We start from the raw sequence: 461,373 nt of genomic DNA, 5'->3' as shown, positions 1-461,373 counted from the left end.
GTGCGTTTTGCTGCAGCTTAAGTATAGTTCTTATTTTATGATTAATGGTAATAGTCTGAAATTTGATTTTCTAATAATCTTATTAATTTAAACGGGAGCGGCATGCAAAACTTGCTGTTACAGACAAAGCGCTGAACCGTATCACAAGTAACTACAAATTTTTTTGATTTATGGGTCATAAGGAGGAAGAAATGACTGAATTACTAGCTCCAGCAGGAAATATGGAAGCTTTAAAAGCTGCAATATCTAATGGTTGTGATGCAATATACTTAGGAATGCAAAAATTTGGTGCACGTGCATACTCGTCTAATTTTGATTTAGAAACGTTAAAAGAGGCTGTTACGTATGCGCACCTGAGGAACGTTAAAATCTATGTTGCCATGAATACCATCGTTTTCGAAAACGAAGTTGAAGAGATGAAAGTGCAGATACAGGAATTAAATGAAATCGGTGTTGATGGCATTATTGTCCAGGACCTGATTGCTTTCGATTATATCGTTAAAAACTTTGTTGATATGGAAGCACATTGTTCAACTCAAATGGGAATAGACGATGTAGACGGAACTTTATTATTTAAAGAACTTGGTGCGAAAAGAGTTGTTCTGTCCCGTGAGGTCAAGATTGAAAAAGTAAAAGAGATCAAAAGAATAGCTGAAATCCCTTTAGAAATTTTCGTTCACGGTGCTTTATGTGTATCTTATTCGGGGAATTGTCTAATGTCAGGATTGCTCGGCAATCGATGCGCAAATCGCGGAAGATGTGTGGGTTCATGCCGTAAGGAGTATGAACTAATCGATAAGACAACAGATACATCTTTAGGGAAAAGCTATATTCTATCTACTAAGGACTTGAACACCATCGATTATATCCATGATTTAAAAGAAATCGATTCTTTAAAAATAGAAGGCCGAATGAAGGCGCCTACGTATGTTGCTAATGTTGTATCCAAATATCGCAAGGCCTTAGATCATAAAATAACCGAAGAAGACAAAGAAAATTTGAAAAAAACATTCAATAGAACATTTACTAAAGGGTATTTGTTTCACGAAGACAGGAGAAATATTACAAACATCTTAAAACCTAATAACTTTGGTTATGAAATTGGAACAATCAGCGGGATTGTTAAAGACATGTATGAAATAACACTTACACGTCCTTTAAATCAGAACGATACCATTCGAATCAGTCACAACAATGAAGATGTTAATTTAACGGTTGCCAAACTGTACGATAAAGATGGCGAATTAATCAACAAAGCAGAGGATGTCTGCTATATCAAAATCAAAGAAAAGATGTCTAAGGGAGATTTAGTATATAAAACGAAGGATTATTTCTATAACAAAGAATTAGAAGCATCACTGGAAAAAGAATTTAAGCGGTTTGACCTCGATATTAGTGTATATGCATGTCCAGATTCAAAGCTTTTCATAGATGCGGAAGGCTTAGGCTTTAATTATTCCTATGAAAGCGAGGAAATACTGGGCGAAGCCATTAATAATCCAACAACAAAAGACCAGGTCATCAAGCAATTCTCAAGATTAAATGATACGATATTCGAACTTAATCATGTTGAGTATGAGGAATGCAATGCATTTATTCCAGCTAAACTGTTAAATGCCGCAAGAAGAGATATTGTACTGGGCTTGTATGACTTAAAGCTTAACAGCCAGCAGAAAAGAACCAAGGCTTTGGAAGCAAAAGAAAAAATAAGCTTTGCCCCTGGAAAACCATACCTTACGGCCTCTGTAACGACTAAGGAACAGTATGATGCTTGCGTGAGCTGTGGAATTAAGGAAATCTATTACGAAAATGTGGTTAGAAGAAATCAGAATGATTATAAGGAACAAGAAGGACAGCTACTAATTGGAGGATATGGGGGGATTAATCACTATAGAGAAACAAACCCGTTTGTTACGGACTATTCTCTAAATGTTATTAATGCCACTAGTTGCTATGAATTATATAAATTAGGTGCAAAGCGAGTCACTTTATCTTATGAATTGAATAAAAGCCAAATTGAAGATTTAATGAATGCCTATGTTAAAGAAAATGACGGCTATCCTGCACTGGAAATGATTGTATATGGCAGGGCTCCTTTGATGTTTACGAAATATTGTCCGATGAAAAAAATGAATCAATGCAGAATTTGCAAAACGAAGAGCTATGAGTTAAAAGATGAGCACGGAACGTTCCCTATCATTTCCCATGATGATTGTACAACGACTCTCCTTAACGGGAAGACGCTTAATCTTTTAGATGAGCTACAAGATATCCAAGGAATTGAGGCGCTCAGATTAAACTTTACAGTTGAATCCAAAGAGCAGGTTGTGGAAGTCATTAATATGGCCTCAGGCAAATTAAATGGCTCTATGAATAATGCAGTCTTTAATCAGGAAACAGACACGAGAGGACATTTTAATAAAGAGATTGTGTAGGTAGCCAAAGGGATGACGCTGTCTTCCTTGCTAATCGTTCAGCTTAACATAAAAGAACAAGAAAGAGCCGCCCAGAACCGGGCGGCTCTAAAACCTGTCGCTTCAACCATCGCAGTGAACGTGTCAGAAGTAAGGAAAAGTCTTTTGGAGAGGCCGACTGCTTTTCAGCAGAAATTCCCTTATCGTTGAATCTACAACAGACCACTTAATTTGCCGTCTTATTGATAAAATCAATCTCATTTCTGATCCCTTTATGGGCGTCATTCCACAGGCCCTTTGTCAGGCGAATGCGCAGCAGGCATGTGTTAGGGTCTTCGTCGTTATTGGCTTCGTTATACCACCCGGCGAATATTGTGCGCAGCTTTTTCATCATCTCCGCGTTTTTCTCGTCACATACCCAGCCCAAGTTTTCACCGATACCATCGGCCGTAAAGTTTTCGACGATGACACAAACAGCAACTTCGGGGTTTTGGGCGATCTGCTGCATCTTGCCTGAGGTCGCGTAAGTGACGGTGTAGAACGCGCCGTCCTCATAATATGCGTCCACAATGCGGGCGGCGGGACGGCTTTTGCCATTGGCCCCCGGTTCCAGCGCGATGGTGGACAATGAGATTAGGCCGTCCTTGTTACCCGCTTGTTCTTCCAGCAGCTTCATGGCTTCGTCGTACTTGCTCATTATATAACCTCCTAAAGTGTCATAAGGCATACATTATTAAGCTTATCATTGTAAAATCTTAGTGCATGTGAAGAATAATACGATAAAAGATTAAATCGCCATCAATCCAAGCTTATACTCGATGGTCTCTTTTTTTCCATTTAATCTCCAGTCTACAAATATATCTATTTTTTTTATGCAATAGACATTGTAAATTACCCTGGTCCTATTGTAGAATCAAGAAGTTGTCGAATAATGGTGTAAAATGCCATCCTTGGAACTCACTAGGACGACGGACTCATTGATATTTTTAGAGTAAGAAGGGGGAAGAAACAATGTTATTCCAAGCAGCACGCCGTAAACTCAGTCTGATGATTGTGTTTGCCCTATTATTAAGCACTCTTACGCCACATATGGTGTTTGGTGAGGCCGCGCAGTTCAAAGACATCACAGGCTCTTATGCGCAAAAGGAGATTCAATCATTAACTGAAGCAGGAATAATCTCAGGTTATGAAGATAACTCTTTTAAACCGAAAAAGGCTATGTCACGTGCCGAACTGGCGAAAATCATAGTCCTGTCGTTGGGGCTAGAAGCAAATGCTGATCAAGCCGCACCGTTTAAAGACGTTGCCGCGAACAGTTGGTATCGCGGTTATGTAGGTGCATTGGTAAAGGCAGGCATTACGGAGGGGACATCGGCCACCACCTTCAGTCCTAATGCAAATGTCACCCGTGAGGAGCTGGTCGTGTTTTTCATCCGAGCTTTCGAATTGGATGAAACAGCGAAGAAGCTTCCGGTTGATAGCAAGCTGTCGGATATCTCAGAAGTGTCCGAATGGGCAAAAGCGCAAGTATCCCTTGCCTTCAAAAATGGTTTCATCAACGGGGTCCAAGGCAGTGACGGCACTCTGAAATTCAAACCGAAAGAGCATGCGGAGCGCCAGGCTCTGGCTCGTCTGGCTTATGAGTTCAAAACCAATAAGTCAGTATATGTCGAGAAATCCAAACAGCTTCTTGCTGAAGAGCTTAATAAGGGCAAGAGTCCTGAGGCAACACCGACTGCCACCCCGGCAACAACTGACCGCGGGACATCTGTGACAGCACCGGCGCCGGGAGCTTCAGGTCCGGGAACGCCAGCATCGGCAACCCCAGCACCGGCAACCCCAGCACCAGTGACACCAACACCGACACCAACATCGGCACCGACACCAACATCGGCAACCCCGGCACCGGCAAATGCTCTCCAGGTTGTGGTGAAGGGGGAGATTTCAGATGCCATTTATGTGGAAGAGCCAACAGAAGTTATATTCCGCTCATCGATTAATGCGCCAGGAACGGTAATTGCTAGTGTCTATCGAGTAGATGACAGCGGCAAAGTGATTTCGCAAATCATTTCGTTGTACGATGACGGTTTGGAAGCCCATGGAGACAGTCTTGAGGCAGACGGACTGTACAGTGGCAAAGCAGTATTGACTGAAAGTACGGAGGGTTACATAAATCTGCAGGCGTTTGTGGGAGATGTGCCAAGCAGCACAGTTTTTAAATTATCTGTAATGAAGCATCTTACGGATGAACAGCTTGCACAAACGGAAATCATTGAAAATAATACACAGAGTAAGCTTGATCAACTGGCTACTTCATATGGTAATTTGCAAAAAGCAAAGGAAGAAACTGTGGCTTGGCTCCAAACCCAAGCAGAAGTAGAGCACGCTGGGATTTCGGGTGAAGGAGGAAGCATCTGGTATTTGCTGGACAACGGGATTCTAGGGGGGATATCCGCAGCTCCTGAAAATACAAAAGGGTTAAGCAGCACCGTAGAAGAGGCTGCGTCCAGTACTGCATTGGCGGCTGAGGCGCTAACGCAAAATGTGGAACAAACCGTAGCCACCATAGGAAGCCAGCGGGTTGCTGTAATTTCTCCGTTCTCCGGCACACTTCCATCTTCGACTGTATATGACGCTGTATATGACAGCTTCGACCAGTCGAGTTACCCTTTCCTTGTGGAAAGAGTAAAGGACACCGCAGCGGGCGTTAATTTCTTTAAAGGGCTGAATCAGTATGGCGTCGTGGTCTTGGATACCCACGGAGATACTTATTATGATGAAATAGTGCTTCAAAAGCTCCATAATAAATACGGCATTGATTTCAAATACGCTGGACCGCAAGTCATGTTCCTGACAGGAGAAAAGGCAACGACAGAGAGCAAAAAGACCTATGAGTTGGACTTGAAAAAGGGAAGATTGGCTATTATATCCGGTTATTATGCTATTACACCGTCTTTTATTACACGGTACAACGATATGCTTCCTGATACCATCGTATATAATGGCAGCTGCCGCAGCGCGTACAACGATTCCATGGCAGATGCCTTCATCAACAATGGTGCTGGCACTTATTATGGATATACCGATTATGTAAAGCTTGCATATGATCAAGCTATTGCTAAATCCGTATTTACCGCTTTAAACGATGAGAACGTGACAACCGAAAAAGCCTTTCAAGCAGCAGTGGCTGCCCATGGAGCAAACGATGGGTTGGCAGCATTCTTCATGAAAGGAAGCAGCATTGGCACTAAGACCGAAGGGGTCATCAACGGAACCTTTGAAAACGGAACTTGGACCGGCTGGAATGGAAACGGCGATGTTCGGGTGATCTCCAAGCTGGGACCGCTTAAACCGACAGAGGGGAACTACATGGCTATTATCAGCACTGGCCTTGGGTATGAAAACAATGATCAAGGAGGATATGACTACAATTCAGATAGTTATATCGAGCAAAGTTTCATTGTTCCGGCGGGTGCAACAACCCTATCGTTTGATTACAATTTCATTTCTGAGGAGCCTAAGGAATTCGTTGGAAGCAAATTCAATGACACGTTCCGAGCAACGGTAACTTCCAGTGTATACATTAATACGGCTTCCCTCATTACTTCTCACATGAATGGCGGCAATACAGTGACGTCCAGTGTCTATGGTAATGATTCTGTTATTATCGGGGCTGAATCGATTAATGAATCCACGGCCTATTGGATTGAAGAGAACAAAGTAGCGATTGATTTCTACGGCGGGGATCATACAACATACATGACGAATTGGAAGCATGTACAATTTGATGTCAGCCAATTTGCCGGCAAGGGCTCCATTGTCCTTCGGTTCCATGTTTGGGATCAAGGAGATAGTATCTACGATACGGCGGTACTAATCGATAATGTAATATTAAAGTAATCAAAAAACGGCTGGATCAGGGGAACCTGACCAGCCGTTTCTTTTGGAAATAAGCTAATGGGCTTGCGTTCGGATATGGATTCCAAATAAAGTGTGCATATTGCACATAATTTGTGTTATGCTTTATTATGTGCAATATGCACATAATATGGGGTGGAAGAAGGGTGTAAATATGAGGGCAGCAATCGTAAAGGATAAGGGGACGATTCCCGTAATGGGTCATTGTGCTTCCCCCGTTGGGACAGAGGGGTTAGTTATAATTAACGTTACGGCCACAGCCTTGAGTCGAGTTAGCAAGTTCCGTTCAATGGGTATGCACTATTCTTCTGAAGATAACTTTCCAATTGTAGCCGGTATCGACGGTGTAGGAACTTTGAAAGATGGGTCTCGTGTTTACTTTGCGCTGCCTACTGCACCATATGGCAGTTTGGCTGAGCAAACAATCGTCAACGAAAAGCTGACTGTCCGTTTACCAGATGGTATTGATGATCTCACTGCTGCCGCTATCGCCAACCCTGCTATGTCGTCATGGGCTGCATTGGTATTTCGAGCTGGTTTTAAATCCGGTCAAACTGTATTGATTAATGGCGCTACTGGTGCATCCGGTAGTTTAGCAGTTCAGATTGCTAAGGGTCTGGGGGCCAAGAAGGTCATTGTAACAGGACGCAACGAATCAAAGTTGCAAGCACTTGAAGCTGATGAGGCCATTGCATTTGATATGACAGCCGACAACGGTCAAAAAATGTTTGAAAACGCCCTAATGCCAGTTATTGCTGAAGGTGTTGATGTTATATTGGATTATCTTTGGGGCGACAGCGCACTCGCCATCATGTCAGCTCTTGCTAAGGCGAAAACGGATCGTTCAACCCGTTTTGTAAGCATTGGAACTTCATCTGGCCAAGAAAGCATTCATTTACCTTCATCTCTTTTACGCTCATCAACAATCGAACTCGTAGGTAGCGGAGATAAGAGTGTTTCTAAAGCTGATATGCTATCTGCTGTTAGAGGTGTCTTTGAAATGGCTGCCGAGGGGAAGATAAAAATTACCACAAAAGAGTTCGCTCTAGAAGATATTGAAGAGGCTTGGAATGCCCCGCTAATGCCTCGTCCTGTTGTAAGGGTGAAATAAAATGGAAAACGATATTTTTAAAGCACTGATCGATTTAGTTTCCATTATCAATAGGCCAGACCGTGATAAGAAGATGATTGCTAATGCTGGCGTAAATTTGGAAGCAGCAACCTTTCGTGTCTTTGTGGGCATCGTGCATCTCCAACCGACTAGTGTTGGTGATTTGGCCGCCATGATGGGAAAAAACTATTCGAGTGTTAGCCGGCAAATTGATAAGTTAGAAAACGCGGGGTTGGTTCATACGTATCCATCAAGTGCAGATTCCCGCATTCGTGTGTCTGAATTGACGAAAAGCGGGGAGGAAATCAATGCAATGATTAGCCTCACCCGTGAACGCATTTTGCATGAAGCTTTGGATGACTGGACTCTAGAGGAAAAGAACAGCTTATTGAATAACTTAAGGCGTTTATTTGAATCGTTGCAAAGATTCGACTAGTTGCAGATTATGACTGTTCACACACAGCTCAATGTTTATTGCGATGGTGGATATTCGGGTAAAAGGAATTACGGATTCAATGGGGAACCATTCTGAAATCGGATTTACGAGGAAGCCGCAAAAATGCTAAAACGCTACTGACACAACGTTGTCAGTAGCGTTTTTGTATATTAGGGGTATAGCGAGTAGCGCAGTGTTTTGGAGATAGGGTGACCTTGCTCATAATCTTATTATAGAGGTGGAATTTATTCATGAGTAATATCAAATGGGAAGTGGATCCGGACCACAGCTCCGTCGAGTTTTCGGTGACGCATTTAATGATTAATAAAATCAAAGGAGTATTTGAGCGTTTCCAGGCTATCTTAAGTTTTGATCCCAACGAGTTAACAACTATGGGTATTCAGGCTTCCATAGAGGCAAATAGTATCACAACTCGCCAAGCGCAAAGAGATGAACATTTGAGGGGCGACGACTTCCTTCATGCTGCCAAGTATCCAACCATTGCATTTCAAAGCACCAACTGCGTCTTTGCTGGTGAGCGGCAATATGAACTTACAGGCAATCTAACTCTGCATGGAGTAACCCAATCTGTTACTTTTCATACTGTTTTTGAAGGACTAAACAAGGACCCCCGCGGACGGGAACGTGTAGGGTTTCATTCAACAGCCAGTATTGATCGTAATGAATTTGGTTTGAAATTCAACTCGCCTCTGGAAACCGGTGGAATTATAGTCGGAAATGAAGTGAGGATCGAGCTTTGTATTGAGGCAATTAAAATACTGTGAACCGTATCACAAATTAATGTATTTTTACACCAAACGTAGTTATGACAAGGTATAAAAAAATCCCTCTCTGCGTAATAGAGAGGGACAGTAACTATTTAAGTACCAATTCATTAGAGCCTTATTAGATCATAACTGGTTGGTCTGTAAGAGCTGCGTAGGTTTAGTAAGCAGAGCAGGCCTCGCCGCTATCCAAGCCACTGAGAGTGTGGTTATAACACATAGGCCAATCCCATAAATCACCCATTTAACATCAACCAGGACAGGTAACTTGAACATAAGTTTTAGAGCTACAGTCGTTAACAACAAAGCTATCCCTGTACCAGCAGTTCCTGAGACTAAAGATAAAACAAAGTTCTCTAACAAGATTGACCGTAATGTCTTACCATTGGATACTCCCACTGCTTTGATGATTGCAATTTCTCTGCGTTTTCTTAAAAGGCTTATCACAATTTGATTCCCGATGGTAAGTATCGCTGTAATGAAGGCAAATAAAGTCACTATAGAGAAGAATACACTTATCATACGTATCATTGAATTTAAGCTTTCGGAGGCTGTACTTGATACTGAATACGCCATAGCGGATGCTGGAAGTACACCGTTTAATTCAGAGAGTAAACCCGTAGTCAGGGTCCCTCCGTCAATAGAAAACATTACCCGGTTAGGCGCCCCATATTTAGACAATATATCTTTAGTTGTTCTCATACCTACTGTTTTTACGAACCCTGATTCAAAAAAGCCAACAATTTTGAAAGGAATCTTCTTTTCTCCCATTGTAACTTCAACTGTATCGCCTGTCTTAATTCCCAACTGTTGATAATCTTCCAATAATAATGCGGTCTTGTGCGATGAATCATCTTCTATAAGGTCACGTCCACCAATAATGGAATAGGACCTTGATGCAAGTGAAGGGTCAACACCTTCAATGCTCAATTTATTGGAAGCGAAGAACTTATTCCCGTCTGACTTTTGCTGAAAAAGAGAAGTTGCTTCACTTCCGTTAATTGAACTTAAAAGACCGTTCATCTGGACACCCTCTGTCCACTTTTTAATATCGAGAGATTGAAAAGCTTCCTTGACTGCTTCAGACTCTACTAAGGAGCTTGTGATGAGTAGATTTCCTTTGGCCTCGGTCTCTAACTGTTGACTGACAGACTGAGTTAAGTTATCAGCGAAAAGTTCGCTTGATACTGCTGATGCAACACCAACACTCAAGATAAGAGCCAATAGTCCGTATCGTTTTCTTCCAGATGATAAATTATGAAAAGGGATAAACCAACGAGGAGAGATGAGTTTCCTCATGCTTCCAACCACTCTGAAAATGAAAGAGAAAGCAGAAGAACATACCTTCACAAATATACTTACCAATATAATAATCAGTAGAATCCCTAAAAAAGATAGAACGACTCTAGAACTAATGGATTCGGTTGAACCCAGAAAAAGTGTTTTTTGTAAGTAGAATGCTACAACTAGCGAAATCAGTAATAATAAGAGTCCTCTTTTCCAAAAGCGTACCCGATAAGAAGGAATCTGATGGTTTCCTTCAAGCAATAGCTGCATAGGAGAGACGATGAGCATTCCTTTTAGAGGAATCCATGTTGATATCAGTGCCATTAGCATTCCTACTGCGAAGGTAACAATTGTGACTTTCCATGAAAACTCCCAAGACAACGGTATAGCTAACATTTTGCCTACGTAAGAAGTTAACCAAGTACTCACTAGAAGACCTGTTACTATTCCAGTAATAGTTCCTATCGTCCCGATAAGAATACCTTCTGTTAAAAAGGTACCGGCAACTGAGCGAGAGCGTACACCTATTGCCTTCATAACTGCAATATCGCCCATTCTAGTGCTCATTGCCTGCTTCATTGTATTTGAAACTGTCAAAGCGCTGATTCCCAGTGCAAGCAGACTGAACAATTGTAAAAGTAAAAGAAGGGTCTTGGCTTGAGCCAAGCTTTCGTCTGTCCGCTCTTTCGTGTCCGTTAGTGTAGCACTTGGCAGATGCTTCTCAAGTTCTGCTTGCCAAGAAGTCTTTGGTGTGCCCGCTTTCCAATGGATAAGAATTTCATTTGTGCTTCCGGCTGGAGCGTTTAGCAGATTAGCTGCTTCATTCAACGGAAGATAAGCAGCTCCAAAAATATCCGCATCTCCGTAAGACTCTTGAACATTAAGTACTAATCCTTTTACCTTGTACTCATGCAGACTTCCATCAGACGCGCTCGGCAACCAAATTTTTTCTCCAACCTTTACCTGTAGGCGATCTGCTGCATTATCAGCAAGAAGGACCTCATTTGCTTGAAGTGAACGGATGCCAGGATATTGATTTTCCCCATAATAAGGGTAAGTCTTCGTATCAATTCCCTTCAAGATCACGCTTGTTGTTTTATTTTTGGATTGCACCATGCTCTGTCCGACATATGAAGATGAATGGCTGTCGATTTCTCCCATGTCTTGGAATATATCATTCACTATATTGCTCTGTAGTGGCTTAAGGTAGGACTGGACTAATACATCCCCACCTAATAGCAGTTTGGCAGAATTCTCAATAGAACGTGGCGCCAATTCAGATAATAGGAACATACTAAAGAAACTTGCACTTCCAATAATGAGAGACAATATAGTGAAAATTGTTCTTAATTTGTTACGTAATAAACTTCTCCCGGCAGAGCTCAGCCATATCATCAGATATTCACCTTCCTTTACTCAGACAAGGATCCTCAGTTTCAACCCTTCCATCTCTAATGTAAATCACTCGGTCGGATTTTGAAGCAACCTCTGGATCATGGGTAGCAATAATGAAGGTCATTCTCATTTGCTGTTTTAAGCGGAAGATAAGGTCAAGAACTTTCTGTCCGGAATCACGATCTAAATTGCCGGTTGGCTCGTCAGCAATGACTAGAGAGGGCTTATTAATCAGAGCTCTTGCAATAGCGACACGTTGCTGTTGTCCGCCGGATAGTTGATTAGGCAGGTGCTTCATCCGATCGCCCATCCCCACAAGCTTCAACATTTCTTCTGCTTTTTTACGTATTTCACTATGTCGGGTGCCTTTGATGCAGAACATGGGAAGCATTACATTTTCAAGAGCGGTCATTGTAGAGATTAGATTGAAGGATTGAAAAACAAACCCAATTTTTTGTGCGCGATAATCAGAAAGTTTTTCTTCAGATAAAGATTCGATTGACTTACCCTCAAGTGCGATTTTCCCTGTACTAGGCTTATCTAGGGATCCCATAATCCCAAGCAGGGTTGATTTTCCGCTGCCGCTGGGTCCCATAATGCTTACAATCTCACTTTTGTAAAACTTCAGATTTATTCCCTTAAGAACAGATATTATGCCGGCTTCGGATTCGTACTCTTTGTTAAGATTTTGGATGGCCAGAATCGGTTGTTCTACAATCAACTGAATTTTCCTTCTTTCTGTTAATTTTTTTAATAAGTAATATGGTGAAATGAAGAATTAATATCACAATCACTATCAAAAGGCCTTTGAAGTTTGTCCAGTTCCAAGAATGAAAGAGGGAAGTAAATGAAAAAATAAAACGTAACATATACATTAAAGCAATGCTGAAAACAATTAAGTATAAAGAGGAATACGCTAAAAACACTTTCTTGTAAGTACTGCTCATATTGATAATATTTAATCTAAATTTCTCGCGGAAAAGTCGTTTCCTACATACATATCCCAATAATCCTTGTTTTACCAATGTAAAAGTTCTAGTATGCAGGTTGGGAATTCCGAGGATATCTGTAAGTACCCAGAAACCATCAAGACGTAATAATGGATTTAGATTGCTAATAATGGAAAGCAAAATAAAATGGTTGGCAGTAAATAGTATATTGCTCCCTGTTATTATAGATGATAATTCATATATAATAAATATCCATAATTGAAAATATATACCTCCAAGGTCGATCACTACTCGCTCTTTTCTACTTGCTTTCCAAGCATCACTCAAATCCACGAAAAGAACAGGGGCTAAAAAAAACAATCCGATCCCCATATCTCTTGGTTTAACATTATATTTAAAAGCCGCCACTGTATGCCCAAATTCATGGAATATAGCCGAAAACAAAATCATGAAAAAAGTAATAATCCAAAAAAGATAAGAACCTAAATCTGCTTTATTTGCAGAAAGACTTAAATTTATTATGTAGTTGTAGAGGGCAATACTCATAAGAACTCCAAAAATACAAATACCTTTTAAAGAAAAAAGATGCTGAAAGGGTTGGGAACAGCCTTCCAGTCGGCTTGCATTTAATAGTGGAGTACGAAAACGGATGGCCGAGGAATGTTCTGCTATTTTTTCGCTCCCTACAACGATACCCTTCTCAGTTAGAAGATGTTCTAATAAATATTGTAGCTCTTCTAAGCGTGGGGCAACTTCATATTTCTCTAATAATTGCTCAGAAATCTCTAAAAGCGACTTTTTTCCGTCCATACAGTTAAAAATGGTTAAAATCTTTTCTGTTACTTTCATTTGTAGACCATTGTCAAAGTGAACTAAATAGCGAGCCCCCTCTTCCCAAACATCCATTTCATGGATAATATAGGGTATCAATTGGGGATATTTTGTTGCTGCTATCGCATTCATAATTATCCCCCTCTTTCTTTAGACGGTACCCAATTCTTCGAAAAGGTGTTTATTATGTTTGATATAAACATCTATTGTTTCATTGGCATAATTACAATAGGGCTTTGTAATATCTCCATTCCTCATTAAATTGGCATAAGCACAACCACCACCACAAAAGAGAGAGATAGAGCATTCCGTGCATTCCTTGGAATCTGTAATTCCCCGGTCCCATTGCTGATGAGCTTCAGAATTCAGCTCATATTTTGGGAAAAATGATCCAACGGCGGTCTCTGCACGGCCTACAGAGTCGGGACAGGCATAGATAAGTCCTTCTGTCCCAAATGAATAGAAACGTTGTTCGCGCGCGCTGCATTCTTTAAAATGTGGAACACTAGTGACCCCCGAGGAAGTACAAGCATCCATATCGTCCATCCTGCTCCAATCAAAAGATCGGATCGTGTTTCTAATTCGTGAGGTGCGCATGTTTATCACTGATCCCAGTCTTGCGTTGTATTTATCAATAAAAGAATCCAAGTCGCCGAACATTTCATATAGGGCTATCAACAGTTCATGTTCAGGTAAGTGGTCGGGCATTGGTTCACTGAAGTGATTAGTAACAGGCGTGACTTGCCAACCAAAGTGGGGGAACTTATTCCAGCCCTTTTGTTCAATGAAATTAGCCAGTTCGACCAGATGACCCAGATTTTCTTTGTTAACATTTGTCCTAGTAGCAACGGCAAAGCCTCGTTCCAGGGCCATATCAATATTTTGGACTATACGATCAAATGTTCCTTGTCCACCAGCCATGATACGCCGTTTATCGTGAACAGCTTTGGGGCCGTCAAGTGAAATTTGAAAGAAATCCCATTGGTCACGGTAAGGTTGAAAAATATCTAAAAATTGATGCAAGAATGTCCCGTTAGTAATAGCGCACATACGGAAACCATATTCATTAACAGCACGTTCTACCACTTCTTTAACTGTATTTTTAGTCTGCGGAAGAAGTGGTTCTCCTCCATATAAAACCATACGATGTTGTGCTCCTATGAAGCGGCCACGATTTTCTTCCATTTTAATAATTTGAGTAATAGCTTCGAACATTTTGGTTATTTCATCTGAGTCTAATGCATGATTATGGTCATGAATTTGATGGCCTTGATAGCAATAGGGGCACCTTAGATTACAAGCATATGTTGTACAAACATTGAAGGTCATACCCCATTTACTCTTTGCCGTCATTTTTTCCATTGCATCTTTAACTTTAAAAAGTATTTGTTGTTCTTCTGCAAGGCTATGAAAGATATACCCTCTTTTTTTGAAAAAAGTAAGTAGTTCAACCTCATCTTGATTATCTCGTTGCAGATTAGTCTGTTCAATCCGATCTAGCCGTTCCTTTACTAGACCATCCACTACATCTACTGCTCCACTAAGAGAATTAATCAAGATATAATTCCCATTGTTAATAGGATGAATAGAATTATATGTGCTTTTGATCATGATTTAACCTCCTCGTATTGTGCAGCTTCCTCCTGCAATTCGTGTAGATATTGACCAAGCATGTTCTTTGCATCCGGACAACAAGGAAGGTCCAGATCTCCGTATGTTGATAAAGCTTGTGCAGCGCAGCCGCCGCCGCAAATCATTGCTGCAGAGCAGTCTTTGCATTTGGGTATTTGTAGAACATTAAAATTTCTCCATTGGTCAAAAACGGGTTCCTTCGTAAAAACAGGGGAGAACTGGCCGATGCGATATTCTGATTTTCCCACTAAATCCGGACATGCATACATATTATTATCAGGTCCAAAAGCATAGGTTTTTCCTTCAGTAGCCTCACAGTAGACAAGTTGTGGCGAAATAATCCCAACTCTATCTTGTAATTCAGGATCAAGTAACATGCCTGTCCGGAAGAAACGGAACATTTCAGGACTAAGGCCGATCTTCTTTTGTTTTTCAAGTTCTGTAAAGTTAGGGACGTGTCGGATTAAAGACTTTGCAATCTCATAACCTTTCATCAAAGTAGAACTCAGACCTAGACAAGTATGATCTGTTACAGGAGCAAAGGTTATTGAGAAGGAAGGATGCCCGAAGAAGCCGCATTGATGATAGTACTTTATTAACTCAGGTACAGTTTTAATATTAGTTTGATCTATATTAATCCGGATCATAACAGGGATGTTACGGTTTAATAATTCATTAACGCCTTGGTGTATCCGTTGAAATGTACCCTGTCCTCCAGATAAAAAGCGCCGACTATCATGTATTTCCTCAGGGCCATCGACAGAAACCATAACACTTAAACAATCGCGAAAGCGTTCTAAAATGTCGGCGTAAGCTTTCAAGTGATAACCATTTGTATTACAACCGATTATAAAATTTCGTTTTTCCGCTTCTTCGCAGATTTTTTCTACCATGTTCTTGGCGGGAGGTAAGAGGGGCTCACCTCCGAATAGGTTAATTAATCCTTTGTCCATTCCGCTTTCTTTATGCAGAATATCAATTGCGGAAAACGCATGCTCTATTTGTTCTTCGGTAATGAAGCGTGTACTCTCATGAAGCAAATGATCTTCAAAGCAATATGTACAACGAAAATTGCAGGCATAAGTCGGACAAATAATATAATGCATGAATTGATCATAATTCATGATTTGTGATGCTTGGTTTAATCGTCGCTCCTTATCTTCATTATTCTCAAAAATGTAGCCTCTCCTCAATAAGAACTCGATATCGTCTTCTTTAAGCTCAGGCGGGTAATTAGATAGTTCCCAACTCTTTGCTGAATCCAGTAAATCAAGCATTTCTGCAGAGAAAAAATCTACAGCACCTGTCAAAGTATTGATAACAAGGTTTTTTTCATCAAACTCATATCTTAAATGGTATTTATTTACTATCATGATATTTTCACCTCTATACAATTTTGGAATTATTAAAAAATATTGTTTAATTGTATAATTTATTGTGAATCACTTATATTGGGTATTAAAGAATTATTCGTAAAAAAAAGCCGCAGAGAACGGCTTTTTTCATCGACTCAAATTTGGAAACAACAATTCCAGCAACAAAGATTAATGCAGGCCATTTCGTCACGATTTTCCAATGTTTCTACCTGATCAAATAATTCTGTCCATAGATCCTTGTCGTCGTTCACGGAGCGAGTTTTGAACTGATTTTCACTCGACATATGTAAACCTCCTTTATATTATTTTTATCTAGAAGAAAGATGCTTTTAGATAAAATTGTTAACCCAAACCTAATGACATCCATTGATTCTTTAGATACCCTAATAACCCATTTATTTACAATGTTATTCTATAATTTTAAATCTACTTATTATGTGAATTTAGTCACAAAATCAAAACTCTTCCAAAATTTTCGAAATAAATGTATTAAATCTCAGTGAGGAATTTAAGTTGAGGGAATTCCTGCTCACTAGAGATGCGGTAAACTAGATGCCTTGACTACTAATATTTGCATTAAATATTACCTAAATCGTATTTATCGAGGAGGAAATAACAGGAACAAAATTGAAAAAGTATACCCTATAGCAGCACTGACCGGGAGGATGGCATGCAATTTCAACCAATTTATTATAATGGGGAATTATTTCTACCGAAGATCGAATTAAATATGACACCGAACCAATCGGTTGGCATCATAACGGACTTGAAGCGAAAGCAGCTTTTAATGAATCAATTAGGGGATCATTCCCAATATTATTTATTTCGGGCTGGGCAAAACGAGTATATGCGTTTAACGGTGGAGGAACTAATCACTTTTCTAATCAGAGTAACGGAGAGGAATGAGCGTGCCGCTTCGTTGATAGATTATTTTGCTTTAAAAGAAGAACGGAAGGTAAAGATCAAGGATCTAAGCTCATCGAAAAGAATGTATGTGACCTTGCTGCGTGTATTTTTTGCGCATCAGTCTACACTTGTACTGGAGGAACCCTATTTTTACTTGGAAGAGCAAGATTGTCGTCAACTCAAACGGATTCTGGATGATCTTTCACAAGAAAAGCAGATTTTAATTTTAACTTCGAATTTAGAGGATGCCCTTATTTCCTGTGATGCCATTTATCGGTTGAACGAATCGGGATTTCATCCATTGGATATTCGGGACTTCGACGAGGATAAGCAGGAAGTTCAGAAACAAGACGAGGCCAATATAACCTTGCAGAAGATCTCTACCAAAAGAAATGACAAAGTGATTTTATTTAATCCGCCTGAAATTGATTTTATAGAAAGTGTAGAGGGGTCAATCCTTGTTCATGTGGACGGTGAAAATTATGACTGTGCGTTGACGCTGACCGAGCTCGAGCAGCGATTATTAAATTTCGGTTTTTTTAGGTGTCACCGATCCTACATTGTTAATCTGCAAAAAGTAAGAGAGATTATTACATGGACGAAAAATAGCTACAGCTTGCGATTAAATACAGGTCAAGATGCCGTGGTTCCGTTATCCCGTTCAAAATTGCCTGATTTAAAAGCACTTCTTAACATTTAAAGGGTACCATTCAGGCGCTTACAGCTACATTTCGGCGCGTTTTGATGGCAGGAAGCATGTAATCTGTATATGTTTAAGCCATCAACACTAAGGATGTGGAGTTAATGAATGTTATCCGGGTAGAACGTATCCGTAAGAGATTTGGAGAAAAGGATGCGTTAGCAGATGTTTCTTTTTCAATTCCTAAGGGTGAAATTTTTGGTTTCCTTGGCCCGAGTGGCTCAGGCAAAACAACATTAATTAAGATTCTAACGGCACAGTTAAATCCGACAAGTGGACAGGCAAGTGTATTTGACCAGCCGGCGGAGATGATGCAGCAGTCTGCTCAGAAGATGCGTTTTGGCATTTTGACGGATAACAGTGGTCTATATGAGAGGTTAAGTATTGAGGAAAATCTGGAGTTGTATCGTAAGTTATATGATCTTCCCAAATCTGCGGTCGACAAGGTGCTGCAGTTTGTAAACTTAAGCGGGGAGCGCAAAAAGAAAGCTAACCTCTTATCCAAAGGGATGCGTCAGCGTGTCATGCTGGCATGCGCGATTATCCATGAGCCGGAATTATTATTCCTGGATGAACCAACTTCGGCTCTAGATCCGGTAAACACAGCACATATCTATAAAGGCTTACGCTACTTAAATGAGAAAGGAACTACGATTTTTCTGACTACGCATGATATGTCTGAAGCAGAATTGATATGCAACCGTGTAGCGATTCTGTATCAGGGTCAAATCCAAACCATCGGTTCACCGAAGGAACTTAAACGGCAGCACCGGGAGAACGTAATTAGTGTGGACTTAATCAATGGGGAAACCTACGAGCTCCCGATCGATGAGGGGGCGGCTGACCAAATCGCGGATTGGATGAAGCGGGGGCTAATTGACCGGTTAGAAACGAAAGAGCCAAGTCTAGGTGATATTTTTATTAAAATGACAGGAAGTGAGCTACTATGAGTATCTCATACAAACGTGCCCGGGCGATATTTGTGAAGGATTACAAAGAGTTTTCACGTAACTACGCGCTGTCCATTATGCTGATTTTTCCTATTATTATTGCTCTGATTTTCAAGAGGGCAGGTGCGTCTTTACCTGGAGCCAGCGGTTTTCTTTTTAATAGTTCGTTTGTATTGCTAACATGTTTCGCACAAGCCTGCTTGATTGCGGAAGAGAAGGAACGTAACACTTTACGGTCATTAATGATGACACCGGCTACGACCATGGATGTACTAATCGGTAAAAGCAGTTTGGTCTTTGTCATGTCTGCTGTTGTTCTCGCTATTTCTACATTATTATTTGGCTATGAGCCAGCTAATATATGGGCATTTGTGGCAGTAATCATTCTTTCGATTATTCTGTACACTGCAGCCGGGACGATCTGCGGTTTATTCTCCAAGACGTTGCTTGAATCCTCATTATCTATACTCCCTGTGGCGTTCATATTTATGGGGGCACCGTGGGGAGAAGTACTAGTGAAGGATTATCCGGTCTTCAAAGTGCTGGATTACATGCCAAGCAGTCAGCTTGTGCATCTGCTGGGTCTAAGCAATACAGGTTATACGACGGGCGATGTAGTGAAACCACTCCTCATTAATTTGGCATGGACGGTTGTGCTAACAGTAGTGTCTGTCATTTTATATCAGCGGCGGTTGAAGGACGAGTAAGGGAGCTCTGAAGGGACTTTAGCCAGCCTTCGGTGGGTCTTTGGTAGGGTTGAAACAAGCCGACTGAGACTATACGACGATTATTTTCCAATTGAGGCTGTGATGTTGTCATGACGGGGCCTGCCGGGTAATAAAGATGATTAGAACTTTCAAATTTGGCTGATTTTGGATTGGGAGCCAAGGAAACGGGGGAAAGATCATGGCGGCACAGACAGTATCAGGCATCAGCTCCGTACAGACCATTGCGGCCTACGGCGGTACACAGAGTGATGTCAGTTCTCTGGAGAAACAGCGAAACCGGCTGATGATGGAACTGGATAAAGTGAATGCGGCACAAGGAAGTGAGATGCAAACTCCTTATCGCAGGGAGCAGCTGCAGCGGCAAATCCGGCTGCTGGAGTCCCAACTGGTACAGAAAAGCGGGAGCAGTACCTCCGTAAATTTTGTGCCTGCTTCTCCGCTTCAAGATCACCTCCCCCTTTGGGGAAATGAAGGAAAGGGAGGCCTCAAGGGCATCGGCCTGACTGATCCCCGGACGGCGACGGTGGACGCGGAGGGTCATTTCGACGCGTTAATTTAGGCAAGCGAGCGAAGGTGCGGAAAGCGTCAGGTGATGAACTGACACTCCATAATCATGAGGCTAGCTAGCCGAGCTTCCACCGAGAAGACCCGCAGCACGGTAAAAACAACAAAATAGGCGAGAGGGAAGCTTCAAAACTTCCTCCTCGCCTATTTGTGTTCATGCAGTTGCTTAGGGTTCAACTATTTTATTCTGGTGTTCCTTGGGTTACCCCATGGATATACGAGAGCGTCGGGGAATCGACGGCCCCTTGTCCCGGATTATAGGTGAAGGAGTACTCGATGGTATCCCCGTGTTGCAGGTGATTTACAGGGTAGGTATAGCTACCGTTCCCTGCCGGGGTCATGGCTACGTTTAGCTGCCCACCGTTATTCAACTTATAGTGTAAGTCGGCAAAGGTTGCGCCGTTCACATAGAACAGCAGGTCGTCACCTATTTTCTTCAGGCCCCGCACCTCATCGCCGACAATGATAACACCGGATGATGCTGCCGGTACAACAGTGATGGTGGAGAGGGCTGTTTTATTACCGTCGGCTGTTGTAGCCGTTACGGTTGTTGTGCCTGGAGTGAGTCCCGTCACGAGACCGTTCGGATTCACGGAAGCGACGTTGGTACCTGATACGGTCCAAGTGACCTGCTTATTGGTTGCATTAGACGGGGCAACATTGGCGTTCAACTGCACAGTCTGTCCGACCTCCACCTGCGCAGTGGTTTGATTCAGAGAAATACCGGTAACCGGCACGTTTACCGGATTCTCGCTGTTGCCTTCTTTATAGACACGAACATAATCCACTTGCATTGTTGCAGGAATATCCGACGGATCTGGGGTATGCCCGCTGTCGAAGTGCCCGCCGATCGCCAGATTCATAATGATGTAGAAGGGTTGATCGAATGGGGCGTTCGGATTGTTAGGTGCAGCTACGGAATACCATTGATCTCTACTGACTTTAAAGAAGAACTTGCCGTCCACATACCATTTCATATTATCTTCTTCCCAGATCATGGAGTACACATGATAATCATTGGCGAAGGTCTGACCTTCAGGGAAGTGATACTCACCAGCAATATATCTGTTTACAGGCCATTGTCCGCCAAAGTGTATGGCCCCGCTGGTCGTGCCGGGCAAGCGTCCTTTGGCTTCCATAATATCAATTTCCCCGGATGCGGCCCACGCTCCATAAGCGGCATCTTCCGGAAGCATCCAAAGTGCTGGCCAAACGCCGTTACCTGTAGGCAGCTTAGCACGAATATCTACTCTGCCGTACTGGAAGGACAATTGATCTTTGGTGTTAATCTTGCCGGATGAGTACTGGGCATACCGGCTTGGGTCCTGTGGAAAGGATTTTGAATCGTTCAAAGCTCTGATATTCAGCTTTCCGTCCTGTACAAATACATTTTGTGTACTGTCTGTATAGTGCTGCAGTTCCGCGTTGCCCCAGCCCCAGCTATTCGGATCGTCAGTAATATAATAACCTTGTTCGTAACTCCATTTGCTCGTATCGAGTGCTGTTCCGTTAAATTCATCCTGCCAAATGAGATTCATGCCCTCTATCGCCGGGTCGTTTGGTGTTCCGATGGCAATGTCATCATGATCGGATACATCCGGACGTGGGGCATCTGGATTGCCGATAAAGGTATAGTTGACGTAATTATTGCCGACACTTCCGCCCGCCTGTCCATTTAATGGATAGCCAATACGGATTTGCACATCCTCTTGGACGGGCTGGAACCAAAGCCCATAGATGTAGTCAGCCCAATAGCCCCACTGGTTGGCATCGGACATGTTGTTATAGCCATTGCCGGCGTATACAAATCCGCTCTGGCTGGAATCACTCATAGCAACCCATTGTCCGTTGATGTTAATTTGGTATACGTAATTTCCTAGTTCAGTGCCTATTGGAGCGCCCCCATCAATCTTAGGTAGCGGTACACCTATTACACCTTTTGCATCTGCGGTAAAGGTCGTTCCCTCATAAGGAGTTAAGACATATGAATTTCTTACAGGTTTATTAAAGGTGAGGGTATAAACGACGTTAGCCGTTGAGGTTTTCGATTCTAACTTGACGTTGATAGACTCTGCTACGGTGAACCAGTAGCCGCCGCCGCCTTCGGTGAATTGTCCGAAGTTGTTATCATAGATCCAGCCGCTGGCTGCATTATTGTCAATATCAATCCATGTACTGCTGCTTACAGGTTTTACATATACCTTCAGATCTTCAGCTACGGCTTCATAGGTAACGGCCGGATCATTGTTGAAGGTAGGATAAGTAAAGCCTGCACTTCCTGTAAATCCTGCTGAAATCTGCGGCCCTTGTGTAGGGGCCATAGCAGTAATGGTCGTTTTGTTTATGTTTTGAAATACCAGGGTGTAATCAAGTGTAACTCCATTAGCCTTGGAGAATAGCTGAATCTCCGTTGTTGAGGAGAGAGTGAACCAATAGCCATTCAAGCCACCGTCGCTCCAGTGTCCCCAATTTTGGTTGTAGGTATAGCCGCCTGCAATGTCAATATTCACCCAGTTTCCAGCAACTTTTACTTTTACACCGACGTCATCGGAAACATCATTCCAGGTGGCAGAGCCCCCATTGAATGTAGGCATGACGAAACCATAGCTAGCTTGCCCAACCCCTGATTTTGAGATGACAGGACCGTCTGCCGCTGAAAAGTAAGACATAGAGGTAACTGTGGTTCCTGCTGCCTGCACCTTCGAAGTCGGCAATAGACCAACCCCGGCCAACAGTACTACTGCTAAGAACAAACTAAATACCTTCTGCTTAAAACCACTTTCCGTATTGTAAATTCGTTTCATACTTGCCCTCCTTTAATAAAATAATGAAGAAACGAAACCGCTTACATTTAGGGTCATCTCTATTCTATCGAATATAATAATCAGCTAAAAGGTACAATTATTTTTGTTCTAACCCAATTTTTTGGCTTTTGATTATTTATAGCGCTGTGTCACGGTACTTTTCCTCGCTGTCGTGCTTCCGGCGCATCATTTGCCGGTATTCTGTGGGCTGCATGTCCATGACATCCCGAAATGACCGTGTAAAACTTTTGTAGCTTTCATACCCTACCATGGTGGCTACCTCTACAATTTTATGATCGGTTTCGGCCAGCAGCCGCCGGGCTTTATCCAGGCGCACATCGCGCAAGTATTCTGCAAAGCCTTTGCCGATATTTTTTTTGAACAGGTTAGAAAAATAGGCATAATTAAGCGACACGTGGTTCGATACCATCGCGAGATCCAGGGGTTTATGATAGCTTTCGTGTATAAAGCGTATGGCTTCATTCAAATCTTGCGAGTTGCGATAGCTGCACTTATATTCATAATAAAATTGGTTCAGCCGAAGCAGCTGTTGTTGCAGCGCCTGAATATAATCGCGAATACCCGGATAATCGAATAGATTACGTAAACATTCGATGTCCAGCGCTTCTTCCCCCATGTACGGGCGGATTACACGCACAGATTCCTCCAGCATCTGTACAATGGCACGGCATAGCTGCTGTGTGTATTGGATGTGATAACGTTGCAATGTATCTTTGTGAAATATCATAGAAATGCCTTGGGTGATTGTACCGCTGTTTTTGGTGCCGATTAACTGGAACAGGGCATATAACTCCTCATAGGGAAGCTCCCACTGCTGCTCCAGTCGCTCAATATGTGTTGGCAAGATGCAGCTCTTCTCTGGAAACAGGTAACTGTGGCGATAGAGCTCTAGCGCTTGTGTATAGCTGCGGGGCAACTCCTTCAATCCTTGCTGCGGGCTGGTCATGGCAGTAATGGCATCTATCTGTCCTGCTTTGAGGGCGGCCGGGAAGGCTCCCGTATCTACGGCCGCATCAACCGCGAGAATCAGGTACGGGCGGTGTTGCAGGCATATACACCCTCGTCTGCCATACACACGGTAGGCAAGGGATTCCATACTGTGGCTACTGTCGGCCCCCGGTTGGTTAATCCATAATTCCTCCCGCAGCAGACACAGGCGGTAATTACTCCACAACTCTGGATTCTGTTGCTGGGTCTGGAGAACCCACGCTTCATCAATCATTGCACCCTGCATGAACATACTCAGTTCTTTGCGGTCTGTCTCCCGGGCGCGGCGGGAGATATGCTCCATATTACGCGAGAGCGCCTGCCGTGTTTTTATCTCATTTGCTACATGTTCTACTGCGGTTTGCAGATCTTCACGTTTCACAGGTTTGAGCAGGTAGCCTTTTGCTCCAAGTTCGATGGCTTTTTGAGCATAGGCAAAATCACTATAGCCGCTAATAATCAGGTAATCTACCTCAATATGCTCCTGTTTGCTCTTCGCCATCAGCGTCAGTCCATCCATATCGGGCATCCTGATATCAGTAATCACCAGTTGGATGTTGTGCTGACTCAATATATCTAAGGCTTCAATTCCGTTTACTGCACAGTAAATATTGTCCAGCTGCAGCGGAAATTGGCGCAGCATCGCCTGCAGCCCATCACGAATGTGCTTTTGATCGTCCACAATTAGAATATTGATCATGCCCTACCATCCTCCAAGATTCACATTTTCCCAAGGCAAACGTATGGTTACACAAGTATAGGCACCCTGCACACTGTCAATCCAAAGACCGCAGTTCTTACCATAATGAAGCTGTATGCGCTTATGCACGTTCTCCAAGCCCAGTCCGTTTTTGCTGGTAACAATCGGTGAATCTGAGTCGCCCCGCAGCACAGCCTGCAGACTGGACAGCATTTCCGGGTCAACACCTGCGCCATCATCTCGTATCTCAATTAGCAGAAGGCTTTCATTTTCTACCGATACGGTAATATGGATACGTACGCTGCCGCCCGAGGGCGCTGCATGATGAACGGCATTTTCGACGATGGGCTGCATGCACATTTTAGGAATTGTATAACGCAGTACCTCCTGCGGGAGATCCGCCGTCAACTCAATGCTGCTACCCTCCATAAAGTTTATGAATCGGACATAGCTGTGTATGTTGGCAAGTTCTTCGCTAAGCGCAACCGTATCGCTGCGCCATTGCATGCTGTATCGCAGTTGTGAGCCTAAAGACACCAACGCTTCGGCGATAGCGGGCTGTCGCTGAACCTCCGCGAGCATACGGATGGATTCCAGCGCGTTATATAAAAAGTGTGAATTGATCTGCGAATGCAGCGAGTGCAGCTGTGCATTTTTGGCAATCAGCTGCTTATCTACCACTTGGGTCATCAAATGTTTGATTTCGTCCAACATATTATTGTAGCTGACGGCCACCTCGTCGATTTCGTCACCGGTTTCGTTTTTATCCAGGCCGGTATCAATTTTCGCATCCAGTTGGCCTTGCCGCACCTTGCGCATAGAAGCCAGCACCCTGTCGAGCCGGCGGAAAATGCGCCGAGTGGTATGTGAAACGAGCAGTAACATTAGCAGCAATACACACAATGTGATCGCTACTACGAGCAAATACCAGCTTCGTGGGCCTTTCATCAGCGCTTGATGAGAGGCAATATCCACTACATAGGCGTTCAGTGGGGCGATGTAGCGATACAACGCGTAGTAAGTATGGTCGCCTACCTTGACCTTAATGGGGCTACTCTGCTGCAGCACATCCAGCCGCTGGTGAATGCTACCTAGAATGTTATCCAATTCCTCACCGGCATTTTGTGAAAAGATATGCTCAGGATTGTATACAGATCGGGAAGAGTCGGCTCCATCCATCACTACAGAAAAGAAATCCCCCCCGCTATCCTCAAGCAGGTCACTGAAAAAGACGCTATGCTGGGCGCGGATTTCCATAATGGTAGGGAGTTTCTGCTGTTGCCCCTGAAGGCGTACCAGCCGGTAATAGGATAGCGTATGCTCCCCATCTTTAAAAGCAAATAAGCGGTATGCCGCACCGCCTTCCTCCCGAAGTGTCACCCAGTAGTCCTTCGGCCAGAACTTGTCATAATGGTAGATTTCAGGCCAAATCTCAAATAGGTTTGGATTATCGACATAGAAACTGAGCTCGCTGATCATCTCGTAGCTTTGAATGATATTATGCATTTGCTCAAATTGATTTTGTCTAAATTTTACGAGACGCAGGCCATCCCCGCGCATATTGGAGTGAATAAAATCTACAAATGCCTTTTGATTCAGCGCAGTAGAGGAAGCGTTCTCAATAATGCCCATTTTGCTGCGCAGCTGTTCGTTAATTCTTGAGACATGGCTGCTGCCGGTAGCCATAGCGTCCTTGTATAGCTGACTTTCCTGTGTGCGGATAAATAAAAAGGATACCACAATCGCAGGGATGGCAATCATCATGCTAAAAGCCAGAAACAACTTTTGGGAGATTCGGGAATTACGGTACAGCTTCCTCATTTTAGTCAGCAGATACTTCATTTAAGTAGCCTCCTACCCTTGTAATATACCATATATTACAAACTGCCCGGTAGGTAACTAGGCTGTTTTGTTAAATGGTTAAAGAAGCGAAAAAGGGAATACCGGCCACCCTTTCGGTGGCCGGCAGCAATCTTAATACGGGCATTATTACTCTGCCATTTTGGATTTTCGCACATCCAGTTCAGCCTGGCGGTATTCCATCACCTTGCCAAAGTTGTAATTCTCGCGGCGGTCAAGGAAATTGTCGAAGATTTTATCAAATTCAGCCTCATTTTTGGCTGTAATTAGCTCAGGGAGTACTTCCTCCCAATTTTGCGAAATACGGGACCAGGCTACCGACACATCAGAATCGCCCTGTGGGTCTAAGCCCTTATAGATACCGCTATCAATATCGGCCTGCTTATTGGCGAAGTCTTCCATTTGCTTAATGACAGGAGATTTCTCCGGTCTCCACTGGTTGACGATTACAGGGTTTCGCATCATCCAATAGGTATCCATGATGCCGTATTCTTTCTCCAGCTTCTCAATATCAGTGTCGAGTAATTTTACCATTTCAGGCTTCAGTTGCGGCTTGCCATCTACCATCTCCCATGTTTCGCCTTCCTTGCCAAGGAATAAATCTCGCTGGCCTTCTTCGCTGGCCAGATAGGTCAAAAAGCGGATGGCTCGTTCAGGGTTTTCGGTTGATTTGCTAATCATCGTCACCATCCAGCCGTCCATGTTGCCAGGGAATAACTTAGGGTTATCGCCCTTGCTGTTCTTTGGCCCATCGACTGCGATGTAGTAAGAATCCGGGTTGCCGCTAGCAGCCAGCATAGGATTGACAGCCGACATACCGGTCCACTCGCGGACCATCATGAAATAGCGGGCGTTGTTTGTTTTTTCCTCTACCTGAGTATCGGAATCCACCAGGAAATCCACATTAATCAACCCGCGCTCGTAAGCCGTACGGAAGGTTTTTAGCCAGGCAATATAATCGGGATCGGTAATGCGGTCGTATACTTTTCCGTCTTTCTCATGCGGAACGGCCAGTAGGTTCTGCAGATATTCGGTCATCCCGTAAGGGACGTTCCCTTGTGCAAAAAAGGGACTGATGGGCTGGCCTTTATATTGGGAGTACTTATCCTTTACCAGTTGCAGTGCGTTCAGAAAGCCCTCTGGAGTGCTAAGGTCCGGGCTGCCCATCTCCTCATACAGATCTTTCCGCACCAGGAAAGTCTGGTTGGCGGCCGTCATGCCAGTTTCATGCATCAGGTTGGGGCTATATGAATCATTCGGAACGCCATAGGTATTGCCATTTTCTTGACGATACCACTTCAGTGTACCGTCCCCGGCCACCTTGAAGAAGTAAGGATCATACTTGTCAGCTAATTCATTTAAGGCGTAGACATGATCGCCTTCCCACAGCTTTTTGACAGCGGTTTCCCACGAACCCATTGATATCAAGTCTGGCAGCTTGCCCGAGGTCATCATCAGGGTAATATGTTCATTGGCTTCACCGGAAGGTACTTCAAGCTTGATGTTTACGCCTGTTTTTTCCGTTACGTACTTGGAGGTCAAGCTGTCTCCCCAAGTGTGGGCATACCAGTTAGCACCTACGAACCAGGTCAAATCAACAGGGCTGGTATCCAGCTTCCATGCCGGATCATCGGGATTGAGCTTTGCTTCACTCGGCGGCTGTGTACTATCTGTAGGCTGTGATGTCGGCTTATTTTCACTATTCGCTGAATTGGAACACGCGGCTATGCCTAGCATCAGGCTTGCGGCCAGAACGAGGGTCAACCCCGGCTTAATGAGATTGCGTTTCATGACATAATCATCCTTTCTTTGCTGCTTCTGAATTTTTGTATACCAGTTTCTAGACACTCACACTCTTATCCCTTGATGGCGCCAATCATCACGCCTTTGACCAGATAGCGTTGAATGAAAGGATAGACTATCAGAATAGGCAGTGTGGCCACCATCATGGATGCAAATTTAATAGAGTTGCCGGGAAGTCTTGCGCCGAATTGCGCCATAGCTTGCTGCTGCATGAAGGACATAGAGTTCTCCGCAATGATTTTGTACAGCATGGTCTGCAGTGGCAGTAATTCCTGCGAACGGATGTAGATGACCCCCTGGTAATAATCATTCCAATGATAAACGGCTGAAAAAAGCGATATAGTCGCAATGACAGCCATGCTATTGGGCAATACGATTCTGAACAGGACGCCATAGTCTGAAGCACCGTCTACCTTCGCAGACTCCTCCAGGCTATCGGGTATGGTGCGGAAGAAGCTCATGAAAATGACCATATTAAAAAAAGTGTACATAGAGGGAATGATGAATATCCAAAAATTATCATATAAGCCCAGCTTCGTCATCAGAATAAATGTAGGGATCAGCCCGCCTGAGAACAACATCGTAACCAATGCGATTTTAAGATACAGCTTGCGTCCGATCAGATTAGACTTGCTCATTCCGTAAGCAATAATGGCGGTAAACAACACATGCGTTGCTGTCCCGATCACTGTGCGCAGAGTGGTAATGTAAAAACCGTTCATCATTGTCTTATCATTGAACACAACGCTATAGCTGGCCAGCGATAATTCTTTGGGAAACCAGTTGACGGTGCCCAGGGATGCCTGCTGCGGCGCATTAAGCGAGTTAATGAATACAAACCACATCGGGTACAGTGTTAAAAAGCAAACCGCCAGCATCAGCAGGGTGTTGCAGACCTCAAATACTCCAATTTGCCGAAATCTTTTGCGTCTTTCCATACCTCTGTCCTCTCCCTTCTAAAAAATGCTGTCGCCGGTTAGTTTTTTGGATGTGTGATTGGCCAAAAACAACAAACCTAGCGCCACAATAGAGCGGGCGAACAGGACAGCTGTTGAGAAGGAATGGCGCCCGGAGACCAACCCCATATTGTAGATATACAAGTCTAGGCTTTCCGCCATCCTCATGTTCATATTGTTCTTCAACATAAAGATCTGCTCAAAGTTACTGCCGAGTATCCCGCTGACAGCGAGGATGAACAAAATAGCGATGGTGGGGCGTATGCTCTGAATGGTGATATGCCACATCCGCTGCCGCCGGTTTGCGCCATCCAGCTCAGCCGCTTCGTACAGCCCCGGATCAATGCCGGATATTGCCGCTATGTAGATAATGGCGCTCCAGCCGGTTTCTTTTAACGTATCGGTGAAAAAGGTGATCCACCAAAAGTACTTAGGGTCGCTGTTAAACAGGATTTCGCGTTCCTGGAGCCCGATCGCCATCATCAACTGATTGATCACACCGCCCTCGCCCAGCCAATTGAGCGCAATGCCGCCAAAAATCGTCCAGGCAATAAAGTGCGGCAGGTACGAAATGGTTTGTACCGTTCGCTTAAATCGAAGACTCCGTATTTCATTCAGCAGCAAGGCAAACAAGATAGGAATGGGAAAACCCAGGACCAGCTTGATGCTGCTCATCCCCAGAGTATTGCGAATCGAACGCCAAAAACGCTCATCCGTCAAAAAATCCTGGAAATGCTTCAGCCCGACAAACGGTGATTCTAGTAAGGGTTTGGCGATGCTGTAGTCCATAAATGCAATAATGAGCCAAAACATAGGGATATAACAAAAGATAAACATCCAGATGATTCCCGGGATAACCATGCTTTGCAATTGCCACTGCTTAAAAAGCGCTTTCATTTGTTCCGTTCTGTATTGGAACATTTTCCGTGCCCCCTTTCTATTTCATCGTATGAAAAAGCGTATAGGAAAAAAAGCCCATGATTATCGACCCTATCCCATTTTTTTAGATTTGTTTGACCAGCCGCAAAAATTAAGTATGCTGTGATTAAATGAAGGGAGTGTGCAAAGGATGAATAAACCTATATGGGAACAGAATTTCTTAGATAGAAATGCCGATTTGAAGCTATGGAATATCCGCCTTGGCAACGACTTATTAGATAATGAAGGTAATCCCATAGACCCAGGTTGGGGCAACGGAGAACAGCAGTATTACACGGATCATTCCAGCAATCTGTACATCGATGAATTTGGCCTAAACCTATGCGCACGCAGTGAATCCATTGGAAAGGATGGGCGCAATTTTGCATATACCTCGGCTCGTTTGGATACAAAGGACCATTTTTCCTTTTGCTATGGGAAGTTAGTTGTGCGAGCAAAGCCGCCGGTGGGGCAAGGGGTTTGGCCTGCCATCTGGTTGCTTCCGCAGGAACAGGCGTATGGACCTTGGCCAGCTTCCGGCGAGATTGATATCATGGAAGCCAAAGGCCGCTTGCCTCAGCAAATATCCGGAACACTGCACTACGGAAAGGATTGGGAACATCAAATCGTCGAGGAGTTCTCGCACCATTTTGAAAGCGGAACCATTAATGAATTCCATGATTATGCACTGGAATGGACCGCCAGTTCGATACGATGGCTGGTAGACGGACATTGCTTTGCCGAGCGTTGCTTGGAGCCAGGCGTTATGCCCTTTAACGAGTCATTTTATCTGGTGCTGAACCTTGCAGTGGGCGGCTGGTATGACAATGTAGCGGTTGACGAGGCTGCCCTGCCAGCGGTGATGACGGTTTCAGGGATATGGCTGTACCCATAATTAAGAATCTTTGTGAGGTTATATTATCGATTTTCAATACCTACATCCCATCTGGTAGAATAGGGAAAACCATATTTCTCTATATTCTAGCAACTTGATTATAAGCTTGGGGAGGTAGACCATGGACAAAGAACTAATCGCACAGCTGACACAGTGGCATGAAGATGATGAACACCAGAAGATTGTAGACACTCTGATGGAGATTCCTCCAGCGGACAGAGATTACGAGATGGTCAGCAGTCTGGCAAGAGCGTATAACAATCTGGAACGTTATGAAGAAGCCCTTGAACACTTCGCGAAGATTGCGGAACAAGGGCAGAATGATTATCTGTGGCATTTTCGTGTGGGATATTCCTACTATTATTTGAATCGATATGAGGAAGCAGTGAAAGTGCTGGGTATTGCCCACGACCTCGATCCGGATGATGAGAATACGGCCATGTTTTTGAAATTCAGCCAGCGTAAGCTACGCAAAGAACAACACGCCGCAGCCAGACAGGCAATCAGAGAGCAACATAATGATTCGGGGACGACTGCAACTCCTTTTGAAGGGATGGACCTCTCCGAATTTTGGAAAGATAGCGATTATGCGCTAAAAGAATATGTTTCTGCCCCGCCTACGGATGAGCTGATTACTTCTGTAGAAGAAGAACTGGGTTACAAGCTCCCTGCCTCTTATATCAGTCTGATGAAGCAGCACAATGGGGGAGTGCCTTATAATACTTGTTTTCCCACGGAGGATGCGACCTCATGGGCTGAGGATCATATTGCGATTACGGGCATTATGGGCATCGGACGTGAGAAAAGCTATTCACTCTGCGGCGATCTCGGCAGTCCGTTTATGATTGAGGAGTGGGGATACCCTGACATTGGCGTGGTAATTTGTGATTGCCCTTCGGCAGGCCATGATGTCGTGATGCTGGATTACCGGAACTGCGGGAGGGGCGGCGAACCCGAGGTAATTCATGTGGATCAGGAAGATAATTATGAGATTACGTTTCTGGCCCCAGACTTCGAGACGTTTATACGCGGCCTGGTGAGTGATGAGGAATACGACACCTCTGAAGAAGATAAAGAGGAGGATTTGCGCAAAGTAGCCGTAGGCCAATTCTCACCATTGCTTGCGAAGCTGTGCAGCCATGTGTCTGAGGTAGATCAGCTTGAGCAGAAGATCCGTAAAGTCTGTACCCGAATCGTTGAAGAGAAGGGACACTTCTCCTTTCATGCGGATGAGCTTTCTACTCTGATGTACGATGTGCAGTTCTGGCTATACACAAGTTCTTATCCAAATACAAGCCGTCAACAGTATCTGGATGTATATGAAGAAATGATTGCTTTTGGCGGCGAGTTCGGCCAAGGCGGATATGCTCCCGGCTGGATCAGCGATTGGCTGGATGGCCGAATACGGGAAGGACTGATCGTTCAGGAAAACGGCGTGCTTTGCTTCACAGATCAAGCCCGCTCTGAGGTCATTGCACGGCTGGAAGCGGAAGCTGCAAAATAGGAGACGTTGATTCGGGATTTATTTCCTCGCGGAGCTCGATTGATCACGATAGTATTTAAGGGTCATCCCACAAAGGATGGCCCTTAAACTTGCCGTTTCAGACAGTCACTCCGCATAATAAGCAAAAAAAATTAAAGCGCTTACTCGTGAATTGTTTATATAAAAATGTAATTATTAACATTTTTCGACAACATTCACCTTACTTTTACATGGTAGTTATGATATATTCTGGGCGAATATGGATAACAAAAAAGAGAAAGGGGAATGAGTATGGAAGCATTGGTGTGGACATCCAATCATAAGCTGGAGCTCTGCGAATGGGAAGAGCCGCAGATTGCAGCACCGGATGAAGTCAAGATCCGGATTGAGATGACAGGTGTATGTGGAACAGATTTAGCAGTCATCACCGGGAAAGAGGAGGGGGTTCCAGGGGTCATTCGTGGTCATGAGGCAGTAGGGACTGTAATTCAAATCGGCAGCAACGTTGATCGTGTTAAGGTAGGCGACCGCGTAGTTATCGATCCGAATCAAAGCTGTGATGAATGCTATTTTTGCTTGAAGAAACAGCCGCACCTCTGTACGGGCATCGATGGAAATGGGATGCCTATTGCGGGTTTGAATCGAAATGGGACATTCACTTTTTTTTACTCCACTGCACAAACGTTTGCACACCGTCTTCCCGATCATATGAGCTGGGAGACGGGGGTTTTGATTGAGCCGCTTGCCTGTGTACTGCACAATTTCAAAGAAGCCAATGTCACAGCAGACGACAAGGTGCTCATTCTTGGATCGGGTCCAATGGGACTGTTAAGCCAAATTGTGAGCAAGTCGAAATCTGCGCTCACGGTAGCGACTGAAGTTAATCCCTATCGGCTAGCTTTTGCCAGAGAGATCTCAGATTTTGCTTTAACCCCTGCCCAATTAAATCAAGCTATCGTAGACAAAATCTGTGCGGGACATAAGTTTGATGTGATTATCGATACGGTGGGCACTCAACTCGAAATGGCGGAAAAGTGGATTGAACGTGGAGGCCGCATCGTTCCTTTTGGTATTAATGCGAAGTATCGCTACACCTTTTCCCCTACTAAATTCGTGCAGCATGCAATAAAAATTATAGCAGCAGGTGAATACCGCTACATGTTCGAGGAAGCTTTGCGGTTTGCCGCTGAAACTCCTGAAATGGAGAAACTAGTGACTAGAAAAGTTAAGCTCAGTGAGCATGAAGCAGCGATAGACGAGTTGATCGGCTATGAATTGAACTCTTTGAAGGTGGTTGGAAGTGAAACCGTTAAGACGGTTTTTGTTCCCTAAACGTAAAACTACATTCAATGAGAGGTGGCACTGTTAATGAGCAACGACAGCAAATTCAGATTAATTCAAGACTACTTGTCTGCACACAAGGCCAAAGACGTAGAGCCAATTTGGATACCCGCAGTGTGGAATGAGTGCCAATATGAGCGTGTTCTCTTAGAAAAAGAGGGTGAAATTTGTGTACACCCGTATGATTTTTTGACAGATCATTTGAATTATGTGGACAGGCTTTCGTGGAGATATCTGCTTAAGGAACGTACAAATCTGGACGATAGCGCGATCTATTCTTCGCTTATTCGCTATTCGACCGCTTGGGATTACAACCATGACGGAAAAATTGAATCGGGTACTTTTTTAAGATTCTTTATGCTTCTGCCGCTGCTAAAGAAAATGGGCATCAATATTCTGTACATGCTTCCAGTTAACCAGTATAGCAAATTGAATCTGAAGGGGGATATGGGGTCCCCTTACGCGGTGCAATCGTTATTCCATTTGGACGAGAACCTGCATGATAGCCTATTGGATGATATGGAGGAGTTTACGATTCATGATGAGCTCAGCGCTTTGGTAGAGGCTTGTCATTTACTTGATATTAAGACTGTTGTTGATTTCATTCCCCGTGTGACGGCGAAAAACAGTGTGTTCATTACCGAGCATCCTGAATGGGTGTATTGGATCAAAATGGACGAATTAGAAGGCTTTGCGCCGCCCGCAATTCCCCAGCTTGGATTTTTTGAGGAGTGTACGCCGGACAAATTGGAGACGGTCTACCGCAGCCAGGAGACAGCAGTATTTCTGCGGAAGTTCACGCCACCGCCCAATGAACTTCATCCAATCCTTTGGCAGCACTTGAAAGAGAAAGCTGCTAAAACAGGGGATGAGCTATTAACTTTGGTGGAGCAAGAGATGGGGATAACGACTGCTCCAGCGCATTCGGATTGGATAAATGATGTGCAGCCGATTTGGACAGACATTACGTTCTTACGTCTCTACAAGGATTTCTCTCCGCAAGTGAGACATCTTATAAGTCCGGATCAGGCGCCATATGTCCTTTTTGATACGATTAAATGCAATGACTACCCGGGAGAGGAGCCGAATCTGGAGCTGTGGGATGTTCTGGAGGAGGCAGTACGGGTTAATCTCGAAAAATATGGGATTGACGGCTTCCGCATCGATATCGGACACGTGCTACCTATTCCGTTGTTGACTCGTATTTTTGAAACGGTTAAAGAGATGAATCCCAATGCGATCTTAATCAGTGAAGATTTGTTCAATCGCAACCACAAGAAGGCAGCAAACACCGGCTATAACATTATGCTTGGCAGTGGATGGAACGTCATGACACAAATTACTAAAGAGAATCTCGTTTCATTCTTAGAAGAGCTGCCTGAGTTAAATATTCATGTATTTGCCTGTGCAGAAACAGCAGATACTCCTCGGATCACCAGCCGTGGCGGTGTAGAGGTTGCTCGGATGATCGCGGTATTTAATCAATTTCTTCCGAATGCAATTCCATACGTGACGACGGGTTATGAAATGAATGAGGAGCAGCCGCTCAACTGTGGTCTTGGAGATAACACGAATGGTGAGGAGATTTCCCGAGCTTTTTTTAACGTTATGCAAATTAACTGGACCAATCCTACACCGATGCTGCCGCTGTTGGCAGAGCTAAGTGAACTCAAGAAAGATTGGCGCCACCTAGTGAAGCCGGAAAACTTTTTCGTGGCTCAATCCCCGGAAGGTATTGTTTTGTACGGGTATATGCAAGGGGATGAGACGCTGCTGTGCTGCTTTAACTTGAGTGCTGATGCTTTCTGCCAAGTTGATTTGAAGGTAGCCGTACCTGGCCGATGCCCAATGACGGTAACACTGGATAGTTCCTTAACGGGTAGCAGCGTAGGTCAGGCGTTGGACTGCTTGCTGCTTGCGCCTAATCAGGCTTTAGTGCTCGTAAACAATCATAGACAATTTAGGTAAGGGAGAGAGGCTGCAATGGAAAAAAACACTAAGGAAGTCGTGGTATGGCATGAGTTTGATGGTCCGGGAGATACCTCGATTGAGGTGCTGGAGGGAATTTGTAAGCTGTATACAGAGCGCTTTGGGGTACAAATTACGCCACAAGTCATGAATATTACGGAGCTGACTGCGCGCCTGAACCAAATTAAGGATACCCAGCAAGGTCCGCATCTGGCGATGGTTCCTGCCGACATGTCCTCCTATGTTGAGAACGGTCTTTACTCCGAAGTGCCGGGCGGGCTATTAGGCGATACGCTGACTGAGGGGGCCCTTTCAACGATGCAAATGAATGGTGTTCAGTATGGTATACCGGTATTGCGGGGCAATCATCTGGTTGTGTATTACAACCCGTCGATTTACCCTAGTGCGCCGACGACATGGGACGTGTTCGAAGAGGCAGCAGAAAGGTTATCCGCCCAAGGTATCGTACCGATTGGAGCAGACTTACAGCAAGGCTATTGGTTTATTCCGTTCCTCACAGCTTTCGGCGGCTGGCCTGTACAGAATGGAAAGCCGAATATCGTCACCTCTGAAATGAAGCATGCGCTTCAGTTTATTAGCGACAAGATGGATCAAGGCGTGCTCGTTAGTCTCGACGGCTCTACAGGACTGCTTGAGCAGTTCATTGACGGTAAGATCGGCGCCATTATTTGTGGCGAGTGGATTTATAACCATCTAGATAAGCATATGAACAATAGGCTTGCGGTTTGCCAGCTTCCGAGCATCGAAGGACGGCAATCGTTATCCATGTCTTCTTCTATCGGCCTGATCTACCCTAATCATTCATTAACGTCTGAGGAGCGGGAAGATATTTTATCATTCACACGCTTTATGCTGAGTGACGAATGCCAAACTATGTGGACGCTGGGTGTACAGCGGATTCCGGCTCAGGAAGAGGTGCTAAACCGTTTAGCTGCCTCTGCTTCGCCTAACAAAAAGATGATTTTATCGCTTTTGGATCATTCACGGCCGATGCCGACTTATCCCTTCATGATCCATGTATGGGAGGCGTTAAATGCGGGTCTTATTGAGCTGCCCCTGAGCAATCCTGAACAAGCATTGAACAAAATAGAACAGACTATTCAAGCCTCTTGGGGTGCATTTAAAAGCTAATTAGAGATGGGGAGAGCCAAATGAAAACAACGATATTCAGCCAAATTTCTATTGATGGAAAGCTCACTATGGGCGCTGGTAATTCGAGTAAAGAGCTTTTTTCTTTATTTTCCAGTGAGGATATGGAATTTATTCATCTATTCCGGGGGAAGGTGCAGGGAATTATGGTCGGCAAAAATACAATTTTGACGGACAATCCCTTCCTTACTAATCGGTATGAGGAGAATAAAAATCCAATTCGTATCATTCCGACAACTACTTTGGATATTCCGCTAGATTGCAATGTACTCTCAGACCAAGGGAAGACAATTATTGTCACGACCGAGAAAGGACGGGATGAAGAAAAAATCAAACAGATCCGGCAAAGAGGGAAGGAGTGCCTTATCTGCGGCGAGGATAAAGTAGATTTTGTGGAGCTTGAACGTCAGTTGGAGGAGAACTATGGGATTACCAGTCTGATGGTCGAAGGCGGCGGATTCTTAAACTGGCATATTTTCAATCAGGATATCGTCGATGAGATTATTCTAATGCAGCTTCCAATCATCATAGGCGGCTCCACAAACATTACTTTAGTGGATGGAGACGGGTACCAGCAATTGAACTTTGCGAAAAAGTTCAAGGTTGTAGAAATTCAACCAAAAGATAACTACACGCTCATGCGCTACAAAAAGGTGATCTAACCTCACACTAAGTCATAGACTGCGAATGGGAATGAGTTCGGGAAAAATCGAGAATATGGGGGTTGTGAACGATACATGTCAGAGAAAGAAGATTTCTACAAAAGTGTGTATAAAATCGCTGTGCCCGTAACGCTTCAAAGCTTGCTGATGGCGTTGCTTAATTTGACGGATCAATTGATGGTCGGGCAGTTGGGAGATGTGGCAATTGCCTCGGTGGGGATGTCGACCAAAATATACGGGATCATCGCGGTTGTCTTGGCCGGTTTATCGACGGGTGTATCCATATATGCAGCCCAGTTTTGGGGAAATAAAGATTCCAAAAGTGTCTCTCAAGTACTGGGTCTCGGACTGATCACCGGTTTTGCGTTCTCGTTCCTGTTCTCTGCGGCTGTCTTTATCGATTCGCCGCTCTTTTTGAGCCTATTCACTACAGACGTGAATGTAATAGATGAGGGGTATATCTTTCTCCAGATAATGTCGATCGGTTTTGTGCCTGTCATGCTCACGATGATGTATTCCGCGATTTTACGCAGTACTGGCCATGCCAAGTGGCCGATGTATGTAAGTCTAATTGCAGTTGGCTTGAATATTATACTGAATTACGTACTTATTTACGGTCATTTCGGTGCTCCTGCGCTTGGCCTGAAGGGCGCTGCCATTGCTACTCTTATTTCTAGAGTCTTCGAATGCTTGTTGATCATTGGTGCCGTGTACCGCTATCGTTTACCGGGAGCTGTCGGGTTAAAGAACTTATTCATCGTTCCTAAACCGCTCATCCGCAAGTTTTTTGGAACGACCTATCCGCTGCTGTTGACTGAATTGATCTGGGTATTGGGTGAAACAGCATATGCGGTCATTTATAGCCGTATGGGGACGATGGAAATGACTGCGATGACCATTACTTTCCCACTTCAGGGTCTTTGCATTGGTTTATTATCGGGGCTGGCTAGTGCAGCAGGGGTAATGGTTGGCAACCGTTTGGGTGCGAATGAATCTGATATCGCACTCGATCATGCGAAACGGTTCATTCGTCTAGGCATCATTATCTCTCTGATCGTCGGGGTTATCATTGCGGCAGGCTCGAAGCTGTATGTCTCTGCTTTCAATATCTCCGAGGATGCTAAACAAATGAGCATGTATATCGTTATCGTGTTTGCTGGATTTCTTTGGGTCAAAGTATCCAATATGATTATAGCCGGCGGTATTCTAAACAGCGGAGGAGACAGCAAGTTCGTATTCGGCATGGAGTCTACCGCAACTTGGCTGATAGGTGTCCCATCCGGGCTGTTGCTGTCATACATTTGGAAGCAACCTGTCTACCTTGTGTATCTCGTCATCTCGCTGGAGGAGGTTGTCCGCTTTGGCTTCGGCTACGCCCGGATTTACTCCCGTAAGTGGATGAGAAATTTAGTTAGCGATCTGGCTGAAAAAGCTATGTAATGTAGGACCTGATTGAATCGCTCAAGGCTCCCGTGTATTCCCGATAAGGGGATGCATCGGGAGTTTTTTTAACTACCGATATGATTTTCATAAAGAAAAAGATGGAAAAGGACTAACCCATAAAAGATGATGTTCTAAACCTTGCGATTACGGACAGCGCGGTGAGCCATATCATAAGTAGGGCGAGAAATCTTGGTGGGCAAAATTGGAGGGTATTTTAAGGAGAGCCGTCTATTTCTATTTTACTTACGTTGCTTACGTCTTCTGAGATAGGACCGGATCACAAATAGCGCTACTAGAGCAATAATGGCGCTAATGGTAATAGACCTTGTTAGGTGATTACTATCGTCCGCATAATACGCGGAAGTAAGGGTTTCCGACCCGTCCTGCTCGTCATCGGAAGAGTCGTTCTGCATCGTCTGCAACACGTCTATTAAATGTTCTGGGGTTTGAGGCTCTAAATTAGTGGTTAGTCCTTTGGCTTCTGCCGATGAGGCTTGTTGTGGAACAATGATAAGTTCCTGATTGTCTTTCTTGAAGGCAGCTATATATTCGTCGCGCTCACGGATTAGTGTAGGCTCACTCCCTTCAACCTCAGCTTGTAGAGATTGAATAGTATAGGCCAAAGTATCAGGATTCCCTCCAAACTCAGTAACTTGATAAGACCCGTTTGAATCCTTTTGAATGATCATTTTAGATTTGGGTATCCCGCCCGATAAAATAAGAAACTCCCAGATCTCTTGGGGTGTGACCGTTTCAATCAGACTATTGGAAGCCTGCCTAAGCTTAGCGCCATCAATAAAATGAATTTGCATTCCTTCGCCTACGGTAATTTTACTAATCTCTGCTTCATTGCTGTAACCGTATCCTTTAGGGTCTTTAGAAAGCCCTTCTCTAATCAATGTTAATCCTTCTTTATTCGCAAAAGAAATAACATCTTCAGCTACGGCCTGAGCCCATGCAGGCAAGGGAAAAGTCAGAAATAATAAAAATAAAGCTATGGTTAACAACAGCATTTTCTTAATGGGAAGCCCTCCTGAAAAATATTTGCTGAAGCCATGAAGTCCCCATCTCCAGGTTCTATCGTAGTTTAAATTTACCACATATTAACTTTTGTTTGAAGTTTCAATGGTTTTATAAATCTAAAATAGTCTATGGACTGTTCAACAAATTTTGTGAGTGCTGCGGAGGTGATTTTATAGGATCAACTCCGCAAGACGATGAATGCCTTGCTCAATCGCTGCCTCATCTACTTTTGCAAACCCTAATACCCATCCTTTTCTTTTGCTATCCAAACAATAGGGCCCAAGAGGGTACACACGTATTCCATGTTGTAGGGCTAACTTTGTCACAGTTTCTTCGTCGAATGTTTCCTCAGCTTCTAATAACATATGTAATCCAGTTTCTACTCCACTGAGCGTGAAGCGCTCCCCTAATCCGCTAGCCATAATAGCTTTTGCCATGACCTCGTGTCTTCGCCGGTACACATTTCTGACTCTTCGCATATGGCGCATAAAATGACCATTTTTAATGAAGTGGGTTAGTGTTAGCTGATCCATAATCGGAAGATGACGGTAAGTCAGTTCCTGCACCTTCGCTAGCTGAGCAATTGCCTCGACTGATCCAACAATAGCCGAAATACGAATGCCTGGTGCAATCATTTTAGAGAAACTCATGAGGTACAAAGTATTATTAGATGCCTGACTAAACAGCGTTGGCAGCGGCTCCCCGCGATATCGAAATTCACTATCATAATCGTCTTCAATGATCCAAAATCGTTCTTGAACGGCCTTATGCAGCAATTGTTGCCGGCGGGGCTCCGACATAACGACCCCTACTGCGCACTGGTGGGAAGGGGTGGCAAAGACCAGTTTGGATTGCGGGTGAATATGCTCAACCACTAGACCATACTCATCAACAGGAACGGGTACCACATTCATACGTCGGTATTTCATTGCCATCCAAGCAGCTGGGAAACCTGGATCCTCTACTGAGACAGTGTCCCCATCAGCTAAAAGTGACTGTGCGATTAAGTCAATACTATGCTGAGCTCCTGAGGTCAACAGAATCTGATTGGTTTGGACATGTATGCCCCGTTCAAGTGATAAATAACGCTGTATTTGCTCACGTAATGGTGTGTACCCGTAGCAGTTACCGTAAGCCCAGCTTGATAAATCCATTTCAGCGGATGCCTGAAGCAGCGATTGCCGCCAGTTTTTTTGAAATTGTTCATCCAAATAGGGTTCATGGGGACTGAAATCAATATCCACTTCTAGCGGTTCTTTACCCCTGAACCAGTCATGTAATTGATCAACAGCTGAGTCTAGCAAGGACAGTGAAGGAGGTATGGGGCCCTCTGTTTCTATCTCCTTCGTTGATATAGTGACTTGCTTCCATGTACTAACTCGCGTCCCTCCCCGGCGGGAGGTAACTGTATAACCCCGGCTTAACAATTCCTCATAGACGATCTGTATAGTTGAGCGGGAGACACCTACGATGTGCGCAAGTTCGCGGGTAGGAATCAGTAGTTCTCCTGGTGCCCAGACTCCGCTAGTAATATTATGGATCGCTTGATCAAGCAATTGCTGCCAGATGGGTCTCTTATCATTACGAATTACTTTCATCATCGTACATACCTCCAAATAGAAACGCCAATCATAAAAAGCGATTTATGGATTGCTCTAAACAGCGAATTATGGATATTTTAATGCAATCCATTCATTGATATACTACCGTAACAACGCTGGTATCCGCAATTTAAATAAAAGGAGAGATTCGATATGAATTCGGTTCGTTACAAGACCAGGGAATGCCTAGATCAAGAGAAGATTGAAAGGTTCCTTCACCAAACGAGATTAGGTTATCTGGGGTTGGTTGATGGGAACCTCCCTTATGTTGTGCCACTTAATTATGTATGGACTGAAGGGAAACTGTATATTCACGGGGCTGGAGATGGAAGACGTAATCAGGTCATGCGTGATAATCCGGAGGTATGTTTTACGGTATGTGAGGAATACGGAACTATTACAGATCCGGTACCAGCCAAAACGGATACAGCTTATATGAGCGTAATGATATTTGGACAAGCAGAACCGATTTCAGATTTGGATGAAGCCACACATGTACTTCAGGAATTGATCAATAAATACGTACCGGGTTATTATAATCGCCCCTTGTCCAAGCAGCATGTGGAAAAATATAGATCGGCTGTATTTGGCGGTCCGGTTCAAGTTTATCGGGTAATTCCGCATCATATCACGGCAAAAGAAAGTCCAATTGAAGCAGAAAAAATGTATAAAAGGGGCATGGGTACTGGACGAGATGTTTAATCAATAAATACTGTTACAAGCGGAGTTACTCCAATTCCGCCTTTGGTAACGTATGCAGTCTTGCTTAACTTATTCGCCCATTAAAGCTCATCTTGGGTTTTCTTGCCCAAATAGGCGATGAATCTCACCTGTCATCAACACAATATCTGGCTGTAAACCATTAATACGATCAACAATTTTTGTGAGAACCTGCACATCTTTTACGCAGCCCAAATGTAGCTGCTGATCAGCACAATATTTAAATGATCTAATGAAGTGATTTTGCTTATTTAGGTCGGATAAGTATCCTATGCAATAGTTCCTTAACTGACCTATAAAGTTAACAATATTTGAATCAATTGTTATAGCTGAAGAGTATACAGTAGATATTGTATATTTCTCTTAAATAGAGCGTTCATAAAATTGGCCTCAAAATGATATGTAGAACCGTAATACAAAGAAGGTTAATTTTTTTGTGCCCTAGAACTAATTATAAAATATCGCAGATCATAATTTAATATGTCCATTCAGATTTTTGTCGAAAATTCCGATAAGAAACTATACCTATATAGAAAGGCGTGAAGTTATGGAGGTCCGCTATTTTAGAGTTTCTGAAAAAAAAGAATTGATGCAGGCTATACATTCGGTATGGGCAAACAACCACATATTAAGCAGAGATGAAAAGCTGCTCAACTATATGTTTTATGACAATCCAGCAAAGCAATATTGGGTTAATTCAGAAGAATATAGTTTTTTAGGAGCATGGTACGATAATAAAATCGTGGGTTTGTTAGGTGTTATGCCATTTGAAGTGAATAATAAAGGGAATATGGGTGTTGGATGCTCCTTGACGAATTGGATCGTACATCCCGATTACAGAAATACAGGGGCCGGTTTTGCGCTATTTCAAAAGGTCAAAGATCATAATCCCGAAATGATCCTATCTCTAGGTATTAACAGCACTGTGGCCAAATTATATAAGAAAATGAAGTGGGATGTCCTTGATAATGTACCTAGGTGGATAGGAATCGTCAATAAGCAGAAGACGATTGACAAAATGTTAAACGGAAATGAATTTCCATTAAGATATTGGAATGAGCTTAAGCCCTTATCCACAAGTACTAATTATCGAATTTCTGGTCAAATTAATGAAGAACGCTGGGATGAATTTTATAGTCGGTTTTTTTCGAAAAAAACCATTGGCTTTTCAAGGGATTTTAAATTTATTAAATGGAGGTACTTAGACCATCCTCAATTTAATTATCAAATTTTAACATGCGTTGATAAGGATGATAATTATAAAGGCCTAGCTATCGTTCGTATTGAATCGATATTTAACCAAACTGAACGAATTGGACGAGTCGTAGAATTCATTGCAGAGGATCAGGACAGTTCCGTTCTACTTGCCAATGCAATCTGTGAATTGGATCGTGACGTATTGTTTTTTGAATTCTATTGTTTTTCAACCGTCAGTACGTGGGGTCTGGAATCTATTGGTTTTAAACGAATTTTAGATAGTGCAAATGACTCTCTCGTAGTACCTACAAGATTCCAACCATTAGATTTAAAAATTACAAATATGATTGCAGCATTCTCGGTACAGTCTACGATTGTAAACCAACTTAATTATGCTAAGGAATCTTGTTTCTATATCACTAAAGGCGATTCCGACCAAGATAGACCCAATTAATCTAAACAAGGAGAAAAAAATGGAAGATATATCCATAATGTATCACTATGTGAGGGCAAAAGATTGGAAAGGGATTAATCCGTTAGAACCTAGAAAATTCGCAGAACAGATAGACATTTTACATAAATCTTATGAAATTGTTAGTCCGGAAGATCTACAAAAACCCGTTGGATTAAAGCCTAGGTGTGTATTAAGCTTTGATGATGGAACCAAAGATCAATATACAAATGCATTTCAGATAATGAAGAGCAAAGGAGTTCCCGGATATTTCACAGTAATGTCTGGTCCATTGAAGGAAGGAGTAATTCCTGTTTTTCATTTAGTACATATCCTGCTTTCCAATCATTCAGATGAAGAAGTCTGGGAAGATTTAAACAAGTTATATGATTTAAAAGAAGTACCGAAATTATCAGGAATATATAATTATGAACAAAATATTTACAGAAGATATAATAAGTATGCACTTAATTTCTTTTTAACTGAAAGTCAATCTAAGAATTATCTGACGGATAAGGCTTTGAAAATATTTGGTTCGAGTGAAAATCTTATTGATCAATATTATGTGAACAAAGAAGAATTTATGGAAATGAAGAACCAGGGAATGACGATAGGTGTTCATAGTTGTAACCATAATTCGTTTTTTGGCGATGGAGAAGAATTTTATAAATTGGAGATTGAACCCTGCGCTCAATTCCTGAAAAGTGAAATGAATATTACTCCTAATTGGTATACTCCTGCTTTTGGGGGGGGCAACAATTATAAAGAAATGTTTCGAGCTTTAGAACCAATATTGAAAGAAAATGGCTATAAAGGTGCTTTTGCTACGACACCAGGTAAGAATAAGGGGTTATCAAATTTTTGGTTGAATAGATATGATTGTATAAATGTTCCACCATTTAAACCGATAGGGGATTGAATAATCATATCCAAATGGAGGTGCCAGTATGGTTGTGATTAAAGGGATTGAGTACTATCTACCAGAACAAACTGAATTGAATAATAGTGGGGATAAGCTCACGGCTAAAATTGGCATTAATCAAAGGCATATTGCAAAAAAAGATGAATTTGCATCAGACTTGGGAATAGCAGCGGCAAATATATTATTCGAAAAGAATAATATAAGTCGGACAGACGTAGATTATCTAATATATTGTACACAGTCACCTGAGTATTATTTACCAACAACTGCGTGTATTCTTCAGGATAAATTGGGACTTTCTACATCTATTGGTGCACTTGATGTTAATTTAGGATGCTCTGGATATGTTTATGGATTATCTTTGGCAAAAGCACTAATCCAAACAGGACAAGCGAAAAATGTGTTATTTATTACGGCAGATACTTATAGTAAATTTATTAACAATCAAGATCGGAGTGTAAAGCCACTCTTCGGTGATGGAGCAACTGCAACTCTACTGTCTGAGAGCAGTAGCATTTATGGTTTACAATCTTTTGTATTTGGTACCGATGGAACTGGTATGAATAATTTAATAGTTCCAGCAGGCGGTCTCAGAAATCCAATTTCAGAATTTAATTTACAAGAGGAAACTGATTCATTCGGGAACGTCAGATCAAATAGCAATTTATATATGAATGGTCCGGAGATTTTCAACTTTTCTTTGAGAGAGGTACCCAAGTCCATTAATGAATTAATGGAAAAAGAAGGTTTTTCTATAGAGGACTATGATTTCTTTGTTTTTCATCAAGCAAATCAGTTTATGCTAGAGTATTTACGAAAGAAGTTAAAGATAGAAAGCCACAAGTTTTCCATACAAGTTAATGATTGTGGTAATACAGTATCATCATCCATTCCTATTGCACTTAAAAGGGAATTGTTAAATGGAAAGATAAAAAAGGGCGATAGAGTTATGATGGTGGGTTTTGGAGTCGGTTATTCTTGGGCAGCTACTTCCATCGTGTGGCATGAATAATACATTTTAGGAGGATTATAAAATGATGACAATTGAGGAGTTTAAAGAGTTATTTGAAGCGGATATTGTAATGGTATCAAAAGGTGAAGTTAACGATGAAACCGTGCTACAAGATTTATTAGATTGGGACTCCCTCGCGTACATAGCACTAGATGCCGCTTTGGACGAACACTTTGGATTTACACTGACTACGGATGAATTATTAGGTTTGAAGACATTTGGTGATATACTGCAATATATTAAGAAAAGTGTTTAGGTAGAGACCGATGAATCCGTATAGTCTAGAGGGTAAGTCAATTGTTGTATTCGGTGCATCATCTGGCATAGGCCAAGTAACTGCCCAGTTTCTCAGTACTTTAGGCGCTAGATTGATACTAACAGGTCGCAGCAAGGATAAGTTAATTGATACTCTTCAGAATATGGAGAACACAAAAGATCATCTTGTTAAGACGCTAGATTTACAGTATCCAGATCAAGTCAGGGATTGGCTGAAAGAAGTCGTTCAAGAAACAGGAACTAAGTTAGATGGTATGGTTTACTCAGCAGGGATTCATTATTTTACACCGTTGAGAAGTATTAATCATGATCATATGCAACAAATGTTAAATATAAATATAAACAGTGTAATCCAACTTTTAGGTAGCTTTTCTAATCGAAATATTACAAATGATAATAGTTCAGTTGTTCTATTATCCTCTATTTCTGCAATCGCAGGGGAAAAAGGGGCTGCAGGATATTCAGCTGCTAAAGGAGCTATAAATTCTATTGTAAAGTCGGCAGCAGTAGAATTAGCCCAACGGCAAATAAGAGTAAATAGTATAATGCCGGGCATTGTTGAGACGGAAATGAGTAAAAAGATTGAAAATAGCTTAGGGGAAGCAACATTTGCACAAGTTAAAAACAAACATCTTCTAGGGATCGGTAAACCTGAGGACATTGCTTTCTGTATCGGGTATTTACTTGCACCTGCTTCTAGATGGGTGACGGGAACTAATATGGTGATAGATGGAGGATACACTTTGTAACAACAGTACACAAAGCATCCTTTTAATTTTAGCGTTAGGCCTGTTACGGTGACCACAAAATAGGGCAAGTTTTAATCATAAAAAAACCCGAAAAGAAACGCTTTTTTGAGCGTGTATTCTTTCGGGTTTCTTTTTCAATTTTGGATAACATAATTTATTAATTTGTCATGTCAAAGATGAATCGGCCATTGAATTTTACTTCCGCAACGAATTGTAATGTTTCTTATAAATCTTTGCGAGTGCTATTAATCAAACCGACTAACTTTGTACCGTATCAAGAGTTGGAATATCAATGAATTCAGGAGGCAGCTCAATTATGACGCAGGTTCCGTCGCAAAAAATGGCAAGATAAGACTTGTTTAAATTCTTTTTTTCGCAACCGCTTTACAAACGATGCCATGATCTTTGCCGATTTCTTTTTGAAAAAAAGTTTGCCAATTCTATTTTTTATGTGCTTAGAATTTTGTCTGCACCAATTTGCTTTATATGTTCCATCTTTTCATCCGACGTGTCGATGGCCATTACGTTCTTCTGGTGTTATGGTTTATTTTATTTTTTATCCGGTATTCAATTAGAAGAAAAAAGGGAAAATGACCAATCCTGAGTTAGGGCGGAATTATTAACTAAAAGGTACCTATTCTATTATTGATTAATATATTCCATTTATAAATCAGAAATATTGTTTTTCGTGGGCATAAATAGTGTTATAACAAATGCGGCAACGGATAAAATCATCATGAAGTAGTAGGCGTCACTTGCCCCAAGAATCGATGTAAGGGATTTAAGAATCTCAGGAGTAGTGGAGGGATTGTTCAGCATCACTGTAGTAGCATGACTTGTTGCCTGCACTGTATAAATTGTAATTACGACAGCAGTACCAATGGCCCCGGCAATTTGGCGAACAGTATTGTTCACAGCTGTACCATGAGTGCCGAGTTGTTTGGGCAATGCATTTAGTCCGGCTGTATTGAGTGGCATAGTAATGAAGCTTAATCCAATTCGCAGGCCAATGGTACGAATCATTAGATAAGTATACGTGGTCGATTCAGATAAATCTGTTACCGCCCACATAGATGGAATAATAAACAGTAGGCCAATGATGAACAGCGGTTTCGCACCAAAACGGTCGTATAATTTACCGGTGACGGGTGACATGAACGCATTTACGAGTGCCCCCGGCAACAATAGTAGTCCTGCATCAAATGCTGTAAACCCGCGACCATTCTGCAGATAAATAGGCAATAAGATCATATCTGCGTACATCATCATTGTGATTAATACGTTAATAAGAGATGTCATCGTAAACACTTTATTTTTGAAGACCGACAGGTTTAGCAGTGGATCATCCGATTTGATTTGTCGAAGACAGAATACAGCTGTTACCGCGACTCCAATCCCTAAGGTCAGGATTACGATTACATCATCCCAGCCTTTACTGCCTGCACTACTGAAGCCGTATAAAATTAAGCCAAATCCGACGGTTGATAAAAGCACACTTACCACATCAAGCTTCGACTTAGACGTCTCAGATACATTCACTAAATACTTCAACGCCAAAGTTATTACAATGAGGACAAGTGGAATAAGCCCGATAAATAACCAGCGCCAAGAATGGTATTCGACAACAAATCCCGCGAGCGTTGGCCCAATAGCCGGAGCGAATATCATCGCCAGTCCAAGCAGTCCCATAGCGCTGCCACGTTTTTCAACGGGGAAGATCGCCAGCACAACACTCATCATGAGCGGCATTATAATGCCAGTACCGGCAGCTTGGATCATCCGTCCGATTAAGAGTAGACTAAAGCTCGGCGCTGCTGCACAAAGTATAGAACCGATTAATAAAAATGACATGGCACTTATAAATAATTGCCGTGTTGTAAAACGTTTCATTAAATAGGCCGTAATCGGAATCAAAATCCCGTTGATCAGCATAAATCCTGTTGAAATCCATTGTACGGTTGTTGCCGTGACATCAAAAACATCCATCAGACTACTTAAGGCGACATTTAAAAGCGTCTGATTGAGTGTGGATAAGAAACAACCAAAGATTAAGATGGTTAGTAAGATCCCTTTATTTATTTTCTTAGTGTCTTCTTGCATGTTGCAGTCCTCTCTTCATTGCTTTTTCGACATAGTGTCAATAAAATAAATCATATCAGGATTTATATAGTATTCCTATTTGCAATTTTATTGAAAATGTCGACTAATCGACAGAATAGGCAAATTAGTTGATGAAAGGCCATTTTAACGATAATAGAGGGATGAAATGACTGAACATAAAAGAGTTGACCCACGAGCTATTCGTTCAAAAAAGATGCTTAAGAACGCTGTATTTTCATTATTGGCCGATAATGTGGAGGTTTCGCAATTGACCGTCCAAAAAATCGCCAACCGTGCGGAACTAAATCGCGCAACGTTTTATTTGCATTATGAGGATATTAACGATTTATTGCGGCAGATCGTACATGAAATCTTCGATGACCTATCCATGAAGGTTGAACCGCTATTACAAATGAAGAGCAACAACGAACAGGAGCAGCTGGTCACCTTTTTAAATTATTTTTATGAATACCGGAAAGTTTTTGCTGTATTGATTGAGCATAAAGGCTTCAAAAAACATTTGACCAACCTGTTAAAAAGTACTGTCAATAAACGAAGAAACATGAGGAACATTGACTCTACTAAGGAGGTAGTCTCCGTTGATATTATTGCAGCCTCACTACTGGGGATTATTATGTGGTGGATTAAGGATGGCAACCAATATAGCGCTGAATACATAGCGGGGCAAATTACCCTGATGTATAAAAGAAGGTATTTATAAGGGCTTTTATGATATATTCAAGTAAAGTTTGAGTCCCTAGCCAATATTCATTAAAAAGGAAGTGCGAACAATGGATTTAGAAACGGTCATGCAAGAGCTTGAAGCTCTCGGCAAGGAACGCACCAAGAAAATATATCTATCCAATGGCGCGCACGAACCGCTTTTTGGTGTGGCCACAGGCCAGATGAAGCCTATCTTCAGAAAAATAAAACATAATCAACCCTTGGCCGAGCAGCTTTATGCTACGGGAAATTACGACGCTATGTATTTTGCCGGGGTGATCGCGGAGCCTAAAGCAATGACCGAGTCGGATTTTGAACGGTGGATTGCTGGGGCTTATTTCTATATGCTATCGGACTTTGTGGTGGCAGTAACGTTGGCGGAGACGGATATTGCGCAAGAGGTTTCTGATAAATGGATTGCAAGTGAGATAGAGCTGAAAATGTCGGCGGGCTGGAACTGTTACTGCTGGCTGCTCGGAAATCGCCCGGACAGTGAATTTTCCGCAGAAAAATTAGCCGCTATGTTGGAGCTTGCTAAAAATACGATTCATGATGCTCCTGAGCGAACGAAATACGCAATGAACAATTTCATTTACACTGTGGGCGTATCCTATCTGCCGCTTCATGATAAAGCGGTTGAGATTGCAAAGGAAGTTGGCCCGGTGGAAGTCCATACCAGTAGTGCAAAAAGCAAGATTTTGAATGCTTCAATTAATATTCAAAAGGCAGTTGATAAATCGCAGCTCGGCTTCAAACGAAAACATGTAAGGTGTTAGTCAGTGATGGACATCAATGATCTTATGGCTGTATGGAATCACGCCAATTGCAAAGTAGTTGATATTCGTCGGATGACCCATAGACCTGGCGAATCTATACCTTCCTATTACGTCCCCTCAAGGCTGTTTCTTATGTCGATTCGCGGTAATGCTACAGTTAATCTGGGAAGCGAAGTTCATCGTTTACAGCGCTTTACAGTGCTTCACGTAGGCAAAGGAACTGTGCTCAACATTGATGCAGGCAGCGAAGGGCTGGATTACTATAGCATTTATTATAAAGTGAGTATGCATCCCTCACTACCCTTAGAGATTGCTACGCTATACGAGGGTGCTCAACCCCTTGATCATTCGTACAGCATAACGCCTGACCATTCGGTAACGTTGTATCGTATAGTGAGCGAAATGTTTAAGGAGTGGGGAAAGCAGCAGCCGCTTGCGCGGTTGCATGTTCGCACTTTATTCCATCAGTTTGTGTATGAGCTACTCCATCAAATGTCAGTGCAAGGGGTTAATACGACTAAGCGCGATCTGGCCGCCCGAGTCGCCGACATCATTCATGAACATTATACGGATAACATTACGCTGGAATCATTATCGGAAAGCCTGAACTATAGCGTCCCCCATTTATCTTCCTACTTCAAAATCCGTACTGGACTTAGCCCGATTGATTACTTAATTAAGGTACGCATCGAAAAAGCGGTGGCACTGCTGCTGGAAACAGATGCTACGCTGAAGGAAATTGCAGTGGGTGTCGGTTATCAAGACCCTAGTTATTTGGGCAGGCTGTTCAAAAAGTACAAGGGAGTTTCCCCGATTAGCTATAGAGAATTGCATTCCAGAAAGAACAAACTAGAAGATAGTCCTGCCACAAACATAGAATCCTCCATTGTCGCCCTTGAATCATTTCACTATACTGATTATATTGATAACGATTATCAGTATCATTTTGATCAAGAGGGAGATTCATTCATGTTTAAACATTCAAGGCCTACGCTGGCATCGGTACTGCTGCTAAGCTTCATTTTGGTGCTGAGCGCATGTGGTACAAACGGGGCTAGGGAAAATGCTGCCTCACAGCAGCCGAAGACCAGAATCGTTAAAACGGTTAACGGTGAGGTGGAGATCCCCCTTCATCCCCAGAGAATTGTTGCAGGCGAATACCTTGGCAGCTTAATTGCGCTTGGCATTACACCTATCGGAACCTCCGAACATCATATTAAAAATCCATATTTTCAGGAGTATTTGAAAGACGTTGAGAATATAGGGGACGGGAATGGAAATGTAGAGAAAATTCTGTCGCTAAATCCTGATTTGATTATAATGGATGATTTCTATCCTGAGCTAAATGAGCAGATGTCAAAAATCGCACCTACGGTCGTTATTCCATACGCTTCCCTAAAAACGGTACATGAGGAAGTGGCTTATTTCGGAGAGCTGCTTAGTGAAGAAGATAAGGCAAAAACCTGGCTTGCAGACTATGACAGCCGTATGGCCAGTGCCAAGGAGAGCGTATTGAAGGTTGTGCCTGCAGACAGCACATTTTCCATTATTGAATGGTCTGAAAACAGCTTGATGGCCGTCGGAACAGACTTCGGTAAAGGTGGACAGCCGATCTATAATGGATTGGGATTTAAGCCTCCCGCGGATATCGCCGCCGAAATGGCCGATCCGGGCTGGGCTTCATTCTCTGCTGAGGTCTTACCAAAGTATGCCGGTGACTATGTCATTCTTACCTCTGACTCAAAAAAGCTGGATGAACTTAAAGCCGACCCGATCTGGGGCGCACTGCCAGCAGTCAAAAATGATCACGTATTTCTTTGGACAAGCGATCGTTCCGGCTACTGGGATCCAATAGCTATTCTGAGTCAGACAGAAGAGTTGGCGGATTGGCTGACAAGCCACTAATTGAGTGTGTTTCAAACATAAAGGGACTGTCTCAGGAGTAGAATTCTACAATGAGATAGCCCTTTTTTCATATTAACCATCAGCCAATCTTGGTCTGTTGGTTGCGATGTTTCCGAAGCAAGGCATGATATTCGCGTATTATGCATTTAAATTCAGCGGTAATTAATGTTATTGACAAAATATTTGACAATGATTAGTATTGAAAAATATTAAAAATGAAGTTAGCGGCATAACAATTAAATAATTCGCAAGCTATGATTGCTATGGATCACACTATAGCAGGAGCAGCTTCTGGAGAGACCGTGGGAGATTCCCCCGGCGCCGAAGGGTTCACAATCTCAGGCAAAAGGACAGAAGAGTACTAGATAATTCATTTGTTATTCTGATCATCGTCAGAATAAAGGAATGTATTTTATTTATTATTCTTAGACCTAAGAGATTGGAGCGTATCCAATCTCTTTTTTGTTATCATTTTTACTTGTTATTTTTTTCACATAAGGGGGAGTTCGAAATGGCAGCACAAGAATTAAAGAGAGATTTAGAGAATCGGCATGTTCAGCTCATTGCAATTGGTGGAACCATCGGTACCGGATTATTTTTAGGATCAGGTAAAGCTATACAGCTGGCAGGACCATCGATCATTTTTGCTTATTTAATCGTGGGTATCGCTATTTTCTTTGTAATGAGGGCATTGGGAGAACTTCTGTTGTCTAAAGCAGGTTATCAATCTTTTACAGACATTGCCGAAGACTATCTTGGACCGCGGGCAGCGTTTGTAACCGGATGGACCTATTGGTTTTGTTGGATCATGACGGCTATGGCCGATATTATAGCTGTCGGGGTCTATGTACAATATTGGTTTGATATCCCGCAATGGATACCCGCAGTCATTTGTTTAATTATTTTATTAGGACTCAATTTATTGACGGTAAAAAGCTTTGGCGAATTGGAATTTTGGTTTGCTTTAATTAAGGTAATCACTATTCTCGCATTGATTGCCATCGGGGTAGTTCTACTGGTGATTGGATTCAAAACAACTACCGGAACGGTTGCGCTCAGTAATATTTGGGCACATGGGGGAGTATTTCCAAACGGGATTTCAGGGTTCTTACTTTCATTTCAAATGGTTGTGTTTGCTTTTGTGGGTGTGGAATTGGTGGGCGTATCGGCAGCAGAGACTTCTAATCCAGAAAAAACTATCCCATCGGCGATTAATAAAATACCTTTACGAATTCTATTTTTCTACGTGGGTGCTATTATTGCCTTATTATGCATCAACGCATGGACAGAACTAAACCCGGCAGAAAGTCCTTTTGTTAAAACATTTAGTTTAGTGGGGATTCCGATTGCCGCGGGGGTTATTAACTTCGTTGTATTAACATCAGCTGCGTCCGCTTGTAACAGCGGGATGTTCTCAACAAGCCGGATTCTATACAATCTAAGCAGAAATGACCAGGCTCCAGCCAACTTTGCAAAGCTTAATAAAAATCATGTACCCAGTAATGCTTTATTTATATCCACGCTTGTCTTATCTGTAGGCGCTTTGTTGAGTAAGCTGATTCCGGAGACGGCTTTTGGCATCGTAACAACGATTAGTGCCATTTGTTTCATCTGGGTTTGGGGCGTCGTTCTAATATGCCATTTGCGATATAAAAAGACGAAGCCGGAATTGCAGGCCAAATCAAAATTCAAAGCACCGTTTACACCCTTTGTGAATTATGTTGTTCTAGCCTTGTTTGCAATCATACTCATAATTATGCTATTTGCTGATGAAACTCGTCCGGCCTTATTGTTGACGCCTTTATGGTTTATATTATTATTTGTTTTGTATTCAATAAATAGAAGAAAGAGGGAAAGAATAACGCTTGATCCAAGAGATCGTCTCGAAGGTATTCGGACTAACACGGAGATCCGGCATGATTAGTCGATGAAGGTGCTTGCTGATATTACAGTTAGATAGGCAGTCAGAGAAATCCACTATTCTTAAATCCTGCTTGGGTAAGCATATCCTTGATATCTCCCACAAACTCGCTCAGGCTGGCAGTGGAAGCATTTTGGAATCTGTTTTCACTGGGGATATTGCCAATTTGTTTTGTTAAATCCTCTTTCTATTCCTGTATCCAATCCTTACGAGTTGCTGCATTTTTAGCGAAGTTTAGTAAGATGCTACTCCAGTCTTTCCCGTTATTCTTCCATGTTTTTTATGTTGCTGAGCAAAAAAAAGCGGCAGTCTATGACGTTACTTCTCGTCCATAGGCGGGCCGCTTTTTTAATCAGTCTAAAAAATCTCCTCTATTTAAAATCCACTTTGATCAGTGCTATCTCACTATTCGTGCCAATTCGTAATGGCGGTCCCCAAGTCCCTGCACCAGATGTAACGATGACGTGAGGGCTGTTTGGATTCTTTTGATAGTGGCCATAATCTACTGTAAACATAGCATTAGTGATCAGATTTGCAGGGAATACTTGTCCTTGATGCGTATGTCCGCTAAGTATCAAATCAACGTCATCTGCGTATTCAATCCTATTGGTTGGTTGATGATCCATTACGATAACGGGCATATTTGTATCAATGTCACTCATCACCTCTGAAGTAATCGCTCTGGGGTTCCCTTGATTACCAATCGGTGAGGAATCCCTTCTACCCACAACAACGAATTGATTATCAATAACGACATGCTCATCATTTAGAAGTTTGATATTACTCTTATCTATAAAGTTCACGATCTGATCGTATGAGCGTCCTGCATCATGGTTACCTAAACAAGCATAAACCCCATAGGTTGACTGAATAGTGCTTAATAACTCTATTCCTTTGGAAGGATTAGAGAGCGCATAGTAGTTACCATTAAATATATCTCCTGTCATCAACACCATATCCGGCTGTAGTCCATTAATACGATCAACAACGTCTTCAATAAACTTTACATCATTTACGTAGCCTAAATGTAAGTCGCTGATCAGGACGATATTTAACTGATCTAATGAAGTGTTTTTATGTATTTGGAGCGGATAGGTGACTTCTTTTAAATGATTCGCATTATAAATCCCATAGGACACCAATCCTATGACTAGAATTAATACTACGGACCTTGTATGAAAAATAACACGTGCTGGTGTAGGAGAAGGGAGGACCTTAATCCACTTACTAATTAGTAAGATTACATCTGAAAGGATCAATAGCAGGAATAAATAGAAATAGATCCCCATCCAATAGTCTCCGAATTGACCAATAAAATTAACAATATTTGAATCGGTCGTCATAGCTGAAGAAGACAATAGTAAATTAATAATGATTGTTAATGCACATAAGCTGTAGATGACTCCATATATGATCCCGTTTATATTTGAAAATATATGTTGCAGCCATTTAAAAATCTTTCTCGCAATGTAATAGTTAGTTGCCGCGTACATAGCGAATATAAACAAAAATGCAAATACCATAGGGTACACCATCCTAGTACTTTAGATATAAGAACTAAAGTTAATACAATGATTATAGCAATAATTACTAATTTCAGAAATTAAATGAGGTATTGAGTTTACTGGGTTTTTCAGTTATTGTTTATTACTATTTCAGCTGATATAATTCTTATTTCGACAATAAGTTTACAAGTAAGATCACTATCGTAATGGTAAAATCAATTTAAAAGTGGTGAATTCATGAGAGAGTTCTACAGTCGGGTGAATCGAAAAACCTATTACATATTAATGTTAATGATCATCGTTCTTATGATGTTTGGATTAATACTATCTACTCTAGAGTTAGATGGGATTGATTTTGGTTATATCATTCATTTTTTATGTGTGGCGTTTCTAACGGTTTGTTTATGGATTTACCCTAAGCATGAGACACATACTTTTAGAAAGATTATCATTCTATTTGGATTTGCGTATTTTTATACGCTATTCTTTTTATATCCTCAAACTTGGACTACCTATATCCTCATTTGTCTTATTCCTGCACTCTCTATTCTATTTTTTGATTTAAAATTGTTCTATTTTTCCTTCGTTATAAATGGAATACTGATGGTAACTACATTTGGTTATATCCTCTTGATTGATAGAGGGGATCTATATACATATTTACATTATGATATTCTAGGGAATTTCATTAATATAATAGCGGTTCAAGTGTTATTATTTTTCATTTTTCAAATATCATTTAAACGGATGAAAAAACAGCAGCTTTATTATGAACAATTACAGCAATCTGAGCGTTTAAAGATGGTTGGGCAATTAACAGCTGCCGTTGCGCATGAAATTAGAAATCCAGTGACAGTGGTTAGAGGTTTTTTGCAGTTTTTTGATGAGGATCCTTCATTTGATGATCCTATGAAAAGAAAATTTAAATTAATGATTGATGAATTGAACACAGTAGAACAGATTATCTCGCAATTTCTAACCCTTTCAAAGCCAAATGGAGAACAAAAACTAGAAAAAGTAGATGTGAAGGATGTTATTGAGAGTGTCACAGGATTGCTCCATTCCTACGCAATGTTATCTGATAATCAAATTGTTACCTATGTAGAAGAAGACTGCAAGATCTCTATTAATAAAATTGAATTTAAGCAGCTGCTTATTAATATAATAAAAAATGCTTTAGAGGCTTCGGATGTTGGTAAATCTGTCTCTATTATGGCGAATAGGAACAATAATTTTATTGAGATAACAATCATCGATGAAGGAAGCGGGATGTCGGAAGCTGAGGTTAAGTCGCTAGGGACTCCTTTTTATTCATTAAAAAGTAATGGAACAGGCTTAGGATTAATGATTTGCTTTAATATCGTAGAAAAATACGGCGGGGAAATTTACTATAGTAGTTCTGAAGGTAAGGGGACAACAGCTACTATCCGCTTTTTAGCTATAAATGACCAGTAAAACGGAACATTCTTTCTGTTGAAAGAAGGGGATTACCTCAAGCCTTCGGCCGGAGAGGTAATCCCCTTTTCCTAGATAAATATGTTTATGTTTGCTGCGTTAACGATTATTTTAGAGGGATTTTGATCTCCAGTTGTTTGTTATAATTTTTAACTACATTGCCTTTGGCATCTACTTTATAAGCCCCGGTGTTGCCCTTTTCAAATACGGCTTGATACGGTCTAATAATCAGATATTCTGCCGCTGAACTAGGCGCTTCGAACAATAAATCTTCAGAAACCGTATTTTGAGTTGCTGCAACAGAATCCCTTGCAATAAATTCTAATTCATTTCCCAGATTATCATAAATGTCATATCCTAAAGCCTGTGCTTGGGTGCAACCCCTTTAACCGCTAAAGCGATACGCACAGAAGTCTCTCCCGCAGCAACACGGGTGGTTTTGATTTCAAATTGGTTGTCTTTCTTTATAGCAGGCAGCTGAATGTTACGCACTAATCCTGCTTGCTTGAGAGAAAATTTAAGTACATACGGTTCATCGATTCCGTTAAGCTTCACATGGATACTCAATTCAGAGGAAGCCAGGTTTGCCTTTTGTTGCTCAGTTAGCCATTCGGTCTGCAATACAACAACCGCCTTGTTGGCATCACCGTCACTGATCCAGCGTGGTGTTTTTAAATCAATGCCTCCTGGTTGAGTGAGCTTGGCGTCTATTCCCACAATAGTACCTTCTGCAAGATAGGGCTCACCTTTATCATTTAAAGTTACTCCTGCGAGGATTCCTGAAAATAGCGATCCCTCACGGCTCAGGTCGATCTTAATATAGTTACCATCAAACTGCGCACTGCCCTTTAAAGTAAGCTGATCGTGTGAATCGGCCACTTTTGTTGTATTCAGGGAAGCTTCAACAGCGGGTTGGGCACTGGATGCTTGAGTTAAAGCTGGCATTCCCAACGCTCCTAGGCATACAGCAGCACTTAAAATTACAGACATCTTCTTAGTCATTTTTTTCATGATATTATCAAGCTCCTTAATTTTTATTTAACTAGCACGTTTATCTCTAGACCGTCAATATAATGCTTCACTGGCTTTCCAGAACTGTCTGTTTTAAATGCTCCATTCTTACTTTGTGGGTTCTCAAACTCATAAAGATAGCCACGGATTGTGAGCATATTAGGGTGTTTCTCAAATGGCTCAGTAAGCAAATCGACATTAAGTGACCTATTGGAAGTCGAGAGGACTTTCTGTGAAATATCTTTCAGCACCTGTCCTTGTTGATCCTTTACTTCAAAGCCCACTAAACTCAATGCTGCATGATCTTCGTCTGTATCCTGTTCCAGCATGAGCGACAGGCGTGTCGTTAATGGACTATATTCCAGCTTTTTCAGGATCAAACTCCATCCTCCAGCTTGTGCGCGTATGTCAGGTGTGGAAATTTTATTGATCGTAGCCTTCCGCGCAGGAATTTGGAGAACAAACGGTTCATCCATACCGTTTAAGCCAAGGGTTACAGTCAATACAAATCGATCAGGAAAAGGTTTGTTGGAGATTCCGGAATTCGAGGAATCCACTAGTCTAAAAATAGCTGTGTTGCTTTCCGCACCTTCTATCCAGCTTAGAAACGGCATAGCTTTCCAGAGACCATCTGAAAATTGCTCCAGGGAAGCGCCGTCGATCATTACTTCTGCAGAGGTTATTGCACCTTTCGCTAAAAAAGGCTTCCCATCCGCTCCAATCGTTACTCCGGCTAGCTTACCTTCCAGTTTTTCTCCCTCACGCTTCACCGAGAATGCCAACCGGCTGCCATCAAATACAGCCTCTTCGGCAGACAAGGTGATCCCTTCATGGGTATCACTGCTGTTTAGACGGGAAGTCAGTCCCAGACGCTGGGCCGCTTGTAACCCTATATCATCTGCCCGTTCAAAAATACCGCCTATCAAGGGAAGCTGCTTGAGCGCATTGGCCAACGTAGGCGGATAGATAGCCGTTAGCATAACACTTAACAATATCGCCGCAGTCACAGCAGCTGTGATTTTTGGATATATCCGCTTTTTCTTTTCCTTTTCCACAGGATCCTGGACAATGGTGGCCAGCGATGCATAAATCGAATCCTGCCGTGATCGTAGTAAAGGAGGAAGCTCCTGTATATTAGCTTTCCCTAGCTCCCTGATCTGCTTTTCTAAATTGTTATTATTCATTAGCAAGACCCTCCTCCCGCACAGGATGTATCTGTTTGGACAACAATCTCCGTGCGCGATGAAGTCGTGCCCTGACCGCTCCCTCGGAGATGTCGAGCACATCTGCAATCTGCTTAATGGATAAATCGTCATAATAAAAAAGCACGATAGCAAGCCGCAGGGATTCGTCCAACTGATTAATGAAGCTTTGCAGGTCTACGTTGCCTGAATCTTCAAAATGCACATAGGAAACGACCGGTTCCTCGGGAATTTCCGCCACAGCTATAGTTCGTTCTCGCATACGAAGTAACTGATTGCATTCATTAATCAGGATGCGTATAACCCAGGTTTTAAAAAACTTAGGCTGCTTGAGGTTGGCCAACCCTTTATACACCTTCAGTGTTGTTTCCTGAAGAGCATCCGCGCAATCTTCATCTTTTAGCAGAATGGTTTTGGCTAATCTGTACAACTGGGATTCCAGTTGCCTGAAAAGACGTGTGAACGCCTCGTGGTCGCCTTTCTGCGCTTTTTTGATATCCAGTTCGTTTTCCAGCAAATGATTTTTCCTCCTTGAGGGCCCTCTGTATAATTAGATGGAGAAGACATCCAAAAAGTTATATTTAGGATAAAATTCATTCTCCTGGACAAATCACTTACCTCGGTAGTGGTATAAAGTCCGTGCAATTCATTGTTTTTGGCAAGGGGAGTTTCAAGTGGATAAACTGAAAAAAATCCAGAATTACCACCTTATCTGAAAAGAAGTAGTGGGGTAATCCTGAATTAAAAATTGTATACATATATCTTGGTACGCAGTGTGTCCGTGCATGTTAGGGTACGGACAGGCTGCATGCCTGGAAGGGCAAAACAAATGCTAATGACCACCGCGCCCGGCAGTAGCTCACGCTTGAACTTGTCCCCAAGCCGTTTCATCGCTCCGGGAAATAAGTAACAAAGAACAATATCCGCATGCTCGTAAGAGCTGCTATAAATATCCCCACGTACATAATGAAGCCTTCCGTGGAGCAGATTCTGGCCTTCGTCTGCTCGCAGCATACGTGTGTCGAACCTAGCAAGCAGCTGGGATGTCCACAAGGGAATACTGGAATTTTCAATGCCCGTCAGCCTTTTGCCTGGACATTGGCGAATAACATCCATGCCAAGTGTTCCCCAACCCGATCCCGCCTCCACAATGCTGCTATATCCCGGAATCCGATTCACCTCAACGGCAACAGCCGAGCGTACAGATTTTGACGTAGGCATCGGCGATATCCCGTTCCTCCAGCTCACCAGCACAATCGACACCATGGATAACAAGGCTGCGAAGGCGATGAGCCAAGCGATGACTTGAATCACGATCAATACTATCATTCCTTCTTCAACTGCTAGAAGCAGGCTTCGAATTCTATTACTTTCTCTCAGCATTTCGTTTATTAACTTCATATGGATAAAGATCCTGAATTTCCTTGCTTTCAATATCTTGACCTACATAAAAAATCAGAGTGGGATCATTTACTGGATGGGCATAAGAAAGATAAGTGCGATGAATAAAATCAAAGTCCATCTTACCCAGCTGGAAATCGATTTGATATTTATCTTCTAAATAGACTTCAAATTGCTTTTTTAAAGCCAGAGACTTCCACGGAAGTCCAAAGAATAAAAAGTAGATTCCTATAAGAAATATCAAAAAAATTAAGAGGAAAAGCGACTTTTTACTGAGAATGGTATGTTTTATAATTCATAACCCTCCCTAGCGTTTATTCTACATGAACTTTGCTGGACATATCAAAATCAACCTCTTCAAGAAATTCGATAACTTCTCCATTGGGACTGTGAATGATCGCGTTTTTTATTAGAAGAGGCGGTTCGCCCAGAGACAGAGAATCCGGTGCTATAAAAGCTTTTGCGCCATGTGCAAGGGCTTTTTGATACATCTCCTCTACATTATCTACATAGAAGGCAAGATGTAATAACGCTCCGTGCGCTATATCTTCATCAGACAAGGCTTTTTTTCCTTGAGCGGCGATGACTGCATCATTATCAAAAATCTCAATGCAGGTTCTGCGGTCAGGTGAAATCAGCATGGAGGCTTCTTTGATCTGAAAGGATGGCAGACTCCAATGATGACCTAGCTTGAATCCTAAAACGTCCATATAGAATGAAATAGTTGCTTTATAGTCTTTGGCTTGAATTGCTACATGTGCAAGGCCTTTTACACTCATTTATAATCGCTCCCAACTTTAATATATACTTATTATAGTTGTATTAAAATATGAGATATATATAAGATAAGTGTTTTGTAGTAATATGGTTATTAAATTTAAGGTATTTTAGCGAAATAAGTTTATTTTATAAAATGGGTTTAGGAGGCGCTTGCTATGGAACAACTTGTGGATGAGATTGATAAAAAGATTATGCAATTACTTCAGTACAATGCCCGAATGTCCATTTCACAAATCAGTAAAGAGGTTTCGATGTCACAACCCTCTGTTAAAGAACGAATGATCAAGCTGGAGGAAAGGAATATCATTTCTGGGTATCATGCAGCTTTTAATCTACGAGATCTGGATCGGGGCACAACTACGTTTATTCTATTAAAAACAGAACATTGCCAAGAGATTACGGATTTTTGCAAACATGCTATGGAAGTTACCGATTTATATCGGATTAGCGGAGAATATAATTACCTCATAAAGGTGCAAACCGCATCGATTGAGGAGTTAGCTGAATTCCAAGACAACCTTATAAAGTTTGGACCTTCAAAATCTCATATCAGTCTGAAAAATATATTGGAAAACAGGGTGTTGCTCTAAAGCCCATTTTCCAAACACAATATCTAGTAACCGCTTTCATTCCATTGTAGAATGGATGAAAACAACGTTAGCATTGACTCGGATACAAGGGAGCATGGGTATGGAGAGGTTTTTATTCAGGAAAAAGTATATTCCGTTCACCTATAAGATGATGATACCGTACCTCATTCTAGTATTGCTGACAGATGTATTGGTGGGTTATATAGCTTATACGATGCTCGTAGAGTCCAGAACGGAAATGGCGGAAACGAATGTGCGGACAGCTTTGAAGCAGACGAGGAACAATATCGAATATCAGACAGATGAAATCAAACGAATGACTAACTCGCTGTTTCTCAATACGAATTTCCAGAATGCTCTGCAGTTTAGGGGAGATGCATTGGAAAACATGCTCAAAATGAGGGATGATATCGTTCCTTATATGAAAGCCCCTCTGCAATTGTATGGGAACAATCTGAGACTTGTGCTCTATACCGCAAATGAGACGATGCTTGAAATCCCCGGTGATGATATGTCTGTACCTATCGGTAGAAGCGATTATTATATTCTTTCTGATCAGGTTATTGAAGATAAGGAATGGTTCAAGTCGATTGTTGCCAATAACAAAGACAGCTTGTGGCTTCAGGCGGACAGCGACAGTGAACTAAGCAATATCTCCTATTTCCGCAAGCTGGTTTCTTCCAAGGGAGGGCCATCGATTATTGGTTATATTCGCGTCACGGCGAGAATTGACGAGCTTTTTGGCAATTTCGATACTTTTCCGATTGAACAGGGCATAGACCTTCGTCTAGTGGATCGGGTTAGTGGATTAACTCTTTATGAACAAGGTATTGTCGATGAACATGCGAGGCAAGACGCTTATCTGATCATTAGTGAAGATATTCCGTTGTCTGACTATGCTATCGAGGTACGGGTGCCACATGCATACTTGAATAAAGATGCTAGCCGAATGCAGAAGGTGATCACCACCGTTTGTTTAATTAGCTTTTTAGTCATGGCGGTGATCGGCTTCCTCGTTGCCCGCATATCAGGCAAAAAAATTAAACGGATCGTATATTTGGTCCGGTCGTTTCAGGAAGGGAATTTTTATAAAAGAATTGGGTTTGCCGGGAACGATGAATTTGTCTACATTGCTAATAGTTTTAATCAGATGGCGACTAGCATCCAGGACCTGATCCAGAACGTCTATGAGCAAGGTATTCAGAAAAAGCAAGCAGAACTGGATGTGCTTCAAGCTCAGATCAGTCCGCATTTTTTGTACAATACATTGTCGACCATTGGCAGCTTGGCCAATTTAGGCGAAGTTGAGAAGGTTACACAGATGGTACAAGGTCTTTCTAAATTCTATCGCCTCACCTTGAATGAAGGACATGTCTATATCTCTCTTGAAAAAGAGCTGGAGCAGGTAAGGATGTACCTTGAAATTCAGAGGGTAAAGTATGCCGATGCGTTTGAGGTTTATTATGATATTGATCCTGATATTTTACAGGTTCCCATCATCAAGCTGATTTTGCAGCCGTTTGTAGAAAATATATTCAAGCATGCTTGGTTTGGGGAGACGATTGCGATCCGGATTACCGGAAAACGGCTGGGTGAACGCATCGAGCTCAAGGTCATCGATAACGGAATTGGTATGCGGGCGGATACACTGCGAAATATGCGTTCGAGCTCATTCCATTCGAGCAGCTATGGACTGAGAAACGTGGAGGAACGAATCAAGCTGAGATACGGCCATGATTTCGGCATTCATATCGGCAGTTACTTTGGGGCAGGAACGACCGTTCAAATTATCTTACCGGTGGATAATGCGGAAATCCGGGAAGTTATGGGGGAGTAAATAGTATGGCGATGGAGATCAACGTTCTGCTGGTGGATGATGAAGTGATCGATTTGGAATGGCTTAGACGGCGAGTGGCGGGCAGTGATCATTTGCCTTTGCATAGCGTGAGAACGGCAACGAGCGGTTTTGCCGCTTTAAAAATGATGGAGCAGCACCGCATTGATATCATTCTCTCCGATATCCGCATGCCGATTATGACGGGCGTGGAATTTGCCCGGAAAGCGAAGGAGATTAACCCTGAGGTCCATCTGCTTTTTATTAGCGGACATCAGGATTTCAACTATGCCAAAGAGGCAATTCAATTAAATGCTTCCGGTTATTTGCTTAAGCCCGTCGATGATGACGAGTTGAATAAGACGCTGACTGAACTCTGCGCCAAGATCGAGAAGGAGAGGAAGCAGCATATTTCCTTATCGGAAACACTGACGCTTGTGAATCAGGAGCTGCTGCTGCGCTGGTTTAATGAGACTGCCCCGGGGCAGGTCGAGACGCATATTCACAACGTTCTTACGTCTTACTTACAAGGTGCGTCGGCGGTTGCCATCGTCGAGATCGACGATATGGCACGGAAAATCCAAACTTGGACGGAAGAAGAGCGGAGTTTATGGAGCAGCACGGCCAATCAGTTTATCCGGAAGTTCGCGCAAGATCAAAATTTAGGCATGGTCATCACAACCTATGACTATCATTTTGTGATCCTTGCTGCGGTTCAGGAACAATATTTTACCGCTTTGATGGAAGAACTCATTCGGACATTCTATCAGGAGTTCTCCTGTTCAATTACGATTGGAAGAGGGATGTACACAACAGAACTGGGTAAGCTGCATGATTCCTATCGGCAGGCTCAGGCTGCTTTAAGTATTAAATGGATTGTTGGGAAAAATAGAATCATCCAAGATGCCTCGGAATGGAGCCCGAAGGAAAAAATCGCCTCAGATTTAGAGGTTATTGTGGACCGGATGCTTAAAGCGATGCTCGATTACGACCTTACCACCATTGATGATTGTTTGCTGCAGCTGTTTGCCGGGGACAGTCCGCTCTCCCAGAAAAACGACATCTACGATATCATTATTCGGATTACCTCCAAGCTTCATGCCGATCTGCAGCAAATGAACGAACATCTATATGAGATTTTGAATTGGGATTCACATCATCCCTTTGTGCTGTTTCAGTTCGAAACGGTGCATGATATTCTCTCTTGGCTGAGAAGAAGGTTTTTTGAGTTGTCGGAGTTGCTTTATTTGAAACGGCAAAGACAAAAGCGGAAGTTAATTGATGAAATCACGGAATATGTGAAAGAGAGACTAGATCAAAAAATAACGCTGAACGAAGTGGCCGCCCATTTCGATTTTACGCCTAATTATCTGGGGCATTTGTTCAAGGTTGAAACCAACAGTTTATTCAGTGATTTTCTAAGTGAATTACGGATGAAACGGGTATGCGAGCTGCTCGAAGATCCGACTAAGAAAGTGTATGAGATTGCGGAACAAGCCGGATATAAAAATATTATTTATTTCAACAGACAGTTCAAGCAATACATGGGCATGTCGCCCGGAGAGTACCGGAAGAAAAATAAAATCTAACAAACCAGCGGTGAAAATGAAAACCCGGCGATGATTTTTCGGTTATTGGAGAATCGCTGCCGGGTGTTTTTGGTCTGCCGGCTAACCTTTTTTTATCGAATCGTTGAATTAGTATTATGTTTAGTTGTTTCGCTGAATTATCTAAGCGCCTTCGCCCTTTTATAATAAGTGATATAGAGAAGAGAGGGGTGCAAAGATGAAAGGGCATACATTTTGGAGCGATTTAAAGAATTATAGGGTTCTCTTGCTGATGCTGGCTCCGGCGGTTGCTTTTTTCCTTCTGTTTGCCTATGTCCCGATGGCGGGCATTATTATTGCCTTCAAGCATTACGATTACGCGGGCGGTATTTTTGGAAGTGCCTGGAACGGGCTCGACAACTTCCGCTTTTTCTTTGAATCAGGGGATGCTTGGCGGGTAACACGAAATACAGCACTATATAACATTGCATTTATCGTCGTCAATAACAGTTTGCAAATTTTTGCAGCGATTATGTTGTTTGAGGTCGGTGGTAAATGGTTCCGCAAAATCACACAATCGGCGTTGTTCCTGCCGTACTTTATCTCATGGGTCGTTGTCGGTGCGATTGCTTATAACCTGCTAAATTATGATATCGGCACCGTGAATGCTTTGCTCAGAGGTATCGGACTCCAGCCTGTCGATATTTATAATACACCTTCCTATTGGCCGTATATTCTGGTTCTCGTTTCTGCATGGAAAAGTCTTGGATACGGAACGGTGATGTACTTGGCTGCGATTACGGGGATAGATACAGAAATGTATGAAGCAGCCGAAATCGATGGGGCTAATATTTTTCAGCGAATTATGAAAGTAACTATTCCGAATTTGTATCCAACGATTATTATTCTGGTGCTGCTGGCAGTCGGGAACATTTTCCGTGGTGATTTCGGGATGTTCTATAACATGATCGGCAACAACGGCTTGTTGTTCTCCTCGACAGACGTTATCGACACTTTCGTATTTAGGTCACTGATTACTTCGAATGATATCGGCATGTCAGCTGCAGCTGGAGTTTTCCAGTCCGTTCTTGGCTTTGCGACGATCATGTCAGTGAACTATGCTGTCCGTAAATACGACAAAGACCGCGCTCTGTTCTAATCGTGTCAAGAGTTAAGTCTTTCATAATGGAGGTAACGATATGAAGCAGCTCGATCGTAAAATATTTTCAGGTATTGGTTATGTGTCCCTGATTTTTCTCTCAGTTTTATGTATTTTCCCTTTTATACTTGTCGTATCTTCATCCTTTACGGAGGAATCCAAAATCCTAACGGATGGTTATCAATTTATACCTAATGCCTTCTCAACCGAGGCGTACAGCATTTTGTTTAAGTATCCCGAACAGATGATTCAAGCCTATATAGTGACAATAGGGGTTACTATACTCGGCACGGTGCTTGGCTTGTTTCTGACTTCGATGACTGCTTATGCGCTATCCCGAAGAGATTTTAAGTGGCGCAATAAATTTTCGTTCTTCTTTTTCTTTACGACTTTGTTCAGCGGCGGTTTGGTTCCGTGGTATCTGCTTATGGTCAACTACCTGCATATGAAGGATACGCTAATGGCCTTAGTGGTTCCGATGATGCTTAATGTCTTTTATATCATTGTTATGAAGTCTTTTATGGGCAGCATTCCGGAAGCGATTGTAGAATCGGCAAAAATTGACGGCGCAGGCGACTTTAAGATCTACGCTCGTCTAATCCTGCCGCTGTCCAAGCCTGCGTTAGCTACCATTGGATTGTTTCTAGCACTTGCCTACTGGAACGACTGGTATAATGCATTGCTGTTTGTATCGAATGAAAACTTGATGCCACTCCAATATTACTTGTATAAAATGCTTGGTAATATGGATGGCATGCGCAAAGCGATGATGGGGGCCGGGGCAGTCGTAACGACATCGATCCCAACCGAGAGCTTGAAAATGGCGATGACAGTTGTGGCCACTGGCCCAATTTTGCTGGCTTATCCATTCGTGCAGAGGTATTTTGTCCAAGGTTTGACGATTGGTGCTGTGAAAGGATGAACCCGGGGAAACTCGGTTTATCAATACAATTAAACACAAGGGGGAAGGCTTGAGATGCTGAAGAGAAATAGATTGATGATGCTAGCGCTCGTTTTAACCTTCGTAATGATTCTAAGTGCATGTGGTGGTGGCAATAACAATGCTAATACGTCTGCACAGGCTACAAATAATGCGTCAGAGGGAGGAAGCGACACTACGAACACCTCAGAACCTGCAACTACCTCAGACACCCTTGATACCTCTAAAGAAGTGAAGCTGAAAATGATTTTTGTTGGTCCTAAACCGATAGACTATGATAGCGTTTTTGCTGAAATTAATAAAAAGCTGAAAGAAAAAATTAATGCTACTGTAGAGGGCGAGTTCCTGGATTGGTCGGACTGGGCGCAAAAATATCCGCTGAAGCTGGCAGCAAATGAGGATTTTGACCTCATCTATTCGGCAAACTGGGCTGGTTACAATGACCAGGCGCTGAAAGGCGGATTCCTGGAATTGACCGACGAGCTGCTTACCAAATATATGTCGCAGACTTTAGCAGCTATGTCTGATGTGAGCTGGGATCAGGCTAAGGTAAATGGGAAACTGTACATGGTTCCACAAAACAGAGGGGAATCCGTTGAAAAATTGATTTTGTACCGTGAGGATTTGCGTAAGAAATATAATCTTCCTGAGATCAACAGCCCAGAAGCGTATGCCACTTATTTGAAAACCATAGCGCAAAATGAAAAAGGAATTACGCCGTTCACTCCGGAAACAGGAGACTGGAAATATCATAATTTGGACCGTGTATTGCTGAAGCAACAAAACGAATGGAATATGTTTGATCTCGACCTTCCGTTTGCTTTCAAATTGACGGATGAAAAAGGGCAAGTATTTAACGTATATGAAACGCAAGAGTTTAAAGACCTACTTGTATATTACAAAGATCTCGCTGATAACAATGCTTGGTCGAAAAACGTTTTAAACAGTAAAAATGATCATCAGGCCGATTTTAAAGCAGGCAAAACAGCATCGATTACGCACAACAACGGAACACTTGGAGCACTTATGGCTTTGATGCGCCAAGAGAATTCCCCTTATGAAGTAGCATTGGCTGACATCAACCAAGGCAAGAAGAAATCAGTGGCGATTTCCACACAAAACGGTACTTCGATCCATGCTACTTCCAGAAATGTGGAACGTTCCTTGATGTTCCTCGATCTGATGCAAAATGATAAAGAACTGCACGACCTAATGATGTACGGCCTTAGCGGTGTACATTACGAAGCGGTTGGCGATGACAAATATAAAGCCCTTGAAAAGAATCCGAACTATACTGGCTTCTCTAACTGGAACTTCAACTCGCCACTTAACCGTGACAATGAAGCATTCCCGCAAGAAGCAAACGATCTGGCTAAAGGCTGGGAAGCAAATGTCTATCACTACGCGCTTGAAACCTTCGTATTCGATAACAGCAAAGTGAAAACGGAAATTGCCAACGTTGGTAACGTAATGCTCCGTTATGCGATTCCGCTTGAGTACGGCGTAATCAAAGATATCGACAAAGGTCTTGAAGATCTGAACAAGCAACTGAAATCCGCGGGCATTGATAAAATCCAAACCGAACTGCAAACTCAAATCGATGCTTTCTTGGCAAACAAATAAGCTACAGAATAAGGGAGACCTAACAGTCATCAAATGGCTGTTAGGTCTCCCTGTTTAATTGGTCATCCGCGGTTGAAGCCGCTATCGGACACAGTTGACCCTAATGGCAGCTTTATCGCACTTTTGGAATACTAACGGACTCCACAGTCGCTATTAGCCTAAAACACGCCTAGAATGAAGCTCAGGATAAAGAATAGCTGCACTGGAGTCCGAAAGTCTGCTTTAAAGGCTGAAAATCAGTAAATAAAGTCACCTCGGTCCGTTAGGCAGACTAAAACAAAAAGCATCAGCCCTTCTGTTAGGGAGAACCGCTACTCTTTGTCAAAAGGAATAAAAAAGAAGAACCGGCATGAGCTGCCGGTTCTTCTTAATATATAATTTGCGCGCAATGAAATAACGTGATAATATGAGAAGACCACTGTTGATCTGCGTATTTTAGACGGATTTGTTACATCTTATTTATACATTAATATTACCACGCGGATTGGCAGTTTGTCAAATTTGTATTTTTGCTTCTTGATAACAACCTTGAAAAGGAGCGTGTTAGTAAAAATGTTAAGCGAAAAAGATTGGCAGGGAGAACAGAAACGGCTAGATTTGGTCACGGAAGAATTGCAATCAAAGATTGGCGAGCTGGAACCGGAAGTGACAGGATTACGTGAACAGGTGACGGACATCCGCAAGCAGTTTTGGGAGGAAGTTACGGTCAATACGAGCACACATGAGGATTTCGAGGAGACCTTTTACAGTATAAAACAGCAGGAAGCATTGTTGTCTGAGCGGGAGCGTAGCCACCGCCAACGGATGCAGCGTTATAAGAACATGAAACGGCTGCTGCCGTCACCCTATTTTGGACGAATGGACTTTCAAGAAGATGGATTGAACTCTAATGAGCAAATTTATATCGGGGTGGCGTCTTTCATCGATGCAGAAGGTGTCAACTTTCTGGTATATGACTGGCGGACACCTATTGCAAGTATGTATTATGACCATTCGCCAGGCGCCGCCTCTTACGATACACCCGGAGGACAAATTTCGGGGACAATGATGCTGAAGCGGCAATACCAGATCCGTCAGGGTCAGCTTCAGAACGTGTTCGATACGAGCTTAACGATCGGTGATGAATTACTTCAGCAGGTGCTTGGTAAGGGCGCGGATTCACAAATGAAGAGCATCGTGGCGACTATTCAGAAGGAACAGAACGCTATTATCCGCAACGACAGTAGCCATATGCTAATTGTGCAGGGGGCGGCGGGCAGCGGAAAAACATCCGCAGCGCTGCAACGGGTAGCCTATTTACTATATAAACACCGTGATAGGCTCAAGGCAGATCAGATTGTTCTTTTTTCGCCTAATCCGATGTTTAACAGTTATGTATCTACGGTGCTTCCCGAGCTTGGCGAGGAGAATATGCAGCAAACAACCTTTCAGGAGTATGTTGATTATTGGCTTGGATCTACGGTTCGTCTAGAGGACCCGTTCGAGCAGATTGAATTTGTACTGACGTCCAAAGCTTCTCCAGAGTATGAAGCGCGCCTAACTGGAATGTTGTATAAAGCTTCAGAAGCTTTTCTGCATGCTCTGCAAAACTATGCGTTGTGGTTAGGGAAGGAAGGGATGTTGTTTCATAGTATCCGTTTTCGGGATCGCGAGTTGATTACTGCGGAGCATATGAAATCACAATTTTACAGCTATGACAGCTCCATTCGTTTGGCTAATCGCATCGTTTTATTGCGTGAATGGCTACTGCGTCAGTTGGCTTCGCTGGAGCGTCAGGAACAGGAGGCATTCTGGGTTCAAGATGAACTCGATTACCTCGATACCGATCAGTATGCCGAAGCCTACAGTGAGATACTTAAGAAGTATCGGCGGGAAGAAGCCGTCTTTGATTTTACGACTCAGTATCTTGAGAACTATGGGGATTTTCCTAATCAGGATCAAGGGGAAGAGAATGTTTTTGACTTTGGTCTGCAGGAAGAAGAACTGCTGCGCCGCATGATTGTGAAGGAGCACTTTAAACCGCTGAGACGGGATACCAAACGGCTTAAGTTCATAGATACGATTGGGTTATACAATCAGTTATATAGCGACGATGTCATTTATCGAAGAATGACGAACGAGACTGAGGTACCTGCTCAGTGGCTGGAAATTTGTAAGCAAACAAAGGAAAAGCTGCGCCGCGATGAGCTCTTTTGTGAGGACGCCACTCCATTCCTGTATTTAAAAGAGCTTGTCGAGGGTACTCGCATGAACACTGAGGTGCGGCATCTGTTTATCGATGAAGGCCAGGATTATTCGCCGTTCCAATACGCGTTTCTCAAACAGCTGTTTCCCCGCGCGCGCATGACTGTGCTCGGCGATTTCGGCCAAGCGATTTTTCCTCAAGCAACGAATTTACACGAGATGGATTCGCCTTTGATCGGGCTTTATGGTGAAGGTGAAACGAGCCTGATCCGTCTAATTCGAAGTTATCGCTCAACCCGTCAGATTGTGGAGTTTACGAAGGCGTTGCTGCCTAATGAGGAGATCGTACCTTTTGAAAGAGAGGGTAACAAGCCGTTCCTAGTGAAGGCGAGTAGTGACGTAGAGCGGGCGAAAAGAATTAAAGAGGATCTTGCGGCGCTGATGGCTGAAGGGCTCGACTCTATTGCCGTGATTACCAAGACTGCAGCTGAAAGCCGTGCGGCCTATGAAGAATTAAAGTCACAAGGATGCGAAGCTCTGCGGCTTATTACGAAGGAGACGCTCACTTTTGAGAAGGGCGTTTTGGTAATTCCCGCGTATCTCGCAAAAGGGGTTGAATTCGACGCCGTACTGATTTATGATGCTTCCACACAGACGTATGATCGGGAAAGCGAACGCAAGCTTTTTTATACAGCCTGTACGCGTGCGATGCATCGGCTTCTGCTGTACACAACAGGTGAGTGGTCACACTTTATTCAGCCGTTAGAGGGATCTTTATATGAGGTCGTGCAATGAGATTGGAGAGATAAATGAAAAGCATATTGTATAAGTATATGAGTAAATTTACATCTCTTAACGAAATGGAACAGCAGGATATTGTTGAAGGTATTCCTATTGAGGAATACAAGAAGGGAACGGTACTCCTTAGACAAGGAGACGTTCCCTCAAAATGTTTTTTTGTGTTAAAGGGATGTGTGAGGCAGTCCTCGATAGATGAATCGGGAAAAGAGGTCACATCTAATTTTTATACGGAAGAGCAAGCGGTTTCGATTTTTAATCGGCATCAGGAGAGTAGACCCTCAGCGTACACCTTAACCTGCCTACAAGACAGCATGTTGGTGGTTGGTAATCTTAATGCGGAACAGGATATGCTCCATAAATACGCTCAGCTGGAAACCATGATACGCAAAATGGTAGAGGAAAACTTGGGTGAGGTTCAGGATGAGTTGACTTCTTTTATTGCTTCCAATCCTGAAGAACGTTACAAAGCCTTGTTACAAAAAAGACCTCATTTACTTACCCGTGTCCCCCAACATCAATTAGCCAGTTATTTGGGGATTACGCCAGAGTCATTAAGTAGAATTAAGAAGCGGGTTCATTCCGGTGATGAATAACAAAATCGTTATACACTTTTGGGGATTTTTCCACCTCTAAGCAGTAGCCATATCCCAAAGCCTAGTTCTCCTACAATCATAGGAATAGTAAAAACAAAATTAAGTGTTGTAATGAACGCCTCATATTGTGGGAGAAACATTTTGCTTAGATGAATGATAATATAGCCTATTGAAGCAAGCAGCAGCAAGATGCTGATTACTTTAGGAATGACATCGGATTTTAAAGCCACATAGCCCACTATTAACAAATGCCCGCCAAAAACGACCAGCCCCATAGACCAAATGAATTGAAATGCATCCAGAAATAACATCATAAATGCTTGAGTTTGTTCGATTGTTAATGAGGAAAAGCCATTTGTGTTTCCTGTGAGCAGCAGCACAAATATCAAAGTTAATATAGAGATTGCCAATATAGCGGAATAAGTTAGACGGAGCCATGCGCCGAGTAATGAAAGATTTTGGTTGACGGGTTCTAGAAACACATAAAACGCCCAGGCGACCAGAATGTCAGTAATCATAATGATGATCCAGCCCAAGATTTCCCCTTTGAAAAGGTTGTTGGAAGATACGATGTTAATAAATGTGGCACTGGCATCGCCTTGCACAACAAGAGTCCCATGGACAAAGCCATATGAAAAAAATGAAGCGAGGGTCATGATGATCAGTGATATTCCAGCTGTTAAAGCGGACTTACGCTGATTCGTTAGGTCTTTTTCTGAGATAACCATAAGATAGCCTCCTAAAGGACTTTTATTTCATTGTAATTAGGAGTACTATGGCGGGCATTGACTTAAATCAAGACTCTGAATTTAATCAAGCGAAGTAAGTATCATTGTTATCGCGTTATCAACAAAGGATCGCTCCGGGCGGGATTTCAAGAGTACAGTAAGCCCTATTAGCGATACGATTAGTGCTTGTGCCAAGGCCTTCGCATTTACACCACCCTTAAGCTCACCTGATTGTATACCGCGTTCAATAGTTTCTTGAAATATGACCGATAGATACATTTGGTGTTCTCTTGTAAGAATCTCGAATTTCTCATCATGAGGTGCCAGCTCAACCATTGTATTGATGCAAAAACACCCTCGGTTCACACTGCCTGCATACTCCTCAGCCACCACATCTTCAAAAAAACTACGAAAGGCTTTTTTTACGGATGGATTGCTTTGAAGTTGGGCTCGGACACGGGAAGCATGGGACATCGTGTATTTACGTAGCGCAGCTTCGAACAATTCTTTTTTGTCTCCAAAAGCTGCGTATATACTGGGGCGTTGAATGCCCATTCTGGAAGTTAAATCGCTTAATGAAGTAGCCTCATATCCCTTCTCCCAAAATAGCTCCATAGCTGATTCTAATACTTTTTCCTCGTCAAATTCGCGGGTTCGAGCCATTATAACACCCCTCGTTATATTTGATTTCAATAATTTATTACCGAACAGTATTTTATAATACTAAAACTAGTCGTATAAATTGTCAAATGAAAGTCGGTGGCATCAAATATTTATGTTGACACACGCCATTTTGTAAGATAAATTTACTGAGCGCAATAACATACTGATAGGTATGAAATGTGTTTGCGATTTAAATTTAACAGAGAAAGGGTGTGTCCAAATTGCAGGGGACTAAAGAGAAGCTTTCGTCACACGAGACGCATACGCCATCTGATTCTTTTCATGCTTCCTCGATGCCTCGTTATATGACACTTTTGTTTGCCGTTGTCTGCGGGATGTCGGTTACAAACATCTACTTTGCACAACCGTTGCTCGATCATTTATCGAGAGAATTTGGTATTGATTATTCAACCATTGGTATTCTTATTACTATCACGCAGATTTTTTATGCAGTGGGGCTGTTACTGCTCGTGCCACTTGGAGATTTACTGAATCAGCGCCGCCTGATTACCGGCCAGATGTTATTATCTGTGGTGGCTTTGATTATCGTGGGTACTGCCTCTTCCAGCACGGTACTATTCGTAGGTATGGCCTCAGTGGGACTACTCGCTGTTGTAACGCAGACGCTTGTTGCGTTCGCGGCGACAATGGCTGCCCCTGCCGAACGCGGGCGAGTCGTAGGCATGGTCACAAGTGGAATTGTGATTGGAATACTTCTTGCACGATCCATTTCAGGAATACTTACAGATCTTGCAGGTTGGCGTTCCGTATACCTTGTTTCTGCTGCTTTAATGCTTTGTATGGTGTGTACATTATTTAGGGTGTTACCAAATGTGGAACGTGAGGTAAAAACACTGTCATACGCTCAGCTGCTTAGCTCAGTGTTTATGTTGTTTGTACAAGAGAGAGTATTACGTATCCGCGCTATTCTGGCTTTACTGATTTTTACTGCTTTTAGTATTCTGTGGACTTCTGTGGTCTTGCCTCTTAGTGCTCCGCCGTTATCACTTTCACATACTGCAATTGGGGCATTTGGTCTGGCGGGAATTGTGGGAGCATTAGCCGCTGCGCGGGCGGGAAAGCTAGCTGATCAGGGTCATGGACAGAGAACGACAGGCATAGCCTTACTTCTATTGTTGATTTCCTGGTGGTTTATCAGTTTTACCGAGCAGTCGCTGTTGGCACTGGTCATTGGTATTGTTCTGCTTGATTTGGCTGTGCAGGCGGTGCATGTCACCAATCAAAGTATAATACTTACCTTGCGCATGGAGGCACGTAGTAGGCTTACCGCAGGATATATGGTTTTTTACTCCATTGGAAGTGCTACCGGATCGATTGCCTCCACTCAAATCTATTCTCACTATGGCTGGAACGGGGTGTGTTGGCTTGGAGCTTCTGTTAGTGCTGCGGCCTTTTTATTTTGGGTTGTAACCTTGCGTGCTACGAATGCCGCGTTGCAACGGCGCCCTGCTTGGAAATAATCGGGGCAAGTCCATAAGGGTGGAGGCTCCGTTTTCCGGGCATGTTATTTAAAACAGGTTTGGGAGGGGATAAGGATGTCTAGAAGAAACAGGAAATATGCAGTGCCGGGAGCCAGCCGCGGAATGCAAATTTTTAAAGCGGAAGTGATGCGGTGCGAGGGGTATGATGTAGATCCGGAGCGGCCTGATGATGTGAAATACGAAGTCGCAAAAGAACTGGGTGTCCCTTTGGAGCACGGTCAAAATGGTCATTTGAGCACAGAATCGGTGGGCCAGATCGGCGGTAAAATTGGTGGATCGATGGTCCGCGAAATGATTCGTCTCGCACAGCAGCAATTAGTGGATCAGGAAAGGCAGTAGCATTTTTCTAATATATGTTGCAGAGATCGCGGGAGGCGGTTTTCGTCCTATATTGTACGGGACTGAGGCCGTCCTTTCGGTGTTTGCGTTATTTTATAATTGTATAGTAAAAAAATTCCTGAAATTCCCTAAAACAACCTGATTCATGGTAGAATTTTACCGATGTTCCACGGTATAGTGGAGAAGGATATACCATCATTCAAGTCTGTAGTGGGAGAGGAATTATCAGATGAATCAGAGATATCGCAAACGCAACACGGCTGCTTTTACGGGGGCATCGTATTTTGCATTGGGGGCAGGACTTTTTCTATTCTGTTTGGGAGTGTACAACGACACTTGGGAGCTAAACGTAAAAGGGTATTATTTGCTCTGTATGGTGTTAATTACGATTTCCTGTATCGTTGTGCAAAAGGTGGTTAGGGACAATACAGAGGATAAAGAATTTCGTTTGGATAACCCTAAACACAGGATGAGAAACACAGGGGCCTTCACAATTATGGCTTTTGTGGGTTTGATTATCGGTTATGCGATGTTTTTTATTGGCCTTTACAATGCTCCATTTGAATTAAATGTAAAGGGGTATTACATAGCTGTTATTCTCTTGATTTCTTATAGCGCTATTGGCGTTCAGAAAGTGACGCGGGATAACGCGGAAGATAACGAGATTCTTGCCGAGCAAGAGGCGAGACGGGACATCCAAGGGTAAAGAGGGATATATCCAGCTTTTTCTCTGGCAACAGCTAGCTGCTTCAACTTTACTTACCATCATAAATTGTAAACAGGAGCTTCGTGTATTTACGGAGCTTCTTTTTATTTTTGAAATAGCAGCAATAATCTTGCCGATCTGAACATTATGATGACTATTTGTTAGAACAACATCCTTAGTTTGGATTGTTTTTTACTATTCGGTTCTCTATACTCTTCATAATACTTGAAGTAGGGGTGGATAATGGATGATCCGTCTGAAGGATATAGGGAAGTTCGAGGAACTGCCGCAAATGGCCATGCATATTTACAATGGAAACATTCCGGAATTAGAGGCTGCCATTAGAGCAGGCTGGGATATTGAAGAGGGCATCGTCCTTAGCCAATATACTACGTTAACCCCGTTAGATTTGGCGCTTATATCAGAGAGAATGGATGTCATAAAGCTGCTGGTACAGCACGGTGTAAATCTGAATGTGAAGAATAATCCGGCTTTTTTGCTCGCGGTTCGCTATTGCAAAGAAGATATCGTCCGCTATATTGCAGCACAAGGGGCTAAACTGGACAAGCTTAATCAGGTCAAGTCAGGTGCATATTCGCAGGCCTACTATGGCAACAAAAACAATATCCCGCTCATTCATGAGCTAGGATTAGATATTAAGCAGCATGGTGGGGCTGTATTACGCAAAGCGGTGTCAGATCATGACCTTAAGACCGTTACTTATTTACTGGATCAAGGGGTGGACATTAATTACAACAAATCCGATATGGTCTATCCTTATCAAGCGAATCCGTTAACAGTTGCCACAAGAATGGGTAATCAAGCGATGGTACAATTTTTGATTGAACGTGGCGCAGACGTTACCTTGGCAGAAAAAGATGGCGATCGCCCGTACACCATTGCAGTGACCAATAAGAATACAGCTTTGGCTGACTATTTGAAATCGTTAGAGCCGGCTGAATTTCATGATATCGAGAACAAGAAGTTTGAGCTGAGAAAATATAAATTGTCTGATGAATTGGTTAGCTTTCTTACTGGAAAAAATCTGCGTCTTGAGCTAACACAAAATGAATATGAAATTAGATATATCGACATTTTCACATTAACTGATACCATTGAAATGAAAATTGGCCGGCAAAAGCTGCTCCGTCTGTCAGCCGATATAGATAATTACTCTGATCTGCTGCTTATGTGGAATCCGAAGAAAAAAGGACTGATCGGCTGTTACGACGTGGAACATCAGACGTACGCGGATTTATGTAGTTTTGCAGATTTTCTCACGCAACCGGAGATATACCTCATTAATTTTCTTGAAGGAACATAGTTGTTAATATCTCATGATCTGTCTATTTCTTTTGCAGGAATCATTCTATTCGTCGTTGAATATATCCCGGTAACCGTATTACGTATTCAAAATACGTAGCCACAGGAGGAGAACAACATTGAAATCGATTACCGTTCAAAGCCTTACGGAAACGTTTAAGCTGGAAGTGCTTGCGGGTGCTAGCTGCATGGACCGTGAGATTACTCGCTCAAAGACACATAGACCTGGCCTGGAGTTCGTGGGTTACTTCGATTTTTTCCCCATGAAGCGAGTACAAGTATTGGGCCGCAAAGAAATCAATTATCTGCTAAAGCTAAGCGTTGAGCAACGCAAGTTACATATTGGCAATATTGTTAAGTATCATCCCCCATGCTTTATTGTGACGACGGGTCAGCAGGAGATTCCTTATTTGACTTTATTCTGCGACCAAGAAGGTATACCACTACTTCGAACGGAAGAGACGACGTCAGAGTTCATCGCAAAGATTGATACTTATCTGGTGAAGGCGCTGGCGCCTGAACTTTCAATACATGGAGTGTGTGTGAACGTGTCCGGCATAGGGGTCCTATTGAGAGGCAAGTCCGGGATCGGAAAAAGCGAAACCGCTCACACGCTCATTAGAAGAGGTCATCGGTTTGTGGCCGATGATGTAGTTGTGCTTAAGAAGCTGGGACCGGCTACGCTTCTTGGCACACATAATGAAACGACCCGTGAATTCCTAGCGCTGCGCAGTATTGGTCTGATCAACGTTGTACGGCAGTACGGGCGTAGAGCTTTTCAGGAAGAGACACGAATTGTACTCGACATCGAGTTGTCACCATGGCGGGAGAATTCCCTGAACAATGAGCTCGAAATCGAACCTCAGTTCACAGACTATCTTGGTGTGCAAATTCCGCATATTGAAGTTCAGCTTCAGCCTGGCCGCGATGTGGCTGGTCTGATCGAAGCGGCTGCGAACAATTGGTACCTTAAGCAGCTCGGCTATAGTGCCGTTGAAGAGTTCCTGCAGAGGATCGAAAACGGGATGCAGTCGTAAAGGCAAGATAGAAGGCAGCAATTATAGCTATAAATATAATGGTTTTATGTATACTCAAAACAGACCGCAGATAAACGCTGCGGTCTGTTTTTCACAGCAAAAAGGGAAGTTGTCTTTTGATTGATATGGCTAAGACATGCGTTATTGGCTGGGCATAGGTTAGAAATGGTATAATTTCTAATAGGTATTTTGAGTGATCGTTAATAGGAGGTATTAATGATGAGTGATGAGTTATTGGCAAAATTGGATGAATGGCATGAGGAAGATGAATTTCAAGAAATCGTGGATGCAATCACGGAAATTCCTGAAGAGGAAAGAGATTATGTTCTAACTAGTCATTTGGGCAGGGCGCTTAATAATCTCGGGCAATATGAAGAGGCTTTAGAGCAGTATTTGAGCATTGAAGAAGAGGGTGAAGGTGACCCGCTCTGGCATTACCGTATCGGGGTTTCTTATTATTATCTGAAAAGATATGACGAAGCTTTAAAAGCGTTTACGATTGCCGATCAGCTGGAGCCTGATGATGAAGACACATTGGAGTTTCTGGGCTGGATCAAACGTAAATTGGCTAAAAAAGCTGCGAAAAAGCCTGTAAACAAACCTGCAAAGAAGCCTGTAATAGCGTTGGATACCACTAATTTCTGGGATGACAGCGAGTATGCGTTCTCAGAATATATCTCTGATCCGCCTTCAGATGCATTGATTACTTCAGTACAAGAAGAGCTGGTCTTCAAGCTGCCTGCTTCCTATGTGGATATGATGAAGTTACATAATGGGGGAATTCCTCATAACAATCGTTATCCGATTCCGGGAACAGGAGAATTTATTACGATTTCTGGTATCCACGGAATTGGACGAGATAAGAATAAGTCGCTGTGTGGAGCTTCAGGCAGCCGGACTGTGATTGAAAATGGGCGTTATCCTGAAGTTGGTGTGGTGATCTGTGATTGTCCTTCTGAGAATGAAGTGGTGATGCTGGATTACCGCGAATTCGGGAATGATGGCGAACCTGAGGTTATTCATGTAGATCGGGATAACAAATACAAAATCACACGTTTGGCTGATAATTTTGAGACCTTTATCAGCGGACTGGTGAAATAGTCCGTTTCGCTGGCTAAGAATACTTATAATCAAATCAAGGCATTCCTTAAGAGGAGTGCCTATTTCTATTAGGTGATTATTAGGGAAGCGTCTTTCGGACTCAGCTGACCTTAAATGCAGTTTTTTCGCATATTTGGAATGCCAACGGACCGCATAGAAGCTATTGGCATAAAAAACACCCAATATGAACCCGATTCATAGGAATAGCGTCACTGGAGTCCGAAACTACGCACAAAAGGCTAAAAACATGCCAATAACGTCATCTGGGTCCGAAAGCCTCAGTGGACGAGTGCGATTCGGCGATTTAGCTGAAGGTGAGGCTGATTCGAAGTCGTTAGGCTTTAACTAGCCAATAATCGGTCTTGAGTCAACTAACCAACGACCTAAACACAGAGCAGCGGTGCTCCCATTAATGGGGAACCGCTGCTCTGCTGTCTTTTTCTCGGATCATTGCTGGGTGTTAAACACCTTAGATTGCAGGATATCGAGGGCATGGTTAATCTCAGCTAATTCCTCTGGGGGAACCTCTTTAATCCGGTTCAAAAAACGTTCACCGATCCGTTCAAAAGCCTCGTTCATCATCGCTTGTCCAGCATCAGACAACCGAATCATTTGCTTACGCCGGTCCTCGGCGACATCAAGCTTCTCACACAGGTTTTTTTCTGTTAATTTCTTGAGCTCACGGCTGGTATTCGGCATAGAGATATTCTTACAATCGCTGATTTGGCTGAGGGTAACAGGCTGGCTAACCGCAATATATTCCAGAATACTATATTGAACGGGCGTAATGCCTTCCGGTATAACATCTTTGGTAAAGTCAAATGTTACTTCATGGACTGCTGTCGTAAAGGTAACAATTTTCTGAAAAAACGCTTGTTTGTCCATAAGGATCACCTCTTATTGTAAACCTTAACAAAATAATTATCATAATACAATTATCATTTGACAACTAAATAACGGTTGTGATACCATTTTGTTATCAAATGATAATTAAAGAGGTGGAGCAATGAACGTTTTAGTCATCTATACACATCCGAATCATAAAAGTTTAAGTTATGCTTTTTTCAATAAAGTCATTCAGGGAAGTAATGAGAATCAAAAGATCACGAAGATAGAGGTCCTTGATCTTTACGAAGAGCAATTTGATCCTGTACTGGTCTTTAATGAAAATAAACGTAGAAGAGACATGCATATCGATCCCAAGCTAGAGAAGTATCGGGAGCAGATTCGTCAGGCCGACAAAATTGTGTTTGTGTATCCAATCTGGTGGGGCCGGCCTCCCGCGATGTTGCTCGGTTATATTGACCAAATGTTTGCTTCTAATTTCGCTTACAGAGAAAAGGGTGGCCTCATCCCCGAAGGGCTGCTGAAAGGAAAGTCTGTGGTTTGCATTTCCAGCATGAAGGGACCGACCCTTTATCCTTTATATTGGCTGAATAATTCCCATAAAGTGCTGATGAGAAAAGCATTATTTCAATATTGTGGTATCAAGAAAGTGAAGTTTTTCGAATTTGGGAATATGGAGAGTCCAAAAGGGAAACATGATAAGAAGTTAAATCAGGTGTACCAATATTTTAAAGCTGTGGCTAATTAATACCTCGAAAATATCTGCTCTATGATTATTCAAGATAACCCCGGAAATGGATGTCTCAAGTGATCCCATTAGTTGGATGGTCCAAAACAACGGTGGGATCAAACCAAATGTTCTTCACGATATAAATACGCGCATACATTGTTGTCATACATTTCTTCCACCGGATGCTTTTTCATTTTTTTTTATAATACCTAGATTAATCCAAAGCAGCTTGTGAGCTCAGATGAAGATGGAGAAATAGCTCTCACACCGGTGTAAGGTATGGTGTTGCTGGCTAATTTTTTTTGTTGGCTTTTGAAATAAGGGCTGTTATATTTGAAAATACTATGTAACTAAAGGTTCAGCAACTGGGTATCGACACAATGGAGAGGCGGATTTACATGCAACAAATGTTAGACAGTATGATTAGCGCAACAAATGACTTTCTTTGGTCAAAAATTTTGGTGGTTCTGCTTATTGTTTGTGGAATTTATTTCACCATTCGATCGAAGTTTGTTCAGTTTGGCATGTTTAAAGAAATGTTTAGGGTTCTTAAAGAGTCCAATGAAAGGTCAAAAGATTCCATTTCGTCGTTTCAGGCTTTCTGTATCAGTATGGCAGCAAGGGTTGGGACAGGGAATATTACAGGGATCGCAATTGCTATCGCAATAGGTGGACCAGGAGCTGTTTTTTGGATGTGGGTCATAGCTATTATTGGATCAGCGTCCGGATTTATTGAAAGTACTCTGGCACAGGTGTATAAAGTGAAGGACAAGACTGGATTTCGTGGGGGTCCCGCCTATTATATGGAGCAAGGCTTGAAAAAACGCTGGATGGGCGCGGTATTTGCGGTTCTGATCACGTTATCCTTTGGTCTTGTATTTAATGCAGTTCAATCCAATACGATTACAGTGGCCTTTGAGAATTCATTTGGCACTAATCGGGTGATTCTTGGACTTGTAGTCGCTGCTGCTTTTGCGGCTGTTATCTTTGGTGGGGTTAAACGTATTGCTAGAATGTCCGAATATATTGTAGTGGTAATGGCAGGGATCTATATTGGGGCCGCTGTTATTATTATGTTAATTAATATTACGGAAATACCGGCGATTCTGGCGCTTATTGTGAAAAGTGCTTTTGGATTTGAACAAATCGCGGGGGGATCTTTTGGGGCAGTCATTCTGCAAGGGGTGAAAAGAGGACTATTCTCCAACGAAGCGGGGATGGGTAGTGCTCCAAATGCTGCGGCAACTGCAACAACTAGTCATCCGGTGAAACAAGGGCTGATGCAAGCGCTGGGTGTACTTACAGACACGTTACTTATTTGTTCGAGTACTGCTTTTATTATCTTGTTATCTGATGCGTATAAACAGCCAGGGCTGGATGGAATTAAGCTGACACAAGCGGCATTAAGCGAACATATTGGTTCGTGGGCCTCTGGATCCTTAGCGATCATGATTTTGTTGTTTGCTTTCAGTACGTTAATCGGAAATTATTATTATGGTGAGACCAATATAGAATTCTTGAACTCCAATAAAAAAGTATTACTATTCTATAGATACAGCGTCTTGGCGATGATTATTTTTGGCTCCGTAGCTAAGGTTCAATTGGTATGGGATTTGGCTGATTTATTTATGGGCTTCATGGTCATCGTGAATTTGATCGCTATCCTTCTATTATCTAAGGTGGCCTTTGCCGCCCTGCAGGATTATAAGCGCCAGAAGCGCGCAGGGAAGGACCCTGTCTTTTATAAAGATAGCATAGAGGGTTTGGAGAACGTGGAATGTTGGGACAATTCTTCAGATATAAAAACGTAGTAGGGTAAGTATTTGAGGGCTCAGGAAACTGAGCCCTTTTTGGTATAAAGGGGTAGTTAGAAAAACGAGCCTTTAGAATCGCTTCTAAGGCTCGTTTTGTGTACAGAAAATTAAATTACTCCCTCTTGATTTAGGGTTTAACCAGCAGCCCATACATCTAACTCAATTTTTAATTCAGGTAACCCTAATCCTTTAATATAAGCAATTGTCATTGAAGGAGGTGTCATGCCGAATACTTTATTCCAAATTTCATAGAAATGGTTCCAATCGATTTCTTCCGTAGCCCAAATGTTGATTTTGATTACATTATCAGGTGTTAGCCTTTGAGAAGAAAGGACTTCAACAATATTACTCATCGTATTTGTTACCTGTTGGTTAAAATCTGTAGGGATATGATTGTTTTGATCGATTCCAATTTGGCCAGAAAATACATACATTTCAGCATTTCTACTTATTTTTGTTACATGACTATAGTTACCAACCGGTTTAGCAATATTTTCTGGATTATATCTTGTAATAACATTATTATTTAAGTTCATTTTGTGAATTCTCCTTTAAATAGAAGATACATAACGATATCTAAGTTATATATCTCCGCTGTTTTTTAGTTTCTTTTAATTTTTGACAGACCTATCCTATCAATAATTAATTCTAGAAAAAAACAGCAGTAGAATACCCAATACCAAAAGATAGATATTTTAGCGATCTCTTTTTCACCGGGTATTCCTCCTTCATATTTAAAGTAAGATAAGTTTCCTCAGAATGATATCATTAATCCAAGTGAGACTGCAACAATTCCACTTTCGACACAATTTTCTAAGCTTTTTTTGCTGTTATAAATGAAAATAATGAAATATTTTTTGAAAAAAAGCAAAAAAGACTTACATTATTCTTTTTTATATTGTTATAATAACAAACAGACCGGTTGGTATGTTAGGGGGAGTACGTTATTGTGGATACAAAATCGCTAATGATTGAGACGGCGACACTTCTTTTTCAGCAAAAAGGATATAAAAATGTAGGCGTGAATGAAATTTTAAAAGATTGTAATGTGACCAAAGGAGCGCTTTATCATCATTTTCCAAATGGAAAAGAAGAACTATTAATTGCTTGTTTAAAGGGCTTAAATGAAGCAATTACGATAGATATTGAGGATATTTTTAAAAAGCATCCATCGACGTTAGAAGCTACACAATCCATGATTGACAAGTTAGTTCACAACTTAGAAACTGAGGGCACGATTACCGGATATACCTTTAGCAGTATTGTCAGTGAAATGGCTACGGTGAGTGAACCTGTTCGCCAGGCATGTAGCTTGCTCTATGAGAACATGGAACGAATTTACTGCGATAAGCTTGTAACTGAAGGTTATTCGCAGGAATCAGCCTCCGATATGGCTTTGTGGATGACGGCTTCGATTGAAGGGGCGATGATGTTGTGCCTAACGCAAAAATCTACAACTCCCTTAAAAACTATCGCCAAACTATTACCGACAATATTGAAAGGAAGAACATCATGAATCAAGAAGCAAGATTACCAAGAAACGGTAAGGAGGGGGCATTATATGGTGCAATCATTTGTACACTGACGGTACTGTTTATGTCTTCAATAAATATCATTTTAGGGGTTGGAGAATTTAATGGTGAGGTTGCCTTAACGATTCTTAAGGTGTTTCCGATCATTTGGGTAATTGTCATGATTATTGAGCCTGTTGTTATTGGCCGTATTGCCGAAAAGCTGACAGCTACATTCACACAACCCACCGATAGCTTCAACGCCAAAATCCTATTCCGTATCTTGTTCACCGTACTAGGGATGTCATTTTGTATGACGTTTATTGGAGACATTATCGGAAACGGGTTGAGTTCTCAAACGTTTAATCACTTCTTAGCCAATTGGCCAAGAAATTTCCTGATTGCACTGTTCGCTGAAAGTATATTAATACAGCCGTTTGCAAGATTTGTGATGGTAAAGCTACATGCTTCTCAGGACAAAAAGAAATCCAGCGCTGTTGGCGTAACTATACATGGATTATCAGAACAAAATTCCTAACCTAAATAAGCTCTCAGGCGAAGCGATTCGTTTGAGAGCTTTTCTATTACCGTGTATAATGATGTTTTGGTTGAATAATTGAACTCAAATCTTTGCCCGATATCTTTCGGGTAAGCCCTCCTATAAAACAATGAAAGCATAACAATGAAAGGTGATTTTCTAACATGATGATTTATAGTCGTCTTGCCATAATGATGCCCCCATTTCCCTAGCTAGGCTCATATTCTTGTAGTTGTTCGAGGATATAAGCTTGTAGGAGGGCGAAAATAAGATGAAAAAATATGCAGCACCATCGTTACTTTTAATGATTGTTCTTGTGGCTTTTCCGCAAATTAGTGAGACGATTTACACCCCATCGTTACCGGATATCGCAGTAGCACTTGGGGCCACCAATAGTTCTGTACAGTTAACGTTAAGTATATATTTTATTGGATTTGCTATAGGTGTTTTTAGCTGGGGTTGGTTGTCTGACTTCATCGGGCGGAGATCTTCCATGCTGGCTGGACTTCTTGTATACGGTATGGGAAGCTTGATGTGTTTTTACTCAGAACCCATTCATCTGCTGTTAGTCAGCCGGTTTATACAAGCGTTTGGAGCAGCAACAGGTTCGATTATTACCCAAACCATTCTTCGTGAGAGTGTCTCTGGGAATAAACGGCATGTTATGTTTGCCCAAATCTCGGCGGTCATTGCTTTTACTCCCGCAGTAGGTCCGTTAATTGGCGGATGGGTGGATCAAGCTTTTGGTTTTCGAGCGGTTTTCTTTACATTAGTAATGATGAGTGTGTTGTTATTTATGTATGCTTTTTGGAAGCTGCCAGAAACCACTGATGTTTCCATGAGAAAAAAGGTGGCTATTCTGCCTATAGTCAAAAAAATGCTCGCATTGCCGCGTGTATTGGTGTTTGGATTACTAATTGGAGGCATTAACGGAATTTTGTTCAGCTATTATGCTGAAGCTCCTTTTATATTTATTGAACACTTTCAGATTTCGCCAGGAGTCTATGGTTTTCTCGGCATTATTGTGGCTTTGGCGTCGATTGTAGGAGCAATGATCTCCAAAAGATTATTAACCCTCTATGCCCCAGAAAAAATAATCCATATCGGCTGTCTAGTAATGGCGGGCGGAGCCTTGCTATTAACAATCGCAAGCAGTCTTGACTCGCTGCCGGATATGATAGTGATCGTATGTATTTTAATAACGCTGTTTGTCCTATTAATGGGTGCAGGGATTGCTTTACCTAATTGTCTAAGTCTTGCTCTTGTTCAATTTCAGGATGTTGTAGGAACAGCAGGTGCGATATTCAGCTTGGGCTATTATTTGCTTGTTAGCTTGGCGACGTGGGGAATGAGCACTCTTCATAATGGTTCATTACTGACGATGCCTATTTATTTCTTAGGGATTAGCGGCGGAATGTGGTTATTAGGCAAAAAATTTATTGTAGTGGAATAGAAATAACTTCTTAGTCATTTGATTAGCAGGAAGATATGGATCGGGGCGTCCATAAATTAAGGGCAGTCTGGAACTTTTTGAGTTCCGGACTGCTTTTTGTTTGTTAGTCCACTTCTGGCACAATGACTTGGATATGACGAGGGAGAACACTTAGCGTAATAGGCAAAGTTGGACCTTCTTCGCCATCTACATTGGTTCTTACGGTTTCTGGAGAGCTTACACTTACATTGTGGGCTGTGAAATAGACAACGTCTTTATGATCTTTGAGGGTACCCAGCAGTAAAGATATACTGGCTGTAATGGTATTGAATATACTGAGGTCCAAAATAATAAAACAATGAAGCAGACCGTCGTCCACCGCAGCATCCGGTATTAGATTCTCGAACCCGCCGACGGAGTTGGTTAATACGGCGAGAAAGAGTAAGGAGTCTCCTTGCCATATTTGTTCATCATGGTGAATGACAAGGGGGTGGGCTGTAGGGCTTGTAAGTTGTTTAAGACCTTCTTTCAAGTAGGCCAATGAGCCGAGCTTGGTTTTATCTTCGGAGGATACAGAGGATAATGATCCGGCAATTGAACCTACAGCAACAACGTTGCCGAATAGGCGGTCATTTAAGCGACCGATATCTACGTTTTTTAGGTTAGAGGAGGCAAGGGTTTGAATGGCTATTTCGGGATTCAGTGGAATTTGTAATGCACGGGCGAAATCATTAGCCGTTCCTAAAGGAACCACACCTAATATTGGGTGGTGTTCCTGATCGATAAGACCATTAATGGTCTCGTGAAGCGTGCCATCCCCGCCGATAGAGACAACCAGGTCATAACCTTCCTCACAAGCAGTGATGGAATAACGAGTGGCGTCTAGTTCTTTTGCCGTCTCGTTGATCGTAACGGAGTAGTCTTTGTCACTTAGGACTCTTGTTGCGTATCTGACATATTGGCTGGCTTCCTCTTTACCGGATGAGGGGTTAATAATAATCATAGCTTGCCGCATAAGGATAATCCTCTCTATTGTGATCTAATAGAAGTTTATTCTTACCATTACCCCAAAGTAGGCCAGCGGAACTCGTTCTCATAAAAAAAGGTGAGCAAGATTGACCTAAGTCATCCTGCCCACCTGTGTATTCAATTAATAGACTTTATCTCCATTAAAAATGGAGTTCTTAACGATAACGTAATCCACATTACGGATAGCCTCTAATTTATTGCCACCTGCATAAGAGATGGAGGATTGAAGATCCTGCTCCATTTCTCTTAGGGTTTCTGCTAAAGCCCCCTTATGCTCAACCGCAATTTTCTTACCTTCGACGTTCTTCTTTTCACCTTTTTGGTATTCTGAAGCGGAGCCAAAGTATTCTTTATAGAGCTTCCCAGCGATTTCGATGGTTTCACCCGGAGATTCTTCATGACCGGCAAATAGTGAACCAATCATGACCATAGAAGCGCCAAATCGTACGGATTTAGCAATATCACCGTGTGTGCGAATGCCTCCATCGGCAATAATAGGCTTGCTTGCAGCCTTGGCACACAAGCGTAGTGCAGCTAACTGCCAGCCGCCTGTACCGAATCCAGTTTTGATCTTAGTGATACATACCTTCCCTGGTCCAATCCCAACTTTAGTAGCATCAGCCCCAGCGTTTTCTAATTCTCTAACGCCTTCAGGTGTTCCTACATTTCCTGCAATAACAAAACTAGCAGGCAGGTATTGTTTAATATGTTTGATCATCCGAATGACTGCTTCGGAATGGCCATGTGCAATGTCAATTGTAATGAATTCCGGAACCAGCTGTTCTTTGGATAATTGTTCGACGAAATCATACTCTTCTTCTTTAACTCCGACGCTGATGGATGCGATTAATTCACGGGAGTGCATGTCTTTGATGAAAGACGTACGTTTCTCCGGTTCAAAACGATGCATAATGTAGAAATAGCCATTTTGCGCCAAGGAGATAGCGATCTTCTCATCAATGATGGTTTGCATGTTGGCAGGTACCACCGGCAATCTAAATTTATGCCCACCGAGGGTGACTGATGTATCACACTCCGAACGGCTGTTTACGATACATTTTGCAGGAATTAATTGAATATCTTCATAATCGAATACTTCTTTCATAATTTACACCTCTAAATGCGAACATTATAGTATTTTGGTTTGTTAATTGTTCGTCCAAATTGTAATGTACCTCATTCTGCGCCGTAAGTCAAAATTCTAGTACATTATGGTGTAAATTGGACATAATTATACGGCAAATTCGTGTACGGCATTCTTTTTCCTCCATTTAAAAAAGCTTGAAGGCAATATAAGCAGCAACGGTCCAGATAATGATCGCGGAGATCTTATTAATGATCCGCATGATTTTGCCACTGGCGTCGATTTGTCCTACGGTTTTTCCGGCTACAGCCAGCCCAAAGAACCAAATCCATGACACTAGGATAGTCGCGCCAGCAAATACAACTTTGTCTACACCTGTGTAACTAAGCGAGCTAGTGCCGATAACGCCAATAGTATCCAAAATCGCATGTGGATTTAATAAAGAAACGGACAGCGCGAACAGGATTTGTTTTTTGGAGGATAAAGGGGTTGCGTCTTGCGCTGACGATGCCGGTGTACTTTTCCAGATAGACCATCCCATATACAAAAGAAATAAAAGTCCTACAGCAAATAAAGCGGTCTGCAGAACGGGGATGGCAAACACAAGGACTGAAACACCTAATACGGCTAATAAAATAAGCAGGGTATCGCATAAAGCGGCTGTAACAATAACGGGAATGGCTTTTTTAAAATGTGGCTGCGAGGCCCCTTGGTTAAATACAAAGACATTTTGTGCGCCAAGTGGAAGAATTAATCCAAAGGCTAGTGCAATGCCATGAAGTAGTGCGGCTAACATAGTTATTATTCCCCCGATACTGGTCATACGTTATAAAATTTACGGACCTATTGGTTTGATTGGTTCACTACAATTTTATGGACAAATAATATGTACTATCATACAGTCTGGGCTTTGCTTTAAAAAGCTGGTTATTCAGAGGGACATTGAATGATCAATTACACTAATTACACCATTAGTAAAAATGTCATCTCAACTCATGACTTTTTGTAACTAGTGAGTCCTTAAGGGGTTACACTATAATAAAGATTAAGTCAGCAGAGTATATAGGGGGAAATGCCTTGTTTAATCTGGTCAAACAGTGGTTCTGGTACGATTGGCTCGTCCTCCTGTTTCGGATTTGTTTTTCTACTTCTTTTTTGGTCACCATGTGTTATCTTTCGGAAGATTTTACGATTCCTTTCTGGATCGCGTTTGTTTGGGGCGTGGTCTCTTTTTCTGTGCCTTGGTTTTGTTTGCAGCTGCATTACAAGTATTATCTGATCGCGGAGATCCTTTTTTCGGGTGGGCTTTGTTTATATTTGGCTGCTTTGTTTCCTGAATCGTACGTAACTTTTCTGCCTATCGCTTTTATGATCGCCAGCAATAGTGCAGAGAAGTCCTATCGCTGGACAGCTCCGATCACGGTCATTTTGATTCCAGTTATGTTATCTAGATTGTCACAACAAATGGATGCTGTATCAATGATTTTTAACATGGGTTTAGTGTATACGCTTGGGTTCGCTTTTCATTTACTAGTGGTGAATCACAAGCAGGGTAGAATTATTAAGGAGCAAAATGCTGTTTTAGAGCAGTATATCTCGCAAGTTGAGCGTATGACACTTCTGGAAGAACGAGATCGTTTATCCAAAGATCTGCATGATACGGTGGGGCATTCTTATACTTCAATTATTATGGGGCTAGAGACTTTACGTTCGGAGGTGAACACCTCTGAAGGAGAGCACAAAATAGATGCCTTGTTAAAGCTAACCCGCAATGGCTTGGATGATGTTCGGCGATATTTGCACCATGTGGGCGCTTCGGAGGATGCATTGACGCTTATGCAGTCCCTACAGAAATTAGTGGATGACTTCCAGACCTTCTCCAAGGTTAAGATTCGCTTAAGAACATTCGGAGAGCCGTATACAGTATCTAAGCAGGCCCAAATGGCACTATACAGATGTTTGCAGGAGTCGATAACCAACGCTGCACGTCATGGTCACGCCACTGAAATTGTCATCAGCTTACATTATGAAGAGAAGTTGATTCGGCTGGATGTGCAGGATAATGGATTAGGCACTGAAGATTTAAAAGCAGGATTTGGTGTCAATGCGATGAAGGAGCGTGCCTCCAACTTGCAAGGACAGGTGTATTTCTACTCTAAGCCAGGGGAAGGAACCTTAGTGACCTGCAGTTTACCAAGGCTTGAAGAGATACAGGAGGAAACGGTTCGTTTATTGCTGGTGGATGATCAACCCTATATCCGCGATAGTCTGCGAATTATTCTAGAGCAGGAGCCGGATTTTGCGATTATTGGGTTAGCTGAGAATGGTGAACAAGCAATAAGCCTCTGCGAGCAGGAAGAACCTCACGTGGTGCTGATGGACTTAAATATGCCAGGCATGGACGGTGCAGAAGCGACTAAGCTTATTAAGCAAAAATGGCCAGGGGTACGAGTGTTGATCCTGACTACTTTTCAAGAAGCAGATATGGCAGTCGAGGCACTGCAAAATGGGGCAGATGGTTACTTGTTAAAGTCTACCGAGCCGCAGGAGCTGTTCGAAGGAATACGTCTCGTACATCGGGGCGTAAAGATGATTACACCCGATATTACGAATGTATTAATTGATCACTATGAGATGCATCCAGCTTCAGAGGCGCCGCCGACGGAGAAGAATAATGAATATGGGCTGACCTCGCGTGAGCTGGAGATTCTAGAATGCCTCTCGAAGGGAATGCGTTATAAATCTATTGCCGCTAAACTATATCTGTCCGATGGAACGGTGAGAAATTACGCGTCCACCATCTATGCTAAGCTCGGGGTACGAAACCGTGAGGAGGCAGTCGAGAAGGCTTTTGGCATTTCGGATTAACGCTGACTAAATCTAAATCAGTTAAAATTGAGAAACACCTTATTGTTTGCTTTCCCTTGAGGGAGTAGGCGGTAGGGTGTTTTTTTTGTCATATGACATTATGGCACTGGTCGATTTTACACCAAAAGCACTAGCATAAGAGTTGCTTAGATATGAACAATTTTTTATTGCAGAGAGGGAGAGAAAAGCATGAATCAAATGATCCGGAAACATGTGAGAAATTTCTGTTTCTTATTAATTACTTTTGCCACAGGGCTATTTTACTTTTGTTTTTATTTGGTGGGCATTACCTTTGGAGTTGCGATGTCCTTCACCTTAGTGGGGATTCCGATCCTCTATTATGTTTTGCGTTCTACCGAGACTTTTTTACAGTATGAGCGAATTCGAACTAAAGTCTATACGGATATCTCCGTTCGCACGCTACCAACCCGATCTCACGAAGAAGGCAGCTTGTGGGAAAAGGTGAAGATGGAGTTGCAGGATAATCATAACTGGAGAGCGATTATAGGGTTGATGTTGCAACTTGGCATCGGTATGGTCAGTCTCATTTGTGCCACTCTTTTTTACTTGACCCCTATTATTCTCCTGTTGTCACCTATCCTGTATTTATTAGATGTATCCTCTATAACGCTATTTGGGATTGAAAATAAAACATTCAACATCTCACTTTTCTTCATGTTGTTAGGTGCAGTGTCTCTATGGATAGGTGCTTATCTCGGAAACAGTCTGGTAAAGATGATCGGCAGGTATACGCGGCGTTTAGTGAAGGATTTTGCTAGAAGATAAACTCAAACAGGAAAGAAGGAAAAATGATGATAACCTCAGTTCCATTTATAAAATTATTCTCACAATCCCTTTGGATGATGTGGGAGAACATATTTGCTGTCATCACCAAATTTCGTAGTCAGTCCGTGCGTAGATACGGGATATGTAAATTGGTAGTGTTGAAATATCACGGAGAAAGTTTGGTCTGCCAAGATGGGCAACGGATACTTCCGGGAGATTGGGTGGGTGAGCTTCATTTGGACAATCGCCAGATCGTGCAGCTGACACGTACGCTTGGCGCAGATCGGGCCGGAATTCGTACGGCACGCATGCTCCGCGAGGCTATGAAGGAGATCAGTCGTGATCTAGACAGCAATCCGGAACTAAGCAAAGTAAATGCGCTAACCGGGATTACACTGCTTCACCGGGGGATTATTCATGGAATAGGTTTTGAGCAGCGCCCTATCAAGTCCAAATGGCAGCGGCACTGGTTCGGGATATACCTTCGTTTCTTACTGCGCATGCTGCATCCGGAAGGGAAACATCGTGTAGAGGACAGCACAGAGAAGTTATCTCCCATGATGCTTGTGCTTAGCAAGCAGTCCTTGAAAGCGCGGTTTGCCCCGCGTAAGACAGAGGCGGCTTCCTAATGTGGGCCTTCATAATTTTAGCAGTGGATGTGATTGTTCTTTATATGATCGTTCCTTTTGCACTTACCCGAATATTGGGATGGGGGGTTCACTCGGAGGTAGGTGCAGAGAAGGAAATTGCGTTTACGTTCGATGACGGTCCGGATCCTTGTTATACACCTGAACTTCTAGATCTATTAAAAGAGCATGGCATAAAGGCGACCTTCTTCGTATTGGGCAAAAAAGCGCAGAAATATCCGGAACTGATCGAGCGTATGCACAGAGAAGGGCACCAAATCGGCATTCATAATTATACTCATACACCCAACTGGATCCAGTTCCCCTGGACCAATAGACGGAAGCAAGTAGATCGCACAGCAGACATTGTTGAGCGAATTACAGGAGAGCGGCCTATCTTTTACCGCCCACCTTGGGGGCTTCTTAATCTAGGGGATTTCTTTTTGCTAAGAGAATCTTATCGAATCGTATTGTGGTCTGTCATGGTCGGAGATTGGAAAGCGTCACTGAGTGCAGAACAATTAAAGGATGCCTTAATAAAAAAAATAAAACCAGGCTCAATCATTGTTCTACACGACAGCGGAGATACACCGTGGGCAGATGAAGAAGCGCCCTTGAATATGATCACTGGATTAGAAGAAGTCTTAAAAGAAATGGATAAAAAGGGTCTGAAGTGTCTGCGGATGGATGAACTGCTGAACAAGGAAGTTAGTTATAGTAGAGAAGCTAGATCCAGAGTCAAACATCGGGGGCAGATTGATCTGTAGCTATTGAAATTTCTCAATCATTTTTTATATGGCAAGGGCTATGGTAACATTTAGAGTAAAGCGGTCCGTACCTATATAAATTGTTGAGAAAAGGATGGGGTAGCATGTTGAATGCTTCTTACTGGTTAACCAATATAAGATTAGAACAAGGTTATGTTATTGAGGATGGGCAAGTAGCGGGTACGAATACGAAGATTTGTCATCTCCGCATTGACGGGGATAAGATATCAGAAGTTGTTGGAGCAGACATAGAGCTTCAGAGCCAGCTCCCGAAATATGACTGTAAAGAGTTGTTGATATTGCCTTCTTTCGAAGAAGCACATATCCATTTAGATAAAACGTATTACGGTGGACCATGGAGAGCGGTAAAGCCTGCGTCCAGTGTTTTCGAACGGATTGAGGAAGAGAAGGTATTATTGCCTAAGCTGCTGCCCATGGCGAGACAACAAGCAGAGAGCATCCTGACGCTTATTCAGGGGTTTGGTGCCACACATGTGCGTAGCCATTGCAATATTGAGCCTGTCAGCGGTTTGCAGCGATTAGAGGCAACTGTACAAGCATTAAATACATTCGCAGGCACAATTTCAGCTGAAATTGTGGCGTTTCCCCAGCATGGCCTGCTGCGCTCGGATTCTGTGCAACTGGTAAAACAATCTCTGGCAGAGGGGGCAACCTTTGTAGGCGGAGTAGATCCTTATACGGTGGATGGAGATATCGAGAAGTCACTTCAGACGATGGTGGAACTAGCAGTGATGAGTAATGCCGGCATTGATATTCATTTACATGATGGAAAAGAAGCGGGAAAGAAAACACTGACGCGGTTAGCTGATCTGACGGAAGAAGCTGGCTTGCAAGGAAAGGTCACGGTCAGTCATGCGTTCTGGTTCGCAGGAGCTCAGCAGCAAGAGGCAGAAGAGGTAGCTAAACGGATGGCATCACTGGGTATGACTATTGCATCCACAGTGCCTATTGGAAGAATGATGATGCCACTTCCGATGCTGCATAGCCAAGGGGTAAAAGTGAAGCTGGCAACAGATAGCCTTACCGATCACTGGTCCCCTTTTGGTAATGGAGATCAATTGGAAAAGGCAGGACGTTACGCGGAGTTGTACGGCTGCAACGATGAATTGGCATTATCTCAATCCCTCGGATTTATAACAGGAGGATTAACACCCCTTGATCCAAAAGGCGAGCAGGTATGGCCAAAGGTTGGCGACACTGCTAGCTTTGTGCTGTTGCATGCCAGCTGTTCGGCAGAAGCAGTAGCCCGAAGAGCGCAGCGCCAAGCTGTCTGGTACGAAGGCCGTCTGGTGAGTGGTTCGATAACAAATAGAGACCTGTGAGGCAGATGATATGCTCCTCTCTAACTATCTGCATCAGTATAAATCGGCGATCCTCTCACTCCCGAAGGGTACAGTGCTAACTAAAGAGGATCTGCAGGTGGATAAGCTTCTAATGGAGCGTAATGGCAAGGTGGAAATGTATTATGCGCCTCATAATGAGTATATTAATCCTTCTGCTAAGGTGATCATTATGGGGTTAACGCCCGGGTTCACACAAATGGGCATAGCGATACAAGAAGCGATCATAGGTCTGGAAGCTGGTTTGTCAGATGAAGAGGTATGTAGAACAGCAAAGGAAGCGGCCAGATTCGCAGGTTCCATGCGGAACACCTTAATTCATATGTTAGATACACTTAAACTGCATCAACACTTGAACCTAACCTCTTGTGAGGAACTATTTCAGCAGCAGCAGACGATCCTGCATACCAGCTCTTTATTGCGTTTTCCCGTGTTCGTGGATAAAAGAAATTATAGTGGAGCCCGGCCCAAGCTACTTTCAAATTCATTCCTTAGGGCGCAGGCATTAACTTCCTTGCGTGAGGAGCTGAACATACTGAGCCGGGCTTTAATTATTCCCTTAGGAAAAACAGTGGAAAGTATACTTCAACTCCTTGTGTCCGTAGGTGAGCTTGATAAACAACGCTGCTTATGGGGATTTCCCCACCCCTCGGGCGCCAACGGACATCGATATAAGCAGTTCGCCAGCCAGCAAGAACAGATGGTGAAGATACTGCATAATCATTCATGGAAGGGCTGATTCAAGCCCCCTATCAGATGATCTACATGAAGTCAAAAAAATAACGAATGACATGAAAAAAGACCGGTGAAGTGTAGGTCAAGCTATCGATCCGGCTTAAATGGCTTTGCTTCAATGCCACGAATTTATCGCCATCGCCGATTAGCAGATCCCGCTTTAACACGGAAACCGTTAAACTGCCAAAGAAGCCGCTCAAGCTGATCAACATGCCTGACAGTAACCCGAAGATTGGGTTGAGCGGCGTCAGGTAGGGATAGATTAGATAGGAAACTCCTGTCGTGATGACAAATGCGAAAGCGAAACCCTCCCAAGTCAAATACGGATTGGCGGTGGGAACTATTTTCCGCTTCCCTACATAAAGTGATGCCAGATAGTGGACCACATCATTGAGCTGCGTTAGCACTACTAGAAAAAGTACAAGCCCCGCTCCATACTCCGGTGTAGCAAATTGAAAGTAGGCCAAGTGGCTAAGTCCGAATACCATCAGCATAAGCCCCCATTGGGTGGAGCTGACACTACGCATAAAACCAACCGTGCCTTTATTAATCATTCTGGGCAGCGGTAGGAGCAAGAATACATAAACCGGGATGAAGACAATAAACATTCCGTACCACTCGATATAAATCCAGTAGAACTGTAACGGAATGGATAAGTACGCCCACAGAAATAGCCTGCGGTCGGATTTTCGTGATTTCATCATAGAGAAATACTCCTTCAGTGCAAAGAAGCAGAGCACCATGAGAGACAGCAGAGAGACGACGGGATTAAATAGGGTAGCTAGGCAAAAGATAAAAAGCATTCCCCACCACGTCTTGATGCGAAAGCCAATGCCCGTATAATCCTTATTTGGCTGTAGCTTTCCTATAACTACATACATCAAGTGAATGGCCGATAAGGCCGCAAAGATAAGAATTATAGTTAATAAAGAGCGGTCGATAACTGATCACCAACTTGTCCTAGAGTAGATTCCATTAATGGGTTCATATGTTATTATGAAGGAAACGCTCAAACTTGATAAGGGGAAAATTGTAAATGGCAGCAGATCCATCGGTCTTTATATTACTGACGAATACCGGGACGCTTTTTACGAAGCTCATTCAAGGCTATACGAAAGCACCGTATAATCATGCCTCGATCTCCTTTAATCGGGAGCTTTCCGAGCTGTATAGCTTTGGCAGAAAGCATCCGAGCAACCCCCTGAATGGAGGGTTTGTGAAGGAGGATATTAAGACAGGTACGTTCAGCAAATATCCAAATACAACATGTGTCCTATATGAACTTCAAGTTACAGCCCGCGAAGTGGAGAAAATGGAGCGGGTCTTGCAAGTCTTTATCCGAAGCCGTCAAAAGTATCTCTATAATATTCTCGGCGTAATTGGCATTGCCCTGAAGGAGCCTGTCGAATTCAGCAACTCTTATTTTTGTTCGCAATTTGTAGCGGAAATTCTAGAGCGGTCGGGCATTAAGTTATGGAATAAGCTGCCTGCACTCGTTACTCCGGATGATTTTCGCCAAAGTGATCGGCTGAGATTGGTTTACTAAGGTAAATTAAGTGAATATGAACCTGAGCGCCTAGGAGGAGACGAAGGATGAATAGCAAAGAAATATTTTCTAATCGGGTGGATTCGTATGTGAAATATCGGCCGAGCTATCCTGGAGAAGCCATTAATTATTTGTACAATACTATTGGGCTCCAACCCAATTGTGATATTGCTGATATTGGTGCAGGAACAGGAATATTCTCAGCATTACTTCTGGAGCGCGGGAGTTGTGTGACTGCCGTTGAACCCAATCCGGAAATGCGTAGAGCTGCGGAAGAGAAGTTCGCAAAGGATAACCATTTCTCTGTATCGCCGGGGTCTGCTGAACATACAGAATTATCAGATCAGTCGATGGATTTTATAGTATGCGCCCAAGCGTTTCACTGGTTTGATAGGGACGCAACGCAATTGGAATTCAAGCGGATTCTAAAACCGGGTGGAAAAGTTATTCTGATATGGAATTCCCGGCTTACTTACGGTACCCCATTTCTGGAGGAATATGAGCAGCTACTGCAGACCTTCGGCACGAACTACACTCAAGTTAATCATAAGAACATTACCCCTGAGATCCTTAGCTCCTTTTTCAAGAAAGAACAGATGCAAGTAGCGCATTTTAGCAATCAGCAGGTGTTTGATTTGGAGGGCTTAAGCGGGCGGCTTCGATCGTCTTCCTACACTCCGGTCCCCGGAGATCCAAGCTATGAGAATATGATGACTGAGCTGCGGAATATATTTGAACGAAATAACCAGGGTGGGCAAGTGTTTTTTGATTATAAGACCGAAATTTATTGGGGCGAAGTGTAAAATAAATAAAAAGACTCAAACCTTAGAGATAACAGGGTTTGAGTCTTTTTTATTTGTAGTTATGAAAGATGTACGTAAAACGTGGTGGACTCGCCGCCGACACTTTTGGCATAAATTTTTCCTTTATGCTGTTCAACAATGGATTTAGCAATCGCCAGCCCTAGGCCATATCCCCCTTGTTTACGCGCCCGGGAAGCATTTGTACGGTAGAATCGGTCAAAGATTCTCGCTAAGTGCTCCGGTGCAATGCCCTCACCCGTATTAGTGACTGCTAACACCATGTCATTATGTTGTTTTTTAAGGGATAAGGTGACTGAGCCTTTAGGGTTCGAATATTTTACAGCATTGTCCAAGAGGATCATAATCACTTGTTTGATCTGTTCACTATTGCCTAGCACTGTCAGATCAGGCTCGATGTCATATTCAAGGGAAATATGCTTCTCAAAGATTACAGCTTCCATCGTTAAAATGATATTTTCAACCACGTCGCTCAGATTGAATTTCGAATAAATCATTCTCGATCTGGAATCGTCCATCTCGGTCAGGTACAGCAGATCATTGGTCAGGCTGGTCATTCTTTCTGTTTCCGATTTGATATAGTGCAGCCACTTGGACTGATTGTGAATGGTATCATCACTGTTGGACAGGAGAACATCTGCATTGGTGTTAATAATGGTCAACGGCGTCTTCAACTCATGGGAAGCATCCGCAATAAATTGTTTCTGTTTCTCAAAAGCCTCCTTTACCGGCGCAATTGAACGATTAGCAAAAAAGCGGCTAGCGAAGTACAAGATAATCAGCATCACTGAGCCAACTACAGAGAAGGTATAGATTAGATTGGTGAGGATCTTTTGCTCTGCAGTGATGTCCAGAAATACAAGCATCGCCCCATCATTCGTATGCTGGATGTTGAAGATCCATTTGCTGCTATCCAAGGTGAACCTTCCGGTATCTTTACCGGCACTTAGCGCTTCTTGCAGAGCCGTATTATAAAATTCATCGTCCATAGTAAATTTGGAATCTTTCCCTATGAGGTTCGACGCTGTATCTATCTTCAGCATAAATGAGACTGACCGTTCAGGAGGTGGAGTCCCGTTATCCATACGTTTATTATCTGCATGGGGTAACTGGGAACTTCCCTTAGTTGAGCCCATACGTCCTGTATCACCACCGGGAGACTTGTAGTTTTCCATGATTCTGTGAAGATCCATCTGAATACCGTTTTGGACATCTCGGTACGTAATTACATATATGGAGATGAAGGCCACAAGCATGATCACCGAGATGGTGACTAAGTTAACAATAAGAAACCGATTTCTGAGTTTCGTGAACATTAGGCCGTCACCTCTAATACATACCCTACGTTTCTGATCGTACTAATGCGTACGGTCGAATTTAAGAAGGTCAGTTTTTTTCTCAAAAAAGAAATATACACCTCTACATTATTGTGCTCAGCATCTGAATCAAAGCCCCACAGCTTCTCAATTATTTGTTCTTTGGAGGTTACAGCTTGTTTCCTCAAGATCAGAAGCTCCAATAGCTCGCATTCCTTTAGATTGAGCTTGATCTCTTTGCCACCCACGGTAAGCTTCAGATTGGATGTATTCAGTTCAATATCCCCGAACTTTAAAGCATCATCCGGTATCACCTCGCCTTTACGTCTTAGTACAGCCCTTATTCTCGCCAATAAGATCTCCGAGGAAAAAGGTTTGGCGATATAATCGTCAGCCCCATAGTCCAGCCCAGTGACCATATCTGTAATTTCACCCTTTGCGGTAAGCAGGATAACGGGAGTGGGTATCCCCTTTTTTCGCAGCGTCTTGAGGACGCTGACCCCATCCATCTCAGGCAGCATGATGTCGAGCAGCAGTAAGTCATAGATTCCACTCAGTGCATAATCCAGACCTGATCTGCCGTCATGGACTGCATCCACCGAATAATTATGTTTTTTTAATATTTGAGTTAAGGCTTCAGCGAGATGAAGCTCGTCTTCTACTATTAATATTCTCATGGTTTTGCCATCCCCTACATAGAACCAGTATTTGTTATTGAGGTCATTATATCAGTATTACCTTTATTGAACCTTAATGAAGAGAGACAACAGCGGCCGGAAGTCCAACATTCAACGCAGTTACGATGTACACCGGTTAAAGTCGTCTGCGGTCTTCTCCAACTATTAAGGGAATGTAAAAGATAATCAATAATTTGTAAAACCATTTAAGATTCATTAAAGGTTTGGGATCTAAGATACATTCATAAGCACACGAGACAACGATAAAGAGAAAGGATTGATCACATATGGCGATTGAGGTATTCAACCGTTATGAGAACAAATATTTGTTGGACAACGAAGCCTACTATAAATTTTATAACCAATTGCTTGAATACATGGAACTAGACGATTTCAACAAGCAACATGAGTTTTACTCCATAACCAACTTATATTATGACACGGAGCACAACACCCTGATTCGTAACAGTCTTGCGAAGCCCAAGTACAAAGAGAAGCTTCGTTTAAGAGCTTACGGTGTTCCAAATCAAGATACGAAGGTGTATCTGGAAATCAAGAAGAAGGTATTTGGTCTTGTTAATAAAAGAAGAACGTCGCTCAAATTAAACGAGGCTTATGAATTTGTCGCCACCGGTATGGAACCGGAATTCAAGGATTACATGAATAAACAGGTGATTGAAGAGATCAAATATTTTCTGACACGCTATGATTTGCAGCCCAAGGTGTATCTGTCTTATGACCGAAAAGCGTTGTTCTGTAAAAACAATCGCGATCTAAGAATTACATTCGATACAAATATTCGCAGCCGCCGGTACGATTTGAAGATGGAGCACGGTGTTCATGGCGAACCCTTGCTGGAGCCGGGGCAGTGGCTTATGGAAGTAAAGGCTGAGAATACGATTCCTGTCTGGCTGGCCAAAATGCTCTCAGAGCATCAAATGTACCGTACAAGCTTCTCCAAGTACGGCAACGAATATAAAAAAATGCTGAAGAACAGTAAAACAGAACGGGAGAGTGCCCTCTATGCTTGATTCATTATTTACCGTAGCAACTAGTACAGAGTTAACGTTTACCAATGCACTGTTAACTATTTTTATAGCTATTGCTCTTGGCGGGATCATTAGCTACACCTATATGAAGACCAATGCAAGCGGCTATTCGCAAAGCTTCACACTAACAATGGTACTGCTGCCCGTAATTGTGGCAATCATCATTTTGCTTATCGGCAGTAATGTTGCCAGAGCTTTCAGTCTTGCCGGGGCGTTCTCCATCATTCGGTTTAGAAGTGCGCCTGGCGATCCGAAGGATATCACATTTGTTTTGTTCACCATGGCTTCTGGACTTGCCTGTGGAGTGGGTTCCTTTGGATATGCAGTCTTGTTCACCCTTATCCTATGCGCCCTTATGTTTATCCTTAACCGGACTAACTTTGGTGTAAGAACAACGTCGCAAAAAACATTAAAGGTAACCATCCCGGAGAGTCTGGGATATGAGGAAGCCTTCGCTGAAGTATTCAATAAATATAACGTTGGATATGAGCTTAAAAAGATTAGAACGACTGAGCTTGGCAGTTTATATGAACTGGTCTACGCTGTAACGCTGGGTGAGGCTGTGAACCAGAAGGAATTTTTGGATGCAATTCGTACCCGGAACGGTAATTTAGACCTGTCTCTGACCATGACTCCAACTGCTAATGACTATTAAGATAACGAAAGGATGGATGAAAAATGGATAAATATATAACCGGAAGTAAAGTAGGAATCTTGCTATTGTGTGCATTACTTATGTCGGCTTGCAGCACCAATTCCACAACAACACAGTCTGAAGCGGCGGGTACAGCAGCAGCCTCGGGAACAACGATAACTCAGAACGGGGCTGCCACGGGAGTACAACTGGCAAGCGTCAAATTGTCCGATCTGGTGACGTTCGATGAAGAGGATTCTAATACAACTTGGACAGCTGACCAATCGACCGAAATTGCTTTGGCTGGAACAAGTGCGCTTGTTGACGGCACCGGGGCTGAGTCTAAGGATGGATCAGTGACAATTACTGCAGCAGGAACTTATGTGCTGTCTGGTAAGCTGAGTGATGGACAGATTGTAGTTAATAATCAGGATGAAGGTACTGTGCACTTGGTACTGAACGGTGTGAACATCACGAACAGCGATAGTGCTGCAATTGATATTAAAGAAGCGGGTAAAGTGATCATTACCTTGGAAGACGGGACGGAGAACTCCGTATCTGATGGAGCAACTTATGTGTATGCCGATGAAACTACAGATGAACCGAGTGCGGCTATCTTCAGTAAAGCGGATTTAACGATTAATGGTACCGGGAAGCTGTCTGTTTCCGCTAACTATAATGACGGAATTACGAGCAAGGACGATCTGAAAATTATGGGTGGCACTATTGAAATTAAGGCTGCCGATGACGGGATTGTAGGTAAAGATCTTGTCGCTGTACAAGACGGAAATGTCAGCATAACGGCAGAAGGCGATGGTATGAAATCAACCAACGATACTGAAACGGACAAAGGCTTCATAGCAATTTCAGCAGGAACATTTGATATTACGGCTGGTAATGATGGAATTCAAGCTGAGACTTCACTTGTCATAGATGGCGGAACATACACCTTAGTTACGGGTGGGGGCAACGAGAAGGGTGAAGTGAAAACAGGTGATCAAGGGCAAGGTATGGGCATGAGAGGTGGCCGAGGTCAGGGAACAGGGGATCAAGCACCAGGAACAACAGGAACCTCAATACCTGAAACCAAACCAGAGACAATGCCAGAAACAAAACCGGAGATACCAACAACGGAAGCATCAACAATGACAACAACGGCAACAACTACAGAATCGGAAACACCAAGTACTAAAGGCTTGAAGGCTGGAGGAGATATTAGCGTAAACAACGGAACCTTTACCATCGATTCTGCTGATGATGCAGTGCACAGCAACAGTAACATTGCTATAGCTGATGGAGAATTCAACATCAAAACTGGCGACGATGGAATCCATGCGGATGCCTTGGTGGCGATATCCGGTGGCAAAATTGATATTACGAAGAGCTACGAAGGGATTGAAGGAGCAAACATCGAGATTTCCGGTGGCGAAGCTCATGTGGTTGCTTCTGATGATGGAGTGAATGTAGCAGGAGGTAACGATGAGGCGACTGTAGGCGGCGGCCCTCAGGAGCAGGATCAATTCAGCGATTCTGCTAGCAATATGCTAACGATTAGTGGAGGAACACTAACGGTCGATGCTTCAGGTGACGGGCTGGATTCGAACGGCTCCATCACAATGTCGGGTGGCACGGTTATTGTCAATGGACCTACCAATAGCGGTAACGGTGCACTTGATTTCGACGGTAGCTTTGAACAGAGTGGAGGAACTTTGGTGGCTGCGGGAAGTTCGGGCATGGCACAAGCACCGTCTGACACCTCTAGCCAACATGCAGTCAGCATGACCTTCCCTCAGACCCAGGAGGCTGGAACATTGGTTCATCTAGAGGACAGCGAAGGCAACACGATCCTGACCTTTGCTCCTTCGAAGAGCTATCAAACGGTGGTGATTAGTTCACCGGATCTGAAGGACGGCGGTTCTTACACCCTCTACTCGGGAGGTACCTCGACTGGTAGTGAAGCGAACGGACTGTATACGGATGGTGAATACACAGGAGGAACAAAAGTAGTAGCGTTCGAAATTACAAGCAGCGTAACTTGGCTAAATGAATCAGGAGTAACAACCGCAAACACTAATCAAGGTCCAGGTGGCGGTGGTGGTGGAAACAGAAGACCTTAGGTTATAAATTGCATATCAAAAGCCACTCCAGCATTATTTTGGAGTGGCTTTTTTTAGTTTGAGATAAATTAGTCGCCGTTAACAGGGATGGAATTCTGTTTAATCGGTTGATTTGAAGTGTTGATGATCACATTGTGTGAATTAAAAGACAGAATTTCAATCAGCTGCTCTGCCATATGGTTAGCTGTATATTTAAATCCGCCTTTTACCCACTCTATGATTAATCCAAATAGAGCATAGGCGGTATAACTGGAAAACAATTCGATATTTACATTGGTATTAGTGTTATTAACTGCGACTAAGTCCCGCTTGGTGAGCTCCTTTAAGAGATCGCAAATCCTATTTTGGAACCCTGGAAGAACATTGGAATTTATAATGATGGTATAAAAGTTAGAGTAAGAGACCACATGTTCAAAAATCTTGATGCTCGAGGTGGTCAGCTCACTAACTATAAATTTATCGGTATGAAGATAGGGTTCTTTATAAGCCTTAATTAAATCCTCCAACACATCATCAATTAGCTCATTTAGAAGTTCTTCTTTGGTTTGATAATGTTTATAGAAGGTTCCGCGGTTTAAGTCGGCAAGGGTAACGATATCGGTTATCGTAATCGTGCGGAAATTCTTTTTTTCCATGAGTAATATCAATGCGTTTTTAAGCTCTTTACGTGATTTGCTAGTTCTCCGATTATTTTTAAGCAACAGAAGACCACCTAACTGTCTATTTTCTAATCCTATTTGAACAGAATCCTGCGTTATATATATTTATGAACATTTGGTGTCTCATTTGTATATTGATAGTTAAATTTTAGAGGATTAAACTTGAGTAGTATAAATTTTAAGCGTTAAAGAGATTTTATATATTGATATTTACATTATAGATAAACGTAAAGGAGACTTCCAACATGAAACTTCAAGACAGAGTTGCAGTGGTTACCGGGGCAGCATCAGGTATGGGGAAATCTATCGCAGAGTTGTACGCTAAAGAAGGGGCAAAAGTGATTGTAGCCGATCTTAACCTCGAAGGTGCAGAACAAGTAGCCGCAGGGATCGTAAGTAATGGTGGAGTAGCTAAGGCATTGAAAGTAAATGTTGCCCTAGTTGAAGATATCGATAGCATGATTGATACCGCAGTAAAGGAATACGGAACACTAGATATTCTTGTGAATAACGCCGGTATTATGGATGGGTTTGAGCCAGTTGGCGACATAAGCGACGAGAAATGGGATCTTATCTTTGATATCAATACCAAAAGTGTAATGCGGTCCACTCGTAAAGCACTGCCTATTTTTTTGGATAAAGGAAAAGGGGTTATCGTTAATACCGCTTCTACAGGTGGCGTAAGTGGTGCCCATGCGGGAGCAACTTATACTGCCTCTAAACATGCTGTAGTAGGCTTGACGAAAAACACAGCTTTTATGTATGCCAACAAAGGGATTCGTTGTAATGCTATCGCACCAGGAGCTACTGCTACAAACATCAGTGCTTCAATGAAAAATATAAATGAATTCGGCGTGAGCCGTACGCAATTAACACAGGCTGTGATCCCTCGTGTAGGTACACCTGAAGAAATCGCACAAGTTGCGTTATTCCTGGCTTCGGATGATTCCAGTTTTGTAAACGGAGCTATCATCGCTGCTGATGCGGGTTGGACTTCTGCATTCTAAATGTTAGTTGTCTACCTCTACTTCAACAGTTTATCCACGGAGTCTTAGGGACCCAGATGACGTTATTCGCAAATTTTCAGCCTTTTGAGAAGGGATTCGGACTCCAGAGACGCTATTTCATATAAATCGGCCCATAATTGGTGTTTTCGCGCCAATAGCTGCAGTGGAGTCCGTTAGTAATCCAAATGTGGAATAATGGCGCATTTAAAGTCTGCTCGGTCCGCTAACCAATTTTTTCGGACAAAATGTGATCGGATTAAACGCAGAGGTACCCCAGCACGCTACCATTTTGCCAAATGATGACCCAAACGGGAGGCTACATAAAACTCCGCTAGAGATTAATCTAGCGGAGTTTTTTATACGCTTGATATTTCCAGGGGAACCCTGCAAAATAGAGAGAATGCTAACTATAGAGGAGTTATATGAAATGAACGATGTTATGGTGCGGAATCATGTAAAAGTCATTGGAGCAGGAGAAAAAACTATCCTTTTTGCGCATGGATTTGGGTGTGATCAAAGCATGTGGCAGTTTATCACGCCATCATTTGAGAAAAAGTATCGAATCGTTCTATTTGATTATGTAGGCTCAGGCCATTCAGATTTAAGCGCATATACATCGGATAAATATCATACTCTCCATGGTTATGTACAGGATGTACTAGATGTTATCGAAACATTTGAACTCAAGGATCTTATTTTTATAGGCCATTCTATTAGCTCTATGATCGGTTTGCTTGCTTCAATCGAGCGGCCGGATTATTTTAATAAAATGATTATGATCGGACCTTCCCCACGTTATTTAAATGAGGGAGATGCTTATTTCGGGGGCTTCGAAAAAAGTGATATTACTGAGCTTCTGGATATGATGGAGATGAATTTCGCGGGCTGGGCTAGCTTTATGGCTCCACTTGCGATGAATAATCCTGACCCAATGTTGACTAAACAGCTGGAACGAAGCTTTATTTCGGCCGACCCTATTATCGCTAGAGAATTTGCGGAAGTTACATTTTTTTCGGATCATCGAGAAGATCTGCCTAAAGCGACAGTGCCTACACTCATATTGCAATGCTCGGATGATAGTATCGTTCCTATAGAAGTAGGAGAATATTTACATAGACACATGAATAATAGTACGTTCCGGTTAATGGAGGCCAAGGGCCATTATCCACATATTAGCCATCCCCAGGAGACCATTACTTTGATTAATGAGTATCTTGGGTGAGATGGAGAAGATTATGGTGTTGAAAGGATATTTAGACAATGGATGACCGGTTAAAATATGCGCCATGCGGATATGTTTCCATTACCCATGAAGGAATGATCCTCGATGTGAATCAAACCTTTTTGGACGGGATGGGATATCAACAGGTTGATTTGGTAAATAAACATTTTGAATCTATCATGTCTACGGCCAACAAGCTTATTTTTCATTCATACTTCTATCCTTTTATCAATCTGAATGGACATGTAGAAGAGCTATTTATCAATTTGAAGGACAGCAAGGGGCAAGCCGTGCCTTACTTGTTAAATGGCAGACGCCTTGAGTGTGAAGGTGTAGAGGTCATTGATTGTATTCTCGTACAGATGGGCAAACGTATTGATTATGAGCTAGAGTTACGATCTGCGAAGAAGCAAATAGAAGAGGCGTATTGGGAAAAAGATCAGGCGCTGGCAAAGCTCAAACAAATCCACCTGGAAATCGAGCAAAAGCAAGCTGAATTACTGGAGATGAATGCCGTTTTAGTAGAGCTATCTACTACAGACAAGCTTACTGGATTAAAGAATAGAAGGTTCCTGCAAGAAAAGCTGGAAGAACAGATTGCAGCGTATCAACGTGATCAGGCGCCTTTTTCATTATGTATTCTAGATATTGATCACTTTAAAAATGTGAATGATACCTACGGTCATCAGATGGGTGATTATCTCCTGGAGAAATTGGCGAGTATCCTGAAGTCCCAATCTCGTAAAGAAGATATCGTAGCTAGGTATGGTGGTGAGGAGTTTATCCTTCTGCTGCCTAATACAGATTCATCGGATGCCACGGCAATAGCGGACAATTTGCGGCAATTCATAGCCAGCTCCACTTGGGAGATTGGCAGCATTACGGTAAGCATTGGCATAGCTACCTTTGAAGCAACCGATACAGACATCACTCTTCTGGAAAAAGCTGATCAAGCGCTATACGTTTCTAAAGAACAGGGGAGAAATCGCGTTACGCATATTATGGATTTGAGTGAAAAGCTTCTTTAATTGGAGGCTTTTTTCGTTATTTATAAACGATACATCCTCTTTGCTCTAATTGCTCTAATTGCTCTAATAATTCTGTTCTTCTTAAGCTGTGATTCCATCTTAAATCCAGTTTCTCTAATCGTCCAAGTTGTAGAATCGAATCCGGGATTTCTTGCAGATTATTATCTCTTAAATCAAGCTCAACGAGGCTGTTTAATTGACCTATTTCCTCAGGGAGTCTATTCAGTTTATTTTTTCTAAGGTTCAGTCTTCTTAACTTGCTTAAATTACCGATAGATGAAGGCAGCTCAGTGATTCGATTATCACTTACATCGAGTATCCGCAGTTCTTCTATAGCGCCCAAATGCTCTGGCAAGACGGCCAGTTGCTTAGGTATAGAAAAGAATCCAACCCCTGCAATCCGCCAATGCTCTCCGGCAACACCTTCAGCCGATTATGGCCTAAATCCAGCATTCTTAGGTGAACTAAGCGACCGATGTTCTCGGATAACTGTTCGATTTCATTGCCCGCATAATTAAGTACCTCTAATTCGTCATGAAGGAAGAGCTGATCGGGAATCTCTTTAATATGATTGTTGTACATGGCATCAAGCCTATGTGACAACGTTACGATAGAATATAACAGGATGATGATTTATTATCAGTATGTTGGCATACAAAACTATGGAATGTGGATCATGCCTACATTATCTATTCGGGGATTGTAAGGGTGTACGCTACCACGAAAGGGAAAGAGCATACCGTAGATCTTTTTGGAAAAGGCGATTTCTTTGGCGATCTGGAAGTAATCCATCCCTCCAATATAAGAGTGCTGTCTGCGGTGGCTATGAATGATACTGTATTATTTGATATTCAACATCAGCAGATCACCGTGTTAGACCCGGTATATTTACTGGAGTATACGGATTTCGATTGAGATGAACAGTTCCGGGATCTTTTTCAGAGAATCGATTATTAAAGGGGTTATGAATGTGGCTTGTAATCATTGTGTAGTAAGAGAGCTGAATTTTCAAATCAAGGCTCATGGTGAGCTTAATCTTAGGGTTTTACCTGAGGTTATTCATCATTTGAGTAGAAGTTATACGATACATAAGGTGGAAGGAAATGTGATTACAATTAAGGAGGCTGGGGTGCGGGATTTCCTAGATTTCTGTAATGACCATATGGAATCGGAGCAGGTTGAATTCCGTATAGATGACCAAACATGGAGACCTCTATCCGAATTACCCACTGTACTTGATATGGAGTGGATTGATGAGGTTATCACTAAGGGTCTTGTTATTTGCTACTTCCAACCGATTGTGAACGTAAGGGAAGAGATTTTTGCATACGAGCTCCTATCCAGATTTAAAAAAGAAGACGGATCCCTTATCTATCCTAATGAGATTTTTGCGGCGGCACGGAATCGTGGGCGTTTATATGCTTTAGACCGGTTATGTAGAATGACGGCTGTAAAATATGCTGCGCCCTTAAATAAAAAAACGTTTATTAATTTTATCCCTACATCAATTTACGCTCCAGAGTTCTGCTTAAGATCAACTGTTGAATTGGCTAATCAATTAGGTGTCGATCCCTCTCTTTTTGTCTTTGAAGTTGTTGAAACGGAGAAAGTGGATGATCTCGCTCATTTGAAAGCTATTTTGACATATTACAAGGATCGGGGATTTGAATACGCTTTAGATGATGTTGGGGAAGGCTTCAGCACAATCGAGATGTTATTGGAGCTTAAACCTCATTACATGAAGCTAGATATGAAATATGTTCAAGGCGTGTCCAGTGATCCGAACAAACAGAAAATAGCTAAACAATTTTTAGAAAAGGCTTTAGAAATCCAATCTGTTCCTTTAGCAGAAGGTGTGGAGTTTAGAGAGGACTTTGAATGGCTTAAGCAGAGTGGTTATCAGTTGTTTCAGGGATATTTATTTGGAAAGCCTGATCCTATTCCCAAACAGTAATCCTAATGAGTATATATCGGTCCAGAGGATGAGATGAATTTCAGGTCAGAGTCTGAGTACAGCCAACCCCCGGGGTTGTATAATTTAGGTAATTGAAAAGGGGGACGGGATGGATATGAAATGGCATCAATTTGTAACGCGCTGGGCAGATTCTAGGGGCTTTGATGGACGAGAGATTGATTATCAATGGCCTTCTCCCTCCTTTCCGGTCATCAGTATTCGCAGTAATCTAGGGCGATACTCAGGTCAAGCGTATGGTCGTGGAGGTAAACCCCGTGTGAAGACAGCCGTTGGATTAATCGCTATTGGAGATGTAGCTGTAGGCTTGATTTCCATAGGTGCGATAAGCGTGGGCGTACTATCCTTAGGAGCAATATCACTAGGAATGTGGTTAGCCCTTGGAGCGATAGCACTTAGCTGGCTTGGCTTCGCAGTGGGAGCCATTGCGATAGCAGGGGTGGCTGTAGGAGCGATCGCAATCGCGGAAAAAGCGTTGGGGGCCATCGCCATAGGGGATACGGCGTTTGGTGCGATAGCGATAGGCAGGATCGCTGGGGGTGCCATAGCTATCGGACAATGGGCATATGGTGTAATCGCAGTTGGCGAACATGGTTTCGGATTAATTCCCGTCACGGGCGATGTATGGAATTGGTTCCGGCGCTTGTTTGGATCGGGGAGTTAAGTAGACCTACAGTCCTAAAGGATGCCCTTCTCTTCCGGGATAGTCAATAAATAATATCTATCACCTAAGAAAAACTAATTGCAATTACCTATACTCATTTCATACCAATTAATCATGCGATCAGATCTAGGCTTATGTTACTCTTTGAATGTATTCGAAACTTCATAGGCAAACCTATGGAAATGTAGGGACGCAAAGCTAAAGGGACTAAGGTTATCATAACTATTGTCAGCCAGCTGCCAAAGAGTGTGTAACGCTTTTTGTTAAAATATAAGAAAGTATACGTTATACACCTATACTTAATATCTTATATTTCTCGCTTAAACGCTTACCGTCCTTATAAGGACGCCACAGGTGTTTATGCTTGTTAAGGTTTAATAAAAATTAAGTCTTAATTTTTAGGCGACTTTATACGCAATCAAGCTACTCTTTTGGGGTAGTTTTTTTTGTGCCCATTTTTGGGCACTGGAGAGATTCATATGACATCTGGGGGTAAGAAGTGATGAAGAAAATGATTGCGATCGCTACATCGGCAGCCATGTTGGCCAGTTTTTCAAGTGAGGCAGGTTATGCTTTAGCAAGTGAGGTAAGCAAGGTAAATGTAACAACAACAGTGGCACAAAGTAAGGTCAACTTATTAAGCAACGCTTCGGTTATTCCGTTTGAGCTGTACGGCAAGGATGCTCTAAATGCCTATAATGAGGTTTTTAGAATGAATCCAGCAAATATTAAATCCATCACAAATAACGGTGGCAACTACTCAGGCTCGCCTATAGCTAAGGCTATGGATGGGGATATGAGCACGCATTGGGAGACTGGCAAACCGAATAGTTCAACGTTTACGAATGAGGTTGTGTTTGTTTTCAATGAGTCCACTGAATTAAATAGAATGGTATACGCGGCTAGGCAATCCGGTGCTAAAGGTAAAGGTTTTGCTCAAGAATTTGATATCTATGGCTCCACTACCGATGCGGGTGATTTTACGCTCGTGTCTTCTGGAGAATATACAGGCTCAACCGGTGATGTAGTGGAGATTCAGTTCGCACCTACGGCTTTTAAGAGACTTAAATTTGTCTTCAAAAAAGCGAACCAAGATTGGGCGAGTGCGGCTGAGTTTTCTTTTTATAAAGAGGATAGTCTCTCTGCTAAAATGAAAAATTTATTTACAGATGATACCCTGAGCCAAGTTAGTGCTGCCTTTAATACGACAGAGAAATTAACAGCTTTAGAGAATGAAGTGCAGGCACATCCACTGTATACGCAGTTTAAAGAAGAGATAGAGAATGCAAAGATCCTTTTGGAGAACCATCAGGTAGAGGCAACGGCAGCCAAGGTTTCGAAGCTAAAAGGGTATGGTACAGCCTATGAAAATGCCTATAGCCAAGCGTATAGAATGCCAAATGCAAACGTATCAAAAGTAACGGTGAACGGTGGAAGCTACCCAGGTACGAAGCCTGAATATATGCTGGATGACCAGCCCACTACGCATTGGGAAACGAACAAAAACAATGATGCAAGCTTCACGAATGAAGTCGTGTTTGAACTAGCGCAAGCGGAAGTGCTGGACAGAGTGGCTTTTTTGGCTAGAGATAATCGCAAAGGATTCCCAGAGGCTTTTGAAATCTATGCATCAGAGACGAGTAAAGGAGAGACCTTCCAACTGGTATCTAGCGGAACCGCGATCAGTACCAATGATTTTCTGGAATTTAAATTCGAACCGACGAAGTTTAAAAGATTAAAATTTAAGTTCACAAAAGCTAATATTAACAGACCTTTTGCGGCTGAATTTAGATTTTATACAGAAGATAAAGTAAGCGAAGCTGTAAATGGTATTTTCACAGATGGAACGATGAGTGCGGTTGTGCCTGCTTATAATAGCGTCGAAGCAATCAACGAATTAGAAGAAGCGGCAAAAGTACATCCGCTCTATCCAATCCTGAAAGATTCATTGGAACTAGCTAAGAAGCTGGTTAATGGCGAGGTTCAAATCGAAGGTACCATCATTGAGGCGGAACAACGTGGAGATATGAAAAAGCATGCGCAGGAAAACCTGAGAATTGGTTTTGGTACGAACAACCAGCCTACAGGTCTCGTTGCAATGCCTGGAGATACGATCAACGTTTATGTGGACGCAGCTTCTAACGATAAGCTACCTTCTTTAGTCTTTTCTCAACAAGAGGCCGCTTGGAATATTTGGGCTAGAGGTGTGCAATTGCGTCCAGGTAAGAACATTATAACCGTTCCTGAATTTGCTACGAATAGTTATTATGCACATGAAGTGACTAAGGGCGGCACCGTTTATATCGTCAATCCATATACAGCAGAGGAACAAGGGAAAGCCCCACTGCTCCGCTTCGAAGGTTTAGAGAAGATTCCTTTTATGACCAAGACCACGGATCCAGAACAATTCAAAACCTTCTTAATCACATACAAACAAAGACTAGACGAAGATAAAGCGGCGCATCCAAATGTTCAAGATCGTAAACTCATAGATGTGGTAGAAATGGCCAGCGATCATGTTATTTTCACAGGAACGGCGACGGAGGCGTACAACAAATATATTACGCAAGGAAATAACCCGCTGGACACCGTAACTGGGTATGACACCTGGATGAAGAGCATTTTTGCCTTCTATGGCTTGGATGGTAGTAGTGAGATTCATGATGCCAAGCTAATTCGTGAGAATATTCGATTAATGCAGCCTTATGGTGCGATGTATGCAGCGGGAGATCATACAGGTATCCAACTTGGAACAGTAGGTACCATGTTAGGTGATTTTAACAAAGCTTATCCGGGCTGGGGACTGAATCACGAAATCGGGCATCGCTTGGCTATGGGTGAACGGGAATATGGCGAAGTAACTAATAATATGGTGTCTATGTTTATGTCTGTCGCGGCGAATTCGATAGATAATCGTATACCGTATGAATCAGATATCTATAAATATGTCCTCGAAGAAAATAAAGTGGTAATGAATCAGCAGGGCTTATTTGCACAACTCGGAGCCTATTGGCAGCTGGAGCTGGCACATCCGGGATACTGGACAGAGCTGACCAAGCTATATCGGGAGCGGAAGGTCACCCTTACCAACGGTGACAATTCCAAGCAGCAGTATTTGGTGGAGTTCTCCTCCGAAGTACTGGGATTAGATTTAAGCAGCTATTTTGCCAGACATGGCTTCACTGTGAATCCTGAGACAAAAGCGAAAGTAGCCAAGTATCCGGCACCGCAAAAGTTATGGTATTTAAATAACTCGGTGATTAATTATGAGGGAACTGGAATAGCGGATAAAAATCTGGCTATTAAGGTTAATATCACACCTAACACCACGGCTAGAACAAACACGTTAAGTTTCAGTATAGATAAAGAGCTTAAGCAAGATTTCTTAGGATATGAAGTGTATAGAAATGATGTGTTAGTTGGTTTTACAGGAACTGACCAATTTGTGGATCAGAATGTAGATGCGAGTATCAACTATACGTACAAGATCGTCGGTTATGATAAAAAGCTGAACCCACTGAAGCCCGTACAGGTTAAAGCCTTTAAGCCAGCCTTGTCTGTTGAAGATCAGCTCACTTTAAAGCTTAATCAAACCTTTGATCCGATGAGCTATGTAAAAGCGGCTAACTATCTAGGAAACGATATTACTGCAGATGTCTCTCTGAAAGCTAATAACGTTGATGTAACGCAAAAAGGCAACTACGAAATTGTATATGAAGTGAAAAGCGAAGGGGTTACGGAAACGAAAACCACACAGGTTACGGTAACGAGCGACTACGCCTATATTTCCGATCTCAATGCCAAGTCAGTCGTTGTAGGCTGGGGTGAATTAAAGAAAGATAAAGCCGTTTCCGGGGGAATCATAACCCTTGTTCGCCAAGGATTGGCTGCGACGTACGCGAAAGGGATTGGTGTTCATGCCAACTCTGAGGTAGTTTACGATATTGAAGGTAAGGGTTACGACTTCTTTGAAAGCTACATTGGGATCGATCAAGCCATGAAAGGGAAACCTTCCTCGGCTACTTTTGCAGTGTATGTGGATGGAGAACAGAAATTTGAGAGTGATGTTTTCCGGGCAGGAACAGAACATCAATTTGTGAAAATCCCTGTGACTGGCGCAAGAGAGGTGAAGCTGGTTACAACAGATGCTAAGGATGGCAATGCTTCAGACCATACGGTATGGGCCGATGCGAAGTTCTCAAATAATTCAAGCAAACCTACCATTACAGTGCCGGAAGAGACAACCTTCGTTAAGCTGAACAGCGAATTTGATGTGTTGAGCGATGTTACGGCTTTTGATACGGAAGATGGTAATTTAATTGGAGCCGTTGAAGTACAATCCAATGGGTTCACATCAAGCAAAACAGGGACTTACAACGTCGAGTTTTCAGTTACAGACTCAGATGGAAACTCCGCTGTGCAGGCCAGAAAGATTGTTGTATACAGCGCTAGTAAATACCTGAGTGATATAGATTGGCAATCAGCAAAAACGGATTATAATGTGGTTCGAAAAGATAAGGCTAGCTCTAACAATCCGATTAAGCTGCTGGTAAATGGCGAGGTCAAAGAGTTCGCTAAGGGCTTAGGAACCCATGCCAGCTCTGAAATCGTGTATAATCTGGCGGGTACAAACTATGAATATTTTGAAACATATGTAGGGGTTGATAGAAATATCCCTGAGCAAAGCAACTCCAGTGTGATTTTCAAAATCTTTGCCGATGGGGCAGAGGTTTATAACAGCGGACTGATGAAATTTGGTACAGAAGCCAAGCTTGCGCGGATACCTGTTAAGGGGGTAAGTGAATTGAAGCTGGTGTTAGATAATGCAGGTAACGGAAATGCTTCAGATCACGGTGATTTTGCTGATGCGAAGTTTATGATCTTGAACAATACACCAGAGCTTACCATACCTAAATCTGTCTCAACCAAAGTGGGCCAAGTGATTGATATCAGTGAAAGCTATTCGGCAATGGATTCGGAAGACGGTGACTTGACGGCTCAAGTGAAGGTCACAGGTCAAGAGCAAGTTAAATTCAACCGGGCTGGAAAGTATCCAATCACTTACACAGTAACAGATAGTGATGGAAATACGACCACGAAGATTAGAACTATAGCCGTAGTAGACATGACGGACTTTACGTATCTGACGGATTACGACTGGAACTCTACTCAGAACAGCTATACTGCACCTTTGAAGGATAAATCTATTAGTGCGAATACGCTGAGATTAACAGATGAGAACAATCAGGCAGTGTCCTATGAAAGAGGAATTGGAGCGCACTCTAACTCGACGATTGTATACGATCTAAGCGACAAAAACGCGGATTACTTCACTTCCTATGTAGGAGTAGATAGACAAATGTACGGTTCTGTTGGTTCGGTGAGCTTTGAGGTGTTTGTCGATGGAGAGAAGAAATTCGATAGTGGAGTCATGAGTTCAAGAGATCCGCAGAAATTCATTGAATTGGATATTAATGGAGCAAAAGAACTGAAATTAGTTGTCACAGACGGGGGAAATGGCAACGGATCTGACCATGCTACATGGGGTGGAGCCAAACTACATTTTGCGAATGGAGATCACTTATTCACTGGAGATCTGGAACAGGCGATTGCAGCGGCTAAAGCAATTTCTCTAGAAGGCTTCACACCTGAGAGCATCGCGGCATTTACGTCCAGCTTCTCGACAGCAGAGACAGTGTTGGCTAACTCTTCTGTTACGCAAAGTGAAGTAGACGAAGCTGTAGCAGCGTTGCAACAAGCAACCGAAGGTTTGGTCCAAATAGATCTTACGAAAGAGATTACTGTGGCGGACCCGTATTTAAGTGCTTCGATCAAGACTACATTGGGCGTAACTGGAGAACTAACGCTAGGGGATATGTATAACCTTACAACGTTAACCAGCGAAACCAGAAGAGCCAGATCCTTGGAAGGTTTGCAGTACGCAAAGAACCTAGAGACACTTGATATTACTGGAAATGAAATTACAGATTTCTCCCCATTACAAGGGTTAACTAAACTAACGAGCTTATTGGCCGACCCACAAGTGTTAGAGGTAGGAGAATTTAAGGGACCTGTGGTTGAAGTAGCTAATCTGGTGAGAGGGGTCGATGGCAGCAAAGTGATCCCTAATTCCGCTGGGGTAAGAAACACTAGAACATCTAAAGAAATTGTGTTTGATATGAAGGAATGGGCTGCTAATCCGGATGTGTTCACTATTGACCTATCAAACGAGGAGAAAGGAACTTACATGCTGGGGTTAACTTACCAAGTCGCAGGTAATCTCGTGCAAATCATTTCTTTTATTGATAATAATTAAATTCCCAAGAAAACAGGCGGATTGTGGTCTCTATAACCATGGTTCGCCAGTTTTTAAATGAGGAAGTTTTTATGTAAAAATATCCATTTTGTCATGTGACAAAAGAAATGACAACGCTCACTATAAGCGGTGTAGTCTTTTAACTATACTTAATCAGAAATGCGCCAAATTTAAATGAATACTCTAATTGAAGCTTTTTATACAAAGAAGTAAATAATGTATGCGGTTTAGAGAGAGGTGTTTCTGTGAAAATCATCATTGTAGATGATCATCCTTTAGTTAGAAGAGGGCTGGCATCTGTCATTGCAATGCAATCGGATATGCAATTTGCAGGTGAAGCTACGACTGGTCCGGAAGCACTTGATGTGATTGAAGAGACAAAGCCAGACATTGTCCTCATTGATCTTAAACTTGCTGATGAATCAGGACTGGATGTCATTAAGATAGCACGTACCCGCGGCATTGTTAGTAAATTCATACTGTTGACTTCCTCTGCGAGCAGAGAGGATTTTTTGAGGGCTGAAGAAGTACTGGTAGACGGATATGTACTGAAAGAGGCACTGCCGGAGGAATTACTCTTTGCTATCCAGTTGGTGTACAAAGGGAGAAAATATTACGATCCTGGTCTAATGGAAGAAAAGATGCGAATGAGCGCCAGCAGTCCAACAGATGAATTGACACCAAAAGAGAAGGAAGTCCTGATTCAGCTTGGACAAGGTGCTTGCAATAGAGTGATTGCCACACGTCTTTTTATCAGTGAATTTACGGTAAAGAAGCATGTCAGTCAGATTTTAGCGAAGCTGCAGGTTACTGACCGGACACAGGCGGCATTGTGCGCCAACGCGATAGGATTAACGAAATATGAAATGTCTTATGAGTAGAACGGCAAGATCAGATGTTATAATGGCTTTAACTACTTTGCGAGATTGAGTATTCTGTCTAATTGTAATTAGGGAGTGCTGTTGATGTTTGAATTGCCAGGATACCAAACCTTAGATCTGATAGATAATACCGCAGATATCAGGTTATACAGACTCCTACGTCAAGAGGACGGCCTAAGGGTTATCGCTAAGACAACAATAGGAGAATACCCGGGAGCTGCCATGGTCGATGCTTTTCGTCATGAGTATGACATGCTTAAGCGACTTTGCGGTCGTGGTGCAATAGAGGCGTACAGTTTGGAAATTATGGCGGACCGACCAGTCCTTCTCTTAAAAGATATAGAGGGGAGTACCCTTGGGCAGATCCTGCGTATGCCTGTTAATTCACTGGATCTTCCAGCGCTGCTTCGAATCGCTACAGCTATTGCTGATTGTCTTATGCAAATTCATCGTGAAAAAATAACACTAAATGAACTAACCCCCGCTCATCTAATCGTCAATCCCATTACTTTTGAAGTGAAATTTATTGATATAAGAATGTGCTCTACCGAAAACATCACGAGTCCTTTGTCACCGTTAAGCGGCCGGCCCGATGTTCTGCTTCCTTATATAGCTCCAGAACAAACGGGACGAACCGGAGTCAAACCGGATTACCGTTCTGACTTTTATTCGCTGGGGATCATCTTGTATGAATGTCTCTCGGGCAGCCGTCCCTTTGAGCTGCATGATGTTGTTGATATTGTATATCGTCATCTTGCAGATACACCTGAGCCTTTATACCGCAGGTTCCCCACAATCCCTCTATCGGTCTCTGATATTGTTGGTAAATGCATGGAGAAGATGCCTGAAGCGAGGTATGCCAGCGCGTTTGGCATTAAATCGGATCTTGAGGAATGTCTATCCCGTCTAGAAGAATCCGGGCATATTGAGCCCTTTCCACTAGGAAGCTGGGATATCCCAGAGCGCTGGATGGTATCAGGACGCTTCTATGGAAGACATCTTGAGCAACAAAGCTTAAGAGAAGCACTGCAACGAGCATCACAAGGTGCCGTAGAGACGGTTTGGATTAGCGGGGAGAGTGGTATCGGCAAAACAACCTTTCTGAAGGAGACCCTTAGAAATACAGTCTCATTGGATGGTTTCTTCGCCAGAGGCAAATTCGAATCCCGACATACCTCACTCCCTTATGGCATCTGGCATCAAGTCATAGATGAGTTGGTTAGTCAGCTGCTGATGGAAACAAAGCTGCAGGTGGAGGTTTGGAAGCTGCGTATTCTACAAGCAGTGGACAATTACGGTCAGTTGCTGATCGATTTTGTTCCTAAGCTTGAACTCTTGATTGGTCCACAACCCTCCGTGCCTCCACTGCCACCGCTGGAAGCTCAGCATCGCTTTCAATTAATCATGAGCCGATTTATTCAACTCTTTCCTCATGAGGATCATCCTTTGATCTTGGTATTGGATAATTTGCAATGGGCTGATGATACGTCGCTGCAATATCTCACTTCGCTTATAGAGGATACAGCAACGACTCATCTGCTAATCGTGCTTTCCTATCGCAATCGGGAGATTACAAGGCTGCACCCGCTCAGTAGGCTGGAAAAACATCTGATTGACCGCAACGTAGCGATGAGCAGAATTTCTTTACAAGCGCTTGAACTCACCGATTTAAAACAACTGCTACTTGATGTTATGCGTTACGAGGCAGCTGACTTGGACGAGCTGGCGCGTGTGCTGCTTCATAAGACAGATGGAAACCCGTTATTTATTAAGCAATTCCTTCAAGATTTGATAGATGATCAGCGAGTGGAATTTGATGAGAATATTCGAAGCTGGAAATGGGATCTCCAGCGTATTACTGAATTGAATGTTCCCGATAACGTAGCTTCATACCTTTCAAGTAAATTGCAACAATTTCCTGAACAGACGGTATATGCACTTAGCAGAGCCGCATTCATAGGCAGCCTATTTGATTTACGTACACTTGCCGATATTACGGAGACACCGATAGAGACATTGAGCGAAGCGTTAGCGGTTGCTGTACATGGGCGCTTGTTGCAGCCCGTTAACGGGGAGGAATATCCGCATTATAAGTTCCAGCATAACCGCATTCATCAGGCGGCATATGCTTTTATTTCCGAAGAGGAGCGTTCCGAGCTGCATTGGAGAATTGGTCTGTTATTGCTAGGCCGAGGCCCGCTTAGTGAAGGAACGACCCTATTTGAAGCTGTCCATCATTTGAATCAGGCACTTACATGGTTAGACCGCCCTGAACAGAGGCTTCAACTGGTAGAGCTGAACTTACAGGCAGGGGTAAAAGCGAAGCAAACAACCGCACATGAGACAGCCTTGCAATATATGCTTCAGGCAACGTCATTATTAGCGGAGCAGAGCTGGGAGGCGCAATATGGGCTAACCTTCCGGGTATTTCGTGAGAGGGCGGAGCTCGAATATTTATGTTCCCATTTTGATACGGCTAATGAATTATTCCATCTGTTAATTGATAAAGCTACGACAAATATGGATAAGGCTTACGTCTACGCAATGAAGGTGCAGTTGGAAGCAAGTAATGATAACCACGAAGAGGTGATCTCCTTAGGCCAGCATACCTTATCGTTACTGAAAGTGAAGCATCAATTTGATCCTGGTTATGTTCAATTGACGCTTCAATGGTTACGATTGCGGCGTAGACTCAAGAAGGTCTCACTCGAATCGCTTACTCTTTTACCTCCAATGACTGATGAAGCACGTAGAATCGCAATGTCTACTTTAGATCATTCAAGCAATGCTTGCTTCTACGTCAATCGAGAAGGGTGGCTCGCTTCTTCCTTCACCATGATTGAATTAACGCTTGATTATGGGATGACTCCGGAGGCTTCCATTGGATTCATAGGCTATGCAATGTTTCAATACTATTACTTCCGTAATGATGAAGAGACATTCAAATGGGCCATGCTGGCGTTCAGCTTATCCGAACCCTATCCGAAACAGCATATGACAACCTTAGCCGCGTTCGCCATGTGCTACGATAGCTGGCGGCATTATGATCCTGCTATGCTCCATACATTTACCGAGAAGGCTGGTAAAGTGGGCCTGGAATCAGGTGACTTATGGAAGGGCAACCAGAATGTGCTGATCAACTGTGCCTCCCTTTTGCAATTTGGTCATCCTCTCGGCGATATCTATGAGCGATTAATTACTCATTCCGGAGATTTGCTGCGCCATAACAACAGTCTCCATTGTAAGCAGGCTATTGTAGCGGCGGCCATTCTTGTTCGACTGACAGGTTATCGCTCTATAGATGATCCCTTTCCCATCACGGAGATTAGCGAGCCTGATTTTGCACAGTCGGTTCATGGGGACACCTTTGATTTTATACAAGAAATGGTGTGGATCTATCAGTATTTGACGGGCTATGTATTTGGAGAATACCGAGAAGCCAGTGAGGCATTAGCCAAATCAGCGGCCATTATCAAATCACGCGAAGATGGCTTAGACAGTCCCATGCAGATCATGTATGAATGTTTAGTCTGGGCTCAGTTGTATGAGGAATATAACGCTGAAGAGCAACGTACCTATCGGGCAAAAATGCGTAAATGCTTGAAGAAAATGAAAAAGCTTGCCAGGCGTTGCCCGGGGAATTATCAGCATAAATATCTGTTGATGAAGGCTGAGTTAACTCGTCTATCGCGAGATCCCCGCCAAGCTGAAGCATTGTATGAGCAATCCATTGAGAACGCTCGGATCCACGGTCATATTCACGATTTAGCGATGGCAGCGGAATGTTACGGCAAGTATGGGCTTCGTCATGGCAAAATGCATCTGGCCAGAATCTATATGACTGAGGCCTATGAGGCTTATCTGCAATGGGGCGCAAAGGCTAAAGCGGCTGACCTGGAGCAGCAGCACCGCCATTTGCTGCATATTAAACGAGAGCCCGGGCTCGATCGTGTGGATTCCCTTTCTGTGGTAATGTCTGCCCAAGCATTATCGGGTGAGATGGAGATGAGCCGATTATTGGCCACGCTGATGCGAATCATGCTCCACAACGCTGGGGCAGAATATGGGGCTGTTATTTTTGATCATGACGGCAAATGGATGGTGGAAGCTTATGGGACCTCAGAAGCCCAGCATATCGAATCTGTTCCACTTGGGGAAGAATCGGGGTTGGTCCCAGCAGCGATTATAGCTTACGCGGCAAGAACACAAGAACAGGTTGTATTACATGATGCGCTCAGTGAAGGAATATTTACACGTAATACATACGTTAGGAATAATAGACTGAAATCGGTTCTATGTCTCCCCATCATGAATCAGAATAAATTGGTTTGCCTGCTCTATTTGGAGAATAATCTATCACCGGGTGTATTTACTCCAAGCAGACTCGATGTGCTCAAGCTGCTTGGTTCACAATGCGCAATCTCAATCGCTAATGCCAAGCTGTATTCGGGAATCCAATATCTCAAAAAAAATCTGGAGGATCAAGTGGTAGAAAGAACTCGTAGCCTGGAGCGTTCGATGCGGGAAACATCTGCAGCTTTGGCCGAAGCTACTGTTTTTGAGGAACGCAATCGTATTGCCCAAGAGATTCATGATATTGTCGGCCATACCCTTACATCGACGATTCTGCAGATTGAAGCTGGCAAGCGGCTGCTTCAGAAGAAGGAGATAGACAGCGGCTTTCAGCGTCTGGCAGAAGCCCAGGATCTTGTGCGGCATAGCTTGAATGAAATCCGCGGCTCTGTCCATATGCTGAAAGAGGACAGGTATTCTGATCTAACCGTGATGCTGAGGCAGTTGATTCGAGATACAGAACGCAATGCAGGCGTTGTTGTTCATGCAGTTATTTATGATCTGCCGGAAGCCATGTCAACGGCCTATAAAAAGGCAATCTATCATGCTTTGCAGGAGGGCTTAACTAATGGGATCAGACATGGGGAGAGTGCGGAGTTCCATTTTAGTCTGGAGTCTGTTGGAGCGAACTTGCAGTTTAGACTCAAGGATTGTGGGCTAGGGATGAGTCCAATCGTGATGGGATTTGGACTTAGGACGATGAAGGAACGGGTTGAGCAACTGGGAGGCAGCTTATCCATCGATTCAGAAATCGATGAAGGCTGTTTACTGGAAATTGATCTGCCCATGCGAAGGGTTGTGGATAGAACATGAGTAAAATAAAAATTGTAATTGCCGATGATCAATTGTTGACGCGGGAAGGACTTCGCACCATTTTGGATCTGGAAGATGATATGGAAGTGGTTGGTGCTGCCAAGAATGGAGAAGAAGCTTGCGAGATGGTTGAGGCACTCCAGCCTGATCTGGTGCTGCTTGATATTCAAATGCCCGTTATGGATGGCCTTAGCGCCTTGAAACGAATAAAGCAGATTCGGCCGAACATCTTCATTCTGATCCTGACTACTTTTATAGAGACTGATTATATTGTAGAGGGGATGGCCTACGGGGCAAGCGGTTATATGCTGAAGGACATGGACGCAGATAAAATGATCGCTTCGATTCATGATACGTTATCCGGGCAATTTATTCTGCCAGCTCCGGTAGCAGCCAAACTGGCGTCGAGGATGAACAGGTTAACAGAGGACTATGAACATTGGCAAAGATCGGGTCTGGATCGCATCAGTCTGACAGAACGGGAAGAGGAGCTGGCACAGCTCATTATCCGGGGACTGAATAACCGTGAAATCGCCGATACATTACATATTGCCGAAGGTACGGCGCGCAATTATATTAGCAATCTTTACAGCAAATTAGAAGTGGTTGATCGGGCCCAAGCGATTGTGCGACTGCAAGCTATTTTGTAATAGTTGTTGCTGTTAACGAATTACTGTCGGGGCCAAATATTCAAACAGCGGGAGATTCCTCAGTATTCCAAATGTAACGGTCAGAATCAACATTATAGCCATAATTGCCTGGCTAAGAGGCCGGATTTGCTTCTTATTAGTAATCCAATACAACATATACAGAGGTGCTAAAATAAACAGCAACGGGTTAAATCTAAACGCTTGAATAACGTCGAACTTCAGCAAGGAAAGGATAACTCTTGTGACTCCACATCCGGGACAATACAATCCAGTCCATTCATGAAATGGACAAGGGATACTAATATTGGTTAAGGGTATCCATGCTTTGAGATAAACTACGCCGACAAGACTTAAGGACACACCCCAAAGTAGTTTAGGATGTGTCCTTTTATAAATCGTAAACTTATACCAGTTTATTAACATCGGATTGTACCAAGGCATACGTGACAATACCCAGACCAAAGAGTGTCAGGATCACATAAAGCACTGAATTATCTGACGGGTATTGGCCGCGCTGTCTTTGAGCTTCAGCAATATGTTTACCTACCTGATAGGCCCAAATGAAGCTCCAGATCCCACACGTAACCAACGTTAAAAGAAAATGTTTTCCTCCTGTAAATGTATAGTCCCCACTCAGTTCGCCTACCTCATTGGTTAGAACAATAAACCAATATATTGTATAGAGCCCACATGTAATTAATGACAAAATAATGGCGAATGCAACACTTCTGCGACTAATCATTACTCACTCTCCTATGTATTTACATAAAAATTCGACATTTCCATCTTATTGAATTAGTAAAAAATATACAAGACAATATTTGAGAATTACTGTCCGCTGTCGAAATCTAGACAAACTTACTGCTGATATCTAGTGGAAACCTTACCAAATATGAAATATACTTTTGAGGCTATGCACTGGAACCACAACTAGATTTACATTAACGAATGGAGGACACTTTGATGTCTACTTTGCCAAATTGCCCGAAATGTAATTCAGAATACACTTATGAAGATGGTAGTTTGCTCGTCTGCCCGGAATGTGCGCATGAGTGGAGCCTCGACACAGAGGCTGAAAGCAGTGAAGAGAACAAGGTTGTCAGAGATGCCAACGGAAATATTTTAAATGATGGAGATGCTATAACTATTATTAAAGACCTTAAAGTAAAAGGAAGCTCATCCGTTCTGAAGATAGGAACAAAGGTGAAAAACATCCGTTTAGTAGACGGAGATCATGATATTGATTGCAAAATCGATGGTTTTGGAGCTATGAAATTAAAGTCCGAGTTTGTTAAAAAGATCTAAAAAATAAGAATCAGCTTAACTTCAACAGAAGTAGGCTGATTCTTTATTTTAAACGTTATCTATTAATCTCAACAATCTGATTTCGTCCGGCATTTTTTGCTTGATATAAGGCTTTGTCCACTGATTCGAATAAATCATTTAGTTGATTGGTCAGGCTTTCTGTATATTGTGCTGCAAAATTACTAATGGACAGTAGTCCCATACTAACAGTAATCGAGAGGGAATGAGCAACATCCTCTACATGTACTTTATTAGCTTCTATTATAGATTTGATATGCTTTGCTAAGTGGTTTGCTTGTGTTTGATCTGTATTTGGTAAGTATATGATAAATTCTTCTCCGCCATAACGCGCCAGAACATCCGTCTCCCTCAACGTTTTCTTAATTACCTCTACCGTGCTGCAAATGACGACATCACCGATTAAATGGCCGTAATTATCATTCACTGTTTTGAAAAAGTCGATATCCAGAAGGATGATAGCAAAAGGCTGCTTGAGTTTCATATTTTCTATGATCTCATGCTCTAAGTGCAACGTTAAGTAATGACGATTATAACAACCGGTTAGGCTGTCCGTTATGGCCATCTGCTTAAGTTTTTGGTTAGTCTGCGATAATTCATCCTGGATTTCAGTTAATGCAGCATTACGCTCTTGCAGGGTCTCGTTCTGGTGATTGGTCTCGGCTATGAGGCGATGCAGCTCGCTTCTGTCCTGAAAAGTGAGAATGCGTCCAACCCTGATTCCACCTACCACAATCGGCGCCGCAGTAATGTTAATGTATGCATCGAGTGAGGTGTAAAATAGTTCAACCTCAGTTCTCTCCATGGGCTGGTTCAAGTATGTATGAAGGAATGAATTGAAAGCTCCGGAAGCTTGCTCTATGGGTGCAATGGTCGACACGTCAAAGTGAGCACCGATTTGCAGGTGAATTCTTGGAAAAAGCGAGCGATTGATTTCTACTACAGTCTCACTATCATCCAGTACAAGAATTCCTTCTGTAATGGTGTCAATGATATCCTGATGGGCGATGGTTACGAGATCAAATATTTTATCCCGATGGATAGCAATTACGAAAAAGATTGCCGAGATTAAGATCCCCAGAGAGGTCAGCCCTGGAATAACTGGATTGGATTTAAGCAATATCACATTAAGAAAAACATCCAATAATATAAATACCGTTAGCACCAGCACCCCTTTGAATACATGAGCAACCTGTTTTTTAATCCGCTGTGTAGTGTTTGAGACTAGCGCTGAATAGATGATATACAGAGAAATCATTACGCTGGTGGTTAAGAAGATAATAAGCAGCCAAAAAATCGGACCATAATATCTTTCGATATATCCGCCGTTCATAGGGAGAACAAAACTTCCGTTTGGATTGGCGACCACCCCTACTAAGATCAAAGCTGCGAGAATGTATAGGATCAATGTGTTCTTTTTTCGAAGGAGATGTGATTTTCCGGTGAGTAGTACCGTGAACAGAAGCCAGCCAATCGTTAACAGAACCGAGTCGATAAAAGCGAGCTTCACATAAAACAATTGAAACTTGGGATCGTCGGTAGTTTTGATAGCGAATTGGCAGAAGGGCCATAACATCATAGTAAAATGAAAAACTAAGTATGCTTTATGTAGGTTAGTGATGGTTACAGACGCAAATATGTAGATGAACAAAGCGAACAAAACAAAAAATAATAACAAATCAATCCATGTCATGATATTCATTTCAGTGACACCTTCTCCCACCCGGTTAACAGTTCTTTCATGTTACCTTGAATTTTATTCGTTTGCCATATGATTATTTGTTCTACGACAACCGCTATTTGTTTAAGAGTCTTTCAACATATTCCTTCAAAATCCTCTATTTGTAAGCGTGGTTTTGCAAATTTTAAGGATGAGTTTCCCGGGAAACTGGGGTTGGACAGAATGACTAGCTTTTTTAACCTTAACTTGTGTTATAATCAAACAAACAATTTAAAGAGGAAATTATAGTTAAGGGGGATTTGTAAGTGGAAATAGGAATAAGCACGTTCGTAGAAACAACACCGGATGTTCAGACGGGTGAAGTGATAAGTCATGCGCAGCGATTGCGCGAGGTTGTAGAGGAGATTGTGCTTGCAGATCAGGTGGGTTTAGATATATTTGGCGTGGGGGAACATCATCGCAAAGATTATGCGGCGTCTTCTCCAGCAGTTTTACTGGCTGCGGCGGCCTCACAGACGACACGGATTCGGCTAACCAGTGCAGTTACAGTACTTTCCTCTGATGACCCCGTACGTGTGTTTCAGGATTTCGCTACCCTGGATGGAATCTCGAATGGACGCGCAGAGATCATGGCAGGCCGGGGTTCTTTTATTGAATCGTTCCCGCTGTTTGGTTATGATTTGAATCATTATGATGAGCTGTTCGATGAGAAGCTGGACTTGCTGCTCAAAATACGGGAATCCGAAAAAATAACCTGGAGCGGCGTGCACCGTCCTGCCATTAATAATCTGGGGATTTATCCGCGTCCCGTGCAGAATCCATTGCCAGTATGGATTGGCAGCGGAGGAAATACAGAATCCGTAATTCGTGCAGGTCTACTAGGATTACCGCTTGTGCTGGCTATCATTGGCGGCAGTCCGCTACAGTTTGCTCCGCTCGTGAAGCTCTATAAGAAGGCTGCGGCGCAAGCGGGACATGATGTGTCGAAGCTGCCCGTTGCTTCACACTCACACGGCTTCATTGCAGAGGATAATCAGCAGGCTGCGGATATGTTCTTCCCTTCTACGCAAGCTAGTATGAATGTTATTGGCCGGGAACGCGGATGGGGTCAATACACCCGTGCAAGCTATGATGCGGCACGTAGATTTGAAGGTGCCTTGTATGTAGGTGACCCAGAGACCGTTGCTGAGAAAATCATTCACCTGCGCAAGCAAGTAGGCATCACACGTTTTATGCTGCATGTGCCGCTTGGCACAATGCCTCATAAGGATGTAATGAGAGCCATTGAGCTATTGGGTACCCAAGTAGCGCCCATTGTTCGCGCTGAGATATCGAGATGGGAAGCAGAGGTTGAAGCTAAGTAGTAACTATGATCTTACTTAATTATTGAAGCTGTTGATAATGGAGGGGGAGATGGATATGACAGAGCACACTATAGCGAGCAGACTCGAAGCATTAGGAGTTGTCCTGCCTGAGGCTAGTGAACCGGCGGCAAAATACGCTAACTACGTAATTGTTAATGGTTTATGTTTTGTGTCGGGAAAAGGACCAGCGGGCCATCCCAAAGGAAAGCTGGGACAAGACTACACTACCGAAGAAGGCTACCATTTTGCACGTTTAACGGGTATAGAGATCCTTGCCGTCCTTAGGACAGCTTTAGGTTCTTTGGACAAAGTGAAAAGAGTAGTCAAAATTCAAGGCTTCGTTAATGCAGATCCCTTTTTTGAAGAACATCATAAAGTGCTTAATGGTTGTTCAGATTTAATGCTTGAGGTGTTCGGAGACAAGGGTGTTCATGCTCGTTCTGTATTGGGTGCTGTTTCTGTAAGGGATAATCTACCGATCATTATTGATTCCATTTTTGAAGTTGAGGAACCTGTCTAGCCGGCTCCATGAGGCATATTTAAAAAGAGGACTGTGATACCGAAAGGTGATCGTAGTCCTCTTTTTTTAGGTGCTTATGCCGTAGGTAGATGCTTACCCCAAAATTTGTAACAAAACTAATCACCCTTTTTTTAGTAACAATAGGTGTACATATCAATCAACGAGGTGATGACATCATGAAATTTCAAAAGAAAGCTATGTTACTTTTACTACTTACATCTATGCTCTATACTGCTCCGGCCTATGCGGCGACAACGCCTCAGACTTCGGTTACAGCCGTCTATCTGGATGATCAACAGCTACAATTGGGGGCTCAGCCCTTGTTAGTAAACGATACAGTACTAGTCCCTATGCGTAAGTTATTTGAAGCTCAGGGGGCAAAGATTACTTGGAATAATGATACCAAGACCGTTAAGGCAACCAAGGGAGACCTGGTGCTGACCTATCATATTGGCGATCAAGCTGCGAATAAAAATGGCCAGTCCTTAAGCGTAGCCGTTCCCGGCCAGATTGCCGGCGGTTATACGATGATGCCACTGCGTTTTGTCAGCGAAGCTTTGGGCAGCACTGTGAAGTGGGATACCACTACTCGTGCCGTTCGTATCTACTCGGCAGTGGATTACGATACGACAATTCTGTATGGGGTTAACCTGCGAAGTTTGCCAGACTCGTCAGCCCAATCAACGGTGCAGCAAATGTTGTCAGCAGGAGATAAGGTACATGTGGTTAGAGAAGTAGATGCTTTATGGTTAGAAGTGCGAACACAAGATAACAAGAGTGGCTATATATCTGCTAAACCCAAATATAGCAATTATACTAGTGCGGCTCTTGTAGAGCGGCAGGGAAGCGAGCTGCTTGCTTACGGAGAAAAATATCTGGGAACACCTTATGAATTTGGTGCAGCTACTAACCAGACATCTACCTTTGACTGTTCTTCTTTTGTAGGACATGTATTTAAGGATGTGTTGGCAATTGACCTGCCACGTGCCTCTTACAATCAGGCCAAAGAGGGCAAAGAGGTTGGAATTAACGAGTTGCGCAAGGGGGACCTGTTATTCTTCAGTGCACGAGGACTCGATATTGGGCATGTGGCGATTTACGCGGGAAATAATCAGATCCTACATACGTACTCCAAGGAGCTTGGCGTTCATTATGAAGCCTTAAGTGACAAGTGGAAGAAACGTTTGGTGACGGCTCGCAGATTGTTTTAGCTAGGTAATAATTAGGCTATAATTATCACGGTGAAGAAGCATCCGAATACATTTGGGGGATGAAGCAGATTGGCTAAGACCATAGTAGAAAAGTTGAAATCCCCTCTCCATTAAAATTTATTTGCAGGCATAAAGACGGTTTTTGAGTCTCTTTTCCGTCTATGTTATGTGCTTGATGTTAAGGAGGGAAATAGTGACTTGTACGGACGCAGAACTGGTAGATAAGGTGTGTAAAGGTGACATGGATGCATTCAGTGTACTTATCGGCAAATATTCCAATGCAGTATACGGGGTTGCTTATGGTAAATTGGGTGATTTTCATACCGCACAAGACATTGCCCAAGAGGTTTTTGTTAAAACCTATCGCAAATTACCCAACTTAAAGGAGCCTGAGAAACTCGCCAGTTGGTTATATGCGGTTACTGCACGGGAATGCATGGATTGGTTTAGGTCAAATAAAAAGAAAACTGCTTACGAATTCATGCAAAAAATGGAGGTTCCGCAGCTAGAATCTACCGAAGATCAGCTGCTCAGAAAAGAACTCCAGCAAGATGTGTGGAAAGCCTTAAACACCCTATCAGAAGCTAATCGTATAGTCACAATTCTCTACTATATCGACAATTACAAGGTTAGGGAAATCGCCGATTTCCTTGATTTATCCAGCGAAGCTGTTGAGAGTAGACTCCGCAGATCAAGAACGATCTTAAAAAGGGAGATGTTGAGTACAGTGAATAATAATCTTAATGAAAACAAATTACAGGACGAATTTAAGAAGAGAGTCTTTCAGGATGAAAGAATGACTGAAACGAATTTTCGTCGTGTGGCTATGGGCCAGAGTGAATTTGATGATATTGATATGCATAAAACAAACTTCTCCAATGTAAATATGGAGGGGACCGGATTCGATAATATTAATATGAGCAGTACTACCTTTAATGACATCAATATGCATTCTGTTAAGTTTAATGAAGTGGGGCTGTGGGAAATAGAGGTTAGGAATAGTGAACTAGGGGAGGCTTATTTCCACGATATTCATTTGTACGGTAAAGGCAATAAGTTTGAGCGATGCCAGCTGAACGGGACATCCTTTGTAGATTGTGATCTTTCGAATGTGGATATAAGAGACTGCAATCTTTCAGGCGTCACAGTAAATGGGATTTCATTAGAGCTATTGTTAGACAGCTATAATAAAAGTAAATAAACGATATAAATCATAGATTTAATCGGAAACCACTTCTTTCTAGGAGTGGTTTTTGAGTTTAGGGTATAATGGATGAAGAGTGTACAGCACAACCTATAGGAGTGAAAAATAGATGAAGCGCATCACCATTTTAATTGCGGATGATGAGGCGGAAATTGCCGACTTGGTGGCCTTGCATTTGCAAAAAGAGGGGTATCATATCCTCAAAGTGTCCGATGGAAGGGCAGCGGTACAAGCCATTGAGTCGCAAACGATAGATTTGGCGATTCTGGATATTATGATGCCGGGGCTGGATGGTTACGAGGTAACCCGCCATATTCGGGAGCATTATCATCTGCCGATTATTTTTCTGAGTGCTAAAACTTCCGATCTTGATAAAATCACCGGACTGGTTATGGGCGCAGATGATTATATGACCAAACCGTTTAATCCAATGGAACTGGTCGCCCGAGTTAATTCCCAGTTGAGGCGTTCTATACAATTCAGTCAGCCCGCAGCCATACCTAAATCGGTGCTAGAGGTTCGGGGATTGATGATTTCACCGGATGAGCATACGGTTACTCTTTATGGTGAGGTCATAGAGTTAACTCCAAAAGAGTTTGATATTTTGCATTTATTGGTCAGCCATCCCAAGCAGGTGTTTAGTGCGGAGAGCATTTTTCAACAGGTGTGGGGCGATGCTTATTATGAGAGTGGGAACACGGTCATGGTACATATCCGTACCTTGCGCAAAAAGCTCGGTGAAGACATCAATAAGAATAAATTCATTAAGACGATCTGGGGCGTTGGATATACTTTTAATGGGTAAAGGCCCGTGAAATTTATTTATTTTAAGAAAAACTTTATATTTGTCCTGCTTTTTCTTTAAAGTGTCTTCGTTATTCTATTCCTATCAAGGAAATGGGAGGACATTGCTGATGAAGAAGTGGGGCTTTTTGGCGTTGGTTGTGTTGTTGCTTGGGTATGCAGCGGCTCGTTATTTACCGAATACGGGTAATTTAGGATACGATGATAAGATTCGCAAAGAATCTATTACAAATAACAATAGTTTAGAGGTAGTAACACAAGATCAAGTGTATCAAGGGGATTTGTTGCTGGTGAATAGGCAATACCCGGTACATGAGGATAGTGTGAAGTCTGATATCGTGACCTTATATGAGCAGGCGGATCTGGTGCAGGGTTATGGGCTGCTGGATACCTCGATTCGTTTGTCTGAAAGTGTAGCGCATAAATTCAATAAGATGGTCAAAGCTGCCGAAAAAGAGGGTGTGAATCATTTTTTAATTAGCAGCGGGTACAGAGACTTTGAAGAGCAAGAGAAATTATATCAGGAAAAAGGTTCGGACTATGCTTTACCGGCGCAATATAGTGAACATAATTTAGGATTATCTCTAGATATCGGGTCGTCCCAATCAGAAATGAGTAAAGCGCCTGAAGGAAAATGGCTGCAAAAAAATGCCTGGAAATACGGCTTTATTCTCCGCTATCCGAAAGACAAAACCGAGATTACGGGGATAAAATATGAACCCTGGCATTTCCGTTATGTAGGGTTGCCGCACAGCGCCATTATTCATGAGAAGGGGCTTGTGCTAGAACAATATTTGGATTTCTTGAAAGAGAACAAAGAGATTTCCACAACAGTAGACGGCAAAGCTTATACAGTAAGTTACTTTCCGGTATCCAAATACACTACGATCAAAATTCCACAGGAAGGGCAATATATGACGTCAGGCGATAACATGGATGGCATAATTGTTACTACATATTAATGACTAAAGAGCCGAAAAAAAAGTCTGCTATAAACCTTTTGCTGGCAGCGATATTTATCGTCTATATGTATTTTTTAATCCGAATTATTTTATTTAAAGGTGCACCGGTGAACTTATTATCGCTTTGGGAGCAAGCGGGACGTATGTTTGAACATCCAGACCGGATTTTTAATCGGCGAGGCAACTATATCCCTTTTAAGGAGATCTCCCGGGGGATGGACGATCTGTCGCTTTCAGATCCTTTTTCATCTATTAATTTAGTAGGGAATTTGCTGGCCTTTATTCCGTTTGGGATCTTGGTGCCCATGCTGTTATCGCAAAAAGTAAGGCTGTTTCGAAGAGTTTTCTTCCTCTCGCTGGCGCTGAGCTTCTGTTTTGAATTCACACAATTAGTATTGTATATCGGCACCTTTGATGTGGATGATCTTATTTTGAACACTGGCGGCGGGGTGGCTGGTTACTGTATCTATAGACTGTTGACTTCTTTCGGATGGATTGCATCTATATCAAAGCGGTGTTAGTATTTGTGGATATAGATCTAGGGTAGAAGGGGCATGGTATGAAAAAGCGTATTTCGGATATTGTTTCCATCATTGTAGGAGCTTTGTTATTCTCCTTGGCCGTTAATTTGTTTGTGATTCCGAACGAGTTCGGTGAAGGCGGGGTCACGGGACTGACTATGATTACTTACTATTTGTATCAGTGGTCACCCGGTATTGTTAGCTTGATTCTTAACGCTTTATTATTAATTGTGGGGTACAAATTTCTAGACAAAACTACGACGGTATACACGATTATTGCGGTGTTTTTCAATTCGTTATTCCTGATTCTTACGAAAAATTGGAATATTGGCAGCGATGAGTTGATAATTAATGCAATATTCGGGGGTATCTTCTCAGGTGTGGGTATCGGGCTAATTATACGAGTGGGTGGAACGACTGCAGGGTCAACCATCATCGCCAGAATCCTACATAAATATTTGGACTGGAATGTTAGTTACGCGCTATTGCTCGTCGATTTAATTGTGGTGTTCGCTTCGTATTTCATCATTGGAGTACAAAGTCTGATGTTTACGATCGTGATGCTCTATGTAGCCACTAAGATAATGGACTTCATTATTGAGGGAGTGAACCCTAAGAAGGCTGTTACGATTGTATCCCAAGAGCAGGACAAAATTGCTGAACAGGTTAATGGAATTATGGATAGAGGCGTCACAGTAATATATGGCCGTGGGTACTATACCAAGACACCTAAAGAGCTGCTGTATATTGTGATTAGCAAGCAGGAAGTGACTATGCTTAAGAAAATCGTCAAATCCATTGATAAAGAGGCGTTTATTACCATCCACGATGTAAGAGATGTATTCGGAGAAGGTTTTGTGGAGTTGTCAAAATAATAAGATAAAAAGCTATCCCGGAAGCTATTATGGCTCTTGGATAGTTTTTTTTGATTTCGGGTGCGTTATTGTGATGAATATCATTGCAATTATTAGATCGTTCACATTTTTTCAATTTCTCGTGTGATTGAACGCACACTCCGGCATGTGCAGCTTCTATATGCTTTTTATAGAGGAATTAATTTATTGCAGGAAAGAGGTTATTTAGATGTTAGATCAACAAACCATTGAAATCATAAAATCAACGGTGCCCGTATTGCAGGTTCATGGGAAGACCATCACAACTACTTTCTATGGCATGTTATTTGAAAATCATCCGGAGTTACTAAATATATTTAATCATGCCAACCAACGGGAAGGTAAACAGCAGACTGCACTTGCTAACGCCGTACTCGCGGCGGCAATGAATATTGATCAGCTGGGAAATATTTTGCCTGTGGTAAAACAGATTGCGGAGAAACATCGGGCATTGGGAGTATTACCTGAACATTATCCCATCGTAGGTGAGACTTTGTTAGCTGCTATTGGGCAAGTACTTGGCGATGCGGCGACACCGGAAATTATTGATGCTTGGGCAAAGGCGTATGGCGTGATCGCAGATGCCTTTATTGGTGTCGAAGCAGAGAAGTATCGTGAAGCAGCCGAAATTCCCGGGGGTTGGAGTGGATTTAGAAACTTTGTGGTTACTAAGAAGGTTAAAGAAAGTGAACTTATTACTTCCTTCTACCTTTCTCCTGAGGATGGAGGGGCTATAGCTTCTTACTTACCGGGTCAATACATCACGGTTCGTGTTCAGCCTGAGGGCGAGGAATACACCCATGTTCGCCACTATAGTTTGTCCAGTGCGCCGGGACAGTCGTATTACCGCATCACAGTTAAACGGGAAGGTGAAGGGCCGGATAAACCGGCTGGAGTCGTATCTACTTTCCTTCATGATGTCGTACAAGTGGGAGCTATATTGGAAGTAAGCTCGCCAGCAGGTGATTTCGTACTAAATAAAGATAGTGATCGTCCAGTGGTTCTTATCAGTGGCGGGGTTGGACTAACCCCTATGGTAAGTATGCTGGAGACGTTAATTGCTACGCAGCCAGAACGAGAGGTAACGTACATTCATGCAGCCATCAATGGAAGCTTGCATGCTATGAAAGAAATGGTGGCGGATTTGGAGCAGTCCCATCCTACCCTACGATCCTATGTATGTTATGAAACTCCAAGTGAAGGAGATACGTTCCATAAAACAGGTTATATTGATCTAGCTTGGTTGCAAGAAGTAACAGACGTAAACTCTGAATTCTATTTCTGCGGACCGACTCCTTTTATGAAGGCGATATATAAGGCTCTTAAGGAATGGAAGGTGGCTGAAGACAGAATTCATTATGAATTCTTCGGCCCGGCTGGAAGTTTGGAAGCCTAAGCTGTAAAAACAAAAGAGCGTCCCAGTCCTAATGACTGTGACGCTCTTTTTTACAATAGAAGTTTATTTGAAGGCAGCGAATGGGTTAGTTCCCTTTGGTAATATTGAACTGAAATTAAAGGTGTACGTAGGAATTCCAGCCGCATAAGGGGCAATTTCATACTGTTGGTAGAAGATTGCAAGGCCACTCTCGGAAACGTAGAAGTTTGGTTTTTCTGTTAGTCCGCCAGGTGTATCTGGAAAAGCTAGCTCCTTGGTGCTTTCCTTCAACATTTTATCTAATTTTTGTTTGTAGTTTGGCTCTGCCTTCAGCAGGTCCTTAAGTTCAATTGGTTTGCCGTCTTTCAGCGAGAAGGTAAATCCTTCACGAAGGGCTCCACCATGAGCTCCACCAGTATAGCCATATTGATCAGTCACGATGCTCAGAACCCCTTCACGGTTAAAGGAGACAACAAAAGTTTGAGAGAAGTCATATTTATTCTCTATAGTACCATCTCTACGGCTAGCCTGTTCTTCACTCTCTGCGACAAATTGTTCAGCTTGCTTTTTGAAGATTGCATTAATCTTAGTTTGCACTTCATCCGTTAAGCCACTGATTTTGGGATATTGCACTTTGATACTAGCATTTTTATTGCTCTTATCTAAGGTTTCAGAGGTGATTTTGATGTCATTCATTACTTTTTTACTTAGATCAAGTGATTTCAATGAAGGATTATAAACGCCTTGCACTCCTAAATAGTCAGACAAGAGTTTGAATGGAACATAAATCCGGTCATTGATGACCTTCACATCATGACTGCCGGTCATGCTATAAATGTAATAGCCATTCAGGGTTGTACTAACACCGTAATCTGAGACCTCCATGTCCAGCTTCATGGAATCGCTGCCTACACTATAAGTTTTGGTGCTTGCATTATAGTTAATGGAAAGGCCAAAAGCATCCCGTAGTACAGTTAAAGGGATCATGGTATTGCCGTTTACTATTTTCGCCTGCTGCGATAAGGTCTTGCCTTTATATTTAAGCACTACAGAGGGTTGCTGTGCGGCTTGTTTTACCGTATTTCCTCCGGTAGTTGCGGCTTGAACTGAAGTTCCTCCTACTAGTCCCGACCCTCCAAGCAATACTCCAGCAGCCAAGATGGCTGAGGTCCATTTCATACTTTTATTCATAACTTAATCTCTCCTTCCCAAGGATGGGCTTATGTAGTTGCAATATGATATTTTTTCCTCTATCACTCCTACAATTATACCTAGGTCCCAAATAGATTTGATTACAAAGGCGGTTACAGTGTTGTTGCATAGATATGCAAAAGGTATATACTTTTTAACCATTTTGTACGATTAAGACACTAGCATTAAGAATGTAAAGTAATTACGGTGAGCTCGGGGCGACAATTAAAACGAACAGGCATACGAGTTACTCCTATCCCGCGAGTGGTATAGACCTGAAGTTGGCTGTTGGGCAGTTGATATAATCCACTTGAATATTTACTTCCGTGAGGCGGGGTATATAAAGCTCCGACAAAGGGAAGCCGCACTTGGCCTCCGTGGCTATGGCCAGACAATTGCAGATCTATAGGCAGCTTGCAAAAGTCATCGGCGAAATCAGGTTCATGGGCAAGGAGAATTGTGCAAGCCTCTTCCGGGATATGAAGCAGCGCTTGGGCGATGTCTGCTTTTCCGACCCAAGGATCATCTATTCCGGCAATATAGAGCTTGTCCGTACCTTGGGTTAAGACGATATGTTCATTATGGAGCACGTGGAAGCCCGATTGTGTTAGCCCTTTCGTTACAACCTTTCTGGTCCCAAAAGCGTCATGATTGCCTAATACTGCAAATTGTCCAAAAGGAGCCCGCAACTGAGAGCACAAGGCTACGGCTTCTGAAATATAATCGGCTGAATGATCTAATAAATCGCCGGTGAAGCAGATCAGATCTGGCTTTACATGTTGAATTTGCTGCGCTAGCTCCATTAATGCTTGCGGCTTGGAATATACCCCTTGATGTAAATCACTAAAATGAACGATACGAAATTTATCGAAGGCTGGAGAAAGTCTAGGGAGTGTAATATCTACGTATTTGATTTCCAGCCAGTAGGGTTCGATCCAATGTGAATAGATACCGGATGCACCAGCTGTTCCAAGAAGGCCTAGAGTTACTTGAGCGCTTTTCTGTAGAAATTGTCGTCTGCTAATAGTATTCATAAACAAATCATACGTGGGGATTGTTACTCTACTATGACAATATTCATTTAATAACCCATTGTGACGATAAAACTACATATACATTTTTTTTATATGGGAGATGAAGAGATGAGTATTATCGATGCCTTAGTCCTCGCAGCACCTTATTTCAAAAAGATTCACTCGCAGGATATTATGATTGGAATCACGGACAGGGAGATCTTCCATTATTACGCACCAAGTAAAGTTATTGATCTCGGATTGGTTAAGGGTAACCCTATCCCGCCTGAAGATCTGTCGCTTTCAAATGGACTGAAAGGTATAGCAAGCTCTAACCGAATCCCAGCAGAAATTTATGGAGCTCCTGTAATCTCAACATGTGTACCTATCTACGGAACGGATGATGATGTAATCGGGGTTTTTGCCATTGCCTATACACTAGAGAACGAGAATAAGCTTGAAGGATTCACAGATGAGATTAATGAGATAAGCAGTCATCTAATGGAGATGGTGCAGAGCGTAGCTGCCCAATCTCAGGAATTATCAGCTACTTCGCAGCAAATATTAGATAATACGCGTAGAGCCGTAACGGAATCACAAGAAGTGAATAAGGTTGCCGGCTTCATTCGTGAGATTTCTGAGCAGACGAACCTGCTTGGGCTGAATGCGGCAATTGAAGCCGCTCGTGTAGGAGAGCAAGGGGCTGGTTTTGGGGTGGTTGCTACGGAAGTACGCAAACTGTCCGTTAACACTAAAGAAGCAACCCATAATATTGAAAAATCACTGAGTGATGTTCAAAAGTCCATTAAGCAAATGGAGCAAGAAATTGAAGCGATCTCTGCTTCTTCACACTCACAAGCAGAATTGGTCACTGAATTCAGCGGTGTCATTGAGCGCCTGAATAAAGCGAGTAATGAAATGACGTCCTTTATGCAATCCATTATCCAGTAGATAGTGAATGCATAAGATTACTTCACCCAAACCATGCTAGAAGAGAACAGGCGCATTTCAGAAGGGAGCGTATTTCATTTATGAAACAACCCGATTCCAGTCTGCAAGCGAATGACAATGTAACTCAAGCCAAAAATTCTTTGGGCAAGCTTCATTTCTCTGTCTCTCAGGCACTTAGTCATCCAACAGAACAGACTTTGGCACAGGCTGAGAACCGCCTGGCACATACTGAGCAGGCGATTCAGCAAGCTCAGGACTGGCTAGGTCCTCAAGGTGTGGAGTTGGCTGGAGAACTGTTGACCGAGGATAAGAGCAGACTTGCCTCATTGAATAAGCAAGGGAAACGTTCAGAGCGCTAAATGTTCCTGCCGCAACCTGTGAAGCTCCAAGCTTCACGGGTTGTTCTTATGCGCTGTTCCCTGAAAGATGTGGCATAGGAAGAGGGATGTTATACTGGATTGAGAGTTTAAGCAAGGGTTTAGATGGGGGATAAGGGATATGAATGGCAAGCACATCGAAGAATTAACCCGGCAGGCGGAAGCTTTCATTCGACAATGTTACGCTGAACTAGACAAGTCTGAAGCCGAGACGGATCATCGCATCCTAGCCGTACATGAGGAAATTAACCAATCAGGCAGTTACACACATACAACGGAAGAATTAGCGCATGGTGCAAGAATGGCCTGGCGCCACAATAGCCGCTGCATTGGGCGTCTTTTTTGGCAATCCATTGAGCTAATCGATGAACGCCAAGCAGAGACTGAGGAACAAGTTGCTGAAGCGTTGCTGCGACATCTGGAAAAGGCGAACAACGGAGGACGTATTCGTTCACTCATCACCGTCTTCCGCAGCGGAGAAGATCCGAGTCAGCGGATTCGGATCTGGAACCACCAATTGATTCGTTATGCCGGGTATCCTGGCGATGAAGAACACGGACGCGCTGGCGATCCGGCATCGGATGAATTCACAAAAATATGCCAGCAACTAGGTTGGCAAGGAACAGGTGGCGATTATGATGTGTTGCCGTTAGTGATCAGTATTGGCAACGGGCATCCTTACGTTTTCCCTATTCCTGATCACCTCATTCAGGAGGTACCGTTAACACATCCTGAAATTGAACGTTTTGCTGAGCTTCAGCTCCGTTGGTATTCTGTACCCATTATCACGGACATGCAGTTGGAAATTGGCGGTATTCTGTACACGGCTGCTCCTTTTAACGGTTGGTACATGGAGACTGAAATCGGCTCGCGTAACTTGGGGGATACTGGACGATACAACACTTTGCCAGCTATAGCTGATGTGATGGGACTGGATCGCTCCAGCAACACAACGCTTTGGAAGGATCGGGCGCTTCTTGAGCTGAATCGCGCAGTGCTGCATTCCTTCAAGCAAGCAGGGGTCAGCATCGTGGATCACCATACAGCAGCAGATCAATTTGTTCGATTCCAGCAACAGGAGAACGAGCAGGGGCGCCAAGTCTCAGGGCGCTGGTCCTGGCTGATTCCGCCTATGTCACCTTCGTCTACACCGATTTGGCATGATCGTACGTTAAAAGAATATGATTTCAGCCCTCGTTTTCTTTATCAACAATCACCCGTCGCAACCTGCCCGTTTCACTAGCTAACGAAGGCAGTATATAGGTCGCAACTTTAATCTGGATAAAGGCATTTTCCTCGGAAATGTCTCTTTTTGTTTGACTATAGAAAAAGCGCCAAGTTCCCCTCCTAAGGAAACTGGCGCTTTTTAGGCTTTTAAATGATCCAGAAAAATTTGTTTAAGTAGCTCAAGCTGATCGTCGGAGTCTAGATCGGATTCCAGCAGGAGAATGTTTTTTTTCATCGTTAGTTTTCTGGAAAAGAGGGCAAAGCTATTCATGAGCGTAATTAAGGTTTCTTTTACGGGGAGACCCGCACGAATAGAGCCGTCTTCTACCCCATTTTGAATGATCCTGGAGTATTCATGCCAAATTTTGCGGTTGAGTGCATTGAAGCTCAGAACATCCTCAACAGGCTCACTTGAGTGTGAGGCGTAGCTTTCGAAATTGACCATAAAAATAATACTTAGATGATTTTGATCCTGAATAAAAAAATCAAATAATTTCTCGATTTGTTCAAGACAAGTAAGGGGCAAGTCCGCTACGTATTTAAAATGATCGAGCATAGGCTCCAGCATTCGGGTGGCTACAGCCACTACGAGTTTTTCTTTTCTGGGAAAATAGCGAAATAACGTCGCAATCCCGATATTGGCTTCGCTTGCGACATCTTGCATCGTCGACTTTTCGATTCCTTTTTGTGATAATACTCGTTCTGCGGATTCGAGGATCGTAATTAATCGTTGCTGCTTACCATCGGATCTTTCTTTTTCGTATCGTGTTTTAGGATTCATGAGGGCTAGACCCTTCCATTTTTTGATTGGGATTTTCAATTATTAGTATTATATCCACCGTTTATTGGATTAAGCAAGGAGTGGTTGTAGTTCTTTTGCAAAAATGATATGATGTATATCACAGTGATAGTGTGACTATCATCACTCAAATATTATATCACAATACGATTATAGAGGAGACCTAATTATGAATCGTCTAACTAATAAAGTAGCAATTATTACAGGTGCAGGCAGCGGTATGGGCCGTGAAGAAGCCCTTTTATTGTCCAAAGAGGGTGCTACAGTTGTAGCAACTGATATTAACGAGGCTGCCGTACAAGCAGTTGTGAAGGAAATTGAAGTAAATGGTGGACAAGCAGCAGCTTATGCACATAATGTGGCTTCCGAAGAAGACTGGATCAAGGTTGTAGAAGATGTGATTAGCAAGTTCGGGAAAATCGATATTTTGGTAAACAATGCAGGGATCTCATTCCCGGTTCAATTGCTCGAATCCACTGTTGATCAATGGAACAAAGTAATGAACATCAACGTGAGCAGCGTATTCCTTGGCATGAAGCATGTTGTTCCTCAAATGAAGAACAATAAAGGTGGTTCCATCGTTAATATTTCATCCATCGCAGGTTTGACTGGCAGCAGCGGTGCTGGTGCTTATACAGCTTCTAAAGGTGCAGTTCGTATGCTAAGTAAAGCAGCAGCTGTAGACTTTGGTAAAGATAACATTCGTGTGAACTCTGTTCACCCAGGATTTATCGAAACCCCAATGAGTGCTGAATTTGTAAATAACGAAAAAATGCATAGCTTCTTTATGTCTCAGACTGCGCTGCCACGTGTTGGTCGTGCTTCTGAAGTAGCTGAAGCTGTATTGTTCTTGGCTTCTGATGAAGCTTCTTACATTACAGGTGTTGAGCTGCCGGTTGATGGCGGAGTTGTAGCTAAATAATAGTCTCTAATTAAGAAACATTAAGAAGCCGTCCCATACGTAGATTTTCTCTACGCACGGGATGGCTTCTTTTGCTGTTTTAAGCCCATTTCTACCGAACTTTAGCCTACACCCCTGCATACCATATAGCACTCGGATAGTAGGAGAAGGGTGTGGTGCAGAGATGGGCATCCAGTTAACAGCGCTCCATTATGTATATCTGGCATTTATCGTATTTATAATGGCACTTCTGATCAAGAGACGGGACACAACGATGATCTGTATTGCGGGCATCTTTGTACTTGGGTGGTTAGCCACGGAGACCGTCAGTGGTTCAGTCACAGGTATATTCAACTCTTTTGTATATGCAACCAAGGAGCTAATGGGTACGATCATGATTATTTCGATCATAGTAGCCATGAGCCGGGTATTAACACGCACGGGGATTAACGAGATCATGGTTGCTCCACTTACCCGCTTTTTGCGCACACCGTTCATAGCCTTTTGGGGGATCGGTCTGATTATGATGGTCACCTCATGGTTCTTTTGGCCTTCACCTGCAGTGGCCTTGATCGGGGTTGTGCTGCTGCCGGTTGCCATTCGAGTGGGACTGCCGGCTCTTGGAGCGGCGATGGCAATGAATTTATTTGGCCACGGGATTGCGCTCTCAGGTGATTACATTATTCAAGGTGCACCTAAACTAACAGCAGATGCGGCCGGACTTCCAGTGACCAGTGTCATGGAGGCGAGTGTTCCGCTTGTAATTGTTATGGGCGTGGTGACTACGATAACGGCGTATTGGATGATGCGCAGAGATCAGAAGAAGGGAACTTGGCGAGACGGGCTTATTGCCGGGAAAAGTGCCGTGAGTGCGTTATCTGCAGAGAATGATACGGCAGAAGATCCAGCGGTGATTCATCCAGCATTGAAACAATGGCTGGCTATCGCCATTCCCATTCTGTTTTTAGCTGATGTAGCAGGCATGTTCCTGCTCGATTTGCAGGGGGGAGATGCAACTGCCTTAGTTGGTGGAACAGCGGTGTTCATTCTGGTTGTAGTAACCTTGTTGGCACATCGTAATAAAGGGTTGGAGCAAGTAACTTCTTATCTGATCGATGGACTTACGTTTGGCTTCAAAGTATTTGGTCCTGTGATACCGATTGCCGCTTTTTTCTATCTGGGGGATTCAGCGTTTGCTGAATTATTCGGCAAAGTGCTGCCCGCCGCATCTCAGGGGATTGTAAATGATCTAGGGGTCGCTCTAGCACATAACGTTCCTCTGAACGGCGCAGTGGGTGCTGTGACCGCAACTATAACCGGAGCCATTACAGGCCTAGATGGTTCAGGGTTCTCGGGCATTTCACTTGCCGGGTCTATTGGCAAATTGTTTGCGGTGGCCACACATTCCAATGCGGCGACTTTAACTGCGCTGGGGCAGGTAGCTGCCATTTGGGTGGGTGGAGGCACACTGATTCCGTGGGCATTGATTCCGGCGGCTGCTATTTGCGGAGTAAGCCCCTTTGAGCTGGCGAGACGGAATGTTAAGCCTGTACTCATTGGGCTGGTAGTCACGACGATTGTCGCCATGTTTCTGGTGTAGAGGTTGGATAACTATAGGAAACCAAAAAAAGGCTGCCGAGAAGATCTCGGGCAGCCTTTGGATGTCTTTAATGTATCCCTTTCATGAAATTCTGAATTTTGGAAGAGAATAGGAAGAGGATAAGCGCAAGGATAAGGGCCACTCCACCAATTACTCCAAAGTACATCATTTCGGTATCCGGGGTATAGAACTTCACAATCTGAGCATTAATTGCTTGGGCAGCGGCATTCGATAGGAACCACATACTCATCATTTGAGCGGTAAAAGCCGCCGGCGCCAGTTTGGTCGTAGCTGATAAGCCCACAGGGGACAAGCATAACTCCCCGATTACAATGATAAAATAGCTGAGTACCAGCCATAATGGATTCACAAGTGAATTAGCTCCACCGAAATAAGCAGGTACTAGAATCACCAGGAAGGATAAACCGGCAAACAATAAACCAAGCGAGAACTTTTGCGGAATCGAGGGTTGACGGTTACCGAGCTTTAACCACAACCAGGCAAATATAGGTGCAAGAGTGATAATAAACAGCGGGTTAAGCGATTGGAACCAAGCAGGAGAAATGTGTAAGCCTGCAAAATCCAATTGGGTCCGTTTATCAGCAAAACTAGCTAGAACTGTAGAAGTCTGCTCTTGAATCGCCCAGAACATAATCGATGCGATAAATAAAGGAATGTATGCGAGAATTCTTGACCGTTCAACGGCTGTTGTTTTGGGACTGCGGTACATCATAATGAAATACATCGTAGGAATAAGTAAGCCTAACACCCCTACTATTTTTATTAATGTTTCAAAGGTAAGCACTCCGGTAAGAATACCGATTGTAATCAAAATCGCAAGTACAACTAATCCTACACCAATCCAAGTAAAGATTTTTTTCTTCTGATCTGCAGGAATAGGGTTGTGTACAATCGTACCGGCCAGACCCAGGTTTTTTGTGCGAGTCATAATATAAACGACTAGTCCAATAAACATTCCGACTGCGGCAATCGAGAAACCTAGATGGAAATTATTCATGCCTACTGCGCCAACAATTAGTGGGGAGAGAAATCCTCCAAGGTTGATGCCCATATAAAAAATGCTGAAGGCAGCGTCACGGCGGTTATCCTGCTCGCTATAAATTTCGCCGACAATACTTGAAACATTGGGTTTCAGTAGACCCGTTCCGAGTACGATTAAAACCATCGAAGCAAAAAACAATGTGGTATTGCCTGGAATAGCCAGTAGTATATGCCCGAACATGATGAAAACGCCGCCGTAGAAAACAGCCCTCGAAGTCCCAAGGAGCCGATCCGCAAGCCAGCCTCCAATGATCCCTGACATATATACAAGCGATCCATAGATAGACATAATAGAAAGTGCCATATCTTCAGGTAATCCGAGACCGCCTTGGCTCACTTCATAATACATGTAGTAGACAAGGATAGCTCGCATGCCATAATAAGAGAAACGCTCCCAAAATTCTGTGAAGAAAAGGGTGAAAAGTCCCTTAGGATGTCCGAAGAAACCCTTTTGCGGGACGCTATCTACTATTTTTTGCCGGTCTGTTACTGCCATGAATCAAATCCTCCTAGATGACAAATATCTATATATCATGATGCAAACGCCTCTATTTTATTTATAATCCTCTCCTGTCTAAGACCGCAACCCTTGGGCAGGAAGGTTTTGAATAATGCCATATTTTTTAGTAATATTTCCATTAGATCAATCGAACTTGCTTTTATTGTATTTATTTGACTGCGCCAGATTGAATGGTCTTACTTAGCGATTTATGATACTATTTACTCCTATATAGAAAGAGGACGTGAGCTAATGATCAACATAACGATTCCAAAAGCGGATGTTAGTATTACTAAACAAATTAACCCGCAGTTAAGCAATATTTACGGATTTACGGACTTTCACCTGATTCCGAGAGATTACGGCGGTATCTTTATGTTCTACAATGATCAGGATGAGTTGTTGTTTGTAGGTAAAGCGAGAAAGCTAAGACCAAGAATTAAAAAACATTTTGAAGACACCGTATCTGACATCAAGCAACATCGGGACGAGGTCACCAGAATTGATGTGTGTTTAATCGAAAGTCCAGTTCATAGAGAGATCTACGAAACCTATATCATTAATGAACTGAAATCTAAATACAACGTAGATAAAGTGATGTTTAGATAAAAGTAAGACCCAGGCACCATCCATGTGATGGTGCTTTTTTGTGTTCTGAGAATAGTTGCGAATGAAATGGAAGTAATGGTGCACAATATACAAGATATTCAAATCCATCATTGTTCACAAGGAGATAGGTCATATTGAAAAATAAGTATTTGATGTTGAAGCTAACCTTATTGTGTATGTTTCTGGTTGTAAGTGTTACACCTACAATTGCCGATGCTGCAGCAGCTAAAGAGAAAAAGAGCTCCCACAAGCAATGCTTAACCCCCTCCGTAATTGAGCTTAAGGATAATCTTAGGAAGTTATGGATCGATCATGTGGTTTGGACAAAGAACTACATTGTTAGCGCCTTTGCAGATTCTGAGGACAAGGATAAGGTTCTGGCAAGGCTGTTACAGAATCAGCAGGACATAGGGGATGTCTTTAAACCGTATTACGGTGAGGCAGTTGGAGATAAGCTGGCTCAATTATTGCGGGAGCATATTCTTATTGCCGGAAAAGTTCTAGGTGCTGTAAAGGCTGGAAATCAGGCCGATGTGGAAAAATACAATAAAGAGTGGTATGCCAACGCTGATGACATTGCCAAGTTCCTAAGTAGCCAGAATCCCAAATATTCTTATGAACAATTAAAGGAAATGCTTCATGAACATCTGGAATTGATTACTGATGACGTGACAGCTAGAGTTAAAAAGGATTGGGATGCCGAAATTGTCGCATTTGATAAAGGGCTGGAGCATATGATCATGTTCGCAGATATCTTAACCGAGGGATTGATCAAACAATTTCCCGATAAATTCAATTGAAATCAAAGCACCCGAAGGGGTGCTTTTTTTATTTTGCAGAAGAGAATAGGTCTTTAGGTGCATTTCAGAAAGTTAGATATAAAGGCTCACTTACATACAAGATAAGTAAACTATAATAGACTCGTGGGCACTCGACATTTTTTGACATTTTTTTATAATTGAGGTGATAAAATCGATGATTTCCCCCTTTTTTAAAAAGAAAGATTCAGTGGATAAGCAATCCAAGTCGGATATGGTTCAAAAGGTACAATTATTAGATGAACAGGTCGAAGAAATAGAAGAAAAGACCTCGGACGAGACTTTAGCTGGATTGGTTACTACAGGCAAAGCTCAGCTTGATAAAAAATCACTCGATTTGATCTTCTCCGTAGAGCAGATTATTCAGGCCAGACAACATGCGGAGACCAATATTAATGAACTTCAGGATCGGTTAACCCATTCCAGCAGTCATGTGGAGCGCTTAAACCGGGATATGAAGAACCTCAATAAGGTTATTGAGGAAAGAGAAAAGAATGTCCGCGAGCTTGAGCATAAGTTGATTGAGAGAAATTTGAAGGTAGATCAAGTGCTGGAGGATTACCGGGAGCTTCAAACTACGCTCACAGCTGAGATTGAGGAATTGAAGAGTACCATTGAGCTGGAGCAGCAAAAGTATGTAAATCTGATTCAAAAACATAACGAAGCCCATGCAGAGAAACTCAAAAAGATGAATGATCTGGAAGAGAAAATCGGACGGGTTGAGATTGAGAATGCACATCTAAAACAAAAGTACGATACGATTCGCCAAGAAAAGGCGTATCTCTCGGGTATGATCAGCGATTTCACCAATCGGATGACGGTTCCTTTTGGGAGTGGCAGTAGTCTGACGGATCGAAATGATGGAAACGGAGATACATAGGATTCATGGCATCTAAGGAACCGGACACCATTCTAATGATTGAGTTACTGTCGCTTGAGCATGAACAGGCCGGTTATCAGATTGAGGTAGGTCTAACCCGTAATGTTGGGTACGCAAGAAGCAAGCTCACCATAGATGAATTTACATACGAACAATTGAAGGCGCTAGGTCCCTTTTCCGGAGGGAGAATGAGATTGTCGCTGTATCCGAAGTGGGATCCGTTTCGGAATAGTTACTACAGCACACTGATTATAATGAACAGAGCTTACAGCGAAACATTGTATTTTGCCTGTTCTGAAAATTATGTAAACCAACTTCTTCAATTAAAGCAGCAGGACTATCCTCAAGCAGAAGAGGAGAGGGTAGTTCAGACCATGCTTCCCTCTACAGAACCAGGGCATAGGATAAGCAGAAAGAAGACCAAACGAATTGGACTGGTTGCACTGCTGTGTCTCATGTTCGCTTGTTTGATATTTGTGTTACCTCTGCGAATGGATGGACAACTCGTAGATAGTGCTGAAGCGCTGGAGGAACCCGTATTAGAGGCCGACTCTGAGCCATTACTTTCGGTACCGTTCGTTACCCTTGCGCAGACGATATCGGTTCATAACCAGCAAGCCGAGCCTACACCAGAACCTTCAGTCCCTCCTCAAGAACAGACATTACCGTACGAAAAGTATGAATTACCCGAGAATGAATTTTTGTATAGTTTGCCAAAGGGTTATGTTGCCTTGTCATTTGATGATGGACCGTCAAAGTATACGAAAGAGATCGTAGATATTCTAGTAGAACATAAGGTGGCTGCCACCTTTTTATTCATTGGGAATAAGGTAGCTCATAATGCGGAAGCCGTTAGGTATGCTAATGAGCATAAGATGTCGGTTGGGAGTCATTCGTGGGATCATAGCAAAATGACTGCTAATGGCGTTGAGGAGAACCGGATTAACTTGGCGAAGACTAATCAGGCGCTGGAGCAAATTACACAATCACCGATTACTATTTTTCGGCCGCCATATGGGGCGATCAATGACAAGTTAACCGCCAAGGTGACGGAACAGCAGATGAAGGTATTATTGTGGAATCGTGATCCCGAGGATTGGAACGTCAAGAACCCAGAGGATATTCTTCAATATGTTCATCATGCCGATCCGTCCGGCGGAGTCTATCTATTTCACGAAAAGAAGATTACTGTAGAAGCTTTGCCCGCTATCATTAAGTATTTCCAAGAGAAAAACCTGAAATTTGTTGTTTTTAAATAGAATCAGAGAATCCATGTTATTGCAGAATAAAAGTGGCTGTTACAGGGTTGTGATCACTGTGTTCGAAGGATAACTCATGACCCTGTACGCCGCTTATGCTGACGTTTGGTGAGACTAGAAAGCCATCAATCACTGCGCGGAAATTCACACCTTCTGTATAGGCAACATCGAGCGTCCGGACGGAGGGTACCTTGGCATCTACAGCCCACTGAAAGCCCTGTTGAAAATGTTCAGGGAATTCTTGCAGCCATTGCGGCCAATCCTGCGTTGTCTCGAAAGCATCAGGAGCTGTACCCGGAAGGGAATGGTTCCAATCTCCCCCTAAGATGAGGTAATTCCCTTTGTCATTCTCCTTCTTGATATAAGCCGATAAATACTCCAATTGCTGTTTGCGAATCGTTCCGCCTTGGTCAAAGGCTGATAAATGAAGATTGACTAGAATCAGTTCTTTTCCATTATCAACGGGGAATCTGCTCTCCACAAAAGCACGGTCGAGATCAAACTGTTGGCGAGGCCAGGTTTCTTTGCCCGGGAGATCATATCTAATATTACTTGTGCTGTTAAAACGGGATAAAGTTAACAAACCGCTGTTCACCGAGCCCATCGGATCAAGAACAGGAAGCGGTACCCAAGGTACCTTGTAGTTGGTCGCGAAAACATTGCTGTAATCAGCGAACTTATTCGACAAGTAAGAGACTTCATCTATACCGTTGCTACGGGAAGAATCGATGTCGACCTCCTGCAGCATGAACAGGTCCGAGTCTGTAGCTGTCATAAGGGATGCTACGGCCTCAAGGTTTATCTTCGTTTGTTCCCTACTGCTTGAGCGTGACTTTGTTCCGCCATCCATAAAGAAATCTTGGCCTTTATCCAACCCGGCGTAGCCAATATTAAAGGTAGTTACAGAAAAGGATTCTCCCTGCTTCATTACTTGCTGCGGATTATTGTTTACAGTAAGTGTAGTAATCTCCTGTGGTTTATAGTCAGTGAGAGTAATATACACTAAAAAACCGCCAAGGATTAGAACGGCAGCTAGAAGGGTGAGGCTGATTGCTTTTATTCTTGTTGAACCCATATGATTCCATCGCTCCTTAGATACATGTTCATAGAACAGACTTTAATGGTGTAAACTTCGACACAACCCAATAACTCCCCTTGTTTTAATAAAAAAAATTTGAGACAATGAGTAGTGATGGTCTGAACTTTAACGTTTTGAAAAGAGGATAACGAATGAATATAGAATCCATTTATGGATTAACTTTTGATCAACTGGCGGCATGGCTGTTAGAACGTGGACATAAAAAGTTTCGGGCTACGCAGGTCTGGGATTGGCTTTATCGGAAGCGGATTACAGACTTTTCGGAAATGCTCGATGTAAATAAAGATTGTGTAGAATTATTAGAGCAGAATTTTGTCATTCATACCTTGGAAGAACATGTGAAGCAGGAATCTGCGGATGGAACGATTAAGTTCCTGTTCCGCCTAAAGGATGGCAACCTGATCGAGACAGTGCTTATGAGACAGAAATACGGCTTGTCTGTATGTGTAACCACGCAAGTGGGCTGCAATATCGGCTGCAGCTTCTGTGCAAGTGGGCTATTGGCGAAGAGCCGGGATCTCTCCAGCGGAGAGATTGTGGAGCAGATTATGAAGGTCCAGCAGCATCTGGATGCGGCGAACCTGGATCAAAAGGTCAGTCACGTCGTAGTGATGGGCATTGGCGAGCCATTCGATAACTTCAAGAACCTGCTCGATTTCCTGGCGATTGTCAAAGATCACAAGGGACTAGCAATTGCGGGTAGAGGGATTACCGTATCAACGAGCGGATTGGCTAACAAAATCGTTGAATTTGCGGATGCGAATACGCAGGTGAACCTGGCGGTTTCTTTGCATGCCCCTAATAATGAACTGCGGACGCAGATCATGAAGATTAACAAGGCCATTCCAATAGAGAAGCTAATGGAGTCTATAGATTATTATTTGGAGAAAACCAAGCGGAGAATTACGCTGGAATACATTCTGATGAAGGATGTAAACGACGGCAGAGAGCATGCGCTTGAACTGGCCGAGCTGATTGGCGATCGACGCCCGCTCGTCAATGTGAATTTGATTCCTTATAACCCGGTGGATGAACACAGCCAATATCAAAGAAGCGAGCGGGAGACGGTGCGGGCCTTTTTTGATACCTTGAAGAAGCAGGGTGTCAGCGTAAGCACTCGTCTGGAGCATGGTGTGGATATTGATGCTGCCTGCGGACAGCTGCGAAGCAAACAAATCAAGAAATCCAAAGCCATGGCTTGACGGACTACCTCGACAACAATATGTTACTTTTTGTGATACAATGACGTGGCAGGTATTAGGAAAAGAGGTTGATTGAGTTATGTTGACATTTACGGGCTACAATGTGGAGAATGTAAAAGATCCTTTCGGTATACTAACCGGTAAACGGTATGAATTTGTCGTTCAACTGGACGTTCCAGAGGATGATGAGCTGTATGTAGTGAACGGAGTATCCGCTAGAGCGATTATTAAGGTGGATGAAGATCAAGTCAGCATCGTAAGTTATGATCTACAGGAGACAACTTCAGGTCAACTGCTCGATTTCGATATGGAAGAGGACGAGGAAGAAGCGTTACTCCTTTTTTGTAAAGAGCATTTGCCAGAATAATTAAGCAGCATTGACCTCCTTGCCCAATGTTCAATTGTGGCAGGGATTTTTTTAAAATATAAGCATTTATATGTTTTGTACTTTAAAGTATCTTTATATTTCTACGAGAAACGGTTGTCGTCCTTTAAGGACGACAATGTTGTTTCTTCTTGTAAGATCTTTAGCAAGTTTGGGATATATCGGTTAAAATATTATAAAGCATCCAAAATAGGAGTTGTATACATGTCTAATGAAGAAGTGTTCTTGACCAAAGAAGGGTTGGCTCAATTAGAGGAAGAGCTGAAGGAATTGAAAGGCGCAGGGCGTAAGGAATTGGCCGCACGGCTTAAATTGGCGATCAGCTATGGAGACTTGAAGGAAAATAGTGAGTACCATTCGGCCAAGGACGATCAATCGTTCATGGAGACTCGTATTATGATTCTGGAGAAAATGTTGACCAAAGCCAAGATCGTGGATGAGAGCCAAATGGATCTGTCAAAGGTTAGTATGGGTTGTATTGTTATTCTGAATGACATCGAATATTCGGAGAAGATCGAATATAGAATTGTTGGAGCTGCTGAAGCAGATGTTCTTAATAACAAGATTTCCTATGAAAGCCCGCTAGGCAAGGAATTGCTGGGTAAAAAGGTCGGCGATATTGTTAGTGTAAATGCACCGATGGGCATCATTAAATATGAGTTGCTTGAGATCAAAATGATGTAACAATATATTGAAAAGCTCTCAACCCTTTGTAAGGGTTGAGAGCTTTTTTGTTGGCATGATAGGTTTTGGCTATGAGGTATATTGATTTCATATCTTAGACGTTCTGCGCTGTTGCGCTTATAGTTTGAAGTAACCTACAGCAGAGGAGTTCTATTCATGATCCAAAGTGTGTTATCGACGTTATACCAAGTCATTGTGCCTTTGTCCATTCCTGTGATCGTGGGTGCGCTACTTGGGCGGTTTAAGAATCTGGATACGAAGCCGTTATTGACGCTTTATCTATACTTTTTAACGCCGGCAATTATTTTAAATACATTGGCTACTGCCGAGATATCCATGGATGATGTTTATAAGACGCTCGCCTTTTCGCTTCTGAATCTAATCTTTTTATGGGCGATTGCGAATATAGTCGGCAAATTATTGAAGCTAGATCCATCCGAAGTATCCGGTCTGACCTTGATTTCAACGTTTACAAATAGTGTGAATTATGGACTTCCGCTGGTGTTGCTAGCTTTCGGACAGCTTGGTCTCGATAAGGCCTCTGTATATGTGATCGGACAGATGATTATCGTGAATACGATAGGCGTTTATTTTGCAGCAAGATCTCAGTTCTCGGTAAAAAATGCAGTGAAATCGGTCTTTTCGCTTCCTGCCATTTACGCAGCGCTCTTGGCCCTTCTTCTCCGCATCTTTGGCCTGCATTTGCCTACAGAGGTGGCTACAGGGGTTGCCTTGGTAGCTGGAGGATATTCGCCGGTGGTACTGGCGATCCTTGGCGCACAGATGGTTAAAGTGAGAACCATGCCATCCGCACGCAAGGGCCAGTCTACTTTTTGGACAGGGATGTCGATTCGATTAATCTTAGCGCCGCTAGTGGCTTACCTCGGATTATCGATCCTGCAAATTACCGGGACCTTGTTCTCTGTGCTGCTAATTTTGGCTTCTATGCCAGTTGCCGTCAACGCCGTAGTGTTAGCCGAGCGCTTTAATGCCTCACCGGAGCTGGTATCCAAATGTATTTTGTGGACGACGCTTGCTTCGTTTCTCGTGTTGCCGGTGCTTATAGTGTTAGTGCAAGGTGCGTAAGCCCTTAGAAATCAAAATGATCTGGGTCTGGACCTACCCGTTGATCTTGGTTGAGAGAGTTAATTAGAGTCATATCCTCGTCAGATAAATTGAAATCAAACACGTCTACATTTTCGATGATCCGGTGTTCTTTAGTAGACTTAGGAATAGTGATAATCCCACGTTGCAGGTCCCAACGGACAATAACTTGAGCGACGGATTTGCCATGTTTGGCGGCAATTTTTTTCAGTACAGGCTGATCGAACAATTGACCTTGCATTAATGGAGACCAAGCTTCTAATTGGATTCCTTGCTCTTTGCAGAAGTCTAGCAGCTCTTGCTGATTCAAATAAGGATGTAATTCAACTTGATTGACCATAGGCTTAATCTCAGCATCCTTCAGTACATCTTCAAGATGGTGAATCTGGAAGTTGCTGACCCCAATGGCTTTTACCCGGCCCTCTTTATACAACGTTTCGAGCGCTCTCCAAGACTCTTTATATTTTCCTTTTACAGGCCAGTGGATAAGGTACAAATCCAGGTATTCAAGTCCGAGTTTAGCTAAGCTAGTCTCGTAGGCGGCGATGGTCTCTTCGTAGCCCATATCTGCGGTCCAGACCTTTGAGGTTACGAAAAGCTCTTCTCTGGACAAGTTGTTCTCTTGTAGAGCCTCTTGGATGGCTTGTCCCACGCCTGTTTCATTCTCATAAATTGCGGCAGTGTCAATGCTGCGGTAACCGTGTTTAATAGCGGACTTGATCGCTTGTATCAGTTCTGCGCCTTCTTCTACTTTAAATACGCCAAGCCCTAGCCAAGGCATATTTACACCGTTGTGTAATGTAGTTGTATCCTGTAGATGTTGAGCCATAATAAAGTAACCTCCTAAGATATTTAAAAGTTTGTTTGGGTTGTTAATGGACTGCTGTTTAAGCAGCTTTAGTCTGGAGAGGAGCCTCATCTTTCTTCTCCAGAGCACGGCTCCATGCCGTCAGTAATACTGCGGACAGAACCATGATTGCACCTACCCAAGTGGTATGAATCAGTCCCATATGATCTGTGACGATGCCGCCAAGGTACGCTCCAATGGCAATACCAGCGTTAAAAGCAGCAATATTTAATGCAGAAGCTACATCTCGTGCACTTGGCGCATATCGATCTGCAAGCGTAACAACATGTACTTGCAAGCCGGGCACGTTCATGAAAGCTAACAGTCCCATAAAGAAGATCGTAATCAGTGCGGCAACCTTGTAAGGTGCGGTAAAAGCTAAGACAAATAAGACGACAGCTTGGACTGCAAACATATAGAATAGAGCATTCATTGGTTTGCGGTTGGCGGCTTTACCTCCAATCACGTTCCCGATGGCAATCGCAATGCCGTAGACAAGCAAGATGACGGCGACTGTATTCTCTTTGAATCCGCTGATCTCATGCAGAAGGGGCGATAAATAAGTAAAGACTACAAATGTGCCCCCATAGCCCAAAGCTGTAATCGCGAAGGCAAGCAGTAAACGCCCATTGGTGACCAGCTTAACTTGCTCACGAAGGGGTGTGTGGGTACCTTTGCGCAGCCCGGATGAAGGAACAAGGATCAGATTGCCGATGAGTGCTATAAGCCCGATTGCAATGATAGCAACAAATGCAGCACGCCAGCCGAGTTGTTGGCCAAGGAACGTACCTAGCGGAACGCCAGTAACAGTAGCTACTGTAAGTCCAGTGAACATGATGGCAATGGCACTGGCCTTACGATCCTCAGGCACGAGGTCGGCGGCAATGGTCGAAGCAATCGACATGAACAAGCCATGTGCCAGGGCGGAAATCACTCTCGCGATTAACAGCAATGTAATCCCGTCCGCAGCCGCCGCAAGACTATTGCCGATAATAAAAACGATCATAATGCTTAGCAGTAAGGTTTTGCGCGATACCGACGTGGTTAGCGACGTTAAGATGGGTGCGCCAAAAGTTACTCCTAAAGCGTATAAAGTAACGGTCAACCCGGCTGTGGTTACCGGTATATGCAGATCCGTGGCGATTAGAGGCAGCAGCCCCACACTGATAAACTCAGTGGTACCAATCGCAAAGGCACTAATGGCTAGAGCTAAGAGCGCCAAGGTGCTTCTTTTTTTATCTAAGGACATTTTTTTCACTCCTACGCTGTGTTAATCACCGGGCCGGTAAGTGCTATTATGAAGAGATCTGTCCATTAAGTATAGTACGTACTTTAAAGTGCTATAGGTACTAAAAAGTACCTATAGAGCAACTCGCCAAACCACAAAAAAGCATGGGCACCCTGATCTCGTCAGGATTGCCCATGCTTTTTGCTATGCTTGTTATATAGTCCCAATAGGGTTAACGGGACCGTTGTTTGAGGTGGCACCGTTTAGTTGTGCCTTTGTTAGTGGCGTGCCCACCTGATCCTCCACCAACTGCCTGCTGCTGTCTTGTTCCTGGGCTTTCAATAGCGGAGTTTGTTCCACCGGTGCTGAACGTTCCGCCTCCGCTTGCTACCTGAGTTGCGGAGGCATTCTGACTCCGTTTAGGCAGTTTAACCGTCTGGGTATTGATAACGACCACAACTTCTTTGCGATACGGATATAATAAGAGGGGCTTAGCTTTGCCGCGTTTGTTGCCCCCACTGCCTAGGTTAGTCGCATCACCGCCTGCGCCGACACTTTGTTGTTGGCGTGTATAGGGAGAAGCAATGGCGGCATTATTGCCGCTTGCGCTGCTGCGTCCTGCTCCACTTGCAATTTGTGTAGTGTTGGGGGCGTTCGTATATTGATTGTTGATGACAAAGACTAATCTGTCCACTCCGTGGAGTGGGGTCCTTGTAATTATGCGCCGTTTTCCTTTTTGAATAATGACCACGATCCGGTCTCTTTTATAGGCCACCCATATTCACTCTCCCATACTTTGACTTCATTAACATTAATGCAGATGGGGGGAATAAGTGATAAATACGGGCGGTCTATCTCGAAAAACAATCATTTGCCTAAGTTAGCTGCCTACTAAACGGGTTTATTTATTCAAAGCTATATTTGATTCCCCATTGCTCCCGGACATTGCTCATAATGTCCATGACATCCAAGGAGAGGTTGAGGGTCTCTTTATGGTTTTTATCTGCAATATACCGCTGCATATCTTCAATCTCGTATTGCAAAGCCCTGGCTGTATCTCCAGCTTCAATCGTCTCTACTGTGCCATCCAAATACTGAATGGTGGCTTTGCTGGCCCGCGGGAAATTGTCTACGGTAATAAATCCGAGTTCTCCTGCAACCACACCCCGTTTAGGCATTTTGGAGCGCATTGTAAGGGAGACCACCGCCATTTCATCTGCAGCATTGTTAAGAATAATGCCGGATTGCTCATCCACTCCTGTCTCGAATCGTTTTACCGTAGTAAGAATCTCATGGGGCTGTTTGGACAGGAAGAATCTTGTGAAGGACAACGCATACGTCCCAATATCCAGCAGGGCTCCGCCCGCCAGATCTTTGCTGAAGAAACGGTTGTTCACATCATATTCTTTATGGCTGCCAAAGGAGACCTGCACCATTTTGAGGCGCCCGATGATGCCATCATCAATGAGCTGCCGCAGTTTTTTATACAGTGGCATATGGTAAATGGTCATAGCTTCGGCCACAACCAGGTCCTTTTCAGCGGCAAGTCGGGTGACCTCTTGAAGTTGTTTGCTGTTCACCGTGATTGCTTTTTCGCAGAGAACATGTTTGTTATTCTGTAAGCTTTCAATGATGTATTCATAATGATTGCTATGTGGCGTAGAGATGTATACTACATCAATTGCGGGATCTTGCAGCATTTCACTGTAACTGCCATAAGCTTTCGTGGCTCCATATTGAGTAGCGAAGTGTTGTGCTTTCTCCAAGCTCCGCGACCCAACCGCATACAACGTTCCTTCCGTTTCATTCAGCGCAGCCGCAAATTCAGCAGCTATACTTCCTGGACCAACAATTGCCCACTTTAAAGGGGTCATTTCCAGCACCTCATTTGTTTGAATTGTTTGTTTTTATTTAGTGTTAACCTTAATTCCATCTGAACCATTCATCTTCATAAAAGTTTTGATATTAAGCACATTTGTGCAATATAATAATAAATGTGCAAAACAATCGTCTACAGTATAGTGGGGGGTTCTAAATCCGTCAAACTGTCGAATACAGCGGGGGCGTTGTAACATGGATCGAAAAGAAGATAAGAAGCTGCTTATTAAAATAGCACAAATGTATTATGAACAGAATTTAACGCAGAGTGAAATCTCCGGCGAACTTGGCATATATCGTACCACCATCAGCAGGATGCTAAAGAGGGTACGTGAAGAAGGGATCGTTACAATAACTATTAATTACGATATTGGCGATCATTTTACATTGGAGCAGGAGCTGAAGGAACGGTTCGGGCTACAGGAAGCCATTGTTGTGGAGGTAGATTCTGCACAGTCCAGCACGATAAAACGCAAAGCTATAGGACAAGCCTGTGCGAGATGGCTCGAGCAAGTGCTTCAGCCGAAAGATACGATTGGATTTTCTTGGGGAAGCAGCTTAGCTGCCGTCGTAGAAAGCCTAACACAAGCCCAGAGACCTTTTGTAACCTGTGTACCTACGGTTGGCGGCCCATCAGGAAAGATGGAGAGCGGGTACCATGTAAATAACATCTGTTATCAAGCTGCTCTAAAATGGGGTGCGCGCTCGTTAATGATTGATGTTCCAGCGATCACGGAGCAAAAGGAAACTAGAGATCAACTGATGAATTCGCAGTATTATCAGTCCATTGCCAAGGCGTGGGACCATCTGGATATCGCTGTGTTCGGTATCGGATCGCCGGAAATGAAGGGGGAAGAGGCGTGGCGCGGATTTTATGGTGATGCAGTGATTGCTGAGCTGGAGAATGGAAAGGTCGCTGGTGATATCTGTTCACGATTCTACGATGGCAACGGGATTCCTGTGCATACCGGAATATCGGATCGAACGCTGACTATTGACCTGGAGCAGATCAAGCAAGCACGGTTTTCCATTGGTGTAGCGGAATCACTTGAGAAGGCTTCAGGGATCCTTGGTGCGCTAAATGGGGGTTATATGAATGTGCTTGTAACGACCCAAGAAACAGCGCAGAAGATATTGGAGTAGCAACTACTAAATGTAAACAATTGAATTTCGTGAAAATAACCTGAAAATGGCATGCAAATTGCTTAAAATTTTGCTTGTAAGCACCAGACAGAGCGTGTAAAATATACAAGGTATTCATATCGAACATTTATAAAAATATAAGTTTCACATTATACATTATCTTTATATTTGCTTATCAACTCATATAATCTTGGGAATATGGCCCATAAGTTTCTACCGGATAACCACTGTAATTATCCGACTATGAGTGAAATAGCGCATCTAGGGTTCCGCTTCCTGACTATGGAAGGACTGGACCGAGCGATGCGGACACTATGCAGTGTTACACCACTAAGGGACAAAAACCCAGAAGGACAAATTCACTTGAGAGAAACGACTCAAGGGATTTGTCCTTTTTTTGTTTTTAATTCAGAAGGAGAGATCAAGTTTACTATGAAGGTACTTCAAGAGCGCATCAGACAAGAGGGTCTTATTTTATCAGATACGGTACTAAAGGTAGATTCATTTCTGAATCATCAGGTGGATACGGAGCTTGCCTTACAAATTGGACAGGAGTTCAAGCGGTTGTTTGGACATTTGCCTATCACTAAGATCATCACTATTGAAGCGAGTGGCATTCAATTCGCCATGGCTACGGCCATCGCCTTAGGCGTGCCGTTTGTATATGCGAAGAAAAAGAAAGCAGTGACCTTATCAGAAGCGGTCTATTCCGCACCGGTACATTCTTTTACACGCAAAGAGGATTATATGGTTAGTGTCTCGCAAAAATATATCGGACCAAGCGATAAGGTGCTTATTGTAGATGACTTTTTGGCTACTGGTGCTGCTCTTGTTGGACTGGTTGATATCGTGCAAGAGGCTGGCGCTGAGCTCCTTGGCGTTGGTTGTGTGATTGAAAAATGCTTCCAAGAAGGCCGGAGTCTACTCGAGGATAGAGGGATAGAAGTCCATGCTTTAGCCCGGATCACATCTATGTCACCAGGGGAAATTCACTTCATTGATAATGAAAGTTCAAAAGAGCCAATCAAGGAGAGTGCGAGATGTTAAGCAAGAAAAAAGTATTTGCGTTAGGATTTCAGCATGTACTGGCGATGTATGCCGGAGCAGTTGTTGTTCCGCTGATCGTAGGGAACGCGCTGAACCTGAATGCCACCCAAATGGCCTATCTTATCGCAGCTGATTTGTTTACTTGCGGGTTAGCTACTTTGCTGCAGATTATGGGCACTAAGTATTTTGGCAGCAGGCTGCCGGTTATTCTTGGATGTACCTTTACGGCAGTAGGGCCGATTATCGCTATCGGCAGTGCCAACAATTTGGCGACGGTGTACGGAGCAATTATTTTATCTGGTTTATTCGTGGTACTGGCGGCCCCCCTTTACGGGAAGCTGCTGAGGTTTTTCCCAACGATAGTAACGGGCTCAGTCGTGACCATTATTGGGTTATCTCTTATTCCTGTAGCTATGAATAGCGTAGCTGGCGGAGAAGGCAGCGCTGATTTTGGGAATCCCCGCAATTTGTTGCTTGCACTGATCACACTGCTGGTCATTTTAGCGGTTAACCGTTTTACTACAGGATTTCTTCGCTCGGTCTCTGTCTTGATAGGTCTTTTAGTGGGTACAATTATTGCTTATGGAATGGGCATTGTTAGTTTCTCTACAGTAGGTGAAGCCTCTTGGGTAAGTGTTGCTCAGCCTTTCTACTTCGGATGGCCTCAGTTCAATCTTACGGCTATTTTCACTATGATCATTGTTAATATTGTTAGTATGGTGGAGTCCACAGGTGTTTACTTTGCGATTGGTAAAGTAACGGATCAGAAAGTGGAACAAAAGCAGATCGTAAACGGGCTGCGTTCGGAAGGTTTGGCGATTATGCTGGGCGGGATCTTTAATGCATTTCCGTACACAGCATTTTCGCAAAATGTAGGTCTGGTCTCGCTGACCCGGGTCAAAACCCGGAATGTTATTTTTGCAGCCGGCGGGATTATGGTTGTGCTTGGATTACTGCCTAAATTGGCGGCTCTGACAACGGTTATTCCCAATGCCGTACTGGGTGGAGCGATGATCGTGATGTTCGGATCGGTTGCTGTTTCCGGGATGTCGATTCTGTCAGAGGTAGATTTGCGTAAGGATGGTAATCTGCTGATTGCCGCTTGTAGTATCGCTGTTGGATTGGGTTCAGCAACTGTACCTGCGATGTTCGATCAATTGCCTGAATTCGCTCGGATGCTGCTGCAAAACGGTATCGTATCCGGTTCCCTTACAGCGATTGTACTGAATATCTTCCTCTCGAAGACAAAGGATAATGTTCTGGCAGAAGATCCTGCTGCCCCTGTTCTAACGAAAGAAACCCAAGTTTCTTAATACGTCTAATTCATGTTAAAAGACCAAGCTCTGGTGTGCTGATACCTAAGCTTGGTCTTTTTCTCATGCTCATAGCTTGTGCATATGCACAAAAAAATAGGTTGTCCCGTCAATATTATTGGGTTTGTAAGCGCAGTATACTCAGTTTAGAAAGCGTTATCAAATTACACACTGTATAGTGTCAAATTCTTATACTAGGGGGCAACTAGAGATGGAAGGCACAGTAATTAACTGGATGGGCGCGATTGCGGGATTGATTCTGGCCGTCGTATTGATTTTCAAAAAGGTTAACCCGGTCTACGCACTCTTTTTAGGCGCGATTGCCGGAGGGATATTAGGCGGGGCATCCATTGCAGAGACAGTACAATATATCATCGACGGAACGAATAGTGTTATGGGTGCAGTTGTACGTGTTCTCGCAGCTGGTGTGCTGGCCGGGGTATTGATTGAATCAGGGGCAGCCGAACGAATGGCCGAGACCATAGTAGATAAGCTTGGCGAAAAGAAAGCGTTATTATCTATAGCGCTGGCTACTATGATAATTACAGCAGTGGGCGTATTCATCACAGTTGCTATCATTATTGTCGCTCCAATCGCTTTGTCCGTAGGTAAGAAGATCGGCATTTCCAAAACCGCTTTGCTGCTCGCACTGGTCGGTGGCGGTAAAGCCGGTAACATTATTTCACCGAACCCGAACACCATTGCCGTAGCTAAAGGCTTTGATGTAGATTTGGCTCAGGTCATGATTCATGGATTCATCCCAGCCGTTGCGGGTCTGATTGTCACTGTTATTATTGCTAATCTGCTGGTCAACAAAGGTGTGAAAATTGCAGAGGGCGACGTTGTAACTAAAGAGGAAGACAGTACTAAGGTTAAACCTAGCTTTGGCCGTGCCATCGTCGCTCCAGTTGTCGCTATTTTACTTCTAGCCATTAACCCAATCGGAAATATTCTAAATATTGAATTGCTGAAATCATTTAAAGTCGATTCTATGATCATCTTGCCTCTTGCCGGCATTATTGGATTGATTGCTATGAAACAAACGAAGAACATCATTTCTTTTACAACCTCAGGGTTAAATAAAATGACAGGTACAGCCATTATCCTGATTGGTGCTGGTGCTATCGCTGGTATTATCTCGAAATCGGATTTGAGTGCTACTGTTGTAGATGCAATAACAGCTATGGGGATTTCCGGAACGTTCCTTGCTCCAATTGCAGGGATCCTGATGGCGGCTGCTACAGCATCAACCTCTACGGCTTCTATCGTGGCTGCCGGATCATTTGGTCCCGCTATTCTTTCGATGGGCACAGCGCCGCTAAATGCAGCAATTATGGTACACACCGGGGCTACAGTTATTGACCATCTGCCACACGGTAACTTCTTCCACGTGACCGCAGATTCCGTTAAGATGAACATTAAGGACCGGATGTCACTGATTCCTTATGAAAGTCTCGTGGGTCTGACGATGGCTATCGTCGCCACTATATTATACGGCTTCATCCTATAATTTATATTTGCAACTAGAAGGGACGGATATTCTATGAATAAAGACTTTGTCATCGTATTGGCACCGGATTCTTTCAAGGAAAGCATGACAGCCAAAGAAGCTTGTGAAGCCATGGAAAAAGGCATTCATAAAGTAAATTCTAATATTACTTGTATTCATGTACCCATGGCAGATGGCGGCGAAGGAACGATGCAGTCCTTGGTCGATGCAACGGAAGGTACAGTATATATAACAAAAGTTAAAGGGCCACTGGGCAATGAAGTTAGCGCATCCTACGGAATCACAGGAGACGGGCTGACAGGGGTGCTGGAAATGGCTAGTGCGAGTGGTATTCAGCTGGTATCCCCTGAGACACGTAACCCGTTGATTACAACCACCTACGGGACAGGACAATTAATCAAAGCATGTCTGGATCGTGGGGTCAGCAAGCTGCTGATCGGTATCGGTGGCAGTGCCACCAATGACGGAGGCGCCGGGATGGTGCAGGCATTAGGCGGCAGGCTGCTGGATGCCGAAGGCAATGAGCTGTTGTTTGGTGGTGGTGAGCTTGGCAGATTAGCCCGTATTGATCTGAGTGGATTTGACCCTCGCCTGAAGGATGTACAGGTTGAAGTGGCCTGCGACGTTACGAATCCATTATGTGGTCCGACCGGAGCTTCCAATGTATTTGGTCCGCAAAAAGGGGCTACGTCGGATATGATCAAACAGCTGGACAGCAATCTGCATCATTATGCGAGTGTCATCAAAGAGCAACTGGGTTTCGATATTATAGATATGCCTGGTGCTGGTGCAGCGGGTGGCCTTGGGGCAGGACTGGTAGTGTTCTTAAACGGAATATTAAAAAAAGGCATTGAGCTTGTGATCGACTATACTGGACTTGAAGAAAAAGTGCAGCAGGCAGACATGGTATGGACCGGGGAAGGAAGCATCGATTTCCAGACCCAATATGGCAAGACCCCGCTTGGCGTTGCTGAGGTCGCTAAGAAATATAATAAACCTGTGCTGGCCTTTGCGGGACGGATCGGCGATCAGACGGAAGTGCTGTATGATAAAGGGATCGATGCTATTTTTGGCATCATGCCAGGTGCAGCTTCATTAGAGGATGCCTTGAATAAAGGGCAAGAGAATCTGGAAAGAACGGCTGAGAATGTGGCTAGGTTAGTCATGCTGAACCAAGGAAGCTGAATGAATTATACAAAGTGATAGAGGGGCTGACTGAACGGAGTCAGCCCCTTTTTTCTTTTTTAAGGTAGAAGCTTTCTGAGTAGAATATAAGGGAACAGGAGGTACAGACATGAAGATATCGAAATCACTCGCAGGACAAATAGCACAAGAAATGATGAGCGTAGTTCCTTATAACATTAATGTTATGGATGAGAGCGGGTTTATTGTGGGGAGCGGAGATCTGAAACGGGTCGGAACCTTACATGAGGGAGCGAGAATAGCCATTCAAAGTGGTCATGTCTTTGAAGTGTACGAGGATGGCAGCGGCATGAAGCCGGGGGTGAATGAACCCATTATTATAGATCATAAAGTTTTGGGTGTGGTAGGTATTACGGGACATCCGGATGAGGTTAGGCCGTTTAGTAAGCTGGTCAGAGTCACTACTATATTACTTATTGAGCAGGAAGCAAGGAACAAGCTGGAACAGGATGAGCGAGTAAAACGTGTGAAATTTTATCATGAATTGTCTTATCGTAAAGAAGCATATGATCTTGAGTTTCTGGAACGGGCGGGCAGCTATGGGCTTGATCTTAAGAAAAAATGCTGGGCCATCCTTGTGGAAGGCGATGTGAACGGAAAAGAATTCAAAAATGTATTTAGGTCTTATCCACATTACTGGAATTTGGAGAATGATAAGGCGGTTTTTTTCATAACGGATGTTTTTCTTTATAAAGAGCTTATAGGAAAACTAAATTCATGTGCGAATGTGGGGCGAATAGGTTCTGGCGAAGCAGAGGAGTTAGCTGCATATTCACTTGAACAGGCCCAGTCGGCGATTAGTGTTGGCAGTAGAGTCGACCCGCTCAAGAAACTGTACACTTATGAGGAACTAAAATTCTTAATTCATCTCTCCTATGACGGGGCGGAACGGCCTGGAACGATTTATGCTCTGCTGGATCAGTCGGGCGATAAGACAGGCCTGATTGAAACGCTGCAAGTATTTATTGCTGAGAATGGGGACCATAATCGTACTGTACAGAAGCTGAATATTCACCGAAATACACTGAACTACCGGCTTAATCGCATTCATACATTGACGGGCAAAAATCCACGCAACTACATGGAGTTGTTTGAATTGTTGTGCGGATTGATGTGGCGGAAGTAGTCTATATCCCCCTATTCCAATTGCCATCCTGATTTTATAGGCATAAACTTAGATAAGCTTGTATAGATAAATTAGGACAGGGATGGATAGGAATGAATGAGAAAGTAGTAATGAATGATAAAGTAGTCATGCCATTATGGACCATGTGCCTTTTTATCGTAGTGATGAACACAACGATGTTTAATGTATCGCTTCCAACCATTATTCAGGATCTCCAAATTTCTGCTGATCTAGGTTCATGGGTAATTTCGAGCTATTCGATTGGATATGCTTTATCGACGGTTATTTATAGCCGCTTATCAGACGTGGTGCCGATTCGGAGACTTTTGACCGTTGGCTTAATTACTCTCGGGTTGGCCTCAGTGTTTGGATTATTTGCGCATGACTTTAATACATTATTGATAACGAGAATAGTACAATCTGCTGGCGCGGGTGCGATGGCTGGATTGGGTCTCGTACTGGCTAGCCGTTATGTGCCTATTGAAAGACGTGGTGCAGCTATCGCCATGATCTCCGCAGGGAGTGCCATGGCCTTTGGTTTGGGCCCGATTTTTGGTGGTGTCATCAGTCAGTATTTTGGCTGGAACGGGTTATTCGGAATTACTTGCCTTGTGCTTGTTGTATTGCCAGTACTACTGCGGTTATTACCTAAGGAACAGCCGCAGCCTGCAAGCTTTGACGTTATTGGGGCGGCGCTGACCGTTATAAATGCGGCAAGTCTGCTGGTAGCCGTAACCACCCAATCTCTGGTATGGTTGGCAGTGGGCGTAGTGTCTATTATCGTGCACGCTTGGTATTTGAAAAAGGCGAAGGAATCCTTTATTAACCCGCAGCTGCTAAAAATGCCGGGATACTTGAAGCTAGTTACCATAGGCTTTTGCATTCTAGTGCTGAACTTGGGGAATTTGTTCCTGATGCCGCTTGTGCTCGCTAATCTATTTGGTAAATCGGCGTTGATGATTGGTTTGTTTATCGCACCAGGTGCGTTATTATCCGCATTTCTTACCCGTTTTGTTGGACGTTTTATTGACCGGTATGGCAACTTGCGCTTCTTAATCATAGGGCATTGTATTCTTGCCGCTGTTATGGCTGCATTTGCGCTGAACCTTTCTGTATCTCCTGTAGTTCTTCTGCTTGGTTATCTTTGCTTCTCTCCGGCCTTCTCGGCGACAATGGCATCCTTAAATAATGAAGCTTCCCGGGTTCTTCCGCGAACTTGGATTGGTTCAGGTATGGGGCTTTTACAACTGATTCAGTTCTTTGGAGGTTCTGTATCTGTTGCGGTCTGTGGGCTGTTGCTGCATACTCAGCGTGATCTTGCGCCGGCAAAAGCATATGAGCATGTATACGGACTGTTGCTCCTTGTCAGCTTGTGTTCGTTAGGAGTTCTCCTTTTATATAGACGTTCTCATTCCAAAAGTAATACTGGGCAATCTATACAAGCTTAGAACTGAAACGAAAAGGTGATAAAAACGTATCAGATGCTATAGCAGATATAAGGAAGGAATGGTAATAATGGATAACGGGATGAGTGTAGTTTTAATCGAAAAAATGCCAGAAGGTGATCTACGAGTGATTGAAGAGCGTACGTGGAGCATGAATATGATAACTGCACTTGAACATGTCAATTATATAGTGGTGGGCAGTAAGGAATATGAAGCGGTTGAAGGACGACTGAATGTGGATGAAGGCAAGCTGGAGCTTTTGCTTGTTCCGATGCACACTGAGGGATAGAAGATCATCAGGGAAGGAGAACCTTACGATGGCTAAAGAAGAAAGGGATAAGGAATTGCCTGCATCAAAATTATTTACCGCTGATGGCAAACCCATCCGTGTATTATCAACATCGCTAGGCATAGCCTTATTAGCGAATGCTATGTTTATTCCTGGCGGAGCGGGGGCTAGCGCGAATACTTCTGCGGGCGAACCACAGCTAGTCTCTTGGTCTAATGAAGAGGTTAAAGCTTATTTTGATAAAAATGTGGATTGGAATATTCCCTACCCCGAAGAAGGTACGAAAGAGGTAGAGGAGCAAGGCCAAGGCGTAGTAACTTCAAACGGAACAACGGTAGTGAATAACTATGGCGGTTATCATTCAGGTTTTGGCTGGACGGATTTGCTTCTGTATCACATGTTGTTTAACAGTGGTGCCAATTACTCTTCCAGAGGATGGGCTAAGGACCGTCCTACCTATTATGGAGGCACGAGAACCACATATAAACCACCAACTTATAGCAGTGAAAAGTTCCAGAATAAAAAGGTGCCCGGTTCTGTAGTGAAACCTAAAACCTCAACCTCATCCACGGGTTCCATCACGAGAAGAGGTTCCTCTTCAAAGAACGGAATCGGTGGCACTTCCAGTGGCTTAAACTCTTCGAAGAACTCTAAATCAAGTTCAGGCTCGAAGTCTTCATCGAGATCTGGCTCCAGTAAGAGTGGTTTCGGCGGATGAGTGATCAGCAGAGCGTGTTTGAGATTCTAGATTTGTCTGATCTGGAGCGGGGCCCACGGGTACAAGCGCTGCATGAGCTTGGGTTCACTTGGGCAGATCTAGAGGAAGAAGAGTACTGGATGGATGCAATAGCTGTGATGCGCAGTGACATTTACCAAGAGCTTGAGGAAGCCTCCACAAAGCTGTGGGCTATCCTCGATAAAGCGGTTCGGTATATACATCTAAAACGCGATTTGTATGAGCTGCTGGGCATTCCTCCTGTTCTTTGGGAGATGCTTGATGGGTTCCCTATTCCAGAAGAAGGTCTAATCAGTCGGTATGCAAGGTTTGATTTTGCGATAGCTAATGATGGAACCATCAAGCTTCTGGAACTGAATGCCGATACACCTACAGGTTATGTGGAGGCTTCCATAGCAACACCTTGGATCTGTGAACAGGCGGGTGTGACTAGTCCAAATCATGCGATGAAGGAACAACTTGCCGCAGCATGGCAGATAGAACGTCCAGATACCGCAGCTTGCGTTGCTTATGGGTCTCATCTTGAAGATTCGGGTACGATTGAAGCCTTGGCCAGACATAGCGGGCTTACTATTCAGTGTGTGGATTGTCTCGACCTGTGGGTCGATGAGGGCATTCTGAAGGACGGGGAGGACCGGGTGATAAAGCGGATGTTCGCCCTATATCCTAAAGAGTGGATGGCCGTCGATGAGGGTGGAGATGCACTTGCCTATGCTGTTGAGCAGGGGAATCTTCAGCTTTTTAATGGACCACACAGTATCCTGTTGCAGTCTAAGGGATTAATTGCAGCTGTGTGGGGAATGTATGAGCTTGGCTTATTATTTGACAATGAAGAGCGTGAGGCGATCTCACGTTATATTTTGCCGACTTATAATAAGCCTGTGTTCTCTGGCAGCTTTGTGTCCAAATCTGTATTTGGCCGCGAAGGCGGTTCTGTACGTCTCTTTGACGATAGTGGAACTCTAGAAATTGAGGACGAAGAGGGTTATGATAGCAGTCAGCTTTTTCCCTCTGTATATCAAAAAAGAGCTGAACTAGCCCGAATACACACCGCCGAAGGTGAATTCCACCTACTGACAGGCATGTTCGTCATTAATGGGAAGCCGTGTGGGCTGCTCGGCCGGGCTGGCGGACTGATTACGGGCAATGCCAGTCATTTTATCGCGTTGGGAGTGAGATAGTTGGATAAAAGTAAGGCTATAAACAAGTCGTCTACTAGATTAGTAAAGGCCCGGATCGGGGCTTTATGTATGATGCTTCTAACGGTATTGCTGCTTAGTGCATGTTCCAGTAATCAAGGGAGTGTGTTTGATTCAGGCACTGCCGAAACTTCTGACAGTGTTGCACGGGTACCTTGGGATTACCGGGTTGTCGAGAGTACTGTAGGTGATCTAATTGGCAGCGATATGACGGTGTTGCCGGATAATGAGCTGCTGCCGAATGATGAGAATTATGCTACTGGCGATAAAATATGGACATTGCAGTTCATGGACGCTGAGCTGATCACAGATGCCGACCAACGCAATGAAGTCCGCCTATCTTCCTGGACGACCATTAAATCGTACCCCGATGAAAAAACAGCGGTCGAGGATCTTACCAACCTTAAGGTATCGGTAACTACGGATGTTGATCTTGTAGGAGTATACAAGACAAAATATAATGAGAAGACAAGAAACTTTGCCGTCCTTGAGCTGCCTTCCGGCAACCGGATCAAGCAGCCGATAGACGATGAGCGTTATGCAGCATTAGAGAAAGAAAAGACCGCTTCCGTAGTCCTTGAGGAAGTACATGATTTCGCCGATTATGACTCGGCATATGCGAAATTTCGGGGGTGGGCAAAGTGACGATTGTTGTTAATTTAATAGTCAGTATATTTGTGATTATTCTTCTGCAATTGTTGGGTATGGTTATCTTTGGCTTGATGACCCCGTTCAAGGATATGGAAGAGCTGAAAAAAGGGAATGTGGCTGTAGCTCTAGCGCTTGGCGGCAAATTTCTCGCTACAGCAATTATCATTGGAGTAGCGGCGTATACAAATACCTCTATTCTGCATATGATCATTTGGTTTGCTGTCGGTTATGTGTGTCTAATCGCTGCTTATTGGATTTTTGAATTGGCGACCCCAAGCTTTAAAATTTCAGAACATCTGGAAAAAGGCAATGTGGCAGTAGGCACTATGCTCTGCTTGGTGTTTATCGGCACAGCATTTGCAGTCAGCAGTTTGATTGTTTAGTTCAAAAATCGCAGATGGACATGGATAAGGCTGCCCTCAGTAATAACCTCGAGAGGCAGCTTTATTAATGTGAGGAAGGGATGGCAGATGCATTTTTTTCTGAGAATATCCACCAGGATGATGCGTTTACGCAAACGGTCGATCGGTTTGATTATTTTGATCTTTATAATTCTTAGCGCATCGATAGCTTACCTGCTTGAACCGAGTACATTCCACAACTGGTTTAATGCCTTCTATTGGGTCATGACAACGATGGCAACCGTTGGGTATGGGGATTATTTTACAGAGACTGTAGTGGGTAAGCTATTCACCATGTTTCTGTATATTTTTGGGATTGGTCTTCTGAGCTTGGTTATTGGCAAGGTCATTGACTCTATTGCAGAAGTGCAGAGAAGGAGAGGAGCAGGAACATTGAGCTTCCGGGGAAAGGATCATGTGATATTAATCAATTGGAGTAAGAAAGCGCAAGCTGCGGTAGATGAGGTGTTATGCTATTCACCTAAATGTCATATCGTCATCATTGATGAGATAGGACGGCATCCGCTGGAGCATATGGAACAGGTCCACTTTGTAAGCGGTGATGCTTCCAGCGATGAGATTCTCCTTAAAGCTAACATACACGAAGCCCGGGCAGCCATTGTGTTCGGAGACACACGGATTGATGAAGCATCGCTAATTGACGGGAAGTCTCTGCTTATCGCCTCCAGCATTGAGCGCATAGCGCCACAAGTACATACTACCGTAGAAATTATGCAGGAGAAGAATATACAGAATTTCAGGCATGTTCAGGTCAATGAATTCGTTCTGTCGCATGATGCCATTTCTAGATTGGCTGTTCGATCCGCTCTGCAAGAGGGGAATTCAGAGGTGATTACGCAGCTGCTGAGCCGCCAGTATGGGGATGATATTTATGAGATTCCAGTGAATAGTGCATGGAAGACCTATGGGCAGGCGTTTCAGGAATTGCTCCTTCAAGGTGCAACTTTACTCTCGGATCGTAGTGACCTTAGCATCAATCGCAAGCTGGACCAGCCTATTCCTAAAGAGGCTAGATTATATATTGTTTCGGATGAAGAGACGTACCGGAGAATTAAAGGTTAGGTCAGAGATAAGCGAGTAAAGCGGATTTTCGGGAGAATGGCTTCTCGGAATTCCGCTTCTTTTTGTTTGCCGTTCCTTCCTTAAGGGTAAGAGATGAATATTATCGTTACTCTACCTTTCGGAAGGAGCCATTGTTAATGAGTGAACAGCAAAAAGTGAACGGAAATAGCAAAAATGAGCAACTGGAACAGTTTCGCAGTAAGGACGAAGGTCACGCTTTAACAACCAATCAGGGATTGAAAGTATCCGAGGATGAGTTCTCCCTAAAAGCCGGTGACCGGGGGCCAACCTTGCTGGAGGATTTTCATTTTCGGGAAAAAATGACCCATTTCGATCACGAGCGGATTCCTGAGCGGATCGTGCATGCACGCGGTTTTGCCGCCCACGGGGAGTTTGAAGTATATAAATCATTGAAAGAATATACGAAGGCGAAATTCCTTCAAGATCCGTCCGTGAAGACCCCGGTATTTGTCCGGTTCTCAACGGTAGCAGGATCACGGGGGTCAGCCGAAACTGTGCGGGATGCCCGGGGCTTCTCGACCAAATTTTATACCGAAGAAGGCAACTATGATTTGGTAGGCAATAATATGCCGGTCTTTTTTATACAGGATGCGATTAAATTCCCTGATCTAGTGCATGCGCTTAAGCCGGAGCCGCATAATGAAATGCCTCAGGCGGCATCAGCCCATGATACCTTCTGGGATTTCATCGCCAATAACCAGGAATCGGCCCATATGGCGATGTGGCTGATGTCTGACCGCGCCATTCCGCGAAGCTTCCGGATGATGGAGGGGTTTGGAGTGCACACCTTCCGTCTGATCAATGAACAGGGGAAAGCGCATTTTGTTAAATTCCATTGGAAACCAGTGCTTGGTGTACACTCTTTGGTGTGGGACGAAGCACAGAAAATATCAGGAGCGGACCCTGACTTTCACCGCCGTGATTTATGGGAATCGATTGAAGCCGGCAATTTTCCGGAATACGAGCTGGGCATTCAGCTTCTTAGTGAAGAAGACGAATTCAAGTTTGATTTCGATGTGCTGGACCCTACAAAGCTATGGCCAGAGGAAGACGTGCCCGTGCAGATCGTTGGGAAAATGACCTTGAACCGCAACGTGGATAATGTTTTTGCCGAAACGGAGCAGGTGGCTTTCCACCCTGGACATGTAGTGCCAGGTATTGATTTCACCAATGACCCGCTACTTCAGGGCAGACTATTCTCTTATACGGATACCCAGCTGATTCGGCTTGGGGGTCCTAACTTTCATGAATTGCCGATTAATAGACCGGTGTGTCCTTTTCATAACAACCAGCGTGACGGATATGGGCGGCAGACGATTAATCAGGGCAGTGTGAGTTATCATAATAATTCGCTGGCCCAAAATACGCCGAGAGCTGTCCCAGAGGCTGAAGGCGGTTATGTGCATTATCAAGAAAAGGTTGAAGGCCGTAAGGTACGGAGCCGGAGTAAAAGCTTTGAGGATCATTTTTCACAAGCCAAGTTATTCTGGAATAGTATGAGCCCTCCGGAACAATTGCATATTATCGAAGCTTATTCTTTTGAGCTTGGAAAGGTTAAGAGTAAGTCGGTCCGACAGCAGGTCGTAAATATGCTCGCTAACATTACCTCCGAGCTTGCTGTACCTGTGGCAGAAGCCATTGGAGTAGCAGCTCCAGAAGTTGGCGGTTCCGAGGTCACTCAAGCTTCCCCTGCCCTAAGTCAGGCTAATACGAAAAAACATCCCAACACGCGTAAAGTAGGCGTGATTATCGGAGATGGTTTTGATGAGGCTGCGGTAATGCCTGTATTGGACACGCTTATGGGAGCTGGGATTCAACCGGAGCTAATCAGTGATAAGCTTGGATTTATTAAAGGCTCAAACGGCACAGAGCTTGAAATCATCCATACCTTGTCCACTACAGATTCGGTGCTCTTCGATGCGATTTATGCGGCTGGTGGAAATGCGGAACGCAAGAAATTCCATAAAGATGCAGCGTTATTCCTCAACCAAGCCTATGCACATTTTAAACCTATCGCGATGACCACAATACTTGCTGAGCTGCTTGCAACAGATGAACATAGAAGCAGTCCGGGCGTCGTAATAGGCGATGGTGGGGAAGTTTTTGCGGCTAGCTTCGTTGCGGCCATTACTGCCCATCGTTTTTGGGAACGTATGGAATGAAGTAAGTAGATGACAGAAAAAGGGGGATCCGCTCGTCAGAAGGCGTGTGGATCCCCCTTTTTTTCATCTAATAGTTTCATAAATTTAACATTTGGATTAAGTATGTGATGTATATTACCTTTATAGATAATACTAGGCAATATAAGCAGATCCTTAGGGAGGTGATTTTTTGAGGAAAGAGATAGCTGTTGCTGTAGTGGTACTTACAGGTTTTACAGCATTAACAGCATGCGAGCAAACAGCAACACCGGCATCAACATCCTCGCCCTCCGCGAATGTTCATACAACAGAGCCACCGAATTCTACGGGTTCGGCTAATAATGATGTGGGGGACCATTCACAGGAGTGGGATGCTTTAGAGCAATTTATTGTTATGAAGCTTACCGGCTCGTCCGGTGTTTATACGAATTTAATTGAAACAGAGCAATCCGGGGAAGCAGCAAGCGGCCATGAGATTCTAAGTGAATCTGCCTCTCTGAGGATGCTGGCAGCCGTACGGAGTGGTGAGAATGAGCGATTTGCAGAAGAATGGGCGCTGGCTAAGCAAACCTTTGATATGAAGGGCGGTTTTAGCTACCGATATAGCCCTAAACATCAGAAATTATATCCTGTGAATGCTGCCGTTGATGACTTACGTATCATTCGTGCGCTTTATGAAGCTGGGGATACGTTTAGAGATAAACACTATTCAGAAGAAGCGGCTAAGTATGGTGAGAGGTTTTATAACCATAATGTAAAAAATGGATATATGTATGACTTCTATGATGAAAATTACAAAAAAACCAACACATTCGTTACTTTATGTTATATTGATTTAGGTACAATGCGAAAATTGTCGGTTTCTGGAGAATCTCGTGACTTTTTGTTGAATAATATGAGCGTTATACTGAAAGATGGGTATTTATCAGATGAGTTTCCCTTCTATGAAACAAGGTTTAATTATGAGAGTGGAACCTATAGTTCGGAGAATATCAATACCGTAGAATCGCTACTGTCCATTCTGGCTTTGGCAGAGGTAGACCAGCAGAAATCCTCCAGCATTGATTATATCAAGCAGCAGGTCGATGCTGGCAAATTATATGGACAATATTCGCGTGAGGGAAAGCCGCTTAACGATATTCGCTCAACAGCCATTTACGCCATTACGGCTATGATTGGTGCCGAGATCGGAGACGATGCACTCTATCGCAAAAGCATTAAAAGAATGAACGAGTTCAGAATAACCGATGCCGGCAGCTCACTGTATGGAGGCTTCGGCGATGTAGCTAGTGGCCAAGCCTATTCCTTTGACAATCTGATGGCATCATTGGCCTATGTCTATTAATTTAAACCTATAGTAACGAAGGTGAATCTGCATGATAAACAACACGGTGAAATCACCTCTGAGGCAGGGGATGACACTCGCTAACCTACCTTTGCCATTGTCCCCGGCTTTTATCACTGCTGTTGGAGTGTTGCTTATAACCATCATAGCCTTATTTACCGCCCCGTATGTCGGAATGGCGGATAATGGTGATTTTTTTCGCAGCATCTATAGTAACGGAATTTATTTCAATCTGCCGGATTATGACGAGCAATACTTTGGTTATTTTGTAAAGCAATATGGAATCTTTCAGTATTTTAATGAGAATGGCGCGACATTATTTTCTTCACAGTCCCTATTTATCCAGCTGGCCATTGGACTTAATAAGCTGTTTTTTAGCAGCGAGGTTTTCGATATCCGGTTTCAAGCAGTCATTTATACGATTTTATATGTTGCGGCGATCTACTTATTAATAGAGGCAATTACATGGGGGATGACCCGCAAGCAGGGCTGGGTCACTGCTGGTATTGCTATTTTTATATTTGGAGATACCGGGTATACCGCTTATTTCAACTCCTTTTACGGCGAGAGCGTCGTGATGATCACGATGATTACTATGTTCGCAGCTTGGTTGTTGTTATATCAAAAAAGATACAATGACTATGTGCTGCTGGCCCTGTTCTTGATCAGTACGATCATCCTGACAACTTCCAAACAACAAAATGCACCAGTGGGTATAATCATTGCGGTTCTGGGGGGTTCAATCCTTTGGATTCGCAGGGATAAGATCTTTCGTATTCTGACTCTAGTTTCCCTTGCCTTGATCCTGTTCGCAGGTGTGTTCACCTATTTGAATATCTCGGATGAGTTCGTGAATATTAACCAGTTCCATGCCATGACCCGAGGGGTGCTGAAGGATTCCACCGATCCGGAGAAGGCACTGAAGTCATTCGATATTGATGAACAATATGCCATCTTGAAGAATAGCATTTATTACGAGAAGTACGGAACTATTGATGTGAATTCACCAATCCTCCAAGAGAACTTTTACAGTCGTTACGGATTTGTTTCGATCCTTAAATACTATATATCGAATCCGGATCAGCTTAACTCGATTCTTAATGTTGCTGCTCAAAGTGCATTCTCGATTAAACCAGCGGCGATGGGCAATTATGAGCAATCCGTTGGGAAGGAATTTCGAGCACAAAGTCACTTTTTTACTGGATATAGTCAGCTGAAAAAGGCTTTGGCACCACGAACGATAGGTTTTATCTTCCTTTGGACAGTGCTTGTCATTGGTCTGTATATGCCTTCCCTCGTAACAGCCATCAAGGCACGCAATTTTAGAGGATTGCAGCGGATGGTATTGATTGTCGCTACGATAGGCATTGGTCTTTCAGGCATTTTTGTATCGATTATTGGTGCCGGTGATGCCGACATTTCCAAGCATGAATTCTTGTTCACTTTATCTTTTGATTTGGTGACCTTTCTGACAGTATCTAGTGTGATCGGACGCAGATTCTCGAAAAATCGCAAAAAGCCGGTTAACGAAAGTCCCACCACATCTAGTCCATATACAAAGCCTCAAAAGGATGTGAGTGTTTGAAGCGCAGAGGGATCTTATACTGTATATTGCTGCTGACCCTGAGCTTAACCATCCTATTGCTTCCCGCCACTCCTGTTCAATCTGCTGCATCACCACAACAAGTCTTACTGCTCTATGACAGCCTTGCCAAGGGGACCGCTAAGGATGGAAATGTGACTGAACTTCAACGTCTGCTGGCGGCTTACTCGACAAGGGTTACACTTCGAAGCCTAGATCAATACGAGCAGGGGATGCTGAAAAATTACTCCAGAGTGATCATGGTCCGTAACGAAGCGGATATTTCGATCACGAATAAATCCTATATAGAGGATTGGGAGCATTATCAGGGGCAGTACTTGCATATTGGGTACAACCCACCCGCTAGTCTAACGAAGGCGTTACAGCTAACCACTGATGTGATCTATGACGGGAGTGCTGAGCTCGAAATTGGACAGTTCTCCGGAATTCAAGCTAAGGTGCAGGATATGCCTTATATTGTAGCGAGTCAGGCGGTCAAATCCTTCGGGCAACTCTCTTTTGCGGAGGAGGGTCTGCAAGCACCGTACGCTGTGAGTAAGGGGAATGATACATATGCCCCATATTTTGAACAAGGGAATGTCAGTACGCTGGGGATGGCGTATGTTCTGAAGGATTGGCTCCATATCACTGCTGCTCCTAAAATGTACCTTGCGATCAAAGAAATCTATCCTTTCTCTGATCTGCGATTGCTGGCAGAAACGGGTGAGCGGCTATATCAACTGGGGATTCCGTTTCTTGCAAGTGTGCGGCCTGTGTTCAGCAATACCGATTATCCGGCCATGCAGCGCTATTTAGTGGCCATGAAAAGTGTGCAATCCAGCAATGGAAGCATTCTGGTCAATGCCCCAGTGGTGATGCCAACGATAAGCTCCAGTGACCATACGCTTAAAGGAAAGATGAATGATTTCATCAATCTGTTGGCCGAAAACGGGCTTGGGCCGCTTGGAGTCGGAGCGGAAATGCATTGGTCGTATGACAAAGAGTATTCAGAAGCGGGGATGAGCTTTTTTGATTCCGTGGTGTTATATCCGGATGAACAGATTGATTATATGGAGCAGAGCGACACCTCTAAATCCTTTCCATCCTCTTTATATAGCGTTCCACTGGAATTTCTCCAGGCTTTGCATACATCCAATAAAGTGATCCCGCAATTGCCGCTGGATACTGTAATCACCGTCGACATGCCCGAGGATGAGCGTCAGCTTGAAGAAATGCTGCAAAGTCTGGAGCGGAATTGGGTTTCTTTTGCCGATTATAAGCAAGCAGAGCATCAGGTGGTTACTGATCAGAACACAATCTCCTCATTAGATGGAATGATTTCTATTAATGGACAACCTCTAAGCCTGGACTATACACCGGAAACAGTGGATAGCGATTATCGCTACACAGAGGAGCAGCAAAAGAGCTTCACCCGGCTTTTTAATATTCAGAATCAATTTTTTATTGTTGTGATCATGATTTCTCTGCTGCTGTTTGGCGGATTGTTGATGATCGGATACCGGTTATATCGCAGAAAGTTTTTGAAATGAGACAACTAATCGTGATTTGGAGGACCCTATGACGATTTCAGACGTGCTGATGGTGATTGCGGTGATCTGTATTTGGTCTCTGCTGCTGGTGAATGTGACCCTCATTATCGCGGGCTATCTATATTACATTAAATCCGAAAATGAGGATATACCAGAGATAGAGGGTGAATATCCTTTTGTTTCAATTATGGTTCCCGCTCACAATGAGGGGGTAGTGATTTGTAAGACGGTTGAATCTCTGCTCGCGCTGGATTATCCGCAAGATCGGTATGAGATTATTGTAATTAATGATAATTCCTCTGATAACAGTGCCGAGCTGCTGGAGGGAATACAATCCCGAAATCCGGGGCGTCAGCTGGTAGTCATTAATACGGATGCAGTTACAGGAGGCAAAGGTAAATCCAATGCCTTGAATATAGGCTTTACCAGCTGTAAAGGGGAGCTAATCGCCATTTATGATGCCGACAATACTCCGGAGAAAACAGCTTTGCGTTATCTGGTTGCTGAGATCATGCATGATTCCAGCCTCGGTGCAGTGATCGGGAAGTTCCGGACCCGTAATCGTGATGCAAGTTTACTGACCCGGTTCATTAATATTGAGACCTTATCCTTTCAATGGATGGCTCAAGCGGGGCGTTGGAAGCTGTTCAAGCTTTGCACTATTCCGGGAACCAATTTCATTATGCGCAGGTCAATTGTGGAAAGCATCGGTGGCTGGGATGTCAAAGCGATAGCCGAGGATACAGAAATCAGCTTCCGGATTTATATGATGGGTTACCAAATCAAGTTCCAGCCGAAATCCGTCACGTGGGAGCAGGAACCCCAGACCCTAAAGGTCTGGTTCAAGCAGCGAACCCGCTGGGCGAAGGGCAATATTTATGTCATTGTCAAAAATATTCCGCTGCTGTTCAATAAATCGGCCGCAAAGGTCCGGTTCGATATTCTTTATTTTCTATCCATTTACTTCTTGCTGCTGCTGTCGTTAATCACCTCGGATGTGCTGCTGATCCTGCATGCTTTGGGTTATGTGCATACTACTATTGCAGGTCTTAGTAATTTCTTATGGCTGCTCGCTATTATTTTATTCGTTGTAGGGACCTTCATCACGCTAACGACAGAAAAGGGCGAGATGAGCTTGTCCAATCTAGGGATTGTGATGTTGATGTATGTGTCTTATTGCCAGCTGTGGATGGTTGTCGCGGCTAACGGGTTATATCTATACCTGAAAGACCTCATCTTCAAAAGAGAAGCCAAATGGTACAAGACAGAGCGCTACTAACGAGGCACCAAAAAGTCATATGAGAAAATGTAATCACAGGAGAAACAGAACATGAAGATAAAAAAACAGCTGGTTATACTGTTAACCTGCCTCTCCCTTTTGTTAATTCCAATCCATCCAGCTGCCGCAGAGACGTTGCCGCAGGATCATAAGTCGACTTATACAACCTCATTTACGGGAACGGACTCGTCCTTAACAGGTTCGAGTGCCCAGCAGCAATATTTTGAGGTTCTGGATTATTGGAATGTGGATCAAGTAAAGATCAAACTGCATTTTCAAATTTCACAAATTACCGAAGAGCAGATTTCTAGTGTTACCTTAACGCTAAACGGCAGCCCGTTCTATACGTTTCGTCCGTCACTACAAGACAACGGCGAACAGCTGTTGACCCTTGCGGCACCCAAGGGGTTTCTGAAAAAAGGGACGAATACACTGGGCATTCAGGGCTATTTGAAGACAGATCGTCAAGATGACCTCTTTTGTTCGGTCGATGAAACGTCGGATAATTGGCTGCATCTGTTCAATACGTCCAGTGTTAACGTGATTTATACCGCAAAGCCCTTGAGTGGAGGGATCAGTGACTTCAGCGAGCGATTCGCCGGGATAGATACCTTAACGAAGAATCAGAGTATTCTGACTGTACCGGACAAAAGCACAGCGGCAGAAATGGAAGCAGCCACTTATGCTCTCTCCGGGTTTGTTAAGGGGATTACGTTAAATGATAAGACTATTCCCTTGCTTCCCTACCGGGCAGACACTGTGCAGAATAAGGCCGCCGTTGTACTGGTAGCTATGTATGACAGAGTACCAAGCGGGCTGAAAGCTCAGCTAAGCTCCACTGAAGATTTGGGTACGCACGCGCTGCTCCAGCTAGTGAATAAGGATACCCAGCCCACCTTGGTTGTAACCTCGAAGGATGAGAACTTGCTGATTAAAGCGGGTCGTTTGATTGCTAATCCAGAGCTGATCGGGCAGATCAGTAGTGATCTGAAAACAGTAACGGATGCTACAGAAGTGTCAGCACCTGCGCTTTCGATTAGCTCTAACATCGCGTTCACTGAAACAGGTGATAAACTGACCGGGGCACATCATCAGGAGCAGACGTATTTTATTTCATTGCCAGCGAACCGCTCGATTGCCGATTCCGGTAAAATCAGCCTGGATTTCCGTTATGCACAGAACTTGGATTTTACTCGTTCATTGGTTACCGTGAGCATCAACAATACTCCGATTGGCAGTAAGAAGCTGACCAAGGAACTGGCGAATGGCGATATTCTTAATCTCTCGGTGCCTCAGAACTTGAATATCTCCGGAAATTTCTCGGTGACTGTGGCTTTTGATTTGGAGATCGAAGGAGCCAGATGTATTATCGATCGGGATCAAATGCCGTGGGCTTATATCAGTAAAGATTCTGTAATGCAGCTGAATACGAAGGATCGCACGGATCTCTTATTTAATAACTATCCATATCCGTTCATCCGCGATGGGATCTATAATCATGTGGCGGTTGTACTGCCCGAACAAATGGATGATTACGCCTATTTAAGTGTATCGAATATCTTTAATCTGCTTGGTAAATATGCCAGCGGAAATATAGGGAATATCCAGTTCTATACCGATACTGTCAGCGCCGATCATTTGAAAAATAATAATATCATCGCTATTGGTGCTTATAAGAATAATAAGGTGATCCGTGATCAGAATGCTAAGCTTTATTTTCAATATAACGGAGATGGAACCACAATTCGCTCCAATGAGAAAATGAGTATTGAAGAGCAATACGGCGCACGAATCGGAACTCTGCAGCTGATTGATTCGCCATTTGAGGCGGGACGTGCATTGCTTGCGGTTACGGGAGTCAGCTCGGAAGAGTATTACTTAGGATCGAAGCTGCTCGCTACAGAGCGGGACAAGTGGAAGGTGTTTGGCGATGGCGCAATCGTTGATAAAGACGGTAATGTCAGCGCACACCGCTTCAAAACAATCACTGGAGCAGCCGAGGACTCTGTGGTCCAGAAAATAATGGAACGGTCGGATGTACTCAGTTTTATCATCGTGATTTTACTGGTGCTGACACTGGTAGTTCTATCGCTGATCCTGCTGCTTCGCAAACACATGAAGAAACGTGGTGATAAGCGTGAGACGTAATCGCAGCTTAGTGTCGGACATCGCTCTCTTATCATTCCTGGTGTTATCGTTCCTCTGTATCGTCTTCATTGCCGGGGCACCGGATGATTACCTCCAGAATATTATCATTTTAACGGTGGCTTTCATTCTGGCCATTGTTACGTATTTTACAACCGTCACTGCCGGGCTGGTCTTGAATCTGGTGTTTATCTTTGCTTACGGATTCTACACGATGTACCAGACGATAACGCTAGGGGAAACGATTAGCCTGAATACTTATTTCTGGCTAATTATGACTCCGCTATTAACGGTCGTTCTATGGGTATTCACTTTAAGCAGCCGTGATTTGCAGGTGGAGAATGAGCAGCTACGCAAAAAGACTGCCAATATGGCTATCGTCGATGAAAACACAAATTTGCGGAACAGTATTTCTTTTCAGACGGATGCTACATTATTTACAAGCATTTCGACCCGCTATCAGATTCCGCTCACCCTGCTAGTGGTGAAGGTGAAGTATTGGAAAGAGATCAGACGGATCATTCCTGAAGATCAGCTGGCAGAAGCTATCTATGACGTGTCTCAGCTTAGTCAGGCGAGTATTCGTACCAATGATGCACTGTATCTGCTAGATAAGGATGAAGCAACATGGGGCCTGCTGCTGTTCACGGACAGCGATGGGGCGAAGATAGTGATCGAGCGGATTAAGCTCAAGCTTCAGGAGTTGAATGACAATAATTTTTCCAGAAAATACAAGGTCAGCCTGGGTCTTAAGATTGGGGCGGTCGAATACCAAGCCGGCACGATTGAGAATCCGCTGGATTTCATTGTTCAGGCCAAAAAACAGCTGGAGTACGACGTGTAGGCCAGCTTAAAAATCAATGATTTCACTATCAGCCTCTGTATGGATGGCGATGAGCACGCTTGCCGGCTCATCGCCTTTATTTATGACCAGATGGGGCACACAGGCATTCCAGCTAAAGGAATCCCCCGCTTGGAACTTCCCGAAATCTTCACCTTGCTCTGCATAAACCTCACCTTTTATTACTAAATGGACCTCTTTGCCTTCGTGCGCCTGCGGAGTTTCACCCGTAGAAGTACCCGGAGGGAAATGGACAAGCACCATTCGTACACCACCTGCCGAGCTTAAATGCTCAACTTGCAGTCGATCACTTCCGCTACTGGTGATTTGCCGATCCTCGGATCGTACCACCTGCATCCGCTCTTCCTTTTTTAACAGCAAATAAGCCAACGGAACGTTCAGCGCATCCGCAATCAGGCTAAGGGTTGCGATCGAGGGAGAGGTCTTATTAGTCTCAACCTGGCTCATAAAACCCTGTGACAGGCCAGTAGTTTCACAGATTTGGGCAATCGTTATATGTTTTCTTTTACGGATTGTACGAATGTTTGAACCTATATTCATTAGTAAAGCCCCTTTTAATATTAGTAATAGCAAATATATTTTTATATTAACAAATTATTAATTGACATACTAGCCAGAGGTTTATAATATTATCCTTACAAATATTATTTTTGTATTACAAATATTTTGAAGGAGTGTTTAGTATGAAAGCACCTTATATATATGATGTCAGTCTACCTTCCGGCTACGATGAGAATCGGGTTTATCCGGTTATCTTCACCTTGCATGGCAAAGGTTCCAATGAGAAGAATATGTTCGGGCTTGTGGAGTCCTTGTCTGAAGAGTTTATTATTATCGGGATTCGGGGAAATATGATTTTAGGGGCAGGATTTCAATATTATGATCTCAAAAGTCTAGGTCATCCCATCCGTGAGCAGTTTGATCAGGCTGTATTGCAATTGCAGCAGTTTATCGAATACGCCACCGACAAATATCCTATAGATGCTAATTACCGTTATCTGCTTGGCTTCAGTCAAGGAGCCATTTTGTCCATGACACTCGCTCTTACAATCGGCAATTCGCTTCGGGGAATTGTGGCGCTGAACGGTTATGTTCCGGGATTTGTGAAGACGGATTATGAGCTGAAGAGTGTGCAGGAGGTATCGGTCTTCATCTCGCATGGTGAATATGATTCTGTATTTCCAATTTCAGTGGGGACAGAAACAGCCGCTTATTTCGAAGGTCTAACCCCATTATTAACCTTTAATACGTATCCTTCGGATCATGGTGTATTACCGCAGAATGAGCAGGACCTGATCGCTTGGTTACTGCAGAACTTAGGGAGTGATAAACTATGATACCTTCTTACTTTATTGCCCATGGTGCTCCTTCTCTGGTACTTGATAACAATGCATATACGAAATTTCTGGGGGAGCTCGCTGAGAGGAATGTCATACCTAAAGCGATTGTTCTATTTTCTGCACATTTTGAAGAACACACACAGTCGGTTGGAGTTATGAAGACTTTCGACACCATCTATGATTTCTATGGCTTCCCAGATGAGATGTATCAAATGACTTATCCTGCCAAAGGGGACAATGAGGTTGCACAGCAAATTATGTCTCTGTTCCACAAGAATGGAATTGTCAGCAAATTAAATACAGAGCGTGGACTAGATCACGGAGCTTGGGCTATTCTTAAATTAATCTATCCGAATGCAGATATTCCTGTCGTGTCTTTGTCAGTTAATCGAGAGCTGTCCAATGAACAGCAATATTTAATGGGTAAAGCTTTATCTGAGCTGCGTGAGCAGGATATTATGATTATTGGCAGCGGTGGAACCGTTCATAATTTGCGTAGCGTGAAGTGGGGAATGGAGAATGTCGAGAAATGGGCGGAGACATTCGATGATTGGCTGCAGCACAGGGTGGAAGCTTGGGATACAGAGTCTCTATTTAACTATCAGGAGCTTGCTCCCTATGGCGTTGATGCAGTGCCGACTAATGAGCACTTTATCCCTCTGATAATAGCTATGGGAGCTGGCGATAAAGGGAAAGAAGCGAAGCTGCTGCACCGAAGTTATCAGTATGGAAATTTAAGTCTTAGCTGTTGGGAGTTTAATTAAGAAGGAGGCATTAATGATGGACTTGGGACTTCGTGGGAAATCAGTTTTTGTAGCCGCAGCAAGTAAAGGGTTAGGACTCGCAACTGCGCTGGAGTATGCCCGTGAGGGGGCGAAGGTAATGATCGCCAGCAGGAGTATGGAGCAGCTTGTAGACGCACAGAAAGAGATTCAGGCAGCCACAGGAAAGCAGGTGAACATTGTTCAGATGGATGTGACTGTCCCAGAGGATATCGTACATGCTATTCAAACGGCTGTATCCCAAAACGGTGGGCTAGATGTTGTAGTGACCAATGCGGGGGGGCCTCATGGCGGAGGTTTCGCTGATATGGAAGACGCGGATTGGAACCAGGGGTTTGAGCTCACACTGATGAGCACCATTCGTTTGATCCGTGAATCACTGCCGCATCTGCGCTCTTCTGGGGCAGGGCGAATCGTTAATATAAGCTCGATTTCTATCAAGCAGCCTATTGAGGGGTTGATTCTTTCCAATGTTTTTCGCGCTGGCGTGTATGCCTTGACCAAGAGCTTGGCTACTGAGCTGGCTGCGGATCGCATTTTAATTAATACGATCGCACCAGGGCGTATTGCAACCGACCGGATTCTTCAACTAGACGGCAAACGTGCACAAGCAGAGGGGATCCCTATGGAGCAGATCCAAGAGGAAGCGCTGCTGCAGATCCCACTAGGAAGATTGGGCACGCCCGAAGAATTCGGCAAGGCTGCTGTTTTTTTAGGCTCTTTTGCGAATACTTATGTTACGGGACAATCTCTTTTAGTCGATGGAGGAATGGTGAAATCACTCTAACCTCCGGCGTTATGGGTAGGCTTTGAAAGGTTATGGAAATATTAGTAATTTCAATATTAGTTGCTTTGTGCTCTAAATAAGCGTATGATGGAGCGGTGGTCTAAATCGTAAGATTTACGAATTTTCCTACGTTTATTAGGTTATACTATATATAAACCTACAGATCATTTGGATAATTTACCATAAAGGCTCCACGAATTTATTCAGAAGGAGGACGATCAGAATGAGAGAAGGCATACATCCTAAGTACAACCAAGTGATTTTCTTGGATGCAAGCGTAGGCTTCAAATTCTTGAGTGCATCTACTAAATCATCCAATGAAACTATGGAATGGGAAGACGGCAACACTTACCCAGTGCTCCGTGTGGACGCAAGTTCCGCATCCCACCCATTTTACACTGGTAAACAAAGAGATACAGAACAAGGCGGCCGTGTTGACAAGTTCAAACAACGTCTTGCACAAAAGAAATAAGAATCCTTACGGATTGAAGAGGGACAACCCATGTAGAAGCAATCGCTTCGGGGATGTCCCTTTTTTGTGTTCAGGCATGTTAAAATGAGATGAATTTAAAAATATACATGGCGTCGAGGGAGCGATCAGTGATGGAAAATGTAATAAAAGTAGATACAGTCCTAAAGAGTGAGGACGTTCAGGAGTTTAACTTATGGTTCAGCTTGAATAGCCGGATTATACTTAACTCTTTCAGCGTAGTCGCTTACTTTATGATTTTGTTATTAATTACTAAGGATTACAGTACTCAAAGCATCTCAATCCTGGCTGTGACTGCTATAATTCTTGCCGCTGTCTTATGGTATATGACCAAGGCAAGCTTGATCAAAAAATCGAAAAAGGCGTTCAAAACAGATAACCTAATTCAGCAACCGCAAAATTATACGATTTCAGATGAAGGCATATCTTATCTTTCCGAAGCGGGCAGTGGACAAGTGAAGTGGGAAGAGATACATAAGATAGGTGAAACTACGAACTTGTTTGTGTTTTTTGTGTCCACACAGAGAGCGCTGATTATCCCTAAACGTTTCTTTGAATCGGCACAAGATAAAATAACATTTAAGGATTTAGCCAGAAAATATATGTTCTCCAACCGGGTGAAATTTAAGGCATAAGATGTGCTGTTATTGTTGATTCATTTGTATCAAGGATTAGGCTATAATGATAGGAGCGACTTGAAAAATAGGAGAAATATGGCATGCCATGGATTCAGGGATATCCGTATTACTTATTAATGGGCAGTGTTCTAAGTCTGTACATGGGCGTCAGCTCCTATCGGCACCGTAAGTTAGCAGGGAGACGCTATTTGTGGATCTTAATGCTGTTAGTCAGCCTTATATTTGTTGCAACGGCGGGAGAGATTATGTCACCCTCTTTTCAGTCTAAGCTGTGGTGGAAGAATGTGCAGCAGGCTCCGCTTTTTTTTAGTGCGCTCTTTACTTATGCTGTGGTAAAAGAATACGTATCTCCTTCCACAGGGCGCCTGCCCGTGAAGCTTGCCATCTTCTCTATCCCTATTGTTATGGATGTACTTCTTATTTTTACGGATAGCTATCATCATCTGATGCGCAGTGAAGTGTCCGTCCTGACGGTCGCGGGTGTTAGTGGAATTGCTGTAAAGCCTACGCTCCTTAGTATGGCTTTTATTGCGTATGATCAGCTTTTTGGGCTATATGCAGTCTGCTTGCTGGCAGTTTCCCTACTGAATACCCCGAGAGTTTATTTGCGGACTAATATCCTGCTGTTGGCGGGTTTGCTGGTTCCGGTTATTTCCGTCTTTTTACTTCCCCTCTTGAAGATTACCATTACAGGTTTTACGGCGTTTACTTATTTGCCTGCAATTATAGCGGCTTATTTCGCACTTTTTGTTAGCTCCAAATTAACCATCTTCCCTCTAACCAAAAACAAAATTCTAGAGCACATGAAAGATGGCGTAGTTCTGACTGACCGTTATGATAATATCATTGGCATAAACGATGCGGCGAATGCTATTTTATACGACATTACCGGAATAACGAATGATAACTGGATGGGAAAAAACATTGATCTTTTTATGAAGTCTCACAAAGACATTGCAGCTCATTACAGTCAGAGGACGGAAGGACAATTTGAGGTAGTTTGTTCTGGCGCAGGGGAGCTCTGTTATGGGGTTTCTTTAATTGCTACGGAACATGCCACAACAGAGAATAAAGGTATGCTTATTGTGTTTAGTGATCATAGTGAGAAAAAGCGATATGAGCGTGAACTGGTCTATCAGGCAACGGTTGATGATTTGACGGGGCTTTATAATCGCAGGCATTTCATGCAAAGGGTCCAGAATCAAACGATACCGGATGGATTAGGATTGGCTCTGCTGTTATTTGACATTGATGATTTTAAATTAATTAATGATACTTATGGTCATTTAGCGGGCGATCAGGCGTTAGTTGATTTCTCGAATAAAATACTTCAGGTATACCAGAATAAAGGTATTGCTGGAAGAGTAGGTGGCGAGGAATTTGCCGTATGCTTTTTCGCTGAAGATAAACGTGCAGCCTTAAAAGAAGCAGAGGATTTTCGTACAATGATGAGTGATTACACGATAATCTTGAATGAACAGGATAGCATTCATCTTACCGCAAGTATCGGAATCTCTTTTACGGCGCGTAGAGAGGTGACTTTCGAAGATTTATATCGGGAAGCGGATGAAGCGTTATATCACTCTAAGAATACAGGGAAGAACAGAGTTACGTTAGGTCGTGAACCAATCATAAGAGAAACTGTTAAGGGATAAGAACATCGAAGAAGAGGGAGTGGTCTAATGAATCTGACTGTTGATGGAGTGATGAGCAAGCTTGAGGAGATGGGTACAGAGCAGACGAAACGTACCTTCTTACGACATGGCGCAGTGGAACCTTTATTTGGAGTAAAGGTAGGGGATATGAAGAAGCTGGTTAAGGATGTGAAAAAAAATCAGAGTCTGGCAAGAGCTTTGTATCAGACAGGTAATTACGATGCAATGTATTTGGCTGGACTAACGGTCAATCCTAAGAGTATGACGAAGGAAGAGCTTCAAAGCTGGGCTTCGGCGGCCCGTTGGCATGCGGTAGTGGAATATATAGTATCCCCTCTCGCCGCAGAGAGTCCATATGGATTGGAACTTGCGAGAGAGTGGATTCGTTCCTCGGATGAACTAATAGCCGTTTGCGGCTGGAGCACTTATGCAAATTACATTTCAATTACACCGGATGATAAGCTGGACATCGCTGAAATCAGGGAGTTGTTACAACAAGTAGGCGCTACTATTCATCAGGAGCGGAATCGTGTCCGTTATACGATGAATACTTTCGTAATTATGGTGGGCAGCAGTATCACAGAACTGCATGAGGAGGCAGCAGGGATCGCAGCAGGTATAGGTAAGGTCCAGGTGAACATGGGACAAACCGCTTGTAAAGTACCCATGGCTGTTGATTATATTGCTAAGGTTGAACAGGCTGGGAAGCTTGGTGTGAAGAAGAAAACTTGTATTTGCTAAGTTAGATATTTAGGTAACCCTTCAAGGTGAAAGGCACTTGTGGGTTTTTTTATTCCGGGAAAAACAAATGTTTCAACCCTGCGGAAATTGTTTAAATTAGCAGCAGTCAAAATTTACATAGAAGAATAATGAAGCCTTATTCAAGTAATCTTTTGCAATGATGTAGAATAGAAAGGGGTTTATAGTTAGAAGACAGGACGGAGGCCAGTTGTGAACAAACGCCGATTCACTTTGCAGTATAAAATACTGTCAATTACAGTTTTAATCGTGATCTGTCTATTAGGATTTGTTTTTGTCATGCATGGCAGAATCAATGCTCTACAGCGGGAAACCAGCTTCATCTCTCATCAGGATCGAGAGATTACTAATTTAGCTAATCTAATTGAGAAGAATATTTTAGATATGGAAACCGGACAACGTGGATATGTCATCACCGGCGATAACAAGTATCTGGAGCCCTACAATTTGGGTAAGGCTGAATGGGAAGCTAATTATGATAAGCTTTACGTGCTGACTGCTAATGATTCTTTACAGCTACAGCGCCTGTTGGGTATTGAAAGTAAAATTAAGCAATGGATCGAACAATCCGGAAATTATGTAATCCAGTTGAAAAAAGAGGGACAGGACGCCGAGCTCCTAAGATACTTCAATTCCGACGACGGCAAAGATCAAATGGACCGGATTCGTAATCAGATCAGCACTTACCGCGAGACGATGAAGGAGAACACTAACAGCCTGATAGCTAGACAAGCAGACAAGAATAAATTATTGCTAGAGCTTCTTTATATTGCTTGGGCAATTATAGCGGTTACCGCGATGGTCGCTTCGTGGGTCAATTCACGCTCTATCGTTAGTACAGTCCGTAAAGTTACCCATACGATTGCAGGTTTGGATTCTGACGAAGATATGAAGACAAGGATAGAGATCACAACGAATGATGAGATCAGAGATCTGAGCGTAGCTACGAATCATCTGATAGACACGCAAGAAGAGCGGATATGGATTCAGGAGAAAGCAAACGACCTGATGGCCAAGTATCAGGGGATTACTCGAGTCTCGCAGCTCGGGGACATTTTTCTGTGTAAAACGGCAGAGGTAATAGAGTATCCATACGGTGCCTTATATGTTCGGTCACAAGAGCATGACCAGGACTTTTTAAAAAGAGTCTCTACTTTTGCCGGGAACAGCAATTTCTCGGATTTACAAACCTTCTATATTGGTGAAGGACTAGTTGGACAATGTGCTAAAGAGGCGCGTGTGATGCAAATACAGGATCTGCCGGAGGATTATATCAGTATTGAGTCCGGGCTGGGCGTCTCTTCACCGAAGTCGCTGCTGCTGCTGCCGATTTCTTTTTCAGGTGAAGTAGTTGCTGTGGTGGAAATCGCCGCCTTTGCTCCACTTACGGAATTCCAGATCAAGTTCTTGAAATCTATTTCGAATGCGTTTGGATCTGCCATTAACAGTACGATTAGCAGTATGAGAATCGATCAACTGCTGGAGCAATCTCAACGTCTTAACGAAGAGCTTCAAGTATACACCGAGGAACTACAGACTCAGTCTGAGGAGCTGCAGATCCAGACGGAGTCACTGCATGCAACAAATAGAAAGCTGGAGGATAAGAATCTGCTGGCGGAACAAAAGTCATTGGAGGCGGAAAGAGCTCAAATGGAGCTTAGTGAATACACAGAGTTATTGCAGCAAAGCTCACAATATAAATCGGAGTTTCTGGCTAATATGTCTCATGAACTGCGAACTCCGCTGAACGGCATTCTGCTGCTCTCCGAATTTCTTATGGAGAATCAGTTGGGAGCTTTAAGCGAAGAGGATATTGAATTCTCAAAAGCCATTCATTCTTCGGGACAAGATCTGCTGGCGCTGATTAACGACATTCTGGATTTGTCCAAGGTTGAGGCAGGAAAGCTGAATATTGAAATTGAAGCGATAAATATATCGGAGATTCCAGAGGCAATGATCCAGAACTTCAGTCAGCTTTCCCGCAAAAAAGAGATTCCTTTGCAAATACAGCTCGGAGAGGACTTGCCCCCGCTATTTTATTCAGATGCTCAAAGAGTACGGCAAATTATTATAAATTTGTTGTCCAATGCGTTTAAGTTTACAGCAGAAGGTGCAGTCACTCTGGAAATCCGTTTAGCAACTAAGGGCGAGCTGCTGGATTTGGCAGATTTGGGTACTGGGGTATTTATTGCCTTCGCCATCAAAGATACTGGAATTGGGATTTCAGAAGACAAACAGTCCATTATCTTCGAAGCGTTTCAACAGGCGAATGGAAATACAGAACGTCAATATGGGGGAACTGGGCTTGGTTTATCCATATCCAGAGAGCTGGCTACATTACTTGGTGGTAGAATTACGCTGGAGAGCCAAGAGGGTGCGGGCAGTGTCTTTACAGTGTATTTGCCTTTGCAGCTTGAGGCTCCAAGCCTTGTGGAGGTGGCTGATCATGCGACTGTTATTCAAGAGATGGGAAGTGGAGTGGTCCTTGCCGCTACAACGGCTGCGGATACACGTACTGACTTCACTTCTCTGAATCAAAAGCATGTACTTATCGTGGATGATGATGAACGGAATTTGTTCGCTTTATCAAATACCCTAAGAAAGCGCGGGCTGCATGTAACTACAGCTACTAACGGAGAGAGCGGCCTATATGAACTGGTGCAAGCAGCTTCTATAGACATCGTTCTTATGGATATTATGATGCCAGTGATGAACGGGTATGAGGCAATCAACCGGATCAGACAAATGCCTGCAAAGAAGGATATTCCCATCATTGCACTGACTGCAAAAGCGATGAAGGAAGATAAGGCTAAAATCCTTCAGGCAGGGGCAACAGATTATCTCAGCAAGCCGATTAACCTGGAACGTTTATTAGCGTTGATGCAATTGATTCTAGCTAGCGATTCATGAAATAGATATATGGAAGGGAACAATCACGGGGTGTCCTAGCAGTCATGACAATGGCTGCTGGGGCACCCCTGTTTTGTTGACCTTGAACTAGACCTCCAACTTCGGACAACTCGAGTGAAGTTGCGCGAACGAAGTAACTATAATCTGCTATCGGACACAGCTGACTGTTAACGTTGCTTTTTACCACATTTGTAGTTCTAACGGACCCCACTGACGCTATTGGTATGCAAAACACCGAATATGCCCTTCTTTTTAATGAATAGTGGCGCTGGAGTCCGAAAATTTGCTCTGAAGGCGGAAAGATCGCAAATAACGTCAGCTGGGTCCTTGAGTTTCGCGATTATGATCATCTAAAACTCTGCAGCAAGGCGAGCAAAAGTGTGCCTAGGCGTTAAGCCGGCTTTCATTTACCTCAAATCGGCTGAAGCGAGTCAGCCAACCTATTGTCTCAAACGCAAAACAGCGATCCTCTCATAATGGAAGGATCGCTGTTTTAATGTCTCATTGGAATCCTTTTAATAAGATTCCAGTGTCTCTCTTATTGTTGCACAGAATCAACTACAACTTTGACAGCTGTGCCGATGGGTGGCAGGCTTCTAGTCAGCACCGGGCTGTAGAATCCGATAACCTTTGTACCTTTAACAAGCTCGCTGCTTTTAACAGCTTCGCCGTCTTTGTTAATGAGTACTGTATCTTCGCTAATGCGCAGCACTACTTCTTTTTGTGACAATTCGCTCAGGCCACTGCCTTTAACAGTGATGCTGATATTTCCCTTATCGTCTTTTTGAACTTCTTCAATAGTACCAGCAGTACCTAGAAGATCATCTTGTTTCTGCTTGTCCAGAACAGTGATCTTGTAAGTTGGTGTTTGTGGCGGAAGACTCATAGTCATGACCATGGAGTGTTCTGCTTTTACAGTCATCCCGATATGGAGATCTTTGAGTGCTATTTTAGTGCCGTCTGCCATCTCAATAACCGTATCTTCCCCTACATTTAATACGATTCCATCCGTACCTACACCTTGGATTTGAACGGATTGGTATTTACCACCATCATAGACAGCTGTAATCACACCAGTCTTAGTCATGTGCTGCTCGGCGGCATTTGTGTTGATCACAATGGAATCTCCCTTCACAGTCATGTTTTGATGAATTACTTCGCTTAAAAAGGAAGCTGGGACATACAAAGTGGAGTCAACCAATTGTGGTGCAGTTCCAAGTGTTGTATACATTTTGTTGATGCTATAACGGTCTTCTCCAGCCTTCACTGTAGTGAATACAGCGCCATTGATAAGTTCAACGGATTTATTCTGTGCATTCCAGGTTAATTCAAATCCAAGGGCTTCAGTAATCGAACGTAGTGGCACCATCGGTTCTTTGCCGCTTGTGCTTTGGAAGCCTGTTTCTTTAATGGTCGATCCGTTGATTTCAATCGCAAACGTCTTTTGATTAACGCTAGCGGAGGTTTGTGTAGCCTCATTTTTAGCAGAAGTCGTGGTGGGTGCAGCATAAGCTGCTCCTGTAGATAGGGCTAGGGACAAAGTTAAAAGAACTGTACTTGTTTTTAAAATGTTGTTCATGGTTGTGAGCTCCTTTTAAAATCTTTTGTTAGTGTTGTTATTATTCTGACGGGACACCCCTCCAAAATGTTGCAGTTTTTTTGCATCCCGATCGTAATCTTCATTCACTGCAAATATAAAAAAAGCATAAGACCCCCCAGCTATATGTAGTAATATGTAAGTATTAACAATCGCTCACATAAGGAGGCGCTATGGAGTCATTCAAAGATCGACTGAGATTCATGAAGGTACAGCAGGACGGGCTTATTAAGGAATATGAGGCTCTGATTGCGGAATATGAAAGTCACGATCTGGTCAACGAGAATGAATACTTGAAGAAGCAATATGAGAAGCATAAGCTTGCTTTGGTCGAGCTAAAGACTCAGGTAGGTAAGCTTCAAGAAGAGAATACTGAGCTAAGAGTTGCGCTAACGGAACAAATTTTAGATGAGAAGCTGGGCATTCTTAAAGTGTCGAGGCAGAAGCTGCAGACTTATTTTGCCTCTAGAAGCCACGCTCATACGGATCGGCTGACGGCTTTTGAAGTGGAGACGAAACGTCATATTCAGCAGCTGTACCACAAAGCCTCCAGGCAGTTAGGTGAGGAACAAGCAGAGATATCCAGTCGACTCGGGGCGTTGGCGGCAGAATTAAATGAGCGCGTGCTGGCACAGCGGCAGAGACTGAGGGAAGCGGAACTTCGCCTTAACTCAGGCATGGATAATGGATTACATGATTTTGCCTCGGAAGAGATCACTGAAGAGGTGCTTAAGCGCCGAAGAAAACAAAATCAGATCGAAATGAAGATTGGACTAAGCTGGATTAATAAGCTGGGTATTCTGCTGTTGATTTTGGCGGTGGGGGCAGGCTTCCGGTATACCTATTCCAACTGGTTCACAGGTTATATGAAGGGAAGCGCTTTTTTTCTACTGGGCTTATTGATGCTGGGAGGCGGGGAGTGGTTATACCGCAAAGGAAAAGGCACCTTCGCTTTAGGGCTGCTTGGCGGCGGCATTTCGGTGCTGTATGGCTCTATTTTTTATAGCTATTTTCTGCTTGATATTATTGGTATATATGTAGGGTTATCCTTGTCTGTACTCGTTACTTTAACTGCGGTACTCCTGTCTTTAAGGTATGAATCACGGAGTATTTGTGCGCTGGGCTTAATCGGAGGGTATCTGCCCTTATACTCTTATCTGGGGGCGTTTGGACTTTCGGGCAACGCGGTTTATGTGGCTATGGGTTACTTGTTTCTATTGAATTTATTTATCTTATTGATTTCTTTCCGCAAACGCTGGAACGTTGTCAATTATATCAGCTACTTATTTAATACACCCTCCATGCTTATATTAATAGCTTTGTCGGATAGCAGCGGAATTAATATGTGTTATGCTGTTTTGACTTTTGCGATGTATCTGGGAATTACCTTGTGGTATCCGTTCAAATATCGTTCCAAGCTGTCCTGGTGGGATTTCTCTCTCTTAGGATGTAATACGTTTATTAGCTGTCTCACCTTGTATATTTTATTTATGGATGCAGGACTGAAGGATTACAATGGTGCACTGGCGTTGCTTTTCTGCCTGCTGTATCTCGGTCTGGGTCGAGGGCTTGAGAAGCTGATGCCACAGGAAAAAGAAAGTATGCTGCTGTTCTACGCCACTTCACTGACCTTCGGGATATTGATGATTCCATTTCAATTTGGAGCGGCTTGGTGGTCCATCGGTTGGCTGATTGAGGGCGTCGTTCTTACGCTGTATGGCAATCTGAACCGCTTTAAAGGGATGGAAAGGGCGGGCTGGGGCATTATGATGCTCTGCCTTGTAGTATTCTTCTGTCTAAATGTACCGACGCAGTGGGTTGCAGACTATCAATGGACGAATTTTAGAGATGTTTACTTCCCGCTAAAATATGTCTTTATCACAGCAGGCATGCTGATTGTCGCGGTGTTGTATGCTGTTCAGCATAACCGTAAGGATGCTCTTCAGCGCAGCGAACCTTATGAAATCACCTTAGCGTTGTGGTTTAAATATGCGGCGTTATTAAATTTCTGGATCTACGGCTTGTATGAATTGGGAAGATTGTATCATCTGGTTGTACCGGAGGACTTTGCGCATAGAACCTTCTATAATTTGCTGCTGTCCGCTGTATGGACCTTGGTTCTGGCTTACGTGCTGCCAAAGGTGAAGGTGCTGTATGACACGATTGTTAAATATTTTGTGAGACTTCTGTTTGGGATTGGCTACGTCATTTGTATAGTTATTACAGTAGGTCTGCCAAGTCTGCAAAATAATTTGGCGCAAAATACAGCAGCTGATTATATCGCACTGGCCGTGCTGATTATCTTTAATATCTTTGTTTGGTTTAGCGGACGTGATCTGCTGATTGCAGCGCTGAATCGCCAGTTTAAGAGTATGGAGATCTATCCTGTTTTCATGGCGATTTATCTACTCGGCATTATCACCGCTTTCTTAGGAGTGCAATTGCAATTGAGTGATGCAGGTTTAATTTTTAGTCTCATTTATCTACTATTAGCCGTTCTGTTTATCATGTATGGCTTCCGCAAAAGGTATGTATACATCCGGCGCTTCGGCCTTGGATTAACACTGCTGGCAACGGGCAAGCTGCTGCTTTATGATTTGGGTCTGCTGAACACTGGCAGCAAAATCATAGCCTATGCCAGCTTTGGCATCTGCTTGCTCGGCATCTCCTATCTCTATCAAAAGGTGTCAAACCGGATGGAGGAGGGCCAGACAACCGCCGATAATGGCACTAAGGGATAAAACACAACGAGAATAATAGGAAGGAAGACGGTGGATGTACGAGACTTATATTTTCGACCTGTATGGTACATTAATCGATATTCAGACAGATGAGGAGAAGCCGGAGGTATGGGATCGGTTATCGCTCCATTTCGGATATCAGGGGATGTCCATAACAGGAAGTGAGCTACAGGCACAATTTCTGCGGGAGAGGGATTTACAGCTCACCGAAGCCGCGCGGAATTGTCAGTATCCAGATTTCGTAATGGAGGATGTGTTTCGTTCTGTGGCCCGTCAATTGGGTGGAGAACCGGATCAAGCGTGGTTACATGAAACGGTTAGATGGCTGCGGACATTATCGATGATTCATATCTCACTTTATGAGGGTGTGGTTGAAATTCTGCAAACATTAAGAGAACGTGGCAAAAAGGTATTTTTGCTCTCCAATGGCCAGAAAACCTTTATAGAAGCAGAATTAACGATGCTGGGTATTCTTCCTTTATTCGATGGCATTGCCATTTCCTCCGAAGCAGGAGTGAGTAAGCCAGATCCGCAATTTTATCGTTATTTAGTTGAGCATTATGGAGCGGATTTGCGTTCGGCCATCATGATCGGGAATGACCCCCGTACGGATATTGCAGGGGCGCTAACGATAGGAATAGATTCTTGTTATATTCGTACGGCTTCTTCACCCCCCAATACGACTGTGGAGAGTACTCAATCGATATGGGATGGGGATTTGCGGAAGATCCCCGGATGGAACGCTTAGACACACAAAAAGTCCCCGTAACCGGATTCTTGCTGACCGGTTACAGGGATTTTTGTATGTCGGGCGTCCGTGACTAGAGCGCCGGTAATTTATCTAGATTACACCTTCAGCCAGCATAGCGTCGGCCACTTTTTTGAATCCAGCGATGTTCGCTCCTGCAACAAGGTTGCCGGACTGTCCATATTGCTCGGATGCATTTACAGATTGTTCGTAGATGGAAACCATGATTTCATGCAGCTTCGTATCTACTTCTTCAAAGCTCCAGGACAACCGCATGCTGTTTTGTGCCATTTCAAGCGCAGATACAGCTACGCCGCCAGCATTAGCAGCTTTAGCAGGTGCGAATAGTACGCCAGCTTGTTGGAACTGATGAATAGCTTCAAGGGTGGATGGCATATTGGCACCTTCGCCTACTGCTTTTACACCATTCTCAATCAGTTTCAATGCCATGGCTTCATCAATCTCATTCTGAGTAGCACTCGGAAGGGCGATATCACAAGGAATGGTCCAAATTTGCGTGGAATCTTCAGTATATACAGCGTTAGGATGTTCATTCACATATTCACTAATCCGTTTTCTTTCGACTTCTTTCAGGCGGCGGACAGTTTCGAGGTTAATCCCATTTTCGTCATAGATATATCCCGCGGAATCACTACAAGCTACGACTTTAGCGCCTAGCTGTACAGCTTTTTCGATCGCATAGATCGCTACGTTACCAGAACCGGAAACAACAACGCGGCTTCCTTCAAAAGAAAGGCCTTTTGCTTTCAGCATCTCGTTTACGAAATAAACTGTACCGTAACCAGTGGCCTCTGTCCGAGCCTGACTTCCGCCGTAACCAATACCTTTACCAGTCAATACGCCAGCCGGATATCCTCCGCGGATCCGCTTGTATTGTCCGTACATGTAGCCAATCTCACGACCACCTACACCGATATCTCCTGCAGGAACGTCTTGGTCAGGACCGATGTAATTTTGCAATTCAGTCATGAAGCTTTGTGCAAAACGCATGATTTCGCCTTCGGATTTACCTTTAGGATCAAAGTCGGATCCGCCTTTACCTCCGCCGATGTGTTGGCCGGTAAGAGCATTTTTGAAGATTTGCTCGAAACCAAGGAATTTGATAATACTAGCATTAACGGATGGGTGAAAACGAAGTCCACCTTTGTAAGGTCCAATTGCACTGCTGAACTGTACACGATATCCACGGTTAACTCTGACCTTACCTTGATCGTCTGTCCAAGGAACACGGAACATAATCAAACGTTCTGGCTCAACCAATCTTTCCAGAATGGCATTTTCCTGATACTTAGGTTCAGCAGCGAGGATTGGAAGCAAAGATTCAAGGATTTCCTTTACGGCCTGATGAAATTCGGGCTCAAAAGGATTACGCGCAACAACCTGTGCGTATACGTCTTCGATATAACGATGTGCCTTGTTGCTGTTTGTGTCTAATTGCTGGGTAGATACAGAGCTCATGAATTCAACCGCCTTTTCTAGTATTCATTTGGTCCAACACTTTTTTTATATTTTGGCACAAGTCAATGTTCCTCACAACTGTTTTTATTAAATAACTTACTTCAAGTGGAACGTTATAGACGCCGGGATGATAAGAAAAGTGTGAATAAACCGCGGTATACTTCGCGTAATGACGCGTTAAAGCGCGAAATATGCTACAATGATTGTGTAATAATTGTAAGGAGATGAAATTTAAAAAATGAGTGACAAAGTAAATGAGCAGGAGCTAGTAAATGTATTATCTGCCAAAACCAAAGTGGATCCGCAAATCATCCGCTTAGTATTGAAGCATGAACAGACCTTTATCAATAAGGCCAAGGCGAACGCCAAGGGTGAGGTAGACATCGACAGCGATGATCTGGTCGACTATGTAACTGCCCAACGTGATGTGAAGCTGGATGAAATCACAGTAGAGACCATTCTTGATGCAGAAATGGATTACTTGATGGATAAAGGGTTGGCAGGTTATATCGATTAACAATCGATTAACATGGTTAAGCGCCCGGCTCGGCTGCTGCTGTTTACAGGCAATAAGAGCCGGAGTGAAAATTAAATAGGCATACGCATTGCTTTTAGTGATTTAGTGTGGTACAATGAAATCAATCATAAATTTAACCCTTAATTCACATATTGTAAAAGGTTATCATTTGTGCGTATGAGTCCTTTTCCAATGTGTGAATTTTTATTTGTTCGTACACTACGTAGGAATAAAAGGACATGTGTTAAATAAAATATTGGAGGTAATATCATGCAAACAGGTACAGTGAAATGGTTTAACGCAGACAAAGGATTCGGTTTTATCGAGGTTGAAGGTGGAAGCGACGTATTCGTACACTTCTCCGCAATCACAGGCGACGGATTTAAATCTTTGGACGAAGGCCAACGCGTTGAGTTCAACGTAACTCAAGGCGCTCGTGGACCACAAGCCGAAAACGTTGTAAAACTGTAGTTTAAAAATCAGGCTGCCCTTAACACAAGTTGAGGGCAGCTTTTTTTATTTTCATATTATGAATCTGCCCCTAATAGGGTAGCGATATCGTCTCGATTCGATCCAAGGAGGGGTACTTATGTATTTTCGTAAAAAAGCACTGGAGGAACTTCCGCAAGAAGACACAGCAATTTGGTCCTGTACCAAGGAAGGTTGCACAGGTTGGATGCGCGATAATTTCGCCTTTCAATATGTACCTACCTGCTGGCAATGCAACTCTCCCATGACTAGAAGTATGAAGATACTGCCAACGCTTGTGAATACGAATGCAGACATGAAGGCCATGAAAAAGGGCATTTCGATTAAGTGATCGAAGAAGCTAATATACTCAAACAGCTGGACCCTTGGACGGGAGCAGCTGTTTTTTTGTTTGATTATTTTATTAACTGTGCAGTAATTTCTCCCATTCCGTTAAGGTTATGTTCTCTGAAATAGGCTTCAGATGTTCAGGAACCTCTACGTGGCACATAAATTCCAAGCTGTTGCCGTCAGGGTCGTTGAAGTAGACAGAAGCATTTCCTTGATAAGCCCGGATAAAAGGCTCAACAGAAGTCCGGTTGCGGAACGGAATAGCCTCTACCCCAATCGATTCCAGCCATTGCAGTGATTGCTTCAAGTCCTCGTAAGTGACACGGAAGGCAATATGCCGCAAGGACGGGTGGTATGGGGTTTGAACCTCCTGGCCCTCCCAAAGGCCAATCCAGCTCCGACCTTCCTCGATCCAGAAGAATACAGTTTCTTCATCCCGCCAAGCCATTTTCAGACCTAATTTCTCATAAAATTCGATGGATACTTCAAGATTGCTTACTGGTAAATGTGCTTCATATAGTCCTTTGATCATTGGATAGCACCTGCCGATCTGTCGATTTTGCGGGCTAAATTCAGGAATGCTTCTAATACTAGGTGAATGCGATCTTCGATTTCTTGTCCACCCTCGTATCCGTCGTACCCGACCTCGAACCGCTTGCGTTGCAGTCCGCCGATGGAGATCCAGTCTGGTGTATTAATGCCGTGCAGGTTACGTACGATGGCTTGCAATTGAAGTAATGAGCTTATCCCTACCGCTCCCCCGGCTGAACTGGCGGATAACACAACTTTACCGCTGAAATGCGCCTGGCCTAGATGATCAATCGCATTTTTTAATACGCCACTTACCGAGCCGTGATATTCCGGAGTAACCAAGATTACTGCATCCGCTGCTAACATCTCTTGTTTAAGCTCGTTTAAATGTTCATGCTCTGTGTAAATCTCGTCTGGTGAATAAAAGGGAAGTGGGCGTTTGTAGAGATCAAACACGGTAACCTTTTCCCCATGCTGACTAATGAAATGGGCAGCATGTTCTGCCAGCCTCGTGCTGGTTGCTTCTTTTCGATTACTGCCTGTCAGGATCATCACTTTCATCTGTATCCACTCCTATGTGAGGTCAATTGCTATAAACCAATGATAGTTGAATCGGCCTCTGTTAACATCAGCACATGGAATGAACATACATAATAAAAACGCTCAGTCATTGTGCTGAGCGTCTAAGACTAAAGTTGTAGAGGCGTTTTGATTCTAGGCGTTATAGCCGCCTTTCAATGCGAAAATGGCAGCCTGAGTCCGATCCGCTAAGTTTAGCTTTCCGAGAACGTGGCTGACATGGGTCTTAACGGTTTTTTCGGTGATGACCAGCTTGCTGGCAATCTCTTTGTTACTCATACCGAGCGCAATCAGGTCTAATACTTCTTGCTCGCGTGGGGTAAGAAGCTCTAATCCGCTGATCGCAGCAGGTGTTGTGTTTGGGCCGTTCGGATCGGAAGTATTAAGCTCCAATTGCTCTAGCGTAGAAGTTGCCATTAGATTCATCAGTTGGCTGGCAGCCTCGGAATGTAGCTCCACTTGCCCGTTATGTACCTTGCGGACCGCAACTACCAGCGCTTCTGGTTCTATATCTTTAAGCAAATAGCCTTTGATTCCTACGCGGATAGCCGGGAGTACATGATCCTGATCCGAAAAGGAGGTCAATACAATGACTTTGACCTGCGGGTGGGAGATCCGCAGTGCTTGAGCGGTCTCAATGCCATCCATAATGGGCATATGCAAATCCATTAATATGACATCCGGGTTCAATTCAGCTGTTCTTTCCAGTGCCTCGCGGCCGTTGGAGGCCTCTCCAATAACCTTGATATCGGGTTGTGTGGAGAGAAATACTTGCAGCCCACGGCGTACCATTGCATGGTCGTCTACTAATAATAAGTTTATCGTCATTTATGATCACCCGACTTCATGTAGATTGGATGGGCAGAGGTATGGTTGCTTCAACCGTTGTGCCCTGATTTTCCATACTGTGGATATGAATACGGCCAGAGAGAGCTTCTGCTCTTTCCTTCATAATATGCAGACCAAGAGATTCATTAGTGTCTGTGTTAGAACGCCGTTTGGCCCCGCCTTTACCTTGGTCGGCAACGCTCAGTACCACCTCGGCTGCATTGAGATGCAGAGATACCTCTGCTTTAGAGGTTCCGGAATGCTTTCGTACATTATTGAGCGCTTCTTGGCCAATGCGCCACAGCCCTTCCTCCACGTTGCGGGGAAGCTCGTGAACACCGCTCCGTTGCGTCTGTATCAGCAGCCCTAGCTGCTGGCCATGAGCCTGCAGCGCAGTCAATAAACCGGCTTCTAGTCCGGCAGGCCGAAGCTGCATAATTAATGCACGCATTTCTTTGAGTGCTGACTGGGATAAAGCTTGAATATCGCGGACAGCCTCAGTAGCAGGATGGGAGATCTGCTCCTGCTTCAGCATGCTTTCCACGCCTTTGGCGGTCATTGAGAGGGAGAAGAGGATCTGGTTCACGGAGTCGTGCAGGTCACGGGCCAGACGATTCCGCTCGTCAAGACGCGCAATTTCGCGGCGTTTCTCTCCAAGCTGAGCACTTTCCAATGTAGCGGAAATATGCTCAGCGACAGCCTCAAGCACCTCTCCATCCGCAGTTGCGGAAGCTAGTGCTTTGGGTGAGGTGATCAGTAGAATTCCTGCACCTTGTGCGGCAATCTGCCGAAAGGGCACAGCGAGCATCACAACACGCTCCGCGACAGGTTGTTCAGAACAGCAGAACTTCGTAATTTCCTGCTCTTCATCAGGGGTTAATGTCGCAAAGCGTTGTCCTTTTGCGATATCTCCTAGACGTGCTTTAAAAGAATCCGAGAGCTCGAAGCGAGCTATTCCCGGCGTTATATTAGCCGCATAGGCAGCATGGACTTCGAATTGTTCCTCATGCTGCCCGATAATCGCTGCAAAGGGCCAATCGAAATAGTCGCCAATCAGGGCGGCGCTTTTCTCGATCAGAATACTGGGCGAGATACATTGGTTGGCGGTTAGATTTAAAGCTGCGCTGAATTCGCCTAATTTGGCGTACAGATTCGCGCGGCGCTGCTCGGTGCTATATAACTGCATCCGTTCAATAGCACTGCCAATTTGCAAAGCCACGGATTGCAGCAGAGCCAGCTCGCTGTCGGCGTAATGTGCTTTGCCTGGTGCGGCCACATTCATAAGTCCCAAGTAACGCTCACCTGAATGCAGCGGGACGGTAGCGTGGTGGGTGATGCCCAGCGTATCGCCCCAGTTATACTGCCTGGCATTACTCAGCCGCTTGCAGCTTAGAATGTTAACGGCATGCTCAAGCCGACCGTCCCATAGGCGGCTTAGGCACCAGCAGCTTCCGCACTGCATTGGTTGTTTATTGTCGCGCTGTAGTGCAGGTGGCAGACCTCGATCAGCGGCACACTCATATTCCATGTATTCTTCGCTCAGGAAGATCCAGCCTGCAGTATTTCCGGTTAACTCAAGTAGCTTGCCCATGACTGTGTCGAGCATGGGTCTCAGCTCATTGGAACTGTTTAAAGTCTCTGCAATCGTTTTGAGCGTCAGTAACTCATGGATTCCGGTTTCCTCCGGCATGAAGCTCTCTCCTTTAGCTTTGTTAATTATGTTCTATCTATTGTAACGTAGAATGGTTCATTCGTTCTCAAATTTTAGGTAATGTTGGCGTAAATAAAAAGAAGGTTCCTTAAGATCTGATATGACCTTAAAGAACCCTCTGTATATACATGTTAATTTACAGCTGCAGGAGTAGCGGAAGGCGTACAGTGTTCTGGAGCTTCGTGTTCAATAAGTCCATGTTTCTCCCAAGCTCGGCTCTTCCAGCGGAAATACATAATGACGGCTCTCACCCACTCATCGACCGCAGTAGCAATCCACACGCCGGCTAACCCGAGATCAAGTTGGAACACCAGGAAATAACCAAGAGGTAAGCTCATGCAGACCATGGAGATCAGTCCCATATATACAGGGAATTTGGCATCGCCCGAGGCGCGTAAGGAGTTAATGATAACCAGATTGGTTGTGCGCCCGGTTTCCAGGAAGAAGCTAAGCAATATGACCTGCGCCCCCATCCTAATGATGTTCTCATTGTCTGTGAAAAGCCCGAATAGTGGTACCCGGAAGAAAATCACCACAGCATCTATTATTACGGTAACCAGCAACGCCCACTTTACACTGGTGAATACACGCTTATAGGCTTCATCAGGGCGTCTAGCTCCCACGAGATGTCCTACAACGATGGAAGTTCCCATAGAGACAGCTACACTGAATAAATAAATATAATTAGAAATATTGAGCGCGTACTGGCGAGTAGCCATAGCTTCAGCGCCTAAATAAGTAATATACAGTGTGAATACAAGCTGGCACGATTGATAAGTGATCGATTCAAAAGCGGACGGGATGCCGATTTTGAGAATTTGCAGCACGTATTTTTTAGAAAGATGAATGTAATAGGTTACTTTCACCCTTACCTCCATCACTCTGTAGAGCAGCAGGAAGAAAAGGATCAGGCAGATAAAGCGACTCATCACTGTTGAGATAGCCGCACCCTCCACACCTAACGCCGGAAGTCCGAAATGACCATAAATGAGCAGGTAGTTGCCCACCACGTGAATGATATTCATCAGCAAGGATACGACCATCGTCTGTTTGGTGAAACCGTGAGTACGGATAGTAGTCGCCAGAGCATTAATTAATGCTTGCAGAAAAATACCGCCCCCAACAATATTCATGTAGGCTTTGGCGTAAATGAGGATATCCCCTTTTACATTCAGCGCAGTCAGTAACGTCCCTCCGAATATCAGCAAAAACGTACTTAGGAGAATGCCGACTAACAGGTTTAGGGTAATGGCATTGCCGGTCACTTGAGCGGCTTCCAGAGGTTTTTTGGAACCGAGATATTGGGAGACCACAATAGCTGCGCCGTTACCAATTACACTGAGGACTAAAATTGCTATCGCAATGATCTGATTCGCTGCGCCGACACCAGACACGGCATCGTCCGACACTGAACTGATCATAAAAGTATCCACACTGCCCATGAGCATAAAGAGGAATAGCTCGAGGAAAATCGGCCAGGTCAGTTTGACCAGGTTGAATTCCTGGTGATTATTTTGCTTCATTGTGCACCTTCTTATATTATGATGTACTTCCTAAAATTCCATAAACAAACTGTAATGTTAGCACAGCTTTCATGGAAATGCAGTATTTTTACAGAAAAATGACAAAACGTTTTTAATTTAGGTCGAAAAGAGCCCTTTAACCGCACATTAGTATCCTCCAGGTAACTACATCACAATAAAGTGCCTACTTCCCTAGAGGGATGTAAGGAACTACAATTTGTACATGACTTACTAAAATATATTAATGAGGAGTGCAAATAAATATGAAATTACAATTAGCGTTGGATTTAGTGGACATTGCGGGAGCGAAAGAGGTTGTCTCAAAAGTTGCCGAATTTATAGATATCGTTGAAATTGGAACACCTATCGTTATAAATGAAGGTTTGCATGCAGTGAAGGCAATCAAAGAGGCTTTTCCTGCTTTGACTGTGTTGGCAGATTTGAAAATCATGGACGCAGGTGGATATGAAGTGATGAAGGCCGTGGAAGCGGGCGCGGATATCGTTACTGTACTTGGTGTTTCTGATGATTCTACCATTAGAGGTGCAGTGGAGGAAGCAAAGAAAACCAATAAAGAGATTCTAGTTGATCTGATCAATGTGAAGGATATCAAAACAAGAGCGGCTGAAGTAGACGCACTTGGCGTAGACTATATCTGTGTACACTCTGGATATGACCATCAAGCGGAAGGTAAAAATTCTTTTGCAGATTTAAATGCGATTAAGAGTGTGGTTAAGCAGGCTAAAACAGCTATTGCTGGAGGGATCAAGCTAAGCACACTTCCAGAAGTGATCGCTGCGAACCCTGATCTTGTCATCGTTGGCGGAGGCATCACAGGTGAAGCGGATCAAAAGGCTGCCGCAGCAGAAATGAAACGTCTAGTTAGTCAGGCTTAAGATTACAATGGATACAATGAAATACGCACAGCACATTATAGAGGAGCTCCAGCGCTCCATATCTCAGCTTGATGAAGAAGAGACTGAACGAATGGCTGAGCTGCTGCTTCAGTCCAACAAGATCTTCGTGGCTGGAGCGGGCAGATCTGGATTGATGGGACGGGCCTTTGCTATGCGGTTAATGCATGTTGGTAAAGAGGCTTATGTTGTAGGCGAAACGGTGACTCCGGGGATTGAACAGGGGGATGTGTTAGTCCTCGGTTCCGGTTCCGGTGAGACGAAAGGGTTGATCTCTATGGCTGAGAAAGCCAAAGGGGTGGGTGCAGAAGTTGTTGCCGTTACCATTGCGCCGGATTCGACGGTTGGACGTTTAGCGGGCTACACAGTGAAGCTGCCGGGATCTCCAAAAGATCCGGCCAGTGGAAGCTACAGCACGATCCAGCCGATGGCTTCTTTATTCGAACAGACGATGTTGGTCTTTTATGATGCTATTATTCTGCGAATGATGGAGAAGACGGGGCAGACGAATCAGCAAATGTTCGGCAAGCATGCTAATTTAGAGTGAACGTACAGAAACGAATGCCTTCCTATAAGGAGGTTATTCGTTTTTGTGTTAGTATGATAACAGGAGAGAGGAGGCGCTTTAGGTATGGCAACCGAGATTAAAGATCGTATAAACTTGAAGGAAATTAACTGTGAGAAGGAATTGACGCTTGCGGTGATCGGAGGGAAATGGAAGCTGATTATCCTCTGGCATCTAGGGCTTGAAGGGACAAAGCGATTCAGCGAGCTGAAGAAGCTAATTCCTCATATCACGCAAAAAATGTTGACCAATCAGCTTCGCGAGCTCGAAGAGGACCAGCTGGTTCTAAGAAAAGTGTACGCTGAGGTTCCGCCAAAAGTAGAGTATTCCCTGACTTCATATGGCCAAAGTCTGCTTCCCGTCCTTCGATTGATGTATGATTGGGGTAAAAATTACGGAGAAAACGTGATCTGGAAGGACACGCCGCCGGAAGAAAGATGCTAATCGAATAGTCTATGAACATTAATAATCCCTGAGAGGTCTGGAGCGGCCTCTACAGGGATTTTTTGGTGTTTTAAAGGAGTGATGCGGATAATGCTTTAGGCTTTCTGTTCGAATAGCTTAGCAATCTCCACGATAACATTTACCGCTTTTACCATATTGTCCGCAGAGGCGTATTCAAATTTGCCATGGAAATTCTCGCCTCCGGTGAAAATATTAGGTGTCGGCAAGCCCATGTAGGATAGCTGCGAGCCATCTGTGCCTCCGCGAATCGGGCGGATGATTGGTGTGATGTTAAGGTTCTCCATCGCCTCATGGGCAATATCGACGATATGACGCACAGGCTCGATTTTTTCACGCATATTGTAATATTGGTCCTTCATTTCAAGCACGATGTTCTCTTCGCCATGGATGCTTTTGAATTCTTCTACGACAGCTGAGAGATAAGCTTTACGTGCCTCGAATTTCTCACGGTCGAAGTCGCGGATGATATATTGCAGCTTGCTGAATTCAGGTGTGCCTTCTATAGAGCTTAGGTGATAAAAGCCATCATAACCGTCTGTATATTCGGGCGCTTCCTCAGCAGGGAGTCTGAGATGAAGTGCCATGGCGATTTTGGCGGAATGAATCATCTTTCCTTTTGCAGTACCAGGGTGAACATTAACGCCGTAGACTGAGATTTTGGCAGACGCAGCATTAAAGCTTTCATACTCTAATTCTCCGAGTGGACCTCCGTCTACAGTGTAAGCATAGGAAGCATTAAAAGCGGCTACGTCAAATTTATGAGGCCCGCGGCCGATTTCTTCGTCTGGTGTGAAGGCAACTCTAATCTTGCCGTGTTTGATTTCTGGATGTTGAATGAGGTAATGCATGGCGGTCATAATCTCAGCAATACCGGCTTTATTATCTGCGCCAAGCAGGGTTGTGCCATCGGTTGTAATTAAGGTGTGGCCTTTGTATTCCGCCAGCTCCGGAAAGCTCGCTGTGGACAATACAACATTCAGCTCTTTATTCAAAAGAATATCTTGACCATCATAGTTCTCGATAATCTGTGGCTTCACATTCGTTCCGGTAAAATCAGTCGCCGTATCCAAATGGGCTAAAAAACCAATGGTCGGAACATCCTTGTCCGTATTCGTAGGGAGTGACGCCATAACATAGCCATGCTCGTCCACCTGGACTTCCTCCATGCCGATTTCCTTAAGCTCTTTAACCAGCTTGTGAGCCAGAACCATCTGTCCCGGAGTGGAAGGGCAAGTCTCATTATCTTCATTCGATTGGGTATCCATTTGTGCATACGAAATAAACCGTTCTACAACCTCTTTCTTCACCTTGGGTCATCTCCTCTTTACTATTGTATATATATAGTATCACTTTCCATATAAGGTCTCATCCCTGAGGAAGAAGATTGAGGTAATATTTAGGTTTAATGCGGCAATATTTCTTGTTTCACTAACTTCGCTGAAAGTAAATAACGGTCCGGTGCAGATCCCACATATGAAAAAGGATAACAGGTAATCAATGTGAGGATGGCCTTATCACTTGGCTTTATAGCACCGCGTTCGTCCCCGTCAACAATTGTGCTGCCTGTTACTTCATAGGTAAAAGTCCCATCCGTACTTTCCAGCTCGATAAGATCTCCAGCGACGAGTTCTCCCAGGTTACGGAACACTGTATCGCGGTGGCCTGCGAGCACACTGTTGCCGGTGGCACCGATAGCTGCGCTGCCTTTGTAATGTCCGGCTCCCTTTTTTAGCTCGGAGCTTTCCGTACCTTCTAGCACTGCGATCTTTTTGTTTAATTTGGGGAAACGAATCTCTCCTATGATTTCACCTTCTGTATAGGAATGAGCGGGGGATGGCTGTTCCTTGGCTGAACTGACCATTGCCATGGGAAGAGGGATTTCTTCGGCAGAACGGGGGCGGGCGACAGCTTCCTCCCTCTTTTTTGCCCAATCATTTAAAGCCTGTTTAGCTTCGATCGGTGCTTTGACCACTTGTACAACCGAGTAAATCAACACAACTAAAGAGAGTATGAAGATTAGCTTCACGGCTAGCAAGGCACCATTACGCTTCTTCATACTCTCTCACCTCCAGACTTATGCTGCAAAATGTGGTTATTTCTTCGATTTCAATCTGCGCATGATAATCACGCTGAGTACCGCAATGGCTAAGCTGGCAAGAATCAAGTTATACCAAGGCTCAGCGGTATTTGGAAGCTTGTTGCCAACCTCTGGTGCTCCCAGTGGAAGCTCATCATCAGGCAAGGCGATTTCATTGCTTGGCTGCGGTGTTGCGCTGGTAGTTTGGCTGCCAGCACTTGGTGATGCTGTCGGGTCATTATCGCCTCCACCCAGTGGGATCGGCGCTTCAGTAACACTAATTTCATCTACTACTGGTGAAGCTGTAGGTGTTGGTGATGGTGTTGGTGTTGGAGTCGTTGATTGCCCTGGTGTGGCTGCTGCTGTTGCCGTTGGCCAAGTAGTCGTTGGTGTATTCGTAGGTGCCGCAGTTGGTGAAGCGGTAGTCGTCGGCTGATCTGTAGGTGTCGTGGTTGGTGAAGCTGTTGCGGTCGGCGAAGCTTCAGGTGTAGCTGTAGCCGTGGCAGTAGGTGTCGTAGTTGGCACTACAGTAGGTGTAGCAGTCGCTGTCGGTGATGGCTCCGGTGTAGGCTGAGCTGTGGCCGTCGCTGTCGGTGAAGGACTAGGTTGAGCGGATGGCTCCGGTCCTCCAGAAGCGGAGAACTCAAAGGCTACAGTGGTGGTTTTCCCTTGATATTCGTTCCCTGCTTCCCACGGGAAAATTACATCCATTTGAATTACACTTTGTTCCCCCCCGGCAAGTGAACCGATGGCAACTCTTCCGGCAGCCTCGCTCATCACCCCTGAATAGATGATTACTCCCTCTTTTTCGAGTGTCATTTGGAGAATATCGTATAATTCTGCGTCTCCAGAGATGAATTTGAAGTCCACATAGTAATTAAAGCCCTCACTACCTGCGTTAATAATTGTGTATTCTGAGTTCGTTTCATCACCAGGCTGCATATTGTTCATGGTGGCTGTGCTCGTCGTATGCGAATTCACCGTAAGCTTAATGGTATCTTGCGCACTAACTCCGCCAGCATGCCAGATGACTCCTGCTAGAATAGTCAGGATATAAGCAGCTATGAAAGCCGAGCGATATTTCTTCTTCACTTTACTCGCTCCTTTCTCCTGAACCCCATATTAATTTTTTTTGGACATCATTTGCGGGCTTCCGGCAAATTCTTCTGTTCTAATCGGATTTTTCATCAAACATTGTCGAAATAAGTAGTATCTCACAGAACCACTTTCTTGTGCGCATGCAGGAATCTCCGTGAAAGCGGAAGGAGAGGGTAGAGATTACCGTCAATTCGTTCGTTATAGCGAATAACTAAAGTATAATCAAAATAATATCTAAACAAAAATGGGATATTTGAAGAAAATTCATCATATTTAATCAAATATCAATTATAGTAATGGATTTACACCAGTTTTCTCTATTTAACTCTTTATTTTTATATAATTCAGTGTTTTAATTGTGTTTTATTGAGAACGATTATGAATGCAAAATAAAAAGGCAAGACATACATCTGGAATAGGGCTCAAACCCCGATACCAGACCTATCGTCTTGCCTTAATTATGATGATAAATTAGATTTCCTTCATAGCTTCGGCTACAATCTCATAAGAGCGTAGACGAGCGTTAGGATCATAAATTCCACCAGAAACAATTAATTCATCGGCCTGTGTCTCTTGCAGGATTTCTTGAAGCCGTTCTTTAACTGCTGCTTTATCACCAGCGAAAGAGTAACGCTGTTTTTCAAGCATGGCTGCTTTTTCTTGCATCGTCCATAGCCCCTCCATACTATCAACCGGTGGTTGTAACTTCCCTGTACGTCCGCGGATGATATTAAGGAATTGCTGCTGCTGCGAGGTAGCCAGCCGTCTTGCCTCATTCACAGTATCGGCTGCTGTAATGCCAACTCCGACCATCACATATGGCTTGTCGAGTGCTGCTGAAGGACGGAAATTACTATGATAGATGTGTAAAGCCTGTAGTAAATACTCTGGTGCGAAATGGCTGGCGAAAGCAAAAGGTAAACCTAGCTTCCCTGCCAGCTGAGCACTAAAACCGCTGGAGCCCAGCAGCCAGATGGGGATATTCAAGCCTTCACCAGGAACAGCACGAACCCCAGCCGGTCGTGATCCTGCACCTGCAGGATCGAAGTAGGCTCTGAGCTCACTTAACTGCTCGGGAAAGTCACTGCCGTCGCTTCCGAGACCACGGCGTAGCGCACGGGAAGCCGGTTGATCCGATCCTGGGGCTCTGCCCAATCCTAAATCAATCCGTCCTGGATATAGGGATTCGAGGGTCCCGAATTGTTCCGCAATGACAAGTGGTGCGTGGTTGGACAACATGATGCCTCCAGAGCCTACGCGTATGCTTTTTGTGCCGCCAGCAATGTGGCCAATTAAGAGTGAGGTAGCAGAACTGGCAACACCAATCATGTTGTGATGCTCAGCAAACCAATACCGGTGATAGCCCCATGCCTCAGCATGTTGAGCTAAAGCTAAAGAGTTATGAAAAGAGTCTGCCGCTGTGCCACCCTCCACAATAGAGGCTAAGTCCAGTACGGAGAATCGAATATCGCGCTGTTGTTTCATTGTAATCCCTCCTATAATAAACGCTCAGATAGTCTAGAGCAGTATTTGTAGCTGCGAATAATGCTACTCGCCTAGTATACCATGTAATAAAACTATATACACACTTTAAGTAAGTTATACGCACTTTGTAATGATTAGATAAGGAATAAGTATGTCTTTAAAAATAAAATGTAAGCGCTTTAAAAAATCTGTTGTTATTTCTTAACAGGCTTGCTATAATCACATCGAAAAGTTACCTGAAAAAAAGGAAGTTATCGTTATGAAGCCAACCATAAGAGATGTTGCCAGAATGGCGGAGGTGTCGATCAGCACCGTATCGCGGGTTATGAATGCACCGAATACGGTCGTAGAGAGCAAACGGAATCGAGTGATGGAGGCTGTAGAACGTTTGCAATATCAACCAAATGCGTTTGCACGCGGCCTGATCTACAAGAAGTCGTTTACACTGGGTCTGCTGATTCCGGATATTGAGAACCTGTACTTCGCAGGGGTTATTCGGGGAATGCAGGATGCATGCATCAAGCTTGGATACAGTTTAATGATCTGCAATACGGACCGCGACAAAGAACGGATGTTGTCTTACATCGATAACTTTCATGAGAAGCAGGTGGATGGGATCGTATTCGCCAGTGATGTCCTTTATCCTGAGACACATGACAAATTAGTCGGTTGTAGAATTCCTTTTGTGTTGGTATCCTCGCATTCTGATGAATACGACATTCCATCTGTGGAGGTGGATGATGAACAGGCGGCTTACGATGCAGTAAAGTTTCTGATTGATTTAGGGCATAAGGACATTGGCATGATTGGTTTTAACCATGATAACTCCGTATCCGGCCCGCCTCGTTATGAGGGTTTTGTAAGAGCGTTAACAGAGTTTGGACTACAGCAGAATATTGTGAAGAGCAAATATGCCAATCACCGGTTCGAACACGCTTATCAAGCTGCGCATGAGTTGTTTACTGATTATCCCGAGCTGACCGCCGTTTTCTGTGTTGCTGACGAATTTGCAATGGGGACGATTTCTTATCTGAAGGATCGTAATATTCTAGTTCCGGGTCAGGTATCTGTGATTGGATTTGATAATTTGCGGATGTCGAGTATGTTCATTCCAAAGCTGACCACGATTGCACAGCCGATTTATGAGTTAGGGTATCGTGCGGCGGAGATGCTGCATGAATTGCTCACAACAGGTGGTGTCCAGGTATTGAATGAAAAGATGGAGCATAAGCTGATTGTGCGGGAATCCACGCGGGAAAAATAAAGGCTCTTTATTTTTGTGACCTTCTTCTGAAAAGCTTTTCAGAGCCATGTATCGGTCTTAATTAAAATTTAAATGTTAGGTTAGAAAATAGTATGAATTCTTATGAAAAACATCTCATTTTCCGATTGGAAACGGTTACTAATTATGATAATATAAAAAATGTAAGCGCTATTATTAAATTACATTTGTGATGGAGTTTGATTTTAGGATATTTACCTGTCTTCTGAAAAGCTTTGCAAGGAGGTGATCTGCTACAAGCTGCTAATACATGCCAGGGTGCCCGGATGATTGAATAAGATGTTATCTCTATAACCATTAAAGGGGATGTACAAAAGATGAAGAAGATCTCAGGACGTAAAAAGTCGTTGGCTTTAGTACTGTGTTTATCCTTCACAATGACGCTGAGCGCATGCGGCGGAGGCAACAATAATGCGGCGCCTACAGATCCACCGGCGGCAACAGTCAGCCCAACAGCAGATAACACCGAGAAAGCGACAAATGCACCTAGTGCTGAACCTTCGGGTTCCCCGTTAGATTTAGCGATGAAAGGTGAATATAAAGGGACTAAAGTAACCATGTTTGGACCCTTCGTAGATGCTGACCAAGTGAAATTTGAGAGCAGCATTAAAGAATTTGAAGAGAAGACAGGGATCGATATTCAATACGAGGGCTCCAAGGAGTTCGAAGCAACAATAAATATTCGGGTGGACGGCGGAAATGCTCCTGATATCGCTGACTTCCCGCAGCCGGGACTGCTGGCATCGATTGCTAAGACGGGCAAGGTTATCGATTTGACCAGCGTGCTGGATCAAGACAAATTGACGGCTAATTACAACAAGAGCTGGCTCGATATGTCTACGATGGACGGAAAAGATGGGAAGATCATGGCGGGGATTTGGAACCGCAGTAATGTAAAGAGCTTGGTATGGTATCCAAAGAAACAATTTGATGATGCAGGTTACAAGGTTCCTGAGACTTGGGATGAGCTGATGGCACTGACTGAACAAATTGCCAAGGATGGCGATCCTGCCTGGGCTATTGGCATTGAGAGTGGTGCTGCAACGGGTTGGCCAGCAACAGACTGGGTCGAAAATATAATGCTTCGGACGACTACGCCTGAGAACTACGATAAGTGGGTAAAAGGTGAACTGCCATTTACTTCACCAGAAGTAAAAAATGCTGTTGAAATCATGTCTAAAATATGGCTTAACAAGGATTATGTTTACGGTGGTGCTAAGTCCATTGTGACAACATCCTTCGGGGATGCCCCAGCGCCAATGTTCACTGATCCGCCTAAAGCCTGGTTTAATATGCTCGGTAACTTTATTACAAGCTTCTTCCCTGAAACGGCAAAGGTTGATCAGGATTATGATTGGTTCTACTTGCCGCCAATTGATGCGCAATATGGTAAACCAGTGCTGGTTGCAGGTGATATTTACGCTATGTTCAACGATCGTCCAGAGGTTCGTGCAGTCATGGAATTCTTCACCACTGGAGAGTCGATTAAGAGCTGGGTACAATCTGGCGGCGTAATTGCTCCTATGAATGACGCTTCCCTTGATTGGTATACCTCTGAATCCGATCGTCGGATGGCGAAGTTGGTTCAAGATGCTTCCACACTGCGTTTTGATGGCTCTGACTTGATGCCAGGTAAAGTGGGTGCAGGCACCTTCTGGAAAGGGATGACCGACTATGTGAGCGGTACAGCGACACTGGATCAAGCCTTGGAACAAATCCAGTCCGGCTGGAACAACTAACCTAATATTTAAAGCGCACAGTAAAAAGAGGGGCAGTAGGAAAAGAGGATTGTCTGCCCCTCTTTTTGTTTTCTAACTAGTGAGTTCGATGCTTATGATAAGAGTTTTGCTCCGCAAAACTTATAGGAGGAGCTGGAGCTAATATGGGTGCACAATCACAGCCACAGCCACAAATGCCAACACAACCACAAGCTAGGCCAACCGTCAGCCTGAAGGCGGTAATGTTGTCCCTAGTAGTGTTGTTAGCGAATATTGTTGTTAACGGCGCAATCTTTTTATTCTTCCGGGATTCCACATTAAATCCGCTGCTAACAGCGGTTCTGGCTGTCCTCTGGGGAGTTCTAGGTGTTTATCTGATTTACTATACGCTGACTTGGGCGGTTGAGCAGTACCCTGATCATATCCGGCGAAAAGTGCTGCCTTATATCTTTATTGGTCCGGCAGTGATTATTCTGGGCTGGTTACTGGTTCTGCCTGCACTACGAACATTATATTTGAGCTTTTTTAATGCTTCTTCAGAAAAATTTGTGGGCCTGAGCAATTATGCAGCGATCTTTAGCGATCATCTGATGGCAACGGCATTGCGTAACAATTTACTTTGGGTATTCGTCGGTACGCTGGCCTGTGTAGCATTCGGGCTCTTAATTGCTATTCTTGCCGATCGCAGCAGCTATGAGAAAATTGCCAAATCGATCATCTTTATGCCGATGGCGATTTCCTTTGTAGCGGCAGGAGTCATTTGGAAATTCGTATATTACTATCAACCGGGCGACGAACAAATCGGGCTGTTGAACGCAATCGTTACTTATTTTGGGGGAGAACCCCAAGCCTGGACGAGTATGCTTCAGCCGTGGAATAACTTTTTCCTCATTATCATTTTGATCTGGATGCAGACTGGATTTGCAATGGTGATTTTCTCGGCAGCAATCAAAGGGGTTCCTGACGACATTTTGGAAGCTGCACGAGTGGATGGAGCAAATGAGGTGAAGATTTTCTTTGGAATCATGATTCCATATATTTCATCAACCATTCTGACAGTGACAACGACCATTATCGTCTTTACGTTGAAAATATTTGACGTCGTCATGGTGATGACAGGAGGTCAATACGATACAGAGGTTGTTGCTACACAGTTCTACCGGCAATTCTTTATGTACCGTAATTTCGGCTACGGCTCCACTTTGGCTATTGTTCTACTGATCGCGGTGCTGCCTGTAATCATAATCAATCTACGTCAGTTCCGTAAGCAGGGGGGATTCTAATGGCTGGCAAAAAGAAGAGAAAAGGCAGCAAAACGGTTGTAAATATCGTGCTGGGTGTGATCTGTTTTATTTGGCTGCTTCCGACTCTTGGGCTATTTATTTCCTCCTTCCGTCCGGCTGCTGATATTCTGCAGACTGGATGGTGGAAAGCTTTTCCCCATCAGGAGTGGAAGGCTGGAGAGACGATTCAGCTATCCAAGGACGTGGATCTTCGGGAGCCAATTGAGGTGAACGGTAAAACTTATACAGATGATGAGCTGAAGGCTGGCGTGAAGGCAGATGGCAGCCGGCTTATGTGGGAGAATCGTAGAGCGCGTACCGTGAATGAACAGATTCAAGGTTGGAAGATGACACCGGATCTCACGCTGGATAACTATAATAATGTGCTTTCCGGTAAGGAATACAAGCTGAAACAGGCTGATGGCAGTGAAACAGTGCAAAAAGGCTCCGGATTGTCACAGGCCTTCTGGAATACGCTAACGATTGCAGTTCCAGCAACAGTTATTCCGGTGTTGATCGCTTCTTTTGCTGCATATGCTTTTGCCTGGCTGCGGTTTCCTGGGCGCAAAATCCTTTTTGTCATCATCATTGCAATGCTCGTCATTCCAATACAGGTTGCGCTTATTCCAGTGCTTAAGGATTATACCGCACTTGGGCTAAACGGAAGTTATCTGGGAATTTGGCTGGCGCATACGGCTTTTGGATTACCGCTGGTTACGTACTTTATGTACAACTTCATCAGTCAATTGCCGAAGGATTTGTTCGAATCGGCTTTCATGGATGGGGCAAGTCATTTCACTATATTCAGTAGGCTAATTCTGCCTCTATCAGTGCCAGCACTGGCTTCTATCGGGATCTTCCAATTCCTATGGGTGTGGAATGACTATTTAGTCTCATTGATTTTTATCGGCAATCAACCGTCTGTGCAAGTCATGTCGATGAAAATTGCCGATTTAGTAGGCTCACGAGGCAACGATTGGCATTTACTTACTTCGGCTGCATTTATCTCCATGCTGATGCCGCTCGCTATTTTTTTCCTGCTGCAAAAGTATTTCGTCAGAGGGCTTATGGGTGGGTCGGTGAAAGGGTAATGATTTAGAACCCGAATGAAACTGTGATCAGGGGGAGCTTAGAGAGATGAAGATGAAACCATACGTACATCCGGCGGCGGTATATCCTTACCGGGAGTGGAGTCTTGATGAGGGAGCTTATAGCGAAGAGAACAATCAAAGAAGCGAGAGTATTTTTGCTCTTGGCAATGGATATATTGGCATGCGCGGTAATTTCGAAGAAGGTTACCACGGCAGCTCAGGCTCGTCTGTAACCGGTAATTATTTGAATGGTTTTTTTGATTCGGAGCCCATTGTATATCCAGAAGGAGCCTACGGATATCCATCCCGCAATCAAGCGATGCTGAACGTAACAGATGCCAAGATTATTGAACTGAGTATTGAAGGGCAGACCTTTCAGTTAAACAGTGGGCAAGTGCACCATTATGAACGAAAGCTGGATATGCGGAGCGGGGTTCTGCATCGGCAGGTAGAATGGGAATCTCCAGCTGGTCACCGGGTACAGCTTCATATCCGGCGGATGGTGACTTTGCAGCACAAACATCTTGCGGCGATAGATTATGAGGTTAAAGCGCTGAATTTCAGCGGAGTGCTTACCTTCACTTCATCCATCGACGGCAAGATCCAAAAACCTAAGGTAACGGATGATCCCAGATTGGGCTCGGGAGGCAAGGAGCCCAGTCTGCTCCTGGAGGATACCGGTCATGAACCGGGACAGTCCTTCTTATGGATGAAGCAGCGGACGCGGCATACCCAGTTTGCCTTATTAACAGGGGTAAGTCATAAGCTCGATTCAAGATCAGAGGATAAAAGGACCGTGCAGCATGAGGGGCAGAAATTATCCATGCAGTTTGTCGTCCCGGTGGAGCGTGGGGAAAGCGTCTCACTAACCAAATATATCTCTTACCATACCTCTAAAGATTATCCGGAAGACGAACTACTCAGTAGAAGTACTGAAATATTACACTTAGCAGACCATAGCGGGTTTGAAGTGCTTGCCCAGGAACAGCAGGCTTATCTGGATCGATACTGGGCACATACGGATGTGGAGATTCATGGTGATCTTGCGCTTCAGCAGGGCATCCGCTTTAATGCTTTTCAACTGCTTCAATCCGTAGGCCGTGATGGGGTTACGAATATTGGAGCCAAGGGATTAACGGGTGAAGGATACGAAGGGCACTATTTCTGGGATACCGAGATGTATATGCTGCCCTTCTTTACGTTCACACAGCCGGAGATTAGCCGAAAGCTGCTCGAATTTCGTTATGCGACGTTAGACAAAGCACGGGAGCGTGCAGCGGTAATGTCGCAGAAGGGAGCCTTGTTCCCTTGGCGGACTATAGACGGGGCAGAGAACTCTGCATATTTCCCGGCAGGCACGGCGCAAATGCATATTAATGCGGATATTGCGTATGCCATCAAGCAGTATGTACTGGCTACCGGAGATTATTATTTTTTGGTTACGAAGGGAGCGGAAATTTTATTCGAAACTTCCCGCTTTTGGTTGGACTTGGGGTACTTTAATCCGGCTAGGGGCGGTGCCTTTTGTATTGATGCAGTAACCGGTCCTGATGAATATACAGCTATCGTCAACAATAATGCATACACCAACTTTATGGTCCAGGATCAGCTTTATTATGCACACGAGATGGCAGGGATATTGTCTAAGCAGTATCCTGAGCATTTTGAACGTCTGAAGCAAAAAATCGGTCTGACTGAGCATGAGACATTAGTGTGGCTGGAAGCGGCGGACAAAATGTTTATCCCCTTTGATGAGGGGCTTGGCATTTATGCTCAAGACGACACGTTTCTCTCCAAGAAAAAATGGGATTTCGAGCATACACCAGCCGATAAATATCCGCTGCTGCTCAACTACCATCCGCTGGTAATTTACCGTCATCAGGTGTTGAAACAGGCGGACTTGGTAATGGCAATGTTTCTGCTGGGTGACCAATTCAGCTTGGCGGATAAGATCCGGAATTATAATTATTATGAGCCGCTGACGACGCATGATTCTTCATTGTCACCGTGCATCCACAGTATAATATCTGCTGAGATTGGTGATTTGAAGGGAGCCTATTCCTATTTTGACCGCACGGTACGGATGGACTTGGATGACATCAACCGCAACGTGAAGGATGGACTGCATACTGCTGCTATGGCAGGCTCCTGGCTGTCGATTGTGAATGGTTTTGGTGGCATGCGCTTATGCGGCGGGATGTTATCATTTAATCCTAGTGTGCCAGCGCAGTGGGAGAGCTATCGGTTTAAAATAACATGCGCTGGACAGCTATTGGATATTTTTGTGAGTGATACAGAAGTGATCTATACGCTGCTGGAGGGCGAAGAGCTTGAGATTATGCATAAGGGAAACCTTATACAGTTGTCTGCGCAGAAGCCGCTGAGGCTTTCGAATGTGAAGCAGCTTGAAGCTGTTATTTTCGAGCTGGACGGGATAATTACTGACACTGGAGAGTATCATTATGAGGCTTGGAAGGATCTGGCGGATGAGCTTGCGCTTTCTTTTGATCGAGAGAAACATAAGAGTCTCAAGGGCCTAAGTCGAATGGAATCTTTAGAAGTCATTCTGGAGAGTAGTGGACTGAATTTGCCGCAACCGGTAAAGGGAATGCTCTGCAACAAAAAGAACGAGAAGTATAGACAGCTGGTTCAGCAAATGACGCCTGCTGAGCTGTACCCGGGTATCCACAGTGTGTTGTCCGATTTGCAGCAAAGAGGAATCGCTATCGGACTGGCTTCAGTGAATGAGAATGCGCTTCTGATTCTCGAACGCTTGCAGATCGGGCATTGGTTTCAGGCGGTGGCTGACCCTGGAAACTTGCGTAGAAGCAAGCCAGATCCAGAGATTCACTTGCAGGTTGCGGAGATGCTGGGCATATCCCCGGACTGCTGTGTGGCGATTGAGGATACCGAGGAGGGAATAGCCGCAATTAATGCTGCTGGTATGAAGTCAGTGGGAGCTGGAGTGGCGCTCGTGACCGAGAAAGCGGATCTATGTCTGGCTTCCACCGCAGAGCTAAGTGTAGAGAAATTGTTAGAGCTATTTGCGTAGTTAACCTGATAAGCAGCAACCCTCCCGATCATGGGAGGGTTGCTGCTTTGTTTATTTCATTACTTTTCGAACCAGCTTCACTTTATTGCCATAAGGAGGATACACGATTCCGAGGTCGATCCGTGTGCCTCGCTTGACGATGCTTTTACGATGGGAGAAGACCTCAAAGCTATACTTCCCGTGATAACCCCCCATTCCGGAGTTTCCTACTCCACCAAACGGAAGATAAGTGCTCGCCACATGTGAGATCGTATCATTGATACAGCCTCCCCCGAATGAGACCCGGGACAGCACCTCTTGTTCTACACTCTTATCCTCCGTAAATAGGTATAGTGCCAGTGGCTTTGGATGTTCATTAATGCTCTGAATGGCCTCATCCAATTGCTGATATTCCAATATTGGGAGAATCGGACCGAAGATCTCATCTTCCATAGCAGCATCCGTCCAAGAGGCAGGATAGATTAAAGTAGGCTCAATATAACGTTCTTCTGGCACGATGGTGCCGCCCATAATCACCTTGCTATGATCACGCGCAATGAGGTCGGCAAGTCTTTGCAGCTGGCGATCATTCACGATCCGGCCGTAATCTGTATTAGGCTGTGCATCCTGACCGTAGAACTCAGTGATGTGATGTTTGATTTTGGTGATCAATTCTTTGGCAATATCCTTGTGGACCCATAGATAATCCGGTGCGATACAGGTTTGGCCCGCGTTCAGCAGCTTGCCCCAGACAATCCGTTTCGCTGCAGCATCAAGATTAGCGGTCTTATCAACAATAACCGGACTTTTCCCGCCAAGCTCCAAGGTTACAGGCACTAGATTTTTCGCCGCTGCTTCCATTACGATTTTGCCGACAGGCACACTGCCCGTAAAGAAAATATAATCAAACTTGGCGTGGATCAGCAAATTAGTGGTCTCTTTTTCCCCCTGAATTACGCGGATATACTGTGGTTCGAAGGTCTCCTGAATAAGCTGCTCAACCACGGACGAGATGGCAGGTGTGCTCTCAGATGGCTTGAGGACAGCGCAGTTACCAGCGGCAATGGCGCCGATCAGGGGCTCAATTAGCAACTGAAATGGATAATTAAACGGGCCAATAATGAGTGTTGTGCCGTAAGGCTCACTTAAAATATAACTTTTTGCAGGAAATAAGTGCAGCGGGGATCGAACCTTTTTAGGCTTCGCCCAACGCTTAAGATGTTTCATCATATAGCCGATACTGTCCAGCGTAAAGCCGATTTCTGTGGCATAGGCTTCGAACTCACCTTTTCCTAAATCCTGTTGTAGTGCAGTGATGATACGTCCTTCGTATTGTTTAATAATATTCTTAAGCTTGAGCAGCTGCTGGAGACGAAAAGAAACCTCCTTAGTTACGCCGCTATTAAAGAAATCCTTATGCTCTTCAAGCATTCCTTGAATGCTGTCAGCTGTATAGGTTGTCATTAATCTTTCCTCCATCCTTGTAAGAAGTTAGAGCATACGACTCTATGGGAGTCGGTAAAAAGCGAACGGCTCGCCATAACGGAAGGAATCACTGGCTTCATCCAGCTTGGCCGCAGTTTCTTCATTAAGTACAAGCGAGGTACTAAGCAAATTTTGTTCCAGCTGTTCCACACGTGTAGCCCCGACAATAACCGTCGAGACGGCAGGCCGATTCATAAGCCAAGCTAAGGAGAGCGCAGTAGTTGAGGTTTCCATTTCCTCAGCAATTTGGCTCACTTGGCTTCCGAGCTTGATCCGGTCATCATCAAGGAATCTTTTGAAATTAGGATCAGTATCTGCTCTGGACCCTGATGGCGCTGAATCGCTTGTATTATATTTGCCGGTGAGAATTCCGCCAGCTAGTGGAAAGTAAGGAATGATCCCTACACCTTGATCCAGGCAGAGCGAAAGAAGCTCATTCTCCGGTGTCCGGTCTGCTAAGGAGTAGCTGCACTGAATTGAAATGTACTTGGTGAAGTTGCGTGCTTCACTAATCCCAATCGCCTTCATTAATTGCCATGCTGTATAGTTGGAGGCCCCGATATAACGGATTTTGCCCGAGGATACCATATCGTCCAAGGTTCGTAAGGTTTCTTCAAGCGGCGTATAGGGATCAAAGGTATGAATCTGGTATAGATCGATATAGTCTGTCTTAAGGCGGCGAAGGCTATCTTCAAGCTCCTGCAGCAAATGGCGACGGGAGGAGCCGCTGCCGTTGGGACCCTCATTTTTAACTAAACCTGCTTTAGTTGCGAGAACAGCCTCATGTCTCCTACCTTCCAAGGCCAGACCGAGGATTCGCTCGGATTCTGAGCCAGCGTAAATATTAGCAGTGTCTATGAAATTAATTCCATGATCAAGCGCAGCATGTACAATCTGAATGGAGGTCTCTTGATCCGCACGTTTGCCGAAAGCGTTCGTTCCCAGTCCTAATGCGGATACCTGTAACCCGCTATTTCCTAGTCTTTTAAAGTTCATCCTCAGCACTCCTTATCATCTATTCATTTATCCATTTATTTTGAGCGAAAAGATCCAGCGCTGTCTCAATGAAGAGCTTTACAGCAATTGAAGTGTCGGCAAGCGAGCTGACCGCAATTTGGATATCTCTATAAGCATCCGGCTGCAGCTCACGGGTAACCACATTTGGAGGCAGAGATAACAAGGACAGCTCAGACATCACGCCGATCGCCAGTCCCTCCTGAACCATATTAAGAGCTGTTGCAAAGTTATTAACCACATATTTTACATTCAGATGGCTATTACTTCTGTGAAATAGCTCTACTACAGGCGGTTCATATCCTGCTTTGCAAATCAACATGGGCTCGTTCGCTAATTCCTGCACACATACAATGGATCGCTTTTGCAGGGGGTGGTCATCTTTAAAAACGGCAAACAATTTCTCTCTATATAATGGAATGGTTTCGAATTCTGCACTGGGAGCGAGCAATAAGCCAACATCAATTTCTTTTGAATCCAACCATTCTCTGACTTCAGCGATAGAACCCTCCTGTAAGCTAATTGTAATGTTTGGATATCTTTTAGTGATAGAGCTAATAATCTTCGGTAGAAAATGAGCCGATGCCACAGGGAAAGCTCCAATGCGGATACTTCCTTTTTCAAGACCTCTCTCCGCGTAAATCTCCTGATTGACCTTATCAAAGCCCATTAGAATTTCACGGAAAATAACAAGAATACGTTTGCCGATATCCGTAAGCATCAGGCCATTACGCCGGTCTCGAAGCAAGAGCTTCACGTCTAATTCGGCTTCGAGGGACGAGATCGCCCGGCTGACCGCAGGCTGGGTCATATTCAGTTCTACACCAGCTTTAGTAAAGCTGCCGCTTTCGGCAATTTTGACGAATAAACGAATTTGAGTATTGTTCATAACAAATATGATATGCCCCTTATGATTATTATTCATTTCATTTATGCTCTTGTTTATTGTATCATTTGTGATGAATCTACACCAAGGAAGTGAACAAATGAATCAGCAGAAGAAAAGTATGATCCTTCTTATTTTTTTGGTGATTGTATGGGGCATTAATTGGCCTATATCCAAAATCGCCTTAGACTATGCTCCACCTTTATTATTTGCAGGTATTCGAACCGTCGTAGGCGGTATTATTCTGATTCTAATTGCACTGCCTAAGGTGAAGGAGCTTCGCTTCAAGCAGCTCTGGCCGATCTATCTGATCTCGGCGGTACTTAGTATTGTGTTCTATTATGGGTTTCAGACGATTGGCTTGCAGTATGTTCCGGCGGGATTGTTCTCATCGATTGTATTTTTGCAGCCTGTATTGCTAGGTGTTTTTTCTTGGCTGTGGTTAGGTGAGAGCATGTACGGGCTTAAAATGGCTGGTTTGCTGCTTGGTTTTCTCGGGGTAGCCTCTCTTAGTATCGGCGGAATTAACGGGAGTATCTCCATATGGGGAATTGTGTTGGCTTTAGCCAGTGCCTTAAGCTGGGCATTAGGAACAATATATATGAAACGGAATGCTGTACGTGTGGATATGCTGTGGATGACGGCTATGCAAATCACGATCGGTGGCATCATTCTGCTACTTTCGGGATCAGCTACGGAGAAATGGTCGGATATCACCTGGAGTGGAACCTTTATTGTGGATACCTTGTTTATCGCAATCTTTGTTATTGCTCTGGGCTGGCTAATTTATTTCAAGCTGATTAACGAAGGAGAAGCAGGAAAAGTAGGTTCATTCACCTTCTTGATCCCCCTGATCTCGATAGCAACCAGCGTAGTTTTTTTGAAAGAGCAGATTACCATAAATCTTGTGATCGGATTATTACTGATTGTTAGCAGTATCGTTCTGGTAAATGTGAAGATAGGGCGAGCCGCCAAACAATCAGTCTAGTTAAATTTGTTGGTTATAGTAACCAATCGTGCAAAAGGGCATTCTGTCTATTAGGATTGAACATAAAAAAAGGACACTCCCAAGCTTAGAGCTTCTGGGAGAGTCCTTTTTTGATTAAGCGTATAGCGCGTGTGATTTCAGCTGTTGAAGGCCGAGCTGCAACTACGTAAGTAGCAGAACTAGCACGTTCCACTTCTTCGAGTACCCGGTTTAAGTGACTGAAGAGCGCTCCTAGATCACGAACGGATGACAGTGAGCACCGTCCTTGCAGTTCAGAGAAGCTGGCCGCCTGCAAGTCGCGGGCACGATGCAGACAATCTGTGAGTGAACGTTGGCATTCAGCCTTGGATAAGGTCTTGGTACCATAAACAGCTATACAATCGGCTGTTGCCTCCAGCACTTCCAGCATCCAGTCAGAATTGGCATGATGTGCTGGCAGCAAGCAAATATCGTCGGCAATTTCTTTAACATAGGAATGAATGGTCTTTAGATGTGCCGTGGCTTGTATTAGTCCCTTTAGATCACCACGACACTGATAGTGAGCAATGGTATAGAACATTTCCTTCTGTTGTTGATTGCTGGCAGACAGCAATTTACCTGCTTGCTCCAGCATATTATCATCCTTAGATGAATCTCTTCTTAAGCCTACGAGACTTTTTAAAGCATCCGAAAGTAGAAGGCTTCCATCGAGTGCCAATGCTTTTACCTTGACGAACCTGTTTGGTGGAACGATAATCATATTGATGATCAAGGCAATGAGCACACCAATAAAAGTTTCGGCGACTCTCCACAGCACGTAATCATTATGATAAAAGGTAAGGGCCAGAACCGAGGTCACCCCAACCTGCGAAACCGCTTGGATATTCATCCGACAGGCCGTGGCAATTCCGATCCCGATGAGCAGAATTAGCAGAATGGAAAATGCACCTACATCGAAGAATTGGCCTACAATCAGGCTGACGATTCCGCCGATAATAATGCCGATCAGGCGGTAGATTCCTTTTTCAAGTGAAGCCTTCACACTGGCTTGAGTAATAAGAATGGCTGCAAGCGGTGCAAAGTATAAATATTGGTCACCATATAAACTGTGTACGGCTACCCAGGATAGTGATGCGGCAAGCGTAATTCGTATCATGTAAAGCGAGAATCCATATTTTTCAAGGCGGTCTAATAACCCCTCGTTCATTATCATTCATCTTCTTTCGCAAAAATAAGAAAACCACACTGGCTTTTCAGTTCGTTTTCATTATAGCACCTCAAAAAGGGCAGGGAAGACTGGACTTTTTACAAACTTGTTAAGTTTATGCTTAGCATTTAACAATGTAAGCTATCGCATATAATGGTACAATCTAATATGCTATATCTATTGGAGCGTCGAAGGAGAGGGGAAATTGTCGCTTATTAGCGCTGAGCATGCCCATTTCGATTGTTCTCCGCAAGATGCGGGTAAAATAGTATTGTATTACTAAGGTAAGGGAGGTTGTTAGCTATAGCTATTCAGGAAGGTACCATCATTTCATTTGAAGAAGTTACTAAGCAATATGACGACGAAGATCCGGTGTTAAAAGGAGTCAGCTTTGAGATAGAGCGCGGCAAATTCTATACACTACTTGGTCCATCTGGCTGTGGTAAAACGACTATTCTTCGATTGATCGCCGGGTTCGCTGAGCCAACGAGCGGTTCTATCTATTTAAATGGAAAAGTAATTAACCACATTCCCGCCAATGAGCGGCAGGTCAATACGGTATTTCAGGATTACGCATTGTTCCCACACCTGAACGTATTCGAGAATGTGGCTTTCGGACTGCGTATTAAGAAGCTTAAGAAGGACGTTATCACAAAGAAGGTACAGGAAGCGCTAAGCTTCGTTAACCTTGTGGGTTATGAGCAGCGTGCGATTAACGAAATGTCCGGCGGTCAGCGCCAGCGGGTTGCTATTGCCCGGGCGATTGTGAATGAGCCACAGGTTCTATTGCTGGACGAGCCTCTATCGGCGCTAGATCTCAAGCTGCGCACGGAGATGCAGTACATACTGCGGGAAATGCAGCAGCGGTTAGGCATTACCTTTATTTTTGTAACGCATGACCAGGAAGAGGCACTCGCGATGTCCGACTGGATTTTTGTCATGAATAAAGGAAAAATCGAGCAAAGCGGCACCCCTAACGATATTTATGATGAGCCGATTAACCGTTTTGTGGCGGATTTTATTGGCGAATCGAACATTGTGCCGGGAGTTATGATCGAGGATTATCTGGTGGAGTTTAACGGCCGCCGCTTCGAATGTTTCGATGCCGGGCTGAAACCGAATGAATCCGTAGAGATTGTTATTCGTCCTGAGGATTTGGAAATTTCTACGCTGGAACAGGGTAAACTACGTGTGCGGGTTGATTCCCAGCTGTTCCGGGGCGTACATTATGAAATCAGCTGTTATGATGAATCCGGGCATGAATGGCTTGTGCATTCTACGCGTAAGGCGACTGTAGGCAGTGAAATTGGCCTTTATTTTGATCCGGAAGCGATTCATGTTATGCGTTTCGGTGAAACGGAGGAAGAATTCGACAGACGTCTGGAAGCTTATGGCGAGGTGGAGAGTCATGAAGAATAAGGGCAAATCGTACTATCTCATCCCTTATTACCTCTGGATCGCATTGTTTGTAATTGCACCAGTAGTGCTTGTCATCTACTATTCGTTATTTGATTTGGATGGCCATATTACTCTGGATAATTACGTCAGTTTCTTCACCCCGGTATATTTAAAAATGACGCTGACCTCGTTCTGGTACGCGTTTCTGATTACAGCATTCTCTTTGCTGGTTGCCTATCCGGCGGCTTATCTGCTGACGAGAACCAAACATAAGCAGCTGTGGTTATTGCTGATTATTTTGCCGACATGGATTAATTTGCTGCTAAAAACCTACGCTTTTATAGGGATATTCGGTACATTTGGTCCGATCAATAATTTCTTTGATCTGCTTGGAATCGGAGAACAGCAAATTCTGTTTACGGGCTTCAGCTTTGTATTTGTATCTGTCTATATTTTTATTCCGTTTATGATCCTGCCGATATACAGCGCTTTGGAGGATTTGAATTTATCCTTGCTGGATGCGGCACGTGATTTAGGGGCTTCGGGCTGGACCACGTTTAGACGTGTTATTTTTCCGCTGACCATTTCGGGAGTACGCTCAGGCTGTATGGCAGTATTCATACCTGCGCTGTCCCTATTTATGATCACCCGCCTGATTGCAGGCAACAGGGTCATTACGCTGGGCACCGCAATTGAGCAGCATTTCCTGGTCACTCAGGACTGGGGCATGGGTTCTACAGTTGCAGTGTTTCTGATTGCCATTATGGCGCTGTTTATGATTATCACAGGCGGATCGCGGAAAGGGGCGCGGAATGAGAAATAAAAATGGATTCTCTAACCTCTACCTAGTTCTGGTGTTCATTGTTCTGTATGCACCTATCTTCTATTTAATGTACTATTCGTTCAACAGTGGGGGGACGATGCATAAGTTCGAGGGCTTTACGCTGGATTACTACCGTGAGGTAGTCCAAGATAAGCGCCTGATCATCATCGTAATCAATACGCTTGTGATCGCGCTGCTATCCTCGGCTATTGCGACCCTTATCGCTATTATTGGTGCGCTGGCCATTAAAAGTGTGCAGAATCGCCGCGCTAAGAACACCTTGCTGTCTCTGAATAACGTGCTGATCGTCAGTCCGGATGTCATTATTGGTGCTTCGTTCCTTATCCTGTTCACCATTGCTGGCATCAAGCTGGGCTTCGCGTCTGTTCTGCTCTCACACGTTGCATTCAGCGTACCGATTGCCCTATTGATGATTTTGCCGCATCTACAGGAAATGAGCCCTACATTGACGGATGCAGCCCGTGATCTTGGGGCAAGCCGTAAGGATGTGCTGACAAAAGTAATTTTGCCGATTATTAAACCAGGGATCTTCAGCGGATTTTTTATGGCGCTTACGTATTCACTGGATGACTTTGCGGTTACGTTCTTCGTAACAGGCAACGGTTATTCGACGTTATCGGTTGAGATATACTCTAGAGCCCGGCAAGGGGTGTCGCTATCGATCAATGCGTTGTCGACAATGATCTTCCTGTTCACCATTCTGCTCGTGGTTGGTTATTACTTCCTGACCCTTAAGAAAAATCGTCATAACACGGCAGAAGCTGTGGCGGAGCCTGTTGCAGAAGCGGGGGTGCCTAGATGAAACAGCTGATTAATGCTTTTCTGGCGATCCTTATCACGGCATTTGCGCTCATGTACTTGGGCTCTTGGATGAATTCGAGAGAGGGATATTCAGGTGGAAACACATTGACTATCTATAACTGGGGCGACTATGTTGATCCCGATCTATTGAAGGAATTTGAAAAAGAGACCGGCTTAACAGTCATTTATCAAACCTTCGATTCTAATGAAGCTATGTTGACCAAGGTTGAGCAGGGGGGAACTACCTTTGATGTTGTAATCCCTTCGGATTATGCCATTGCCAAGATGAAAGAAGAAGATCTGCTCATCCCGCTGGATCATAGCAAGATTTCGAATCTAAAGAATATTGATTCACGCTTTATGGACCTTTCGTTTGATCCGGGTAACAAATATTCTGTGCCTTATTTCTGGGGGACCGTTGGGATTATTTTCAATCCGGAAATGACTAAAGGCATGGACTTCACCAGCTGGGATTCTCTTTGGGACAGCAGACTGCATAATAACATCTTCCTGGTGGACGGAGCCCGTGAAGTGATGGGCATGGCCTTGAACAGCCTGCATTATTCCGTTAATGACAAGGATGAGGCACATCTGCAGGAAGCACTGACCAAGCTCAACAAGTTGTCTCCTAACGTGAAGGCGATTGTCGGTGATGAGATCAAGATGCTGCTGGCAAATGAAGAAGCTGCGGTTGGGATTGTCTGGTCCGGCGATGCTTCCGAGATCATGGACGAGAATGATAAGCTGGATTATGTAGTGCCGGAAGAAGGCTCGAACAAGTGGTTTGATAACATGGTTATTCCTCGGACAGCGAAAAATGTGGATGGAGCGCATCAGTTCATCAACTTCATGCTCCGCCCAGACGTCGCTGCTAAGAATGCAGAATACGTAGGTTATTCCACGCCTAACATTCCTGCGCTGGAGCTGCTTCCTGAGGAAACTTCTGAGGATACCCGTTTCTATCCACCTGCTGAAATTACGGACCGGCTTGAAGTATACGATAACCTTGGCAAACGGATGCTTGCTCATTATAATGAGCTGTTCCTAATGTTTAAGATGAATAAGAAGTAAGCTGACTAAAGCTAAAGCAATTTCGACATTAAGAGCGTCTACATACGGGTAACCGTGTTAGACGCTCTTTTTCGGTTTGATCATTGTGTAGCCTCAAGACAAACGACAGTTTAGCCGAAAGTATAATATAGTATAATAGTAAGAATGGACAACAGGAAAAGAGGAAACGAATGCCTACTATACTGGTTGCTGACGACGATGCGAACATTCGCGAGCTTGTCTGTTTATTTCTCCGCAATGACGGATTCGAAACAGTTGAAGCTGTGGATGGCAAGGAAGCGCTCGCCGTATATGCTGGAACAAATGTCGATCTTGTCGTGTTGGATATAATGATGCCAAATATGGATGGTTGGATGCTTTGTAAGGAGCTCCGCCGAGCTAATCCCGATCTTCCATTACTTATATTGACTGCCAGAGGCGAAACCTGGGAGAAAGTGAAGGGCTTCGAATTAGGTACGGATGATTATTTAACTAAACCCTTCGATCCGTTGGAGCTGACGGTCCGTGTTAGGTCATTGCTGAAACGATATCGGATCGGCTCCACGCAGATGATCCAAATTGGTAACGTCATCCTTGATCGGCAGACCTATAAGGTGATGAGAGGCACGGAGTCATTTGCCTTACCCCTCAAGGAGTTCGAATTGCTGTACAAGCTTGCTGGGACACCCGGACAAGTCTATACGCGCGAGCAGTTGATCGATCAAATTTGGGGAATTGATTATGCTGGAGATGATCGGACGATTGACGTGCATATTAAACGCCTGCGTGAACGGTTTGCGACTACCCCTGATTTTCGTATTGAGACGGTGCGTGGACTTGGCTACAGGCTTGAGGTGTACGAATGATTAGATCCATATATACACGCGTTGTACTGACCTTCCTAGCCTCCGTAATCGGGGGCACAATCATTGCTTTGTTTGTGGCAACTTGGGTATTCGAAGATAAACTGAACGAGAACACGCGAATTCCCTTATTGCATTTTGGACAGGATATTGTCAGGGTTTACGAGACCTTCCCATTTCGTGGAGCCAACTCTTTCGTAAGTGGAATGAAGCAGCTTGATTCCTACCACATCCGAATTTTCGATGAAGCGGGTAAATTCCAATCTTACGGAACGCTTAATGGGCACAAGCCGGTCCCTGTAACTATGGAAGAAATAAAAAAAGTTCTCGCAGGAGAAGTATATCAACCTCATAACAGGAATATTTCTGCGCTTCTCCTAGGCTTACAGCTGAGAACGGAAGACGGCACCAAAGCGATGTTTGTGGAGACGCTTAATCCCCCTTCCGTCACTGCCAGAAGGAACTTGGTATTAAATTTCTTGCTCTATTCATTGATAGCTGGAAGCCTTTTGATTCTGGTAGCTGCAATGTTCTTAGTCAGACCGATCAAGAAGCTAACCAAAGCGACCAGAAGAATAGCAGCTGGTGATTTTAACGTCGAGCTGAATATTAAGCAAACCGGAGAGCTAGGTACCTTGGCTCGCAGCTTTGAAGAAATGATGCACGATCTGCAGCAGCTTGAGCAGATGCGTAAGGAGTTTGTATCCAATGTGTCGCATGAGGTCCAGTCTCCGCTCACCTCAATATCTGGGTATGCGATTGCGCTCAAGCGAGTAGATCTTGCAGAACAAGAGCGAAATCGTTATCTGGATATTATTATCGCTGAAGCAGAACGGATGTCTAAAATGAGTGACAGCCTGCTGAAGCTGAGTTTATTAGAATCGCAGTCCCAGCAGCTACGGCTAACTACATTCAATCTGGACGAACAGATAAGAAGAGTAATCGTAGCAATTCAGCCGCAATGGTCAGCTCGTAACATCAGCTTCGACCTTGATCTGAAGCCTATTATCCTACTGGCTGATTATGACCTGTTAAGTCAGGTATGGACCAATCTCCTTGGCAACAGCATCAAGTTTTCTAAGGATAACAGTGTAATTAACGTCAGCCTCAAACAAGATATCAATAACGTGACCGTTCGGATAACAGACACTGGCATCGGGATTTCACTTGAGGATCAGCAACGTATTTTTGAACGGTTCTTTAAGGCTGATCGATCCCACAGTCGTAAATATGGTGGCAGCGGGATGGGACTTGCCATTGTTAAACAGATCGTAACGCTTCATAAAGGGGATATCCGCGTGGAAAGCGAACCCGGTCAAGGTACGACCATCGTTGTCACCCTGCCAATTATAGCGCCGACAGAGTAATTAGCTTCCAGGCGGTGCCTTGCGAGGGCTTGGATGCATCCCGTATTTTTCATTGCTACAGCAGTACTGGCAAGTTTTCTTGTCTTGTGCTGCCGTAGCATTTTTTTTACCTGTTCATTTTCAGTTCATATTGCCGTCATGAGGGGTACATCTTTGTTAGTTATGATCTCATTAGCGAAACATTAAGAGAGCTTAATAAACAGATTAAAGACAGGAGAAGATGAGGGTGACACAACAAGCGGACAAAAAAACGGGGAATGGACAGAAAAAACATAAACTGCGTAACCTGTTGCTCAAAATATTAGGAGCAATAGTGATCGTGGTCGTACTTTTTCTAGCCGTTGTCTATACAGTTAATGTGATCAGCAACAAAACAGACCAGAAAAAAATACAGCACTATGGCCAGTTAGTCCCTGTTGACGGGAAAAATATGAATGTTTTGATTCAAGGAGAAGGTAAACAGACGATCGTGCTCATACCAGGCTTTGGAACAGGAGCACCAGCACTTGATTTCAAGCCGTTGATTGATGAGTTATCACCATTCTACAAAGTGGTGGCGGTTGAACCGTTTGGGTATGGACTCAGTGATGAAACGAAAAAAGAACGAACTACAGAGAATATCGTTAGTGAAATTCATGAAGCCGTTCAGAATCTTAACATTGACCAATACATTCTAATGGGCCACTCGATTGGAGGTATTTACGGATTGGAATATGCGAAGAAATATCCAAACGAAGTGAGTGCTTTTGTGGGTATTGATAGTAGTGTTCCGGAGCAAGGCGGTATGGATGTTAAATTCCCAATTAAAAAATTAAAGCTGCTTAAAGATTCAGGGATTATAAGATTGGGCTTGCAATTAAGCGGTGACCCTTATGATGGACTGCCATTTGATGATGAAACCAAAAAACAAATGAAATTGATTTCGCTTAAAAATATGAACAATTCCACTACCTTAAATGAAATGGAACATATTTATCCTAACTTTGTTGCCTCCAGAGGCTTAACATTCGACAAGAATCTTCCCATTATCTTCTTTATACAAGCGAATAATACTACCGTGAAAGACTGGATTCCTCTGCATGAAGGGCAAGTCAAGGATTCTGTGCATGGAAAAGTAATGACATTTGAAGGCGGACATTACTTACATCATTCAAAATCGAAAGAAATCGTAGAGAACCTAAGGGTATTCATGGAAGAAGTTAAATAAAAAGAAGAAAACGCTCCGAACTCCTCATATGAGGGGGCGGGGCGTTTTTTTGGTTGTGATCGAAGATTATTTGATGCCGATTCTCATTCGGTAGCTGATCAGAACCTCTAATGTTCTGCCTTGAAAATGCTGTTCAACCGCGGCGGTGTAAGCGGCGATATCTTGCTCCAGCAAGGTAGCGTCTAGTTTCATTACGGTTTGCACTCCCCCTTGACTTAGGGTTAAACCGATATATCGCTGGGCGTCGCAGGACTCAAGGTTGTGGAATACGATTTCTCTGGCAAAAGAGAAGGCCCCACTAGCTTTGATCCGTGACAAATGGCCTTCTTTGTCCCATTTATGTGCTCTCTCCTCATTAGGCAAAAGCGAAGCTAGCCATTCTTCTGTTTTGGAGATCAGCTGGTTGTATTGTTCTTCTACATTTTGCTGAAGAGATAAAGGCCAATCGCAATCGTAGGCGGCAAATACTCCGCCTTTTTTTAAGACCCGGGAGATTTCTTGCAGTGTAGTTTCAGGATCCATCCAGTGGAATGATTGCGAGCAGGTAACTATGTCTACACTATCTGATGCAAGCGGAAGCTGGTTGGAGTAGCCTTGCACAAAAGTAATTGATTGGGGTGCTTCTAATCTGCTAAGTTTATCGATTGCTTTTCCCAACATATCTGGATTAGGCTCGACACCGATTACGCGTTCTGCGACATCCTTCCAGAGAAAAGTAGACAAACCCGTACCGCAGCCTATATCTGCGACGAGTGAAGGGGTGGTACCTAGGTAATCTGTTAGCAATTTGATAATCATCTCAGGGGCTTCGGGGCGGTAGCGGTCATATTCATTTTGAAAGCCCAGAAAGCGGTCGATGTTTTGTTTGCTGTTTTTTTCAGGTATCATGTGATCCTCCCTCATAGATCATGTTTATAGGTCTATTGTATAATCACTGGTTCGATAAGCCAAATAATGGTTGGCTGGAAGGTTACGCGGAATAAATAAAATCCCCGGAGAACACCTTATAGGTGTGGCCGGGGATTGTTAAACTATCTGGTAAATGCTAACGAAGCAGTGCTGGATCGATTGCAGGCACAAGTCCTTCTGCCGCAGCACGATCAAGCAGGGCAGAGATTGCGGCATAGCCGTCATCACCCAGATTCATCGAGAAGTCATTCACGTAGAGATCGATGTGGGATTTAGCCACTTCAGGAGCCAACTCTTGAGCATGGCTAAGCACATAGTCCCTGGAATCCGTAGGATGATCCCACGCATACTGAAGAGAGCTGCGAATCCAGCCGGTGATAGCATCGGCATCTAAATCACGGCGGGCAATGATAGCGCCGAGTGGAATGGGCAGTCCGGTATCGCTTTCCCACCAGCTGCCTAAATCAGTCAGCATATTAAGACCATACGAGGCGTAAGTGAAGCGGGCTTCGTGAATTACCAGCCCCGCATCGATATGGCCATCCCGTACGGCAGGCATAATCTCATCGAAAGGCATTACGACTATTTCGCCGATGCTTCCAGTTACATTTTGTGCTGCCCATAATCGGAAAAGCAAATAAGCCGTAGAGCGTTCGCTAGGCACAGCAATCCGGCGTCCGGCTAGCTTTTCTGGGCGTTTGATCGCATGGGGTCCACTTGCTGTAAGCAGCAGCGGGCCGCAGCCGCGACCTAAAGCGCCGCCGCATGGCAGCAGTTTGTACCGCTCCAGAACCCAAGGCAGCGCAGCGTAGGAGATTTTGAGGACTTCTGGTCCTTCTCCGTCAGCGGCCAGCGTATTGGTAATATCAATGTCGGCATAGGTTACATTCAGCTTAGGTGCATTCGGGACAAGCCCGTGCGCCCAGGCATGAAATACAAAGGTATCGTTAGGGCAAGGGGAAAAAGCGATATTAAGCTCAGTTGTCATTACAGCACCTCCAGTAATATAGCGGCTGCCGCCGTTAATGCTTCCATTGCATCACCGATCTTCCAAGCGGCCCGGTCGCGGGGACCGACCGGGTTCGAGATGGCGCGGAGCTCCAGTACCGGGAGCCCCAGCGCCTGGGCGGCCACGGCGACTCCGTGGCCTTCCATTGCTTCCGCGACGGCATGGGGATGCCGCGCGAGATGGGCGGCGGCCGTCTCCGCGGTGCCGGTCGCCGTCGAGACCGTAAGCACGGTGCCCGTGCTTACGGGTAACCCGGCCGCTGCCAGCGCGGCCGAAACCGCTTGCACCGCGCCGCGGTCAGCCAGCACGGACACGCTGCCGAAGCCGAGCTCGGCAGCGCTGCGGAAGCCCTCCGGCGTCTCGGCCCCGAGGTCGGCGGCAATCATCTCGCTGGCTACAACCAGCGAGCCTAAAGGTGCCAGCCCCGGGAATCCGCCGCCGATCCCGACGCTCAATACGCAGCCGTAAGAACCGGCTGCGAGTGCCGCGGCGGTTCCCGCCGCCGCCGCTGCCGGCCCAGCGCCGGCAGCGATAACATGGAACCTGTCGCTGCCTTGCAGGCCGCGCAGGACCGCGTCACGCTCCGCGTCTACGGCTGTCACGATCAGCACGCGTCGTGCTCCAGCCTGCCCCTCCATAGCTTCTTCGGTAGGGGTTGGGTTGAACGAACTCATCAGGTTGCCTCCTTTAGGGTATTGAAATCGCTTACTAAAGAGTCATTCGTAAAGACAAGAATACGCCCTTTTATAGGTCAGGTCAAACTTGGGGTAATTTTTATCACTCCCTGGAAAGTGTCATAGGAAAACTTACCGGTCTCTAGACGGAAGTGACTTTTTTAGCGATGAGGTTGACAAGGAGGATGGGAAGTCGTATAGTTATCTTAACTTAAAGATATTTAATGTAAAGACAAATAAATGGATTGAATACTAGTTTGATTGAAGTGGAGGTGGAATTGATGAGTGATAAACAAGTAAATCTGCGTAATACAGAGAGTGCACCTGACGAAGAACAAGCCGCCTCACTGAAATTGTTTGTAGTCTTATCTAAGGCTTATAAGAGCCTAATGGATCATGCGGTGAAGGATATGAAGAGTTATGGCTTGGCTTCGGCTGAATTCATGGTGCTTGAAGTACTTTACCATAGAACGCGGATTCCGCTGCAACAGATCGGGGAGAAGATTCTCGTTACGAGCGGAAGTATTACCTATAATATCGACAAGTTGGAGAAAAAGGGACTGCTGAAACGTGTACCCTGTAGCGAGGATCGCCGCGTTACTTATGCGGAGATTACGGATGCAGGCCGTGAACTGTTTGATGAGATTTTCCCTCGTCATGTAGCCTCAATTCATGATTTGATGGGTGGATTAGATAAGGAAGAGAAAGTCCAGGCTATCGAATTAATGAAAAAGCTTGGCAAAGGTGTGTAGGCGCTGCGAACATGACGAATAACTAGGCGCCTCTATAAGGTTGGAAGTAGTTCGGCTCCATCCTCATTCTCCCAACTCCAGTAAGTATAAGTGAAACCCTGCTTTTTTGGGTATATCACTAATAAGATATTTAACTTAACGAAGCCAGGTAGCCATTTACTTAAGATTACCTGATATTTCGACTGGGGGCTTGGCCATGAAATGGCAGGGAAGAAGAGGGAGTTCGAACGTGGAGGACCGCAGAGGCATGAGCGGCGGTGGCAAGATGATTGGTGGCGGGATCGGAGGAATTATCCTTGTCCTGGTCATCACATTACTCAGTGGAGGCAATGCCGGGGATATCCTGGGAAGTTTGACTTCCACAGGCTCCAGTTCAACGGCCCCTTATGAACAGACCGCAGAGGAGCAAGAGCTTGCGGAGTTTGTATCGGTAGTTCTTGCCGACACAGAGGAGGTTTGGGGTGAAATTTTTCAGCAGCAGGGAATGACATATACGGACCCCACCTTAGTGCTATACAGTGGGAGTGTAGACTCTGCTTGCGGAACAGCCACCTCGGCAGTTGGTCCCTTCTACTGTCCGGGCGACGCCAAACTGTATATTGATCTGAGCTTTTATGATGAGTTGCAGCAACGCTTTCATGCGCCGGGCGACTTCGCCATGGCTTATGTTATTGCCCATGAGGTTGGACATCATGTACAGACATTACTAGGCACCTCGAAACAGCTCGATTCCCTTCGTCAGACGTTGAGCGAGAAGGAGTACAACAAATATCAGGTTCGTTTTGAGCTGCAGGCGGATTATTTCGCCGGTGTCTGGGCCAATCATGCTCAGGGTATGAATCTGCTGGAGGAAGGCGACTTAGAGGAAGCTCTGGCAGCTGCAAGCGCCGTCGGCGATGATACGATTCAGAAGCAGGCCCAGGGCTATGCAGTGCCGGATAGTTTCACTCACGGTACCTCAGAGCAGAGAAAGCGCTGGTTCTACAAAGGTTTTAACTCGGGTACGATTAAGGGCGGCGATACGTTTAACGCCTCCGAGTTGTAGATAGAAGAGGGAAGAGGAGAGCAGCCCATAGGTTATTCCGGTTCGCCGGGCGCTCTTTTTTACCCAATATCTTAACATTAAGATAATTAAATCAAAGGAATAGGGGAATGTAAAATGATAAGTGTAGGACTGTTATTAATGAGATTGGTGATTGGACTTGCGTTTATAGGACATGGTGCACAAAAGCTATTTGGATGGTTCGGAGGTTACGGTCCGAAGGGTACGGGAGGCTGGATGGAGTCCATCGGAATCAAACCGGGTGTGACTATGGCGATTTTAGCAGGGATTATGGAGCTGGTGGGCGGATTTATGTTCGCGGCAGGACTGTTAACGCCTGTTGCAGCGGTGTTGATCGCTGCCACGATGCTGGGGGCAATCGTTAAGGTTCATGCTCCAAATGGTTTCTGGTCCACTTCGGACGGGATTGAGTTTCCGCTCACGGTTCTGGTATTTGCGGTAGGTGTGGCGCTTACGGGACCAGGTTCGATTTCTCTAGATGCATTGTTTTTTAACTAAGAAGGGAGTTTATAATAATGACACTTCAAACTGCAGGAATACACCATATTACAGCTTTTGTCGGAGACGCTCAGCGCAATGTTGATTTCTACGCCGGGATTCTGGGTCTACGGCTCGTGAAAAAAACGATTAATTTTGATGCTCCAGAGGTCTATCATCTATACTTTGGAAATGAGCAGGGTTCGCCGGGAACGATTATTACATTTTTTCCTTCACCTGTAGGGCGTAGAGGCAGAATCGGCAGTGGTCAAGTTGGCGTAACGATCTACGCAGTGCCGGTCGGTGCTCTGAAATTCTGGGAACAACGCCTTGCTGAATACGGAGTTTCGGTTACAAAAGGAAGTCGGATCTCGGAACCCTATTTAGCTTTTGCCGATTACGACGGTCTGCGGATTGAACTGGTGGAACGTGAGGAAGGCCCGCTCAGTAAGTGGTCCTTTGGTGGGATTCCTACTAAATACGCAATCAAAGGTTTTGGCGGGGCTGTGCTGTATAGCAGCAATCCGTTGCAAACAGCCGAGACACTTGTTCATACGCTGGGTATGGAACATATTGCTGACGGAGATGGATATACTCGCTATAGAACCAATGGGGAGCTAGGTAATATTATTGATTTGAAGACATCACCCGTTCCGCTCGGAGCGGGAGGTGCAGGGACCGTTCATCACATCGCGTGGCGCGCAAAGGATGATGCAGAGCAACTGGAATGGTCGCGACTTGTACAGAGTCATGGGCATAGACCTACACCCGTTCAAGACCGTCAGTATTTTAATGCGATCTATTTCCGTGAAAGAGGAGGAATCCTGTTCGAGATCGCTACAGATCCTCCAGGTTTTGCCCGTGATGAAGCCCCAGATGCGTTGGGTGAAAAGTTGATGCTGCCGTCCTGGTTTGAGCCGCATCGCGCGGCTATCGAAGAAAACTTAACGCCTATTCAAGTAAGAGAAATTGAGGTGAAGCAGGGATGATTCATGTATTCCGTAAAGGTAAAGATATAACTAAACCTACGTTAGTGTTGTTTCATGGTACAGGTGGTAATGAGCAGGATTTGCTGCCGCTGGCTGAGATGTTATCTCCAGATTCATCGGTGCTAGGTATACGGGGCAATGTGCTGGAGAATGGCATGCCACGATTCTTCCGTCGGCTGGCGGAAGGAGTGTTCGATGAAGCGGACTTAGTTTTCCGTACCCACGAGATTAAGCAGTTTCTGGATGAGGCGGCAGAGAAATACGGGTTTGATGCCAACAATCTGGTAGCGGTTGGTTACTCTAACGGTGCAAACATTGCTGGTAGCCTTCTGTTTCATTATAAGGACATTTTCCGCGCGGCAGTGCTGTTGCATCCGATGGTGCCATTACGCAATGTGGAGCTTCCTTCTCTTGAAGGGGTGTCCATCTTTATTGGGGCAGGTACGAATGATCCGCTAATAGCATCTACGGAAACTCAGGAGCTAGAGGGGATTCTGCAGAAAGCAGGCGCTGAGGTTACAACCCATTGGGGCAACCAAGGTCACCGCTTGAGTATGGCGGAAGCCGATGCTGCCAAAGTTTGGCTACAGGGGTTTAGCACATCTCCAAATGCATAAAACAATTAGGATAACCGCCTTTTGGCGGTTATTTTTAAGTTATTAGCCCCGAATGAGGCCTTATAAAAGGATTGATCATTTGAGTTCCTTTACGTTAGTATGAAGAATACAAAAAAAGGCCCCCGGGTTGCTTTAGAAAGGTTGACGTAAGGATCATGATTGGAATACAAAATGCTAATAAACTTGCTGTAGATGGACCCTCAAGGAAGCAGAGATTACAACTTGCTGTTATTCTGGGCTCCATTACAACCATTGGACCGTTGTCGATTGACATGTATTTGCCAGCGCTGCCTACACTTGTCGACGATTTCGGTACGACAGCTGCTTTGGTGCAGCTAAGTCTTACCTTCTTTTTATTGGGACTGGCCTCGGGTCAGTTAGTAGCTGGACCACTGAGTGATGTATATGGACGTCGCCGTCCACTGCTTATAGGGATGTTCATCTATGCTGTTTCCTCAGTGCTATGTGCTTTTAGCCCTTCGATTGGACTTTTAATTGTTTTGCGGTTTATTCAAGGTCTTGCTGGTTCAGTGGGTGTAGTTGTCTCTAGGGCGGCTGTGCGTGATCTGTACAGTGGCTCTGAACTAACGAAATTTTTCTCTTTATTGATGATTGTTAATGGTCTGGGTCCGATTTTGGCACCAGTCATTGGAGGACAGCTCTTAAGAGTGACTACATGGCAGGGGATATTCCTCGTATTATTTGCTGCCGGAATTATCTTCTGCTTGACGATTCTCCTGCGCTTGCCTGAGACATTGCCGAAGGAGCGGCGCTCCAAGAGTGGATTGAAGGGTACTCTGCTTACCTTTAAGGTGTTACTTGGCAACCGCAAGTTTATGGGTTATGCCTTGTCCCAAGGCTTTGTTACAGCGTCTATGTTCGCTTATATCTCGGGGTCATCTTTTGTTTTGCAAAATATTTTTGCGGTTACTCCGCAGATATACAGTTTGATCTTTGCTGTGAACGGGATTGGGATTATTATTACAGGTCAAATTGCCGGCAGACTAGCTGGTAAGGTGAGTGAAACGAAGCTGCTGCTTAGCGGGTTGCTGCTCTGTACAACGGGGGGCGTCTTGCTGCTGCTTACGATCCTGGTAGGGGGAGGGCTGATCCCTATTCTAATCTGTCTGTTCGCCGTTGTCTCCAGTGTGGGGATTGTCGGAGCAACCAGCTTCTCACTGGCGATGCAGGACCAAGGAGAAGCCGCAGGCAGTGCTTCGGCCTTAATCGGACTCTTACCGTTGCTGCTTGGTAGCTGTGTAGCACCGCTTGTGGGTCTTGGGGGCGTAGACTCAGCACTTCCGATGGCAATTGTGATTGCCTGTACGGGTGTTCTCTCTATTCTGTCTTATTTTCTGTTGGTCAGACGCGGGAATTCTAATTCCTAACAGTTTATCCTTAAAACCTTGAAAGAGAGCAATACTTTCAGCAAACTTTCAGCGGGTTTTAACGTTCCTTATCTGCAAAAGGATTATATTGGAGGTAAGGAAGGGAGGGATGATTATGAGTATATCCGCAGTCTCAGGTTCTACATCGTATACTACCTCGACGTCTAGTACCACAGATACCAGCGCGCTCGAGAAACAAAAAGCGAAGCTGGAAGCCGAATTGGACAAGATTGACGCCAGCTCGGATGACGCGAAGACCAAAGAAACGAAAACGAAACAAATTGAGCAGCAAATCAAGCAGATCGAGGCACAGATTTCCCAGAAGTCGCAGAGCAGTGCTTCCGCAGCAAGCAGTAGTGCAGAAGCACCTGCCAAACCTGCAAACAATGCACTTGCTGCGGCAAGCCCGCAAGAGATCGCTAACGCAACAACGGATAGCCAAGGCAGATTTGATATCCGTGTATAAACCATACTAAATCGTGTTACATAACAAAAAGGGCATCCTTTGCCGTGAGGGATGTCCTTTTTGTTATGTATTTTTAAGATTAGACTACAATTTAAATGTTCTTTTATCACATTGTTGGCCAATACTAGAAAGATACCCTTAAAATAAAGTTCCGTCATATTGATCTGTCCAGCTTCGTACTATATTAACTATGCTTATCCTCATTTCCCAAAAAATCTTTAGCTGTTGCAGGGGTTAGGGATTTGCTGGCAGTCTAATAGAGTAGGTGTTGATTATCACGGGTCTTCTATTCCAAGAATTGCTATAATGGACTAGTTGTAAAAATTGTCTAGCACAACGTGTGTCAGCGGTAAAGGCAGGTGGGCTCATGCATTCAAAGCAACAGACATTAGAAAGATTCAAAATTGTAAGACTGATCTTATCTATCTATCGGATCCGGGCGGTCAGAGCTCTTTTTCCAGTGGCTATCATAGCGTTCGTATACTGGGAGGGGCAACATGAGCTGAAGCAGGTTCATTTAGGACTTATAATGCGTGAACTAAGGCGAGTACCTACGTCTGCTATTTTGCAAATGATTGGTTTTGCACTTCTTTCCGTAGCTGTGATGAGTGCTTATGATTATTTGATTCGGGCACATTTTCGTTTAAAAGTAGGGCTGTGGAGTACCTTTCGGTATGCATGGATTGCTAATACATTTAATAACTTGATTGGGTTTGCAGGTCTGGCTGGAGTTGGTTTAAGGACGCTGCTGTATAAAAAAAGCGGAGTGCCGACCTCCGTGCTAACGCCCGCCATTGTATTTCTGTCGCCGCTTATGATTACCGGGTTATCACTACTTTCATGGGCGAATATCTTTGGTTTACTCCCGGCCACGGCTTTGCTGGAAGAACATCGCTGGCTGGTATTTGCAGTATGGGGTATGGCGCTTTATTTACCGGTTTTTGTGTTTGTGCAGCGCTCATCGCTTTATGCGAAATGGATTAACCGGGGAAAAGGCAGAACACCATGGCTTACAGTCGTTAACTCCGTCGGGGCTTCCTTTCTGGAATGGAGCTTTGCTGGCGTGACGTTTTGGACCATCAGCAGCCATCTCTTGGATGAGGTCCATTTTATAGCTATCTTTGGTATATTTACGATTGCTGCCATTGCCGGCATCTTGAGTATGGCACCCGGCGGTATCGGTGCATTTGACCTTATCGCCTTGCTCGGGCTGACTCAGCTGGGCTACCAGACTGATAAGGCGATGGCGGTGCTTGTCATCTTTCGATTGTTTTATTATGTCATTCCTTGGTTGATCGGATTGGTGCTGGCTGCACTGGAAATTGGCCTGCAAGGAAAAAAGGATCAAGATCGTTCAGTTCCAGGGTTCGAACCCTCTCTTAACAAATGGCAGAAGATCTGGGGCTGGCCGGGTCAGTATACCTTTCTGAGCGATCTTGGGATGTGGGCTCTTGGCAAGCTGGTACTAGCTAGCGGGCTTATTCTCTTACTATCTACAGCAGTACCTGGATTGCTGTATAGGTTGAAGATTACGGAGGAAATATTGCCGTTTCCGGTAATGCAGCTTTCTCATCATCTGTCTGTCCTTATTGGTTTTATGCTGATTTTATTGTCGCGGGGCATTACATTGCGGGTTCATAGTGCATATGTATGGACTAGCGTACTTCTGTTTATTGGATCGTTGTTCGCAGTCACTAAGGGGTTTGATTATGAAGAGGCGCTGTTGCTACTTATAGTAGCGCTTATTCTTTGGATATCCAGATCGCGGTTTTATCGGATTAGTGCGCCAATCAGCAGACAGAGTGCGATCCGGTGGTTTGCCCTCACTTCAGTAATTGCACTAAGCTACTATCTGATGGGCTGTTATGTACATCGTGGATTTCTGAAGCATCTGCCTCCGGGTGTACAGCCTGAATGGTTGCAGCGGTATAGTCATGTTGCATTTACGGCAGTGGGAGGATTGGTCTTGTCTTGGGTACTGCTCATAATGTGGGTAAACCTCAGGCCCCATCATAAGGAGAACGAGCTGTTCGGGACCTTGGATGTAGCTAAGCTGAAACATTTTCTAGATGGAGTTCAAGGCAATACCTTAACGCATACGTTATTTTTGGGTGATAAGGGCTTCTTCTGGGCTCAGAACGATAAAGTGCTGCTTGCTTTCGCCAGAGTTAGGGATAAGCTCGTTGTGCTGGGTGATCCGCTGGGAGAGAGAAGCTTAATGAATGAAGCCATCAGTGAATTTAGACAAGCTGCAGATCAGTATGGTCTGGTTGTAGTCTTCTATCAAGCTTCACCTGCTTTTTTATCGGTCTATCAAGAGCAGGGCTATCGCTTTTTTAAGCTGGGTGAAGAGGCAGTGATAAGCCTTGATAACTTTGCACTCAGTGATCTGAAGAATGGTGATCTGCAACGGGTAAGCGATCGTTTTGAACGGGAAGGCATGATTGTTGAAATTACAGAAGCGCCGCATGCTGATAGTTTGCTGAGAGAACTGCGAACGATATCGGACGAGTGGTTGAATGGCCGAGCGGAAAAGGGTTATTCGTTAGGCTGGTTTAAGGTCGACTATCTGCAACTGGCTCCCATTGTGGTGGTGCGGAACACCAAAGGTACAATACTGGCATTTGCTTCTATTATCCCAGGGTATGATCAAGGATTGACTCTGTCCGTAGATTTGTTGCGCCAGGGGAAGAATGTGCCAAACGGGACAGTGGATTATTTATTGGTTTGTATGCTGGAATGGGCGAAGTCCAAGGGATATCGGCGATTTAATCTAGGCAACACTCCTCTATCATCCAGTGGAGGGCAGGACCCCGGAACTCTGAAGGAGGAGAAGCTGGCTCATCAAGTGTTTAATAGAGGTGGGCATGGGCATGGTTACGGTTTTGCCAGATTGCGTCGTTACAAGGAAAAGTTCAATCCAGAGTGGGAGCCGCGTTACTTGGCTTATCCAGCGTCCCTAACATTACCCGTCTTAACACTGGATCTGGTGAGGCTTGTATCCCGACATCCGGAGCATAAAGCGAATAACTAAAAAAAGGTGCCCAACGCCAAACGGCGTTGGGCACCTTTTTAATCAGGTACAAGTGATTTACTTCTTGTCAGCTTCTGCATCCGGCAGAGCCCAGACGGAGACGCTGCCGCCATTGACCGGGAAGGTCGCCCAACCATCTTTTTCAATGGTTATGGTGGCTTTATGGTTATGGGTGAAATCCACCCATGCTTCACCGGCGCGATGTTCTCCTACGAACATTCTCTTCTGGCCATTCTCACCATTACTGATCACAACCGCACAACCGGAGTGTTCAATATCCTCCACGCCGAGCCGTGTCCAGCCAATCGTGTTAGGATGATCGAAATAATCCTTCTGTTCACCATAAGCTTTGTGATAGCGGGTATACAGCAAAGGGTCAATCGCATCTTTTTTACCTGCTACAGGTGTTGGTCCTTCGATCCCATAATAATCCCCGTAAAAGACCACAGGATATCCATCCCGTCGCAGCAGGATAAGCGCGTAAGCACTTTGCTTGAACCAATCATCTACCCAGGATTCCAGGGCTTCGTGAGGCTGAGAATCATGATTGTCAACGAAGGTTACAGCATTGGTGGGATGGGTCTGCACCAGCGTGTCATCAAGAATTTTGGTCAGATCATAGTTTCTGCCCTCCAAGGAAGCTGAATGCAGCTTGTAGTGAAGGGATACATCGAAGAGGTCAATTTTATAATCGACGGTATTCAGAAATTGTCGGCAGGACTCTAAGTCGGAATTCCAGAATTCACCGACGATATAGAAGTCCTTCTCACATTTATTAAACATCTCTACCGCGAATTCTTTAACAAACTCATGGTTGATATGTTTGATGGCGTCCAAGCGGAAGCCGCTGCAGTGGAGGGTGTCCACCAGCCATTTTCCCCATTGGATCATTTCTTTTTTGACTTCCGGATGGCTGTAATCAATATTAGCGAACATTAGATAATCATAGTTTCCGAACTCGTCGTCAACATTCTGATTCCACGCTTTATTCTCGCCTACTATACGGAATACGCCGGTTCGCTCTTCTTTGGCGTCAAAGTCAGTGCCGTTAAAATGATTGTGATTCCACTTAAAGGCAGAGTGTTCATTCCCGCGGCCAGGGAAGGTGAATTTTGTCCAACCCTCAATCTCGAAAGGTTTCGAAATTTCTTTCATCCGATCATTGGGGTCGACCTCGATGACTTGGAATACTTCCTTTTCATCCGCGCCTGCCTTATGATTCATGACCAAATCAACGTAGACGGCGATGCCATTCTTTTGACATTCCGAAATTGCGTTGATCAGTGCTTGTTTGGTGCCATATTTGGTGCGTACCGTACCTTTTTGGTCATATTCGCCCAGATCGTATAGATCATACACGCCATAGCCTGTATCTTCTGCGGAGACGGCCTTTGTCACAGGAGGTACCCAAACTGAATCAATGCCTACGGCTTTTAGCGCGGCTGCAGTTTCTTTTAAGCGATCCCAGTGTTTCCCGTCCGCAGCAACATGCCATTCAAAAAACTGCATCATTGTATGGTTCCTCATTAGTTCTTACGCCTCCATATCCCATCAAGCAAATTTTACTCTCAACACTCTGATTAGTTTTTCAGATAACTCTTATTAAACTTAAAAACAGACTATGAAAAATAAGGCCAGTTGTTGAATGCGCAGGAAGGGACATGATTGTCATTAAACAGGCTTGAAAAGAATGATTTCTGACCTTTGAGAGAGATGCACAGCGTTGCGTCCATTCCGTTTGGAGCTATACAGAGCATGGTCGGCTTCAGAGAGTAGCTCTTCTAGAGTGGCCTCTGGATTTAGGGCCTCTACAACTCCAAAGCTGGCGGTCACATTAATGGGCCCGATGACGGTATATAAGGTGCTTTGTTCAATATCCGCGCGGATATTTTCGCAGAGCAATGCAGCTTGCTTCAGCGACGTCTCTGGCAGACAGATCACAAATTCCTCGCCACCATAACGGCCAAAGAGATCTCCCTCCCGCAGATGCCTGCTGCACACTTGGACAATATGCTGTAGAGCTTGATCTCCATATTGATGGCCATAGCGGTCATTAATGCTCTTGAAGAAGTCCACATCCAGCAAAATCATAGATAATGAGCTCCGCAGGCTGCCAGCCCGGGCAAGCAATGCTTGACTAAGCTCCAAAAAATAGGAGCGGTTATAGATACCCGTAAGGCTGTCCATCGTAGCCAATTGACGCAGCTTCTCCTGAAGCAGTATTCGTTCAGTCACGTCAATCAGCATGATCATCTGTCCTGCTATGTGCCCCTCTTGTTTCTGTACCGGAGAGGAGCGGATTTGATAATAGCAGATCTCCTCTGCTTTGTTCCAAGCCACTTCCCGTTCTTCGCGCAATAGTGGCTCGGCATCCATCACATAGGACAAGGCGTCTTTGCCTGCGTTAAGAAATAATTGTGCTAGCGGCTTGCCAATCGATGAGGAGTTGAGCCCCTCTATCATATCCGCGGCTGCCCGATTGTAATCGACGAGCATGTCCGAGCGGTCGGTGACAAGCACTCCCTCCCGCATGCTCTCGAACAGATTCTCACGAGCAATAGGTGCAGCCGTTAACATGCCCCGGGATAAAATAGCCCAAATATATAGGGAGGAGGTCAGGCTCATAATGATCGGGACGGGGTCCATTCCGTAAGGAGTCAAGCCCATCAGATACAAAAAAGAGCCGAGTGTTGGAAGGCTTAACCCGATTATTATTGTGACGATCTGCCTGCGGTATACCCTTTTCATCCGGTTCCACTGCCATATCATGAGGCAAATGGCTGCCAGCAGACAGCCGAAAGTTAAGCTGCCGTGAACGATATACCAAGGTCCCATCACAACATCAACGAGTGGGGTGGGCGTATTTTCCCGTAAATAAATGGATTTATAGAAGAGATGATGGTAATCATTGGTCCAGACCAGCAGCGTTGTAATGAATGGAATGATAAATAACGCCGTCCGTAGGCCTTTTTTAAACAGCGTCTCCAGCCCAACGAAATGGATCACCATGATTAGACTAGCCGGCGCAATGAAGGGCATCCCCAGATATTCTAACTTAATCCAGAAGCTGATTTCCTCCAGAGTTTTCCCCGATAACTCTAAGGCGAAACCGAAGGTGTAAATAGCAGAGGTAAAGGAGCTTATAACAAAAGCCCTGATTCCTAAGAAATCAGTTTTTTTATAGTAGGCGAAAAGGGCTAGTAAGACGCTCAGCACACCTGATATAGCAACAATTACAATATAATTCGAGATTATAGATCCCATGGGTCTATTGTCACCTACCGAGGAAAGATATGGATAAATATTACCACATATCTGCGGATATAAAAAAAATACTTCGGGTTTGTGGTCAAAAAAATGTCTCCTAGACAAAATGACGCAATTTAACAGGAGCTATTTTACTAATTGTCTAGTGAGAGTGCAGTCAGTAGCGTGTAACATGTTACTTAATACTACATGAAATAGAATTTTTCTTTATTTTATCTATATAGCGTCAGTTTATATAACATTATTAACATGGCTTATTTTGAAAAGGGGGGCTGAGGATGTCATCACTAGCGACAAATATTCCTGAGATTCAGCTGGAGAATGTTGAAATGCGTTATCGGACAGAAGCTGCGGAAGTGCTTGCCCTGCATCAGGTGAGTCTTGATATTGCTAAAGGGGAGTTCGTCTCCCTGCTCGGACCTTCCGGATGTGGCAAAACGACGCTGCTTAGACTGATGGCCGATCTCATAGCACCAACAGGCGGGAACATTGTGGTAGCTGGGAAAAGTGCCAGAGAAGCCAGGCTGGCGCAAAAATATGGCATTGTTTTTCAAAGTCCAGTGTTATACGACTGGCGGAAAGTGAAGCATAACATCACATTGCCACTGGAGCTGATGGGGGTAAAGAAGTCAATCCGTGAGGAAAAGGCGATGGAGCTTCTTGATCTGGTGGGGCTGCAGAGCTTTGCGGATAAATATCCGTGGCAGCTCAGCGGCGGGATGCAACAGCGTGTAGCGATTGCCAGAGCGCTATCGATGGAGCCGGAAATTCTGCTCATGGATGAGCCATTCTCTGCGCTGGATGAATTTACGCGTGAGCGATTGAATGAAGAGCTATTGTCTGTCTGGAGTAAAGTGCAGAACACAATTGTTTTTGTAACTCATAGTATTCCTGAATCTATATTCCTCTCTGACCGGGTGTTTGTTCTTTCCCCGCATCCGGGTCGCTTGTCTGCTGTGGTCGAAATTCCTCTGCCACGTCCGCGAACGGCGGAAATGAGAAATAGCCCAGAGTTTTTCGAACTGATCGCACGTATTCGCGACAGCTTCGAAGGGGTGTAGTGATGAAAGGGGGCAGTATCTTTGTGCGAGGTCGTCTGCTGCCGTTGTTCGTCTGGATTTTTGGCCTGCTGCTAGTCTGGGAAGGCACTTCCTGGATGCTGCTCCATGTGGTGGAGACGCCGTTAGCACAGTCCAAGCTGCCATATGTTCATGAGGTGTTAGCTACCTTGTGGCAGTATGGAGGCACGCTCTTGAAGGAGGGGGCTGCGACCTTCGGTAATGCTGGTGTTGGCTTCCTGATTGGAGCGGTAGCTGGTGCCTCATTGGCGGTGCTGATGAGTTTGTCGAAGACAATAGAGCAATTAACTTTTCCTTATGCTATTGCCTCGCAGATGATTCCGATTCTGGGGTTGGCACCCATCATCTACGGGATTGTGCGCGATGAGCAGACCTCGCGGATTATTATTTCGGGATATATCACCTTTTTCCCGGTGGCTCTGAACATGCTGCGCGGCTTGCGGAGTGTAGATCCATCAGCGCTCGAATTGATGCATTCTTACGCGGCCAAACCTTGGGCGGTCTATTGGAAACTCAGATTCCCAGCGGCTTTGCCGGGTTTGTTCGGTGGACTTAAGATAGCTGCCCCACTTGCTGTGACTGGAGCTATTCTGGTGGAGCTTATGGGTGCCCAGCATGGCATTGGTGTAATTATGCTGCGCAATCTCTATTATGGAAGCTCTCACACCTATATGTTCTGGTCTACGGTGATTGTGGGTGCCTTGCTGGGGATCGTAAGCTACTGGTTAATCAGTCTGATAGAACGCCTGGTAACGCCTTGGCAGCCTGAATATCGTCCGAAAGGAGGCAGCCGCTAATGGAAACTAATTCCGTTCGGGAGACCTCGTTTATAGGCTCTAGTGGTAAAGAAATGGCTCAGCCGGCGCTAACGGCTACACAAAAGAATGCTGCAGCCGTTCCTAAACCTGCGGAAGCTACGGCGAGTCGAGGCGGCTCACGAATGCTGAAGAGGATATTTAGCGCAGGGGTGCTGCTGCCTGTACTGGCAGGTCTGTTATTTCTTGCCCTATGGGAATTTCAATTCTTTCATAAGATCTTTGATCTGAAAAAATATCAACTCCCGCTGCCTACAGCCATCGCCGAAACTATGCGAGATAATTTCAGCTTGTTGTTGTCCTATACCGGATACACTCTTGCTGAAGCTGTGCTGGGAATGTTGGTTGGTTCTGCTATCGGCTTTCTGATCGCTTTAATAGCGACAGCTTGGCCGCGCTGGGGGAGTGGAAGCTTGACGCTGGTTGCCGCCCTAAATGCTGTGCCTATCGTTGCCCTCGCGCCCATCATGAATCTGTGGTTTGGAGATGGGATAGGCTCACGAATTGCCATAGTAACCGCAACTACAATGGCAGCGATGGCGATCAACGCCTATAAAGGCATGGCGGCGATTGATCCATTGGCACTGGATCTGATGCATTCTTATGCGGCGGGTAAACCGGCGGTGTTCCGTTATCTGCGGATTCAGAGCAGTCTGCCCTATGTATTTACGGCACTGAAGATTAATGCTACTGCCAGTATGATTGGCGCCATTGTTGGGGAATTCTTTTTCTCCTCAAAAGGGCTTGGGTATCTGCTCTCCAATTCCATTAAAGTTGCCAAAATGCCACTGGGCTGGTCCTGTATTGTGCTGGCTGCAATTGCAGGCGTGTTCTTCTATTTAGTGGTTGAGCGGCTGGAGAAAGTATTCATTAAGTGGCATCCTTCGCAGCGTACTTAATCTTACCCTCATTACATCCGGCCATAGTGGGAATGGAAAAGAGAAACCGCCCACGGCTGTATGCATAAACGCACCACGATGATTGTCCATACTGTGCTTGTTACAAACTTAAATTACGATAGGGGGAGTTCGATTGATGAACGGGAAAAAACGCAAATTTCGTGGTGGTTTGTTGGTAATCGTGATGATGTTGAGTGTTTCTTTAATGGCGGGTTGCGGTGACAACAATAATAACTCGGCAGCTGAAGCTACGACTGCCCCTGAAGCATCAGCAGCTCCTGACGCAAGTGCTGCTACTGAACCGGCTGCTGATCCAGTTACAGTGAAGCTACAGCTGAAATGGGTGCCGCAGGCACAATTCGCTGGGTATTTTGTGGCGCAGGATAAAGGATATTACAAGGAAGAAGGCTTGGATGTAGAAATTCTGCCGGGTGGGCCTGATATCGTTCCGGAACAGCAGGTGGCAGGCGGCTCCGCAGATATCGGTGTGGGTTGGGTAGCCAGCTTGCTGCCGAGTCTTGAAGAGGGAATGCCACTGGTACAGATCGCGCAAATCTATCAAAAGAGCGGATTGGTCCTGGTCTCCAAAAAATCGGCGGGCATTAACTCAGCCGCTGATCTTAAGGGTAAAAAAGTCGGCAACTGGATGGGTGGCAACGAATTTGAACTATTAGCGTTATTCGATAAATATAAGTTCGATCCGAATAAGGATCTAAGCTTTACGAAGCAAGGGTTCACGATGGATCAGTTCTTAGGTGATCAGATCGATGCGGCCTCAGCAATGACTTACAACGAGTACCAAGTGGTGTTGGAGTCAGGCATTAAGGCTGAGGATCTGAATGTCATCGACATGAATACAGAAGGTGTTGCAATGCTTGAGGATAACTTGTTTGCTAATAAGGAATGGCTTGCGGAAAACAAAGAGACTGCGGCAAAGTTTGTGCGTGCCTCCCTGAAGGGCTGGAAAGATGCAATTGCTGATCCTGCAGCCGCCGTGGACAGTGTGATGAAGCAAGCGGAAGACGGCAGTACGACGAAGGAACATCAGCTGACAATGATGACTGAGGTTGCCAAGCTGATTCTGCCTGAAGGCTTTGACAGTGCCAAAATGGGATATACCGATGCGGCGGCGTTCCAGCAAACTGCTGATATTTCGCTAAAATTTGGTGTCATTAAAGAACCGGTCAAGGTAGATGAGGCTTATACGAACGAAATCGTAGAAATGGCAGCAAAATAACTAACTGAGCTTAATGTTATAGTGAATGGCCGCCTGATCTGGCGGTCATCTATTATAATCAGCAGTCCATCAGTGCATCTGAAACAGAGAAAGAGGTGCGAGCTATGTCTCTCCTAGTAACGCAGGCTGAAAGGGTTAAGAATTATGTGAATGGAGCTTGGGTAGAATCGTCGTCCGGGCGAGATGAAGAGGTTTATAATCCGGCGACGGGTGAAGTGATTGCTTATGTGCCTATTTCCAGTAGGGAAGAGCTGGGTGCAGCGGTAGAAGCGGCTGCGGCGGCATTTCAAGCGTGGAAAAGGGTCGCTGTGCCGCGTCGTGCCCGCTACTTTTTTCATTATCAACAGCTGCTGGTAAAGCATTGGCATGAGCTGGCCGAGCTGATTACGCTGGAGAATGGAAAAAGTCTGGAAGAGGCGCAAGGTGAGGTGCAGCGTGGAATTGAGTGTGTGGAGTTTGCCGCAGGCATCCCCACGTTGATGATGGGCAGCCAGCTTCCGGACATTGCTACCGGAATTGAATCCGGGATGTACCGTTATCCATTGGGGGTTATCGGGGGGATTGCCCCGTTTAATTTTCCGATGATGGTTCCTTGTTGGATGTTTCCGCTTGCCATCGCTTGTGGAAATACCTTTGTGCTGAAGCCTTCTGAACGGACGCCGCTGCTTGTTAATCGATTGGCAGAGTTATTTGCCGAAGCGGGCTTTCCTCCAGGTGTACTAAATGTGATACATGGGGCGCACGAGGTTGTGAATGGGATGCTGGAGCATGATGAAGTGAAGGCGATTTCGTTCGTCGGTTCGCAGCCGGTTGCGGAATATGTATATAAGACAGGGACAGCGCAGGGAAAACGGGTGCAGGCGCTAGCTGGAGCCAAGAATCACTCGATTGTGCTGCCTGATGCGGAGCTGGACATTGCGGTCAAAAATATCATTGCGGCTTCCTTTGGCTCGGCAGGTGAGCGGTGTATGGCTTGCTCGGTCGTAGTGGTTCATGAGGATATCGCTGACGAGCTAGTGAACCGTCTGGCTGCGGCTGCAGATGAGCTTAAGATTGGTAATGGCGCCGATGACGGGGTGTTTTTGGGTCCGGTAATTCGCCAGTCGAATAAGGAGAGGACTCTTTATTACATTGAGACTGGTGAAGCTGAGGCAGCCAAGCTTGTGAGAGACGGGCGGAAGGATGCTGCTACGGGTGGTGCGGGTTATTTTATCGGGCCGACGATATTTGATCATGTACAGCCGGGAATGACCATCTGGAAGGATGAGATTTTTGCACCGGTATTGTCAGTGATTCGTGTGAAAAGTCTGAGTGAAGCGATTGGGGTAACGAATCAGTCCCCATTCGCGAATGGGGCGTGCATTTATACAGATAGCGCAAAGGCGATCCGTGAATTTCGGGAAGAAATTGATGCAGGGATGTTGGGTGTGAATCTGGGTGTGCCTGCGCCCATGGCCTTTTTTCCTTTCTCGGGTTATAAGAAATCGTTCTATGGAGACCTGCATGCCAATGGGCGTGATGGGGTGGAGTTCTATACGCGTAAAAAGATGATCACTGCCCGTTATTAGAGAAAATGAGCTGCTGAGAGGAGAATATGTTATGCAGAGTCTGGGGAACGATAGTGAGCTTGCGGTGAGGAAGGATCAGGAATATTTATGGCACAACATTACGCCTTATAGTGAAAAGAATCCGCCTATGATTGCCGCCTCGGCAAGTGGGTCGTGGATTACGGATATACAGGGCAATCGATTTTTGGATGGGATGTCTGGCTTGTGGTGTGTAAATGTGGGATACGGGCGCAAGGAGCTGGCGGAAGCTGCTTACAATCAATTGCTGACCCTGCCATATTTTCCTCTGACACAAAGTCATCTCCCGGCGATTGGGCTGGCGGAGAAGCTGAATGAATGGCTCGGAGATGATTATGTGATCTTTTTTTCCAATAGTGGATCGGAAGCCAATGAGGCTGCTTTCAAAATGGCCCGCCAGTACCAGCAGCAAATCGGCCAGCATTATCGCCATAAATTTATTGCCCGTTATCGTGGGTATCATGGCAGTTCACTTGGAGCATTATCTGCAACGGGCCAGGCCCAGCGCAAATATAAATATGAACCGTTGGCGGGTGGTTTTCTGCATGTAGCTCCCCCGGACAGCTATCGCCGCCCGGCCGGGATGACTGTGGAAGAATTCAACCTCCAGTGTGCACAGTCCATAGAGGATATGATTATCTGGGAAGGCGTGGAGACGGTAGCTGCGGTGATTATGGAGCCTGTAATTACGGGTGGTGGCGTCATTGTACCGCATCAGGTTTATTTGGATCGGGTGCAGGAAATCTGCCGTAAGCACGGTGTGTTGCTCATTATGGATGAGGTGATTTGTGGATTCGGACGTTCTGGACGTAAGTTTGGTCATCACAACTTTAATGTGAAGCCTGACATCGTAACGATGGCTAAGGGACTGACTAGTGCTTATCTTCCTTTATCCGCGACTGCTGTTCGTAAGGATATCTATGAGGTGTTTAAGGATAATAGCGATGACTATGGGTATTTTCGTCATGTGAATACATTTGGTGGCAATCCTGCTTCCTGTGCGCTGGCGCTGCGTAATCTGGAAATTATCGAGCAGGAGAAGCTGGTGGAACGTGCGGATCTTTTAGGTAAAAGAATAAATACGGAATTTACTGAGCTGCTTGATCACAAGCTTGTAGGTGATGTCCGCAGCTTTGGTTTGGTGACAGGGATTGAGCTGGTTGAAGACAAGGTCAGTAAGAAACCGTTAGATCTGAGTATTGTGAAAGGAATTATTGCCGAATGTAAGTCCAAGGGGCTTATCATCGGTAAAAATGGCGATACCGTAGCTGGGTTCAATAATGTGCTTACCTTCGCCCCACCGTTATCCTCCTCGGATGAAGATATAGAATTTATTATCGATACTTTTAAATCTGTGCTGAACGGGGGCTAGGTAAAGTGATTTTGTCTGGATATAGAAATTGGTAAGCGCGCAGGGCGACTTGAATGGAGATCCGATTCTCTGGCTGCATGAAGTCTTCACCCAGTAGCTCTGTTATTTTGTCCAGGCGATAATAAAGGGACTGTCTGACAATGAATAAGTTTCGAGCGGCAATTTGTTTGGAACCATCATGATCCAGATAAACACGAAGGGTAAGCAGCAGCTCGCTGCCTTTGGTTTGGTCGTGGTCGATTAGCGGGCCGAGATAACTGCGAATGAAGTTCTGTAACGTTTTTCCGTCGTTTAAGCTCAACAGCAACTGGAATACACCCAGTTCTTCATAGAAGAGTAGTGACTTCTGGTAACAGGAGTATAACGACAATGCCTGTAGGGCTTCCTGATAACCGGAATAGGCTCGTTTTAGGCGCTTATGCGATTTGCTGACTCCAATGACGAGCTGCAAATCCTTGAGCTTCTCATCGGAGCGGATGTTCTGCAGGGCTTCAAGTGCTTGTTGAAGTCGCATTTTGCCAGGCATTTTCGATTGGATATCGAGGGCGATGACGGTGAGGCGATTGTTCTTAAGGGTGATCAGCGGACGTAAAGAATATTTCTCAAAGATGGAACGCAGGATGAGCGAAAGATGGAAGGTGATGGACTCCCATTCGTTCTCCGAGCTGTTCCATTTTACATCTCTGGGGTTCTTGATCTCTATAAGGCATACACGGTAAGGGAGCTCGTTGACTACGTTGAAATTGGAGTCGATCAGGCCCTTTAAGCGGTTATCATCTTCGATGCGGCCATTGATCAGCTCGTCGACCCATAGATTTTCTGAAAAAAGCTTACGCTCCTCCATATACCGGGTCCGCAGCAGCTCTTGTGCAATGGACAAAGAGGCGGAATCCAGCAGCAGACAGTCGAACTCCTGTGGTTTGTGATTGCATACCATCAGAATGTAAGCCCAGGTCTGATCCAGCGCACCTACAGGCTTGAGCGCGATGGTCTTCTGTCCATATTCCCGGATATAGGGGGCGGCGTCAGGTTGAATTCCTTCCAGCTCGTCGCCGAAGGCGGTGAAAAAATTCAGCAATAGAGCCTGCTCTTCCGGCGGAAGTGCCGGGAAAAATAAGGGTTTGCCTTGCAGCTGCATATAGACAATTTGTGTGCGGGTGCTTTTGCACAATAATTGCAGCACTTTCAGCGTTCCTTGTGAAGTTAAGGTCAGGCGGTGGAATTCACGTGAGATTTTTTCAAGTTCTTGGAGCATCCGGTGATGCCGGTTAATGATAATCGAGTGAAGATCCAACGTGATATCTACGAACCGAACCGTGCGGGTGAAGATGATTAGCGGAAAGTCATGCCTGTCGGCTAAGTCGATCATCTCTTGCGGGATGGTGCTGAAATACGTACCTAACTCAATACATAGGCAAGCTGCATTTTTGTCGATCAGGTTCTGCATAAACTCCAAGGAGGAAGGGAGATCAACACTTGCACCAATCCCCGTAGTCAAAATCATTTCTTCGCCATGAATTAGAGTCTCGAAGTTGGCACTTTCCAGCACATGCACCCAGCGAATGGCACGGCTTAGGCCGCTTTTCCCGCCGATCACCTCGGCTTCTGCGAATAGTGGTCTTTTTAAAGCGTCACGAATGGTTAATACAAGCTCCCAGTCCATAGTTACTCCCCCTCGATCTTCTGCGCTCTGGCCTTCGGCTAATGCCTTGTTATTCTCAGCCTATTCTCACACGTAAAAAATACAGTTTTGAAATTAGACAAAGTGTCTAATGCAACGAAAATTCGAAATGACTATAGTTTGATTAACGGATGTCAGTATATATAACCTAATCAGGAAGAACGTTGAGAGATAAATTCTGTTAATGCTTATATTACTACAATAAATTAAAGATGTAAGCAAAATATTCAGACAAAACTTGAAATAATGTTATATTATATAACACAAATATGAAAAATTACCCATAAGGAGGGACTAGTGATGGAGCATTCATCTCCGTTAACAGCATTTACACCTGATATGTTCATGCGCAATTTCGCCGAGGCTGAGCCGCCTCTGACCCATAAGGGTGCCCTGGATGAGTCCAATCGCTGTCTATATTGCTACGATGCCCCCTGTATAAAAGCGTGTCCGACCAGCATTAATATTCCCTCCTTTATCAAACGGATCGCTACTGACAATTTGAAAGGCTCGGCACAGACGATTATGGATTCCAATCCTGTGGGTGCCAGCTGTGCTCGTGTTTGTCCTACAGATGAGCTGTGTGAAGGAGCCTGCGTGTTAAATGATGCCTCAGCGCCGATCCAAATCGGACTGCTGCAGCGTTATGCGACAGATTGGGCGATGAACAGCGGAGTTCAATTATTTAAGGCTGGCACCCCTAATGGGAAAAAGGTAGCCGTAATCGGCGGTGGTCCTGCGGGATTGTCTGCAGCTAGGGAGCTCGCCCGTGAAGGTTTTGCTGTTGTGATCTACGAAGCAAAGGCGTTAGCGGGTGGGCTGGATACACATGGGATTGTATCGTTTCGGCTCCCACAGTCTGTATCTCTTTGGGAAGTAGAGCAGGTAGAGAAGCTGGGTGTGGAAATACGTACAGGTGTAAAAGTCGGAGTGGATGTTTCTGTAGATGAGCTGAAGTCGGATTATGATGCCATCGTTTTGGCAGCGGGTATGGGATATGTGCCTCCAATAGGGATTGAAGGTGAAAAAATGGCTGGAGTTTATGACGCCATTGCGCTCGTAGAATCCACTAAGACGGGCATTCCTCTGCTAGAGCTGATGGGTCAGCGGGTTGCTGTCATTGGTGCAGGGAATACGGCTATTGATGCAGCGACTTGTTCAGTGCGGCTGGGAGCCACCAATGTAAAAATGGTCTACCGCCGGACCCGTGAAGAGATGACGGCATATGACTTTGAATATGAATTTGCGAAGCAGGAAGGTGTGGAGTTCAACTGGCTTACCTTACCGAAACGTATCGTGGGTGATGAGCTTGGGAATGTAACCGCACTGGAATGTGTGCAGATGAAGCTGACGGAGGAGCTGGGCAAAGATGGTCGTCCAATACCTATGCCGATCGAGGGTTCTGAGTTCTTGATTCCTGTAGATGCGGTTGTAATAGCTATTGGCCAAAAGCGTCGTCTAGATCTGATAGATTCCTTAGGTCTTAAGCATGACCGTGGGGTTGTTAAGGTGGATGAGGTCACCTGCCAAACCTCCGATCCGCAGATTTATGCCGCTGGGGACATCATTTTTGGTTCAGGTAAGGGCGAGGCCATGGTTGTATCAGCGGCACAGCAGGGAAAAGATGCAGCCCATGCGATTGTTAAACAATTCTCAGGCCAGCAGGAGGTCGTTATTAGATCTGCGGGCTGAGCGTAGAAATCAAATTGGATTTTACATGACAGGGAGGGAACATCAATGGCAGATTTAAGTATTAATCTCGCAGGAATCAAATCACCGAATCCGTTCTGGCTGGCCTCCGCGCCGCCTACGAATACAGGTTATCAAGTGCAGCGGGCCTTTGAAGCAGGTTGGGGCGGGGCGGTGTGGAAGACGCTCGGCGATCCGATCATTAATACCTCATCGCGTTTTGCGGCAGTAAATTTCAATGGGCAACGGGTTGCGGGCTTTAACAATATTGAACTGATCACCGACCGTCCACTTGAAGTTAATCTGAAGGAAATCTATGAAACGAAAAAAAGATTCCCGAATCATGCGATTATAGCCTCCCTGATGGTAGAACCAACGCAGCATAAATGGCATGAGATTGTTAAGCGGGTAGAGGATGTGGGTGTAGACGGTCTGGAGCTTAACTTTGGCTGTCCGCACGGGATGGCTGAGCGTGGAATGGGCGCTGCTTCGGGGCAGCAACCTGATCTGGTGCAGGCACAGACCACCTGGGTAAAAGAAGTTGCGACAACCCCGGTGATTGTGAAGCTGACGCCTAATATTACGGATATCACCGTCGTTGCCCGCCATGCGGTTAAGGGTGGAGCGGACGCGATTAGTATGATCAACACGATCAACAGTCTTGCTGGTGTAGATATTCATAGCTGGAACACAATTCCGAATGTTGGAGGTCAGGGTGCGCATGGCGGTTACTGCGGGCCGGCTGTGAAACCAATTGCGCTTAGTATGGTGGCCGAGTGTGCCCGTGACCGGGGAGTAGGCATTCCTATCTCCGGTATTGGAGGGATTTCGACCTGGCAGGATGTTGTTGAATTCATGTTGATGGGTGCTACGGGCATTCAAGTATGTACAGCGGTCATGCATCATGGCTTCCGGATTGTGGAGGAAATGATCGATGGCCTGAACAACTATTTGGATGACAAAGGTTTGGCTTCCGTAACAGAGTTAATCGGTAAATCGGTATCCCGTTACTCCAACTGGGGTGATCTGGATCTCAACTATAAGGTCGTTGCCCGTATTAATGAGAACAACTGCATCAACTGTAATAAATGCCATATTGCCTGCGAAGATGCTTCACATCAGTGTATTGATATGTTAACTAATGCAGATGGGAAAGCTATTCTACAGGTCCGCGAGGAAGATTGTGTAGGTTGTAATCTTTGTTCAATTGTCTGTCCAGCAGACGGTGCGATCGATATGGTTCCAGTGGATACCGGGGCAGCCCCACTGACCTGGAACCAGCGGCAGAAAGTGATCGGGAGTTTGAATGGTACCTATTCGGAAGTGGAGGTGGTGTAAGGATGAAAAAGATTATTAAAAATGGCATCATCGTTACCGCAGCAGATACTTATACAGGCGATGTGGCGATTGAAAACGGGGTTATTACGGAGATTGGCCTTCATTTGGATGTCCCTGGTGCGGAAATTATAGATGCCTCGGGGTGTTATGTTTTTCCTGGAGGCATTGATCCTCATACGCATCTGGATATGCCTTTTGGCGGCACGGTTACAGCTGATGATTTTGAGACGGGAACCATTGCGGCTGCATATGGCGGAACGACCACAGTCATTGATTTTTGCTTAACCACCAAAGGACAACCGCTACAGCAAGCCGTAGATACATGGCATCATAAGTCGCAGGATAAAGCGGTGATTGATTACAGCTTCCACCTGATGGTCTCAGAATTAAACGATAAAGTACTGGGTGAGCTTCCGGAGATCATTGAGAATGAAGGCATTACCTCGCTCAAAGTATTTATGGCTTATAAGAATACTTTTCAGGCGGATGACGGCACACTTTTTAAGACCCTTCAAGCCGCGAAAAAAGAAGGTGCACTCGTTATGGTGCATGCGGAGAATGGAGATGTCATTGAATATCTTGTTGAGCAGGCCTTGGCCGCAGGCAATACCGACCCAATCTTTCATGCGCTGACCCGCCCGCCGGAGCTGGAGGGTGAAGCTACGGGACGCGCAGCTTATCTAACCGAACTGACAGATTCTCAGCTGTATGTTGTACACGTGACCTGTGCGGAAGCCGCTTGGAAGATTGCTGAAGCGCGTAAAAAGGGACTGCGCGTATACGGTGAGACTTGTCCACAGTATTTAGTGCTGGATCAGACGGCGCTGGAAAAGCCTGATTTCGAAGGTGCTAAATACGTGTGGTCTCCGCCCCTGCGTGAGCAGTGGAATCAGGATGTATTGTGGGATGCGCTATGGAGCGGCAGCTTACAGACGATTGGCTCTGACCAGTGCTCGTTTGATTTCAAAGGACAAAAGGATCTGGGGCTAGGCGATTTCTCCAAAATCCCGAACGGTGGGCCGACTATTGAGGACCGGTTTACGATTCTATATTCGGAAGGTGTACAGAAAGGCCGGATCTCATTGAACAAATTCGTAGATATTATTGCTACCTCTAGCGCCAAGCTGTTTGGCTTGTATCCGCAAAAAGGCACGGTCTCGGTAGGTAGTGACGCTGATCTGGTCATTTTTGATCCTTCTGTAGAAAGAACCCTTTCTGCGGATACGCATCATATGAACGTAGATTATAATGCGTTTGAGGGCTTTGAAGTGAAGGGAGAGCCTGTTTCTGTTCTCAGCCGAGGCGAATTTGTTATTCGTGACAAACAATTTGTCGGCAAAGCAGGTTCGGGAAAATATTTGAAACGCAAACGTTTTGCAGCCGAGGCTCCTCTTCCTTCTAAGGCGGAAATCAGCGGAGGTGTAGTCTAATGTCTGCTTTTGCGGAATATGCCAAAGAACAGCAGGAGATTGATGGGCTGCTTTTTAAAGGATATACGATTGCTGGCATCCAAGAGGATTTGGACGGTGCCCGAATAAAGTTTGTCAGAGGGGAGCCGGCTAAAAGCTCGGTAGAGCTGTTACTGCTGACAGCGGATGCCCGTAAGTACGTGACAACCCTTGTGGTTGCGGGGCTGAGGGCGGAAGGTGAGCAGGCGGGTTGTTACAGTGGAGAGGTTTGAGGGGAATGGAATTGAAAGCTGAGTAGTGAGCCTGTGCAGGATAGAGGGCCTACTGCTCGGCTTTTTATTGTGCTCCTGAAAGGGGGGGAATAACCTCCATGAAAATAGCCGATTATCATCGCGGTATACACTTTTTTTGGGAAATCCTCCCTAAAAAGTGGCTGATTAGGGTCCCGAAATAGACGTTTTAGGGAAAACCTCCCTAAAAATCACTGAAATACGCCGATTTTGCTCAAACTGGCTGAATATTAGGGAAGTTTTCCCTGATTTGCATTTATAGGCACCTGGAAGATCAAAAATCAGGGAAGATTTCCCTAATCTATTTCTGTCGCTGCTGCTCACGCTCTATATACTCATTCCGTAATATGGACATGATATGCAGAGATTCAAAATGTCCCTCAACCTTTATACAATCACGTAGAGTCCCTTCCAGTGTAAAGCCACAGCTTTCATAGACATGGCGGGCCCTGTGGTTGTGATCTCTAACATCCAACCATAGCCGATGCGTCTCGGTGTGCTGGAAGATCCAGTCGCTCACGAGACGAAGCGACAGTTTGCCATATCCAAAGCCCTTGGAATGGATGACGATTCTTTTAATACAAACGGTAAGATGAATATCTTGAAGTCCTGTTACGATGATATAGCCGACTCTTTTCCCGGAGCTCTCCCAAATTGTAAGGTGCAGGATATCTGGATCATGGATAGCCGTAATGTGCTCCTCTTTACTCCATTGTCCGATATAGGCACGATTAAGCTCACTTTGCTCAATGGCTAGAACGAACGCTAAATCCTGCTCGGTGGTAGTTTGTAGATCCAACGTTTCGGAAGGAATGATCATAACCTTATGCCCCCGTCTAATATGTATTTTTATCCATAGTAACGAAGAATTTTCTCCCTGTCATTTAATTAGTCCCGGTTGCTCACTCTATATTGGCGGCACTGTAGGAATGAACGTAACTTCGTGTATAATTGAGACCAAGTGTTAAGAATTCCAATCGGATGAGGAGATCAGCTGGTTATGTATTTTCTTGATATTATGTCTTGGCTGACAGAGGATAATCTGCGGCATCTGCTTGAACAATATCGTTCGTTTGGGCCCTTTCCGGGCATTGCGTTAACGTTTATGAAATCATTTATACCACCACTACCAACTATTGCGATCGTAGGATTAAATGGGGCCGTATATGGTTTATGGTTAGGTTTTTTGTATTCTTGGATCGGTCTGGTTGCAGGCTGTGTGACTACCTTTTGGATTATCCGCAAAGTAGCCTCCCATCGTTATTTGCGAAAATGGGCAGCACGGCCCAAAGTAGCCAAAAGCATGACATGGGTGCGGCAAAGCGGATTCAGCTATGTTTTTCTGCTTAGTATATTTCCGGTAGGGCCTTTTGTTGTGATTAATATGGCAGCAGGGCTTGCCGGGATGAGGTTCCGTTCGTATCTTCTTGCGCTCACGGTGGGTAAAGCGATTATGGTATTCGCAGTTTCATACATTGGCAACGATCTGGAACGTTTCATTCGCCAGCCTTGGGAGATTATCTATGTTTTGTTGTTTATCGGGCTGTCGTTATGGGGAGTCAAAGCCATCGAAGCGCGTTTTGCTAGAACGGCACAGGATGGGAACAAGATAGCTTAGCATAGTGTCAGAATTAACTTGAATCCCTAAATTTAAATAGAATAAAGGAGGAAATGATGATGAAATATCGTAAGCTTGGCAGTACAGGAATGAATGTCTCGGTGATTGGCCTAGGGACTTGGCAGTTTGGCGGAGAGTGGGGCAAGGATTTCGCTCAGGCTGAAGTCGATGCGATGCTGGATAAGGCTGGAGAGCTGGGTATTAATCTGATTGATACGGCAGAATGTTACGGAGATCACTTGTCGGAGAAATTCATCGGGGATTATCTGGCGCGCCGCAAACGCGAGGACTGGGTTGTAGCTACGAAATTTGGCCATCATTTTCAGGGGCATTTGCAGCGGGAACAGCTATGGCGTGCTGAGGATGTGCTTAAGCAGCTGGACGACTCCTTGCGCGCACTCCAAACAGAGTATATTGACCTCTATCAATTTCATTCCGGAACCGATGAGCAATTCGATAATGATAAGCTGTGGAGTATGCTCGACAGACAGAAGCAAGCCGGAAAAATCCGTCATTTGGGCGTGTCGATCAGTGCATCAGGCTCGGGGGTGCACCAGACCTCTGCGGCAGCGGATGTGCAAGCAGAGGCCATACAAGTAGTATATAATCGGCTGGATCGTCAACCTGAAGAAGAGATTCTTCCGCTGTGCATCGAGCATCGATTAGGTGTGTTGGCTCGCGTTCCGTTAGCCAGTGGTTATCTGAGCGGCAAGTATAAGCCGGATGCGGTTTTTGCTCAGGGTGATGTGCGAGCTAACCATAAAGAGGATGTAAGACAAAAGCAGCTGCGCGCAGTAGCAGAAATTGCTGCTAATGAAGTGCCGTCAGGTCTGGATATGGCGCAGTGGGCTTTGGCTTGGTGCCTCCAGCATTCCGCAGTAACCAGTGTAATTCCGGGCTGCAAAAATGTAGAACAAGTAATCTCCAATGCCAGTGCTGCCGATTTGGACATGGTGAAGGGCAACTTGTGATAAGTTAGATTGTTACATGGTGAAGAGTTCTTGGAGCTTCATCTCGGGTGAGTGCTGCGCGTAGATATGATTCCAGCTGTTCGTGGAAGTATCGTAAAGGTAGTCCTGCTTCCATTGCTGGACATGGGTCGCAATACTCCTTACAGCGGATACAATTCTCTCTACTTCCTGATTAGTCATAATGGGATGTAGGGAGATGCGAATCCACCCTGGTCTGAAGGATTGGTCGCCGTTCATGATCGCTCCGGCAATCTGAGCGGATTGCGTCCACCCTAATCCAAGCAGGTAATGTCCATATGGACCTGCACAAGAGCAACCGCCTCGAGCTTGTATGCCGAAACGGTCATTCAACAGCTGGACGGCGAGGTTGTAATGAATATCGCGCAGTGTAAAAGAGACGATTCCATGACGTTCTGTGTGATCTCCGGCCAGCAGCGAGCATTCCGGAATGCAGCGGAGTCCTGCCATTAATTCCTGACACAGCTCGTGTTCTCTAATTACCATATATTGACCGTTTCCATTCATCTGCTCCTTCAGCTTCACGCAAAGTGCCGTGCGAAAAGCCTGTAAAAACCCCGGCGTTCCCCCGTCTTCCCGCATCTCAATCGCATTAGTGTAGCGGCGTCCTCCCCAAGGGTTGACCCAGGCTACTGTACCTCCACCCGGTTCGTCAGGAATACGTCCATTGCTCAGCGTTTCATCAAAGATTAGAACGCCATTTGTGCCCGGCCCACCCAGAAATTTATGCGGAGAAAAAAAGATCGCATCAAGCTTCTCCAGTGGGGAAGGTGGGTGCATATTGATAGGCTCGTAGGGAGCACTGGCGGCAAAATCCACAAAGCATACGCCCCCATGACGATGCATAGTAGCCGCTAGCTTTGCGTAAGGCGTCTGAATTCCAGTCACATTAGAACAAGCTGTAAATGAACCGATCTTAAAACGGCGATTGGGGTACAGTCGCAGCTGGTCTTCAAGCTGTTGAGGGTCAATATTTCCGTCCTTTCCGGCGGGAATGGTAACGACGTCACCAAGTCCCTCCTGCCAAGGGAGAATATTGGAATGATGCTCCATATGGCTGGTGAAGATAACGGGGCGGTCTTCCAGTGCACGGTTATTTTGTTCCTGTAGCCATTCCGGGAGCCTTAATCCCATGATACGCTGCAGCTTGTTCACGGCTCCTGTCGTGCCATTGCCGCAGAAGAGTAGTACATCCTGAGGGCCAGCATTAACATGGTTCTTAATGATTTGACGAGCTTCATTATACGCCTGCGTCATGATTAGTCCGGTGGTGTTGGAATCTGTATGTGGATTGCTGACATAGGGACCGAAGGCTTCCTGCAACTTGCGTTCGATCGGTTCATATAAGCGCCCGCTTGCGGTCCAATCGGCATACAGAAGCGGCTGTCTGCCATAGGGGGTGTTGATTTGATGCCGAATGCCGATGGTGTGACCACGAAAAGTATCAAAATGGTCTTGTAATGAAGCAGGCGTCTCTGCAGAAGAGGCGTGGATGATGTTTAGCACGGATATTCCCTCCAGCCCGTACGCCGTCAGTGCTAAGTTAATGGGGTGTATTTTCGGCGTGCCAGTAGTTTCTATGGCAACAGTATATGCCTGCATGGGGGATTGGGTTAAAGCCTAGTTAGACTTTAAATAAATAACTGTACATCACTTTCTAAAGCATCTTTTAAATATGCCGCAGCATCGATGATTTCGACCTCTGGCAGCAGTTCCTCGGGCTTAAAGCCCATGATCTCCACAGAAAGCTTGCAGGCATAGAATTTGATATTTTTTTTACGAGCCCCTTTTAGAAAATGAATCAGCTTCGGTGCGCCTTGTTCCTCCATCATTTCCTCCAGCATCATTCGTCCCAGCCCGCTAAAGTTCAGATGAGAGAGCGGCAGTTGCCCAGGGCCCTTCGGTGTAATAACATCCATCAGCTTCTCGTAGATACTCTTGTCCTCAAGGGTCATTTTCTCTGGATCACGCACCAAAAATAGACCCCAGAATGAAAAAAACATAGTAACCTCGACATCGATATCTCTTGCGGCATTCGCTAGGATCAGTCCAGCCATCGCTTTGTCGTATTCCCCACTGAACATTAGCAGATTGATTTTTTTGCTCACCCTGATAATCCTCCCGTTACTTTTATTAGAATGTCATTAGTATGGTTGTGATGGGGAGAACTATGCGAAGAAGCTTTCTGAAATTATAAAAAAAAGCCCCCTTTCGGGAGCTTGAGATTTACTAATGTACTTCAGGATCTTTAGATTCTGGGCCTGCATTTCGACTGATGTCGTAATAACGGGCGGACAGCCAAATAGCTCCGGTAAATAACACGATGAGTCCAAGGACGATAGAAAAGCGCCAATCGCCTGCTTTAAAATTCAACTGAAGCACCGTTAGTACTAGTGAAACTTGGGTCCAAACCAGTGTTCTTTTGCGAAAAGCCGCAATATCGCCAACCATCTTCGGGATATTCCGAATGATCAGGTAGGCAATAACTGCGAGAATAAGGGCGAAAATAGCAGTTACCGCTAATTCAGAAGAGGACAGGACATGCATAGTCTCAGCATCCTTTCGGCTTGCAAAAGTATTAGTTTAAGATCAGAACAATTTCTATTTTTTGAAGATGCCCAGAGGAGCTCCAATCGGCAAGAAGCTGCGGCCGAAATGAGCGTTTAGCACGGATGCTCCACATCCGTAAAGGGACACGATACCAATACCAAGCTCAGCACAAGCAGCTAGCTTATGGAAGAATTCTGGAGCGATCCCAAAGGAATCAAAGGTTAGTCCTATAAAGAGAAAATCTATCAATACAAAAATGATAAGCAGAACTCTATTTGCCTCAACGGCACCAATCGTCATAAAGAGTGTGAAGATCAAGTAACCCAGAAATACAAATCCGAGCTGCTTAGGATCTACAGCCTCAGCAAGCGTTGGACCAAATACGCCGAGCTTGATCAGCCAGCTGCTAGCCATGCCGAACCAAAAGAAAGCGTAGGCGCCAAAGGCGGTCATACCAAAGGTATTGTTGTGCTTAGCATCCTGAATGGCGGCGAATAGCTGCGCGAATGCTCCCAGGAAGATAGCCCAAGGAATAACGTAGCTAAGTCCTGTTGTAAATTCAAGCTTCTGTGAAGAAGCGACCAATGTGACAATAGCCAGTCCGAATAGCCCGATGGCGCTAGGGTCGGCAGTGACGATTTTGACAGATTGGGTGTTAGGGGATTGCGCTGACATGACAGTAAAAGCCTCCATTATTATATATAGTTTTACGCTCTTAAAAACAGCCCGTAAGGGACGCTGTTCATAGGCTTGCCTATCATATCATATCGGTATGTGCTTGCCTATAAAACAACACTCATTTTTTGTCGTAAAATAGGGGTCCTGCGTGAAATAAGGAATTGTTTACATTTTTATCTTCCATTATCAAGATACTTAACCAAACAAACGGAAGTATTATGTCAAGAATAGACATTATATGCAGTGATAATCTTCACAATCTATCGAAAATTGATGTATAATAGTCAGTGATAATTATTATCAAATCATATGAAAAAGGCGGTAAGCTTGAAGTGAACAAATGGACATTATTTACCAAGGCGACCCGGTTTTGGAGTTTTTCTGTTATGCTCATCCCGATTGTTTTGGGGACCGTTGGGGCATATGTATGGGAAGGGACATTCCATCCGGTTTTATTTATTCTTACCTTAATAGGGGCGATTTCGGCGCATTTGTTCTCCAATATGGTGAATGATCTGTGGGACTTCCGCAACGGAACCGATACAGAAGCAAAGAATTCCGCTGGTGAAATCAGCACAAACTCCGGGCTACTGACAGGTGGGATCCTCTCGGAGTCTTTTTATGCAAGGATGACCTGGAGTATGCTGGCGATTGCCCTTATCTGTGGTGGGATTCTTAGTATATATAGCGGTTGGAATATCCTCTGGTTTGTACTTGTTGGTGCTTTAATCGCTTATTTCTATGTGGCTCCGCCACTGCGTTATGGCTATCGCGGCAAAGGCTATAGTGAGATGGCCATTTTTATTGCTTTTGGGATTATGCCTGTATTAGGCTCCTATTTCGTACAAACCGGTCAGTTTAGCATGAAGCCTGTAATTCTCTCGCTGCCTGTCGGATTTTTAACTACATTATTGTTGTTTAATCACCATTTCCTACATTGGAAAGCGGATGAGCAGGCGGGTAAGCTTACGCTTGTTGTAGTATGGGGAGAACAAAAGGCACTTGTATTCTCACGTGTACTCCTTTTCACTGGCTACGCTTCGGTGATAGTCTGTGTGCTGTTGGGTGTACTTCCTGTTTACGCACTGCTGGCGCTGGTTACAGCTTTCTGGCCGCTGCGCATTTACAGTAGTCTTAAGCAACATAATGCTTCGCCAGCTTATATCCCGCTGATGGGTGCTTCACAAAAAGCCTCCGTACGCTGCGGAGTAGTAATGGCAATAACTTTATTAATTCAAGGCTTGATCTGATACTAATAGATGGACTACAGAAGGAGTGAGCTTTCATGGAAAAGAAGGACAAGGAATTGATAGCAGAAGAACAACAAGTCAAAGGCAATCGCATGGTTCTTGGGGATTTCCACTCCATTTTAGAAGAAGGAAAGGTCTGGAAGACGGGTGGATTTACACTGCCTGACGGATCATTTTGGGCCTACCGTGAGCCGGAGGCTGTAGTTATCGTTCGTAATGATACCTTGTATGTACGTGCGAAGTTATCTCGTGAGAACCATCAAGTGCAAATTCTGGACAATGCCAAGCACATGTATTATTCAGCTAAGCCAGTGGAGATTCCGGAAGCTGGAGAGATTAGCATTGAGCTGCAAATTCGTTGCCGTACACAAGGAACTGCACCTGGAGATCTGTATGATGGATATGTATCGCTGAACCTGCTGGATTTCACGACAGGCGCTGCGCTCGATTTCTTCGCGGGAAATGACAAATACGCTAGTGTATATGGTATTTTGCCATTCCCGGGTGTACAAGTGCCAGAAAGCACTGGAACGAAATATTTCTGTATCTTTAAAGAAGATACGGATTTCAAACCACGGGAATTCAATACGTACCGTATTACCTATCACCGTGGCAATGATGAGGCTGTATTCTATTTGAACGGCAAGGAAGTACGCCGCGAGAGAAATATACCGCTTAAATTCAATAACTTCACTGTAGCGCTCGGAATTATGACAGAGAAGGATCTGAGTCCTGAAGGCAGTGTGTCTGTACATGGACAAACAGTTATTGCGGAATGGTCGCCAGTGACGATCACAACAACTGAACAGTAATGCCTTGCAGGCTCATTTGACAGATAAGGGTGTATGGTGTGAATATTAAAAGCTTTCTAAGATTTGTGGAGCTGCCGACGAAGGTAGCCAGTATTATTCCGTTTCTAATGGGAACGTTGTATGCCCTGTACCGGTTTGAGGATTTTTACGTGCTGCGTTTTGGATTGATGTTCGTGTCTTTGCTTAGCTTCGATATGGCGACGACGGCGATTAACAACTATTACGATTTCAAAAAAGCCTCCAAAACCCACGGCTACGGCTACGAAACGCATAATGCGATTGTTCATTTTAAGCTAAAAGAGCGCACCGTCGTGGCGACGATTGTTATTTTGCTGGCGCTGGCAGCAGGGGGCGGGATTGCGCTTGTCACTCAGACGGGTTTGCTGGTCTTTTTGCTGGGTGGACTGTCGTTTTTGATCGGTATACTTTATTCGTTCGGGCCGATTCCCATCTCGCGGATGCCGTTAGGTGAGCTGTTCTCGGGTTTGTTTATGGGCTTTGTTATTATTTTTATCTCTGCCTATATCCATACGGATGAGCATGTGGTTTCACTGCTGCTTCAGAACGGCTGGGTCAGCTTGAATATCAACATCGTGGAAGTGCTGTACCTTTTCTGGTTTTCCGTGCCCGCTATTCTGGGGATCGCAGGGATTATGCTCGCTAATAATATTTGTGATATTGATGAGGATGTGGAGAATCGCAGGTACACGCTTCCGGTGTACATTGGCCGCCGCAATGCCCTTGTGCTTTTTAAATATCTCTACTATGTCTCTTACTTGGATCTTGTAGTGCTGCTGATCTTAGGAATTAACCCTATTCTGGTTTTGTTGATTCTACTTACGCTGATCCCGCTGCGCCGAAATATTGCCTTGTTCACAGAGAAACAGGAGAAGGCGAGTACCTTTATTCTTGCCGTCAAAAACTTCGTATTGATGAACCTTGCGCGTATAGTTGTGCTGGGTGCGGCTGTGCTGTTAAATGCACTAATATAAACATTCATATTTTATAAAAAAGCAGTGTCTATCGGGGTTGGAGCTCCTTTTGGCACTGTTTTTTTGCAATTTGCAGGCTTCTTTCTGTTAGAGAAACGTTTCATTCTATGATAAGGTGGCTTTAAGTATAGTAAGTAATCTATAAGGAAGAAGGTTAGCAACGATGGTGCAAAAACTTCGCTGGGGAATCATGGGCTGCGCGCAGATTGCGACAGGTTCAGTGATGCCGGCTATAATGGATTCGGAGACGGGAATGATTACAGCGGTAGCCAGTCGCGGTTTAGAAAAAAGCAGCGCTGTAGCCGCAGAGTTCGGAATAGATAAAGCTTACGGCAGCTATGAGGAATTACTGGCGGATAAGGATATTGATGCGGTGTATATTCCACTGCCAAATCACCTCCATCGGGAATGGGTAATCCGTGCGGCGGAAGCTGGAAAACATATCTTATGTGAGAAACCGATCGCGCTGAACAGTGAAGAAGCAGCTGAGATGGTAAAAGCTTGTAATGATGCTGGAGTTCATTTGGCAGAAGCTTATATGTATCGGCATCATCCTCGGATTGCGGAATTGCAGGAGATTATAGCTAGCGGTGAAATTGGCGAATTACGCTCCATCCGAGGCACTTTTACTTATAATGACGCTACAGACACCTCTAATATTCGTTTTAAATCCGCTTGGGGCGGCGGCTCGCTTTATGATATCGGCTGTTATCCGCTAAGTGCAGCACGACTGCTGTTCGGAGCTGAGCCGGAAGCCGTGACAGTGCAGGCAATGTTCTCTCCGGAGCATGACAATGTAGATATGATGGCTTCAGGGCTGGTAGAGTTTCCGAAGGGGCTAAGCCTGATTTTTGATTGCGGGATGTGGGCATATAACCGCCAGCTGTTAGAGATTCTGGGGACCGATGGGATGATTGAAGTGCCTATGCCTTTTAATGCTAGAGATGAGGATGCCGAATTTTTTGTGCATACGGGAGAAGGGGTAAGACGGGTTGATGCCACCGGGGCGAATCCCTATACACGGGAGGTGGATGATTTTGCCGCCGCAGTATTTACAGGGAAAAAATTATTTGCACCTGAGGATGCAGTGCTGGGCATGCAATTGATCGAGACTTGTCTAGCTTCTGCTAAAAAGCGGGAAAGAATTAGTATGCTATAAGAAGATGAATCCAATAGGAATCTGTGCAAAAAAAACCTCCGGGCGCTCTGCTTTACGCAGCTTCCGGAGGTTTTTACAGTTTCAGCTTTTAAACGGTGCTCAAGAGAATATCATCGTCATCATTGCTATTAAACGCTTCGCGGTCAAATTCACCTTCGGAATTAGCTACTAACAGAGCTGTTACAGCTGTTCCAGTTGCGTTTACTGCGGTACGGCCCATATCGATGAGCGCTTCAACACCTGCAACGATAGCGATTCCTTCAAGCGGAAGGCCGAGAGCAGTTAAGACTACCGTGGTCGATATTACGGCAGGTCCAGGTACGCCAGCTACACCAATGGAAGAAATAATACTTACTAATACCAGTGTAATATAGTCGGTCCAGTTCAGATCAATACCGAATACTTGGGCGGTAAATACAGCCACAATAGCTGGCCAAATCCCACCGCACGCATTAAAGTTCACAGATGCCCCTAACGGTGCGATAAAGCTCGCGATCCGCGGGGAGACATGAAGCCGCTTCGTAATCACTTCGAGATTGACCGGAAGGGTTGCGTAGCTGCTTCTGGTTGTGAAGGCAACGGTAATGGTTGGATACACTTTGCGGAAGAAACGAATTGGATTCACCTTCGCTACTAATAGAACCAATCCGCCAAAGATAAGTACAAAATGTATAATCATTGCTACGTACGAGGTTATAATTACACTGCCTAGCTCCTGCAATGTCTCCCAGCCATAACGTGCGGTGATTCCGGCAATCAGTGCGAATACGCCATAAGGCGTCAGGCGAATAATGAATTTCACAACCTGATGCAGTATCAGTGTCAGGGATTCAATAAGATCACGTACAGGCTTGACGGCTTCCGGTTTCTTGGAGCCAATCTTGATTATAGCCACTGCTAGGAAGATCGCGAAAATGAGTAGAGGCACAACCTTACCCGTAGCTGCTTCATTAACAGGGTTAGAGGGAACAAGATCGAGGATAACCTGGGAGAAGGTCGGGATTTCCCGGGCTGCAAAATCTGCGGGTACATCTTGTTGTATACCTTGGCCGGGATTGAACAGCAGTGCAACGGATAGGCCGATAATAGAAGCGATGCCAGTTGTTCCGAGGAACCAGGCGAAGGTTTTGATCCCGATTTTGCGTAGATACTCCAGATTGGTTAAGGAAGAAATACTGTTTAATACGAGTACGAATACTAAAGGAATGACGAGCATGCGGATCAAGCTGACATAAATGCTGCCGAATGTGCTAATAGCTTTGGTCTCTAAATCGAAGTACTGAAAGAATATACCGGCAATAAGTCCGATGCCAAGTCCGATGAGTACCCGGGTTCCAAATCCAATTCGTTTACGTGCCAGTAGAAACAAAATTGCAAACACAAATATGGAAGCAACAAATCCATACCAGTTCGTTTCGATGGCGGATAATAAGTTGTTATCTATGTTCACTATCAATACCCCCTTAAACCTAGTTTTTTAATGTGATTAATCCTATTGAGATCAATCTATATAGAATTTATAGTAAAGTCAATGTAATTATATGTTAAAAATAATTAATTCCGATAAAAACCATGTGAAAAATAAAAATTGATTGACAAGGCACTATGGCATGAATAATATGGAACTTAATCACAAGCCAATTGGAATCGACTGGACAGCCGGAGATTCAACGAAAGACGCGTAAATTGCGTCCCGTTGAGTCTCTTTTTTTTTACTTTAGAGAAGGGAGAGTTACGGATTTAAAGTACAAGAATGTAGTGAAGGGGTTTCTTATTTTATTTGAAAAGGATGGTACACATATGAAAAAGCTTTCGATCTCTTTGGTTGCCGCCGCTATCGTCTTCTCCGCATTGACGTATGCCGCGGTATCCGCTAACAAAAAAACAGCAGAGGCAGCACCCATTCAAGAGAGTAGTAATACAGCAGTAACCGCAGCAGCTTTACCAGTAGCTACTTCTGCAGCCGCAGTTGTTGTTCAGGCAGAAGCTACTGCAGCTCCTGTAACAGAAGCTGTCCAGCCGGAAGCTTCGGCTCCAGCAGCAGAGACAGTCACGGCAGAAGCTACTGCGGCTCCAGCCGCCGCTGTTGATTCTGCGGCGAAGGTTGTGGCTTCAGCAGCTCCAGAAGCGGGTGCAGCTCAGCCTAAAGCAGCTGCATCCCCTGCCGCGGACACCGCTAAGACGGCAACAGCTGCAACAACGGTATCTGCATCTGTTAAACCGCAAACCAGCGCGGCAACGCCTGTGCCAACTGCTGCGCCTACGACTGCTCCAAAAGCAAACGTAACCGCTAAAGCCGTTCAGCCAACCGCCGCTCCTGTTGTATCTGAACAGCCTAAGGAAACCGTGGCTCCCGTAGCAAAAGCAACGGAGACACCTTCCAAAAAAGCTATAACCTTCTCTACAACAGAGGTAGTTAAAGCGACCCCGGCTCCGGTAGTTGAGTCTTCTCAACCGAAAACATCGTCTTCTGCACCTGCATCCACGGTCAGTGCACCAGCAGCTGCTCCAGCGGAAACGGTTCAGGCACCCGCACCGGCACCAGCCGCTGAGGAAGAGGTTTGTCCTTGATGAGCAGCAGGCTCATTCAGGATTCCTTTCAGCCCATTCATCCCATAAACCTATTTAAGGCGAGGTGCACATAATGATACGACCATTAACCTTCAAAAAAATTGTAACGCTGCTGCTGGCAGCCTCCCTGCTAATCCTGCCTACTCAGGCAGGAAGAGCTTATGCTAATCCGGATACCGCAGAGGCGATAACCTCTTCCCGAGGCGGCGTTAACCAGTTTGACTATTTCAGTCATGTCTATGACCGTCTAAATGATGATAACCATGTATTTAAAACAGCGACGTATGAAGATATCGTTCATCTTTTTGAGAGTGAAGGCACATACGCTGTTCTGGTTGGCGGCGCTTGGAGCGAGAATACACAGGCCGATATCGGCTTTATCAACGAGGCAGCCAAGGAATACGGCATCTCTACGATTTATAACTTTGATACTAAGCTGGATGGGGACACCCTTCAGATTGCAGACAGCAATAATAAATTTGCTTATAAATATGTTGATCTGGTCAACAAGTATTTGAAGAATTTAAATCTGTCTTCCAAAGATGATCCAGAACACAATGTCAGCTATACCAATAAAAACGGGGAAGTTGTGACTGCTAACAAGCTTGAGTCTCCATTCTTATTGGTATACAACAAGGATCACAAGGATGCACAGGGAAATAGTGCTCCTGTCGTATCCTACCTGGATAAGAGCTATTCGTGGGATGAGTTCCTGACGAACGGAACACTTGATGCGGCGAAGGTTAATGCGTATAAAACATCAGTAAGTGAGGTGCTGGGTGCCGCTTCCCGATATGACACTATAGACGAGTCGGCTTATATCAAGGCAGCATTTAATAAGAACTATGAAGGGGAAAATGAGGGCAAACCTACGATCTTCAATGAAGCGGATGGCACGCTTGTTTATGAACATGTGACCTATCATCAGCTGAAGCAAATTTTAGCGAGTGAGGGAAACTATGCGATTTTGTTAGGCGGCTCGTGGTGCCCTAACACGCAAGCGGTGATTAAATATATCAACGAATATGCCAAAAAACATAATATCAATAAGATCTACTTCTTCGACACTAAGCTGGATGCTGGTGTGACCGTTGCTGAGCCTAATAACAACAGCGGCACTAAGGGCAGTGCGAATCCGCATAATAATAATGAGCTTCAGATTAGAACCACCAATCATCCGTATGCGCAGCTTTATGTTGATCTGGTTCGTACTTATCTGACCAATATCAAGACCGAAAACAATACAGCTGCTAAACCAACTGTAATTAGTTATGTAGATGGACTTGGAAACACCGTGAGCGGAGACAGACTTCAGGTTCCATATCTGTTCACTTATAACAAGGACAACAAGGATGCAGAAGGCAAAAATACACCGATTCTAGGGCATGTTGAACTTATGTACAGCTGGACGAATATCCAACCGGATTACGTGCAGGCTAATTACCCAATCGGAGCCAGATACAATAACACTACAACAGCGCTGGATAAAATATTCTCCAGACTCGAAGCTGTGCCGGCAGGACTTACGGGTGTAGCACCAACTGCGGCCGACAATAAGGATGGGCAAATTGTAGGAACCAGTACAGCATTGGAATTTAAGCTTGCTGGAGACGAGGCTTACACCCCAGTTTCAGGATCAGCCATCACAGGGCTTGCACCTGGTGTTTATAAGGTAAGATATGCCGCAACATCGGGCTATCAAGGGCCAACCTCCGCAGCTGGACCCACAATCATTCCTTATAATGCTGGCGAAGACGTAAGTGTGGAAGTTCCTGCTTACACCCATCAACAAGCAGCCCCGGCAGGACTGGTAGGCGTAGCACCTACTTCTGAAGCTAATGATGATGGGCAAATTACGGGTTCAGCGGAAGGACAGGAGTATAAAGGCGTTGGAGAAACTGATTATAAGCCTGTAACAGGTGCGGCTATCACTGGTCTTACTCCGGGCTTCTATAATGTGCGATACGCGGCAAAAGAGGGGTACAGCGTTGGTAAAGATGCTACAGTTGAAGTCCCGGCATATGGTGAGCAAGCGGCACCTACAGGATTAGTAGGTGTAGCACCAACCAGTGCAGCTAATGACGACGGTAAAATTATAGGAACTACGAAAGCGCTGGAATATAAGCTGTCTACCGTTACCGATTATGTCTACGCATCAGATGTAGAGATCGTTGGACTTGTGCCGGGTATCTATCAGGTAAGATACGCAGCTAAAGAGGGATTTAACGCGGGTAGAGCAGCAGATGTAATCGTTCCAGCATTCACTGCGGAACAAGCAGCTCCAACTGGGTTGCAGGGAGTTGCTCCTACCTCAGCAGCGAACAACGATGGAAGAATTACGGGAACCACGACAGCCTTAGAATATAAGCTATCGAGTGTAACTAATTATGTGTATGCACCAGATAAAGAAATCACAGGATTAATACCGGGCACGTATCAAGTGAGATACGCAGCCAAAGAAGGTTATAAGGCAAGTCCAGTGACTGACATTGTTGTTCCGGCCTATGTGCCTATTTCAGATCCTGGAACAGGTGGAACAGGTGGCAATTCTACACCGAGCACGACTACACCAACACCATCAGCAAGCCCGCAACTGGTTGCTACGGAAACAGCAGGGAATACCGTAAACCTGTCAGCAACAGCAGCAACTAAAACGGATAAAACCACAGGAGTTACTACTGGTACGATCACAAAAGAAACGGCTGCTGAATTTGTGAGTCTCGTTAAGAAGGCAGAAGTTGATGGGAAGAAGGCTGTTCTTGAAATTAAAGTTGCAGCTACTTCGGATACTCAAACAGCTGATCTTACTCTTCCAAGAAGCATAATTAATGAGTTAGCCGCCGGAACGAAGGCGGAGATTACCATTGATTATGAGAATGTGGGTACGATTACGTTTGATGTCAAATCATTGGCGAGCATTAGTGCAGCTTCAGATGCCGGAGACATCATTATTAGAATCGCGAAGGTGTCATTAACGGCAGAAGGCAAGGCTGTCCTCGGAGACAGACCGGTTTATGACTTGTCGGTTATAGCGGGTGAAAGTACGATTTCCACCTTCGGTGGGGGCAGTGTTCGTGTCAGCGTACCGTACGTGCTGCAAGCGGGAGAACGGTCAGATGCGGTTATTGTGTATCACATTAACAGCACTGGAAGTTTGGACAATGTACGTGGAAATTACAATTCCGCCAAGGGAACTGTAGATTTTGTAACCACACATTTCTCCCAATATATTATTGGATATAATCAGGTGAGCTTTGCAGATGTTCCAGAGGCATCATGGTATAGCCATGCAGTAGGTTTCTTAGCAGCACGCAGTATCACATCTGGTACGGATGCTGAACATTACAGTCCTAATGCTGCAATCACTAGAGGGCAGTTCATCGTCTTGTTGCTCAAGGCTTATGACATCACACCGGATGCCATTGCTGCTGATAATTTTGCAGATGCGGGCAATACGTATTATACGAATTATCTTGCTACAGCTAAGCGTCTTGGGGTAGCAACGGGTTCGGGAGATAATCAATTCCAGCCAGATATTCAGATCACTAGGCAGGAGCTATTTACACTCTTGTACCGCTCGCTTGTAGCGCTAGGTGAACTGCCATCTGAGAAGACAGCGGCCACGCTTGCCGGATTTAGTGATGCTGGACAGATCGCTGGTTATGCACAAGAAGCCCTTCAAGCGCTGGTAGAGAGAGGCGTAGTGACCGGAGCGAACAGTAAACTCAATCCGAAGGAAGTCACTACAAGAGCAGAAGCAGCACAGGTTATTTACAATTTGCTATCCAAATAATCAGCCACTAAGACATAGCGGACGTCACGTAAGTAGCGTTCAACTATGAATGCGGCGATTCGGTTTGGCTAAGACAGCAGAGCGCGATTCCTCTTTTATTGGAGTATCGCTGCTCTGTTTTTTTGTTTGTTAGCTGGCTGGTTGCCCTTGCCCTGTCCGCTTGCACGCTTGCCCTCTTACCCGCTTGTTTCAGCAGCTCATTCATTATCGGCGCGGCTTTCGGACCCAGATGACGTTATTTTCCACTTTCCAGCCTTTGGGGCATAGTTTCGGACTCCAGCGACGCTATCGCTTAGAAAAAGGTGCATTTATGGTGTTTTTCATGCTGATAGCGACTATGGGGTCCTTTAGCACTCCAAATGTGGTAAAAAGCCGCGTATAAGGTCAGTTGTGTCCGATAGCGTGCTCGCTCTCTTACGCAAAAATGCTACCCGACCAAACGTATGCTGATCTTAGTCCGGTTTGCTCAAATAAAGGGGGCGCCAACAGCCATTTCGTGGCATCGGTGGCGCTGCCTTTCGCTATAAAGCTCTAGTGGGTGGCCTAATGGCCACTCTTTTTTTAACTAGACATAAGATTAGCAGACTAAATCATGGAAGAGGATTCTACTAAATGATACAATTATTGTAATTACATAAAGTAGTAATATTTCACATTATTGATTAGTTACTAGAAAGGGGACTGAGATATGGGTTTAGCTGACGATCCGGTCATAGCGATTTCAGGTTTATGGATGAACTATACAGACCGAATGGTGCTAAAGGGAATTGATCTTAAGGTATATAGAGGACAAATTATTGGTTATATCGGCCCTAACGGGGCAGGCAAGAGTACAACGGTGAAGATTATGCTCGGTCTGGTAGAAGGATATAACGGTAAAGTGGAGATTTTCGGTAAGGATATTGCCGATGGGGATGTTTCTTACAAGAAACGTATAGGTTATGTGCCGGAGGTAGCCGAATTATATGATAGTCTCACTGCAAGAGAGTATCTAACCTTTGTTGGCGAGCTGTATGGGCTAGGTCGTGCGGAGGCAGACTACAAGGCCAAAAAATTAACTACACTGCTAGGTTTGGAGAAGTCATATGATATGCGGATTTCTTCGTTCTCAAAAGGGATGAAGCAAAAGGTGCTGCTTATCTCCAGCATGCTGCATGACCCTGATATTTTATTCCTGGATGAACCGCTGAGTGGTTTGGATGCTAATAGCGTGATGATAGTGAAGGAGATTTTTGCATCGCTGGCGGCACGGGGGAAGACCATTTTTTACTCCTCACATATCATGGATGTGGTTGAGAAAATCAGCAGCCGGATCATTTTAATAGATGGCGGAGATATTGTGGCGGACGGAAGTTTTGCGGAGCTGAAGGAGAAAGGCCGCGAAGGGACGCTTGAAGATATTTTCAATCAATTAACCGGATTTGATAAATACCGTGATATCGCTGGTGAATTTGTTGCGGTCATGCAGGAGCAAGAGGTATCCTCTTATGACTGATTTCTTCGTGCTGAGGCTGTTGGATAAGCTGCGGGGTGCATTTATAAGATTTGGAGTCGATTATGACACCATGCGGAGTATTCTGCAGATCAAACTGACCATGGACGGAAGAAGAACGCCTACAGCGCTTGCAGGCATGCAGAAAAAGGAGAACGTTAAAGAAGGTTCACCTTTGCGATTACAGTGGATTTATTTACTGTTTGGTTTAATATTAATTCCGCTAACGCTATCCAACGATCACTATATGCTGCAAATGAGCTTAACCTTTGGGATCATTATGTTTTTTGTCTCCACAACCCTGATCTCTGACTTTTCTTCAGTAATGCTTGATTTACGTGATAAAAATATTCTTTTTTCCAAACCCGTCAACCGTACCACCTTAAATATGGCCAAAACCATCCACGTTCTCCTCTACTTAGGGACAGTTACATTGTCGATCACTGGTCCATCTTTGGTATTTAGCCTATTTAAGCAGGGGATCGCTTTTTTTCTGATGTATGCGGTGACAATTGTCTTGTTAGACTGTTTTATCCTCGTAATAACTGCACTGCTCTACCTGATGATCATGCGGTTTTTTGATGGGGAGAAGCTCAAGGATATTATAAATTATACGCAAATCCTTCTGACGATCGGAATAATGGTGGGCTATCAATTCATCTCCCGGTTGTTCAACCTCACTGAGCTTGGCGCTGCTTATCATCCTGCTTGGTGGCAGTACTTTATTTTTCCGGTTTGGTTCGCGGCTCCGTTTGAACTGTTGCTTGGTGGAGCGAGAGAACCCTATTACTTCATTCTTTCAATGCTGGCTTTGATAACCCCACTTTTACTGATGGCAGCCTATATTAAGCTGATGCCACAGTTTGAGCGGAATTTGCAAAAGCTGGCGGAGCAAGGCTCCGGTGGAAAAGACAAGGGCCAGATCGCAGAGTGGCTCTCGCGCAGAGTATGCAAGGAACCGGCAGAGGAGATCTTCTTTCGGTTTACTTGGTCCATGATGAAGAATGAGCGCGATTTTAAGCTGAAGGTCTATCCTGCACTTGGCTTTTCTATCGCATTCCCGTTTATTTTTATATTTGGTATATTGCAGAATAGTTATGATGGTTCCCTTAAAGATTCAAAAGTGTACTTGTTAATCTATTTCTGCACGATGTTAATGCAGACTGTAATACAGATGCTACGCTACTCTACAAGTTATAAAGGAGCTTGGATTTATAGGCTGATTCCTTTACCCGATAGCACACCTATTTACCGTGGGATGCTTAAGGCGGCGCTGCTGCGGCTAGTCTTGCCTTTATTTGCTGTAGATGCGGTATTGTTCATTCTGTTGTTCGGTGTGCACATTGTACCTGATTTAGTAGTGGTATTATTCGCCATGCTGATTTTCTCAGTCATCTGCTTTCGTGTTTATCCGCGGAGCTTACCTTTTTCAGAGCGTTATGAGGCAGCCAAACAAAAGGATTACACTGGAGTCGCCTTCATGCTTATGTTTTTGCTGATGGGGATGGCGGGTATTCATTATGTCTTCACTTTATTTACCGGAGGAATTTACATCTATCTGTTAGTTCTGGTAGTTTTGAATCAATGGTTATGGCGAAAGACCTTCCCCAAAACCCCATCAACCACAGGTCACATATCCAACTTTCCGGGGTGAGTGAATGCGTCAAATATGGACATTTTTTGCCGACATAAAAAAAGGGTATAAATTCCAGTATTTTCTTAGACAATCGGCTGAATACAAGGTAGAATACATCTAAAGTTGCTTTTCAGGGATAACCTATAATCTTTACGCACTCTTCCATTTATCTGATATTCGTGTACTGATTTTTTACTTGAGAAATACGCTGCAGCGATTACGGTATTCAAAACCGGTGAAGAGGTTAACTAATGGATAAAATGGGAATCCACTATAACGTTTGGATTGTTTTACTATCATTTGCGCTAGCGGCGACTGCAGCTTATTCCGCGCTGAATCTGATCTCGCAAGTCCCTCGCTCGTTTGGGAAAGTTCGTCGCTTATGGTTAATATCGGGGGCATGTGTACTCGGCAGTGGCATATGGTCGATACATTATGTAGGGATTATGGCGAGCCGTTTTCCTTTTAGCGTGAATTATTATCCAGGCAGGGCTGTATTATCGTTATTGGTTGGTGTATTGTGCTGCTATTCGGCATTCCGGATTACGTTTGTGCCACGTTTAAGAAAAAGTTGTTTAATAGTTAGTGGTGTTCTTCTGGGCAGCGGGATCTCTGCTATGCATTATATCGGGATGTCCTCCATGAAGATCGCAGCGGAGATTCATTATGAGATATGGACTCAGACATGTGCTGTAATCCTCGTTATGCTCTCGTCTTTTATCGGATTATTTCTATTTCACAAGTTTAAAGACTATGTGGGTTTTAACCGCTGGAAGTTATACTCTGCTCTCTTTATCGGATTTTCGGTAACTGGATTGCATTATACGAGTGTAAGGGCGACTCATTTTGAATATAACGGTCTGCTAGGCAATACAACTTTTTTTATGGAGACTGATGTTATTCTTTTAATGGGAGTATCCTTGGTAACGCTATTTATGCTTGCGATTTCTGGTGGTGCTGTATTTCTGGACCGGCATGTGCTGGAACGGATGGCTTATTATGATCCACTAACTGATCTTCCGAACAGGCATGGTCTGGTGCGTTATTTTAAAGATGAATTTTTCGGGAGTAGATCTGGCGCCGTATTTTTTGTGGATCTGGATCGGTTTAAGTCGATTAATGATACGCTTGGACATGATATAGGGGACTTGTTACTGCGAGAGGTCGCTATAAGATTAAGACGCTCTGTAGGAAGTAAAGGCAAGGTCTTTCGTTTGGGCGGAGATGAATTCCTGATCGCTCTTCCAGATTGTACTGTGGAGGATGCGCAAGAGGAAGCAGAGCACATTTTATATGAGCTTAAGAAATACTACAGCATTCAAGGTAATGAGCTATATGTTACTGCAAGTGTGGGGATCAGTATGACCCCTATGCATGGAACTGACCGCTCAGCCTTAATGAAGGCAGCCGATACAGCTCTTTATACCTCTAAGGATTCGGGTAAGAATAAATTCAGTGTGTTTGATCAGGAGATGAACCGCCATCAGCTGCGACGGATGTCGCTGGAGAAGGATCTTCGTAAAGCGCTGGCACGCTCCGAGTTTATGGTTGTGTACCAGCCGAAGTGGGATTCGTATATGAACGTTACCGTGGGTCTTGAAGCACTGCTGCGTTGGCGGCACCCTGAACATGGGATAATTTCCCCCGCGGAATTCATTCCCATTGCAGAGGAAACGGGACTGATTGTCCCGATTACCTATTGGATGCTGCATGATGTATGCAGCCAGAACATGCTTTGGCATAAGGAAGAGATAGCAAATGTCGCAGTCTCTATTAATATGTCAGCACGGATGTTTGAGGGCGGGGGCTTATACGATGTTGTAGAAGAAGCACTCACACGTTCAGGTCTAGAGCCGCATTTCCTTGAACTGGAGATTACAGAGTCCATTGCGATGAATAACATGGAAGAGACGGTTGCGCAGCTCTCCAGACTTCGGGCGCTTGGGGTAAGGGTATCACTGGATGACTTTGGGACAGGCTTTTCATCCCTTGGTAATTTAGATGAGATTCCAGTGAACACACTCAAGATTGATCAAGTGTTTATTCGTAAGAGCAAGATGCATTCCAAGAAAGCCATTATCAGTAATATCATTGCGATTGCCACCAATCTTAATATGGAGGTCGTGGCGGAAGGTGTGGAGACACCAGAGCAGATTGAGCTGCTGCAATCCTTAGGCTGCAGAGTGATGCAGGGTTATTATTATGGTCGGCCAATGCCGGTGCATGAGCTGGGCCAGTGGTTTATAGCGAATACAGCAGTATCGTAGCAGATGATCTCAATACATAGAATAAGGGGCTGGCGTCTAAGCAGAATCTCTCTGCTTGGATGCTAGCCCCTTTGCTATTAAGAAACCTTAAAGCGTTCAATCAGAATTTGCAGCTTCTCAGCTAGTGAGGACAGGAAAGCTGCTGCAGACTCAACTTCCTCCATTGCGGCAAGCTGTTCTTCTGAGGAAGCGGATAATGTCTCTGCACTGCTGGCCGTCTGATTAGCGACATTTACGATATTCTGAAGGGTTGTAACGAGACGGTCGGAGATCAGCGAAAGCTGTCGAACCGTTCCTGAGATCTGCTGGCTTTGTGAGGCCATTCCCGAGACAGACATTTCAATCTCCGAGAAGGACTGGCCTGCCGTGGCAATCATTTCTCTGCCGTGCTCCATCTCTTCTGTAGAGCGTTTCATAGTTTCTCCTGCCTGATCCATCTGGTTCACGATGATGTTGACCAGTTGGCCAATTTGCGCAGCGGAATGGGCTGAGCGCTCAGCAAGCTTACGTACGGAATGGGCAACGACCGCAAACCCTCTTCCCTCTTCTCCAGCTCTTGCGGCTTCAATCGCTGCATTCAGGGACAGGAGATTGGTTTCTTCTGCGATGCTGGCAATAGTACCCACGATATTTTCAATTTCTTTGGAATAACCACCCAAGGTTTCAATAATGAGTGCTAGGTCGGTAATACTGTCACTTACGACTCTCATCTGCTGTGTGGTGGAATCCATTGCCTCACGGCCTGTACGTGCTTTATTAGCGTTGCTGACCGCATTATTCATCGCGTTATCTGCATTGCCTGCAATCTCTGTGATGAAACGAGATAGGTCTTGTACAGACTTATATTCACCCTCCATATTCTGCAGCTGCGAATTCGCGCTATCGGCAAGCTCAATCGTAACATTGACGCTATATTCACCTGCCCGGTTGGTTTCCTGCGCACTGGCGGAGAGCTCTTCGGAAGAGGAGGCTACCTGCATGGAGGTCTCATTGACCTCGGTAATAAGTAAGCGCAGGCTTTGGGTCATGTCATTGAAATTACGGGCTAATGTACCAATCTCATCCTTGCTGTTGAATAAAATAGGATTATGAGTAAGGTCGCCCTGTGCAACAAGATTGACCCCTTTGGACAGCTTGGTTAACGGACTAATCATTCGGCGGATTAACAGATAAGCTGCCACAATAGCTATAACCAGAATGGAAGTTCCGATAATAAAAGGCTGAACAATGATATCTTGAGTTCGTTCTTGAATTATGGAGCCATCGAAATTAATAGCCATCAGCGCAACTATAGGTTTAGACGGATCATGATCCTGATAGATGGGGCCGTACCCTGTCTTAAGTGAGGTGCCTTCGTATGTATAAACCTTGGAGTAGGAGGAATGCTTATGCTCAGTAATCATTTGCTTATCTTCATCTGAAAAATAAAAAGTATCGCCTGCTTTATAACCTCTAGCTTGGAAGCTTGAATCTGCGGCAAGTACTTTTCCGTCTAAGGATAAGATGAATGCCTCTTTAAAAATAGCCTTATGTGCTACAATCCAACCGATTCGATCCTCTACAGCCTCCAGTTTACTTTGATCGCCTGCCAACAATGCGGAAATGTCTGCGGGGTCAATCAGGCCGGTTGTAATATTAGCGCATCCTACCAATTCGATACCTGCAGCTTCGTCTACTTGCTTATAAGCTGTACGGTATCCGAAAAACCCGATGGATGATCCTACAAGAAGTAAGACGACGAACATCATCCAAGTTAATTTAGTTGCTAATTTCATTCTTCGCACCAACCTTGACAAATTATGTTCTCAGTGATAATAGCTCTCACCTCTACGATTATATCGTATTGATATGCTTATAACCTTACATGGAATATAGTATTTCTGTGTCGGAAATTGGAGAATCATGGGAGTTTGCGCTTTCCCTCATGCTTTCAATGGTTTAGTAGACAAAACCATTGAATCATAACCAGTTCTAATGGTACGCTTGAGTTATTAAAAACGGATTGGGGTTGAACAAATATGCCACATCAAATAGATCCGTTAATAGATCGTCTTGGACTATCCATGTGGAGAGTACAGCGTAAGATTATGTCTCAAATGTCTTTGCACAAAGAACTCGGACTTACGGTGCCACAGATGGGTCTGTTAAATATGATAGCGAAAGAAAAGAAGTCGCGGGTGGTACAGCTGGCAGAATGTATGGAGGTCAAATCCAGTGCGGTGACGGTGATGCTGGACCGTTTGGAGGTGCTGGGTTATATCAAACGTGAGCCGGATGGGAAGGATCGGAGAGCGGTTGTAGTGACGATCACCGAAAAAGGTCAACAGGTGCTCGAAGAAGGACATTTCCGGTCCAAAGAACTGCTGGCGGAGCATTTATCCATACTGAAGCCCGAAGAACTACGCAACTTTGCAGAGTATTACCGTATGATCGAGGACCAGGAGCGTTAGTCAGCTAAGCTTCGGAATGGATATCTTTATAAAAACAGCAGAGCAGCGGTTCTCCATTATTGGAGAATCGCTGCTCTGCTGTTTTTGTTCGTTGGCTGCCTACGCCCTGTAATTTATTGTTTAGGTTGTTTGTCAGGCAACTGAGTGATATAGCTGTGGGAAAGCTGTAAAAGCCTCAAGGCACGGTTATATTCGTCTTCAGTGGCACTCGGCGTTGTTCCATTGTTATAAATAGAGTACTGAGTGTTGTCTTCAAAGCTGTTACCAGGAATAAGCAATCCTGAGCTGGCAATGAATGAACCAGAAGGTAAATAATATCGTTCTGGCAGCAAATTATAAGTCTGACTGAGTAGATCTTGACCAAAATATACGTTATTCTCTAATGAAATCCCAAGCAGACTGGCTGCGGTGGGCATGATATCCACTTCCCCGCCTACTTCGTCAATGGTCTGCGAGGCTACGCCAGCACCTGCATGAATAAGCAGAGGGATGTTCATCATATCCGCATAACTGTATTCATGACCATAGATTTCAGTCATCAATTCTTTATCATCATGATCGAGGGAATAAATCGGCAATCCCATATGATCCCCATAAATCATGATTACACTATTGTCCCAGACACCATTTGCTTTAAGCTCTTCTACAAAATGTCCAAAAGCATCATCCGCATAGTTCTGGGAACGGATATAGTCACCAACAAAAGTACCTTCATAACGCTCCGGCAGCTTCATGCGGTATTTTTCTTCTGGAATAGTAAAAGGGTGATGCGCTGACATTGAAATGACTTGAGCGTAAAAAGGCTGCTCCTGTTGGTCCATTTCTTTTAGTTTGTCGGCTGTCTTACTGTAGAGCGTATCATCAGAAGCTCCAAAGAAGAAGACATCATCTTCACCAAAAAATTTGCGGTCATAATAATGATCGAAGCCGAGGGAGTCATACAGTTCGCCGCGGTTCCAGAATTCTACGACATTGGTGTGGAAGGTTGCAGTCTGATATCCATTTTCTTTAAGCACGCGTGGCAGACTCGGAAGTACTTTATCCACATAAGACATCGTTGCCGCTCCACGTGGAGGGATGTAGAAGGAAGTGTTAACTACGAACTCTGCATCCGAAGTATTCCCTTGGCCAACCATTTGATAGAAATTAGGGAAGTAAAGACTGTCCTTCATCACCTTGTTCAGGTTCGGTGTAATTTCTTGACCGTCTAATTTAAGGCCCAGCAAGAAATTCTGGAAAGATTCCATTTGAAGAATAATAAGGTTCTTGCCTTTAGCGATGCCTTGAAGTGGAGAACTAGCCGCAGTATTAATCCCCTTCAATTTGTTGATGGCATCTTGTGTAATGTCACTTGAATCGACCAGCTCAGGCTCTTCTTTAGCGAAGATCGTATAAGCTTCATAATTAAGAATTCCCATTTCTTGAGCTTTCTTAATTTCGTTCATACTAGCTTTATTAGGCAAGATGTTGAACAGGCATAAAGCAAGTGAAACTGCAAACAGAACACTATACTTAAGTTTTCCGCCACGGCGGTGGTTGATATTCTCTTTCTTATAGACCCGGCCTTTTTTATTAAAGAAGAAATAGACGCCAAGAATAATGATGTCTGTAAAAATCAGCAGGTAGTATGGATCCATTAGTGAGAATACGCTGTTGCTGACGGCGGTGACTTGATTCACTTGCTCCGCTGCATGGTAAGTCACAATAACACCGTAATATTTAAAATACATAATGGCTGCGAAGAAAATGGCTGTCACTAGTAAATTTACGGTCATGTAATATCCGAGCTTGCGCTTGGAACCAAAACGTTCAATGATACAGAAGAGCGCCCAAGCAAAGGGGATTTCAGTTAATAATGATTTCCAGGGCAATATATCGTCAAAGATTACGCCCCATGCCAAGAAAGCTTTTAGAATAAAAATTATTGTGAAAAACACAAAAGGTTTAACGATCCACTGTTTAAAGTTAAAGGATGACACAGCTTCGCCTTCTTTCTACATGATAAAACGCCATTTCCCGGCTAGGAAGAAACAGCGCCCAGACAAAATAATTCCATAGTAATAAAATTTATTATGCAGGGCTGGCTATAGAATGTCAAAAATCGATAACCTAAGTATAAGCTTAGTGGAGCGCGTAAAGTTGAACACAAAGGGTTGAAGCTGACGCTCCTGCTCTCATGCAGGGTTATACAACGATTTCAGGACTAAAATGGCAATTGGGAACAAAAAGGATATATGGATAATAAAAGGAGGTGATGCTGGATGAGCTCTACAGTAGCTTTATCAGTTAGAACTCTCGTTGAATATGTTTTTCGCAGCGGAAGCATTGAACCTGGCTTTCATGGAACGGGCGCTATGGTCGAAGGCACTAGAATTCATCAGAAGATCCAAAAGCAATATAAGGAAGGTGACCGCAAGGAGGTTTATTTGAAAACGGAGATTCCTTATGGAAACCTGCTTTATGTTGTAGATGGGCGTTGTGATGGATTGCTGGTCTCGGAGGATGGGAGCTTTACGGTCGAAGAGATCAAATCAACCTCCGGACTGCTGGATTTACTGGATGAGGGACATGAGGTTCATTGGGCACAGGCGCTGATGTACGCATATATGGTAGCTCTGGAGCAAGAGCTTTCTTCTATTCAGGTTAAGCTTACCTATGTCCACCGGGTCACTGATGAGCAAAAAAGCTTGTACCGAACGTTGTCTTTTGAAGAACTGATTTCATTTGTGAATGACACAGTAGCTAGATATGCTCCGTACGCCGAGATGATGGTTCATCATGAGGCTAAGAAGGAGCAGAGTCTTCGGGAGTTGAGCTTTCCGTTCTCCTCTTATCGAAAGGGACAACGTCATTTTGCAGGAGCTGTATACAAGTCCGTCGTGGAAAAGGTCAGTCTGTTCGCTCAAGCCCCCACAGGTATCGGGAAAACAATGTCAACGTTGTTCCCTGTCCTTAAGGCGATGGGCGAAGGACAAGCTAAAGGATTGTTCTATTTAACGGCAAAGACGGTTACCCGTTTTGCCGCGCAGGAAGCCATCTCGCTGTTGCTAACGCAGGGCCTTCAGTTGCATGTTATCACACTTACCGCTAAAGAGAAGGCCTGTTTTCGCGAAGAGGGGATATGTGGTAAGGATTCCTGTCCTTATACGGATGGTTATTATGACCGGATCAACGAGGCATTAATGGATCTGTTAGAGCATGAGACGCTGATGAGCAGAGACACCCTTGCACTGTATGCTCACAAACACAAAGTGTGCCCATTTGAGTTCTCGTTGGATGCAGCCTATGCCTGCGACGCTGTGATCTGCGATTACAATTATATATATGATCCTCGCATCAGTCTGAAACGGCTAACAGAGGAAAGAAAGAGAGAAACGGTACTTCTAGTAGATGAAGCACATAATCTGGTAGACCGGGGACGGGAGATGTTCTCCGCCTCTTTGCTGAAAGCCCCTTTCCTGGAAATCCAGCGCCAATATAAAGAAATGAACCGGAATTTGAGTACAGCCGCTAAATCGGTGAACGCTTTTTTCATCTCCCTTCGCAAAATTTGCAATGAAGAGGGGCAAGGGCAGTGGGACTCGTTCCCGGAGGAGCTGCCGGCTTTGCTTGAGATATTTTCTTTGGAGGCGGAACAGGAACTTATTCACCCTAGCTCCAGTATTGTCTCACTGAATGGGGAAGGAGAAGGGGAAAATGTCCTCTTGGATACCTATTTTGCAGTTCAGGGAATGCTCCGTACCTTTAAGATCTATGATGAACGCTACATTACCTATGCGGAGGTTCGTAGAGGGGATGTCTATCTCAAGCTATTTAATTTGGATCCCTCGCATCTGCTTCGGCAGATGTCTAAGAGCTTTCGCAGCCAGATTCTGTTCTCAGCTACACTTTCTCCATTATCTTACTACCGGGATATGATTGGTGCGGCGGAGGAAGATTACAGTTTAACTGTTTCTTCCCCTTTTCAGAAAGAGCAGTGGGAAGTAACCGTCTTACCTGTCTCCACACGTTATCATGACCGGGAAGCTTCCCTAGTTCCGTTGACTAAAGCACTGAGCCAAATGGTCTCTAAAAAGGGCAATTATCTGGTGTTTTTTCCTTCGTACCTCTATTTGCAAAACGTATATCAGGCCTTTACGGAGAATTACCCTGAAATTCGGACATTGATGCAGGATACGGGCATGAGTGAGCAAGCTAGAGAAAGTTTTTTAGCTGCATTTAGTCCAGACAATGACGAGACGTTATTGGGATTTGCTGTACTTGGAGGAATTTTTTCAGAAGGTGTGGATCTGCCAGGGGATCGCCTCAATGGGGTTATGGTTGTTGGCGTTGGCCTGCCACAGCTTGGTCTTGAACGCAATCTGCTGCGTCAATATTTTAATGCCAGAGGAAAAAATGGCTTTGATTATGCCTATGTCTATCCGGGAATGTGTAAGGTACTGCAAGCCGGAGGCCGGTTGATTCGCAGCGAGACGGATACGGGCATTATCGTGTTGGCTGATGACCGTTTTTTGCAGAGTCCATATATGCAGTTGCTTCCCGAAGAATGGAGAGATTATCTTATACGCTCATAAGAGGTTATAATCTACGAAAGGGTATTCATAATCAATCGGCAGGAGGAAATAATATGACATTAAAAGTGGGTATTGTGGGTACGGGTTGGTTCTCTAAGGTACATGCTGATTTGCTTGCAGGGATGGCTGATGTCCAGTTGCAGGCAGTCTGTGGAAGTAGTAAAGCCAAAGGCGAAGATATGGCACGCCCATACGGAGCTGCTGGATATGGTGATATTACAGAGATGTTGGATGCAGAGACGCTTGATGCTGTTTATATCTGTGTGCCTCCACAATCTCATGGTGCGATTGAACGTTCATTAATCAAGAGGGATATTCCTTTTTTTATAGAGAAGCCGCTTAGTATGACTACTGAAATTCCTGCTAGCTTGCTGCAAGATATTAAAGAACATAATTTATTGACCTCGGTTGGCTACCATTTTCGCTATCAAGAGAATGTCAGACGGCTCAAGGAAACACTTCGAGGTGACAAGATCGGTATGGTCATGGGCCAGTGGATGGGCGGCATGCCGGGCGTAGCTTGGTGGCGTGATCAGGAGCAATCCGGAGGACAGTTCACCGAGCAGACCACTCATATCGTCGATTTGGTACGTTATCTGGCGGGAGAGGTAAAAGAAGTATACGGCATGTTTGGAAATCGAATTATGCATGAGCAGCATGAAGGTGTGAGTGTAGCCGATGTAGGTACCGTATCTCTGAAGCTTGAGAATGGAATCATAGCTAATATTTCAAATACATGTGTGCTGCCTGATCCGGTAGGAAGTGTAGGTCTTAGTTTCTATAATGATCGGGGATTGCTGGACTGGAACCCGGATCGTCTCTTGGAAGTGCGAAGTGGCAATAGCACCGAATTTGAAAACACAGGAAATCCATATTTAGTGGAAAGTGAAGCTTTTCTGTATGCAGTACGGACAGGAGACCGTTCGCGTATTCTGAGTGACTATGAGGATGGATTCAAGACGCTTAAAGTAACTTGTGCGGCTTACGAGTCAGCACAAAGTGGACTTCCGGTTAAATTCTAAGTTTGGATTCTTAAAAAAAGGACATGCCGCCTTAGATGTGCTAAAGAGACATGTCCTTGGCTCAAGCTGGGTTAGCCTAGTGGAGGAATATCGCGAGTAAAGCTGGCGCCACACCTATGGATAACAGCGCGGACAGAATCATCGCAATACTGGAGATGGTTCCGGTCAGTGAACTAAGCTCGAAGGCCTTGGATGTTCCTGTACCATGCGCAGCGGTTCCCAGCGATACACCACGCGCGATTTCATTGTCAATGCGGAAGATGCGGAGTACTGTAGGGCCCATCATTGTACCGAGTATTCCGGTAATGATGACGAAGACTGCAGTAATACTCGGTACACCGCCGATACTTTGCGAGATGCTCATAGCGATCGGTGTAGTCACCGAACGTGGAACCAGACTGGCTGCCAGATCGCCGCTGACATGCAGCCATTTGGCGAGCAGAATGGAAGAGATCACCGCTGTTATCGTCCCTGACAGCACGCCTGCCGCAATCTCGGCGGCGTGCTTTTTGAGCACCTTGAAGTTTTTATGCAAAGGGATTGCAAAGGCCATAGTTGCCGGTTGCAGCAAATCCGTCAGCCATTTGCCTCCCGCATTGTAAGAATCATAAGTAATGCCTGTGATGAGTAAGAAGATAATCATAAGCACTGGTGTAATGATCAATGGAGAGGTGTACACTTTGCCACTAGAAGCATAAATGCGTTTCGCCAGTAGATATACAGCAACCGTAAGACCGAAGAATAACAGAGCGTTTAACATGATCCTTTCCGCTCCTTTGCTTTGTAAATTCTACTGGTAAGTAATCCGGAACTGGCCATTACAACAATCGTACCCAAAATGACCACTGCGAGGATTCGTAATCCATCAGTTTCCAGAATGTTGGCGTATTTCATTACGCCGATAGCAGATGGAATAAAGAACAGTAAGAGCTCAGCCAGTAGCCAAGAAGCACCAACTTCAACCCAATTCAGATGAATGACACCAAACTCAAGCAGAAGAAACAATATAATCATTCCGAGTATGCTTCCGGGAATAGGGATATGCAATAATGGGGTTACAGCATTGATTAGTAATGAGAATAGGGTAAGTCCCGCTACCTGCAGCAAGCCTATAACAATCTTTTTCATAAGGCTTCGCTCCTTTCATGATAATGAAAGTTTACATCAATTGTTTTCATAGGTAAAATGAATAGATTGAATAAATGACATTCCTTTTGTCTATGTATCGGAGGTTGGAAGATGGATATCCGACAATTAGAATATTTCGTCCAAGCAGCACGAATGAAAAGCTTTACTCGGGCTGCCGAATCCTTATATATTTCACAGCCTACGATCAGTAAAATGATCCGGAATATGGAGATCGAGCTGGAGGCTGATTTGTTTTATCGTGAAGGGAAAAGTGTCCGGCTTACAGATGCAGGGGAAATTCTGTTCACCAAAGCGCAAAATATTGTGGAGTCGTTCGCCAGCTTGTCTTCTGAGCTGGATAGCTTACGAAATTTGGAGCAGGGCCACATCCGCATCGGTCTGCCTCCAATGGTAGGGGCGAGCTTTTTTCCTTCGGTGATTGGTCAATTTCATAAACGTTATCCGCAGGTTACTATTCGTCTGCATGAGGATGGCGCGAAGAAAGTGGAGGAAGATGTAGAAACGGGCTTGCTGGATATCGGAATGGTTGTGCTGCCTGTAAATACAGCCAAACTTCATTGCTTCACCTTTGTTGAAGAGAAGCTGAATCTTATTTTACCTGTTGGACATAGATTGGCCGAGGCAGACCTTGTTCCGTTAAGTGAACTAGCCGAAGAGGAGTTTGTGCTGTTCCGGGAGGATTTTACGCTGCATGATCGGATTATTACGGAATGTGTGAAGGCGGGATTTCAGCCTAAGGTTATCTATGAGAGCTCCCAATGGGACTTAATTAGCCGCATGGTGGCTGCCGGAATGGGAATCGCATTGCTGCCAGAAACCATTTGCCGGGATATGGATCGTTCACGATTGGTCGTTGTGCCTTTGACGGATCCGGTAATTCCGTGGCAGCTTGCTATGGCGTGGCGAAGAGATCGTTATTTATCTTTTGCGGCACGCGAATGGATTGCTTTTGCAAAGGGACTTTTGCGAGAACAGTATCCCAACGAGCTCCCTGACGAGCATGTGAAGGACTCTGAATAAAGAGTAATTCCGTTTTTGTTAGAAGCTCTACAATTTTTCTTTTTTTTGAAAATATGTTTTTTGGTATCATGACTTATGATAGGAGAAGATGTTGATAGAGAGAAGGAGAGAGATGTGACACAAAATCCAAATTCCTCCAAGAATAATCATAGAAAAGATTATAAAGAAGATGAGCTACTTGTAACTATAGAGAGTCTTAGATGTGAATTGCTGGAGGTTGCAGAGCAACGGAGTCTTAGTGACCGTGCTGTTCTAGAGCTTAGTGAGCGATTAGACAGCTATATTTTGCTGGCACAAAATAAGATGATGGAAAATTTGCGCAACCGGAAAGCCGGCATTACATCCTATAGTAGAAGTTCCAAAACCGCCATCACTGTTAGCTAAACTACCAACAACATAGATTTATAATACTATGAAGATGTTACTGATCTAGAGGAGCGTATTAGGCTCCTCTATTTGTCGTACAATCTATTTGTTGTACAATCCATAACTTTCACCTATAATGTCAATTAATAGAATCTTTTCAAGTCAAACTTTGGGGGTGCCGAGTGGAGGGAAAGTTAACAACTATACGCTCAGAAATTGAGAAAAATTTGTCCCGCTCCGGCCATAATCTCGCCTCATTTTCAAAAATTTGTGGCCTGAATCGAGGCAGCCTCAGTGCAATTCTGCATGGAAATCCGCCGAAGCCTATGTCCTTGGGACAAGTAGATGCAATTATAAAAGCCTTTGGTTTTCCAGAAGGTTGGTTATATCCTCTATATGTTGATGAATGCTTCAATGATGAGAAGGTCTCACGCCGTAGAGTGGAGCCTTTTTTGATTCGTTGTGCTGAATTGGGCAAACAGAATTGCATTGATGAAACTATAAGCAGATTATTAGAGTCTACCAAGCCGCTGGATATCATTTATTCTGTTGCTGATAAATTATTCAATAAAGGCAAAGTTCAGGAATCCATGTTTTTTTACAAGATTGTAGTAGAGAACGAGTCGGATAGTTATAGTGAACGTCTCGCGATCAGTCACTATCGTAATTTTAAATTTTTGCAAACACTTGATATGGAGGAGAAGCTACGCGCAGTCATTAGCTTTAGTCCTTTTAGAGGGCGCCTTCCGGAAAATTTGCAATTAGATGGTTTATTGATGCTGACACAGCTATGTTTCGCCCTTCGCAGATGGGAAGAAATGGAGATCTATGCTGATGAGTTGAGAGCTTTAGCCAATGCAGTTTACCGCCAAGAACTGCGGAGGAGCGGAGACAAACGAAGAGAAGAACTCTGTACGGAACGTCCGCTCGTTGTTTATTATGGACACGGATATTTGCTTAAAGCAATTTCGTTGACGAAGCAAGGTCAATATGAAGCGGCGAAGAAATATACCGCTGGTTATGCAGACTTAGGCTGGTTTGAGATGTTGGATGAAGTAGGCCAGCAAGCTGTAGAACAATTCCGATTATTTGCAGTTGGGAACAGTTTCACACTGGAAATGTTGGAGGGGAATGTAAAGGTTGTACCGGACTATGTAGCTTTTTTGGCTGAGCACCCCGGAGAAATATTGCCAGGACTCATAATTATTATGGAATCGGCTAATCATTACAGATTTTCTGTAGACGATGTGCTTAAACGTTTTGCACGGGAAATGTTACGATTTGAACAGTTTGAAGATCCCATTAATATCGACCGATTATATCGGTTGTACTATCAAATAGCCATGTATCTAATAAACAATGGACAATATATTACGGGTGTGGACTATATCATACAGTCTTTAGAGTTATCTATTAAGACTAATAATGGAATAGACTTCATCAAGTGCGTGACCTTGTTTGAGACCAATAGGGACTATGCAACTCTGAATCAACAGGAGAAATACAGAAAGCTGATAAGGGAGGTGAGAAAAGATGAAAAAATCACTATTGATGATGGCAGGCATTTTAGCATTGTTTAGCTTCATCATTATCGGCCCAGTTGGTTCCGGAAGTAATGGACCAATCACAACTTATGAGCACGGAGCAGGATTCTAAAGATTATCCTTGGCAATATTCTATATACAGATACATATACGCATATCTACTCCCTTGCACTCGTGCTGGGGAGTTTTCTTTTTCGTAATAATTGATAGCGTATTCATAATTTGACAAAGCAATCTGGCGAAAATATAATTAGGTAGCCTAAATAATATAGTGTTTAATAATTAGTTGACCTAACTAAATAGAGGTGAAGGAAATTGGGATAAACGGAGGAAATACAGAAAATACTGAAAATTCAGTCGCACACGGGCTTTTTGCGGCGATGAAACGCCTGCACAAAGCTCAATGGCAAAAGGGCGTTGAGGGCCACAAGCCAAGTGAGATGACTTTAATGATATGCATTGAAAAATGGAATCATTCTGATGAAGAGGGTCTCAAGGTGTCTGAAATCAGCCGACTACTTGGATTCACTCCTCCTACCATCACGCAGCTGATTAACAGTCTTGAAGCGAAACAGATGGTGGAAAGACGCGCGGATCCTTCGGACCGAAGAGTTGTACGCGTGAAATTAACGGAAAGTGGAAAAGAACTCACACGAAAAGCGGAACATTATCGTGATGTGATGCTTGATAAGCTTGTACAGCACTTAGGCGAAAAAGACACTAAACAGCTCACAGAGCTATTGCTTAAGGTACATGAATACGTTGAGGATAATCCACCACCTGATTGGGATAGGCTACAAATGAACGGAGATGAGAAGCTTGATTAAATTATTTAAACAACTGAAGCCTTTTAGGGTAGCTATTGGTGCTGTATTAATCCTTGTATTTTTGCAGTCCATGGGCGATTTATACCTTCCTACACTGATGTCTGACATCGTCGACAAAGGGATTGTTCAAGGAGATCGCGCTTATATTTGGAAAATAGGTAGTTTCATGCTCCTGGTTGCAGGTGGCGGTGCTTTATGTTCGGTAATTGCCAGTTACTTATCCGCAAAAGTAGCAGCCGGGTTTGGTAAACTCACCCGTGCACGAGTATTTAACCATGTAGAAAATTTTACGCTGCATGAATTCGATAAGCTGGGTACAGCTTCCTTGATTACACGTACAACAAATGATATTACACAAGTTCAAACGGTACTTACTATGATGTTGCGCATGATGATCGGAGCACCGATGATGATGATTGGTGGGATCATCATGGCAGTATCTGAAGATGCTAAATTATCATTGATTTTTGTAGTCGTTATTCCTGTACTTGTAGGGGCGATCTTCTTTATTGGGATGAAGGGTCTGCCACTGTTTAAAGCCATTCAGATTAAGCTTGATAAATTAAACCTGGTGCTGCGTGAGCATCTGACAGGTATTCGTGTTATTCGTTCTTTTAACCGGATTGATCATGAGAATAGACGTTTCACCGAAGCTAACCGTGATCTTACGGATACAGCTATCAAGGTCAACAAAATCATGGCCGGCCTGATGCCGCTGATGATGATTGTAATGAACTTTTCTATGATTGCTATTCTTTATTTTGGTGGAATCCGAATTGGTGATGGCGACTTGCAAGTTGGGTCCCTGATGGCATTTATCCAATATGCAATGCAAATTATGTTCTCTCTGATTATGGTATCGATGATGTTCGTGTTAATTCCGCGTGCTTCAGCTTCAGCCGTGCGTATCAATGAGGTACTGGATATGCAGCCTGAATTTACAGATCCTACTGAGAGTGAACTGCATACAACAGCTCAAGCTACTAAAAAAGACGGACGCGATTCTTTGCGTGGTTTTGTTGAGTTTGAGAATGTATCTTTTTCCTATCCAGGGGCAGAACAGCCTGCTCTTTCAAAAATTAGCTTTAGTGCTCGTCCGGGTGAAGTTACTGCAATTATCGGGGGTACCGGATCGGGTAAATCTACGCTGCTTAGCCTGATTCCAAGGTTCTATGATGTTAATGAAGGTGCTGTACGCGTAGACGGAGTGGATGTGCGTGAGATGACACAGGAAGAGCTGCGGAGCAAAATCGGTTACATCCCACAAAAAGCAGTATTGTTCTCGGGTACGATTAATGAGAACATCCGCTACGGTAAAGAGGATGCTACGGATGAAGAAATCATTCATGCATCCAAGGTGGCTCAAGCCTACGATTTCGTATCCGCGATGAAGGATGGGTTTGACTCGGAAATTGCTCAGGGCGGGAATAACGTCTCAGGTGGTCAGAAACAGCGGTTGTCCATTGCTCGGGCGCTTGTGAGAAAACCTGAGGTTTATCTGTTCGACGATAGCTTCTCAGCTCTTGATTTCAAGACAGATGCCAAACTTCGCGCGGCTCTCAAAGCTGAAACTACGGAATCCACCGTATTGATCGTAGCTCAACGGGTTAGCACCGTTATGGATGCGGACCGGATTATTGTAATTGATGAGGGTGAAATTGCTGGAATGGGCACTCACCGTGAACTGCTCGAGAGCAGTGATGTGTACCGCGAGATCGTATCCTCGCAGCTGTCAGAGGAGGAAATAGCATGAGCGAACAAAACAGAGAACATAAGCCTGCAGCTCCCCGCGGCCATAAAGGTCCGGGTGGACCGGGCGGTCCTGGAATGAGGATGCCGGCAGAAAAAGCTAAAGATTTTAAAGGTACACTTCGTCGCTTGATCAAATACTTGCGCCCACGTATGGTTCAATTGATTATTGTACTAATTATGGCGATTGCCAGTACGGTGTTCAGTATCTTCAGTCCAAAGGTTATGGGTAAAGCTACAACCAAACTGTTCGAAGGTGCTTACGGCAAACTGATGGGTGTAGAGGGTGCCTCCATTGATTTTGGATATATTAATGATATTCTCATCCTGCTCGCGGGATTGTATCTGCTTAGTGCTTTGTTTAGTTACATTCAGCAGTATGTAATGGCTGGTGTAGCGCAGAAGGTAGTTTATGACATGCGTGAGCAGATTAACAGCAAGCTGGAGCGGTTACCTTTAAAATATTTTGACTCCCGTACACACGGGGAAATTCTTAGCCGTGCTACGAATGACGTGGATAACATCAGTACCACGTTGCAGCAAAGTTTAACGCAGCTAATTACCTCAATCGTCACTATTATTGGTGTTATTGTGATGATGCTTACCATCAGCCCATGGCTGACTTTAATCACGATTACTACGTTGCCACTCAGCTTTATTGTGATTATGGCGATCTCTAAACGTTCGCAGACTTATTTTGTGAGACAGCAGAAATCGCTTGGCCAGTTGAATGGTCATGTAGAGGAAATGTATACGGGGCACCGGATTATTAAAGCTTTCGGCCGCGAACCGCAGTCGCTTAAAGATTTTGATGAAATAAATGATAAGCTTTATGATTCTGGCTGGCGGTCTCAATTTATGTCAGGTATGATTATGCCGCTTATGATGTTTATCGGTAACTTGGGTTATGTGCTTATCTGTGTTGTGGGTGGTATTTTTGTTACTAAAAAAATGATTGATGTCGGGGATATCCAAGCCTTCATTCAATATTCACGTCAGTTCACCCAGCCGATTGCACAAACGGCTAATATTGCTAACATTATTCAATCCACCATTGCTTCCGCAGAACGTGTATTTGAACTTCTGGATGAAGAAGAGGAAGTTAAGGAAGTTAATACTACACTTGTGAAGCTTGATGAAGGTGCTCCGGAAGGTTCCGTTGAGTTCCGTCATGTGAAATTCGGCTATAAAGAGGATGCTATTCTGATTGAGGACATGAATATTGAGGTTAGTCCAGGTCAGACTATAGCGATTGTCGGTCCTACTGGTGCTGGTAAAACCACTTTAATTAACCTGTTGATGCGCTTCTACGAGCTTAACGATGGGGAAATTATCATAGATGGCGTCAACATTACCGACATGAAACGGAGTGACCTACGTAGCAAGTTTGGAATGGTGCTTCAGGATACCTGGCTCTTCAACGGTACGATTCGTGACAACATTGCTTACGGCCGTGAAGGTGCATCTGAAGCTGATGTGGTGCGGGCGGCCAAGGCTGCGCATGCTGATCACTTTATCCGCACACTTCCGCTTGGCTACAATACGGTGTTAAATGAAGAGGCTTCTAATATTTCACAAGGACAGAAGCAGTTGATTACTATTGCTCGCGCTATTCTGGCCGATCCATCGATTCTTATTCTTGATGAAGCAACGAGCAGTGTCGATACACGGACTGAATTGCTGATTCAAAAAGCGATGAATGCGCTGATGCAAAACAGAACAAGCTTCGTTATTGCCCACCGTCTCTCGACGATTCGTGATGCGGATCTCATCCTTGTCATGAACCAAGGTAGTGTAATCGAGAAAGGCAACCACGAAGAACTGCTGGCCCAAGGCGGATTCTATGCGGATCTCTATAACAGTCAGTTCTCTGAAGGAGATTTGGACGTAGGCTAAATTGAAGTGAAGAAAAATGTATAGTTAATCATAAACCCCTCTTTTCACATGATGCTGATTTTTTATGTGAAGAGAGGGGTATTTTATATGTGATGAGGTGCTTTAATTTTTCTGAAAAATAAAAAAAGTTTGATTAAAAATTAAAGCATATATATGATAGAATAAAAAATGACCCGCGGCTCATTTTTAAGGCTGCAAGGTAAAGGAGAGGATGAAGGGAATGTCAGGCTACGGAAAATGGGTGGCAGGAAAAAAGACGAAGTGGATTACTCTTCTCGTATGGATAGTGCTTGTAGGTGCACTTACCCTGTTATGGCCTGCAGTGAATTCTCAGGTTGCTAATAATGCGCCTAACCTCCCAGATGATTCACAATCGGTACAGGCAGCAGCTATTGCAGAGCAAGAATTCCCTAGTGGAAGTGGAGTGCCGGCGCTGCTCGTATGGCATAGAGAAGGTGGGCTTTCACAAGATGATTTAGTACATATCACTGCTGTGTACAAGAAGTTGGAGCAGCAACCGTTGCCCCATCAGAATTTTGTTCCTCCATTAGGACAACTGCCGCCACAGGCATTACAAGCCTCGTTATCTGAGGATCTTAGCACGCTGGTAACCCCGGTGCTTTTTGATAAAACAGCAGATAGTGATCAGCTTGGCGAAGCTGTGACAGAAATGAAGAAGATCATAAACACAGAGACGGGTGGAGACCCCTCTGCGGCTAAGGTAGATGGAAAAGACCTGAGTTTACGTGTTACGGGTCCAGTGGGCATCTCTATAGATGCTTCAGGCCTGTTTCAGAACGCAGACGTTTCCTTGTTAATTGCTACGGTTATGCTTGTGCTGGTGTTCTTATTAGTGATTTACCGTTCACCGATCTTGGCGTTTATTCCTCTTATTGCAGTTGGATTCGCTTATGGTGTAACTAGTCCGATTCTTGGAAAAATGGCGCAAGAAGGCTGGATCACAGTGGATTCACAGGCTGTCTCGATTATGACTGTTTTGTTATTCGGAGCTGGTACGGATTATTGCCTGTTCTTGATCTCACGGTTCCGGCAGTTGTTGAAGGTAGAAGAGAGTAAGAGTCGTGCGCTTCTTCGCTCCATTACCGAATCTTCAGGTGCCATTGCTATGAGTGGCTTTACCGTCGTGCTCGCGCTGTTTGCATTATTGCTGGCTAAGTATGGAGCTTATCATCGTTTTGCCGTTCCATTTAGCGTGTCTATCTTCATCATGGGAATTGCCAGTCTAACCCTCGTACCAGCACTGCTGGCAATCTTCGGACGGACCTCGTTCTTCCCTTTCATTCCGCGCACACCGCAAATGGAGGTAGAACGGGCCAAGGCTAAAGGTAAACCTGTTCCTGAACCCAAAGTTTCCCGTAAAAAGGGCATTGGCGGCTTGGTAGTAACCCGGCCTTGGGCTATCGTAGGCGTGACCGTTATCGGACTGGGGATTCTGGCTTCATTCTCCAGTGGCATCAAATTTACGTATGATATCCTATCCTCTTTTCCTAAAAATATGGAGTCTCGCGAAGGTTTTGACCTTATTGGCAAACAGTTCTCTCCCGGAGAATTGGCTCCAGCGAAGCTGATTATTGATACCCAAGGAAAAGCGAGTGGAGAGGATCTAAAGGTCATTCTTGGCGGACTTACTTATGTGGACACGGTTTCCGATCCGCAGCAGGGGGCAGTAAACATAGATATTGTTGGTTTTGATATTGAATTTAAAAGCAATCCATATTCACTAGAAGCGATGGGTCATATTCCTACTCTTCTTGCTACCGCAGAGCAGGCATTAATCGATGTAGACGTTGCGAACCCTGCGGATCACGTGTGGGTAAGCGGACAGACGGCAACACAGCATGACACTAAAGAGATTGGGGATCGGGACACCGATCTGATTATCCCCGTAGTCATCGGAATGATCACCGTGCTGTTGTTGATATATCTGCGTTCAATAGTGGCCACCATCTATCTGGTCGGCACCGTTATTCTCTCCTTTTTCTCAGCGCTTGGCTTAGGCTGGATTATCATTCACTATGTGATGGGAGCAGATGCCATTCAGGGAGCGATCCCACTGTATTCCTTTGTTTTCTTGGTGGCACTTGGAGAAGACTACAACATCTTCATGATCTCGAATATCTGGAAAAAGCGTAAAACCATGCCGCTTAAGCAGGCTATCGCGGAAGGTGTGAATGAGACCAGCTCGGTAATTACCTCTGCCGGCCTTATTCTGGCAGGTACATTTGCTGTATTGGCAAGCTTGCCGATCCAGGTGCTTGTGCAGTTCGGTATCATCACCGCTCTAGGTGTTCTGCTGGATACCTTCGTGGTTCGTCCGTTCCTTGTACCAGCTATTACGACGCTCTTTGGCCGTTGGTCATTCTGGCCGGGTAAACATCAAGAGGTGGAGACGCCTCAGCCAGATGTAAGTAAATAATGAGTTTATAAACAAACAGGGATGTCCCAGAGCCAAATTGGCTCCGGACATCCCTGTTTGTTTTAGGCTTGGGCACAGGGCATCGCTGGATAATAGCGCTGCTTGTACCAACTAACTGAACTTTATCTAATAGGTTAATCAATCAGTCTGTTGGACGATAATTACTCTAAGTTTTTACCGTAGCAATTAGCATTTAGAAGCGATAGCTGTGCTAATTAGCCTGCTGATTGTCTTAGCCGAAGAGGTAAAAGACAATTAGGTGGCTGTAACGGTTAACCGAGTGGTAATAGTCAATAAGCGCGCTGCATTGGTTAGCCCAGTGGTAGAAGACAATTAGCTGACTGCATCAATAATAGTCAATTAGCGCGTAGCACCGGTTACCTAGCAATAACAGTTAATTAGCTAACTGTACTTATCGGGCAACTATCCCGTACACACTGCTGGTTCCATCAAGCTATTGCTCTGTTTGGGTGATCCAAATACTTAGTTACCGGGCGTGCGGCTGATCATTAGTTCATATTTATCGATGGAAGCACCCAGAATTGCGTCATTACCACCAGCACCACGGTGCGACTGACGGAAGGACTCGCTGGAGGTCCAGCCTTTGAATGCATCCTCATTCTCCCATACGGTGCAGATTTTTAGTTCCTCGACACCTTCCTTGGCATTTCCACGCCAAACCTCCATACGTACAAACCCCGGCATATCCTGCACACCATTATTTCCTCCGAAACGTTGAGCAATGGCTTCGCCATGACCTTCTTTTACTTTAATAGTATTAGTTACTACCAGCATGATAGATAAACCTCCGATCAGAAAGTTAGTATATTTTTCAGGACATTGTGAATCGAAATAATATAACATAGGAACCTCGAAAATTAGCCAAGATTTCAAGGTAACATCGTGTTTTCAACTAACAAAAATAAAAGACCATCCCACAAGACACAAGAATGCGGGCGCTTAATTGCACTTTGTACACTTAAATTATCCGTCACACCCGAAACGATCGAATAAGTGTATTCTCTGCAACTAATTTGTGCGAATCTGGTGAATAGCCGAGAATAGCCTTCTTTTAACTGTATAGAGTGCAACTAAAGTATGATTTCTCCTCTAATTGCGCTGAATAGATGTACAAAGTGCAACTATTATCTATTTAAACGTTAAGTATGGTGCAAACTCAGGTACCTGCCAAAAATCAAAGTGTCTACTGCAAGTAAAGTGTCTACTGCAAGTAAAGTGGCTACAGCAAGTAAAGTGTCTATCGCAAGAGAAAGTAACTACTGCAAGTAAAGTGCCACCTCAACCATAAAACGTTACTCTAAGCCAAAGTGCAACTCAACTCCAAAGTGTTTACTTAAAACCACCATTACAGCTAGCACCTAATTGCAGTCCCGGTTACCTAATATAGCCCACAAATGAAGTTACATTGCAGAATGTGCAACAGAATGACCCGAATGTTGTCTGAATAAGGCAGTCTGTTGCATTCTGTACAATAGAATCAAGCCCAACTCGCATAAAAGGAGGGGAGCCACTAAATTGAATGCACAAAGTGCAATCACCCCAGATCATCCGGCTCCCTCCGCGTCCAGCGCGATTTTATTGCGGATTGGTGGTCCATAGTCCTGCTGTTTTTAGGAAGACGCGATCCGGCAGCTTCAAAGCTGTCAGTGCCAATTCAGCAACATCTTCAGGTTGCATCATGCGATCTTCATCACCGATTTTGAGTCCAGCATTGGAAGCTAGGCCAGTGTTGACCGTGCTTGGAGTCAAGGCTACGACGCGAATATTGTGTTTGCGCACTTCTTGTGCGAGGGCTTCGGTCATGCCCATGAGAGCGAACTTGGACGCGCAATAAGCAGAGCCTGTCGCGAAGCCGCGCTCTCCGGCTGTGGATGAAATATTGATGATATTTCCGCCATTTTTCTCAATCATCGCAGGCAGTGCAGCACGAGTTACGTAATAAGTACCGTAAAGATTAACTTGGATGTGGCGCTCCCAGTCTGCAGGGTCCATTTCTACTAAAGTGCCGAATTTTGCGATCCCGGCATTGTTGATTAATGCATCAAATGCTCCAAGCTCATTTTGCAGGGAAGCAACAGCACGTTCAGCTTCTTCGCGTACAGCGATATCGGCCACGGCAATGCTGACTTTAACGTCATATACTTCCGTTAAGGCTGATTTTAACGCTTCGAGATCACCTGAAGTTCTGGAGATCAGGCCTAAATTAGCACCTTCCTTAGCCAGTGCCATAGCCAAGGCTTTTCCGATCCCTTTGCCTGCACCAGTAATTACAACACTCTTTCCTCTCAAATCCATCTCTATCGTCACTCTCCTTCAAACTTTTTTGAAGCAGCTGCTTCATTCAAGTCTTATTATACCTGAATGCTATAGGGCAATTACAATCGCCTCTTAGAGAAGGGGCTGCAAATTTTCATGAAGCCGAACTGCCTTTTCATGAAAAGTATTATTCATGGAGTTTCGTCAGCGGTACCGAAGCAGGACCCTCTAAAACCTCGCCATCGTAGGAGAAGCGGGAACCATGGCAAGGGCAATCCCAAGAGCGATCCCCGTTGTTCCATTCGCATTCACAGCCCATATGGGTGCAGGTTCTATCCACCAGATGAAGTTTACCTTCTGTATCCTTATAAGCTCCCACACGTTTGCCATCATGGAACACAACGGCCCCTTCGTCAGCTTCTAAATCAGTTGTCTTTTTATGGACGATTTCCACTTTGCCCGCCACGAGCTCTTTTGCCACATTGGCATTTTGTACGATGAAGTTTTTCAGACTGGTGCCAGCTTTGAAGCGGGACGGATCGTACAATTCGGAATATGGATTATCTTTGCGCTGAATCTGATCCGAGATGATCTGTGCAGCCAGCGTACCGCTTGTCATGCCCCATTTTCCAAAGCCTGTGGCAATATAAATCTCTTTATCGTCTGAAATCTTGCCGATGTAGGGCACCCTGTCTAGGGTGATTAAATCCTGTGCTGCCCAACGGTAAGGGATTGTTTTGATGCCGAGCAGATTTCCTGCGAATAGCTCCAAATTCTCATAGTGTCCTATCGTGCAGATGCCCTGGCCCGTCTTATGATTGTCTCCCCCGACAATGACCAGATTCCTGCCTTCCCACTCTACTGCACGCAGAGAACGGGTGGGTTCGCTTGCGCTTAGATACATTCCACCCTCAAAATCCGTTTCAGGCTGGATCGCCAGACAGTAGGAACGTTCAGCATGCAGTCGCGAGAAATATAGTGCTCCTCCATCGTAAAAGGGGAAATGAGAAGCCGAAACGGCGTAGCGGCAGGTGATCCGATACTCGTCCTTTTCAGTAAAAAGCGTAAGCTTATCGTTCTTCTCCACCTTATCCGCCATCATCGTATGCTCATAGATTACGCCACCTTTATCCTGAATGACCTTCAGTAGCCCCTTCAGATATTGCAGCGGGTGAAAGCGGGCTTGTCCTGGTAATTTAATGGCACCACTGGCCATCAGAGGGATAGAGACGTTATCTAGCCACTCTCCGGGCAGCCCCAATTGTTCATAGGCTTTATACTCTTCCTCCAGCTGTTTAAGCGTCTTATGATCTTCAGCATCCGCGTACAGAAAAGCTGCCTCCTGTTTCATGTCGCAGGATACTTCAAGCTCATCAGCCGTATTCTGGATCCAATTCATAGCCTCGCTGTTCGAGCGATAATAGAGCCGGGCTTGCTCCTGCCCAAAATGCTTTATCAAATGATGATAGATTAACCCGTGCTGTGCTGAGATTTTTGCACTGGTAAAACCCGTTGTGCCACTTAGAATTTCCCCGGCTTCCAAGAGCGTGACTTTGTAGCCTGCTATGCTGAGGAGATAGGCTGTTGTAATGCCTGTAATTCCACCGCCTACCACTGCGACATCTGTAGAGATATCTTCAGCCAGCTTTGAGAAAGTCGGTAAATCCGTGGTATCTCTCCATAATGATTCCGGAAATTGTGGAAGACTTTGCGTTATCTTACGGTTTGGGTCCATCTATTATCCCTCCATCTTTACAATCTTCATCTCATTTATTACCACAGTCCTGTGAAAAGAAACTTCCCATTCAATCGTGCTGTGCATGAATTCAGAGAAACAGTGCCAAAATAAGGTGGGAACCGGGACGTAAAGGATAAAGAGGAGGGATGATGTTCCATGTCAGATCAACAGGATAAGGACAATATTTCTCTGGAATGGATCAAAGATCAGCTGAACGGGTTCGCGGATTTAATCGATAAGACGATCGTTACCTCTTTTGGGCAGGTCGACCTACTTTATATCAAAAGCGTTGCGGATTCGCAGATCCTCAGCCGAAATGTAATTGCACCGTTCTATGAGATGGAGAATATCAACGCTTATCAAAATTACATTTTGACGTATCCGGGCAGTGAAGAGGCGACTACAAAGGATAAGGCGATTGAGCTTTTGCTTAGCGGATATATTCTTCTGGGTTTGAAGGATACGTTCTGTTTCTTTGATGCTATGAATACGGAGATCAGCGGGGTTAATGAAACATCTGCAGAAAGCATTTCTCAGGGGCCTTCAGATGCGCTAACTGAGGATATTGCAGTGAATATGAACATGATTCGTCGGCGGTATCAATCCACCAATCTCAAAATGGAGACCATGGTCATCGGCGATGTCTCCAAAACAAAAATAGCGATTCTATACGATGACAGTCGGGTGGATAAGAATGTTTTAAAGGAATTACGTGAGAAAATGGGGACGTTAAAGGTTGATATTTTGCAGGCTACAGGCGAACTTGAGAAGTTTATAAGCAGTGATAAATTAAGAATACTCCCCAAGTCCATTATCACCGAAAGACCGGACAGGGTTGTGTTTAATTTATCTGAAGGAAAAGTAGCGATAATGCTGGATACTACGGGTTATGCGATAGTGCTGCCGTCTATTTTTAATGACTTTTTCACATCCATGGATGATAAAATCCAATTTCCTATCGTGGGGCGTTTTCTGAAGCTTTTGCGGATTATCGGTGTAGGCATGACACTTTGGCTGCCTGCATTCTATGTAACCCTCACCTCGTATAATCCAGAAATTATTCGGGTGCAGATTGCACTGCTTATTTCGGGTAGTCGTGCAACAGTACCTTATCCATCTTTTGTGGAAGTACTTTTAATGCTTATGATGATGGAGTTTCTGACTGAGGCGAGTTTACGGCTTCCCAAGGCGATTGGTCCAACGGCTACAACTGTAGGAGGTCTGATCTTGGGGCAAGCGGCGACGGCAGCAGGGCTAGTAGGGAATATCATGATTATATTGGTCTCTGCGGTTGCGATATCCAATTTTTTAATTCCGCTGAATATGATGAGCTTGTCGATACGCGTGCTGAAATATATTTTCCTTTTTGCCGCAGCTTTTTTAGGGTTGATTGGTGTAGTGGTCTGTGTAGTGGGCTTTGCCATGTATTTATGCAAGCAGCGCAGCTTTGGACAACCCTATTTCCGATTGTTTTTTCTCGATACCCTGGGCAAGAAGAAGGGCGGGGGCCATTGATGGCCAAAAGCCGTTATTTCTACTGTCTTTTTCTGATGAACAGCGTGATCAACATCATTAATTTTGTTCCAAGGGAACTAATAGATAGACGTTTTGGTGGTGCTTTGATGTCCATACTAATCGGAACGATCTTGGGCACTTTGTTTGTCTATACATTTACTGTTCTGATTGCTAAATTCCCCGGCAAGGGGTTTCCGGAAATATTTCACTCTTTGCTTCCTAAGAAGTTAGCCAGAACCTTACTGGTCCTTTTTGCCGGCTTATGGTGTGTGGCTGGGGGAGTTACATTGCTTTCTTTTGTAGATATCACGCTGCGGTTTATCAGCCCGGATTCGAATCCTTATACGGTTGTGATCAGTTTTTTAGTCTTGGTCTGCATCTGCTGTCGCTTTGATTCTCTATCACTCTTGTATGGGCTTGAAATCATTCTCAGCGTAACTTTACCGTTAATTATTTATGGCCTCGTAAAAGCGTTGCTCAATCCGGACTTCAATTGGGATTCTGTTCTGCAGATTACTACATATCTCTGGCATAAGCCGGATCTAATGAGCCTTGCGGCGGCTACCTTTTCGTTCAGTGGTTACTTAAACCTGGCCATATTTAATCGGGTATTTCATGGGCTGAAGCTGAAACATGTCTGGATTATAGGGGTGGAGGGTCTTTTCGTATTGCTCTTGACTTTTTTAGTTCCCATCGGCTATTTCGGAACCGTTGCTATTGATAAACATGTATATACATGGTTCTCGACGGCCGACAGTATTCGGATAGAATCCTTTATTATTGAACGGATGCTGTTTATTTTTTATTTTGCCTATTTGAGTTTATCTCTGGTAAGTGTAATCGTTCATTGGCATGGAGGTCTAGAGCTCTTTAAAGGGGCCATTTCATCTGTTAAAAAACAGTCCCCAAAAGCAGAGCGCTGGAAAGAGTGGAGCATCCTAGGCTTGTTTAGCGCGATGGTTCTGTCCTTGATGGGGCTGGATCAATATCAGCTTAACATGTTTGGTGCCTGGTTTCTGCAAATTCGCTGGTTTGGTGAGATGTTTATCATCGCTCTGCTGTTTTATTGTTATCGCAAAGTTAGGAGGGGGAAGCTATGAGAAGAGTGCTTGCTGGAATTGGGATTACCTTACTCCTGCTTCTCCCTGGTTGTGACTTCAAGGAAATTGATTTGCGGATTTTTGTGCTAGCGATCGGCGTTGATGAAGGTACAGAAGAAGGAAATTTTAAGATTAGCTTGAAGCTTGCTATCCCTCAGGGGGATGTCACCAAGATTGATGAGAAGATGCAGATCTTGACGGAGGAGTCTTCGAGCATTTCGGAAGCGCTTCGTAGAATGAAATCCAGAGTGGAAAAGGAGCTTGATTACTCCCATTGTAAATCAATTATTTTGGGGGAGGAGGTTGCCCGTAAAGATATTCTCCATGTTATGGATTGGGCCGTGCGACGTAGAGATATACAGCTTATTATTAATTTTGCAATAGGGCGTCCGGAAGCACTTCAAGTGCTGAAGGTAAGACCCGAATCAGAGCGGATCCCATCGAATTCTCTTATCCTGGCTATGAGTGGACAAGGCACGGAGTCTCCATTTATTTCTAGTGTGTATTCCTATCAGCTGATGAGAAATGTTTTTGAGGAGGGGATTGATCCGATCCTGCCGATTATCGAGGCTAAAGGGGAAAAGGAGTTTTTAATTGATAAAATTGCTCTGCTGAATAATGAGAAAATCAAAATGGTTCTTACGCCAAATGAGACCCGGCTATATAATCTGCTGTCACGCCCGAATCTGCGGACTAACTTACCCGCCCATTCCGAGGGAATTATGTTTCAATATTACACAGAGAGGTCATCCTCGCACTATAAAATCGTGACACCAGAGCAAGGAAAAGCTACTATTCGTTATCATATTAAGATAAAAGGTATTCTCGAAGAGAGTAGTAGCCCAGATCTGGTGACTCATAGCATGCTGGAGAAAATTGCAGTTGCTGGGGGAAAAGAACTGGAAGTGGATATCTTAGCATTGCTGACCAAAATTCAAGCAAGTGGTCTTGATCCCTTTGGTTGGGGGCTGCATTATGGAGCAAGACACTTTAATAACGATACGGAAATGAAAGTGTGGAAGGAACTCTATTCTAAACTTGACTTCCAAGTGAAGGCTGATGTAGACATTAAATATTCCGGAATGATTAGGTAGCTTGTAATGTAACACGTGGATAACAATGGGATTGACGTTCCCTTTCGCAAGATTTATACTTGATCTAAAAATAAGTTAGAGGATGATAGGAATGAAAAGTCTAAATTTGACCTCCCAACGTCAAGCCGTTTACGATATCGTCCTTAATTCACATGACCATCCTACTGCTGCGGAAGTAATGAATCGGCTAGTAGAGCAGGGACATAGCTTAGCATACGGTACGGTATATAACTCTCTGCGTTATCTTTCAGATAAACAAATGATTCGTGAGCTTAAGCTTGGTGAAGCTGCCAGCAGATATGATGCACGTATGGATGATCACCAGCATATCATTTGTGAAGTTTGTGGAGCAGTAGATGAGGTTATGAATCAAGTTCCGCGTGAATGGATGAATACAGTGGCCAAGGATACCGGTTATACCATTGGTCATGCCCATGTAGTATTCGGGGGCGTCTGCCCGAACTGTAAGAACAAAAAGAATAATTAGGATAGAAGTGCCGGAGCTTGTGCTGCGGCAATAATAAGTAAATCGGAAGAGACCGCTTTCATTGAGGCGGCCTTTTTTGTTGCATTTATATGACAATTCTCAAAAAAAATGAGAAAAACGAAGAAAGATAGGAGGAAAATCGGTTCCTAAAACAGATATAAAATTATATATTAAGTCTGGTAAATGTATCCTTGCCTAAGACTCAGATGAGAGAGAGATGATGATGTCTATGAAAAAAAATGCGGGTATGACTATCCGTGCCAAGTTAATTCTTACATACCTAATAATACTGCTGCTGCCCAGTATTATAATAGGCTGGCGAACCTATCAAGCTGCCAGCCAGGAAGTGGAAGATCAACTGGTGAACAATGCTACCGAAAGTGTGTTAGCCGTAAATGAAATCATTAACTCTAATATTCAATCCAAAATAGATGCGATTTCTTATTTTGCCGCGGAGTTTTCATCTGAGGGGATCAACAGTGAGGGATCTGGGGGGACTTCCTCTGCTGTAAAAGCCAGACTGAAGGAATATGTGGCACTGCATCCGGATGTACTGGACATCTATGTGGGTACAAGCAATGGCAAGGCTATTCATGCTTTAGATGCTAAGCTGCCAGAGGGTTATGATCCAAGGCAGGAAAGCGCCTATATTAATTCTCTGAAGCAAGGAAAAGGGGCAGTGATTTCTCCGGCTTTTCAAACCGCAAATAAGGAAACCGCGATTGCGATATCAACGGTTCTTAAGGGCGGTGATGGGGTGATCACAATGAATCTTAACCTGTCTACTTTAGGGGAGCTGACCTCAATTAAGGTAGGCAAGGAAGGTTATATCCTCATCGTTGATAACAGCAAGAAGTTTCTAGTTCATCCTACAGAAGCTATCGGGCAGGAATCGTCTGATGATTTTGTTAAGAAAATGTTCGAAAAAGAACAAGGGGTCTTCGATTATGTCTTCAAGGATACGTCCAAAAAGATGACCTTTATGGTCAATGAACTGACGGGTTGGAGAATCGGAGGTACGATCAGCATTGATGAGGTTAACTCAGCAACTAGTGGAATCCGCGATACAGCTCTGCTTGTTATTATAGTTTCCGTTCTGCTTGCGCTGGTTGTGATCTATTTTAATATTCAATCGATTTTGAGACCGCTTTTCCGGCTGCGGAAAGCAACTGCGGTGATAGCCAAAGGTGATCTTTCGGAAGACATGGGTGTTTTCCGTAAAGATGAAATAGGGCTGCTGGCAGAGAATTTTCAATTAATGGTGATCAGCTTGCGCGAGATGATCATTGGCGTGCAGGAGATGACAAGCAATGTCTCCTCCTCAGCGGAAGAACTGACGGCTAGTGCGGATCAGACTGCCCAAACGATTGAGCAGGTGACCATAGCGATTCAGGACGTAGCGGCAGGGACGGAGCGACAGGTGGTTAGTGTACGAAAAGGAATGGAGAGCACTGCCGCTACAGCTAGCGAGGTCGAGCAGATTTCCACATATATGGAGCAAGTATCCACAATGATGGACAAGACTTCACTCTCAGCATCAGAAGGCAATGATTCGGTTATCAGCGTGGTGGACAAAATCAATGGTATCCATGAAACGGTCGGAGAGCTGGGCAGTGTAATTGACAAGCTGAATGAAAGAACCAGTCAAATTGAGGGCATTGTTGGTGTCATCACCGGGATTGCCCGCCAGACCAACCTGCTGGCCCTCAATGCTTCCATTGAGGCAGCCAGAGCCGGGGAACAAGGGCGTGGATTTGCGGTGGTTGCTGCCGAGGTGCGTAAGCTGGCAGAGGAATCAGAGAGATCCGCACATTTGATTGCCGAACAGATTACCGCTATTAATAGTGAAATGCTGCTGGTAACTCATACGATGGAAGACACCAGACAGCGCGTATCCGAAGGTATTGAGGCTGTGGATACTTCCGGACGTTCTTTCTCTCGTATCCGAAGAGCAGTAAAGAGTGCCGCGGAGAAGATTGAAGCCATGGGCGGGGTTGTGCAGACCTTGTTGGTGGAGTCTAATCATATGGAGAAGGCTATTGGGGAAATTCGCGGCATATCGGAAGAGGCGGCTGTGAATACGGAAACTATCGCAACTGCCGCACAAGAGCAGCTTGCTTCTGTAGAGGAGATGGCCTCTTCGTCTACCGACCTTAGCCGTCTTGCAGAAGAACTGCAGAAGCTGGCGAGCCGCTTTAAGATAAACGCTTCTGGTAATAAGAATGATTTCTGATAGGAGAACCGTGCTTTTTATCTTCCCTTTTGAACTCCTTTGCAAGTATACTGATAAACAATAATGTTGGGTTAGGCAATGGAGAGAGGAGAGATAATAGGAAATGGCAGAGCAATTAAAAGGGATCACTGTCGCCTTGGCGGGTCCGCGCAAATCCGAAGAAATGGCCAAGCTGGTTCAGAATATGGGGGGGACGGCAGTATGCCGACCTGCTCAAGGGACTGTATTTCTTGATGATGAGGCCTTGCAGGAAGGTTTGAATGCATGGATCAATCAGCCTCCCTACTTGGCGATCCTGACTACAGGGATGGGACTTGATGCTCTCTTCGATATGGCTGAGCGAATGGGGATCGAAGAACGTTTCTTAGAAGTACTTTCTGGTTCTATTATTGCCGCACGGGGTTATAAGACAGTGAATGCTTTGAAAAAAAGAGGACTTACGCCGGAGATTCGTGACGACGACGGAAGTACAATCGGATTGATTCGTGGACTTCAATCCCTGAATTTGCAGGGGAAAGAAGTCGTTCTTCAGCTGCACGGCGATCCAGCTCCTCATATGCTTGCATGGCTGCAGGATGCTGGCGCTACTACCCGCCAAGTGCTGCCGTATCGCCATACCCCACCTGAGCCGGGCGAACTGGGAAGATTGCTTCTAGAAATCATATCAGGAAAAATTGATGCCGTGGCTTTTACGAGTGCACCACAGTTTCGTTTCCTCTGTCAATTTGCCCGGGAACAGGGAAAGCTGGAAGAAATGCTGAAGTCTTTTGAGGATAAAGTGCTTGCTGTTTCTGTAGGGCGGATTACCTCAGAGGCGCTTAAAGAAGAGGGCGTACAGCGTATCATTATGCCTGAGCATGAACGGATGGGAAGCATGATTGTAGAGCTAGGCAAATATGTGGCGGCGAATCGCTAAGTCACAAGTTGCGTTAGCTTTACACGAATGACGTTATCACACAGAAGCATTCCCGCCTGTTATCATGGCCGGGGATGCTTTTTTACCCGGAAAAATAAGCCCAAAGAGCAATATACCTGCCATCTGCATGGACATTCGCGGCAGTTTTCCTTAGAATATAGGCAACATGTGACGAATAATAACAACGAATAAGGAGGAGGATCCCATGGACAAGAGAAAATGTCTATTACTTGGTGATTACACCCATCCCCGGTTTCATCCACTTCAAGGAGTGGACCAACAAATTAGCGAGATCTTAAATGATTTATTAACCGTGCAATGTTCAGAAAATAAAAAATTAATGCGCATTGAGCATTTAGCAAGTTATGACCTATGTATTGCTTACAATGAATTGTGGAACGAAACAGTCTCCCCTCAACAAACGGCTGGTTTGCTCAGCTATGTAAGCGGAGGAGGAGGACTCATTGTTCTCCATACGGGAGCTTCGCTGACGAAACGTAACGAGCTTGCTCAGCTAATCGGGGGTCGATTTAACGGACACACAGCTTATGAACCCCTGAACTTCAAGGTGCTGGAGCATGACATCACCGAAGGTGTGGAAGATTTCCAATTGGATGAGGAGCCCTATCATTTTGAATTTGACCCGTTCACAGAACGGACTATTCTGCTTCAATATGAATCTGAGGGGCAATGGATTCCAGCTGCATGGTGCCATAGCTATGGTTTAGGACGCGTAGTATTCCTTATGCCTGGTCATCATGAACCCTCCTTCCGTCATCCGGCACTACGTAAACTAATTCTACAGGCGGCTACTTGGGCTGCCCGTATTCCGGTCACTAACTAAGCAATGTTGTGTTTTTTTTGAAATACGTACACAGTGGGGTATACTTTAATCATAAACTCCGTTATGTAATGAAACGGAATCTTTGGGAGGAAAGTGCCATGAGTGATTTGTTTAAAAAAGCGATCTCTTTAGGAGTGGGCCTCACCATTGTCAGTAAGGAAAAAGTAGAGAAGGTTGTTGAAGAACTAGTGAAACGTGGGGAGCTTGCTCCTTCAGAATCTAGGGCTCTCGTCGATCGGTTGATTGAACGTGGTGAGGAAGAACGAGGCATGTTCAAGTCTGCTGTACAAGAGCAAGTACAACGCGTGCTGAAGGAAATGAATGTGCCTGTACAAAACGATATTGCCGAGCTGGAAGGGCGAATTGCAGTATTGGAGCGCCGGTTGGCCGAGCTAGAGGGGATTTCCCATCTAGAGGGAACATCGGCGGAAACGCGTTCGGACTAAATGGCAGTACGCATTAGACATGCCGGACGTTACCGGGCAATCGCCATGGCGCTTATGCGCCATGGTTTTGGCTATATGGTGGAAGAGCTGGGGCTCTATCACTTACTATCCCTTCCACGTCGTCTTGTAACGCAGGAAGCACACACAAGCCTTACGCTCGGGGAGCGGATTCGGCTGGTGCTGGAGGATTTGGGCCCGACCTTTATTAAGCTGGGACAACTCGCCAGTACCCGTTCAGATCTGCTGCCTGATTCTATTATTCAGGAATTGGTAAAACTACAGGATAATGTGCCTCCTTTTCCTGTCGACCGCGTGCGTGCGATCATTGAGCAGGAACTGGATCAGCATATGGATGAAATCTTTAACTCTTTTGAGGATACGCCACTTGCTGCGGCATCCATCGGTCAGGTGCATAGGGCTGAGCTTCACAGTGGACAAGTCGTAGCTGTTAAAGTTCAACGTCCGGGTATTCTGCGAACGATGAGCAGGGATTTGGAAATTCTCAAAGATTTAAGTACGCTTGCTGAAAAGCGGCTCAGCTGGGCGAGGCAATATCAGCTATGCCGTATGGTAGAGGAGTTCTCGAAATCGCTGCTTGGCGAGCTGGATTATAGCCAAGAGGGACGTAATGCAGAGAAAATCGATCAGCAGATGGATTATGAGGGAGTGTACATCCCGGATATCTATTGGGACTATACGTCAGCACGAGTGCTGACGATGGAATATGTGGTAGGGACAACGCTGAGTCGCCGCGATGAGTTGCTGAGTAAAGGCGTTAAGCTTAAAGCCATTGCTCAGCAACTTGTGGAAATGATGCTTAGACAAATTTTCATTCATGGTTTTTTCCATGCTGATCCTCATCCGGGCAATGTTATACGGATGGGTGATGGAAAGCTGGCTTTGATTGATTTTGGCATGATGGGCCGGCTGAATGAGGAGATGAAGGAGCAGCTGTCTGCACTTATTATCGCTCTGATGCGCAAAAATACGGATGCAATGGTCCGGGCAATTTTGCGTCTTGGAGTCATTCCTGAGGATGCTGATCGAAGTGCGCTGCATGATGATATGGATCGGCTGCGGGATGAATATTATGATGTTCCATTTAGCAAAATGAGTATAGGCAAAGCCCTGAATGATCTGTTCGGCATAGCGCGAAAACACCGTCTAGTGCTGCCGCCGGATTTGACGATGTTAGGGAAGACAATGCTCACGCTGGAGGGAGTCATCAGCAACTTAGATCCAACCATCAGTATTTTGGAGATGGCGGAACCCTTTGGGCGGGAACTTGTGAAGCAGCGCTTTAGCGGCAGTCGATTGCAGCGTAAGTTCCTGGGAGGCGTAGCCGACTTAACAGAGAGTCTGCTGGAGCTTCCTGGGCAGGCTAAGCAGTTATCCGCGCTGATCAGTAAGGGCAAGATAAAGGTGGAGATTGTGGCACCTGAGATGCAGAATCTGGAGCGTAAGCTGGACCGGGTAGGTAACCGTTTAGCATTCAGTATTGTGATGCTCGCGTTTAGCATCATCATGACAGGACTCATTATTGGTACTGCGATGCGTGGACAGCCTTCAGTGTTATGGAATTTCCCTACAGTAGAGGTTGGCAGCGTAGTGGCACTTCTGATGTTCTTGTGGCTGATCTATGCGATTTTTAAATCGGGAAGGTTCTAGCTTAAGGGATTTGAATAATTATTCTTCAGCAGTTTCACACAAATGCCTTTCTATCAAGTACAATATAAAAGATAACTTTCTAAGCTTAACTTTACTTCTATTGTATAAAGTGGAATGGAACGCAAATGGAGTGCCGTCTTAACGTCCGGTGGATCGCTGCTGCCCAGAAACCGAACTTTGACCGCACTCTTTTAACGGGTCAAGGGATACATGGGACGGAAGGATGCCGGTGACGGTGTTCTTCCGCTTTTGTTTGAATATAGCTGAATCTGAAGCATATGCCCCAGAACAGGACAGCCTATGCAGGCTGCCTCATACAGGGCTTTTGAAGACGGAAGTTAAGAAAGAGATGTAATCAAATTAAACCGAGAAAATAGTGAGGTGGAGAATTTGCCGGGATTTAAAGATTTAGGAGTTTCAGAATTACTGTGTACATTGCTTCAAAGTCAAGGCATTGTTAAACCTACGCCAGTGCAACAGGAAGCCATTCCGCCACTGGTGCAGGGCTTGGATGTAATAGCTAGAGCGAAGACAGGTACAGGGAAGACTTTGGCCTTTTTGCTGCCAATTATGGACAAGATCCATACGGAGCGGGCTTATCCTCAGGCGCTGATTATGGCTCCAACACGTGAGTTGGCTTTGCAAATTACAGAAGAGGCACGCAAGCTGGCGCGTCATACGGATATTAAAATATTGGCGGTTTACGGTGGTCAGGATGTAGAGAAGCAACTGCGCAAGCTGGAAGGCGGCAGACATCTTATCATCGGTACACCGGGCAGACTTTTGGATCATATGCGCCGGGAGACGCTGGATCTTAGCGGCGTAAAAATGCTCGTTCTGGACGAAGCCGATCAAATGCTGCACATGGGCTTCTTGGAGGATGTTGAGACCATCATTACGGCTGTCCCTTATCGTCGTCAGACTATGTTGTTCTCCGCGACAATGCCTGATCCGATTAAACGTCTCGCTGCTAATTACATGAAAGAGCCACTGGATATCATCATTAAGAGTGGTTCTCCGATTCCGCTGGATAATATCAAACAACAAGTAGTGGAATGCTCGGACCGCAATAAAGAAGAAGCGCTCAAATCCCTCATTGAACGGGATCGTCCTTACTTGGCTATTATTTTCTGCCGGACGAAACGGCGGGTATCCAACCTGAACGAAGCGCTGCAAGCAGCCGGTTATGAATGCGACGAGCTGCACGGTGATTTGTCCCAAGGTAAACGTGAAGGCGTGATGAAAAGATTCCGTGATGCGAAGCTGCAGCTGCTTGTAGCGACAGACGTAGCAGCTCGGGGTCTGGATGTTGAAGGTATTACTCACATCTTTAACTATGATATGCCGCTTGATGTGGATAGCTATATTCACCGGATTGGCCGGACTGGCCGTGCTGGTGGCAAAGGGCTTGCGATTACTTTCGTATCTCCACGTGATCAAGAGGGTCTGGATTTGATCGAGCATGGCATCTCGCAGCGGCTGGATCGCCGCCGTTACGAGAAGGACGAATTCGGCGTTGGCGAATTCATCCCTGTGCAAGGCGGCGGACGCCACGGCGGTCGCCAAAGCGGCGGCGCTGAGGCAGCGCGCACGGGCCGCGGGCCGAAGACCGGCGGCTCTGGCCGCGGCGGAGCACCGCGCGGCGAAGGCGGAGCGCGGCAAGGTGGCCGTGGCCGCGGTAAAGAAGCAGGCGGCTGGGGTGCGCCTGCAGAAGGTCGCCGCGGTCGTTCCGATGCGGCGGCGGGCAAGCGTGGCGGCAGCGGCTATGACGCTGCTGCTCCTAAGGGCGGCGGCAAGGCTGCCGGCGTAGTGCGAGTAGGCGGCGGCTATGGCGCCTTCGCCTCCCGAGGCGAAGCGTCTGCCAGCGGCAACGCGGCAACGCCTAGCGCCGGTTCGCGCGGTGCGAACCGGAAGGGCGGACCAAGCACTGGCTACAGTGAGAACGTAGCTAGAGGTGCGGACGGCGGTGCCTACACTGGAGGCACTCCACGTGGCGGCTTAGGCAGCGGCTACGGTGCAGGCCCGTCTAGAGGCGGCAAAGGTGGTAAAGGCAGCAAAGGAGGATACGCCGGTGCCAAGGGTGGCGCTGCTGGCAAAGGCGGCCGCAACGGCGGCGGCGGATCTTCACGCGGTGGCCGTAGCAATGGATCCGGTGGCTTTAAAAGCGGTGGTCGCGGCACTTCCAGATAAAGTTAGTAGAGTTTTATAGATGAAACTTGTTACCATAGGGTAGTTAGCGCTGAAGCTAATGACCTATGGTAACCTTTATTTTATAGCGTAGAACATATCGATTTTTATATTTAAATTAGGTTCTTAGTGAAACATTTATGAAGGAAAGCCTGTCTAATAGATAAATAGAATGTTCGGCTTCGAGGAGGAAGAACTTACAGATGTCAAAAAAATTTAAAATTATAATCTTGTTAATTGTCGTTATTGCTGTCGGTTGGGGAATAGGAAAGTACACGTCTCCTTCTGCTTCGGAGAGTAACGGTTCAAATATAAATGTGGGGGATAATCTTCAAGGTGAGCCTGGGGATACGGGGGAAAGTGATGGAGGGGGGATTACAGACCCGGCAGTAGCTGATCCATCTGATACACCAGGTCCATCAGAACCCTCCAGTCCGCCTGAATCAGGCGGTGATAATGCCGGTAGTGTACCAGATCCTATATCTGCAGAGCCTGATAGTATTACAGTGATGGTAAATAAGCAGTATGGTTTGCCTGATAATTATAAACCAACGGATCTTGTCTATCCTGATGTCCGTTTTACCTTCAAAGAGAAAATCGAAAAGCGTATGATGCGCAGCGAAGCCGCTAAAGCCTTGGAGAAGATGTTCGCAGGTGCAGAGGAAGACGGAATTTATTTAGCGGGCGTTTCTGCCTACCGCTCACAGGCAACCCAGACGACTTTGTATAACCGTTATGTGGAGAGAGATGGGGAAGAAAAAGCCCGTACTTACAGTGCAGTCCCTGGCTATAGCGAGCATCAGACCGGGCTGGCTATTGATGTCTCGGGAAGTGATGGCAAGTGTGCCGCCGAGAGCTGTTTTGGTGGAACGAAGGAATCCGAGTGGTTGGCCAAGCATGTAGGAGAATATGGTTTTATCATCAGATATCCTGAAGGTAAGCAAGACATTACCGGATATAAGTACGAGCCTTGGCATATCCGTTATGTAGGTAAGGACATTGCTGCCTATATCAATGAGAAGGATATTACGTTGGAAGAATATTATGACGCAATTCCGGTATCGAAATAACACAGACGCAGAGAGCAGTCCTATGAAATTTGTAGGGCTGCTTTTTCTATGGCAATAAAAAAAGCTCAGAAGTTGCATTCCCTTACAGTTCGGGTAAGATACGTAGTGTAGTCTAAGTACAAGGAAGGAAGGGGAATAAAGATGTCGATCTACAATTTTGCCGGCGTTACACCTTCGGGTAAAGAAGTGCCGTTTGCGGAGTATGAAGGTAAGGTGCTGCTGATTGCTAATACGGCTAGTAAGTGCGGACTTACGCCACAGTATGGAGATCTTCAGAAACTATACGAACAGTATAGCGATCAAGGACTTGTAGTATTAGGATTCCCCTGCAACCAGTTTGCGGGCCAGGAGCCAGGTACGAGTGAAGAGGCTGAGGAATTCTGTCAGATTAATTATGGAGTTACCTTTCCGGTCTTCGCCAAAGTTGATGTTAATGGACCGGATGCCAGCCCGCTTTTTAAATATTTGAAGGAGCAGCAGCCTGGTGCTGGAGACAGCAGCGACATTAGCTGGAATTTCACGAAATTTCTAATTGATCGCAGCGGCAATGTAGTGGCTCGTGTGGAGCCCAAAGAATCGCCGGAAACGATGAAACAACATATTGAGTCACTATTGTAGATCCATTATGGGGTCAGTTGCAGAGTGATCTTTCAAGTATCCCTTCGACTCGGTTTCGACCGATGCTCGCGGGGATTTTCTTTTTTTTAAAGGATTAATGGAGATTGCCTTGAATTTTTATTGTGATAAATTATACTTGACGCTTTAAAAAGACGATGTATCCTTTGAAGAGAATATAGCAACTGTGCGAACATGCATAAAAAAGCGGAGTACAGCAGGATAATAACGGCAGGAGGGTTTTATACAAGCATGAAGTTAATTACAGAGGTAGCAGCACAAGCAGGAATCGACGAGCAGCATCTGGAACTATACGGCAAATATAAAAGCAAACTCTCACCTTCCTTATGGGAGGATATGAAAAACAAGCCAGATGGCAAGCTGGTTCTGGTCACTGCGGTGAATCCGACCCCTGCTGGAGAGGGTAAGACCTTAACAACCATCGGGTTGGCGCAGGCAATGAATGCAGCAGGTGTGAAGACTGTGGCTGCTTTACGTGAGCCCTCGCTTGGGCCTTGCTTAGGGATGAAGGGCGGTGCAACAGGCGGCGGGAAGTCGCAGATTGTTCCGGCTGATGAGATTAATTTGCACTTTACCGGTGACATTCATGCAGTAACTTCTGTGCATAATTTATTGTCCGCTATGATTGACAATCATATCTTCCAAGGCAATGAGCTGGGGCTGGATCCGCAGCGTATCGTTTGGAAACGTGTCATGGATATGAATGACCGCAGCCTGCGCAGTATTGTGACTGGGCTCGGGGACGGAAATGGAGCGGTACGGGAAAGTGGCTTTCAGATTACAACAGCTTCTGAGATTATGGCTGTGTTATGCCTATGCGATAACCTTATTGATCTCAAGAAGCGTTTAAATCGTATTCTGATAGGTTACGACCAAGAGGGACAACCGGTAACAGCTGAGCAAATCGGGGCCGTTGAAGCGATGACAGCGCTGCTTAAGGAAGCAGTTAAGCCAAACTTGGTACAGACTTTGGAAGGTACGCCTGTTATTGTGCACGGGGGGCCGTTTGCGAATATCGCTCATGGCTGCAGCAGTGTTATTGGCACTCGTTATGCCCTTAAGCTGGGAGAGGTTGTGGTCACCGAAGCAGGCTTCGGAGCGGATCTTGGTGCAGAGAAATTCATGGATATCAAATGCCAACAGGCCGGGTTGACTCCTTCTGCTGCTGTTCTTGTTGTAACTGTTAAGTCCTTAAAATATAACGGTGGTGTGCCTAAAGGTGAGCTTCTAACCGAGAATCGGACGGCGCTGCGCGCGGGATTGGTGAATTTAGAACGCCATGTAGAGAATCTCGGTAAATTTGGAGTCCCTGTTTTAGTTGCCATAAATCATTTTGAAGGGGACACCGAGGGCGAGATTAACGATGTACTGGAGGCCTGCCGCAATTTAAACGTGCCGGCTGCGATCTCAAAAGTATGGGCGGAAGGTAGTGCAGGTGGACAGGAGCTGGCTTCTGAGCTGAACAAGCTCTTGGACAATAGTGGCACGAGCCAGTTTGCTCCTTTGTATGAGAAGGATCTCAACATTTCATCCAAAATTAACAAAATTGTCCGTGAGATCTACCGCGGGGCAGAAGTGAACTTTTCTCCGGCGGCTAAGCGGAGTCTGGCGGTTATCGAGCGGCTTGGGCTAAATGATCTTCAAGTATGTTTGGCGAAGACACCTTATTCCTTCTCCGACCAGCCTAGACTACTCGGAGCACCTGAAGGCTTTACGATTGGTGTCCGAGATATTACCCTTTCACTTGGTGCCGGCTTTGCGGTAGTTATTACAGGCAATATCGTTACGATGCCAGGTCTGCCAGCTAAGCCAGCTGCTGAGGGAATATGGATGGACGAGGACGGCGAGATTCACGGTCTGGTGTAAAGTGTTTTTATAAAAGGCTTCTCCTTATTGAATTAGAGGGGGAAGCCTTTTTTATGTTTCCTTTGAATTCCTGCAAATGCGGATCATAATGTACCTCCCACGTGGCAAAGCTAACGGAGTCGCATTCGGCAGCAGTGGCGGAAAAAAACTTAAAATTGTGAACAATATGAGGATATAGGTAAAAAAGACTTGTAATGTGATAAATATCACAATATAATCAGTTTATAAAGTGAAATTAATCACAACCAACCCATTGTTGATCAGATTCCATCATTGATCGGTCATGCAAGTCAAATATATAACCCGATTGTCCATTTGAAGGAGGAAGAAATAATGAAAGTAGCTGTCATTGGATGTACCCATGCCGGAACCGCCGCAATTGTGAATACTGCTCAGCTTTACCCGGATGCCGAGATTACTGTATATGAGCGTAATGATAATATTTCCTTCTTATCCTGTGGAATTGCCTTGTATGTAGGTGGAGTGGTTAAAGACCCAGAGGGGCTATTTTATTCTTCACCAGAAAAGCTTGCAGAGCTTGGCGTAAAGACCAATATGCGTCATGAAGTAACTGCAGTGGATACGAAGTCCAAAACATTACGTGGTCGCAATCTGGAGACAGGCCACGAGTTCGCTGACACCTACGATAAGCTGATTATGACTACAGGTTCATGGCCGATTGTGCCGAAGCTTGAAGGGTTTGAACTCGAGGGGATTTTACTTTCCAAGAACTATGATCATTCCAACACTATTATAGAAAAAGCTAAACAAGCGAATAAAATAACCGTCGTCGGTGCTGGATATATCGGCGTTGAACTGGTGGAAGCTTTTCAAATGAATGGTAAGCAAGTTACGCTAATTGATGGTGAAGATCGCATTCTGAGTAAATATCTGGACCAAGAATTTACTGCACCGATCGAACAATCTTTTCAGGATCATGGGATTAAATTGGCACTGAATGAGAAGGTCAGCTCTTTTGCAGGCAAAGACGGTAAGGTTACAAAGGTTATTACAAGCAAAGGTGAGCATGAGACAGATCTGGTCATTCTCTGCATTGGTTTCCGTCCTAATACTGAACTCTTAAAAGGTCAAGTCGATATGCTGCCTAATGGTGCCATTGTAGTCAATAACTATATGCAGACTAGCTGCCCGGATGTATATGCCGCTGGCGACAGCTGTGCGATTCATTACAACCCTACAGGCAAACACGCCTATATCCCACTGGCAACCAATGCTGTGCGGATGGGAACCTTAGTTGCACGCAACTTGGTAACAGAAACCATTCCTTATATGGGTACACAAGGGACTTCGGGCATTAAGATTTATGAAGACAATATCGCTGCAACAGGGCTTACTGAAGAAGGAGCTAAGGCTGAAGGAATGGACGTAGAAACCGCCATGATTATTGATAACTACCGTCCGGAATTTATGCCAACCTTTGAGCAGGTTCAGTTAAAAGTAGTGTTTGATCGCGCCACACGCCGTATTCTCGGGGCTCAAATTATGTCCAAGATGGATCTGACGCAATCGATCAACACAGTGTCTGTATGTATTCAAAATCAAATGACAATCGACCAACTAGCCTTTATCGATTTCTTCTTCCAACCGCATTACAATAAACCTTGGAACTTCCTGAATACAGTAGGTCTTCAAGCGCTGCCGACAACAGTACCAAGCAAAGAGGCTGTAACGGTTTAAAAAGAAACGATTGTTTCTGAGTGATTTATCGACGAAAAGACAACCTTATAAAGCTAGAAAAGCAGCGATTCTCCTGTAACGGGAGGATTGCTGCTTTTTTTGTTAGGTGCAGAATGATTAGCTGCTTGGGTAGATGCAATCCAATGGCTTCGGTGATGGTAGCAAGCCAAATGTGCTCGAAAGTTACGACTAGGGTCATCTGAGTCCGATCGTGCTGAGTCATCATCCCTCCGCAGAAGCTTTCGGACTCAGAAGGCGCTATTTAGCAATTAATCGCCGTTTGAGCGTGGTTTCGGACTCCAATGCAGCTATTACTTAGAATGAGGTGCATTGAGTGTGTTTTTCGTGCTAATAGCGACTATGGGGTCCGATAGCAAGCCAAATGTGCTCGAAAGTTACGTATAGGGTCATCTGAGTCCGATCGTGCCGAGTCATCATCCCTCCGCAAAAGCTTTCGGACTCAGAAGCCGCTAATTAGCAATAAATCGCCGTTTGAGTGTGATTTCAGACTCCAATGCAGCTATTACATAGAATGAGGTGCATTGAGTGTGTTTTTCGTGCTAATAGCGACTATGGGGTCCGATAGCAATCCAAATGTGCTCGAAAGTTAAGATTAGGGGCATCTGGGTCCGATGTCCAGGTGTGGGCCAAATATGCTCAAAAGCTACGATTAGAGTCATCCGAGTCCGATAGAATGCCGATAGTGAAGTATGACTATAGTGAAGTATGACTATAGTGAAGTATGACTATAGTGAAGTATGACTATAGTGAGGTATGATTTCAGTGAGGTATGACTCCAGTTAGGTATAGCTCCAGTGAGATATAGCTGCATATAGGGTCAACTGAGTCCGATAGCTGCTGCGTACGCCCAAATGTAATCCAACGAAACAAGATATGCTGGCTTAGTAGGTCAGTCGCAAACTTCTAATTGTGCACAGGCCGGAGTAAATTTGACATGTCAGTGAAAACTTTCACTTAGTTTTCTCAAAGTGATAATTATCACGTTAATGTGTTTTACGACACGCTACAATGGTCATAAAGGAACAAATTTGAAGTAAATAGATGAAGGGGATAGGAACCATGGCTTATAGCAAACCGCAGCAAATTGCCGAAGTAACTGTAGAGAACGGCATAAAAAAAGCTCATAATCCGCTAAGTACCGTACTTATTCTGGGCTTTTTGGGAGGAGCGTTTATTGCGCTCGGGTTTTTATTAGATATTCGCGTCATTGCTGGCGCACCACAGGAATGGGGTTCCATTGCTAACTTTATCGGAGCCGCAGTCTTCCCTGTTGGGCTGATCATGGTACTCCTTGCAGGTGGAGAACTGCTGACAGGAAATATGATGGCCGTGCCGCTCGCTTTTATGGCTAAGAAGATTTCTTTCTGGGAAGTTGTGAAGAATCTTTTGCTCATTACGATTAGTAATCTGGCAGGGGCATTATTTGTAGCTTATTTCTTCGGTCATGTGGTGGGTTTAACTTCAGAGGGTGTATATTTAGAAAAATTGGTGGATATGGCTGGTCATAAAATCGATGCAGAATTCTTTCCGGCATTTGTTTCGGGTATCGGCTGTAACTGGCTCGTTGCACTGGCCGTATGGCTCTCCTACGGAGCAGATAACTTCAGCGGCAAAATCCTTGGTATTTGGTTTCCAACGATGGCCTTTGTTGCGATCGGATTCCAGCACGTTGTAGCTAACATGTTCCTAATTCCAGCAGCTATTTTTGAAGGTTATTATTCATGGGGGCAATACTTCACTAACTTTGTTCCCGTCTGGCTCGGCAATCTAACGGGTGGAGCAATATTTGTCGCAGCTGCCTATTGGATGGCATACTTGCGTAAAGCACCTACGGCTATTCAATCCGTAGATAGCATGTCCGGCAGCAGTGTCAAAAAACACGCTTAAGCTCGTCTTATAGAGCACTCCATAGAACATTCAAGGTCTGCCTTATTGGTGGCGTTAATGTTTTAGGGGTGCTTTTTGTTATGTAGACACAAAAAAATCCGCCGTGATATATCCGCGCTCGGGGGAACGAAATCGGATCACGGCGAATTTTGAAGGGGGAGTGTTTCTAGGCTCTATTACCCCGTCTTTCGGATAGCGAATCAGTTTCTTCTTGTTTAGTTTGCTTTACGGACGACAGCCACGGCTTTAAAATAAGAATAGATATTAGAACTAGGGAGGACTGCGGACGTGAACCCCAAGGGAGACGGGATATTTCATGCGATATGTGCGTTTTATCCTCTAGATTTCATGCGTACTTTATCACGATAAAACGTCAATGTGTATGCTTGCTCATAGCCCTGTTTTGGGATGATACTGGATGAATTAATGACACATATATAACAGGGGATGTACACTACTTATGAAGTTTTTACAGGCATATCCAAAAGAAGTGAAAATATTTCTCATTGCCAGCCTAATTAACGCAACAGGTAGTGCGTTGATGTGGCCGCTCGTTACGATGTATGTATTTGATGAGCTTGGACGCAGCATGTCAGATGCTGGACTGGTGATTCTTATTCAATCGGTTGGTGGGATCGTGGGTCAACTACTCGGGGGCTCACTCTATCATAAGGTAGGCGTTAACCGGCTGATTGTCGGAGCGCTCGCCATGAATGCTTTGGCACTGTTCACCTTGCCGGCAGCTAGTAACAACTGGACGTTATTTATGGTAGCAATGGGACTGGTAGGATTATTTAATTCCTTATCATTACCTGCCATTCAGGCATTTATCGGCTTTCGTTTCACGAAGCAGCGTGGTGAGCTGTTTAATGTTATTTATGTCGCCAATAATATTGGTGTAGCACTGGGGACAGCATTAAGTGGTTTTTTGGCTGATATTTCCTATATGCTAAGCTTTGTGATGAATGGTGTAACCTCGGCGGTATTTGCGGGTTTCTTTTTTATATATCTGAAGAAAATCGGTGGAGAACCTGCGCATGAGGTAATGGGGCATCAGAAGAATGAACCAGAGAAACAATCCACGTGGAAGCTAATGGGGCATACTCGTATTTATCTTTATATGGGGATCGGTTCTTTGTTCCTGCTTCTCGGTAACTCTATCTGGAATACAGGGGTATCTCCGTTCATTATTTCAGAGGGCTGGCCTAAGAAAACTTATGGTTTTCTCTGGACACTGAACGGTATTTTGATTTTTGCAGCTCAGCCATTGGTAACAATGATTAAGCGCTGGTTCGCGTCTACCTCAACGGCGCAAATGACTGCAAGTGCCCTGTTTTATTTGGGTGGCTATGCGTTTCTTTTGTGGATGCCTAATTATCCTGGCTTAGTGCTCGGAATGGTGCTTGCTACACTGGGAGAAATGCTGATTTCTCCAGCGATGCCATCCTTTATCTCGGATCATGCGGGGCGCAGCGCACCATTTTATTTGGGACTAAGCGGAGGGATTGGTGCAGTCGGGAGAGTCATTGGCCCTTACTTCATGGGCAGACTGTATGATAGCGGTGGTTTGGCACCGACAGCCTGGCTGGCCTGTGCGATGGCGCTGCTGTCTGTAGGATTTTTCGTCATCCATTCTTTAGTCAATCGTAAAGGCCATTCGTTAGAGCGGTCCGTAAGATAACTATACACAGTGGATTCCAACATCTGCTGTGAATTCTATAGAGGTGCAAGGCAAGGGGTGTACATCTTATGAAACAAATCAACAAGGCAAGGTTAACTATTAGACCATCAGAGATTAAAGACGTGCGAGAACTGATTGATCTGGACCATCTGATTTGGACAGAGGACACTAGCCCGGGACCTATGTTGTGGCGCTCACAAGAGGATTTCTTGCTGAATGCTCCTCCGGGCTCTCAGCTCGTAGCGCTACAAGATGACAAGCTATGCGGATATGTCGGGTTTGGCTGCCCTAGTAGAATGGAGAGCAACCGGCATGTGTGCGAGGTTAATATTGCTGTTCATCCGAACTATCAACGTTTAGGCATCGGCCGGCAGCTCATGGAAGCCATTAAGGAACATGCTGCGGCGCATGCTATTCGTAAGCTTCGCCTGCGTGTATTATCCTGTAATGAATCAGCGATTTCTTTTTACCGGAAATGCGGTTTTGTGGAAGAGGGACGTCTGCGGGAGGAGTTTTATCTTGGCGGCCGTTATGTGGATGAGATATTTATGAGCTCTATGCTGACAGGAGGAACTGGATATGGAGATCGTCTCGCTTAATGTCGGTCGGCCGGTGACGGTGGATTATCGGGGAAAACCTTTGGAGACCGGAATTTATAAAACACCTGTAGAAGGATCGGTTCAGCTTCATACCAATGGATTTGTTGGAGATGGTCAGGCAGATCTTAAACATCATGGAGGTCCTGACAAGGCGGTGTGCGCCTATCCCATTGAGCACTATCCTTATTGGGAACAGCAGCTGGGAAAGAAACTGGAGTACTCGGCTTTCGGAGAAAATATCACCACCACAGGTCTGCTGGAGACAGAGGTGTGTATTGGCGATGTATATGAAATAGGCACCACTTTGCTTCAGGTCAGCCAGCCAAGATACCCGTGTTTCAAAATCTCACAAAAGCATGGACCTGCTGATCTCCCGGCTCAAGTTCTGGATACAAGGTATAGCGGATTTTACTTGCGTGTACTTCATGAAGGAATGATTTCAACCGGCGATGCAATTGTCAAAAAAGAAAACGGAGACAGCAATGCTTCCGTGGCGCATGTACTGCATTTAATGCAGGTTGGCTTGCAAGAGGAAGCTGCTCTGGCAGAGCTTGTGGAGCTGGAAGCTCTCTCAGCCGTAGTACGGAACAAGTTTCGAAAACAACTGGGTATGCCAGAGATCTAATCTGGGTCTGCTCAATAAAAAAACCTGGAGGCGTATGCCAGCCAGGTTTTTTTCTGCTTGCGTGTTTGTTTAACTTTGCTTTGCTTGTAACTTAGCCGAGCAGCTGCCACTCACTACGCAATAAACCATATACGGCGTGATTCACGTAGCCATCGGGCAGCTTTTCTGCCTGTCTGATCACACCTTCGAGCACAAAACCAAGCCGTTCAGGAATTGCCCGGCTAGTTACGTTGGCGGTTGCGCAGCGAATTTCTACCCGCTGCAGCTCCATTTCCAGCAGGGCGTAGTCTACTAGAACTCGGCAGGCGCTGGTCATATAACCTTTGCCTTCATAGCCATCACCAAGCCAATAACCAATCCCTACGGAACGGTTATGCCAGTCAATCTGGTGATACCCAATGACGCCAGCCAGCTCGCCGCGGACCCAAAGTCCAGCAGTGAAGGCGCCATTGTCAGTGCCTTGTTTTATAGCATTTTTAATGAAATTAAGGGTGTGATCCTGTTCCGTAACGGCATCAACCCAAGGAAGCCATTGCCTAAGTCGTTCCCGCGAGCGCTCCACTAACGCGAATATGTGCCTGGCATGCTCAGGCATGAGTGGCTTTAAGATAAGCTCTTCGTCGATGACATAATTAAACAAGCGGTTGCCTCCTTTTCGGCACAAGGCCTTATGTATGATTATGGATTTTTTCTTATGATTATCATGCTACTCTATCGCCCGCAGAGAAGTCAAAAGGTCTAAAGATGCTAAAAATTGATCCAGGCCATGTGCCCCCTTTTATTGAACAATCTACAGTTAACGGGTATATTAGTAGGAAACATGTTTATACAAGAAGTAGTGTAACACTACAGAACGAAAGGTTGATAGCTGTGGAGAACCGTACTACCCCCTCCAATTTTATTAAAAATGTTATTACCGAAGACCTCCGTACGGGTAAAGTAAAAGAAGTTGTCACACGCTTTCCGCCGGAGCCGAACGGTTACTTACATATCGGACATGCCAAGGCGATTTGGATTAACTTTACACTGGCGGACGAGTTCGGTGGCAAGACTAACCTAAGATTTGACGACACGAATCCTGCCAAAGAAGATACGGAATATGTGAACTCCATTCAGGAAGATGTAAAGTGGCTGGGTTATGAATGGGAAGAGCTGCGTTTTGCATCGGATTATTTTGAGGAAATGTACAAACGTGCCGAATTATTAATTACTAAAGGTAAAGCTTATGTAGATGACCTCAGCGCGGATGAAATTCGCCAATTGCGGGGAACGCTGACAGAGCCAGGACAGAACAGTCCACATCGTGAGCGCAGCATCGAAGAGAATTTGGATCTGTTCCGCCGTATGCGGGCAGGGGAATTCAAAGATGGTGAGAAGGTTCTTCGTGCCAAGATCGATATGGCTTCACCAAATATTAATCTGCGTGATCCTGTCATCTATCGGATTACTCATGCGCATCACCATAATACAGGGGATAAATGGTGCATCTATCCGATGTATACATTCGCTCATCCACTTGAGGACGCTATTGAAGGAGTGACTCACTCCCTTTGTTCGCTTGAGTTTGAAGATCAACGCCCATTTTATGATTGGGTCGTAGCGGAATGTGAGATGCCTTCTGTTCCGCATCAATATGAATTCGGCCGTCTGAATCTCGCTCAAACCATGACTAGTAAACGTAAGCTGAAGCTGCTGGTAGACGAAAAACATGTGGATGGCTGGGACGATCCGCGGATGCCAACGATCTCCGGCCTGCGCCGTAGAGGATATACGCCGGAAGCGATTCGTAAATTCGTGTTCGAGGCAGGGATCTCTAAGAGTCAGGGGCTAGTGGACCTGCAAATGCTGGAGCACTTTATCCGGGAAGACCTTAAGTTAACTGTGCCTCGCACCATGGCTATACTTCGTCCGCTTAAGGTTGTTATCACCAATTATCCGGAAGGCCAAACAGAATGGCTTGAAGCGGAAAATAATACAGAGAATGAAGAAATGGGTGTACGCCAAATTCCGTTCTCTCGTGAGATTTATGTTGAGCGCGACGACTTTATGGAGAATCCGCCCAATAAATATTTCCGCTTGTTCCCCGGCAATGAAGTACGCCTGAAGCATGCTTATTTCATCAAATGTAATGAAGTCATTAAAGATGAGAATGGCGAGGTTGTTGAACTGCATTGTACGTATGATCCGGAAACAAAGAGTGGCAGTGGATTTACAGGCCGCAAGGTAAAAGGTACTCTGCACTGGGTAGAAGCTAGTCAAGCTGTGCCTGCAGAATTCCGTTTATACGAGCCGCTGATTTCTGCTGAAGAAGTAGATGAAGCTGCAGAAGTTGAAGGTCTGGATTCCACGGTAGAGAAAGCGGAACCTAGCTTCTTGGATCAGCTTAATCCTAAATCCATTGAAATCTTACAAGGGTTTGTGGAACCCGCGCTTAAGGACAGTGTGGCTCAGGATAAATTCCAGTTCTTCCGTCATGGCTATTTTAATGTAGATAGCAAATATTCGGCGCCTGGGCATCTCGTATTCAATCTTATCGTTTCACTGAAGAGTTCATTTCAGCCTCCAAAACAAGGCTAACACTTGATTTGTTCAGGTTCTTTATAATAAAACAGGCTCAAACGTCCCGTTTAGGTACGTTTGAGCCTGTTTTTATATTTTCGCTTATAATATTTCGATGTGAGAGAGTTCTTCCTCATCCTCTGTAGGGGGCCGGTAGCCTCCACGGTTTACAAAGAGCCACATGAATGTAAAGCCAAGCGTTCCAAACAGTGTTAAGAAGACACCCGCTTGGTACATGCTCTGTGCCCCTAGATTTTGATACATCCACCCTCCGAGAACTCCTCCAACAATACCGGCTACGCCGCTCCAAGTCAGTGTGTAGAGCGCTTGTCCTGAAGCGCGGTAAGGTCTTGGAATAAGAAGCATGGTCAGTTGAGTGCCAACATAGAAAAAACCACCAAATGTTATGCAGTGTAAAATTTGAATGAGCACTACTTGGAGGGCTGTAGTTGCGTCCGCCATAAACCACCATCGTAGTACGAATAAAGCGCTAACCAGCGCAAGCCAGCCGAGCAGAACAGATATTTTACGTTTAAGGAATCGGTCGCAGAGAACAAATACACCCACTTCCAAAATAGAGGAGAGGAATACTGCGAGACCAATCATTCCCTTGGAGCCGCCTAGATCCGTAATATACAAAGACATGAATGTAGTGTTCATGGTGTTCGGTATGGAAACTAGGATACCAAACAATATGAAACACAAGAAAAAGGGGTTATAAATGAGTTTGCTGAAGCCTCTATACGGCATGGGAGCCATGCCAATGGTATGGTTAAGTTTCGGTAATGCAAGAATGGATAACATTGATGCACATAGTAAGCCTGCAAACAGATAGGACAAGATAGATACACCAGCCCAATCAAGGACCAATCCGGCGGCAATTGCAATTAGTGCCCACCCCAATGAACCCCAAAGCCGAAAAGAACGGAAGCGGTAGTTAGTTCCGTCAATATAGCTGAGAATCATCGTATTGCTCTGAGCAAATAACGGTCCTTGGAAGAAATAGAACAAAAGAATGGAGATGTAGATCATCTCATATGTATTTGCCCGAAACATAAGCTGGGATAACACTAACGTTCCGATTAACATAAGCAAAACGATTCGCCGGATATTCTGGTATCGGTCAGTCCAGATTGCCCAGAATGGATTTGCAAAGATGGATACTAGCGCACCCATAGAGAATACGGCACCGATCTCTAATTTGTTCATCCCTACATCCAGCAGGTATAGTTGAAAGAAGCTGGTGAAGAGGACCATGGTTCCGTATACAAAAAAATTGAACCATTTTAAAGACGTGAAAGAAGATGGATAGTTAACGCCTTTCCGCAAATGCGTCACTCCTTTCCCACTAGATGTCTTGCATGGATATACTGACCAATATTAGGCCCTTCTATCACTGTAACACGTGTTGAAAAGGGATACAAACTTCCTTTTTTACTTTTTTACATTTTTTTAACGTTTATTTAAATTTGATCCGCTAAGTGACAAAAAACGCATATAACAAGTTTGCAGGTGGCAGAAATGTTAAGAGTTTGCTCTTCCTTACGAGGAACATGCCTGAGGGTTACCCTATCTATGTTCTTACAAAAGCGAATCAACGGGTTTAACTTCAGTTTACAATTCAGGGCTAGGATGGGGTTAAGCGAGACAGAGATGATACACTCTTCTCGCAGATTTACCAAGAAAAGGGGAGCTTTTGCATGAAAAAATCCGAAGCTAAGGGGAAAACGGCGCTGAAGCCATTCCTCACATTATTAAAAGAAACGAAGCCTTCATACGGCTTATTGGCAATAGCCATTGCACTAAGCATGATCTCGACATTGGTTAGTCTGGTGATCCCAATGTTCACCAAAAATCTGGTGGATGGCTTTTCTTTGGCCTCCGTCAGCAAGCTGCAAATTGCGGGCATAGCAGGTGCTTTTATCGCGCAGACGATCGCCGGGGGAATCTCTATCTATCTGCTGAATTACGTGGGTCAGAAGATGGTTGCAGGTCTTCGTGACCGGTTATGGCGTAAATTTTTAGTGTTGCCAGTAGCTTATTACAATGATAATCGAACAGGAGAAAGCGTCAGCCGAATGACGAATGATACAGGGATCATCAAAACGCTGATCTCTGAACATCTGGCCAGCTTATTTACCGGAGTGATTTCCATTGTGGGCTCCATTGCTGTGCTGTTATTTTTAAACTGGAAGATGACGCTTGTTCTGTTCACCGTTCTTCCACTATCTGCGTTGATTCTGGTGCCGCTTGGACGGCAGATGTACAAAATATCCAAAGGCATGCAGGACGAAACAGCCTCTTTTACCGCCACACTTAGTGGTGTATTGTCAGAAATCCGTCTAGTGAAATCCTCGGGTGCAGAGAAAAAAGAGTACGAAGCAGGCAAAACCGGAATTACGAACCTGCTCTCCTTTGGTATTCGTGAAGGCAAAATCAGCGCTATGATCAGTCCACTGGTCTCTTTTGTCTTTATGATGTTACTTGTAGTCATTATCGGTTATGGCGGGATGCAGGTATCTTCCGGGGCTTTGACAGCTGGAGAGCTGGTAGCCTTTATCCTGTATCTTATTCAGATTATTATGCCGCTTACTCAATTGACCACGTTCTTTACACAGATTCAGAAGGCTAAAGGGGCATCAGAGCGCATTATTGAAACCCTGGCAGCAGAAGAGGAGGTATATGAGGGCCAGGAAGAGGCGAACGGTGCAGAAGGTCCTATCTCGGTAGAAGATCTAAGCTTTGGATATAAAAATGGTGAGAATGTGCTAACCGATGTAAGCTTCCGGATGCTTCCGGGTCAGGTGACGGCTATTGTTGGACCGAGCGGGGGCGGCAAGACTACATTATTTTCACTGCTCGAACGATTCTATGAGCCTCAGAAAGGTATGGTTAAGCTAGGTGATAAACCAGTGTCAACCTTCTCATTACGCTCATGGCGGAAACTGATCGGGTACGTCTCACAGGAAAGCCCATTGTTGGCAGGTACGATTGCTGAGAATTTAACCTATGGATTGGATCGCGACGTTAGCATGGAGGAGATGCGCGCAGCAGCAGCAATGGCTTATGCAGATGGCTTTATCGATGAGCTTCCTGAAGGATATAATACGGATGTTGGCGAGAGAGGTGTGAAGCTCTCGGGTGGACAGCGGCAACGTATTGCTATTGCTAGAGCGCTGCTGCGGAATCCAAAGATTCTTATGCTTGATGAGGCGACCTCCAGTCTGGATAGCCAATCAGAGGCCGTAGTGCAGAAGGCACTGTCCAATTTGATGAAGGGCCGGACTACGATTGTAATTGCGCACCGTTTGGCTACTGTTGTAAATGCTGAGCAGATTATTTTTATGGAAAAGGGCCAGATTACCGGGATGGGAAGACATGAAGAACTGCTGGAAAACCATGAGCTATATCGTGAATTTGCCACCCAGCAGCTGCAGATGAATAACCTTGAGATTCAAGACAATAAAGAGGAGGCTCCAGTGATACATGACAAAAATACTAGTAGCGGACGACGATCCGCACATCCGCGAATTGGTAGAAGTATTTCTGAGAGCTGAGGGGATGGATGACATTTATGGAGTTTCTGATGGACTGGAGGCTCTTCAGATTCTGGAGAGCCATAACATAGACTTAGCCATTATTGATGTGATGATGCCCAATTTGGATGGCTGGGAGCTGTGCCGGAAGATGCGCCAAACCTATGATTTTCCAATATTGATGCTGACGGCTAAGGGGGAGACCTCACAAATTGTGAAGGGCTTTGAGCTGGGAAGTGATGACTATCTCGTCAAACCCTTTGAGCCAGTGGTGCTTATTGCGCGAGTAAAGGCACTGCTCAAACGTTACCAAATTTCTGCTGCACAAAGTGTGGGGATTGGCCGGCTGCGAATGAATCGTAAAACCTACGAGGTATCCTCAGCGTATGGAGAAGTTACCTTGCCGCTTAAGGAATTTGAGCTGTTATTTAAGCTGGGCAGCTATCCGGGGCAGACGTTGACTAGAGACAGGCTGATCGAAGAGATATGGGGTTATGATTTTGAAGGGAATGAGCGGACGCTCGATGTGCATATCAACCGTTTGCGCGAACGGTTCGCTCCTGATAAATACGGGTTTGTTATTCGTACCATCCGCGGATTAGGCTATCGGCTGGAGGCAGAGGCATGAACCGGTTTAAGGAGCTTCTTAAGCGGATTGGGATGACTTTTATTTACTTCGGTGGCGTTGGGATTAGCTGGAGTGCAGCTTATTTCTTGATGAACTGGATATATGGCAGGGTTGGACGCCCCTCTTCGGAGTATTTGACCCAGTTAATCAGCGTGATGGTCGGAATTGTGATTTTGTTTTTGATGGCATTGGTAACCTCCAAGTTATTCCGGGGCTGGGAACGTGTTTTTTATAAATCAATTATCGAAGGTTTAGGGCGGATTGCTAAGGGTGATTTCAATGTGGTACTGGATAATACTAAGGACTACGGTGATTTTGGTGAGATTGTAGAGAGTATCAACGTAATGGCCAGCGAACTGAGCCAGATGGAGACCATGCGTCAGGATTTTATCTCTAATGTATCGCATGAAATTCAATCTCCGCTAACCTCTATTCGGGGGTTTGCTCTTGCGCTGCAGGATGAAACTCTGAGTGTGAAGAGCAGGAGGCACTACCTTAATATTATAGTGGCTGAGAGTACCCGCGTATCTGGGCTCAGTGATAATTTATTGAAGCTGTCCGCGCTTGAATCGGGCAATTTTCCGTTTGAAAATCAGATTTACCGCCTGGATAAGCAGCTTAGAGATAGGATTCTGGCTTCTGAACCACAGTGGTTGGAGAAAAATATAGAGGTAGAGGCTGAACTGGAAGAAGTGAATGTATCTGCTGTAAAAGATTTAATGAGTCAGGTCTGGACTAATCTGCTGCAGAACAGTATCAAGTTTACTCCGCAGAACGGCTGCATCCATATTAGCCTTCGCATGGTGGATGAGCAGGTAGAGGTGGAGATTCAAGATAGCGGGATTGGCATCTCGGACGAAGATCTGCCTCGGATCTTCGAGCGTTTCTATAAGGCAGATAAAGCTAGAACCGCAAGTGGTGGCGGTAGTGGACTGGGTCTGTCACTGGTTAAAAAAATCGTTGAGCTGCATGAAGGTAAGGTAACTGTAAATAGTCGTCCTGGGGAAGGGACAGCGTTCAAGGTGAGCTTGCCAGGACGAATGAAATAAACTTGCTGTATGTGAAAAAGAGCTGAAGCCAGTATTCTGGGTGGATTCGAAGATAACACCTTCCGTCCTGAGAAAAAGGCTACAAGAGCCGAGGCGGCGACGGCGGCGACTATTTATAAGCTGCTCGAAGCTCTGTCTCTCTAATAGTGATTGAATAGCTTACGCTAAGCTTTAAGCACAACGCCGCTTTCCCAGTTTGTTCAGTGGGAAAGCGGCGTTTTTTGTATTTATGCATTTTAAAGAGGAACTATAATACCGGGATGGACGTTTATCCACCAATTTGAGACATGCGCCGAGCTGTCGGTGTGTGGCTCTGTGCTTTTTTTTCCAGAGCTAAGGCCATTTCATGATTATGGGGTTTGTTGCCCAGCGCTTTCCGGAATAAGGCCTGCACAGCAGCAGGATCGCTTATTAAAGGACGGACATTGTATTCATCTTCCCAATACAGGCAAGCTTTGATGTGCCCATCTGCGGTAAGTCTTAGGCGGTTGCAATTATCGCAGAAGTGATCGCTCACCGGATGAATCAGGCCGAATGTACCAGGGGCTCCGATAACCCGCCGATTCTGGGAAGGGCCATTCCCGGAGGGCATTTCTGCTGCTTCGGTTTCCCAACCAGCCTCAGTACAAGCTTCTACAACCCTTTCCAGAGGCAGATAAGTCTGGCGCCAAGCATCAGTAGCACTGCCAATCGGCATGTATTCTATAAAGCGTACATTTAGAGGACTCTCCAGCGTAAGGGAGATGAAGTCTTTGATCTCGTCGTCATTAATCCCTTTCATCAATACGACGTTAAGCTTTATCGGTTGAAGTCCGGCGGCTTGTGCGGCCTCGATCCCCTTTAATACCTTAGCAACTTCGCCGCCACGAGTAATCATAGAAAATCGATCCTGCCGTAAGGAGTCTAGGCTGATGTTTACCCGTGACAAACCGGCTTCTTTTAGCTGTGCTGCTTTGGCTGGAAGCATTAAACCATTTGTAGTCAGCGAAATATCTTCTATACCTGGGATCGCAGAGATCATAGCAACAAGCTTTTCCAGATCTTTGCGGACAAGAGGTTCTCCACCAGTTAGTCGTACTTTACGTAATCCAAGAGGGGCTAGCGACTTAACGACTGCGGTAATTTCCTCGTAACTCAGAATCTCGTCCTGCGGTTGGAATTGCATCCCTTCCGCTGGCATACAATAGATGCAACGCAGGTTGCAGCGGTCGGTAACCGAAATGCGGATGTAATCGTGTAAACGTCCAAAAGGGTCCGTCAGCGGCTCCATGGCGTTGCTCCCTTCCTTTAAATCTGGCTGATAAATTGCTCTTATACTTTCTCGTATACAAACATAACGTCCCTAATAGGACAAAACGCGAAGATGTTTATACTTGTTTAGAATTTTAAAGACCGCTTGGATTCACGTCAATGAGCAAAGTTCTGGACGACAGGGTTTCATTACATAAAACTGGACAAACTAGATAAGAAGATAACGCATATTGAACAACGGAAAGTGTGACAAAAGTACGACAAATAAAGTTTTTAGACATAGAATGCTCACGGAAAGCGCTTTTAATATCCGATATAATCTAGGTGCGGATTAGTTTTAACGTTCACTTTTGCGAAAACAGAATAGGATACCGGAAACCGCACGTCGGTAATGTGACAGAGAGTGACCGGGAAACCATTGAGGAGGATTTGCAAAATGAGTACACATACTGTTCCATCGCTCACCGTTCCGGAGGCTTTTAGCCGTTGGTTGGAAAGTCGGGGATTAATATATCAGCTTTTAGTGGATTTTTTGGGTAGAAGACCATCACTCTCTCTAGTGGCTCAATGGAGCCGCAATCGCCAGATGAGTGTAGCGGCTGAGATGACGGAAGGCGGTCGGGAGCTGAAGCGCTATTTGAGTCAGGAACCGAACAAGCTGCCAATGATATGCGAGAAAGAGAGCAAGGAATATAAACGGCTTATGCAAGAACAGTCCGTTAGTTCTTTTAAATTGCGCGAAGCAGCGATTTTAGGTCGCTCGGAGGATTTCTGCAACGTGCTTGCGGATGTGTACACCTCCGCTGGAATTGTATTCAACAAGTGTAATGGTGAAGCCGATGATCATATTGCTATTGAGCTCGAATTTATGGCAGTCATGCATGAGCGTATGCTTTACAATAGCTTTTCAATAAGAAGTGCTATGGAGCTGCTTGATATTCAGGAGTCCTTTTTGGAAAAACATCTACTGCAATGGACACCGCAGTTCTGTCAGAAACTGAATGCAGCGACGGATAGTCCGCTATATCTAGGCCTCTCACATATGCTTGAGGAGTTTCTGCCACTTGATCTGCAAATGCTTCGTTCCTGGAGAGCTTCATTGGAGAGCAGTGCAGCTACAAACATTTAATATTAGAAAGCCCGACCTAATTGATAGGTCGGGCTTTTGCGTGCTGGTCAAGTGGAAAAGAAACGTTGTGTGAAGCACCAACTGAAGTAGTAATTGAAGTACCAACCGAAGCGTCTTATTGTTGCCCAACTCAAGCGCCGATAGAATAATTGGGGAATTTCTCCCTGAAATTCTGGGATTTTCAGTCATCAGACTAATAATTAGGGAAAACCTCCCTAAAATATAGCTGATTCGGTGGTAATTAAAGAAATCCCCCTTATTATCAGGGAGGAAATCCCTAATTTCGTTCATTTAGAGAAAATATTAGCTTTTTTCAGGGAGTTTTTCCCTAATTAGTTTAAGATCCACTCCGCGCATCGCCCAAACACAGAATGCAGTAAATACAAATGTACGCCGTCCAAACGACCCACGCAGATCACCCGCGTATACCGCATATCGCAAACGTTCACGGTACATTAGCCTCCCCACGCACAAACGCACATCATCCACCACCCAACCTAATAGTGATGAACAATTGGCACAGCACACAGTCTATTGGGCAAAGGAGGAATCCGCTGTACAGCCTTTTACTAAAAAAAGAAGCTGCCTCATAAGTAGAATTCACTACTTTGGAGACAGCCTCTTGTTTAAATCTAATTTACTTGGTCACATCAGGTGTTCTAATCAATTACCTTTTTGCTGCGGAATTTCATCAGGAATTCATACACGACTGGCACTACTACAAGTGTCAGCAGCGTGGAACTGACCAAACCACCGATTACGGTCACGCCGAGCCCCTTAGAGATAATTCCTGCACTGTTTTCAAGTCCAGTAACCAATGGCAGCAATGCACCAATCGTTGCAAGGGCAGTCATCAGGATTGGACGTAAACGTGTGCCACCTGCTTCAAGCAAGGCTTGACGCGTAGTGAGGCCTTCTTTTTCCTTATGAATAACGCGGTCGATAAGGACAATCGCATTCGTTACTACGATACCAATCAACATCAGCGCACCCATGAGCGAGGACACGTTTAAGGTTTCTCCAGCGATCAGAAGGGCAACGAGTACCCCGATCACTGTGAAAGGAAGTGAGAACAGGATAGCGAATGGTGCTAATCCACCGCCAAATGTAACCACAAGCACGAAGTATACGATGGCAATAGCAGCTGCCATAGCAATTCCTAATTGACCAAATGTATCATTGATCTGCTCGGTTACACCGCCGAAGGTAACAGTTACACCATCAGGCAATTCCATAGCGTCTACTTTTTCTTTCACGCTGTTCGAAGCGCTATTCACGTCACTCGAAATAATTTCGGCAGTAACATCGACCTTCATTTTACCGTCCATACGAGTAATCGAGTCAGGGGAGGAGCCATTTTCAATTTTAGCGACTTGCCCGATTGGCACGGAGATGCCTAGTGGCGAAGTCAAAGTAGCCTCTTCCATTTCTTTAATGCTCTTATACGTTTCTTTATCTGTTTCGATATAGACTTTGTAGTTCTTGCCGTCCAATTCTACTTCTGTGAGCACTGGACGTGTGCCTGCTGGACTCAGCTTCATTGCAATTTGTCCGGCTGTAAGTCCAAGGGAGCTAAGCTTCTGTTGATCCGCTACAATCGTATATTGATCGTAAGCTTCCTTGAGACTGGTTTCTGCGTCTTTGAAATTAGTGGTATCAGCCTGTACGATTGAGGCAATTTCATCCGCGACCGGCTTCAATTGATCCAGTTCATCTCCGAATACATTCACGGTCAGAGTGCTTCCACCCATGCCTCCACTCATCAGAGCGGACATGTCACCCCATACACCATCTGGCACTTCTGCGGTCAAACCTTCAATAAGTTTCTCTTTAACGGCTTCGAAATCAGGAGTGTCACTATCATAAACGATGAAAAATAGTCCTGAATTGCTGGATCCACCCATACCCATCGGGCTTCCGCCGCCAATGGAATATTGCATTTTGTCTATATGATTCTGCGCTAAAATGTATTTTTCAGCTTTCAGACCTTGCTCTTGAACTTCCTCAATCCGTTGTCCAGCCTTTGGTGAATAAGTAAGCATTACGGTTTTATCCTCTTGGGACGGCATAAAGCTTACACCAATAGGCTTGATTAAGAACAAGCTGCCCGCAAGGAGAAGAACGGCAACTCCAAAAGTAACGAGCTTATGAGAAAGACACCAGTTCAGAATCTTTTGATAACCAGCAGAAAGTTTGTCTGGTTTCTCGCTGTGAGTTTTTTTACCTTTCAATCCATTACGGAACAACGAGTGAGCCATTGCAGGAACCAGGGTAATCGCAACTACTAAGGAAGCGAGCAGGGCGAAGACCATGGTCAGAGCGAAAGGCAAGAACAGCTCGCCAACCATACCACTAACCAAAGCAAGTGGTAAGAACACCGCGATGGTTACAATTGTAGAGGACATGATAGGCACGAACATTTCACGCGTTGCTGCACTGATTAATTCTCTGCCCTTCAGTTTCTCACCAGATAAGGAGAGCCGTCGATATATGTTCTCTATGACTACAATCGAGTCATCGACTACCCGCCCAATCGCAACCGTCATCGCTCCAAGTGTCATCATATTAAGCGTAATGTCCATCTGCCGCAGACACAGCACTGCGATTAGCAGGGATAATGGAATAGAGATGATGGAAATAATCGTCGAACGAATATTCCGCAGGAACACCAAAATGATAATTACTGCGAATAAGGCACCAAATACCGCTTTGGACAACATCGTATTTACGGAGTCCTCAATGGGCTTACCTTGGTCAAGTAGAACAGTAAGGTCAATGCCTTTATATTGTGCTTTTAATTCTTCAGTTTTGTCTTTAACGCCATTTACAACATCAACAGTGTTGGCATCATTGGCTTTGACAATCTGAATACCGATCGATTCTTTACCATTTGTACGGGAGATGGATTCGGAATTGCCCACAACCTCAATCGTGGCCAGTTCTCCGAGCTTCACGGTTGGAAGTCCCATACTTGCAGCTCCGCCAGGAGCTGCATTTCCAGCACCAGCACCAGCAGCTCCGTTAGCAGCACCAGCACCAGCAGCTCCGTTAGCAGCACCAGCACCAGCACCAGCAGCTCCGTTAGCAGCACCAGCACCAGCAGCGTTAGCGCCAGTTGGCATTACCGGAATGGTTACATTTTTAAGATCCTCAACGGTAGTGATGTTGCCGTCCACGACCACTGCCTTTTGAGCCTTGTCCATCTCGAACAGTCCAAGTGGAACACGGAGGGAAGAGCCTTGAATGATACCTTTAACCGTATCTTCGGTCAGTCCATATTGGCTGAGCTTGTCTTGATTGAATTTAAGTGATACTTCTTTGACATATTGACCAGAGATTTGAATAGAAGCCACACCCTCAACATCCTCTAGGGCCGGGCGAATATCGTTCTCAGCAATACGGGTCAGTTCCTCAAGATCCTGGGTATCCCCGTTAGAAAGACTGAGGGAGACAACAGGCATTGAGCTAAGACTAAAGCGGGAAATGGAAGGCTTCTGCACATTGTCTGGCAATGAGACTTCATTTAGTGATTCGCGCACTGCTGCTGTAGCATTATCCAGATTTGTTCCATAATCGAATTCAATTTGGATACTGGAGGCATTCTCCAGAGAAGTGGAGGTGATCGTCTTTACACCATCCACATTGCGGAGCTTTTGCTCCAACGGTTTGCTGACATCATTAACGACGCCTTCTGGTGCGGCCCCCGGATAAATGGTTGTTACGCTAAGATAGGGTATACTAATATTAGGCAAGGTTTCTTGCTTCATCGTCAGTCCGCTATATAAACCGGCAAACACAATAATTATCGTCAGAAGCCAAATGGCAAATTTGTTCCTGAGCGAGAAATTAATTAAGCTTTTCATAAGTTTCGTTTCTGCTCCTCTCGGCCCTCTTCTTTACGAAATAGGGCACCATTATAAAAAATCATAATACTCACTATCCATGACTTTCTCTCTACCGAACTCTTCTTAGAGTCAATTAACGAAATACACATGAATTGTGCGGAATTGAGGCGATTAGCTTCCTCAGCTCTTCCAATTCTGCTGTGAGCTCAGAGCAGGATTGGAGGTTGGACAGCATCCCCTGAATGATTGCTTTTCGCGGGTGAGGGATAAGCACTTCACCTTCCAGAATGTTGAGCGATTCCAGCAGATCGGCTGCTTCTTCGGATGCTATATTATCTAGTTTACTGATCGCAGTCTTCATTTCTTTAATGAGCTGTAATGGATTTTTTCGTTTGTTCTCCTCATTCTCCGCCATCCAGTTCGCTAAAGTAGCAGAGTTGATTAGTGGAGCCTGTTTACTAGTAAGCAAGCCAGACACAATCATATCCATTAAATTCATTAGATGATCTGCCATATCGGCAATAGGTACCTGCGTATCCTTACGAAAAATAACCGCAATATAAGATTTGATGAGACCGTGTCCGATCATACATAAATCTCCGGTATAGGGAACGACGTCTTTTCCGTAGAGCAACTCCATTTTCACCTGGAACCATCTTAAGAAGGAAGCGTTGTTTCTACGCAGCCAGTCCGGGACTTCAGTATCAAACCCTTTGCCCGCAACCTCCTGAATTTGACGCTGCAAGAACTCACGCAATTCGTACACATGACTTAGCAGAATTTCTATCTGATTCCTAAGCTTCTCACGTGGTGTTCGTCGGGTCTCCTGTTCTTCATTTAACAAGGGATCTCGAATCATCCGATAACAATAAAGGAAGATACTGCGCTCCAGTTCTTCTTTTGATTTAAATACCAGATATAAACTGCCCTTCGAAATCCCGCATAATTCAGCTATCTCTTGCATGGATGTGGACGAGGAGCCTTTTACAGCGAATAACTGCATAGCAATCTTAATAATCTGCTCCTGCTTATCAACAGTTTTATCATTCATTAAAGGATTAACCTCCTTTCTGACTACCTGGTTCTATAATTGACTAGTTGGTCAAAATAAGTATATTCTATACAACCAGGCATTACAAATATCGGAACAGAAGGGTTACAGTTTTGTCGTAAATAGACTTTAAACAGTAATTTGCTAGGAAGAAATGTGTTCTTCATGTAATATATAAAATGTGTCAATTTCGTGTTGCTTGTATGAATAAGAAGGTAGGTAGAGTATGAGAAGAGGACTTCAATCTATAATTATCATTGGGGCATTCATAGCATTTTATTATTTTGGTTTCGGCATTTTTGGGAGTACTGCGGGAACGATTATTAGTATCTTCTCCACTCTGACAGTCATTTCGATTAGCTTGGCTATTTTTATGGAGAACCGTAACCCTTCTACAACAATGTCATGGATCTTATTGCTTGCGTTGATCCCGGTGCTGGGACTGGTCTTCTATTTTCTATTTGGGCAAAATGTGTTCAAACGCCGTAAATATGATAAAAAGGCACAAAGAGACCTTATGGCCTACGAAAGAATTGAGAATGACGCTTTACGTACGCACCAAGATTGGTCAATCTTTGATCCCTCGCGCCAAAAACTGCTGCTGTTATCCAAAACTTTAGCACGCACTCCTATTTCCTTTGCATCAGAAACACGTATCCTCACTAATGGTGAAGAGACGTTTGGTACGTTATTGTTGGAGCTCCGTCAAGCTAAACATCACATTCATATGGAGTATTACATCTTCCGGGCGGATCACATTGGAACACGCATTAAACAAATTCTGATCGATAAAGCTCGCGCAGGTGTTGCAGTCAGATTTATGTATGATGCCGTTGGCAGTTTTCAGCTTTCCAAAGCTTTTTTGAAGGAAATGAGTGATGCCGGGGTTCAGGTGGCTTCGTACGGAAATTCCACATCCTTTTTTTCCAGCCGTGTGAATTACCGGAATCACCGTAAGATTGTTGTGATCGACGGCGATGTCGGATTCATGGGGGGTCTCAATGTAGGCGATGAATATTTAAGCCGCAGTAAGACTTATGGGTTTTGGCGTGACACACATATGTTGGTTAGAGGCGAAGCGGTACGGACGATGCAAATTATTTTCCTGCAAGATTGGATGCACACTACGGGCGAAAAGATACTGGAGCAAGATTATCTTACTCCGCAACTTCGCTTTATGACAGGTGATGGTGCCGTACAGATTATTGCTAGTGGGCCGGATAACGAACGTCGTGCGCTCAAAAACATTTTCTTCTCCATGATCACTTCTGCCGAGAAATCGGTGTGGATTGCCAGTCCATATTTTATTCCTGATGAGGACATCTTAACTGCACTGCGTGTAGCTGCTGTTTCTGGTTTAGATGTTCGATTGTTATTCCCGGCTAAGCCGGATAAATGGATTCCGTTTCTGGCTTCACACTCTTATTTTCCGGCGTTGCTGGAAGCTGGCGTGAAGATTTATGAATATGAAAAGGGATTTATCCACTCGAAGCTGCTTATCGTTGATGGTGAAATAGCGACCATTGGCACGGCCAATATGGATATGCGCAGCTTCCACCTTAACTTTGAAGTGAATGCACTACTGATTCAGACGGAGAGCGTTGCCCGTATTGTTGCTGATTTTGAACGGGATTTATTATCTACCAGCTTAATTGAGCATGAAGAATTTATGAATAAGCGTATGGTGATCCGTATACTGGAATCTGCTGCTCGACTTATGTCGCCGTTACTATAACCCAAAAACCACCGCAGAGGGTGTGATGCCTAATCTGCGGTGGTTTTTGCTTTAAAAAGTAGTTAAACCCAAGGTGGTCTGCAACCGGAACAGAATGTATTTGAACCAAGTCACTTCGCCCTGATAAGCCTCAAGAGGTAGAGTATACTCATGGTCCTCGTTATTCCACAGTCGATTGAAGTAGGCTTCCATCTCGGCATAAAGAGGCTGATCTTGTTTTACAGATACCCACAGATTATTCTCCAGGTTGTAATCATCCAGATTGCGTGTCGTGAAATTGGTGGAGCCACCAAGAATGATGGAATTTCCAGTCTGTTTGGCAATGAAGAGCAACTTTGGATGATATTGCTCTTTGGTCGTATTGTACCAGCGAATAGAGATCTTTCCGTTCGTGCGCTTGTTCAAGTTCATAGCAACTGGACGGTTAGGAATGCCGATTTTATCACGGCCGAAGGCGTTCTGATTGGGGTCCAGTATCAATTTTACCGTAGCCCCTCGTTCCGCAGCCTCTACCAATTCATCGAGAATGGCATCATCGGCAAGGTAAAACATACCCATCCAAATGGTGTCACCCTTCTGTGCAGATTGGAGGGCTTGCCGTGCATATTTATATACCTTTCCTTCCGTTAAATAGCGGACCTCCATAGATTCTTTAGAGTGCTGATCCTTCTCCTTGGTGAAGTCTGGCTCATAAGTGAGTAGTGGCCCTGCAGCCGAAAGATTGGCCGCGGCTTGTTCCGTCTGGAGAATATCAGCAATAATTGGGCCTTGTACTTCCAGAGCGATATTGGAATGATAGGCGCTGGCATCATGGATATTTCCTGAGGAGACCAGAGCGGTATTCTCACTAATAACCACCTTACGGTGGTTAGCCTTCACATTAAGTAGCTTCAAATAAGAACGTGCGGTAATATCCGGTCCTCCGCTGGCCATAAGATTGGGAATCCGGCCTTCGCCCGACTGTCCGAACCATTGAATAAAGGTACGCCAGACAGCGGAATAAGCAGGCGTAGAATCGCGTAGAGCATTTACATCGGTCAAAATCACTTTAATCCCCGCAGCCTTCAATTCTTCCAGAAGATGGTTGGGTGCAGAGTTGTAATTGGTATTAACCTCATCCGTAATGAAGACGATCTCCATCTCGGGATAAGTTGTTTTTTGTAAGATAAGCTTGTCCGTCAACATTCGGCTGACTGGAGGAAAGGACTGATCCTTATGGGTATAATCATTGAAAAGAAAGAGGTCAATTACTAAAAACTCTTTGGAATCCTCGATAATTTGTAGAATCCTCGGAAGAATCTGACTCTCTTGAGTGCCCGTGGCGGTACCGTCCGAATAGGTTAAGTCGTGCCAGAAGGATACATGATTCGTTTTGTATATAGGGCTTTCATAGGAAATGCCGCTGGGTAGAGATTTGTGTGTCTGATAAATCATTACGCAGGTTAACCAGAGGATTAGAATGACGAAAGCCCATAACACCCGTGTACGGCGGCGTGTACCGGAACGTTTCTTCGTAGTTAAACCGGGAGTGTAGTTTATTTCTTTAGGTTTATGGGGGTAAATGGGTTGCTGACGATTTGAATTCATGGAAGTTCCTCCTGAAATTATTGCAGAGCACTTCCTAGTGATTGTTATGCTCCGGTGTATTACCAACCTATTAACACCTAGTGGAGCGAAATGAAGCAGCATCCGTATCATTAACGTTTAATGACATAACACATAGGCTTATGTATAATGAGTGTGAAAGATTTGTATAATGTTTAGGGTTTCGAATTTGGGCAGTTGCAATAAGGAAAGAGAGTGAGTTCTATCATGTATTCCATCAAACAGGTTGTTGAAATGCTGGATATTCCTTCTGTGACACTCAGAGCTTGGGAGAATCGGTATCAGGCGGTTACACCTGAACGAACCGAATCCGGGTACAGGCTGTATAGCCATGAGAATGTCGAGGATCTGCGCTGGCTGAAGGAACAGACCGAGCAGCAAGGGGTAAGCATATCGCATGCTGTTCGAATGCTGAAGGCTCGTAAAGAAAAACAACTGGATGATACTCTTTCAGTCGCAAGCGGAAACACTCAGGATGCTTTTGAGAAGATGAAAGAACAAATATACAATGCCCTACATGACTTTCAGGGCGAGCGAGCTAATGCCTTAATTGACTTTGGGTTGTCTCTTTATGGTTATGAAGTAATGTTCCATCAGGTACTTGTGCCTATCTTGATACAAGTAGGCGATGCCTGGGAAGCTGGCATAGCAACGGTAGCGCAAGAACATTACACTACTCATATGATCTCCAACCGGTTCTATCAAATATTCCACGTATTCCCCGTTTACTCCCATTTGCCGAAGGTGCTGGCTTTCTGCCCTGCTGGAGAGCATCATCAAGTCGGGCTGTTGTTATTCGCCTTGTTTTTGCGCAAGAATGGAATGGAGGTCATCTACTTAGGAGCTAATACGCCTGAGGAAGGGATCATCTCGATGCTGGAACAACAAAGTCGTGTAGGTTTGATTTGTCTGTCGATTACGGATAAAGAATTGATTTCCTTTAGTGAGGAGCTTATTGAGCGGCTAAGAATAGTATGTCCAGGGGCTAAATTCCTGGTAGGTGGCAAGGCCTATGAAAGAGACCCTTCTTTATCTAAAGCGGATTATGTGATGACCGAACCTGCTGAACACTGGCAAGCGTGGTTTGATCATGTGTTTACAAGTATGAGGAGCAAGTAATCATTCTGATCAAGAAAATAGAAATGTAAATAGGAGTCTGTAATATCACTTTCGGGTGATATGGCAGGCTCTTTTTTTATTGAAAAAGGAGGGATCCTACAGAGTTATTTACATAGCTGTATAAACACTGTATGATATTTGTATAGTGTTTGTATGATTTTTGTATAATGTTTGATTGACATATAAAGCAGTAAAGGAGGGATCGTATGAGCAAAAGAAACAGAGCTAGAGTTGCAGTGGTTGGAGGGGGTCCGGGAGGGCTTGCTGCGGCTATGCTCCTGGCTGCTGACGGCTATGATGTCACAGTTTATGAGAAGCAGGAGGTTGTTGGAGGTCGTTCAGGTGAACTTCGTCTGGGTGATTACCGATTTGATCGTGGAGCTACATTTTTAATGATGCCGCATTTGCTGGAAGAGTTATTTGCCTCCGCTGGTCGATCCCTGAAAGAGTATGTGGACATGAAAGAGCTTGACCCCCTATATTCGCTTCATTTTGGAGATACCGTATTTACGCCTTCTACGGATCAAGAGCGGACCGCTGAAGAGATAGAGAAGCTGTTCCCCGGAAACGGTAGTGGATATAAACGATTCATGGCTGAGGAACAGGATAAATTGGACCGGGTAATTCCGCTGCTGCAGCGGCCATTTCAATCTGTAGGGGACTATGTCAAAAAGGATGTCCTACACGCGCTGCCTAAGCTGCATGCAACCGACACTGTATATAATAGACTTTCGAAATATTTTGATGATGAGCGTCTGAGGTTTGCTTTTGCATTTCAGGCTAAGTATTTGGGGATGTCGCCTTGGGAATGCCCGGGTACCTTTACCATTCTTTCCTTTATGGAGCACCGATATGGACTGTATCATCCCATTGGTGGAATTAACCGTGTGCTAACGGCGATGGCAAAGATTATTTCCGAGTACAGCGGAATCGTACATACTTCTTGCGGAGTAAAGCGAGTCTTGGTACAGAACGGGCAGGCGTGTGGTTTATTGCTGGAGAATGGAGAGAAGGTGGAGGCCGATTATGTGGTGCTGGGTGCTGATTTTGGTTCGGCTATGACACAGTTATTCGAGCCTGGCATTCTTAAACGTTATTCACCGGATAAAATATCCCGCAAGCGGTACTCTTGTTCTACCGCCATGCTGTATTTGGGAGTCGACGGAGCCGTTGATTTAGCTCATCACTCCGTTCATTTCGCTGACGATTATCGGCTTAATGTTGAAGAGATTACTCGCCTTGGCAAGTTGTCTGCAGATGCTTCGATCTACGTTCATAATCCCTCCGTTCTAGATCCTACGTTGGCACCAGCCGGGAAATCATCCCTTTATGTACTTATGCCGGTACCTAACCTGATGGCTGATATCGATTGGGAGCAGAAGGGGGAATTGGTGAAGCAAGATATGATGGATCGGCTTCAGCGCATTCCAGGTTTAGAAAATTTGCCTCAGCGAATAGAGGAGAGTCTGTTCTTCTCACCACTAGATTGGCGGAACAAGCAGAATGTATATAACGGGGCAACTTTTAATTTGGCTCATAATCTCGGGCAGATGATGTATATGCGACCTCATAACACCTTTGAAGAGGTGAAGGGAATATGGCTGGTTGGCGGAGGGACTCATCCCGGAAGTGGTCTTCCAACGATATTTGAATCGGCGAAAATTAGTGTGGCGCTGCTGAAGGAGCAAGACCGTGCAGTTAGATCTAAGGTGGTATCCACAGGATTCGCCGGAACGGGAGCTTCATTATGAGCCGGGTTGCTATTGTGGGCAGCGGTATAGGTGGTCTTACAGCAGCACTTCTGCTAAGCCAGCGTGGGCAGGAGGTTACGGTGTATGAACGTGCACCTCGGGTTGGTGGACGTGTGGCTTTTGAAGAGAATGGCCGTTACCGGATCGATCAAGGACCAACAATTGTACTACTTCCGGAGATGCTGCTGAGCATTCTGGAAGAGGGTGGCCTGCCACCGGAGAGTCTGGAGTTGCTACGGTGCGATCCACTCTACCGTGTTCATTTTAAGAATGGGCGTACCTTGACCAAAGTGAACGGAATAGAGGCGCAGGCGGCTGAGATCGAGAGGTGTTTTCCCGGTGAAGGGCAAGGATTCATTAGATTCATGGAAGAGATGTCGGGCCTGTATCCCTTAGGGAAAGCTTCTTTTCTGGAACGAGGCTTCAAGACTCGCAGGGAATTCTTCAGCCTGAACAATTTGAGGCTAATGGTTCGTTTACACGCCTATAAGAATCTAAGGGCTGCAGTTGGGCAGTATTTTCGCAGTGATGAGTTGAAGGATGCCTTCTCGCTTCAGAGTCTATACATTGGTGGAGCACCTTTCCGCACCCCCGGTCTTTATACAATGCTTCCTTATGCAGAGCATGCCTTTGGAGTCTGGATGCTGAAGGGAGGATATGGGGAGCTGCCTCGAATCATTGCACGAGAGCTAGAAAGACGCGGAGTCTGTATGCACACAGGTACGGAAGTAGAGTCACTGCTTGTGGATGGTGGCAGATGCCACGGAGTAGTTGTTCATGGACAAGAGATAGCTTACGATGCTGTGCTCTATAACGGTGATTTTCCACACTTGTCCGATCTTTTACCTGAAGTTAAAGGGAGACAGTACAGTAAAGATTTCATGCCTTCTTCAGGCTGTCTGCTCATCTATGTAGGAGTCTCCAAGCAATGGGAGGAGTCGCTGACACACCAGTTTTTTCTTCCTGATTCCTTGAATAAGAGCTTGCGTGATTTATTTGATCGCAACAGCATCCCTGATAAACCTTCCTATTATGTGTTCAATCCGGTGATGCTTGATGATACGGCGGCTCCTGAAGGAGAAAGTGTTCTTTATTTTCTCGTCCCAGTACCTGCCGGTGAAGAGATAGATTGGAATATGTCTGCTGAGCCCTTGGCTTCACAGGTCCTGGCAGATGCCGAAGAGCGCGGTTTTCCTGGGCTTGGTGCTCATACAGTCTGGCGAAAAGTTCGTACACCGGCTGATGCTGCCAAGGAAGGTTTATTCGGCGGTGGAAGCTTTGGGATCGCACCCGTGCTATCCCAATCCGGTGTATTTCGACCTCAGTCTAAGCCCTACAATATTGAAGGTTTATATGCTGCTGGTGCATCTGTGCATCCTGGCGGCGGCGTTCCTATTGTTATGCAGGGCGCAAAATTGGCAGTTCATGAACTGATGAAGGAGATGAACAATACATGAATGAACAAGTATTACAGAAATGTGAAGAAATGATCAGAAAGGGTTCTTCTTCGTTTTACAGGGCATTTGATGGCTTGCCTAGTCCGCGACGGGAGGCGGTGCATGTAATCTATGCCTTTTGCCGCCTAATAGACGACAGTGTAGATGAGCCGGAAAAATCACCGTATACGATTCATGAGCTCCGAAATCATTTCCGAAACTTAGAGCAAGCAGAGGGACATTTTATCTGGCCTGCATTACGCTGGCTGCTGCACCATTTTCCTCATTTGGATAAACAGCCTTTTCTGTTACAAATGGAAGGTCAGGTAAGAGATCTCTCCTTCACTCATTACGAGACGCTGGAAGAGCTTCTATCTTATTGTTATCTAGTAGCAGGTACTGTAGGAGAGATGCTGCTACCTGTATTGAGAGACGACGGAGGCGATGAAGCACAGGAAGCGGGGATCGCACTTGGTATGGGTATGCAGATCGTAAATATTATCCGTGATGTGGGGGAGGATCTAGAGCGCGGAAGGAGGTATATCCCTTTGGAAATCATGGAAAAAAACGGGTACAGTCAGCGAGAGCTGGAACACGGAGTAGTTAATGAGTGTTTTGTAGCTGTATTACAAGATCTTAGAAGAGAGGCATTACTGTGGTTTGAGAAGGGTCTGAATAATGTGGATACTTATCCCCCGGAGAGTGGGATGGCAGTAGAATTGGCCGCCGCCTTTTACGCAGGTATTCTCGATGATGTAGCCGCAGGCAATTACGACGTTTTCCGCAGGCGTGCCTATGTCAGTGATGAGGCTAAGCTTCGGATGTTCCATCGTACCGCTATGCGTTATGCACCAAGTTTAGGAGGCAAGGGCAGAACGGCGGTGTACTAAATGATCCGAATAGTATTCTGGGTATGGTACTGTATTGGAGCGCTGTTGTTAATATGGGTTGGCATTCCTGAAAGTTTACAATTTTCGAATGGTTTATTTCTTCTTTTTTATGCTGCCTATGCTGCAGATCTAATTTACAAGGGATCGAAGCAGCAATTAATGTCTGACCAGTCAGTCATTAAACAATGCAAGCCTGTTATTTGGGTGTCGGCTATTTTTATCTGGACCTTAGGCATGTCCGTTGAGTGGATTGGTGTTCATTCCGGTAAGTTGTTTGGTACTTATAATTACTCTGATATTTTAGGTCCGCTACTGTATGGGGTGCCTATTACTTTAGGTTTTGCTTGGATTGCTGTAATATACAATGCTGCTTTGATTAGTTACGATTTCGGACTAAGGGGACCACGATTATGGCTGGCAAAAGCACTTCAGATTGGGTTTTGGACTGTACTGCTGGATCTCGTATTGGACCCTGTTGCTCATGCTAGAGGCTTTTGGCATTGGGGTAGCAGTGGAGGATTCTATGGTGTGCCTTGGAGCAATTTCGCCGGATGGTTCATCGTAGGGATGATCTTATCCTTAACGCTACGTAATGTTAAGAGCACTAGTTTGTCTGCTCGTAGCGGGACCCGGTTATATCAAGCGATATTAATCTTATTTGGAACCATTGGTCTGCGTGAAGGCTTGCTGCTCTGTGGAATTATTGCTGTGCTAGGGGCGTTACTTGCTGAAGGGAGCTTGCGTTATGTTGGAAGCCGTCAAACACAAAGGCTTTGATAAGCTGTTCTATCATTACAATCGGCTTTATTTGATTCAAAGACATTTCCGTTATGTTGGGGTCGCTGGACAATTGCAGCCAAAATCTGCGGGAGATAGACCCATTCTATATATTATGAATCATAGTTCTTGGTGGGATGGATTACTGGCTTACCATGCAGCGAGAACCATGACTAGTAGAGAGCACTTTTTCATGATGGAGGAAGAGCAGCTGCGGAAGTACGCTTTCTTCCGCAGGCTCGGCGCCTATTCTATTAATCGGCATAACACCGGGGATATCAGTGCCTCGCTCCGTTATACGGCAAGGTTACTACATAAACGGGGAAATATATGGATATATCCCGAAGGGGAAATTCGGCCGCTGGAGCACCGTCCATTAAAGTTGCAGGCAGGGGTAGGACTAGTACTTCGATTATGTCCAGAAGCACTTGTTGTACCTGTCACTCTTTATCATGGCTTGTTCCGGCATTCCAAACCGGAGGCGACGCTGTTGGCGGGCAATGCTATATCCCATCCATGGCGTGATATGGATCGCAACAATATCATAAAGGAGCTGCAGGCTGTGCTTAGAGAGCAATTGGATCATCATCGTCTGATGATGGTTAATAACGGGGGTTATATTCCGGGAGGGTTTACTCCACTCATGAAGCAGGGCAAATCTATTAATGAATGGTTTGATGCTGCCCGACTATGGGGGAGAAGATGACTCTTTTTCTGCAGATCATTAGTGCATGCCTTCTCCTTCAATATTTATTTGCACTGTGGAATACAGCCCAGCTACCGAAGCTTGGGATATCGAATTCGGAACATGCCACTAAGGTTAGTGGAAGTTCTTCTACAGAAGAATGTAATCGACGTGTGTCTGTACTGATACCGGCTCGTGACGAGGCTGACAATATTGGGGATTGTCTTGCTTGCGTGTTGGCCTGTACAACTACAGGGTGGGATTTGGAGGTTATTGTTCTGGATGACCGGTCTGGTGACGAAACAAGCAGGATTGCCAGAGCTACAGGAGATGAGCGTGTTAAGGTTGTGAACGGAAGAGAATTGCCAGATGGCTGGTTAGGCAAGTCATATGCCTGCAATCAGCTAGTGGAGGGAGCCTCTGGAGAATGGTTGCTTTTTCTTGATGCAGATATTCGGCTGAAGCCTGAAGCGTTGGAGAACGCTCTTGCCATGGCTGAAGCACAAAAAGAGGGTCTCATCACAGGATTTGCTTATCAGCATACTGGGACTTGGCTGGAAAAGATTGTGGTACCTTTAATGACCTTTACGATCATTTGTCATTTGCCGATTCCTCTTGTTCGTACTTCCCGTGATCCACGATTCGTAGCAGCACATGGAGGATTTATGCTGGTTCACAGGAATAGTTATATACGCTGTGGTGGTCATGCGGCGATTCGAACGGATCTTGTAGATGATATGTCCTTAGCCCGTGCGGTCAAGAAGGCTGGTGACCAAGTAACACTTGCCGATATTACGGAATATGCGGAAATGAGAATGTATCATAATGCCATCGAGGTATGGAATGGTTACCGCAAAAATATTTATGCTGGATTAGGTCGCCGCCCAGTTATTCTACTGGGAATGTTAAGTTTGTATACTTTGTTATACGTGTTTCCTGTAGCGGCGTTTTTTTTCTTCAGTGCGACAGGTCAGGCTATTGAGGCTGCATGGGCTTTGTCGTCTAGTCTGTTAGGCATTGCTATTAAGCGGGTTAGTGATGCCTCTGCCAGACAATCTGTATGGTTATGCTTGCTGATTTCTGCGAGTATTGTCTGTTTGTCAGCCATTGCGATTAGTTCTTGGTGGGGCAGTCGTCCTGGTCAAGGCTATGAGTGGAAAGGAAGGCGTTACCTATGAAATCAAAGGCAGTAATCATCGGTGCAGGTTTCGGTGGACTGTCCTGTGCTGTAGCCTTAGCCTCGAAAGGCTGGGAGGTGACGGTGCTGGAACGCCAACAGAATCCTGGTGGCAAGCTGCAACGGATCGAAATCGATGGCTATACCTTTGACAGAGGCCCGAGCACGATAACAATGCCTCATGTATTTCGCTCACTCTATGAGCTTGCTGGTGCTTCTATGGAGGATTATGTCCAGATGTATGAGCTGGAGCCACGCACACGTAATATTTTTGCGGATGGAACTGTAGTAGATTTCTCTCGCGACCAAGCGTTTATGAAGGATCAGATAGCCAAATACAGTTCAAGTGATGCACTCCGGTATGACGATTTTATGGCTGAAGCTGCTATACTCTATCAACTCAGTGAGAAGCAGTTCTTAAATAAATTGCTGTTGTCCTGGCGAGATAAGCTGTCTCTTCCTCTACTACGGGATCTGCTGCGAGTCAGGCCCTTTTTAAGTTTGCATTCACTCCTAATGAGATACTTTAGCCATCCTCACACCTTAGCCATGTTAGGGCGCTACGCGACCTACGTCGGATCTTCCCCGTTCCGTTCACCAGCTATTTTCGCCATGCTTGGATATGTGGAAAGTGTAGAAGGAGTTTATGGTGTGCGGGGCGGAACTTACAAGCTGGTCGAAGGTCTTTCGGAACTGGCACAAGGCTTAGGGGTTCGTATCATGACAGGTGTTGAAGTTACAAATATTTCCGTGGTAGAAGGAGTAGTCGAAGGTGTGGATACAACACGAGGCTTCTACAAGGCGAAGACGGTTATTGCAGGAGGAGATGTGCTCACTGTTAACCGTATGCTTGTGCAGGAGAATAGCCGTCCTTCTATGAGTGATCGCAAAATCGCTGCTTATGAGCCCTCTTTATCAGGGTTTGTAACACTCGCAGGTGTTCCTCGTAAATATAATGCTCTATTACATCACACAGTGTTTTTCCCAGAGCAATATGAGTTAGAGTTTAGAGATATTTTTGAACGCAAATGTCCTCCCGAGCATCCGACCGTTTATGTGTGCCACTCTGGATACTCTGAGTCAGGTATGGCCCCTGAAGGAAGCAGTAATCTGTTTATTTTGGCTAATGCACCTTATATAAATGAGGTCTGTGATTGGCGGACAGAGACTGCTTCCTATGGTAAAAGAGTACTATCGGTGCTTGCGAGCCATGGAATTACAGGTTTACATCAGAGCGATGTGCTCCAACATTATACACCTCAAAATATCGCAGATGACACACTGGCTCACAAGGGCGCGATCTATGGGATTTCCTCTAACTCAGTAGGGCAGACCTTCTTCAGGCCGGGCAACCGTTCAAGCGATGTTAAAGGGCTCTGGTATGTAGGTGGAACTACACACCCCGGCGGTGGCACACCGATCGTCTCGTTATCGGGAAGGTTAGTCGGTGAGCATATTGCTCGTCATGTGTAGAAGCTGATTTGTAGAATAATAGAGATGTGAATTGTAATCGCGAACCTCATATTGTAAATTCATCTGTAGGGATATGTTATAATAAATCGAGTTTGGAAATAGGAGGAACGCAGCATGAATCATACGCCAGAAGAGGCCGTGCCATATGATGCGACTAGGCAGTCTGGCGCAGATCATGGCAAGGACCTACCGGCTGCAGAGGCTTCTGACAAAAGATCTTTATTGCCTACATCGAAGACAGGCGAACGCAAAATTGAACATGTACGCCTTTGCCTAAATGAGGAAGTAGGTGGCGTCGGTGTGACTACAGGGTTTGAACATTACAGATTTCAGCATAATGCTCTGCCAGAGCTGAATTTCGACGATATATCATTGCAGACTACGTTTTTGGATCGTAAGCTGCGTACACCGCTGCTCATCAGCTCGATGACAGGTGGCAGTGCAGCTACAGGAGCGATTAATGCTCGGTTAGCCGCAGCTGCGCAGCGTCGTGGTTGGGCGCTGGGTGTAGGTTCGGTTCGGGCGGCAGTGGAGCGTTCTGAGCTTACGGCAACCTTTTATGTGCGGGATCAAGCGCCTGATATTCCGGTTATCGCCAATATTGGTGCTGTACAGCTGTCCTATGGTTTTGGGATTGAGGAATGTCGCCGGGCTGTGGATATCGCAGGCGCTGATTTTCTTGTACTGCATCTGAATGGCCTGCAAGAGGTTTTTCAACCGGAAGGGAACACTGGTTTTGCCTCTTTGCTATCGCAGATAGAGAAGGTATGCCGGGCACTTGAAGTCCCTGTAGGTGTGAAAGAAGTAGGCTGGGGCATTGATGGAGATGCAGCTGCACGTCTTTATAATGCAGGAGCGGCTTTTATTGATGTTGCGGGTGCAGGCGGGACATCCTGGAGTCAGGTGGAGAAGTTCCGCAGTGTAGATCCTATACGGCGGGCAGCGGCGGAGGCTTTCGCGGATTGGGGCACTCCAACAGCTGATTGTATCACAGAGGTGCGTGCAGTTTCTCCGCAGGGCGCTTTGATTGGCAGCGGCGGACTGAAACATGGCGTGGATGCAGCGAAAGCATTGGCACTTGGAGCTGATCTGGCAGGCTTTGGCCGCAATCTGTTAGGGCCGGCTGTCGATTCTGAAGAGGCGCTGGATGCTGCATTAGCACAGGTAGAACTGGAGCTAAAAATAGCAATGTTTGGTATTGGTGCTCCAGATTTAGCAACTTTACGTGGAACTTCCCGTTTAATACGTAAATAGGATGGTAAATATTGAAGCGAGGAAGTGAGTAAGATTATGATTAAACTGATCCATATGGATGAGTCGGCCTTTCAATTTTTCTTAGGTCAAGCTACCCGGGATTATGCGGAAGATAAGATCAGCGCCGGTGCTTGGGATCCAGAGATCGCGATGAAGCTGTCTGAGGAAGCCATAACACGCTCTTTGCCAAAAGGGCTGCACACAGATGGTGCTTATCTATATTCCATAGTAGAAATAAGCAGTGATGAACAGGTCGGTTATATCTGGTTTAACGTAAGTGAAGGCCGTGGTGGCCGCGAGGCTTTCATTTATGATTTTTATGTTTTTGAACCGTTCCAGAGTAAGGGTTATGGCAAGCAGGCTATGATCGCACTCGATGAAGAAGCCCGGGAGATGAATGTTACCAAAATCGGGTTGCACGTCTTCGGCCAGAACAATCGCGCATTTGAGCTGTACAAAAAAATGGGGTATATCGTAACTGACATCACGATGTCTAAAGATCTATAGTCCATAAGTGTGAGGACCTCGAAAGAGGTCTTTTTTTGTTGTTCTACTGAATTATTATGTAAATAATTGTGATAAATATATTTGATTTAGGATGATTAGGAAAATATGATTAAAAAATAAATTCCTGAAAATGGATTAAGTCATAAAGAGAGAAAAGGGGGGGATTAAGGTGAGGCCAAGGACTGTACTGTGGGTGGTTGTTTCCGCAGTAGTATTACTATTACTGGTTAGCTGCAACAGTGGCGATTTACCAGGAAAGAAGAAATCTGAGTCTGAGCAAGTTCAGGCAAGTCCGGTTGCACCGCTAGCCTCTTCAGCTGTAGTTGAAGAACAATCGAAAGTAGCGTTGCCTTCATTGACAGTGGAAAAAAGGCTAGAGGATTTTGAATATATGTGGAAGATTATTGAGGAGAACTATCCTTTCCTAGAGGTGAATAAACGTCTGAATGGAGAGGATTGGCTTGCTAAAAAAGAGGAATACCGCAATAAAATAGCAGCCGTGAAATCGGATGATGAGTTTTTGAGACGAATGAGATTTGTCCTTAGCAGATTAAACAATGGGCATACAAATTTTATATCCAAGGAGGAATATCTTTGGTATCTACATACCTATATTCAGGCAGGTTTTGGTTATGAACCTTGGATCGACGTGGTTCAACAGCCTAACGTATTGGCCCGTTACAACCAGAAACCTTTAGCAGAGCAGCAAAGCTCTAATGATATCAATAACGATATGCATAATGGTGGAGATGGAGTAGGAGATGTAACAAAAAAGACTTCTGGGAATGTAAAAAAAGTCATTATAGAGCCCGATCGAATCGCTTATCTCGGCATGCAAAGCTTTGACGGGAGTCTCATGGAGATGGACAGCTCCGAGATCCATGATTTTTTAATAGAGGTAAAGGACTATAAGACATTAATATTAGATATCCGCGGAAATGGGGGAGGAAACAGTAATTATTGGAGAATTCATCTTGTTCCTCTGTTGATTAATAAACCTATCGAATATAATACATACTTCCTTTATACAAGAGGCAAATATGCGGAGACCTTTATGCAGGCACGTCAGATCACAGCCGGGCAACAACCTATTTCCGGCATCAAAGATGAGCAACTGCCTAATCTGCCATCTGAGGCCTTAAAGATGTTCAAGACATATAGAAAAATAACTGATGTAGTAACTCCTAATAAATCTGTTGGATTTAAAGGGAAAATCTATTTGCTGGTAGATAGCTCTGTGTATTCATCAGCGGAAGGTCTTGCAGCCTTTGCAAAAGGCACCGGGTTTGCAACGGTTGTAGGCGGCAGGACAGGTGGGGATGGACTAGGGATAGATCCGCTCATCGTTGCATTGCCTAATAGCGGTTATCTCTTCCGATTTTCCTTTGAAATGGGTCTGAATTCTGATGGGAGTTGTAATGAAGAGGTAAAGACTGTGCCTGATGCGGAGGTTGATCCAGATAGATCTAAGCCTTTACTGGACCAGCCGGCCATAAAAAAGGTATTAGAGCTTGCGCGTTCGGACACATCTGCTTGACATCCGGTGTTGCTGGCGAATATGTTCTAATATATAATGGTTTAGATCGTATAGCTTATTCGGATGATCAATTTAGCTGAAAATAGGAGTTGTCATATAAATGGCTTTGAAAGCTGGAATCGTCGGTCTTCCTAACGTAGGAAAATCCACATTGTTTAATGCGATAACGCAAGCGGGAGCAGAATCCGCTAACTACCCTTTTTGTACCATTGACCCTAACGTTGGTGTTGTTGAAGTTCCAGACGAGCGTCTTGATAAACTGACTGAGCTGGTACAGCCGAACAAGACCGTACCTACTGCTTTTGAATTTGTTGATATTGCTGGTCTCGTGCGTGGTGCGAGTAAAGGAGAAGGACTAGGCAACAAGTTCCTGGCCCATATCCGTGAAGTAGATGCTATCGTGCATGTGGTTCGTTGTTTTGAAGATGAGAACGTTACCCACGTTGATGGAAAAGTAAATCCGATCAGCGACATCCAGACCATTAATCTGGAGTTGATTCTTGCTGATATTGAGAGCATTGAGAAGCGGATTGAGCGTTCCCGTAAGAATATCAAAGGCGGCGACAAGAAATACGCTCAAGAAGTTGAACTGCTAGAACGCGTCAAAGAAGTGCTCTACGAAGATAAACCTGCACGCAGTATAGAATTGTCTGATGACGAGAAGCTTATTATCCGCGATCTTCATCTGTTAACATTGAAGCCAGTGCTGTATGCGGCGAATGTAAGTGAAGATGAAGTGGCAAGTGCTGAGGACAATCCTTATGTACAGCAAGTTCGCGATTTTGCAGCTACTGAAGGTGCAGAAGTTGTTCCGATCAGTGCTAAGGTGGAAGCAGAAATTGCTGAGCTTGAAGGCGAAGATAAAGCTATGTTCCTGGAAGAGCTGGGACTGGAAGAATCCGGCCTTAACCGGTTGATTAAAGCAGCTTATAAACTGCTTGGTTTGTATACGTATTTCACAGCAGGCGTTCAGGAGGTTCGGGCGTGGACGATTCGCCGCGGCACCAAAGCACCTGGAGCTGCCGGTGTGATTCATACAGATTTCGAACGCGGATTTATCCGTGCTGAAGTAGTGGCTTACGCGGATCTTGTGGCAGCTGGTTCCATGAACGGTGCGAAGGAACGTGGTCAACTACGTCTTGAAGGTAAAGAATATTTGGTGCAAGACGGGGACGTAATGCATTTCCGTTTTAACGTTTAAGAAGGTTTAAGTGTACGAATGATATAGGGGTCATCTCGAGCAGTGGGAGTTTCTATTGCTGGGATGATCCTTTTTAAAAATATAAACTTTTTATTAAGGTATTGTGCGTACGGAACTGTAGCCATTTCACAATATCTTTGGTATAATATAAAGTCGTATATCTATTTTTATGACAGTACAAATTTGATGTTATATTTGCGAATTTGAAATTGAATCAGGAGAGGTGAATTCCCTTGTTGGACCGATTGCAATCCCTGGCGGACCGCTATGAGAAGCTCAGTGAACTGCTTTGTGATCCGGATGTTGCAAACGACAGTAAGAAACTGAGGGACTATTCCAAAGAACAATCAGACCTACAGCCCGCATTTGAGGCGTATACTGAATATAAGAGTGTAATGGAAGAGCTTGAAGCTGCTAAGCAGATGCAAGGCGAAAAGCTTGATGATGAGATGAAAGAAATGGTCAAGATGGAAATTGATGACCTTTCCAAACGTCAAGTGGAGCTGGAAGAGAGAATCCGCGTATTGTTGCTGCCTAAAGACCCGAATGATGATAAGAACGTAATCGTTGAAATTCGTGGTGCAGCGGGTGGAGATGAAGCAGCATTGTTCGCTTCAGACCTTTACCGGATGTACACTCGTTATGCTGATGCACAAGGATGGCGCGTTGAGTTAATGGATGTTAACGCGAGTGATCTTGGTGGATTCAAAGAGGTAATCTTCCTTATTAACGGCCGTGGTGCATACAGTAAGCTGAAATACGAAAGTGGTGCGCATCGCGTCCAGCGTATCCCAGCGACTGAATCCGGAGGTCGTATTCATACCTCTACTTCTACGGTGTCCGTGATGCCGGAAGCTGAGGCTTTTGAGATTGAGATCCATGATAAAGATATTCGCGTGGATACCTTCTGTTCAAGTGGTGCAGGCGGACAGTCTGTAAATACGACCAAGTCTGCAGTACGTGTAACCCATGTACCTACAGGCATCGTTGCTACCTGTCAGGACGGTAAGTCACAGAACTCCAATAAAGAAAAAGCGCTGCAAGTGCTTCGTGCCCGTATCTCTGATATGAAACGGCAGGAAGAAGAAGCGAAGTATGCTGGTGAACGGAAGAGCAAAGTAGGTACGGGTGACCGTAGTGAGCGCATTCGGACGTATAACTTCCCGCAGAGCCGGGTTACAGACCATCGTATTGGCCTGACACTGCACCGTTTGGAGCAGGTTATGAACGGAGAAATCACTGAAATTATCTCAGCCCTTTCAATCGCTGAACAAGCTGACTTGATGGATAATATGGATAATGGAGAATAATGCTTTGAACGATGGCGTATATGTCATGTCGGAAGTCAAAAGCATCCGGGAAGCCTTTGCGGAGGCTTCTTCTTTTTTGAGCCGGAGCGGCTGCAATGAACCGCAGCGCAGTGCGCAATTGCTGCTGGAGCATGTGCTTGGAGTGTCTGGCGCAGCTTATTACATGGCGCTGGCAGATCCTTTTCCAGCTGCGGTTAAGGAAGCATTTGAGGCGGGAGTTACCCGCCGGGGCGTTGGTGAGCCGGTGCAGTATATCATCGGTGAGCAAGAATTCTACGGGCGGCCTTTTGAGGTGACGCCTGACGTGCTTATTCCGCGGCCGGAGACGGAGCTGCTCGTCGAGGCGATTTTACGTTACGGCGCAGAGCTTTGGCCGGACGGCATCGTAACGCCTGGCGAAGCAGCGCTGGATAGCGCGGGCGGCGCTGCGGCCCGCAACGGAGGCGGCGCGGGGGACGTGCGCGCCACAAGACCGCTGACCGCCGTCGATATCGGCGCCGGCAGCGGTGCGATCTCCGTCACGTTGGCGGCGGAAGCGCCGGCGTGGCGGGTCTGCGCCGGCGATATTTCGCCGGCGGCTCTGGCTGTGGCCGAGCGCAACGCTTTGCGCAATGGCACAGCTGTGGACTTTCGGCTCGGCGATCTGCTCGAGCCGTTCGCGGGGATGGAGACGGATATTCTCGTCTCCAACCCGCCGTACATCCCCGGCGAGGATATCGCCGGGCTGCAGCGTGAGGTGCGCGACCATGAGCCGCGCACTGCGCTGGATGGCGGAGCGGACGGGCTGGACCCGTACCGCCGCATGATGGAGCAGCTGACGCTGCTCCCGGCACCGCCGCGCCTGATCGGCTTTGAGCTTGGCTTCGGTCAAGCTGAGCAAGTCGCTGCACTCCTTGCGGCAGCGGGCCATTGGACGGAGATTATCACCATTAATGATCTGGCTGGAATCCCGCGTCATGTGCTAGGCATAACGAAATAATATTGCCTACTTTGCAGAGGGTTCCTTTGTCCAGGGTAGAGAAATTGTATTTTCAATCCGACTTCCTTTATAATAGTATTTAGCAGGATTTCTCAGGGGATCATAAAGAAAGACCGGATATAGAGTAGGGAGGCAGAGCGTGCTTCAGAAGATTAAAAAGATTGATGGTGCTATTGTAGTCGTTCTGTTATTACTCATGGTTGTCAGCATCTTCGCCATATATAGTGTTACTCATGGAAGAGAGAAGCTGGACGGACATCATATTCGTATGATGATGTATTATGCTATTGGTTTTGTAGCTTTTATTGGAATGACCTTTTTGGATTACAGAATATTAGTGAAATATGCGATATATATTTATTTGTTTGGGATAGGGATGCTGGTGCTCGTCAGCTTTTTGGGCGAGACTAAAAATAATGCACAAGGCTGGTTGACCCTGCCTGGAGGACTGAGTCTGCAGCCTGCTGAGCTGTTCAAGTTGATACTAATTCTTTTTCTGGCGGCCATGCTTGTCCGCAAGAATAAGAGTAAGCTTCTGTTCTGGCGGGATGTTGTGCCACTCGGCCTTCTGACCTTGTTTCCATTTCTTATTGTTCTTACCCAAAATGACCTTGGGAATGCCTTGTCTTACGTTGTGATTCTTGCGGGTCTGTTGTGGATTGGCAATATTAAATACACGCATGCATTAATCGGGCTGGTCATCGTGGCTAGTTCTGCGATTGCGGGAATTATGAGTTATATCCATTATCACGATGAAATTAAAACCTTTCTTACGGATATTGGGCGATCTCACTGGATTGAACGTTTTGATCCTTGGCTTGTTCCCGAAAAGGCAACAGAAAAGGCTAAGTATCATACCACCAATGCTAGAATTGCTATTGCTTCTGGAGGAATGAGTGGTGATGGCTATATGAAGGGAGATTCCGTTCAAACGAATCGTGTGCCATATACCTACTCGGACTCCATTTTCGTGCAAATTGCCGAGGAATTCGGTTTTGTGGGGGCGGCGCTGCTGCTGCTGCTGTACTTTATCCTCATTCACCGAATGATTCTGATTGCGCTGGAGTGTAAGGATAGAGCCGGGCCGTTCTTGATTGTCGGAATTGTCGCCATGATGCTATATCAGATTTTTGAGAATATTGGCGCGTTTATTGGTCTGATGCCTTTGACAGGTATCACGTTACCTTTCATCAGCTTTGGAGGTACATCCCTGCTTATCAACATGGCCAGCATTGGTTTGGTAATGAGTGTACGTCTGCATGGTCAGCAAGAGGAAGAAGATCTTCCAGACCCGGTCATAAATCATGTATCGGTTAAAGGTGTTTAGAATAGTCAAGGGTGAGAACCCGAAAGAAGCCTGATACTAAAAAGATCAGTAATGAGATAATATTTTTTGAAACTTAACAAAAGCGCATGCTGATTATCAGCATGCGCTTTTGTTAGTTAGTTATTAAATTCGGTATATTACAATAGGATATATCTCGCTTTAATGAATAATGCTACAGGAATTCTATGCCTTACTTTCCGTCGGATTAAAATATGGAAGCACCCATGGAATCTGCCTCGATTTTATTGTATTCAATTTCGCTTATCAGTAAGCGTTTAGGAATCCTCCGCCGAATATTTGATTGGGTCCCAGATTAGTGATTAGTAAATAGTAAGTTCCTGGAAGAACATTACTCCAACCGATAGTATACGGGCTGCTTTCTGCATAAGGCCAAGACACGTTTCTAACCCCTGCCGATTTACCGCTACTTTTGCTAATCAATTCATAAGAGATGATCGGAACTGCTTCGGTAGGAAAGGAAGTTCTTTGATGTATCGTTGCATAGACATCAGAATTTGAGGTGAAAGTTATTTCACCATTCGTTCTCTTTTGTGTGCCTGAAGCCCATCCATCCATTGTAAAAGTGAAACCTTCCGTATAGGAGAATATGCCTAATGAGTTATTGTTATTTTCATTAAAATTTGGCTGGTTTATATTTTGAGTTAGAGCTGCTTCTTCTTTAATCGATTCAATCTCATCAGCAGTAACTGTTTTTACAAAAGTAGTATCTGATGAGGTGACTGAGGTCGTAGCACTTTGTTCAACTTGATTAGTAGAGGTTTCTGCGGCAAATGAGCTTGTAGTATAAATGGAAGTTGAAGCAATGAGTGCCAAAGTCAGAGTAGATACAGTTTTTACTAGTTTCATAATGAACCTCCTTAAATTTATATAAATTGGATATTAAAGAAAAATATAAGCAATATACCGAATATGCCCACTATATCATAATGATTTAAAAAAGTAAAATATTCCCTTTATTCTCTTTTATAGGACTGTTAAGATCTCACTGAAACTGCTCGTTTCTTAAAATCATAGATTCATAGGTTTGCAGTCTCTTATCTCCGGGCATACTACTAGCATGAGAGTTAAGAGGAGAGGGGCTGCAACAAATGAACGATAATCATATGGATAAAAGAGATTCCTTACGTGTAACTTTTAAGTATACTGCCATTTTAATTTGTTTTTTTATGGTCCTCATGATGGCTTGGGAAGGTCAAAAAACCGATGCTGCAGTAGCTGAAGTATCTATTCCCCAAGAATCTATCCGGTTACGTATTCTAGCTAATTCTGACGGAGCGCAAGATCAGCTGGTGAAACGGCAAATTCGCGATAAAATTGTGGAGCAAATGAACCAGTGGGTATCTGCTCTTGAGGATCCGCAGAGCTTGGAGCAGGCACGTGCTCTGATTAGAAATCATCTGCCGGAGCTTAACGCGTTGGTTGGATCAGAGCTGGAGAAACGGGGTATTGAATATTCTTATAAAGTGGAGCTGGGCGTAGTCCCTTTTCCAACCAAATTATACGGTGGTACCGTCTATCCTGCTGGGGAGTATGAAGCTGTAAGAGTCACACTTGGTGCAGGCAAGGGACAAAATTGGTGGTGTGTACTGTTTCCTCCGCTTTGCTTTATCGATGCAGGCTCTGGAGATGCGGCAGCACCTGCTGCTGACAAAGGTACAAAAACAGTGTCCGCTGCTGGTGCGGATAACAGTGCTAATGTAAAATCAGCAGCTGCAAAAACAGTGCAGGCTGATTCCTCGGCAGGAAGTGCTCCATCAGGAGAAACCGCCGCTGAGCCAGAGGTACGGTTCTTCGTCTGGGAGCTGCTGCAAAACCTTTGGAACTGGATCAGTGGATTATGGTCGTAAGACCCCAGATATGTTACTATTTTATAAGCAGATCTATCACGGCTCCCGACTGGGGCCGTTTTTTTGCTAAGATAAATTATATCTTCTAGAAAGCCTGTGATGAGAATGAATGAACACAATAATCCTTTATTCGCCGTTCAACGGCGGAGTGGAAATAGAGATGAGACTGTATACTGGAAGTTGAATTCCGCTGAGGGAACGAATTCTGAGGTATTTCAGCCGAATGAAGCTGACAAGCTGGCGATAGCGGAGGCAGCAACGATGCTTCGTGAAGGCGGAACCGTGGCTTTTACAACCGAAACCGTCTACGGGCTAGGGGCGGATGCGCGAAATACGGCGGCGGTTGAGGCTGTTTTTGCAGCAAAAGGACGGCCCTCTGACAATCCGTTAATTGTACATATTGCGGATACGGCAGCTTTGGACGAGCTTGTTGCAGAGGTGCATCCTAAGGCGGCCGCGCTGATGGCAGCTTATTGGCCTGGTCCGCTGACAGTTGTGCTTCCTGTTCGTGAAGGTGTACTGTCGCCTTGTGTGACGGCGGGTTTGGATACGGTTGGTGTGCGGATGCCGGATCATCCGGTAGCTCTGGCGCTGATCAGTGCCACAGGTTGTCCGGTTGCGGCGCCCAGTGCTAATCGTTCGGGTCGCCCGAGCCCGACATTAGCTTCGCATGTGATGGAAGATTTGGCTGGATACATTGATGGCGTCCTTGATGGTGGTGCTGCTGGAGTTGGACTAGAGTCAACAGTCGTGCAGGTACAGCCTGACGGAAAAGTTGCTGTGCTGCGCCCCGGAGGGATTACTTCTGAGCAATTGGCTGCAGTGGTGGGAGCAGAAGCTGTAAGCTCAGAGCCCGGTAATGCTGAGGCAACTGCTGCCTCTACCGCTACTGTCATGGCTGATTCGGGGACGACAATCTCTGTTGTTGATTCCAGTGCTGCTGAGCCAATCACAGCTAAAGCAACTACAGCACAATCTGCAGTGGATTGCCTGAATGTTAACAATCGTGAGCCTTTCGAAAGGGCTTCCGCATCTATTGAGCAGCATGGTGCGGATGCTGCTAGAGACAATTCTGCACCGCGCGCGCCGGGCATGAAGTACACGCACTACGCACCGCGCGGCTGGCTTGGTGTAGTACGCGGCTCTTCCCCGCAGCGCGTGGCGGACGAAGCCGCAAGTCAACTTCAGGCGGCGCAGCTAAACGGCGAGATCACGGGCCTGCTCCTCTTCGAGGAGCATAAGGCCCTTTATCCCGCCGATCCTGCCGCCTGTGTCCTTTCCCTTGGCTCGTTATCCTCGCCGGAGGAAGGGGCTCGCTCCCTATATGCCGCTTTGCGGCGGTTCGATGAAGCGGGAGCGACTTACATCTTAGCCGAGGCTTGCCCATATACGGGCCTCGGCGCTGCCATCATGAACCGGCTTATGAAAGCCGCCGGCGGATCTGTCATCGACGCCGGATAACTACGGCGTTGCTTTTTCGTATATGACTCCCATATGAAGTCATGATTACCCCCTTGTCCGCATATCGTTGTTGTACAAGATATTTCGGACTTGGGGGGTTAAGCATGGGCTTAGGAGATGTATATACCGAATGGGGGCAGATTGTTACCATTACTATAATGGCGGTTGCATTAGGGATGGATGCCTTTTCGCTCGGTGTAGGGATCGGGATGAAAGGTATTCGTCTGCTGCATGTTCTGCAAATGAGTCTGCTCATTGCTGTTTTTCATATGCTGATGCCTCTCCTGGGTTTATTGACAGGAAGTTATGTTGGACACCTGTTAGGTCAAGTAACGACTTATGCTGCTGGAGGTCTTCTAGTTCTTTTGGGCGGGCATATGGTGTACAACTCCTTTCGTCCGGATACAGGAAGCTCACGAGCTATGGATCATCGAACCTTGTGGGGGATGATACTTCTTTCGCTCAGTGTCAGTATTGACTCTTTCTCCGTGGGTGTATCACTGGGGATGTTTGTGAATGGAGTGCTTTTGACCATCTTAGCCTTCGGTGCTTGCGGGGGACTAATGTCGATTCTAGGGTTGCTAATTGGACGGCATGTCAGTCGTGGTCTCGGGGATTATGGAGAAGCGCTAGGCGGCGCAATACTTCTGGGGTTTGGCTTGCTATTCATCTTTTGATACAATAACGGCATTAGAATATTTAATTTCATGGGGGTGCAAAACATGCTGCATATTTTATTCGTCTGCACCGGGAATACATGCCGAAGTCCTATGGCTGAGGGGCTTTTACGAAAGCTCGCGAAGGAACGTGGAATCGACCTGGAAGTGCGGTCTGCAGGTGTATCCGCCATTTCCGGTACTTCTATATCAAGACATGCTGCGGCTATACTGCAGGAAGAAGGAATTCATGATTCAATGGAGTCGTCACAATTGACAGGTCAAGCTGTCGCTTGGGCCGACCTTGTGCTGACCTTGACGGGTGGGCATAAGCAGCATTTACTGCAGTATTTTCCGGATGCTGTAACGAAAACCTATACATTGAAGGAATACGTGCATGATGAAGATGCGGTGACGGAGGATATCAAGGAGTTGGACAGCCTTTACGCAGATGCGGAGTTGAGCTTAGCCCTTGGTGGTGAACCGAATGCAACGGATCTGCAGCGGATGATTGAGATTCGCCAGCGTATTCCGAGCTTCGATATTTCTGATCCATTTGGTGGCACACGTGAGGACTATGAGCTAACTGCTGCTGAGATTCGCACTGCGCTATTCAGTTTGCTGGATAAGCTGGAAACCTTCCGCCATTTGTAAATGGTTGATTTTCAGTTCACTTTGCTTTAAGATGAAGTTACAAATAATCGGTTCCGATGTAACTGGCGACAAATGTGGATCAAACCACGATGGAGCATCGGAATAAACGGCCGGTCGCCTGGGCAAAAGAGCAAATCCGCAGCTACCTGCGGACTGCTCTTTTTTGTTTAAAATAAGCTTGTTTGAAGTTTGAGGAGGTAGAGTGATGGACGAAGTTGTGGAGCTATCATTAACTGAAGCCACCGTCACTGTGTTAAGAGAGTTGGCGGAGGCTGGTAACCTTGGGTCAGGCAAAATTGTTGTCGTCGGAGTGAGCACAAGTGAAGTTGCTGGTGTCCGGATTGGAACTGGTGGTGCACTTGAAGTTGCAGAACAATTGCTTGAAGGTGTTCGTTTAGTAGCAGCGGAAAAAGGATTTCATCCGGTGTATCAGTGCTGCGAGCATTTAAATCGTGCACTTGTAATGGAACGCTCTCTGCTAGAGTTACTTGGTCTGAAGGAAGTATCAGCTGTACCTATACGAGGTGCTGGAGGTTCGATGGCTACGGCTGCTTATCACGCTATGAAAGATCCTGTTTTGGCGGAAACGATAGAAGCTCATGCTGGTTTAGATATTGGCGAGACTCTGATAGGAATGCATTTACGGCGGGTAGCCGTTCCTTTCCGTCCGACTCTACGCTACATTGGAGCAGCCAGAGTGAGTGCGGCATGGACCAGACCCCCACTAATTGGCGGGGAACGTGCGGTATATCGTGGTCCGGAACAAAGTGGTTCACAGTTTTGTGATTAACGAACTTTAGTTTTTATATTTTTTGCAGAAACGTAAACCTAAGTCACTTTATGGCGGGCAAATCGTTTCTACTTAAATACAACATATCTTCACACACTAGGGAGGAAATAAGAACATGGAACAATTGCGTAAGAGTGACCCGGCAGTACTGGAAGCGATGGAACTGGAACTGAAACGTCAGCGTGCCAACATTGAGCTTATTGCCTCAGAGAATATCGTTAGCGAAGCCGTAATGGAGGCTATGGGCTCCGTGCTTACGAACAAATATGCAGAAGGTTATCCAGGTAAACGTTATTATGGCGGCTGTGAAGATGTAGATATCGTTGAGAACCTTGCTCGTGATCGTGCAAAAGAATTGTTTGGCGCGGATCATGTCAACGTACAACCACATTCCGGCGCCCAAGCAAATATGGCAGTTTATCTGGCTGCGCTTAAGCCGGGCGACACTGTTCTTGGAATGAATTTGGCGCACGGCGGTCATTTGACACACGGTAGCCCAGTTAATGCTTCTGGATTGCTTTATAACTTCGTTGCTTATGGAGTACAAGAAGATACCTTCCTAATTGATTATGATGAAGTACGTAAAGCAGCCTTCAAGCACCGTCCAAAAATGATTGTAGCTGGTGCTAGTGCCTATCCGCGTATTATTGATTTCGAAAAACTCGGCGCTATCGCCAATGATGTGGGTGCGTTATTTATGGTAGATATGGCCCATATCGCAGGATTGGTTGCTGCTGGCCTTCATCCGAGCCCGGTTCCTCATGCTCATTTCGTTACAACTACTACGCATAAGACTTTGCGCGGTCCCCGCGGAGGTATGATTATGTGCAGACAGCCATGGGCAGCTGCTATTGATAAAGCGGTATTCCCTGGTTCCCAAGGTGGACCTCTGATGCATGTAATTGCTTCAAAAGCAGTCGCATTTGGTGAAGCATTGCAGCCATCCTTTAAGACTTATGCTCAAAATGTAGTGAAGAATGCTAATGTTCTTGCAGAAACGTTGATCAGCGAAGGGGTTAACATTGTATCCGGAGGTACAGATAACCACTTGATGCTGCTGGACACCCGTAATCTGAACATTACCGGAAAAGATGCGGAAAAAGTACTAGATTCCATCGGGATTACTGTGAATAAAAACGCAATTCCATTTGATCCTACAAGTCCTTTCGTAACAAGCGGTATTCGTATTGGTACACCTGCAGTCACATCCCGTGGTATGGACGAGCAGGCGATGGTCACTATTGGACGTATCATTGCTAATGTTCTAAAGAATCCGAAGGATGAGGCAAACTTGGCAGAATCTGCCCGTCAAGTGGCTGAGTTGACTGACCAATACCCTCTTTATCCAGAGTTGAAATACTAAATCTTTGCTTCTAATAAGAAATGATTCTGCCTCCATCCATACCCTCTTCCGGGTTTGATGGAGGCTTTTTTGTTGCATATTGTTCACAAATATTACAGTAGGTATTAGATGAAATTGAATGAAATTAATCATGAAAGTTCATGGAACTTTCAATAAAATTAGTGAAAATAATGTGAATAGTATGAAAAAGCCAAAGTTGCACAACATAATCTAGGTTTTATAAGTGATTGGTTTCCTAATTAAGCCAATCATTACCTTTAAAAACAAGGAAATACAAAGGAATATGTTCAATGTGAGTTCAAGTACCATTCTGAGGTGAAATGCAGCGGCGGGAGTGCTATAATAGACAGGATTTAGCCACTGAGAAGCAAAGCGCTTTCTATGGCTATAGACAAGACTTACAATTACCGGAGGGACAGTAAATGGGAAAATTGGTGATTTGCGATCATCCTTTAATTCAACACAAACTAACATTTATTCGCGACGTTAGAACAAACACGAAGGATTTCAGAGAACATGTTGACGAAGTTGCCACATTGATGGCTTATGAGATTACACGTGATATTCCACTAGAGACCATTACGGTACAAACACCGGTCACTGAGACGGAAAGCAAAGTGATTTCGGGAAGAATGCTAGGGCTTATTCCTATTCTTCGTGCGGGTTTAGGTATGCTTGAAGGTGTACTGAAGCTTCTACCTGCGGCTAAAGTAGGACATGTAGGGCTTTTCCGTGATCCAGACACTCTTCAACCAGTGGAGTATTATATCAAGCTTCCAACGGATGTACAGGAACGTGAGTTGATAGTAATTGACCCGATGCTTGCTACAGGCGGATCCGCAATTGCTGCGATTACCTCACTGAAGAACCGTGGTTGTACACAGATCAAAATGATGAACTTGATTGCAGCGCCAGAAGGTGTTGCTGCAGTTCAGGAAGCTCATCCGGATGTTGATATTTATGTAGCAGCGCTTGATGATCATTTGAATGAACATGGTTACATCGTGCCGGGTCTTGGTGATGCTGGTGACCGTCTTTATGGAACCAAGTAATAAGTAATTAAGTATTAAGTATAGTAATGCGAGAATATTTGATGAGAGGGTAGGGGTTATGTCCAAAATCAAAGTAATGACTATTTTCGGAGTGCGCCCCGAGGCGATCAAGATGGCTCCTCTGGTTCTTGAACTGAAGAAGCATCCTGAGCATATCGAATCAATAGTATGTGTAACAGCACAGCATAGAGAACTGCTCGATCAAGTGTTGGAAGTGTTTAATATCACCCCTGATTACGATTTGGACGTGATGAAGGACCGTCAGACCTTGAATGAGATTACTATTCGTGTGCTTGAAGGTTTGGAACCTGTACTGAAAGAAGTTAAACCTGACCTCGTACTGGTGCATGGGGACACCTTAACAACGTTTTTAGCTAGTTACGCTTCCTTCCTGCAGCAAATTCAGGTTGGGCACGTAGAAGCAGGACTTAGGACATGGAACAAATTGTCTCCGTATCCTGAAGAAATGAACCGTCAACTCACAGGTGTGTTAGCTGATCTGCATTTCGCTCCAACCGATTTGTCAGCTAACAATCTGAGACACGAGAACAAAAAAGAATCAAGTATTTATATCACAGGCAACACCGTAACTGATGTGTTTCAATATACCGTACAGCCGGATTACCGGCATCCTGTTTTGGATTTTGCTTCAGGAAAAAGACTTATTTTGATGACCGCTCACCGCAGAGAATCTCAAGGTGAACCGCATCGTAATATCTTCCGAGCTATTAAAAGAATCGCTGATGAATTCGAAGATGTCGCCATTGTTTACCCTGTGCATCCAAGTCCTGCCGTTAAGGAACCTGCGCATGAGATACTGGGAGGACATCCAAGAATTAAGCTGATTGATCCGCTGGATGTCGTGGACCTGCATAATTTTTATCCGCATACCCACTTGATATTGACCGATTCCGGCGGTCTGCAAGAGGAAGCTCCTTCTTATGGAGTGCCTGTTCTTGTGCTTCGTGATACAACGGAGCGTCCCGAAGGGATAGAGGCTGGAACGCTGGAACTTGTGGGCACGGACGAGGAGAAGGTGTATCAACGGACACATGCTCTTTTGACTGATAATGAGCTCTATCAGTCGATGAGTCGGGCCGCCAACCCGTATGGAGATGGCAAGGCTTCCCAACGGATTGTCAATGCGATTTTGCACCATTTTGGTGTTAATAAGGAACGTCCTGAAGAGTTTCACAGAATGTTCACAAAAAATAAATAATTTCAATTAAACTAATATCTGATCTGATTAAAATCAACATACAGTGAAACTGTACGGTTTATATGGTTTTGGAACGTTTTGCTGTGATTATTTTCATGTTTTCAAGGGTTTTTAGGCAATGTTCAATGAATTGACAAAGACTCAGGAAATTCAGTAAAATTAGTTGGGATTGTAGCCCATGAAAGAACAAAATAGCAAGGACAGCTTGTTACAGACCGCGCTTGTCATTGGAAGTGCAGGCACTTTGCTTGCCGCTTACATTCTTATTGGTTTTTTTGCGGCAAGATGGCTGAAAGACCTGATGGAGGGTCCGAAATATTGGCTCGCCATTGGCACTATAACTGGAATGATTCTGGGAATTGTGAATGTCGCCTTGTTAATTAAAAAATTTTTGGGGGAGCAGAATGGATAATATGACTCCCATGATCAATACCGTCACTAGAGTTACGCTCGTCCTTATGGCAGGACTCTTAATGGGCTGGGTGCTTCATCATGAGACCCGGGCAATTACACTGGGCATGACTCTGGGTCTGGTGGCGGGATTGGTAAACTTTCGTTATCTGGCCGTCAAGGTTCGACGGGTTACGCAGTCGATTGCGAGCAACGAAGGGAATGCCTTCAGCCTCGGTTTTGTTACACGGATTAGCTTTGCAATTTTGGTCACCATGTTTTCGGTCAAGATTGAGCATTTCTCCCTGGTAGCAACTGTTTCGGGCGTATTCATTCCTCAGCTTCTCGCCATTCCTGCGGGGATATATCTGAGTGTGAAGAATAAGCTTTAACCAGATTAAAGAGAAAGGGGGATGATACTATGCATGACATGCCGAAAATATTTGTCGGGGGAATACCGATAGATTTATCCGCCGTGTTGATGCTTCTGATCAGTTGTACAGTGGTATTTGTTCTGGTTATGCTTTCGGTTCGTAAGCTTTCCGTTGAAAATCCATCCAAGCTTCAGAACTTCATGGAATGGGTTGTGGAATTTGTAGAGGGTGTCATAAGCAGTGCCATGGATCTGAAGAAAGGAAAACCTTACATATCTTTAGGGTTGACATTGATTCTGTTTATCTTTGTTTCCAATCTACTTGGATTGCCTTTCTCCGTTGTAACTGAGGCGCATGGACCTGTAACAGTGTTTGGCCACGTGATTGAAGCAACTAAGAACTTGGCGAATGGTGAGCATGCAGAAATTTTATGGTACAAGTCGCCAACTGCTGACATTAACGTCACTGCAGGATTGGCAATCATAGTATTTGTACTGATGAACTTTCTGGGCATTAAGCTCAACGGCAAACATTATTTCAAACACTACATCGAACCGTTTCCAATCTTTTTGCCACTGAACATTATCGAAAACCTGGCAAAACCTGTAGCGTTGGCTATTCGTCTATTCGCTAACATTTTCGCCGGGGAAGTACTGATTACAGTCATTTTGAAGCTGGGAATTCTCAGTATTCCGTTCCTGGCTGTATGGCAGGGCTTCAGTATTTTCGTCGGGGCACTACAAGCGTTTATCTTTACGATTCTGACGATGGTTTATATCGCACAGATGACGATTCACGAAGAAGAAGCACATTAATGAACTGCTGCGAAGAGAACGGCTATCGTCTGATTTTCCTTCGTGGGAGATATCTTATATCATTAAACACAAATATGAACCGAAATTAAAGGAGGATATTTACAAATGGAATTTTTAGCAGCAGCAATAGCGGTTGGATTGGGTGCACTTGGCGCAGGTCTTGGTAACGGTATGATCGTTAGTAGAACAGTTGAGTCCATCGCTCGTCAACCAGAAGCGAAAAATGCTTTGCAAACAACAATGTTTATTGGTGTAGGTATCGTCGAAGTTATTCCGTTGGCAGCAACAGTTATCGCATTCCTGATTATGTTTACTTAATAAACCGTAGTTACGGTTTGGCGGGGACGGCCGATGCCATCCGCGCCTTACTTTTGTATACGTCCGCATGACGCGGTAACGGAAGGGAGTGACCTCAGTGGATATTGTTTGGACAAACATAGTATTTTCAATTGTCGCCTTTGGGATTTTATATTTCTTGCTTAGCAAATATGCGTTCAGCAAACTTTTTGCAGTTATGGAGAAACGCCGTGAGCTGGTAATGCAGCAAATGGACGAAGCTGCGAAGACTAGAGAACAAGCGGTCGCGTATGTGGAAGAGCAGAAGCAAGCGCTGAACAGTGCACGCCAGGAAGCTCAACAAATTATTCAACAATCGCAAATCACAAGCAATCTACAGGTAGAACAAACTTTGGCACAAGCCAAAGCAGATGCAGCACGTGTCAAAGAAGAGGCCGTGCGCGATATCGAGAACGAAAAGAACAAAGCAGTGGAAGAGTTGCGCAGCGAAATTGGAACGGCATCTGTTCGTATTGCTTCCAAACTTCTTAAGAAAGAAGTTAGTGCTAACGGCGAGCAGGAGCAACTTGTGAACCAATACCTCAAAGAGGTAGGAGGCCAATCATGAGCCGCGATACGGTAGTTGCCAAGCGCTACGCTAGAGCATTGTACAGTGCAGCGGTAGAGAAAGGGATTACCCTTGAAGTAGAAGAAGAGCTCAAGGCAGTGGTTGGATTATTACATTCCGACCAAGAGATAAAGCGGTTTATTCTTGCACCGCGCATCTCGGAGTCCGACAAGCTGAAAGTGCTGCGCACAGCGCTTCAAGATAAGCTCTCTCCCATCGTGATGAACATTGTAGAATTGTTAGTAGAGCGAGGCAGAACCGATATTTTTGCCGATCTGCTGGATACGTATATCAAGATTGAAGGAGACGCTCTTGGCATTGGTGATGCTAAGGTATACTCTGTTTATTCTTTAAGTGAAGAAGAAAAAGCAGCTGTAGCTGCAGAATTCGGCCAACTCGTAAACCGTAAAATCCGGATTACGAATGTGGTGGACCCAAGCCTGTTGGGAGGACTGAAAGTTTATATCGGCGATACGCTGTATGACGGCAGTCTGTCTAACAAATTGGAGCGTCTCGAGAAATCCTTTAATGATAAGCATAGAAGATAGGGGTGAGGATATTGGGCATCAGACCTGAAGAGATCAGCACTTTGATCAAAAGTCAAATTGAGGAATATAAAGCCGATATCGAAGTTGCCGAAGTCGGCACCGTCATTCAAGTCGGCGACGGTATCGCCCGTGTCTACGGTCTGGAAAACGCAATGGCAGGCGAATTGCTAGAGTTCTCCAACGGAGTAGTGGGCATGGCGCTCAATCTGGAAGAAAGCAACGTCGGTGTTGTTATTCTGGGTGAGTACAAGGAAATTCGTGAAGGCGATCAAGTAAAACGTACAGGACAAATTATGCAAGTTCCTGTTGGTGAAGCTCTGCTCGGTCGTGTAGTTAACGCACTTGGTATGCCGCTTGACGGCAAAGGCCCAATTGCTACAACTGAATTCCGTCCTGTAGAAAATAATGCACCAGGTGTTATCGATCGTAAATCGGTACATGAACCGATGCAAACAGGTCTTAAAGCCATTGATGCGATGGTACCAATCGGTCGTGGACAACGCGAACTTATCATTGGTGACCGTCAAACAGGTAAGACTGCAATCGCAATTGACGCGATTATCAACCAAAAAGGCAACGGCATGAAATGTATTTATGTTGCCATTGGTCAAAAGCAATCCACAGTAGCACAGGTTGTAGAAACTCTTCGCCGTCATGGCGCTTTGGAATATACAATCGTTGTAACTGCATCGGCTTCCGAGCCGTCCCCATTGTTGTACATTGCTCCATACGCAGGTTGCGCAATGGGCGAATACTTCATGTACAAGGGCGAGCACGTACTGATCATTTACGATGACCTTTCGAAACAAGCTTCGGCTTATCGCGAATTGTCCTTGCTGCTTCGTCGTCCACCGGGTCGTGAAGCATTCCCAGGTGACGTATTCTACTTGCACTCCCGTCTTTTGGAGCGTGCAGCTAAGCTTAGTGATGAGCTTGGTGGTGGTTCATTAACCGCCCTTCCATTTATCGAAACACAGGCATCTGACGTATCAGCTTACATTCCTACGAACGTAATCTCGATTACAGATGGTCAAATCTTCCTTGAATCCGATCTGTTCTACTCTGGTCAACGTCCGGCGATCAACGTCGGTATCTCCGTTTCCCGTGTAGGGGGCTCCGCTCAAATCAAAGCGATGAAGAAGGTAGCCGGCTCGCTCCGTCTGGATCTTGCCCAATATCGCGAACTTCAAGCCTTCTCACAGTTCGGCTCAGATCTTGATAAATCTACACTTGCCCGTCTGAATCGCGGGGCACGTATGATGGAAGTTCTGAAACAAGGTGTGAATCAGCCGTTGTCTGTTGAGCATCAAGTGCTTAGCTTGTACACAGCTGTAAAAGGATATTTGGATGATATTCCAGTTAAAGACGTAAAACGTTTTGAAAAGGAATTCCTTGCTTACATGGATAGCAGTGCTGCTGATGTAGCTCAATCCATCAGGGATACAAAAGATTTGACAGCTGATAACGAAGCCGCTCTTAAAGCAGCGATTGATACCTTTAAAAGAGGTTTCGCTACTAGCTAATATAGATAGACTTTAACGGATTTTACTAAGTGAGCTTTGGCTCTGCCGAAGCTCAGGCTGTGCTTATGAAGTAGCTTTGACTTCGTCAAAGTTAAGAGAATGCTTACGAAGTTAGCTTTGACTCCGTCAAAGCTAAGATGATGCTTACGAAGTTAGCTTTAACTCCGTTAAAGCTTTAAGGTGGTGAAATCATGGCAAGAAGCATGCGTGATATTAAACGTCAAATTAAGAGTGTTCAAAACACAAGACAGATCACAAAAGCGATGGAAATGGTAGCCGCATCCAAGCTGAGAAAAGCTCAGGAGAAGGCAATTGCCGCCCGTCCTTATGCTGAGAAGCTAAAAGAGGTTGTATCGAGCATTGCTGCTGGCACAGAAGGTGTTCAACACCCTATGCTGGTTAGCCGCCCTGTGAAGAAGACTGGTTATCTAATCGTTACCTCTGATAGAGGGCTTGCAGGTGGTTACAACGCTAATATTTTGCGTAAGGTGACGATGCTCATCGCGGAGAAGCATAAGTCCAAAGATGAGTACGCATTGTTTGTTATTGGTCGTAAAGGTCGTGACTTTCTACGTCGCCGTGAATATCCGATTGTACAGGAAGTCACTGAGCTATCGGATGCGCCGAAGTTTGCTGACATCAAGTCTATCGCGAATTCGGCAGTACAGCAGTTTGTAGATGGTACGTATGATGAGCTGTATGTTTGTTACAATCAATTCGTCAATGCTATCACTCAGATCCCAACCGTTGAGCGACTATTGCCTATGGATGGAGTAGGGAATCAAGAGCATCATGAAGCTTCTGCAAACTACGAATATGAACCTTCACCGGAAGGCGTGCTAGAAGTATTGCTTCCAAAGTACGCTGAAACTTTGATTTATAGCGCAATTCTGGATGGCAAGGCCAGTGAGCTGGGTGCGAAAATGACAGCTATGGGCAGTGCAACGAAGAACGCGTCGAAAATGATCGGAGAACTTACCCTTACGTACAACCGTGCCCGTCAGGCGGCAATTACGCAGGAAATTACCGAGATCGTGGCCGGAGCGAACGCGCAGTCTTAAAATACAAGAAAAGTTAAACTAAGTGCTTAACTTGTCTTGTGTTTTACGAGAAACAGTGTCGCTTGCTTAGGTGCATAGCTCCTTAAGAACGGCACTGTAAGTTCTTCTTAAAATATAAGAAAGTATAGGTTTTACACTATACAAAATGCTTATATTTCTACGAGAAACGGTTGTCATCTTTATAAGACGACAACGTCGTTTCTTCTTGATGTAACAGCTTTCGAGGAGGGAAAAGAAGATGAACAAAGGACGCGTTGTAAGCATTATGGGTCCGGTTGTCGATATTGAATTTGAACGCGGCCAGTTGCCCGAGATTTTCAACGCTATCAAAATTGAAACCGTCTTGGACAATGGTCGTCAGCTTAACCTAACACTTGAGGTTTCCAATCATTTGGGAGACAATCTGGTACGTTGTATCGCGATGTCTTCTACTGATGGTCTGGTTCGTGGACTGGATGCGATCGATCAAGGAGGTCCAATCTCGGTTCCTGTAGGGGAAGCGACATTAGGCCGTGTATTTAACGTACTTGGCAATCCAATTGATAACGCTGGTGAAGTTCTTGCTGAGAAAAAGAACCCGATTCACCGTCTCGCACCAACATTTGACGAATTGTCAACACAAGCGGAAATCTTGGAAACAGGTATTAAAGTTATCGACTTGCTCGCACCTTATGCTAAGGGTGGTAAAGTCGGCCTCTTTGGCGGTGCCGGCGTAGGTAAAACAGTAACAATCCAAGAATTGATTAATAACATTGCCCAAGAGCACGGTGGTATTTCCGTATTCGCAGGTGTCGGTGAACGTACTCGTGAAGGTAATGACCTTTATCACGAAATGACGGATTCCGGCGTTATTAAGAAGACAGCAATGGTCTTCGGACAAATGAACGAGCCTCCAGGTGCACGTCTTCGTGTAGCTTTGACCGGTTTGACCATGGCGGAATATTTCCGTGATGTGGAAGGCCGCGATACGCTGCTCTTTATCGATAATATATTCCGCTTTACCCAAGCGGGTTCCGAAGTATCCGCTCTTCTCGGCCGTATGCCATCCGCGGTTGGTTATCAGCCGACTCTGGCTACTGAAATGGGCCAGCTGCAAGAGCGTATCACATCGACTAAAAAAGGTTCCGTTACATCGATTCAAGCAATCTACGTACCGGCGGATGACTACACTGACCCTGCTCCGGCTACAGCGTTTGCTCACTTGGATGCAACAACTAACCTTGAGCGTAAAATTTCCGAGAAGGGGATTTTCCCAGCGGTTGACCCACTGGCTTCCAGCTCGCGTTTGCTAGCTCCAGAAATTGTTGGTGAAGAACATTACAACGTGGCACAAGGTGTTAAACAATTGCTGCAACGTTATACCGAGCTTCAAGACATCATTGCCATCTTGGGTATGGATGAATTGAGTGAGGATGATAAGGTTATCGTAGCTCGTGCTCGTAAAGTTGAACGCTTCCTGTCGCAGCCATTCCACGTGGCTGAACAGTTCACTGGCTTTAAGGGTAAATATGTACCAATCAAAGAAACTGTACGCAGCTTTAAGGAAATCCTGGATGGTAAGCATGATGATCTTCCAGAAGCAGCTTTCCTATTTGTAGGTACGATTGAAGAAGCAGTAGAAAAAGCGAAATCGATGTAACCTGAGCTTAGCTAATGCTTTCGATGCAAGCTTTACTTCGTAAAGCTTAGTGCATGCTTTCGAAGCGAGCTTTACAATGTAAAGCTTTAAGGAGGAATGGAAGTGAATACCTTTTTGTTGGAAATTGTCACGCCGGAGCATCTCGTTTACTCCAAGCAAGTGAATAGCTTGATTGTAAGAGGGGTCGAAGGCGAGTTGGGTATTTTGCCGGGACACATTCCGCTTGTGACTCCACTTCAGGTTGCTCCGTTATCCGTCAAATCGGACGGTGTTACGATCTCCATCGCTGTTCATGGCGGGTTCGTTGAAGTGCATAAGGACAAAGTAACCGTGCTGGCTGAAAGTGCTGAGCTGCCGACAGATATCGATGTTGAGCGCGCCGAAGCGGCTAGAGAACGGGCTCAACGCCGTCTCCAGACTCGGAGCAAACAAGATGATATCGATCACCGCCGTGCGGAATTGGCGCTGCAACGCGCTGTTACACGGATTAAAGTGTCCACTGGAAAAGGACAACAGTAGGATAAAAGCAGTCAAGCCTTAGGGTTTGACTGCTTTTTATTATAGTAATCTATTGAAAAAAGGTTAAAATTTCTTCATTATTTTGGATAATGGCGTTGAATTGTTTAAAAATTTGTAAAAGTACTGGATTCTTTTGCCCTTCACAAGTATGATATAAGAGTCGATTTCCGAGTAATACGAACACGGAGGGTTAGCATGGAGGATATATTGTCGGGTGGGTTGTCTAGCGCAGTTGGAACCAGCAGTATGGTCTCAATGATTGTATCTTTGCTCAGTGTTGTATTATCTTGGTGGGCATTGCAGAACCTTAAGCTCGATTTGGTCATAAGATATCCCAAGAGTCCTCAGGGAAGGCTGCTGCACTTGCTGTTGGCCATTGTACTTGGTCGTTTTGTAGCGGGGTTCTTCCTGGATTACCTGAGCTGGAGTGGGATGATCCGATATATGTTTTAAGGGGATGTAGTTTGGTTATAAGTGTCTTAGGTCGCAGTGGTCAAAAGGTGTCGAATAATAAGGTTTTATTATGTCAACACTGAACTTTAAGGAACATGCCCGAGTAAATGGGCGTATTGATGGAGTAGAGAACTTTTTTTGCAATTACTTTAATCTAAAAAAATAATTTAAGAAATAATGGACGCGGAGGGAAACCGAAAATGAGCAAATTTATCGTCCGCGGTGGCAACAGATTGACCGGGAGCGTGAAAGTTAGCGGCGCAAAAAATTCCGTATTACCGATCATAGCCGCCTCTCTATTGGCAGAAGAAGGAGTAAGCGTCATTGTAGACGCACCTCCGCTTGATGATGTGATGACGATATCAAAAATGCTGGAATCTCTGGGTGCAGGGGTTACATATCAGAACGATATTATCCAGGTGGATGCTACAAATATCACATCCTGTGAAGCACCTTATGAATGGGTTCGAAAAATGCGGGCGTCTTTTTTAGTCATGGGCCCACTGTTATCTAGACTTGGTCAGACAAGAATTTCCCTGCCAGGCGGCTGTGCCATTGGTACACGACCGATTGATCAGCATTTGAAAGGGTTTGAAGCACTGGGTGCGGAGATTAGTCTCGGCCAGGGCTACATTGAAGCGAAAAGCAACGGACGCCTGCGCGGTGCCAAAGTGTATTTGGATGTAGCAAGCGTAGGTGCGACCGAAAATATAATGATGGCAGCTACACTAGCCGAAGGCGTGACCGTTATCGAGAATGCAGCTAAGGAGCCTGAGATTGTCGACCTGGCCAATTACTTGAATGGTATGGGGGCAATCGTACGTGGTGCGGGAACAGGCGTTATCCGTATTGAAGGGGTAGAACGTCTGCATGGGGTCAAACATCATGTAATCCCTGACCGTATCGAAGCAGGTACGTACATGGCGGCTGCAGCAATTACCGGTGGCGATGTATATGTGGAAGGCGCGATTGCTGATCACTTAGGTCCTGTTATTGCTAAGATGGAAGAAATGGGTGTAACCATTATTCCTGACGAGAACGGTATACGTGTAATCAGTGACAAGCCTCTCAAAGCTGTTGATTTGAAGACTTTGCCGTATCCAGGTTTTCCTACGGATATGCAGTCGCAAATGATGGCATTATTGCTGCGTTCTGAAGGTACCAGTGTCGTTACAGAAACCGTATTTGAGAACAGGTTTATGCATGTGGATGAATTCCACAACATGAATGCTGAGATTAAGATCGAAGGTCGCTCAGCGATCGTTACAGGTAATGCACAATTGGTCGGAGCTAAGGTTTGTGCTACGGATCTGCGTGCGGGAGCTGCGCTTATTTTGGCAGGTCTGGTTGCTGAGGGCACTACTGAAGTAAGCGGAACTCATCATATTGACCGCGGGTATGTTCATTTGGCTGAGAAACTGTCCGGACTGGGTGCGGAAATTTGGCGCATCTCCATGGAAGATATTTCAGCGCAAACCGTGAAGGATGAAGTTCTTAAACCGGAAGTATCCAAGAGTGAATCGACTAAAAACGAAGAGGTTAAACCACGCTTTCAGGTTCAACCAACTTGGGTATAATATCAATCAATAGGAGAGACCAGGCTGCAGTTTGCAGCTTGGTCTTTTTTTATGGAATCCTCATTTGATGGGGATTTTTTTGTATGCAATTTAATAGCCTGTGGTCTAGTAATAGATTGAGGACAGGAACTCTCTTTCTCTCAAATTGTGTTCTAGCAGTTGCTGCAAATTCATATCTATAAGAATCACCAGTGATTCACGGAAGGAGCCATAGAGATGAAAGATTTCCGCTACTTGCGAAGAAACAAGACAACGCGCTGGCACTCGCGTCCCCTTGCTCCCCGGCGCAGGAGACTCATCCCCGCCGCCTGGCTCGCAGCGCCTTTCCTGGCGGCGCTGCTGATTCCGCTGGCGGTTGTCCCGCTACACCGGGGACAACCGGCGCCTGTGGCCGTGCCGGCGGTCACGGCCCCTCCGGCGGCGCCGGAGAAGGCTGCGCAGGAAGCGCCGCAGCCGAACGTCTCTGTCTATTTGTCGCACAGCGGACAAATAGAGACATTGCCGCTGGAGGACTACGTCCGCGGCGTGCTAGCGGCCGAGATGCCGGCCGACTTTGAGCTTGAAGCGCTCAAAGCGCAGGCCGTAGCGGCCCGCACCTTTATCATGCGCCGCCTGGTGGCTGGCGACAGAAGCGGCGTACCCGTTCCGGAGGCGGATGTAACCGATACGGTAAGCCATCAGGCTTACATCTCTAAGGACACGCTGGAACGGCAATGGAAGCTCGGCGGAAGAAGCGCCGACCTTGCAAAGCTGCAGCGCGCGGTCCTTGAAACGCGCGGAGTGATCATGACTTATAAAGGGCAGCCGATAACGGCCTCCTTTTTCGCCTCCAGTGGAGGATATACTGAGAACTCAGAAGAGTATTGGAATGCAGCGATTCCCTATCTGCGCAGTGTAACGAGTCCCTGGGAGAAAGAGATTACCCCAAACTATGCAGTGACTAACACCTTTACTGTTGCTGAGATACTTACTAGATTGGGTCTAAACGATAAAGTCATTCCAGCCTCCAAAGAAACTACCAATACAGGAACTACAACGAAGATTTCATCATCTTCCAGATTACCTATGGAAGTGTTGTCTCTTACCACTGGACATCGGATTAAAGAGATCTCAATTGGAGGCTCTATATTTACTGGACGTGAAGTGAGAGAGAAGCTAGGCCTACGATCCAGCCAATTCAGTTGGAGTCGTAAGGGGAATAAGATCTTAATTACGACCTTCGGAAATGGGCATGGAGTAGGGATGAGCCAGTGGGGGGCAAACGGTATGGCCAAAGAGGGTGGAACTGCTACCCAAATTCTCAAACACTATTATAGTGGGATCTCATTTACGCAAATCTCAACTCTTCTGAAAAAATAACTTGAAAGATACGTATAAAAGAGAAAACCCCGGTAACACTGGTTACTGAGGTGATAACCATATGAATGAACAAGACAAAAACAAAACAAACCAAGATGAATCTCTCAAAAAAACTCAGGGAGATTTACCTGGCGCAAAACCTTCTTCATGGAACAGACTGGTATCTAAACGTTGGGTATTCCCAGCAGTCTACACGGCGGCAGCGGCAATTATACTAACCTTGGTGTGGGTCTATCAGGATGCCGGCCAGAAGCCGCTCAACCAGGACACTGCCGCCACTTCGCAGCAAGTAGGAACTTCCGCTAACGAAGCTGGTACAACAACTGGTGGTCCAGATGCACTTGAAGTTGTTGCTTCAACGGAAAGTATGACTTGGCCAGTAGCTAATCCAGGTGAAGTAGAAGTAGTTAAGCCGTATTATGATGAGAATGGTACAGAGGACAATCACGTTGCCGCTATGGTGCAATATAACGACAAATTTATTCCTAATGTCGGAATCGATATTGCCCGTGAAGACAACAATACGTTCGATGTCAAAGCAGCGCTCAGCGGTGAAGTGACCAGAGTGGAAGATGTTGCGGTATTAGGTAAAGTGATTGAAATTACCCATCAAGGTAATTTGAAGACTGTATACCAAAGTCTTGGTGAAACAAAAGTTAAACAAGGCGATGTAGTGAAGCAAGGAGATACTCTTGCTACAGCTGGTCGCAGTGAGATCGAAAAGAACCTTGGAAATCATGTACACTTTGAAGTGTACGAAGATGGCAAAGTAGTCAATCCATCGGATTTACTGCCACAGCGATAAAAATTTCTATAGCAGGGGGCGAAAGCCCCCTATTTTTTTGTGTATATAGGGATTTTTAAGGTTATGTTTGTGATGAGCCTTTTGTTTACGCGGGAAACGGTTGTTGACCTAAAGGGAGAACGACGGCATTTCATCATGCTAATAACACGGGTTATTAGGTTGTCCATTAAATAAAATGAGCCCTCCATAGCTTGTCATGTCTTGAAAGCGCGAATATATAAGCCCGCCCCTCATATAATGTACCAAACTATCCACAGTTGGGAGGCGGGAGCGTGCACGATTACATCAAGGAACGTACGATCAAAATCGGACGCTGCATCGTGGAAACCAGGCATACGGTCCGGACCATAGCCAAGGAATTTGGCGTTTCAAAGAGCACGGTGCATAAAGATTTAACTGAGCGTCTGCCAGAGATCAACCCTGATCTGGCCGATCAGGTGAAGCACATTCTCGAATATCACAAGTCCATCCGACATCTTCGGGGGGGAGAAGCCACAAAAATCAAATATAAAAAATCGACGGGGAAAAAACGTGAGGTTGCTGTAGCATCAAAGCCATGAGATTTTCGGAAATTTAAGGAAATATTCAGCTTTAATACATTGTGTACTTCCCCTAAAGTATGGTATTTTTAAATTTAGTACTAACTGCTGTTTTTTCAATTAAAATAACACTTTGGGGGCTCTTTCATTATGTTTAGCAAGGATATCGGAATCGACCTCGGCACGGCCAATGTGCTCATACATGTTAAAGGAAGGGGAGTCGTTCTGGATGAACCTTCCGTGGTCACACTTGAAAGTGATACGAAGAGAGTCCTTGCGGTGGGAGAACAGGCACGTCGCATGGTTGGACGTACACCTGGAAATATTATAACAATCCGTCCTCTCCGGGATGGTGTCATTGCAGATTTTGAAATCACAGAAATGATGCTTAAGTATTTTATCGACCGCGTTGGCGGCCGGTCCTGGTACGCACGGCCCCGTATTCTGATTTGCGCCCCTACAAATATTACATCTGTGGAACAGAAGTCCATACGGGAAGCGGCAGAGCGGAGCGGGGCTAAGGAAGTTTTTATGGAGGAAGAGCCAAAAGCCGCTGCAATCGGAGCGGGAATGGATATTTATCAGCCTAGTGGGAACATGGTCGTCGATATCGGTGGCGGAACGACGGATGTAGCCGTACTTTCTATGGGCGACGTCGTTACCGCTTCTTCGATTAAAGTCGCAGGAGACAAGTTCGATGAGGCCATTTTAAGATATATTAAACAAAAGTATAAGCTGTTAATCGGCGAACGTACGGCAGAGGATATTAAGGTTACAATTGGCACCGTGCGTCCAGGCTTGATGCAGGCTGAAATGGATATTCGTGGTCGTGATATGGTAAGTGGACTCCCTCAGACGCTCACTATTACTTCAGGCGAGGTAAAAGAAGCACTATGGGATCCGGTTTCTTCTATTGTGGCAGCTGCTAAGTCCGTTCTGGAACGTACACCGCCTGAGCTATCCGCAGATATTATTGACCGGGGGGTTGTTCTAACTGGTGGTGGCGCTTTACTTAATGGATTGGACGAGCTCCTCTCGGAAGAATTACATGTTCCGGTGTGGATAGCGGAAGACCCGATGCATTGTGTGGTTAAGGGAACAGGAATAATGCTGGATAATTTAGACAAGGTCGTTAAGAAAAAGTTCTAAGCAGCCGATATAAAAGGTAGCAAAAGATTCGGAAGGGGACTACCTTCATGATAAGAGGATTATATACAGCCGCTGCAGGTATGGTTACACAGCAGCGTAGACATGATACGGCAACACAGAACATCGCTAACTTGAATACAACGGGGTACAAGCAGGTTGACAGTGTCAATCATGCTTTTCCGGATGTATTGATCTCTGCTATGAGTAATGGCAATACAAAGCCAGTGGGGCGCCTTAACACTGGGGTTTTTGCAGAACAGTCGATATCCCAATATTTACAGGGTGATTTAAGAGAGAGCGGCAAGACCATGGATTTTGCTTTATCCACGGATTTGCAAGTAGCTGATCCTGTGACAGGTCAAAATATCTCCTTTGATGGTTCAGGCAAATATGTAAGTCCTGAGGGTGAGGTTGTTTATCGTCCACAGGCCTTCTTTACTGTACAGGATGCTGAAGGGAATAACCTGTATACGCGAAATGGAAGCTTCTCAATAAACGCGGCTACAGGAGAGGTACTGAGCAGTGGTGGCTTCAAGGTTCTTGATTCCACAGGCAAGCCTCTTGTCTTGACAGGAAATCAGGACACCCTTAAAGTGGACGGGCAGGGTAATTTGCTTAACCCATTAACAGGACTTCCGACAGGGACCAAGCTTGGTGTGAGTGTAGTAACAAAGCCACAAGAGCTTGTACGTGACGGTAATGGTGTATTTCACGCTGATGATGTAGAGGCGGCAGATATCCGTTTCTCTAATGGAACAGATAACATGCAAGTACGCCAAGGTTACTTGGAAAGCTCCAATGTAGATCCGACTCAGGTTACTGTGGATTTGAATGCCGCCTATCGGGCTTATGAAGCGAACCAGAAGATTGTTCAATATTATGATGGCAGCTTGCAGAAGGCTGTAAGTGAAGTTGGCAGGGTATAGGCAGTGCTTAGGAAATGAGCTTTACAGGTAGAGCTTATAGGAGGTTTGATCTATGAACAACTCAACGATTAGTGCAGCAGTCTCCATGTCGAGCCTTCAGCAGCGGCTTGATATTATAGCTGATAATCTAGCCAACATGGATACCAATGGTTATAAGAGCAAGCAGGGCTCTTTTGAGGACGTGCTGACTCGTGTACAACAGCAATCGGATGATTATGACCAACCGGGCCGTTCTACACCCCTAGGCTTTAATATGGGTTTTGGGACTTATGTGCCTTCGATCTCAACGAATTGGGAAGAGGGACCCCTTAAAGAAACAGGGAGTCCGACCGACTTAGCCATTCAGGGCAACGGGCTTTTTGGTGTTCAGGTCAATGGTACTACGGCGTATACACGTCAGGGTGATTTTCACTTTATTCCTGACACGACTGATGCTAAAAAGATGGTATTGGTTGATAACACAGGAAACTCCGTTTTAAATACAGAGGGCAAACCTCTAACGGTTCCTGTAGGTGTAAATGCTGCTATCGATGAATCCGGTCGTGTGTTAACGAAAAAGACGGAGAATGGACCTGTTCAGGTAGCGGGTACTATAATGATAGTAGAACCTAAGACACAGAATGCCTTAAAGGCTGTCGATGGTAATTTCTATATGCTTGCAGATGGAGTTACAGCACAGCAGGCTTTTGTACAAAGAGCGGCAGGCGAGGCATCTGGAATTGGAGTGCGCTCAGGATGGCTGGAGCAGTCGAATGTCGATATGACCTCAGAAATGACAGAAATGATGCAAATTCAACGCACGTATCAACTCGTAGCTCGGGCACTTTCGTCCAGTGATCAGATGTTTGGTCTAGCCAATAACATGCGCGCGTAGAGGTGAAGGAATGGATCGACAGGAAAAAGTTAAATCGGAAGAGAAGAAAGAACCCTCTCCACGAGGGATCTCCAAATGGACCATGATACAATGGGTTCTTATTCCCTTGCTTCTCGTAGCTGCACTTGGAGGCGGCCTGGCCGTCGGTTACGTTGTCCTGGGTAAGAAAGAGTTAAGCGATGCTCTGCAGTGGAGCACGTGGAGACATGTATATGATTTGGTTTTTGCTCCATAAATGAAGATGATTTAACCACTCCCTTGTTATATAAGGGAGTTTTCTTTTTTATGCTGAAAAATGTATAATGGTGGGGGGCCTCGGGCAGCAAAAAGGGCCCTCTCCGCCATGCTGCCGCATCCGGTGGAGAAAGCCCCTTATCTCAACCTCCACTTCTGCAGTTGGTGAAGGATAAATATAGTTTTTACCGAACTTGCCTAATTTTATGCATTTCGGCAAAGAATAAAAGAAAATGTGCAACATCCGAAAGGAGTTTTGTCATAATGCTGGATATCAACCAAATTCAAGAAATCATCCCCCATCGGCCTCCATTTCTGCTGGTGGACAAAATTATCGAGATTGAAATGGGCAAAAAAGCTGTAGGAATTAAAAATGTAACGATCAATGAACCGTTCTTTGTAGGTCACTTTCCGGGCTATCCGGTAATGCCGGGTGTGCTGATTACAGAAGCCCTTGCTCAAGTGGGTGCGGTTGCTATTCTGGGAGTAGAAGCTAATCGCGGCCGAATCGGTTTTTTAGCTGGGCTGGACGGATTCCGTTTCCGTGGTCAAGTGGTACCGGGCGATACACTTACTCTTGAAGTAGAGATCACCCGCCTTAAGGGCAGCATCGGAAAAGGACAAGCTACTGCTTCCGTTGAAGGTAAGGTTGTAGCCTCTGGAGAAATTATGTTTGCTCTGAGCTAAATATTTTATTTTTTTATAAATATATCTAAAGGAGAGATTCATATGACTCAATTAAGTGCAAAAGCGGCAGACACATTATCCCGCTGGTTGCAGGACCCTTCTGTTGACGAGGCTACAAAGGCAGAGCTTCGCGCTCTGGAGAATGAGCCACAGGAGCTTGAAGAGCGTTTTTACAGAGACTTAGAATTTGGTACAGGCGGCTTGCGAGGGGTTATAGGTGCGGGCAGCAATCGTATCAATCGTTATACTGTTGGCAGAGCTACACAAGGCTTCGCTAATTATATTCTAGAAAAGCATACTGGAGAAGGCAGACCTTCGGTTGTTATCGCGCATGACTCTCGCCGCTTCTCGCCTGAATTCACACTTGAGGCTGCTCTCGTACTGGCTGCTAATGGTATCGAGGCGCATTTGTTTACTTCCCTTCGTTCAACACCACAGCTGTCATTCAGCGTGCGTTATTTGAAAGCAACGGGTGGTATTGTAATCACCGCGAGCCATAACCCTCCTGAATACAATGGTTATAAGGTCTATAATTCGGAAGGCGGACAGCTTGTACCACACGAAGCCGAAAAGGTCATTTCTTACATACTAGAGGTTGACACTTTTGATGGTGTAAAGCGGATTTCGCAAGAAGAAGCTGAAGCTCAAGGGCTGTTGCACTGGCTAGGAGAGAAGGATGACGAAGCGTTTACCGCTATTGTTGCTGCGGTCAGTCTTGCAAGTGAAGAGATTGCCTCTACGCTTGGAAAAGACTTTAAAATCGTATACACTCCGCTGCATGGTACAGGTAATTTACCAGTCCGCCGTGTACTTGAGAAAATCGGCTTCACCCAGGTGCATGTTGTACCTGAGCAAGAGCAGCCGGATTCTGAATTCTCTACAGTGAAATCTCCGAACCCGGAGGAACGTGAAGCTTTTACGCTGGCTATGAAGCTAGGCGAAGAGTTGAATGCTGACCTTTTGATTGGCACGGATCCCGATGCAGACCGTATGGGTGCGGTAGTTCGCGACAATGAAGGTAAATTTGTTGTTCTGTCCGGCAATCAATCCGGAGCACTGATGATTCATTACTATTTGAGTCGTTTGCAGGAACAAGGAAAGCTGCCTAGCAATGGTGCGGTTGTAAAGACTATCGTTACTAGTGAAATGGGGGCTGCTGTAGCTTCTCATTATGGTGCAACTGTATTTAATACGCTAACTGGCTTCAAATATATTGGAGAAAAGATGACGCAGTTCGAACAATCCGGAGAATACACATATCTTTTCGGATATGAAGAAAGCTATGGTTATCTTGCAGGCAATTATGCTCGTGATAAAGATGCTGTTCTTGCTGCTATGCTTATCGCTGAAGCAGGTGCTTATTATAAAGCTCAAGGCAAAACATTATATGATGTTCTTCAGGAATTGTACGAGCAGTTCGGATACTTCTTGGAAAGCTTGGAGTCCCGTACGCTGAAAGGCAAAGATGGCGTTGCGCAAATTCAAGGAATCATGAATGATTGGCGTTCTAATGCACCACAAGAAATTGCTGGATCTGCCGTAACAGAAATTCAGGATTATTCCCTGGGCTTAAATGGACTGCCGAAGGAAAATGTACTGAAGTATTTGCTGGCTAACGGATCTTGGTTCTGCCTGCGCCCTTCCGGCACAGAGCCTAAGATTAAAGTTTATTTTGCAGTAGTAGGAGACTCTCTGCAGAATGCTAAGGATAAGGTTGCTGCACTGTCGAAACAGGTTATGGCTCGCGTTGACGGAGGACAATAATAAATATAGAGTGCCTTCTATATTGTGAATTATATTTTATGTAGAAACGGGTACCGTCTCTAAAAGGATGACGATCCGTTTCTACTTTTGTTAAAAGAGTTTTTAAAGCGAAAGAGGAGGTACTTTTGGTGCGGCAAAAATGGCAACGTTGGAATATTACTTCCCGAAAGTGGCTGTGGATCATAGTTGTGGTTGGCGTTATAGCAGCCTTGCCTGTGGTCTATGATCGACTGCAGACGGAGAAGTCTTCCAAGACAGTAGAATTTGTATTTGATTATCGTGATCTGGTTGATGTAGCCAGCTATCGTGCAAATCCACAAGATTATATTTCCGAGCAGTTAGATCGCCTTAAAGACGCTGGTGTTCAGAGTATGGCGATTTACGAAAGCACATTGGAAGATTATCGTAAGGCGCGTCGTCTGATGATATGGGGTGCGGCTGATATAGCTAATCTTACGGACACGATCATTCCTGAAAATGAAAACTATACCTATATTCTTTTTACCAGTGCTGATTACAGCGATACTTTAGCGCCTGTAATTAAAGAAGCATTTAGTAATCTTGGGATTAATTCAAGAGAATGGAGTTTCCGCGGACAGCAGGGTCTTATCATTGAGACTCCGCTAGAAGACGCTACATTGAAGCCGCTACAGCCCGATCCATTTACACTGGAGATGCTGCACAGCAAGGGATTCAGTATTGTACCTCGTCTTGTGGATTCACTGACTTATAATGAAGCCACGGTAAAGAAGCTGTTGGATCGTTATGAGGAATTGGGTGTTAAACGGATTCTATTTGAAGGTGAGTCTGTTAAAGGGTTTAATGATGATGCCGATACTGGCAGTATCACTGACTTTGCTAATCTCCTTAAGGAACGTGGAATGGGGATTGCAGCAATTGAGAATATTAAGAAACAGCAAAAGGGCTTCAACAGGCTCGCTTATTTGCTGGATTATAATGTGACACGTCTATATTCCCTTAGTGAGGGAGATTCTGCCCTAGATCCAAAAGTAATTTCGGACCGTTTCGCTCTGGCAACAAAGGATCGGAATATCCGCATGATCTACTTAAACACGATTCCTGCAAGAAATACTGCTAAGGCACAGGTTACAGATACATTAGATAACCTTATTACCAGCCTAAGCGAACCAGGCGGAGCTGTTGAACAGATTAAAGACAATGGATTTAAACTGGGACAAGCTACGGCATTTGAGGTTGTAGATTCCTCTTATCAACGTTACTTTAAGCTAGTTGCGGTGGTTGGAGCAGTGTCTTTAGTGGCTCTGCTGGTCTCTTACTTCATTCCACAGCTCACGCTTGCTGCTTGGGTGTTAGGTCTGATTGGAAGTGCAGGCCTAATGCTAGTGAAGCCTGAAATGTTTGAACAAGCGCTCGCGCTTGCCGCTGCGATAAGTGCACCAACGCTTGCCGTTGTGCTTGCCATTCGTAAGGTTAATGAAATGGGGCCACCTCTACGGAGTAATCCCCTTACCTATAAGGCTATGAGCCCGCAACGCCGGTTTACACATAGCTTAGTGCTTTATTTTAAGACTTCACTGATCTCTTTGAGTGCTGTGCCGTTTATGATAGCACTGCTTAATAATGTTACTTATAGCCTGGTTCTCAACCAGTTCCGTGGTGTCAGTCTTCTTCATATGGCGCCTATCGGTCTTGTGGCACTTTACGTGCTTTTGTATCGTGGGGACTTTGTCTTTAACAAGACAGGCAAGCTACTGCGGACACCAATCACATTTGCGATGATTATCATTGCTTTTGTTTTGGCAGTTGTTGGTTATTATTACATGACCCGTACAGGTAACGGTGGCAGTGTGAGTCCGCTGGAAATGGTTTTACGTACCTTCTTGGAAAATACGGTTGGCGTTCGGCCGCGTAATAAAGAGTTTTTGCTAGCGCATCCGTTATTAATTCTTGGGGCATTCTTGGCCTTTAGATATCGGAATGCAGCGTTTATCATGATTATTGCTGTAATCGGTCAGCTATCCATGGTGGATACCTTTGCACATATTCACTCGCCAGTTCTGATCTCGCTCATTCGTGGCTTGCTCGGTCTTGGATTAGGACTGATCATTGGTGTAATTGCCGTAATCGTATGGCAAATTGCAGAAGGGTGTTGGAAACGATGGTCACCACTCCTAAAAAGATAGTTATTTCCGGTTATTATGGTTTCCATAACAGCGGGGATGAGGCGGTACTGCAATCTATATTGATTGCACTGCAACAACATTCTCAAGCTGCAGGTATAGAGATCGAACCCATTGTCTTGTCCATCGATCCTGAGTGGACTAGCGCCACATATGGAGTGAAATCTGTGCACCGGATGAAGCTGGTTGAAGTCCGTCAAGCTATTTATGAGAGTTCTGGCCTGATCAGCGGTGGAGGTAGCTTGCTGCAAGATGTAACAGGAAGCAAGAGTATTCCTTACTATTTAGGTATTATCAAGCTTGCGCAGTGGATGGGTAAACCGACCTTTATATATGCTCAAGGAATCGGACCTGTGAATCGTAAGCTTTTCCACCCATTAATCAAATCAGTGTTTCGCAAATGTACCTATATCTCTGTGCGGGATGAACAATCCCGCGAGCTTTTACTTTCTATGGGATTAGAACAGAAGAACATAGAGGTTGTTCCTGACCCAGTGATGGGCTTATCTTTACCTGAAGATACTGAAGATACTGATGATGCTGAATTGCCAGAGTCTTCAGATTCACTTCCGGTAGTAGGTATTTCGGTACGTTATTGGGAACAAGATCGCAAGGAGCTGGACGCTCTTGCTCAAGGCTTGATTAAGGCGAATCTTGAAAAACCATTGCATTTAAGATTCCTTCCGTTTCATCTTCCATCTGATATTGAAGCCTCACGTTATGTGATGGAGAAGCTGGAAGAAAATATAAGCCAGCATGGGGGGCAGGTCAGTATTTGTGAAGATGCCAGTCATCCGCAACACATGCTGCGGGAAGTAGGGCAATGTGAAGTGCTGATCGGAATGCGTCTTCATAGCCTGATTTATGCCGCAGGGCGGCGAGTTCCGCTGATTGGGATCTCTTATGATCCGAAAATTGATCATTTTCTAGACAGAGTTCGGTGTCAGCCTGTGGGCACGACCCAATCATTAGATGCTGGACAAGTTGCTGCTGAGATAGGCCATCTTTTGGAAACAGCAGAGGGATGGAGAAATGAGCGGGAGACGATCCTCTCCTCGTTGATTCAAGAAGCAGGGGCTCCAGCACGGCAAATCGTAGAATATTTTCACCATAAAGGATGATCTAAAGTGAAAGCAGAAAGCGCGGTACCTACAGTTCCTATTTTTGGGATTAGAGTCTCCAAGGTGGATATGGCAGCAACTGTTGCTTATTTGACAGAGGCGGTTCATACCCGTATCCCGCATCAAGTGATTACAGCTAATCCGATTATGGTGATGGCTGCTTTGGAAGATCCAGCTTATATGGAGATAATGAAGTCAGCTGAATTGGTTGTCCCAGATGGAACCGGTGTGGTATGGGCTGCTAATTATTGTAAGGAGCCTGTAACCGAACGGGTAGCTGGTTTTGACCTGTTACATGAATTGATGCAACAGGGTGAAAGATATGGATGGAAGGTATATCTCCTTGGTTCTACACCTGAGGTGATTCAGGAAACCGCTGAAAGGTTACAATTGCAATATCCGCGTGTTATTATTGCAGGATATCATGACGGTTATTTTGGTCCGGAATCGGACGATGAAATTATTGCTGGAATTGTTAAAACCAATCCTGACTTATTATTTGTAGCCAGAGGCGCGGATAGTCAGGAACCATGGATTGCAAAATACAAATCCAAGTTAGGTGTTCCGATCATGATGGGGGTCGGCGGCAGTTTTGATGTAATTTCTGGCAAGAGCAAGAGAGCGCCAAAAGTTTTCCAAAAAATGAGAGTTGAATGGTTGTACCGTTTATTAAAAGAGCCTACGCGGTACAAAAGAATGCTTGCGTTGCCGAAATTCGCATTAAAAGTGGTGCGTGAGAAAGATAAAGTAACAAAAGTCTAGTCAAATGCCGATATTCACCTGGAAAATCAGATGAATAGCCTAAAAAAGGGATTGGAATTTGTTTTTGTAACAGCGTATAATTCAATGCGGTAGAGAAATGGGGGTCGACTGATCAAATGTTAATCATATACATCGCTGGATTTATCGTATGCATGGGACTCGCACTTGGCCTCACACCTTTGGTGAAGAAATTCGCCATTAAGATTGGTGCGACAGATGTGCCGAATGCTCGTAAAGTGCACACGAAAATTATGCCCCGCCTCGGCGGATTAGCTATTTTTCTGGCGTTTGTGTTAGGCCTGCTTGCCGTATTGCCGATTATTCCATATGAGTTCACTCCGCGGGAGGCCAACTTCATCAAGGCGCTGCTGTGTGGCGGCGGACTGATTGTACTTATCGGAGGTTTGGATGACCGATTTGAATTATCAGCAAAGTTGAAGCTGCTGGGCCAAATTGTCGCAGCATGTATTGTAGTTTTCGGTTTTGGTATTACTGTAGATTTTGTGAATATTCCATTTAACAATACGTATTCTTCATTGGAAAGCTGGATTGCTATCCCGCTTACGATTTTCTGGATTGTTGGTGTCACCAATGCTGTTAACCTGATTGACGGGTTGGACGGGCTTGCTGCTGGTGTATCAGGGATTGCGATTGCTACGATTGCGGTAATGGCTTTCTTGATGGGTAACACGATGGTTGCCATGTTATGCCTGTTGCTTCTGGGTAGCATAATCGGATTCTTGTTCTTCAACTTCCATCCCGCCAAGATTTTTATGGGGGATACGGGATCGCTGTTCTTAGGCTTCTGCTTAGCTTTACTTGCTTTGCTAGGGTTTAAACAGATTGCCGTGGTTTCGTTTATTACACCTTTGCTTATTATTGGTGTACCGTTGTCGGACACGTTCTTTGCGATCGTGCGCCGTAAGCTGCAGAAGAAACCAATCTTTGCACCAGACAAAGGTCACTTGCATCATTGCCTTCGCGAGCTAGGCTTTAGTCATCGTCAGACTGTGCTCATTATTTATGGCATTGCTGCATTTTTCGGAGTTTTAGCTGTAATTCAATCCTCTGCCGCTCTTTACGAGGCGAACTGGGTTACCTTTGTAGTCATCTGCATCATGCTCTTCTTCTTGCAGATCGGTGCGGAAGTTACAGGTTTGATCGGTAAGACTAAACGTCCGTTGATTGATTTCTTTCTAAGAATTCGTATGAAGGCTAATCCGGAAAGAGGTTCCAAATCTTAATTTATTAATGGTATTATTCTAATATTTTCTATAACTAACAAAACTCATCCCTTTTCGGATGAGTTTTTTGTTGTTTTCCCTAAAAATATCGCTTCTTATGACCGATAAAGAACAAAGTGAAGGTTTACGAGAATTTATACTCAAAGGAGAGATATAACACATGCAACGCTTTAAGAGACCGTTCGTTTGGCTGATGCTGGCGGCTTTGATCGTTTCTATGTTCCCAGGTAAATACACGCCCATAGCGGCAGCGGCTACCACGAGCTCCACGACTTTCTTCAGTCCGGATGATCTCACATTACGTAATACTGTTCTGTTGAAACAGGATGTTGTAGCAACAACAGCTAATCCTAATCCTGAGGGACTTATTGACCGCTCTAGTGTTTACAAAGTAAGTAGCCCTACCTTTTCAATTACAGGAACCTACTCTCAGGTAACATCTTCCACGATGAAGGTTACTGTAGAGCAGCTTACAAAAGATAGTCAGTCTAATAAATGGGTAACAGATGCTACTCACCTGACGACAGGAGCGGTAACAACAGATACCAATAGCCCGGATAACCGTTTTGTAGCATCTGGACTTGTTTTGTATACAGGTTTTAATAAGGTGACCTTTTCTGGTATGCAAGGGAATCTCCAACGTTCAGAATCATTTTATGTTCTTTACGATAAAGTTCCCTATGTAACAGAATTAAAAGTTTTGGGTGGTCCTTCTGCGCTTAATTTAAATGAAGGAACACAAGTTGTCGTACCAGTATCTACAGTTACTCTTCAAGGTAAAGTAACGAATGCCACTAAAGTCAGTGTCTCCGTGAATGGAGGAACTGCATTACAAACTTCCCTATTGGAAGACGGAACATTTTTCACCCCCGCGCTGAACTTGAGTCCGGGATTAAGTACGCTTAAGATTGTTATTCAAAATGCTTCGGATTCAATAACAATAGACAGATCCGTATATTTCTTTGATAAGGATCAACCGTACGCTTCTCTGAACATCAACCACGACAATGCGGACTATAATATCTTAAATGATAATGTGCCTACGTTGACTGCTGATTTGACTCCAAGTGTTGCAGGTTTTACTGGACAGATCTTAGTTCCATATAACGTGGCTCCGTTTGCAACAAATGCTGTGCTAACTCTTAATAAAGGTAATAGTTCCGAAAAAGTTGTAACGATTAGTGCTGTGACAGAAGAATTAACAATTCCTGGTCCTGATGGCGTTACGCCAACGTATAAATTGGTTAAATTTAAGACTGCAGCTGATTTAGAAATCTTGGCGGGTGTAAATGACTTTAAATTGTCTGTCGATTATGGCAGCCACAGCAGTTCTCATCTTTATTCATATAAATTTTTAAAAAATGAGACTGTTATAACAGAAATGTACTACCTTCCTGGATATACAGGCTCAGGTGATCTTACCAAAATCTCTAAATTGCCTTTGAATGGCCAACAGTTAGAGACGGATAGTTTCTATATAATGGCGAAGACAAATAGATCAACAACCCCAGAAGATATAACTGCAAACTATTTGCCTTTGAGTAATAAACCACTATCTATAGTTTATGTAACTGCAGGCACAGGAACAAATGAATATATTTATAAAATATCAGGGTTCTCTAATGGTCAACAAAAGGTACAATTCCGTTATAAAGGATCAGAATCCTTCTATAATGCTGATATTTCATATGTATCGAAAAACTATATATATGTAAGTAATCTGCAAGATGGTCAGACCTACGAATTCGATTCCAGTGTAGAAAGAAAACTTAATGTTTCTGGGGAATATATCGGGTTCGAAAATATAGAAAATGCACAAGTGCAAATTAACGGCACAGACAGTAACTCATTAACTAGCAACCCTTTTAAGCTTGAAGTAGAAAAAAACTCAACAGTAAATAAAACAACTTTTAATTTCACTGTGACAATCAGTCAGACGGGACCACTGGTATACGGTGAGAATAAAATCGTATTTACTGGAGTCTCAAGAGATAATGCTGGTAACCAACGTATTATCAAAAAAGAACTTAAAATCTACATCATTGATACCAATATTTCTGGGGTAAAACAATTCCATCCTACTTTAGGGGATAATCGTTTACCATTTACAACTACAACCCTTTCTAATGAAGTCGAACGTAATGCCATGCTGGCATTGCCAGCTGAGATTGTATATAAGGATGAAAAATATACAACAAGCAAAGATAAATTCGACTTGGTACTCCAAGGTAGTGGTGCTACAACGCTGAATCTTTATCAGGGCTCTACTCTGGTGTTTACTTCGACGGGGCAGGATAAGCTGCTAATTGACGGTACGGAAACCGCTGGACCTATTGGTCCTAAACGTTATCCTGATGAAGTGGCTGCAAATGGTTTGTATTATGACTACATTGGCAGTGCTAAAAACTTTATTTTAAGATTACGTGACATTAAGTTTGATGCCCCAGGAAGTCAAGTTTATACCCTAGAGCTTATTAACAAAACAGGGGCAAGAACTACACAACGTCTTGAAGTAGTGCGGGAAGTTGCTCCATATCGTCTTTTGTCACCTGTAGCTACAGTAGGTGAGCAAATTGTTGTTAACAAAAACTTTGTTCGTTTTGATATTGAGGCTGAAGGTGCCACTAAAGTAATAATTGGCAAAGAAGAAGCAATAAAACGTACGGATTTGCCAAATCAAGATCGCTTCACCTATGATTATGTGGGTTTAAAAGCAGACAAATCGAATCCTATTAAGATACAAGTGGTTCGTGCTAACTCCACAATAAGCGATACCATAAATGTGTATTATGCCAGTGCTGTGCAGATTGATACACAATATATGGCGGAGAAGGTAGCTACGAAGTATAGTGTCTTTAATAAAACCTTGGAATTGAACTTCCCTAAAGGTACGATTATGAAGGGATATACTAGCTCTGGTGCTGCAAAATATTATCCTAATACAAAACTGTTGTTTGGTATCGCGGATCCCGCTGATGGCGTTGTTGAACGTAAGAATGATTACGGGAACATTATCAACGTAACGGGTAGTGACGACAGAACCGAAGGCGGGGGCGGGCAGCTTGTGATTCCACAGGATCTTGCTCTACGCTTTACATCAACCGTTTCTACTAATAACTTTTCGAGAGTATCGGATATCTACTGGCTTAGTGGGGGTCTAGGAAATGATGGCGTTAATCTTGAGACCAACGGGGTTACCCCACATTTCGTGGATGCCAGTGGAAAGACTGGATACTTTACGCAGTATAGTCAAACAAGAAAAATCGTACCTTCCCAACGTGGTGAATTGACGCTTACTTTCAACTCCAGCATTGTGGATGAAGTGGGATCGACTATTACAGTATTCCGATATACAGATTCAGGTAAGTGGGAGAATTTGGGCGGGGTCGTAGATACGAAAAAACATACCATCACCGTTCCATTCGATGAATTTGGTTATTACACTGTTATGAAGCTGCGCCGTGGTTTTGTTGATATTACGAATCATCCATGGGGCAGAAATATAATGAATGGATTGTATTCCAAAGGATTTATGACTAACCTTCGAGCAGATGCATTCGGGGCGGATGATTTGACCACTCGTGGTGAATTCGCTACATTGTTGGTGAAATCATTAAGTATTCCTTTGAACTATGATGCTAATAAACAAACCTTCTTTGATATTGTGCCAGAAGCCGTCGCGGCCACATGGGATTTCAAACACATTGAGACAGCTGCTAGGGCAGGTATTGTTACAGGCCTCAGTGATGGCTTCTTTGGGCCTGATCAAGCCTTAACACGTGAACAAGCCGCTGTAATGATAGCTAGGGCGTTGAAACTCAAGATGTCTTTGAATGACAGTAAACTGCTGGCAAGCTTAAGCAAATCATTTGTTGATACAAGCAATATGGATTTCTACTCACGTCCTGCAATTGAAGCTATATCTAAAGCTAAGATTATGGAAGGAAGCGCTGTGACCGTTACAGGCCAAAAGAAGCCCGTCTATAACTTTAACCCGAAGGGTAAGTTGACTAGAGCAGAGGCCGGTAAGATTACTGTGGCACTCTTACAGAAGAGTACAAGCATCTTCCCTAAGAACTTTAACTAAAGAATAAAAAAAAGTGCTCCGGCCTGCGAAAAGTATTCGTAGGTCGGAGTTTTGATGTAAAGATAACAATTACCAGCGACATAAATTTTGTAATCTGCACCGATTTACGATACAATAATGTAGAAAATATTATTTTCTGAAAGGTGAAAGCCATCGATGAAACCGATTTTATCAAAAGCACAGTTGGATTACATGAAAGCCAAGAATATGTTTGAGAATAGAGCAAAAGTGTTGGAAAAGGAAATTGCAGCTAAACGCGCATTACAGGAGATTACTCAGGAGGTCATGGAAGAGCTTGTACAAGCAACAGGATTCCACGATTCATACAATGAGCTTGTTGTTGCTGAGAACGCTCTGATCGAATGGTCTCATACTACAATCAAGCATGAGAAGAGCTACCGCGAGAACCGCGCAGCTATTGATGCAATGTATGACAATGTGAACTCAAGTCCTGAGAAACGTCAGGAATTGATCCAATTATCTATGAAGATTCGTTAGAAACAATGTAATAGAAGCAAGCGTCGGCGACGGCGCTTTTTTTGTTTTTTGTAGGAATGTTTAAATTAATAGTACAAGTGTTAATGATTCTTAGTAAATATTGCATAATGACGTTTAGAAAGCGACTATGATATACTATTTTCCGTAGGCACCCATGATTAACAATAGTTAGTAGATCATACATATGTATCTTCTAATGGGATCACACCGGAAAATATAAAAAAGAAGATTTTTTTTGAGAAACCGCAACTTTTTCAAATCTTCTGCGTTTAAGGTGTAGAGTCATTTACACAGGGGCTGAAATTAACCGCTGGTAAAGCCAATTTCAACAAATGGAAAAATTAGCTTTACGTGACTTGAGGCACATTGTATAATACTTAGGTATAATTAGGAATCTAGTATTGTCATGTCCTAAAATCGTTTACCAGTTTCTGTGATACCCGTCACAGACATTATTTATACTTAATTTGCTCAACTCTGGAAAGGGGGTGCATCGGCTAATGAGTGATATGAGCTACTCAACTAAAGAAAAATCCCAGTTTATGAACGTCCAAGGAGGAGAAAAAAAGGTTATGAAGAAAATTTTATCCGTAGCATTATCTACAGCAATGGCATTCTCGATGTTTGCCTCTGTAGCGTTTGGTGACGCAGCAACAACTCCGCAACAAAAATTTGATGCTTTGGCAGCGAAAGGTATTCTCAATGGATACCCAGATGGTCAAGCTCACCTTGAAAAAGATCTTACTCGCGCTGAATTCGCGAAGATCGTTACTAAATTGTTTGATCTTTCAGAAGTGACTAACAAATTGTCTTACAAAGACAAAGGTTACAATGCTTCTAACTGGGCAGTTCCTTACATCGAAGCTGTTACTGCAGCTAACTTGATGCAAGGTAAAGATACTGTTAAAGGTATCTTTGACTACAACGGTAAAGTGACTGTTGAAGAAGTATCGGCTGTATTGTTCCGTGCTTTGAAACTGGAACAACCAACTACAACTGATAACTCTGCATCCGCATGGGCTAAAGGTTACGCTCAAGCAGTAATCGACGCAGGCTTGGTTGCTAAAGACACTAACTTCAAAGCTAACGCTAGCCGTTCTTTGGTAGTTGAAACAGCTTATGCTGTTGATCAAAAGCTTACAGTTCCACAATTGACTGTAGCTTCTGCTGAAGCAGTAAGCCCAACTAAAGTAGTTGTTACTTTCTCTGATAAAACTACTACAACTGTAGAATTGACTACTGCTCTTGTAGCAGGTGTTGAAACTACAATCAACTTTAAACACCAAGAAAAAGATTTCACTGCAAAAGTAACTTTACAAGCTCCTAAAGTTGTTTCTGTAACTGCTCCAAACTCTAAACAATTGGTTGTTAAATTCAACCGTGCTGTTGATGGAGATACAGTTGCTGAAGATGGAAAATTGATCAAAGATGTAGTTCAAGTAACTGCACTTAGTGGTGCTCCAGTTGTAACTGCAGCGGGCGCAGAAGTATCTTTCAGCACTGATAACACTGAAGCTACTATCACTTTCCCAGGACTTGAGTATTTGAAAGGTCAATACACTGTTGTTGTTAACGATAAAATCAAAACAACAAGTGGTGAAGTAGTTCCAGCTTTCACTAACATTGTACCTGTTGCTGATACTGTGGCTCCTACAGTAGCTACTGTAAATGCTGTTGCTAAAGCAACTACTAACAAAGTATATGTTAAATTTAGCGAACCAGTTAAACCAGCGGGTATTATCGCTTATGTTAACGGTGCGGCTGCAACTGTTCAAAGAGATACTTATGACACATTTGTTTTGACTACTGGAAACTTGAATAGCGGTACTACTTATGATGTATCTCTGACTAACGTTTCTGACTTCGCAGGTAATGTTGCGAACCCTAACCCAATCAAAACTAGTGTTACTGTAGTATCCGATGTAGCAGCTCCTGTAATTAAGAGCGTGACTCCAGTCGGCGATCGTTATGTTGAAGTTAAATTCGACAAAAAGGTAAACAGAGATTCCCTAGTAGGTAATGTTCGTTTACTTGATGCTAACGGAGAAAGCAAAGGTGTGTTCTATGTGAGCACTTCTTCCGATAGCGACACAATCAAATTGAGATCCCCATTGAGTGCATTGCCTACATCTGGCACATTCACAGGATCCATCGTATTTGGTCAATCCGTACGTGACACTCTTGGTAACACTTTGAGTGCAGCTGCGACTCAAGCAATTACATTCACTAAGGATACTAGTGCTCCTGGTGTAACTTCTGCAACTTATTCCAACAAAGGTTTGGTAATTAAGTTCAATGAAGAAGTAATTCTTGATACTGCTGGAACTAACAACAGACAAATTCTTGTTATCAACAACAAGACTGGTCAACAAGCTGCAACACTGAATGTTAGAGCTGGTTCCTTGTCTGCTGATAAGAAAACATTGACTTACGCTGTTTCCTTGTCTGGTGCAGACTACACTGTACGCCTACCACAAGGTTTGGTTACAGATGATTCATTCTCAACTAATCCGTTTGCATCAACAACAGTTGCTCTAGCTATTGAAGCTGCAAATACTAGTGATGTAACAAGACCAGAAGTAGTTAGCATTACTCCGCATGACAAAGATGCGGCTGGTACTGTAATTGCTGATGTATACTACGATGTAGTTGTTAAAGATTCTGGTTCCGATGCAAGTGGTTTGAATGTAGCTACTTTAACTGATGTTAACAGCTATACTTTGAACAGCAAAGCATTGCCACTTGGTGCTTACCCAGTAATCACTTCAATTGGTACAGGTGATGATGCAGCTGCTCCTAAAACAGCAACTGTAAGAGTCTACATCCCTGGTAACACAATCACCAAAACAGAAGACTATACATTCCAAGTCTTCGGTATCGCGGATAAGGCTGGAAACGGAATTATTGCTGTTGAGAAGAAATCCGAACTTACAGACCGCGTTAAACCTACATTGACAACTGCTGCTGTTTCTAGTGGTGACAACACTGTATTGGTTATCGGATTCAGCGAAGATGTTAAGGCTTCTACAGTTCAACTTGCTGATTTCGAATTCTCGATTAACGGTGTTAGCCAAAACGCAGACAAATCCAACGTTAAACCTGCAAGCATCGCTCCTGGTGCTGGATCTGACGCTGGTAAGTTCTATGTAACATTCGACAAATTGGATGGAACTACTGGTAAACAAAACCTCAACGCTAACGATGTTAACTCCATCGAAGTTAAGGTTAATGCTAGTGCGAACATCACTGATGATGCTGGTAACAAGATCACAACTGGTACTGTAGTTACTGGTAAATAATCATTGCTTTAGGATTACCGAAGCACAGAATAGCCTCTTCGGAGGCTATTCTTTTTTTATAGGTTTTTATCCCCAAATAATGAGGAGGAACTTCTTTGAAATCGGTATGGAAAGTAACAATCGCCGCTGTATTGCTGGCTGGTGGTGTATGGGCTGGATCTTTGCTAAATATTACTGCTGAAGGTGCAGGTGTTGGTTCTCAGCCTGGCACAACCGATGATCCTGTAGTTACGAAAAGCTACGTAGATCAGCAAATTCAGAAAGTACTTTCGGGTGGTACAGTAACGACTCCGGTAGCAACTGCTACACCTGCGCCTAGTGCAACCACAGCGCCAGTAGCTACACCTGGTCAAAATAGTAGTAATGAATCTGTGATCGTTGATGTGAAGCCTGGCCAAACTTTAATTGCTTCTGCAGGCGCTGAGTTTATCGTTCGCGCGGGTAAAGCAGTAATCGTTTCACAAGATGCGAATGGTGTGGCCGATTTAACAGATGGTAAAGATCTTACAAATGGACTAGCTGCACCATCTAACCACTTATTGTCCTTCCCTCGTGATGGTCGTGGTATAGCTGTTCAAGAGGGTCAAACCCTTGGTCTTGTTGTGATGGTTCGTGGTGGATATACCCTGAAATAATGTGTAATGATATATATTCATAATGCCCGTAAACGGACTTAATCATACCTTCAAACTGTTTTCCAGAGTTACAAATCATTGGCGCGATTGAAGATTAAGTGATGGACGCACAATATTCCTGTAATCTTACAAATTCACAGGAGGTGCTGTAACATGGCACGTAATAATCGTACAGTCGTACCTGAAAGTCGGACAATGCTGAAACAAATGCAATATGAAATTGCAGCTGAATTTGGTTTATATGGGGCTCATTATGGAGGCGGGGCAGACACGGAGTTTGCTTCTGAGTTAGGAGCAGTCGGAGGTAGTGGTTCTGGCCGTAGTCAGTACCTTGGGCATCTGAGTTCAAGGGATAATGGGTCTGTTGGAGGAGAAATTACGAAGAGACTCATTAAGCAAGCTGAACAGTCTCTTTTTCAATAATATCAGGGGTTAGGATACCCTTATTCCTTATCTGATATTGCTTTTTTATAGCGTGAAATCAATATTCATACTCTCATGGGGGGCTCTGTGTTTAATTGACACCACCCCCTAAATAAGATAATATGACTTTTGAGGAAAGCCTTAGACCTTTTCCATATGGAAAAGGTTCATTTTTTGAAGAGTTTAGTGAATGCAGGCATCAAATTTTGCGAAAATCCTTCATAAAAAGAAATCAGGCAAACCTGAATTATTTATATTATTTAGTTTTATTATTTGGCCTGTTATCATTAAGGAATCCCTTATACAGTGTCAGACTAACCATATGGGAGGTTGTTATACTTGTCTATTAAAGGGCGTCATTTGTTTACTTCTGAGTCCGTTACGGAAGGGCATCCGGATAAAATCTGTGACCAGATTTCCGACGCAGTATTGGATGCATTTTTAGTTAATGATCCTAATGCACGTGTAGCCTGCGAAGTAGCAGTAGCAACAGGTCTTGTACTGGTGATCGGGGAAATCAGTACCAAATCAGAGTATGTTGATATTCCTGCCATCGTACGCAATACCATCAAAGAAATTGGATACACACGTGCAAAATATGGTTTCGACTATAATACATGTGCTGTGTTGAGTTCTCTTAACGAGCAGTCCGCTGATATTGCCCAAGGTGTTAACTCTGCTTTAGAACACCGGGATCCTGCTCAAGTAGCTGAAGAAACAGCTAATATTGGTGCAGGCGATCAAGGACTCATGTTTGGGTTTGCTACGAACGAGACACCTGAACTGATGCCACTGCCGATTGCTTTATCACATCGTATTGCACGTCGGTTATCTGAAGTTCGTAAGAACGGAACCTTGGACTATCTTCGTCCAGACGGCAAAACACAAGTTACGATTGAGTATCAAGATGAAAAACCTGTACGCGTAGACGCTATCGTAGTATCTACACAACATGCAGAGGAAATTTCTCTTGAACAAATTCAGGCCGATATTAAAGAACATGTTATTTTGCCTGTTGTTCCTGCGGAACTGCTTGATACAGAAACCAAATACTTTATTAACCCAACCGGACGTTTTGTTATTGGGGGTCCTCAAGGGGATGCTGGTCTAACTGGTCGTAAGATTATCGTCGATACATACGGCGGATATGCTCGTCATGGCGGCGGAGCATTCTCAGGTAAGGATCCAACTAAAGTGGACCGTTCTGCGGCTTACGCAGCTCGTTATGTAGCTAAGAATCTTGTAGCTGCTGGTTTGGCCGACAAATGTGAGATCCAACTTGCCTATGCCATCGGTGTAGCTACTCCTGTCTCGATAAATGTGGATACATACGGAACAGGTAAAATCAGTGAAGAGAAAATGGTTCAACTGATCAGCAACAACTTTGATCTTCGTCCTGCGGGAATCATTTCTATGCTTGATTTGCGTAAACCGATTTACAGACAAACCGCAGCTTACGGTCATTTCGGACGTACTGATGTTGATCTTCCATGGGAACGCGTAGATAAAGCAGAATTGCTAAGAGATCAAGCAGGGTTGTAATTCAATCATACGGTCTTTTAATATGTTAGCCCGCAAGTTGGCCATGGTGTCAGCTCTGCGGGCTATTTTGCGTGCGAAAACGAGCAGGGCTAGTGAATCTAACCATAGAGAAGTAGACTACTAAACTTTGCCAGCCTTTTAGCCGAAATATAAGAATATACATAAAGACGATAGTATGGCTTGAGAGGAGTCTATCACGGAATGAAAAGAAAAATTTCAATATGGACGGCACTTATTCTAGCGGGAGAGTTAGTACTTGGTTCGGGTTATCCTGCTATTGGAATAGGGAATTCAGCAGTGTACGCTGCATCAGAGTTTGGTATAACAGTCTCGCCAGCGCCTGGAGCAAGTTATGTAACTATCGGATCATCTCTTAGACTGGGCTTTGATCGTCAAGTAAACCCGCAGTCAGGTGAAATTACCATCACGGGTCAGGGTGATAGCTCACCTTTTTTAACGATTCCTATTGGTAGTTATGGTCTAATTGGTAGTTCAAAAGATTACGAGCTTAAGCTAAATCAACAGTTTACTTCAAACAAGACTTATACAGTGACAATCCCTAAGGGGTTGTTCAAGGATAATGATGGTAATGAGTCAGGTGTTACTTCATGGGCATTTACCACTGCGCCTGAGAGTAATACAGCGATTTCGGCAGGTAACTTTTCACCTGCTAATAATACAAGAGTGGATGCAGGAGCCCTTAAGGAGCTAAGTCTAACCTTAAATAAAAACCTGATAAAAGGTGGAGGTTCCATTCGAATTTTGTCGTCTGCAGATAATGCAACCGTACAAGAGTTCAAAATTAAGGATGATGATACTAGAGTCAACGTTCAGACTGATGCTAACTCTACTACAGTTAAACTAACATTGGATAAAACATTGGCCTCCGGAAGTAACTATTATGTTCTTATAGATTCTTATGCTTTTAAGGATGTTGATAATCGAACGTATTCCGGGATTTCAAGCGGTGATGTGTGGAGCTTCTCTACTAAAGGTGTGGCAGAGATTCCAGTGACTCCTGCACCGGCAAACGGATCAGGTGGGGTATCTACCACTGGAGCCCTACAGCTTACATTTGATCGTCCTATGATGCCTGCAGCTGGAACCATAACAGTATCTCCAGGTGCAGCTAACGATGCTAGAACGAGATGGCTTAATGTAAACTCCCCAGCCGTTACAGGAGGAAGCAGCAGAACTATAACATTGCTTCCAGCATCTGCAGCATCACCCTTGCTAAACAGTACGCAGTATACGGTGACGATACCGCAGGGAGCTTTTTACGATCAAGACGGAAATGTATTTCCAGCTTCGGGTGCGTATACCTGGACATTTACAACGGCTTCTTTGACAGGACTTAACGTAAGTGCGCTAAATCCAGCTGACCGGAGTGAATCCATAGCTAACAACAGATCATTTTCTGTCACATTCAATCGTAATGTGAATTATAACAGTGCTGTGGAAAATGGTGTAGCGCTTTATAAAAGTGGTGGAGCACAGGTTGCGGTTACTGTTAACCGGAGTACAACTGCTGCAAACGAATATGTAATTACGCCTAAAACAGCTTTAGATAGCGACTCAACCTATTATATTGATATTGCTAAAGGAGCTTTTGTAGACGCTATTGATGCTAGTGTTATCTATGATGGACTAAGCGGCAAAAATTCATGGAGCTTCCGGACCTTGTCTCAGGATAAAACAGCTCCACAGCTCACATCTGCATCACTCGAGAACAATCGGACCATTCGTTTAAAATACAATGAGAGTCTAAACTCTTCCATTGCACTGTTGATCTCCAGTTTTAGTGCTACAGTGAATGATGAGAGTCGTACAATTGAAAGTGTCTATATTCAAGGGGACAGCGCCTATGTGGTGCTAAGTACTGGGGTAGCGGTTGGACAGAACGTGAAGGTTAGCTATACAGGGGGTCTGCGGACCATTCAAGATCCAAGCGGAAATGCAGCCAGCACTTTTAGCTCAAAGCAGGTTACTAACACGATCGAGTCCTCCATGCCTACACCCAAAGATGGACGGATCACAGGTAGAACTATAGCGTTGAATTTCAATGACTCCTTAAAGGCAGTTTCCTCTTACGCACATAGTCAGTTTCTAGTGACTTCAGATGGGGGATCCCTAGGGGTCAACTCCATAAGCTCCAGCGGGAACACTGTATATTTAGGGTTAAACAGCGATGCTTCTAATGGCCAGACCGTTCGTGTCTCCTATTATGCAGGCTCTTATCCTTTGCAGAATTCTTTTGGACAAAATATTGCGGATTTCACAGATTTCTACATTCGCAACAGCAACGATACAATTCCACCCGTGTTCCAAAGTGCAACCGGAGGTGGCAATAAAATCCTTCTGAATTACAATGAAGGCTTATCAACGACAAACCTCCCGATGAACAGCCAGTTCTCTGTGCTTGTTGGCAGCACTCCTAACTATGTTACGAATGTATCCGTCAGTGGCTCACAGGTCACGCTAACGCTCCAAAGTGCTTTGACGGTGAATCAGAATGTTACTGTATCCTATGTTCCAGGGACTACCGGAATAAGCGATTTAAATGGAAACCGTGCAGCTTATATTAACCTGCAGCCTGTGTCCATCTCGGAAAATAGCGGCACTAGCATACCTGAGATTAGTTCTGCCACCATCAATGGCGATGAGCTTACGGTTACATTCAGTAAAAACATGCAGGCATCTGGTTCCCTCTATGCTAATCAGTTCGGAGTTAGAGCAGATGGAAGCAGTATGGGTGTACAAAACTACACTTTGTCAGGGGATATTTTAAAAATAACAACATCCTCAGTAGTAAAGACCGGGCAAACTATCGATTTGTCCTATATGTCAGGTTCAGGTACGATCAAGGATTTGAACGGTAATGTACTGGCCTCATTCTCTTCTCTCTCTGTTAAGAACCTAACCGGCGTGAGCACCGGAACGGGAAATCGTCCATCCTATCTAGGGACGCTTGCAACAAGTGAGTTTGGAAAAGAATACGCGCTGCTGAAGAGTGACTCTTCACAAATCGTGGATGACCGTTCGTTATACAATCAATCTGTAAAAAGATATACCTTAAACACAGATCGCCTGACGGCCAGTTATGAATATCTGTATAAGGCAAGTAGTGATATATTAGCTTTTGAGGTGCCTGCTACAGAACAATCGGCCTATGTGACTGTTCCTTTAAAGCCTTTGCTTGATGCTCTAAATCGCAGTAAAACCACAAAATTTATGATACGTTATGGCGATCACTTATATAGCGTAGGACTAGACGATATCGATATGAACGGATTAGCGACTAGCTTGATTGCAGACAGTAAAAATATCTCACTGGTGTTCCGCTTAGAAAAGGTTCCGGCAGGTACGTTCTCCCCATTTGAGCAAAAGCTAAAAACTATGGGGATGCAAAGCGTTACTAGTCTTATGGATGTCCGGGTGACTGCGATAGTAAGCAGCAATTATTCTAATGCTAAGGCATTATCTGTACCTGGAGAATACACTGTGCGTACAACTTCTTCATTGAACAATGCGCAGACATCTGCTGCTAGACTGGATCTTTCCTATTACGATGCAGCCTATCTGCCAACAAAAGTAAGTACGGTAGGTAGCTATACGATTATTCGTGCTCGTACGGAGGGTAATCAGGTGTTAGGAACCTTTATATCAACCCGGGCCTTTTCAGATATGAGTAGACATTGGAGTAATTCAATCGTAGCTGAACTTAGTGCAAAGACTATCATCGATAGCAGTTACGGGACTACATTTGGTCCAGAAAAAAAGATTACCCGTGCAGAGTTTGCAGTAATGCTTAGCCGGGGACTTGGTTTGCTAGGCGATCGCGAGACCGCACAGCGCTTCCGTGATGTGCAGCCTTCCACACAAACGGGAGACTATATTGGTGCAGCAGCTAAGGCAGGTATTATTACAGGCAACACGGATGGCTCCTTCCGGCCTAACGATAATATCACTCGTGAGCAAATGGCAATCATGATGATTCGGGCAATGGAGTACACCAAACATCCTATTACGTTAAGCGGCACTTCTGCCTCAACACTGGCTCGCTTCAAGGATAAGTCGAAAATTCAGAATCAAAGTGCAGAATTCGTAGCTAAAGCTGTACAATCGGGGATTATTCTGGGAATGACCACAAGTGAGTTCCAACCTCAGGGTAATGCCACTCGTGCACAAGCTGCTGTGATGTTGCATCGGATGCTGAAGCAAACAGATTATTTGTAGAATAAATAAATTGGTAAAGCCTGGCATTATGCTGGGCTTTTTTTTATGTTAATAGTTTGTGCTACGAGACTCTATAAAGCTTGAAATCTCTCAATTTCGCAACTTTTTCGCTTATTTTCAGTCTATTAAAAGAGTACTAGAAAAATAGGAACCAGTTTCCAGACTTTGATAACGGACTTGAAGAGTAAAAAAGAGATGGGAGAGTTACGTCGAAATGAATGAAGTTTTCATGGAGAAGAAGAGTAGAGAAGTTGTTCGGGGAATAAAATTATCATCTACTAAAAAATGGGTTGCCGCTTCATTAGCAGGTGTGTTGTGGATTATGCCGGTAATTGGCAGTGAAGGCTTAGCTATGTTTGGTCATAGTTCCACACCAATTGCTGCCGCAGCCACATCTAATTTTAAAGTAAGCAAGCTGGGAGAAGAAGTAATTACTTCGGGCGCCATTATGATGAAATACAAATATACGGCTACACGTTCAGGAGCAAGCGCTTCTGGCTTGGCGGATGTTATTCGCGTTGACCTCAACAATCCATATGTTTCTTTAGATGTTATGACTGGTAAAGGTGGAAACCTGACAACACGTCAGAGTACTGGCGGGATGGCTAAGGAAACTGGAGCCGTGGCTGCAGTAAACGGAGATTATTTTAATACAGGCGGGGAAGGCGCTCCGATTGGTGGACAAGTATCCAGTGGAGTATTGGTTTCCACCCCTTCGCAATTGGATGGAATGTATGCCTTTGCAGTGACTAAAGATCGTAAGCCTCTTATTGATGAGTTCAGCTTTGAAGGAATGATAACCGCACCTGACGGCGCACAGTTTGAGATATCCGGTATCAATAAAGGTGCTTATAGTCCTGAAGGTGGGAGCTCGACTTATAGCCATGCTAATGCAATGTATATCTATACGGATGTATGGACCGCACTCGATCGTCCCAAAAACAGCTCAACCACACCGACAGAGGTGCTCGTTGAGAACGGCGTAGTTACTCAAATATCTGAAAATGCTGCGCTTCCTACAGCGGTTCCAAAGGGAGCTTATATTTTGCGGGCCCATGGCTTAGCCGCACGGTATGTTACTGCCCATCTGACTGTTGGACAACCGGTAACAAGTGTGTACTCCCTGAAATCCAAGACTACGCAGCAATCGCTAGATCCTGCTAATCTGCAAACAATGATTGGTGGACATACGATTCTTGTAAATAACGGAAAAGCAGCAACGTTTTCTCGCTCGACTAGCAGCATTGGCGGTTATCGTGCACGTACGGCTTTAGGATACTCTCAGGATGGACGTTATGTATATATCATAGCTACTGAAAAAAATGGCAACAGCTCAGGAATGTCATTGACCGAGCTGCAATCTTTTATGACCAATATTGGAGTCTGGAAAGGGCTTAACTTAGACGGAGGCGGCTCTACAACGATGGTAGACCGGCCTCTCGGTGAAACCTCAGCCACACTAACCTTTAATACAGAGTATGGCACAGAGCAGCGCAGCATCGTTAACGCGCTTGGTGTTTATACTAACGCACCACAAGGTGAAGTGAAAGGAATTAAAATTAGCGGAAGCACTTCACTATTAGTTGGACAAAAGGCTACTTATTCGTTAAAAGGTTATGACACTTACTATAACCCTATAGATGTAGCAGCAGGCAATCCTACTTGGACATCAAGTGGAGGAAGCGCAACTGTAAGTGCAGGAGAAGTAACGGCAGTGAAGCCAGGCACCGTTACCTTAACGGCTAAAAGCGGCGTAGCAAGCGCTTCTACAACCCTTACAGTCTTGGGTGGAGATGATCTATCCAGCATGAGTGTAGGCACTGCTACAGCGCCACTGACAGCTGGGACAACAGTATCTGTCCCTGTAAAGGCCTCTACGAAGAGTGGAGCAACCATAAGCGTTCCAGATTCAGCGCTGAAGTGGGAGTTTGTAGGCTTTAAGGGAGTCGTGCAAAATGGCAAGCTTACTGTAAACTCTGTGGATGCAGGGGTTACTACAGGTTACGCTATTGCTCGTTATGATGGATTTAGCACAGCGGTTGTATTATCGACAGCAGCAGCTACAACATGGGAAGATTTCGAGAAAGTAAGTTATCCAGTCAACTTTACTACCAATGTGCCAGCGGTACAGGGGACTGCAACAATAGTAGACGGATCGGCTGAAAGAGTAGGCTCCAAGGTGCTGTCACTCAGTTATGATATGACGGCTGGCAGCGGTAAAATGTACGCTTATGCTCAACTTAACGGCACAAGTGGAAAAGCCGTTCCAGCGCTTGCAACTTCGATGTCAGTTGATGTGATGGGCGATATGAGCTTAAACTGGCTGCGTGCTGAGTTTGTCGACAATAGTGGAGCTACAGCCTATGTAGATCTTGCGAAGATTATCGATTGGAACGGTTGGAAGAACATAAACATCGACTTGTCAGGATCAGGGATTAAATTCCCGGCTACGCTGAAGAGACTTTATGTAGTCAACGTAGAGGAAGGCCAAGATGAACGGGCGAAGACAGGTACCGTTGCTTTTGATAATATCACCTTCACAATGCCTTCACTTTCCAGTGATGCAGGGTTACCAAAGGGTACAGCTTCGATGAGCATCGGCTCCAAAGCAATGACCGTAAACGGAAATAAGAAGGCTATTGATGTAGCTCCAATTGTGAAAGACGGCAGTACTTATGTGCCGATCCGTTATGTGCTGGATGCTTTTGGAGGGAATGCTACCTGGGATCAGGTGAATAAGAAGATCATGGTGTTGCGCGGAGCTAAGGCACTGGATCTGACGGTAAATAAAAAGGAATACCTGTTAAATGGTAAGCGACAAAGTGCTGAAGTAGCACCTATTATTTTACAGGGTAGGACTTTAGTACCTCTGAGACTGGTTTCTGAACAGTTAGGATTAACTGTAAAATGGGAACAGAAAACGAAGACCGTAACTATCGAATCGTGATATGTTAATATATAAGGAAAACCTTAATACGATCCGATAGAAAAGGGGCAAGCATCCGTGGAATTTCAAGCCGATGCGATTGATCGCGTTATTAAAAATACCATCGACGTGATGGAGAGCAGCAAGTATCAGATTTTTGAAATATTGCAGGTTGCACGTGATGAACTTGCTGCACTCAACAAGGAACTGCAGCGGGTCATGGACGAAACGGATGAAACATTGAAAAAGGTAGACAAGCTGGAGCTACAGTATCACCGCTCCAGAATCCGGCTGACAGAGGTCAGCCGGGACTTTGTCCGCTACTCAGAGAAGGATATCCGTATTGCTTATGAGAAGGCTACGGAGCTTCAGCTCGAACTCATGATGACGCGTGAGCGAGAGGTCTATCTTCGAAGCAGACGTGATGAATTACAAATGCGAGTGCGCAGTGTCGAAAATTCTGTAGAGCGTGCAGAGTCAATTGGTTCGCAAATGAGCGTAGTGCTCGAATATTTGTCGGGAGAACTAGGCCAAGTGACGAGAATTGTCGAATCTGCGAAGAACAGACAGATGATCGGACTCAAAATTATCCTGGCTCAAGAAGAAGAACGGAAGAGAATTGCCCGGGAAATTCATGATGGTCCCGCTCAAATGCTGGCAAATCTAGTCCTTAGGACGGAAATTGTAGAAAGAATGCTGGTAAAGCAGGAATTTGGGCTGGTGCAGGACGAAGTAGTAGATTTAAAAGGGCAGGTACGTAACAGCCTGGAAGAAATGCGTAAGGTTATTTTTAATTTACGACCGATGGCTCTCGATGATTTGGGCTTAATTCCGACTTTGCGGAAATATGTGCATGATTTTGAAGAGAAGACGAAACTGCGGACGACTTTGGAAACCCGGGGACAGGAACACCGACTATCTTCAGCGATGGAGGCGGCGGTATACCGTCTGGTTCAGGAAGCATTGTCTAATGCAGCAAAACATGCCTACCCAAGCTTCGTATTGGTGGAGATTACATACCAAGCGCAGTTAATTAAGATTGTGATTAAAGATAACGGATTAGGCTTTAATGTACAAAAGTTAAAAAATCAGCAAGGTAATCGGGAAAGCTTCGGGCTAGTAGGTATGCGGGAACGTGTAGAACTGCTTGAAGGAAGAATGGAAATTGTATCAGCCGAGAATCAGGGGACAACAATCGTGATCCATATTCCGACGAATGTGGAGAAGGGGAAGGAGTAGTGTGATGGAGAACTTAAACTCTAGTAAAACGCCCATTAAGGTTCTTTTGGCGGATGATCATCAGCTTTTTCGTGAAGGGCTGAAACGCATTTTGAATATGGAGGAGGATATCGAGGTCATAGGGGAGTGCGGCGACGGTATTCAGGTATTAGAGTTTTGTAACGGGACTAAACCGGACATCGTATTAATGGACATCAATATGCCTGTTGAGAATGGTGTAGAAGCCACTCAAAAACTTCGGGAAATGTTCCCGGAGGTTAAGGTAATTATTTTATCCATTCATGATGATGAGAGTTATGTATTTGAGACCCTTCGTAAGGGCGCCAATGGTTATTTATTGAAGGATATGGAGGCCGAATCCCTTATTAATGCCATTCGTTCGGTCTGTGAAGGACATGCCTTTATCCATCCAAAGGTTACTGGAAAGCTTATCAATCAATTGCGGCGTATGACTTACCTTAACGAGACTGGCGTAACTACAGATACAGTGGTGAAGGAAGCTGGTGTTAAATTTATTGCTGGCGACAACAATCCTCTAACCCGTCGTGAAGCAGAAGTGCTTCGTCTAATGGCTGAAGGTAAGAGCAATAAAATGATCGGTGAATATTTATTCATTAGTGAAAAAACAGTTAAAAACCATGTTAGCAGTATTTTGCAAAAAATGGAAGTGGATGATCGGACTCAAGCCGTTATTAATTCGATTAAATATGGCTGGGTAACCTTGTAGAAGCTTCACAGTAATACGTTACATATAGGAAAGAAATTAAGTAGACACAGCTTGCTTCCCTGATGGGTGTTCTAGGCAGTCACCGACCTTTTAATGCCGGCATATAGTGTTGGTATACAGAGGAGGTGCATCTCCATGGTAGCCCAGTTGATATGGATTGCGGTTGTTTATGTATCCGCTGCAGTGATGATTCATATGTTGCATAACCGGCAGAAGGTGCGTAAAACACCGCAGTCCGGAAAATGGATTCATTATATTTTTATTACCCGCAATCATGAATCTGTTGTGGAATGGTACATTCGGGCACTGACATTTCAAGCTCTTCTAACCGGAAAACGATTGCGAGTAACGTTCATGGATGATGGTTCGAGCGATGGAACACTGGGGATAGTTTCCAAAATGGCCGCTAGCGGCTGCTCTATCGATCTTGCAACATCTATGTACTCTCTTCAGATGAGTGAAGAATTGCAGCATGAAGGAATTGTAGTAGACTTGCGGCTGTCAGGGCAGTCTGTATCGCTGCCTTTTATGGGGATGGCAGGAAGTAGGGGATGCGAATCAAAGCGCAACAGATCTTAAGTAAATATGTAAGTAACGGGTGAAGCACACTCTCCAAGAACTGGGGGAGTGTGCTTTTTGCGTTTGGGGAGACGGAGTCGTGAATTTGGGATCAAATCTGGAGTTGCTAAGTACAAGCGAGAGGTAGGAGGGATTATTATGCAAGTCGCTGTATATGCTGTGGAATGCAAGGGAAGCTGGAGGGTTGAAATTTCATTAGATCTTAGCGTGGATAGATGGTGGTGGTCTGTAGCTAGACCGGAGAAGAAAGCTGGGAGTTCCTTAGCGGCGAATAGTTTGGTTCTGCTTTCTTCTGCGTTGCCGCTAGGGTGGGCTGTGAAGCTCCGGGACAGCTTCAAACAAAGAAGCGTAATGAGCACCTGGGCGATTAAGGAGTGGGGGCAATATATTAATAGAATGCTCGAGGCTGAGTTGAGAGAGGAGAAAGAGGCAGGGGGACTGTGGGAGTCACAGTGGCTGAATGATGGAATATTCATATGGAAGCCTAATGAATCAAGTTTCGGAATAGAACAGGACAATAAGAAGAATGAAAGGTATGGCTGGAGTAAAAAAAAGAATTTTGATTCTGGATTTGAATCTGGATTACTAGAATCGGATTCAGAACAATTATTGCGGGCTGTGGCCGGGCGCTCTTTATTGGAGCCGGAAGTAGAAGCGCTGCTGGCAGAAGAATTGCCAGAGCTAGGGGGGGGCTGGCGCCAGGCGGCACAACTGGCGCATCTGCAGGGGCGGCTGTTGCTTACAGCCGCCGTAGGCAATGCAGCCCCGGCTGCGCACGGGGCGCGGGCCCGCCAGCTCCCTGCGGGTGCTGGCGTTATGGTGCGTGCGGCGGCTAAGCTGCCGCACGTATTGTGGCGCGGCGCTATCGCTCGCCGCAGGGTTTTGCGCTGCCTGCGTTGCGGCAGCGTGCCCACCGGCCGCACGGCATGCGCCGCGTGCGGGCTTATGGGCTGCGCCTATTGCGAGGCCTGCCTCGCGCTTGGGCGCAGCCGGGCTTGTGCGCTGCTGCTGCGCAGCGCAGCACTTCCGGCCGTGCGGTGCACGGCCGCCCTTGACCCCTCCGTGGCCGCAGGCCGGTGGGGGCTGAGCCCAGCGCAGGCGGGAGCCGCTGGCGCTGCGCTGGGTTTTCTGGCGGAGCCGCGCAAGCGCTCCGCAACTTCATGCCCAGAGCGGTTTCTGCTCTGGGCGGTAACGGGAGCGGGGAAGACGGAGATGATCTTCCCTTAGATGTAAAAAACATTGCTATATAAAGGTTTTTTTGAGTCAGAATGTGCTCATGCTCACATTTTGACCACGTTGCTCATGAGATTACTGAATTTCTGTGCTGCTCCTCTTCGCATTGTTTTTGTAACATGGAGGTAGATCAATCTTGTTGTCTTATCGTCCTTATGACCGAGTCTTTCCATAGTTTCCTCTAAAGTCGCCCCTGCTTCCGCTAAGAGCGTCGTATGAGTGTGACGTAATGAGTGGGGGGTAAACTCACTTCCGAGCTCTGTGAAGGATAATAGACGTTTCATACGAGCTTCTGGGTTTTTTTGAACATCAGGATATCCTGGGAATTTTGCCCCTAGATTAGGAAAAACAAAATCACCGTCATAATAGTATTTTTTTCGATATTTCATTTTATAAATATTTAAGAGCGCACGTTGGTTTTCAAAAATTTTTTTTAAGTAATCATCAAATTCAACGTTGCGAATGCTGGCTTTAGTTTTAGGAGGGACCAGCTCATACAAAACAGTATTATTACTCTCATTATGATATGTCTTTGTAATTGATATTGTCTTTTCTTCTAAATCAATGTCCTTCCATTTCAGAGATACAGCTTCGCCTATTCTTAACCCCGTATAAGCCAAGGCAGTAAATAGATAGAAATCCTTATCCATACCCTTTTCCTTAGCAATCTGTAAAAAATGTGCTAATTGATCCTTTTCCATGAACTTTGGCAATGCTTCACTGTTTTCTATTTCCGCTACAGTTATTTTTTTTCGAGGAACCTTTGCGTATCTTGTCGGGTCATTCTTTAACTCTCTCATCTCAACAGCCCACTGAAAGATCAATTTTGCTGTAATGTGAGTGCTAATAATTGTTTCATTGGCTAACCCCTTCTCCTTCAAATCAATTAATACTTTTTGATATTTTAATCGTGTGATTTTAGCGAGTGGAACTGATCCGAAGTAAGAGTTTAGTTTATTAATTCTTGTTCTTCTCACTTTCACACTACCAAGAGATACCTCACCAGTAGAGGCATAAAATTCTAACCATTTTCCTGCATAGTCTTGAAAGTTAAGCTTAGTTTCTTTAGTGTAGATACCGTCGGCCACATCATTCTCAATTCTCCCTGCCGCAAGTTCAGCCTCTTTTTTTGTTTGGAAGCCACCTTTTGTTTCCTGCTCTCTTTCATTGGTTATAGGATTACGGCCAACATCCACGGTATAAGACCATGTCTTACCCCGCTTACGTATATAAGCCATGAGGACATCTCCTTTAAAAAAATGATTAATAGAACTCATGAAACAATTCTGGAATACCACACCGATTTAAAAATTGATAACTAGTCTCCCATATCTCAGGACCCTCTTTACCGATCAGTAGGCTTACAGCAAAAGAATGAGCTTCTCTTTCTATTTTGTCCACTGAGTATAGTGTGTTCTTCCGTAAAAAAGGTGTATTAATGCCCGGATGCAAAAAATGATGTCCTAACTCATGACTAACTGCAAATAAAATTAAAGAATCATCTAATCGCTCGTTAATGTGAATTTGAGGTATGCGGGAAAGCTTCACATAGTATCCCCATATATTGTTTCCTAGGTCTTCATAATAAATTTTAATCCCAAGTAAAGCAGCAATTTTCAAGGGATTATTAGTTCCATGAATTTTAATGATCTTCTGGACAATGTCCATTAAGAATACCTCCGAAGATTCAGCGATGTTTTTTTGGAGTGAACTTATTTTTAGCCATTTGTCGAGAAGTGCGCAAAGCATTCTCAAGGGATATTTTAAGAAGTTGCCTATCTTCCTCATCCATAGGTTCACCCATAAATGCGAGAGAAGTGTCACCCTCTAGTTCGGCCATCATGTTCTCAAGTTTTGTAGCAATATCCTTTTCTTCTTTGGCTGTAAGACCCTCCATATCGCTATCAGAGAATATTTTATCTATATCAACTTGATAGACTTGTGCTAGTTTTTTAATCGTTTCAAGCCCTGGCTTTCTGTTCTCGTTTTCATAATGAGAGTAGGTTTGTTTGCTGATGCCCAATTTTTTAGCTACTTCTTCTTGGGTCCATCCTTCAATTTTCCTTAGATCACGCAACTTTTGACCGTACAAATTAATTCCTCCCATGTAGTACTAATTACATACATAATATTTGTAAATCATAAATATGTCAACATATAAGCGACAAAACGAATAAAAAAATAGTAATATACGGGTTGACATCGCCTATATGTTGTTTTATTGTTAAGTCAACGCTTAGGCGACAAGGGAAAGAGGTGATAACGCTGAAGAATAATATTATTGCTATCAAACGTAAGAAATTAGATAAGACGCAAGAGGTTATGGCAAAAGACTTGAATATATCAAGGCAGCATTATAATGCTGTAGAGAATTTTAAGAAATCTCCATCCGTTGAATTGGCGAAAGATGTAGCACAAAGGCTTGATTTAAATTGGACCATTTTTTTTGATAATCAAGTCAACATACAGGCGACTAAGAAAGGGGAATAACCTTGACAGTTAGCGAAAAACAGAAAATGAAAGAGGCATTATTCCGGGAAATTATTAAGGACCTTATGAAAAGTGAAGTGCGCATGAATGTTTCAAAAGGAGGTGGTCAGGATGCCGAAGCGTCAAAAGATATTACTTGTTGAAGATTTGCCAGATGTTTGTACTCCGCAAATATGCGCCGATTTTTTGGGCGTATCAAGAAATAGAATATATGAACTTTGTCAGTTATCCCCGGAAGTGAATGGTATTCCGAGCTACACCATCGGTGGTAGCAGGAAAATTGATAAATCCGACTTACTTCTTTGGAAAGAAGCCCAACGGAGATTTGCTTTACAAAAATTTGAACTAGCTCGGTAACAGCATAGTCATATTATCAATTTTTATACAAGGCTAAATAACTAAAGTATGGGAGATAGACACATTGAAAATGACAATCAATATAATGCGAAATGTATGTGGATTATATCTGACTCTTCGTGATCAGGCAGAGGCTGAGGGGTTAACAAAAGCAGCTGAAAACGCCACTAAGGGATATCGTTTCTATCGCGAATTACTTAATCAAGCATACGAAAAACGGCCGTCCGGGGTAGGAGCCGGACAGCCGTCACTTAGTTGGAAAATAACAATTAAGTCTAGATTACCACTGCCGGGAGGTGTTGGCAATGGCAAAGAGAGTGCGATCTGTGGAGCGGACGGAACTTCGTAAGAAGCTTCGCGATCTTTATCTCGATCAATCAGCTTATCTTTTGAATCACAGTAAACCATCTACGGCAATTAATTTTAAGATCGACAAAGCAAAAGCGGCACTGGCCAAGGTGGACCGTAGATCTATTCATAAAGATACTCCACAGCGTCCAAGGGTTGGGAAAGCGAGGAAGCTATGAAGGATGAAGAATTAGACTGGCACATCGAACAAAGCAATAAACTGCGGGATCAGGCGAAGGAATACGACGAAGACGCACCAGGTGCAATGGTTGAGATCGTTCGCCTCTTAACGGCAGCTTATGATCTTATGGGTCGGATCTCCGCACAGATGGACGGAGACTATGAAAAAGTCTATACCCTACGTCAGAACACATTCACGTTAGCCAAATCTCAGGCAAAGAAGGGCGATAAGATTCTGACTGCTGAACTGGCCACAATGGAGCTTCGTAATCTTGAGGCTGAAGCCTATGAACAGAAAATGTTCTGGCGTAATGAAAGGGAATCCGTAAAAGAAAAAATATACGAACTTAGAATGCGTGTCCGAATTGATATGCAAACAGGAGGTATGGCTAATGGGTAGCTTTGATTTTCGCCCGGTTCCCAAACCGGAACATAAGCGTGCTAAGCGTAAGCAGGGCCAGGAGACGGCCATTACAGCTAAAGTTGATAAAGAGATCTACCGACGGTCCAGCGAGGAAGGATATACGGTTTGTGAACATTGCGGCTGCAGCGTACCGAGATTTCGGTTTGAGAGGTGCCACATGCTCAATGCTTCCCAATACGGCACAGGCCGGGCTCCCTGGAACGTGGTTATCTTGTGTGGTCCCCGTAATGATAACGGCAGCTGCCATCATTGGGCAGATGAAACCATTGAAGGGCGAGACTGGAAGGCGCGGAAGCAGGCAGAGCTTTACCTTTACTACACGGCTGGAGAAGGTCAGCAATATTGGAAATAAGGGCATGCATTGTGTCCGGCGGACGTCCTACGGACATCCATCGGATAACAACTGGACAACGCGCGGACGTCCGTTGTCTGTCCATGTATGGTCCGTGCAGGAGGCGGTGAACACCAATTGAAAGAGTCAGTAGAGGCATCAAGACTATGGATTAAAAGCTATCAGGCTACTGATCGAGACCCTATTACGAACCGATTTTGTAGGGCGACGGGTCTTGATACTCCATCAGCTGTGGGCACCTTGCACATGCTTTGGTGGTGGGTTTTGGATTGGGCACAGGATGGCGATATTAGCAAGTTTAACGCAATCGACATAGCAGATGCAGTTAAATTCCAGGGTGATCCAAATGTGCTCTTTAAGGCGCTAATTGATGCTGGGTATGTCGTTCAAACCCAGACGGGGCATGAGATTGCTAACTGGTACAAAATCGGTGGACAAATTATTGAGTCCAAGAAAAAGGATGCTGACCGTAAGGCTGATGCCCGGGAAAAGAAACGACTAAAGAAGGAAGGTCTTTCGGATGTCCAAGGGACGTCCACCGGACATCCACCGGACAGTTCAGGGAAATCCAAAGGAGTTCCATCAGAAGTCCACTCTATAGATAAAGAATTAGATTTAGATAAAGAACTAGATATAAATAAAGATTTAAAGATAAACGGTGATGCAGATCCAAATAAAAAATCAGATCAAGAGCCAAATCAAAATACAGAAACGAAGTCTAAACAGACCGCCAACGAATCGAAAGCGACGGACGAGGCGCCTACAAGCGGGAAAAATGGTTCAAAAGGGCGGCAAAAACCTGTCTACGAACCGGACAGCCCGTACATGAAAATGGCCGTGTACTTCAAAAGTAAGCTTGACGAGCTGGCAAAAGTTTTAGAAGTGGATAATCTGGCACCGAAAGCGAACATGCAGACTTGGGCGGACGATTTCCGGAAGTTGGTAGAGCTGGACAAGCAATCTGACAAGCGTCTGATTATGGATGTAATGGACTGGCTGCCAAAACATGATTTTTGGCGCAAAAATGTGTTAAGTGCAAGTACGTTTCGGGATAAATGGACGACGTTGCTTGTTGAAATGCGCTCTGGTAAAACTTCAACGTCCAATAAGGGTTCCGGCGGCGGGGGCCGAGGTTACGGTAATCAAAAACAAGAGATCCCAATTTCACAGGATGATGGGACAGCTGGAATGCCTACAACATCGGAATTTGATGCCATGATGAAGAAGGCAGCGGACCTGAAGGCTTCAAAACTTCAGGAAAGGGAGGCATTCAATAACCGATGAGCTACCTTTCACGCGCTCCTGGTATGCACCGCTGCATCTGTGGCTGGGAAGGTAAGCCCCAGCGGGATAAGAAGGCTAAAAACCCCGTTGATAAATGTCCGCAATGTTCCAAGAAAACTGTACTTATACCTTTACGGGAGATACCCGGATTCTGCTTCTGTTGTGCTTCCACAAACGGGAAGTTGCAAATTATAGATCATACGATGGTTCGCGAATGCCGCATATGTGGCGCAAAACTCAATTTACACACGCTAAAGCCGTGGATATGGGAGGTCAAAGGGATGGAACAAGCAGTAAATAAGCTTAGAACGGAAATGGAAGCGTCGAAGAACCCCTATGTGAAAGTGGTTGGAGAACATCTGCTCAAGGTGTTGGAGATCAATCCTGCTGCAGCTGAGAAGGTGCTTGCTGAAGGTAAGACCATTGCGGGAGCGTTAACTGCAATGAAAACTGAAGCTTCCAAGAACAAATTTGATGGCATGGCAATGCTGACAGATGAAGAAGGTTATGCCATTGCGTTGGAGTATTTCGGATTTACCGGAACGATTCCCGCTCCTGCAGTAGCACCAGCTCAGGCAGCTCCTGTGCCGCCACCCGCTCCGGTTACCCCACCGCCAACGCTTGGCATTTCTGTTGATGATCTGTTTGGCGATCTGTAAAGGGGGAGCGGGATATGGAATATAAGGAGTTCAAAGCACATTTTCCTGTCAAACACAGCCAGGAGCTTGAAAATTATGTTCTGAACACTGTAATGCTTGACAGCAGATATCTGTTCTTTAACCAGCGGAGAGGCATCCAGATGGCATATTGCACTCATTGCCAAAAGAACCACGTTCCCGAGGTGAAATTGAAACACAAGCAGATTAGCGGGGCTACTTGCCCACATTGCCAGTCTCTCTGCGGTGTGCGGGCATCATGGATCAGCAGAAAGTACATGCATGATAAGGGAGTTTTCGTTTGGTATGAGAAATCTGTTTTAGATCCGCAGGCAATCACCGCACAAGTAATTCATGTTTACTGGAAATATAGTGAGGACTTCAAGAATGTGCAAAGGGGCATACATTGTTCAGATGAATACTTGTTTTCTGCGGGTTCAAGTGCATATTTCAGCTATCGGGAACAGCAGAAGACCACATACAGCGCTTTTGACCGTCATTTCGGAGGTTGGTCCCGCTGGCAACGGTTTATGTCCTCAGAGAACATTACCAAGGCGGTAGCAAATACGCCTTTCCAGTATTCAACGTGGGAACGGTATACGAGATATCAGAATCAAGATTACACCTCGGATATGACGGAATTTTTCGATCTCGCAGCACGATATCCATGTGTGGAGTATCTGACTAAGACTGGATTCAGTTCTTTCGTATGGGCGAAGCTCTACAAAAATCATACATGGGGAGCTATCAACTGGCGGGGGAATTCTTTATCAAAGGTTCTGCGATTATCAAAATCAGAGCTAAAAGAGGTTAAGCAGCTCGGTGTAGAGATTACACCTCACCAACTCCGGTTTTACCAGACATCACGTAAAGCTGGAGGGAAGCTTTCTATCAGCGATGCCGTTGTACTCGCTGGTGTCGCTGAAGGCTACTATGAGGGCATATTCAGCTCCTTTGTGAAAATAGCCAGTGAAGAAGCGGTAATGAAATACATCCTTAAACAAATTCGCAATGGACACTACAAGACTGTAACTTCAATGGTCAGCGATTGGCGGGATTATCGGAACGAATGTGAGCAGCTGCGGATAGATATCACTGTGGAGCGGTATTTATTCCCGAACAACCTCCGTGTCGCTCATATGAACACATCTAAAAAGATCAAATTCAAAAATGATCCTAAAATCGAACTGAAAATTAAAAAGCGATTGAAATCATTAAACGAGTTCCGTTTTGAGCAGGGTGACTTTATCCTTCGGCCAGCAACATCTGCAGAGGAATTGTTCGAGGAAGGTGCTCTTCTAGGCAATTGTATAGGCGGGTATTCTAAAAACTACGCCGATGGGGTGACGGACCTATTCTTGATTCGATTAGCTACAGAGCCGAATACTCCGTACTTTGCGATGGAAGTCAGCGGCGGCAAGGTGCGGCAATGCCGTGGATTCGGTAATTGTGAAGCTTCTCCAGAAGTTCGGAAATTTGTTGATGCTTTTGTTAAAGAGAAACTGTCTAAAAAAATGAAAAAATCAAAGAATCCACAGGGGGTAGCAGTATGAGTCAAGTAACCATGAGAACACCGGAAGTCATTGCCATTGAGATCAACAGTATTCGGGATCAGGCTCAACGTATTCTCCTTTCCGCCAGTGTAGAGATCGGCAGAAGGCTGACAGAAGCTAAGTCAATGCTTCCACATGGAGAGTGGGGCAATTGGCTTGCTGATTCGGTTGATTACAAGCAGAGCACAGCCAACAACCTCATGAACATTTTTGATAAATACGGTTCCGATCAGCTTAGCTTTTTTGGGGACAACACAAATTCCCAAGCGTTTGCGAATTTGACGTATACACAGGCAGTCGCCTTGCTCGGTGTTTCGGACGAGGAGCGGGAAACCTTCGTTATTGAAAATAATGTGTCTGAAATGACTACCCGGGAGCTACAGGCTGCAATCAAGGAAAAGCAGCAGGCAGAAAAGGAGCGAGAAGCTGCCGAAAAGGCCAAGGAGAAGGCGGAAAAAGCAGCCGATATGGAACGGAAAGCCAAGGAGAAGCTGGAGACCCAGCAGAAGGACCATGCTGCCATTGTGCAGCGCCTGCAGGAACAGCTGGACACCGCACAAGCCGCTTCCGCTTCCGGTGATGATGGAGCAGCTGCGGAAGCAGAGGCAGCAGCCGAACAGCTCAGGGCAAGCTTGTCTATATCGGACGAGCAACTGATTGAATCGCATAAGCGCATTAAGGAGCTGGAAGCAGAGATCAAGGCGAAGCCAGTAGAAGTGGCAACGGCAACCGAGACTATCTATGCTACACCGCCAGAAGTACAGGAGGAGCTGGATCAGCTGCGCAAGAAAGCCGCTTCCAACACCGTGGAGGATGTTGCCTTGTTTAAAGTACATGTAAAGACTGCAGGCGATGGATTTAACGCAGCTCTGAATGTGATCAACAGTATCAAGGTCAAGGATGCCGAAACAGCGGAAAAGTGCATCAATGTTCTGAAAGGGACACTTGATCGTATGCAAAAAATGCTTATTGCCGTAACACGGCCAGAACCTGAATAATGTTCTTTTTCTTTGATGTCAATGATCCCGAGATAAGCGCCATTGAAAACCTCTTAGGCGAGAGCATTCAGATAATGAGGCAATACCATTACTATCAAACACATGTAGGGCAGATAGCTCATTATTACGCTCTGACCGCTGATTCACTGTATGACTTATCCATTGCTGAGGATTCGAATTATAGCCGTATATTTGCTCGTTATGATCGTTCCATCATGGAGAGGGACAACTACTTTCCGGGGGCAAGAAAGCCCCTTGAACGGATATTTGATAATTCGAAGTAGCAAGGGGGGAAATGTGATGTTCATATTCTTCTTTGGCCCACCCGCTCCACAGGTATCTAAAGTCAAATATCGGCCAGGCGTAGTTTGCCAGATCATCCGTAATGATAAGCGACATGAAATCATGCCGAAGCTTTATCCGGACAAGATAGGCCGGGAAGTAATGATTACGGAATCGGCAACCGATCCAGCCGGATGGGTATGGGGGTATGAGATTCAAATAGGCAGAAAGCCTACAAGTACTCAACCCTACCGTACAGACTGTCTTAAGCCATTGAGCTCAAAGCAGGCGGCACTGGTCCTGCGGCTTGCGAAGTAAAGGAGGAGGCCAATGTTCTTTTTCTTCCAAGAGGAGCGGCCACCATGTGAAATCATAGATTACAGAGTCATATATAACCGTTTGAAGGACAAGCCAGCGGGAAAATGGACGCGGGAGCTTCAACAGTTCTTCGTCCTCTACCTTTGGCGACAAAATGATCCTAGGGAGGTATAACCAGTATGAGCAGAGCCATTAAGTTTCGCGGTAAGTCGAAAGAAACAGGCCAATGGGTGTATGGAGGTCTGGTGAAGGTGAGTAGCGCTGGATCTTTGGCAATAGCCACTTTAGACAATAAAGGTCACCTTAAGCTACATGAAATTATCAAGGGGACTGAGGGGCAATACAGCGGCTTAAATGACCGGAACGACCGTGAGATCTATGAGAGAGATATATGCAACGCCGAAGAAATGCTATTTCCCCTTTCTGGTACTCGGACAGGAATTGTGAAGTTTTATGACGGTTCTTTTCTGCTTGAAAATATGGACGGCAAGGACGGAGATTACTTGTTTAGCGAAACAGCTGAAACTACGATCATCGGAAACATTCACGACAATCCGGAATTGCTCGGAGGAGAGGCGGCGAATGCATGAGCGAAGCAGGAAAAGTTTCCTTACCTAGCATGACACCAGAACGGATAGAAGAGCACGCAGAGTTCGTAGAAAAATTCGGAAAGTTGCCGGGACATATGGCATTGGAGCTGCTGGCTGCTCTAGAAGAGTCACAACAACGTATTGGGAAACTCGAACTGTATGTTAAGTCACTTGAATTTAACCGAGATGATACGCAAAAACGTGTTAATGAGAAGCTAAGAGAACGCGACACTAAGTTAGCAGAGGCACAGCAGACCATAGCCCAGCAACAGGAAGCATTGGAATTCTACGCTTTAGAGGATAACAATAACTGGTGGATTGGCGGTCTGGATGAAGTAATGCCGTCAGAAGTGATGAAAGATGGCGGAGCTAAGGCATGTGCAGCCCTAGGAAATAAGGAAGGAGACCCAAACAATGCGGACACTGTTTGAAATTGTGGAAGACGCTAAGGATGGTAAAAGTCCTGAGAATAATGAACTCCTTTACGCTTTGTTGGTGTACTGCTCCATGTTCAATATTGAGCATCGTCAGTTGCGGGAAGAATTGATGCGAGACCAACCACAGCCGCAATTTCTACGAGACATGAAATTAAAAAGCATGTTCGATATGTTTAACACCGCTCTTGAAAAGTCGCCTAAAGAGTACCTTGGTTGGAACAATGACCCGGCCAACCAAGATTATCTAAGGCAGCGGGTTGAAGGGAAAAAGCTGGTAGATAAGATTGTAGGCCAAAGTCATGAATAACTGGCATTTTGCAAATAAGGACAAGGCAGTAGAGCAGGCAGCTGGAGGACAGGGAGAGATAAAGTGTTCTCAGCTTACACCGGAGGAGCTAGCAGCATTTAGGCAGGCTAATCCTACTCTCTTAAATGCTAAGAAGCCAATTCCAATATTTGAATACAACAAGAGGAGGTCGCTGCACAATGAAGGTTAAGGAAGTTCAAGCTGCTTTAAAGGCAGGTGAGCGATTTTTCAAAGATTGGAAGTTGAAAGATCCGGTTGAAGTAATTGCCTGGGGGAACGCATGGGTTAGATATAAGTCGCCTATCATGGCCCACTGGATATCAACTAATATACGGACGTTTGCTATGGGCATAGATGGAGTATATAAGCAAGAAGGGGAGTGTTCTTCTGGGGGCGGTGATACAAATGGAGTTCTTCCCGGGGATAACTGTAGCGGACAAGGTAGCAACAAGAGATCTGCTGAAGGAGTATCCAAAGATGATCAGGAAAATCGGAGTTTACGAGCAAAAGGAGTCTTTAACAGAGTTGGAAGCGACAGAGTTTAAGGATTTTGCTCATAAGGTAAGAGAAATCAATAGAGCATTTGAGCTTATTGAAGACGATGAAGTAATGGCCATAATCAAGCATCGTTACGTAAATGCCCGTAAGCATAAGCTTACACTCCTGACGTATACCGCGACAACCAGCACAGCAACCATAAACCGACGAATTCGAGTTGGAGTGGCGACTATCGCAGATCATTTGAAGCTGGCAGGAATCATCTGAAAATATGATACTAAATTGATACTAAGTTGAGACTAATCTGATACAAAAACGGATTTACAGTAGGGACATAGGACGGCAATATCGTCCGGGTGTCCCTGCTGCCCCTTATCGCTGCAGGACTCGTCAGAGCTGAATCGGTGATGATGCCCGTTGCAATAGCAGCAGATACCATAGGGGCGGAACTGTAAGCACAAGTAGCCAGTAGCAGTTATAGCGGCGGCCTGATGCGGGGGAAGAGAGTTTAATATCACTCTCAACGCGCTCCGCCCGGGCGCGTTATGAGCATAGGGGATATGTTACGGCAAATGCTGGACGTCACCATGCAAATACGGGCATTACATTATGAATTGAGTAAGGCGCTGCAAAGAGAGTAACAATCCACCCAAGCCGTGTGAGAGTCGCGGTTAGCAGCCCTTTACTGAGCGCATAATGCTCAGGGATAATCCCAAGCGTTTGGGAATTTAATATGCAGAAGCGGGTCGCTGAAAAGCGGCTCTTTTTATTTTCATCAATAAGAAAGGGTGATTCTGGTGGAGATAGCAGCAGAGCTTAAAGATCTTGAAATGACCTGTGAAGAAGTAGCGACCGCTCTCGCAAGACCGTATAGGCTCAACAAGAAGGAGCAGCGCTTGCTAGCTTATCTTCTGGATGATAGCAAAAGCAAAAACATCGGAGATATCTGTAGAGCGCTTAAGACCACAGCATGGACGCTGCTTGGTAAGACGAAGCCTGAGCTTGAACGGAAGATTGATGCGGTTGGTTCCGAAGCATGGAAACGAGATCTGGAAGCTGCGCTTAAATCCAGTTCAATATCTAAACGTGAAGTAAGTCAATGGGTACAGATGTTTTCGAAAGAAGAAAACATCTGCGTGAAGGGTGGGTGCAAACCATAGTAACGGTGACGAATCACAAGGAGTTCGAATTAACCATTGTGAAAACAGCATCGGTTGGCCGTACGGAAGTTTCTCAACCTATGAAGATAGACGGTGAACACGCGCGCGATGCGTGGTTGTATCAGATGCAGTTGAATGCGGTTAAGCGCGAGGTTGCTTCAGCCTTCAGAATCCCTGCGGATTTGCTAAAAACTAGTAAAAATTAGCTTTTGGGTCCTTCCCGGGGCGGGGGTAGGGTGCGGGTGCGTGTGAGCCCGATCTTTGACTATTTTTTATTGAAAAAAATCACTGTGCACTGTGCATCTTGAGGGGGTGTTTTTGGCTTGGATTCCATAGTGAAAATGATTGATAAAACCTTATGTATCAGCGCGTCGTACACATCTGAACTGTTTGGGGTCCACCGGAACACACTTGCACAGTGGGTCAAGTTGGGAATGCCTAAAGCTGCCAATGGTTGGTACCCTCTAAAAGAGTGTTTTGATTGGGTGCAGAACTATCGTGGAACCTCGGATTCCGAGGATGAAGATGAAGCCACACCAAAGACGACAGCGGGGAAGAAGCTTCACTATGAGGCGAAATTAAAGGAGCAGCAAGCGGAAGCGGCAGAGCTGAAGAATGCTATTTCCAAGGGTGAATATATCCCTCGGGAAGAAGTTGTCAGTGAACTTCAACGTTTCTTTACAACGTTGAAGCGTTCTATGACTGGCTACAGCCGACGGATTGCAATGGAGATTGCACCATTCGTTGATCCGGATCAGGTGCGCGTCATTGAACAAAACATCAATGACACGACAAATGCAGTCCTTCTGCAGATGTCCGTCAGGGGTGTTTACAGTGCCAGAAAAGGCAAAAAGTAAATGGCCGGATTGGCTGGCATCAGCCTTCCAGGTTCTTCGACCACCTGAAAAGTTAACAGTTTCTGAATGGGCTGATCGGTACAGAGTTTTAGACAGCAAAAGTGCTGCTGAACCGGGGCAATGGTCCACTGATCGGACACCATATCTTCGCGGAATCATGGATTCTTTTACAGATCCTCGCGTGGAGGAGATTATTTTCCTTAAACCTACGCAGGTCGGAGGGACTGAATGCCTAAATAACATGTTGGGTTACGTGGTTGCTCAGGACCCTAACCCTGCCCTTGTTGTTTATCCGCATATTGAATTAGCCAAATTCACATCTGAGAATAGGCTGCAACCAATGATGGAGCTGAGTCCGGCACTACAGGAGAGATTCCATAGCAATCAGAGTAAGGATCTGGAGCTGCAGTTTGATGGGATGTACGCCGTTATCGCTGGGGCGAACAGCCCTGCATCCCTTTCCAGTAGGCCAATTCGGTTTTTATTCATGGATGAGGTGGATAAGTACCCGCGAACAGCTGGTAAAGAAGCTGACCCGAGATCGCTTGCTCGCGAGCGGACGAAGACCTTTCCCTTCAATAAAAAAATCATGCAGACCTCGACGCCGACATTGCGTAATGGTCCGATCTGGCAAGCATGGGAAGGGGCAGACGTCAAGCTGCAATACTACGTTCCATGTCCGCACTGCGGTCAGTTTCACACGTTCAAGTTCAAGCAAATTAGGTTTGACAAGGCGCTTGAACCGGAGGATATCAAGGCTACCGCCTATTATGAATGTGAAAGCTGTAATGGGATTATACGTGATGCACACAAGCCAACCATGTTGCGCGCTGGCGAATGGCGAACACCAGAAGGTTTTACCATGAGAAAGCGAAAAACTGGATTCTGGATGAATGCAATATATAGCCCATGGGTTAGATTCGGAGACGTTGCTTCTGAATTCATTACATCCAAACGCGTTCCTGAAGAGCTGATGAACTTTATTAATAGCTGGCTGGCGGAGCCTTGGGAAAACACTCAAATCAAACTAAATAGCGATAAGGTGCTGGACAAAACTAGCGGATATGACGAAGGGATTGTTCCAGACAGGACTATTTTGCTAACCGGAGGTGTGGATGTTCAGAAGGATCGTTTTTATTATTCGATCCGTGCTTGGAGTGAGGGCATGACGAGTCACAATATCCGACATGGTGTCGTTGAAACATGGCCACAAGTCGAGGATGTGATGAACATTTCTTATTGCAGCCGGGACGGAACGGAGTATTTCGTTAACCTTTGTGCGGTTGACTCGGGTTATAACGCTGATGACACCTATGATTTTTGTGTTAAAAATAGCGAATGGGCCGTTTCTATTAAGGGTGCAAACAATCCATTGCCAGCAAAGTACAAGCTGACAAAGATTGACCGGGAGGAAAAGGGGATGTATGGAATATCCCTGTACCTGGTTGATGGCGGATATTATAAAGATTTCATTTCGAATCGTTTGGTCCGCAAGCCAGATGAAACTGGTGGATGGTTTGTATATGAAGATTGTGATTTGGAATATGCGGAGCAAGTCACCGCTGAGGAGAAGGTCAAGGAGAAGCGGGGGCGTGTTGAAGTAGAGGTGTGGCGCCCGAAAACAGCCCATGCCGATAACCACTATCTTGACTGCGAAGTGTACGCTGCTTTTGCTGCTGATTGTTTGGGTATCCGGTATATGCGGTATGAAGAGCCGGAAGAGGCACCCAAGCCTCAGACAGAGAAGCCGACAGAGAGTAAAAAGTCTTGGTTACAAGGGGGTGATTCGTGGTTATGACGGAAGAAGAACGGTTAGCTTTACTCCGTGAACAGCTGGTAGAAGTGCGAAAGGCAATCAGCGCTATACTCGGTGGTGCACAGGAATATCGTATTGGCAGCCGCAGTATTAAGAGGCCGGATCTTGGGCGGCTTTATGAAGAGCGGACAAGGCTAGAAAAGGAAATTAGCGCCATTGAAGGCGGCGGCGGTATTTTCCGCGTCGCGTATTTTGAAGGGAGGTGAACAAACTGAACTGGTTAGACCGATCTATTGCGACGGTAAGCCCACGGTGGGCCTATAAGCGTTTGGCTTGGCGTAATGGGATGAGCGTATTCGATGCAGGGGGGCGTGGGCGGCTCAATCAAGGCTGGAACCCGTCTGCTTCTCCAAATGAACAGCAGAAGCGGGGCGAACGTGCTTTAATCCGCGCAAGAGCACAGGATTTAGAACACAATAGCGATATTGCTGGGGGGATTCTGCAGGCTTTTCAGCGTAATGTGACCGGGACCGGAATCATGCTGCAGGCTAAAGTCCCTCATACTGTTCTTGGGAACACTCAAGGCGAGATCAATCGGAACATTGAAGATCTTTGGAAGGAATATTGTAAGGCGGAAAACATTGATATCACAGGGACTCAATCTCTGGAAGAGATGGCCGATATGATAATTCGGCGCTTTTATGTTGATGGCGGAATTTGTATCGTCAAAGTTTATGTCAAGGACAGTGAGTATCCATTTAAGTTGCAAATCCGATCGGTTGACGAGCTGAATTCATTAGTTCAACCAAGTGAGGGTAAACGAATTGTAGAGGGAATTGAGCTAGATGACTACAATCGTCCGGTAGCTTATCACTTCAAAAAGGTATCGGATGGTTATTTTATGAACCCGGCAGAAACGGTTCGCATTCCGGCAAAAGATGTAATTTTTCTTTTCGAGAAGACCGATCCGCGACAAGTGAGGGAAATATCCAAGCTCGTTACAGCCTTGCCGCGCATCAAGGATGCCAACCAATTTATTGAAGCGGTATCTATTAAAGAGCGTGTGCTTGCCTGCATGTCCGTATTTATTAAGAAGAGTACACCGCAGAGTGGATTGGGTCGTGGTGTCCGGAGCGGAGGCGGACAAGAGATTGATTACAGTGGAGTGTCGCTTTCTCCTGGAATGATTGGAGAGCTAAATCCAGGTGACGAGGTACAGACGGTCATACCAACAGGTCAAGCATCCAATACCAAGGAATTTATTACGACGCTGGTCCGCATGATTGCCGCTGGTCTTGGATTAAGTTATGAAGCGGTCTCGAGGGATTTGTCACAAGTTAATTATTCCTCAGCCCGGCAGGGACTGATTGAAGATCGTAAACTGTATAAAAAGTTGCAGAAAATGATCATTGATCGTGTGCTGCGGCCCGTATATCTGGAATTTTTGGAATCCATGTACTTGAAAGGGAAGATTGATCTCCCGGGATACTCGAAGGAAAAGAGCATTTACACTGCTCATGTGTGGGTTCCGCCGGGCAGTACCTGGATTGATCCGAAAAAGGAAGCGGACGCTAATAAGACGGCGCTTGACTCTAACCAGGATACGCTTGCCCGTATTTGTGCGGAGCGGGGTGAGGATTGGCGGGATGTGGTGGTACAGCGTGCCGCAGAGATTAATCTTATTAATGAGCTGATCGGGGAACGGTCAGGAAAGGAGGAACAACCTAATGAGAAAGAGAGTCCGGACGACGATGAAGAAGAGTCTTCCGACGACGCTGCATAGAGCTGCTGGACCGCCTGAGAATCAGTTATCTCGTACGCTGACCTTCAGCAAAGATAGCATTAATGAAGAAGATCGTACTGCTGAGCTTTCGTTCTCGTCGGAAGCACCATATGAACGCTATTTCGGTAGTGAAATTTTAAGCCATGACCCCGGAGCGATTGACCTACAGAGGTTAACCGACGTCGGGGTTTTGTTATTTGCACATGGCCGTAATTCTAGATACGGCAATATGCCGATTGGAGTTATTCAAAAGGTATGGGTGGACGACAACGAACGTAAGGCAAGGGCATTAGTCCAGTTTGATGATGATGAGGACAGTGACAAGGTATTCCAGAAGGTGAAAAAAGGAATCATCAAGGGAGTATCTGTAGGGTACGAAGTATCTTCATGGGAGGAAGTTAAAGCCGGAAAAGTGTCTGCCAATGGTCGCCATGCTGGACCTGCTTACGTGGCACTTAAGTGGCAACCATTTGAAATCAGTATTGAACCAACTCCGGCAGATCCATCCGTTGGTGTTGGGCGTAGTTATAACCAAAATGAGAGCGAGGATGAAGGAATGAAGGGACTTAAAATGCTGGCTTTGGCCGCACAGGGATTAATGTATGCACCAGATGCGGGAGCAGGAATTGGCGGCGGCGCTGGAACGCCTACACCACCAGAAGGAGAGGGACAACGTGCAGCTGCACCACCTGGAATTGATCCAGCATTATCTGCACAACAAGGGGCGACAGCAGAACGGTCCCGGGTCACAGAAATCAATTCCCTATGCCGTAACTTCGATATGGACGCAACACCATATATTGAAGACGGCAGCACCGTGGACAAAGTGAAGGATGCGATTCTCCAGAAACAGATCGCGGACAAAGCGCCACAGCGGTCAGCCATTCAGGTAGGAGCGGAAGATCAAGACAAGTTCCGGGCAGCAGCAACGGATGCATTGTTGTTACGGGCGGCGCGTACAGTTTCAAAACCAGCAGCGGGGGCAATGGAGCTACGCGGTTTGCGCTTGCGTGACTTGGCTGTCGAATGCTTGATTCGCGCTGGTGAATCTGGAGCCCATCTGCTGCGTGATGAAGAACTGCTGAAGCGTGCGCTGAGCCCAGATACTACTTTCCAAGGCATTATCTCCAATGCCGCCAATAAAACGCTGTCTCAGTCATACCAAGAAGCCCCAACCACATTCCAGTATTGGACCGGGAAGGGTAGCAACTCCGATTTTAAGGCAGCAGAACATTACCGCATTTCCGAAGCTGGGAACTTGGAGCTGACATCGCAAAATGGAGTTATCCCTTATGATACTGCGATGAAAGACGAAAAGGTCACAAAAGCAGTGCTGACATACTCCAAACGGTGGGGCTTTACCCGAGAAGCGTTTATTAATGATGATTTGAGCATGTTGTCCCGGGTGCCTGCTGCTTACGTAATTGCGGCTAAGCGTGGTGTAAACAAACTTGTTTATCAGCTATTGGCATCCAATCCACTGATTTTTGATAACAAGAACCTATTCCATGCAGATCATAATAACTTGGGGACGGCAAGCGTGATTAATACTGTCTCTATGAGTGAAGCCCGTACAAAAATGCGTACACAGAAGGATCAGCGGGGCATTTCTACACTCAATATCGCTCCAAAGTATTTACTTTCTCCAGCAGAGTTGGAGACTGCAGCCGTACAATACTTGCGTTCTGAAGCTGATCCGGCGGGAGCTCATAGCGGTGTGGTTAACGTATTCCGGAATTCGTATGAGGTGATTGTGGATGCGGAGCTGGATCAATACTCTTCTACCGCCTGGTATCTAGCTGCTGATGCGAACATTGCAGATACTGTGGAGGTAACTTATCTACGTGGTCAAGAGGAACCGACCCTAGAAACAGACATTCCTTTTGATCGGTTGGGTATGGATTTCCGTATCTATTTTGATTACGGTGTAACGCTGCTGGATTCCCGAGGTTTGTTTAAAAATGCTGGCGTAGCTCCAGGGGGTGGAGAATAGTGTTGATTTTAAAAGAACCACTAAACTATGGGGGCAGATTGTTTGAAGTAGGTGAAGATGTTAGGGGACGTTTACCTTTGGAACTCACTCGGCAGCTACAAGAAATGGGGCATCTGGAAGAGCGCGAAGAAGAAAAACCGGAGGACGAAGTAGATGCTTTGTCTGAAGACTCAAAATCACAGCGTGGATCTAAACGTGGTTAGCTTCAAAGATTACGTTTCCCAAGATATCGGCGTGTTCCTTAACGGCGAAGAATTTGCAGACACTTTTGTTATCGACAAAAAAGAAGTTACTGCTGTACTTGATCAAGCCATCAACAGTGATCACCCCCTGGCATATGCCGAGGGGGTATCTTTGGTTACTCATGTGCTATATGTGAGTGAGGCAGAATTAGGGTACATCCCAGAGCCTAACGAAATGATGGTTATTAACGGTCAGCGGTACCGCGTGGACCGCGTAGGTGACGATATGGGCATGCTTACGATCTCATTGGAGGCGAACATTGCATGATAGATGTTCAGGCAGAGGCAAGAGGCATCCGAGAGGCACTAAGAAGGGTGGGGTCATTGGATACAGATGTACGCAAATCCTTTTATTCGGCGCTCAATCGGACCTCTCAACGTCTAAAAACTGAATCTGGCCGAAAAGCAAAGGAAACGTACATCGTGAAGTCCAAGGCGGTTACAGATCAGGTGGTGCTCAAGCGGGGTAGCGTCAGCAATCTATCCAGCGAACTCCGCTGGAAGGGCGGTAACATTCCTCTGATGCAGTTCAAAACAAATCCTAAGGCACTTTCCTCCAAACGTCCGCGTGCCTTAAAAGCTGCGGTTAAGCGTGCAGGAGGTAACAAGAAAGTGGATGGTGCATTTCTCGCTCGTATGAGAAACGGGCATATCGGAGTCTTCCGACGTAGCGCACGTCGCCGCCTACCCGTGGAGGAATTATATGGTCCGGCAGTGCCAGTCATGCTCAATAATCTAGAAGTTACTGAGTACCTGGAGAATGTGGCCATTGAAGAAATGGACAAACGGCTGGAGCATGAGCTTAACCGCCGTTTAGGAGGTGGAACGTCATGACGCCAGTCATGTTGATGATGGCAATCAAGGAGTTTTTAAAAAAAGAACTGGCCGACGAGGCGGCGACGATTCCAGCGGTTCATCTTGGAGCGTTGCCGAGCAAGACTGCCGAAAACCGGGATGATCCAGTATTCCCTCTTATTATTGTTCGCCCCATGGAGGGTGACAGCGACGATAAAGAAAGCCGAGCTCAAGTTAAATTATTGTTTGGGACACAGTCCGATGATGATTCCGGCTTTGTTGATGTGCTGAACCTCATGGAGCGGGTCCGTATATTGCTGATGAGGCAACGGGTTATAGATAAAAAATTCCGGATTGAATCGAATTGGAAGTGGCAGTTTTTAGAGGACCAGCCGGAACCGCAATGGATTTGCCAAGCGGTGACAACCTGGACACTTCCGCAAATTAGACAGGAGGTTAAACACTTATGAGTGATGTTAAAGAAGCAGCCAAGAGTAAACCTGAGAGTGCACCTAAAGCGTCTGTAAAGGTAGAAAAGCAGAGTCCTACCTGCATTTATTTAGGTCCGAATCTCCCAGGTGGACGTCTGCTACAATCCACCGTATTTCGTGGTGGTATTCCGGAGTATTTAAAACCACTGCTTGAGGAGCTGCCGGATGTAGAAGAATTAATTGTGCCAGTAGACATTATGTCGGAGGTACAAGAACGTATTGGCAAAACTGGTACAGCTGAATATGTAGCCTATCAAGCGATTTTGAAAGGAGTGAACTAAAAAAATGGCATTTAAACACGGTATAAGCATTATAGAGCAAGCCACATCCGTACTTGCTCCAACACAGGCGAGCAGTGGTATTCCATTCGCAGTAGGTACAGCGCCTATCAATCTGGCGTCAGCAGCGGTGCCCGCGAACACTCCCGTACTTGTCCATACGTATGCGGAGGCAGTAGCAGCGCTTGGTTACTCGGACAATTGGAAGGATTACACGCTATGCGAACTTATTTACTCACATTTTGCTTTGTATGCGATGGCTCCAATGATCCTGGTCAACGTGCTTGACCCAGCCACACACAAGACAACAGTAGAGCCGGGTGCTATAACCGTTGCAAACCGAGTGGCTACATTAGCTGTCAGCGGCGTAATGCTTCCAACACTGACTGTTAAGTCCTCGGATGGGACCAAAAACTTTCTCAAAGATAAAGATTATACAGCGGCTTTTGATGACGCTGGGCATGTGGTTATCACCACCAAGGCAAGTGGTGATATCGGGGCAGCAATTGCATCATTACAAGTGGGGTATGACAAACTCAACCCTGCAACCGTTGACGTAGACGACATTATTGGTGGGGTAACGCTTGACGGTTCCTATACTGGATTTGAATTAGTGAATCAGGTATACCCACGCTTTGGTATTCTACCTGATTTGCTGGTTGCTCCGGGTTGGTCACATAAACCAACAGTGGCAGCCGTAATGAAAGCTAAATCAGGTAACATTAACGGCAATTTTAAGACAATGGCTTTGACCGACATTGACCCAGCACAGCCATACACTGACGCAGGAGTTTGGAAGTCGGACAACAATTATACTGGACCATTACAAATTCCAGCCTATCCTCTACTTACACTGGGAGATAAGGTTTTTCATTACTCTACTCAACTTGCCGGACTAATTGCAGCGACAGACGCGGCAAATGGCGGTATTCCGTTTGCCTCTCCATCGAATAAATCACTTCAAGCGGATGGAACTGCACTAGCTAGCGGAAAAGACATTTTTCTGGGGATTGATCAAGCTAGTTATCTTAACGGTCTAGGCATAATGACTGCATTGAATCTTGGAGTAAGCGGTTGGAAGTCGTGGGGTAACTACACCGGAGCGTTTCCAGGTGTAACAGATCCAAAAGATAGTTTTATCCCGATTCGCCGTATGTTTAACTGGATTGGAAATAGCCTGATTCTGACCTACATGCAAAAGGTTGATGACCCGATGAATAAACGTCTGATCGCTGCTGTTACGGATTCCATCAACATTTGGCTTAATGGATTGACTGCATCCGGTGCGTTGCTAGGTGGACGCGTGGAATTCTTAGAATCCGAGAATCCTGTAACGAGCTTGATGTCTGGGAAAATCGCTTTCCATGTATATATTACGCCGCCAGGACCAGCACAGGAAATTGATTTCTTGCTTGAATATGACACAACTTACCTAGCTGCAATGTACGCAGCGTAGAAAGGAGAAGCACACATGCCAAAAAGATCTGAACGGGTTATAGACTATTCCGTGTTTTTGAGCGGAACGGAATACTTGGGGACAGCTACGGCTGACCTTCCTGAAATTTCGTTCCTGTCTGAAACGATTAAGGGAGCCGGAATTTCGGGGGAAATCGACGCTCCATCCCCAGGACAAACCAGCGCAATGACGCTTACGCTGAACTGGAATGTCGTGGAGAAAGCTTCTCTAAAACTCTTAGCTCCGGTCGTTCATGCTCTTGACCTTCGAGCCTCCATTCAACAATTCGATACTGCCACGAATGAATATAAGGAATCGGCACTTAAAATTACTGTTCGCGGACGTCCGTTGAGTGGTGGATTAGGGGGGCTTGAGGCTGCAACGGCTATGAGTTCAACAACCGCGTTCTCCATTAGTTATCTTAAAGTTTTGATTGATGGCGAGGAAGTACTTGAAGTCGATAAATTAAATTACATCTTCAAGGTGCTGGGACGAGATTATCAGGCCCAAACACGAGCCAATCTTGCGTTATAAAATATAAATCCCAAAGGCTTGGGAATTTGAGGAGGAAAATGGAATGTCAGAAGAAACACAAGGTGCAGCAGAGGTATATACCTTTGCCAAGCCGTTTACATTTGAAGGGCAAGAGGTTAAAGAAATTACCCTTAATTTCGATGATATGTCAGGAAACGATATTATCGCGTGTGATCGGCAATATCGCGCAGAACAGAAAGGCGCTATTTCCTTTTCTCCTGAGTTAGACAAGGTATATCAAGCATATGTAGTTGCTAAGGCTGCTGGTGTGCACGTTAGCTTAGTTCTTGCATCCAAAGCAAAGGATTTTACTGCGTTGACATTGAGGGCTAGAAATTTTTTGCTGCTGTAGGCTGTGGAGACAGTGAGGGAATTAAAGACCTCGCTGTCTCTTTAGCCATGATTACCTATACACCAGTCTCTTACTATTTGAGCTTGCCACTTGATGAACTCAGGGACTCGGTGGAGCGGGTAAATAGATTACGGAAACGGAAGGGGAGTAAATAGACCGTGGCAGGAAGAAGTAGAGAATATGATATTGCCTTTCGGCTAAATGGACTCATGGACCCCTCATTCCGTCAATCCATGGGCAACGCTGAGCGCCATATTGAGGAACTAGAACGCGCATTAAGGGAAATGTCTCGGCGAGGAGATTTGGACGATGTAAGGCGTGATGCAGATCGAGCAGATGATTCTTTACGAGATTTGAGGGATAGTGCTGGTGGCTTTGGTGATACACTGCGACAAGTGGGTGAGTATACAGGAGCATTTGCCTTGATTCAAGGTGCTGCTGGCGGTATGCAAAATATCGTAGGGACCATTGCTGATCAGTCTGATGCTATGGCTCAGCTTCAGGCTGCAACTGGTGTAACTGCAGAAGAAATGCTTGCGATGAAGGATAGCGCTGAATTCCTTTATAATGATCGTCTTGGCGAGGATTTCAACGACCTGGGAGCTGCCCTTGCAACAGTTCGGCAAGTGTCACAGGCTACGGGTGATGAGTTAGAAAGTATGACTAAGAACGCTATTGTGTTTAGAGATGTGTTTGGTGAGGATATTAATCAAAGTATCAAGGCATCAGACACAATGATGAGAAACTTTGGTGTAACCTCAGAGCAAGCATACAACCTCTTGGCTCAAGGAGCGCAGAATGGACTTAATAAGTCTGACGAACTGATTGATACAGCCAATGAGTACAGTGTCTACTTTAAAACTCTTGGTTATGATGCCGAAGGAATGTTTGATGTATTTGCAGCAGGGCTTGAAAACGGCGCTTTTAATCTGGATAAAGTCGGTGACGTTGTAAAAGAGTTCGGGATTCGGATTAAAGATGGTTCAAAATCTACAAACGATGCTATATATGCTCTGTTTGCGCCAGAAGATATCAATGAGTGGGTCACAGCATTTGTTAAAGGCGGGAAAAAATCGGCTCAATACATGGAGCTGATGAAAAAAGAAGGTAAGGAAACTGCAGAAGTTCTTCTAAAGGATTTCACAAAAGGTGGAACTACTGCAGAAAAGGCGATGAAGGATCTGCAGATGTATCTCGGGGGCGGTAACCGCATCTTTGACGGCATAACTGATGGTTCGATTACTGGACGCCAAGCCATGGAAGAGATCATTGTAAAGCTGGAAGAAATCGAAGATCCTATCTACCGTAGTCAAATCGCGGTTGCTTTATTTGGGACGCAGTTTGAGGATATGGAATCCAAAACGGTCCTCGCTTTAGGAACAGCACGCAAACAGTTTGATATGACTAAAGAAACGATGGAAGAGGTAGCTAAGGTTAAATACGATACCTTAAGCAAAGACTTTCAGGCAGTGGGAAGGCAACTCATGACTGAGCTTGTAATTCCAATCGGTGAGGACTTAATGCCAGCACTTCAAGGTATTGCTGACTGGATGGGCGATAATACCGAAATATTAAAAGCCATTGCACTTGCAGCACCAGCGGCGTTGATTGGTAAGTCTGTAACCAAAATCGTTAAGGGTTTTGGGACAATTACGACAGCGGCTGACGGAGCTGGAGGGGCTGCAGGAGGCTTCACAAAAGCTTTGGCGCTATTAACTAATCCTGTTGGACTTGCTGTTACTGGTGTAGCTGCTCTTTCTTTAGGTGTTTTGGCTTATAAGAAACATCAGGAGAACGCAAGACAAGAACTAATTCATATGGGCGAAACACTCAAAGAGACAGGTGAACAGTACCAGGAAACAAAGGATAAGGCTAAGCTTACAAATGAACTAATATGGGAATATGATCAGTTATCCCAAAAAATAGGTAACAGCGCAAATAGTTCTGAAGAGTTGGCAGCACAGCAAGAGAGAATGGAAGAAATAACAAAAAAATTGCAGGAGCTGCATCCGACAACTATTAGTCAATATGATATTGAGAATGGAAAGCTTCGTGAAAAGGCGGGTCTCGCTAAAGAAATAGCTGATGCCGATGAAAAGTTAGCAAAATTACAGCTTGAAAAGGAAATTGCTGAAGCTGAACAAAAGTTACCCGATACTACTAATTTAATTAAAGATTTGGAAAATCAAGTCGCTGCAGCAGAAGCCCAAACTGATGCCATATCTGAGGCTATACCTAAGTTTAAAGAATACTCAGAGCAGTTTGAGCGATTAATGATGATGCCCGGAACTGAAGAACAGAAAAAGCAAATTGATGAGTTGGTTCAGAAGGCGAAGGAAGCTGGCGAAGCAGTTGGCATATTTATCAATAGCTCAACAGACTTGAATGGATTAGATTCCTACGCTAACCAATTAGCTTCAGAGCAAGTAGATGCTCTTGATACTTTAATAACCGCATCCAAAGAATTAGATGACACAAAGCAGAGTTACCAGGAACTCTACGATAAGCAAAGGCAATTAATAGAGTTAAATCTGGGGGGGACGTTAGGGGAATATGCACAGAAATTTGGAAGTTTAGCTGACGAAGGAAAGGCCAAGTTTGATCAATCAGTTTCTGCGGCTAAAGATCTTAATGACCAAATGAATTTGATTCCTTCGGAGAAAAAAATAAACATCGAATTTTTGTACAAACATACTGGTCAATACTTGCCGGAAGCATCCAAAAACGTAACAGATATAACAAATTCTCTATTGCCTAAACAATTTCGAATGGATCAATATGCGGAAGGAGGTATTGCGACAAAGCCTAGTATTTTTGGTGAGGCTGGTCCAGAAATCGCAATCCCAATTAACAATAAGCAACGATCTCGCTCCTTACTCGATATGGCTAATGATTTAATGGGTTATAACAGTAACTCAGGTGAAACGGTAATTCAGGTGAACAACGCTCCGACGATTACCATCCCAGGGGTCGATCCATCCATCATGCAATCGGTAAACGATGCGATAAAGCAAGCGAATAACGCTTTGGAGCGGCGCTTAAATGAAATCGTTCAACAGCAAAGGCGGGTGAGTTTTCAATGACCACCACATATAGAACCCTTCAAGGCGATACCTGGGATGGTATCGCTTTTAAGTTGTACAAGAATGAAAAGTTAATGACATTGCTTATTAACGCAAATCCCGAGCATGTAGGAACTGTTGTATTTTCAGGAAATGTAATCTTAGTTGTGCCAGATATGCCAGCAGATGCCTCTGAGACGCTTCCTCCGTGGCGTAGGGAGAACTAATATGGAACTAATGCAAGACGCTCGCAGAGCAGTGCTAGTGTTATCATACAACGGCAAGGATGTTACGAAGGACATCGCCAAAGCATTAACTGATTTTCAGTTTAACGATGCGGCTCCAGGTACGCTTGATAATCTCTCTATTACTTTGGAAGACAGAGAACGGAACTGGCAGGGTCCTTGGTCACCGACTGAAGGTGATCGGATTACAGGTGAGATTCGTACAATTAACTGGGATGGTCCGGGCGAGATTAAAAAACTTCCCCTTGGCTCATTTGAAGTTGATTCTTTTGATTTTAAGGGACCACCAGATACAGTAGCTATTAAAGCTATATCATTGCCTGTCAGTTCGGATATTAGGCAAGAAAAACGTTCGCGAAGTTGGGAAAAGGTAGCGTTGAAGACAGTCGCTACGCAGGTTGCAAAAAGTGCAGGGCTGAAGCTTCTTTATGAAGCTATAGATAATCCTTCCTATGATCGGCTTGAGCAGTCTCAACTATCTGATCTTGCTTTTCTGTTAGAAACAGCGACGAAGGAAGGAATTGCGATTAAAGTATCTAACGGATCTCTTGTGCTCTTCGATGAGTCTGTTTATGAGAAAAAACAAGCAATTGCAACGATTATACGCGGAGAGGATAACGTAAAAGGTTATGGATTCTCATGGGGAACGGCTTATACAGCTTATCGTGCGTGTGAAGTGTCTTATACAAACAGTAAGTCTAAAAAGACTGTAAAAGTGACCTATACACCGCCGGGAGCTCCCAAAAGCGGACCTATACTAAAGATTAACGAGCAAGCAGATTCTCAGGCAGCAGCACTCAAGTTAGGTCGAAAAAGACTGCGAGAGAAAAACAAGGAGGCGGGAAGAGGGACTTTAAGCCTTATGGGTGATATCCGCATGGCAGCAGGTTTGACGATCAACATAAAGGGTTGGGGGCGATTTGATGGTAAATATATTATCGTATCTGTCAATCACGCTATAGGCGGTAGTGGGTTCACAACTGACCTAGAAATCAGAAAAGTATTGGGGTGGTAGTATGATTGTGATAGGTCAAGTATCGACATCAAACGCAGCAACTGGAAGTGTGAGAGTTGCCTTCCCAGATCGTGATGATTTGGTATCTGGCGAGCTTCCTGTTATTACGCGCGGAGGCTGGGGGCGAGGAAACGCCGTACCACTGCCTGGAGAAACTGTGCTATGTGTCTTTTTGGATAACATCCGTAATTCGGGTTATTGTCTAGGCACTTATTACGGATCAGAGGACAAGACACCTGGGACAATAGATCAGCGGGGTATATGGTTTGAAGACGGTAGCTACGCCTACTATGACCGTGCAACTAAGACTCTTAACCTCAAAGCAGTTAGCGGCGTAAAGATTGATGGTAATCTAACCGTAACTGGCAAGATAACGAGTGGAGGGTAAGACATGGGAAGCCAAAATTATGTAATGTCCAAGATTGGCAGTCTTGGTCCAGTGACTTTCGTTGTTTCAGAAGGAGCTACGCGAACGATTGACGAGTTCACTCGTAATACTGCTGGACGTTGGGCACAGCATGATATCATCGGCAAAAAGCCTAAAAAGGAGTGGCTAGGACCGGGAATTGACTCGGTGTCGTTTTCGGTGCAGTTAGATGCGCGGCTCGGACTGAATCCCCGAAAAGAGCTGGACCGACTTACTGAGTTGGGTAGGGCAGGCAAGGCGCTACCGTTGATAATTGGACGTAAGGGTGTAGGAACTGGGCTTTGGATAATTACAGACATGTCTCAAGCTTGGGAAACCCTGGACAACATTGGTAATGTTCTCGCATCAAACGTGAACATTACGCTGGAGGAGTATGTGAAATGATCTATACCGTTGATATGACTCAGCCATCAACAATCAATTTTGCGCCAGTGAGCAAAGCGGAGGAAGTGGCTCAGAACATCCGAACAATATTATCCACTCCTCTCGGTAGCGCACCACTGGCACGAGATATTGGGATCGACTACAGTTTAGTTGATGAGCCTTATCAAATCGCACAAGCAAGATTAACTGGCGAGATTTACGCTGCTATTGCTGAGCAGGAACCGCGAGCGCAACTCATTGATGTATCTTTTAACGGAAAAATCACGGACGCTTTGACAGGGCGTGTAGCGGTTGTAGTGAGTTACACACTGACAGAGGAGGTAACGTAATTTGGTGCAATACGTAGATCTACCAGAGATACAGTTTGTTGCTGAAGATGCGGCGGACATACAACAAAACATTATCACTATGTACGAAGGTTTAATTGACAGTACTCTTCAGCCTGCCGATCCGGTAAGGCTTTTTTTGTCTTCTCTAGCAGCTATTATTGTGCAGCAGCGAGTACTTATTAACCAGACGGCTAAGGGTAATCTTCTTAGAAATGCTTCTAATGTTGTGCTAGATCATATGGGAGCATTTCAAGGTTCTGAACGATTGGAGGCATCTGCAGCTATTACGACACTGGAATTTTCACTTTCGATTCCCTTGGCATCTGCAAAGCCTATCACATCAGGAACACGTGTTGGAGCACAAGGTGGAGATGGTTCCATTTTTTTCACTACTACTGAATATTTAGAGATTCCAGCAGGAGCAACAACGGGAGTAGTTACAGGCGAGTGTTCGACTGCTGGGGTAGTTGGTAACGGGTATCTTCCCGGTCAAATCAATGTTCTGATAGATCCATTACCATTTGTCCAGTCTGTGACCAATACCACGATAACTAGTGGTGGGGCGGCAGCTGAGACTGATGAGGCATTTCGGGAACGAATAAGGACAGCTCCAGAATCGTACAGTACTGCCGGGCCTCGAGGGGCTTATGAGTTCTGGGCAAAGTCCACATCTGCAGCAATCCTGGATGTATATGCTTACTCTCCATCTGATGGAACCGTTCGGATTGTACCGCTGTTGTCTGGTGGAGTTATACCAGGGCAGGATGTACTTGACGCTGTCTCGGAGACGCTCGAAGACAGAGGAGTGCGACCGCTGACAGATAAGGTGACGGTAGCAGCGCCAACAGCAGTACCTTACAATACCGTGCTGACTTATTACATCAGCAGAAGTAGAGCGGCAGAGTCAACAAATATACAGGCAGCTGTTACGGCTGCTGTGACTACGTATCAGCTTTGGCAAAAATCAAAATTGGGAAGACACATTAACCCGAGTGAGCTAACCGCACGTGTAATGGCAGCGGGTGCGTTACGGGTGATAGTGACAGCGCCAGCTTATTCAGCTATACAGCCGACTCAAGTGGCGCAAGAGGGGGCTACTACACTGACCTATGGGGGGCTCGTAGATGATTAACATCCAAGCGGCTAGCCTACTGGATATTCTCCCGCCAAGTATTGCGAATGATCCGGCGATGGTCGCTGCAGCTACGGCACTTGATTCAGAGTTACAGGCGGTTACTGGTGAGATTCGTAGACTGGATATTTACGGACGATCATCTGAGTGGACGAGTGCAGAAACGGACGAACTAGCTTGGCAGTATCATGTTGATTACTATGATCCGGAATTACCGATTGAGCAGCGAAGACAGTTAGTAGCTAATGCTATTCCGTTCCATCGACGAAAAGCCACACCTTCAGCTATTGAGGATCTAATTACAATTCTGTTTGGGGAGGGAAAGGTAGAAGAGTGGTCTGAGTACGGTGGCTCTCCGTTTCACTTTCAGGTGGTCACTAACAACCCTGATGTTACTAACGACAGGGCAGAGGAATTTATCAGAGCCGTAGAGTCGGTGAAACGTCTCTCTGCAAGACTAGATAGGGTCACGATATCACAAACAGAAGATTTAGAATTCTATTTCGGTGGAGCCTTGCACATGGGCGAAATCATGAGAGTAGGGGAATAAATGGGCGCATTTGGGAGTTTTACTCTAACAAACAAGGGCAGGACGCTTCAGTCAAAAGCCCAAGCCGGATCAAAGCTAAATTACACAAGGATTGCCGTCGGGAGTGGTCAACTCGGTGGGCAGTCTATTTTATTGCTTAATGGACTTATTGATCAGAAAAAATCATTACCTGTAACACGACTGAGAATGCAACCACCAAACAAAGCTGTCATTGGTACGGTTCTATCAAATCAAGACGTAACAACAGGATTTTACTTCCGGGAGATTGGTGTATTTGCTCAAGATCCTGATGAGGGAGAAATCCTATATTGCTATACTAACGCGGGAACCGATGCTGAATATATACCTGCTGTTGGAGGTAGTAATGTAATAGAAAAGACCATTGACTGCATTGTGGTAATTGGTACAGCGTCAAATGTATCAGCTACAATAGATGATTCTTTGGTATTTACAAGAGAATCTGAATTTAACGCTAAGTTTGACGCGTCCGGAGGACATAAACACACAGGAGCTGCTGGTGATGGTCCTAAACTCACCTCTGCTAGTTACGCGGGAGGATCTGTCACAGATGCCGCTATGGGTACACGCACAGCAGACCCTACAACAGCAACAGCTTATGGTTTAGTAGGTTCGATCACTCAGTGGTTCTCATGGATTACTAAGTACTTCAAAGCCATCACAGGGAAGGCAAATCCGTTTGATCCTCCAGACATCACACTAGCTGCAACTAAGACGCACGTTGATGACACTACAAGGCACATCACAGCCGCTGAGCGTACTGCTTGGAATACTATGCCAGGTACTGCTGACGCTAAATATATTCCAAAAACCGACAGAAATGTGGCTAATGGTGTTACAGCTTTAGATGCGAATAGAATGGCGGTTTCAGATGGTAATGTGTTATCTAGTAGAATATCTGAACGCGTTCTTGGATTTTCATTCTCAAACAGCGTAGCTAATCAAAGAATTGACTTATATACAACTGGTGCATTGTCAGGCTACATTGAGGTGTCTGTGACGGCTAGTTGGAATGCAGTGAACGCAGCTGGTAAAATGACGAAGCGTTTTAATGTGGTTGCTGCTGCTGCTACTACCCTAAATTATCAGAGCACGCAATACCCAGAAGTAACGGGTCTTATCAATCAGCACATATCTATATCTGATATTAGTTGGGACGCCACTAACTCTCGTTGGAAAATAAGTATAGAAGCACGACATGCGCCAGGGGCTGCGATTGCCTTTGCTGTATCTGTAAAGCATGCGAGCCCTACTGCGCCACCAACGTGGAATCTGAGTGCTGTTTACAGCGGCGCAGCACCTACTGCACTACCTGTAGCAGTACAGACAATTCCCGACGACACCGTGCTTCAGTCCGGGCAGGAGTTCCAGAAGTACAAGCTCACTGATAACAGCGGAAAGGTCATCCGTCTCGCCCCTAGTACGGACCTAAACACAGTTAACCGCAACGGGCAGTACGATGGTTACCCTCTTGTAAACGCACCGGGGAACAACACAACAGCGTGGTTCTTCATCGAGGTTTTCTCCCACTCACAGAACCCGGATACTATCCTCTTTCAACGCGCTACTACTTTCGCTACTGTACCGAGATCTTACATTCGGGAGTGCTATAACAGCGTGTGGGGAGAGTGGATCGAGGAAGAAAATGCTAGCCGCAAGAACGTCGCGAATGGGTATTTGGGTCTGGATGCAACTGCGCTTGTCCCGGACGCTAGACTATCCCCTAACATTTCTAGGTTGGCAACAAGACTAGTAACAGACACTAACCTAAATGACGTCATTGGAGAAGGTACTTATCACTGTGATTCAAACGCTGTAGCGGGCACGATCCTTAATATACCACCCGCGATAGCTAATTTAGCTTTCGGCTTACGGGTCACTAAGACCGCTGGTGCAGTCGGATTCAATCAGGACATATACTGTTACTCACTTGCGGGAACAACCTCCCCTAAGCGGTACACGAGAAACTACTACAATGGTACATGGTCTTCTTGGCAGGAAATAGAGACGACAGCTTCCAAAGGAGTAGCTAACGGATACGCAGGACTGGATAGTGCGGCACGAGTTCCACGAATAAACACCTACAATGAGTTTGCTGGTTACTCCACAGTAACCGACTTCAATGCAGCCCTAACAGCGGGAGTCTACTCTGTATCAAACACCGCGTTAAACAGCCCTGTAGGCGATTACGGGCATGTGGAAATTATCATTAATAACAAGGAAGTACATGATAACGTAGGGAACTGGATATGGCAAAAGTTCTACGCTACTGGTGGTGGGACATACGTCCGCCGTAAGCTTAACGAGAGAGCATGGGACCCGTGGGTTCCTGCGTGGAGCGGTTACAATGACTCCCCTATATTTATGACGAGGGCTTTGCTAGCGAATAACACGGACCTGAATAAGGTCATCACTAACGGTATTTGGAACATCTACCAGCCTACCGGGATCACGAACGCACCTCCTGTAACATACGGTCTTATGTCTGTGTATAGAGCAGACTCCACAACCAACTATATCAAGCAAGAGATAATTGACATCATACCGGGTACTATCTACACCAGAAGCAGAAATGGGGGCACCGCGTGGAGCCCTTGGGTAACTACTATTACCAGTGCTGGTGGCAACTTTACTGGCGCTGTATCAAGAACCTATGGAGGTTCTTCGGTTAAATATAACAATGTGGCTTCTTACTACTACGGCGGCGCGAACAATACAGGCACACTAAAAATAACGCTCCCGGTTTCTTGGAATAATGCCATGATGAACATCAAAATAACTGGATTTGATTACTCTACTCGTGGTTCATGGGAGCTTTCGCTTGGTTGCTATAACTTCTCTACTGGATGGAGCATGCTTTCAGCTTCCGTAGTATCGTATAGCGGAACAAGTTTACCATTTTCGTCCATACGTTTCGCTCATGATGGTAGTAAATGCTGTATCCTTCTTGGGAACACTGCTACTATCTGGCAATACCCATCTATAGAGATAACCGAAGTATTGGCTTCTCACAATGGAGCTACTGGGTTGGGTGGAGATTGGACGATGAGCGTCATAACGTCTGAGACAGGCATTTCCGGCGCTCTTTCTACTCCTATAACATGGGGCAATGCTGACTCAGTAGGTGGATATTCTGCTGCGCAGGTTACACAAGGTACACTTGCCTATGCTGTTACCTCTGGTACTGCTCCAACACTGGCGGCTACTTTTAATCCGGCAGTTCCAGCCTTGACAGCGGGTTTACGCGTAACCATTAAAGCACATGCAGCTACAACAGGTCCGGTTACACTCAATGTAAATGGTCTAGGCGCTAAATCTATCAAAAAGCCAAATGGCAATAACCCGCCTTTGGCTCTTGGTGGTGTCTATACGGTTGTATACGATGGAACGGCTTTTATCTTACAGGGTGAAGGGGGTGAATATGGAACAGCTACAGCAGCGGAAGTCCTGGCGGGAAAAACGATAGGCACAGATAACGGACTGGTGAACGGGACAATGCCGGATAGAACTAGAGCCGGAGACAGCCTAACCTATACCACAGCCTTGTCAGCTAAAGGGGATGGATTAGGGAGCCTTGTCATGGAACCTCAGACGGGGTACTATGCTTCTGGACTTAATTCCGGTGGATTTGGGACACTGTTATCCGTTGATCCCAATTTTGTACCATCAAGCATTTTGTCTACGAGATCTATTTTTGGAGTTCAGGGTTCCATTCCTGTTATCACATCTGGTGATGATGTAGCGATAGGAGTGGGAAGATGGCCTAACGGAGACTTAGCGGGTTATCCGCGTGAAGGGTATAGAAAGGGAGGAGCCGGGGCTGGAGAGTTAAAGGTTACAGTAGGGCAATTACAAAGTATTGGTTACAGACAATATGCTTCAGGAAGGTCTAGTAAAACAGGCGGAGCTGTAAACATTCAGTATACAGACGGAACGTCATACGCTCAGGATATGGGGAATGTTACAGGGTTGTGGTTTACCCCCAGAATCATTACCGCAGTGTATACAAATTCACAAGGACAAAAAACGGTTACGACTTACATCGCCTCGATAGGCGAAGTTGTGATGTCTTCTTATGATACCGCCAGATGTAAAAGGGCTTTGCTTTCTCAAAATCCGGGCATCGTGGTTAATTCAAGCGGGTTCACAATGCCAGTATTTCCGTACAATTTGTTTGGTGCGGACTTTGAATGGGAAGCATGGGGGTAATTAATCCAAGGTATATCTCTTTTGCAATTAATATTAGTTGTTAAGCTTTAAGATAAAAAGGAGGTTTTATGATGGAAATCGGAATGAAAATATACTTTGAAAAAGCAACAGGAAACGTGGTAGTAAATACGGGTGAACAGGTAGGTAGGTTGGTAGTGGAGACAACCGAGGATCAGGACTTTGCAACATATAAGGCGCTGGCTGAACGGGTCCGCGATACCATTGGTGTAGTAAAGCTCAAATACGGTCAGTTCCGTCGAGAATTTGCGGAGTGTAATGGCTACCGTGTTAATCCAGATACCGAAGATTTAGAGTTTACCTATCCGGGCGAGGTTCCAGCAGAGGTGCTAATTAAACGTATCGAAATGGTAGAGGGAGAAGGTGCTAAAACGGTTCAGGAGCTAGAACAAACCAATAAGAAACTTGTAGAGACCTTGGAAAGACTTGATCAAACTGAAACCCAATTGCAAGAAGCGCAGCTTGCTCTTACGGAAAATTATGAAGAGTTACAGACTGCCAAACATGAGGCGGCAGACGCACAATTGGCGCTCACAGAGCTTTATGAGCTGGTACTTGCCGGACAACCCGTAGCACCTGCAGACCCCGTTGAGGGAGGTGAAGAATACAATGCCTAAAGTATATGCAAGCTTGATCCGTAAAGGACTTAAGAAGTTGGAGCAAGTACCGGAGATTATCCGTGAGGATGTCGCAGCAGAGCTAAAAGAATAGATTAAATTGCTAGCGCCACATAGTAGGCGTTTTTATTTTGCCCTCGGGATTCCCGGGGGCTATTTATATTGAGGGGGAAACGGGAGTGGAGCCTACAACGATCGTAGCAATGATTGCGGCAGTAAGTGGGGTTGTCTTGGGCTGGACGGGGAAGACCCAAGCATTTAAAAAGGATGTTGCACAAGAGGCTGGTAATGGTGCGTCACTTCGTACTGATGTTGAGTATATCAAACGGGGCGTGGATGATATGCGTTTAGAGCAGCGAGCCCAGGGGCAGAGATTTGATTTACTTTCAGAGCGTGTAACGCGTATTGAAGAGGCTTCTAAATCGTATCACAAGCGGCTTGACCGATTTGAAGAAAATAGAAGAGGTGATTTGTAATGGAATGGAATGCAATTATGGAGTTTATTAATCCCGAATTAATGGCTGTCGTTGTAGCTTGTTGGATCATAGGCTATGTTTTGAAAAAAACGCCGAAAGTGCCAGATTGGAGTATTGTATACATCGTTACGCTGATGGCCATCGTATTTGCTGTACTGATGTTAGGGTTTGTCATTACAAGCTTTATACAAGGCATCCTATGTGGTGCTGTAGCTGTATATGGTAACCAACTGGTCAAGCAGTCTCGTAAAGCGGGTGATGAGTAATGAGTCGCAAAATTTCGCAAGTGGGAATTTCCCTTATCAAGTCTTTTGAGGGCTGCCGTCTCACGGCGTACAAGCCTGTGCCTACTGAAACATACTGGACAATCGGATGGGGTCACTATGGTCCAGATGTTAAAGCAGGTATGACCATCACGCAGGCACAGGCTGACAGTATGCTTCTATCCGATCTGGCAAAGTATGAGGCATATGTTAATGATGCGTCGTACGTGCCGGTTACAGCGTGGCTCAGTCAAAATCAATTTGATGCACTCACAAGTTTTTGCTACAACTGCGGCAACGGTAGCCTTAAAAAACTTTGCGTAGGGCGGACGATAACAGAGATCGCTCAGAACATTACTAAGTACAACAAAGGCGGCGGCAATGTTTTGGCTGGTCTAGTAAGACGGCGTAAGGCGGAACTCGATCTGTTCAATAAAGAAGACGTAACAATCAAAAAAAAATCCCCAAATGCCAAGGAGGACGCTACTTTGGAACTGACTAATTATCAATGGACAATGCTGCAAACACAGGTTAAAAATCTCCTGACAGCTGGTACGATCAATGACAAGACTTGGCTTGATAAGATCGACAAAAAGACATTGAAGACATCTGAGCTTGCATGGCTTTCGTTTATTGTTTCCAAAAAGTAAAGAACAAAAGCTTATGAATTTCCAAACGCTTACGAATTTGTCCACTGGCTTTGGCTAGTGGATGTTTTTTTTACCCAAATTTAGAACATATGTTTCCAATAAAATAATGAGGTGACTTTATGATTTACAACTTAGACTGCATCAATGGTGCAAAACAATATTTAGAAGATAATAGCGTTGATCTTATTATTACAGATCCACCATATAATCTTGGCTTCGGGGGGACATCATTCACCAAGTCAAAGAAGCCGAGATTCTCTATCATTGCGAATGACAAGTTATCAGCGAGAGAATATCAGCGCTTCACGTTTCAGTGGCTTAAAGAGGCGTATCGGGTTCTTAAACCAGGAAGACATATTTATATTTTCATTGACTGGCGAATGTATCCCCTTATGGCTCTGTGGGCGGAGAAAGTTGGATTCACAATTAAGAATACGATAGTTTGGGATAAGGCATATATGGGCATGGGGTGGCAGTATCGGTTTCAACATGAATTTATCTTATTTGCGGTGAAAGGCAAGCAGAAAGTAAGGCGGATCAGCACAAGGAAAGCAACCGATATTATTAGAGTGCCGCGAATCTCTGGCAATAAGACCGTTCACCCAACAGAAAAGCCGATTAAGCTTATGGAACATCTTATTGGGAACAGTAGCAATGAAGGAGAGGTTGTTGCCGATTTCTTCTGTGGCAGTGGTCCAGTTGCAGTAGCTGCATTGTCGACGGGGAGACGGATCAAGGGTTTTGAGATTGATCCAGAGTACTACAAAATAGTTAACGATAGAATTCAAAGCTACCAATAATGTTATAACGTAAAAGCCCTGCTGACTTAGGCAGGGCTTTTTTTGTGTTCGTAAAGGTTAGCGCAGCGCAAGCACCAAGGAAATTGTGCTTATTGCTAGCGCAAGAACACTTATGATCATTGATACCGTTAGAGTTTTAGAGGTCTTCATAATCCCAACTCCTTTGTGATATACTATATTAAATAAGAAAGAAACAGCAGTCCTTATATTTCAGCACCCCTTGAGGGAGGTCCGCCGAAGCGGACCCTTGAGTTAGCGTCTCAGGTTGATGATGAGGGTGACTATCGAGTTAATCAAGCTGATGATTGCAGTCATCAGTGTGATTTGTACAACTCGATTGTCTTTCGGCTGTTTCTTTCTTTTTTTCTTCATCTTGTTCACCTCCTTTATATTTCTATTATATACTGGTACCAGTATATAGTCAAGAGTTTTATATACTGGTAACAGTATATTTTCTGTGGTATCCTATAGCAAAGGGGGGATAACCATGGAACAGCAAGGTAAGGCATCAACACGCGCAAAAGATAAGTACAACGCCGCAAATTATGATCAAGTAAAGCTTTGGGTTAAAAAAGGCGACAGGGAAAGGATTGATGCTGTTGCTAAGCAACTTGATAAGAGTCGCAACGCCTTCATTTTGGAAGCGATAGAAGAAAAGATAGCAAGAGAATATACAGAGCCGCCACAGGAGTAGTCCTGTACGGCTCTTTTTTGTCATAAAAAACCATTGATTAAAAAACCAATAAGCACATATAATACAAACATGTGTTCTTATTTTGGAGGCGTTAATTATGTTAAGCGATACACCACGTAAGCTTTTATTGATCATTACTCATTACTCACGACATTTTGGTCGTCTCCCTTCATTGCCTGAGTTAGAACGATTAAGTGGACGAATGCCAGTTGATATCCGAAATGGATTGAAAGAGTTGACAGAGGAAAACTACATCGAATGGAACCCAAATACGCCACCTGAAATGGCCTGCATTATATCTGGCTGGGAAAGAGATAATCCTTCCCACCGAGATCCTGAAGAAGCTCGGGAAGTTAAAAACATACGGAGTAGTGCGGACTATTGGTTGTATTATTAGGGAGGATATCTATGCAGAGAAAGAAACTTGAAGGTAACGGATTGTGGGAAAGCAGCAGGATGATTATGCCTGAGCATAAAAATAGGATGCTGGACGATGCATTAAATGAAGAGACTCGTAAAAAGCCTGATTTAGATCCCCAAGCATTAGCTGAAATCTCACAGGTATTAGCTCAATCGTTAGAGGATTGTAGTCCGATCACACTTACATTGTTTGGAGAATATAAGGACAAAACAATCCACGGCATTGTTATGAAGGTTGACCGTCAGCATGGTCAGATAAAGTTTCGTCATGATGATGATTGGGATTGGATCAAAGTAGAGGATGTTGTTAATGCGAGCACATAGTAAATTCCCAAGCGATTGGGATTATGGCAAAGCCCTACTAACCTATATGGTCGGTAGGGCTATTATGATAACATAACTACATATAATTAGAATTTTTGGACAAATCAGATATTAATTCAGCTGATGTACGAGGCGGATCTGCAATTTTTTTTATGATACTTGCTTCAATATTATCAACTTTGCTCGATAGGTTCTCTATATGTTCAAGTAAAGAAGCAAAGCCCAATGTGAAAATCCCAGATATTCCGCCGGAAACCCAGAACATAAGCATATATCCCCAAGCGAAACCCTTATCTTCAAATGAAAATTCCGGTTCTGGAGCTAATATATTACCTGCGAGAATTCCCCCTATAAAAGCAATTCCTATAGTTATATATGCTACCCACCGTAAAGCTTTGACCATGATTTTTCATCCCCTAAATATGATAATAATTTACAAAGTAAGTCTACCAGATAAAGGGATGGTAATCTATGTATTTTGAATTGGAGCGATATTTAAACACCTGTCCTAGTAATTAAGGCAACTATGGTGTTTAAATATCGTCAGTGACTTATTAATGAAAGGGAATAAAATAACTATATTTTCTTGACCACAATTTGACCACATTGCTCACATTTTACCCACATAAAATTGAGTTAAATATAGGCAGACGTGGTCAAGTAGAACACCAACAATACATATTAATCGGGAGACTCGGGCAAATCTGATCAAGTAGAGCATTTTGTAATTAGACGGAGATGATCTTCCCGCTCCTAGAGGCTGTGCTCGCCGCCGGAGGGCGGGCGCTGGTAGCGACGCCGCGCCGCGACGTCGTACTTGAGCTCGCGCCGCGGCTCGCCCGGGCTTTTCCGGCGGAGGTCATCGCCGTACTTTATGGCGGCAGCGCAGATCGCTGGGTGAGTGGTCGCTTAACGCTCGCAACCACCCATCAGCTCCTGCGCTTCCATCAAGGTTTTGATCTCGTAATTATTGACGAGTTGGATGCGTTACCAAGGATACCAAAACACACACGATTAGTTATAAATTACTTGTTCAATTGATGCCGGAATGAACTGTCCTTTTCTTCCATGCGTCTTACCCACAGGTGTGTATAACTTAATTTCTTTGAATATTTCTAGAATCAACTCTTTTTTATCTCCATCGCTCATCAATGGCCATACTTCTGGAATCCCAAACAATACCTCATTCATATCTTCAGACAGCTTTGTTTCTTCCTCAGGCAATTTTTCCAACTCGCTCAATACTACCTTCTCATTTTCTTGTTCATCCTTGTTATGTTCTCTCAATTCATCTTGAGTGATCAGATCGTCAGCAAACATTCGTTGCCACTTTTTACGACGTTCTTTAATACGTTTGAGTTCATTGTTAAGATCATCACGTAATGATAGATTAGCTTTTTCTTTCTTTGAGACTTTAATTTCTCTCATGGTACCTTCATCAATTGCAATTCTATCTTCGATCCATTCCAAGAATAACTTTTCTACCAACTCCTGACGAAACATCGGCATATCGCATCCACGACCTGTTTGTCTTCCAACACAAATATATGATGTTATTTTATTGTAGCTGCCATCTTTACGCTTATTCTGGTGATACCGACCGGACATTTTGCTTCCACATTTACCACAAATCAATACACCACTGAACCAATACTCACGAACTTTAGAATATCCATCAAAAGACCTGCGCTTCATTTCAGCTTTGTGTTCTTCGTATTCTTCCCATGTGAAAACAGTTTCTTGAGATCCTTCCTGTATGATAAGGTCCACTACGCCTTCTTTTTTACGGCTCGCATATTTACCGTTTGCTTTCTTCCCTCCATAACGTAGCTTACCAGCGTAGTATGGGTTGTCCAGAATGTACCACACAGAAAATGAAGTCCACTTATATCCACGGCGAAGAAATCCCATTGCGTTCAATTTTTGTGCAACACCCTTTATACCGTCACCTTCCAAATAAAACTTACGCAACATCCTGATTTGCATAACCTCATCTTCAACCAACTTTTCATCCTTGTCATATCCAAAGTTGATCGGACCACCGGGGCGGCGTCCTTCCATAACCATTTGCTCCATGCCGAACCTTACACGCTCTGCTGTGTTCTCACGTTCCCACTGAGCGATGTCAGCAACTAACCTTATAAATAGCCGTCCAGTAGCCGTGCGCGTCTCAAACGACTCCGTACAGCTCTGAAACTTGACGTTATATGTCTCCATTATCTTTAGTAGATGATCACAATCACTAGCAGATCGTGTCATACGGTCAAGTTTATATACTAGAACTACGTCAAATATATGTTCTTGAATATCACTGATCATCCGTTTCATTTCAGGACGTTTCAGATCCTTGGCAGACCAACCATCGTCAATGTACACTTCTGCAACTTCCCAATCCTGCGAATCTGCATAAGCCAGCAAGCGGCGTTTCTGTGCTTCAATCGAGAATCCTTCCAAAGCTTGCTCGTCTGTGGATACTCTTATATATATCGCTGCTTTCATCTATATCACTCCTTGCCTGTATTGTAGGGGAGAGGCAGAAAAAAGACCATACCCGATTGAGTATGGCCAATTATTCAATCATATGTATAAATCACTGTGTTAGCTAATTCTTTCTGTTCTTTTTCCCATGAAATTGTTGTCAAAAGTGCTAACAACCCAGATGAAAAAGTTAATACTGCTTCTAATACTATCTGCCATAGTTTATATTCTTCTCCTGGTCCCATAAATATATAAGATGTCCCGACGAAACCGATTAACAACACAATTAGCCCTAAATATATTGATGCTAAAATTATTTTTCCTTTAGGTATCATAGAAATACTAGCAAACAAACAGAAATAAATACCTATCAAATTAAACGCAATTCTACCAAGTAAATATTGTACAATTTCGTTAGAAAAGTATCCAAACCACACCTCTAACCAAATATTAGCTACAAAATATACAGCAACTGCAGTAATCGCTAACATCGGTATGAATCCGATCCATCTAGCCCAAATTGGCAACCTACCATATTCAAACATATGTATTTCCCCTTATATATCCACATCGGCTGCGGAATTTGCTGTAACATATAATACATCAGTGTAAAACATTGTATAATTTATGTATATAATCAATTTTGAGCAATAATATTCAATTTTTTACCGCTAGGAATTTACAATATATTCATGGTAATATTTTCTTATGGAAGGAGAGACAGCACCATGGAGTATACGTGTTGTTATACTTTCATCCGGGTCGGAGCAGCAGTTGCCGCTCAAGCCTACTCTTGAATGAACTCATATAAATCGTCAATGTGGCATCCAATGGCTGAAGCTATTGTCTTTGCTGACGACAAAGACATATAGCGTGAATTTGTAGCATAATTGGAAATTTGGGTTTTACTAATCCCAGTAATTTCACTTAACCATTGTTGGTTTTTACCTATTTCTCTGAGTCTTCTACTGAGTAGGCAACGACCAGGTTTGTAACCCATGATCGGCCTCACAATATATTTTTTTATCAAAAATACGAACATAAGTTCTTTTAGTGGCATTTATATGGTATTATTTACGCAACAGCTTGGACAAAAAACACTAAGGGGTTGTTACAATGGAAGATCAGTTGAAACAGTTAGCAAAAAATATTATTACAAGAACAAGTTTGACTGTTGATGATGCCGATCTCGTTAATGATCTTTGTTCCCTGACAGCTTTATCTTTGCTATATTTTCAATTAAATCCCGCACTGCTTCTTCCACCAGAGGATCATCCCTCAAATTAATGTTGTACTTCGCTTCAGCCTCCTTAATAACATTTAAAATAACTGCTTCAGGGAGTGGGCTAGGAATACTCTCCTTTTCAATTTTACCAGTAGTAAGCCACCCTACTTTCACATCAAAAAATTCAGCTATTTTAGCAGTCATTTCATGGTTAGGTTCTCGTTTGTCTATCTCATACATACCTAATGTTGACTTAGCAATTTTAAGAATCTTTGATAATTCCTCTTGCGACAGCCCTTTCTTGTTTCTTAAGTATGAGAGCCGTTCACCGAATGATTTCAAAGAAACTCACCTCCATTAATGTATTATATATCACGTATCGTGAACAATAATCATTTGATCACGATAAGTGAAATAAAAACTTGACGATCACATAATGTGATTGTATACTGTGTTCAAGGGGTCACGAAACGTGACTGAAAGGAGGATTACCATGAAAAATCAAAAGATGATTACCCTACGCGGTGACAGGTCCCTGAAAGAGATTTCCGAAGAAATCGGCATACCTTATAGTACTTACGCAATGATTGAAACAGGAAGAAGATTTCCCAGAAAAGAATTAGCAATGAAATTGGCTCGTTTTTATAATGTAACGGTTGACGAACTTTTTTTTACTCTAATTGATCGCGCTTCGTGATCACAATAACTAATAGGAGTGATTATGTATGAAAAAAAGATACACAGTTCGTAGTGACAAAAATAACGGACGATTTGATGTTTATGACCGCGTTGAAAATAAGGTATCCCGATCCTACCCAAGTTCAAGTAAACGTTCTGCTGATAGCCTTTGCAAGTATATGAACAATCAAGATAAAAAGATTGGAGTTGTTGCTTAATGAATCAACTTCAGCAATTTATGTACGGACACCAAGAAGTAAGAAGCACATTGATTGACGAACAACCTTGGTTTGTTGCAAAGGACGTTTGTGATGTTCTAGAAATCGCAAATCCCACACAAGCCATCAACCGCTTGGACGTAGACGAACGGTCTATGTTGAACATAGGTCGTCAAGGTGAGGCGAATGTAGTTAATGAATACGGACTGTACTCATTAATTATAGGCAGCCGAAAACCGGAGGCCAAACAATTCAAACGCTGGATCACACACGAAGTTATCCCTAGTATTCGTAAACACGGCGCTTATATGACACCACAAACAATAGAACAAGCTATCACATCACCAGACTTCCTTATCCAACTTGCAAACAAAATTAAAGATGAACAGACGAAAAATAAGTTGCTTGAAGAAAAAATAGAGCAGGACAAGCCTAAAGTCCACTTCGCTGAATCAGTTGAAATCTCCAAAGATTCTATATTAATCGCCGATCTAGCCAAATTGCTAAAACAAAAAGGTGTAGATATCGGAGAACATCGACTTTACAGATTTATGCGAGAAGAAGGATACCTTATCAAGTCTGGTTCTGAGTATAACAAACCTACACAACGTTCAATGGATCTAGGAATATTCGAGATTAAAACAGGTTATCGCAGTGGTTCAGGCGGTGTTACAAAACTAACTTATACATCTAAGGTAACCGGAAAAGGACAAATTTACTTCATTAATAAGTTTTTAAAACATTCCGCTTAATAACAATTCAATTTTACACAACTAATAACCTTCTCAAAAGGGATAAATTTACACAAGGAGGAACACACATGCGTAAACAACAAGGATTAAACCCCGGGCTAT

418 protein-coding genes, 2 pseudogenes and 4 riboswitches (2 of these 424 cut by a window edge) are annotated in these 461,373 nt (G+C 44.5%); of the genes and pseudogenes, 322 read left to right on the top strand and 98 right to left on the bottom strand.

Features of this window, described 5'->3' with window-relative positions; genetic code table 11:
• The 3 genes from MKZ09_RS33685 to MKZ09_RS33675 form a co-directional block, all read left to right on the top strand.
• Positions 1–91, top strand: partial view of a hypothetical protein gene (locus MKZ09_RS33685; RefSeq protein ID WP_076132895.1) — the 3' portion only. Its footprint begins 164 nt before the window's first position; only the last 91 of its 255 coding nucleotides appear in the window; its start codon lies beyond the left edge, outside the window; it ends in the stop codon at positions 89–91.
• A gap of 100 nt (positions 92–191) precedes the next feature.
• Positions 192–2,435 (top strand): U32 family peptidase, encoded by a 2,244-nt coding sequence (locus tag MKZ09_RS33680; RefSeq protein WP_076132893.1) that lies wholly within the window; start codon positions 192–194, stop codon positions 2,433–2,435.
• 12 nt (positions 2,436–2,447) lie between these two features.
• Positions 2,448–2,624 (top strand): hypothetical protein, encoded by a 177-nt coding sequence (locus MKZ09_RS33675; protein ID WP_179089520.1) that lies wholly within the window; start codon positions 2,448–2,450, stop codon positions 2,622–2,624.
• Between the two features lie 16 nt (positions 2,625–2,640).
• On the opposite strand, the gene MKZ09_RS33670 is transcribed toward MKZ09_RS33675, so the two are convergent.
• Positions 2,641–3,111 (bottom strand): pyridoxamine 5'-phosphate oxidase family protein, encoded by a 471-nt coding sequence (locus MKZ09_RS33670; protein ID WP_076202236.1) that lies wholly within the window; start codon positions 3,109–3,111, stop codon positions 2,641–2,643.
• Positions 3,112–3,425: 314 nt separating this feature from the next.
• Between MKZ09_RS33670 and MKZ09_RS33665 the strand changes: the two genes are divergently transcribed.
• The 4 genes from MKZ09_RS33665 to MKZ09_RS33650 all read left to right on the top strand — a co-directional run bounded on the left by MKZ09_RS33665 (position 3,426) and on the right by MKZ09_RS33650 (position 8,664).
• Positions 3,426–6,314 carry an S-layer homology domain-containing protein gene (locus tag MKZ09_RS33665; RefSeq protein WP_076202233.1) on the top strand — a complete coding sequence of 963 codons (2,889 nt, stop codon included), beginning with the start codon at positions 3,426–3,428 and terminating at the stop codon, positions 6,312–6,314.
• Between the two features lie 172 nt (positions 6,315–6,486).
• Entirely contained in the window at positions 6,487–7,443 is a 957-nt protein-coding gene (locus MKZ09_RS33660) for a quinone oxidoreductase family protein (RefSeq protein ID WP_076202230.1), read from the top strand.
• Position 7,444: 1 nt separating this feature from the next.
• Positions 7,445–7,879: a MarR family winged helix-turn-helix transcriptional regulator gene (locus MKZ09_RS33655; RefSeq protein WP_036682401.1), complete on the top strand. Its 435-nt coding sequence runs from the start codon at positions 7,445–7,447 to the stop codon at positions 7,877–7,879.
• Positions 7,880–8,130: 251 nt separating this feature from the next.
• The gene (locus MKZ09_RS33650) at positions 8,131–8,664 is read left to right on the top strand and encodes a YceI family protein (protein WP_076202227.1); all 534 of its coding nucleotides are present in this window, start codon (positions 8,131–8,133) and stop codon (positions 8,662–8,664) included.
• Positions 8,665–8,790: 126 nt separating this feature from the next.
• Here MKZ09_RS33650 and MKZ09_RS33645 read toward each other — a convergent pair whose 3' ends face one another.
• The 6 genes from MKZ09_RS33645 to MKZ09_RS33620 all read right to left on the bottom strand — a co-directional run bounded on the left by MKZ09_RS33645 (position 8,791) and on the right by MKZ09_RS33620 (position 16,419).
• Complete coding sequence (locus MKZ09_RS33645) at positions 8,791–11,346, bottom strand: FtsX-like permease family protein (protein ID WP_081394185.1); 2,556 nt, start codon at positions 11,344–11,346, stop codon at positions 8,791–8,793.
• Between the two features lie 7 nt (positions 11,347–11,353).
• The gene (locus MKZ09_RS33640) at positions 11,354–12,067 is read right to left on the bottom strand and encodes an ABC transporter ATP-binding protein (RefSeq protein ID WP_036682398.1); all 714 of its coding nucleotides are present in this window, start codon (positions 12,065–12,067) and stop codon (positions 11,354–11,356) included.
• Positions 12,027–13,259 carry a hypothetical protein gene (locus MKZ09_RS33635; RefSeq protein WP_052097394.1) on the bottom strand — a complete coding sequence of 411 codons (1,233 nt, stop codon included), beginning with the start codon at positions 13,257–13,259 and terminating at the stop codon, positions 12,027–12,029. Before MKZ09_RS33635 ends, MKZ09_RS33640 begins: the two co-directional genes overlap by 41 nt.
• 18 nt (positions 13,260–13,277) lie before the next feature.
• Positions 13,278–14,738, bottom strand: coding sequence for a radical SAM/SPASM domain-containing protein (locus tag MKZ09_RS33630; protein ID WP_036682397.1), 1,461 nt, complete (start codon positions 14,736–14,738; stop codon positions 13,278–13,280).
• Positions 14,735–16,132, bottom strand: a complete 1,398-nt coding sequence (locus MKZ09_RS33625) for a radical SAM/SPASM domain-containing protein (protein WP_076202224.1) — start codon at positions 16,130–16,132, stop codon at positions 14,735–14,737. The genes MKZ09_RS33630 and MKZ09_RS33625 overlap by 4 nt, the downstream gene beginning before the upstream one ends.
• Before the next feature lie 137 nt (positions 16,133–16,269).
• Entirely contained in the window at positions 16,270–16,419 is a 150-nt protein-coding gene (locus tag MKZ09_RS33620) for a hypothetical protein (protein ID WP_179089519.1), read from the bottom strand.
• A gap of 386 nt (positions 16,420–16,805) precedes the next feature.
• On the opposite strand from MKZ09_RS33620, the gene MKZ09_RS33615 reads away from it, so the two are divergent.
• The 4 genes from MKZ09_RS33615 (at position 16,806) to MKZ09_RS33600 (ending at position 19,978) form a co-directional block, all read left to right on the top strand.
• Positions 16,806–17,741 carry a LytTR family transcriptional regulator DNA-binding domain-containing protein gene (locus tag MKZ09_RS33615; protein WP_076202221.1) on the top strand — a complete coding sequence of 312 codons (936 nt, stop codon included), beginning with the start codon at positions 16,806–16,808 and terminating at the stop codon, positions 17,739–17,741.
• A gap of 104 nt (positions 17,742–17,845) precedes the next feature.
• Positions 17,846–18,691 (top strand): ABC transporter ATP-binding protein, encoded by an 846-nt coding sequence (locus MKZ09_RS33610; protein ID WP_076202218.1) that lies wholly within the window; start codon positions 17,846–17,848, stop codon positions 18,689–18,691.
• A complete protein-coding gene (locus tag MKZ09_RS33605) occupies positions 18,688–19,398 on the top strand; it encodes an ABC transporter permease (RefSeq protein WP_038573909.1) in 711 nt (236 codons plus the stop codon). Before MKZ09_RS33610 ends, MKZ09_RS33605 begins: the two co-directional genes overlap by 4 nt.
• A gap of 199 nt (positions 19,399–19,597) precedes the next feature.
• Positions 19,598–19,978: a FlxA-like family protein gene (locus MKZ09_RS33600; protein ID WP_038573907.1), complete on the top strand. Its 381-nt coding sequence runs from the start codon at positions 19,598–19,600 to the stop codon at positions 19,976–19,978.
• A gap of 187 nt (positions 19,979–20,165) precedes the next feature.
• On the opposite strand, the gene MKZ09_RS33595 is transcribed toward MKZ09_RS33600, so the two are convergent.
• The 6 genes from MKZ09_RS33595 to MKZ09_RS33570 all read right to left on the bottom strand — a co-directional run bounded on the left by MKZ09_RS33595 (position 20,166) and on the right by MKZ09_RS33570 (position 30,035).
• The gene (locus MKZ09_RS33595; protein ID WP_076202215.1) at positions 20,166–22,787 is read right to left on the bottom strand and encodes a family 16 glycosylhydrolase; all 2,622 of its coding nucleotides are present in this window, start codon (positions 22,785–22,787) and stop codon (positions 20,166–20,168) included.
• A gap of 136 nt (positions 22,788–22,923) precedes the next feature.
• Positions 22,924–24,495, bottom strand: a complete 1,572-nt coding sequence (locus MKZ09_RS33590; RefSeq protein ID WP_076202212.1) for a response regulator transcription factor — start codon at positions 24,493–24,495, stop codon at positions 22,924–22,926.
• Between the two features lie 3 nt (positions 24,496–24,498).
• Positions 24,499–26,337, bottom strand: a complete 1,839-nt coding sequence (locus tag MKZ09_RS33585) for a sensor histidine kinase (protein WP_076202210.1) — start codon at positions 26,335–26,337, stop codon at positions 24,499–24,501.
• Positions 26,338–26,484: 147 nt separating this feature from the next.
• Positions 26,485–28,203, bottom strand: coding sequence for an extracellular solute-binding protein (locus tag MKZ09_RS33580; RefSeq protein ID WP_143766618.1), 1,719 nt, complete (start codon positions 28,201–28,203; stop codon positions 26,485–26,487).
• A gap of 8 nt (positions 28,204–28,211) precedes the next feature.
• Complete coding sequence (locus MKZ09_RS33575; protein WP_038573901.1) at positions 28,212–29,096, bottom strand: carbohydrate ABC transporter permease; 885 nt, start codon at positions 29,094–29,096, stop codon at positions 28,212–28,214.
• An 18-nt stretch (positions 29,097–29,114) separates the two neighbouring features.
• Positions 29,115–30,035, bottom strand: a complete 921-nt coding sequence (locus MKZ09_RS33570) for an ABC transporter permease (protein WP_076124267.1) — start codon at positions 30,033–30,035, stop codon at positions 29,115–29,117.
• A 148-nt stretch (positions 30,036–30,183) separates the two neighbouring features.
• Between MKZ09_RS33570 and MKZ09_RS33565 the strand changes: the two genes are divergently transcribed.
• The 7 genes from MKZ09_RS33565 (at position 30,184) to MKZ09_RS33535 (ending at position 38,991) form a co-directional block, all read left to right on the top strand.
• On the top strand, positions 30,184–30,927 hold the full coding sequence (locus MKZ09_RS33565) for a glycoside hydrolase family 16 protein (protein WP_076202208.1): 744 nt from the start codon (positions 30,184–30,186) through the stop codon (positions 30,925–30,927).
• Between the two features lie 121 nt (positions 30,928–31,048).
• The gene (locus MKZ09_RS33560) at positions 31,049–32,431 is read left to right on the top strand and encodes an SMI1/KNR4 family protein (RefSeq protein ID WP_076132875.1); all 1,383 of its coding nucleotides are present in this window, start codon (positions 31,049–31,051) and stop codon (positions 32,429–32,431) included.
• Positions 32,432–32,695: 264 nt separating this feature from the next.
• Positions 32,696–33,742 (top strand): zinc-dependent alcohol dehydrogenase, encoded by a 1,047-nt coding sequence (locus MKZ09_RS33555; RefSeq protein ID WP_232061488.1) that lies wholly within the window; start codon positions 32,696–32,698, stop codon positions 33,740–33,742.
• Positions 33,743–33,778: 36 nt separating this feature from the next.
• Positions 33,779–35,719, top strand: coding sequence for an alpha-amylase (locus MKZ09_RS33550; RefSeq protein ID WP_081394184.1), 1,941 nt, complete (start codon positions 33,779–33,781; stop codon positions 35,717–35,719).
• A gap of 15 nt (positions 35,720–35,734) precedes the next feature.
• Entirely contained in the window at positions 35,735–36,871 is a 1,137-nt protein-coding gene (locus tag MKZ09_RS33545) for a sugar ABC transporter substrate-binding protein (protein WP_341041787.1), read from the top strand.
• Positions 36,872–36,891: 20 nt separating this feature from the next.
• On the top strand, positions 36,892–37,551 hold the full coding sequence (locus tag MKZ09_RS33540) for a dihydrofolate reductase family protein (protein WP_036682374.1): 660 nt from the start codon (positions 36,892–36,894) through the stop codon (positions 37,549–37,551).
• Positions 37,552–37,626: 75 nt separating this feature from the next.
• Positions 37,627–38,991 carry an MATE family efflux transporter gene (locus MKZ09_RS33535; RefSeq protein ID WP_076132870.1) on the top strand — a complete coding sequence of 455 codons (1,365 nt, stop codon included), beginning with the start codon at positions 37,627–37,629 and terminating at the stop codon, positions 38,989–38,991.
• Between the two features lie 242 nt (positions 38,992–39,233).
• Here MKZ09_RS33535 and MKZ09_RS33530 read toward each other — a convergent pair whose 3' ends face one another.
• A complete protein-coding gene (locus tag MKZ09_RS33530) occupies positions 39,234–40,094 on the bottom strand; it encodes a hypothetical protein (RefSeq protein ID WP_143767293.1) in 861 nt (286 codons plus the stop codon).
• A gap of 93 nt (positions 40,095–40,187) precedes the next feature.
• On the bottom strand, positions 40,188–41,618 hold the full coding sequence (gene pdxR / locus MKZ09_RS33525; RefSeq protein WP_076132866.1) for a MocR-like pyridoxine biosynthesis transcription factor PdxR: 1,431 nt from the start codon (positions 41,616–41,618) through the stop codon (positions 40,188–40,190).
• A gap of 153 nt (positions 41,619–41,771) precedes the next feature.
• Here pdxR and MKZ09_RS33520 point away from each other — a divergent pair, with 153 nt between their 5' ends.
• The 6 genes from MKZ09_RS33520 (at position 41,772) to MKZ09_RS33495 (ending at position 46,945) form a co-directional block, all read left to right on the top strand.
• Positions 41,772–42,320: a pyridoxamine 5'-phosphate oxidase family protein gene (locus MKZ09_RS33520; RefSeq protein WP_076105129.1), complete on the top strand. Its 549-nt coding sequence runs from the start codon at positions 41,772–41,774 to the stop codon at positions 42,318–42,320.
• A gap of 565 nt (positions 42,321–42,885) precedes the next feature.
• Positions 42,886–43,989, top strand: a complete 1,104-nt coding sequence (locus MKZ09_RS33515; RefSeq protein WP_076202202.1) for a GNAT family N-acetyltransferase — start codon at positions 42,886–42,888, stop codon at positions 43,987–43,989.
• Between the two features lie 19 nt (positions 43,990–44,008).
• Positions 44,009–44,905 (top strand): polysaccharide deacetylase family protein, encoded by an 897-nt coding sequence (locus MKZ09_RS33510; protein WP_076202200.1) that lies wholly within the window; start codon positions 44,009–44,011, stop codon positions 44,903–44,905.
• A 28-nt stretch (positions 44,906–44,933) separates the two neighbouring features.
• On the top strand, positions 44,934–45,920 hold the full coding sequence (locus tag MKZ09_RS33505; RefSeq protein ID WP_076202197.1) for a 3-oxoacyl-ACP synthase III family protein: 987 nt from the start codon (positions 44,934–44,936) through the stop codon (positions 45,918–45,920).
• Positions 45,921–45,942: 22 nt separating this feature from the next.
• A complete protein-coding gene (locus MKZ09_RS33500; RefSeq protein ID WP_081394182.1) occupies positions 45,943–46,176 on the top strand; it encodes an acyl carrier protein in 234 nt (77 codons plus the stop codon).
• Positions 46,177–46,186: 10 nt separating this feature from the next.
• The gene (locus MKZ09_RS33495) at positions 46,187–46,945 is read left to right on the top strand and encodes an SDR family NAD(P)-dependent oxidoreductase (RefSeq protein ID WP_076202194.1); all 759 of its coding nucleotides are present in this window, start codon (positions 46,187–46,189) and stop codon (positions 46,943–46,945) included.
• A 663-nt stretch (positions 46,946–47,608) separates the two neighbouring features.
• Here MKZ09_RS33495 and MKZ09_RS33490 read toward each other — a convergent pair.
• Complete coding sequence (locus tag MKZ09_RS33490) at positions 47,609–49,045, bottom strand: DHA2 family efflux MFS transporter permease subunit (RefSeq protein ID WP_076202191.1); 1,437 nt, start codon at positions 49,043–49,045, stop codon at positions 47,609–47,611.
• 166 nt (positions 49,046–49,211) lie between these two features.
• On the opposite strand from MKZ09_RS33490, the gene MKZ09_RS33485 reads away from it, so the two are divergent.
• The 4 genes from MKZ09_RS33485 to MKZ09_RS33470 all read left to right on the top strand — a co-directional run bounded on the left by MKZ09_RS33485 (position 49,212) and on the right by MKZ09_RS33470 (position 54,373).
• Positions 49,212–49,766 (top strand): TetR/AcrR family transcriptional regulator, encoded by a 555-nt coding sequence (locus tag MKZ09_RS33485; protein WP_076132857.1) that lies wholly within the window; start codon positions 49,212–49,214, stop codon positions 49,764–49,766.
• Positions 49,767–49,836: 70 nt separating this feature from the next.
• Positions 49,837–50,544 carry a DNA alkylation repair protein gene (locus MKZ09_RS33480; protein ID WP_076105124.1) on the top strand — a complete coding sequence of 236 codons (708 nt, stop codon included), beginning with the start codon at positions 49,837–49,839 and terminating at the stop codon, positions 50,542–50,544.
• A 6-nt stretch (positions 50,545–50,550) separates the two neighbouring features.
• Complete coding sequence (locus MKZ09_RS33475; protein WP_076202188.1) at positions 50,551–52,449, top strand: AraC family transcriptional regulator; 1,899 nt, start codon at positions 50,551–50,553, stop codon at positions 52,447–52,449.
• 281 nt (positions 52,450–52,730) lie between these two features.
• Positions 52,731–52,813, top strand: a riboswitch (glycine riboswitch).
• Between the two features lie 147 nt (positions 52,814–52,960).
• A complete protein-coding gene (locus tag MKZ09_RS33470) occupies positions 52,961–54,373 on the top strand; it encodes an amino acid permease (protein WP_076202186.1) in 1,413 nt (470 codons plus the stop codon).
• Positions 54,374–54,741: 368 nt separating this feature from the next.
• Here the strand turns inward: MKZ09_RS33470 and MKZ09_RS33465 are convergent, their stop codons facing one another.
• Positions 54,742–55,893, bottom strand: coding sequence for a metallophosphoesterase (locus MKZ09_RS33465; RefSeq protein ID WP_076202184.1), 1,152 nt, complete (start codon positions 55,891–55,893; stop codon positions 54,742–54,744).
• Positions 55,894–56,112: 219 nt separating this feature from the next.
• On the opposite strand from MKZ09_RS33465, the gene MKZ09_RS33460 reads away from it, so the two are divergent.
• Positions 56,113–57,330, top strand: coding sequence for a sensor histidine kinase (locus MKZ09_RS33460; RefSeq protein WP_076202181.1), 1,218 nt, complete (start codon positions 56,113–56,115; stop codon positions 57,328–57,330).
• A 106-nt stretch (positions 57,331–57,436) separates the two neighbouring features.
• Here MKZ09_RS33460 and MKZ09_RS34575 read toward each other — a convergent pair whose 3' ends face one another.
• The 6 genes from MKZ09_RS34575 to MKZ09_RS33435 form a co-directional block, all read right to left on the bottom strand.
• The gene (locus tag MKZ09_RS34575) at positions 57,437–57,646 is read right to left on the bottom strand and encodes a hypothetical protein (protein WP_256719156.1); all 210 of its coding nucleotides are present in this window, start codon (positions 57,644–57,646) and stop codon (positions 57,437–57,439) included.
• Positions 57,647–57,687: 41 nt separating this feature from the next.
• Positions 57,688–58,341 carry a hypothetical protein gene (locus MKZ09_RS33455; RefSeq protein WP_076202178.1) on the bottom strand — a complete coding sequence of 218 codons (654 nt, stop codon included), beginning with the start codon at positions 58,339–58,341 and terminating at the stop codon, positions 57,688–57,690.
• 23 nt (positions 58,342–58,364) lie between these two features.
• Positions 58,365–59,525, bottom strand: a complete 1,161-nt coding sequence (locus MKZ09_RS33450) for a DUF4179 domain-containing protein (protein ID WP_076202175.1) — start codon at positions 59,523–59,525, stop codon at positions 58,365–58,367.
• Entirely contained in the window at positions 59,518–60,060 is a 543-nt protein-coding gene (locus tag MKZ09_RS33445; RefSeq protein WP_232061486.1) for a sigma-70 family RNA polymerase sigma factor, read from the bottom strand. Before MKZ09_RS33445 ends, MKZ09_RS33450 begins: the two co-directional genes overlap by 8 nt.
• A gap of 224 nt (positions 60,061–60,284) precedes the next feature.
• Positions 60,285–60,944 (bottom strand): class I SAM-dependent methyltransferase, encoded by a 660-nt coding sequence (locus MKZ09_RS33440; RefSeq protein WP_305953758.1) that lies wholly within the window; start codon positions 60,942–60,944, stop codon positions 60,285–60,287.
• A 314-nt stretch (positions 60,945–61,258) separates the two neighbouring features.
• A complete protein-coding gene (locus MKZ09_RS33435) occupies positions 61,259–61,723 on the bottom strand; it encodes a VOC family protein (RefSeq protein ID WP_076202172.1) in 465 nt (154 codons plus the stop codon).
• 156 nt (positions 61,724–61,879) lie between these two features.
• Between MKZ09_RS33435 and MKZ09_RS33430 the strand changes: the two genes are divergently transcribed.
• The 8 genes from MKZ09_RS33430 to MKZ09_RS33395 all read left to right on the top strand — a co-directional run bounded on the left by MKZ09_RS33430 (position 61,880) and on the right by MKZ09_RS33395 (position 72,995).
• Entirely contained in the window at positions 61,880–62,314 is a 435-nt protein-coding gene (locus MKZ09_RS33430; RefSeq protein WP_076202170.1) for an Lrp/AsnC family transcriptional regulator, read from the top strand.
• 100 nt (positions 62,315–62,414) lie between these two features.
• Positions 62,415–64,151 (top strand): sensor histidine kinase, encoded by a 1,737-nt coding sequence (locus tag MKZ09_RS33425; protein ID WP_076202167.1) that lies wholly within the window; start codon positions 62,415–62,417, stop codon positions 64,149–64,151.
• A gap of 5 nt (positions 64,152–64,156) precedes the next feature.
• A complete protein-coding gene (locus MKZ09_RS33420; RefSeq protein ID WP_305953757.1) occupies positions 64,157–65,737 on the top strand; it encodes a response regulator in 1,581 nt (526 codons plus the stop codon).
• A 196-nt stretch (positions 65,738–65,933) separates the two neighbouring features.
• Positions 65,934–66,854, top strand: a complete 921-nt coding sequence (locus MKZ09_RS33415) for an ABC transporter permease (RefSeq protein ID WP_076132837.1) — start codon at positions 65,934–65,936, stop codon at positions 66,852–66,854.
• Positions 66,855–66,894: 40 nt separating this feature from the next.
• Positions 66,895–67,776 carry a carbohydrate ABC transporter permease gene (locus tag MKZ09_RS33410; RefSeq protein WP_076202165.1) on the top strand — a complete coding sequence of 294 codons (882 nt, stop codon included), beginning with the start codon at positions 66,895–66,897 and terminating at the stop codon, positions 67,774–67,776.
• A gap of 54 nt (positions 67,777–67,830) precedes the next feature.
• The gene (locus tag MKZ09_RS33405; protein ID WP_076202163.1) at positions 67,831–69,417 is read left to right on the top strand and encodes an ABC transporter substrate-binding protein; all 1,587 of its coding nucleotides are present in this window, start codon (positions 67,831–67,833) and stop codon (positions 69,415–69,417) included.
• A gap of 552 nt (positions 69,418–69,969) precedes the next feature.
• Complete coding sequence (gene helD / locus MKZ09_RS33400; protein ID WP_076202161.1) at positions 69,970–72,396, top strand: RNA polymerase recycling motor HelD; 2,427 nt, start codon at positions 69,970–69,972, stop codon at positions 72,394–72,396.
• A 14-nt stretch (positions 72,397–72,410) separates the two neighbouring features.
• On the top strand, positions 72,411–72,995 hold the full coding sequence (locus MKZ09_RS33395; protein WP_076202159.1) for a Crp/Fnr family transcriptional regulator: 585 nt from the start codon (positions 72,411–72,413) through the stop codon (positions 72,993–72,995).
• A gap of 8 nt (positions 72,996–73,003) precedes the next feature.
• Here MKZ09_RS33395 and MKZ09_RS33390 read toward each other — a convergent pair whose 3' ends face one another.
• Together MKZ09_RS33390 and MKZ09_RS33385 are read right to left on the bottom strand one after the other, a co-directional pair.
• Entirely contained in the window at positions 73,004–73,723 is a 720-nt protein-coding gene (locus tag MKZ09_RS33390) for a DUF4386 domain-containing protein (protein ID WP_076202156.1), read from the bottom strand.
• Positions 73,724–73,804: 81 nt separating this feature from the next.
• Complete coding sequence (locus MKZ09_RS33385) at positions 73,805–74,386, bottom strand: TetR/AcrR family transcriptional regulator (protein ID WP_076132827.1); 582 nt, start codon at positions 74,384–74,386, stop codon at positions 73,805–73,807.
• A 293-nt stretch (positions 74,387–74,679) separates the two neighbouring features.
• On the opposite strand from MKZ09_RS33385, the gene MKZ09_RS33380 reads away from it, so the two are divergent.
• From MKZ09_RS33380 to MKZ09_RS33350, 7 genes and pseudogenes are all read left to right on the top strand, one after another.
• Complete coding sequence (locus MKZ09_RS33380) at positions 74,680–75,867, top strand: MFS transporter (protein ID WP_076202320.1); 1,188 nt, start codon at positions 74,680–74,682, stop codon at positions 75,865–75,867.
• 75 nt (positions 75,868–75,942) lie between these two features.
• Complete coding sequence (locus MKZ09_RS33375) at positions 75,943–76,227, top strand: alpha/beta-type small acid-soluble spore protein (protein WP_076202153.1); 285 nt, start codon at positions 75,943–75,945, stop codon at positions 76,225–76,227.
• 229 nt (positions 76,228–76,456) lie between these two features.
• A pseudogene (locus MKZ09_RS33370) lies at positions 76,457–76,639 on the top strand (YiaA/YiaB family inner membrane protein); the annotation flags it as partial.
• Between the two features lie 57 nt (positions 76,640–76,696).
• The gene (locus MKZ09_RS33365) at positions 76,697–76,933 is read left to right on the top strand and encodes a YiaA/YiaB family inner membrane protein (RefSeq protein ID WP_305953524.1); all 237 of its coding nucleotides are present in this window, start codon (positions 76,697–76,699) and stop codon (positions 76,931–76,933) included.
• A gap of 247 nt (positions 76,934–77,180) precedes the next feature.
• Positions 77,181–78,257, top strand: coding sequence for an ankyrin repeat domain-containing protein (locus MKZ09_RS33360; protein WP_076202151.1), 1,077 nt, complete (start codon positions 77,181–77,183; stop codon positions 78,255–78,257).
• A 118-nt stretch (positions 78,258–78,375) separates the two neighbouring features.
• Positions 78,376–79,293 carry an HPr(Ser) kinase/phosphatase gene (gene hprK, locus MKZ09_RS33355; RefSeq protein ID WP_076132824.1) on the top strand — a complete coding sequence of 306 codons (918 nt, stop codon included), beginning with the start codon at positions 78,376–78,378 and terminating at the stop codon, positions 79,291–79,293.
• 219 nt (positions 79,294–79,512) lie between these two features.
• Entirely contained in the window at positions 79,513–80,394 is an 882-nt protein-coding gene (locus MKZ09_RS33350) for an SMI1/KNR4 family protein (RefSeq protein ID WP_076132823.1), read from the top strand.
• Positions 80,395–80,841: 447 nt separating this feature from the next.
• On the opposite strand, the gene MKZ09_RS33345 is transcribed toward MKZ09_RS33350, so the two are convergent.
• On the bottom strand, positions 80,842–81,279 hold the full coding sequence (locus tag MKZ09_RS33345; RefSeq protein WP_076202148.1) for a MarR family winged helix-turn-helix transcriptional regulator: 438 nt from the start codon (positions 81,277–81,279) through the stop codon (positions 80,842–80,844).
• Positions 81,280–81,400: 121 nt separating this feature from the next.
• On the opposite strand from MKZ09_RS33345, the gene MKZ09_RS33340 reads away from it, so the two are divergent.
• Positions 81,401–81,988, top strand: coding sequence for an NAD(P)H-dependent oxidoreductase (locus MKZ09_RS33340; protein ID WP_036682318.1), 588 nt, complete (start codon positions 81,401–81,403; stop codon positions 81,986–81,988).
• A 380-nt stretch (positions 81,989–82,368) separates the two neighbouring features.
• On the top strand, positions 82,369–83,781 hold the full coding sequence (locus tag MKZ09_RS33335) for an alanine/glycine:cation symporter family protein (protein WP_036682317.1): 1,413 nt from the start codon (positions 82,369–82,371) through the stop codon (positions 83,779–83,781).
• 137 nt (positions 83,782–83,918) lie between these two features.
• On the opposite strand, the gene MKZ09_RS33330 is transcribed toward MKZ09_RS33335, so the two are convergent.
• Complete coding sequence (locus tag MKZ09_RS33330) at positions 83,919–84,320, bottom strand: RidA family protein (RefSeq protein WP_036682315.1); 402 nt, start codon at positions 84,318–84,320, stop codon at positions 83,919–83,921.
• A 413-nt stretch (positions 84,321–84,733) separates the two neighbouring features.
• Between MKZ09_RS33330 and MKZ09_RS33325 the strand changes: the two genes are divergently transcribed.
• From MKZ09_RS33325 to MKZ09_RS33315, 3 genes are all read left to right on the top strand, one after another.
• Complete coding sequence (locus MKZ09_RS33325) at positions 84,734–85,300, top strand: TetR/AcrR family transcriptional regulator (RefSeq protein ID WP_076202145.1); 567 nt, start codon at positions 84,734–84,736, stop codon at positions 85,298–85,300.
• The gene (locus MKZ09_RS33320; protein WP_036682312.1) at positions 85,297–85,833 is read left to right on the top strand and encodes a DUF2798 domain-containing protein; all 537 of its coding nucleotides are present in this window, start codon (positions 85,297–85,299) and stop codon (positions 85,831–85,833) included. The genes MKZ09_RS33325 and MKZ09_RS33320 overlap by 4 nt, the downstream gene beginning before the upstream one ends.
• Before the next feature lie 271 nt (positions 85,834–86,104).
• Entirely contained in the window at positions 86,105–87,286 is a 1,182-nt protein-coding gene (locus MKZ09_RS33315; RefSeq protein ID WP_076202143.1) for a multidrug effflux MFS transporter, read from the top strand.
• Positions 87,287–87,389: 103 nt separating this feature from the next.
• Here the strand turns inward: MKZ09_RS33315 and MKZ09_RS33310 are convergent, their stop codons facing one another.
• The 3 genes from MKZ09_RS33310 to MKZ09_RS33300 all read right to left on the bottom strand — a co-directional run bounded on the left by MKZ09_RS33310 (position 87,390) and on the right by MKZ09_RS33300 (position 90,174).
• Positions 87,390–88,280 (bottom strand): diacylglycerol/lipid kinase family protein, encoded by an 891-nt coding sequence (locus tag MKZ09_RS33310; RefSeq protein ID WP_036682309.1) that lies wholly within the window; start codon positions 88,278–88,280, stop codon positions 87,390–87,392.
• A 135-nt stretch (positions 88,281–88,415) separates the two neighbouring features.
• On the bottom strand, positions 88,416–89,399 hold the full coding sequence (guaC, locus tag MKZ09_RS33305) for a GMP reductase (protein ID WP_036682307.1): 984 nt from the start codon (positions 89,397–89,399) through the stop codon (positions 88,416–88,418).
• Between the two features lie 166 nt (positions 89,400–89,565).
• Entirely contained in the window at positions 89,566–90,174 is a 609-nt protein-coding gene (locus MKZ09_RS33300; protein WP_076202140.1) for a LysE/ArgO family amino acid transporter, read from the bottom strand.
• Between the two features lie 281 nt (positions 90,175–90,455).
• On the opposite strand from MKZ09_RS33300, the gene MKZ09_RS33295 reads away from it, so the two are divergent.
• The 6 genes from MKZ09_RS33295 (at position 90,456) to MKZ09_RS33270 (ending at position 96,525) form a co-directional block, all read left to right on the top strand.
• Positions 90,456–92,246, top strand: a complete 1,791-nt coding sequence (locus tag MKZ09_RS33295; RefSeq protein WP_076202137.1) for a helix-turn-helix transcriptional regulator — start codon at positions 90,456–90,458, stop codon at positions 92,244–92,246.
• Positions 92,247–92,435: 189 nt separating this feature from the next.
• Positions 92,436–93,032 (top strand): sensor domain-containing protein, encoded by a 597-nt coding sequence (locus tag MKZ09_RS33290; protein WP_036682302.1) that lies wholly within the window; start codon positions 92,436–92,438, stop codon positions 93,030–93,032.
• A gap of 23 nt (positions 93,033–93,055) precedes the next feature.
• Positions 93,056–93,661 (top strand): YkoP family protein, encoded by a 606-nt coding sequence (locus MKZ09_RS33285; protein ID WP_076202135.1) that lies wholly within the window; start codon positions 93,056–93,058, stop codon positions 93,659–93,661.
• Positions 93,661–94,425 carry a polysaccharide deacetylase family protein gene (locus MKZ09_RS33280; protein WP_076132805.1) on the top strand — a complete coding sequence of 255 codons (765 nt, stop codon included), beginning with the start codon at positions 93,661–93,663 and terminating at the stop codon, positions 94,423–94,425. The genes MKZ09_RS33285 and MKZ09_RS33280 overlap by 1 nt, the downstream gene beginning before the upstream one ends.
• 104 nt (positions 94,426–94,529) lie before the next feature.
• Positions 94,530–95,768 (top strand): amidohydrolase, encoded by a 1,239-nt coding sequence (locus MKZ09_RS33275; RefSeq protein ID WP_076202132.1) that lies wholly within the window; start codon positions 94,530–94,532, stop codon positions 95,766–95,768.
• 97 nt (positions 95,769–95,865) lie between these two features.
• Positions 95,866–96,525 (top strand): uracil-DNA glycosylase family protein, encoded by a 660-nt coding sequence (locus MKZ09_RS33270; RefSeq protein ID WP_256719151.1) that lies wholly within the window; start codon positions 95,866–95,868, stop codon positions 96,523–96,525.
• Positions 96,526–96,547: 22 nt separating this feature from the next.
• On the opposite strand, the gene MKZ09_RS33265 is transcribed toward MKZ09_RS33270, so the two are convergent.
• Complete coding sequence (locus tag MKZ09_RS33265; protein WP_076132799.1) at positions 96,548–97,462, bottom strand: phosphatidate cytidylyltransferase; 915 nt, start codon at positions 97,460–97,462, stop codon at positions 96,548–96,550.
• Positions 97,463–97,557: 95 nt separating this feature from the next.
• On the opposite strand from MKZ09_RS33265, the gene MKZ09_RS33260 reads away from it, so the two are divergent.
• Both MKZ09_RS33260 and MKZ09_RS33255 read left to right on the top strand, forming a co-directional pair.
• Positions 97,558–98,067, top strand: a complete 510-nt coding sequence (locus MKZ09_RS33260; protein WP_341041777.1) for a hypothetical protein — start codon at positions 97,558–97,560, stop codon at positions 98,065–98,067.
• Positions 98,068–98,114: 47 nt separating this feature from the next.
• Entirely contained in the window at positions 98,115–98,870 is a 756-nt protein-coding gene (locus MKZ09_RS33255; RefSeq protein WP_076202128.1) for a class I SAM-dependent methyltransferase, read from the top strand.
• 59 nt (positions 98,871–98,929) lie between these two features.
• Here the strand turns inward: MKZ09_RS33255 and MKZ09_RS33250 are convergent, their stop codons facing one another.
• Positions 98,930–100,204, bottom strand: a complete 1,275-nt coding sequence (locus MKZ09_RS33250) for a sensor histidine kinase (RefSeq protein ID WP_076202125.1) — start codon at positions 100,202–100,204, stop codon at positions 98,930–98,932.
• Positions 100,204–100,881: a response regulator transcription factor gene (locus tag MKZ09_RS33245; RefSeq protein ID WP_076202122.1), complete on the bottom strand. Its 678-nt coding sequence runs from the start codon at positions 100,879–100,881 to the stop codon at positions 100,204–100,206. Before MKZ09_RS33245 ends, MKZ09_RS33250 begins: the two co-directional genes overlap by 1 nt.
• Positions 100,882–101,168: 287 nt before the next feature.
• Here MKZ09_RS33245 and MKZ09_RS33240 point away from each other — a divergent pair, with 287 nt between their 5' ends.
• Genes MKZ09_RS33240 through MKZ09_RS33230 form a run of 3 tightly spaced genes read left to right on the top strand, consistent with a single transcriptional unit; the run spans position 101,169 to position 104,681 of the window.
• Entirely contained in the window at positions 101,169–101,912 is a 744-nt protein-coding gene (locus tag MKZ09_RS33240; protein WP_076132794.1) for a polyphosphate polymerase domain-containing protein, read from the top strand.
• On the top strand, positions 101,905–102,585 hold the full coding sequence (locus MKZ09_RS33235) for a DUF4956 domain-containing protein (protein ID WP_076132792.1): 681 nt from the start codon (positions 101,905–101,907) through the stop codon (positions 102,583–102,585). The genes MKZ09_RS33240 and MKZ09_RS33235 overlap by 8 nt, the downstream gene beginning before the upstream one ends.
• 23 nt (positions 102,586–102,608) lie before the next feature.
• A complete protein-coding gene (locus MKZ09_RS33230) occupies positions 102,609–104,681 on the top strand; it encodes a carbohydrate-binding domain-containing protein (RefSeq protein ID WP_076202120.1) in 2,073 nt (690 codons plus the stop codon).
• 68 nt (positions 104,682–104,749) lie between these two features.
• Here MKZ09_RS33230 and MKZ09_RS33225 read toward each other — a convergent pair whose 3' ends face one another.
• Positions 104,750–105,382, bottom strand: a complete 633-nt coding sequence (locus MKZ09_RS33225; RefSeq protein ID WP_254847725.1) for a TetR/AcrR family transcriptional regulator — start codon at positions 105,380–105,382, stop codon at positions 104,750–104,752.
• A gap of 203 nt (positions 105,383–105,585) precedes the next feature.
• On the opposite strand from MKZ09_RS33225, the gene MKZ09_RS33220 reads away from it, so the two are divergent.
• The 3 genes from MKZ09_RS33220 (at position 105,586) to MKZ09_RS33210 (ending at position 108,597) form a co-directional block, all read left to right on the top strand.
• A complete protein-coding gene (locus MKZ09_RS33220) occupies positions 105,586–106,347 on the top strand; it encodes an SDR family oxidoreductase (RefSeq protein ID WP_076202117.1) in 762 nt (253 codons plus the stop codon).
• 427 nt (positions 106,348–106,774) lie between these two features.
• Positions 106,775–107,569: an alpha/beta fold hydrolase gene (locus tag MKZ09_RS33215; RefSeq protein ID WP_076181841.1), complete on the top strand. Its 795-nt coding sequence runs from the start codon at positions 106,775–106,777 to the stop codon at positions 107,567–107,569.
• Between the two features lie 38 nt (positions 107,570–107,607).
• On the top strand, positions 107,608–108,597 hold the full coding sequence (locus MKZ09_RS33210; RefSeq protein ID WP_076202114.1) for a sensor domain-containing diguanylate cyclase: 990 nt from the start codon (positions 107,608–107,610) through the stop codon (positions 108,595–108,597).
• A gap of 16 nt (positions 108,598–108,613) precedes the next feature.
• Here the strand turns inward: MKZ09_RS33210 and MKZ09_RS33205 are convergent, their stop codons facing one another.
• Both MKZ09_RS33205 and MKZ09_RS33200 read right to left on the bottom strand, forming a co-directional pair.
• On the bottom strand, positions 108,614–108,952 hold the full coding sequence (locus MKZ09_RS33205; RefSeq protein WP_076202111.1) for a leucine-rich repeat domain-containing protein: 339 nt from the start codon (positions 108,950–108,952) through the stop codon (positions 108,614–108,616).
• Positions 108,928–109,179 (bottom strand): leucine-rich repeat domain-containing protein, encoded by a 252-nt coding sequence (locus MKZ09_RS33200; protein ID WP_076202108.1) that lies wholly within the window; start codon positions 109,177–109,179, stop codon positions 108,928–108,930. The genes MKZ09_RS33205 and MKZ09_RS33200 overlap by 25 nt, the downstream gene beginning before the upstream one ends.
• 87 nt (positions 109,180–109,266) lie before the next feature.
• Between MKZ09_RS33200 and MKZ09_RS33195 the strand changes: the two genes are divergently transcribed.
• The 7 genes from MKZ09_RS33195 to MKZ09_RS33165 all read left to right on the top strand — a co-directional run bounded on the left by MKZ09_RS33195 (position 109,267) and on the right by MKZ09_RS33165 (position 124,246).
• A complete protein-coding gene (locus MKZ09_RS33195) occupies positions 109,267–109,512 on the top strand; it encodes a cyclic nucleotide-binding domain-containing protein (protein WP_076202105.1) in 246 nt (81 codons plus the stop codon).
• Between the two features lie 190 nt (positions 109,513–109,702).
• Positions 109,703–110,551: an EAL domain-containing protein gene (locus MKZ09_RS33190; RefSeq protein ID WP_305953756.1), complete on the top strand. Its 849-nt coding sequence runs from the start codon at positions 109,703–109,705 to the stop codon at positions 110,549–110,551.
• A 115-nt stretch (positions 110,552–110,666) separates the two neighbouring features.
• Positions 110,667–111,233, top strand: a complete 567-nt coding sequence (locus MKZ09_RS33185) for a hypothetical protein (RefSeq protein WP_076132953.1) — start codon at positions 110,667–110,669, stop codon at positions 111,231–111,233.
• A 157-nt stretch (positions 111,234–111,390) separates the two neighbouring features.
• A riboswitch (cyclic di-GMP riboswitch) is annotated at positions 111,391–111,477 on the top strand.
• A gap of 258 nt (positions 111,478–111,735) precedes the next feature.
• Positions 111,736–117,549, top strand: a complete 5,814-nt coding sequence (locus tag MKZ09_RS33180) for an NPCBM/NEW2 domain-containing protein (protein ID WP_076202102.1) — start codon at positions 111,736–111,738, stop codon at positions 117,547–117,549.
• 245 nt (positions 117,550–117,794) lie between these two features.
• Positions 117,795–118,430, top strand: a complete 636-nt coding sequence (locus MKZ09_RS33175) for a response regulator (protein WP_036682269.1) — start codon at positions 117,795–117,797, stop codon at positions 118,428–118,430.
• Between the two features lie 84 nt (positions 118,431–118,514).
• Positions 118,515–123,596 carry an AAA family ATPase gene (locus MKZ09_RS33170; RefSeq protein WP_076202100.1) on the top strand — a complete coding sequence of 1,694 codons (5,082 nt, stop codon included), beginning with the start codon at positions 118,515–118,517 and terminating at the stop codon, positions 123,594–123,596.
• A complete protein-coding gene (locus MKZ09_RS33165; protein WP_036682266.1) occupies positions 123,593–124,246 on the top strand; it encodes a response regulator transcription factor in 654 nt (217 codons plus the stop codon). The genes MKZ09_RS33170 and MKZ09_RS33165 overlap by 4 nt, the downstream gene beginning before the upstream one ends.
• Before the next feature lie 12 nt (positions 124,247–124,258).
• On the opposite strand, the gene MKZ09_RS33160 is transcribed toward MKZ09_RS33165, so the two are convergent.
• The gene (locus MKZ09_RS33160; RefSeq protein ID WP_076202098.1) at positions 124,259–124,669 is read right to left on the bottom strand and encodes a DUF2752 domain-containing protein; all 411 of its coding nucleotides are present in this window, start codon (positions 124,667–124,669) and stop codon (positions 124,259–124,261) included.
• Positions 124,650–124,988 carry a DUF4234 domain-containing protein gene (locus MKZ09_RS33155; RefSeq protein WP_051491231.1) on the bottom strand — a complete coding sequence of 113 codons (339 nt, stop codon included), beginning with the start codon at positions 124,986–124,988 and terminating at the stop codon, positions 124,650–124,652. The genes MKZ09_RS33160 and MKZ09_RS33155 overlap by 20 nt, the downstream gene beginning before the upstream one ends.
• A gap of 221 nt (positions 124,989–125,209) precedes the next feature.
• Here MKZ09_RS33155 and MKZ09_RS33150 point away from each other — a divergent pair, with 221 nt between their 5' ends.
• Entirely contained in the window at positions 125,210–125,551 is a 342-nt protein-coding gene (locus MKZ09_RS33150; protein ID WP_036682263.1) for a zinc ribbon domain-containing protein YjdM, read from the top strand.
• Between the two features lie 55 nt (positions 125,552–125,606).
• On the opposite strand, the gene MKZ09_RS33145 is transcribed toward MKZ09_RS33150, so the two are convergent.
• On the bottom strand, positions 125,607–127,271 hold the full coding sequence (locus MKZ09_RS33145) for a histidine kinase N-terminal 7TM domain-containing diguanylate cyclase (RefSeq protein ID WP_076202095.1): 1,665 nt from the start codon (positions 127,269–127,271) through the stop codon (positions 125,607–125,609).
• Between the two features lie 284 nt (positions 127,272–127,555).
• Here MKZ09_RS33145 and MKZ09_RS33140 point away from each other — a divergent pair, with 284 nt between their 5' ends.
• The 9 genes from MKZ09_RS33140 (at position 127,556) to hmpA (ending at position 136,125) form a co-directional block, all read left to right on the top strand.
• Complete coding sequence (locus tag MKZ09_RS33140; RefSeq protein ID WP_076124143.1) at positions 127,556–128,614, top strand: LLM class flavin-dependent oxidoreductase; 1,059 nt, start codon at positions 127,556–127,558, stop codon at positions 128,612–128,614.
• Positions 128,615–128,669: 55 nt separating this feature from the next.
• On the top strand, positions 128,670–129,134 hold the full coding sequence (locus MKZ09_RS33135; RefSeq protein WP_076202092.1) for a RidA family protein: 465 nt from the start codon (positions 128,670–128,672) through the stop codon (positions 129,132–129,134).
• A gap of 176 nt (positions 129,135–129,310) precedes the next feature.
• Positions 129,311–130,345, top strand: coding sequence for a C40 family peptidase (locus MKZ09_RS33130; protein ID WP_076202089.1), 1,035 nt, complete (start codon positions 129,311–129,313; stop codon positions 130,343–130,345).
• 193 nt (positions 130,346–130,538) lie between these two features.
• Complete coding sequence (locus MKZ09_RS33125) at positions 130,539–131,546, top strand: sigma-70 family RNA polymerase sigma factor (RefSeq protein ID WP_076202087.1); 1,008 nt, start codon at positions 130,539–130,541, stop codon at positions 131,544–131,546.
• 112 nt (positions 131,547–131,658) lie between these two features.
• A complete protein-coding gene (locus MKZ09_RS33120; RefSeq protein ID WP_076202084.1) occupies positions 131,659–132,354 on the top strand; it encodes a response regulator transcription factor in 696 nt (231 codons plus the stop codon).
• Between the two features lie 109 nt (positions 132,355–132,463).
• Positions 132,464–133,315, top strand: coding sequence for a M15 family metallopeptidase (locus tag MKZ09_RS33115; RefSeq protein WP_076202081.1), 852 nt, complete (start codon positions 132,464–132,466; stop codon positions 133,313–133,315).
• Positions 133,315–133,836 (top strand): VanZ family protein, encoded by a 522-nt coding sequence (locus tag MKZ09_RS33110; protein ID WP_076124132.1) that lies wholly within the window; start codon positions 133,315–133,317, stop codon positions 133,834–133,836. Before MKZ09_RS33115 ends, MKZ09_RS33110 begins: the two co-directional genes overlap by 1 nt.
• A gap of 38 nt (positions 133,837–133,874) precedes the next feature.
• Entirely contained in the window at positions 133,875–134,711 is an 837-nt protein-coding gene (locus MKZ09_RS33105; RefSeq protein WP_036682251.1) for a YitT family protein, read from the top strand.
• Between the two features lie 208 nt (positions 134,712–134,919).
• Entirely contained in the window at positions 134,920–136,125 is a 1,206-nt protein-coding gene (hmpA, locus tag MKZ09_RS33100; RefSeq protein ID WP_076181862.1) for an NO-inducible flavohemoprotein, read from the top strand.
• A gap of 63 nt (positions 136,126–136,188) precedes the next feature.
• Here hmpA and MKZ09_RS33095 read toward each other — a convergent pair whose 3' ends face one another.
• Both MKZ09_RS33095 and MKZ09_RS33090 read right to left on the bottom strand, forming a co-directional pair.
• Positions 136,189–137,295: a PdaC/SigV domain-containing protein gene (locus MKZ09_RS33095; RefSeq protein WP_076202079.1), complete on the bottom strand. Its 1,107-nt coding sequence runs from the start codon at positions 137,293–137,295 to the stop codon at positions 136,189–136,191.
• A 185-nt stretch (positions 137,296–137,480) separates the two neighbouring features.
• Positions 137,481–138,329, bottom strand: coding sequence for a metallophosphoesterase (locus MKZ09_RS33090; RefSeq protein WP_076202076.1), 849 nt, complete (start codon positions 138,327–138,329; stop codon positions 137,481–137,483).
• Between the two features lie 108 nt (positions 138,330–138,437).
• Here MKZ09_RS33090 and MKZ09_RS33085 point away from each other — a divergent pair, with 108 nt between their 5' ends.
• The 3 genes from MKZ09_RS33085 to MKZ09_RS33075 all read left to right on the top strand — a co-directional run bounded on the left by MKZ09_RS33085 (position 138,438) and on the right by MKZ09_RS33075 (position 140,879).
• The gene (locus MKZ09_RS33085; protein ID WP_036682244.1) at positions 138,438–139,259 is read left to right on the top strand and encodes a methyl-accepting chemotaxis protein; all 822 of its coding nucleotides are present in this window, start codon (positions 138,438–138,440) and stop codon (positions 139,257–139,259) included.
• A gap of 80 nt (positions 139,260–139,339) precedes the next feature.
• Positions 139,340–139,618, top strand: coding sequence for a hypothetical protein (locus tag MKZ09_RS33080; RefSeq protein ID WP_076202074.1), 279 nt, complete (start codon positions 139,340–139,342; stop codon positions 139,616–139,618).
• A gap of 139 nt (positions 139,619–139,757) precedes the next feature.
• A complete protein-coding gene (locus MKZ09_RS33075; protein WP_076202072.1) occupies positions 139,758–140,879 on the top strand; it encodes a nitric oxide synthase oxygenase in 1,122 nt (373 codons plus the stop codon).
• Positions 140,880–141,002: 123 nt separating this feature from the next.
• Here the strand turns inward: MKZ09_RS33075 and MKZ09_RS33070 are convergent, their stop codons facing one another.
• Positions 141,003–141,644: a TetR/AcrR family transcriptional regulator gene (locus MKZ09_RS33070; protein ID WP_076105092.1), complete on the bottom strand. Its 642-nt coding sequence runs from the start codon at positions 141,642–141,644 to the stop codon at positions 141,003–141,005.
• Positions 141,645–141,831: 187 nt separating this feature from the next.
• Between MKZ09_RS33070 and MKZ09_RS33065 the strand changes: the two genes are divergently transcribed.
• Entirely contained in the window at positions 141,832–142,584 is a 753-nt protein-coding gene (locus tag MKZ09_RS33065; RefSeq protein WP_076202070.1) for an SDR family NAD(P)-dependent oxidoreductase, read from the top strand.
• Between the two features lie 163 nt (positions 142,585–142,747).
• A complete protein-coding gene (locus tag MKZ09_RS33060) occupies positions 142,748–144,163 on the top strand; it encodes a hypothetical protein (RefSeq protein ID WP_076202068.1) in 1,416 nt (471 codons plus the stop codon).
• A 67-nt stretch (positions 144,164–144,230) separates the two neighbouring features.
• On the opposite strand, the gene MKZ09_RS33055 is transcribed toward MKZ09_RS33060, so the two are convergent.
• Complete coding sequence (locus MKZ09_RS33055) at positions 144,231–145,721, bottom strand: peptide MFS transporter (protein WP_076132752.1); 1,491 nt, start codon at positions 145,719–145,721, stop codon at positions 144,231–144,233.
• Positions 145,722–145,976: 255 nt separating this feature from the next.
• On the opposite strand from MKZ09_RS33055, the gene MKZ09_RS33050 reads away from it, so the two are divergent.
• From MKZ09_RS33050 to MKZ09_RS33035, 4 genes are all read left to right on the top strand, one after another.
• Positions 145,977–146,333: a nucleotide excision repair endonuclease gene (locus MKZ09_RS33050; protein ID WP_036682230.1), complete on the top strand. Its 357-nt coding sequence runs from the start codon at positions 145,977–145,979 to the stop codon at positions 146,331–146,333.
• A 134-nt stretch (positions 146,334–146,467) separates the two neighbouring features.
• A complete protein-coding gene (locus MKZ09_RS33045; protein WP_172628870.1) occupies positions 146,468–147,133 on the top strand; it encodes a glycosyltransferase in 666 nt (221 codons plus the stop codon).
• Positions 147,134–147,308: 175 nt separating this feature from the next.
• Positions 147,309–148,031: a hypothetical protein gene (locus MKZ09_RS33040; RefSeq protein ID WP_076124118.1), complete on the top strand. Its 723-nt coding sequence runs from the start codon at positions 147,309–147,311 to the stop codon at positions 148,029–148,031.
• Between the two features lie 5 nt (positions 148,032–148,036).
• Positions 148,037–149,290 (top strand): polysaccharide deacetylase family protein, encoded by a 1,254-nt coding sequence (locus MKZ09_RS33035; RefSeq protein ID WP_076202065.1) that lies wholly within the window; start codon positions 148,037–148,039, stop codon positions 149,288–149,290.
• Between the two features lie 16 nt (positions 149,291–149,306).
• On the opposite strand, the gene MKZ09_RS33030 is transcribed toward MKZ09_RS33035, so the two are convergent.
• Positions 149,307–150,365 carry an endonuclease/exonuclease/phosphatase family protein gene (locus MKZ09_RS33030; RefSeq protein ID WP_076202063.1) on the bottom strand — a complete coding sequence of 353 codons (1,059 nt, stop codon included), beginning with the start codon at positions 150,363–150,365 and terminating at the stop codon, positions 149,307–149,309.
• 155 nt (positions 150,366–150,520) lie between these two features.
• Between MKZ09_RS33030 and rlmN the strand changes: the two genes are divergently transcribed.
• The 4 genes from rlmN (at position 150,521) to MKZ09_RS33010 (ending at position 153,746) form a co-directional block, all read left to right on the top strand.
• Positions 150,521–151,591: a 23S rRNA (adenine(2503)-C(2))-methyltransferase RlmN gene (gene rlmN, locus MKZ09_RS33025; RefSeq protein ID WP_036682223.1), complete on the top strand. Its 1,071-nt coding sequence runs from the start codon at positions 150,521–150,523 to the stop codon at positions 151,589–151,591.
• A gap of 79 nt (positions 151,592–151,670) precedes the next feature.
• Positions 151,671–151,958, top strand: coding sequence for a DUF6509 family protein (locus MKZ09_RS33020; RefSeq protein ID WP_076202060.1), 288 nt, complete (start codon positions 151,671–151,673; stop codon positions 151,956–151,958).
• A 222-nt stretch (positions 151,959–152,180) separates the two neighbouring features.
• The gene (greA, locus tag MKZ09_RS33015; protein WP_036682220.1) at positions 152,181–152,660 is read left to right on the top strand and encodes a transcription elongation factor GreA; all 480 of its coding nucleotides are present in this window, start codon (positions 152,181–152,183) and stop codon (positions 152,658–152,660) included.
• Positions 152,661–152,816: 156 nt separating this feature from the next.
• Complete coding sequence (locus tag MKZ09_RS33010) at positions 152,817–153,746, top strand: AEC family transporter (RefSeq protein ID WP_076132744.1); 930 nt, start codon at positions 152,817–152,819, stop codon at positions 153,744–153,746.
• 4 nt (positions 153,747–153,750) lie between these two features.
• Here the strand turns inward: MKZ09_RS33010 and MKZ09_RS33005 are convergent, their stop codons facing one another.
• From MKZ09_RS33005 to MKZ09_RS32990, 4 genes are all read right to left on the bottom strand, one after another.
• A complete protein-coding gene (locus MKZ09_RS33005) occupies positions 153,751–154,593 on the bottom strand; it encodes an aldo/keto reductase (RefSeq protein WP_076099739.1) in 843 nt (280 codons plus the stop codon).
• Between the two features lie 58 nt (positions 154,594–154,651).
• Positions 154,652–155,860, bottom strand: a complete 1,209-nt coding sequence (locus tag MKZ09_RS33000) for an MFS transporter (protein ID WP_076202058.1) — start codon at positions 155,858–155,860, stop codon at positions 154,652–154,654.
• Between the two features lie 211 nt (positions 155,861–156,071).
• A complete protein-coding gene (locus MKZ09_RS32995) occupies positions 156,072–156,614 on the bottom strand; it encodes a hypothetical protein (RefSeq protein WP_081388811.1) in 543 nt (180 codons plus the stop codon).
• A gap of 130 nt (positions 156,615–156,744) precedes the next feature.
• Complete coding sequence (locus MKZ09_RS32990) at positions 156,745–157,713, bottom strand: Gfo/Idh/MocA family protein (RefSeq protein WP_076132738.1); 969 nt, start codon at positions 157,711–157,713, stop codon at positions 156,745–156,747.
• A gap of 199 nt (positions 157,714–157,912) precedes the next feature.
• Between MKZ09_RS32990 and MKZ09_RS32985 the strand changes: the two genes are divergently transcribed.
• The 20 genes from MKZ09_RS32985 (at position 157,913) to MKZ09_RS32890 (ending at position 181,770) form a co-directional block, all read left to right on the top strand.
• On the top strand, positions 157,913–158,860 hold the full coding sequence (locus tag MKZ09_RS32985) for a sugar-binding transcriptional regulator (protein ID WP_076202055.1): 948 nt from the start codon (positions 157,913–157,915) through the stop codon (positions 158,858–158,860).
• A 160-nt stretch (positions 158,861–159,020) separates the two neighbouring features.
• A riboswitch (purine riboswitch) is annotated at positions 159,021–159,124 on the top strand.
• A gap of 168 nt (positions 159,125–159,292) precedes the next feature.
• The gene (locus MKZ09_RS32980) at positions 159,293–159,907 is read left to right on the top strand and encodes a xanthine phosphoribosyltransferase (RefSeq protein ID WP_036682464.1); all 615 of its coding nucleotides are present in this window, start codon (positions 159,293–159,295) and stop codon (positions 159,905–159,907) included.
• The gene (locus MKZ09_RS32975; protein WP_036682206.1) at positions 159,901–161,220 is read left to right on the top strand and encodes a nucleobase:cation symporter-2 family protein; all 1,320 of its coding nucleotides are present in this window, start codon (positions 159,901–159,903) and stop codon (positions 161,218–161,220) included. The genes MKZ09_RS32980 and MKZ09_RS32975 overlap by 7 nt, the downstream gene beginning before the upstream one ends.
• Before the next feature lie 211 nt (positions 161,221–161,431).
• Positions 161,432–162,730 (top strand): GntP family permease, encoded by a 1,299-nt coding sequence (locus MKZ09_RS32970; protein ID WP_038573777.1) that lies wholly within the window; start codon positions 161,432–161,434, stop codon positions 162,728–162,730.
• A 33-nt stretch (positions 162,731–162,763) separates the two neighbouring features.
• Complete coding sequence (locus MKZ09_RS32965; RefSeq protein WP_076132736.1) at positions 162,764–163,915, top strand: glycerate kinase family protein; 1,152 nt, start codon at positions 162,764–162,766, stop codon at positions 163,913–163,915.
• 109 nt (positions 163,916–164,024) lie between these two features.
• Complete coding sequence (locus tag MKZ09_RS32960; protein WP_076132735.1) at positions 164,025–165,059, top strand: CdaR family transcriptional regulator; 1,035 nt, start codon at positions 164,025–164,027, stop codon at positions 165,057–165,059.
• 92 nt (positions 165,060–165,151) lie between these two features.
• Positions 165,152–166,507, top strand: coding sequence for an MFS transporter (locus tag MKZ09_RS32955; protein WP_256719150.1), 1,356 nt, complete (start codon positions 165,152–165,154; stop codon positions 166,505–166,507).
• 67 nt (positions 166,508–166,574) lie between these two features.
• The gene (locus MKZ09_RS32950) at positions 166,575–166,793 is read left to right on the top strand and encodes a hypothetical protein (RefSeq protein WP_036682196.1); all 219 of its coding nucleotides are present in this window, start codon (positions 166,575–166,577) and stop codon (positions 166,791–166,793) included.
• 28 nt (positions 166,794–166,821) lie between these two features.
• Positions 166,822–167,511 (top strand): hypothetical protein, encoded by a 690-nt coding sequence (locus MKZ09_RS32945; protein WP_076124098.1) that lies wholly within the window; start codon positions 166,822–166,824, stop codon positions 167,509–167,511.
• The gene (locus tag MKZ09_RS32940) at positions 167,508–168,710 is read left to right on the top strand and encodes a glutathionylspermidine synthase family protein (protein WP_076202053.1); all 1,203 of its coding nucleotides are present in this window, start codon (positions 167,508–167,510) and stop codon (positions 168,708–168,710) included. Before MKZ09_RS32945 ends, MKZ09_RS32940 begins: the two co-directional genes overlap by 4 nt.
• Before the next feature lie 69 nt (positions 168,711–168,779).
• A complete protein-coding gene (locus tag MKZ09_RS32935; protein WP_232061559.1) occupies positions 168,780–169,373 on the top strand; it encodes a hypothetical protein in 594 nt (197 codons plus the stop codon).
• A complete protein-coding gene (locus tag MKZ09_RS32930; protein ID WP_038573772.1) occupies positions 169,370–169,762 on the top strand; it encodes a DUF350 domain-containing protein in 393 nt (130 codons plus the stop codon). The genes MKZ09_RS32935 and MKZ09_RS32930 overlap by 4 nt, the downstream gene beginning before the upstream one ends.
• An 87-nt stretch (positions 169,763–169,849) precedes the next feature.
• Positions 169,850–170,863 carry a potassium channel protein gene (locus MKZ09_RS32925; protein ID WP_076202050.1) on the top strand — a complete coding sequence of 338 codons (1,014 nt, stop codon included), beginning with the start codon at positions 169,850–169,852 and terminating at the stop codon, positions 170,861–170,863.
• 137 nt (positions 170,864–171,000) lie between these two features.
• Positions 171,001–173,046 (top strand): catalase, encoded by a 2,046-nt coding sequence (locus MKZ09_RS32920; RefSeq protein ID WP_076132729.1) that lies wholly within the window; start codon positions 171,001–171,003, stop codon positions 173,044–173,046.
• A gap of 169 nt (positions 173,047–173,215) precedes the next feature.
• Positions 173,216–174,370: a glycosyl hydrolase family 8 gene (locus tag MKZ09_RS32915; RefSeq protein ID WP_081394177.1), complete on the top strand. Its 1,155-nt coding sequence runs from the start codon at positions 173,216–173,218 to the stop codon at positions 174,368–174,370.
• 31 nt (positions 174,371–174,401) lie between these two features.
• Complete coding sequence (gene wsfD / locus MKZ09_RS32910) at positions 174,402–175,955, top strand: glycan biosynthesis hexose transferase WsfD (protein WP_076202048.1); 1,554 nt, start codon at positions 174,402–174,404, stop codon at positions 175,953–175,955.
• On the top strand, positions 175,952–177,502 hold the full coding sequence (locus tag MKZ09_RS32905; protein WP_076202046.1) for a hypothetical protein: 1,551 nt from the start codon (positions 175,952–175,954) through the stop codon (positions 177,500–177,502). The genes wsfD and MKZ09_RS32905 overlap by 4 nt, the downstream gene beginning before the upstream one ends.
• A 28-nt stretch (positions 177,503–177,530) precedes the next feature.
• Positions 177,531–178,781 (top strand): glycosyltransferase family 2 protein, encoded by a 1,251-nt coding sequence (locus tag MKZ09_RS32900; protein WP_076202043.1) that lies wholly within the window; start codon positions 177,531–177,533, stop codon positions 178,779–178,781.
• Between the two features lie 51 nt (positions 178,782–178,832).
• A complete protein-coding gene (locus tag MKZ09_RS32895; protein ID WP_081394176.1) occupies positions 178,833–180,929 on the top strand; it encodes a cellulose biosynthesis cyclic di-GMP-binding regulatory protein BcsB in 2,097 nt (698 codons plus the stop codon).
• Positions 180,919–181,770, top strand: coding sequence for a diguanylate cyclase domain-containing protein (locus MKZ09_RS32890; RefSeq protein ID WP_036682174.1), 852 nt, complete (start codon positions 180,919–180,921; stop codon positions 181,768–181,770). The genes MKZ09_RS32895 and MKZ09_RS32890 overlap by 11 nt, the downstream gene beginning before the upstream one ends.
• Before the next feature lie 6 nt (positions 181,771–181,776).
• On the opposite strand, the gene MKZ09_RS32885 is transcribed toward MKZ09_RS32890, so the two are convergent.
• The gene (locus MKZ09_RS32885; protein ID WP_076132723.1) at positions 181,777–182,328 is read right to left on the bottom strand and encodes a helix-turn-helix domain-containing protein; all 552 of its coding nucleotides are present in this window, start codon (positions 182,326–182,328) and stop codon (positions 181,777–181,779) included.
• Between the two features lie 143 nt (positions 182,329–182,471).
• Between MKZ09_RS32885 and MKZ09_RS32880 the strand changes: the two genes are divergently transcribed.
• The 8 genes from MKZ09_RS32880 (at position 182,472) to MKZ09_RS32845 (ending at position 191,149) form a co-directional block, all read left to right on the top strand.
• On the top strand, positions 182,472–183,125 hold the full coding sequence (locus tag MKZ09_RS32880) for an alpha/beta hydrolase (RefSeq protein ID WP_076202041.1): 654 nt from the start codon (positions 182,472–182,474) through the stop codon (positions 183,123–183,125).
• Positions 183,122–183,892, top strand: coding sequence for a DODA-type extradiol aromatic ring-opening family dioxygenase (locus MKZ09_RS32875; RefSeq protein ID WP_076202038.1), 771 nt, complete (start codon positions 183,122–183,124; stop codon positions 183,890–183,892). The genes MKZ09_RS32880 and MKZ09_RS32875 overlap by 4 nt, the downstream gene beginning before the upstream one ends.
• Before the next feature lie 16 nt (positions 183,893–183,908).
• On the top strand, positions 183,909–184,697 hold the full coding sequence (locus MKZ09_RS32870) for an SDR family oxidoreductase (RefSeq protein WP_076202035.1): 789 nt from the start codon (positions 183,909–183,911) through the stop codon (positions 184,695–184,697).
• Between the two features lie 223 nt (positions 184,698–184,920).
• A complete protein-coding gene (locus MKZ09_RS32865; RefSeq protein WP_036682161.1) occupies positions 184,921–185,169 on the top strand; it encodes a type B 50S ribosomal protein L31 in 249 nt (82 codons plus the stop codon).
• 131 nt (positions 185,170–185,300) lie between these two features.
• Positions 185,301–185,822, top strand: coding sequence for a YcxB family protein (locus MKZ09_RS32860; protein ID WP_076105074.1), 522 nt, complete (start codon positions 185,301–185,303; stop codon positions 185,820–185,822).
• An 83-nt stretch (positions 185,823–185,905) separates the two neighbouring features.
• Entirely contained in the window at positions 185,906–187,480 is a 1,575-nt protein-coding gene (locus tag MKZ09_RS32855) for a histidine kinase N-terminal 7TM domain-containing diguanylate cyclase (RefSeq protein WP_076202033.1), read from the top strand.
• A gap of 33 nt (positions 187,481–187,513) precedes the next feature.
• Positions 187,514–188,221, top strand: a complete 708-nt coding sequence (locus MKZ09_RS32850) for a DNA alkylation repair protein (protein ID WP_076132943.1) — start codon at positions 187,514–187,516, stop codon at positions 188,219–188,221.
• 210 nt (positions 188,222–188,431) lie between these two features.
• Complete coding sequence (locus MKZ09_RS32845; protein ID WP_081388807.1) at positions 188,432–191,149, top strand: CHASE3 domain-containing protein; 2,718 nt, start codon at positions 188,432–188,434, stop codon at positions 191,147–191,149.
• 538 nt (positions 191,150–191,687) lie between these two features.
• Here MKZ09_RS32845 and MKZ09_RS32840 read toward each other — a convergent pair.
• Positions 191,688–192,728, bottom strand: a complete 1,041-nt coding sequence (locus MKZ09_RS32840; protein WP_076105072.1) for a stalk domain-containing protein — start codon at positions 192,726–192,728, stop codon at positions 191,688–191,690.
• Between the two features lie 191 nt (positions 192,729–192,919).
• Here MKZ09_RS32840 and MKZ09_RS32835 point away from each other — a divergent pair, with 191 nt between their 5' ends.
• Together MKZ09_RS32835 and MKZ09_RS32830 are read left to right on the top strand one after the other, a co-directional pair.
• On the top strand, positions 192,920–195,487 hold the full coding sequence (locus MKZ09_RS32835; protein ID WP_076202030.1) for a DUF2339 domain-containing protein: 2,568 nt from the start codon (positions 192,920–192,922) through the stop codon (positions 195,485–195,487).
• Between the two features lie 34 nt (positions 195,488–195,521).
• On the top strand, positions 195,522–196,235 hold the full coding sequence (locus MKZ09_RS32830; protein ID WP_076202027.1) for an HAD family hydrolase: 714 nt from the start codon (positions 195,522–195,524) through the stop codon (positions 196,233–196,235).
• 93 nt (positions 196,236–196,328) lie between these two features.
• Here the strand turns inward: MKZ09_RS32830 and gdhA are convergent, their stop codons facing one another.
• Complete coding sequence (gdhA, locus tag MKZ09_RS32825) at positions 196,329–197,714, bottom strand: NADP-specific glutamate dehydrogenase (RefSeq protein ID WP_036682144.1); 1,386 nt, start codon at positions 197,712–197,714, stop codon at positions 196,329–196,331.
• Between the two features lie 238 nt (positions 197,715–197,952).
• On the opposite strand from gdhA, the gene MKZ09_RS32820 reads away from it, so the two are divergent.
• The 3 genes from MKZ09_RS32820 (at position 197,953) to MKZ09_RS32810 (ending at position 199,051) form a co-directional block, all read left to right on the top strand.
• Complete coding sequence (locus MKZ09_RS32820; protein ID WP_038573758.1) at positions 197,953–198,231, top strand: hypothetical protein; 279 nt, start codon at positions 197,953–197,955, stop codon at positions 198,229–198,231.
• Positions 198,232–198,501: 270 nt separating this feature from the next.
• A complete protein-coding gene (locus MKZ09_RS32815) occupies positions 198,502–198,702 on the top strand; it encodes a cold-shock protein (protein WP_019914790.1) in 201 nt (66 codons plus the stop codon).
• Between the two features lie 118 nt (positions 198,703–198,820).
• On the top strand, positions 198,821–199,051 hold the full coding sequence (locus MKZ09_RS32810; RefSeq protein WP_036682139.1) for a cold-shock protein: 231 nt from the start codon (positions 198,821–198,823) through the stop codon (positions 199,049–199,051).
• A gap of 72 nt (positions 199,052–199,123) precedes the next feature.
• Here the strand turns inward: MKZ09_RS32810 and MKZ09_RS32805 are convergent, their stop codons facing one another.
• The 5 genes from MKZ09_RS32805 to MKZ09_RS32785 all read right to left on the bottom strand — a co-directional run bounded on the left by MKZ09_RS32805 (position 199,124) and on the right by MKZ09_RS32785 (position 204,222).
• On the bottom strand, positions 199,124–199,582 hold the full coding sequence (locus MKZ09_RS32805) for a VOC family protein (RefSeq protein ID WP_076132710.1): 459 nt from the start codon (positions 199,580–199,582) through the stop codon (positions 199,124–199,126).
• Positions 199,579–200,142, bottom strand: coding sequence for an NADPH-dependent FMN reductase (locus MKZ09_RS32800; protein ID WP_076132708.1), 564 nt, complete (start codon positions 200,140–200,142; stop codon positions 199,579–199,581). The genes MKZ09_RS32805 and MKZ09_RS32800 overlap by 4 nt, the downstream gene beginning before the upstream one ends.
• A 153-nt stretch (positions 200,143–200,295) precedes the next feature.
• Positions 200,296–200,988, bottom strand: a complete 693-nt coding sequence (locus MKZ09_RS32795; RefSeq protein ID WP_076132706.1) for a response regulator — start codon at positions 200,986–200,988, stop codon at positions 200,296–200,298.
• A 16-nt stretch (positions 200,989–201,004) separates the two neighbouring features.
• Positions 201,005–202,678 carry a GAF domain-containing sensor histidine kinase gene (locus tag MKZ09_RS32790; protein ID WP_076132704.1) on the bottom strand — a complete coding sequence of 558 codons (1,674 nt, stop codon included), beginning with the start codon at positions 202,676–202,678 and terminating at the stop codon, positions 201,005–201,007.
• A 152-nt stretch (positions 202,679–202,830) separates the two neighbouring features.
• Positions 202,831–204,222, bottom strand: coding sequence for an MATE family efflux transporter (locus MKZ09_RS32785; protein ID WP_038573751.1), 1,392 nt, complete (start codon positions 204,220–204,222; stop codon positions 202,831–202,833).
• A gap of 263 nt (positions 204,223–204,485) precedes the next feature.
• On the opposite strand from MKZ09_RS32785, the gene hxlA reads away from it, so the two are divergent.
• The 3 genes from hxlA (at position 204,486) to MKZ09_RS32770 (ending at position 206,145) form a co-directional block, all read left to right on the top strand.
• Complete coding sequence (gene hxlA, locus MKZ09_RS32780) at positions 204,486–205,118, top strand: 3-hexulose-6-phosphate synthase (protein WP_038573749.1); 633 nt, start codon at positions 204,486–204,488, stop codon at positions 205,116–205,118.
• 7 nt (positions 205,119–205,125) lie between these two features.
• Entirely contained in the window at positions 205,126–205,683 is a 558-nt protein-coding gene (gene hxlB / locus MKZ09_RS32775) for a 6-phospho-3-hexuloisomerase (protein WP_076132702.1), read from the top strand.
• A gap of 84 nt (positions 205,684–205,767) precedes the next feature.
• Positions 205,768–206,145, top strand: coding sequence for a winged helix-turn-helix transcriptional regulator (locus tag MKZ09_RS32770; protein WP_036682121.1), 378 nt, complete (start codon positions 205,768–205,770; stop codon positions 206,143–206,145).
• A 95-nt stretch (positions 206,146–206,240) separates the two neighbouring features.
• Here the strand turns inward: MKZ09_RS32770 and pepT are convergent, their stop codons facing one another.
• The 4 genes from pepT to MKZ09_RS32750 form a co-directional block, all read right to left on the bottom strand.
• On the bottom strand, positions 206,241–207,473 hold the full coding sequence (pepT, locus tag MKZ09_RS32765; protein WP_076132700.1) for a peptidase T: 1,233 nt from the start codon (positions 207,471–207,473) through the stop codon (positions 206,241–206,243).
• A 95-nt stretch (positions 207,474–207,568) separates the two neighbouring features.
• On the bottom strand, positions 207,569–208,222 hold the full coding sequence (locus MKZ09_RS32760; protein WP_081394175.1) for a sortase: 654 nt from the start codon (positions 208,220–208,222) through the stop codon (positions 207,569–207,571).
• A gap of 36 nt (positions 208,223–208,258) precedes the next feature.
• Positions 208,259–209,335, bottom strand: a complete 1,077-nt coding sequence (locus MKZ09_RS32755) for a hypothetical protein (RefSeq protein WP_076132698.1) — start codon at positions 209,333–209,335, stop codon at positions 208,259–208,261.
• 477 nt (positions 209,336–209,812) lie between these two features.
• Positions 209,813–210,826, bottom strand: coding sequence for an LLM class flavin-dependent oxidoreductase (locus MKZ09_RS32750; RefSeq protein ID WP_076202025.1), 1,014 nt, complete (start codon positions 210,824–210,826; stop codon positions 209,813–209,815).
• A gap of 259 nt (positions 210,827–211,085) precedes the next feature.
• Here MKZ09_RS32750 and MKZ09_RS32745 point away from each other — a divergent pair, with 259 nt between their 5' ends.
• The 5 genes from MKZ09_RS32745 to pgmB all read left to right on the top strand — a co-directional run bounded on the left by MKZ09_RS32745 (position 211,086) and on the right by pgmB (position 219,252).
• Positions 211,086–212,090 carry a LacI family DNA-binding transcriptional regulator gene (locus MKZ09_RS32745; RefSeq protein ID WP_036682112.1) on the top strand — a complete coding sequence of 335 codons (1,005 nt, stop codon included), beginning with the start codon at positions 211,086–211,088 and terminating at the stop codon, positions 212,088–212,090.
• A 335-nt stretch (positions 212,091–212,425) separates the two neighbouring features.
• Positions 212,426–213,847 carry an ABC transporter substrate-binding protein gene (locus MKZ09_RS32740; protein ID WP_038574978.1) on the top strand — a complete coding sequence of 474 codons (1,422 nt, stop codon included), beginning with the start codon at positions 212,426–212,428 and terminating at the stop codon, positions 213,845–213,847.
• Between the two features lie 143 nt (positions 213,848–213,990).
• Positions 213,991–215,109: a carbohydrate ABC transporter permease gene (locus MKZ09_RS32735; protein ID WP_232061475.1), complete on the top strand. Its 1,119-nt coding sequence runs from the start codon at positions 213,991–213,993 to the stop codon at positions 215,107–215,109.
• A complete protein-coding gene (locus tag MKZ09_RS32730; RefSeq protein ID WP_036682107.1) occupies positions 215,109–216,200 on the top strand; it encodes a carbohydrate ABC transporter permease in 1,092 nt (363 codons plus the stop codon). The genes MKZ09_RS32735 and MKZ09_RS32730 overlap by 1 nt, the downstream gene beginning before the upstream one ends.
• Positions 216,201–216,246: 46 nt before the next feature.
• Complete coding sequence (pgmB, locus tag MKZ09_RS32725; RefSeq protein ID WP_081394174.1) at positions 216,247–219,252, top strand: beta-phosphoglucomutase; 3,006 nt, start codon at positions 216,247–216,249, stop codon at positions 219,250–219,252.
• Between the two features lie 51 nt (positions 219,253–219,303).
• Here the strand turns inward: pgmB and MKZ09_RS32720 are convergent, their stop codons facing one another.
• Genes MKZ09_RS32720 through MKZ09_RS32710 form a run of 3 tightly spaced genes read right to left on the bottom strand, consistent with a single transcriptional unit; the run spans position 219,304 to position 222,655 of the window.
• Positions 219,304–220,695, bottom strand: a complete 1,392-nt coding sequence (locus MKZ09_RS32720; RefSeq protein WP_076202022.1) for an aldehyde dehydrogenase — start codon at positions 220,693–220,695, stop codon at positions 219,304–219,306.
• A 42-nt stretch (positions 220,696–220,737) separates the two neighbouring features.
• Complete coding sequence (locus MKZ09_RS32715; RefSeq protein ID WP_076132692.1) at positions 220,738–221,712, bottom strand: aldo/keto reductase; 975 nt, start codon at positions 221,710–221,712, stop codon at positions 220,738–220,740.
• 19 nt (positions 221,713–221,731) lie between these two features.
• Positions 221,732–222,655 (bottom strand): LysR family transcriptional regulator, encoded by a 924-nt coding sequence (locus tag MKZ09_RS32710; RefSeq protein WP_305953755.1) that lies wholly within the window; start codon positions 222,653–222,655, stop codon positions 221,732–221,734.
• Positions 222,656–222,716: 61 nt separating this feature from the next.
• Here MKZ09_RS32710 and MKZ09_RS32705 point away from each other — a divergent pair, with 61 nt between their 5' ends.
• Positions 222,717–223,604, top strand: coding sequence for a DMT family transporter (locus MKZ09_RS32705; RefSeq protein ID WP_076202019.1), 888 nt, complete (start codon positions 222,717–222,719; stop codon positions 223,602–223,604).
• Between the two features lie 85 nt (positions 223,605–223,689).
• Here the strand turns inward: MKZ09_RS32705 and MKZ09_RS32700 are convergent, their stop codons facing one another.
• Positions 223,690–224,790, bottom strand: a complete 1,101-nt coding sequence (locus MKZ09_RS32700; RefSeq protein ID WP_076202016.1) for an FUSC family protein — start codon at positions 224,788–224,790, stop codon at positions 223,690–223,692.
• Positions 224,791–225,099: 309 nt separating this feature from the next.
• On the opposite strand from MKZ09_RS32700, the gene MKZ09_RS32695 reads away from it, so the two are divergent.
• The 7 genes from MKZ09_RS32695 (at position 225,100) to MKZ09_RS32665 (ending at position 232,320) form a co-directional block, all read left to right on the top strand.
• Positions 225,100–226,209 carry an ABC transporter ATP-binding protein gene (locus MKZ09_RS32695; RefSeq protein ID WP_036682445.1) on the top strand — a complete coding sequence of 370 codons (1,110 nt, stop codon included), beginning with the start codon at positions 225,100–225,102 and terminating at the stop codon, positions 226,207–226,209.
• A complete protein-coding gene (locus MKZ09_RS32690; RefSeq protein WP_036682096.1) occupies positions 226,199–227,011 on the top strand; it encodes an ABC transporter permease in 813 nt (270 codons plus the stop codon). Before MKZ09_RS32695 ends, MKZ09_RS32690 begins: the two co-directional genes overlap by 11 nt.
• Positions 227,001–227,834, top strand: coding sequence for an ABC transporter permease (locus MKZ09_RS32685; RefSeq protein ID WP_076202013.1), 834 nt, complete (start codon positions 227,001–227,003; stop codon positions 227,832–227,834). The genes MKZ09_RS32690 and MKZ09_RS32685 overlap by 11 nt, the downstream gene beginning before the upstream one ends.
• Positions 227,831–228,904: an ABC transporter substrate-binding protein gene (locus MKZ09_RS32680; RefSeq protein ID WP_076132686.1), complete on the top strand. Its 1,074-nt coding sequence runs from the start codon at positions 227,831–227,833 to the stop codon at positions 228,902–228,904. Before MKZ09_RS32685 ends, MKZ09_RS32680 begins: the two co-directional genes overlap by 4 nt.
• Positions 228,905–229,074: 170 nt before the next feature.
• Positions 229,075–229,749 carry a response regulator transcription factor gene (locus MKZ09_RS32675; RefSeq protein WP_076132684.1) on the top strand — a complete coding sequence of 225 codons (675 nt, stop codon included), beginning with the start codon at positions 229,075–229,077 and terminating at the stop codon, positions 229,747–229,749.
• Positions 229,746–231,113, top strand: coding sequence for a sensor histidine kinase (locus tag MKZ09_RS32670; RefSeq protein WP_036682088.1), 1,368 nt, complete (start codon positions 229,746–229,748; stop codon positions 231,111–231,113). The genes MKZ09_RS32675 and MKZ09_RS32670 overlap by 4 nt, the downstream gene beginning before the upstream one ends.
• A gap of 226 nt (positions 231,114–231,339) precedes the next feature.
• Positions 231,340–232,320, top strand: coding sequence for an alpha/beta hydrolase (locus MKZ09_RS32665; protein ID WP_036682085.1), 981 nt, complete (start codon positions 231,340–231,342; stop codon positions 232,318–232,320).
• 66 nt (positions 232,321–232,386) lie between these two features.
• Here the strand turns inward: MKZ09_RS32665 and MKZ09_RS32660 are convergent, their stop codons facing one another.
• The 3 genes from MKZ09_RS32660 to MKZ09_RS32650 all read right to left on the bottom strand — a co-directional run bounded on the left by MKZ09_RS32660 (position 232,387) and on the right by MKZ09_RS32650 (position 234,912).
• Positions 232,387–233,208, bottom strand: a complete 822-nt coding sequence (locus MKZ09_RS32660) for a class I SAM-dependent methyltransferase (protein ID WP_076132682.1) — start codon at positions 233,206–233,208, stop codon at positions 232,387–232,389.
• A gap of 157 nt (positions 233,209–233,365) precedes the next feature.
• Positions 233,366–234,217, bottom strand: a complete 852-nt coding sequence (locus MKZ09_RS32655; protein ID WP_076202010.1) for a 1,4-dihydroxy-6-naphthoate synthase — start codon at positions 234,215–234,217, stop codon at positions 233,366–233,368.
• Entirely contained in the window at positions 234,217–234,912 is a 696-nt protein-coding gene (locus MKZ09_RS32650; protein ID WP_081394172.1) for a futalosine hydrolase, read from the bottom strand. Before MKZ09_RS32650 ends, MKZ09_RS32655 begins: the two co-directional genes overlap by 1 nt.
• 281 nt (positions 234,913–235,193) lie before the next feature.
• Here MKZ09_RS32650 and MKZ09_RS32645 point away from each other — a divergent pair, with 281 nt between their 5' ends.
• From MKZ09_RS32645 to mprF, 8 genes are all read left to right on the top strand, one after another.
• Positions 235,194–235,664, top strand: a complete 471-nt coding sequence (locus MKZ09_RS32645; protein WP_036682080.1) for a MarR family winged helix-turn-helix transcriptional regulator — start codon at positions 235,194–235,196, stop codon at positions 235,662–235,664.
• 196 nt (positions 235,665–235,860) lie between these two features.
• Positions 235,861–236,709 carry a KPN_02809 family neutral zinc metallopeptidase gene (gene ypfJ, locus MKZ09_RS32640; RefSeq protein WP_038573724.1) on the top strand — a complete coding sequence of 283 codons (849 nt, stop codon included), beginning with the start codon at positions 235,861–235,863 and terminating at the stop codon, positions 236,707–236,709.
• A 114-nt stretch (positions 236,710–236,823) separates the two neighbouring features.
• Complete coding sequence (locus MKZ09_RS32635) at positions 236,824–237,225, top strand: DoxX family protein (RefSeq protein ID WP_076132676.1); 402 nt, start codon at positions 236,824–236,826, stop codon at positions 237,223–237,225.
• A 17-nt stretch (positions 237,226–237,242) separates the two neighbouring features.
• Positions 237,243–238,193: a ring-cleaving dioxygenase gene (locus MKZ09_RS32630; RefSeq protein WP_076132674.1), complete on the top strand. Its 951-nt coding sequence runs from the start codon at positions 237,243–237,245 to the stop codon at positions 238,191–238,193.
• Positions 238,190–238,810, top strand: coding sequence for an alpha/beta hydrolase (locus tag MKZ09_RS32625; protein ID WP_076132672.1), 621 nt, complete (start codon positions 238,190–238,192; stop codon positions 238,808–238,810). The genes MKZ09_RS32630 and MKZ09_RS32625 overlap by 4 nt, the downstream gene beginning before the upstream one ends.
• A gap of 155 nt (positions 238,811–238,965) precedes the next feature.
• Positions 238,966–240,198 (top strand): multidrug effflux MFS transporter, encoded by a 1,233-nt coding sequence (locus MKZ09_RS32620; protein WP_076132670.1) that lies wholly within the window; start codon positions 238,966–238,968, stop codon positions 240,196–240,198.
• A 115-nt stretch (positions 240,199–240,313) separates the two neighbouring features.
• Positions 240,314–240,664 (top strand): FlxA-like family protein, encoded by a 351-nt coding sequence (locus MKZ09_RS32615; protein WP_076132668.1) that lies wholly within the window; start codon positions 240,314–240,316, stop codon positions 240,662–240,664.
• A 367-nt stretch (positions 240,665–241,031) separates the two neighbouring features.
• Positions 241,032–243,698, top strand: a complete 2,667-nt coding sequence (gene mprF / locus MKZ09_RS32610) for a bifunctional lysylphosphatidylglycerol flippase/synthetase MprF (protein ID WP_076132666.1) — start codon at positions 241,032–241,034, stop codon at positions 243,696–243,698.
• Positions 243,699–243,755: 57 nt separating this feature from the next.
• Here the strand turns inward: mprF and MKZ09_RS32605 are convergent, their stop codons facing one another.
• Positions 243,756–245,225: an alpha-amylase gene (locus MKZ09_RS32605; protein WP_076132664.1), complete on the bottom strand. Its 1,470-nt coding sequence runs from the start codon at positions 245,223–245,225 to the stop codon at positions 243,756–243,758.
• Positions 245,226–245,369: 144 nt separating this feature from the next.
• Positions 245,370–246,962: a histidine kinase N-terminal 7TM domain-containing diguanylate cyclase gene (locus tag MKZ09_RS32600; protein ID WP_076202007.1), complete on the bottom strand. Its 1,593-nt coding sequence runs from the start codon at positions 246,960–246,962 to the stop codon at positions 245,370–245,372.
• Positions 246,963–247,243: 281 nt separating this feature from the next.
• On the opposite strand from MKZ09_RS32600, the gene MKZ09_RS32595 reads away from it, so the two are divergent.
• From MKZ09_RS32595 to MKZ09_RS32570, 6 genes are all read left to right on the top strand, one after another.
• Positions 247,244–248,026 (top strand): ABC transporter ATP-binding protein, encoded by a 783-nt coding sequence (locus MKZ09_RS32595; RefSeq protein ID WP_036682061.1) that lies wholly within the window; start codon positions 247,244–247,246, stop codon positions 248,024–248,026.
• A 2-nt stretch (positions 248,027–248,028) separates the two neighbouring features.
• A complete protein-coding gene (locus MKZ09_RS32590; protein WP_051491222.1) occupies positions 248,029–248,841 on the top strand; it encodes an ABC transporter permease in 813 nt (270 codons plus the stop codon).
• On the top strand, positions 248,841–249,758 hold the full coding sequence (locus tag MKZ09_RS32585) for an ABC transporter permease (protein ID WP_081388802.1): 918 nt from the start codon (positions 248,841–248,843) through the stop codon (positions 249,756–249,758). The genes MKZ09_RS32590 and MKZ09_RS32585 overlap by 1 nt, the downstream gene beginning before the upstream one ends.
• A gap of 136 nt (positions 249,759–249,894) precedes the next feature.
• Complete coding sequence (locus MKZ09_RS32580) at positions 249,895–250,995, top strand: ABC transporter substrate-binding protein (protein ID WP_076132660.1); 1,101 nt, start codon at positions 249,895–249,897, stop codon at positions 250,993–250,995.
• A gap of 104 nt (positions 250,996–251,099) precedes the next feature.
• On the top strand, positions 251,100–252,563 hold the full coding sequence (locus MKZ09_RS32575; protein WP_076132658.1) for a CoA-acylating methylmalonate-semialdehyde dehydrogenase: 1,464 nt from the start codon (positions 251,100–251,102) through the stop codon (positions 252,561–252,563).
• A 31-nt stretch (positions 252,564–252,594) separates the two neighbouring features.
• Positions 252,595–253,953: an aspartate aminotransferase family protein gene (locus MKZ09_RS32570; protein WP_076202005.1), complete on the top strand. Its 1,359-nt coding sequence runs from the start codon at positions 252,595–252,597 to the stop codon at positions 253,951–253,953.
• Here the strand turns inward: MKZ09_RS32570 and MKZ09_RS32565 are convergent.
• Positions 253,928–255,616: a PucR family transcriptional regulator gene (locus MKZ09_RS32565; protein ID WP_076202003.1), complete on the bottom strand. Its 1,689-nt coding sequence runs from the start codon at positions 255,614–255,616 to the stop codon at positions 253,928–253,930. The genes MKZ09_RS32570 and MKZ09_RS32565 overlap by 26 nt on opposite strands.
• A gap of 318 nt (positions 255,617–255,934) precedes the next feature.
• Here MKZ09_RS32565 and MKZ09_RS32560 point away from each other — a divergent pair, with 318 nt between their 5' ends.
• From MKZ09_RS32560 to MKZ09_RS32545, 4 genes are read left to right on the top strand one after another with little or no spacing between them, the layout of a single operon-like run.
• On the top strand, positions 255,935–257,326 hold the full coding sequence (locus MKZ09_RS32560; protein WP_076202000.1) for an NAD(P)-dependent oxidoreductase: 1,392 nt from the start codon (positions 255,935–255,937) through the stop codon (positions 257,324–257,326).
• Positions 257,327–257,371: 45 nt separating this feature from the next.
• Positions 257,372–258,661, top strand: coding sequence for an NAD-dependent dihydropyrimidine dehydrogenase subunit PreA (gene preA, locus MKZ09_RS32555; protein ID WP_076099706.1), 1,290 nt, complete (start codon positions 257,372–257,374; stop codon positions 258,659–258,661).
• Positions 258,662–258,663: 2 nt separating this feature from the next.
• On the top strand, positions 258,664–260,091 hold the full coding sequence (gene hydA / locus MKZ09_RS32550) for a dihydropyrimidinase (protein WP_076132652.1): 1,428 nt from the start codon (positions 258,664–258,666) through the stop codon (positions 260,089–260,091).
• Positions 260,091–260,342 (top strand): hypothetical protein, encoded by a 252-nt coding sequence (locus MKZ09_RS32545; protein WP_051491218.1) that lies wholly within the window; start codon positions 260,091–260,093, stop codon positions 260,340–260,342. The genes hydA and MKZ09_RS32545 overlap by 1 nt, the downstream gene beginning before the upstream one ends.
• 319 nt (positions 260,343–260,661) lie before the next feature.
• Here MKZ09_RS32545 and MKZ09_RS32540 read toward each other — a convergent pair whose 3' ends face one another.
• Positions 260,662–261,180 (bottom strand): GNAT family N-acetyltransferase, encoded by a 519-nt coding sequence (locus tag MKZ09_RS32540; protein WP_076132649.1) that lies wholly within the window; start codon positions 261,178–261,180, stop codon positions 260,662–260,664.
• Positions 261,181–261,360: 180 nt separating this feature from the next.
• Here MKZ09_RS32540 and MKZ09_RS32535 point away from each other — a divergent pair, with 180 nt between their 5' ends.
• Both MKZ09_RS32535 and MKZ09_RS32530 read left to right on the top strand, forming a co-directional pair.
• The gene (locus MKZ09_RS32535; protein WP_036682051.1) at positions 261,361–261,978 is read left to right on the top strand and encodes a TVP38/TMEM64 family protein; all 618 of its coding nucleotides are present in this window, start codon (positions 261,361–261,363) and stop codon (positions 261,976–261,978) included.
• A 59-nt stretch (positions 261,979–262,037) separates the two neighbouring features.
• Complete coding sequence (locus MKZ09_RS32530; RefSeq protein WP_076132647.1) at positions 262,038–262,949, top strand: aldo/keto reductase; 912 nt, start codon at positions 262,038–262,040, stop codon at positions 262,947–262,949.
• A 12-nt stretch (positions 262,950–262,961) separates the two neighbouring features.
• Here the strand turns inward: MKZ09_RS32530 and MKZ09_RS32525 are convergent, their stop codons facing one another.
• From MKZ09_RS32525 to MKZ09_RS32510, 4 genes are all read right to left on the bottom strand, one after another.
• Positions 262,962–264,479: an aminotransferase class V-fold PLP-dependent enzyme gene (locus tag MKZ09_RS32525; RefSeq protein ID WP_370511157.1), complete on the bottom strand. Its 1,518-nt coding sequence runs from the start codon at positions 264,477–264,479 to the stop codon at positions 262,962–262,964.
• Between the two features lie 119 nt (positions 264,480–264,598).
• Positions 264,599–265,075, bottom strand: a complete 477-nt coding sequence (locus MKZ09_RS32520) for a DsrE/DsrF/DrsH-like family protein (protein ID WP_036682046.1) — start codon at positions 265,073–265,075, stop codon at positions 264,599–264,601.
• A 121-nt stretch (positions 265,076–265,196) separates the two neighbouring features.
• Complete coding sequence (locus MKZ09_RS32515; RefSeq protein ID WP_076124017.1) at positions 265,197–265,514, bottom strand: hypothetical protein; 318 nt, start codon at positions 265,512–265,514, stop codon at positions 265,197–265,199.
• Positions 265,515–265,568: 54 nt separating this feature from the next.
• The gene (locus MKZ09_RS32510) at positions 265,569–266,192 is read right to left on the bottom strand and encodes an acetate uptake transporter (RefSeq protein WP_036682044.1); all 624 of its coding nucleotides are present in this window, start codon (positions 266,190–266,192) and stop codon (positions 265,569–265,571) included.
• Between the two features lie 335 nt (positions 266,193–266,527).
• Here MKZ09_RS32510 and MKZ09_RS32505 point away from each other — a divergent pair, with 335 nt between their 5' ends.
• From MKZ09_RS32505 to MKZ09_RS32490, 4 genes are all read left to right on the top strand, one after another.
• Positions 266,528–267,445, top strand: a complete 918-nt coding sequence (locus MKZ09_RS32505; protein WP_036682043.1) for a prenyltransferase — start codon at positions 266,528–266,530, stop codon at positions 267,443–267,445.
• Between the two features lie 35 nt (positions 267,446–267,480).
• Entirely contained in the window at positions 267,481–268,257 is a 777-nt protein-coding gene (locus MKZ09_RS32500) for a DUF6081 family protein (RefSeq protein WP_076201997.1), read from the top strand.
• A 38-nt stretch (positions 268,258–268,295) separates the two neighbouring features.
• Positions 268,296–269,249 (top strand): 1,4-dihydroxy-2-naphthoate polyprenyltransferase, encoded by a 954-nt coding sequence (menA, locus tag MKZ09_RS32495; RefSeq protein ID WP_036682041.1) that lies wholly within the window; start codon positions 268,296–268,298, stop codon positions 269,247–269,249.
• A 163-nt stretch (positions 269,250–269,412) separates the two neighbouring features.
• Complete coding sequence (locus MKZ09_RS32490) at positions 269,413–270,408, top strand: Gfo/Idh/MocA family protein (protein WP_076201995.1); 996 nt, start codon at positions 269,413–269,415, stop codon at positions 270,406–270,408.
• An 88-nt stretch (positions 270,409–270,496) separates the two neighbouring features.
• Here MKZ09_RS32490 and MKZ09_RS32485 read toward each other — a convergent pair whose 3' ends face one another.
• Positions 270,497–271,852, bottom strand: a complete 1,356-nt coding sequence (locus tag MKZ09_RS32485; protein WP_036682429.1) for a dicarboxylate/amino acid:cation symporter — start codon at positions 271,850–271,852, stop codon at positions 270,497–270,499.
• A 356-nt stretch (positions 271,853–272,208) separates the two neighbouring features.
• Here MKZ09_RS32485 and MKZ09_RS32480 point away from each other — a divergent pair, with 356 nt between their 5' ends.
• The 5 genes from MKZ09_RS32480 to MKZ09_RS32460 all read left to right on the top strand — a co-directional run bounded on the left by MKZ09_RS32480 (position 272,209) and on the right by MKZ09_RS32460 (position 282,167).
• The gene (locus MKZ09_RS32480; RefSeq protein WP_076201992.1) at positions 272,209–272,979 is read left to right on the top strand and encodes a hypothetical protein; all 771 of its coding nucleotides are present in this window, start codon (positions 272,209–272,211) and stop codon (positions 272,977–272,979) included.
• A gap of 73 nt (positions 272,980–273,052) precedes the next feature.
• Positions 273,053–276,772: an S-layer homology domain-containing protein gene (locus tag MKZ09_RS32475; protein ID WP_076201990.1), complete on the top strand. Its 3,720-nt coding sequence runs from the start codon at positions 273,053–273,055 to the stop codon at positions 276,770–276,772.
• A gap of 688 nt (positions 276,773–277,460) precedes the next feature.
• A complete protein-coding gene (locus MKZ09_RS32470) occupies positions 277,461–278,267 on the top strand; it encodes an ABC transporter ATP-binding protein (RefSeq protein WP_036682032.1) in 807 nt (268 codons plus the stop codon).
• Positions 278,260–279,918, top strand: coding sequence for a hypothetical protein (locus MKZ09_RS32465; protein ID WP_076201987.1), 1,659 nt, complete (start codon positions 278,260–278,262; stop codon positions 279,916–279,918). The genes MKZ09_RS32470 and MKZ09_RS32465 overlap by 8 nt, the downstream gene beginning before the upstream one ends.
• A gap of 233 nt (positions 279,919–280,151) precedes the next feature.
• Positions 280,152–282,167: a bifunctional diguanylate cyclase/phosphodiesterase gene (locus MKZ09_RS32460; protein WP_038573706.1), complete on the top strand. Its 2,016-nt coding sequence runs from the start codon at positions 280,152–280,154 to the stop codon at positions 282,165–282,167.
• A 77-nt stretch (positions 282,168–282,244) separates the two neighbouring features.
• Here the strand turns inward: MKZ09_RS32460 and MKZ09_RS32455 are convergent, their stop codons facing one another.
• Positions 282,245–283,942 carry a methyl-accepting chemotaxis protein gene (locus MKZ09_RS32455; RefSeq protein WP_076201984.1) on the bottom strand — a complete coding sequence of 566 codons (1,698 nt, stop codon included), beginning with the start codon at positions 283,940–283,942 and terminating at the stop codon, positions 282,245–282,247.
• Positions 283,943–284,185: 243 nt separating this feature from the next.
• Between MKZ09_RS32455 and MKZ09_RS32450 the strand changes: the two genes are divergently transcribed.
• Complete coding sequence (locus tag MKZ09_RS32450; protein WP_081383619.1) at positions 284,186–284,617, top strand: MarR family winged helix-turn-helix transcriptional regulator; 432 nt, start codon at positions 284,186–284,188, stop codon at positions 284,615–284,617.
• A gap of 113 nt (positions 284,618–284,730) precedes the next feature.
• Here MKZ09_RS32450 and MKZ09_RS32445 read toward each other — a convergent pair whose 3' ends face one another.
• Positions 284,731–286,596, bottom strand: a complete 1,866-nt coding sequence (locus MKZ09_RS32445; protein WP_076124004.1) for an LTA synthase family protein — start codon at positions 286,594–286,596, stop codon at positions 284,731–284,733.
• Positions 286,597–286,878: 282 nt separating this feature from the next.
• Here MKZ09_RS32445 and MKZ09_RS32440 point away from each other — a divergent pair, with 282 nt between their 5' ends.
• Positions 286,879–289,191: a helicase C-terminal domain-containing protein gene (locus MKZ09_RS32440; protein WP_076201982.1), complete on the top strand. Its 2,313-nt coding sequence runs from the start codon at positions 286,879–286,881 to the stop codon at positions 289,189–289,191.
• 53 nt (positions 289,192–289,244) lie between these two features.
• Positions 289,245–290,213 (top strand): Gfo/Idh/MocA family protein, encoded by a 969-nt coding sequence (locus MKZ09_RS32435; RefSeq protein WP_076132625.1) that lies wholly within the window; start codon positions 289,245–289,247, stop codon positions 290,211–290,213.
• Positions 290,214–290,289: 76 nt separating this feature from the next.
• On the opposite strand, the gene MKZ09_RS32430 is transcribed toward MKZ09_RS32435, so the two are convergent.
• Both MKZ09_RS32430 and MKZ09_RS32425 read right to left on the bottom strand, forming a co-directional pair.
• Entirely contained in the window at positions 290,290–290,973 is a 684-nt protein-coding gene (locus MKZ09_RS32430) for a CidB/LrgB family autolysis modulator (protein ID WP_076123999.1), read from the bottom strand.
• Entirely contained in the window at positions 290,967–291,341 is a 375-nt protein-coding gene (locus MKZ09_RS32425; RefSeq protein WP_036682017.1) for a CidA/LrgA family protein, read from the bottom strand. Before MKZ09_RS32425 ends, MKZ09_RS32430 begins: the two co-directional genes overlap by 7 nt.
• A 111-nt stretch (positions 291,342–291,452) precedes the next feature.
• On the opposite strand from MKZ09_RS32425, the gene cidR reads away from it, so the two are divergent.
• The 7 genes from cidR (at position 291,453) to MKZ09_RS32390 (ending at position 301,201) form a co-directional block, all read left to right on the top strand.
• Positions 291,453–292,382 (top strand): cidABC operon transcriptional activator CidR, encoded by a 930-nt coding sequence (gene cidR / locus MKZ09_RS32420; RefSeq protein WP_076132624.1) that lies wholly within the window; start codon positions 291,453–291,455, stop codon positions 292,380–292,382.
• Positions 292,383–292,496: 114 nt separating this feature from the next.
• Positions 292,497–292,766, top strand: coding sequence for an aspartyl-phosphate phosphatase Spo0E family protein (locus MKZ09_RS32415; protein ID WP_076099698.1), 270 nt, complete (start codon positions 292,497–292,499; stop codon positions 292,764–292,766).
• Positions 292,767–292,930: 164 nt separating this feature from the next.
• A complete protein-coding gene (locus MKZ09_RS32410) occupies positions 292,931–294,328 on the top strand; it encodes a DNA-binding protein (RefSeq protein ID WP_076105042.1) in 1,398 nt (465 codons plus the stop codon).
• A gap of 344 nt (positions 294,329–294,672) precedes the next feature.
• Complete coding sequence (locus MKZ09_RS32405) at positions 294,673–295,119, top strand: MarR family winged helix-turn-helix transcriptional regulator (RefSeq protein ID WP_076124352.1); 447 nt, start codon at positions 294,673–294,675, stop codon at positions 295,117–295,119.
• Positions 295,112–296,872: an ABC transporter ATP-binding protein gene (locus tag MKZ09_RS32400; RefSeq protein WP_076132622.1), complete on the top strand. Its 1,761-nt coding sequence runs from the start codon at positions 295,112–295,114 to the stop codon at positions 296,870–296,872. The genes MKZ09_RS32405 and MKZ09_RS32400 overlap by 8 nt, the downstream gene beginning before the upstream one ends.
• Positions 296,869–298,764, top strand: a complete 1,896-nt coding sequence (locus MKZ09_RS32395) for an ABC transporter ATP-binding protein (RefSeq protein WP_076123991.1) — start codon at positions 296,869–296,871, stop codon at positions 298,762–298,764. Before MKZ09_RS32400 ends, MKZ09_RS32395 begins: the two co-directional genes overlap by 4 nt.
• 211 nt (positions 298,765–298,975) lie before the next feature.
• A complete protein-coding gene (locus tag MKZ09_RS32390) occupies positions 298,976–301,201 on the top strand; it encodes an MMPL family transporter (protein WP_076201980.1) in 2,226 nt (741 codons plus the stop codon).
• Positions 301,202–301,684: 483 nt separating this feature from the next.
• Here MKZ09_RS32390 and MKZ09_RS32385 read toward each other — a convergent pair whose 3' ends face one another.
• From MKZ09_RS32385 to MKZ09_RS32375, 3 genes are all read right to left on the bottom strand, one after another.
• The gene (locus MKZ09_RS32385) at positions 301,685–301,996 is read right to left on the bottom strand and encodes an antibiotic biosynthesis monooxygenase (protein ID WP_076201979.1); all 312 of its coding nucleotides are present in this window, start codon (positions 301,994–301,996) and stop codon (positions 301,685–301,687) included.
• Positions 301,997–302,797: 801 nt separating this feature from the next.
• Positions 302,798–303,517, bottom strand: a complete 720-nt coding sequence (locus MKZ09_RS32380; protein WP_036681981.1) for a 3-ketoacyl-ACP reductase — start codon at positions 303,515–303,517, stop codon at positions 302,798–302,800.
• A gap of 148 nt (positions 303,518–303,665) precedes the next feature.
• Positions 303,666–305,213: an FAD-dependent oxidoreductase gene (locus MKZ09_RS32375; RefSeq protein WP_076201976.1), complete on the bottom strand. Its 1,548-nt coding sequence runs from the start codon at positions 305,211–305,213 to the stop codon at positions 303,666–303,668.
• A gap of 159 nt (positions 305,214–305,372) precedes the next feature.
• Here MKZ09_RS32375 and MKZ09_RS32370 point away from each other — a divergent pair, with 159 nt between their 5' ends.
• The 18 genes from MKZ09_RS32370 (at position 305,373) to MKZ09_RS32285 (ending at position 327,789) form a co-directional block, all read left to right on the top strand.
• Positions 305,373–306,731: a spore germination protein gene (locus MKZ09_RS32370; RefSeq protein ID WP_076201974.1), complete on the top strand. Its 1,359-nt coding sequence runs from the start codon at positions 305,373–305,375 to the stop codon at positions 306,729–306,731.
• Entirely contained in the window at positions 306,731–307,831 is a 1,101-nt protein-coding gene (locus MKZ09_RS32365) for a GerAB/ArcD/ProY family transporter (protein ID WP_076132613.1), read from the top strand. The genes MKZ09_RS32370 and MKZ09_RS32365 overlap by 1 nt, the downstream gene beginning before the upstream one ends.
• Complete coding sequence (locus MKZ09_RS32360; protein WP_076132612.1) at positions 307,828–308,925, top strand: Ger(x)C family spore germination protein; 1,098 nt, start codon at positions 307,828–307,830, stop codon at positions 308,923–308,925. Before MKZ09_RS32365 ends, MKZ09_RS32360 begins: the two co-directional genes overlap by 4 nt.
• A gap of 91 nt (positions 308,926–309,016) precedes the next feature.
• The gene (locus MKZ09_RS32355) at positions 309,017–309,412 is read left to right on the top strand and encodes a Fur family transcriptional regulator (protein WP_076123979.1); all 396 of its coding nucleotides are present in this window, start codon (positions 309,017–309,019) and stop codon (positions 309,410–309,412) included.
• 229 nt (positions 309,413–309,641) lie between these two features.
• Positions 309,642–311,645, top strand: a complete 2,004-nt coding sequence (locus tag MKZ09_RS32350) for a methyl-accepting chemotaxis protein (RefSeq protein WP_179089515.1) — start codon at positions 309,642–309,644, stop codon at positions 311,643–311,645.
• 103 nt (positions 311,646–311,748) lie between these two features.
• Positions 311,749–312,561 (top strand): uroporphyrinogen-III synthase, encoded by an 813-nt coding sequence (locus MKZ09_RS32345; RefSeq protein WP_076201969.1) that lies wholly within the window; start codon positions 311,749–311,751, stop codon positions 312,559–312,561.
• A 205-nt stretch (positions 312,562–312,766) separates the two neighbouring features.
• On the top strand, positions 312,767–313,405 hold the full coding sequence (locus tag MKZ09_RS32340) for a ThuA domain-containing protein (protein ID WP_076123974.1): 639 nt from the start codon (positions 312,767–312,769) through the stop codon (positions 313,403–313,405).
• Between the two features lie 98 nt (positions 313,406–313,503).
• Positions 313,504–313,851, top strand: coding sequence for a phasin family protein (locus MKZ09_RS32335; RefSeq protein WP_036681962.1), 348 nt, complete (start codon positions 313,504–313,506; stop codon positions 313,849–313,851).
• Entirely contained in the window at positions 313,852–315,519 is a 1,668-nt protein-coding gene (locus MKZ09_RS32330) for an ABC1 kinase family protein (protein WP_076132604.1), read from the top strand. It abuts the gene before it with no gap.
• A 390-nt stretch (positions 315,520–315,909) separates the two neighbouring features.
• Positions 315,910–317,709, top strand: a complete 1,800-nt coding sequence (locus MKZ09_RS32325) for a DEAD/DEAH box helicase (RefSeq protein ID WP_081394171.1) — start codon at positions 315,910–315,912, stop codon at positions 317,707–317,709.
• Between the two features lie 200 nt (positions 317,710–317,909).
• Positions 317,910–318,776, top strand: a complete 867-nt coding sequence (locus MKZ09_RS32320; protein WP_076201964.1) for a M15 family metallopeptidase — start codon at positions 317,910–317,912, stop codon at positions 318,774–318,776.
• 141 nt (positions 318,777–318,917) lie between these two features.
• A complete protein-coding gene (locus MKZ09_RS32315; RefSeq protein WP_076201962.1) occupies positions 318,918–319,394 on the top strand; it encodes a glutathione peroxidase in 477 nt (158 codons plus the stop codon).
• A 249-nt stretch (positions 319,395–319,643) separates the two neighbouring features.
• Complete coding sequence (locus tag MKZ09_RS32310) at positions 319,644–321,278, top strand: formate--tetrahydrofolate ligase (RefSeq protein WP_076201959.1); 1,635 nt, start codon at positions 319,644–319,646, stop codon at positions 321,276–321,278.
• A gap of 333 nt (positions 321,279–321,611) precedes the next feature.
• Positions 321,612–322,976 carry an FAD-dependent oxidoreductase gene (locus MKZ09_RS32305; protein WP_076201956.1) on the top strand — a complete coding sequence of 455 codons (1,365 nt, stop codon included), beginning with the start codon at positions 321,612–321,614 and terminating at the stop codon, positions 322,974–322,976.
• 1,080 nt (positions 322,977–324,056) lie between these two features.
• Complete coding sequence (locus MKZ09_RS32300) at positions 324,057–324,884, top strand: formate/nitrite transporter family protein (RefSeq protein WP_036681949.1); 828 nt, start codon at positions 324,057–324,059, stop codon at positions 324,882–324,884.
• 460 nt (positions 324,885–325,344) lie between these two features.
• Positions 325,345–326,565, top strand: a complete 1,221-nt coding sequence (locus tag MKZ09_RS32295; RefSeq protein ID WP_036681946.1) for an MFS transporter — start codon at positions 325,345–325,347, stop codon at positions 326,563–326,565.
• 68 nt (positions 326,566–326,633) lie between these two features.
• On the top strand, positions 326,634–327,164 hold the full coding sequence (locus MKZ09_RS32290) for a GNAT family N-acetyltransferase (protein WP_076201951.1): 531 nt from the start codon (positions 326,634–326,636) through the stop codon (positions 327,162–327,164).
• The gene (locus tag MKZ09_RS32285) at positions 327,145–327,789 is read left to right on the top strand and encodes an MOSC domain-containing protein (protein WP_076201948.1); all 645 of its coding nucleotides are present in this window, start codon (positions 327,145–327,147) and stop codon (positions 327,787–327,789) included. Before MKZ09_RS32290 ends, MKZ09_RS32285 begins: the two co-directional genes overlap by 20 nt.
• A gap of 91 nt (positions 327,790–327,880) precedes the next feature.
• Here the strand turns inward: MKZ09_RS32285 and MKZ09_RS32280 are convergent, their stop codons facing one another.
• The gene (locus tag MKZ09_RS32280) at positions 327,881–328,429 is read right to left on the bottom strand and encodes a GNAT family N-acetyltransferase (RefSeq protein WP_036681941.1); all 549 of its coding nucleotides are present in this window, start codon (positions 328,427–328,429) and stop codon (positions 327,881–327,883) included.
• Positions 328,430–328,659: 230 nt separating this feature from the next.
• Between MKZ09_RS32280 and MKZ09_RS32275 the strand changes: the two genes are divergently transcribed.
• Positions 328,660–330,366, top strand: a complete 1,707-nt coding sequence (locus MKZ09_RS32275) for a glutamine--tRNA ligase/YqeY domain fusion protein (protein WP_076137942.1) — start codon at positions 328,660–328,662, stop codon at positions 330,364–330,366.
• Between the two features lie 84 nt (positions 330,367–330,450).
• Here the strand turns inward: MKZ09_RS32275 and MKZ09_RS32270 are convergent, their stop codons facing one another.
• Positions 330,451–331,686 (bottom strand): MFS transporter, encoded by a 1,236-nt coding sequence (locus MKZ09_RS32270; protein ID WP_305953754.1) that lies wholly within the window; start codon positions 331,684–331,686, stop codon positions 330,451–330,453.
• Positions 331,687–332,048: 362 nt separating this feature from the next.
• Here MKZ09_RS32270 and MKZ09_RS32265 point away from each other — a divergent pair, with 362 nt between their 5' ends.
• The 4 genes from MKZ09_RS32265 to MKZ09_RS34570 are packed head-to-tail and all read left to right on the top strand — an operon-like array spanning position 332,049 to position 335,705.
• Entirely contained in the window at positions 332,049–333,905 is a 1,857-nt protein-coding gene (locus tag MKZ09_RS32265; RefSeq protein ID WP_076201944.1) for an ABC transporter ATP-binding protein, read from the top strand.
• On the top strand, positions 333,835–334,512 hold the full coding sequence (locus tag MKZ09_RS32260) for a response regulator transcription factor (protein ID WP_076137920.1): 678 nt from the start codon (positions 333,835–333,837) through the stop codon (positions 334,510–334,512). Before MKZ09_RS32265 ends, MKZ09_RS32260 begins: the two co-directional genes overlap by 71 nt.
• Entirely contained in the window at positions 334,509–335,561 is a 1,053-nt protein-coding gene (locus MKZ09_RS32255; protein WP_076201941.1) for a HAMP domain-containing sensor histidine kinase, read from the top strand. The genes MKZ09_RS32260 and MKZ09_RS32255 overlap by 4 nt, the downstream gene beginning before the upstream one ends.
• 33 nt (positions 335,562–335,594) lie before the next feature.
• Positions 335,595–335,705: an S-layer homology domain-containing protein gene (locus tag MKZ09_RS34570; protein WP_081394188.1), complete on the top strand. Its 111-nt coding sequence runs from the start codon at positions 335,595–335,597 to the stop codon at positions 335,703–335,705.
• Positions 335,706–335,829: 124 nt separating this feature from the next.
• On the opposite strand, the gene moaA is transcribed toward MKZ09_RS34570, so the two are convergent.
• Complete coding sequence (gene moaA / locus MKZ09_RS32250; protein ID WP_076137916.1) at positions 335,830–336,831, bottom strand: GTP 3',8-cyclase MoaA; 1,002 nt, start codon at positions 336,829–336,831, stop codon at positions 335,830–335,832.
• Positions 336,832–337,248: 417 nt separating this feature from the next.
• On the opposite strand from moaA, the gene MKZ09_RS32245 reads away from it, so the two are divergent.
• A complete protein-coding gene (locus MKZ09_RS32245) occupies positions 337,249–337,941 on the top strand; it encodes a TorD/DmsD family molecular chaperone (RefSeq protein ID WP_076201939.1) in 693 nt (230 codons plus the stop codon).
• 659 nt (positions 337,942–338,600) lie between these two features.
• Here MKZ09_RS32245 and MKZ09_RS32240 read toward each other — a convergent pair.
• Complete coding sequence (locus MKZ09_RS32240) at positions 338,601–341,804, bottom strand: efflux RND transporter permease subunit (protein ID WP_076201936.1); 3,204 nt, start codon at positions 341,802–341,804, stop codon at positions 338,601–338,603.
• A 115-nt stretch (positions 341,805–341,919) separates the two neighbouring features.
• A complete protein-coding gene (locus tag MKZ09_RS32235) occupies positions 341,920–342,837 on the bottom strand; it encodes a TetR/AcrR family transcriptional regulator (RefSeq protein WP_076201934.1) in 918 nt (305 codons plus the stop codon).
• A 226-nt stretch (positions 342,838–343,063) separates the two neighbouring features.
• Between MKZ09_RS32235 and cls the strand changes: the two genes are divergently transcribed.
• Positions 343,064–344,572 (top strand): cardiolipin synthase, encoded by a 1,509-nt coding sequence (gene cls, locus MKZ09_RS32230; protein ID WP_076137909.1) that lies wholly within the window; start codon positions 343,064–343,066, stop codon positions 344,570–344,572.
• A gap of 51 nt (positions 344,573–344,623) precedes the next feature.
• Here the strand turns inward: cls and MKZ09_RS32225 are convergent, their stop codons facing one another.
• The gene (locus MKZ09_RS32225) at positions 344,624–346,159 is read right to left on the bottom strand and encodes a phospholipase D family protein (RefSeq protein WP_111505827.1); all 1,536 of its coding nucleotides are present in this window, start codon (positions 346,157–346,159) and stop codon (positions 344,624–344,626) included.
• A 225-nt stretch (positions 346,160–346,384) separates the two neighbouring features.
• On the opposite strand from MKZ09_RS32225, the gene MKZ09_RS32220 reads away from it, so the two are divergent.
• From MKZ09_RS32220 to MKZ09_RS32150, 15 genes are all read left to right on the top strand, one after another.
• Entirely contained in the window at positions 346,385–347,296 is a 912-nt protein-coding gene (locus tag MKZ09_RS32220) for a MerR family transcriptional regulator (protein ID WP_076137907.1), read from the top strand.
• A gap of 206 nt (positions 347,297–347,502) precedes the next feature.
• Positions 347,503–349,047, top strand: a complete 1,545-nt coding sequence (locus MKZ09_RS32215; RefSeq protein WP_076201931.1) for a phytoene desaturase family protein — start codon at positions 347,503–347,505, stop codon at positions 349,045–349,047.
• Positions 349,044–350,504, top strand: coding sequence for a phytoene desaturase family protein (locus tag MKZ09_RS32210; RefSeq protein ID WP_076137900.1), 1,461 nt, complete (start codon positions 349,044–349,046; stop codon positions 350,502–350,504). Before MKZ09_RS32215 ends, MKZ09_RS32210 begins: the two co-directional genes overlap by 4 nt.
• On the top strand, positions 350,501–351,373 hold the full coding sequence (locus MKZ09_RS32205; RefSeq protein WP_076137899.1) for a phytoene/squalene synthase family protein: 873 nt from the start codon (positions 350,501–350,503) through the stop codon (positions 351,371–351,373). Before MKZ09_RS32210 ends, MKZ09_RS32205 begins: the two co-directional genes overlap by 4 nt.
• Positions 351,374–352,150 carry a carotenoid biosynthesis protein gene (locus MKZ09_RS32200; protein WP_076137897.1) on the top strand — a complete coding sequence of 259 codons (777 nt, stop codon included), beginning with the start codon at positions 351,374–351,376 and terminating at the stop codon, positions 352,148–352,150.
• The gene (locus MKZ09_RS32195) at positions 352,119–352,856 is read left to right on the top strand and encodes a lysophospholipid acyltransferase family protein (RefSeq protein ID WP_076201928.1); all 738 of its coding nucleotides are present in this window, start codon (positions 352,119–352,121) and stop codon (positions 352,854–352,856) included. Before MKZ09_RS32200 ends, MKZ09_RS32195 begins: the two co-directional genes overlap by 32 nt.
• Complete coding sequence (locus tag MKZ09_RS32190; RefSeq protein ID WP_076137891.1) at positions 352,853–354,013, top strand: glycosyltransferase; 1,161 nt, start codon at positions 352,853–352,855, stop codon at positions 354,011–354,013. The genes MKZ09_RS32195 and MKZ09_RS32190 overlap by 4 nt, the downstream gene beginning before the upstream one ends.
• Positions 354,010–355,485, top strand: coding sequence for a phytoene desaturase family protein (locus MKZ09_RS32185; protein ID WP_076137890.1), 1,476 nt, complete (start codon positions 354,010–354,012; stop codon positions 355,483–355,485). The genes MKZ09_RS32190 and MKZ09_RS32185 overlap by 4 nt, the downstream gene beginning before the upstream one ends.
• A gap of 114 nt (positions 355,486–355,599) precedes the next feature.
• Positions 355,600–356,739, top strand: coding sequence for a type 2 isopentenyl-diphosphate Delta-isomerase (gene fni, locus MKZ09_RS32180; RefSeq protein ID WP_081383175.1), 1,140 nt, complete (start codon positions 355,600–355,602; stop codon positions 356,737–356,739).
• A gap of 36 nt (positions 356,740–356,775) precedes the next feature.
• Complete coding sequence (locus tag MKZ09_RS32175) at positions 356,776–357,246, top strand: GNAT family N-acetyltransferase (protein WP_232061473.1); 471 nt, start codon at positions 356,776–356,778, stop codon at positions 357,244–357,246.
• A gap of 169 nt (positions 357,247–357,415) precedes the next feature.
• Entirely contained in the window at positions 357,416–358,783 is a 1,368-nt protein-coding gene (locus MKZ09_RS32170) for a S41 family peptidase (RefSeq protein WP_081394170.1), read from the top strand.
• A 100-nt stretch (positions 358,784–358,883) separates the two neighbouring features.
• Positions 358,884–359,984 carry a redox-regulated ATPase YchF gene (gene ychF, locus MKZ09_RS32165; RefSeq protein ID WP_036681604.1) on the top strand — a complete coding sequence of 367 codons (1,101 nt, stop codon included), beginning with the start codon at positions 358,884–358,886 and terminating at the stop codon, positions 359,982–359,984.
• A 233-nt stretch (positions 359,985–360,217) separates the two neighbouring features.
• Positions 360,218–361,294 carry a peptide chain release factor 1 gene (prfA, locus tag MKZ09_RS32160; protein ID WP_036681601.1) on the top strand — a complete coding sequence of 359 codons (1,077 nt, stop codon included), beginning with the start codon at positions 360,218–360,220 and terminating at the stop codon, positions 361,292–361,294.
• 25 nt (positions 361,295–361,319) lie between these two features.
• The gene (gene prmC, locus MKZ09_RS32155) at positions 361,320–362,273 is read left to right on the top strand and encodes a peptide chain release factor N(5)-glutamine methyltransferase (RefSeq protein WP_256719155.1); all 954 of its coding nucleotides are present in this window, start codon (positions 361,320–361,322) and stop codon (positions 362,271–362,273) included.
• A 139-nt stretch (positions 362,274–362,412) separates the two neighbouring features.
• A complete protein-coding gene (locus MKZ09_RS32150) occupies positions 362,413–363,600 on the top strand; it encodes an FtsW/RodA/SpoVE family cell cycle protein (protein WP_036681594.1) in 1,188 nt (395 codons plus the stop codon).
• A gap of 264 nt (positions 363,601–363,864) precedes the next feature.
• Here the strand turns inward: MKZ09_RS32150 and MKZ09_RS32145 are convergent, their stop codons facing one another.
• Positions 363,865–364,467 (bottom strand): hypothetical protein, encoded by a 603-nt coding sequence (locus MKZ09_RS32145; protein ID WP_076201922.1) that lies wholly within the window; start codon positions 364,465–364,467, stop codon positions 363,865–363,867.
• A 242-nt stretch (positions 364,468–364,709) separates the two neighbouring features.
• Here MKZ09_RS32145 and spoIIR point away from each other — a divergent pair, with 242 nt between their 5' ends.
• The 45 genes from spoIIR to MKZ09_RS31920 all read left to right on the top strand — a co-directional run bounded on the left by spoIIR (position 364,710) and on the right by MKZ09_RS31920 (position 417,510).
• Complete coding sequence (gene spoIIR, locus MKZ09_RS32140; protein ID WP_081394169.1) at positions 364,710–365,468, top strand: stage II sporulation protein R; 759 nt, start codon at positions 364,710–364,712, stop codon at positions 365,466–365,468.
• Positions 365,469–365,573: 105 nt separating this feature from the next.
• Positions 365,574–366,929, top strand: a complete 1,356-nt coding sequence (locus MKZ09_RS32135; protein ID WP_076202284.1) for an L-threonylcarbamoyladenylate synthase — start codon at positions 365,574–365,576, stop codon at positions 366,927–366,929.
• A 104-nt stretch (positions 366,930–367,033) separates the two neighbouring features.
• Positions 367,034–367,606: a manganese efflux pump MntP gene (locus tag MKZ09_RS32130; RefSeq protein ID WP_038573646.1), complete on the top strand. Its 573-nt coding sequence runs from the start codon at positions 367,034–367,036 to the stop codon at positions 367,604–367,606.
• Positions 367,607–367,651: 45 nt separating this feature from the next.
• Positions 367,652–368,239, top strand: a complete 588-nt coding sequence (locus MKZ09_RS32125) for a low molecular weight protein arginine phosphatase (protein ID WP_036681588.1) — start codon at positions 367,652–367,654, stop codon at positions 368,237–368,239.
• A 48-nt stretch (positions 368,240–368,287) separates the two neighbouring features.
• A riboswitch (ZMP/ZTP riboswitch) is annotated at positions 368,288–368,370 on the top strand.
• Between the two features lie 74 nt (positions 368,371–368,444).
• Positions 368,445–369,029: a TIGR01440 family protein gene (locus MKZ09_RS32120; RefSeq protein ID WP_076201920.1), complete on the top strand. Its 585-nt coding sequence runs from the start codon at positions 368,445–368,447 to the stop codon at positions 369,027–369,029.
• A gap of 115 nt (positions 369,030–369,144) precedes the next feature.
• Positions 369,145–370,392, top strand: a complete 1,248-nt coding sequence (glyA, locus tag MKZ09_RS32115; RefSeq protein ID WP_038573642.1) for a serine hydroxymethyltransferase — start codon at positions 369,145–369,147, stop codon at positions 370,390–370,392.
• Positions 370,393–370,814: 422 nt separating this feature from the next.
• Positions 370,815–371,444: a uracil phosphoribosyltransferase gene (gene upp, locus MKZ09_RS32110; RefSeq protein WP_036681583.1), complete on the top strand. Its 630-nt coding sequence runs from the start codon at positions 370,815–370,817 to the stop codon at positions 371,442–371,444.
• 58 nt (positions 371,445–371,502) lie between these two features.
• Positions 371,503–372,663, top strand: coding sequence for a non-hydrolyzing UDP-N-acetylglucosamine 2-epimerase (gene wecB, locus MKZ09_RS32105; RefSeq protein ID WP_076123932.1), 1,161 nt, complete (start codon positions 371,503–371,505; stop codon positions 372,661–372,663).
• Positions 372,664–372,841: 178 nt separating this feature from the next.
• Entirely contained in the window at positions 372,842–373,075 is a 234-nt protein-coding gene (locus MKZ09_RS32100; RefSeq protein ID WP_036681579.1) for an AtpZ/AtpI family protein, read from the top strand.
• A complete protein-coding gene (locus MKZ09_RS32095) occupies positions 373,068–373,445 on the top strand; it encodes an ATP synthase subunit I (RefSeq protein WP_036681578.1) in 378 nt (125 codons plus the stop codon). The genes MKZ09_RS32100 and MKZ09_RS32095 overlap by 8 nt, the downstream gene beginning before the upstream one ends.
• A 29-nt stretch (positions 373,446–373,474) precedes the next feature.
• A complete protein-coding gene (atpB, locus tag MKZ09_RS32090) occupies positions 373,475–374,242 on the top strand; it encodes a F0F1 ATP synthase subunit A (protein ID WP_036681575.1) in 768 nt (255 codons plus the stop codon).
• Between the two features lie 105 nt (positions 374,243–374,347).
• The gene (gene atpE, locus MKZ09_RS32085; RefSeq protein WP_036681574.1) at positions 374,348–374,560 is read left to right on the top strand and encodes a F0F1 ATP synthase subunit C; all 213 of its coding nucleotides are present in this window, start codon (positions 374,348–374,350) and stop codon (positions 374,558–374,560) included.
• A 97-nt stretch (positions 374,561–374,657) separates the two neighbouring features.
• Entirely contained in the window at positions 374,658–375,146 is a 489-nt protein-coding gene (gene atpF, locus MKZ09_RS32080; protein ID WP_076123930.1) for a F0F1 ATP synthase subunit B, read from the top strand.
• Positions 375,143–375,694 carry a F0F1 ATP synthase subunit delta gene (locus tag MKZ09_RS32075; protein WP_076123928.1) on the top strand — a complete coding sequence of 184 codons (552 nt, stop codon included), beginning with the start codon at positions 375,143–375,145 and terminating at the stop codon, positions 375,692–375,694. The genes atpF and MKZ09_RS32075 overlap by 4 nt, the downstream gene beginning before the upstream one ends.
• Positions 375,695–375,705: 11 nt before the next feature.
• Positions 375,706–377,217 carry a F0F1 ATP synthase subunit alpha gene (gene atpA, locus MKZ09_RS32070; protein WP_036681566.1) on the top strand — a complete coding sequence of 504 codons (1,512 nt, stop codon included), beginning with the start codon at positions 375,706–375,708 and terminating at the stop codon, positions 377,215–377,217.
• Between the two features lie 191 nt (positions 377,218–377,408).
• Positions 377,409–378,278: an ATP synthase F1 subunit gamma gene (gene atpG / locus MKZ09_RS32065; RefSeq protein WP_036681564.1), complete on the top strand. Its 870-nt coding sequence runs from the start codon at positions 377,409–377,411 to the stop codon at positions 378,276–378,278.
• Positions 378,279–378,516: 238 nt separating this feature from the next.
• Positions 378,517–379,917, top strand: coding sequence for a F0F1 ATP synthase subunit beta (gene atpD, locus MKZ09_RS32060; RefSeq protein WP_036681562.1), 1,401 nt, complete (start codon positions 378,517–378,519; stop codon positions 379,915–379,917).
• Between the two features lie 102 nt (positions 379,918–380,019).
• Complete coding sequence (locus tag MKZ09_RS32055) at positions 380,020–380,436, top strand: F0F1 ATP synthase subunit epsilon (RefSeq protein WP_036681559.1); 417 nt, start codon at positions 380,020–380,022, stop codon at positions 380,434–380,436.
• Positions 380,437–380,631: 195 nt separating this feature from the next.
• Positions 380,632–380,889: a DUF1146 family protein gene (locus MKZ09_RS32050; RefSeq protein ID WP_036681556.1), complete on the top strand. Its 258-nt coding sequence runs from the start codon at positions 380,632–380,634 to the stop codon at positions 380,887–380,889.
• 200 nt (positions 380,890–381,089) lie between these two features.
• Positions 381,090–382,466, top strand: coding sequence for a UDP-N-acetylglucosamine 1-carboxyvinyltransferase (gene murA / locus MKZ09_RS32045; protein ID WP_076201917.1), 1,377 nt, complete (start codon positions 381,090–381,092; stop codon positions 382,464–382,466).
• Between the two features lie 216 nt (positions 382,467–382,682).
• Entirely contained in the window at positions 382,683–383,825 is a 1,143-nt protein-coding gene (gene spoIID, locus MKZ09_RS32040; protein WP_076201914.1) for a stage II sporulation protein D, read from the top strand.
• Positions 383,826–383,886: 61 nt separating this feature from the next.
• Positions 383,887–384,630 carry a M23 family metallopeptidase gene (locus MKZ09_RS32035; RefSeq protein ID WP_036681550.1) on the top strand — a complete coding sequence of 248 codons (744 nt, stop codon included), beginning with the start codon at positions 383,887–383,889 and terminating at the stop codon, positions 384,628–384,630.
• 272 nt (positions 384,631–384,902) lie between these two features.
• A complete protein-coding gene (spoIIID, locus tag MKZ09_RS32030) occupies positions 384,903–385,190 on the top strand; it encodes a sporulation transcriptional regulator SpoIIID (RefSeq protein ID WP_036681548.1) in 288 nt (95 codons plus the stop codon).
• A gap of 129 nt (positions 385,191–385,319) precedes the next feature.
• A complete protein-coding gene (locus MKZ09_RS32025; protein WP_036681546.1) occupies positions 385,320–386,318 on the top strand; it encodes a rod shape-determining protein in 999 nt (332 codons plus the stop codon).
• A gap of 47 nt (positions 386,319–386,365) precedes the next feature.
• Positions 386,366–387,244 carry a flagellar hook-basal body protein gene (locus tag MKZ09_RS32020; protein WP_076201911.1) on the top strand — a complete coding sequence of 293 codons (879 nt, stop codon included), beginning with the start codon at positions 386,366–386,368 and terminating at the stop codon, positions 387,242–387,244.
• A gap of 52 nt (positions 387,245–387,296) precedes the next feature.
• Positions 387,297–388,118, top strand: coding sequence for a flagellar hook-basal body protein (locus MKZ09_RS32015; protein ID WP_076099680.1), 822 nt, complete (start codon positions 387,297–387,299; stop codon positions 388,116–388,118).
• 10 nt (positions 388,119–388,128) lie between these two features.
• Positions 388,129–388,353 (top strand): DNA-directed RNA polymerase subunit beta, encoded by a 225-nt coding sequence (locus MKZ09_RS32010; protein WP_036681538.1) that lies wholly within the window; start codon positions 388,129–388,131, stop codon positions 388,351–388,353.
• Positions 388,354–388,616: 263 nt separating this feature from the next.
• Entirely contained in the window at positions 388,617–389,039 is a 423-nt protein-coding gene (gene fabZ / locus MKZ09_RS32005; RefSeq protein WP_036681536.1) for a 3-hydroxyacyl-ACP dehydratase FabZ, read from the top strand.
• A gap of 42 nt (positions 389,040–389,081) precedes the next feature.
• Positions 389,082–390,803, top strand: coding sequence for a phospho-sugar mutase (locus MKZ09_RS32000; protein ID WP_076201909.1), 1,722 nt, complete (start codon positions 389,082–389,084; stop codon positions 390,801–390,803).
• 128 nt (positions 390,804–390,931) lie between these two features.
• Entirely contained in the window at positions 390,932–392,968 is a 2,037-nt protein-coding gene (locus MKZ09_RS31995) for a DUF5693 family protein (protein WP_076201906.1), read from the top strand.
• Positions 392,944–394,086, top strand: coding sequence for a polysaccharide pyruvyl transferase CsaB (gene csaB / locus MKZ09_RS31990; RefSeq protein WP_076201904.1), 1,143 nt, complete (start codon positions 392,944–392,946; stop codon positions 394,084–394,086). The genes MKZ09_RS31995 and csaB overlap by 25 nt, the downstream gene beginning before the upstream one ends.
• 6 nt (positions 394,087–394,092) lie before the next feature.
• On the top strand, positions 394,093–394,848 hold the full coding sequence (locus MKZ09_RS31985) for a WecB/TagA/CpsF family glycosyltransferase (RefSeq protein ID WP_076137869.1): 756 nt from the start codon (positions 394,093–394,095) through the stop codon (positions 394,846–394,848).
• Between the two features lie 116 nt (positions 394,849–394,964).
• Positions 394,965–396,092, top strand: coding sequence for a glycosyltransferase family 4 protein (locus MKZ09_RS31980; protein ID WP_036681523.1), 1,128 nt, complete (start codon positions 394,965–394,967; stop codon positions 396,090–396,092).
• Positions 396,093–396,252: 160 nt separating this feature from the next.
• Positions 396,253–400,179, top strand: a complete 3,927-nt coding sequence (locus MKZ09_RS31975; RefSeq protein WP_076201902.1) for an S-layer homology domain-containing protein — start codon at positions 396,253–396,255, stop codon at positions 400,177–400,179.
• A gap of 156 nt (positions 400,180–400,335) precedes the next feature.
• A complete protein-coding gene (locus tag MKZ09_RS31970; protein WP_076201899.1) occupies positions 400,336–400,677 on the top strand; it encodes a hypothetical protein in 342 nt (113 codons plus the stop codon).
• 500 nt (positions 400,678–401,177) lie between these two features.
• The gene (locus tag MKZ09_RS31965; protein WP_076201897.1) at positions 401,178–403,976 is read left to right on the top strand and encodes an Ig-like domain-containing protein; all 2,799 of its coding nucleotides are present in this window, start codon (positions 401,178–401,180) and stop codon (positions 403,974–403,976) included.
• Positions 403,977–404,071: 95 nt separating this feature from the next.
• Positions 404,072–404,611, top strand: coding sequence for a hypothetical protein (locus MKZ09_RS31960; RefSeq protein ID WP_076201894.1), 540 nt, complete (start codon positions 404,072–404,074; stop codon positions 404,609–404,611).
• Between the two features lie 153 nt (positions 404,612–404,764).
• A complete protein-coding gene (locus MKZ09_RS31955) occupies positions 404,765–405,034 on the top strand; it encodes an alpha/beta-type small acid-soluble spore protein (protein WP_036681516.1) in 270 nt (89 codons plus the stop codon).
• Positions 405,035–405,373: 339 nt separating this feature from the next.
• Positions 405,374–406,576: a methionine adenosyltransferase gene (gene metK / locus MKZ09_RS31950; RefSeq protein WP_076201892.1), complete on the top strand. Its 1,203-nt coding sequence runs from the start codon at positions 405,374–405,376 to the stop codon at positions 406,574–406,576.
• Positions 406,577–406,777: 201 nt separating this feature from the next.
• Positions 406,778–410,812, top strand: coding sequence for an Ig-like domain-containing protein (locus tag MKZ09_RS31945; RefSeq protein ID WP_076201890.1), 4,035 nt, complete (start codon positions 406,778–406,780; stop codon positions 410,810–410,812).
• Positions 410,813–411,026: 214 nt separating this feature from the next.
• Positions 411,027–413,759 carry a stalk domain-containing protein gene (locus MKZ09_RS31940; protein WP_081389129.1) on the top strand — a complete coding sequence of 911 codons (2,733 nt, stop codon included), beginning with the start codon at positions 411,027–411,029 and terminating at the stop codon, positions 413,757–413,759.
• A 57-nt stretch (positions 413,760–413,816) separates the two neighbouring features.
• On the top strand, positions 413,817–414,977 hold the full coding sequence (locus MKZ09_RS31935) for a sensor histidine kinase (protein WP_036681511.1): 1,161 nt from the start codon (positions 413,817–413,819) through the stop codon (positions 414,975–414,977).
• A 4-nt stretch (positions 414,978–414,981) separates the two neighbouring features.
• Positions 414,982–415,704, top strand: a complete 723-nt coding sequence (locus MKZ09_RS31930; protein ID WP_036681509.1) for a response regulator transcription factor — start codon at positions 414,982–414,984, stop codon at positions 415,702–415,704.
• 135 nt (positions 415,705–415,839) lie between these two features.
• A complete protein-coding gene (locus MKZ09_RS31925; RefSeq protein ID WP_076123908.1) occupies positions 415,840–416,283 on the top strand; it encodes a glycosyltransferase family A protein in 444 nt (147 codons plus the stop codon).
• A gap of 138 nt (positions 416,284–416,421) precedes the next feature.
• Complete coding sequence (locus MKZ09_RS31920; RefSeq protein ID WP_076201888.1) at positions 416,422–417,510, top strand: hypothetical protein; 1,089 nt, start codon at positions 416,422–416,424, stop codon at positions 417,508–417,510.
• Positions 417,511–417,563: 53 nt separating this feature from the next.
• Here MKZ09_RS31920 and MKZ09_RS31915 read toward each other — a convergent pair whose 3' ends face one another.
• Genes MKZ09_RS31915 through MKZ09_RS31905 form a run of 3 tightly spaced genes read right to left on the bottom strand, consistent with a single transcriptional unit; the run spans position 417,564 to position 419,608 of the window.
• Positions 417,564–418,754 carry a site-specific integrase gene (locus tag MKZ09_RS31915; RefSeq protein ID WP_076201886.1) on the bottom strand — a complete coding sequence of 397 codons (1,191 nt, stop codon included), beginning with the start codon at positions 418,752–418,754 and terminating at the stop codon, positions 417,564–417,566.
• A 25-nt stretch (positions 418,755–418,779) separates the two neighbouring features.
• Positions 418,780–419,184 carry an ImmA/IrrE family metallo-endopeptidase gene (locus MKZ09_RS31910; RefSeq protein WP_076201884.1) on the bottom strand — a complete coding sequence of 135 codons (405 nt, stop codon included), beginning with the start codon at positions 419,182–419,184 and terminating at the stop codon, positions 418,780–418,782.
• A 19-nt stretch (positions 419,185–419,203) separates the two neighbouring features.
• Positions 419,204–419,608 (bottom strand): helix-turn-helix transcriptional regulator, encoded by a 405-nt coding sequence (locus MKZ09_RS31905; RefSeq protein WP_076201881.1) that lies wholly within the window; start codon positions 419,606–419,608, stop codon positions 419,204–419,206.
• A 164-nt stretch (positions 419,609–419,772) separates the two neighbouring features.
• Between MKZ09_RS31905 and MKZ09_RS31900 the strand changes: the two genes are divergently transcribed.
• The 51 genes from MKZ09_RS31900 to MKZ09_RS31650 all read left to right on the top strand — a co-directional run bounded on the left by MKZ09_RS31900 (position 419,773) and on the right by MKZ09_RS31650 (position 455,920).
• Positions 419,773–420,006, top strand: coding sequence for a helix-turn-helix transcriptional regulator (locus MKZ09_RS31900; protein ID WP_248548975.1), 234 nt, complete (start codon positions 419,773–419,775; stop codon positions 420,004–420,006).
• Positions 420,007–420,008: 2 nt separating this feature from the next.
• Entirely contained in the window at positions 420,009–420,149 is a 141-nt protein-coding gene (locus MKZ09_RS31895; RefSeq protein ID WP_179089513.1) for a hypothetical protein, read from the top strand.
• Positions 420,118–420,363: a helix-turn-helix domain-containing protein gene (locus MKZ09_RS31890; RefSeq protein ID WP_076201879.1), complete on the top strand. Its 246-nt coding sequence runs from the start codon at positions 420,118–420,120 to the stop codon at positions 420,361–420,363. Before MKZ09_RS31895 ends, MKZ09_RS31890 begins: the two co-directional genes overlap by 32 nt.
• 64 nt (positions 420,364–420,427) lie before the next feature.
• On the top strand, positions 420,428–420,712 hold the full coding sequence (locus MKZ09_RS31885) for a hypothetical protein (RefSeq protein ID WP_341041724.1): 285 nt from the start codon (positions 420,428–420,430) through the stop codon (positions 420,710–420,712).
• Positions 420,669–420,890 carry a hypothetical protein gene (locus MKZ09_RS31880; RefSeq protein ID WP_248548978.1) on the top strand — a complete coding sequence of 74 codons (222 nt, stop codon included), beginning with the start codon at positions 420,669–420,671 and terminating at the stop codon, positions 420,888–420,890. Before MKZ09_RS31885 ends, MKZ09_RS31880 begins: the two co-directional genes overlap by 44 nt.
• Complete coding sequence (locus MKZ09_RS31875; RefSeq protein WP_076208806.1) at positions 420,887–421,291, top strand: hypothetical protein; 405 nt, start codon at positions 420,887–420,889, stop codon at positions 421,289–421,291. Before MKZ09_RS31880 ends, MKZ09_RS31875 begins: the two co-directional genes overlap by 4 nt.
• Positions 421,257–421,667 (top strand): hypothetical protein, encoded by a 411-nt coding sequence (locus tag MKZ09_RS31870; protein WP_248548979.1) that lies wholly within the window; start codon positions 421,257–421,259, stop codon positions 421,665–421,667. The genes MKZ09_RS31875 and MKZ09_RS31870 overlap by 35 nt, the downstream gene beginning before the upstream one ends.
• A 117-nt stretch (positions 421,668–421,784) precedes the next feature.
• Complete coding sequence (locus MKZ09_RS31865) at positions 421,785–422,951, top strand: hypothetical protein (protein WP_341041723.1); 1,167 nt, start codon at positions 421,785–421,787, stop codon at positions 422,949–422,951.
• Between the two features lie 281 nt (positions 422,952–423,232).
• Positions 423,233–423,610: a Cas9 inhibitor AcrIIA9 family protein gene (locus MKZ09_RS31860; protein WP_248548981.1), complete on the top strand. Its 378-nt coding sequence runs from the start codon at positions 423,233–423,235 to the stop codon at positions 423,608–423,610.
• Between the two features lie 14 nt (positions 423,611–423,624).
• Entirely contained in the window at positions 423,625–425,160 is a 1,536-nt protein-coding gene (locus tag MKZ09_RS31855; RefSeq protein WP_076208774.1) for a PcfJ domain-containing protein, read from the top strand.
• Positions 425,157–426,158, top strand: coding sequence for a DUF3102 domain-containing protein (locus MKZ09_RS31850; RefSeq protein ID WP_076208773.1), 1,002 nt, complete (start codon positions 425,157–425,159; stop codon positions 426,156–426,158). The genes MKZ09_RS31855 and MKZ09_RS31850 overlap by 4 nt, the downstream gene beginning before the upstream one ends.
• 300 nt (positions 426,159–426,458) lie before the next feature.
• Positions 426,459–426,758 carry a hypothetical protein gene (locus MKZ09_RS31845; RefSeq protein WP_248548982.1) on the top strand — a complete coding sequence of 100 codons (300 nt, stop codon included), beginning with the start codon at positions 426,459–426,461 and terminating at the stop codon, positions 426,756–426,758.
• 179 nt (positions 426,759–426,937) lie between these two features.
• Complete coding sequence (locus MKZ09_RS31840; protein ID WP_341041720.1) at positions 426,938–427,348, top strand: YopX family protein; 411 nt, start codon at positions 426,938–426,940, stop codon at positions 427,346–427,348.
• Positions 427,345–427,779 (top strand): hypothetical protein, encoded by a 435-nt coding sequence (locus MKZ09_RS31835; RefSeq protein ID WP_076208779.1) that lies wholly within the window; start codon positions 427,345–427,347, stop codon positions 427,777–427,779. The genes MKZ09_RS31840 and MKZ09_RS31835 overlap by 4 nt, the downstream gene beginning before the upstream one ends.
• A complete protein-coding gene (locus MKZ09_RS31830; protein ID WP_076208780.1) occupies positions 427,763–428,092 on the top strand; it encodes a hypothetical protein in 330 nt (109 codons plus the stop codon). Before MKZ09_RS31835 ends, MKZ09_RS31830 begins: the two co-directional genes overlap by 17 nt.
• A complete protein-coding gene (locus MKZ09_RS31825) occupies positions 428,085–428,282 on the top strand; it encodes a hypothetical protein (RefSeq protein WP_076208781.1) in 198 nt (65 codons plus the stop codon). The genes MKZ09_RS31830 and MKZ09_RS31825 overlap by 8 nt, the downstream gene beginning before the upstream one ends.
• Positions 428,272–428,637, top strand: a complete 366-nt coding sequence (locus tag MKZ09_RS31820; RefSeq protein WP_076208782.1) for a hypothetical protein — start codon at positions 428,272–428,274, stop codon at positions 428,635–428,637. The genes MKZ09_RS31825 and MKZ09_RS31820 overlap by 11 nt, the downstream gene beginning before the upstream one ends.
• Positions 428,618–428,857 carry a hypothetical protein gene (locus MKZ09_RS31815; protein WP_076208783.1) on the top strand — a complete coding sequence of 80 codons (240 nt, stop codon included), beginning with the start codon at positions 428,618–428,620 and terminating at the stop codon, positions 428,855–428,857. Before MKZ09_RS31820 ends, MKZ09_RS31815 begins: the two co-directional genes overlap by 20 nt.
• Positions 428,858–429,387: 530 nt before the next feature.
• Positions 429,388–429,750 carry a hypothetical protein gene (locus tag MKZ09_RS31810; RefSeq protein WP_076208741.1) on the top strand — a complete coding sequence of 121 codons (363 nt, stop codon included), beginning with the start codon at positions 429,388–429,390 and terminating at the stop codon, positions 429,748–429,750.
• 5 nt (positions 429,751–429,755) lie between these two features.
• Positions 429,756–429,956 (top strand): hypothetical protein, encoded by a 201-nt coding sequence (locus MKZ09_RS31805; protein ID WP_143767411.1) that lies wholly within the window; start codon positions 429,756–429,758, stop codon positions 429,954–429,956.
• A 117-nt stretch (positions 429,957–430,073) separates the two neighbouring features.
• Positions 430,074–430,607, top strand: coding sequence for a hypothetical protein (locus tag MKZ09_RS31800; RefSeq protein ID WP_256719352.1), 534 nt, complete (start codon positions 430,074–430,076; stop codon positions 430,605–430,607).
• Positions 430,585–432,405 carry a phage terminase large subunit family protein gene (locus MKZ09_RS31795; protein ID WP_076208743.1) on the top strand — a complete coding sequence of 607 codons (1,821 nt, stop codon included), beginning with the start codon at positions 430,585–430,587 and terminating at the stop codon, positions 432,403–432,405. The genes MKZ09_RS31800 and MKZ09_RS31795 overlap by 23 nt, the downstream gene beginning before the upstream one ends.
• A complete protein-coding gene (locus MKZ09_RS31790; RefSeq protein WP_076208744.1) occupies positions 432,402–432,629 on the top strand; it encodes a hypothetical protein in 228 nt (75 codons plus the stop codon). Before MKZ09_RS31795 ends, MKZ09_RS31790 begins: the two co-directional genes overlap by 4 nt.
• Complete coding sequence (locus MKZ09_RS31785; protein WP_143767412.1) at positions 432,626–434,146, top strand: phage portal protein; 1,521 nt, start codon at positions 432,626–432,628, stop codon at positions 434,144–434,146. Before MKZ09_RS31790 ends, MKZ09_RS31785 begins: the two co-directional genes overlap by 4 nt.
• Positions 434,091–436,139 (top strand): prohead protease/major capsid protein fusion protein, encoded by a 2,049-nt coding sequence (locus MKZ09_RS31780; RefSeq protein ID WP_341041719.1) that lies wholly within the window; start codon positions 434,091–434,093, stop codon positions 436,137–436,139. Before MKZ09_RS31785 ends, MKZ09_RS31780 begins: the two co-directional genes overlap by 56 nt.
• A complete protein-coding gene (locus tag MKZ09_RS31775; RefSeq protein WP_076208785.1) occupies positions 436,139–436,342 on the top strand; it encodes a hypothetical protein in 204 nt (67 codons plus the stop codon). The genes MKZ09_RS31780 and MKZ09_RS31775 overlap by 1 nt, the downstream gene beginning before the upstream one ends.
• Positions 436,293–436,649, top strand: coding sequence for a hypothetical protein (locus MKZ09_RS31770; protein ID WP_179090045.1), 357 nt, complete (start codon positions 436,293–436,295; stop codon positions 436,647–436,649). The genes MKZ09_RS31775 and MKZ09_RS31770 overlap by 50 nt, the downstream gene beginning before the upstream one ends.
• Positions 436,646–437,215, top strand: a complete 570-nt coding sequence (locus MKZ09_RS31765; RefSeq protein ID WP_076106926.1) for a phage tail protein — start codon at positions 436,646–436,648, stop codon at positions 437,213–437,215. Before MKZ09_RS31770 ends, MKZ09_RS31765 begins: the two co-directional genes overlap by 4 nt.
• Entirely contained in the window at positions 437,212–437,646 is a 435-nt protein-coding gene (locus MKZ09_RS31760; RefSeq protein ID WP_076106928.1) for a hypothetical protein, read from the top strand. The genes MKZ09_RS31765 and MKZ09_RS31760 overlap by 4 nt, the downstream gene beginning before the upstream one ends.
• The gene (locus MKZ09_RS31755) at positions 437,643–437,948 is read left to right on the top strand and encodes a hypothetical protein (protein WP_081393466.1); all 306 of its coding nucleotides are present in this window, start codon (positions 437,643–437,645) and stop codon (positions 437,946–437,948) included. The genes MKZ09_RS31760 and MKZ09_RS31755 overlap by 4 nt, the downstream gene beginning before the upstream one ends.
• A 4-nt stretch (positions 437,949–437,952) precedes the next feature.
• Positions 437,953–439,401: a phage tail sheath family protein gene (locus MKZ09_RS31750; RefSeq protein ID WP_341041717.1), complete on the top strand. Its 1,449-nt coding sequence runs from the start codon at positions 437,953–437,955 to the stop codon at positions 439,399–439,401.
• A gap of 15 nt (positions 439,402–439,416) precedes the next feature.
• A complete protein-coding gene (locus MKZ09_RS31745) occupies positions 439,417–439,935 on the top strand; it encodes a phage major tail tube protein (protein WP_076208732.1) in 519 nt (172 codons plus the stop codon).
• 43 nt (positions 439,936–439,978) lie between these two features.
• Complete coding sequence (locus MKZ09_RS31740) at positions 439,979–440,287, top strand: phage tail assembly protein (protein ID WP_341041716.1); 309 nt, start codon at positions 439,979–439,981, stop codon at positions 440,285–440,287.
• A 158-nt stretch (positions 440,288–440,445) separates the two neighbouring features.
• Positions 440,446–443,370, top strand: a complete 2,925-nt coding sequence (locus tag MKZ09_RS31735; RefSeq protein ID WP_341041715.1) for a phage tail tape measure protein — start codon at positions 440,446–440,448, stop codon at positions 443,368–443,370.
• A complete protein-coding gene (locus MKZ09_RS31730; protein ID WP_076278828.1) occupies positions 443,367–443,576 on the top strand; it encodes a tail protein X in 210 nt (69 codons plus the stop codon). Before MKZ09_RS31735 ends, MKZ09_RS31730 begins: the two co-directional genes overlap by 4 nt.
• Before the next feature lies 1 nt (position 443,577).
• Positions 443,578–444,609, top strand: a complete 1,032-nt coding sequence (locus tag MKZ09_RS31725; protein ID WP_341041714.1) for a phage late control D family protein — start codon at positions 443,578–443,580, stop codon at positions 444,607–444,609.
• Between the two features lies 1 nt (position 444,610).
• A complete protein-coding gene (locus MKZ09_RS31720; RefSeq protein WP_076208750.1) occupies positions 444,611–444,997 on the top strand; it encodes a hypothetical protein in 387 nt (128 codons plus the stop codon).
• Positions 444,998–445,000: 3 nt separating this feature from the next.
• Positions 445,001–445,420 (top strand): phage tail protein, encoded by a 420-nt coding sequence (locus tag MKZ09_RS31715; RefSeq protein ID WP_256719353.1) that lies wholly within the window; start codon positions 445,001–445,003, stop codon positions 445,418–445,420.
• A complete protein-coding gene (locus MKZ09_RS31710; protein ID WP_341041712.1) occupies positions 445,417–445,749 on the top strand; it encodes a GPW/gp25 family protein in 333 nt (110 codons plus the stop codon). The genes MKZ09_RS31715 and MKZ09_RS31710 overlap by 4 nt, the downstream gene beginning before the upstream one ends.
• 4 nt (positions 445,750–445,753) lie before the next feature.
• Positions 445,754–446,881 (top strand): baseplate assembly protein, encoded by a 1,128-nt coding sequence (locus MKZ09_RS31705; RefSeq protein ID WP_076208754.1) that lies wholly within the window; start codon positions 445,754–445,756, stop codon positions 446,879–446,881.
• A complete protein-coding gene (locus MKZ09_RS31700) occupies positions 446,874–447,431 on the top strand; it encodes a phage tail protein I (protein ID WP_076208752.1) in 558 nt (185 codons plus the stop codon). The genes MKZ09_RS31705 and MKZ09_RS31700 overlap by 8 nt, the downstream gene beginning before the upstream one ends.
• Positions 447,432–451,658, top strand: coding sequence for a phage tail-collar fiber domain-containing protein (locus MKZ09_RS31695; RefSeq protein WP_341041711.1), 4,227 nt, complete (start codon positions 447,432–447,434; stop codon positions 451,656–451,658). It abuts the gene before it with no gap.
• A 68-nt stretch (positions 451,659–451,726) separates the two neighbouring features.
• Complete coding sequence (locus MKZ09_RS31690; protein ID WP_218643163.1) at positions 451,727–452,293, top strand: hypothetical protein; 567 nt, start codon at positions 451,727–451,729, stop codon at positions 452,291–452,293.
• Positions 452,286–452,387, top strand: coding sequence for a CD1375 family protein (locus MKZ09_RS31685; RefSeq protein WP_254848733.1), 102 nt, complete (start codon positions 452,286–452,288; stop codon positions 452,385–452,387). Before MKZ09_RS31690 ends, MKZ09_RS31685 begins: the two co-directional genes overlap by 8 nt.
• An 85-nt stretch (positions 452,388–452,472) precedes the next feature.
• The gene (locus MKZ09_RS31680; protein ID WP_076106565.1) at positions 452,473–452,769 is read left to right on the top strand and encodes a hypothetical protein; all 297 of its coding nucleotides are present in this window, start codon (positions 452,473–452,475) and stop codon (positions 452,767–452,769) included.
• Positions 452,769–453,035 carry a phage holin family protein gene (locus tag MKZ09_RS31675; protein ID WP_076316789.1) on the top strand — a complete coding sequence of 89 codons (267 nt, stop codon included), beginning with the start codon at positions 452,769–452,771 and terminating at the stop codon, positions 453,033–453,035. Before MKZ09_RS31680 ends, MKZ09_RS31675 begins: the two co-directional genes overlap by 1 nt.
• The gene (locus tag MKZ09_RS31670; RefSeq protein WP_341041710.1) at positions 453,035–453,682 is read left to right on the top strand and encodes a lysozyme; all 648 of its coding nucleotides are present in this window, start codon (positions 453,035–453,037) and stop codon (positions 453,680–453,682) included. The genes MKZ09_RS31675 and MKZ09_RS31670 overlap by 1 nt, the downstream gene beginning before the upstream one ends.
• A 119-nt stretch (positions 453,683–453,801) precedes the next feature.
• A complete protein-coding gene (locus tag MKZ09_RS31665) occupies positions 453,802–454,482 on the top strand; it encodes a DNA-methyltransferase (protein WP_341041708.1) in 681 nt (226 codons plus the stop codon).
• Positions 454,483–454,969: 487 nt separating this feature from the next.
• On the top strand, positions 454,970–455,176 hold the full coding sequence (locus MKZ09_RS31660) for a transcriptional regulator (RefSeq protein WP_076208693.1): 207 nt from the start codon (positions 454,970–454,972) through the stop codon (positions 455,174–455,176).
• A gap of 97 nt (positions 455,177–455,273) precedes the next feature.
• A complete protein-coding gene (locus MKZ09_RS31655; protein WP_076208692.1) occupies positions 455,274–455,573 on the top strand; it encodes a hypothetical protein in 300 nt (99 codons plus the stop codon).
• An 11-nt stretch (positions 455,574–455,584) separates the two neighbouring features.
• A complete protein-coding gene (locus MKZ09_RS31650; RefSeq protein WP_076208691.1) occupies positions 455,585–455,920 on the top strand; it encodes a YolD-like family protein in 336 nt (111 codons plus the stop codon).
• A gap of 76 nt (positions 455,921–455,996) precedes the next feature.
• On the opposite strand, the gene MKZ09_RS31645 is transcribed toward MKZ09_RS31650, so the two are convergent.
• Entirely contained in the window at positions 455,997–456,323 is a 327-nt protein-coding gene (locus MKZ09_RS31645) for a hypothetical protein (RefSeq protein WP_076208690.1), read from the bottom strand.
• A gap of 329 nt (positions 456,324–456,652) precedes the next feature.
• On the opposite strand from MKZ09_RS31645, the pseudogene MKZ09_RS31640 reads away from it, so the two are divergent.
• Positions 456,653–456,913: pseudogene (locus MKZ09_RS31640) on the top strand (hypothetical protein); the annotation flags it as partial.
• Between the two features lie 21 nt (positions 456,914–456,934).
• Here the strand turns inward: MKZ09_RS31640 and MKZ09_RS31635 are convergent.
• From MKZ09_RS31635 to MKZ09_RS31620, 4 genes are all read right to left on the bottom strand, one after another.
• On the bottom strand, positions 456,935–458,419 hold the full coding sequence (locus MKZ09_RS31635) for a recombinase family protein (protein ID WP_076208689.1): 1,485 nt from the start codon (positions 458,417–458,419) through the stop codon (positions 456,935–456,937).
• 74 nt (positions 458,420–458,493) lie between these two features.
• Positions 458,494–458,943 carry a hypothetical protein gene (locus tag MKZ09_RS31630; protein WP_076208688.1) on the bottom strand — a complete coding sequence of 150 codons (450 nt, stop codon included), beginning with the start codon at positions 458,941–458,943 and terminating at the stop codon, positions 458,494–458,496.
• 242 nt (positions 458,944–459,185) lie between these two features.
• Positions 459,186–459,398 (bottom strand): helix-turn-helix domain-containing protein, encoded by a 213-nt coding sequence (locus MKZ09_RS31625; protein WP_076208687.1) that lies wholly within the window; start codon positions 459,396–459,398, stop codon positions 459,186–459,188.
• Positions 459,399–459,590: 192 nt separating this feature from the next.
• A complete protein-coding gene (locus tag MKZ09_RS31620) occupies positions 459,591–459,965 on the bottom strand; it encodes a helix-turn-helix domain-containing protein (RefSeq protein ID WP_076208686.1) in 375 nt (124 codons plus the stop codon).
• Positions 459,966–460,116: 151 nt separating this feature from the next.
• Between MKZ09_RS31620 and MKZ09_RS31615 the strand changes: the two genes are divergently transcribed.
• The 4 genes from MKZ09_RS31615 to MKZ09_RS31600 all read left to right on the top strand — a co-directional run.
• Positions 460,117–460,320 carry a helix-turn-helix transcriptional regulator gene (locus MKZ09_RS31615; RefSeq protein WP_076208685.1) on the top strand — a complete coding sequence of 68 codons (204 nt, stop codon included), beginning with the start codon at positions 460,117–460,119 and terminating at the stop codon, positions 460,318–460,320.
• A 28-nt stretch (positions 460,321–460,348) separates the two neighbouring features.
• Positions 460,349–460,519, top strand: a complete 171-nt coding sequence (locus MKZ09_RS31610) for a hypothetical protein (protein ID WP_179089670.1) — start codon at positions 460,349–460,351, stop codon at positions 460,517–460,519.
• On the top strand, positions 460,519–461,271 hold the full coding sequence (locus tag MKZ09_RS31605; protein WP_076208684.1) for a phage antirepressor KilAC domain-containing protein: 753 nt from the start codon (positions 460,519–460,521) through the stop codon (positions 461,269–461,271). The genes MKZ09_RS31610 and MKZ09_RS31605 overlap by 1 nt, the downstream gene beginning before the upstream one ends.
• Positions 461,272–461,339: 68 nt before the next feature.
• A protein-coding gene (locus tag MKZ09_RS31600; protein WP_179089669.1) for a hypothetical protein crosses the window boundary here: on the top strand, positions 461,340–461,373 show its 5' portion. It continues 107 nt past the right edge of the window; 34 of the gene's 141 nt are visible here — the first part of the coding sequence; the start codon lies at positions 461,340–461,342; its stop codon lies beyond the right edge, outside the window.

The sequence above is a fragment of the Paenibacillus sp. FSL R5-0908 genome (assembly GCF_038006245.1).
Taxonomy (GTDB): Bacteria; Bacillota; Bacilli; order Paenibacillales; family Paenibacillaceae; genus Paenibacillus_AQ; species Paenibacillus_AQ odorifer.
This window is presented reverse-complemented; position numbering and strand designations above follow the sequence as displayed.

What these genes read in the sequence shown, in the direction of transcription:
- MKZ09_RS33055 (WP_076132752.1), bottom strand. Translation starts at nt 145,721, where the DNA reads ATGGCAGTAACAGACCGGCAAAAAATAGTAGATAGCGTCCCGCAAAAG.
- MKZ09_RS32500 (WP_076201997.1), top strand. Translation starts at nt 267,481, where the DNA reads ATGGAAAAGAAGGACAAGGAATTGATAGCAGAAGAACAACAAGTCAAA.
- MKZ09_RS32305 (WP_076201956.1), top strand. Translation starts at nt 321,612, where the DNA reads ATGAAAGTAGCTGTCATTGGATGTACCCATGCCGGAACCGCCGCAATT.
- MKZ09_RS32680 (WP_076132686.1), top strand. Translation starts at nt 227,831, where the DNA reads ATGAAACAGCTGATTAATGCTTTTCTGGCGATCCTTATCACGGCATTT.
- MKZ09_RS32385 (WP_076201979.1), bottom strand. Translation starts at nt 301,996, where the DNA reads ATGCTGGTAGTAACTAATACTATTAAAGTAAAAGAAGGTCATGGCGAA.
- MKZ09_RS31850 (WP_076208773.1), top strand. Translation starts at nt 425,157, where the DNA reads ATGAGTCAAGTAACCATGAGAACACCGGAAGTCATTGCCATTGAGATC.
- MKZ09_RS32405 (WP_076124352.1), top strand. Translation starts at nt 294,673, where the DNA reads ATGAAACGCCTGCACAAAGCTCAATGGCAAAAGGGCGTTGAGGGCCAC.
- MKZ09_RS33435 (WP_076202172.1), bottom strand. Translation starts at nt 61,723, where the DNA reads ATGAGTGTAAAAGGCCTTGCACATGTAGCAATTCAAGCCAAAGACTAT.
- MKZ09_RS33365 (WP_305953524.1), top strand. Translation starts at nt 76,697, where the DNA reads ATGAGAAACACAGGGGCCTTCACAATTATGGCTTTTGTGGGTTTGATT.
- MKZ09_RS32535 (WP_036682051.1), top strand. Translation starts at nt 261,361, where the DNA reads ATGTATTTTCTTGATATTATGTCTTGGCTGACAGAGGATAATCTGCGG.
- MKZ09_RS33395 (WP_076202159.1), top strand. Translation starts at nt 72,411, where the DNA reads ATGAAAAGCATATTGTATAAGTATATGAGTAAATTTACATCTCTTAAC.
- atpB (WP_036681575.1), top strand. Translation starts at nt 373,475, where the DNA reads ATGCATGACATGCCGAAAATATTTGTCGGGGGAATACCGATAGATTTA.
- MKZ09_RS32330 (WP_076132604.1), top strand. Translation starts at nt 313,852, where the DNA reads ATGGCAGTACGCATTAGACATGCCGGACGTTACCGGGCAATCGCCATG.
- MKZ09_RS33170 (WP_076202100.1), top strand. Translation starts at nt 118,515, where the DNA reads ATGTTTGAATTGCCAGGATACCAAACCTTAGATCTGATAGATAATACC.
- MKZ09_RS32390 (WP_076201980.1), top strand. Translation starts at nt 298,976, where the DNA reads ATGAAGGGAATGTCAGGCTACGGAAAATGGGTGGCAGGAAAAAAGACG.
- MKZ09_RS31610 (WP_179089670.1), top strand. Translation starts at nt 460,349, where the DNA reads ATGAAAAAAAGATACACAGTTCGTAGTGACAAAAATAACGGACGATTT.
- MKZ09_RS32950 (WP_036682196.1), top strand. Translation starts at nt 166,575, where the DNA reads ATGGATAACGGGATGAGTGTAGTTTTAATCGAAAAAATGCCAGAAGGT.
- MKZ09_RS33210 (WP_076202114.1), top strand. Translation starts at nt 107,608, where the DNA reads ATGGATGACCGGTTAAAATATGCGCCATGCGGATATGTTTCCATTACC.
- MKZ09_RS33625 (WP_076202224.1), bottom strand. Translation starts at nt 16,132, where the DNA reads ATGATAGTAAATAAATACCATTTAAGATATGAGTTTGATGAAAAAAAC.
- MKZ09_RS32530 (WP_076132647.1), top strand. Translation starts at nt 262,038, where the DNA reads ATGAAATATCGTAAGCTTGGCAGTACAGGAATGAATGTCTCGGTGATT.
- MKZ09_RS32395 (WP_076123991.1), top strand. Translation starts at nt 296,869, where the DNA reads ATGAGCGAACAAAACAGAGAACATAAGCCTGCAGCTCCCCGCGGCCAT.
- MKZ09_RS32620 (WP_076132670.1), top strand. Translation starts at nt 238,966, where the DNA reads ATGATTGGAATACAAAATGCTAATAAACTTGCTGTAGATGGACCCTCA.
- MKZ09_RS32595 (WP_036682061.1), top strand. Translation starts at nt 247,244, where the DNA reads ATGTCATCACTAGCGACAAATATTCCTGAGATTCAGCTGGAGAATGTT.
- MKZ09_RS32705 (WP_076202019.1), top strand. Translation starts at nt 222,717, where the DNA reads ATGAATCAGCAGAAGAAAAGTATGATCCTTCTTATTTTTTTGGTGATT.
- MKZ09_RS32540 (WP_076132649.1), bottom strand. Translation starts at nt 261,180, where the DNA reads ATGATCATTCCTTCCGAAACGTTGGATCTACAAACTACCACCGAGCAG.
- MKZ09_RS33545 (WP_341041787.1), top strand. Translation starts at nt 35,735, where the DNA reads ATGGAAAAAAACACTAAGGAAGTCGTGGTATGGCATGAGTTTGATGGT.
- MKZ09_RS32875 (WP_076202038.1), top strand. Translation starts at nt 183,122, where the DNA reads ATGATACCTTCTTACTTTATTGCCCATGGTGCTCCTTCTCTGGTACTT.
- MKZ09_RS33380 (WP_076202320.1), top strand. Translation starts at nt 74,680, where the DNA reads ATGCCTCGTTATATGACACTTTTGTTTGCCGTTGTCTGCGGGATGTCG.
- spoIID (WP_076201914.1), top strand. Translation starts at nt 382,683, where the DNA reads ATGAAAGATTTCCGCTACTTGCGAAGAAACAAGACAACGCGCTGGCAC.
- MKZ09_RS33630 (WP_036682397.1), bottom strand. Translation starts at nt 14,738, where the DNA reads ATGATCAAAAGCACATATAATTCTATTCATCCTATTAACAATGGGAAT.
- MKZ09_RS32380 (WP_036681981.1), bottom strand. Translation starts at nt 303,517, where the DNA reads ATGGATTTGAGAGGAAAGAGTGTTGTAATTACTGGTGCAGGCAAAGGG.
- mprF (WP_076132666.1), top strand. Translation starts at nt 241,032, where the DNA reads ATGCATTCAAAGCAACAGACATTAGAAAGATTCAAAATTGTAAGACTG.
- MKZ09_RS32990 (WP_076132738.1), bottom strand. Translation starts at nt 157,713, where the DNA reads ATGACCCCTTTAAAGTGGGCAATTGTTGGTCCAGGAAGTATAGCTGCT.
- MKZ09_RS31630 (WP_076208688.1), bottom strand. Translation starts at nt 458,943, where the DNA reads ATGTTTGAATATGGTAGGTTGCCAATTTGGGCTAGATGGATCGGATTC.
- MKZ09_RS32985 (WP_076202055.1), top strand. Translation starts at nt 157,913, where the DNA reads ATGGATCGAAAAGAAGATAAGAAGCTGCTTATTAAAATAGCACAAATG.
- MKZ09_RS31675 (WP_076316789.1), top strand. Translation starts at nt 452,769, where the DNA reads ATGGAATGGAATGCAATTATGGAGTTTATTAATCCCGAATTAATGGCT.
- MKZ09_RS33500 (WP_081394182.1), top strand. Translation starts at nt 45,943, where the DNA reads ATGATGACAATTGAGGAGTTTAAAGAGTTATTTGAAGCGGATATTGTA.
- MKZ09_RS33130 (WP_076202089.1), top strand. Translation starts at nt 129,311, where the DNA reads ATGAAATTTCAAAAGAAAGCTATGTTACTTTTACTACTTACATCTATG.
- MKZ09_RS32360 (WP_076132612.1), top strand. Translation starts at nt 307,828, where the DNA reads ATGAGAAGAGTGCTTGCTGGAATTGGGATTACCTTACTCCTGCTTCTC.
- MKZ09_RS33510 (WP_076202200.1), top strand. Translation starts at nt 44,009, where the DNA reads ATGGAAGATATATCCATAATGTATCACTATGTGAGGGCAAAAGATTGG.
- MKZ09_RS33505 (WP_076202197.1), top strand. Translation starts at nt 44,934, where the DNA reads ATGGTTGTGATTAAAGGGATTGAGTACTATCTACCAGAACAAACTGAA.
- MKZ09_RS32685 (WP_076202013.1), top strand. Translation starts at nt 227,001, where the DNA reads ATGAGAAATAAAAATGGATTCTCTAACCTCTACCTAGTTCTGGTGTTC.
- MKZ09_RS32010 (WP_036681538.1), top strand. Translation starts at nt 388,129, where the DNA reads ATGGATCGACAGGAAAAAGTTAAATCGGAAGAGAAGAAAGAACCCTCT.
- MKZ09_RS32210 (WP_076137900.1), top strand. Translation starts at nt 349,044, where the DNA reads ATGAGCCGGGTTGCTATTGTGGGCAGCGGTATAGGTGGTCTTACAGCA.
- MKZ09_RS33230 (WP_076202120.1), top strand. Translation starts at nt 102,609, where the DNA reads ATGGATAAATATATAACCGGAAGTAAAGTAGGAATCTTGCTATTGTGT.
- MKZ09_RS32900 (WP_076202043.1), top strand. Translation starts at nt 177,531, where the DNA reads ATGACGATTTCAGACGTGCTGATGGTGATTGCGGTGATCTGTATTTGG.
- MKZ09_RS33425 (WP_076202167.1), top strand. Translation starts at nt 62,415, where the DNA reads ATGGAGAGGTTTTTATTCAGGAAAAAGTATATTCCGTTCACCTATAAG.
- MKZ09_RS33105 (WP_036682251.1), top strand. Translation starts at nt 133,875, where the DNA reads ATGAAAAAGCGTATTTCGGATATTGTTTCCATCATTGTAGGAGCTTTG.
- MKZ09_RS32645 (WP_036682080.1), top strand. Translation starts at nt 235,194, where the DNA reads ATGAGTGATAAACAAGTAAATCTGCGTAATACAGAGAGTGCACCTGAC.
- MKZ09_RS32625 (WP_076132672.1), top strand. Translation starts at nt 238,190, where the DNA reads ATGATTCATGTATTCCGTAAAGGTAAAGATATAACTAAACCTACGTTA.
- MKZ09_RS33660 (WP_076202230.1), top strand. Translation starts at nt 6,487, where the DNA reads ATGAGGGCAGCAATCGTAAAGGATAAGGGGACGATTCCCGTAATGGGT.
- cidR (WP_076132624.1), top strand. Translation starts at nt 291,453, where the DNA reads ATGGATATCCGACAATTAGAATATTTCGTCCAAGCAGCACGAATGAAA.
- MKZ09_RS32630 (WP_076132674.1), top strand. Translation starts at nt 237,243, where the DNA reads ATGACACTTCAAACTGCAGGAATACACCATATTACAGCTTTTGTCGGA.
- MKZ09_RS33475 (WP_076202188.1), top strand. Translation starts at nt 50,551, where the DNA reads ATGGACATCAATGATCTTATGGCTGTATGGAATCACGCCAATTGCAAA.
- MKZ09_RS33350 (WP_076132823.1), top strand. Translation starts at nt 79,513, where the DNA reads ATGAGTGATGAGTTATTGGCAAAATTGGATGAATGGCATGAGGAAGAT.
- MKZ09_RS33040 (WP_076124118.1), top strand. Translation starts at nt 147,309, where the DNA reads ATGATTTCCCCCTTTTTTAAAAAGAAAGATTCAGTGGATAAGCAATCC.
- MKZ09_RS32025 (WP_036681546.1), top strand. Translation starts at nt 385,320, where the DNA reads ATGTTTAGCAAGGATATCGGAATCGACCTCGGCACGGCCAATGTGCTC.
- MKZ09_RS33255 (WP_076202128.1), top strand. Translation starts at nt 98,115, where the DNA reads ATGAATAGCAAAGAAATATTTTCTAATCGGGTGGATTCGTATGTGAAA.
- fabZ (WP_036681536.1), top strand. Translation starts at nt 388,617, where the DNA reads ATGCTGGATATCAACCAAATTCAAGAAATCATCCCCCATCGGCCTCCA.
- MKZ09_RS32655 (WP_076202010.1), bottom strand. Translation starts at nt 234,217, where the DNA reads ATGACAACTGAGCTTAATATCGCTTTTTCCCCTTGCCCTAACGATACC.
- atpG (WP_036681564.1), top strand. Translation starts at nt 377,409, where the DNA reads ATGGCAAGAAGCATGCGTGATATTAAACGTCAAATTAAGAGTGTTCAA.
- MKZ09_RS33485 (WP_076132857.1), top strand. Translation starts at nt 49,212, where the DNA reads ATGACTGAACATAAAAGAGTTGACCCACGAGCTATTCGTTCAAAAAAG.
- MKZ09_RS32690 (WP_036682096.1), top strand. Translation starts at nt 226,199, where the DNA reads ATGAAGAATAAGGGCAAATCGTACTATCTCATCCCTTATTACCTCTGG.
- MKZ09_RS31940 (WP_081389129.1), top strand. Translation starts at nt 411,027, where the DNA reads ATGAATGAAGTTTTCATGGAGAAGAAGAGTAGAGAAGTTGTTCGGGGA.
- MKZ09_RS32975 (WP_036682206.1), top strand. Translation starts at nt 159,901, where the DNA reads ATGTTAAGCAAGAAAAAAGTATTTGCGTTAGGATTTCAGCATGTACTG.
- MKZ09_RS32245 (WP_076201939.1), top strand. Translation starts at nt 337,249, where the DNA reads ATGAGTACACATACTGTTCCATCGCTCACCGTTCCGGAGGCTTTTAGC.
- MKZ09_RS32840 (WP_076105072.1), bottom strand. Translation starts at nt 192,728, where the DNA reads ATGAACAACATTTTAAAAACAAGTACAGTTCTTTTAACTTTGTCCCTA.
- MKZ09_RS32570 (WP_076202005.1), top strand. Translation starts at nt 252,595, where the DNA reads ATGCAGAGTCTGGGGAACGATAGTGAGCTTGCGGTGAGGAAGGATCAG.
- MKZ09_RS31760 (WP_076106928.1), top strand. Translation starts at nt 437,212, where the DNA reads ATGACGCCAGTCATGTTGATGATGGCAATCAAGGAGTTTTTAAAAAAA.
- gdhA (WP_036682144.1), bottom strand. Translation starts at nt 197,714, where the DNA reads ATGAGCTCTGTATCTACCCAGCAATTAGACACAAACAGCAACAAGGCA.
- MKZ09_RS32300 (WP_036681949.1), top strand. Translation starts at nt 324,057, where the DNA reads ATGGCTTATAGCAAACCGCAGCAAATTGCCGAAGTAACTGTAGAGAAC.
- MKZ09_RS31695 (WP_341041711.1), top strand. Translation starts at nt 447,432, where the DNA reads ATGGGCGCATTTGGGAGTTTTACTCTAACAAACAAGGGCAGGACGCTT.
- MKZ09_RS32730 (WP_036682107.1), top strand. Translation starts at nt 215,109, where the DNA reads ATGGCTGGCAAAAAGAAGAGAAAAGGCAGCAAAACGGTTGTAAATATC.
- MKZ09_RS33215 (WP_076181841.1), top strand. Translation starts at nt 106,775, where the DNA reads ATGAACGATGTTATGGTGCGGAATCATGTAAAAGTCATTGGAGCAGGA.
- MKZ09_RS33535 (WP_076132870.1), top strand. Translation starts at nt 37,627, where the DNA reads ATGTCAGAGAAAGAAGATTTCTACAAAAGTGTGTATAAAATCGCTGTG.
- MKZ09_RS33120 (WP_076202084.1), top strand. Translation starts at nt 131,659, where the DNA reads ATGAAGCGCATCACCATTTTAATTGCGGATGATGAGGCGGAAATTGCC.
- MKZ09_RS32120 (WP_076201920.1), top strand. Translation starts at nt 368,445, where the DNA reads ATGGACGAAGTTGTGGAGCTATCATTAACTGAAGCCACCGTCACTGTG.
- MKZ09_RS33680 (WP_076132893.1), top strand. Translation starts at nt 192, where the DNA reads ATGACTGAATTACTAGCTCCAGCAGGAAATATGGAAGCTTTAAAAGCT.
- MKZ09_RS31725 (WP_341041714.1), top strand. Translation starts at nt 443,578, where the DNA reads ATGGAACTAATGCAAGACGCTCGCAGAGCAGTGCTAGTGTTATCATAC.
- MKZ09_RS32810 (WP_036682139.1), top strand. Translation starts at nt 198,821, where the DNA reads ATGTATTTTCGTAAAAAAGCACTGGAGGAACTTCCGCAAGAAGACACA.
- MKZ09_RS31615 (WP_076208685.1), top strand. Translation starts at nt 460,117, where the DNA reads ATGAAAAATCAAAAGATGATTACCCTACGCGGTGACAGGTCCCTGAAA.
- MKZ09_RS32835 (WP_076202030.1), top strand. Translation starts at nt 192,920, where the DNA reads ATGGAGTCATTCAAAGATCGACTGAGATTCATGAAGGTACAGCAGGAC.
- MKZ09_RS32285 (WP_076201948.1), top strand. Translation starts at nt 327,145, where the DNA reads ATGGAGATCGTCTCGCTTAATGTCGGTCGGCCGGTGACGGTGGATTAT.
- MKZ09_RS31665 (WP_341041708.1), top strand. Translation starts at nt 453,802, where the DNA reads ATGATTTACAACTTAGACTGCATCAATGGTGCAAAACAATATTTAGAA.
- MKZ09_RS31655 (WP_076208692.1), top strand. Translation starts at nt 455,274, where the DNA reads ATGTTAAGCGATACACCACGTAAGCTTTTATTGATCATTACTCATTAC.
- MKZ09_RS33560 (WP_076132875.1), top strand. Translation starts at nt 31,049, where the DNA reads ATGGACAAAGAACTAATCGCACAGCTGACACAGTGGCATGAAGATGAT.
- MKZ09_RS32700 (WP_076202016.1), bottom strand. Translation starts at nt 224,790, where the DNA reads ATGAACGAGGGGTTATTAGACCGCCTTGAAAAATATGGATTCTCGCTT.
- ychF (WP_036681604.1), top strand. Translation starts at nt 358,884, where the DNA reads ATGGCTTTGAAAGCTGGAATCGTCGGTCTTCCTAACGTAGGAAAATCC.
- MKZ09_RS31645 (WP_076208690.1), bottom strand. Translation starts at nt 456,323, where the DNA reads ATGGTCAAAGCTTTACGGTGGGTAGCATATATAACTATAGGAATTGCT.
- MKZ09_RS33420 (WP_305953757.1), top strand. Translation starts at nt 64,157, where the DNA reads ATGGCGATGGAGATCAACGTTCTGCTGGTGGATGATGAAGTGATCGAT.
- MKZ09_RS32075 (WP_076123928.1), top strand. Translation starts at nt 375,143, where the DNA reads ATGAGCCGCGATACGGTAGTTGCCAAGCGCTACGCTAGAGCATTGTAC.
- MKZ09_RS33000 (WP_076202058.1), bottom strand. Translation starts at nt 155,860, where the DNA reads ATGTCCTTAGATAAAAAAAGAAGCACCTTGGCGCTCTTAGCTCTAGCC.
- MKZ09_RS33540 (WP_036682374.1), top strand. Translation starts at nt 36,892, where the DNA reads ATGAAAACAACGATATTCAGCCAAATTTCTATTGATGGAAAGCTCACT.
- MKZ09_RS33050 (WP_036682230.1), top strand. Translation starts at nt 145,977, where the DNA reads ATGATCAACATAACGATTCCAAAAGCGGATGTTAGTATTACTAAACAA.
- MKZ09_RS31855 (WP_076208774.1), top strand. Translation starts at nt 423,625, where the DNA reads ATGGAATATAAGGAGTTCAAAGCACATTTTCCTGTCAAACACAGCCAG.
- MKZ09_RS32050 (WP_036681556.1), top strand. Translation starts at nt 380,632, where the DNA reads ATGGAGGATATATTGTCGGGTGGGTTGTCTAGCGCAGTTGGAACCAGC.
- MKZ09_RS32720 (WP_076202022.1), bottom strand. Translation starts at nt 220,695, where the DNA reads ATGACAACCTATACAGCTGACAGCATTCAAGGAATGCTTGAAGAGCAT.
- MKZ09_RS32340 (WP_076123974.1), top strand. Translation starts at nt 312,767, where the DNA reads ATGGACAAGAGAAAATGTCTATTACTTGGTGATTACACCCATCCCCGG.
- atpE (WP_036681574.1), top strand. Translation starts at nt 374,348, where the DNA reads ATGGAATTTTTAGCAGCAGCAATAGCGGTTGGATTGGGTGCACTTGGC.
- MKZ09_RS32820 (WP_038573758.1), top strand. Translation starts at nt 197,953, where the DNA reads ATGAGTGACAAAGTAAATGAGCAGGAGCTAGTAAATGTATTATCTGCC.
- MKZ09_RS33440 (WP_305953758.1), bottom strand. Translation starts at nt 60,944, where the DNA reads ATGAAGTTAATAAACGAAATGCTGAGAGAAAGTAATAGAATTCGAAGC.
- MKZ09_RS32215 (WP_076201931.1), top strand. Translation starts at nt 347,503, where the DNA reads ATGAGCAAAAGAAACAGAGCTAGAGTTGCAGTGGTTGGAGGGGGTCCG.
- csaB (WP_076201904.1), top strand. Translation starts at nt 392,944, where the DNA reads ATGGTCACCACTCCTAAAAAGATAGTTATTTCCGGTTATTATGGTTTC.
- MKZ09_RS33450 (WP_076202175.1), bottom strand. Translation starts at nt 59,525, where the DNA reads ATGAATAATAACAATTTAGAAAAGCAGATCAGGGAGCTAGGGAAAGCT.
- MKZ09_RS32035 (WP_036681550.1), top strand. Translation starts at nt 383,887, where the DNA reads ATGAATGAACAAGACAAAAACAAAACAAACCAAGATGAATCTCTCAAA.
- MKZ09_RS33635 (WP_052097394.1), bottom strand. Translation starts at nt 13,259, where the DNA reads ATGAATGCGATAGCAGCAACAAAATATCCCCAATTGATACCCTATATT.
- MKZ09_RS33300 (WP_076202140.1), bottom strand. Translation starts at nt 90,174, where the DNA reads ATGTTAGCCGCACTACTTCATGGCATTGCACTAGCCTTTGGATTAATT.
- MKZ09_RS33260 (WP_341041777.1), top strand. Translation starts at nt 97,558, where the DNA reads ATGGCAGCAGATCCATCGGTCTTTATATTACTGACGAATACCGGGACG.
- MKZ09_RS32800 (WP_076132708.1), bottom strand. Translation starts at nt 200,142, where the DNA reads ATGAAAGTGATGATCCTGACAGGCAGTAATCGAAAAGAAGCAACCAGC.
- MKZ09_RS32735 (WP_232061475.1), top strand. Translation starts at nt 213,991, where the DNA reads ATGGGTGCACAATCACAGCCACAGCCACAAATGCCAACACAACCACAA.
- moaA (WP_076137916.1), bottom strand. Translation starts at nt 336,831, where the DNA reads ATGGAGCCGCTGACGGACCCTTTTGGACGTTTACACGATTACATCCGC.
- MKZ09_RS31755 (WP_081393466.1), top strand. Translation starts at nt 437,643, where the DNA reads ATGAGTGATGTTAAAGAAGCAGCCAAGAGTAAACCTGAGAGTGCACCT.
- MKZ09_RS31670 (WP_341041710.1), top strand. Translation starts at nt 453,035, where the DNA reads ATGAGTCGCAAAATTTCGCAAGTGGGAATTTCCCTTATCAAGTCTTTT.
- hxlA (WP_038573749.1), top strand. Translation starts at nt 204,486, where the DNA reads ATGAAATTACAATTAGCGTTGGATTTAGTGGACATTGCGGGAGCGAAA.
- MKZ09_RS33245 (WP_076202122.1), bottom strand. Translation starts at nt 100,881, where the DNA reads ATGAGAATATTAATAGTAGAAGACGAGCTTCATCTCGCTGAAGCCTTA.
- MKZ09_RS32240 (WP_076201936.1), bottom strand. Translation starts at nt 341,804, where the DNA reads ATGAAAAGCTTAATTAATTTCTCGCTCAGGAACAAATTTGCCATTTGG.
- MKZ09_RS32615 (WP_076132668.1), top strand. Translation starts at nt 240,314, where the DNA reads ATGAGTATATCCGCAGTCTCAGGTTCTACATCGTATACTACCTCGACG.
- MKZ09_RS31880 (WP_248548978.1), top strand. Translation starts at nt 420,669, where the DNA reads ATGGCAAAGAGAGTGCGATCTGTGGAGCGGACGGAACTTCGTAAGAAG.
- MKZ09_RS32925 (WP_076202050.1), top strand. Translation starts at nt 169,850, where the DNA reads ATGCATTTTTTTCTGAGAATATCCACCAGGATGATGCGTTTACGCAAA.
- greA (WP_036682220.1), top strand. Translation starts at nt 152,181, where the DNA reads ATGTCTAATGAAGAAGTGTTCTTGACCAAAGAAGGGTTGGCTCAATTA.
- MKZ09_RS32935 (WP_232061559.1), top strand. Translation starts at nt 168,780, where the DNA reads ATGATGCTTCTAACGGTATTGCTGCTTAGTGCATGTTCCAGTAATCAA.
- MKZ09_RS31965 (WP_076201897.1), top strand. Translation starts at nt 401,178, where the DNA reads ATGAGTGATATGAGCTACTCAACTAAAGAAAAATCCCAGTTTATGAAC.
- MKZ09_RS32375 (WP_076201976.1), bottom strand. Translation starts at nt 305,213, where the DNA reads ATGGACCCAAACCGTAAGATAACGCAAAGTCTTCCACAATTTCCGGAA.
- MKZ09_RS32660 (WP_076132682.1), bottom strand. Translation starts at nt 233,208, where the DNA reads ATGATACCTGAAAAAAACAGCAAACAAAACATCGACCGCTTTCTGGGC.
- MKZ09_RS31780 (WP_341041719.1), top strand. Translation starts at nt 434,091, where the DNA reads ATGAGAAAGAGAGTCCGGACGACGATGAAGAAGAGTCTTCCGACGACG.
- MKZ09_RS32515 (WP_076124017.1), bottom strand. Translation starts at nt 265,514, where the DNA reads ATGCATGTCCTGTCCTCTTCTGAATTAGCGGTAACTGCTATTTTCGCC.
- MKZ09_RS32560 (WP_076202000.1), top strand. Translation starts at nt 255,935, where the DNA reads ATGGAGCATTCATCTCCGTTAACAGCATTTACACCTGATATGTTCATG.
- MKZ09_RS33345 (WP_076202148.1), bottom strand. Translation starts at nt 81,279, where the DNA reads ATGGACAAACAAGCGTTTTTTCAGAAAATTGTTACCTTTACGACAGCA.
- MKZ09_RS33035 (WP_076202065.1), top strand. Translation starts at nt 148,037, where the DNA reads ATGGCATCTAAGGAACCGGACACCATTCTAATGATTGAGTTACTGTCG.
- wsfD (WP_076202048.1), top strand. Translation starts at nt 174,402, where the DNA reads ATGATAAACAACACGGTGAAATCACCTCTGAGGCAGGGGATGACACTC.
- MKZ09_RS31875 (WP_076208806.1), top strand. Translation starts at nt 420,887, where the DNA reads ATGAAGGATGAAGAATTAGACTGGCACATCGAACAAAGCAATAAACTG.
- MKZ09_RS32020 (WP_076201911.1), top strand. Translation starts at nt 386,366, where the DNA reads ATGATAAGAGGATTATATACAGCCGCTGCAGGTATGGTTACACAGCAG.
- MKZ09_RS33010 (WP_076132744.1), top strand. Translation starts at nt 152,817, where the DNA reads ATGATCCAAAGTGTGTTATCGACGTTATACCAAGTCATTGTGCCTTTG.
- MKZ09_RS32895 (WP_081394176.1), top strand. Translation starts at nt 178,833, where the DNA reads ATGAAGATAAAAAAACAGCTGGTTATACTGTTAACCTGCCTCTCCCTT.
- MKZ09_RS32785 (WP_038573751.1), bottom strand. Translation starts at nt 204,222, where the DNA reads ATGAAGCAAAATAATCACCAGGAATTCAACCTGGTCAAACTGACCTGG.
- MKZ09_RS33555 (WP_232061488.1), top strand. Translation starts at nt 32,696, where the DNA reads ATGAGTATGGAAGCATTGGTGTGGACATCCAATCATAAGCTGGAGCTC.
- MKZ09_RS32430 (WP_076123999.1), bottom strand. Translation starts at nt 290,973, where the DNA reads ATGTTAAACGCTCTGTTATTCTTCGGTCTTACGGTTGCTGTATATCTA.
- MKZ09_RS33470 (WP_076202186.1), top strand. Translation starts at nt 52,961, where the DNA reads ATGGCAGCACAAGAATTAAAGAGAGATTTAGAGAATCGGCATGTTCAG.
- MKZ09_RS32315 (WP_076201962.1), top strand. Translation starts at nt 318,918, where the DNA reads ATGTCGATCTACAATTTTGCCGGCGTTACACCTTCGGGTAAAGAAGTG.
- MKZ09_RS32425 (WP_036682017.1), bottom strand. Translation starts at nt 291,341, where the DNA reads ATGAAAAAGATTGTTATAGGCTTGCTGCAGGTAGCGGGACTTACCCTA.
- MKZ09_RS33650 (WP_076202227.1), top strand. Translation starts at nt 8,131, where the DNA reads ATGAGTAATATCAAATGGGAAGTGGATCCGGACCACAGCTCCGTCGAG.
- MKZ09_RS31700 (WP_076208752.1), top strand. Translation starts at nt 446,874, where the DNA reads ATGATTAACATCCAAGCGGCTAGCCTACTGGATATTCTCCCGCCAAGT.
- MKZ09_RS33415 (WP_076132837.1), top strand. Translation starts at nt 65,934, where the DNA reads ATGAAAGGGCATACATTTTGGAGCGATTTAAAGAATTATAGGGTTCTC.
- MKZ09_RS33455 (WP_076202178.1), bottom strand. Translation starts at nt 58,341, where the DNA reads ATGAAAAAAATGACTAAGAAGATGTCTGTAATTTTAAGTGCTGCTGTA.
- MKZ09_RS32545 (WP_051491218.1), top strand. Translation starts at nt 260,091, where the DNA reads ATGTCTGCTTTTGCGGAATATGCCAAAGAACAGCAGGAGATTGATGGG.
- MKZ09_RS31765 (WP_076106926.1), top strand. Translation starts at nt 436,646, where the DNA reads ATGATAGATGTTCAGGCAGAGGCAAGAGGCATCCGAGAGGCACTAAGA.
- MKZ09_RS32590 (WP_051491222.1), top strand. Translation starts at nt 248,029, where the DNA reads ATGAAAGGGGGCAGTATCTTTGTGCGAGGTCGTCTGCTGCCGTTGTTC.
- MKZ09_RS32345 (WP_076201969.1), top strand. Translation starts at nt 311,749, where the DNA reads ATGGCAGAGCAATTAAAAGGGATCACTGTCGCCTTGGCGGGTCCGCGC.
- MKZ09_RS32855 (WP_076202033.1), top strand. Translation starts at nt 185,906, where the DNA reads ATGCCATGGATTCAGGGATATCCGTATTACTTATTAATGGGCAGTGTT.
- hxlB (WP_076132702.1), top strand. Translation starts at nt 205,126, where the DNA reads ATGGATACAATGAAATACGCACAGCACATTATAGAGGAGCTCCAGCGC.
- MKZ09_RS33135 (WP_076202092.1), top strand. Translation starts at nt 128,670, where the DNA reads ATGACAGAGCACACTATAGCGAGCAGACTCGAAGCATTAGGAGTTGTC.
- MKZ09_RS33465 (WP_076202184.1), bottom strand. Translation starts at nt 55,893, where the DNA reads ATGGTATTTGCATTTTTGTTTATATTCGCTATGTACGCGGCAACTAAC.
- MKZ09_RS32195 (WP_076201928.1), top strand. Translation starts at nt 352,119, where the DNA reads ATGTTGGAAGCCGTCAAACACAAAGGCTTTGATAAGCTGTTCTATCAT.
- MKZ09_RS32290 (WP_076201951.1), top strand. Translation starts at nt 326,634, where the DNA reads ATGAAACAAATCAACAAGGCAAGGTTAACTATTAGACCATCAGAGATT.
- MKZ09_RS32885 (WP_076132723.1), bottom strand. Translation starts at nt 182,328, where the DNA reads ATGAATATAGGTTCAAACATTCGTACAATCCGTAAAAGAAAACATATA.
- MKZ09_RS31650 (WP_076208691.1), top strand. Translation starts at nt 455,585, where the DNA reads ATGCAGAGAAAGAAACTTGAAGGTAACGGATTGTGGGAAAGCAGCAGG.
- MKZ09_RS33160 (WP_076202098.1), bottom strand. Translation starts at nt 124,669, where the DNA reads ATGTTAATAAACTGGTATAAGTTTACGATTTATAAAAGGACACATCCT.
- MKZ09_RS31605 (WP_076208684.1), top strand. Translation starts at nt 460,519, where the DNA reads ATGAATCAACTTCAGCAATTTATGTACGGACACCAAGAAGTAAGAAGC.
- MKZ09_RS32015 (WP_076099680.1), top strand. Translation starts at nt 387,297, where the DNA reads ATGAACAACTCAACGATTAGTGCAGCAGTCTCCATGTCGAGCCTTCAG.
- MKZ09_RS32335 (WP_036681962.1), top strand. Translation starts at nt 313,504, where the DNA reads ATGAGTGATTTGTTTAAAAAAGCGATCTCTTTAGGAGTGGGCCTCACC.
- MKZ09_RS33565 (WP_076202208.1), top strand. Translation starts at nt 30,184, where the DNA reads ATGAATAAACCTATATGGGAACAGAATTTCTTAGATAGAAATGCCGAT.
- guaC (WP_036682307.1), bottom strand. Translation starts at nt 89,399, where the DNA reads ATGAAAGAAGTATTCGATTATGAAGATATTCAATTAATTCCTGCAAAA.
- glyA (WP_038573642.1), top strand. Translation starts at nt 369,145, where the DNA reads ATGGAACAATTGCGTAAGAGTGACCCGGCAGTACTGGAAGCGATGGAA.
- MKZ09_RS33570 (WP_076124267.1), bottom strand. Translation starts at nt 30,035, where the DNA reads ATGTTCCAATACAGAACGGAACAAATGAAAGCGCTTTTTAAGCAGTGG.
- MKZ09_RS32220 (WP_076137907.1), top strand. Translation starts at nt 346,385, where the DNA reads ATGTATTCCATCAAACAGGTTGTTGAAATGCTGGATATTCCTTCTGTG.
- MKZ09_RS33110 (WP_076124132.1), top strand. Translation starts at nt 133,315, where the DNA reads ATGACTAAAGAGCCGAAAAAAAAGTCTGCTATAAACCTTTTGCTGGCA.
- MKZ09_RS32580 (WP_076132660.1), top strand. Translation starts at nt 249,895, where the DNA reads ATGAACGGGAAAAAACGCAAATTTCGTGGTGGTTTGTTGGTAATCGTG.
- MKZ09_RS33115 (WP_076202081.1), top strand. Translation starts at nt 132,464, where the DNA reads ATGAAGAAGTGGGGCTTTTTGGCGTTGGTTGTGTTGTTGCTTGGGTAT.
- MKZ09_RS32440 (WP_076201982.1), top strand. Translation starts at nt 286,879, where the DNA reads ATGAGCTCTACAGTAGCTTTATCAGTTAGAACTCTCGTTGAATATGTT.
- pgmB (WP_081394174.1), top strand. Translation starts at nt 216,247, where the DNA reads ATGAAGATGAAACCATACGTACATCCGGCGGCGGTATATCCTTACCGG.
- MKZ09_RS33065 (WP_076202070.1), top strand. Translation starts at nt 141,832, where the DNA reads ATGAATCGTCTAACTAATAAAGTAGCAATTATTACAGGTGCAGGCAGC.
- MKZ09_RS32745 (WP_036682112.1), top strand. Translation starts at nt 211,086, where the DNA reads ATGAAGCCAACCATAAGAGATGTTGCCAGAATGGCGGAGGTGTCGATC.
- MKZ09_RS32470 (WP_036682032.1), top strand. Translation starts at nt 277,461, where the DNA reads ATGGGTTTAGCTGACGATCCGGTCATAGCGATTTCAGGTTTATGGATG.
- MKZ09_RS31860 (WP_248548981.1), top strand. Translation starts at nt 423,233, where the DNA reads ATGGAACAAGCAGTAAATAAGCTTAGAACGGAAATGGAAGCGTCGAAG.
- spoIIR (WP_081394169.1), top strand. Translation starts at nt 364,710, where the DNA reads ATGAACGATAATCATATGGATAAAAGAGATTCCTTACGTGTAACTTTT.
- MKZ09_RS33315 (WP_076202143.1), top strand. Translation starts at nt 86,105, where the DNA reads ATGAAAAAATATGCAGCACCATCGTTACTTTTAATGATTGTTCTTGTG.
- MKZ09_RS31970 (WP_076201899.1), top strand. Translation starts at nt 400,336, where the DNA reads ATGAAACCGATTTTATCAAAAGCACAGTTGGATTACATGAAAGCCAAG.
- MKZ09_RS32510 (WP_036682044.1), bottom strand. Translation starts at nt 266,192, where the DNA reads ATGTCAGCGCAATCCCCTAACACCCAATCTGTCAAAATCGTCACTGCC.
- MKZ09_RS32235 (WP_076201934.1), bottom strand. Translation starts at nt 342,837, where the DNA reads ATGAATGATAAAACTGTTGATAAGCAGGAGCAGATTATTAAGATTGCT.
- MKZ09_RS31890 (WP_076201879.1), top strand. Translation starts at nt 420,118, where the DNA reads ATGCCGAAGCGTCAAAAGATATTACTTGTTGAAGATTTGCCAGATGTT.
- MKZ09_RS33285 (WP_076202135.1), top strand. Translation starts at nt 93,056, where the DNA reads ATGATGATAACCTCAGTTCCATTTATAAAATTATTCTCACAATCCCTT.
- murA (WP_076201917.1), top strand. Translation starts at nt 381,090, where the DNA reads ATGAGCAAATTTATCGTCCGCGGTGGCAACAGATTGACCGGGAGCGTG.
- MKZ09_RS32175 (WP_232061473.1), top strand. Translation starts at nt 356,776, where the DNA reads ATGATTAAACTGATCCATATGGATGAGTCGGCCTTTCAATTTTTCTTA.
- MKZ09_RS33070 (WP_076105092.1), bottom strand. Translation starts at nt 141,644, where the DNA reads ATGAATCCTAAAACACGATACGAAAAAGAAAGATCCGATGGTAAGCAG.
- MKZ09_RS33430 (WP_076202170.1), top strand. Translation starts at nt 61,880, where the DNA reads ATGGAACAACTTGTGGATGAGATTGATAAAAAGATTATGCAATTACTT.
- MKZ09_RS31685 (WP_254848733.1), top strand. Translation starts at nt 452,286, where the DNA reads ATGCCTAAAGTATATGCAAGCTTGATCCGTAAAGGACTTAAGAAGTTG.
- MKZ09_RS32310 (WP_076201959.1), top strand. Translation starts at nt 319,644, where the DNA reads ATGAAGTTAATTACAGAGGTAGCAGCACAAGCAGGAATCGACGAGCAG.
- MKZ09_RS31690 (WP_218643163.1), top strand. Translation starts at nt 451,727, where the DNA reads ATGATGGAAATCGGAATGAAAATATACTTTGAAAAAGCAACAGGAAAC.
- MKZ09_RS33280 (WP_076132805.1), top strand. Translation starts at nt 93,661, where the DNA reads ATGTGGGCCTTCATAATTTTAGCAGTGGATGTGATTGTTCTTTATATG.
- MKZ09_RS33020 (WP_076202060.1), top strand. Translation starts at nt 151,671, where the DNA reads ATGTTGACATTTACGGGCTACAATGTGGAGAATGTAAAAGATCCTTTC.
- MKZ09_RS32480 (WP_076201992.1), top strand. Translation starts at nt 272,209, where the DNA reads ATGAAAAAGCTTTCGATCTCTTTGGTTGCCGCCGCTATCGTCTTCTCC.
- MKZ09_RS33480 (WP_076105124.1), top strand. Translation starts at nt 49,837, where the DNA reads ATGGATTTAGAAACGGTCATGCAAGAGCTTGAAGCTCTCGGCAAGGAA.
- MKZ09_RS32635 (WP_076132676.1), top strand. Translation starts at nt 236,824, where the DNA reads ATGATAAGTGTAGGACTGTTATTAATGAGATTGGTGATTGGACTTGCG.
- MKZ09_RS33575 (WP_038573901.1), bottom strand. Translation starts at nt 29,096, where the DNA reads ATGGAAAGACGCAAAAGATTTCGGCAAATTGGAGTATTTGAGGTCTGC.
- MKZ09_RS33150 (WP_036682263.1), top strand. Translation starts at nt 125,210, where the DNA reads ATGTCTACTTTGCCAAATTGCCCGAAATGTAATTCAGAATACACTTAT.
- wecB (WP_076123932.1), top strand. Translation starts at nt 371,503, where the DNA reads ATGTCCAAAATCAAAGTAATGACTATTTTCGGAGTGCGCCCCGAGGCG.
- MKZ09_RS32860 (WP_076105074.1), top strand. Translation starts at nt 185,301, where the DNA reads ATGGAAAATGTAATAAAAGTAGATACAGTCCTAAAGAGTGAGGACGTT.
- MKZ09_RS33460 (WP_076202181.1), top strand. Translation starts at nt 56,113, where the DNA reads ATGAGAGAGTTCTACAGTCGGGTGAATCGAAAAACCTATTACATATTA.
- MKZ09_RS33075 (WP_076202072.1), top strand. Translation starts at nt 139,758, where the DNA reads ATGAATGGCAAGCACATCGAAGAATTAACCCGGCAGGCGGAAGCTTTC.
- MKZ09_RS33095 (WP_076202079.1), bottom strand. Translation starts at nt 137,295, where the DNA reads ATGAATAAAAGTATGAAATGGACCTCAGCCATCTTGGCTGCTGGAGTA.
- MKZ09_RS32565 (WP_076202003.1), bottom strand. Translation starts at nt 255,616, where the DNA reads ATGGACTGGGAGCTTGTATTAACCATTCGTGACGCTTTAAAAAGACCA.
- MKZ09_RS32965 (WP_076132736.1), top strand. Translation starts at nt 162,764, where the DNA reads ATGAATAAAGACTTTGTCATCGTATTGGCACCGGATTCTTTCAAGGAA.
- MKZ09_RS32225 (WP_111505827.1), bottom strand. Translation starts at nt 346,159, where the DNA reads ATGAATTCAAATCGTCAGCAACCCATTTACCCCCATAAACCTAAAGAA.
- MKZ09_RS32980 (WP_036682464.1), top strand. Translation starts at nt 159,293, where the DNA reads ATGAAGGTACTTCAAGAGCGCATCAGACAAGAGGGTCTTATTTTATCA.
- MKZ09_RS32255 (WP_076201941.1), top strand. Translation starts at nt 334,509, where the DNA reads ATGAACCGGTTTAAGGAGCTTCTTAAGCGGATTGGGATGACTTTTATT.
- MKZ09_RS32450 (WP_081383619.1), top strand. Translation starts at nt 284,186, where the DNA reads ATGCCACATCAAATAGATCCGTTAATAGATCGTCTTGGACTATCCATG.
- MKZ09_RS31625 (WP_076208687.1), bottom strand. Translation starts at nt 459,398, where the DNA reads ATGGGTTACAAACCTGGTCGTTGCCTACTCAGTAGAAGACTCAGAGAA.
- MKZ09_RS33495 (WP_076202194.1), top strand. Translation starts at nt 46,187, where the DNA reads ATGAATCCGTATAGTCTAGAGGGTAAGTCAATTGTTGTATTCGGTGCA.
- MKZ09_RS32740 (WP_038574978.1), top strand. Translation starts at nt 212,426, where the DNA reads ATGAAGAAGATCTCAGGACGTAAAAAGTCGTTGGCTTTAGTACTGTGT.
- MKZ09_RS33030 (WP_076202063.1), bottom strand. Translation starts at nt 150,365, where the DNA reads ATGGGTTCAACAAGAATAAAAGCAATCAGCCTCACCCTTCTAGCTGCC.
- MKZ09_RS33360 (WP_076202151.1), top strand. Translation starts at nt 77,181, where the DNA reads ATGATCCGTCTGAAGGATATAGGGAAGTTCGAGGAACTGCCGCAAATG.
- MKZ09_RS32955 (WP_256719150.1), top strand. Translation starts at nt 165,152, where the DNA reads ATGAATGAGAAAGTAGTAATGAATGATAAAGTAGTCATGCCATTATGG.
- MKZ09_RS31840 (WP_341041720.1), top strand. Translation starts at nt 426,938, where the DNA reads ATGAGCAGAGCCATTAAGTTTCGCGGTAAGTCGAAAGAAACAGGCCAA.
- MKZ09_RS31830 (WP_076208780.1), top strand. Translation starts at nt 427,763, where the DNA reads ATGCGGACACTGTTTGAAATTGTGGAAGACGCTAAGGATGGTAAAAGT.
- MKZ09_RS32710 (WP_305953755.1), bottom strand. Translation starts at nt 222,655, where the DNA reads ATGAATAATAATCATAAGGGGCATATCATATTTGTTATGAACAATACT.
- MKZ09_RS33405 (WP_076202163.1), top strand. Translation starts at nt 67,831, where the DNA reads ATGCTGAAGAGAAATAGATTGATGATGCTAGCGCTCGTTTTAACCTTC.
- MKZ09_RS33600 (WP_038573907.1), top strand. Translation starts at nt 19,598, where the DNA reads ATGGCGGCACAGACAGTATCAGGCATCAGCTCCGTACAGACCATTGCG.
- MKZ09_RS31715 (WP_256719353.1), top strand. Translation starts at nt 445,001, where the DNA reads ATGGGAAGCCAAAATTATGTAATGTCCAAGATTGGCAGTCTTGGTCCA.
- MKZ09_RS31945 (WP_076201890.1), top strand. Translation starts at nt 406,778, where the DNA reads ATGAAAAGAAAAATTTCAATATGGACGGCACTTATTCTAGCGGGAGAG.
- MKZ09_RS32265 (WP_076201944.1), top strand. Translation starts at nt 332,049, where the DNA reads ATGAAAAAATCCGAAGCTAAGGGGAAAACGGCGCTGAAGCCATTCCTC.
- MKZ09_RS32870 (WP_076202035.1), top strand. Translation starts at nt 183,909, where the DNA reads ATGGACTTGGGACTTCGTGGGAAATCAGTTTTTGTAGCCGCAGCAAGT.
- MKZ09_RS32185 (WP_076137890.1), top strand. Translation starts at nt 354,010, where the DNA reads ATGAAATCAAAGGCAGTAATCATCGGTGCAGGTTTCGGTGGACTGTCC.
- MKZ09_RS32830 (WP_076202027.1), top strand. Translation starts at nt 195,522, where the DNA reads ATGTACGAGACTTATATTTTCGACCTGTATGGTACATTAATCGATATT.
- MKZ09_RS33645 (WP_081394185.1), bottom strand. Translation starts at nt 11,346, where the DNA reads ATGATATGGCTGAGCTCTGCCGGGAGAAGTTTATTACGTAACAAATTA.
- MKZ09_RS31980 (WP_036681523.1), top strand. Translation starts at nt 394,965, where the DNA reads ATGTTAATCATATACATCGCTGGATTTATCGTATGCATGGGACTCGCA.
- MKZ09_RS33550 (WP_081394184.1), top strand. Translation starts at nt 33,779, where the DNA reads ATGAGCAACGACAGCAAATTCAGATTAATTCAAGACTACTTGTCTGCA.
- MKZ09_RS32460 (WP_038573706.1), top strand. Translation starts at nt 280,152, where the DNA reads ATGGATAAAATGGGAATCCACTATAACGTTTGGATTGTTTTACTATCA.
- MKZ09_RS32805 (WP_076132710.1), bottom strand. Translation starts at nt 199,582, where the DNA reads ATGATCAAAGGACTATATGAAGCACATTTACCAGTAAGCAATCTTGAA.
- MKZ09_RS32970 (WP_038573777.1), top strand. Translation starts at nt 161,432, where the DNA reads ATGGAAGGCACAGTAATTAACTGGATGGGCGCGATTGCGGGATTGATT.
- MKZ09_RS32145 (WP_076201922.1), bottom strand. Translation starts at nt 364,467, where the DNA reads ATGAAACTAGTAAAAACTGTATCTACTCTGACTTTGGCACTCATTGCT.
- MKZ09_RS32880 (WP_076202041.1), top strand. Translation starts at nt 182,472, where the DNA reads ATGAAAGCACCTTATATATATGATGTCAGTCTACCTTCCGGCTACGAT.
- MKZ09_RS33005 (WP_076099739.1), bottom strand. Translation starts at nt 154,593, where the DNA reads ATGGCTCAACATCTACAGGATACAACTACATTACACAACGGTGTAAAT.
- MKZ09_RS32760 (WP_081394175.1), bottom strand. Translation starts at nt 208,222, where the DNA reads ATGAAGAAGCGTAATGGTGCCTTGCTAGCCGTGAAGCTAATCTTCATA.
- MKZ09_RS32945 (WP_076124098.1), top strand. Translation starts at nt 166,822, where the DNA reads ATGGCTAAAGAAGAAAGGGATAAGGAATTGCCTGCATCAAAATTATTT.
- helD (WP_076202161.1), top strand. Translation starts at nt 69,970, where the DNA reads ATGTTAAGCGAAAAAGATTGGCAGGGAGAACAGAAACGGCTAGATTTG.
- MKZ09_RS32650 (WP_081394172.1), bottom strand. Translation starts at nt 234,912, where the DNA reads ATGAGTTCGTTCAACCCAACCCCTACCGAAGAAGCTATGGAGGGGCAG.
- MKZ09_RS32190 (WP_076137891.1), top strand. Translation starts at nt 352,853, where the DNA reads ATGACTCTTTTTCTGCAGATCATTAGTGCATGCCTTCTCCTTCAATAT.
- MKZ09_RS31745 (WP_076208732.1), top strand. Translation starts at nt 439,417, where the DNA reads ATGCCAAAAAGATCTGAACGGGTTATAGACTATTCCGTGTTTTTGAGC.
- MKZ09_RS31825 (WP_076208781.1), top strand. Translation starts at nt 428,085, where the DNA reads ATGAATAACTGGCATTTTGCAAATAAGGACAAGGCAGTAGAGCAGGCA.
- MKZ09_RS33185 (WP_076132953.1), top strand. Translation starts at nt 110,667, where the DNA reads ATGAAATGGCATCAATTTGTAACGCGCTGGGCAGATTCTAGGGGCTTT.
- MKZ09_RS32365 (WP_076132613.1), top strand. Translation starts at nt 306,731, where the DNA reads ATGGCCAAAAGCCGTTATTTCTACTGTCTTTTTCTGATGAACAGCGTG.
- MKZ09_RS33490 (WP_076202191.1), bottom strand. Translation starts at nt 49,045, where the DNA reads ATGCAAGAAGACACTAAGAAAATAAATAAAGGGATCTTACTAACCATC.
- MKZ09_RS33390 (WP_076202156.1), bottom strand. Translation starts at nt 73,723, where the DNA reads ATGGTTATCTCAGAAAAAGACCTAACGAATCAGCGTAAGTCCGCTTTA.
- MKZ09_RS31915 (WP_076201886.1), bottom strand. Translation starts at nt 418,754, where the DNA reads ATGGCTTATATACGTAAGCGGGGTAAGACATGGTCTTATACCGTGGAT.
- MKZ09_RS31930 (WP_036681509.1), top strand. Translation starts at nt 414,982, where the DNA reads ATGGAGAACTTAAACTCTAGTAAAACGCCCATTAAGGTTCTTTTGGCG.
- hydA (WP_076132652.1), top strand. Translation starts at nt 258,664, where the DNA reads ATGAAAAAGATTATTAAAAATGGCATCATCGTTACCGCAGCAGATACT.
- fni (WP_081383175.1), top strand. Translation starts at nt 355,600, where the DNA reads ATGAATCATACGCCAGAAGAGGCCGTGCCATATGATGCGACTAGGCAG.
- MKZ09_RS33165 (WP_036682266.1), top strand. Translation starts at nt 123,593, where the DNA reads ATGAGTAAAATAAAAATTGTAATTGCCGATGATCAATTGTTGACGCGG.
- upp (WP_036681583.1), top strand. Translation starts at nt 370,815, where the DNA reads ATGGGAAAATTGGTGATTTGCGATCATCCTTTAATTCAACACAAACTA.
- MKZ09_RS31975 (WP_076201902.1), top strand. Translation starts at nt 396,253, where the DNA reads ATGCAACGCTTTAAGAGACCGTTCGTTTGGCTGATGCTGGCGGCTTTG.
- MKZ09_RS32320 (WP_076201964.1), top strand. Translation starts at nt 317,910, where the DNA reads ATGTCAAAAAAATTTAAAATTATAATCTTGTTAATTGTCGTTATTGCT.
- MKZ09_RS33155 (WP_051491231.1), bottom strand. Translation starts at nt 124,988, where the DNA reads ATGATTAGTCGCAGAAGTGTTGCATTCGCCATTATTTTGTCATTAATT.
- MKZ09_RS31730 (WP_076278828.1), top strand. Translation starts at nt 443,367, where the DNA reads ATGACCACCACATATAGAACCCTTCAAGGCGATACCTGGGATGGTATC.
- MKZ09_RS32100 (WP_036681579.1), top strand. Translation starts at nt 372,842, where the DNA reads ATGAAAGAACAAAATAGCAAGGACAGCTTGTTACAGACCGCGCTTGTC.
- MKZ09_RS33250 (WP_076202125.1), bottom strand. Translation starts at nt 100,204, where the DNA reads ATGTTCACGAAACTCAGAAATCGGTTTCTTATTGTTAACTTAGTCACC.
- MKZ09_RS33410 (WP_076202165.1), top strand. Translation starts at nt 66,895, where the DNA reads ATGAAGCAGCTCGATCGTAAAATATTTTCAGGTATTGGTTATGTGTCC.
- MKZ09_RS33335 (WP_036682317.1), top strand. Translation starts at nt 82,369, where the DNA reads ATGCAACAAATGTTAGACAGTATGATTAGCGCAACAAATGACTTTCTT.
- MKZ09_RS31710 (WP_341041712.1), top strand. Translation starts at nt 445,417, where the DNA reads ATGATCTATACCGTTGATATGACTCAGCCATCAACAATCAATTTTGCG.
- MKZ09_RS33220 (WP_076202117.1), top strand. Translation starts at nt 105,586, where the DNA reads ATGAAACTTCAAGACAGAGTTGCAGTGGTTACCGGGGCAGCATCAGGT.
- MKZ09_RS31770 (WP_179090045.1), top strand. Translation starts at nt 436,293, where the DNA reads ATGCTTTGTCTGAAGACTCAAAATCACAGCGTGGATCTAAACGTGGTT.
- MKZ09_RS31845 (WP_248548982.1), top strand. Translation starts at nt 426,459, where the DNA reads ATGTTCATATTCTTCTTTGGCCCACCCGCTCCACAGGTATCTAAAGTC.
- MKZ09_RS31740 (WP_341041716.1), top strand. Translation starts at nt 439,979, where the DNA reads ATGTCAGAAGAAACACAAGGTGCAGCAGAGGTATATACCTTTGCCAAG.
- MKZ09_RS32920 (WP_076132729.1), top strand. Translation starts at nt 171,001, where the DNA reads ATGAGTGAACAGCAAAAAGTGAACGGAAATAGCAAAAATGAGCAACTG.
- MKZ09_RS33060 (WP_076202068.1), top strand. Translation starts at nt 142,748, where the DNA reads ATGGGCATCCAGTTAACAGCGCTCCATTATGTATATCTGGCATTTATC.
- MKZ09_RS32435 (WP_076132625.1), top strand. Translation starts at nt 289,245, where the DNA reads ATGACATTAAAAGTGGGTATTGTGGGTACGGGTTGGTTCTCTAAGGTA.
- MKZ09_RS32585 (WP_081388802.1), top strand. Translation starts at nt 248,841, where the DNA reads ATGGAAACTAATTCCGTTCGGGAGACCTCGTTTATAGGCTCTAGTGGT.
- MKZ09_RS32475 (WP_076201990.1), top strand. Translation starts at nt 273,053, where the DNA reads ATGATACGACCATTAACCTTCAAAAAAATTGTAACGCTGCTGCTGGCA.
- MKZ09_RS32865 (WP_036682161.1), top strand. Translation starts at nt 184,921, where the DNA reads ATGAGAGAAGGCATACATCCTAAGTACAACCAAGTGATTTTCTTGGAT.
- MKZ09_RS33385 (WP_076132827.1), bottom strand. Translation starts at nt 74,386, where the DNA reads ATGGCTCGAACCCGCGAATTTGACGAGGAAAAAGTATTAGAATCAGCT.
- MKZ09_RS33665 (WP_076202233.1), top strand. Translation starts at nt 3,426, where the DNA reads ATGTTATTCCAAGCAGCACGCCGTAAACTCAGTCTGATGATTGTGTTT.
- MKZ09_RS32960 (WP_076132735.1), top strand. Translation starts at nt 164,025, where the DNA reads ATGAAGATATCGAAATCACTCGCAGGACAAATAGCACAAGAAATGATG.
- MKZ09_RS31910 (WP_076201884.1), bottom strand. Translation starts at nt 419,184, where the DNA reads ATGGACATTGTCCAGAAGATCATTAAAATTCATGGAACTAATAATCCC.
- MKZ09_RS32490 (WP_076201995.1), top strand. Translation starts at nt 269,413, where the DNA reads ATGGTGCAAAAACTTCGCTGGGGAATCATGGGCTGCGCGCAGATTGCG.
- MKZ09_RS32295 (WP_036681946.1), top strand. Translation starts at nt 325,345, where the DNA reads ATGAAGTTTTTACAGGCATATCCAAAAGAAGTGAAAATATTTCTCATT.
- MKZ09_RS33590 (WP_076202212.1), bottom strand. Translation starts at nt 24,495, where the DNA reads ATGATCAATATTCTAATTGTGGACGATCAAAAGCACATTCGTGATGGG.
- MKZ09_RS31720 (WP_076208750.1), top strand. Translation starts at nt 444,611, where the DNA reads ATGATTGTGATAGGTCAAGTATCGACATCAAACGCAGCAACTGGAAGT.
- MKZ09_RS32125 (WP_036681588.1), top strand. Translation starts at nt 367,652, where the DNA reads ATGCTGCATATTTTATTCGTCTGCACCGGGAATACATGCCGAAGTCCT.
- MKZ09_RS32135 (WP_076202284.1), top strand. Translation starts at nt 365,574, where the DNA reads ATGAATGAACACAATAATCCTTTATTCGCCGTTCAACGGCGGAGTGGA.
- MKZ09_RS33375 (WP_076202153.1), top strand. Translation starts at nt 75,943, where the DNA reads ATGTCTAGAAGAAACAGGAAATATGCAGTGCCGGGAGCCAGCCGCGGA.
- MKZ09_RS33585 (WP_076202210.1), bottom strand. Translation starts at nt 26,337, where the DNA reads ATGAAGTATCTGCTGACTAAAATGAGGAAGCTGTACCGTAATTCCCGA.
- atpD (WP_036681562.1), top strand. Translation starts at nt 378,517, where the DNA reads ATGAACAAAGGACGCGTTGTAAGCATTATGGGTCCGGTTGTCGATATT.
- MKZ09_RS33320 (WP_036682312.1), top strand. Translation starts at nt 85,297, where the DNA reads ATGAATCAAGAAGCAAGATTACCAAGAAACGGTAAGGAGGGGGCATTA.
- MKZ09_RS33275 (WP_076202132.1), top strand. Translation starts at nt 94,530, where the DNA reads ATGTTGAATGCTTCTTACTGGTTAACCAATATAAGATTAGAACAAGGT.
- MKZ09_RS33605 (WP_038573909.1), top strand. Translation starts at nt 18,688, where the DNA reads ATGAGTATCTCATACAAACGTGCCCGGGCGATATTTGTGAAGGATTAC.
- hmpA (WP_076181862.1), top strand. Translation starts at nt 134,920, where the DNA reads ATGTTAGATCAACAAACCATTGAAATCATAAAATCAACGGTGCCCGTA.
- MKZ09_RS33180 (WP_076202102.1), top strand. Translation starts at nt 111,736, where the DNA reads ATGAAGAAAATGATTGCGATCGCTACATCGGCAGCCATGTTGGCCAGT.
- ypfJ (WP_038573724.1), top strand. Translation starts at nt 235,861, where the DNA reads ATGAAATGGCAGGGAAGAAGAGGGAGTTCGAACGTGGAGGACCGCAGA.
- MKZ09_RS32795 (WP_076132706.1), bottom strand. Translation starts at nt 200,988, where the DNA reads ATGACGATAAACTTATTATTAGTAGACGACCATGCAATGGTACGCCGT.
- MKZ09_RS33520 (WP_076105129.1), top strand. Translation starts at nt 41,772, where the DNA reads ATGAATTCGGTTCGTTACAAGACCAGGGAATGCCTAGATCAAGAGAAG.
- MKZ09_RS32465 (WP_076201987.1), top strand. Translation starts at nt 278,260, where the DNA reads ATGACTGATTTCTTCGTGCTGAGGCTGTTGGATAAGCTGCGGGGTGCA.
- MKZ09_RS33085 (WP_036682244.1), top strand. Translation starts at nt 138,438, where the DNA reads ATGAGTATTATCGATGCCTTAGTCCTCGCAGCACCTTATTTCAAAAAG.
- MKZ09_RS33200 (WP_076202108.1), bottom strand. Translation starts at nt 109,179, where the DNA reads ATGTACAACAATCATATTAAAGAGATTCCCGATCAGCTCTTCCTTCAT.
- MKZ09_RS31920 (WP_076201888.1), top strand. Translation starts at nt 416,422, where the DNA reads ATGCAAGTCGCTGTATATGCTGTGGAATGCAAGGGAAGCTGGAGGGTT.
- MKZ09_RS33240 (WP_076132794.1), top strand. Translation starts at nt 101,169, where the DNA reads ATGGCGATTGAGGTATTCAACCGTTATGAGAACAAATATTTGTTGGAC.
- MKZ09_RS33310 (WP_036682309.1), bottom strand. Translation starts at nt 88,280, where the DNA reads ATGCGGCAAGCTATGATTATTATTAACCCCTCATCCGGTAAAGAGGAA.
- MKZ09_RS32205 (WP_076137899.1), top strand. Translation starts at nt 350,501, where the DNA reads ATGAATGAACAAGTATTACAGAAATGTGAAGAAATGATCAGAAAGGGT.
- MKZ09_RS32715 (WP_076132692.1), bottom strand. Translation starts at nt 221,712, where the DNA reads ATGAACTTTAAAAGACTAGGAAATAGCGGGTTACAGGTATCCGCATTA.
- MKZ09_RS33330 (WP_036682315.1), bottom strand. Translation starts at nt 84,320, where the DNA reads ATGAACTTAAATAATAATGTTATTACAAGATATAATCCAGAAAATATT.
- MKZ09_RS33290 (WP_036682302.1), top strand. Translation starts at nt 92,436, where the DNA reads ATGAATCAAATGATCCGGAAACATGTGAGAAATTTCTGTTTCTTATTA.
- MKZ09_RS32370 (WP_076201974.1), top strand. Translation starts at nt 305,373, where the DNA reads ATGTCAGATCAACAGGATAAGGACAATATTTCTCTGGAATGGATCAAA.
- MKZ09_RS32940 (WP_076202053.1), top strand. Translation starts at nt 167,508, where the DNA reads ATGAGTGATCAGCAGAGCGTGTTTGAGATTCTAGATTTGTCTGATCTG.
- MKZ09_RS31835 (WP_076208779.1), top strand. Translation starts at nt 427,345, where the DNA reads ATGAGCGAAGCAGGAAAAGTTTCCTTACCTAGCATGACACCAGAACGG.
- MKZ09_RS32575 (WP_076132658.1), top strand. Translation starts at nt 251,100, where the DNA reads ATGTCTCTCCTAGTAACGCAGGCTGAAAGGGTTAAGAATTATGTGAAT.
- MKZ09_RS33340 (WP_036682318.1), top strand. Translation starts at nt 81,401, where the DNA reads ATGAACGTTTTAGTCATCTATACACATCCGAATCATAAAAGTTTAAGT.
- MKZ09_RS31955 (WP_036681516.1), top strand. Translation starts at nt 404,765, where the DNA reads ATGGCACGTAATAATCGTACAGTCGTACCTGAAAGTCGGACAATGCTG.
- MKZ09_RS33670 (WP_076202236.1), bottom strand. Translation starts at nt 3,111, where the DNA reads ATGAGCAAGTACGACGAAGCCATGAAGCTGCTGGAAGAACAAGCGGGT.
- MKZ09_RS31925 (WP_076123908.1), top strand. Translation starts at nt 415,840, where the DNA reads ATGGTAGCCCAGTTGATATGGATTGCGGTTGTTTATGTATCCGCTGCA.
- MKZ09_RS33080 (WP_076202074.1), top strand. Translation starts at nt 139,340, where the DNA reads ATGAAACAACCCGATTCCAGTCTGCAAGCGAATGACAATGTAACTCAA.
- MKZ09_RS31820 (WP_076208782.1), top strand. Translation starts at nt 428,272, where the DNA reads ATGAAGGTTAAGGAAGTTCAAGCTGCTTTAAAGGCAGGTGAGCGATTT.
- MKZ09_RS31635 (WP_076208689.1), bottom strand. Translation starts at nt 458,419, where the DNA reads ATGAAAGCAGCGATATATATAAGAGTATCCACAGACGAGCAAGCTTTG.
- MKZ09_RS33675 (WP_179089520.1), top strand. Translation starts at nt 2,448, where the DNA reads ATGACGCTGTCTTCCTTGCTAATCGTTCAGCTTAACATAAAAGAACAA.
- MKZ09_RS32770 (WP_036682121.1), top strand. Translation starts at nt 205,768, where the DNA reads ATGGCAACCGAGATTAAAGATCGTATAAACTTGAAGGAAATTAACTGT.
- MKZ09_RS31790 (WP_076208744.1), top strand. Translation starts at nt 432,402, where the DNA reads ATGACGGAAGAAGAACGGTTAGCTTTACTCCGTGAACAGCTGGTAGAA.
- MKZ09_RS33610 (WP_076202218.1), top strand. Translation starts at nt 17,846, where the DNA reads ATGAATGTTATCCGGGTAGAACGTATCCGTAAGAGATTTGGAGAAAAG.
- MKZ09_RS33595 (WP_076202215.1), bottom strand. Translation starts at nt 22,787, where the DNA reads ATGAAACGAATTTACAATACGGAAAGTGGTTTTAAGCAGAAGGTATTT.
- MKZ09_RS33615 (WP_076202221.1), top strand. Translation starts at nt 16,806, where the DNA reads ATGCAATTTCAACCAATTTATTATAATGGGGAATTATTTCTACCGAAG.
- prmC (WP_256719155.1), top strand. Translation starts at nt 361,320, where the DNA reads ATGTCGGAAGTCAAAAGCATCCGGGAAGCCTTTGCGGAGGCTTCTTCT.
- MKZ09_RS32095 (WP_036681578.1), top strand. Translation starts at nt 373,068, where the DNA reads ATGGATAATATGACTCCCATGATCAATACCGTCACTAGAGTTACGCTC.
- MKZ09_RS32750 (WP_076202025.1), bottom strand. Translation starts at nt 210,826, where the DNA reads ATGAAACAACAGCGCGATATTCGATTCTCCGTACTGGACTTAGCCTCT.
- MKZ09_RS32815 (WP_019914790.1), top strand. Translation starts at nt 198,502, where the DNA reads ATGCAAACAGGTACAGTGAAATGGTTTAACGCAGACAAAGGATTCGGT.
- MKZ09_RS32675 (WP_076132684.1), top strand. Translation starts at nt 229,075, where the DNA reads ATGCCTACTATACTGGTTGCTGACGACGATGCGAACATTCGCGAGCTT.
- MKZ09_RS32600 (WP_076202007.1), bottom strand. Translation starts at nt 246,962, where the DNA reads ATGGGATCTATAATCTCGAATTATATTGTAATTGTTGCTATATCAGGT.
- MKZ09_RS33145 (WP_076202095.1), bottom strand. Translation starts at nt 127,271, where the DNA reads ATGAATATCATGACATGGATTGATTTGTTATTATTTTTTGTTTTGTTC.
- MKZ09_RS32455 (WP_076201984.1), bottom strand. Translation starts at nt 283,942, where the DNA reads ATGAAATTAGCAACTAAATTAACTTGGATGATGTTCGTCGTCTTACTT.
- MKZ09_RS32000 (WP_076201909.1), top strand. Translation starts at nt 389,082, where the DNA reads ATGACTCAATTAAGTGCAAAAGCGGCAGACACATTATCCCGCTGGTTG.
- MKZ09_RS33090 (WP_076202076.1), bottom strand. Translation starts at nt 138,329, where the DNA reads ATGAATACTATTAGCAGACGACAATTTCTACAGAAAAGCGCTCAAGTA.
- cls (WP_076137909.1), top strand. Translation starts at nt 343,064, where the DNA reads ATGAGAAGAGGACTTCAATCTATAATTATCATTGGGGCATTCATAGCA.
- MKZ09_RS32130 (WP_038573646.1), top strand. Translation starts at nt 367,034, where the DNA reads ATGGGCTTAGGAGATGTATATACCGAATGGGGGCAGATTGTTACCATT.
- MKZ09_RS32670 (WP_036682088.1), top strand. Translation starts at nt 229,746, where the DNA reads ATGATTAGATCCATATATACACGCGTTGTACTGACCTTCCTAGCCTCC.
- MKZ09_RS32350 (WP_179089515.1), top strand. Translation starts at nt 309,642, where the DNA reads ATGAAAAAAAATGCGGGTATGACTATCCGTGCCAAGTTAATTCTTACA.
- preA (WP_076099706.1), top strand. Translation starts at nt 257,372, where the DNA reads ATGGCAGATTTAAGTATTAATCTCGCAGGAATCAAATCACCGAATCCG.
- MKZ09_RS32790 (WP_076132704.1), bottom strand. Translation starts at nt 202,678, where the DNA reads ATGCCGGAGGAAACCGGAATCCATGAGTTACTGACGCTCAAAACGATT.
- MKZ09_RS33515 (WP_076202202.1), top strand. Translation starts at nt 42,886, where the DNA reads ATGGAGGTCCGCTATTTTAGAGTTTCTGAAAAAAAAGAATTGATGCAG.
- MKZ09_RS32260 (WP_076137920.1), top strand. Translation starts at nt 333,835, where the DNA reads ATGACAAAAATACTAGTAGCGGACGACGATCCGCACATCCGCGAATTG.
- MKZ09_RS32355 (WP_076123979.1), top strand. Translation starts at nt 309,017, where the DNA reads ATGAAAAGTCTAAATTTGACCTCCCAACGTCAAGCCGTTTACGATATC.
- MKZ09_RS31660 (WP_076208693.1), top strand. Translation starts at nt 454,970, where the DNA reads ATGGAACAGCAAGGTAAGGCATCAACACGCGCAAAAGATAAGTACAAC.
- MKZ09_RS33235 (WP_076132792.1), top strand. Translation starts at nt 101,905, where the DNA reads ATGCTTGATTCATTATTTACCGTAGCAACTAGTACAGAGTTAACGTTT.
- MKZ09_RS32605 (WP_076132664.1), bottom strand. Translation starts at nt 245,225, where the DNA reads ATGAGGAACCATACAATGATGCAGTTTTTTGAATGGCATGTTGCTGCG.
- rlmN (WP_036682223.1), top strand. Translation starts at nt 150,521, where the DNA reads ATGAATATAGAATCCATTTATGGATTAACTTTTGATCAACTGGCGGCA.
- MKZ09_RS32200 (WP_076137897.1), top strand. Translation starts at nt 351,374, where the DNA reads ATGATCCGAATAGTATTCTGGGTATGGTACTGTATTGGAGCGCTGTTG.
- MKZ09_RS31750 (WP_341041717.1), top strand. Translation starts at nt 437,953, where the DNA reads ATGGCATTTAAACACGGTATAAGCATTATAGAGCAAGCCACATCCGTA.
- MKZ09_RS33655 (WP_036682401.1), top strand. Translation starts at nt 7,445, where the DNA reads ATGGAAAACGATATTTTTAAAGCACTGATCGATTTAGTTTCCATTATC.
- pdxR (WP_076132866.1), bottom strand. Translation starts at nt 41,618, where the DNA reads ATGATGAAAGTAATTCGTAATGATAAGAGACCCATCTGGCAGCAATTG.
- MKZ09_RS33620 (WP_179089519.1), bottom strand. Translation starts at nt 16,419, where the DNA reads ATGTCGAGTGAAAATCAGTTCAAAACTCGCTCCGTGAACGACGACAAG.